Consider the following 461,373-nt stretch of genomic DNA (forward strand, 5'->3'; position numbering starts at 1 on the left):
GCCGGATCTGCCGCCTTTAGAGCCACTTGAACGTCAGGACGTAACCATGATCTCCCTAAGCCAGTTGCTGCTGTTTGCCGGTGCCTCTCTCCTGATGGCCCTGACGCCCGGCCCCAACATGCTCTACCTGCTGTCACGCTCCCTCTGTCAGGGGCGCGTGGCGGCCATCATGTCCTGGGGCGGCGTGGTGCTGGGATTTACCGTGCACATGCTGTGCGCCGCCATCGGCCTCACGGCGCTCTTCATGGCGATCCCCATGGGTTACGAGCTGCTCAAGGTGGCCGGTGCCCTCTATCTGCTCTGGATCGCCTGGCAGGGGATCAAGCCAGGCTCCCGCTCCCCGTTCGAACCGGCGCCGCTGGTGGCGCACTCCCCGGGGCGACTGTTTCTGATGGGGCTGCTGACCAGCGTGCTCAACCCCAAGGTCGCGATCTTCTATCTGTCGGTGTTGCCCCAGTTCATCTCGCCGGATGCGGGCACGGTACTGGGCCAGAGCCTGCAGCTCGGCACAGTGCAAATTCTTATCAGCGCGGCCGTCAACCTCTCGGTGGCCTTGTCCGCCGCCCGTCTTAGCGGCTGGTTTGCCCGCCATCGCCTCTGGCTGGCGGTGCAGCGCTATTTGATGGCCACAGTACTGGGGCTGCTGGCGGTTCGCCTGCTGGCTCAGGGGCGTAGCTAGGCTGACGGGCAGAAACAGCAAGGCTCCCCGCAGGGAGCCTTTTTTATCAGGTTGAGTAGCGCCGGGATCAGGCGTAGGCGATGGCGCCCTTGCCAACCCCTTCATAGGCGACAATCTTCACGAACTTGTCACCCACCGCTTTTTTCACTTCCCGGGCGATGTAGTGGGCCAGCAGCTCGACCGTGGTGTCGGTGTCGATCATCTCCACCTCGGCGGACGGGATGGCCAGTTGGAACAGCCCCTGCGGCGCCACATATTTGAAACCGGCGTGGTGATCCCCCAGCAACACGTTGGCGCGAGCGCTCAGGGTCAGCTCGGTGAGGGCGACCCTGTCCTCTTCGGTGCCCAGATAAATATCGGCCCAGCGCTCGGCCCAGTTCTGCTCGAGCTCTTCATCCCGCTCGCCATCCACGTGGATCTCGATGGGGGAGCGGTGGCCGTGGGCGATGCGCTGACAGTTACCGTCGTGTTTCTTCAGACCATGGCTGTAGTGGTAGAAGGCCCCCTCGATCTGCTCCTGGCGCAGGGTCAGGGAGAGATCCTTGATGTTGCCGGGCAGCCGCTTGGCCAGCACCGCCAGCAGGTAGCGGGTGACGGACTCCTTGTCCACCTGGGGCGCCGGGATGAAGGCAAAGCCCTGGGTAGGGCAGCGCAGGTGGATGGAGCGCCCCTGGCGCAGCAGGTCGACGGTGCTCTCGTCCCCCTCCAGATGTTCGACATGGATCAGGGCGCATTCGGTGGGCACCAGCAGCTTGTGATCCACCTCTTCGTCGATGATCGACTTGATGAGCTTTTTCACCCGGCCAAAGTCCAGCAGCATGCTCATTTCGTTGAGCTCGCCACTCATCTCGATATCCACCAGCCAGCTTTCCCCTACCATGCCGCGGCGTTCGCACAGGTAGCTGGAGTCGATCACGGTCAAATCTCTTACAAATAACTTCATCAGTCAGGCCTTGCTATAGCGAAAGGGCAGTTTGCGATATTATGACCCGCGATTATCGGCAAAGGAACTGGAACCCCCCATGAACAAACTGCTTATCAAGAATGCCACCCTGGTCAACGAAGGCCGCATCTATGCATCCGACGTGCTGATCGAGGGGGAAAGGATTGCCCGCATCGCCCCGCAGATCGAGGCTTCCGACGCGCTGGTCATCGATGCTGCGGGTCGTCACCTCATCCCGGGAATGATCGATGATCAGGTCCACTTCCGGGAGCCGGGGCTGACCCACAAGGGGACCATCGCCAGCGAATCCCGGGCCGCGGTTGCCGGCGGCACCACCAGTTTCATGGAAATGCCCAACGTCAATCCCCAGACCACCACCCTCGAAGCCCTCGAAGCCAAATACCAGATAGCCGCCAACGCCTCCGTGGCCAACTACAGCTTCTACCTCGGCGCCACCAACGACAACCTGAGCGAAATCAAGCGCCTCGATCCCAAGCAGTCCTGCGGGGTCAAGGTGTTTATGGGCTCCTCCACCGGCAACATGCTGGTGGACAATCAGGAGACCCTGGCGGCGATTTTCCGCGAGAGTCCGGTGATGATCGTCACCCACTGCGAAGACACCCCGACCATCGCCCAGGCCGAAGAGGCGGCGCGGGCCAAGTGGGGCGAGAACGTGCCAATGGGTGAGCATGGCCGCATTCGCAGCGACGAGGCGTGCTACAAGTCCTCCAGCATGGCGGTGGCGCTGGCGAAAAAATATGGCGCCAAGCTGCACGTGCTGCACCTCACCACCGCCAAGGAGCTGTCGCTCTTTACAGCCAGCCACGACCTGAGCGAGCTGAAAGACAAGAACATCACCGCCGAGGTGTGTGTTCACCACCTCTTCTTCAACGACGCCGATTACGAGACCCTGGGCAGCCAGATCAAGTGCAACCCGGCGGTGAAGAGCGCCGCGGATCAGCGAGCCCTGCTCGACGCGGTGCGCAACGACGTGCTGGACATCATCGCCACCGACCACGCGCCCCACACCTGGGAAGAGAAGCAGAACAGCTACTTCAAGGCGCCGTCCGGCATTCCCTTGGTACAGCACTCCCTGCTGGCGCTGCTGGAGCTCTACCACAACGGCGTCTTCACCCTGGAAACCATCGTCAAGAAGACTTCCCACGCAGTGGCCGAGCGCTTCCAGGTGCAGGATCGCGGCTATATCCGCGAGGGTTACTTCGCCGATCTGGTGCTGCTGGATCTGGGCAAGCCCTACGTGGTCAACGATGACAACATCCTCTACCACTGCGGCTGGTCGCCGTTCAACGGCTACCGCTTCCACAGCACGGTTGAGATGACCTTGGTGAACGGTCAAGTAGCCTGGCAAAACGGCCAGGTCAGCGATCAGGTGCTGGGCAAGCGGCTGACTTTCAACCGCTGAGCCGGTTGATGAGGGGACGCGAGCAGGGCAATGGTAGGAGCTATTGGCCTTTGAGTCCTGCAAGCGGGCAGATAATGGGCTAATGGCGGCACTTTGAGCGCAGATTGCTCGCAAAGCAGGCGAACGCATCGTTGTGGCGGTTTCTTTGTTGACAGGGGGGGAGCATCTCCATAAACTCAGCCCCCGTCAGCTCAGACTGACTTCGTCGGCGTGTAGCGCAGCCAGGTAGCGCACTGTCATGGGGTGTCAGGGGTCGGAGGTTCAAATCCTCTCACGCCGACCATCATTCCCCGAATAAAGGCCTTGTCTTGTGACAAGGCCTTTTTCTTTTTCCGGTATTCCCCTTGCTGGCCTCGCGCTCGGCGATTGTCTCGCTCGCCGGCCTGTGCTCTAGTAACGGCGTCTTTCCATCAGCCTTGTGCCGGAGGCCTCTCTTGTCTGCATCCATCCTCGCCCCTGTCCGGTGGCTGTTGCTGGCGACGCTGCTGCTCGGCGGCTGCGCCACCTCCTATCACAGTGAAAAATCCTTCTGGAACGGGCAAACCGGTTTCTCCCAGACCCGGCTTGGCCCCACCACCTGGCAGCTGGAATTTGTCGGCAACGATCTGGTGGACAGGGAGACGGCTCGCAAGTACGTGCTCAAGCGGGCAGGGGAGATGGCGCTGGCCGAAGGATATCGGCAGTTGCGGGTGGATGAGCTGACGATCAGCCGGGACGCCATCCGGGTGACCCCCTCGCGCCCCGTCTTCGATTTTGACGAGGATGAGCCGGATCCCTTTCTCGATGAGATGCATGTCCAGCACACCACCTCGGCCCTGCTGGTGTTTACCCTCGACAATGAGGCGACGGACAAAAACAGTCTCTCGGCTGAATATCTCGCAAACATAGAAATAAACAGCGATTAATATAATGGTTCGGCAAGGTGTAGATAATATACATCTGCCAGCAGCATAAAATTCCGGAGCCAGGCTCTGGATTTACCCCTCGCTTTTAGGCATGCTCCCAGCATACCGACTATCCGGAGTCAACGGGTCGGATCACAAAAACGGACTTTAGTGGCACCCACTGCCACTGATGAAGGCTTGTATCACTCTCTATCGAGAAACCCCCATGAAAATGAATAAGCTGACGGTCGCCATCCTCATTTCGATGATGTTTGGCATCCTCACCGGTCAGGGTTATCGTCTGTTTGCCGCCGACCAGGCGGTGGATTTCGCCAGCAACATCACGATTCTTACCGATATCTTCCTGCGACTGATCAAGATGATCATCGCCCCCCTGGTCTTCAGCACCCTGGTGGTCGGCATCGCCAAGATGGGCGATACCCGCACCGTGGGCCGCATCGGGGCCAAGACCCTGGGCTGGTTCATGCTGGCCTCCCTGATGTCCCTGAGCCTGGGGCTGGTGATGGTGACTCTGCTGCAACCGGGCGTCGGCCTCTCCCTCTCCCTGCCCGATGACACCGCCAGCTCCGGCATTGCGGTGGGCGCCATCACCCTGAAAGACTTTGTCACCCACGCCATTCCCAAGAGCGTGGTGGAGGCCATGGCCACCAACGAGATCCTGCAGATCGTGGTGTTCTCCCTCTTCTTCGGGCTGGCCGCTGCCGCCCTCGGGGATCTGGCTAAGCCGGTGGTCGTGCTGATGGCCAGCGCGGCGGAGATCATGCTGAAGGTCACCGGCTATGTGATGAACTTCGCGCCATTCGCGGTGTTTGGTGCCATCTCCGCCATGGTGGCCAAGGAGGGGCTCGGCATCCTGCTGACCTACGGCAGCTTCATGGCCCAGTTCTATCTTGCCCTGGGCTGTCTCTGGTTGCTGCTGGTCGCCATGGGCAGCCTGTTCCTGCGCGAGCGGGTGCTCAAGCTGCTGGCCATGATCCGCGAACCCATCCTGCTGGCATTTTCCACCGCGAGCTCCGAGGCGGCCTATCCCAAGACTCTGGATCGGCTGGAAAAATTCGGTTGTGACAAGCGCATCGCCAGCTTCGTGCTGCCCATGGGCTACTCCTTCAACCTGGATGGCTCCATGATGTACTGCACCTTCGCGGTGATGTTCATCGCCCAGGCCTATGGCATCGAGCTCTCCATGGCCCAGCAGATCACCATGCTGTTGCTGCTGATGGTCACCTCCAAGGGGATGGCCGGGGTGCCGCGCGCCTCCCTGGTGGTGATTGCCGCCACCCTGAACCAGTTCCATATTCCCGAAGCCGGCGTCTTGCTGCTGCTGGGGATCGACCACTTCCTCGACATGGGTCGCTCCGCCACCAACGTGCTGGGCAACGCCATCGCCGCGAGCGTGGTGGCCAAGACCGAGGACAGCCTGGGCGAGACAGTGGTGCAAGGGGAGAGTGAACCCGTCAAGGTGTGAGTCTGCTCCAGGCAGACCGCTGGTGTTGGCCCCTGACCTGAAAAAATCCCCGTCATGACGGGGATTATTTATTGGCGCCTGGCTGGCCGTCAGTCGCCGTTCTTGTTATTCCCGGGATTGGCGGGTTTGTTGAGCGGGGGGAGGAAGCGCAGGGGCGGCCGGGCGCGCTCCTCTTCCTCGGCTGCCTGGGTTTCGTCGAAACGCAGCTGGGCCGCCAGCAGGGTCTCGACGTGCTGCTGGGCCCACTGGGAGACCTGCTCTATGGTGTCGGCGTAAGAGCGACCGAGCTCGGTGAGGCGGTACTCGACTCGCACCGGCATCGAGGGGTAAACCTCCCGCGCTACCAGGCCGTCTCGCTCGAGCAGCTTGAGCTTTTGCGACAGCACCTTCTGGGAGATGCCATCTACCTCCCGCTTGATCTCGTTGAAGCGCAGGGTCGGTTGCTGGCGCAGCAGGCCGATGATGAGTAGTACCCAGCGCTCGGCCAGCCGGTCGAAGAAGAGGCGGGCAGGGCAGTGGCGGGAGTAGACGTTGTAATCGGACATGGTTTCCTCCGGGTAACCAGGGTACCTTGGCGCCACTCATTGGCGACCAGGTTTCTTAAAGATACCATCATCCCTCGATGACGGCTCCATCCCGGGGCCGCCTTTTTCTGCAGCATGCAGTTCGCACTCGCAAGGAGAGAGCAGATGGCCAAGACAGTCGTGGTCTATTTTTCCGGTTATGGGCACACCCGCCGTGTGGCCGAAGAGGTGGCGCAGGGCGCCGGCGCCGAGTCAGTCGTCATCGATGAGCAGGGGGAGATCTCTGCTGAAGCGTTCGCCGCGCTGGACGCTGCCGATGCCATCATCTTCGGCGCCCCAACCTACATGGGCGGCGTGCCCTGGCAGTTCAAGAAGTTCGCCGACGCCAGTTCCAAGGCCTGGTTTACCCGCGCCTGGCAGGACAAGGTATTTGGTGGCTTTACCGTGAGCGCCAGCCTCAACGGTGACAAGCAGGTGACTCTCATCTACCTGCAGACCCTGGCCTCCCAGCATGGTGGTATCTGGGTCAGCCTGGGGCAGTTGCCTTCCAACACCCAGGCGGCCACCCGGGCCGATCTCAACAGCCTGGGCGGTTCGGTGGGGTTGCTGGCCCAGGGCCCGTCGGACGCCGGAGCCGACGCTATACCGAGCGGGGATCTGGAGAGCGCCCGGCTCTACGGCGCCCGGGTGGCGTCGGTGGCGGCGCGCCTGCGCGGCTAGCGCATCGGAACATGACAACGCCAGGGGAGCCCCTGGCGTTTTTTATGGCGTGAGGGTTAGAAACCGGAACCGGGTTGTTGCAGGAAGGCGGCTTCGTCTTCGCTATCGGAGCGGCCCAGGATAGCATTGCGGTGAGGGAAGCGGCCGAAGCGTTCGATGATCAGCTGATGGCGGCGGGCAAAGTCGGCAAAGCCGGCGAAGGTGGTGAGGGCGGGCCCTGCCGCCTGCTCCGTTGCCAGGGCATCGAACAGTGCCACGCTGCGGGCCTGCAGCTCACGGGATTCCGCATGCTCGAGCGGCAGATAGAAAAAGACCCGGGCCAGCGGCGAGAGTGCCTGATCCGCCCCCTGTGCCAACCCCTGCAAACAGAGCTCGCGGGCCTTGGCATCCTGGGCGAAGGCAGCCGGAGTGCCGCGATGGATATTGCGCGGCAACTGGTCGAGCAGCAGGATCAGCGCCAGCCGCCCAGCGGGAACTTCGGCCCAGTCGCCGAGCCGGCCGTTGGCTGCGGCCTCAGCCAGTTCGCCGAAGCGGCTGGCCAGCATGCTATCCGTCGCCGTGTCTTTGCCCCACCAGAGCGGGGCTTGCCGTTTGGCCCGGGCCGCATCGTCGGCATCATCGCCAAACCAGAGATCGAGCAGGGGCTGCCAGGGTTGCATAAAGACTCCTTGTATCAGGGGGATAAGGCTCAAAAGGGGCGACGTGCTTGCTGCCGACGGCGTCGCTTATCGTTACACTGTGACATCTTTTGCCCGAAATGAGGAATTCCTGATGGCCGGAACCAGTTTGTTGGCCCTGCTCGATGATATTGCCAGCGTGCTCGATGATGTTGCCCTGATGACCAAGGTGGCAGCCAAGAAGACCGCCGGTGTGCTGGGGGATGATCTTGCCCTCAATGCCGAGCAGGTCTCCGGGGTGCGGGCCGAGCGGGAGCTGCCGGTGGTGTGGGCGGTAGCCAAGGGATCGCTTCGCAACAAGCTTATCCTGGTGCCTGCCGCCATCGCCATCAGTGCTCTGGTGCCCTGGCTTATCACCCCCTTGTTGATGTTGGGGGGGGCCTATCTCTGTTTCGAGGGGGCCGAGAAGCTGGTCCACAAGTTTCTGCCCCACGAAGAGACACACGCCACGCAGGACGAACCCATCCCCGATGATCTGGCCGCCTTCGAGCAGCAGAAGGTGAAGGGGGCCATTCGCACCGACTTTATTCTGTCGGCCGAGATCATCGTCATCGCCCTCGGCACCGTGCAGGGGGCGAGCCTGGCCCTGCAGCTCTCGGTAGTGGCGGGGATCGCCCTGTTGATGACGGTGGGGGTCTACGGCCTGGTGGGGCTTATCGTCAAGCTCGACGACATCGGCCTGCATCTGCTGCAAAAGCCCGATGGCGGTGCCCTGCGCCGTAGCGTGGGGCAGGGGCTGCTGGTGACGGCGCCCCGCCTGATGCACCTGCTGGCACTGGTCGGTACCATCGCCATGTTCATGGTGGGGGGCGGCATCCTGATGCACGGCCTGCCCTTTGCCCATCATCTGACCGAAGGCACGGCCGCGGCCGTTGCCACCCTGCCTGCCGTGGGCGCCGTGCTCTCTGCCCTGATCCCGACCCTGCTCAATGCCCTTGCCGGCGTGGTGGTGGGCCTGGTGCTGGTGGTGGTGATGACTCTGGTAGGCAAGCTCAAACCCGCCAAATAAGGGCGCTGTTGTTGCGCGTCACGTTTCACGGGCGGCCCCTGCGCCGCCCTCTTGTTTCGCGGGCATGGCCCGCCAGATTTTGATGGCATCTTCTTTATGCAGCAAACACCTTACCCCCAGCAGTGGGACAACCGACACATCTATCCCGCCCTCGACTGCCCCGAGCTTGAGGCGGACATGGCGCAGGCCCGCTCCAGCCTTGACCAGCTGACCACCTTTATCGGCACCCTGGAGCAGGTGAAAGGGCAGCCAGATGCCCTGCAGGATTTCTTGCGGGAGGTGCGCCTGCGCGCCCGGCGCATCCGCAATATCGGCTGGAACGTCGCCATTCTGGCGGCCTGCCGGGGCAGCCAGGATGCCCGGGATGTGCTCGCCAAGCAGCTGGCCTCCCGCGCCCGTGCCCTCAATGCCGATTTGTTCAAGACCCTGGCACCGGTGGAAGACCTGATGCTGGCGCTGCCGGAGGCGCAGTTTACCCGGCTGATGCAGGATCCCCTGCTCGGGGAGGAGGCGTACCGGCTGCGCCACGAGCGCCTTTTGCAGGATCAGCGCCTGCCGGTGGCGGCGGAGCAGCTGGTGATCGGCCTTGGCACCGACGGTCTGCACGCCTGGGGCAACCTCTACAACGATCTGGTGGGCAAGATCCGGCTGGTGATCGACGGCCGCGAGATGGGGCTGGCCGAGGCGAGCAACCTGCTCTCGAGCCCGCTGCGAGCCCTGCGCCGGGAGGCGTTCGATGCCATCAGCGCCGGCTGGGAAGGGGAGGAGGAGACGGTGGCCGCCATCCTCAACGCTCTTAATGGCTGGCGCCTGGAGCTCTCGCGCCAGCGCGGCAGGGAGCGCCGGCTTGATGCGCTCGATCTCTCCTGTCACCAGAGCCATATCGAGCGGGCCACCCTGGATACGCTGATGGCGCAGACCTATCTCGCCCGCGGGCTGGGGCAGCGGGCGCTGGGGCTGATGGCCCGTCGTCTTGGCATTGAGGATATGGGGGCCGAGGATCTGTTTGCCCCGCCGCCGGCCGCCAGCAGCCGCGAGATCCCGTTCGAGGAGGCGATCGCCATCATTGCCGAGGCGTTCGCCCGCTTCGACCCCGAGATGGGGGACTTTGCCCGCATGATGGCCGAGAAGGGGTGGATTGATGCCGCCCCCACTCCCAACCGGCGCACCGGAGCCTACTGCACCAAGTTTGCCGAGCCGGTGGAGCCGCGGGTTTTCGTCACCTACGCCGGCACCATGGACAACGTCATCACCCTCGCCCACGAGCTCGGCCACGCATGGCACAACTGGCTCATCCGCGATCTGCCCATGAGCCAGCGCGGCTATCCCATGACGCTGGCCGAAACTGCCTCCATCTTCGCCGAGACCCTGGTGCGCCGCGCCCTGCTTGAGCAGGCGCAGAGCCCGGAGGATCTGCTGGCCATCGCCTGGGCCGAGGCCGATGGTGCCGCCACCTTCCTGGTCAATATCCCAGCCCGCTTCGACTTCGAGCGCGCCCTGGTGGCCGCGCGCGAGCAGGGCTATGTGCCGGCCGGGCAGCTCAAGGCGATGACAGACGAGGCCTGGGGCCGCTGGTATGAGGGGAGCCTGTGCCGCTATCACCCCATGTTCTGGGCGGCCAAGGCGCACTTTTCCATCGCGGGCCTGGGCTTTTACAACTACCCCTATCTGTTTGGCTATCTGTTCAGCCTCGGGGTCTATCAGCAGCTGATGCATCGTCAGGCGGCAGGGGAGACGAATGTGGCGCAGGCCTATCGAGACCTGTTGCGCGATACCGGCCGCATGAGTGCCGAAGAGCTGGTGGCCAAGCACCTGGGGCAGGATATTCGCGAGCCCGCCTTCTGGCAGGGGAGCCTGGCCCTGGTGGCGGCGGCGGTGGATCGCTTCGAGCAGCTGGCGGTGTAACCGCCAGGCATAAGAGGTAAAGGGCCCCGGACAGTATGGCTGTCCGGGGCTTTTTTGTCAGGAGCGCTCCTGCCGGGGCTTGATGGGCCCCACCAGCAGGGGGCGGGTCTGGTGGCTGGTATCGGGCTGATAGCCGTTGAAGAAAAGGTTGAGCAGCACAGAGCTGATGGTGGCCAAGAGGATGCCGCTATGAAACAGCGGCTGCAGGGCGGCTGGGAAGTGCTGGAAGAAGTGGCCGGAGACGGTGGGGATCATGCCGACCCCCAAGCTGATGGCAACGATGTAGAGGTTGTGGCGGTTGCTGTTGTAGTCGGCCCGCGCCAGGATGCGGATGCCGGTGGCCAGCACCATGCCGAACATGACGATGCCGGCACCCCCCAGCACGAAGGGGGGAATGGAGGCGACCAGCACCGACATCTTGGGAATGAGGCCGAAGGCGAGCAGGATCCCCCCCGACATCACGCAGACCCAGCGGCTCGATACCCCGGTCACGCTCACCAGCCCGATGTTCTGGGAAAACGAGGTGTGGGGGAAGCTGTTGAAGATGCCGCCGATGATGGTGCCTATGCCATCTACCCTCAGCCCGCGCACTATGTCGCCGCGACTGGCCGGGTGACCGACGATGTCGCCGAGAGCCAGAAACATCCCCATCGACTCGATGAAGGTAATGAGCATGATCACCGTCAGGGTGGCGATGGAGATAGGGTCGAAGGTGGGCCAGCCGAAGGCGAACGGCACTATGGGGGCAAACCAGGCCGCGTCATTGAGGCCGTCCAGGCTTACCTCGCCCATGGCGATAGCCACCCCGAAGCCAAACAGGATGCCGAGCAGTACCGAGATGTTGCTGAAAAATCCCTTGGTGAAGCGGGTCACCAGCAGGATGAAGGCGAGCACCAGAAAGCTGGTGCCGATGTAGCGCAGGCTGCCGTACTCGGGATTGCCCTTGCCCCCGGCCATCCAGTCGATCCCCACCTGCATGATGCTGATCCCGATGGAGGTGATGACCACGCCGGTCACTACTGTGGGAAAGAGCGGCATCAGGCGGCCGATGAGGGGCACCAATAAGGTTGAAAGGATGCCCGCGGCTATGGTGGCCCCGAAGATGCCGGTCAGCCCCAGATCCGGGTTGGCGCCGATGGCCAGCATGGGCATCACGGCGGCAAAGGTGACCGACATGATGACCGGCAGGCGGATCCCGGCAAAACGCCCGATGCCGAGGCACTGGAGCAGGGTGACGATGCCGCAGCAGAAGAGATCCGAACTGATGAGATAGGAGATCTGCTCCTTGGGCAGCCCCAGACTACCACCGATGACCAGCGGCACTGCCACGGCGCCGGCATACATCACCAGCACGTGTTGCAGGCCCAGGGTGAAGAGCTGACCCGGCGGTAGCATGCGCTCTACCTCATCGACCGGGCGCTGACGTTGCCCCGCTTGGGGGGAGGGGGGATTGGTCTCGTTCATGAACACATCACTCCTTGCAACCCGGGCGACAGGCGCGGGCAAGATAGTGAAAGCCGAAGCTTCCGGTCATTGCGATCGTCTCTGGACAGGGCCCTTTTTCATCGACACAGGGGATGAGGGGGCCGCGCAGTCATGGCCAGAGGGAGTGCACAAAGCGTGCTTGCTTGGTTATCAAGAGGTGCAGGGCAGGGGGAAAGAGGGCCGTTTTGCGGAGCGGGTCACATCCTGGCGACCAGGATGTCGGGTTGGCGCTGTTTCCTGGTCGGACGGCGATCTCAGATTGGTAGCCGGGTTATCATTATTCGGCCGTGTCCTCTCAGTTTGATAGAGATTGTGTGCCAGCCGCGCCATCACTGGGGTCGTGGCCCCTGCCAGCGGGGGGCATCTGGCGTGATCCAAAGCAAGAAAGCAGGATGTTTTGGTGGCGCATGAGGCTAGCGCGGGGTAGTTTCGATAGAACTGACACAGATCTTGAGGTCTTATCCATGATCATCTATCTGCATGGCTTTGATGCCACCAGCCCCGGCAATCATGAGAAAGTGCTGCAGTTGCAGTTTATTGATGATGATGTGCGTTTCGTCCACTACAGCACGGTTCACCCCCGTCACGACATGAGCCATCTGCTCAAGGAAGTGAAGAAGCAGCTCGACATGAGCTCGGATCCCAAGCCCCTCATCTGCGGGGTAGGGCTCGGTGGCTACTGGAGCGAGCGTATCGGCTTTTTGTGCGGCATCCGCCAGGTGATCTTCAACCCCAATCTGCACCCGGAAGAGAACATGCAGGGCAAGATCGACCGGCCGGAGGAGTACGAGGACATAGGCACTAAATGTGTAACTGAATTTCGTAAGAAAAATTCAGGAAACTGCCTGTGCATCCTTTCCGTTGCGGATGAAGTGCGAGATAATCGGGACACTGAGCGTGAATTGAAGAACTATTACGACATCGTATGGGATGAGCGCGAGACCCATAAATTCAAGAACATCTCGCACCATCTGCAACGGATGAAGGCCTTCAAAGAAGCCTGATCCGGTACGTCGACCGATTTCGTTTTAGGGAGCCGAAGGCTCCCTTTCGTTTTGAGGAACCGAGGAAAACCATCATGATGAATATTGTCGTTGTAGGCGGCGGCGCTGGGGGCCTGGAGCTGGCCACCAGTCTGGGCCGCAAGCTGGGCAAGAAGAACAAGGCCAGGATCACCCTGGTGGATCGCAACCGTACCCACCTGTGGAAACCCCTGTTGCACGAAGTGGCCACCGGCTCCATGGACGCGGGCATCGACGCCCTGAGCTACCAGTCCCACGCCAAGAATCACGGTTTCGACTTCCAGCTCGGCACCCTGACCGATATCAAGCGTGAAGAAAAGCGCATCGTACTGGCGCCCATCCACGACGAAAATGGCGAAGTGGTAGTCCATGAGCGCGAGCTGCCCTACGACTACCTGGTGATGGCCATCGGCTCCGTCTCCAACGATTTCAATACCAAGGGCATCAAGGATCACTGCATCTTCTTGGACAGCCCCTCCCAGGCGCACCGTTTCCACAACAGCATGATGAACCGCTTCCTGCAATTCGCCACCGAATACCAGCCGGGCGACAAGGTGAAGATCGCCATCGTGGGTGGCGGCGCTACCGGTGTAGAGCTCTCTGCCGAGCTCTACAACGCGGTGGAGCAGCTCTACGCCTACGGTTTCAAGAACCTCACCACCGACAGCCTCAAGGTCACCCTGGTGGAAGCTGGCCCTCGTATCCTGCCGGCCCTGCCGGAGCGCATCAGCGGCGCCGCCCATCAGGAGCTGGTCAAGCTGGGCGTGGATGTGCGTACCGCCACCATGATCACCGAGGCGACCAGCGATGGTCTGCACACCAAAGATGGCGAGCTCATTGAAGCAGACCTCATGGTGTGGGCGGCTGGCATCAAGGCGCCGGATTTCATGAAGGATATCGCCGGCCTTGAAACCAACCGCATCAACCAGCTGGTGGTGAAAGAGACCCTGCAGACCACCCGTGACGAGAATATCTTTGTCATCGGTGACTGCGCCGCCTGTCCGCAGCCGGATGGCAAGTTCGTGCCGCCGCGCGCCCAGTCCGCCCACCAGATGGCGACCCAGGCGTTCAAGAACATCCTGGCCAAGATGAACGGCGGTGAGCTCAAGCCCTACCTCTACCACGACCACGGCTCCCTGGTGTCGCTGAGCCGCTTCTCCACCGTGGGCAGCCTGATGGGCAACCTGATGCGTGGCTCCATGATGGTGGAGGGTTACATCGCCCGTCTGGTTTACATCTCCCTCTACCGGATGCACCAGATCGCCCTGCACGGCTACATCAAAACCGGTCTCATCATGCTGGTGGGCCGCATCAACCGGGTACTGCGCCCGACTCTGAAGCTGCACTGACAGCGACCAGGACCCGGCGGCTGCCGGGTCCTACCCATCTTGTAACCATCGACGAGGCACGATCATGAATACGACCTCTTGCGAAAACATCCCTTTTCTCGGCCTGACCGGCCCCTTGAGCATCCTGCTGCGCGCCGCCTGCGACGTATTGTTTCTCCTGGTTCTGACCCTGATGCCGGCCGTGACGGTCGTGCTCGATCTGCACTGGTTGCACAACGGGGTGGGGGAAGACTCCATCACCGAGCTGCTGCAGGAGGGAGTGCTGCTCTCCATCGTCATCAGCCTGTACTGGAAAGGGCGGACCATACCGGCGGTACGCGCCTTTCTCTGGCTGCTCGCCGGTTTCTTTGGTTGCCTGCTGATCCGCGAACTTGACGTCTACTTCGACAGGGTGTGGCACGGCTTCTGGCTATATCCGGCCCTGCTGTTGGCCAGCCTGACCCTGGTACATACCTGGCGTCACGGGCGTGACACCCTGCTAAGCGGTGGTGTCCAGTTTGTCCGGCACAGAAGCGCGCTGTTCGCGCTCTTTGGCCTGCTGCTGGTCGCCGTCTTCAGCCGCGTGTTTGGCAGCGGCTCCCTCATCTGGAACGATCTGCTGGGCATGGACAGTGGCTTCGATTTCAAAACCGCGCTGCAGGAGGGGATCGAGCTGTTGGGGTATAACTATGTGGCCTACGGGATCCTCACCCAGGGTGGTTACATGCGCTGAGGCGCACTCCCTGCCAATCTGCGGTCAGCCTTCTCATCTGGTCGCATGTCTCTCTACTCCTTTCTTGACGCCCGGCTTTGTCGATAACGCCGGGCAATGCCTCTTCGGCCGCACCTCTCTGCCATCTTGTTCATGTTGATTGGAACGATGAGCCGGGCTTGTGGCGGGGCCAGCGAAAGAAGCCGGCCCCGGCGTACATGACGGGTGACAAGAGAAAGGGGCTTCTTGCCCCTCGATCATGCCTCTTGTCAGAACTGCTTGCTGTAGTTGACCGCGAAGAAATAGAAGCTGGGGTTGTCGTAGCTGCCTGATAGGTAGTCCGCCTGGACGCTGGCGCTCTCCTGATCGATGTACTCCATGGCGGCCCCTATGCTCTCCCTGGGATTGAGGGCATATCTGGCCCCGAACCCGACCCGGACGGCGGCGCCGCTCGGAATGGTCAGGGAGGTCTTGTCCTGATCCTTGTAAACGCTGCTGTCATAGGCCAGCCCGCCATTGAGCACCCACTGGGGTGTCAGGGTGTGCTGCAGCCCCACGGCCACGTGATAGGTATCCTGGAAGAGCCCCTTGTTCCCCTTGCTGACGCCGACGATGCTCACGTCGTTGCCGTTGTAGCGGCTCCAGTCCTGCCACCCCAGATTGCCCATCAGGGCCCAGTCGGGAGCGAGTTCGTGGTAGCCGCTCAGCATCAGCTGCTGCGGGCTGTTGACCATGCCGGAGATGGGCAGCTGAGCCGAGATCCCGGGCATGTTGGGCCTTTGCAGGGTGATCTGGGTCTGAACGTCAAAGTGATACTTGATTTCGCTGCTGTAGCCGAGGCCAAAGCGGGTCGCCGGGGTGAGCTCATAGAGCACGCCAACCTTGCCATTGATGGCCCAGTCGCTGTCGTCGAGCTTGCTCTCGCCGTGGTCTGTCTCGCGCTTGAGGGCGAACAGTCCGTAGTTGAGACCCACTGCCGCTCCGAGGGACCAGTGCTCGTCGATCCGGTAGGCGACGGAGGGTTGCATCGTCAGCGCCATCAGTGTGGCCTCCTTCACCAGCTGTTGCCCGGCCCAACCGCCAAAGTCGAGCCCCAGGCCGAAGTTACCGTAGGTGGCGAAGCCCAGGGTCCAGCGGTCGTCGATCTGCTGGCTGTAGTAGAGGGAGGCAGAGGGAAACCAGCCCACCACGGTATCGACATCTTGCTGGGAGGCGTCCGCCAGATCGTAGGGCACGTCCCCGTAAAGCGCCTGGCCACCCATGGTGAGATGGCGCCCCTGCAGGCGGCTGAGGCCAGCCGGATTCATGAACTGCACGGTGGCATCCTGTGCCCGCGCGGCCATGCCTGCCGAGGCAAGGCCAACATCATCCGTGCCCGTTTCATAGAGGTAGAGGCCGCCAGCCTGGCTGGTGGCGGTGAACAGCAGACACAGGGACCACAGCGAGTCGAGTCGTTTCATACAAGTTCCTTTTTCATGCAACGTTGAGCCGGGTAGCGAGCACGGGTGATCCGGACAGGCATCGATGGCGCTGTCTCCATTTATATAGGGTTCTGTTTGGGCTGGCGAGAGGAGACTCAGCGCCCCAGATAGGTGCGGTCGAAAAAGGTGTTGACCCAGTGGGGGCGATAGATGGCCAGCACTGTCATCGCCATGCCGTTGAGCAGGGCTTCCGGAAACAGCAGCAGAGGCCAGATCGAGAGGTAGTCGGCACTGATGGTATGCCAGGGATAGGTACCGCTCACTCTCATCAACAAAGCGCTGGCCACCACCTTGACCGAGATGGTGACGGCGCCGCCGAGAAAGGCCGCGACGAAGAGATAGACGAACAGATGGCGGGGCAGCCAGGCCCAGCTCGCCAGAAACAGCAGCCAGCTGGTGGCCACCGGCAAGCCGATGCCGATGAGGGCCTGCCAGCCAAAATCAGCCAGGTTGGTGACGCCGAAATAGCCGAGCACCAGCAGGGTCAGGCAAGGAGCGAGCAGGGCCAGTCGCCAGCCCAGCAGCAGGGTGAGGGTGGTGAGGCCGAGAAAGTGGACCTCCAGCCCTTCGTGCAGGCCGGCGCGCAAATACCAGAGCGGGATCAGGGCGATGGCGCTGCCCAGCAGCAGATGCTGGTAAAGGGGATTGTCATGGAGGGTTTGCCACAGAGGGCGGCGCAGGCTGAACACCAATAGCAACAGCCAGATCAGCAGGGCGGCGAGTTGTCCTTCACTCATGGGGGCGTCCATTGCCTGGAGAAGTTGCCGGGCAGCGCACTCCCTGCCGCCCGGGCCTGAAGCAGGCTGATGGTCCAGCCTGCCGTGGGCATCAATATTTCACGTTGGGGTGATACTTGCCGATGATGGCCTTGACCCTGTCCATGGTCTCCTTGCTGGGGGGCTTGATACCGCTCAGCTCGTAAGGATCCCCCAGCACGTCCCACTTGTGTTTGCCGAGTTCGTGATAGGGCAGCAGCTCCACCTTCTCGACGCTCTCGCCCAGCTCGGCGATGAACTTGCCCAGCTCGTCGGCGCTCTCGTCGTCGTCGCTCCAGGTGGGGACGACGACGTAGCGGATCCACATGGTCTTGCCCCTGGCGGCCAGGTGACGGGCGAATTCCAGGGTGTATTTGTTGCTGACGTGGGTCAGGGGTATGTGTTTCTCGTCATTGATCTGCTTGATATCGAGCAGCACCAGATCGGTCTGGTCGAGCAGGGCATCGACCTGGTCGTCGAGATGGCGGACGAAGCCGTTGGTGTCGAGGCAGGTGTGAATGCCCTTCTCCTTGCAGGCGGTGAAGAGCTCGGTGATGAAGGCCGGTTGCAGCATGGCCTCGCCGCCCGATGCGGTCACACCGCCGCCGGAGGCATTCATGAAGTGGCGGTAGCTGGTGATGTCCTGCATCAACTCCGGCACTGTCACTTCACGGCCACCCTGGGTATCCCAGGTGTCCCTGTTGTGGCAGTACTTGCAGCGCATCAGGCACCCTTGCATGAATACGATAAAGCGGATTCCCGGACCATCGACAGTGCCGCAGGTTTCAACGGAATGGATCCGGCCAATGACCCCCTGGGGCTTGGCTTGTTCGCTGATTTCGACGGCAGGGATCCGGTTAGTGACAGACATAGGCAACTCCAACGATTCGCGCAGGCCGTTATTTTATTACATAAATCCTTATTGTTCCTACACCTTTAGTCTGCCGGATGGCCGCCGAGCAGTTGTTCGAGTGCCCTGACGGGGAGCGGACGGCAGGTGAGGAAGCCCTGGTAGTGCTGGCAACCCAACTCCTTGAGGATGGCTAGCTGGGCCTCATCCTCGACCCCCTCCGCCGTCACGGTGAAATGGAACACCTGGGCCAGATCCAGGATCGCCTTGACGATGGCCTTGTCCTGCTCGCTGTGCACCAGGGTCTGGATGAAGCTTCTGTCGAGCTTCACCTCGTCGGCGGGCAGGTCGCGCAGATAGGCCAGCGACGAGTAGCCGGTGCCAAAGTCGTCGATGGAGAGCAGGATACCGAGCTCTTTCAACTGGTGCATCCGGGCAATGCTCTCGCGGCGGTTTTCCAGCACCACGGACTCGGTCACCTCCAGCAACAGGCGGGAGGGGGGGACGCCGGTATCGCGCAGTATGTACTCCACCTGCTGCACGAAGCCCTGGGTATGGAACTGGCGGGCGCTGACGTTGACCGAGAGGTGAGGGATCTGGAGCCCCTGGTTGAGCCAGAAGCTGTATTGGGCGCAGGCGGTTTTCATTACCCAGTAGCCGATCTCCAGGATGAGGCTGGTCTCCTCGGCGATGGGGATGAACTCCCCCGGCGGCACCATGGTGCCATCGCTGCGCTGCCAGCGCAGCAGGGCCTCGATGCCGGAGAGGCTGCCGTTGTCGACCCGGTACTGGGGCTGGTAGTGCAGCAGCAGCTCATGGTGGCGCAGGGCATCGCGCAGCTGGTTGGTCAGGGTCAGGCGGTTTTTCTCCTGCTGGGCCATCGCCTCGCTGAAGAAGACGTAGCTGCCCTGGCCGGTACGCTTGGCCATGTGGGTGGCGGTATCGGCTTGCTGCATCAGGGTCAGGTGATCCATGCCGTTGCTGGTAAAGAGGCTGATCCCCACAGAGGCGCTGCAGTGCAGCTTGTGATCGCCGATGTCGAACGGGGTACGAAACAGCCCCATCAACTCGCGGGCGAAGTGTTCCGCCAGGATCTTGGCGGTGACCTCTCCTTGCCCCAGCTGGGTGAACAGCAGGGCGAACTCGTCTCCCGAGATGCGGGCCTGGATCAGGTTGTCCTGAGGCAACTCCCGAAAACGGCGCACCACCGCCTGCAGCAGCTGATCGCCGCAGGCGTGGCCGAGGGAGTCGTTGATCGACTTGAAGTTATCGAGATCCACCAGCAAGAGGGCGCCCCACTGGCCGCTGGATTCACCCAGGGTGCGTTGCAGCGCATCGTTGAGACTGCGGCGATTGTAGAGACCACTCAGATCGTCGTAGTAGGCGAGCTGCTCGATATGTCTGGCAGCCTCCTTCTCCTGGGTGATGTCGTAGAAGCTGCAGATGAAGTGGCTGATCTCTCCCTGCCCATCCTTGACCCCGCTCACCATCAGGCGCACCGGAAAGAGGTGGCCATCCTTGTGCAGGCACTGCTCTTCGCCGAGCCAAAATTCCTGTTCGGTGACCGCACGTCGCACCACCTCCTTGAGATCGTCCCCATAGTAGGTGGGACGCAGCTGGCGAATGGAGTGACCAATCACCTCCACCTCGCTAAAGCCGGTGATCCGGCTGAAGGAGAGATTGACCTTGAGCACGATGCCATGGTGATCCATCACCACCAGGCCGTCATGGGTATTGAAGGCCACTTCGGCCAGGCGCAGCGCATCGTCGGCGGCGAGTCGGCGCAGCTCGATGGCGGCCCGCTCGTGCTGGCTGCTCAGCTGATCGAGCAGGGGCTCGGGATCGGCCAGCGGCGCATCGAGCAGCAGGGAGAGGTGACCCATGATGGTGCCGTCGGCCCCGTGCAGGGGGATGCCGACATAGGCGTTGGCATTGGTGGCCAGCAGCTTGGTGGCATTGGGATAGCGCAGGGGCAGATCTTCCACATAGAGGGCCTGCCCATGCTCAAAGAGCTCCCTGCCCGGCCCAGGATCCATCTGGATTGGCTTGAGGGTGGAGAAGGTCTGCTCATGAAAGACGCAGCGGGGGATGATCCAGAGCTCCTGGCCGCGGGGCTGGTACTCACCGATGAGGCCGATACGGGCCCCGCTGATGGTCATGGCCCACTGCACCAGGGTCTTGCAGTAGTCGATGCCGGTCAGCCGGTGCAGCTCGGCGGGCAGGGTAGGCTCGTCGTCATGGGATTCGTCTCCTGGCTGCCAGTGGCCAAGCAGCTGGGCGCTGTGGCGCACCAGTTGCAGCATCTCGTCGCTGATGGGGGTTGGTTCCAGGTATTCGAGACTGAGGACACCAAACAGCTTGTCCTGCTCAAGCAGGGCGCAATCGAGGCGTGAACGGACGCCGGCGCTGGTCAGATAGAGGTGCTGGCTCAGCATCGGCTGGTGGGCAGCCTCGGAAAAACTCAAGGATTTGCGGGTGCGCAGGGCGCGAATGTAGCGACTGTCACCCCGGATCGGATAGAGGCTCTCTACCCCCAGGGTAAACACCGGGCTGAGCTGTTCACCCCCCAGCTCGCCATTGGCCTGGTAGTGCCAGAGAATGAGTCGATCGGCCCCCAATGTCTCTTTCAGCGTCTCCAGCAGCGGCGCATACTGTTGCTGGCTTGCCATCTGGCTCAGCCGCGGCAGTTGCAGGGCAAGATCGGCCACCGGAAGCTGGCGCTGATGCTGCAGGCAGATCAGCCAGAAGTCATTTTGTTCATGGGCGATGGCGATGTGCCACTGCTGCTCGGCAAAGCGCAGGGAGATCTTGCCCCCCTGGCCATTGGCCAGCAGCTGTTCGATGGGGTGGCGCAGGGCGTCGGGAAGCTGGGCTGGCCAGGGGGCTCTGGGCTCATCGAGCCAATAGAGCGGTGTCTGCATCACGTCGGTCAGTGCGACCAGCCGTTGGCTGTGCCTATCCAGACGAAAAAAGAGCGGCGTCTGGCGGGGAGAAGAGATCTGACTGAGTGCGGTAGACGACATGAACAAACAACATCCTGTTAAGCAACCGTCGGGCTTGCAAGAATACTGCAAAATCGAGGGAAACAAAATTTCATTGAACTCTAAATTAGAAAAAGCTAATTTATTGGCCATTAACGTCCATGAGGAGTCATGCTGATGAAAAGGATCCTGATTATTGGTGGTGTAGCGGGGGGCGCATCGGCGGCCGCCAGGGCCCGTCGCCTGAGCGAGGATGCGGAGATCGTGATGTTCGAGCGGGGCGAATTCGTCAGCTTCGCCAACTGTGGTCTGCCCTATCACATCGGGGGGGATATCCCTCATCGGGATGCCCTGTTGCTGCAGACTCCCCAGAGTTTCAAGCGCCGTTTCAACGTCGATGTGCGGGTCTTCCACGACGTCATCGAGATAGACAAGGCCGGCAAGACCCTGCTGGTGCGCAATCTGCAAACCGGTGAAGAGCAGCGCGAACCCTATGACGTGCTGCTGCTAAGCCCGGGGGCGGCCCCCATTCGTCCGCCTTTCCCGGGTATCGACAGCCCCCACGTCCACACCCTGCGCAATATTCCGGACATGGATCGCATCCTGGCCGCCCTTGAGCACGATCTACCACGCCACGTCACCGTGGTGGGGGGCGGTTTCATCGGCCTGGAGATGATGGAAGCCCTGCATCAGCGCAAGCTGGAGGTCACCCTGCTGGAGCTCTCCGAGCAGGTGATGGCGCCGGTCGATAAAGAGATGGCCAACATGCTCCACGCTCGCATTCGCGAGGAGGGGATCGATCTGCGCCTGCGCACCGGCCTCTCTGCCATCGAGAGCCTGGATGTACTGGCGGAAAAAACCGCCGCCGTGGCCACCGAACAACGGGGTGGATTGCGTCTGACCCTGAGTGATGGCACCCATCTCGATACCGGTCTGCTGATCCTGGCCATCGGCGTCAAACCCGAGACCCTGCTCGCCGCCAAGGCCGGGCTGGAGCTGGGCCCGCGCGGCGGCATCAAGGTGGATGCCGGCATGCGCACCTCGGATCCCTTCATCTACGCGGTGGGGGATGCGGTGGAGGAGACCGACTTCGTGACCGGCGAGTCCGTGCTGATCCCGCTGGCAGGCCCTGCCAACCGTCAGGGCCGCATTGCCGCCGACAACATGCTGGGGCGCAGCGAGACCTACAAGAAGACCCAGGGGACCGCCATCTGCAAGCTGTTCGATCTGGCGGTGGCGAGCACAGGTCTCAACGAGAAGCGGCTGGTGCAGCTGGGTCTGCCGTTCGAGAAGGCCTATGTCCATCCGGGCAGTCACGCCGGCTACTACCCGGGAGCCCATCCGGTCAGCCTCAAGCTGCTGTTTGCCCCGGATGGCAAGATCTACGGCGCCCAGGCCATCGGCAAGGATGGCGTCGACAAACGAATCGATGTGCTGGCGGTCGCCCAGCGTGCCGGGCTCACCGTGTTCGACCTGCAGGATCTGGAGCTCACCTATGCGCCGCCGTTTGGCTCGGCCAAGGATGTGATCAACATGGCGGGGTTCGTGGCGAGCAACCATCTGAAAGGGGATACCACCCTCTGCCACGTGGCCGAAGTACAGGCCCATCAGCCGCACCAGATGGTGCTGGATGTGCGCAATACCCCCGAGCTCGACAAGCTGGGCCGCATCCCGGGGGCGATGCATATCCCCCTCGATGAGCTGCGCGGCCGCCTCGCGGAGCTGCCCAAGGACAAGGAACTGCTGATCAGTTGTCAGGTGGGGCTGCGCGGCCATGTGGCCTGTCGCCTGCTGAGCCAGCACGGCTTCAAGGTGAAGAACCTTTCCGGCGGCTTCAAGACCTGGCAGATGGCCACCGCCGACTGATTACTTTCTGTGCCTGTTTGCCCCTCTCCCTTGTGCGCGCAAGATGAGGGGCTTTTTATACCCGTCATTCAGTCCTCTCATCCGGCCTGCAACAGATAGACACACTTTTTTTGCTGACATTGTGAAAAATTAACGTGTTGTTCAGGGGCGTGCGGCTATAACGCGAGCCTTGTACACGAGAAACAGTGTGGTAGGGAGTGTGACATGCTGGATATGCTGATCGCCATTTGGCATCAGGACTTTGATGCACTGGTTCAGATGCAGGCCGTGCCTATGCTGATCGGCTGCCTGATGCTGGTGCTGCTGCTGGAATCCGCCTTCGTCTTTCTGCCCCTGCCGGGAGACAGCCTGGTGCTGCTGGCCGGTGGCCTGGTCGGGATGGGGGTCTTTGGCCCCGAAGTCACTCTCGGTTATCTGCCGCTGGCGGCGGGGATTGGCTCCGTGCTCGCCTATCTGCAAGGACGGGCGCTGCAGCGCACCCGTTTCATGGACCATATCGAACGAATGCTGCCCGCCGAGAGTCTGCCAAGGGCAACCAACCTGTTGAAACGATATGGTTTTCTGGCCATGTTCTCGTCCCGCTTCATCCCGTTCGTGCGGGTGCTGACCCCCATGCTGATGGGGATTGGCCGTCTGAGCGTGCTGCGCATGTGCATCGCCAGCTTCGCCAGTGCCTTCCTGTGGGCGCTTTGCCTGAGCCTGGTGGGTAAGCTGGCAATGAAAACCTCCTTCTTCGCCCATCACAGCGAGCTGCTGACCCGCCTGTTGCTGATCGCCTCCCTGGTGCTCTTCCTCGCCGCCGTCATGGCCATTCTCTTTCGCTGGTTCAAGGGGGGAGCGAAAAGGGAGACGACCCACGAGTAACGGATAATCTTGACTCCCGCTGGTGGAGTGCGGCGGTTGCCTGCCAAGGGATCGCCACGTCGGTAATGGGTTTTGTGTCGAGGGGGCGGGATGCCTTATCCTGTTCCCTGTCACGCTGCCATGGCAGCGCTTTACCCCGGGATGGATCCTATGCGCCTCTTTACCCTTCGCCCTGTTTTCCACCACGCCGTCCGTTCACCCTCTTCTCCCGTTTTGCGCCGCGCAGCGGCCCTGCTGTTGGCGGGGATCACCGGTCTGCTGCTGGCCGGCTGCGGTCCGGACAAGCCGGCCACTAAGGCAGAGGCTCCCGCAGCGCAGCAAGAGATCGGAGCCCCGGACGCCGTGGTGCAAGCCAATGCCCGTCAATATCGCGATGCGCCGGCGCTGGCGCTGGTCTTTTCCGGCCCCTTGGTGCCCAAGGCGAACTGGCAGAGCTGGCTTGCCGTGAGTGAGGGAGGCAAGCAGGTGCAGGGGGAGTGGATCCTGGCCGATGATGGCCGCACCCTCTACTTCCCAAACGTGCAGCCCGATAAAAGTTACGAGGTGAGCCTCAAGGCGGGGCTGGGCCCATCCCCTCAGCGCTGGACCCTCAAGACCCGGCCGCTGGAGGCGGGAGCCTCCTTTACCGCCAGCGGGATGGTATTGCCGCTGCGCGACGAGCTGCGCCTGCCCATCAGCGCGGTCAACGTGGACGAGGTTAATATCGACTTCTTCCGGGTCGATGCGGAATATCTGCCCCGTTTCCTGGCCGAGTATCGTCCCGGTGCCGGCATGGGCAACTGGGAGCTTGAACAGATCACCAAGCGGGCCAAGCGGGTGTTCAGCGGCCGCTATGCGCTGGAGCTCGATGCCAACCGGCGCGAGACCCGCCTTATCAATGTGAAGGAGCCGCAGCTGGCAGAGGCTGGCGTCTACTTTGCGGTGATGTCGCCCCTTGGCAACTACGACTGGCGCAAGGAGACCACCTATTTCGCGGTGAGCGACATGGGGCTCAGTGCCCGTCGCTATCGGGATCGACTGGAGGTGTTTGTCAGTTCGCTGGCAACCGCCGACCCACTCAAGGATGTGCAACTCTCTCTGCTCGACGAGAAGGGCAACCGGCTGCAGGTGCAAACCACCGATCCGCAGGGTCATCGACGCTTCGATCAGGTGCAGGGGGCGCGTCTGCTGCTGGCCGAGCAGGGCAAGCATCTGGCAGTGCTGCGCCTCGATGGGGCGGCGCTCGATCTTTCCACCTTCGATCTTGGAACCCAACCCTGGCAGGCCCAGCAGTTGTATCTCTTTAGCGGGCGCGATCTCTATCGCCCCGGCGAGCGACTCGACAGCGAGATCCTGCTAAAAGGGCAGGATGGCCAGCTGCTGCCGGGCATGGCGGTGGAGCTAGAGGTGAAACAGCCGGACGGCCAACTGCTCGAACAAAAGCGCCTGCTGCCGGACAATCTTGGCGCGGCCCACTACGGCCTGCGCCTGCCGGAGGATGCACCGCTCGGGCGCTGGACCATCAACCTCAAGACTGCCGCCGGCAGCCGCTTCGAGTGGCCTTTCCTGGTGGAGGAGTTTCTGCCGGAGCGGCTGAAACTGCAGCTTGGCAAGGGGCAGGATGGTGAAGTCATGGATCTGGACGCCGCCCTCACTCTGCCGCTGCAAGGGGACTATCTCTACGGTGCGCCAGCGAGCGCCACCAAGGCCAAGGCTGAGGTAAAAATCAGCCGCGCCATCATGCCCTTTACCCAATGGCAGGAGTTCACCCTGGGGGATGTGCTGCTCGCCGAGCAGGCCAGGGATCTCGAGCCGCTGAATCTCACCCTGGATGCGCAGGGGCAGGGGACTTTTTCGCTGGCTGATGAGCTCGACGGGGTGCGCGCCCTCGGGCCGCTGGAGGTGGCTTATCGGGTGTCGCTCTCCGAACCCGGTGGCCGCGCCGTCAATCGCAGCCGCACCCAGTATGGCTGGCCCGCGGGCAGCCAGTGGCCGGCGCTCAAGGCAGACTTCGTGGCGGATCGTGTAGAGGGGGGCAAGCCGCTCCCCTTCCAGATCCTCAACCTCGATGACAAGGGCCAGCCGGTGGTGGGGACTGTGAAGGTGCGCCTTATCAACGAGTACCGCGACTACTATTGGCACTACGCCGATGGGGAGGGGTGGAAGTACGAATTCAACAGCCAGCCCTATCTGGAGCAGGAGCATACTCTGCAACTGGATGGCAAGGGGCCGACGCCTCTCAGTCTGACGTTGGCGGCGGGCTGGTATCGCCTCGAGGTGGAAAACAGCCAGGGCCATCAATCCAGTCTGCGGCTGGAGATCGGCAGCTACGCCTGGGGCGGTGGTGGCGAGCAGGCACGGCCTGACAAGATCGCCATCACCCTCGACAAGCGCGCCTATCTGGCGGGTGACAAGGCCAAAGTGACGCTGGTGGCGCCGCGTCCCGGCAAGGGCTTGCTGCTGGTGGAAGATGGCGACGGCCTGCGCTGGTGGCAGCGCATCGAGCTCAAGGGGGAGGGTGGCGATGCCAAGGATGCCCGCGGCGAGTTCGAGATCCCGGTCAGCCCCGAGTGGCAGCGTCATGATTTGCATATCTCGGCCCAGATCGCCGCACCGGATAGCGCCTCCCAACCGGCCAGCAGCCAGCAAGGGCAGAGCCTGCGCTCGGTCGGGCTGGTGCCGCTGACCCTGGACAGGGAGTCCCGCCGCCTGCCGCTCACCCTGAGTGCGCCGGACAGGGCTGTACCGCTAACCCGACTGGAAGTGACCGCCACCTCCACCCCCAACAGTCAGGGCCGCGTGGTGCTGGCGGCGGTGGATCGGGGCGTGCTCAATATCAGCGATTATCAACCCCTCGACCCGTTCGAGATCTTCTTTGGCCGCAAGCGCTTCGCCCAAGATTTGTTCGACAACTACGGGCAAGTGATCCCGCCGCAGGATGGCAAGCTGGCCCGCCTCAACTATGGGGGCGACCGGGCGCCGCTGAAAAAGGGCGGCGCGCTGGAGAGCCGGGTCGAGATCGCCGCGCTCTGGAGCGGCGAGGTGAGTTTTGACGAGCAGGGCAAGGCGGTGATCCCGCTCGATCTGCCCAACTTCAACGGTGAGCTGGCGCTGATGGCGCTGGCCTGGAACGAACAACAAGTGGGCGAGGCCGAACGCGCCGTCAAGGTGGTGGCGCCCCTGGTAGCAGAGATCGGCTGGCCGCGCTTTGGCGCCAGAGGGGATGAGACCCGGGCGCTGGTGCAACTGCGCAACATGAGCGGCGAGGATCAGACCCTCTCCCTTGCCTGGACCCTCAATGGTGGGCTGAAAGCAAACGGCGAGCTGCCCCGCACCTTGGCCCTGAAAAATGGCGAAGAGCAGTGGCTGACCCTGCCGCTCACCGTGACCGGGGCAAGCGGCGTGGCAAGCCTGCAGTTGGCGGCCAGCGGCAAGGATTTTGCCATCAGTCGCGACTGGTCTCTGCCGCTGCGCTCCCCCTGGCCGGCCGAGACGCGCCAGCGCTACCAGATGCTGGCCCCCGGCCAGCAGATGAGCTTTGCACCAGCTGAGCTGGCCGGGCTGGATCGCGCCAACCTGCAGGGGTTGCTCAGCCTCTCCGGCACTCCCCCTTGGGATCCGGCAGCCCAGTGGCAGGCGCTGGCCGACTACCCCTACGCCTGTCTGGAGCAGACCTTGTCCCGTGCTTGGCCTTACTTGCTGACCACGGCGGATGAGCGCGCCGCCTGGAACAAACCGGCAGCGGGCAAGAAGGCGGCGAGCGAGGCGGATGTGCAACGCGCCTTGCTGCAACGGCTGCAGCGGTTGCAACTGCCAAGCGGCGGCTTTGGCCTCTGGGATGGTCGCTCCGACGAGGAGCAGTGGCTCACCGCCTATGCCGCCGATTACCTGCTGGCGCGCAAGGAGGCGGGCGACGCCGTGCCGGAGGCCATGCTCAATCAGGCGCTGAACCGACTGCAGAGCTATCTCACCGACAGCCAGTACGGCGAGCGCTGGAGCAGTGCCCCCGAGCACAGCCGTCTTGCCTATCAGGCTTACAGTGCCTATGTGCTGGCCCGGGTGGGCAAGGCGCCACTCGCTACCCTGCGCCTTATCTGGGAGCAGCAGGCCGATCACGCTCGCTCCGGCTTGCCGCTCTTGCACCTCTCGCTGGCCCTCTCGGCCATGGGGGATGAACAGAACGCCGCCAAGGCCCTCAGCCGGGCATTGGCGACCGAGCGCGGTGACGACTATCTCGGGGATTACGGCTCGCCGCTGCGCGATCAGGCCCTTGAGCTCTCCTTGCTGCGCCAGCACAAGCTGGCTGCGGATCGCTGGCCCGCTCTTAGTGCCAAGGTGGCCGATACCCTGGCCCATCGTCAGTGGCTCAGCACTCAGGAGCGGCTCGCCCTGTTGCGACTCGCCCGTTTCGATCCGGCCGTTGACTGGCAGGCCAGGGTAACTTCCTCTCTTGGCAGTGGATCCCTGAGCGGTTCGGCTCCGCAGCAGCAGGGTGCCCCCGAGGCACTGGCGGCGAACACCGTCACCAACGAGGGCAAGGGCTCCCTCTATGTGCAGCGTACCCTGATTGGCTACCCCGAACAGGCACCGGCACGGGTCAGCAAGGGGATGAGCGTGACCCGCAGCTGGTTCAACAGCGATGGTCAGCCGTTTGATCCCGCCAAGGTGAAGGTGGGTGATCTGGTGGTGGTGCGGCTCAACGTCAGCAGTGAATCGGCGGTGCCCGATGCCCTGCTGGTGGAGATGGTGCCCGCTGGCTTCGAGCTGGAGAACCCGGCCCTTGGCAACAGCATCAAGCTGGAAGAGCTCTCCATTGAGGGGAAACCTGCGTGGCAGATCGAATGGAACGACTATCTCAAGCATCAGGAGTTTCGCGATGACCGCTACACGGCAGCGCTGGATCTGAGCGAGGGGAGCAACCAGCAGCTGGTCTACCTGATGCGGGCGGTGACGCCGGGCCGCTATCAGGTGCCGCCGACCCAGGTGGAGGATATGTACCGGCCCGAGCTGCGGGCCGTGGGTGAGGATATCCATGAGGTAACTATCTCTGAGTAGCTGGCGCTTGATGAGTCGCAGACGCCCTCTGAGCAACGTTCCTTCCAGTGAGCGGGTTCGCCCGCTCACTTTCTGGCAGCGTGGCTGGCTGAGGCTAAGTCGCAGTGGCCGCGCTGGCGGGCGCAGGCTTGGCCGTCTACCACGCTGGCTGCGTTTTTCGGTGCTGGGAGTTGTAGCACTACTCCTGTCATTGCTGGCGCTGGATCGACTCTTCCCGCCGCCGCCACTCGACCCCGCCTACGCACGGGTGGTGCTCGACATGAAGGGGCGACCGCTGCGCGCCTTTGCCGATACCAGTGGTGTGTGGCGCTATCCCGTGACCCTGGAGCAGGTCTCTCCCCGCTATATCGAGGCGCTGCTGGGCTACGAGGATCGCCATTTCTGGCGCCATCCCGGAGTCAATCCGGTGGCCATGGTGCGCGGGGTCTGGCAGTGGCTGCGCTACGGGCGGGCCGTGTCGGGCGGCTCGACTCTCACCATGCAGGTGGCACGCCTCATCGAGCCCTACCACAGGAGCGTGCCCGGCAAGTTGCGCCAGATGGCTCGTGCGTTGCAACTGGAGTGGCACTATGACAAGCGCACCCTGCTCACCGTTTATCTGAACCGGGCGCCGTTTGGCGGCAATCTGGAGGGGGTGCAGGCGGCAAGTTTTGCCTATCTCGGCAAGAGCGCCGCCAAGCTGACTTATGCCGAGGCGGCGCTGTTGGCGGTGCTGCCGCAGGCTCCCAGCCGCAACCGGCCGGACCGGCATCCCGAGCGGGCTCGCGCCGCCCGCGACAAGGTGATGCAGCGGCTGGTGGCGCAGGGTGTCTGGCCCGAACAGGCGTGGCTGGAGGGGCGTATCGAGCCGGTGCTGGCCCGCGGTCACTTCACGCCGATGGAGGCGCCGCTGTTTGCTCGCCTCGCCGCCGACAATCAGGCCGGGGCGCTGGTGCACACCACCATAGACGGCGATCTGCAGCGCTGGCTGGAGGGGCGGGTGGCGAGCTATATCCGCCGTTTCCCCGAGCAGACCTCCGCCGCCCTGCTGCTGGTAGACAACAAAACCATGGCGGTGCGCGCCTATGTGGGCAGCGCCGAGTATGGCAATTTGCGCCGCCACGGTTATCTGGACATGGTGCAGGCGATCCGCTCTCCCGGCTCCACCCTCAAGCCCTTCATCTACGGTCTGGCCATGGACGAAGGATTGGTGCACTCGGCCTCCCTGCTCTCCGACGCGCCAAGGCTGGGATCTGACTATCGCCCCGCTAACTTTTCCGGTGCCTTTCAGGGGCCGGTGACCCTCGCCCAGGCGCTGCAGCAATCCCTCAACGTGCCGGCGGTGCAGGTGCTGGAGGCGCTGGGGGCCGATAAGCTGGTCAGCCGTCTCGACAATGCCGGGGTGAGGCTGGCCCTCTCCGACAAGCCCAATCCGGCCATTGCGCTCGGGGCGGCGGGCATTCGGCTAGAGCAGCTGGTGGCGCTCTACAGCTCGCTGACCCGGCAGGGGCAGGTGGCGATGCCGGTCTGGCTGGCGGGGCAGCGGGCGGTGTCGCGTCCCCTGCTGAGCCCGGGAGCGGCCTGGATCATCTGGCAGATATTGAGCGCCCAGGGGCGGGCTGATCAGCCCTTTGCCAGCGAGGCGACCGGCCGGGTCAATCGGCTGGCCTGGAAGACCGGTACCAGCTATGGCTATCGCGACAGCTGGGCGATGGGGGTCTCCGGTCGCTGGACCATCGGCGTCTGGCTGGGGCGCCCCGACGGCACCCCCATGCCCGGTTTTTACGGCCAGAGCGCGGCGGTGCCGCTGCTGCTCTCGGTCTACTCGCGGTTGGCTGACAGCAGCCCCCTGCCGGCACAACCCAACACGGTGAGCGAGGCCGAAGTTTGCTGGCCGCTGGGGCGCAAGGCGAGCGCGACCCTGCCTGAGGCCTGTCTGCAGCGCCAGAGCGCCTGGCTGCTGGAAGGGCGCGATCCCCCCACCTTGCCGGATCCCATGGATTGGCCTTCGCCGCTGCGCCAGGTTGCGTTGACCGTTCAGGGAAAACCCACTCTGAGCCGCTGCCACGATGCGGCACAATCCGGTTTTCGGGCGCTCTGGCCGCTGTCGCTGGAGCCGTGGCGCTCACCCGGCGAGCGGCGCCAGGCGCAGCTGGCCAGCGGCTGTGCAGGGGAAGGGCAGAGCACCGAGCTGCAGGCCCCCATCCGCATCCTGGCGCTGGGGGAGGGCAACCTTGTTCGCAGCCAGCGTTATCGGCTGCAGCCCAAGGTGCTGGGCGGCGTCGGCAAGCCGGCCTGGTTTCTCAACGGTCAGCGGCTGCGCTGGGACGGGGATCAGGTGCTGAGCGAGGCGGGTCGCTATCAGCTGGTGGTAGTAGACGAGGCGGGCAACAGCGATCGCATCGAATTTCGCCTGGAAAATCCCTCCTGATCGGGAGGGAGTACGCTCAGGATTTGACCTGCCCCAGGCGGGTGAAGAAGTGCTGGCTCTTGCGCTGGTGGAAGTGGCTCTTCTTGATGGAGTGAAACACCAGATTGCTGCCTGGGTGGCTCGCCTTGAGGCGGTGGATCATCGCCATGGCGGGTAGACTGGTGCTGATCATGGTGGTGAGGGGCAGGCTTCGGGTTTGTGGCCCCAGCAGTTGGTTGAGTGCCTGCTGGGCCTGCTCGAATCGCGTCAGTGCTGCGGGTTCCGGGTATCCGCTGCCGAGCATGGCGAGCAGGTCGTCGAGGGCCTGATGAAACTCGGCCAGCTGCTGGCGAAAACCGCTGCGCCCACGCAGGGCGATGAGCTCCGCAAACGGGATCTCGTTCAAGTGAGTGGGCACTTGCAACGGGATCTCCAGATGGAAGCAATCCTGGCCGCCCCGGTTGTGGTAGCGGGATTCGAGCAGGTGGAGCAGCCGGTCCAGATAGTCGTGATCGGTGATGAGGACCCCCTCATTGGCGAGTGCCCACTCACGGGCGAGCCGCATGGAGAGCAGGTTGGCAAAGCGTCGCGCCATCCTGATCCCTCCCTCGTCCCGGCTGGCAAAGCCTTTGTCGAGGCAAAAACCGTGCAAGCGCTCCAGGCCTGCCTGGGCCGGGCAGAAGCAGTCGTGATTGGCGCTTTGACGCCAGCGTGCGATGAGCTCCTTGTTGCCAAACACCTTGTGGCGGACAAAATCGGGGGTGATAAGGCCGCCGAGCTGACTCTCCAGCTGGGGGGTGATGGCGGCAAAGAAGGCGGGTTCCGGCCGCTCTGCCAGCAGATCCGTCTCTGTTTCGAGGGTCTCCAGCAGGGCGGTCAGGCCACTTTTCTCGCTGACGGTGAAGACGAAGGCGAGCCGCTCCAGATAGAGCAGGGCAAACTTGAGCCAGAGCTCGTCACGTACCTCCATGCCGGGGTAGTAGATATAGGTCTTCATCGGATCAATCTGTTGTCGGGATCTTGCCAGGGCGCAGGGTCGGGAATATACGCAAAATCGCCGCTGTGCGGCAAACATTGCGTGGTGGTCTGTGAGCAAACGCTCATCCAGTAGGCGCTGGACACAAAGTTCTGATATAATTCGCGCCCTTAAATCAAGGTCACCCGAGTCATTACCATGAAGTTCATTATCAAGCTGTTCCCGGAAATCACCATCAAGAGCAAGTCGGTTCGCCAGCGTTTCATCAAGATCCTGCAGGGCAACATCCGCAACGTCCTGCGACGCTTCGACGACGACGCCCGGGTGCGCATGGACTGGGACAAGCTGATCGTGAGCTCGCGCAATGACCAGTTCCGCGACCAGGCCATAGAGGCACTCGCCTGCATTCCCGGCATCCAGTCCTTCCTCGAGGTGCAGGCCAGCAAGTTCACCGATTTGCACGACATCTTCGAGCAGGTCAAGGCGGTATGGGGCGACCAGCTCAAGGGCAAGACCTTCTGCGTGCGTGCCAAGCGCCACGGCAAGCACGAGTTCTCCTCTCTTGAAATTGAACGCTATGTAGGTGGTGGCCTGAACCAGCACTGCGAGAGCAACGGCGTGCGCCTGAAGAACCCGGATGTGAAGATCAACCTCGAGATCGATGGTGAGGAGCTGTTCATCGTCAGCGCCATCCATCAGGGCTTGAGTGGCATGCCCATCGCCACCCAGGAGGACGTGTTGAGCCTCATCTCCGGCGGTTTTGACTCGGGCGTCGCCTCCTTCCAGTTCATCAAGCGCGGCTGCCGCGTGCACTACTGCTTCTTCAATCTGGGCGGCGCGGCCCACGAGATCGGTGTCAAGCAGGTGGCTTATCACTTGTGGAACCGCTTCGGCTCCTCCCACCGGGTGCGCTTCACCGCGGTGGACTTCGAGCCGGTGGTGGCCGAGATCCTCGAGAAGATCGACAACGGCCAGATGGGCGTAGTGCTTAAGCGGATGATGATGCGTGCCGCCGCCAAGGTGGCCGACGAGTTCCAGATCCCGGCGTTGGTGACCGGCGAGTGTGTGGGCCAGGTCTCCAGCCAGACCCTCACCAACCTGAACGTGATCGACCGGGTGACCGACAAGGTGATCCTGCGCCCGCTGATCACCTGGGACAAGCCGGACATCATCAGCGAAGCGCGCCGCATCGGTACCCTGGAGTTTGCCGAGACCATGCCCGAGTACTGCGGCGTCATCTCCAAGAAGCCGACCGTGAAGGCGGATCTTGCCCGCATCGAAGCGGAAGAGGCCAACTTCGACTTCGCCATCCTGGACAAGGTGGTAAGCGAGGCTCGCTACCTCGACATCCGTCGCATCGGTGAGGAGACCGCCGCCGAGGTGCAGGAAGTGGAGACCACCGCCTCGACCGGTGACAACGAGGTGATCCTAGATATCCGCTCCATGGATGAACACGAAGAGAAGCCGCTGCTGGTGGAAGGGCGCGAGGTGCAGCATATTCCCTTCTTCAAGCTGGCTACCGCCTTTGGCGACTTGCCGAAAGAGAAGACCTACCTGCTTTACTGCGATCGCGGCGTGATGAGCAAGCTGCAGGCGCTCTACCTGAAAGAGAAGGGCTTTGACAACGTCAAGGTGTACCGTCCGTAACGGTTAAGTGACTCTTAATAAAAAAATCCGGCCAATGAGCCGGATTTTTTTATTGCACATCGTGACGGCCGCCCTCAGGGACAGGGAACCGGGGTGAAGGTGGTTTGACCTTGACAGCGCCAGCCCATTTCGGCCTGACGCATCTGCCACAGGTTGTTGCTGCGATAGAGGGTCAGGATGTAGAGCATGTCGCTCTTTTGGCCATCGAGGGCGACCGAGAGCACCAGATCGTTGTCCAGTTGTCTGGCCTGGATACGACTGGGTATGTCATTGTGGCCGACGAAACGCAATGCCACTTCACGATAATCATTGACCCAGTTCTGGCGAGCGCTGCTAGCCTGGCGGATCTGCTGGTTGAACTGCTGTACCGGGGTTGACGCGAGACGGCCGAACAGCACCTGTGCCTCGGCTTGCGCCGTTGTCGCATAGATCAGTAACAGTGAAGTGATGAGTCCAAGTTTTTGCATGAGGGATTCCGGCTTACAACACTGGATCCTATGACAACAGAAAAGCCTGCTTGGTTCAACGAACAAGGCCGGGGGACAAGCCCCCGCACTTGTCATTGGCTGCGCTGCAACGAGAAGGTGGGCAGTGACAGGTGCCAGTAGATGGCGGCGACCCGTAAGCCAAAGACGGTTGTCATGCAGATGAGCATGGCCGTCACCCGATCCACGTTGGCCTCCAGCGCCAGAGTATAGAGAATGCCCCCCAAGATGCAGGCGGTGGCATAAATCTCCTTTTGCAGCACCATGGGGACTTCCCGGGCCAGCACGTCCCGGATCATGCCGCCAGCGACCCCCGTCATGGTACCCATGATCACCGCGATGAGCCCGGGGGTACCGAAGTTGAGGGCCTTCTGGGCGCCGATCACGGTAAACAGGGCAAGCCCGAAGGCATCGGCTACCGGCAATACGTACCAGGGCATGCGTCTGGGTAACTTGACCATCCACATGCCTACAAGTGCTGTGACGATCACCACCCAGATATAGAGGGGATCGCGTACCCAGAACACAGGGGTGGCCCCCAGGATCATGTCGCGGATGGTGCCACCGCCGATGGCGGTAACGGCGGCCAGCACCATGACGCCGAAGCCGTCCATCCTTAGCCTCCCTGCAACCAACACTCCCGAAAACGCGAATACCGCAGTACCAAACATGTCGCTGATATAAACAATCTGCTCAACCAGTGTCTGCATGGAGAACAACTTACGTCCAGTTATTGATGGGGTCGCGATTTTAGGGGGCGCGCCGCCTCTGACCAATGGGCGTCTGCAAGAAGTGGGAGCCAGACCAAGTTTTTGCTTGCGGCGACATGGATAGTGAAGTTTGTGCGGCGGGGGAGCTGGTGTGTAAAGGGATATGATGATGTCCGTGTGAAACCAGTCCTTCTTTGCTCCATGCCTTCGTTGAAGGATGGATGGTATTTTTTCCCTCAAGTTAAGAGAGAACATGCCGATAAATAGGGTAAGCGGCGCTAATGCGATGAAGCGTTAAAAAAACTGCTAAAGACATCGAAAAAGCAGCCGTTAAATAAGACGCATCAGGCAGGAAAAACAATAAAGCCTGAGTAAATAAAAGAGCAAATTTAATAGCTTAGGAGAATAGTCATGAGTATGTATGTAAATACCAACGTTTCGAGCATCAATGCTCAGCGTAACCTGCGTAATAGCAACATTAACCTGGATACCGCCTATCAGCGTCTGTCATCCGGCCTACGTATCAACAGCGCCAAGGACGATGCCGCCGGTCTGCAGATCTCCAACCGTCTGACCTCCCAGATCAACGGTCTGAATCAGGGTAACCGTAACGCGAATGACGGCATCTCCCTGGCGCAAACCGCAGAAGGGGCGATGGAAGAGATCACCGGCATGCTGCAGCGGATGCGCACCCTGTCTCAACAATCCGCCAACGGTTCCAACAACACCGATGACCGGATTGCCTTGCAGCAAGAGGTGAACCAGCTCTCTACCGAGATTGACCGTATCGCTGGCGATACCACCTTCGGTGGTACCAAGTTGCTCGACGGTTCATTCAACGGCACCTTCCAGGTGGGGGCAGATGCCAACCAGACTATCTCCTTCAGTCTGACCGGTTTTTCCTTCAGTATTGCCGGCCTGGCCGGAGCTAATGCGGCAAATACCACTGTATTCGTGGCAGGTGCTAACGGGATCAATATCCAGACCGCATCGGCATCACAGAAAGTACTTGCGGATGTGGACAAACTCATCAAGCAGGTCGATGCCAAGCGTGCCGAGTTGGGTGCGGTGCAAAACCGGATGGAATCGACCATTCGCAACCAGTCCAACATTGCGGAAAACGTCAGTGCGGCGCGAGCTCGGGTACGTGATGCAGACTTTGCGGTAGAAACTGCGAATCTGACGCAGTTCAACATCCTGCAACAAGCAGCATCAACCGTACTGGGTCAGGCTAACCAGCGACCCAATGGCGCACTGCAACTGCTGCGTGGTTAAGAATAAAAAATGAAAGGCGGTTGTTCAGGCCGCCTTTCCGGAGGACGCATCAGAGGGTGTTCGGGAAATCATGTCTCTGATAAGTCACAACACTGTAGTACACTACTAAGCTCAGCGGGCAGTTTATATTCAATAAACCTTCCCGCCCAATTCTCCTGAGCTAAAGCTCGTTGGCCGACCTTGATGTCGGCCTTTTTTATTTTCAACGTAACAAAGCATAACCCATGCCAGTTCTGAAATGCTTTCACCAGCGAGAAAAAGGAGTCGTACGCTTCTGCTTTATCGTGAACCGTCAAGGTTTTGAGGTGGTAGACAGATCCAGTCATCTTTTCAGGCTGTCAAATTGTTGGCTCAATGGGCGCTTGTTGCCATTGGCCGAGTCAAAACAATGACCCTATCTTGAGTCTTTGCTCCCTCTTTCTCTGATATACACCTGTGACAATTCAGTTACTTATCTGTTCTTAACCAAAAGTAGCCGATGTGTTTGAGCTGCTCTTTGGGGGTGGATTGATCTGAGGGGGGCAATCATTTGCCGCAGGCGGCAAAAAAAAGACTAAAGCTTCGTTCAGCGTGGCCGTTAACCAAGGTAAGCAAAAGATTGGGTGTTCGGGACTCCTGGATTTTGCGGTGTGGTGGGTGATTGTCCGTTCAAACAATCCCCACTGGTCGAGAGTAGACGGGCTCGTTCAACCCTCTACTCCCGGATTGCAACAAGGCTGATGTAAGCGAGGCCTGCAGTCTGTATCGATTGGGAGATTAAATCATGGCTATGTTTATTAACACCAACGTGTCCTCGCTGAACGCTCAGCGTAACTTGATGAATACCAACAAGACACTGGACACTTCATATCAACGTTTGTCGTCCGGTCTGCGTATCAACAGCGCCAAGGATGATGCCGCCGGTCTGCAAATTTCCAACCGTCTGACCTCCCAGGTCAATGGTCTGAACCAGGGTAACCGTAACGCAAACGACGGTATCTCCCTGGCGCAAACCGCAGAAGGTGCGATGGAAGAGATCACCGGCATGCTGCAGCGCATGCGGACTCTGGCACAACAGTCTGCGAACGGTTCCAACAACACCTCCGACCGTACCGCGCTCCAGCAAGAAGTCGACCAGCTCTCTACCGAGATCGACCGTATTGCCAGCGATACTACCTTCGGTGGTAAGAAGCTGCTGGATAGCTCCTTCAAGGGTGAATTCCAGGTGGGTGCCGATGCCAACCAGACCATCTCCTTCAGTCTGACCGGTTTCGCGTTCAACGTGGCGGGGATTGCCGGTAATGCTTCAGTGACAACCGCTTTTGCTGCCGGTGCGTCCGGGATCAACATCAGCGCTGCCTCCTCAGCGCAATCCGTGCTCGGTGCCGTCGACAAGATGATCAAGTCTGTTGACTCCAAGCGTGCAGAGCTCGGTGCGGTGCAAAACCGGATGGAATCGACCATTCGCAACCAGTCCAACATCGCCGAAAACCTCTCTGCTGCCCGTGCGCGTGTACGTGATGCGGACTTCGCGGTCGAAACTGCAAACCTGACTCAGTACAACATCCTGCAGCAAGCCGCGTCGACCGTGCTGGCGCAAGCCAACCAGCGTCCGAACGGTGCACTGTCGCTGCTGCGTTGATAAGCTGATGAACAGGTATGGAAAGTAGTTGGAGGACATCATGGCAAATGAAGTAAACCTTGGCTCGGCCTCCTCCTATGCTTTTCCAAAAACTGAAAGCAGTAGCCGTGAGGCTACTGCTTTTGTTTTGGCGCAGCAGAAAGAGGATGTGGCGAAGAAGCGTCAACAAGAGTTGGATGAAGCAGCAAAACAGGAAGCTGCCGCCAAAGAGGAAACAAAATCAGCATCTTTGGAAGAACAGGTACAAGAATTGCAGTCGATCGTATCGATCAAAGGATGGTATCTGAATATTTCCAAGGATAATGAGCTTGGCAAGACCATCGTCAAGCTGCTGGACAAGGATTCGGGAGAGGTGATCCGCCAGATCCCGAGCGAAGAGTTGCTGTCCATATCCAAGCGGTTTCGTGAACTTGAGCAGTCGGGGCTCGATGAGAGTCATCGCAAAGGGCTGCTGTTTGATAAATCTGTGTAGAGGGAGGTTTGTATGGGCTCGATAACATCTGCTGGCGTGGGATCCGGCTTGCCACTGGAAGATCTCATCAAAGCATCTTTAGATGCTAAGAAAGCCCAGTTTGAAAAACAGGTTGTGACCCGTGAGGCCAACCTGAAAACCTCGCTTTCTGGGGTCGGCAAGTTGAAATCGGCCATCGACACCTTCAACACCGCCCTTCAAAAGTTGGCAAAGCCGACCGATTTTGCTGGGCGGAAAGTTACCATAAGCCAGGATACAACCAATCCGGTGCTGAGCATGACGGCGACGGATACGGCCAGCCAGGGCAAGTATGATATCCAGGTAGATCAGCTGGCCAAGGGCACCAAGCTCACGTCTCAGGCAGGGACATTCAGCTCTCCCAAAGACGTGATTGCCACCGCAGATGGCAAGTTGACCTTTACCGATGGTGACAAGTCCTTCGAGGTTGATGTCAAGGCGGGGGATACCCTCGAACAGCTGCGCAAACGGATTAATGCCAAGAGTGACAGCAATTTTGGCGTATCGGCCAACATCATCACCAGCAATGGTCAGTCCCAGCTCGTGCTGGAATCGTCCGTCACCGGCAGTGGCGGTAATCTGCAGATCACAGCCAGTACGCCAGAGCTACAGAAGTTCGATACAAGCAGCCCTTCTTCATCCTTTGATCGGGAAAATGGCGTCGATGCCAAGGTGACCATCGACGGCGTGGAGGTGACCAACTCCTCCAATACCTTTGACAACGTTATCCAGGACTTGAAGTTCACTGTACTGCGAGTCAGTGACAAGGAGTCTGACGGGGTCACCTCCAAGAAAACCAAGGTCACTGTCGAAGACAACATCGATAAAGCCAAAGAAAACATCAATAATTTCGTCAAGGCTTACAATGATTTGCAAACAACCATGGATGACTTGGGCAAAAGGCCCGTGATCGTCGGTGGTAATCGAACTGGGGACCCGGGTGAACTCGCCGGTGATCCGACGCTGTTTGCAATCCGGAATACCCTCTTTAAAGAGCTGTCCAGTGAGACAGGCAGTGGGGCCATCAAGTCGCTGTTTGATATCGGTATCAAGATGGACAAGGATGGAAAACTCTCCGTTGACTCCACAAAACTCGATGACAAATTGAAGTCGGATTTTAATGGCGTATCTGCACTGTTTTCCGGCAGTGATGGTCTGGCCAAGCGCATTGACCCGCAGATGAAGGAATATACCAAGTCTGCCGGATTGCTGGCTCAGCGTCAGGACGGGATTAATACCCAATTAAAAGACATTGCGCAGAAACGAACCGACTTCAATGCCTATATGGTGACTTATGAAGAAGGCTTGCGCAAAAAATATGCTTCACTCGATGTGATGATCGCCAAGATGAACTCTTCTTCCAATGCCTTGGCTGGCATGTTGATGTAAATTTAATTGAGACGGTGTTATGTATCAGCGAAACATTAAAGCATATAAAGCTACGTCACTTGAGGCCGAATTGTCGGTGGCTGATCCCCATCGTGTCATTCAATTGCTCATGCAGGGTTTTCTGGAGCGTTTGGCCAAGGCCAAGGGAGCCATTGAGCGCAAGGATTACGAACAAAAATCGATGCTGATTTCGTCGGCTACCGCCATATTGAATGGCCTGCAAGACTCCCTTGATATGGAACTGGGTGGCATTACCAATGATCTCTATGGCTTGTATGCCTATATGAAGGATCGTTTGCTTGATGCATCCGTGAATATGGATATCGCTGCGATTGATGAGGTCATCGGGCTGATGCTTCCCATCAAGAGTGCCTGGGATCAGGTGCCGGAAGAGGAGAAGCAAAAAGCGTATGCGATGCGCCGTGAAAGGGGAGAGCTCTCCTGATGCCTGATCTTCGCAATGAAATCATCAGGCTGACGCAACGCATCATGGTATCGCTGGGTGGTGAGGATGAAAACCTCACCACCGCTCTGATAGACGAACGACGGGCGGTGATCGACAAGTTGATTGCCCATCGTGACCCTCAAGTCGACTATAGCGAATTTGTTAAGCAGGTGTCTGAACTGGATGCTCAGATTGTCGACACGCTTTCCCAACATAAAAATGAAGTGGCTGAATCAATTTCATTGCTCAGCAGAAGCAGCAAAGCATTGGCGTCATATAATAAAAACCGTGGAGAGTTCTAATGCCATCGTTAAATGATATCATTAATCGTTCGGAAGATGAGCTGCAACGTTTGACATTGCAACATCAGCAAGAAATTGCATTGGCACAACTAATTCCGGTTCGTTTTTCACAGAATATCGACGCCTTCCAGAAATATATTCCCTCGATAGCTGAGCAGTTTTCATCCTACAAGCCAAGCGCCGATTTTGAGATTTTTTGTATCGAGAATGGTATTGCCAATCTGCGTTGGCAGGAGAGCGGCCATATTTTATATGGCGAAGATCCATTCGATGAATGCCTGCAACAGATCGAAGCCGCATTGGCATCCGGTGGATTGATAAAATTTGGCATCGAGCGGCAATGGGATCCTTTCCAGCAGCAGCACTTTCTCTATACCAATGCATTGCAGAATGTGATTGCCGAGTTCAGCAAACAGAATACCGCCAACACTGAGACTCTTCCTCACGATATTCCACTGATGCTTATGTTTGGCCTGGGCCTTGGCTATCAGTTGGGATATCTCTACGAACGCAAGAACATCGCCAATCTGTTTGTTTTTGAACCGAACCTGGATCTTTTCTACGCATCCTTGTTCTGTTTTGATTGGGCGCCATTGCTGGATTACATCGCTGAAAACAAACTGGGTATTCACATCTTTCTGGGGCAGGATGAACATGTCATCATGCAGGACCTCAAGGATGCGGTGAATAAAAAAGGTGCATTTTTATCTTCCCAAGTGTTTGGCATGTCCCACTACCAATCAACAGTGCTCTCATCGCTACAAGCTCAAATTGCCAAAGAGTTCTATTCGCTGGCGATGGGATGGGGCTTTTTTGATGACAGCCTGTTTGGCCTCGCAAATGGCGTTGACAATATCCTTGCCGGCGCCCGTTTTCTGAGTCAGAAAAACAGACTGCCCACATCCCTCAAAAAAACGCCAGTCTTTGTCATCGCCAATGGCCCGTCGCTGGATGCGGATATCGAATTTATCAGAGCGCATCAGCATCAGGCCATATTGATTGCATGCGGTACGGCAATCTCCTCGCTCTATAGGGCGGGCATTACGCCAGACATATATATTGCAGTCGAGCGGGTCAACATGGTTGCGGCACATCTTGCCCAGATGAATGCCAGCGAATATTTGCAGGATATCCTGATGATTGCCCCGGATGTCATTCATGCCGATACCAAGCGTATGTTCAAACGATATGTACTTGGCATTAAGGCTGACGAGCCGCTTTACGTCTTGTTGTGCAATCATTTTGACTGGGCGGCAGAACTGCAGTGCTTGAGTTGCATCAATCCGCTGGTGGGCAACCTGGGGATCAGTTTGCCGCTGCACCTTGGTTTTGAACGCGTTTATCTATTCGGACTTGATAATGGATTCAAGTCTGCCGAGCACCATCACTCCCGTCTGAGCGGTTATTATGATGACAAGGGCAATCCTATCGCCGCTTATAAAGATATGGCGCTGGCGTTGGCTGACAATATCAGGCCTGCCAACTTTGGCGGTGAAGTGCAAACCAATCAGCTATTTTCTGCCTCTGTGATGATGGCTGAATTTCTGGTTCAGCATTGCCCGGATGCAAACATATACAACTGCTCCGATGGCGCTTTGATCAAGGGGTGTGAACCGCTGAAGAGCCGGGATATTGTGGATTTGCCACCCATGCTCGATAAGAAGGTGCTGGTTGATTATATCTACAACGACATGGCCATCTCGGTGGATACTTCCCGTGATGCGATCGAGCCGCTGCTTGACGTTGATCTGTTTGCACGGGTGATGGAGTTGATGAAACAGGATTGGGCTGCCGATTTTGCCTCACGAGCCATGCTGGTGGAGGCGATGCAACGCAGCATGGAATATATCAACGTGATCCGTGAAAGCAGGCAGTCTCATATCCACAACATACTGTTTGGCTCTCTCAACGGCATGTTTACCCTGTATCTGGCGATAGCCTATTTCAACGATGATGAAACCCTGTGCATGGCATGTGTCAATGAGCACAGGTATCTCTTTGTGGAATTTCTTGACCGTATGGGAATGATTTATCCCCATGCCCTCGATTATATCCAGGGAAGACACATCGCGGCTGTGCCAGGTTTGGCTTATCAGTTGTCATAATATTTTGACATCTTGAGCTGTCAGAACAATCAAAGCCCTCCCGTCAGAGACGATGGAGGGCTTTTTGTATGAGGTGTAGAACGTGAAGCCGGGGAGGGCGTCACCCCTTGTCGGTCATTTCGAAGAGGGCGACGAGTTCATATTCGAGTTCATCAGCCAGGGCCAGCCAATCCTCACGCTCTTGTTGCTCCAGTATGCGCTTGATGAGCATGGGCAGCGGTTGCTGCTGTTGTACCGGCCAGTTCAGGCTCTCGGATGCGGCTTGCTCCAGCAAGGCAGGAAGCGTCTGGATTGCCTCCAGAGACAAGCCAAGGCGAAAACGTTGCGCCAGTGCAGTGAGTTGGGCTGTCAGAGAGGCACTCATTGGGTTATCTCCGGGTGATAGTGGCAGCCCTGGATATGCGCACCATCCTTGCAGGTGTTCCAGAAACGAACCTCGGGGTGGCGATCTATGTAGCGCTCCAGCTCACACAGGTAGCCGGCGAAGTTCAGGGTCGTGGTCACCCGATTGCCATGGCCATCGTGCACCCAATGACGCGCTGTATGGGCACTCGGGCCAAGTGAACCATCTTGCCAACCGGTATGGGTTTGATTGCCCGGAAATGCGAAGTCGACGCCCATCAAAATGACATTGTTGGCCCCCATCTTGACGGCCAGATCCACGGCCGGGTGGATCACGCTACCACCGGAATGCAGCACGCCTCTGGGCAAGCTGGTGCGCAGGGCCTCATAGGTTTGGCTCATCGAGTAGGCGCCATAGCGCGGTCCCTGCCAGGCGGCCAGCGTCTCATGGGGCAGCATGGGGAAGTAGACCAGCTTGACCTCTTCGGAGCCGTGAGCTGGCAGCCTGTCCTGGCCTATCAGGTGATCGATCGTGACAACCAGATCCGGCTTGATGTGGTGCGCCAGCAGCGTCTTGTAGGCCGTATCGACGCAGATGAGCAGTGGCCGTGTGGGTAGTTTCGCAAGTCCGCCCAGATAGGGCAGGTGACGTGCCAGTGTCGGGCCGGTGGCGATGATCAGCGCCGTGCAGTCAGGCTGGGAGCCAAACAGCTTGGTCACGTCGGCATCGTGCGCCAGTAACTCGCGATTGCTTTCTAGTCGCGCCAGGCGTTCGGGGTCATCGGCTTTGAAGCGCCGATTGACGAATGGCAGGTTGATCTCGCTGATCAGGCGATCCCGGATGCGGACGGCAGCATCGTCGACCAGCAGCAGCTCGGCCGGCAGGGCGAAGAAGGGTAACCGGATCTCCTGGTCATCTCCCGCCATGGTGAGCACGACCCTGGGATCAGCAAGCCAGTCATCCTGCTCCAGCAGGCGCAGTACCAGCGCAAACAGGGCGCCATTCATGATCTTCACTTCCAGAAGGCGCAAGCTGCTGCGTTGCAACAGCACGCGGGGCAGATCGCCAAGCCCGGTGCCATAAATATGCAGTACGGGCTCTTCGGGCAGGCTGGTGGCCTGTAGCTCAGCTTCCTTTACCCTGTCGTGACGGCTGGTGAGCTGGATCCCATCGACGCTGAGAGTGGAACCCAGTCCCTCGGTCAGTTCAACCTGAAGATACGCCACATCTTGTACCAACAGGCGGGGCCAGAGGGTAGGCCAGCGCTTGCTGATAAGCTGGCCATGGCGAGCAAACAGTTCCTCATTCATCCTGTGCTATCCACTCCCAATCCAGCGGTTGGTTGGCGCTCATGTCCCGGGTAACCCGCTTGCCGAGGAGGCGATCGTAATCGGCCGGGGGCAGGCCAAGGGCGGGCCGAACCGACTTGATGTGGGCTTCGGTCAGGTGCTCTCCGGCTGCAATATTCTTGACCAGATAGAGGGAGCGGCGAAATGCGCGGTTACCCTGCTCGCTCGGGGTGAGCTGATAGTCGGCCACGCCGAGTGCTGCCTGGGCGGTATTGACCGAGGCAACCAGCTCGGCAAGCTCGGCGGGCTCCATGGAGAAGGCGCAATCCGGCCCGCCATCCGCCCGGGCCAGAGTGAAGTGCTTCTCGATGAGGGTGGCGCCGAGCGCGGTCGCCGCGATGGCGGTGGCGCTGCCCAGCGTATGATCAGAAAGCCCCACCTGGACGCCAAAGCGCTGGCGCAGCATGGGAATGGCCCGCAGGTTGTATTCGGCCGCAGGCGCCGGATAGCCACTGACGCAGTGCAGCAGCGCCAGCTGGCCGTTGCCGTGTTTGAGCGCCATTTCGACTGCGGCTGCGATCTCGGCCTCATTCGCCATGCCGGTGGACATGATGAGGGGCTTGCCAGTCTGGGCGGCGTAGCGAATGAGGGGCAGGTCCACCAGCTCGAAGGAGGCAATCTTGTAAGCCGGACAATCGAGGGATTCCAGCAGCTCGACTGCGCTGAAATCGAACGGGCTGCTAAATACCGTGAGCCCCAGCTCGCGCCCCTTGGCAAACAGTGCCTGATGCCACTCCCAGGGGGTATGGGCCCACTCGTAGAGGTCATACAGGCTGTGGCCATTCCACAGGCCGCCATGGATCTGGAATTCGGGTCGCTCGCTTTTGAGGGTGATGGTATCGGGGCGATAGGTTTGCAGTTTGACTGCACTGGCTCCCGCCTCCTTGGCGGCGGTCATGATGGCCAGGGCGCGCTCCAGGTTGCCGTTATGGTTGGCCGACAGTTCGGCGATCACATAGGGGGGCTGCGTCGGGCCGATGGATTGATGGGCAATCTGCATCTTTGTTCAGGTTCCTGTGCCAAGTTGCCAGCCTTGTGGCGCCAACTGCCAGGGGGCGGGGGGCGCATCTTGCGGCGGTTTGGCAAGATAAAGTGGGAATTGGGAAAAAATCTTTAGCAAGCGATATGCCAGCTCTTGCCAGTCTTGTGGTTTGAGTGGCTGGTGTGCCTGCCAGGCCAACTGCTGGCCGCTTAGGTCAAGGGTGAGCAGGCATGTCTCTTCCTGCCCGCCATCTTGTTGTAAAAATTGCCAGCGTTGGCCATCGGGCCGCAGCTGATAACCGGTTTGCGGCAGCAGCCAGGCGGTGAGGCGATCGAGCCCGAGGCCATCCACTTGCTGCTGACCGCGTTGGCGATACGCCTCAGCCTCTTGTTCCAGTGAGCGCAAGGCCTGCTCGAGCCGTGAGGGGTCAGCGAGCTCGCTTAGCGTCAGGCGCTCGGCCAACTGGAAGCGGGCGATCACCTCATCATTGAATTGCTGGTTGTCGACGATGGGCACCGCCAGGGTTGGCAGGCCGAGGCAGGCGCGCTCCCAGGTCATGCCGCCGGCGGCACCGATGGCAAAATCGTGGCGCGCCATCAACTGCGCCATCTGATCGCTCTGGCGCAACAAGTCGATGCCAAGCTCGGGCAACTGGGCAACCCTCTGCTGCAACTCGTCCCAGAAAGGGTTGGCGCCGCCCGCTACCAGAGTCCACTGGATGGTGCGGGCCCAGGGTAGACGAGCCAAGCTGTTGAGGGTGGTGAGACAAGCGCCGGCTGGATCGGCGCCGCCAAAGCAGATGAGTCCCCGTTGCCACAGGTTGATCTCTTGGCGTGCAAGCTGTCGGAATGCCGGGCGCAGCAGGGCGTAATCCGTTCCCAGCAGCAGGCGACAGTTGTCTGGTATCAGGGGCTGATAGTCGGCTGCGGTACGCAGAGGCCCTTGGTCCAGCAGTAGCTGACAGTGATGCGGTCGATCCGCCAGATCGTCGATCACCAGCAACTGACTACAGTGGCACGCCAGCAAGGCTTCAAGGGGCTGGTCGATGGCGTAGTGATCGACGATAAGCCATGCAGGCCGCAGTCGGGGCAGGGGCCCCGCATCATCCAGCGCAGCCAGAGGGTGGTAGTGGTGCAGCTTAAGCAGGGGCAGTAGGTGAGTCGGCAACCCATAACAGAGAAAGTGGCACTCGGCCCCCGCCACCAGCAACCGATCGGCGATGGCCAGGCAGCGCATCAGATGGCCCAGCCCTATCTCGGGGCCTGCGTCGAGTCGAAATGCGATATCAAACGTCATGCTGGTGTAATACCCGATAGAGCAGTTCGGCCAGGTGCCAATCTTCCGGCGTATCGATGTCGACCACCCTGTGCCTTGGCAATATGTGTCCTATTCCTTCTCCGCCCACCGGGTTGATGCCGCCCAACCAGGCGGCGCGGCTGCCCCAGTAGAATTGTCCCGCATCCTGATAGGCGGGTTCCAGATCCTGAGAGCGCTTGGTCATCTGCCCTGGCCAGAAGGGGGTGACGCGTCCCTGCTCATCCATGCGTACTGCCCGTTGAATGGGAAAGCCGAATTCCGCCACCGAATAGACGAATGGGGCCTGGCTTGCGAGCAAGCGCTGATGGGCTGCCTTCAGGTCATCGGCCTGGATGAGCGGCACGGTGGCGTAAATGCAGCAGTAGTGATCGCTGGTGACACCGAGCTCGTCGAGCCGCCGGATAGCATCGATCACCACCGGGGTGGTGCCGGTGTGGTCGTCGGCGAGGCTGGCGGCGCGCAAAAAGGGTACGTCGGCACCGAGCTGGCGTGCCACGCAGGCGACCTCCTCATCATCGGTAGAGACCACAATCTGGCTGAAACACCCTGCCGCTTTGGCGGCGTTGATGGCATAGGCGAGCATGGGCTGGCCGCAGAAGGGACGGATATTCTTGCGCGGGATGCGCTTGCTGCCGCCTCGGGCCGGGATGATGGCGATGGCCATGAAGTTTCTCCATGAAAAGCCGATATGACAGTAATAAACAGAATTGTAACCCTGAATCCGTGAATGATGACAGTTGGCATGACCCAGGATCTTCGATTGAACTCATTGATGGCAAAAGAGATAATTGAAAATCACCGTGAAATGGACAGTGATATGACAGGTTTGAAAGAGTTTGCCCGCTACGGGGTCAAGCTGGTGGCGCTGGCACAGGATGATATCGAGATGGTGCGCCAGTGGCGCAACGATCCCAAGATTGCCGACCTGATGCTGGACAAGACCCATATCACGAGGGAGATGCAGCAGCAGTGGTTTGTCAGGCTGCAGCACGCGCAGGATCAGTTTTATTATCTGGTCTGGTTTAAAGATCAGCCCATCGGGGTCGCTTCTCTTATCAAAGTCAATCGTGACGCCCGGCATTGTGAACCGGGCATGTATATCTATGTCGATGAGTATCGCAACAACATAGTGCCCTTCTGCGTTGCCTTCGCCCTCAATGATCTGGCTTTTGAAGGGCTGGGTCTGTCACAGCTGTTTGGCAAGATATTTGCCAGCAATCAGGCTTCTGCTCGCTTTCACGAGGCGTGTGGCTACCGTCTTTACGAGACGCGGGAGGATGGCCTCGGTTTGTATGTGCTCGAGCGGGAGGCTTATCTCGCCGCTCGCGCCAAGATCGCTCGTTTTATAAGGTATTAAGGTATTGATGATGCAACTAGAACAGATTTTTTCCGATGCACTGGGCATCGAGCTTGAACAGGTTTCCGATGCGCTCAGCTATCAGGGGATCCCCCAGTGGGATTCCGTCGCCCATATGGGCCTGATTGCCCAGCTGGAGGATCACTACGGTGTGCTGCTCGATACCGATGACATCATCGACATGAGCTCGGTCGCCAAGGCGCGGGAGATCCTGGCCAAATATGGCGTCGCCCTCTGATGACCGGCCTGTTGCAGGGTAAACGGGTACTGATCACCGGCGCAGGCCGCGGCATCGGTCTCGCCATCGCCCGGCAGTTTGCCGCCCAGGGCGCCGAGTTGTGGCTCAATGGTCGCGATGAGGAGGCCATCACCCGGATGGCGCAGGTGCTCGGCGCCGAGTTTGGCGTGCCCTGCCGGCCACTTTGTTTCGATGTGGCCGATCCGCAGGCGGTTAAGCAGGCCTTCCAGCAACTCTTTGGCCAGACCCGCCAGCTGGACGTGCTGGTCAACAATGCAGGGGTGCTGGACGATGCGTTGCTCGGCATGGTCCAGCAGCAGCAGATAGAGCGCACCTTCGCGACCAACAGTTACAGCACTCTCTATTGCAGCCAGTATGCGGCTCGCCTGATGCAACGCTCCGGTGGGGGCAGCATCATCAACATGGCGTCCATCATTGGCCGGGTAGGCAATGCCGGCCAAGCCGTCTATGCCGGCAGCAAGGCGGCGGTGATCGGGATTACCCAGTCACTGGCCAAAGAGCTGGCCGCGAGCCAGATCCGGGTCAATGCCATCGCCCCCGGCTTCATCGATACCGATATGGCGCGCTCTCTGCCGCCAGCCAAGTTTGACGAACGGGTAGCCAGCATCGCCATGGGGCGCATCGGCACGCCGGACGAGGTCGCCAGCGTGGCCCTGTTCCTGGCCTCGGATCTGTCCCGTTATGTCACCGGTCAGGTGATCGGGGTCGATGGAGGCATGCTGATTTGAGCGCGCCCGACTTGCTAACCCATCTGGTGGTGGGCAATAGCGCCCCTGCCTGGCGGGATCCCGATGAAGGCTGGCTCAGCTACGGCGAGCTGGCGCAGCGGGTAGCACGGCTCGCCAAGGCCTACCCGAGCGGGCGTCAGCTGATCTATCTGCCCTTTGTGACCTCAACTCGTCACCTGCTTCACTACCTGCTGGCCCTGCGTGATGGTCATGCAGTCATGCTGGCCGATCCGGCCCAGGACGAGGAGACGCGTCGTGCCCTGTGCGAACGGTTTGGCGCGAGCTTGGTTGTTACGTCGGAAGGCGGCCTTGTGCACCTTGGCGAGGCACCCGCTTTGCATCCAGAGCTTGCCTTGCTGCTGCCCACTTCAGGTAGCACGGGATCCAGCAAGTGGGTGCGGATCTCCCGGGCGAGCCTCAATGCCAACGCCGCCGCCATCGCCGAGTATCTGGCGCTGGACAAAGCTGAGCGGGCGATCACCAGCCTGCCGCTCTTCTACTCCTTTGGCATGTCGGTGCTCAACAGCCATCTGCTGGTGGGAGCCTCGCTGGTGCAGAGCGCGGCCAGCCCTCTCGAACGCCAGTTTTGGGAGGAGGTCAATGCCCATCGGGTCACCAGCGTGGCCGGGGTGCCTTTTACTTTCCAGATGCTGAGTCGTTTGCGTTTTGACTGGCGCCGTTACCCCAGTCTCATGACCCTGACCCAAGCCGGTGGACGCCTCGAACCGACTTTGGCGAGCCAGTTCGCCCATCAGGCTGCGTCACTGGGGCGTCGTTTTTTTGTCATGTATGGCCAGACCGAGGCGGCGCCGCGCATCGCCTGGTTGGGGCATGACGAAGTGCTGGTTGCCCCGGATGCCATCGGCCGCGCCGTACCGGGAGGGCATCTCTCCTTGCGCCCCGAGCCGGGACTGCCCGAAGGGGAGGGAGAGCTGGTCTATGAAGGCCCCAACGTCATGCTTGGCTATGCCGAAGGCAGGGCTGAGCTGGCGCGCGGGCGTGAAGTGGAGGCGCTCTTTACCGGCGATCTGGCCCGCTGCGACGAGGCCGGACGGTTCTACCTGACCGGGCGTCTTAATCGCTTCCTGAAGCTCTTTGGCAAACGGGTGAGTCTGGCCGAGGTGGAGAGCTGGTTGCAGGCTCGGGGCCACTCCTGCGCCGCGACCGGTCGCGACGATCGCCTGCTGGTAGCCATCGAAGGGGAAGAGGTTGCATGCGATGTGCTGCAGATCGAGGTTGCCCGCTGGTTGATGGTACCCCCCTCCTGCGTTCGCATTCGCATGCAGCCGCTGCCACGACGCAGCAATATGAAGATTGATTACCCGGCCCTGCTGACCCTGTTGGAGGCATCATGAACAGGTTGCTGGAGTCCCCCGTTTTCGACCTTGTCCAGCAGGAGAAGTCGGCTCTGTTGCTGGCGCGCCTCAACGAGCTGACTGCCCGGCATCAGCAAGCTTGTCCCCCTTACGCCAATATCTTGTCGGCCTTTGGCTGGGGGCAAGCTACGTCTTGCGCTGAGCTACCCTATCTCGCCGCGCGCCTGTTCAAACTGGCCAAATGGCAGAGCGTGCCAGAGGAGGAGGTGTTCAAGGTACTGACCTCATCGGGCACCACGGGGGCGCCGTCGCGGATAGTGCTGGATCGGGAGACCGCCGCCCTGCAGAGCAAGGTGCTGGTGAAGATCCTGCAGGAGTTTGTCGGCAAGCAGCGTCTGCCCATGTTGCTGGTGGAGCAACCCGCGCTTATTCAGAATCGCAGCGGTTTTTCGGCTCGCGGGGCGGGGGCCCTGGGGCTCTCCTTCCTCGGGCGTGATCATACCTATGCCCTTGATGAGCAGATGCGGCCCAACTGGCCGGTCATCGAGGCATTTTGTGACAAATACGCCGGTCAGCCCGTGTTACTGTTTGGCTTTACCTTCATGGTGTGGCAGTGCCTGCTGGAGCCGCTACGCGAGCGTGGTATACAGCTGCCCTTTGCCGAGGGCATCCTGTTTCACAGTGGGGGCTGGAAGAAATTGCAGCATCTGGCGGTGGACAATCCGGCCTTCAAGCTGCGCTGTCACGAGCAACTGGGTTTGCGTCGGGTGCACAATTTTTACGGCATGGTGGAGCAGGTGGGCTCGGTCTTCGTCGAGTGTGAACAGGGTCATCTCCATGCCCCCGTGTTTGCCGATCTGCTGGTGCGTGATCCGCTGACCCATCAACCGCTGGGGATGGGCCGGCTGGGCCTGTTGCAGGTGCTCTCGGCCATTCCCGGCAGTTATCCGGGTCACAGCCTGTTGACCGAAGATCTTGGCGTCTTGCTGGGAGAGGATGACTGCCCTTGTGGCCGCCGTGGCCGTTATTTTCATGTATCAGGGCGCCAGCCGGGCGCCGAGGTGAGAGGATGCAGCGACACCTTCCAGTAACCCCTTCGCAGGCTTCGCAGTGGCAGGGAGGTCCCAAGGTCAGTTTCGTGGCCCCTCTGACGGATTGGCATGGTTTTATTGCCCAACCCTTGCCTTGCTTTGCCCCCGTCATCTGCGATTTCGTGGCGGCGCTGTCGACCCGTTTGCAGCAGGAGGGGCGGCGTTATCCCGATCTGGCCGCGCTGGGTTTCTGGCTTCGCCCGAGGAATATTGATGAGCAGCGCAAGCGCATGGCGGGGCGCATGCCGCTTGGTATGGTTTTTCATCTGGTGCCCTCCAACGTCCCGACGGTGGCCTTCTACTCCTGGTTGATGGCGCTCTTGACGGGCAACAGCTCGGTGGTGCGTCTCTCATCACGGATTGATCCGATGCAGGAGGCCATGCTGGCCATCCTGAACGAGCTGTTTCAACAACCCGGGTGGCGCCCTGTTGCCGAGCGTACCCGCTTCGTGCGTTACGGTCATGACGAGGGGATCACCGCCTGGCTGTCGGATCGCTGTCGTCTGCGCATCATCTGGGGTGGCGATGAAACCATCCGCCGGGTGCGAGCCATTCCGCTCTCCCCGGATGCCCAGGAAGTGGTGTTTCCGGATCGCCGTTCCATGGCGGTGCTCGACAGTCGTTGGCTGGCAGGGCTGGCGCCAGAACGATTGCAGCAAGTGCTGTCGGCCTTGCAGCAGGACTGTACCCGCTTCAATCAGCAGGCGTGCGCTTCGCCGACAACCCTCTGCTGGCTGGAAGAGCCAGATAATGACCTGCGCCGGCATGTGCTGGAGGCGATGTTTGCTCCCTTCGCCCAGGATCCCGCGTTGGCCATGGAGCGCCTCATCAACAGTCAACAAAATGCCGCCATGGCGGGTGAGATGCAGTTGAGTACACTCCCGGGCGTCACCTTATTGACTCCTGCCACTTCGCTGCGGCTCCCTCATATCGGGGGAGGTACAGTTGCCGAATTTGTGGCCGATAACCTGATTGAGTTGCTGAAACAGCCTTGGGACATGCAAACCTGTGTCTGGGTGGGCGAACAAAAAGCGCAATGCGAAGCCGCATTGGTAGAAGCAACAGCCTGTCGCATCGACAGGGTCGTGGCACCAGGACAGGCACTGGCATTCGAATGGCACTGGGATGGACTCGATATGCTGCGAGTGTGCAGCCGTGGGCACACAAACGCGCAATAATGGTTGCGATCTCACAAAAAACCAGACATTTCAATGAATTAACTTTATTTGGCACAGGCTTTGCAGTAAAAGTTCCCATCAAGGGGGAGAAAGGTTGACACAGACCGTGCGGTAGCCTTGCCGATTTTCCCCCGTTCGCTTCTTTTCTACTCATTTTCCTGGATCTCGTCATGAAACTCAGCGTATTGGTGCCGGTCTACAACTTGGAGCGCTTTATCGAACCCTGCCTGCTCAGCCTGCTCGAGCAGACAACCAATTTCGATTTTGAAGTGATCGCCATCGATGACGGCTCGAGCGATGGTTCCTGGTCCATCATGCAGCGGCTGGCAGCCCGGTGGCCGCAGCTGCGGGCATTGCAGAATCCGCAGAATATGGGGCTGGCCAAGACCCAGAAACGCCTGCTTGCCGAGGCGAGAGGTGAATATATTGCCTACGTCGATGGTGATGATCTTGCTCTGCCTGGCAAGTTGCAGGTACTGGCCGACTATCTGGATGTCCATCCCGGCTGTGCGCTCTGTTATCACGAGGCAGAGGTATTTGACAGCGAAACAGAAGAGGTTACGGCCCATTACAGCCGCGATTATTACAATGCTGCTTATATTCCCCGCAAGGCCAGTGCAGAACACTTGATCCGCTATGGCTGTTTCCCCAATGCCAGTTCGATCGCCTTTCGGCGCCATCCTTACTTGCAGGAGGCGGTGGATGCCGATTGCAAGATCATCCTCGACCATCCGTGGCACATCCTCAACGCCTTGTATGGCAAGGGGAGCGTCGATGGCATTCCGGAGGTTTATGGACGTTACCGGATCCACACCCATAGCTTTGGGGGACAAACCAAGCGTTCGCCAGAGCGGCGGGAACAGGTACTGGCTGATCAACTCAAAGCCTGTGACAACGCTCGTCCATTCGGGATCGCCGATTCTGTTATCGCGGCAGGCAAGGCGCACTACCGTTTCGCGACGGCACTCTATTTTCTCAAGCAAGGCGATGTGGCGCGTTTCGAGCGCTTCATCAATGAATCCGTGGTGGATGACTGGTTCTTCGATGAGCGACATCAATTGGCCTGGGAGAATCGTGCTCAACCCACTATTGTGACGCAACAGCTTTTCGGGGCTTCTCAATGAGTTATCAGGCGATTGTCATCGGTGCCGGCCTATCCGGTGTCGTCATGGCTGAGCGAATGGCCAGCCAGCTCGGCTGGAAGGTGCTGGTGCTGGAACAGCGCGACCACATCGGAGGCAACTGCTTCGACGAGCATGACGAGCATGGGGTATTGATCCATCGCTATGGTCCGCACCTTTTCCATACTGACAACAAGGCGGTTTGGGATTACCTGTCACAGTTTACCGAGTGGCAGCCTTATGAGCATCGTGTGTTGTCACGCATCGATGGGCAATTGGTGCCGATCCCGTTCAACCTGAGCAGCATCGAACGCTGCTTCCCCGCCGACAAGGCTGGCGCCATGATTGAGGTACTGCGCACTCGGTTCGGGGACGGCGCCAGAGTGCCGATTCTCGAACTGCGCAAGGAACAGGATCCCCTGCTGGGTGAATTGGCGGATTTCATCTATCAGAAGGCTTTTGTCAACTACACCAGCAAACAGTGGGGGGTACCGCCCGAGCAGATCTCCCCCGAGGTGACGGCGCGGGTACCCGTGGTGGTGAGCCGGGACGATCGCTACTTCACCGACGCCTACCAGGCGGTACCGAAGGACGGCTATGCCGCCATGGTCAGCCGCATGTTGGTGCAACCTGGTATCGAGTTACAGCTTGGTGTTGCGATGGATGAGCGAGTGGTGCTGGATTGGGAGGAAAAGCGAATTCTGCTTGATGGTGAACCCTTCTCCGGCCCGCTGATCTACACCGGTATGCTTGATCAGCTCTGTCCTCAGGTTGGATCGTTGCCTTATCGTTCGCTGCGCTTTGAGCACCGTCATCTATTTCAGTTACAGTTTCAGCCAGCTACCACGGTCAACTACCCGAATGAAGAAGCCTTCACGCGGATCACCGAGTTCAAGCATTTCAGCGGGCAGGAGCATCCCGGTACCAGCATTGTTTACGAATATCCCTGTGACTATGAACCCATGCAGGGGCTGGAGCCTTATTACCCACTCTTTACGGACATGGCCAAACAGCATTATCAAATTTGTTGTGACGAGTTGGCTAAATTTCCACAGGTGATCGCCCTTGGGCGTCTTGCTGAATATCGCTATTTTGATATGGATGATGCGGTAGATAATGCACTGTTGTGTTTTGATAGATATCAGAACTTATGGGCACCATTAATATCAGTAGTTATGCCTGTTTATAATTGTGAGAGTTTTGTTGCAGAGGCAGTTAATAGTATTCTGTCACAAACGTTTAAAAATTTTGAATTCATCATCATAGATGATGGTTCAACAGACAACACACATCACATTCTACAAGTATTTTCGAGACAAGATCCGCGTATAAAGCTATATCGTCAGAGCAATGCGGGTTTGGTACATAGCCTGAATAAAGCGATAAAACTCGCACGAGGAAAATATATCGCGCGAATGGATGCTGACGATATCTCTGTTGCGAATAGACTTGAAAAGCAAATTGAATTTATGAACAATCATTCTGATGTGTATATATTAGGTGGGTGGGCCAAACTTTTTGGTGAGAAGAATGAAGTGTGGCATCATCGACAGGATGACAATTTCATAAAAAATCTGCTCATGTTCAGGACTTCGGGATTTCAACATTCTTCTGTTTTAATAAGAAAGAAAGTATTTGATAAATATAAGTATGACGCCCAGTGGCCTCATATCGAAGATGTCGCCCTGTGGTGCAAAATAGCAGCTAATGAGAAATGGAAATTTCATAACCTGAGATGCATACTTGTTTACTATAGAACACACCCCCAACAGGTAAGTGAAACATATCGAGAAATACAATCAGCAGGATTTGCCAAAGTTACTCAAATATATGCCGATCAGCTTGGTGGAAATATTAGCTCTCTTGTATTATGGCGCAAGATCATTGAGTTATCCGTTATGGAGGCATCCGAAGTACTCGCTGCTGGCTCGCTTTTGAGTGATATAAGGTTAAAGTTAAAGCAGCCAGATGAATTCTTCGTAATTGAAGAGCGATGGTTAAGAATTTGCTTGGTAAACAAGGTACCGCGCCACCTTTATAAAAATCATGGGCCATATCGGAATGATTTTGTATTTTTGGCTGAATCACAATTAGCTTGATGGGTATAATTATGAAGAAAGTGATTGCCTTCGGTGCTGGTGGCTTGTTTAGAGCATTCTCACCGTTTATAAAATCCAACTATCAACTAGTTGCTATTTCAGATAATGACATAAAACAACATGGTAAATTGAATGATGGGGTTAGGATTATATCTCCTTCGGATATTATTTATCTGAATTTCGAACTTATTATTATCACTAGTATGTATTTTGAGGAGATAAAGGAAAAACTAATTTCTCTTGGTATAGATGATAATGTTATTGTAAATGTGTATGATGATCTTTTGATTCGCGAGAGTGTGGCTCATTATTTAGTTGCGCATGACGAATTTATGCGAGCAACAAATAGGATATCATTATTATCATTAACAAAGAAAAAATTGATAGTAATGAACTCTTTAGGAAATGGTGGGGCTGAGAGAGCATTATTAAATTTATGCCGTAGGCTTGAAGATAAAGAAAAAGTATTTGTGATTGTCATTGAAGGAGGGGGGGAATACTTTAATGTTCTTAGTCATTTAGTTCCAGTAATAGAAATATTTTCATCTATCGAAAACAGGCTACTTTCTCGTTGCTTTTTTATGCATTTTCCCGTCAAGGAGATATGCTCCCGATTATTCGGTCGAAATAAATACGATGTTGCTATTGCATATATTGAAGGGCTTTCTACCTATCTTGTTTCAGGAATAAATAGCATCTATAAAGTCGCTTGCGTACATGCAAATCTACGCTCTCATCATGTCAGTGCTCCTTATTATGCATCATTGAAAGCAGAATATGATGCTTATACCAATATCGACCACATGATCTTTGTATCTGGTTCTGTCAAGCATGGCTTTAATGAGAGAATCGGATGGCAAGGTTGTGAGTCCAGCATCATAGGAAATATTTTTGATATTGAAACTATTACTCGCATGTCCAACATGGGGAATGATTCACAAATCTCATCTCCATATATCGTTGCAGTTGGGCGATTGGTTGCAGTCAAAGGGTTCGATAAGTTAATTTGTGCCTTTGCCAAGATTAAAAGAAATAGTCTGGAAGATATCAAGTTAGTTATTATCGGGGATGGCCCCATGAAATCAGCTTTGGGTGATTTGATATCTTCATTAGGAATGAAAGAACATATAATTTTATTGGGGAAGAAAGAAAATCCTTATCCATATATCAGGTCTGCTCAATGTTTAGTGTCGTCCTCAGTTAGTGAGGGACATCCACTTGCCATTGGCGAGGCCATAATCCTTGGCATACCGATTATTGCCACTGATTGTGAAGGCAACTCTGACATGGTGGCTCATGGCAGTTATGGTTATTTGTGTGATAATAGTGAAAGTGGATTGGTGAGTGCATTTACATATTTTCTTAATTCCCCAATGCATCAGGCTGTATTACAGTTTAAATCTGTTTGTGGGCAAATTTTTTTATCGGGTCAAAATGAAGTCGAAAAATGGAATGAGATTATAAATAAATCAGTATATTAGTTTGTATAGAGATTTATAATTTATCCACGAAATCAATGTTCTCGGTGAACGCATGAATATGGTAAATAAAAAAGATGTCCTTGTATTTGGTACAGGAAGTCTCTATGAGTTGAATAAGAAAGAACTGGTAGATAGATTTAATATCATATCCTTCATTGATAACAACGTGCATTGTGATTCAAATGAATTAGACGGTACTCTAATAAGAAGACCAGAAGAAATCATATATCTTAGTTATGATCTTATAATAATTGCTAGCTCCTTCGAGAATGAAATATATGAACAGTTGCTGAACTTGCATGTGCCAACTCACAAAATAGTTTTGCTCAGATCAATAGTTAAGATTAACCAATCGAAAATAATGTCACATTCAGATAGTAGTGGACTGTTCTATAGACCAACTGGTATCAATGGTGAAAATCTTGCCATTGTGATTCTATCCTACGGGCGAGTTGATATGACAGTTAGACTGTTGACGTCAATAAAAGATAGAATGCCAGACTTTTCTGGAGAAATAATTCTATTTGATAATGGCTCTAAACAAGATGAAATAATTAATTTGCAGAGCTACTTGGACGATTTCACCATAAACCACAAAATAATCTTAAACAATGAGAATTATGGTGTTGCAAAAGGTAGAAACTGCGCTCTGAAACATGTTACGAAAGAATGGGCTTTCTTCGTTGATAACGACATTTTCTTTATCGATAATCCGCTTTATTCTATTTGTCAGACTATTGTTGACTTTCAAACACCATATATAAATTTACCATTGTTAAATAGTGATGGAAATACAATATATTCATTTGGTGGAAATGTTGTCATTAATGGAGATGATGTCAGCGTTGCACCATTTACACCTGGAGGGTGTCATAGATTAATTGTGGAAAACACCATTAGTTCAAAGATCGTTTTTGGTTCATTCCTATTTGGTGGTTCTGCAATTTATCATGTTGACTCTTTTATTTCTCATGGGATGTTTGATGAAGATATGTTCATTGGGTTTGAAGATATAGTGTTTTCTATATCTCTCTTAAAAAGAGGTGTAAGGGTTGCAAATATATCTGATTTTTATATGATCCATGATCATGCTCGACCATCTGATAATGAATATAATAATGTAAGATACGATATTAAAACGATTAAGAATTCAGCAGATGCTGCATTCTCTAAATATGGTGTCAATATGTATTCTGACGATGTTGAAAAATGGCTGCAATCACGGACAAAAAAGGTTATTTGAGAAATGCTTAACATTAGCTTTGAAATACCTGATTTGGAACGGCTAGACATTGATGAATGGTGCATTATTGGAGAAGGAGAAGCGCAGAAAAAAATTTGCAGATTCATGAATGAAAAAGGTGTAGCTCCACCATCAATAATTTATAAAAACTCATCTGATTTTATCGCTGACGTTAAACATGATTTATATTATGGCCCTAGCATAGTTGTTATTGGCTCTACTATGCGATATGAAATAGCCAAAAGTATTTATGAAGATTGCCGCAGTATAAAAAATAGCAAGTTTGACATTTTTCTCCGTATGTAGGTATTGATAGGTATGGCAGTTATGAAGAGTGGAGTGCCTATTCATTAAAAAATCAGATACAATCCCTCAAGTTGTTATCATCGACTCATACTATAATGATCACTGTGCTTATTGGATGTCAACTTTAATATCTGAAATTAAGCGTCAAGGATTTTCAGTGGCAATTATTCATCCATGGCAAAAATATCAATTTTCTATCTTAATTCTATCTTAAAAAATGCGATATCAATCGTATTATAGAATATACTTGTACATCTTTGATGATGTGAAAAAGTTTATTCATAGTATAGGTAAGAAGTTTTTTATGCTGCGCTGCAGAGTGCGGTTTTTTTCTCAAAAAATATTTCTATCTTGATAGAATAGGAATAAATGCCAATCGGGAGTTGGCAACTGATGATTTGGGATGGATTTCTGACTCCGACTATCAAAAACTAACCGCTTTAAAGAAACAGTTTTTTGGGAATGTAAATCCATTTAAGATATTTGCAAATAAGCATTATAATAATATAAATATAAATATAAATATAAATATAAATATAAATATAAATATAAATATAAATATAAATTATAGTGTTCTTGAACTTGCTAATATATCTGATTTGAAGGAGGAATATTCTGCAATCATCTCGTTTGAGGCGTTTGAATATATTGACTCCACATCATTATTTTTACCTGATATTGTCAGGTTGCTAAAAAATGATAGGTATTTTATTGTCTCAACTACTAATCAAGAAAAACTACCTTTTAACATTGAACGTTTCCCCTATCATATAAAACACTATACTAATAATGAGTGACTGAGGCTCTCGAATCTGCAGGATTATCAGTTGAAGAGGTATGGTCACAGCATGATCCTATCATAGGGGATGTAGAGAATGACACCGAAGGGCTATTTCTGATTTATGTGGCAAAAAAACGATAGCTAGATTATATGTGACTGGTTCATCAAACACCGGTTTAAACCGGTGTTTTTATTTTATGTCCTCTTGTTACGAACGGATAGTTAGATTATAAAGTTTTTTGACCCATAATAACATGATGCTGAATATATATTACTCTGACTAATTCGTTATATTGTAGTACCTGAAGAAATATTAAAAATAAGCTTTAATATTCTTCAATAATATCGTAATTATTTTTGATTGCGCATCATATCGAATAATTGGATAAAGTGGCAAAGTAATTGCTCCAGTATAGAACCGATCGGCATTTGGCTGGCGCATCTGAATTAATTTTTGATACCACGGCTGTTTGTAAATCGGCATATAGTGCACGTTAGCACCGATGCCTTGGGCCCGCAGTTGCTCAAAGATACGGAGGCGCTGCTCGGGGGCTACGCGGTGTACATAAAGATGAAAGGCACTGCGCCTTTCTTCACTGAAATAGCGAGGGAGTAGCTCCGGCGCCAATGCTTCGAAGTAGCGGCGGGCCAGCTTGCCGCGCTTTTGAATCCAATTCTCCAGATTCTGCATCTGGCTTAACCCCAGTGCGGCCTGGATATCGGTCATGCGGTAGTTAAAGCCCAGCATCTGTTGCTCGTAGTACCAGGGGCCGTCCGGTTCGTTGATAAAGTCTTCCGCTTCGCGGGTGATGCCGTGGCTGCGCAGCAGGCGCATGGTCTTGGCCAGTGCGGGGTCATTGGTCATGGCCATGCCACCTTCCCCCGTGGTGATGATCTTCACCGGGTGAAAGCTAAAGACCGTGATGTCGCTGTAGCGACCGTTGCCGGTGGGCTCGTCGTGATAGCGGGCACCGAGGGCGTGGCAGGCATCTTCGATGATCCGAAAACCATACTCTTGCCCCAGCCGATGGATCTCTTTCATGTCGCAGGGCAGGCCCGCGAAGTGCACCGGGATCACCACCTTGGGTAGGCGTCCTTCGGCCTTGGCAGCCACCAGTTTTCGCTCCAGCTCCACGGCGCACATATTGCCGGTATCGGGTTCGATATCAACAAAATCGACTCGGGCGCCGCAATAGAGGGCACAGTTGGCGGAGGCCACGAAGCTGATGGGGGAGGTCCAGACCCAGTCACCTGGGCCCACTCCCAGCGCCAGGCAGGCTATGTGCAGGGCGGCGGTGCCGGAGTTGACGGCAACCCCGAAGCGGGCGCAGCAATAGTCGGCAACCGCTTGCTCGAAACGAGGCACTACTGGTCCCTGGGTCAGAAAGTCGGATCTCAGGACCTCCACCACGGCCTCGATGTCCGCTTCACTGATCGATTGTCTGCCGTACGGGATCATTCCATTACCACTTGCTGATTGATTTGCTTGAGCTCTTCTATGGTCAGAAAGGCCGGATTGTTGCGAGAGTTGTACTCAAATCCCGAATCGACCATCTTTCCCTTCTCGCCGGCGGCGGTCTTCGAGAAGTCGTTGTTGCGGTTGTTGAAGTTGATGGTCGGCCCGATGATGAAGAAGTCGTCGAACTCAAAGGTGTGATAGGAGTCGTCAGCCGGGCACATCACTTCGTGCATTTTTTCGCCAGGGCGGATGCCGACAATCTTGTGCGGCAGCTCGGGTGCCATGGAAAGGGCGAGATCCGTGATGCGAACGGAAGGGAGCTTGGGAACAAAAATTTCCCCCCCCTTCATCCGCTCGAAGTTGCGCAGCACAAAATCCACCCCCTGCTGCAAGGTGATCCAGAAGCGGGTCATCTCCTCATGGGTGATGGGCAGGGCGTCAGCCCCCTGATCAATCTGCTTTTGGAAAAAGGGGACGACTGAACCACGGGAGCCGACCACATTGCCGTAACGCACCACAGAGAAACGGGTCGGATCCTGGCCCGCGATATTGTTGGCAGCAACGAACAACTTGTCGGAGGCCAGCTTGGTGGCTCCGTAGAGGTTGATCGGGTTGGCGGCCTTGTCGGTGGAAAGCGCGATGACCTTCTTCACCTGATTGATCAAGGCGGCCTGGATGACGTTCTCGGCCCCGTGAATATTTGTCTTGATGCATTCCATGGGGTTGTATTCAGCGGCTGGAACCTGCTTGAGGGCGGCGGCATGGACTACGTAATCCACCCCGCGCATCGCCATGGTCAAGCGGTTGGCATCCCGCACATCGCCAATGAAATAACGCATGCAGGGAGCATCGAAGACCTGCTGCATCTCGAACTGTTTCAGCTCGTCACGGGAATAGATGATGAGGCGTTTGGGTTTGTAACGCTCCAGTACTGTCTTGACCAGTTTCTTGCCAAACGAGCCGGTGCCACCCGTGATGAGTAGCGTTTTATCATTGAACATTGCGGGCATCTCGTCAGAAAAACAGTAGATGAATCATATGCTAGCAAATAAAGTACCAGCTTTTTATGCAAAGAGTGTGATCCATTCGCAAAAACGCTTTTAACACGCGAACTTAGGTCATCACTCTCAAAGTTAATTGTAATGACGACTTAAGGCGACGTAACGGGCGTAGTCCGGTTCTGCCAGATGGTGGAGCAGATCTGCTCCACGGCATTGAGGGCTCGCGGGGTGAAGCGGTGCAGCTCATCCGAGTTGATGAGGGCCAATCGTCCCTGTTTGACCGCGTCTATCATGGTCCACTGTTGCCAGTGCGCCAGAGCGCCGGGATCGTCACTACCCGCCAGGATCAGCCCAGGGTTGGCCTTGATCACCTGCTCCTGGCTGACTTGGGGGTACGGGGTCTTGGCATGGGTCATCACATTGACGCCGCCACACAGCTCGATGGCTTGGGCGGGCCAGGCTCGGTCACTGGCACTGGTTAGCGGCGGGTACCAGAGCTGGTAGAACACCTTGACGCCGGTCGGCTGGCCGTAGCGCTGCCTGAGAGCCGCCAGCCTGGCCAGATAGCGATCGGCCGCCTCGTTGGCGCGTTGCTCAACCCCCAGCATCTTGCCAAGGGCCCGCATCTCGCCAGCCAGTGAATCAAAGTCGGTGGGCTCGGAGTAGAACACCTGAATGCCGAGCTTTTCCAGCGGTGCCAGCATGCGCGACTGGGCGGATCGCCAGGCGAGGATGAGATCCGGTTTCTGGGCCAGCAGCGCTTCCACATTGATGCTGCGGTAATTCGCCACCTTGGGCTTGTCTGTCACCTCGGGGGGATAGTCGGAGGCATCATCGACCGCCACCAGCTTGTCGCCGGCCCCTATCTCATAGAGAAGCTCGGTGAGGTGGGGGACCACGCTCACCACCCGCTCCGGGATCGCTGCCATCGCCATGAATGGCAAACCTGCCAGCAATCCCATCCATTTACCTGTGTGTCTAACCATGCCAGCGTTCCACCAGTGTCATCGCCAGGGCGACCAGCAGCCATCCCCAGCCTGTTCCTTGCAAGACATTGAGCACCCGCGTGGCCATGTCGGCGCCGGGATCCTGCCCGAGCCCCAGCACGGGCCAGCGTTGCAGGGTGCCCTGGTAGTAGCGTGGCCCCCCCAGCCGGGTCTGAAACTTGTCCGCCAGCAGTACCAGCAGGATGCCTATGGCAGGATAGGGCCAGAGCACACCGCTGCGTAGCAGCCAGCCCGCACGCTTGAGACGGGTCAGTAGCAGGGGCAAGCCAAGCAGCAGCACAGTCGGGGCATTGAGCGCCTGATAGAAGGCGCTCGCCGCGCGGCCAAAGTGGCTGAATGCGGGATCCTTCATGCTCCAGCTCAGGCTCATCAGCTGGGTCAGTCGCCAGAGCAGGGCCCCCTGTACGCCAGCCACCGCATAGCCCAGCAGGGGCCCGGCCCATTGTCCCACCAGGCGCAGGGCGCAGCTCTCGCTCACAGCCTTGGCAATCCCCATGACCGAGAGTTTACCTGTCTCCCGCTTGAGCCAGGGCACGGCCTGCAGTCGTGCCAGTGGCAGCGTCTCCTGGCAGGCAAGGGTGCGGGTGGCGCTCGCCAGCTCCCGCAGCGGACGGGATTCAATCATCAGCAGCAGAAACAGCAGATCGAACAGAGGTTCGCTCAGGGCCAGATTGCGCACCGACCAGAGGCCAGCTGCGCAGGGCAGCCAAACCACCAGCATCGCCAGCACGCCGGCTTGTAGCTGCTGCCTGGGCGAGCCGTCCGCCCTGTGTACCTTGTGGCCAAGGCGAGTGAGCAGCGGGGTGAGGGCCGAGAGCCGGATGTGGGCGGGGCGGGGAATGAGGGCCTCCAGCAAGGCGGCCCCCAACATGATGGCCGCCGTCGTGGAAAGCAGATCGGTGGCCATCGGTTCGAGCGATTCGATTGGGATCACAGCTTGCCGAGCATCTTGATGATCACTTCGGCCGAGTGCTTGCCAGCCACCTCGATAAAGGCGTCGAAGGATTCCACCTGCTCCTTGCCCGCGATGTCAGACATGGCGCGCACCACCAGATAGGGCACCTTGAACATGTGGCATACCTGGCCGATGGCAGCCCCTTCCATCTCGACCGCCAGCATTTGCGGGAAGTCGGCGCGTGCCTTGGCGATGGCCTGTGGCTTGCACATGAACTGATCACCGGTGCAGATGAGGCCAACCTTGGTCTGGTGCTTACCCTGCTCGGCGATGCACTCACGTGCCACCGTGATGAGCTTTTCGTCGCAGGGGAAGGCGGCGGGTTGCTGCGCCATCTGGCCCATCTCGTAGCCGAAAGCGGTCACGTCCACGTCATGGAAGCGCATTTCGCTGGCGATCACCACGTCACCGATATGCAGATCCTGGGCAAAACCGCCCGCGGAGCCGGTATTGATCACGCAATCGGGGGCAAATTTTTCCAGCAGCAGGCTGGTGGCCACGCTGGCGGCGACCTTGCCGATGCCGGAGCGGGTCAGGATCACCTCTTTGCCGGCCAGCATCCCCTGATAGAACTCGCAGCCACCCAGTTGCAGGGTGGTGGCGTTGCTCAGCTGGCTGCGCAGCAGGGCCACTTCTTGTTCCATGGCGCCGATAATACCTACTTTCATCACTGACCTCGTCTTGATAGCCGTCAGGCTGTATTTAAGTTGCTGTAGATCATAACAAAAGATGAAGACGGCGCCGAGCGCTGGAAGAGAAATGCCAGGGAGCAACCCAGGCGCCCCAACGTGAGGCGCCACAATTAAGGAGGGAAGGGATGGTGATCGTTTAACCGAGGGCGGTGTCCAGGGTCATCATCAGGGCAAAACCCGCCATCAGGCCGAGGGTGGCGTGGGTTTGATGGCCGTTGCGGTGAGTCTCGGGGATCACCTCATGGGAAACCACAAACAGCATGGCGCCGGCCGCCAGGCCCAGACCGATGGGATAGGCGATGGCCAGGCCACTGGAGAGCCCCACCCCGAGCAGGGCGCCGAGGGGTTCGAGCAGGCCGCTGCCGATGGCGACCAGCACGGCCAGTGGCGGGCGAAAACCGGCGGCGCACATGGCAAGCGCCACCGCCAACCCTTCCGGAATGTCCTGCAGGGCGATGGCGGTGGTGAGCGGCAATCCCACCGACATGTCCCCCTGGGAGAAGCTGACCCCGATGGCCATCCCCTCCGGCAGGTTGTGCAGGGCGATGGCAAAGACAAACAGCCAGACTCGGGAGCACTGCTCATGGCCCGGGCCGCAGGGGCCAGTCTTGTCGTGTTCGTGCGGGGTGAACTGATCCAATCCCAGCATCAGCAGCACCCCGAGGGTCATCCCCGCCACCACCACGGCGGCGGCAGCAAAGCCGTTGCCCGTGATGTCGCTGGCGGCATCGAGCCCCGGCAGCAGCAGGGAGAAAGCGCTGGCCGCCAGCATCATGCCGGCGGCAAAGCCGAGCATGGAATCCTCCACCCGCTGCGGCACGGCGCGCAGAAAGAGGGCGGGCAGGGCACCGAGGGCGGTGGCAGCAAAGCCGGCGGCCCCGCCGATGAGGCCATAACGCATGCCGCTGCTGATCTCCTCCGTCGCCAGCATGACGAGGCTCTGCAACAGCAACAACAATACGGCCGCCAGCGCGATGAAGAGACCGATGGCCGTTCGGGGGCGGGATTGCATCTGGGCACGCAGTTGTTGGGACCAGGAGGAAGCGGGCAGGGCTGACATATCGTCCATCGGGTTACCTTATGAGAAAGAGAGAAGGCTCATTACATCCCTGCGCCTACGCCTTGTCTACCCGAGTCAGGCGATTGTCCCCATAGCTAAATAGCATGCTGTTGGGCACTGGCATAGGGCATCCGCCTGAGGCCTTGGCGCTGGAGGAATTAACACCATTTAAATTTTTTTAATAAAAATGAAGGCATTGTCGCCTTGTGCTAGAGTGCGCGACTTTGCCAAATGCCCTCTTCCCGCGTTTTGTGCATCTCCCCGTCAGGATGGCCCGGGTATCAGCTCACAGGGATGTGATCGCCACACTCCACACCCAGTCAGCAGTCGAGGACCCACTGCCACCATGTTTTACAAGAATCTCTCCATCGGCAAGAAGATTGCCGTGGTCTTTGCGATCATCGCCGCCGTCAACGTGCTGTTCGGTCTGTTTCTCTCCAGCGAGCTGCGCAGCGTGCGTGATCGGGTGCTGAACTTTACCGACTCGACCCTGCCGAGCGTGCTGTCGGTGGAAAACCTGCTCTATGACGTCTCCTATGTGCGCCGGGCCCAGTTTGCCCTGCTGATGGTGGATGACAGTGCCGATCTGCAGGCCCGTCGTGGCCGGATCCAGAACAATATCCAGAAGGTAGAGACCAGCTTCCAGGCCTATGAGGCCACGGTCGGAGCGGCCCATGAGCGTCAGGTATTCAACCGGGCCAAGCAGCATTGGTTGAGCTATCGCCGCTCGGTGAGCGAGTTCGATCAGCTGCTGGCCACAGGCCAACACGCTGAGGCGCAGGCTCAACTGTTTGCTTCCAACGCGACTTTCGGCGCCCTGGAGCAGGCGGTCAACGAGCTGGTCGGGGTCAACCTCGACTTCGTCAAGGAGAACCGGGGCAGTCTGCTTGGCAGCGTCAGCATGCTCAACACCCTGGCCATGGTCAGCATCGGCAGCCTGTTGCTGTTCATGATGGCGATGACCTGGTTCCTGACCCGCCAGATCTGCCTGCCGCTGCAGGCCGTGGTGGCCCAGGCCAACGCCATTGCCAGCGGGGATCTGACTCACCGTCTGGATCGCCGTAACCTGGGGCGCGATGAACTGGGGGCGCTGGCCAATGCTTCCCTCAAGATGCAGGACAACCTGCGTGGCCTGATTGAAGAGGTGGTGGCCGCCGTGACCCAGTTGGGCACCGCCATCGAAGAGGTGAGCGCCGTCTCCGAGCAGTCGGCCAAGGGGATCCAGAGCCAGCAGCAGGAGATCTCCCTGGTGGCGACGGCCATGACCCAGATGAAGGCCACCGTCGCCGACGTGGCGGGCAACACCGAGATCGCCTCGGAATCCGCCAGCTCGGCCAATGCGCTGGCACGCAGCGGTAACCGGGAGGTACGTAACTCTCTGGTGGCGATCACCCAGGTAGCGGAAGAGATCGAGCAGGCCGGCGTGCTGGTAACCGAGCTGGAGCGCGAGTCCGCCCAGATCAATGTGGTAGTGGACGTGATCCGCGGCATTGCCGATCAGACCAACCTGCTGGCCCTCAACGCCGCCATCGAGGCCGCCCGTGCCGGTGAGCAGGGACGCGGTTTTGCGGTGGTTGCCGATGAGGTGCGTACTCTGGCGGGCCGTACCCAGGCCTCTACCGGCGAGATCGTGGCCATTATCGAGACCCTGCAGGCTCGTGCCAACAAGGCCAAAGAGGTGACCGGACTTAGCTGCGACATGATCCGCGAGTGCGTGACCCAGAGCGAACAGACAGGGGCAGGTATCCAGCAAATTGAGGAAGCCGTGGCCCAGATCGCCGACATGGCGATCCAGATCGCCAGCGCCTGTGGCGAGCAGGATGCGGTCTCCGACGAGCTGGGGCGCAACGTGGAGCGGATCAACGAATCGGCCAACGAGGTTGCCTTCGGCGCCGATCATACCGCGCGCGCCTGTCTGGAGCTGAGCCAGCTGGCTGCAGGGCTCAAGCAGACTATCGGACGCTTTCATCTTGCCTGATACCAAGATCAATTCAGGCGCGCGAAGAGGCGCCTGTCTTGCTGATATCAACCCGGCTTAGGCCGGGTTTTTTATTGCCAGCCAATCTCCATATCGAGGGGGGAGGTGGCAATCAGCGTCTGTGTGCGTCAGCGTGAAGGGAAGGGGAGAGTGGGTTAATGGTTATAGCGATAGATGGTTTGGTTGAGGGCTGGATTGCAATGAAACAGAGCCACGAACGCCTTGCAGGGGGAAACACGAGCGACACATAACCACGAGCGGCAGATAACAAAAAACCGGCTTGCGCCGGTTTTTTGTTGTGTCGAGTACGGGTTGGCTTATTTGGCCAGAGACTCCGGCAGCTCTTCACGGATCTTGCCGAGCATCTCTTTGAGCACGCGCGGGTTGGCAACGACTATGTTGCCGGAGGTTTCGTAGTTGTGACCACCCACGAAGTCGGTCACGATGGCGCCCGCTTCCTTGGCCAGCAGTTCGCCGGCGGCGGTATCCCAGGGTTTCAGGCCGATTTCCCAGAAACCGTCGACACGGCCGGCGGCCACGTAGGCCAGATCCAGGGCGGCGGAGCCGGAGCGGCGGATGTCGGCACACTCGATGAACATGCTCTGGAACATCTTCAGGTACGGCTCGATATGGTGCTTCTGCTTGAACGGGAAGCCGGTGGCTAGCACGGTACCAGCCAGTTCGCGGGCCTTGCCGACGCGGATGCGGTAGCCGTTCAGCTGGGCGCCGCTACCACGGGTAGCAGTGAACAGTTCGTCGCGGATCGGGTCGTAAATAACGGCTTGTTCGGTCTTGCCTTTCACGCGCAGGGCGATGGAAACGGCGAAGTGCGGAATGCCTTTGACAAGGTTGGTCGTGCCATCCAGTGGGTCAATGATCCATTGGTAATCCGGATTGGTACCGGCAGTCTCACCAGACTCTTCAGCTACGATGCTGTGCTCCGGGTAAGATTTTTTGATGGTATGAATGATGGCCGCTTCGGCTTCACGGTCAACGTTGGTCACGAAGTCATTGCTGCCTTTCTGGATAGCCTCAATGTTTTCGGGCTGGGAGAAGGCTTTTACTACAACTTGACCGGCGTTGCGCGCAGCGCGCACGGCGATATTCAGCATCGGATGCATAGGTTCACCACTGGATGTTAAAGAACGGGGATAAAAGGACGCGGTATGATACCAGTATTTCCACCGATGGCAACTGTTATCCCGATTCAGCCATTCGATTGCCACTGCCAGATATGACGGCTCCAATATAGGCCGGATCTGCGCTAGTCTTATGCCTGCAATCAACCCAGTTTGTCATGAGCATAGGGACATGAATCATGAACTTGTCAGTAGTCAGTCAGCACGTATCCGGCGCCAGTGAAGGTTTACTGGCCATTTTGCGTTCATCCAGAGAGTATGGCGATCACTTTGCCAACATCGGCGTCACGCCGCTTGCCGAGTGGCAGCCAGCCAAGGCGGAGGCGGCGATCCTGCTGATCGATGGCAATACCCCCTGGCAGGATGCCGGCTTTTTGGGCGGGGAAGATGACACCATAGGGTTGCCGGTGTTGCCGTTGCTGATCCGCAAGGGGGACAGGGAGCTGGCCATCTGCGGGCCGGATGTGCGCGACCCCCGCTTCTATTTTGTCTCCAACGGCATAGTGCTGGAGGAGTCGGATCTCGCCAATCCCGCCAGCAGCAGGGTGCTGCTGCGCAAGCTGGAATCCTACTTCCCGCTGCTCTCCCGCCTCATCATGCTGCGCCAGCGCAAGCCGGCCGCCACCCTCAACTGATCTCGTCATCATCGGCCGACAAACTGCGCACCCAGTGCCATCACTGGCACTGGGTGCGCCGTTTGTGTTACTAGAGAGTGGGTCAGGATCCCGCCGCCGGGGGAAATGAGTGCCCGGTGGCCCCATCTGCGTAACCAAGGAGTGACCATGATCGACTTTTATACTGCAGCGACCCCCAATGGCTTCAAGGTAGCGATAGCCCTCGAGGAGCTGGGGCTGCCTTATCGGGTGATCCCGCTCGACTTGTCGGCACTGGATCAGAAAAAGCCCGAGTTTCTGGCCATCAACCCCAACGGCCGCATTCCGGCCATCGTCGATCGGGACAACGATGACTTCGCCGTGTTCGAATCCGGCGCCATCCTCCTCTATCTGGCCGAGAAGGCGGGCAAGCTCTTGCCGCAGGATCCCAAGCGCCGCTCCCGGGCCATCCAGTGGCTGATGTTCCAGATGGGCGGGGTTGGCCCCATGATGGGGCAGGCCAACGTCTTCTACCGCTACTTCCCCGAGAAGATCCCGGCGGCCATCGAGCGTTACCAGAAGGAGGGGCGCCGCCTGTTCGAGGTGCTCGACAGCCATCTGGCCCACCACGAGTATCTGGCCGATGAGTACAGCATCGCCGACATTGCCACCTGGCCCTGGGTGCGGATCTACGACTGGAGCGGGATCTCCATCGAGGGGCTGCCCCATCTGCAGGCCTGGATGGCGCGCATGGAGTCCCGTCCTGCCTGCCAGAAGGGGATCACCATTCCGCCGCGCAAGGAGCAGCCAGAGGATCTGATCAAGCAGGCACAGCAGATGGTAACGCGTTGATTTTTAACTGCAGACGGGGCGGAATGCCCCGTAATATTAGAAAAACTAAGGCAAGCTGATTATAAAGATTCGTTCGTTTTTTGTGAGCTGAATCACTATCATGCCCCCATACCATCAAGCGTCCTGTGCGATGGTCGGGCGGGCTCCCCGCCTCCTGTTTCCAACACTGATTTGATTGACTCACTGTTTCTGTGAAGAGACTCCCCCGGGCCATTTCTGCGCCGGGGGGCGGCAGCTTTTTGACGATTTTTTTGGGACTGATATGGATCGGCACAGTTTTTATCCGTTGTTTTTCCTGACCATTCTGATGGTCGCTGTGGGCCAGATGACCCAGACCCTCTATGTCCCCTCCATTCCCATGATGGCGGGGGACTTTCAGGTGGCCTCCGGTCAGCTGCAGGCGGTGATGGCCTGTTACCTCATTCCCTATGGCCTCTCCCAGTTTGTCTATGGGCCGCTGTCGGATCGCATCGGTCGTCGCCCAGTGCTCATCATCGGCATGATGGTGTTTCTGTTGGGGACCCTGACTATCCAGCTGATCCCTCACTTCGCGGCCCTGCTGGTGGGCAGCTTCATCCAGGGGCTGGGAACCGGTGCGGGCGGCGCCATGAGCCGCACCGTGATGCGCGACCGTTATAGCGGCGCCGAGCTCAACCGCGCCAACAGCCTGGTGAGCATGGGGGTGATCTTCTCCCCGCTGCTGGCCCCCGTGCTGGGGGGCTGGTTGACCGAGCTGTTCAACTGGCGTGCCGGTTACTGGTTCCTGTTCGGCTTTGGCGCCGTGGCGACCCTGGCCATCATGGCCTGGTTTGGCGAGACCCTGCCGGTGAGCGCCCGCCAGCAACCGCTGCGGGTGGGAGCGGCCTATCGCCATGTGCTGGGCAACCCAAAGTTTCAGGGCAACCTACTCTGCCTGATGGCCACCTTCTCCGGTCTGGCGGTCTTTGAGGCGGCCGCCGGCGTGCTGCTCGGGGATGTGCTGAAATTGAGTGCCCGCACCGTGAGCGTGCTGTTTGTGTTGCCGCTGCCGGGTTATCTGTTCGGGGCCTGGCTCTCGGCCAAGCTGAGCTTTCGCCTGAGTCAGGGCAAGCTGATGCGTCTGGGCATCGCATTTTTGGCGCTCGGCTCGCTCATCATCCTGCTGCCGGGCCTGTTCGGGTTAGTGAGTGCTGCGTCACTGATCGGGGGGGCTGCCGTCTACTTTATCGGGAGCGGCATCCTCTACCCGACCGCCACCTCCTGCGCCATCGAGCCCTTCCCGGGCCAGGCGGGCACCGCGGGGGCCATCCTGGGCGGCATGCAAAACCTGGGGGCGGGTGTCGTCACCCTGCTGGCGGCCTGCTTCCCGATGACCGGCCAGGTGACCTTGGGGGCCATCATGACCCTGATGGTGCTGATCGTGGCGCTGAGCTTTGTCTGGCTGCGCCACCACGGCTCCCCCCACGAGCAGATGGCAATCTGACGCCATCGCGGCTGGCGCGTATCGAGCCAGTCCCTTGCCCAATAAAAAGAGGCCATGACCCGTCGGGGTCATGGCCTCTTTCGTTATGTGACGCGCATGCTTTTGGCCCGCGCGGGTAAATGCTCGCTTACCCCTGCGATGCCATGTCTGCCTGGGGGAGGGGGCGCTGCTCCAGCCGCTGCTCGCCCGGGCGGCAGATCAGTACCGAGCCTTGCTCAAACCAGTCCCCCAGCACGATGCGCCGGGCCGGCTGGCCGTCCAGGGTAAAGTCGTGGATGGCGGGTCTGTGGGTGTGGCCATGGATCATCATCCGGCAGTCGTGGCTGCGAAGCATGGCGTCCACCGCCGCGGGCGTCACGTCCATGATGCTCTGGCTCTTGTAGGCATTTTCCATCTGACTTTGGCCGCGCATCTTGCAGGCGATGGCCTGACGGCGGGGAAGCGGCAGGCGCAGAAAGAGCCAGCGCAGCCATTTGAGCTGTGTGATGCGGCGAAACTTCTGATACCCCTCATCCAGGGTGCAGAGCAGATCCCCGTGGCTCAGCACCACCCGCTCGCCATAGAGCTCGATGACGCAAGGATCCCCCAGCAATGTCATGCCGGCGCGCTTGGCATACTGCTGGCCCAGCAGAAAGTCGCGGTTGCCGTGAATAAAGTAGATAGGCACGTTTTGCTGGCTCAGGGCCAAAAACGCGCCGGCGATGGTCTGATGGAGCGGGTTGGGATCATCGTCGCCAATCCAGAATTCAAACAGATCCCCCAGTACATAGAGGGCATCGGCGCCGACGGCGTCGTGCTCGAGAAAGTGCACCAGCGCCGCCGTCATGTCGGGCCGCTGGGCGCACAGGTGAATGTCACTGATAAAGAGGGTGCTCATGGTGGCGTGTCGGTGCTCTGGGTCGGATCCGGGGAGGGGCAATGAACGGTTGTTTCGGAGTTGGCAAGGGGTGATGGCGGTGTCTGGACAACTGCAGGCCGGGCAGGATCAGACATCCGCTGCCACGTGAGTGTGGCAAGGTTGCGTCCCTCCAGGGTCAGCAGCGCCTCGTAAGGGTCGCCGGCCAGCCCCAGCAGGCGGCAGATAGCTGCCTCGCCTTTGAGGCCTTCTTCCAAGCGCAGACGCAGCACCGTCTGATAAAAATCATCCCCAAAGTGAGCCAGCAGGGCGGCCATCAGGGTGAGGTGGCGCCAGCCGTTGAGAGTTTCGACCGCAGCCGGCGTGACATAGAGCTCCACTGGCCAGGAGTGCCCGTCCGGGCCGGCAAAAAGTCGCTCGAGCAGCCAGACGCCTTCCCCCTTGTCGCTTGCCGTCCACCCCTGATCGCGCAGCTGAGCGGCAAGGTTAGCTGGCAGCGGATGCTGACAAAGGATATCGAGATCGCTGCCCGGCCGATCCAGCCCGATGGCGAGGGTACTGACCATGGCCACGTCGCTGCACAGCTCTTGCAAGCGCGCCCACAGGCCTGCAGTGAGCAGGGCATGGGCGGAGCGCTGGCGCGGGTTGCCGTGGGCCAGATAGTCGAGGCGTCGCCAGTTTGGGGCGGCAGATGGAAAAACTGCGGCCGGGGCCGCAGTTTTGTCAGAGCCTGGCCGGCAGAGATCACTCGGCAAGGGTCACCTTGGTGATCACCACGTCTTCAACCGGTACGTCCTGGTGGATGCGACCGTAGTTGCCGGTCTTGACGCCCTTGATCTTGTTGACCACGTCCATGCCCGCAGTCACTTCACCGAATACGCAGTAGCCGTAGCCCTGGGTGGTGGCGGATTTGAAGTCGAGGAAGTCGTTGTTGTTCACGTTGATGAAGAACTGGGCGCTGGCGGAGTGCGGCTCCATGGTGCGGGCCATGGCGATGGTGCCAATCTTGTTGGACAGGCCGTGGGCCGCTTCGTTCTTGATCGGAGCGCGGGTGTCTTTCTCTTCGAAGCCCGGGGCATAGCCGCCGCCCTGGATCATGAAGCCGTCGATCACGCGGTGGAAGATGGTGTTGTCATAGTGACCGTCACGGCAGTATTGCAGGAAGTTGGCCACGGTTTCCGGGGCTTTTTCAGCATTCAGGGTGAGGGTGATGTCGCCGTGATTGGTATGCAGAGTGACCATGAGTTGTCCCTTCGTTTTGTAGCGAGCCAGGCAGGCCCGCGGGTGTATGGCATAAAGTGGTGGCAATTCTAGCCCATCAGGGGCGGCGGGCATAGTGCATCTGGCGCCAAGACATAGATGGCAGGCGGGATCCGGCTCGTTTTCTCTGGTCGAACGGGGTATTATGACCAACCATTTTACACACAGGCAGTGGTTATAAGATGCTGAAGATATACAACACACTCACTCGTCAAAAAGAAGAATTCAAACCTATCCACCCGGGCAAGGTGGGCATGTATGTGTGTGGTGTCACCATCTACGATCACTGTCATATCGGCCACGGCCGCACCTTCGTCGCCTTCGACGTGGTGGCCCGTTACCTGCGCTACGCCGGTTACGATCTCACCTATGTGCGCAATATCACCGACGTGGATGACAAGATCATCAAACGCGCCGCCGAAACCCGCGTCACCTGTGACGAGCTGACCGAGCGCCTGATCGGCGACATGCACGCCGACTTCGATGCCCTCGGCATGGTGCGCCCGGATATCGAGCCGCGCGCCACCCAGCACATCGGTGAAATCATCGAACTGGTGCAATCCCTGCTGGACAAGGGCCACGCCTACGTGGCCGACAACGGCGATGTGATGTTCATCGTCGAGTCCTATGCCGACTACGGTCAGCTCTCCGGTCAGGATCTTGAGCAGCTGCAAGCCGGTGCCCGCGTCGATGTGGTGGATGCCAAGAGGAATCCCTTGGACTTCGTGCTGTGGAAGATGTCCAAGCCCGGCGAGCCGACCTGGGACAGCCCCTGGGGCCCGGGCCGTCCCGGCTGGCACATCGAGTGCTCCGCCATGAACTCCAAGCACCTTGGCAACCACTTCGACATCCATGGCGGTGGCTCCGATCTGCAGTTCCCCCACCACGAGAACGAGATCGCCCAGTCCTGCTGCGCCCACGGTGGCGGCTACGTCAACACCTGGATGCACAGCGGCATGGTGATGGTGGATAAAGAGAAGATGTCCAAGTCCCTTGGCAACTTCTTCACCATTCGTGATGTGTTGGCTCACTACGATCCGGAAACCGTCCGTTACTTCCTGATGTCCGGCCACTACCGCAGCCAGCTCAACTACTCGGAAGATAACCTAAAGCAAGCCCGCGCCGCGCTGGAGCGCATGTACACCGCCCTGCGTGACCTGCCAGAAGCCGCTGCTGCCGGTGGCGATGAACAGGTGGCCCGTTTTGTTGAAGCCATGGACGACGACTTCAACACCCCGGAAGCCTACTCCGCCCTGTTCGACCTGGTGCGTGAGATCAACCGCCAGAAAGCGGAAGACATCAATGTCGCCGCTGGCCTCGGTGCCCGTCTGCGGGAACTCGGCGCCGTGCTTGGTATCCTGCAGCAGGATCCGGACGCCTTCCTGAAAGGGGACGAAGCGGACGAAGAGGTCGCCGAGATTGAGCGTCTGATTGCCGAGCGCAATCAGGCCCGTGCCGACAAGAACTGGGCCGCGGCGGATGCCGCTAGAGCCCGTCTCACCGAGATGGGTATCGTGCTGGAAGACAGCGCCGGCAAGACCAGCTGGCGCCGTGCCTAAGGTCGGTTGTCCTGTTGCTGGCAACAGGTTGAGCCAATAAAAAAACCGCAGCCCTGGGGCTGCGGTTTTTGTTTGTGCCTCTTTCCTTTTAAGCCTCGGTGGCCTGCGCTCTGATCCCCTCTCCCCTTGTGGGAGAGGGCCAGGGTGAGGGGAGCTAATGTCATTCCCCGGCGGAATGGCATCCAACGCTTGGATGGCATGGCTTCATCATGCAGAACGCGAGGGCGCTGCCCTCGATGGGATTTCGCCCGCCCTTCGGGCTGGGGCGAGTGACTTTGGAAAGACCCAAAGTCACCAAAGGTCTTCTCCCAACTGGTTGAATGGTGTGCTGCACTGGGCATATTTCTGTACCGGTGCTTAATTTTTCACAGACCTGTTGAACTCGAGCTGCCGATTTGCTGAGGGAGACACTAACACCTTAGTGAATTATTGAAGTCGTTAACACGGTTTAAGCCCTCTACGGGTTTTTAGCAAATGAACGTCCTTTTTATTAGTCTTGTGATTTAGTCTACTTAGTATTTTTTGCTGTGTTTCTGGTGTCCAGAAAATTTTAAGTTTCTCTCTAGCTCTCGTAATTGCTGTATAAAAAATACTATGACTTATATCATCTTCATTAGCGTCAGTTATTACTATTTTCACCGAGTTATACTCAAGGCCTTGCGCCTTATGAATTGAGCTAGCGTAGGCTACCTGAAATGGAATAACAGTATTTAATGAGTCATCATCATCATCACTAACATTAGGGAAATCATAAACTGTGAATTGAATGGTTGACTCTCCAATCCATGTTAGTCCATCAATGTCAACATCAAACTCACTTAGTGGGCGGTCAAGTTTTACATCAAATCTAATCCAGCCAGGTTGCTGAACGATATCTACAATCCAACCTTTTAGATTATTATAAATGACGGGGCGAAAAAGTTCGGCATTTGAAAATAAAACAGGATCTCCGACTTTATAAGTTAACTCTCGCCAAGAAAAGCTTTCATTATTGTTTCTGCTTTGTAGGAAACGATTTATGTTATTGATTCCATACAGACCGTCATAATTCAAACACAATATAATTTCATCATCAGAGTGACTATCAAAAAGTGAATTATTTAACAGGGTTGAATATCCATTCTTAGCAATGCTCTCTGCAATATCATCTTCATTTTGTCTTACTTTTGTCCAAAATGCTAATAGCTCTTTGTTGTTAGTTCTGTAGGGAGTGGTTAATTCAAATACAGAGTTTTTATTTATGAAATGTCGTATTATTTCAAACCAATTGCCAAACTGGATAGATTCAATTTGGTAAATATCTCCTACCAATACTAGTAATTTAAATGAGGTTTTATCAAGAACAGTTAAAAGATCAGTATTGCTAACAGTGCTACATTCATCAATTATCAGTAAGTCATAACTTTTATTAATTTGGCTCTTAGATGCATGACTTCGAATTGTCCGAAACTCTGAATTTCTGGCCGCTATTTTCCTTTGAAGGTTGTCTATTGCTGGATTGGTATGTGCTAAGAATAATTTTTCTTTGTCGTTAAAATAACGAGCTATATGATCTAGCATCGTTGATTTACCTGTACCAGCTGCACCATAAATGAGAGCGATACGAGACTTTTCAAAAAGTCTTTGAAGAGCTTCTGATTTTATATGGTCATCTATCCTATATTGATTTTCGCTTAGCCACTGTTCTACAGACGCTGCATACCCTGAAATACCAGATGATGCTTTGCTTTGAAGCATCTCAATAATGGAAACAATCTCATTTTCATATTTACTTATGGATATATGCCCCCTGTCAATGAAAATCTTACGGCCTTGATGCTTATAGTAGAGCTTAGAGTTATATTGATTAATTAAATGTTGTACGTTACCAAATCCAGCTAGTTCACTTTCAGGTGTATATAATATTCCATTGACTTCGATGTTGTTTTTTACTTTTCTAGCTAATAGTTCATTTTGTCTACTCTCTGACTCAATACAGTCGAGAAGATCCCAATACCGTGGATTGTGTCCAGGTAAAGAAGTACAAAATGGCATGCTGTCAAAAGGAATACATCCAAACTTTATTTTGAGACCTGATAATGAACTGCATGTATCTCTTTGATATTGAGATTTTATAATCTGATTGTTCATATGGAGCATGAGGTAGCGGATTACATTATGTCCAGAATAGGAGTTTTTTATTATGTCTCGAGCTTTATCTAAGACATCAAAAATTTGTGTGTTAGAGCCACCTTGCGTAGATAATGTTCTTAATGTAATATACTTGTCATCGTTAAGGGTTACAACATCCAACAAACTTTCTGATCGTTCCGTTAAATACTTCATTAAAAATTTATATTCATCAGAACTTGTTCTAGTCTTTAATTTTACACTAAAAAGCTTGGCGAAATTATCAAGCTCACAAGGCCTAATAGATACTTCCCAGCTTCTTATAATTGTTATTGGCATATTATATCCAATAACCTCTATAAAGTCGTGTTGTAACTTTAGCATGGCCGCATGATCATTCGATATATCAATGTCGGTAAATGCAATAACTCTATCAAATTTGTTTGCTAGATTTGTTGCACGGAAAAATGTAACTTCATAAAAAACTCTACCATTACAGAAGAAAGGACACACTTTATGAATATAGTATCTTTCTGAATGAGCGTTGTTGTCTTTTCTTGATTTCCATTTATCTATCACTTCTACAATTTTTTGATGGTATTCAAATAGTGCAGGATCAATATCTATAGGGAATTTTTCTAAATTGCTTAATATTTTTAAATCAGTTTCTTTCTCAACCAAACTTCTTATCCTATGAAGATACTCATAATACTTTAGCATTAACCGCTCTGAGTTATCGCCATCTAATGTATAGTGAGAAGCACTCTTCTGGATCAGTTTGTGAAACTTCCCTATAAAATTTAATTTCCCGCTTGACTTTACATACTCAATGGATGGTCCGACACAGTCATAGTTGAAAGTACTTTCTGATGAACCACTCTGTAATCTTACTGCAACACCTTCAACTAAATTACGCAGTTGAGAAAGAATGTTTTGAGATAGAAGTCCTCTCTGTTTTGAGAGTAAGTCAATATTGTTGCATATAACATTGTCAGCACTGGTTATTTGATTTCGGACTGTCGTCATAATACTCCCCAAAGTGTGTACTGTTATTCATTGCTTTAGCTCATAAGTGCGATTAACGAAGCGCAATATGACGTTATAGAAATAAGGTTTTATTACGGTGAAATACGCACTTTCGGGTATCCAATATAAAGCTATTTTCCGATAGGGATATGTGCCGCTTGCCGTTGTACTCACCATGATTTTTCCACCTATGCAACCATGTCGATGACACCAGTTGTATCGGAGCGATAATCTGATCTCGCCACGGGGTGGGCGAGGGGTTGGTTCTGAGATAAAGGTTCCCCAATTGTTATCCCGATAACACGGGGGTGGGAGCAGTACACGAAGTACATTGTCCCGCTATTTCTAAGTACGGTTTTCAACTTTCCAATGGTCACCTTCACTAGATGGTTGTTTTTTTTCTCGCCATCCATACATCGAGTTATTTTATTTTTTCCTGTGTCCATTACGAGCGAAAACCAAATAAGCTGTGATTCTTGTTGACCTATAAAATAGACGGGGTCTTCAATGCTTACGTTTTGTGGCTCTTTTGGGCTGCAAAGTAAAAAGTGAGGTCTTACATTGAGCCATGTATTTTCATCGCCGAAAATAGCCTTGAATCGTTTGTTTTTACTGTTTAACTGAGCGTTGCTAAAATAGCTATCGCCTTTAGCTTCAATCATCACAATATGGGTTGTGTTTTCGTGATCAACAAAAGCAAGAATAAAGTCGACATCCTCTTGAGTGCCTGAGATTTGCAAGTCCACCTTTTTATTATTATCTATGAAGTTACGTGGAAATATATTTTTATCATGTTTTTGGGTGAGAAATAAGCTAGCATAGATCCAGTCAAGGTGATAATCCATCGCAGCAAAATATTCTCTGGGGATTGTTAAACCGATTAGCTTCGATATCTCATCAAGCTGTTTGTCATCCATGCGAAAATCTGGGTTTCCCAGCATTTGGCCAACCAGATAAAACCGCTCTTTACGGTTAAAAGACTTCAAGTTTTTAATTAATTCGTTGTTCATGTAAATCCCGAAAATGCTTATCGTCTGATAAGGAATTATTCTATAGAAAGCGGTGTGTATCGTAGAGTGTAATGAACGAAGTGAATTACACCTCTATTTCCAAGCTGAATCATATAGGGTGTAATTAGTTACTCGGCCTGCCCCTGTATTTTATATTTTCCTCGGATTGGGGAGCGGGTGTTGCCCAGACTGTTTGCCAAGGTGAGGAATATGAAATATTGCCTTGTGAAGGGGGAAGGTTAGTAATAAATTTCTTGTCCAATTTCTTTTATGTCCAGTTTGTTCGAGCCTGGATAGAACCCATCCATATCAATATGTTTAGTAACGGGGACGGAGATCTCTTTCTGTTCAGTTTTGAAATTTGATGCAACCTCTTCATCAATGCAACCATCTTGATATGTTTTATAAATAGCTTTTCCTGTCATTACATTGAAGTCGAAGTTAAAGAAACCTTCGCATGGTGCTCCATAATTTATTGTGGCACCAATTAGATACCATGCTTTATTATTAAAACGATATCTATGAGTGTAACTCCACTTATGACGGCTACCACCAAAATGATCAATGACGATAGCCCCTCGTTGTATATCAACGCTGATGAATGGATCCCCCATCATGCCACCATGAGCACTATCTAATATTGGCCCTTGCGAAGAGTGCCATAAGTCCCACTTATCTTGTTTCTTTTTATATATAAGCAGTGTTCTTTGTGTTCCTATTTCACCGTCCAACCCAGTATCCAGAACAATGAGTTTTTCATCGATACCATCTTTGTCCAAATCCCCCATAGCCTCGCCAATTACCTTTGAAGTGATATGCTCCTGACCCGGTTCCTCTGCAAGTGCTGTATTTACAGCCAATGCAAAAAACAATGTGGAAAAATATTTCATAAAAACCTCTGAGTGGTAGGTTCGATTAGCGAAGCATAATCTGACGTTCGAGAAATAAGATGATATAATGGCTAAACATTCTTTATCTGACTTTCAATATAAGCCATTCCCCAAATACACAGGGAGCCGTTAACTGGGCTACGGGCTGGGTGTTGCCCCCTGTTGTTCGCCGAGGTGAGCCCGTTTGTCCAGGCCGCGAGGCAGGACGCCGAGCGAGCGCCGTTGGGCCATGGATGGCTCATCGGCGCGTGCCGTGGGACAAACGGGTGAACCGAGGGAACCCGACGCAGGAGGGCGAACAAGTGGGGGTGGCCTTTCTTTTGGTGACTTTTCTTTGGCCACGCAAAGAAAAGTCACTCGCCAAGCCGCGCAGCGGCGGCGAAACCCCGTCGAGGACGGAGTCCTCGTGTCCTGCATGGCAAAGCCATGCCAACGCGGTTGGCGACCCCTCACCCTAACCCTCTCCCGCAAGGGGAGGGGGAACGGTTACCGCGGACGATTACGCTTCGCTAATCGACCCTACTGGTGAGGCCATGCCAATACCTTGTTGTGTAGGGCAAAGACGTTACCCGACCCCTCACCCTAGCCCTCTCCCGCAAGGGGAGAGGGGATGGAGCTCCGGGGCTGACGGGCATCTCCGTCGAGGGTGAAACCCTCGCACCCTGCCGCAGGGGCGGGAGACCGGCTGGTCTCCGCCAAAGACGCTGCCGCCCCTGACTGTCGCCGCCACCCTGCGCCTCTGACCATCCCTGCTAATACCTGGCGCCAATCAGGCACCCTGGCCCATATTACGGAGCCAGAACGGTCTTATCTATCGATTTGATGAGTTAACTATCAGAAAAGATTGGTTTTCTGCGCTGGCGCAAAGTTTGGGGCAGGGTGTTCCGCCATTTCGGCGGGCCGGTTGGCAGTCTGACGTTCTGATCAGGGAGTGGCGATGGCTGCAGGGCCGCGATAGAGAGAGGGTGAGAATTGAGGATAAAGGGACTGGTATAAGGATAAAGAGAAGGGCGGCACCCAAGCGGGTGCCACCTCTGTCAGGGGGCGGGGAAGTATTTGCCGTACAACTGCTGGAATTCGCTGCTGGCCAGCACCTGGGTCAGGCCGGTCTGGAATTCTTTGACGGATTCGTCGCTCACCGGATGGCTGAAGGCAAAGCAGAACTGCTCCGAGCTCAATACCCAGCGCACTTTGAAGCGGGCGGGATCGAGTTTTTGTTCCAGGATCAGCTGCTCCATGGTGGTCTTGTTGGTGGAGACCAGATCGACCCGTCCCGAGGTGAGCATCTTGAGGGCCTGGGGCAGCCGGTTGGCGACCATCAGCCTGCTCTCGTCAAAGCCGTTGTTGAGTAGCAGTTGCTCCCCCACATCGGCCCGCACCGCCCCGATATTGAAGACCCTGGCGTCCTCCAGCTTGTTGATGGCGATATTGCGGCTGGTTAGCCCCACCAGCACAATCTCGGCGTAGCCGATGGGGCAGGCCCACTTGAACAGGGGATCGCGAGCCTGGGTGCGGGCGGTGGAGAAGAGCACCGCATTGGGCTTTTGGGTCAGCAGGTAGTAACCCCGGGCCCAGGGCATGACGGTGATGGGCTGCGGTGTGGTGCCCGTCTTTTGCCACACCTGCTGCAGCAGCTCGACGGCAAAGCCGGCCGGCTTGCCCGCCTCGTCCGTGTAGTTATAGGGTTTGTACTCTTCGGTCATGTAGTGAAGCTTGGCCAGCTCCGGGCTGGCCTGGGTGAGGGTGGCAAACAGCAGCCCAATCAATCCAATCCATTGTTTCATCAGCGCCATCCTGCTTGAGGGAATCGTCGTTTCAGTGTGGGCAAGCGAGCCGATTTCGCCAAGGCCAAGTCAGATTTCCTGACAGCAAGAGAGAGCCTGGGCGCTGATGTCTGGCACCACAGGCCTCTTTTGGCTCATTGCTCTGGCGCTCGCGCTTCGGGCAATCACTACTCTGGCAAATAGCGGCGCCGCAGCGTTGGATAGGTCGGGCTGGCCAGCACCTGCTCAAGCCCCTGCTGGAATTCGGCAACCAGATGGTCGCTCACCGCGAGGCTGAAGGCGTAGCAGAAGGGGTCGGCGCTCAGTGTCCATTGCACCCTGAACTGGTCGGGAGCGAGCCCCAGCTCCCCGATACGCTGATAGAAGGTGTTCTTGTTGGTCGAGAGCAGATCGGCCCGCCCGGAGGTGAGCATCTTGATGGCATGGTTGAAACGGTTGGAGGTCATCATCCTGTCTGCCTGAAAGCCGTTGCGGATCAGCAACTGCTCCCCCACATCGGCCCGTCCGGCGGCGATGATGTAGTGCTTGGCATCTTCCAGCCTGTCGAGATTGATATGGCGATGAGTCAGGCCGATCAGCACTATGTTGGCATGGTCAATGGGGCAAGCCCATTTGAACAGGGGATCTCGCGCCCTGGTGCGCACGGCGGAGAAAAGCACCACATCGGATCTCTTGCTCAGCTGGGAGTAGCCCCTGGCCCAGGGCATCACATCGATGGGTTGTGGCGGGGTTGCGGTTTGTTGCCACACCCGTTGCAACAGCTCGACGGCAAAACCGGTGGCCATGCCAGATCCATCCCGGTAGTTGTAAGGGCTGTTCTCTTCGGTGATGTAGTGCAGTTTGCCAAGCTCGGGGCTGGCCTGTGCGAGGGTGGCAAGCAGCAGGCCTGCCAATCCGGTCCATTGTGTCATCTGCGCCGCCCTCTTGATGCGTCTTTTCCTCAAGTGTTGTCGGGGCGACGCATTTCGCCAGCCCCGGCAACTTCTGGTTGGCGCTGGGGAGGGCGTTGCTGTCAGGGCTCGGGCAGGTATTTGGCCTGCAGGGCCTGAAATTCCCGGGAGGCGAGGACGCGGGTCAGCGCTTGCTGGAACTGGGTGATATCGCTGTCGGGCACCTGGCGGCTGAAGGCGTAGCAGAGTTGCTCGGCACTGAGCAGCAACGCCACGTTGAAGTCATCCACCCGCATACCGAGTTCGCGGATAGCTTCATAGCCGGCCAGCTTGCTGGTGGCGAGCAGATCGGCGCGGCCGGAGACCAGCATCTTCACCGCCTGGCTCAAGCGGTTGGCCGGGATGATCTTGCTGTCATCCATGCCGTTGTTGAGCAGCAGCTGTTCGGCGGCATCGGAGCGCACGGCGCTGATCCTGTAGTCGCTTATCTCGGCAATCGAGCCCAGGGTGAGCGGGCGGGAACTGTGCCCGAGCAGGATGAACTCCGAGTAGCCGATGGGGCATACCCACTTGAACAGGGCTTCCCGCGCCTGGGTGCGGGCGGTGGAGAAGAGCACCACGTTGGGTTTTTGGGTCAGCAGGTAGTAGCCGCGGGCCCAGGGGATGATGCGAACGGGTTGTGGCTTGACCCCGCCCTGTTGCCACACCATTCGCAGCAGCTCGACGGCGAGTCCGGTGGGCTGCCCCTGTTCATCGTTGTAGTTGTAGGGAGGATACTCTTCGGTGAGGTATTCGAGTTTGCCGAGATCGGCCCGCACGCCACCGGCCCACAGGATCAGAAAAAGGTGACAGATCAGCCATATCCTCATGGTGCACATCCCTATGCGGCAATCATGATTCCAGTGTGGGCATGAACCGGGCAAAGTGCCATCGTCTTTCTCACCAGCGGCTGCGGCTTGCTCCCAGAGGGCGAAACGCCTCATCGCGCAGCCCCACCAGCAGGGTCTTGCCATCGGGTTGCAACCGGAACTCGCCGTAGCGGGCCTCCTCAAGGGCCTCTCCCGTGCCTTCCTCGAAGAAATAGGCATCCGGCCCAATCTGCCACTGGCCGGCGTGGCGACTCACCTGCAGCAATCGCTCGTTGGGTGCCAGGGCCTCCGGCTTGTCGCCGACTACCCAGCTTGCCACCTGGTGCTCGTCCAGGCGGATCACCAGGGTATCGCTCCCGCTGGCACTCGCGTTGCTCCTGTGGGTCGCAAGCTCGCGGGCTATCTCGTAATTCAGACGCATATAGTCCCCCTGCATCAGGGAGCGGGGATCGACCGGGGCTAGCCGCAGCAGCACCACCTCGCCGCTGGCCATGGCCTGTTCATAACGCCAGACGGTGAAGTTGATGCCCGCCAGGATGGCGAGGCCGACCAGCAGGATGGCAAGGGGTCTCATGACGGGCTCCTTGGGGTGAGGCGTTGCAACAAAAAACGTGTCCCCAGCAACAAAGCCCCCGAGCCCAGCAGCAGCCAGGACTTGGTCATCAGGGTGAGCCCGAGATCGTAGTAATAGAGGGCGCCGTAGCCTGTCAGCAGCAGGAGCGAGAGGGTCATCAGGCCAAGGCTGCCTGCGCAGAAACCGAGGATCAGCACCAGGGCGCCGGCACCCATACCGGGGATGAGAGCACTGAGCAGCACCAGCGGCAAGCCGTAGCGCAGCGGCAGGGCCAGCTTCACCATCACGGCCAGCAGCAGGGCGGCGCACAGCAGCGGATTGAGCCAGAGTGGCAGGCGCGAGAGGCCGAGCTCGTCGAGCAGACTGGCGCCCCCTTCCCAGAGTGGATGGTGCAGCCGACCCAGCACCAGCAGGGAGAGGGCGAGCCCCAGAGTCATGGCGTGATAGAGCGGGTGACGGGCCGGATCGGTTTCGGCCCGCAGCCAGCAGAAGGTGATGGCCGCCATCACCAGCGGCAGGGCTAGCAGTTGCAGGCCGAGGCTGGCGAGCCCCAGGGTGAGCAACAGGGCGGCGGCCACGCTGTGAAAGAGACGCACCAGCCAGTGATCGAACAGCACGGCTATCCCCAAAGAGAGCAGGCAGAGGCCGAACCAGAGCAGGGCCTGGTGGGGGTCTATCTGATCTATAAGGCCATAGAGCAGCCAGGCATCGGCCGCCAGCGCCAGGGCAAGCACAAATTGATCCCAGAGATCCCCGTGCTGACTGCGGTTGATGGCGTAGGCAGCGGCCAGTAGCAGGGTGCCCATCAGCAGGGCGTGCTCCGGCTCGCGAGTCAGTTGCTCGAAGGTCATGAACAGGAAAAACAGCAGGAAGAGGGCGGCAATCCAGCCCACCAGTCCGAGCAGAAAGCGGCTCGACCAGTGGGGGCTGGTGTCCCGGGGCATCTCCCCCTCGACCAGATTGGCCTGTTGCAGCCGTTGCCAGAGGGTCGGATCACTCATGATGCCTCCTTTGCTGTTGCAGCCAGCGGCTGGCCACGACCGAGAGACCGATGGCGATAAGGCAGAGCAGCAGGAAACCGTCCACATCGGGTTCCATCCACTTGCCAAGGGTGGCCAGGATGATGGCGATGAGGCTCAGACACCCCATGGCGAGGCCGGCGATGAATCTGTGGTGCCAGAGGGCATAGGCAGCGGCGAGCCAACCGAGCCAGAGCGGCCACACCCAGGGGGAGGCGGCATCAAACAGGGCCAGCAAGGCGAGCAGTGTGATCCCAAGGCCAGCGGCAAGCCCTGCCAGCCAGCTTGGCATCAGCCGCCAGCGGGCCGGTGTCAGTAACAGCAGGCCCCAGAGTGCGGCGTTGAGCAGGGTCAGGCTCCAGCCGAGCGCTTCCTCGTCAAAGGCAAAGAAGAGGTCGAACAGGCCGAGGCGCCAGTAGAGCACCAGGGCCAGCTGCGCCAGCAGCCAGCTCAGGGTCCACAGCAAGGGGCTTTGGCCCAGCGCCGCCAGCGGCAGCAGCATCAAAGTCCAGGTGGCAAACAGCTGCCAGGGATCGGCGCCGGTCTGGTAGGTTTGGCCCACCAGCGCCAGCAGGGCACCGATATTGAGCGCCAGGATCAGCAGCAGCGCCTGGCGCGCCGTGTCGCCGAGGGACGTGCGCCACAACACCAGCAAGGTGGCGAGCAGGGGCGCTTCCAGCAGGGCCAGACGTGACAGACGTCCCAGCTCATGCCAGTTGAAGGCGACGAAGAACACCAGTCCGGCGCCGAGGCAGAGGGCGCCGAGCCAGAGCAACAGACGATCGAACAACCACTGCCAGCGCGCGGGAGGAGGGGGCAATTCGGCCAGCGCCAGTGCCGCGTCGAGCCGCTCGGGGGCAAGCCTGCCTTGTCTAACCCATTCGAGCAGCGTCTCTCTTGATACCTTGTGCATGGGGGAACTCCACGGAATTTGCCCCATTATGGCATGAGGGGCGAGGAGGAGGGGAGCCCGTTGGCCCTTTGTCACCGGCGCCATACCGACACAAAAAAGAGCGCCCCGACCATGGGCGGGGCGCTCGAAGGAGTGGGCAGTCAGCTCGTCAGACGAAGATGAGGGTCGTGACCCCGAGCCCCACAAACAGCAGGGCGCAGGCGATGCGGATCCCCTTGAGCGGCAGCTTGTCGGCCCCCAGCTTGCCGATCAGCACCACGGGCACGTTGGCCAGCATCATGCCGAGGGTGGTGCCGGTGACCACCTGGAACAGGGAGTCATACTTGGCGGCCAGCAGCACGGTGGCGATCTGGGTCTTGTCGCCAATTTCGGCGATGAAGAAGAGCACGAAGGTGGCCATGAAGGGTCCGTACTTGTCCAGCGAGCTTTCCTCGTCATCCATCTTGTCCGGTACCAGGATCCAGATCGCCATGGCAACGAAGGCCGCGGCCACCAGATAGGTCATCACCTTGGGATCCAGCCAGCGGCTGATGAAGTCGCCAATCCAGGCGGCGCCCGCATGGTTGAGCAGGGTAGCCGCCAGCATGCCGGCGATGATGGGCCAGGGCTTGCGAAAACGACAGATGAGCAGCAACGCCAGCAGCTGGGTCTTGTCGCCGATTTCGGCGATGGCCACGCTGAGGGTTGAGGTTAACAAGGCTTCCATAAAAGTGAACCGGGGGACGGAATTGTTATAAACCAAAGACAAGCCTGCACCATCCGTCCCCGGTATTGGCACTGGCCCGTCAAAGGTCTTGTCAAATCCAGATGGTGATTGGATCACCCTGACCATGGTGAGTTGGCACCAAGTATGTTGATCAGGGTCGCAGGCCGGCGGGATCCGGCGTGCGAGACTACTCCCCCTCGATGGGAGCGGGCATTCTAGGGAAAAAGCCGAAGTGAAGCAAGGTGCGCCGCAGGCGGCTCAGCCCCCCACCAGCTTGACGCTGAAACCGGCTTTCTCCAGCTCGGCCTTGATAAGGTCCCGTTTGTCCCCCTGGATCTCGATCACGCCCTCTTTGATGCCCCCGCCCGTGCCGCACTTTTTCTTGAGCTGGGTAGCCAGCGCCTTTTGCTGTTCGGCCGGTACGCCGTGGATGGTGATGACCCCGGCGCCCTTGCGCCCCTTGGTCTCGCGGCGAATGCGCACTGTGCCATCGGTGGGGAAAGGGGAGGCGGATTGGGGGGCACTCTGCTCTTTGATCATGCCGCCATCCGTGCTGTAAACCAGGCGGCTGTTGTTGTCGTGACTCATGGTATTTCTTTATCGATTAGCGAAGCGGAGTTTGATTTTACTCAAATAAAAGTTGAAGACACAGCTTATAATGGCCTAGCTAAAAGAGAATTATTATTGTTTAACTTTCAGGAGTCAGTCATGGTACTCACGCAGTTGTCACCGGGACAGAGTGCTCGCATCAAGAACCTGGACCAGTTGACCCGTCCCCTGCGTCGCAAGCTGATGGTAATGGGATTGTTGCCTCAGACCGAAGTCATCTATCTGCGTTCTGCCCCCCTTGGGGACCCGCTCCAGATCCAGTGCCAGGGGATCTGTCTTTCCATGCAAAAAAGTCTGGCGCAGCAAATCGAGGTCGAACCGGTATGAAACACACCTCACAAAACAATCGTCATGGTCAAAGCACAATCGAGGGTGAACCGGTATGAATTATTCCCTGGTAACGGTTGGCAATCCCAATAGCGGCAAGACCTCCCTGTTCAATGCCCTGACCGGGGCCCGCCAACAGGTGGGCAACTGGAGCGGGGTCACCGTCGACAAGAAGATGGGCGAGTTTTCGGTCGATGGACACGATTACAAGCTGATGGACCTGCCCGGCATCTATAGCCTGGCCAATCAGGAGGGGAGCCTGGACGAGCAGATCGCCAGCCGCTTCGTCGAGGATCAGCAGCCTGATCTGCTGCTCAATGTCATCGATGCCGCCAATCTGGAGCGCTCCCTCTATCTGACGCTGCAACTGCGCGAGCTGGGGCTGCCCATGGTGGTGGTGCTCAACAAGATGGATATCCTGCAAAAGCGGCGAGTGACCATAGATGAAACCCTGCTTGCCAAGTCCCTCGGTTGCCCGGTGGTGGCGCTCTCCGCCCACAACGCCAGGCAGGTTGCCGCCTTCAAGGGCCAGATCCAGCAGTTTATCGGCAAGGCGCAACAGGCGCTGATGCTCGACTATGGCACCGAGCTTGAAAAAGATCTGGCGGAGCTTGAGAGCCTGCTTGCCCCCCATCATCTGACGACCCGTGGCCGCGCCCTGCGCCTGCTCGAAGAAGATGCTGTGATGCAGGAGACCTTGCTGCCTGGCCAGCATGAGGCGGCGGCCAACGTTGTGAGCCGTGCCCAGCAGGGGCAGGACATCGATCTGCAGCTGGCGGATATCCGTTATGGCCACATCCATCTGTGGGCCGCCGAGGCGTGCCAGCAGAAGGGCAAGCTCACCGTGGCCCAGAGCGAGAAGCTCGATCGGGTGCTGCTCAACCGCTGGTTCGGCATCCCCTTCTTCTTGCTGGTGATGTACCTGATGTTCATGTTTGCCATCAATGTGGGCAGCGCCTTCATCGACTTCTTCGACATCATGGGCGGCGCTCTGTTCGTTGATGGCGTGCATTACCTGCTGGGGCTGGTCAATGCCCCCGAGTGGCTCGGTGCCATCCTGGCAGACGGTTTTGGTGTGGGTCTGCAGACCGTCGCCACCTTTATCCCGGTGATCGGCTGTCTCTACCTGTTCCTGGCGGTGCTGGAGAGCTCCGGCTATCTGGCGCGGGCCGCCTTCGTAGTAGACGCCCTGATGCGCCGCCTCGGCCTGCCGGGCAAAGCATTTGTCCCCATGTTGATGGGCTTTGGCTGCACCGTGCCCTCGGTGATGGCGACCCGTACCCTCAACTCCGAGCGCGAGCGGTTGATGACCTCGGCCATGGCCCCCTTCATGTCGTGCGGTGCCCGTCTGCCGGTCTACGCCCTGTTTGCGGTGGCTTTCTTCCCGCACTCCGGTCAGAACCTGGTGTTTGGTCTCTATCTCATCGGCATCCTGGTGGCTGTGCTCACCGGCCTGTTGCTACGCAGCACCCTGCTGCCGGGCAAGAGCGACTCCATGTTGATGGAGATGCCGGACTACGAATGGCCGCGTCCGGTCAACGTGGGGATCAAGACCTGGCAGAAGCTTAAATCCTTCGTGTTCGGCGCCGGTAAAACCATAGTGCTGGTGGTCGCCGTGCTGAGCGTGCTCAACTCCCTGGGTACCGACGGCAGCTTCGGCCACCAGGAGCAGGAAGACTCTGTGCTGAGCAAGGTGAGCCAGGCAGTCACTCCGGTGCTGCACCCCATCGGTGTGCGCGATGACAACTGGCAGGCTACAGTCGGCATCGTCACCGGTATCTTCGCCAAGGAAGCGGTGGTCGGTACGCTCAACAGCCTCTACGCCGGCAGCGGGGAAGGAGATGAAGAGGCCGCCGAGTTCTCCCTCGTGGCCAGCTTCAAGGAGGCCATCAGCGCGGTGGCTGACAATCTCTCTTCCATCGACCCGACCGACCCCATGGGGATCTCGGTAGGGGATCTGGCGGATCAGCAGGCTGCAGCCGAAGAGCAGGAGGTCGACATCTCCACCTACGGCAACATGCAGACCCACTTCGACGGGGCGGCCGGTGCCTTTGCCTACCTGTTGTTCGTGCTGCTCTACATGCCCTGCGCCGCGGCCATGGGGGCTCTGGTGCGGGAAACCGGCCGCCAGTGGGCACTCTTTACCGCCGCCTGGTGCAACTACATGGCTTTCATGTGTGCAACCCTCTTCTATCAGGTGGCGACCTTCGCCGACCATCCCGAGCAGAGCCTGTTCTGGATTGCGAGCTACGGCCTCTCCCTGGTGCTGCTCTGGTGGCTGGGGCGCCGTCACGGTGACATCGTCGCCCGCAAGGTGGTGGTCCTGTGATCCTGCGCGAGCTGGGTGACTATCTCGCCGCACAGCAGAAGGTGAGCCGGCGGGATCTGGCTCGCCACTTCCACACCTCGGAAGATGCGGTGGAGGCTATGCTCGGTGTCTGGATGCGCAAGGGGCGAGTCATCAAGCGGGAGAACCGGCTCTGCGGCGGCAGCTGCTGCGGCAAGAGTGAAGAGGTGATCTTCGAGTGGTGCGCCCCGGGCCAGATTGGGCTCAAGGTGCGCTAGTCGCCTTTTGCCATCGCCTGGAAATGAAAACGGCAGACCTAGTGGTCTGCCGTTTTTTTATGGCGTGATGCAGCGCTTAAGCGGGCTGACGAGCCTCATCTGGCTGGCGTGTCTCGGCCAGCAGGGCCCGCGCCGGTTGCGCGTTGCCCGGCATCACCCGGTAGGCCTTGTGGTGCTTGACCAGGGAGCCCTTCTTGTTGCCCTGGCTCAGCAAGAGCGCGTGGGTAAAGGCGGCTTGGGCCAGCAGTTGCTCGTCGCCGCGCACATAGAGGGTGAGGGGGCGGGTCAGCTCGCCGTCCTCGATATGCTCGCCATATTCGCTGGCACTGATGATGAGGCTGGGCTGGCCGCTCGACTGCAACTTGAGCTTGGCGTTGATCTCACTATCCGTGATGACGAGCCAGCCAGCGGCGGCGAGCTCGGCCAGCAGTGCGTTGAGTCTGGTCCCGAGCTGGGTCGGGGCGGCCATGGCGCGCTCATACTGGCTGACGATGCGCTCGAGCAGCCCCTTGAGATCGGCGCCAGCCCCCAGGGTGCGGCCCAGCTGAACCCACTCTTTGAGATCCTCCATCACCAGCCGGGAGAAGCGCTTCTCCTTGAGAGATTCCGCCATCCAGGTGCACAGAAAATGGCTCTCCTGGGCGGGTGTGCGCTTGCCCGCCTTCTGGGCGGCAGTGCGCGCCAGTTCGGCCAGGCTCTGGCTGGCCATCTCGAGCAGGGCCAGGTTGTAGGTGGGAAGGGTCATCACGGTTCCTCACAAAGGGAGCCGGACTCACGGCCGGCTAATCAACAGCATAAAGGCGCCAGTGGCGCCTTTGGTATATGAGATGTTTGCCCCTCTCCTCTCACTGGAGAGGAAAAGGGTTGGTCCTTACTTCGGCTGGCGGGGCTTCTTGGCAGCCGCCAGACGCTTGAGGCGCTGGCCCTGCAGCTTGGCTTCGGCCATGGCCTGGGCGGCGGCGTTGTCTTCACGCTGCGGACGCTTGCCGAAACGGCGGCGCTCCTGCAACTGCTTGATCAGATCGTCGCGGCTGCTTACCTCGTAGCCCGGCACCATGATGCGGCGGATCTTCTGACCGATCACCGCCTCGATCTCCAGCAGGGTGCGCTCTTCCTCGCGGCTGACGAAGGAGATGGCCATGCCGCTCTTGCCGGCGCGGCCGGTGCGGCCGATGCGGTGTACATAGTCTTCGGCGAGGAACGGCAGATCATAGTTGACCACGTAGGCCAGATCCGGGATATCCAGCCCGCGCGCGGCCACTTCGGTGGCCACCAGCACCCGCAGCTTGCCCTCACTGAACTCGCGCAGGGCGCGGCGACGGCTGCCCTGAGCCTTGTCGCCGTGCACCACGGCGGACTTGATGCCATCGAGGTTCAGCTCTTCCACCAGCTCGTCGCAGCTCTCACGGGTGCTGGCGAACACCAGTACCTGTTGCCAGTTCTGCTTGCCGATGAGCTCGGAGAGCAGCTCGCGCTTGCGCTTCTGCTCCACCGGGTAGACGGTGTGGCTGACGGTGTCGGCAGTGGAGTTCTGCTTGTTGACGGCCACCACCTGTGGCTTGTCCAGCATCAGGTTGGCCAGCTTCTTCACCGCCTCGGAGAAGGTGGCGGAGAACAGCAGGTTCTGGCGGGTCTTGTTGACCGCTTGCAGGATCTTTTGCACATCGGCACTGAAGCCCATGTCGAGGATGCGATCCGCTTCGTCCAGCACCAGGGTCTCGACCCCGGAGAGGCTCAGGTTGCAGGCGGTGAGGTGTTCGAGCAGACGACCCGGGGTCGCCACGATAATGTGAGCGCCCGCTTTCAACCGCTTGGCCTGCACGTCCTGCTTGCCGCCACCAACGATGGTGAGGGTGGTGATCTCCAGATACTTGGCGAAGTCATTGATGTTGCTCGCCACCTGGGCTGCCAGCTCGCGGGTCGGGGTCAGGATCAGTACCCGGGCGTTGGAGGGCTGCACCGGCGCCGGATTGTCCACCAGACGCTGCAGGATGGGCAGTGCGAAGGCGGCGGTCTTGCCGGTGCCGGTCTGGGCGCTGGCCAGCAGGTCGCGGCCACGACGCACGGCCGGGATGGCCTGGCTCTGTACAGGGGTCATTTCCTGATAACCGCACTCTGAAATGGCGCGCAAAATCTCGGGGGCAAAATCGAACGATTCAAATCTCATAAGGGGTTCCTGTGTTCCAGCGGGACTATGGCTGGCCTGGTTGGCTCGGTATGAGCGAAAAGTCGGTTATGACCACCGACGGCTGTGTCTGACATCACGTCAGAGAGTGGCCGGAAAATGGCGGGCGCGAAGTGTATCAGATAGATGCTACAAATTCTGCCTCAAATAGTTTGAGTTTTTACGGGAAAGGGACCAATCAGGAGGGCTTATAAAAAGAGAGCCCCGCATCGGCGGGGCTCTGTATTGGCTGACGCAGGAGCTGCGATGGCGGATCAGACGGCCAGGTAGTCCATGATCCCTTCGGCGGCCTTGCGCCCTTCGTAGATGGCGGTCACCACCAGGTCGGAACCGCGCACCGCGTCGCCACCGGCGAACACCTTGGGGTTGCTGGTCTGGAAGGCATACTCGGCCTGCTCTGGCGCCTTGATGCGATCCCGGCTGTCGAGCTCGATGCCGTATTCCGCCATCCAGGGCTGGGGATTGGGTTGGAAGCCAAAGGCCATCACCACCACATCAGCAGGCAGCACCTGCTCGGAGCCTTCGATCACCACCGGATTGCGGCGACCATTGGCATCGGGGGCGCCAAGCTCGGTGCTCACCACCTTGATGCCGACGGTGCGGCCGTTGGCATCCAGTTCGACGCCGATAGGTTGGAGGTTGAACATAAACTCGGCCCCTTCCTCGCGGGCATTTTTCACCTCCCGCTTGGAGCCCGGCATGTTCTCTTCATCGCGACGGTAGGCGCAGATCACCTTGGCGGCCCCCTGGCGGATGGCGGTACGCACACAGTCCATCGCGGTATCGCCGCCGCCCAGCACCACCACCTGTTTGCCGGCAAAGTCGATGTAGTCGCTCTGCGCCTTCTCAAAGCCGAGCAAGCGGTTGGCGTTGGAGATGAGGTAGGGCAGGGCGTCGTAGACACCGGGCGCCTCCTCGTTGGCAAAGCCACCCTTCATGTACTTGTAGGTACCGACCCCGAGGAAGACCGCATCGAACTCACCGAGCAGGTCGGCGAAGGTGACGTCACGGCCCACCTCTGTCTCGAGGCGAAACTCCACCCCCATCCCCTGGAAGATCTCGCGACGGCGTTGCATCACCTCTTTTTCCAGCTTGAAGGAGGGGATGCCGAAGGTGAGCAGGCCGCCTATCTCCGGATACTTGTCAAACACCACAGGGGTGACACCACCCCGCGCCAGCACATCGGCGCAGGCGAGGCCGGCAGGGCCGGCACCGATGACGGCGACCCGCTTGCCAGTCTTGACCACGTTCGAGAGATCGGGCTTCCAGCCCATCTCGAACGCCTTGTCGGTGATGTATTTTTCGATGTTGCCGATGGTGACGGCGCCGAAGCGATCGTTGAGGGTGCAGGCACCCTCGCACAATCTGTCTTGCGGGCAGACCCGGCCGCACACCTCCGGCAGGCTGTTGGTCTGGTGAGAGAGCTCCACCGCCTCCAGGATGCGCCCCTCCTTGGCCAGTTTCAGCCAGTTGGGGATGTAGTTGTGCACCGGGCACTTCCACTCGCAATAGGGGTTGCCGCACTCGAGGCAGCGATCCGCCTGCATCTCGACCTGAGGCTTGTTGAAAGACTCGTAGATCTCCACGAACTGGATCTTGCGGATCTTGAGCGGCTTCTTCGGCGGGTCGACCCGCTGGACATCGATAAACTGAAATACGTTCTGGCTCATGGGGTTCCCTCCTTATTGCGCCTGGATTCTGAGTTCTGCACTGGAACGGCTGGTGTGACCCAACAAGGACTTGACGTCGCTGGACTTGGGTTTGATCAGCCTGAACTTGGGCACATAGGAGTCGAAGTTGGCCAGGATCTCCTCGGCACGGTGGCTGCCGGTTTCATTCAGGTGAGCGGTGATGATGCCGCGCAGGTGCTCTTGGTGGATGGGCAGATCCGCCACCTCCAGCAGCTCTACCAGCTCGGGGTTGGTGCGCTTGGCAAAGTTGCCGCACTCGTCGAGCACGTAGGCAAAACCGCCCGTCATGCCTGCCGCGAAGTTGACGCCGGTCTGGCCGAGCACGGTGACGATGCCGCCGGTCATATATTCACAACCGTTGTCGCCGATCCCCTCGACCACCGCCAGGGCCCCTGAGTTACGCACCGCGAAGCGCTCGCCAGCGGTGCCGGCAGCATAGAGTTTGCCGCCGGTGGCGCCGTAGAGGCAGGTGTTGCCGATGATGGCCGCCTCGTGGGACTTGAACGCCACGCCGACGTGAGGCTTGATCACCAGCTTGCCGCCGGTCATCCCCTTGCCCACGTAGTCGTTGGCATCCCCGGTGAGGATCATCTCAAGGCCCCCTGCGTTCCAGACGCCGAAGCTCTGGCCTGCGGTGCCGTTGAAGTGCACCCTGACCGGATCGGCCGCCATCCCCTGATTGCCGTGACGCTTGACGATCTCGCCTGACAGACGCGCACCCACCGAGCGGTCGGTGTTGCGGATGTCGTAGCGGAACTCGCCGCCGGATTTGGTCTCTACCGCACCCAGCAGATCGTCCACCATCTTGAGGTTGAGTGGCCCCTTGTCGAAGGTGGGGTTGTGCTGCTGGCTGAACAGGCTGGAGCCTGCCGGCGCCACCGGACGGGCCAGGATACCGGAGAGATCCAGCTTGGCCTGGCGGGCGGTGAGGCCGGGGAGGGCCTCCAGCAGATCGGTGCGGCCAATCAGATCGGTCAGCTGGGTGACACCCAGCTGGGCCATCAGCTCGCGGGTCTCCTCGGCGATGAACTTGAAGTAGTTCATCACCATCTCCGGCAGGCCGGTGAAGTGCTCGCGGCGCAGCTTCTCATCCTGGGTGGCGACGCCGGTGGCGCAGTTGTTGAGGTGACAGATCCGCAGGTATTTGCAGCCGAGCGCCACCATGGGGCCGGTACCGAAGCCAAAGCTCTCGGCGCCGAGGATGGCCGCCTTGATGATGTCGAGGCCCGTCTTGAGGCCGCCATCCACCTGGAGGCGCACCTTGTGACGCAATCCGTTGGCCACCAGCGCCTGCTGGGTTTCGGCCAGCCCCAGCTCCCAGGGGGAGCCGGCGTATTTCACCGAGGTGAGGGGGCTTGCGCCTGTGCCGCCGTCATAACCTGAGACCGTGATGAAGTCCGCATAGGCCTTGGCCACGCCGCAGGCGATGGTGCCGACGCCGGGCTCGGAGACCAGCTTGACCGACACCAGGCAGCTTGGGTTGATCTGCTTGATATCAAAGATGAGCTGGGCCAGATCCTCGATAGAGTAGATGTCGTGGTGCGGCGGTGGGGAGATGAGGGTCACGCCGGGCACGGAATAACGCAGCTGGGCGATCTGGGCCGTCACCTTGTCACCGGGCAGCTGGCCGCCCTCGCCGGGCTTGGCGCCCTGGGCGACTTTTATCTGCACCACGTCGGCGTTCATCAGGTAGTGGGGGGTCACGCCAAAGCGCCCCGAGGCCACCTGCTTGATGCGCGAGTTCTTCTCGGTGCCAAAGCGCTTGGGATCCTCGCCACCCTCGCCGGAGTTACTCTGGCCGCCAAGGCGGTTCATGGCGATGGCCAGCGCCTCGTGGGCCTCCGGCCCCAGGGCGCCGATGGACATGGCGGCAGAGTCGAAGCGAGGGAACAGCTTGGCAGCCGGCTCCACCTGCTCCAGCGCCACCGGATTGTCAACCTTCTTCAAGGTGAGCAAGTCGCGCAGGGTCGCGACTGGGCGCTCGTTCACCAGACGGGCGTACTCCTTGTAATCGGCGTAGTTGCCGGAGCGCACCGCCGTTTGCAGGGTCTGCACCACGTCCGGGTTGTAGGTATGGTACTCGCCGCCATGGACGAATTTCAAGAGGCCGCCGTGACCGAGCGGTTTGCGCGCCAGCCAGGCCTGACGGGCCAGCTTGAGCTGATCTTCCTGAATATCGGTAAAGTCGGCCCCCTGGATGCGGCTGGAGACGCCACGGAAGCAGGTATCCACCACGGATTTGGCCAGGCCCACCGCCTCGAACAGCTGGGAGCAGCGGTAGCTCGCCACCGTGCTGATCCCCATCTTGGACATCACCTTGTAGAGGCCCTTGTTGATGCCGTTGCGGTAGTTGAGCATGGCCTGGCGCAGAGGCATGGTGAGCACCCCTTCCTCGACCTGCTTGGCCAGGGTCTCGTAGGCCAGATAGGGGTAGATGGCGGTGGCGCCAAAGCCCAGCAGCACGGCGAAGTGGTGCGGGTCGCGCACGCTCGCGGTCTCCACCAGGATGTTGGCGTCGCAGCGCAGGTTGTTGTCGACCAGAGTGCGCTGCACCGCCCCCACCGCCATGGCGGCCGGGATAGGCAGGGTATCAACGCTGATGGCGCGATCAGAGAGCACCAGCAGCACTGTGCCCGCTTCGGCGGCGGCCTTGGCCTCTTCGCAGATGCGCAGGATGGCTGCCTCCAGCCCCTCTTCGGGCTTGAAGTTGAGGCTGATCACCTGATGGCGATAGTACTCCCCTTCCAGCGCCAACAGCTGGTGGAAGTCGGAGTAGAGCAGGATGGGTGACTGGAACAGCACCCGGTGGGCGTGGCCGAAGGTCTCGTTGAACACGTTCTGCTCGCGCCCGATACAGGTGGCCAGCGACATCACGTGGTTTTCCCGCAGCGGATCGATGGGCGGGTTGGTCACCTGGGCGAACATCTGGCGGAAGTAGTCGTAGAGGGTGCGCTGGGTGCCGGAGAGCACCGCCATGGGGGTATCGTCCCCCATGGAACCCACCGCTTCCTGGCCGTTCTCGCCGAGGACGCGAATGATCTGGTCGAGTTCCTCGAAGGAGTAACCGAACAGCTTTTGATAGGTCTTGAGCTGATCGTCGGAAAATTCGCGGCTGCCGGTCTGGCTGTCATCCATCTGTTCGAACGGCACCAGACGGCGGCAGTGTTTGTCCATCCACTGCTTGTAGGTGTGGCGGCTCTTGAGATCGTCGTCGATCTCGAAGCTGGTCCACACCTTGCCGTTGCTGGTGTCCACCACGAACAGCTCGCCCGGGCCGACGCGGCCCTTCTCCAGCACTTCGTCCGGGGTGTAGTCCCAGGTGCCCACTTCGGAGGCCAGGGTGATGAACTTGTCCTTGGTGATGACGTAGCGGGCCGGGCGCAGGCCGTTGCGGTCGAGCGCACAGGTGGCGTAGCGACCATCGGTCATGACGATGCCGGCGGGGCCATCCCAGGGCTCCATGTGCATGGAGTTGAAGTCGTAGAAGGCGCGCAGATCGTCATCCATGTTGGGGTGCTTTTGCCACGCAGGCGGGATCAGCAGGCGCATGGCCCGGAACAGATCCATGCCGCCGGCGAGGAAGAGATCCAGCATGTTGTCGAGACTGGAGGAGTCGGAGCCCGTGGTGTTGACGAAGGGGGCGGCCTCCTGCAGATCCGGAATGAGCGGGGTGGCGAACTTGTAGCTGCGCGCCTTGGCCCACTGACGGTTGCCAGCGATAGTGTTGATTTCGCCGTTGTGGGCGAGATAACGGAATGGCTGGGCCAGCGGCCAGCGCGGGCTGGTGTTGGTGGAGAAGCGCTGGTGGAAGACGCAGATGGCCGCCTGCATGCGGATGTCGGCGAGATCCAGATAGAAGCGCGGCAAGTCCACCGGCATGCACAGCCCTTTGTAGACGGTGACCAGGTTGGAGAGGCTGACCACGTAGAAGTAGTCGTCGTTGATGCGCTTTTCGATGCGGCGGCGCACGATATAGAGGCGGCGCTCAAGATCCTTGTCGACCCAGCCGGGCGGGGCGTTGACAAAGACCTGTTCAATACTGGGCAGGGAAGCCTTGGCGATGGTGCCGAGCACATTGGTATCGACGGGCACCTTGCGCCAGCCGACCAGGCTCAGGGTCTCTTTTTCCAGCTCTTCGTCGATGATATCGCGCGTCTGCTGGGCCAATACGGGGTCCGGGTTCAGAAACAGCATGCCGACCGCATAATTGCGGCCCAAGTGCCATCCCTTCTCTTCGGCGACAGCTCTAAAGAAGCTGTCCGGTTTTTGCAGCAACAGACCGCAGCCATCGCCGGTCTTACCGTCGGCTGATATGCCGCCGCGGTGCTGCATGCGAGCCAATGCTGACATCGCGAGACGGACAAGCTTGTGGCTGGCTTCACCTTCCATGTGGGCCAACAGGCCGAAGCCACAGTTATCCCTCTCCAGCTTTGGATCATATAGTGACATTGCATTTCTCCCTTGCTCGGCCTTGCATCGCACTGTCATAAACAGACTGCATAAATTGCGATTGGCTCTTGTGGTTCCGTCCGCCTGAGGTGGCGAATCTCCAAACTAATGGGATTTTTCGGCAAGGTCAATTGGACAACCGGGCTGTTTGCAATGTTACATATGCATAACAAAATATGGGTTTGCAGAGTGATATCGTGACTTTCTGTTGGTTTATTTTGTTATTTTTCGGTTTTGCAGATGGATAGTCCAGATTGTCAGGCTTTGATGGTGGACTCCCTCTGTGACGCAAGGTGTAGTAATTTTACCAATCTCGGGCCGGGAGAGGTGCAGACGATCACATTTCGCGCTCCTCTCCCTTGCATTTATGAACAATTGCTACTCTTAAAAATTTTTATTGTTCAACAATAGTTTATCGCTGGTTTTGTTGGCCGAATAAAAGTGTCACAGCAGGTCACAGAGGTTTCAAAAGCGTCGGTAAGCGGGTGGTTTCATATATTTATCCGACAAAGAGTGAATATTTATATGTTTTCTTGCTCTCGCCTTCCCTTGATCCAGCGCAGCGCCGGTTTTGCGCAAACTCGTACAATGGCGCTCCTTTAGCGGAGGAGCCATGCAGTTACACGAACTCGTCAATACATTCGGTCAGGATCTCAAACAGCGCCACGGCCAGAAGATCCACAAGCTCTCCATCCACGGTGCTTTTACCTGTCCCAACCGGGACGGCACTCTGGGGCGTGGCGGTTGCACATTTTGCAATGTCTCCTCGTTTGCCGACGAGTCGGCTCAGCAGCTCTCCGTCGTGCAGCAGCTGCTGGCCCGCCGGGATGAAGTGACCCGCGCCAAGCGCTATCTCGCTTATTTTCAGGCTTATACCAGCACCTACGCGGAGGTGGAGTACCTGCAGCGGATGTATGAAGAGGCCTTGTCGGTCAGCGACATGGTCGGATTATGCGTCGGTACCCGGCCCGACTGCGTGCCGGATGCAGTGCTGGATCTGCTGGCAGGCTATCAGGCCCGCGGTTACGAAGTCTGGTTGGAGCTGGGACTGCAGAGCGCCAACGACAAGACCTTGCAGCGCATCAATCGGGGGCACGGCTATGCTGCCTATGTCGATGCGGTTACACGGGCCCATCAGCGGGGGATCAAGGTGTGTACCCACCTTATCGTCGGCTTGCCCGGCGAGGTGCCGATGGACAGTCTGGATACCCTGCATCGCATCGTGGAGACGGGGGTGGAGGGGATCAAGCTGCATCCGCTCCACGTGGTGCAGGGCAGTATCCTTGGCAAGGCGTGGCAGGCAGGCAGGCTGGAGGTGCTGACTCTGGAGCAATATGTGGAGGCGGCGGTCGCCATGATCCAGCACACGCCCCCCGAGGTGGTTTATCACCGCATCTCGGCTTCGGCCCGCCGGCCGACCCTGCTGGCACCGGCCTGGTGCGAGAACCGCTGGACGGCCATGGCGGACATCGCCAAGGCATTGGAGAAGAGTGGCCCGCAAGGGCAGGCGCTGGGACGTCCCTTTACACTTTGCGTCCCATAATTGAGTTAGAAATTAATATTTTCTTAGTAAAACAGACGGTTATATAAAAAAGTTTGTATTTTTTAACTATAGTTTTGTCATCTTCAGGCTATTATAGTGATGCGCCGTGAGAACAAACGCTATCAAACAAGTCTGTTTTCATCCCGTCATGATGTGTAGCCAGTCATAGATATCCATCCCCTCTGTCTGCTGTGATGCACCATGAAGGGGGAGGGCTGAGCCGCACCTTTTTAGGAGTGCGGTCATCGGAGGAGGGCCATTGATGTCAGCCTTGGTCTGCTGAGCCGACATCCTGATGGTATCGTGGTGTTCTCTTTGAGTCGCTATGCCGGGGAATACGAACAGATGCGTTTCGTACCGACCTCATTTATGCCGTGACAGGATGCTATGCAAGCAGAAACTAGTCGTATCGATGAACTGTTGGAATGTCTGGTCTTTCTGACCCGCTTCTATGGTGTGCCCAATAGTCAGGATGCCCTGACAAACGGACTTCCACTGGTATCCGGTCGTCTGACCACCGCCCTGTTTAGCCGTGCGGCCGAACGGGGTGGCCTCTCTGCTCGCGAGGTCATCCAACCCCTCGAAGAGATCCCCCCCCTGCTGTTGCCCTGCGTGTTGCAGATGCAAAATGGCAGTGCCTGTATCTTGCTGGAGTGGAATGAAGACAGAAGTCAGGGGCGCGTCATCTTCCCGCAGGCAGGGGATGCGGCACAGTGGGTATCGACGCCCCAGCTGGGGGATGAATATCTTGGCCGCCTTTTCTATGTGAAAAAGCAGTTCAAGTTTGATGACCGCTCCCCCAAGGTGCTGGAAACCCGCAATGGGCACTGGTTCTGGAGTACCTTGTTCGAATCGCGCGGCATCTATCGCGATGTGCTGGTCGCTTCCATCCTCATTAACCTGTTTGCGGTGGCCAGTCCGCTGTTCACCATGAACGTCTATGACAAGATAGTGCCCAACCTGGCGTTTGATTCGCTCTGGGTGCTGGCTGTCGGGGCCATGGTGGTCTTTACCTTTGACTTTGTGATGCGCCAGCTGCGCAGCTACTTCATCGATATTGCGGGCAAAAAATCAGATGTGCTGCTGTCAGCAAAGATTTTCGCCAAGGTGATGGGGATGCGGATGGAGTCCCGCCCAGCCTCTACCGGGGCGTTTGCCAAACATCTGCAGGAGTTCGAGTCGGTGCGGGATTTCTTTACCTCCGCCACGGTGTCGACCCTTATCGATCTCCCCTTTGCGATATTCTTTCTCTTCATTATCTGGGTGTTTGCCGGCGTCATGGTGGTGGTCCCCATCGTCGCCATCCTGATCCTGATCGCATACAGCTTCTATATCCAGGGGCCCCTGAAGCAATCCATTGAAGAGGGATCGCGTCTCGCTTCCCAGAAAAACGCCAATCTGATCGAGAGCATCTCCGGGCTGGAAACCGTCAAGATCTTCGGCGCCGAGAGCATGTTCCAGCATCGTTGGGAGCAGGCAGTGTCCCACATCTCGACCTGGGGCGTGCAGACCCGGCGCATCACCAACGCCATGTCGTCCCTTGCCAGCTATATCCAGCAGATGGTGACCGTGGGGCTGGTGATCGTTGGCGTATATCAAATTTCCGAGGGGTTGGTCACCATGGGGGGCATGATCGCCGCCGTGATGCTCTCCAGTCGCGCCATCGCCCCCATGGTGCAGCTTTCCGTGCTCTCTACCCGCTATAACCAGGCAAAATCTGCGCTGGAGATACTCGAAAAGATCATGCAAACCCCCGGCGAGCAGGATGAGGGCAAACAGTATATTCACCATCCTGTCATCTCGGGGCGGATCGAGTTTGACAATGTTTCCTTCAAATATCCCGGAATGGAAACCAGTACCCTGCACAATATCAATTTGCGCATTCAGCCTGGTGAGAAGGTCGCCATTATCGGCCGGATCGGGGCAGGCAAGACCACGCTGGAGAAGCTGTTGATGGGGCTCTATCGACCCACTGATGGCTCTGTGCGTCTCGACGGATTCGAGCTGGATCAACTGCCTCCTTCGGTTATTCGCCGCAATATCGGTTGCGTGCCCCAGGACGTGGTTCTCTTTTTTGGCTCGGTACGGGACAACATCATGCTGGGCAACCCGCTGGTGGACGACGTGCGGGTATTGCGAGCCGCCAAGCGGGCAGGGGTGACCAACTTCACCAATCGGGATCCCAACGGGCTGGATCGCCAGATTGGGGAAGGGGGGCGCCAGTTGTCAGGGGGTCAGCGTCAGGCGATCTTGCTGGCTCGTGCGCTGCTCAATGATCCTCCCATTCTGGTGATGGATGAACCTACTTCCAACATGGACAACCAGTCCGAGATGCAGGTCAAACAGGAACTGGCCAGACTGGGGCCGGAAACGACTCTCATCCTGATCACCCACAAGACCTCCATGCTGGATGTGGCCAGTCGGGTGATTGTGATCGAACAGGGGCAGATTGTTGCCGATGGTCCCAAGGAGGTCATCTTGCAGCGGCTTAAAGAAGGCAAGGTCCGTGTGCAGGAGGTCTCCCATGGTTAAGGGATTGATGGACAGGGTGAAAGGCACCAGAAAATCCCCCTCTGGCGAGGTGTTGCCATCCCCCGAACACCTGGAGTTTGTTGACGACGGCGCTGCGGCGGTACTGCTGACAACCCCTACCCGGGCGAGGATCTTGCTGTGGTGTTGTTTCCTGTTCTTCATGAGCGCTATCGTCTGGGCGTCGTGGGCCGAACTGGATGAAGTGACGGTTGGGCAGGGCAAGGTCATCCCTTCCCGTCAATTGCAGGTGATTCAGAACCTGGAAGGGGGGATCGTCAAGGAGATCTTCGTCAAGGAAGGGGACATCGTTGAGAAGGGGCAGCCTCTGCTGCGTATCGACGACACCCGTTTTCGTTCCGATTTTCGGGAGCGGGAAAAAGAGCTGGTGACCCTGAAAGGGGATGTGGCGAGACTGCGTGCCGAGATGGCCAGCGTCGAGGTGAAAAACGATCCCGCACTGGGGTGGCGTGATCAGGTGACGGTGACAGAGGTGCCGATCCAGTTTCCCGAGGGTTATGAGAAGGTCTTCGTCGAATATGCGAACCGAGAGCGATCCGTGCAAAAGGCGCGTCTCAACAACCTGAAAAATCAGCTCTACATTCTTGGTCAACAAATCGAGCAGAAAGAGCAGGAGCTGATCGAGCTCAATGCCAAGATCCGCACCGTGAACCGTAGTGTGGATCTGGCCAGGCAGGAGCTGAACATCAGTCGCCCTCTGGCAAAAGAGGGGATAGTGCCGCAGGTGGAACTCATCAAATTGGAGCGGCAAGTGAATGATATGCAAGGGGAGCTGGAGAGTAACCGACTGCTGATCCCCAAGCTTAATTCGGTGCTGCGTGAGACCATTTTCAAACGCAATGATATCGCGCTCAAATTCAGGGCCGACTCGCAAACCGAGCTTAACGAGAAACAGGGCCAGTTGGGTCAGTTGTCAGAAGGGCAGGTCGGCCTGCGCGACAGGGTGGACAGAACCAGCGTGATTGCCCCTCTTAAAGGCACTATTAAAAAGCTCAAGATCAATACACTGGGTGGTGTGGTCCAGCCTGGGATGGATCTGATGGAAATCGTCCCCTTGGAAGATACCCTGCTGGTCGAGGCCAAGATTTCCCCGAAAGACATCGCATTTCTACGTCCGGGGCTGGATGCCGTGGTCAAGATCACCGCATATGATTTCACCATTTACGGGGGATTGCATGGTAAGGTTGAACAAATAAGTGCGGACTCAATCCAGGATGAGGAGGGGAATTCCTTCTATCTGGTTCGCGTGCGAACTGAAAAAAGTTACTTGGGCGATGAGCTAAACGCACTTCCCATCATCCCCGGTATGTTAGCCAGTGCGGATATCATTACTGGCAAGAAAAGTGTTCTAGACTATCTACTTAAGCCTATATTGCGGGCCAAACAGTCTGCACTTCGAGAACGATAAGCCAACAATCAGAAAACAAAACATGACTGGAGATAACATGAAAAAAACGATTGTTGCCATGCTGGTTAGTGGCGCCACTCTGCTGCCTGCGTTGGGACAAGCCCAAACGCTGGAGGAGTCGGTAGGACTGGCACTTTCCACTCACCCCAAGATTAAAGAAGCGTTTGATCTTTATCAGGCGCGTCTCTATCAACACGATGGTGCCAAGGGAGGCTATTATCCGACAATCGATTTGCGTGGTGGCGTAGGTTATGAAAAAACGGATAGCCCCTCGACTAGGCTCAATCCGAATAGCGATGACTCCATGACGCGTAAAGAAGCAGGGATCAGCTTGCGTCAGATGCTGTTTGACGGGTTCGATGTCAGCAACAACGTCTCCAGAACCGAGGCAGAAGCCAATGCCCAACGTCTGGCAATGATCTCCGAAGCCGAGAATACCGCCCTGCGGGTAGCCGAGGTATACCTCAACATGCTGCGCCAGCAGGAGATCCTGGAGCTCTCCAGACAAAACCTCGAGACTCATGAACAGATCCGCAGCGATATCCAGAAACGGACGGACTCGGGCTTGGGCTCAACCGCTGACCAGACCCAGATCGATGGCCGTGTTGCTCGTGCATACGCCAACCAGGCTGCTGCCGAGAACAACTACCGTGATGCGGAAAGTGAATTCATCCGCGTCGTCAACGAGGTACCAAAAGATTTGGTGCAGCCAGTGCCCAATGCCGAATTGCTGCCAGCCAGTCTGGACAATGCCCTCAAGGTAGCGACCGAAGTGCATCCAACCCTGCTCTCTTCCCTGCAGGATATCGAGGCGGCCAAATACCAGCATGAAGGTGCCAAATCCGGCTTCTATCCCAATGTTACCTTTGAGGTTGATCAAAACTGGAACGAAGACATCGATGGGGTGAAAGGTCGCAACGATGATCTTACTGCCATGGTTCGAATGCGTTACAACCTGTTCCGTGGCGGCTCTGATGTCGCTGAAAGCAATGCGACCTCGGCACTCTATTCCCAGGCGAAAGACATTCACCTGAATGCTTTTCGCCAGGTAGAAGAGGGCACCCGTTTGGCATGGAACGCCAAGGATTCATTGACCAAGCAGAAGACCTTTTTGAAAGAGCATGTGGACGCGAGCTACGACACTGTTCAGGCATACAAAAAGCAATTTGGTCTGGGTCAACGTACCTTGCTGGATGTGCTGAACACCGAGAATGAACTGTTTGAAGCTCGCCGCAGCTATATCACGGCAGAATATGATGCATTGCTGGCAGATTATCGCATCCTGAATGCGACTGGCAGCCTGCTTAATGCATTCAATTTCAAACAGCCGACTGAATGGCAAGCCAAGCAACAATAAGCTAGCGCTCTTTTCTCACCACAGAAAAATAGCGTCGGCGGGGTAGTTGTATTTATGCAGCTACCCTGCCCAAACTAAAACTGGCCGTGTTGTTCAGGAGTTCTCCACCCACGATGCAGCAGATGAACGATGAGACCTTCAGGTGTCTATCTGGCGATCACTCTGGAGCCCTGCCCCTTGTCTGCCGATATGTGAGTCGTGCTCTGCGCTATGTCTTGTGGCTATGGCTTCTTCCCATCTCCCTTCTTTTATCTGCCAGCCAACCGTTGAGCCAGGAAGACATCCAACTGGTCAAACGTGCTGAGCAAACCTATGGAGGACGGGCCGGGAAAAGGGTGACGACCTGGCGTACTCTGGTCGAGCAGAACCGCACTGCCGGCTTATCCGAGCGGCAGAAGCTGGAAAAGGTGAATCAGTTTTTTAACCAGATGCGTTTTATCGACGATAGCAAGTTGTGGCGCAAAAAGGATTACTGGGCAACACCACTGGAGTTTCTGGGGGCATCCGGAGGCGACTGCGAAGATTTCAGCATCGCAAAATATTCGACCTTGCTTGAATTGGGTATTCCAGATGAGAAAATGCGGATGGTATATGTCAAGGCTCTCGATTATAACCAGTTCCATATGGTCGTTGCTTATTATGAAACCCCTGCATCAGTACCGGTCATATTGGACAACCTGATTGGCTCCATTCGTCCGGCAACGCAACGACGGGATCTGGTCCCTATTTACAGTTTTAACGGTAGTCACTTGTGGTTGATGAAAGCGCGTGGCCAGGGTGAACTGGCCGGGCAATCATCTCGCTTGGGATTATGGAATGATCTACGCAATCGCATGACATCGGGGCGATTGGCTCGGCCTGTGATGAATTTGGATGACTAACCTATGACGCTCTATCGACAGTTATTGGCAACCATGCTGCTGCTGTTTGGATTGCTATTCGCGGCTACCTACTGGGTACAGTTCAATTCAACGCGTTCATATCTTGCACAGCAGCAGGAAACTACGGTGATCAACACCGCGACTTCATTGGGACTGGCATTGACACCTTATCTGGAAAACGGGGACAAGGTGGGGGCTGAGTCAGTGATCCGGGCCATTTTTGATGGTGGTTATTATCGCCAGGTTCGCCTGGATCTGCTTGCGTCCAAAGATGTGATTGAAGAGGAGAACACCAGCCGGATCCAGGGGGTTCCTGACTGGTTTATCGAATTGGGGCTGTTTCCGGAAGTATCCAATGAGTCAATTTTGACGTCTGGCTGGCTGCAACTGGGCAAACTCAAGGTGGTTGGCCATCCAGGACAGGCTTATCACGAGCTTTGGGTCGGGATGAGCGAGCTGGCGACCTGGTTTGTGGTTGGCTTCTTGATTACGACCATCCTGCTGATGCGAGCCCTCAATTTCCTGCTGAAGCCGCTTAAGCAGATTTGTGAGCAGGCGGTTGAAATTGAGCTGCACCATTTTGGTCATACCATCCCCGAGCCAAAAACCTATGAATTGAAACAGGTGGTGCAAGCGATCAATATTTTGTCCGGCAAGCTGGCTGTGCAATTTAAAGAGCAAGCCGATGAAGCTGAGAAATTGCGTGAGCGTGTCTATGTCGATGCCGTTTCGGGTCTGGGTAATCGGGCCTATTTTGTCGGGCAGGTAAACGCGTGGATTGCCGAAGCGGGGCAGGGCGGTGTGATGCTGGTTGCCGTCGACATACTTGAAGATATTTATCGGGAAGAGGGTTTTGCCGCCCGAGACAATATGGTCAAGTCGATTGCCCAAGTGCTGCAGGAGCAACTGCAAGGGTGGAGTGGGGCTGCAGTGGCCCGCATTTCTGCGACAGAATACGCCTTGCTTTGTCCAACCAACGATCTTGTTCAACTTAAAGAGCTGGCCCAGCTGATTAATACCCGTATTGCGGATCTGGTCGTCAATCCCATGGATGAAGGCAAGCCTCTTTCTGTGATTGGTATTGCTGGCCGGGATGGTAATGATGATCTCTCCGCCTTGCTGACCAAAGCTGATAATGCTTTGGGCAAGGCACGCAATGAGCGGCGCGGAGCAGTCGTGATGGAAGGAGGAAACAGTCAGGGCATGATGGGGCGCTTGGCATGGCGAGATCTGGTGCAAGATGCCATTGCCAATCACCTCTGGCGTTTCAAGGCACAACCCGCTTGTCGTTTTGATGATGGTGCTCGTCTGCATGCCGAGTTGTTTGCTTCCATTTCCCGCGATGGCAATGACTATTTCGCCGGACAGTTCATGCCGGCCATTGAACAGTTCCAGATGGGGAGTGAGTTTGACAAGGCCATTCTTGATGCCAGCACGGCATTGTTGCAGCGTGAGCCCGAGCTGACGTTGGCCATCAATATCACCGCAGGCGCTCTGTGTTCAGAGGTATTTTTAGGGTGGTTGCCTACCTTCCTGGCCAGCCATGATGATTTTCAGGAGCGTCTGCTATTTGAAATTCCGGAAGCTGCGATCGTGAAACACAAAGAACAAGTCACCGCTTTTGTGAATGTCTTGCGTGAACATGGCTTCGGGTGGGGAGTGGATCACTATGGTCGCCACTTCCAGTCTCTGGGCTATCTTGAAGAGCTGGCACCAGCTTATGTCAAGGTGGATCACGGTTATACCAGTCAAGTGATGGAGCCCGGGGCGGATACATCCTTCCTGGCGGCTGTATGCCGTGCCGCTCATAACGCCGGGGTGCTCACCATTGCGACCCGGGTCGAAGATCAGGAGCAGGTTGAGGTGTTGTCCCAATTGCATATCGATGGATATCAGGGATTCGTCCACCCAGCCTTTCCCTTGTCCTGAAAAATGACAAATGAGTCAATTGAAAGGCCCCATTGGGGCCTTTTTTATTGAAATGGATGAAGGAACAAGCCTGTTTATAGCAGCATTCGGAAGTCTGTGTCTCGTATGGGTATTGGTCAATCATTTGAAATATATAGAGAAAAATAATCCGTTCGATTTAATGCAATCGCCTTCAGTTTGACATGCTGTCCATATAAATTTTTGCAACGGTAAGGGTCACAGATAGCTTCTATGTTGTATGCATCAGGATCTGTCACCTTGGAGCAATGGATATGCGTACCCAAATCATCGACAAGACCGTTGTGGTCTCGGCCATTGAAGGCAAAGTGGAAATTGTATTGGCGGATGGCACTAGTCGGCCGCTACAAAAAGGTGAAATTCTGCAACCTGGGGCCAAGCTTAACATGGCTGACGACGCCAAATTGGTTTTGATGCCCTACGATGATACCCCCTCTCCTGCATCGCCTGATGCAACAGCTCCCGATGTTCCAGCATCAGGGCCGCAACAAACAGCTGAAGCTGGCACGGGATTACCTTCAGATATCGCGGCTTTGCAACAATCAATCTTGCAAGGGGTAGACCCGACGCAAAACTTTGAGGCGTCAGCTGCCGGTGGAGCACCTGCTGCGGGTGGTGGCGGGATCGGTGGTGTTGCGGGAACCAGTGGTAATGGTGGTTTTGTCACTATCGATCGGATTGGAGATGCCACGATTGCTGCAGCCGGCTTTGACACAACCTATCAGGCTGAACCCGTTGTCGACACCCAACAATTCGTAGAGCCATTGCTGGTTAATGAACTGGCTGACGAGGGTGAGCAACTGGTTGTGCCCGAAGATGGTGTATTGAATGGAAATTTACTGACCAATACTACAAATCCAGATGGTCCGAATGCAGCAACAGTGGTCAGCTTCAGCTGGGGGGACAATCTCAGTGTCACGGTAGGCACCAGCATCACGATTGATGGTATCGGCACCCTGGTGGTCAATGCGGACGGTAGTTTTACCTTCACCCCCGCGCCCAATTATGACGGTGCGGTTCCTCCAGTGATTTACAGCGTGACTGATGGTACAGATACGGTTCAGTCAACCCTCGTCATTTCAATTACACCTGTTGATGAACCCGTTGAACTGGGTGGTTTGGCGCTGGCAGGAGGAGAACTCACCCTTAATGAGGCAGCGTTGGCTGGCGGGAGTGCGCCTAATCCCTCAGTGCTGACACAAAGTAATGTCTTTACCTTCAATGCCCCAGACGGGGTGCAAAGCTTGACATTGGGTGGTGTCGCGCTGATTGCAAATGGACTGCCGGCCACAACCTTCCCTCTGACGATTGTTAGTCCGCTAGGCAATCAACTGGTCGTGACGGGAATTAATTTCAACTTGGTCACTGGGGCTGGTAGCGTGAGCTACAGCTACACCCTGCTCGACAATGAAAATCATGCCCAACCCACCAATGACGCTTCACTTGCAGAGAGCTTTAATGTCGTACTGATTGATACCGATGGTGATACCACCAATGGCTCCCTTGATGTCACGATCTTGGATGATGTTCCGAGTGCAGCAGTTGTTTCTGATTCTGATGGGTTAGGCGCTGTTTCAGTAGATGAAAGTCTGCCCGGCCTGGGTGGCGCCGGTAATGACGGGGTAGCCAGTGCCAGCTTGAGCGCGGCCGACGTGCAGGCCCAGTTCAACCCGGCCTTTGGTGCCGACGGGGCGGGCAGCATCGGCTACAGCCTGGCGCTGAGCGGCAGCAACGTGGCAAGCGGCCTCTATGCGGTAGATCCGCTGGCCGTCAACGGCCAGGGGGCGGCGATCCTGCTCAATCAGGTGGGCAACGTCATCACCGGCAGCGCCGGCGGGGTGGATTACTTCACCCTGACCATCAACCCGACCACCGGGGAAGTGACCCTGGCCCTGCTGGACAACGTCTGGCATGGCGACACCAGCAATGCAGATGACAGTGTGGCGCTGACGGTGGGGCAGAGCGTGCTGACCCTGGTGCAGACCGTGACCGACGCCGATGGCGACCGTGCCAGTGCGGCGGTGGATCTGGGTGCCAACAGCGTGTTCCGCTTCGAGGATGACGGCCCGAGCGTGACCATCAATGGGGTGGCGGACGGCAGTATCACCCTGACCACCCAGGATGCAGATACCATCGGGCCGAACACCGACACGGCCAGTGCCAGCTTTGCGGCGGCGTTCCTGGCAGCGGCGGTGCCGAACTATGGGGCGGACGGTCCGGGCACCACCACGGTGAGCGGCTACAGCCTGAGCGTGACCGACAGCAACAGCGGGCTGACCAGCAATGGGCTGGCCATCACCCTGACCAAGGTGGGCAACGACATCGTGGGCTCGACCGCGGACGGGGAGGTGTTCCGTATCAGCGTGGCGAGCGATGGCACGGTGACGCTGACGCAGTCGGCGGAGCTGGACCATCTGCCGGAGGACGTGGACAGCAGCAATGACAACAGCCTCATCAGCCTGGCCAGTGGCAAGGTATTGCTGAGTGCGACCGTGACGGTGGTGGATGGCGACAACGACACTGCGACCGGAACGGTGAGAGCGGACCTTGGCGGCAACATCAACTTTGAGGACGATGTGCCGAGCGTGACCATCAATGGGGTGGCGGACGGCAGTATCACCCTGACCACCCAGGATGCAGATACCATCGGGCCGAACACCGACACGGCCAGTGCCAGCTTTGCGGCGGCGTTCCTGGCAGCGGCGGTGCCGAACTATGGGGCGGACGGTCCGGGCACCACCACGGTGAGCGGCTACAGCCTGAGCGTGACCGACAGCAACAGCGGGCTGACCAGCAATGGGCTGGCCATCACCCTGACCAAGGTGGGCAACGACATCGTGGGCTCGACCGCGGACGGGGAGGTGTTCCGTATCAGCGTGGCGAGCGATGGCACGGTGACGCTGACGCAGTCGGCGGAGCTGGACCATCTGCCGGAGGACGTGGACAGCAGCAATGACAACAGCCTCATCAGCCTGGCCAGTGGCAAGGTATTGCTGAGTGCGACCGTGACGGTGGTGGATGGCGACAACGACACTGCGACCGGAACGGTGAGAGCGGACCTTGGCGGCAACATCAACTTTGAGGACGATGTGCCGAGCGTGACCATCAATGGGGTGGCGGACGGCAGTATCACCCTGACCACCCAGGATGCAGATACCATCGGGCCGAACACCGACACGGCCAGTGCCAGCTTTGCGGCGGCGTTCCTGGCAGCGGCGGTGCCGAACTATGGGGCGGACGGTCCGGGCACCACCACGGTGAGCGGCTACAGCCTGAGCGTGACCGACAGCAACAGCGGGCTGACCAGCAATGGGCTGGCCATCACCCTGACCAAGGTGGGCAACGACATCGTGGGCTCGACCGCGGACGGGGAGGTGTTCCGTATCAGCGTGGCGAGCGATGGCACGGTGACGCTGACGCAGTCGGCGGAGCTGGACCATCTGCCGGAGGACGTGGACAGCAGCAATGACAACAGCCTCATCAGCCTGGCCAGTGGCAAGGTATTGCTGAGTGCGACCGTGACGGTGGTGGATGGCGACAACGACACTGCGACCGGAACGGTGAGAGCGGACCTTGGCGGCAACATCAACTTTGAGGACGATGTGCCGAGCGTGACCATCAATGGGGTGGCGGACGGCAGTATCACCCTGACCACCCAGGATGCAGATACCATCGGGCCGAACACCGACACGGCCAGTGCCAGCTTTGCGGCGGCGTTCCTGGCAGCGGCGGTGCCGAACTATGGGGCGGACGGTCCGGGCACCACCACGGTGAGCGGCTACAGCCTGAGCGTGACCGACAGCAACAGCGGGCTGACCAGCAATGGGCTGGCCATCACCCTGACCAAGGTGGGCAACGACATCGTGGGCTCGACCGCGGACGGGGAGGTGTTCCGTATCAGCGTGGCGAGCGATGGCACGGTGACGCTGACGCAGTCGGCGGAGCTGGACCATCTGCCGGAGGACGTGGACAGCAGCAATGACAACAGCCTCATCAGCCTGGCCAGTGGCAAGGTATTGCTGAGTGCGACCGTGACGGTGGTGGATGGCGACAACGACACTGCGACCGGAACGGTGAGAGCGGACCTTGGCGGCAACATCAACTTTGAGGACGATGTGCCGAGCGTGACCATCAATGGGGTGGCGGACGGCAGTATCACCCTGACCACCCAGGATGCAGATACCATCGGGCCGAACACCGACACGGCCAGTGCCAGCTTTGCGGCGGCGTTCCTGGCAGCGGCGGTGCCGAACTATGGGGCGGACGGTCCGGGCACCACCACGGTGAGCGGCTACAGCCTGAGCGTGACCGACAGCAACAGCGGGCTGACCAGCAATGGGCTGGCCATCACCCTGACCAAGGTGGGCAACGACATCGTGGGCTCGACCGCGGACGGGGAGGTGTTCCGTATCAGCGTGGCGAGCGATGGCACGGTGACGCTGACGCAGTCGGCGGAGCTGGACCATCTGCCGGAGGACGTGGACAGCAGCAATGACAACAGCCTCATCAGCCTGGCCAGTGGCAAGGTATTGCTGAGTGCGACCGTGACGGTGGTGGATGGCGACAACGACACTGCGACCGGAACGGTGAGAGCGGACCTTGGCGGCAACATCAACTTTGAGGACGATGTGCCGAGCGTGACCATCAATGGGGTGGCGGACGGCAGTATCACCCTGACCACCCAGGATGCAGATACCATCGGGCCGAACACCGACACGGCCAGTGCCAGCTTTGCGGCGGCGTTCCTGGCAGCGGCGGTGCCGAACTATGGGGCGGACGGTCCGGGCACCACCACGGTGAGCGGCTACAGCCTGAGCGTGACCGACAGCAACAGCGGGCTGACCAGCAATGGGCTGGCCATCACCCTGACCAAGGTGGGCAACGACATCGTGGGCTCGACCGCGGACGGGGAGGTGTTCCGTATCAGCGTGGCGAGCGATGGCACGGTGACGCTGACGCAGTCGGCGGAGCTGGACCATCTGCCGGAGGACGTGGACAGCAGCAATGACAACAGCCTCATCAGCCTGGCCAGTGGCAAGGTATTGCTGAGTGCGACCGTGACGGTGGTGGATGGCGACAACGACACTGCGACCGGAACGGTGAGAGCGGACCTTGGCGGCAACATCAACTTTGAGGACGATGTGCCGAGCGTGACCATCAATGGGGTGGCGGACGGCAGTATCACCCTGACCACCCAGGATGCAGATACCATCGGGCCGAACACCGACACGGCCAGTGCCAGCTTTGCGGCGGCGTTCCTGGCAGCGGCGGTGCCGAACTATGGGGCGGACGGTCCGGGCACCACCACGGTGAGCGGCTACAGCCTGAGCGTGACCGACAGCAACAGCGGGCTGACCAGCAATGGGCTGGCCATCACCCTGACCAAGGTGGGCAACGACATCGTGGGCTCGACCGCGGACGGGGAGGTGTTCCGTATCAGCGTGGCGAGCGATGGCACGGTGACGCTGACGCAGTCGGCGGAGCTGGACCATCTGCCGGAGGACGTGGACAGCAGCAATGACAACAGCCTCATCAGCCTGGCCAGTGGCAAGGTATTGCTGAGTGCGACCGTGACGGTGGTGGATGGCGACAACGACACTGCGACCGGAACGGTGAGAGCGGACCTTGGCGGCAACATCAACTTTGAGGACGATGTGCCGACAGCCAAGGACAATAGCATCGTCATTACTGAGGCGGGCTTGCCGCCTTTCAACCTCGTCATGGTGATCGATACCTCGGGCAGCATGTTGTGGCAGATAGGTACGACGTCAAATGGCTCGCCAAACCGTCTGGAACTGGCCAAGGATGCCCTGAACCACATGATCGATTCGTATGTGGCGCTGGGGGTTCCATTGGTCATTACGGTCATTGATTTTGCCAGTGGTGCAGTCCTGATCCCGCAAACCAGTGATCCTGATGTGGCCAAGGCCAGCATTTCCGGTTTGCCGACGGATGGCGGTGGTACCAACTACAACGCCCCCCTGGTACTGGCGCAGAATCAACTGACAACGGATTTGGCAAACCCTGCCTTGGCCGGGTATGAAACCAAGGTCTATTTCCTGTCGGATGGTGCGCCCAATGAAGGCAATGTCCCCGCCGGCTGGACCAGCTTTGTGAACAACAACAACGTTGAAGTTTACGCCGTTGGTCTGAACGTGAGCGGCAATGCCTCGGCGATCGCCCAGCTGGGACTGGTGGAAGACAACGGAGATGCGGTGACGCTGGTCAACAATATCTATGACCTGGATGCCACTTTGCAGGCGACTGTGCCGCCTCCTGCCACTGGCAATGTGATCACGGATGTGGATGCGACTGCCGGCGTGGACAGTGCAGGCGCCGATGCCCCCGCAACCGTGTTCCAGGTCAGCTTCACCGTCAGCAATCCGGCTGCGTATGTGGGGGTTGCCGACAGCATCAATGGCAATGTCGTGACCTTCCTGGTGCAAGGAGGAACAACGGGTCCCATGACTACGCCTCTGGGTGGCCAGTTGGTGGTCAATGCCGACGGCTCCTACTCCTACACACCGCCCAATGATGTAGCAGTGGATACGTTGGAGACCTTTACCTACACCATAGTGGATGCAGATGGTGACACTTCCAGTGCCTTGCTGAAGATACTGGTGCTGGATACCACACCGATCACTGCCTCCGTATTCGAGGATGGCTTGCCCACCGGCCTGCCTGGCAACGACCCGTCTCTGACAACCGTGGGCGGCTCACTGGCCCATATGGTGATTGACAGCACCGGCGTCAGCTTCGGTGTTGGCAGCACAGCCGGCTTGCCGGCGTTGACCTCAGGCGGTGTGCCGATCACCTACAGCATCGTCCATGGTGTCGGGGTGGATACTCTGGTGGCCATGGCCGGCAGCAAACCGATCTTTACGCTGGCGGTGGAGGAGGATGGTGATTACACCTTCACCCTGCAGGGGCCGATAGATCATGCTCAGGCTGATGGCAATGATCTGGAACTGAAGGCGTTGAACCTCTCCAGTGCGATCACAGCCCATGAAGGACCGGACAATGTGACCCTGGTGCGGGATTTCATCGTTCAGGTAGAAGATGATGTGCCCCTTGTCATGACGCCCGCAATGGGAGTCATACTGAACCAGTCCGGGCTTACTGAGACCTTCCTGCTGGATGGCGATGGCTCTCTGTTGAACAACTACGGGGCTGATGGTGGTTCGATCCGCTTTGACAGCAGTCTGAATGGCAGCAGTGGCCTGACCTCGGGTGGCTTGCCCATCACCTACGCCTTGTCGTCGGATGGTATCACCCTGACTGCCACAACAGCGGCCGGCACTGTGTTCATTGCCACCCTGCAACCTGCATCCGGGACCTATCAGATCCAGATGATTGGCGAAGTGGACGGCGGGCAAACCACCATCGACTTCAACGGCGGGGGTTACGACTTCGTTGGCGGCAATGCGTCCTGGGCCGGTTTTAACACGCTAGCCAATGATGACAGCAAGGATCTGCTGCTGACGGCGATGACCAATGGTGTGGATGGCGGTACCGTCAACACCTCTGCCAACACGGGGGGGATCAGTAGCGGTTCATCCGTCGGGTCGGGTGAGGCGATGCGGATAGACTTTGTCATCGACCTGACCGGCAGCCCGGTCAGTGGTGGCTCCTACGGCGTCCTGGCGAACCAGACCCATGCCTTTGAGGCTCACTACGATGTAAATGGTGCCTCCGCCATGTTTACGGCGATCAATAGCAGCTCCAGTGTAAAACTGGTAGCCCGTCAGGATGTGGACAATGACAACGATATTGGCGATGGCAACAAGGAGTCGCTGACCGCCGTGGCGATCAGCTACAACGGTTCAACCAGGATTGTCAGTATCGGAGCCGGAATGTCTCAGGTTGTCTCGGTGGGAGGCCACAGCTTCACGGTCAACTTTACCGATGACGATCCGACCGCTGGCGTGGCTTATGTCGCGACAGTTGCCGGGGTGATCTCCAATACCAAACTGGCGGCGTATACCGCAGATGGTTACAACAGTCTGGAGTTCCACTATGCCGCAGGGAGCACCTTCAAGATTGGCGACTTCGGCTCCAGCGTGGCGACCCCGGGTATTCCGGTCAACTTGCAGTTGCCGGTCACACTGACGGACGGCGATGGCGATGCCGTTCACAGCAATATCGGTCTGAGCCTGCTGCCGGATGCCCCCTTTACCGTGGACTACGAAGACTCCGCCAGCGCGGTGAATGTGACCCTGACCAGTACGCAAGGGCACGCCATCGGGTCCGACTTTGGAGACAGCATCACGGGCAACAGCCTGGACAACATCCTGTCGGGTGGTGATGGTGATGATCTGCTGTACGGGATGGGAGGCAAAGACACTCTGGTTGGCGGGTCGGGCAATGATGTGCTGGATGGTGGCAGCGGCAACGATACCCTTTATGGGGAATCCGGCAATGACACCCTGATTGGCGGAATTGGCAACGACATATTGCAAGGAGGAGATGGCGACGATCTGTTGATCGGTGGTCTGGGCAGCGACACCATGACGGGGGGCGCTGGCAGCGATACCTTCAAGTGGATTGCTGGCGATGCGGATGGCAGTACCGACACCATTACCGACTTCACGCTGGGCAACCCGTCCAACGGGGGGGATGTGCTGGATCTGTCGGATCTGCTGGTTGGTGTCCCCTCGGGGTTCAACAACAATGATTTGGCCACGGTGCTCAACAACTATCTGCAGTTCGACACCACGACCAACAAGCTGACCATAGACACGAACGGATCGGCGAGTGGTGGCTCTCAATTGACTGTCCAGTTCCAGGGCAACCTGGATCTGGATCAAAACGGAGGGCTCACAACCAACCACGACATCATCAAGCAACTGCTGGATGACGGTAACCTCAAGGTTGATCCGTAGCCAGGAGTCGGGGCCAGGCCATGCTTGGCCCCTGTTTTTTATGACAGAGGATGGATAAGATAGCGGCGGTATAAAGGAGAGACACCATGCAGTCATTCAACTGGGTCGACATTGATGGCATCCGCTATAGCTGGGATGGACAGGGTCACATTACCTGTGCCGGCCAGTTTGGCTATCAAGCTTCGATCGCAGGTGATCGGCTGGATGCGGTGGAGATAGAGAATGATGCCGGTGATGTCGCAGGGACGCTTCATGTCGACTTTGCGGCAGCATCGATCAGCTATATCCCCGTCATGGATGCAGAAGCTTCCCATAACATGATTTTGGTTGGTCATGAGTTGGGTCAGCAGGAGTATCTATTGAATAGCTTTCATCCTGCATCCTTGCAGGAGTTGTTGGGGCCTTCTGAAACAATCGCTTGGACTGTAGTCGCAGATGACTTCAGTTCTCTCGGAACGGAATTACCTCCTCAAGGACATATCCTGTCGTGGGATTCATTCCATTTCGATGATGAGGTGTTGCTCGACAGTTCATTGCCGACGACAGCGCATGCAGAGATTCTTCCCGCTGCTGATGCGACAATCAGCATCAGTCTCGATTTGACCAATCAGGTACTGGATCAGATCCCGCCATTGCACGATATATAAATTCCCGTTTGCCAGGAGCATAATGACCTCAATTTTTCGATTGAGGTTTTTTATATGTGGCGTCCGCTTCTTACCCTTTCTGCGCTGGTTGTCAGTGTCCCCCTGTATGCTCTGGAAGTGCCTCAGGCACCCCATCTGGTGGTGAGTGGTTACGCCGAGCAGAAAGCGGAACCCGACATGCTGACCCTCAATGTGTCGGTCACCGCGTTGGAAAAACAGGGGTTCAAGGCCAAGCAACAGGTTGATACCAGAGTGGCTGCATTCTTTGGCCAGCTGGAAGGTCTGGGTATCAAGCGCAGTGATGTGGAGGCGGGAAATCTGGTCATCTCTCCCGAATATCAATATGGCGAGAACAAGAAGCCGACCTTGCTGGGGTATCGTGCCCAGCGTCAACTGGCGGTGAAGCTGTATCAACTCGACAAGCTGAGCCAGTTGATGGATACCGCACTCAAGGCAGGACTCGAGTCGGTGTCACATATCGAATATGGTCTGAAATCTCCGCAAACCATCAAGGAACAGGCGCGCCTTGCTGCGGTCGAGGATGCGAAAAGCAAGGCCGAATCTCTGGCCAAGGCATTTGGCATGAAGCTTGGCAAGGTATACAGCGCTGAATATCGAAATTCATCGCCAGTTCCCGTCTATAGCCGCAATCTCAAGGCGCTGGCCATGTCCGCCGCACCGGCCGCAGATATGGTGGAAAACAGCTATCAACAGCAGCAGATCACCATCACTGACAACATAGAAGCGGTTTTCCTCCTGGAATGATGGATAGCCAGTCTATTGCGTATTGATAATGCCAAAACCCGCTCTCGCAGCGGGTTTTTAATGTCCAGCGCAACATCAGAATGAAAAAAGCCGACTCGAGAGAGTCGGCTTTTGTTTACTTGAATGGCGTTCAGACTGTGACGGCGTCAGCCTTGGCTGCTTCTGGTGCCGGATTACGGATGAGGTAATCGAAGGCCCCGAGTGCGGCGGTTGCACCAGCACCCATGGAGATGATGATCTGCTTGAACGGCACAGTAGTGGCGTCCCCTGCGGCGTACACGCCGGGCAGGGAGGTGGCGCCCTTGGCATCGATCTCGATCTCGCCGAAGCGGGTCATCGCTACCTCGCTCCCCTTGAGGAACTCGGTATTGGGCACCAGGCCGATCTGGACGAAGATACCCGCGACAGCCAGATGCTTGATTTCCCCGGTGGTGCGATCTTCGTAATCCATGCCTGTCACCTTACTGCCATCACCGATCACTTCAGTGGTGCGGGCGCTCATGATGATGTCGATGTTGGCCATGGAGCGGGCCTTCTGCTGCAACACTTCGTCGGCGCGCAGGGTGTCGGCGAACTCCACCACGGTGACGTGCTCGACGATGCCGGCTAGGTCGATGGCCGCCTCGATGCCGGAGTTACCGCCACCGATCACCGCCACCCGCTTGCCCTTGAAGAAGGGGCCGTCACAGTGCGGGCAGTAGGCCACGCCCTTGGTGCGGTACTCGAGTTCGCCCGGCACGTTCAGGTCGCGCCAGCGGGCACCGGTTGCCAGGATCACGGAACGACTCTTCAGGGTTGCACCGGATGCAAGATCCACGTTGACATAGCCATCCTTGCTGATGGCGGCGGCGCGCTGCTCGGTGATCACTTCCACGCCGTACTGCTTGACGTGCTGCTCCAGGCTCGCGGCCAGCTTGGGGCCTTCGGTGTAGGGCACCGAGATAAAGTTCTCGATACCGACGGTGTCCATCACCTGACCACCAAAACGTTCGGCGACGATGGCGGTGCGGATCCCCTTACGGGCTGCATAGATGGCTGCCGCAGCGCCAGCCGGGCCACCACCCACCACCAGCACGTCGTAGGGATCTTTCTCATTCAGCTCAGCGGCTTTGCGTTCGGCGGCGCCGGTGTCGAGCTTGGCGACGATCTCTTCGAGCGAGATGCGACCCTGGCTGAACGGCTGGCCATTCAGGTAGACGTTCGGTACCGCCATGATCTGGCGCTCGTTGACCTCGTCCTGGAACAGGGCGCCGTCGATCATGGTGTGGGTGATCCCCGGGTTCAGGGTAGCCATCAGGTTCAGTGCCTGAACCACGTCCGGACAGTTGTGGCAGGAGAGGGAGATATAGGTCTCAAAGTGGAACTCACCCTTGAGGTTGCGGATCTGCTCCTGCACAGCTGCATCGGTCTTGGAGGGGTGACCGCCGCTTTGCAGCAGAGCCAGTACCAGAGAAGTAAATTCATGACCCATGGGAATGCCGGCAAAGTGAATGCGCGGAGTCTGGCCCTGGGTAGCCACACTCATGGAAGGTTTGCGAGCGGCAGTGCCAGAAGTCTGGGTAATCTTGGGTGACATCTCGCTGATCTCGGTGGCCAGTGCCAGCAGTTCTGCGGATTTGTCACTGTCATTGCCAGACACGCTGATCTCGATGGGATTGACGATGTACTGCAAGTAACCGTTGAGTTGTTGTTTGAGGTTGGTATCCAACATCTTCGAATTCCTTCTTGTGATTGCGGGTCGGCGGTATGCGTGGGCCATAAAGCAGACCGGCCCTGAATCGGGCCGGTCTTTGGAGTGGGGAGGCTTAGATTTTGCCTACCAGATCCAAGGACGGGGCCAGAGTGGCTTCGCCTTCTTTCCATTTGGCCGGGCAGACTTCACCCGGGTGAGCGGCAACGTACTGGGCAGCTTTGACTTTGCGCAGCAGCTCCAGCGCGTCACGGCCGATACCGCCGGCGTTGATTTCAACGATCTGGATGATGCCCTGCGGGTCGATAACGAAGGTGCCGCGGTCAGCCAGGCCAGCTTCTTCGATCATCACGCCGAAGTTGCGGGTGATGGTGCCGGTCGGGTCACCGATCATCGGGTACTGGATCTTCTGGATGGTGTCAGAAGTGTCGTGCCAGGCTTTGTGGGTGAAGTGGGTGTCGGTAGAGACGGAGTAGATCTCGACGCCCAGCTTCTGGAATTCGGCGTAGTTGTCAGCCAGGTCGCCCAGTTCGGTCGGGCAGACGAAGGTGAAATCAGCCGGGTAGAAGAAGACAACGGACCACTTGCCTTTCAGGTCAGCGTCAGACACCTGAACGAATTTGCCATTGTGGTAGGCGGTGGCATTGAACGGCTTGATTTCAGTGTTGATGTAGGTAGACATGTATTGGCTCCTTGGTGATGTACATATGCCTGTCTGGTGTTGATGAGTCGAGCCGGACAAGGCGTTTAACTTTCGATGGATTCATCTTAGGGCCTTTCCCTAATCGGTAAAAGTCGCAATTTTGAATCGCTTAAATCTAATAATTAGATACTACTTCTCTGCTGTACCTAACATGAACATGGCGACCTGGATCCGCTAACTCCTTGTCCGAATTCCATATCTGTGGTGTTGCTCCCCTTGTGCGAGGGGAAATGTGCGATCAAGCGAGGGGCCAGGAATAGAAACGTGGGGGAGTCAATGGCGGTAAGGCGAGAAGGGAACGTGTAGATAAAAAAATCCCGGCGCTATCGTGAGACAGGGCCGGGTCATCAAACAAGGAATGGCTATATAAACAAATGCTTTACAGCAAAGACTAACTACGGGGTGTGCAAACTTGCAGACAAATGAGAGGAAGAAGGTGGGTGCACAATCCCTCGTCTCCCCCTCGGCAATCATTGCATGGGGGAGATAATAGTGTGATGAAGATCACAAAGCAAGTTTTTGGTGTAAGTTTTCATTCAAAATGAAAGGCTTTCATTTTCATAGGCTGTTTTATCGCCTAAAAACGCTTTCGTTGTAATTTAATTACAAATTGATGGTCAAAAATCGGTAGGGGGATCCTGCTCCTCCATCAGCTCCAGCAGATTGATGGCCACGGCAATGAAGTCCGACTCGGTGACTATGCCTACCAGCTTGTGCCCTTTGAGTACCGGCAGGCAGCCATATTTGTGGCGCTGCAGATAGAGGGCCGCCTCCTTGATGCCGGCATGGGGATCCACGCTCGCCACCTGGCGGGTCATGATCTCGTCGAGCTGGACACTGTCGGTGAACTCCGCCTCCCGCTCCGGATTGATGAGCAGCAGCTTGGATTCGCGGGTGGCCAGGATATCGGAGAGGGTGACCAGGCCCAGCAGATGATGGTGGTCGTCAACGATGGGGATGTGGCGGATCCGCTCCTGCTGCATCAGGTCCATCGCCTGTTTGACGCTGTTCTCCGGACCCAGGGTGAAGGGCTGTTCTGTCATGATTTCGGCTAGGGTCATCATGGTGGGCCTCCTTATGTACCTGCTTTCACCCTAGCCCACCCCCATCGGGCAAGACATGATCAGGGTCAATACAGATCATTAAAGAATCATTAACTCATTGTCTGTCACAAAAATGGCCGCTATCCCTTGTCTCTCTTGGGTTTTTGGTCTTTTGGGTTGCCTTGCAAGAGGGGGATAACTAGACTAGCCGCCGATTCCCCCGAGGTGAAAGATGCAAGTATCCGATTTTCATTTTGATCTGCCAGACGAGCTGATTGCCCGCTACCCGATGGCAGAGCGTACCGCCAGCCGCCTGTTGCAGCTTGACGGTCAGACTGGTGCGCTGCGCCATGGTCAATTTGTCGATGTGCTGGACCAGCTCAACCCCGGTGATCTGCTGGTATTCAACAATACCCGCGTCATTCCGGCGCGCATGTTTGGTCAGAAGGCCAGCGGCGGCAAGCTGGAAGTACTGGTCGAACGCATTCTGGACGAGCACAGCGTACTGGCGCACGTCCGCTCTTCCAAGTCGCCCAAGCCCGGTACCCGTCTTATCCTGGATGGCGGCCCAGATGGTGAGAAGGTCGAGGCCGAGATGCGGGCCCGCCACGACGCCCTGTTCGAGATCCACTTCCTTGATGCGCGCCCAGTGCTGGAGATCCTGGAGGCCATCGGTCACATGCCGCTGCCACCTTATATAGATCGTCCCGATGAAGATGCTGACAAGGAGCGTTACCAGACCGTCTACAACGCCAAACCGGGCGCGGTGGCGGCCCCAACTGCCGGTCTGCACTTCGATGAGCCTCTGCTCGAGAAGATCCGCGCCAAGGGGGTGGAAACGGCTTTCGTCACCCTGCACGTAGGGGCGGGCACCTTCCAGCCGGTGCGGGTGGACAAGATTGAAGATCACCACATGCACTCCGAATATGCCGAGGTGCCGCAGGAGGTGGTGGATGCTATTGCGGCAACCCGAGCCCGTGGCGGTCGCGTCATTGCGGTGGGTACCACCTCGGTGCGTTCTCTGGAAAGTGCCGCCAAGGTGACCCTGGCCCAGGGCAAGCCGCTGGCGCCGTTTTTCAGCGACACCGACATCTTCATCTTCCCGGGTTACGAGTTCCAGGTGGTGGATGCCATGGTCACCAACTTCCATCTACCGGAGTCGACCCTGATCATGCTGGTTAGCGCCTTTGCCGGGTATGACAACGTGATGGCGGCCTATCAGGCAGCCGTGGCCGAGCAGTACCGTTTCTTCAGCTACGGGGACGCCATGTTCGTCACCCGTCGCCGGGCGCAGGCTTAAGCTTCGTCCTTCAGGCGCCGTTCACGAGTTTGATGTGATAATCGTGGGCGGCCCCAAAAATCGGGCCCATGAGGGCCTTCCACTGTCAGACTGTTTCTCTGACTGAAACCGAGGTAGCAATGAAATTTGAATTGAAAACCACTGACGGCCGCGCCCGTCGCGGTCAGCTGGTATTCGAACGCGGTACCGTACAGACTCCGGCCTTCATGCCGGTCGGTACCTATGGCACCGTCAAGGGGATGACCCCGGAAGAGGTAGCCGAGACCGGTGCCCAGATCCTGCTGGGCAATACTTTCCACCTCTGGCTGCGTCCGGGTCAGGAAGTGATGCGTGCCCACGGCGATCTGCACGATTTCATGAACTGGCAGGGACCGATCCTGACCGACTCCGGTGGTTTCCAGGTATTCAGCCTAGGGGATATTCGCAAGATCACCGAGGCAGGCGTGCATTTCCGTCACCCCATCAATGGCGAGAAGATCTTCCTCGACCCCGAGAAATCCATGGAGATCCAGTACGATCTGGGCTCCGACATCGTGATGATCTTCGACGAGTGCACCCCGTATCCGGCCACTTATGAAGAGGCGCGCAAGTCCATGGAGATGTCCCTGCGCTGGGCCAAACGCTCCCGTGACAAGTTCGATGCCCTCGGCAACAAAAACGCCCTGTTCGGCATCATCCAGGGTTCCGTCTACGAGCCGCTGCGGGATGTGTCGCTGGATGGCCTGCTGGAGATCGGCTTCGACGGTTATGCGGTCGGTGGTCTGGCAGTGGGTGAACCCAAAGAGGACATGCACCGCATCCTCGAGCACGTCTGCCCGAAAATTCCGGCCGACAAGCCGCGCTACCTGATGGGGGTGGGCAAGCCGGAAGATCTGGTGGAAGGAGTGCGCCGCGGTATCGATATGTTCGACTGCGTGATGCCGACCCGCAACGCCCGCAACGGCCATCTGTTCACTACGGACGGGGTGGTCAAGATCCGCAACGCCAAGCACCGTGACGACACCAGCACCCTGGATGCCGATTGCGATTGCTACACCTGCAAAAACTACAGCCGCAGCTATCTGCACCATCTGGACAAGTGCAACGAGATCCTCGGCGCCCGTCTGAATACCATCCATAACCTGCGTTATTACCAGCGTGTCATGCAGGGTTTGCGGGACGCGATCGAGCAGGGTAAATTAGACGACTTTGTAACAGAGTTTTACCGTCGGCAAGGGAAGCCTGTGCCTCCACTCGCTGAAAATGACGTGAAATAACAACAGCGTATCAGCTCGTTATCTTTGTGAATCTACATCAATAAGAGGTTGTTAAATGAGCATTATCTCCAAGGCATATGCAGAAGGCGCAGCTCCGGCAGCACAGGGTGGTGGCATGGAAATGATCATCATGCTGGCCGTATTTGGTCTCATCTTCTATTTCATGATTTACCGTCCCCAGGCCAAGCGCGCCAAGGATCATCGCAACCTGATGAGCTCTCTCTCCAAGGGTGATGAAGTGCTGACTTCCGGTGGCCTGGTTGGCAAGATTGCCAAAGTGGCAGCTGACAGCGATTACCTGGTGATCGCCCTGAACGACCAGACTCAAGTCACCATCAAGAAGGACTTCGTTTCTGCCGTTCTGCCCAAGGGCTCTATCCAGTCCCTTTAATCTCCCGAGGAGCACAGCGTGTTAAATCGCTATCCGCTGTGGAAATACCTGATGGTGATCGTGGTGATTGCCATCGGTTTTCTATATGCAGCCCCCAATCTTTACGGCGAAGACCCGGCCTTGCAGGTTTCTGCCAGCCGTGGTGCCGAAGTCAAGCTGGAAACTCTTGACCTGGTGAAAGAGACGCTCGAGGCGGCCAAGATCCCGGTCAAACATGCGGCGTTCGAGCACGGGCTGATCCTGGTACGTTTCAAGAACACCGAAGATCAGCTCAAGGCGCGCGATATCGTCGCCAACAAATTGGGCGACGACTTCATTACCGCGCTCAACCTGGCCCCTTCCACACCCGCCTGGCTCGAAGCTATCGGCGCGGCGCCACTGAAACTCGGTCTTGATCTGCGCGGTGGTGTGCACTTCCTGATGGAAGTGGACATGGCCGAGGCGCTGGCCAAGCAGCAAGAGCAGATGGTACAGGATTTTCGCACCGAACTGCGTACCCAGAAGATCCGCTACTCCGGCGTGCGCCGGGTCGGTGATCAGGTACAGGTGGTGTTCCGCGATGAAGCGGATCAGGAGCGTGCCGTTTCCCACCTGCGTCGCCAGAATCCTGATTTGACCTTCACCACACAGCAGAAAGGGGATGAGTACATCCTGCTGGCTGGCTTGAGTGAAGCCAAGATCAAGGAGGTGAAGAAGTACGCGCTTGAGCAGAACATCACCATCATCCGCAACCGGGTGAACGAGCTGGGTGTGGCCGAGCCGCTGGTACAACAACAGGGTGCCGAGCGTATCGTGGTGGAGCTGCCTGGTATCCAGGACACTGCCCGTGCCAAGGAGATCCTGGGGGCGACTGCGACCCTGGAATTCCACATGGTCGACGAGACAGCCGATATCCAGGCTGCCGCCGCCGGTCGTGTCCCGCCGAGCTCCAAGGTGTATACCGATCGCAATGGCCGCCCCGTGGTACTGCACAAGCGGGTCATCCTGACCGGCGATCACATCGTGGGTGCCCAGTCCGGTTTCGATGAGTACAGCCGTCCCCAGGTCAACATCAAGCTCGATGGCCAGGGTGGCAACAAGATGGCCAACTTTACCAAGGACAACGTGGGTAAAGGCATGGCGACCGTCTTCATCGAGTACAAGCCGGTGGGTCAGCCCGGTCCGGATGGCAAGCGCAAGTTCCGCAAGCAGGAGGAGGTGATCAACGTCGCCACCATCCAGTCGCGCCTTGGCAGCCAGTTCCGCATCACAGGGATCGACAACGCCAACGAAGCCCATAACCTGGCGCTGCTGTTGCGTGCCGGTGCCCTGATCGCACCTATCCAGATCGTCGAAGAGCGCACTATTGGTCCGAGCCTGGGTCAACAGAACATCGACAGCGGTATGGAAGCCATCGGCTGGGCCATGCTGGTGATCGTGCTGTTCATGGGGAGCTACTACCGTGCCTTCGGTTGGGTTGCCAACCTGGCGCTGTGCATGAACCTGGTGCTGATCGTCGGCATCATGTCGATGATCCCGGGGGCCACCATGACCCTGCCTGGTATCGCTGGTATCGTGTTGACGCTCGGTATGGCGGTGGATGCCAACGTGCTGATCTATGAACGTATCCGGGAAGAGCTGCGCAACGGGCGCGGGGTTCAACAGGCTATCCACCTGGGCTTTGATCGTGCTTTCTCGACCATCGCCGACTCCAACGTCACCTCGCTCATCACCTGTGTGATCCTGTTCGGTATCGGCACTGGCCCCATCAAGGGCTTTGCCCTGACGCTGGGCATCGGTCTGACTGCCTCCATGTTTACTGCCATCACGGTATCTCGCGCCATTATCAACCTGGCATGGGGTGGACGGCGTATCGACAAGCTGCCCATCTGAGGAAGAGACATGTTTCAGATCCTACATTTTGAAAAACCCATCCCCTTTATGCGTTTCGCCAAACCGGGTGTGGTGTTCTCTTCCCTGCTGATGGTGATCTCCCTGTTCTTCCTGTTTGATCGGGGCCTGAACTGGGGTCTGGACTTCACCGGTGGTACCACCATCGAGGTGGGGTTCCAGCAGTCGGTGAGCCTGGAGAAGATCCACGACGTCCTGGCCGAGCAGAAAATTGAAGGGGCAACCCTGCAACACTTCGGCTCCAGCCGTGATGTGCTGTTCCGCCTGACCCCGCAAGAGGGGGTCAAGGTCGAGCAACAGGGCAACGAGGTGCTGGCCGCCGCCAAGCTGATCGACAAGGATGCCGTGCTCAAGCGCGTCGAGTTTGTCGGTCCTTCGGTGGGTGACGAGCTGGCGACGGACGGTGCGCTGGCGATGCTGGCCTCCATCCTCTGTATCCTTGCCTATGTGGCGGTACGTTTCGAATGGCGTCTGGCCATGGGGGGCATTCTCTCCCTGGTGCATGATGTGGTGATCACCCTCGGCGTCTTTGCCTACTTCCAGTACGAGTTTGACCTGACCGTGCTGGCAGCCCTGATGACGCTCGTGGGTTACTCCCTGAACGATACCATCGTCGTGTTCGACCGCCTGCGGGAGAACTTTCGCAAGGTGCGCAAGGGGGATACCGAGTACATCCTGGATCTCTCCATGACCGAGACCCTGAGCCGTACCATCATCACCTCCGGCCTCACCTTCGTGGTGGTGCTGGCGCTGCTGCTCAAGGGCGGCGCGCTGATCCACGGTTTTGCCGTGGCCATGGTGATCGGTGTGGCCTTCGGTACCTACTCTTCCATCTATGTGGCGAGTGCGTTTGCCATGTTCCTCGGCGTCAAGCGCGAGCACATGCTGCCAACCCAGGTCGAGAAAGAGGGTGCGGATCAACAAGAGATCCTGCAGTAACCATGAAAAAGAGCGCCGCTGGCGCTCTTTTCTTTTGTCTGCCTGTCGTATGCTGACGCAGATGATTCAAGTCACAGGAGTTTGCCATGCAACACAATCCCCGTTTTCTGGCGCTGGTCGAAGGGATCCGCGCTCGGGTCGAGGAGACAGACGTTCACCAGATCCGGCGTTGGCAGGAGGAGGGACGTACCTTCATCCTGGTTGATGTGCGCGAGGAGAGCGAATGGGCCAACGGCCATTTGCCAGGGGCCGTCTATCTGGGGCGAGGGGTGATAGAGCGCGATATCGAGACTCGTTACCCGGATCCGGCGACCGAACTCTACCTCTATTGCGGGGGCGGATTTCGTTCGATCCTGGCGGCCGATAATTTGCGCCAGATGGGGTACAGTCGGGTTGTCAGTGTCGATGGCGGTTTTCGGAGATGGAAGGATGCCGGATACCCTGTCGAATCCTGATTTATTTGATGGAGAGGGGCTCAGCCACATGACAAAGTGGTTGTTGCCCTTTACCATATGCGAGGTCAAGAAGCGTCAGCGTCGGAGTGTTCATTGAACGTCAGGAAAGGGATTGGATGCCTCCTTGGTATCCTGTTGTTGCTTCCTATGTGGGGTTGCAGCAGTAGCAGTCAGATCAACACCCCGAAAGAGCCCAAGCCGCAGCCCGCGTCACTGGTTTTGGCGACCCCTCTGCAGGTCTCCTACCAGAGCGAGCTGGCACTGGCGCGCCTCGGGCAGATGCTGAGCGAAATGGAGCTTACCACGGAGCAGCGAGCAGAACTCTTCTATGAGCGTGCCGTCGTTTTCGATCGGGTGGGGCTGCGCTCCCTCGCGCGACTGGATTTCAACCGTGCCCTGCGGGAGAAACCGGATTTTGCCGAAGCCTACAACTTCATCGGTGTCTATCTGGTGCAGCAGCAGAACTATGACGAAGCCTACGAGGCATTTGATTCCGCCCTCGAACTGGCTCCCGATTATGATTATGCCTACCTCAACCGCGGCATCGCGCTCTATTACGGCAACCGCCCCGATCTCTCCGCCGCCGACATGAAGCGCTTCTATGAGGCGCAACCGGAAGATCCCTATCGGGTGATCTGGCTCTATCTGGCCGAGCAGAAGCTCGATCCCGCCGCCGCCATGAGCCGGATGCGCGAGCGCCTGAACAAATATGACGACGATGCCTGGAACTGGGATCTGGTTCGCCTCTATACCGGCGAGATCAATGCCAGCAAACTGATGGCCAACGTGGTCAAAGGGGTGAAGGACAATCGCGAACTCGCCGAGCGCCTGTGCGAGACTTACTTCTATCTGGGCAAATTAGAATTGGGCAAGGGCAATCGCAAGGAGGCCATCAGCTACTTCAAGCTGGCGCTCTCCAACAACGTCTATGACTTCATCGAACACCGCTACGCCCTGCTCGAGCTGGAGCTGATGGCGCGTAAACCCTTGCCGCCGGGAGCCCAGAGTGCTCGCAGCAAAAGCGATCAACCATCCTGATCTGGTGTCGTCAGCTGTAAAAAAGGCCTCGCAATGAGGCCTTTTTGTTGGGCGAGAGTCGGCGTTATTCCACCAGACTCATGCCGGGGATCTGGCGCCAGTACCCGTTGCAGTCACGGTCCTGCTGCAGGGGCAGGGGGGCCTCTCCCTGCTGATTGGCCTTGAAGCGGGCCAACATGTCCAGGGTATCCATGCCCTGGGGAGAGAGCCTGACCACATCCACCAGATCCGTCATGCTCGCCAGATCGTTGCCCAGGTTGTAGCAGTAGCCGGACTGGGTCTGGATCCCGTTGAGGTTGAACACCCGCTGCCCCTCGCGACTGTTGGCCAGACGACCGGTCGGGTAGTGAATGCAGGCCAGCTCGCAGTTGTCCTTGGGTTTGTCGAGGGAGCGGGCGGTGAAGCAGCGGGCCGAGTAGGCCAGTGGCATATGGCCGTAGGCAAACACCTCTACTTCAAACTGCTGGCGCATGGTGCCCAGATCCTGGTTGAGTTGCACCAGCCAGTCGCGCGACAGCTCCACCGGCATCACCCAGCGTTTCATCCCCTGTTTGAGCAGCATGTCGAGCACATCTGCGTTGTAGGCGTTGATGGCCGGACCGCACACAAACGGCAGGCCCGCCTCTCGGGCAAGCTGAACAGTACCGAGATCGTTGGCCTCGACCATCAGGCCACCATTGTCGACCAGCCGCTTGACCTCTTTGAGCTCGGAAGGGGCCGAAATGAGCGCCAGGGTAGAGAGCACCACCTGCTTGCCAGAATCAGCCACCTGATGGGCAAGCGCGATCCAGTCATCCACCTTGAGTTCGCGACGCTTGCTGCAGACGGTTTCTCCCAGATAGATGATATCGGCGTCGCTCCTGGCCGCAGCCTGATAAAAAGCTTCGGTGTCGGCCTTGGGCCAGTAAAAGAGCAGGGGCCCTAGAGAGAATTGCATTAGTTGAGCTCCTTGTTGCCGCAAGAGAAAAGCAGGAAAGAGAAGGACATAGGGGACTCCTTATTGCCACTGGCGGTGATAAGCACCGAGCGTGGTCTGGCTTCCCTCGGAGACGCGGGCGAGCTGGGTATCCCATTCGCTCTTGACCTGGTAGGCATCTGGATTGGCCTGGTAGGCATCAATGGCGGCGCGCCAGACCCGGGTCACCTGCTCTACATAGGCAGGGCTGCGCTGGCGTCCCTCAATCTTGACCGACTGGATCCCGGTCTTGAAGAGCTCGGGCAAGAGCCCCAGTGTGTTGAGGCTGGTCGGCTCCTCCAGGGCGTGGTAAGTCTGGCCGTCCACCTCGAAGCGCCCCTTGCACAGGGTCGGATAGCCGGCATTTTCACCCGGGCCGTAGCGGTCGATCAACACCTCGTTGAGGCGTGATTCGAGGCCGTTTGGTGTCTCTTCCCAACGCACAAACTTGGCCGGTGAGCAGGCGCCGACCGTGTTGGGACTCTCCCCCGTCATGTAGGAAGAGAGGTAGCAACGCCCTTCGGCCATGATGCAGAGACTGCCAAAGGCAAAGACTTCGAGACCGACGTCGGTCTCGCGGGCCAGTTGCTTGACTTGATGCATGGAGAGCACCCGGGGCAGAACGACCCGTTTGGCATTGAACTGTTGCTGATAGAAGCGGATGGCAGCGGCATTGGTGGCGCTGGCCTGTACCGAGACATGCAGTTCCATCTCCGGGTAGCGGCGGCTGGCATAATCAAGCACCGCCAGATCGGCGATGATCAGGGCATCGGCGCCAAGCGCCACGCCGCGATCCACCGCCTGCTTCCACCTGGCATCGGCCCCTGGGTGGGCGAAGGTATTGATGGCGATATGCAGTTTCCGACCATGCTGGTGCACATAATCAACCGCCTTCTCAAGTTTGCTGTCGGTGAAGTTCAGACCGGCAAAGTGGCGGGCATTGGTGTCGTCCTTGAAGCCGATATAAACGGCATCAGCTCCGTTATCTACGGCGGTTTTCAGTGCCGGCAAGCTGCCTGCCGGACAGAGTAATTCCATTAGTACGCTCCGAGGGTGCATATGAAGGGCAAATAGGCCCTGATTGTATTCATCGGCATGGCGCCGCTTTTTGACCTGAGGCAGTTTTCGGTGGCTTTACCCTTCTAGAGGTAACTCGGCAGAAGTTTGATTTCCCACAGGATCTGATGGGGAGGCATATGGTTGAATGCGCAAAAAAGGGAGTCCATCGTGTTTCAAAAATTGCATCTTGGTCTGGTAGAGCAGGCCCCCCGTTTCTTGCGTCATCCCCTCAAACTGGTGCCCTTCAATCTGCAAAAGCAGGTAATGGAAAGCCTGTTGGCACGGGTATTCAAGGAGGCCATTGAGGATGGCGACTTCGAATTTCTGGCTGGCAAGTGGCTTAAGGTGGAAGTATCCGATCTCGAGCTGTGCTGGTTCATCAGCGAGCAGAAGGGTCAACTGGTTGTGGCGCGCGACTGCGAAAAAGTGGATGTCTGCTTCAGCGGCACTACCAATGACCTCATCCTGATCGCCGGACGCAAGGAAGACCCGGATTCGCTCTTCTTTCAGCGTAAGCTGAAAATTGAAGGTGATACGGAATTGGGTCTGGAAGTGAAAAACCTGATGGATAGCCTGGATCTTGACGGTCTGCCGAGCCTGATGAAGTATCCTTTGATGGACTTGGCGACCTTTATCGAGCGTGCCCGCAACGGGTCAGTTCAGACTGCGATGCAGGCGACGCCGGGCGGGATCCCGTCTTAAGTGGGCTGTCGCCCCGCAGACGTGATGACGGTAGCGGTGCCGGGCCCAAAGACAACGGCATGCCCACAGACAGGGGAGTAATGCAAGCGGGGCAAAGGGGGCGGGTTGCTGCGATATCAGCAGCCCCAAGGCCAGCCAGATAAAGGGTTGTGCCTCGTAGAGCCACTCCGGTTGCAACCAGCGTTTGTCTGGAAAGATGATGAGATCGGTACGGCGATAGCTGGAGCGCATCATCCAAGTGATCGCCCCGACGATAAACAGCAGGCAACCTGCAAACCACAGCAGAGGCTGCTCGCTCAAGGTGATCATGGCAATGGCCATCAGCAAATAGAGGCTGGGCAGTCTCTCATAGATATACGGGGGAAGCATGGCTATGACACTCCTGCGCTGTTAATCGCTTATCCTTCAAGTTTAGTCATCTCTCACGTTTGCCTCATGCTGGTTTGTTATACAAACTGTCGCGTTAGTGCTGAAATGGCGTTCCTTTAACGGTGCCAAAATAGCGCTCTCTTATGTTATAATTGCGCGCCATTTTTCACCGAAGATTGACTGGGCATGTTGGATCAGATTCGTATTGTTTTGGTAAACACCTCTCATACCGGCAACATGGGCTCTGCGGCACGCGCCATGAAGACCATGGGTTTGACCCAGATGGTGCTGGTTGATCCGCAAGCCTTGCCGGATGGCAATGCCAATGCATTGGCGGCCGGTGCCAGCGATATACTCGCCAATGCCCGAGTCGTCTCTACCCTGGATGACGCCATCGCCGATTGTGGTCTGGTCATCGGTACCAGTGCCCGTTCTCGCACCCTGAGTTGGCCCATGCTGGATCCTCGCGAGGCGGGTGAAAAAACCGTGGCGGAAGGGGTTAGGCATCCGGTGGCGCTGGTATTTGGCCGTGAACGCACCGGCCTGACCAACGATGAGTTGCAAAAGTGTCACTACCATGTGGCGATCCCGGCCAACCCTGAGTACAGCTCCCTCAACCTGGCCATGGCGGTGCAGACTCTCTGCTATGAGGTGCGTATGCACTGGCTGCAGTCGCAGGAACAAGCCGCTGAAACTGGCGGTGTGCAAGATTACCCGAGTGCAGCCCAGCTCGAAGGTTTCTACCAGCATCTGGAGCAGACCCTGCTCAAGACCGGTTTTATCACCGAAGATCACCCGGGGCACGTGATGAGCAAGTTGCGTCGTCTCTTCAATCGGGCCCGACCGGAAGCGGTGGAACTCAATATCCTGCGGGGAATTTTGACCTCGGTTCAGAAATCGGGCGTCATCGATTAATCCTGACTAATTTACTCAACTATATACTTGACTGATTTGGTCGGGTATGTGACCATGTGCCCATTAATTGCTTCGCAAGACGGTAAGGCACATGAGACTGACTTCAAAAGGACGTTACGCTGTAACCGCCATGCTCGACGTGGCGCTGCATGCTGAGCAGGGGCCCGTTCCCCTTGCCGATATTTCCGAGCGCCAGGGCATCTCCTTGTCCTATCTCGAGCAACTGTTTGCCCGCCTGCGCAAGCATGGCCTGGTGAGCAGCGTGCGTGGCCCGGGTGGCGGTTATCGCCTCGGTCTGGCGCCAGACGAGATCTCGGTTGGCCAGGTGATCACCGCAGTTGACGAGTCGGTCGACGCGACCAAATGCCTGGGCAAGGGTGGCTGCCACGGTGGTACCCAGTGCCTGACTCACTCCCTGTGGCGGGACTTGAGCGAGCGGATCTCCAGTTTCCTTGGGGATATCACCCTGGCCGAACTGGTTTGCCAGGCCGATGTGCGCCGGATTGCCGGCAAGCAAGATGAACAGATGAAAACTGCGTTGTCCCTGGTTGAACGGGCGGAACGCGGCGATGTGAGCTTGAAAGTCCAACTATAAACGTGCTTTCCACAGCGGGGCGATGTATGACCCGAACTGTGACGGAGAAAAACATGAAATTGCCTATTTACCTTGATTATTCGGCAACCTGTCCGGTGGACCCGCGTGTCGCAGAAAAAATGATGCAGTGTCTGACCATGGATGGCCTGTTTGGCAATCCGGCTTCCCGTTCTCACCGCTTTGGCTGGCAGGCTGAAGAAGCGGTAGATCTGGCTCGTAATCAAGTGGCTGAGCTGATCGGTGCCGACCCACGCGAAATCGTCTTCACTTCCGGTGCGACCGAGTCTGACAACCTGGCCATCAAGGGCGTCGCTCACTTCTATGCCAGCAAGGGCAAGCACATCATCACCTCCAAGACCGAACACAAGGCTGTGCTGGACACCTGCCGCCAACTGGAGCGCGAAGGGTTCGAAGTGACCTACCTCGAGCCGATGCCGAACGGTCTGTTCACCCTCGAGATGATCGAAAATGCCATGCGCGACGACACCATTCTGGTCAGCATGATGCACGTGAATAACGAGATTGGTGTCATCCAGGACATCAAGGGACTGGGTGAGCTGTGCCGTTCACGCAAGATCCTGCTGCATGTAGATGCCGCCCAGAGCGTGGGCAAGGTCGAGATCGACGTCGAAGCGATGAAGATCGATCTGCTTTCTCTCTCCGCTCACAAGATCTATGGCCCGAAAGGGATCGGTGCTCTGTACGTGCGCCGCAAGCCGCGTGTGCGTATCGAAGCCCAGATGCACGGTGGTGGTCACGAGCGCGGCATGCGTTCCGGCACCCTGGCAACTCACCAGATCGTCGGCATGGGTGAAGCCTTCCGTATCGCCAAGGAAGAGATGGCCAGCGAAGGTCAGCGTGTGATGGCTCTGCGTCAGCGCCTGTGGGATGGCCTCAAGGACATCGAAGCCGTCTACCTGAATGGTGACCTCGAGCAGCGTGTTTCCGGCAACCTCAACGTCAGCTTTGCCTATGTGGAAGGGGAATCCCTCATCATGGCGCTGAAAGATCTGGCGGTCTCTTCCGGTTCTGCCTGTACTTCCGCCAGCCTGGAGCCCTCCTATGTGCTGCGTGCCCTGGGTCTGAACGACGAGCTGGCTCACAGCTCCATCCGCTTCAGCATCGGTCGCTTCACCACAGAAGAAGAGATCGACTACGCGGTCAAGCTTATTCGTGACTCCATCGGTCGCCTGCGCGAGATGTCTCCCCTATGGGAGATGTACAAGGACGGCGTCGATCTGAACACGGTCGAATGGGCTCATCACTGATCTCGATGATCGGTGAACAACAGAATTAGCAGGAGTGAGATATGGCTTACAGTGAAAAAGTAATCGACCACTACGAAAATCCCCGCAACGTAGGTGGCTTCGACAAGAACGATCCCAGTATCGCCACCGGCATGGTCGGTGCGCCGGCCTGTGGTGACGTGATGAAACTGCAGCTGAAGATCAGCGACGATGGCATCATCGAAGATGCCAAGTTCAAGACCTACGGTTGTGGCTCCGCCATCGCCTCCAGCTCCCTGGTGACCGAATGGGTCAAGGGCAAGACTCTGGACGAAGCGGCTGGCATCAAGAATACCGACATCGCGGAAGAGCTGGCCCTGCCGCCGGTGAAGATCCACTGCTCCATCCTGGCCGAGGACGCCATCAAGGCGGCCATCGCCGATTACAAGCAGAAGAAAGGTCTTTAAGCGCCGGAGAGCAGTATGGCTATTACCATGACAGATGCCGCAGCGGCACGGGTTTCTTCTTTCTTGGCAAACCGGGGCAAGGGCATTGGCCTGCGCCTCGGCGTCAAGACCACCGGCTGCTCCGGCCTTGCCTACGTGCTCGAGTTTGTCGATGAACTGGCTGATGAAGATCAGGTATTCGAGCAGCATGGCGTCAAGATTATTGTCGATGCCAAGAGCTTGATCCATCTGGATGGCACCGAGCTGGATTTCGTCAAGGAAGGCCTCAACGAAGGCTTCAAGTTCAACAACCCCAACGTCAAGGGCGAGTGCGGTTGTGGCGAAAGCTTCAGTGTTTAAGAGGTTTGCATGAACCATTTCGAGCTGTTTGGGCTGGTTGAAGGCTTTGAGCTCGATACCCGCCAGCTGGCAGACACCTATCGCCAGCTGCAAACCCAGTTTCACCCCGATCGTTTTGCCACTGCTCCCGAGCGGGAGCAGCTGGCTGCGGTGCAGCGTGCCGCCCAGATCAACGATGCCTTCACGACTCTCAAGGCGCCTCTGCGCCGTGCCGAATATCTGCTCTCCCTGCGTGGCACCGATATTCGCGGCGAACAGCAAACCCTGCAAGACACGGCCTTTCTGATGCAACAGCTGGAGTGGCGCGAGCGTCTGGCCGATCTGAAAGGCGAGGCCGACCCTGAGCGCGCCATCAAGGATTTTCGCCACGAGATCAGGCATGATCACCAGCTGCTGATGCAGCAGCTGACCCGCATGCTCGCCGATGGCGAGGATCTCGGGGCCGCAGATTGCGTTCGCAAACTCAAGTTTGTCGACAAGCTCCTTGAGGAGCTGGAACGATTCGAAGACTCGCTGCTCGAGTCTTGATCCCTTAACGCTGGAAGTTTGATTACCCATGGCATTACTGCAAATCGCCGAGCCCGGCCAGAGCGCCGTTCCTCATCAGCACAAGCGTGCCGTCGGCATTGACCTTGGTACCACCAACTCGCTGGTCGCCGCAGTGCGCAGCGGCCACGCCGATACCCTCAGTGACGAGCAAGGTCGCGATCTGCTCCCGTCCGTTGTGCACTATCAGGCCGACGGGATCCGGGTTGGTTTCGACGCCAAGCGCGAAGCGGCCCTCGATCCTCACAACACTATCGTCTCGGTCAAGCGGATGATGGGCAAGGCGCTGGCCGACATCGACACCCGCCAGCAGCTTTATGAATTTGTGGCTGCCGACAACGGCATGCCCCAGTTGCAGACCCGTCAGGGGTTGGTCAATCCGGTGCAGGTGTCGGCCGAGATCCTGAAAAAACTGGCCGAGCGCGGCGCCCAGACCCTGGGCGGCGATCTGGATGGGGTGGTGATCACAGTGCCGGCCTATTTCGACGATGCCCAGCGCCAGGGCACCAAGGACGCGGCCCGCCTGGCCGGTCTGCACGTGCTGCGCCTGCTTAACGAGCCGACTGCGGCGGCGATTGCTTACGGCCTCGACTCCGGTCAGGAAGGGGTGATCGCCGTGTACGATCTCGGGGGCGGTACCTTCGATATCTCCATCCTGCGCCTGCACCGCGGCGTGTTTGAAGTGATGGCCACCGGTGGTGACTCCGCCCTCGGCGGCGATGACTTCGACCACCTGCTGGCCGACTGGATCAAGGGGCAGGCCGGCTTGTCCGGCGAGCTGGATGCCCGTCTGCAGCGGGAACTGCTGGATGTGGCCGCCGCCGTCAAGCACGGTCTGACCGATGCCGCAGCGGTGTCTTGCACCTTTGCCGGCTGGCAGGGGGAGGTGACTCGCAGCCAGTTTGACGAGCTTATCACTCCGCTGGTCAAACGGACTTTGCTGGCCTGCCGCCGTGCGTTGCGCGATGCGGGGCTCGAGCAGGTGGAAGTGCTGGAGGTGGTGATGGTGGGTGGTTCCACCCGGGTTCCGCTGGTGCGCGAACTGGTGGGCGAGTTCTTCGAGCGCACCCCGCTGACCAACATCGATCCTGACAAGGTGGTGGCCATCGGTGCCGCCATCCAGGCCGATATCCTGGTGGGCAACAAGCCGGATGCCGAGATGCTGCTGCTGGACGTCATCCCGCTATCTCTCGGTCTTGAGACCATGGGCGGCCTTGCCGAGAAGGTGATCCCGCGCAATACCACCATTCCGGTGGCCCGCGCCCAGGAGTTCACCACCTTCAAGGATGGCCAGACCGCGATGGCAATTCACGTGGTGCAAGGGGAGCGCGAGCTGGTTGCCGATTGCCGCTCCCTGGCCCGCTTCACCCTGACCGGCATTCCGCCGATGGCGGCGGGGGCCGCCCACATTCGCGTCACCTTCCAGGTGGATGCGGACGGCCTGCTCTCGGTCAGCGCCATGGAGAAATCCTCCGGCGTGCAGGCCGAGATCCAGGTCAAGCCCTCCTACGGGCTGGCGGAAGAGGACATTCTCTCCATGCTGAGCGCCTCCATCGAGAACGCCCAGCAGGACATGGAAGCCCGCATGCTGGCCGAGCAGCAGGTTGAGGCAGATCGCGTGGTCGAGAGCCTCAATGCTGCCCTGGCTGCCGATGGTGAGGCGTTGCTGAACGCGGACGAGCGTGCCGATATCGACGGGGCCATTACCCATCTGCTGGCCATGCGCCAGTCGGGTACCACCAATCAAATCAAAGAGGCCATTGAGGCGGCAGACGCTGCCAGTGGCGAATTTGCAGCCCGCCGGATGGATGCCTCCATCCGCAAGGTGCTGACCGGACAAAACGTCAACAAGGTGTAATATGCCAAAACTGATCATTCTTCCTCACCCCGTGCTCTGTCCGGATGGCGCTGCCCTCGAGGGGCAAAGCGGCGAGACCATCCTGGACGTGGCGCTGCGCAACGGCATCGAGATCGAGCACGCCTGCGAGAAATCCTGTGCCTGCACCACTTGCCATTGCGTGGTGCGGGAAGGTTTTGACTCCCTCGAGCCGAGTGACGAGCTGGAAGACGACATGCTGGACAAGGCGTGGGGACTGGAGCCGGAATCCCGTCTCAGTTGTCAGGCCAAGCTGGCGGACGAGGATCTGGTGGTGGAGCTGCCCAAGTACACTCTGAACCTCGCCTCCGAGCGTCATTAATCGGACATGAGTGAATTGCACATGCAGCAACCTGTGGTGCATCAGTGATATGGTGAAGGCCGTGACCCGTGAGGGCACGGCCTTTTTTGTATTCGTGATTTCCCTTTGGCCATGACAAGCGCCAATAAACAGTGCCAGTGAAGAAGGAAGCAAGAAAAGATGGCTGACATGATGAAGGTAGGGTTGTCCACCCAGGCTGCGGCCGCTCACTGGGGCGAGGGTGCCCTGCTCAGTTTCAACGGTGACGGTGCGTTGATCCATCTCGATCCTGTGTGCCAGGAAAACGAGGTGCTGCGTGCCATTCAACGTGCCGCCCGTCGCCTTGAATCGGCCGGGATCAAGCGCATCACGCTGGCCGGCGGTGGCTGGGATCTGGAGCGTCGTTACGCGTTTGCCCAAGGTTTCTACGCCGCCAAGGGGGAGCGGGAGCTCGACTTTGGTGAGCAACCAGCAGAAGAAGCCCGCGAGCTGGAGGCCATGCAGAAGGCGACCCGCTGGGTGCGCGACGTCACCAATGGCTGCCCGGAGGAGATCTATCCCATGAGCCTGGCGGAGTCGGCGCTGCTGCTCATTCGCGGCCTGGCGGGAGACAAGGTAACCGCGCGTCTCACCGCTGGCGAGGCATTGAAAGAGTCGGGCCATATCGGGATCTGGTCGGTGGGCCGTGGCAGCGAGCGGGAACCCGTGCTGCTCGAGCTCGACTATAACCCGACCGGCCATGACGATGCCCCTGTGGCGGCGGCCTTGGTGGGCAAGGGGATCACCTTTGACTCCGGCGGCTACTCCATGAAGTCCTCCGACAACATGCTGCCGATGAAATCCGACATGGGGGGCGCCGCCATGGTCACAGGGGCGCTGGCACTGGCCATCAGCCGCGGCCTTAACCAGCGAGTCAAACTCATCCTCTGCTGCGCCGAGAACCTGGTTTCCGGCCACGCCTTCAAGCTCGGCGACATCCTCACTTATCGCAACGGTGTCTCGGTCGAGATCCAGAACACAGATGCGGAAGGCCGCCTGGTGCTGGCCGACGGGCTGCTGGTCGCCAGCGAGAGCGGCGCCGCTCACATTCTTGATGCCGCGACCCTGACCGGCGCCGCCAAGATGGCGCTGGGCCGTGATTACAACGCCGTGTTTGCCCTAGACGAGGCTGAGCAGCTGCGTGCGCTGGCCGCCGCCAAAGCTGAAAACGAGAAGGCGTGGCCGTTGCCGCTGGAGTCCTGGCATGCAGGCCAGCTCACCTCGGCGTTTGCCGATCTGGGCAATGTTGCCTCGGCGGAAGGAACGGCCGGCGCCACCACGGCGGCGGCGTTTTTGTCGCGTTTCGTGCGTGACGAAGGCAAGGGCTGGGTGCACCTTGATCTGGCCGCCTCCTATCAAAAAGCGGGCAACGATCTCTGGGCAACCGGTGCCAAGGGGCATGGTCTGCGCACCATCGCCCGCTGGTTGCAGGAGGTGAGTGTATGAACGTCTGGTTATGCCGTGACTTTGCCCCGGCCGAATGGGGGGAGGGGGCACTGCTCTCCCACCGTGCCGATGGCATGGTGATCCACCTGGTGAGCACAAGCCCCCTGCTCGATATCCAGCAGGCGGCTCGCCGCCTCTGCCAGCAGGGGATCCAGAAAGTGACCCTGGCTGGCCACTGGGAGCGTGAACAGCAGTGGGCCTTTGCCCAGGGCTTGCAGACCCCCAAGGCCGAGGTGCAACTGCAGTGGGCCATGTCGTCGGAAGAGGACAGGGAGGAACTGGAGGCGCGCTGGCTGTGTGGTCGCTGGGTGCGCGAGATGACCAATGCTACCCCCGAGCAGCTGGGGCCACTGGAACTGGCTGTGGAGGCTGCAGCCTTCATCACCGAGCTGGCGCCGGACAAGGTGAGCCACCGGATCCTCAAGGGGGCCGCCTTGCAGCAGGCGGACTGGGTCGGCCTTTATCAGGTGGGTCGTGGCAGCGAGCGCGAACCCGTGTTGCTCGAACTCGACTTCAACCCGAGTCGGGATCCTAAGGCACCGGTGGCGGCGGCCCTGGTGGGCAAGGGGATCACCTTCGACTCTGGCGGCTACTCCATGAAGAGCTCCGAGGGGATGCTCACCATGAAGTGTGACATGGGCGGGGCGGCCATCGTCACCGGTGCCCTGGCGCTGGCCATGCTACGCGGGCTCAACAAGCGGGTGAAGCTCATCCTCTGCTGCGCCGAAAACCTGGTGTCGGGTCATTCCTACAAGCTGGGGGATATCCTCACCTACAAAAACGGTACCACGGTGGAAATCGTCAACACCGATGCCGAAGGGCGGCTGGTGCTGGCCGACGGTCTGCAGCTCGCGAGCGAGTCCGGTGCCCCGCTCATCATCGATGCGGCCACCCTGACCGGCGCCGCCGTGATGGCGCTGGGTGGGCGTTACAACGCCCTGTTTGGTCTGGACAAGCCGCTGGTGAACCGGGCCATGGCCTATGCAGAGGCAGAGCAGGAGCCGGCCTGGCCGCTGCCGCTCGAGCCCTGGCATCGCCAGCAGTGTCCGTCTCATTACGCCGATACGGCCAACAGTCGTCCGGTCAAGGGGGGCGGGCCGGGTGGCGCCTCCAACGCGGCGGGTTTCCTCTCCCGCTTCGTGGCCAACGAGGGGACTGGCTGGCTTCATATCGATCTGGCAGCCTGCTTCAGCGACAACGGCGACGCCCTCTGGGCGCCGGGGGCCAATACTCTGGGGATGCGCACCATAGCGCACACCTTGCTGGCAGAGGCTGGCTAAATGAAAAGGGCGCCTTGGGCGCCCTTTTTCATGGTGCTGGAATAATGAGCAAAAGATGGCTTTTTAAGCGCTTCATAGGATTATCGTGCACAAGCGCACATATTTTCTGGCCTGGCTCGGCCAATATGGCCCTGATGTTGACTGCAAGAACGGTATTTTTAATAAAAAGTTGCCAGACTGTGTGTTTTTTGGGTTTTTGTTTACGTATAATCGCCAGCGAACATGGATTCTAACAATAAACCTCTGTAGTTAAGGAAAGATCTCAATGGCCATCGAACGTACTTTCTCTATCGTCAAGCCGGATGCTGTCAGCAAGAACTTGATCGGTGCCATCTACAACCGCTTCGAGAGCGCAGGCCTGAAAGTTGTTGCCGCCAAGATGCTGCACATGAGCAGCGAACAGGCCGCCGGTTTTTATGCCGAGCACCAGGGCAAGCCCTTCTATGACGGCCTGGTCAGCTTCATGACCTCGGGTCCTGTCATGGTGCAGGTGCTGGAAGGCGAAGATGCCATCCGCCGTCACCGTGAAATCATGGGCGCGACCAACCCAAAAGAGGCCTTGGCCGGTACCCTGCGTGCCTGCTATGCCGAAAGCATCGATCGCAACGCCGTTCACGGCTCCGATGCCCCGGCCTCTGCCGCCCGTGAAATTGCCTACTTCTTCTCCGATGACGAGATCTGCCCGCGTGGCTGATAAGGTCCGGGTGATATAACAAAGGGAGCCTCGGCTCCCTTTGTTGTTTTCGCCCCCGGCGCAATATCCCTCTATTCTCCAGGTAGAAAGCCAGACCCATAATTTGTACAATGCCGCCCCCTGACATCGTCAGCCAATAATTGATGAAGTGTTTGAACCGAGGCCATTGATGAGCGAAACAAAAATCAACCTGCTGGATCTTGATCGGGATGCCATGCGCGCCTTTTTCGTCGAACTGGGCGAGAAGCCATTCCGGGCAGATCAGGTCATGAAGTGGATCTATCACTTTGGTTGTGATGATTTCGATCAGATGACCAACGTCAACAAGGTGCTCAAGGAGCGCCTCAAAGCCATCGCCGAGATCAAGGCCCCCGAGATCAGCCGTGAGCAACGCTCCTCTGACGGCACCATCAAGTGGGCGCTGCAGGTAGGGGATCAGGAAGTGGAGACCGTCTACATTCCCGAAGACGATCGCGCCACCCTGTGCGTCTCCTCCCAGGTAGGTTGTGCGCTGGAATGCAAGTTCTGCTCCACCGCCCAGCAGGGCTTCAACCGCAACCTGAAAGTCTCCGAGATCATCGGCCAGGTGTGGCGTGCCGCCCGGGTTGTCGGTGGCAAACGCCCCATCACCAATGTGGTAATGATGGGGATGGGCGAGCCGCTGCTGAACCTGGCCAACGTGGTGCCCGCCATGCGTCTGATGATGGACGACTACGGCTTTGGCATCTCCAAGCGCCGGGTGACCATCTCCACTTCCGGGGTGGTGCCGGCGCTGGACATGCTGGGTGATCAGATCGACGTGGCCCTGGCCATCTCCCTGCATGCGCCCAATGACAAGCTGCGTTCCGAGATCATGCCGATCAACGACAAGTACAACATCGAAGACTTCCTCGCCGGGGTGCGCCGTTATCTGGCCAAGTCCAATGCCAACGGCGGTCGGGTGACCGTGGAGTATGTGCTGCTCGATCATATCAATGACGACATGCAGCACGCCCACGAGCTGGCCAAGGTGCTGAAAGACACCCCGAGCAAGATCAACCTGATCCCGTTCAATCCCTTCCCGGGCAACCCTTACGGTAAGCCGAGCAACAGTCGTATCGATCGCTTCTCCAAGGTGCTGATGGAGTACGGTTTTACCGTGATCGTCCGCAAGACCCGGGGTGATGACATCGATGCCGCCTGCGGTCAGCTGGTGGGGGATGTGATCGACCGCACCAAGCGCACCATCAAAAATCGGATGCAACAGGATGGGATTTCCGTCAAAATGGTTTAATTGCTAAGCCATTGTATAGACAGGGAATGGATACACGTACATTGATCGTAGTGGCAGCGCTCTGCGCGCTGCCAGGCTGTGTGACCGAGACCACTTACGCTGGCCAGAATTCGACCCAGCGTGAAGTGGGCCCCGACCTCAAGGCGGCAGCCCAGACTCGCCTGGATTTGGGTATTCAATATCTGCGGCAAGGCAATGCCGAGCAGGCCAAGTTCAACCTTGACCGCGCCCTCCAGTACGACCCCTCCAATCCCCAGGTTCAGATCGGCTTTGCCTACTTCTACCAGAAGGTAGGGGATTTCAAGGCGGCTGAAACCAGTTACAAGAATGCCCTGGCCATGGATCCGTCCAATGCTGACGCAATGAACAACTATGGCGCCTTCCTGTGCAACCGGGGGCGCTATGATGAGGCGGACAAGGCGTTCAACCAGGCGGTCACCCAGCCCGGGTACGTGAAAATAGCCGATACGTACGAGAATGCGGCGCTTTGTGCCCTGCAAAATCGCAGAAATGATAAAGCCGGCGAGTACTATCGTCTGGCCTTGGGGTATAATCCCCGCGATCCAAGGTTATTGCTGGACTTGGCCGAACTTTCCATGAAAGATGGCAAGCTACCTGACGTGCAGTCCTACCTCGCCCGTTTTGCCGATGTGTCGGACGAAAACGAAGCGAGTCTCTGGTTGAGATTGCGGCTGGCGCAGGCCATGGACAAACCGGCATTACTTCACCAATTCGGGACTGAGCTGGTAAGGCAATATCCCACTTCGCAACAAGCCAAGCGTTACTTAGCCAATGACTACTGAACAGCAACACGATTTCCAAGACGATTCCCAGGCAGTGGGCCCAGGCCAGCTGCTGCGCAACGCCCGTGAACAGCTCGGATGGACACGAGAGCAGGTTGCGTCCCGCATTCATCTTCGTCTGACCCTGATTGCCGCCATTGAATCGGATACTTACGACAAGCACACGTCCCATACCTTTATCCGTGGCTATCTGCGTACCTATGCCAAGCTGGTCGGGATCCCCGAAGAGACCATATTGGCCGCTTACGACAAGCTGGGTCTGACGCCTCCCGACAACATCGACATGCAGAGCTTCTCCCGCCGTTCCCGCCAGCAAGCCAACGACAGTCGGCTCAAGGTGGTGACCTGGCTGGTGATCCTGGTGCTGATCGGCCTCTCCGTCGCCTGGTGGTGGCAGAGCACGGCCCGTCGCTCCGCAGGTGACGAAGCCCTCGCAGCCACCGAGATGAGCGCCTCAACCTCCGTTGTAGCCACAGAGACTGTGCCGGGAGCCGAGAGCCTGGCGCCGGTGACCGATGCAACTGAGCCTGTCATCGACGCTGCAGCGCCCGCTGCCGTCTCCGATGCGACTGGCACCCTGGCGCCGGAGGCGGCGGTCCTGCCTGAGGAAAATCCCAGCGCCGCCGTCAGCACCCAGGCTGAGAGCAGCACATCTGATGTGGCCGCGACCGACGAGAGTGCTGCGAGCGAGCCGGCCAGCACGCCCCAGCTCAAGATGAGTTTTACCGCCGATTGCTGGCTGGATGTCAAGGATGCCAATGGCAAGACCCTGTATAGTGGTCTGAAGAAGGCAAACGACGAACTGGTGCTGGAAGGCGCCGAGCCGCTGAAATTGATCGTTGGCGCGCCCATGGCCGTCAAGCTCGAATACAAGGGCCAGTCGTTTGATATGAGTCGTTACAACAACGGCCGTACTGCCCGCTTCTCACTGCCGCAGGAGTAATCTCTCAGTCATGTCCGCTCACGAATCTCCCATTATTCGTCGTCAATCCCGGCAGATCATGGTTGGCAATGTACCGGTTGGGGGCGATGCCCCCATCACGGTGCAGACCATGACCAACACCAAGACCACGGACGTGGCCGCCACCGTCGAGCAGATCCAGCGGATCGAACGGGTCGGTGCCGATATCGTCCGGGTCTCCGTGCCTACCATGGAGGCGGCGGAAGCCTTCAAACTCATCAAGCAGCAGACCCGCATTCCCATCGTCGCCGATATCCACTTCGACTACCGCATCGCCCTGAAAGTGGCCGAGTACGGTGCCGACTGCCTGCGCATCAACCCGGGCAACATCGGCAATGAGCAGCGGGTGCGTGCCGTGGTCGACTGCGCCCGCGACCTCAACATCCCGATCCGCATCGGGGTCAATGGCGGGTCGCTGGAGAAGGATATCCAGGAGAAGTACGGCGAACCGACCCCGGAGGCGCTGGTGGAATCCGCCATGCGTCACGTGGATTATCTGACCCGTCTCGACTTCCAGAACTTCAAGGTGAGCGTCAAGGCCTCCGATGTGTTCCTCGCGGTTGGCGCCTATCGTCTGCTGGCCAAGCAGATCGAGCAGCCGCTGCACCTTGGCATCACTGAGGCGGGCGGTTTCCGTGCCGGTGCGGTCAAATCCGCCATCGGCCTTGGCATGCTGCTGAGCGAGGGCATTGGCGATACCCTGCGCATCTCCTTGGCCGCCGATCCGGTGGAAGAGATAAAGGTGGGCTTCGATATCCTGAAATCCCTGCGTATCCGCTCCCGTGGCATCAACTTTATCGCCTGTCCCTCCTGCTCCCGTCAGGAGTTCGACGTCATCGGCACGGTCAACGAACTCGAGCAGCGTCTCGAGGACATCATCACTCCGATGGATGTCTCCATCATCGGCTGCGTGGTGAATGGTCCGGGGGAGGCGCTGGTTTCCGATCTGGGGCTGGCCGGGGCGGCCAACAAGAGCGCCTTCTACGAGGGGGGCCAACGGGTCGATCGGCTCGATAACAAGGATCTGATCCCGACCCTGGAGCGTCGCATTCGCGCCCGGGCGGCCATGCTGGATCCCGCCAACCAGATCCTGCTGGACAAGGATTGAGCGACACGGGGCCACATTCGGTGGCCCCGTGTCCAGGTGACTGATTTTACATCCCGCATCCGGATTCCCTGATTTTACCTCGGGGGTGAAAATCCCTATAATGCGGCCAAATTTTACCTCTTTTTCTCGAGTATCAACGTGGCAAAACAGATCCAAGCTATTCGCGGTATGAATGATTGCCTGCCGGAGCAGAGCCCGGTATGGCAGAAAGTTGAACAGATCCTGCGCCAGGTCGTTGCCAGTTATGGTTACAGCGAAGTGCGCATGCCCATCGTCGAGCAGACGCATTTGTTCAAGCGCGCCATCGGTGAAGTGACCGACGTGGTCGAAAAAGAGATGTACACCTTTGAAGATCGCAACGGCGACAGCTTGAGCCTGCGTCCGGAAGGGACCGCCAGCTGTGTGCGCGCCGGTATCGAACACGGCCTGCTCTACAACCAGGAACGCCGGATGTGGTACATGGGCCCCATGTTCCGCCACGAGCGTCCCCAGAAGGGCCGTTACCGCCAGTTCCACCAGTTTGGTGTCGAGCTGTTTGGCATCAACGGGCCGGACATCGATGCCGAGCTCATCATGCTGACTCACCGCCTGTGGCGTCTGTTCGGCATCAGCGAACATGTCACCCTGCAGCTCAATACCCTGGGCCAGAGCAGCGAGCGTGCGGCTTACCGTGATGCCCTGGTGGCCTACCTGGAGCAGTACAAGGATCAGCTGGACGAAGACAGCCAGCGTCGCATGTACAGCAACCCGCTGCGGGTGCTCGACTCCAAGGATGAAAAAGTCCAGGCCATCCTGGTCAATGCCCCGCGTCTGTTCGACCACCTGGGCGAAGAGAGCCTGGCTCACTTCGAGGGGCTCAAGCGCCTGCTCGAGTCTGCCGGTATCCAGTATGAAGTGAACGAGCGCCTGGTGCGTGGTCTCGATTACTACAACCTCACCGTATTCGAGTGGGTGACCAACAGTCTGGGTGCCCAGGGCACCGTCTGTGCCGGTGGCCGTTACGACGGTCTGGTAGAGCAGCTGGGTGGCCAGCCGACCCCGGCCGTGGGTTTCGCCATGGGCATGGAGCGTCTGGTGCTGATGCTGGAAACCCTCGAGCTCAACGCCGATATCCGCCCGGCGGTGGATGTCTACCTCTGCATGGTGGGCGAGGGGACCGAGCAGGCTGGTTTCCAGCTGGCCGAGCGTCTGCGCGATGCGCTGCCGGATCTTCGCCTGATGAGCCACTGCGGTGGTGGAAACTTCAAGAAACAACTCAAGCGTGCCGACAAGAGCGGCGCGGCGATCGCCCTGATCCTCGGTGAGACCGAGGTGCAAAACGGGGAGATCACCATCAAATATCTGCGTGGTCAGGCCGAGCAACAGACCGTCACGGTCGATGCCGCCATTGCCCTGCTGGCAGCCAAAGGAGAGTAAGCTGTGGAAGTCTATACCACCGAAGAACAACAGGTTGAAGTTATCAAGGAGTGGTGGAAAGAGAACGGAACCTCGGTGATCGCCGGGACCGTGATCGGTCTGGTTGGTCTGTTCGGCTGGCGCTATTACAACCAGCATCAGCAGGAGACCATGGAGGCCGCTTCCAGCTCTTACAACCAGGTGCTGGAGCAGCTGGCCAAGGGCGAAGCCGCCGACCTGGAGCAGGCGCAGCAGTTCGTCACCGCCAACAAGGGCGATGCCTACGGCGATATGGCTGCACTGCAACTGGCCTCAGCCGCTGTGAAGGCGGGCAAGCTGGACCTGGCTGCCGAGCAGCTTGCGCTGGTGGCCTCCTCCGGTGACGAGAGCATTCGTCCGTTTGCTTCCCTGCGTCTGGCCCGGGTGCTGAACGGTCAGGGCAAGGCCGACGAGGCGCTGGCCCAGCTTGGCAAGATCAACAACGACGCCTTCAAGGCCCAGGTGGCGGAAGTGCGCGGCGATATCCTGCTGGGGCAGGGCAAGCTGGAAGAGGCGCGGGATGCCTATCAGGCGGCGGCGGATGCCGGCGGCCTGCAGGGCAGCCAGGAACTCAAATTGAAGATGGACGATCTGGCCTTGCCGGCCACGACCACAGGTGAGGCAGCGGATGCGTAATCTATTCAAGATGATGGCGTTGGGGGCGGCAGTCTCCTTCGCTCTGCAGGGGTGTTCCCTGTTCAGTTCGGAAGAGGATCTCACCCCGATGGCGCCCCTGCCGCAGGTGACCTCTTCCTTCACGGCGGATACCGTCTGGTCCTCCACCGTGGGTGACGGGATCGGCAACTTCTACTCCCAACTCAAGCCGGTGGTGGAAGAGGATCGCATCTATGCCGCCGCCCGTGACGGTGACGTCACCGCCTTCGACCGCGCCAGTGGCAAGGAGCTGTGGAGCGTCGATCTGGCTGATCTGCCGATCAATGCCGACAAGCGCAGCGCTCGTCTCTCCGGCGGTCTGGTTGCCCGTTACGGCAAACTGTTCCTCGGCTCCGAAAACGGGGTGGTCTACGCCCTGAACGAGGAGAACGGCGAGGTGCTGTGGCAGACCTCGGTGCCCGGTGAAGTGGTGGCAAGCCCGGCGGTGGAAGATGGCCGTGTGGTGGTGCTGACCACCTCCGGTCGCCTGGTGGCGCTGGATACTGATGAAGGCAAGCTGCAGTGGTCGCTCTCCGAAGAGCAGCCGCCGCTGACCCTGCGCAGCACCGGCGCTCCCATCATCACCAACGGCGCCGTCATTTACGGTCGTGCCGATGGCAAGGTGGGCATTGCGCTGCTGAGCAACGGCCAGCCTGTGCGCCAGTCCAAGGTTGCCGACCCGCGCGGCGCCACCGAGCTGGATCGCATGGTGGACGTGGACGCCAGCCCGCTCATCGCCGGTGACGAGCTTTATGCCATCGCCTACAACGGCCAGCTGATGGCCCGCAAGCTGATGAGCGGCGACGAGGTGTGGAAGCGCAAGTATTCCGGCTACCGCGATCTGGCGCTGACCGGCAATGCCATCGTGCTGACCGACAGCCGCAGCCATCTGTTTGCCATCGACCGTCGCAATGGTCTGGAGCTGTGGTCCAATACCCAGCTGGAGAATCGTACCGTTACCGCACCTGTCATCCTGGGTGACTATGTGGTGGTGGGTGATGTGGAAGGATACCTGTACTGGCTGGATCGTACCGACGGTACCATCCAGGCGATGCAGCAGCTCGACAGCAGTGGTCTCTACTCCGCCCCCCTGGTGGATGGTGACACCCTGTATGTGCAGAGCCGTGACGGCAAGTTGTACGCCATCAAGCGTCCCTGATCGTCCGAAAATATGAATATCCGGCTCCTGGTCTTCGGACCCGGAGCCTTTGTCGTCTTGAGAATGAGGCTTTTATGACTCCTGTAGTAGCCCTGGTGGGCCGCCCCAACGTGGGGAAATCCACCCTGTTTAACCGCTTGACCCGTACTCGGGATGCCCTGGTTGCCGACTTCCCCGGTCTGACTCGGGACCGCAAATACGGTCAGGCGAAGTTGGGCGAGCTGGAATTTATCGTGGTCGATACCGGCGGTATCGATGGCACCGAAGAGGGCATCGAGCTGAAGATGGCCGAGCAGTCCCTGCTGGCCATCGATGAAGCGGACGTGGTGCTGTTCATGGTGGATGCCCGCGCCGGTCTGACCGCCGCGGATCAGGCCATTGCCGAGCACCTGCGCAAGTCCCACAAGAAAGTGTTTCTGGTGGCCAACAAGACCGACGGCATCGACGGTGATTCCGCGGTGTCCGAGTTCTACGGTCTGGCCCTGGGCGAGGTGTACCAGATGGCGGCGGCCCACGGCCGTGGTGTATTGAGCCTGCTGGAGCTGGCTCTGGCGCCCCACCTGGAGGAGCTGGTCGGTGCGGTAACCGGGGAAGAAGCGCAGGATGAAGAAGAGGAGGACTTCGACGAAGAAGCCCTGCTGCGCATGGTGGCTGCCGGTGATCTGGATACCAAGGAAGACACCAAGGAGACCCCGTTTGCCGACCTGCCCATCAAGTTTGCCATCGTCGGTCGCCCCAACGTCGGCAAGTCGACCCTGACCAACCGCATGCTGGGTGAAGATCGGGTCATCGTCTATGACATGCCGGGCACCACCCGCGACTCTGTCTACATCCCGATGGAGCGCGACGAGCAGAAGTACGTCATCATCGACACCGCCGGTGTGCGTCGTCGCGGCAAGGTGCACGAGACGGTGGAGAAGTTCTCCGTCATCAAGACCCTCAAGGCCATTGAAGATGCCAACGTCTGCCTGCTGGTGATCGACGCCCAGGAGACCATCACCGATCAGGACTTGAGCATCCTCGGCTTCGTGCTCAACACCGGCCGATCCGTGGTACTGGTGGTGAACAAGTGGGACGGTCTGGATCAGAAGGTGAAAGAGGACGTCAAGAATGAGCTTGATCGTCGTCTGGGCTTCATCGACTTCGCCCGCGTTCACTTCATCTCAGCCCTGCACGGCAGCGGTGTCGGCCACCTGTTCGAATCCATTCAGGAGGCGTACCAGTCGGCGACCCGCCGTACCAGTACCGCCATGCTGACCCGCATCATGCAGATGGCTCAGGAAGATCACCAGCCGCCCATGGTGAACGGTCGCCGGGTCAAGCTGAAGTACGCCCACGCCGGTGGTTACAACCCGCCGCGCATCGTGATCCACGGCAACCAGCTCAACGACTTGCCGGATTCGTACAAGCGCTACCTCATCAACTACTTCCGCAAGTCCCTCAAGATCATGGGCACCCCGATCCGGGTCGAGTTCCAGGAATCGGTCAACCCGTTCGAGGGCAAGAAGAATACCCTGACCCTGAGTCAGGAGCGTCAGCGCAAACGCCTGCTGAAGATGAAGAAGAAATAAGCCCTGGCGGCTGCCCTCACCGGCAGCCGCTTTGTTATGCTCTCCCGGATCCGCAAGGGAAGGGGAACCAGCCATGGGCCACCCCATGGCTGGTTCACTTTACGAGGAGTCGAAAATGGAAGCCCCGCTTTGTCCATCCTGCCAGGCCGAACTGGATACCCGCAGCAAGGAGCAGATCTGCGGCCAGTGTCAGGCCAACGTGCGCATCATGGCGCTATGCCCCACCTGCCAGCAGGAGCTGGAGCGGCTGAAGGCGTGCGGCGCGGTGGATTACTTCTGCAACCACTGCAACAATCTGGTCTCAAAACGCTCGGTGAAGTTCCAGGCGACCCTGTTGCCATGATGGTTGGTCAGCAAAAGAAGCGATAAAAAAACCCGGCAAATGCCGGGTTTATGCTGTGTGCTCAGCGATGAGCAGGGTAAATGAGCGGTTTCTGCGCCATATCTTGCGCTTCATGTCATTAAGCTTGAGTTTGCGTCTGGGGCTCCAGCTGCTCTTTGCTTTTCTGACCAGACTGATTTTTCTACGTTTTTGCATCTTGGTCTCCTCCCAATTGGGTGGCCATCCCGGCCTTGGGTCATTGGCGGAGCCCATCGGAAATTGCTGTTAGTGCATATCTCAACGCTATGAAAAACAATGCGATTTCAGATAGGCTCCGATGTGATCAGATGGTAGCAGAGAAATTTGGCCGAAAACAGCGGGATCAGCAGGTTAACTCTGGGTGATCCGGCTCACTACCTCGGCGATGATGGTCGGCCGCTCTACCGGTTCTGACGGACTGTCGTCATCCCGATCGAGACTTTCCCGCTGCTGATCCTTCTGCTGTTCGTTGTCGAGCCATAGAAGGCTCTGGTAATACTGGCGCACGTTGTTGACGTAGTTACGCGCCTCGCCGCCACGGGCATAGCCATAGCGCACCTTGCGATGCCAGCGCGCCTGCTGCAGCAGCGGCAACACCTCTTTCACGTCGCCCCAGGCATCCGGGTTCTTGCCGAGTTCCTTGGTCAGGCGACGGGCATCCATCATGTGGCCGTAGCCGATGTTGTAGGCAGTGAGGGCAAACCACACCTTCTCATCCTCGGGCACAGAGTCGGGCACCTTCTCCATCATGTGCTGCAGATAGAGGGCGCCCCCCTTGATGCTCTCCTCCGGATGGGTCCGGTCGTTGACCCCCATCGCCTTGGCGGTGGGTTCGGTCAGCATCATCATGCCGCGCACCCCGGTATAGGAGCGGGCCTGGGGATCCCAGTGGGATTCCTGGTAGCTGATGGCCGCCAGCAGACGCCAGTCGATGTTCTTGGCATAGGCCTGGAACAGAGGCTGGTATTTCGGCAACAGGCTCTTGGCGCGCTTCAGGAAGGTGCGGGTATCGACGAAGTCGAAGTTCTGCACGTGGCCGAAGTACTTCTCGTCCAGCTTGGCGATGGCGCCATCCATGAAACGCTGGCCGAAGAAGTCGATGACGCTGGCATAGAGGCTGTCATCGGGCAGCTTGGTCATGGCCCAGGCCACGGTCTGCTGTTGGGCCAGGGTCAGGCCATCGGTGAGTTCGGGGTAGTAGCGCTGGGTGCGAGCCAGCACGGTATCCTGCACTATCGTGTAGTCGATCTCTTCTTTTACGACCTGTTTGAGCAGATCTTCCACGTCGGCATCGGTGCGGGTGCTCCAGTTGAGGTTGGGATAGTCCTTGCTGAGCTCTTTGAGCAAATCTTCGCCGCTGGAGCCTGCGGCCACCACCAGCTTGCCCTTGATGTCGTTCAGGGAAGCAGGCTTGGGCTTGCCGTTGCGATAAACCAGCTTGGGGGAGACCTGATAAAAGCCGGGGCCAAAGCGCAGCAGTGCGCGCCGCTCCGGGGTGACCATGATGGCGGCGGCGGCGAGATCCAGCTTGTCTTTTTGCAGCAGGGCTACCAGCTCGTCGGCGGTGTTGACCGGCACTATGGTGAGCTTGACCCCCAGCCAGTCGGCATAGTTTTTGGCCAGTTCGTAATCGAAGCCCTGGGCGATATCGTCCCGTTGGTAATAGGAGGTGGGGCCGTAGAGGGTGCCAACTCGGATCTCGCCCCGTTGGCGGATCTGCTCCAGCTGGCTGGAGGGGGTATAGAAGTCACAGCCACCCAGGGCCAGCGTCAACATCAACCCGATAAACAGTCGAAAAATGCAGCGCAAGTAGGTGAGTACCTTTGTTGAAAAAATCGGCATTTGTCAAAAAAGAGGCACCTTTATACCAGAGAGTGTGCGTCGAGTCACACTGCATCAAATTAGAAAAACGTTTGTCCGCTGTGAGCCAGATCCCTATAATACGCGCGTCTCAATTCCCCCCCACTTTAAAACTTGGTGAGAAAGGTCATATGGATATCTTGCGTGGTGCCCCTGCACTGTCTGAGTTTCGAGTCCAAAAACTGCTGCAACGCTTCGCGCAGATAGCGGCAGAGAGTGAACCGGAGAGAGGAGTAGAGATAGAAGGGATCTATGCCGAATATGTGCACTTTGCCGAGCTGACCAGCCCGCTGTCGCCCCCCGAGCGAGCGACCTTGGGCCAGCTGCTGCGCTACGGCCCTACCATCCCCGAACACACCCCCAGCGGTCAGCTGTTTCTCGTTACCCCCCGCCCCGGCACTATCTCCCCCTGGTCTTCCAAAGCAACCGACATCGCCCACAACTGCGGCCTGACCCAGGTCAAGCGGCTCGAGCGCGGCATCGCCTATTACGTGCAGGCCAAGGGTGAACTGAGCGCCGCCCAGCGAGCCGAGGTGGCGGCCGTGCTGCACGATCGCATGATGGAAGTGGTGTTTGGCGAGATGGAGCAGGCAGCTGCCCTGTTTGCCCATCACGAGCCGCGCCCCTTCACCCAGGTGGACGTGCTGGCCGGTGGCCGCGCCGCCCTGGTGGAGGCCAACGTGGCCCTGGGTCTGGCGTTGGCCGATGACGAAATCGACTATCTGGTGGAGAACTTCACCAGGCTTGGCCGCAACCCCAACGACATCGAGCTCTACATGTTTGCCCAGGCAAACTCGGAGCACTGCCGCCACAAGATCTTCAACGCCGACTGGACCATAGACGGTGAGCAGCAGTCCAAGTCGCTGTTCAAGATGATCAAGAACACCTTCGAGCAGACGCCGGATCATGTCCTGTCTGCTTATAAAGACAACGCCGCCGTGATGGAAGGGAGCCAGGCCGGCCGCTTCTTCCCAAGCCCGGCCAACGGTGAGTACCAGTACCACCAGGAGCAGGTCGACATCCTGATGAAGGTGGAGACCCACAACCACCCGACCGCCATCTCTCCGTTCCCGGGAGCTGCCACCGGTTCTGGCGGCGAAATTCGCGACGAGGGTGCCACCGGGCGCGGCGCCAAGCCCAAGGCGGGTCTGGTGGGCTTCTCCGTCTCCAACCTGCGTATCCCCGGCTTCGAGCAGCCCTGGGAGCAGGACTTCGGCAAACCGAGCCGCATCGTCAGCGCCTTTGACATCATGCAGGAAGGGCCGCTTGGCGGGGCGGCGTTTAACAACGAGTTCGGCCGTCCGGCCATTCTCGGTTACTTCCGTACCTTCGAAGAGGAGGTGCCGAGCCACAACGGCGTCGAGGTGCGTGGCTACCACAAGCCCATCATGCTGGCGGGCGGCATCGGCAACATCCGTACCGAGCACGTCCAGAAAGGGGAGATCCCGGTGGGCGCGGCCCTCATCGTGCTGGGGGGACCGGCCATGAACATCGGTCTGGGCGGCGGCGCGGCATCCTCCATGGCCTCCGGTCAGTCCGCCGAGGATCTCGACTTTGCCTCGGTGCAGCGTGACAACCCGGAGATGGAGCGCCGCTGCCAGGAGGTGATCGATCGCTGCTGGCAACTGGGGGACGACAACCCCATCGTCTTTATTCACGACGTGGGCGCCGGCGGCCTCTCCAACGCCATGCCGGAGCTGGTGAGCGACGGCGATCGCGGGGGCCGTTTCGATTTGCGTGCCATCCCGAATGACGAGCCGGGCATGAGCCCGCTGGAGATCTGGTGCAACGAATCCCAGGAGCGTTACGTACTGGCCGTCGCCCAGGACAAGCTGCCGCTGTTCAAGGCGCTGTGCGAGCGCGAGCGTGCACCCTATGCCGTCATCGGTACCGCCACCGAAGAGAAGCATCTCACTCTCTCTGATGATCACTTTGACAACCACCCCATCGATCTGCCGCTGGACGTGCTGCTGGGCAAGACCCCCAAGATGCACCGTGAGGTAGAGAGCCTGCCGGCGCAGGGCAAACCACTGCAACTGGATGGCATCACTCTGAGCGAGGCCGCCGAACGGGTATTGCGTCTGCCCACCGTGGCGGAAAAATCCTTCCTCATCACCATCGGCGATCGCACCGTGACCGGTCTGGTCAACCGCGACCAGATGGTCGGTCCCTGGCAGATCCCGGTGGCCGATTGCGCCGTCACCGCCGCTACCTACGACAGCTATCACGGCGAAGCCATGTCCATGGGCGAGCGCACCCCGGTGGCGCTGCTGTCTCATGCGGCTTCTGCCCGTATGGCGGTGGCCGAGGCGCTCACTAACCTGGCGCCGGCCCACATCGGATCGCTGAAGCGGGTCAAGCTCTCCGCCAACTGGATGGCCGCTGCCGGTCACCCGGGGGAAGATGCCGGTCTCTACGAGGCGGTCAAGGCGGTGGGCGAGGAGCTCTGCCCGGCCCTTGGTATCACCATTCCGGTGGGCAAGGACTCCATGTCCATGAAGACCCGCTGGCAGCAGGATGGCAAGGAGCAAAGCGTCACCTCGCCGCTCTCCCTGCTCATCTCGGCCTTTGCCCGGGTCGAGGACGTGCGCAACACAGTCACCCCGCAACTGCGCAGCGATCTTGGTGAGACCGACCTTATCCTGATCGACCTTGGCAACGGCAAGCAGCGCCTCGGCGCCTCCGCCCTGGCCCAGGTCTATCGCCAGCTGGGTGACAAGGCGCCGGATCTGGACAACCCGGTTCAGCTCAAGGGCTTCTTCAACGCCATCCAGGCGCTGGTGGCCGATCGCAAGCTGATCGCCTACCACGACCGCTCCGATGGCGGCCTGTTCGTCACTCTGGTGGAGATGGCCTTCGCCGGTCACTGCGGCCTCGACCTGCAACTGGATCGCGTCGGCGGCGACCTGCTGCCGGCCCTGTTCAACGAGGAGCTGGGGGCCGTCATCCAGGTGCGCCGTGAAGACAAGGAAGCGGTGATGACGCTCTTGGCCGGCCACGGTCTGGCCGCCTGCTCCCATGTGCTCGGCACGGTGCGTGAGGGAGACCTCATCACCCTGCAACGGGCCGGTGAAGAGGTTTATCGCGCCAGCCGCACTGCCCTTCGCACCATCTGGGGCGAGACCAGCTGGCAGATGCAGCGCCTGCGCGATAACCCCGAGTGCGCGGATCAGGAGCACGCCGCCCGTCAGGACGCCACCGATCCGGGCATGCAGGCCAGGCTGACCTACAACCCAGCCGAAGATGTGGCGGCGCCCTATATCGCCAAGGGAGCATCTCCCCGTCTGGCGGTGCTGCGCGAGCAGGGGGTCAACTCCCACGTGGAGATGGCGGCGGCGTTTGACCGCGCCGGCTTCACCGCCGTCGACGTGCATATGAGCGATATCCTCTCCGGTCGTATCAAGTTGGAGCAGTTCCAGACCCTGGTGGCCTGTGGGGGCTTCTCCTACGGCGACGTGCTGGGGGCGGGCGAGGGCTGGGCCAAGTCCATCTTGTTCAACGATGGCGCCCGCGAGCAGTTCCAGCGCTTCTTCGAGCGCGGCGATACTCTGTCGCTCGGTGTGTGCAACGGCTGTCAGATGATGTCCAACCTGCGCGAGCTGATCCCGGGCGCCGATCTCTGGCCGCGCTTCGTGCGCAACTGCTCCGAGCGTTTCGAGGCCCGCTTTAGCCTGGTGGAAGTGCAGGACTCCCCGTCCGCCTTCTTCGCCGGCATGGCGGGTTCCATGATGCCGATCGCCGTCTCCCACGGGGAAGGGCGAGTGGAGGTGCGCGATGCCGCCCACCTGGCGGCGCTGCAAGCCAGCGGTCTGGTGGGGCTGCGTTTTGTGGATAACCGTGGTCAGGTGACCGAGCAGTACCCGGCCAACCCGAACGGCTCGCCGGACGGCATCACCGCCGTGACCACCACGGATGGTCGCGCCACCATCATGATGCCGCACCCGGAGCGGGTGTTCCGCACCGTGGCCAACTCCTGGCACCCGGACAACTGGGGAGAGGATGGCGCCTGGATGCGGATGTTCCGCAATGCCCGGGTTCGTCTGGGTTAATCTCTACACAACCCATCCAAAAGGCCGCTCAATGAGCGGCCTTTTTTTATCCTGTTGGGTGAGCCTGCTGTAAGGCTGGTAGTGCGGGATTGAGAGTGCCTTGTTGGCAACGGATTTACCCTGTGGTTGTTGCCGCTCTGGCAATGGCAAGAAAGGGAATAAGGAGAAGGGGTGCTTGTGACCTCAACGAGCGAGCGACATGAGAAACAAGAGAAGAGGAATATAAAGAGATGCGGGGGGCCAGCTTGTCTGTTCCCCTGACATGAGGCAAAGCCTGAGTGTGCGAGCACTCTTCCATTAGTAGTCGGCGGCAGGCAGTAAAAAGGCGACCCTAGGTCGCCTTTTGCAGCTCTTTATCCAGCCGGATATCTCGCGCTTAGAGCACCATGGCGGCAATCCAGCCGAAGATGATGAGCGGGATATTGTAGTGGATAAAGGTGGGCACCACGCTGTCCCAGATATGGTCGTGCTGGCCATCGGCATTGAGGCCCGAGGTCGGGCCCAGGGTGGAGTCCGAGGCGGGGGAGCCAGCGTCTCCCAGTGCGCCGGCAGTCCCGACCAGGGCGATGATCGCCATGGGGGAGAAGCCCAGCTGCAGGCAGAGGGGCACATAAATGGTGGCGATAATGGGCACGGTGGAGAAGGAGGATCCGATCCCCATGGTGATAAGCAGACCCACCAGCAGCATCAGGAAGGCGGCAATCCCTTTGTGCTGGCCAATGCTGGAGGCAACGACCTGCACCAGGCTTTCGACCCCGTGGGTGGCCTTCATCACGGCGGCAAAACCGGCGGCGGAGATCATGATGAAGCCAATCAGCGACATCATGCGCACCCCCTGGGTGAAGGCATCCTGGCTCTCACGGAATTTGATGACGCCACCACAGGTGAAGATGACGAAACCGGCCAGGGCACCCAGGACGATGCTGTTGGTCATCAGCTGCAGGCCGAGGGCCACGGCGATGGCAAGCAAGGCAACCCAGATGTGGGTGAGGTTGAGCTCGACGGCTTCCGGCTCGGCATCCAGGATCTTGGCCAGATCATACTGACGGGGCTTGCGGTAGCTGATAAAGACGGCCACCAGCAGACCCAGCACCATGCCGCCGACCGGGATGGCCATGGCCATCGGGATCTGGCTGGTGGTGATGGCGACGCCGTTGTCGATCAGGTTCTTGGCCAGAATGTTGTTCAGGAAGATGCCGCCAAAGCCGACCGGCAACAGCATATAGGTCGCGGTCAGGCCGAAGGTGATGACGCAAGCTACCTGGCGACGGTCGATCCGCATCTGTGCCATCACGTGCAACAGGGGCGGGATCAGGATCGGAATAAAGGCGATATGAACCGGGATCAGGTTCTGGGAAGAGATGGCGACGGCCAGGATGGAGCAAAGCAGCAGAGCCTTGACCCAGAGGATACGGGAGCTGCTGGCATCCTTGCCCAGTTGGCTGATCACCTTGCGGGCCAGCAGGTCGGTGATCCCGGAGCGGGAGATGGCGACGGCGAAGGCGCCCAGCATGGCGTAGGAGAGGGCGATTTCGGCACCGCCACCCAGGCCACCGCTGAAGGTGCTGAGGGTGTCGGTCAGCGAGAGCCCGCCGACCAGGCCGCCGGCGATGGCGCCCAGAGCGAGGGAGACCACCACATTGATCCGCAGCAGGCTGAGCACCAGCATCAGCCCCACTGCGACAACAACAGGATTCATTTGATTTCCTTATAGTTTGTGATTGCTGTCTGTCATATGAAAGAGAGCTAGTTTGCGAAAAATGTGACAAATGTCGAGAAAAAAATCAGGAGAGAGGGCCATCCGGTAGCGACATCTGGCACAAAGTTGATCCTGTACGGGATTTATCTCCGCGGTTCATCTCTATGCTGGTCAGAATGGGGCCAGGAAGAGGTTCCGGCCTCATGGCCAAAAAGCAAAAAGGCTGCCCATGGCAGCCTTTGGTTTATGCCTCCTGCGCATCGTCGTTGGCAGGGGCATCGGTGGTCTCTTCGTCCACCAGGGCGGGAGGCCAGCCCCCCATGCTCTTCCAGCGGTTGACGATATGGCAGAACAGATCCGTGGTGCGCTCCGTGTCATAGAGGGCGGAGTGGGCCTCTTTGTTGTCAAACGGGATGCGGGCCGCCTGACACGCCTTGGCCAGCACCGTCTGACCGAGGGCCAGCCCGGACAGGGCGGCGGTATCGAAGGTGGCAAACGGGTGGAACGGATTGCGCTTGAGCCCGGCCCGCTCGGCGGCGGCCATGACGAAGCCATGATCGAAGGTGGCGTTGTGGGCCACTATGATGGCGCGGCCGCAATCTTGCTCCTTCATCCCCTTGCGAATGCCCTTGAAGATCTCGGTCAGCGCCTCTTTCTCTGAGACGGCCCCGCGCAGCGGGTTGTAGGGGTCGATGCCGGTGAACTCCAGCGCGGCCTTCTCCAGATTGGCCCCTTCGAACGGCTCGACATGAAAGTGGAAGATTTGGTCGGGCACGAGCCAGCCCTGCTCATCCATTTTCAGGGTATAGGCGGCGATTTCGAGCAGGGCATCGGTTTTGGCATTGAAACCTGCGGTCTCAACATCGATGACGACGGGGTAAAAACCACGAAAACGGCCCTTGAGGGTATGAACTGCGTCGGTCATGGGATCTCGGTCGGCTTAAAACAGGGCGGCATTATGGCAAAAAAGCCGGTGCTTGTCCCCCCGTCTGGCCAAGGGGGCGACCTAGTAGCGGCGCAGCCACCAGCGCGCCGCAATGAGGGCGGTGAAGGCGCCAAGCAGGGCGCTGGCCAGCACGTCAATGGGCCAGTGCATGCCGAGCAGCATCCGAGACAGACCAATTCCCAGTGCCCACAGGGGGAGCAGCCAGACTCCCCCGGAGGCACGGGCCAGCCAGATCAGGCCGAAAAACTGCGCCAGCGCGATGGCGGCGATGCTGTGGCCGGAGGGGAAGGCGTAGTTCACCTCCGCCTGCCAGTGATGACTCAGCCAGTCGGGCAGGGCCAGCAACTGGCTGGCGGCATGGACCTGTTCGCTGCGCAGCTCGGTGGCACTGGCGTAGAAGGTCTTGATCGCCGGGATGAGGGATTGGCTCTCGAGCCAGAGCAGATAGGGCCTGGGCTCCTCGGTCAGGTGCTTGATGAGGCTCTTGAGGAGCCAGTCACAGGCCAGCAGGGCAAACAGGGCGCCGGCGAGGGCCACAAAGGCGGCGTGATCCAGCTTGAGCTTGTGGCGGGTCAGCAGCAGCAAGATCACCGTCGTTACAGCGATACCGGGGAGATCGACCGTGCGGGTAAGGGCGTAGAGCCACCATAGCCCGTCCCCATGCAGCAGCGCGGGGACAAAAGGTTGCCAGGGCAGGCAGGCGAGCAGCAGCAGGGGGAGGATCAGCAGGGCGCTGAAACCGGCTACCTGACGGCGAGTGAGAGCGGTGGCGTGAAGCTGTGGCGACATAAAGAAAAGAGACGAGGGCGATGGCAAAAGAGGGTCATTGTGCCAGCGGGCAACCTGGAGGGCAAAGTCTGCCGCCTCCTTGTTACCTCTGCTTACACAATCGGCCACATAGCACCCTCCATCTGGTTGTTGTGTGTACCGCAGCGCTGAAATCGGGACGTGCTGGCACTGTTATTGCGTAACGGGCTGAAATACTGATGGGCTTTGGGCTAGAATGGCGCGCGCTGGCGGTATTGACCAAAGAGAGCCCGATGAAAATAGTCGTTGATGAGAATATGCCCCACGCCGTGGAGCTGTTTGCCGAATTCGGTGAGGTCGTCCCCCTGCCAGGGCGGCAGATGCAGGCGCAGGATCTGCAGGATGCCGACGTCCTCCTGGTGCGCTCCGTCACCCGGGTCGATGCTACCCTGCTGACGAATTGTCCCAAATTGCGCTTCGTCGGTACCGCCACCATAGGGACGGATCATGTGGACAAGGCGCTCCTGGCGAGTCGCCACATCCCCTTTTTCAGTGCCCCCGGCTGCAACAAGTATTCGGTCGGTGACTATGTGCTGAGTGCCTTGCTGGTGCTGGCCGAGCGCTACGAGCTGGTGCTCGCCAACCTGACCCTGGCGGTGATCGGTGCCGGCAACACGGGTGAGTGCGTGGCCGGCAAGGCCGAGGCGCTCGGCATGAAGGTGCTGCGCTGTGATCCGCCCAAGGCCCGCAGTGGCGCGGCGGGGGAGTATGTAGATTACCAGAGCGCCCTTGGCGCCGATATCATCAGCTTCCACGTGCCCATCACCCGCGAGGGGCCGGATGCCACCTTCCATCTGCTGGGGGCGCAGGAGATTGCCAGGCGGCCCGCCGGCCAGATCCTTATCAACGCCTCCCGCGGCGAGGTGTGGGACAACCGGGCGCTGCTTGCCCGCCAACAGGGGCCTGAACCACTGCGGCTGGTAATGGATGTGTGGGAAGGGGAGCCCGAGCCGTTGCAGGCGCTGGTGCCTCATACCGAGATCGCCACGCCCCATATTGCGGGCTATAGCCTGGAGGGCAAGGCCCGTGGCACCTGGATGCTCTATGAGGCGCTCTGCCGCCAGCTGGGGCGCGAGCCGCGCCAGGATCTGCGCCGCCTCCTGCCGCCGCCCGATGTGCGGCTGGTCGAGCCGGGCCGGGCGCCGGATCAGGCGTTGATCAAGCAGCTGGTGCACCTTATTTATGACGTGCGCCGCGATGATGCCCGTTTTCGCAACCGGCTGGGGCAGCCCGGCAGTTTCGATGCCCAGCGCAAGCACTACCCGGAGCGCCGTGAACTATCCTCCCTGCAGATCGGGGGGGAGCATGCCAGCGCGGCGTTGGGGGCCTTGGGATTCGATATCTCCCGGCCCTGATCGGGTGGCCCAAAGCGGCCATTCGCGCGTGATTGCCAAGTTATTACCGAACCGGTGCCGAGTTCCTTGCACCGGTTCGGACGTTTCAGGCAGACATCAGTCTGCCGACCATGGCGCCTGTCGGCGCCATCGCACCTTTCTAGAGGAGAACAGAATGAGCCAGCAGTTTAACGTAGCGGTATTGGGCGCAAGCGGCGCCGTGGGTCAGGCGATGATCGAGATCCTGGAGGAGCGCGAGTTCCCGGTGGCGACCCTCTATCCGCTGGCCTCCAGCCGCAGCGCCGGGGAAACCGTGCGCTTTGATGGCAAGAACCTCGAGATCCAGGATGTCGAGGAGTTTGACTGGAGCCAGGTGCAGATCGCCCTTTTCTCCGCCGGTGCCGAGGCATCCGCCAAGTGGGCGCCGGTTGCCGCCGAGCACGGCTGCATCGTCATCGACAATACCTCCTGCTTCCGTTACGACGAAGATATTCCGCTGGTGATCCCGGAAGTGAACCCGGACGCCCTGGCGGATTTTCGCAACCGCAACATCATCGCCAACCCGAACTGCTCCACCATCCAGATGCTGGTGGCGCTCAAGCCCCTGCACGACGAGGTGGGCATCGCCCGCATCAACGTGGCGACCTACCAGTCCGTCTCCGGTTCCGGCAAGGAGGGGGTGAGCGAGCTGGCCGGCCAGACCGCGCAGCTGCTCAACGGCCGTCCGGTGGAACCGAGCCTCTATCCGCAGCAGATCGCCTTCAACCTCATTCCGCAGATCGACAGCTTCACCGACAATGGCTACACCCGTGAAGAGATGAAGATGGTATGGGAGACCCAGAAGATCCTGGGGGATGCCAGCATCGCCGTGAACCCTACCTGCGTGCGGGTGCCGGTGTTCTACGGCCATGCCGAGGCGGTCCACGTCGAGCTGCACCAGCCGCTGGATGCCGAGCAGGTCAAGGATCTGCTGCGCCATGCTCCCGGCGTGACCCTGTTTGACGAGGAAGAGGATTATCCGACCCCGGTGCGCGACGCAACCGGCAAGGATGAGGTGCTGGTGGGCCGGATCCGCCAGGATATTTCTCACCCTTGTGGTGTAAATATGTGGATCGTGGCCGATAACGTTCGTAAGGGCGCCGCCACCAACAGCGTACAGATTGCCGAATTGCTGGTGCGCGACTATCTGTAAGGGCTGAAGGCAGTATGGGGACGCGGCATGGAGCGCCGCGTACCTGGGCACCCGATACCGGCGCTGGTGCACCTGATCCGGGTGTGACCGGGGCCGCACTACGTTGCATCCAGATTCTGTTGTGATATCAACTGATTAAGTTTTTTCCTACACTCAGGAACAAGTTGGGTGCTAAATGTGTCGGACTGCTGGCTTGCGATGCAAGCCTGATTTATATTGAACCGATTGTTTTGGGGTAACTATCCAGATTTTTCAATGTGATAGGGCCGTCATACGAAGGAACGAATATGGGACATTCCCGCATAACGTTGGCAACGCTACTCGCACTGGGCCTGCTGGGCCCGGCCCAGGCCGAAGATCCTGCGCGCGCGCCTTTTTTTGTCGAGCTGAAAGGCCCTGATCAGCCTGAAGCGCCTGCCGTCAATACCCAGCAGCAGGCCGAGCCGGCAGCAAGACCCGTGGCACAACCGGTGCGTGCCACCGCCCAGCCCGTGGTTCGTCAGGTCGCCACCGCCAATGCGGGCAGCTATGGCCCGATCCGTCCGACCGATACCCTCTGGAGCCTGGCGAACAAGTACCGCCCCTCCAGCCGGGTCAGCGTCTACCAGACCATGGTTGCCATCTACGAGAAAAACCCTCGCAGCTTCGCCGATGGCAACATCAACCATATCCTGGTGGGGTCCCGCATCTTGCTGCCCACTACGGCAGAAGCGAGTGTCATCACGGATGCCGAGGCCCGCGCCAAGTTCCGCAGTGACAACGCCAGCTGGAAGGGGCTGAGCCCCAAATATCTGGCTGACAAGCAGGCTCATACCGCCAAGCCCGTGGTGGCCAAGGCGGCCCCTGCCAAGCCTGAGCCGGTCAAACCCGAATCCGTGAAAGCGCCTGTGGCTCCCGCTCCGGTCGTCAAGCCGGCGCCCATTCCTGCACCTGTCGTCGAACCCAAGGCACAACCGCAGGAAGTGGCCAAGGTAAGCGAACCCGCCCCGAAAGAGGCGGTGGCCCCGGCCCCGAGTGCGGCAGCCGAAACGGCACCGACCCCGTTGCCGTCCGATCTCGACAAGCCGGTGGGCCAACCGGCGACCGAGATGGCGCTGGCGCTGGAAGATGCCAATGCCCAGCTCGGCCAGATGACCGAGATGAACCACAGGCTCAAGCTGCGTCTGCAATCCTTGACCGAGGAGGTGGAAACCCTCAAGGCCCAGTTGCAGGATCAGACCGCACTGCAAAAAGAGATTGCCGAACTCAAGGCCAAACCGGTACCGCCGGTGGCGGCCGAACCAGAACCCAAGCAGAACTGGCTGATGGACTTGCTCTCTTCGCCGCTCAACCTGGCCATGATCATCCTGCTGCCGGTCTTGCTGGTATTGGCGATGGTGACCCTGTGGTTGCGTGCTCGTGCCCGCCGCGAGCTGGAAGAGCAGGAGAAGAGCCTCTCCGAATCCACCGCCATGATGATGGATCAGGATCGCAACGAGTTTGACGACCTGCTCAGCGTCGATGTGACCGACAACGAACCGGTGCGCCCAGTGGTGCCGGATCTCAACACCCCGGACGGCTTTGCACCGGACGAGCCGGAAAAAGCGGATGTGGATCTGGTGTTCAGCGATGAGGGCGAGATGGAGCTGCAAGGCTTCGAGCCTGAGCGGATGCCGGCCCAGAGTGCGAGCCGCGATCCGGATCTGGTGCCCGACCTCGATCTGGAGCATGACGAACCGGTGGCGCTGGACAGTGAACCCGCCATGGATCTGGCCGGTGAGTTCAATCCCAAGCCGGATGCCGCCGACGAGATCATGAGCGAAGAGGAGCTGCAAGCGGCCCTGTTTGCCGAGCTGGATGCCGATCTTGCCGCAGATATCGAACCCGAACTGAACCAGCACGCCACCGATAAAGAGGCGGATGATGAGCTGGCAAGCTTCGATCTCAGCGATTTCGAGAGTGCCTTCGACGCTCCCGCCGATGAGGTGAAGAGTGAAGAGGCGAAGGGTGATGAGGCGATCGAACTGAGCGCCGACAGCAGTGCCGACGAGATGCTGGCCGAGCTTGGTCTGGAGCCTACCGGTGCCCAGGATGCCAAACCGGATCTGGAGTGGGATCCCAACGAACTGGCACTGGCCGATTTCGAAGATGCATTCACCGAGGTGGAGTCTCATCCGAGCGATGTGCAGCCGCGCGAGCAGGCCGAGGAGAACGGCTACGTCGAGATTGACAAGCTGCTGGCCGAAGCCGATGCCGGTGTGCCCGAGCAGGAGCCTTACCAGAACTTCTCCCTGGACGTGGGGCTGGACGGTTTCCCCGAAGTGTTGCCGGAGTCCACCGGGTTTGACGTGGACGCCGACGATGGCGGCGTGGGGGCCAAGCTGGATCTGGCCCGCGCCTACCTCGAGATCGACGACAAGGATAGCGCCCGCGAGCTGCTGCAAGAGGCGGTGGAGCAGGGAAGCGATCACCAGCGCGCCGAAGCCGAGAAGCTGCTCAAGCGCCTTGGCTAGACCAGCGCCTGCAAGACAATGACGACAGGGGCAGCCGGCAGGCTGCCCCTTTTCTTTCGGCTTTTTGGGATTTTTGAGACGAGGCGCGTATAATCCGCCAGTTTTCTTTCACCGTCCTTTTACAACAAGACAAGTTTATCCATGCGAATTGCCCTAGGTATTGAATATGACGGCAGCCGGTATTTTGGCTGGCAGCGTCAGCGCGAAGTGATCAGCGTGCAGGAAGAGCTGGAAAAAGCCCTCAGCCGCATCGCCAATCATCCGGTCTCTATCCAGTGTGCGGGCCGAACCGATGCCGGTGTCCATGCTACCGGTCAGGTGATCCACTTCGATACCCACGCGATCCGCAGCGAGTCCGCCTGGACCCTGGGGCTCAACTCCAACCTGCCGCCGGATATCGCCGTGCGCTGGGTCAAGGAGGTGGACGAGGAGTTCCACGCCCGCTTCAGCGCCACCGCCCGCCGCTACCGTTATGTCATCTACAACCACAACTATCGCCCGGCGATCCTCGGTAGCGGCGTCAGCCACTACCACGAGACCATTGATGCCGAGCTGATGCACCAGGCCGGCCAGTATCTGCTTGGTGAGCAGGATTTCAGCTCGTTTCGGGCCATCGGTTGTCAGTCCAAGACCCCGTGGCGCAATGTGACCCACCTGTGCGTCAGCCGTCAGGGGCCCTATGTGGTGCTCGATATCCGCGCCAACGCCTTCTTGCACCACATGGTGCGCAACATCACAGGTTCACTGCTGCTGGTGGGGCAGGGGCTCAAACCTGTGGAGTGGATCGCCGAGGTATTGGCGGCCAAAGATCGCAACCTGGCCGGGCCGACCGCCAAGGCCGGTGGCCTCTATCTGGTGGACGTGGATTACCCGGCAGAGCTTGCCCTGCCGCGGGTGCCGCTCGGTCCGCTGTGGCTGCCGGACTCGGCACCGGGTACGACCAGTTTTTAGTAACTGCGCCCGAAAAATTGTGGTTTAATGACCCGTCATTTGTTGCCATCGAGCTATTAAGTCATTGAACAACCAAGGCTCGATGCGTGTTGTCAGGCACAAAAGCATTAAGGAATTCCATGAGCTGGCTTGAGAAGATTCTTCCCAAGAGCAAGATCACTGCCCCTCGTCGTCACAACATTCCGGAAGGGGTGTGGACCAAGTGCAGTGCTTGTGAACAGGTGCTCTACCGGGCAGAACTGGAGCGCAACCTCGAAGTGTGCCCCAAGTGTGATCATCATATGCGCATCAGCGCCCGTGCCCGTCTCGAGAGCTTCCTCGACGAGCAGGATCGGACCGAAGTCGGTGCCGAGCTGGAGCCCCATGACGTACTGAAATTCAAGGATTCCAAGCGCTACAAGGATCGTTTGTCTGCCGCTCAGAAAGAGACGGGAGAGAAAGATGCGCTGGTGGTAATGAAAGGGACCCTCAAAGGAGTGCCGGTCGTTGCCTGTTCATTCGAATTCTCCTTCATCGGCGGCTCCATGTCCTCCGTGGTCGGTGCCCGTTTCGTGCGCGCCGTCGAGGAGTGCCTGAAGGATGGTCGCGGCCTGGTCTGCTTCTCCGCCTCCGGCGGTGCCCGCATGCAGGAGGCTCTGTTCTCCCTGATGCAGATGGCCAAGACCAGCGCGGCGCTGGATCGCCTCTCCAAGGCGGGCCTGCCCTATATCTCGGTATTGACCGACCCCACCATGGGTGGCGTTTCCGCCAGTCTCGCCATGCTGGGTGACGTCAACGTGGGCGAACCCAAGGCGTTGATCGGCTTTGCCGGTCCGCGAGTCATCGAGCAGACAGTGCGCGAGAAATTGCCGGAAGGCTTCCAGCGCTCCGAGTTCCTGCTGGAGAAGGGCGCTATCGATCTCATCATCGACCGTCGCGAGATGCGCAATCGTCTGGCCAGCCTGCTTGCCAAACTGATGAATACGCACGTCATCGAAGAGTAAAGATGAGCTCAAACATGCAACAATCCCAAAGCCGGTCGCTGGTCGACTGGCTTTCTTATTTGGAGCAGATCCACCCGGTCAATATCGACATGGGGCTGGATCGGGTCGGTCTCATCGCCCGTCGTATGGGGCTCACCGAGCTGCCGTTCAAGGTGATCACGGTGGCGGGCACCAACGGCAAGGGCTCCAGCTGCGCCATGGCGGCCAGCATCCTGATGGCGGCGGGCTATAAGGTCGGCGTCTACTCCTCCCCTCATCTGTTGCGTTTCACCGAGCGGGTGCGGATCAACGGCGAAGAGCTGGCCGATAGCGATCACTGCGCCGCGTTTGCCGAGGTGGAAGCGGCCCGTGGCGAGACGGCTCTCACCTTCTTCGAGTTTGCCACCCTGGCTGGGCTCTGGCTGTTTCGCCGCGCTGCGCCGGACGTACTGCTGCTGGAAGTGGGGCTGGGCGGCCGGCTCGATGCCACCAATGTGGTGGAATCCGATGTGGCCCTGATCACCTCCATTGCGCTCGATCACTGCGACTGGCTGGGGGATACCCGGGAGGCGGTGGCGGTGGAGAAGGCAGGGGTGTATCGCGCCGGCAAACCCGCCATCAGCGGTGAGCCCAACCCGCCAGCCACCATTGCCAGCGAAGCCCTGCGCATCGGCGCCAATTTGCGTCAGGTCGGCATCGACTTTCGTGGTGATGAGCACGACAGCGGTTGGGATTATCACGGTTTCAACCACTGGTGCGATCTGCCCAAACCGGCCCTGCCGCTGATGAACGCGGTGACTGTGCTGGCCGCGCTGGAACCCCTTGGGTTACCGCTGCCGGAGTCTGCCATCCGCGAAGGGTTGGCGAATGCCCGCCTGGCTGGGCGGATGCAACAGCTGCAAACTGCGCCGCTGGTCATCGTCGATGTGGCCCACAATCCCCATTCGGCGGCCTATCTGGCCAGCCAGCTGCGCCAGATCCCATGCAAAGGCGTGCGCCGGGCCGTGGTCGGCATGCTCAAAGACAAGGACATGGCGGGATCGCTCGCCGAACTCGATGGCCTTATTGACGAGTGGCATCTGGCCAGTCTCACCGGGCCGCGGGCGGCCAGTGCCACCCAGCTGCGCGATGCGCTGGGGGAGGATAGGGGCCCGGTACAGACTCATGATGCCGTGGTTGACGCCTATCGGGCTGCCCTGGCTGCATCGAGTCCGGATGATATGGTCATTGTGTTTGGTTCGTTTTACACTGTCGCCGACATTTTGGCGCAGGTCCCCCGCTAGGGCAGCCTCCTGCCCCCGCTTGCGGGGGCCTGCCGCGTATCGAGTTAAGTAAAGCTAGGAGTCAACTTGGCCTCGAAGTTTCAAAACCGTCTGGTGGGTACCGTCATCCTGGTGGCCCTGGTCGTCATTTTCCTGCCGGATCTGCTGGATGGGCAGAAGCTGGCGCAAAAGGAGGAGGCATTCGCCAAGATCCCGCTGCGCCCGGAACTGGAGCCCGCTCGTCCCGAGCTGCAGGTTTCTGCGGCCAGCACCCTGCCTGCCGAGCATCAGGCCAGCCAGCAGCAGGCCTCGGCGGCCCAGCAGTGGCAGGTGGAGGAGATCGCCGATCCCATGACCCTGGCCAATCAGGGGCAGGGCAGCGCCGCTCAGCCGACCACACCTGCGCCGCAAGTCGAGCAACCCAAGCCCCAGCTCAAGCCCGAAGTGGTCGCCAAGAAACCGGTCGAGCCCCCCAAGCCGGTGGTCAAGCCCGAGCCTGCCAAACCGGCCGAAGTGGTCAAGACGCCGCCCAAGCCACAGGCTGGCCAGATCAAATCCCTCGACGATTTGATCGAGAGCAAGATGAACACGCCGACCCGGCCAGCCCCCGCGCCGGCACAGGGCAGCTGGATCCTCCAGCTCGGGGCTTTCAAGAATGTCGACAGCGTCAATGCGCTGGTGAGCAAGTTGCGAGCGGCGGGCTACTCGGCCCATACCTCGCCGCGCACGCCGGTGCAGGGCCAGCTCAACCGGGTCTTTATCGGTCCGGATGTCTCCAAGGCCAAGCTGCAGGGGATGCAGGGACGGATCGCCCAGATGACGGGCCTCAGTGGCTCGGTCGTTTCCTACAATCCGTAACGCCGGCCAATGACAAACACACCGCGCCCCGTGCGCGGTGTGTTTTTATCCGCCAGTGTGCGGCTGGCGTGCGGGTTGGGATTTGCGGCCACTTGGGGTAGGCTGGCTCCTCCGTTACCTGCAGGAGTACAAGATGATCCTCTCCACCACCCCCACCCTGGAAGGCAAGAGCATACGTGAATACCGCGGCATCGTGGTTGGCGAAGCCATTCTCGGGGCCAACGTGTTCAAGGATCTGTTCGCCGGGATCCGCGACATCATCGGCGGCCGCTCCGGTGCCTATGAAAAGGAGCTGGCCCGGGCCCGGGAGATCGCCTTCGATGAGCTCAAGGAGCGCGCTGCGGCGCTCGGCGCCAACGCCGTGGTCGGGATCGACATCGACTACGAAGTGGTGGGCCAGAGTGGCAGCATGCTGATGGTCAGCATCAGCGGTACCGCCGTGGTGGTGTAAGCCAGTGATGCTCCAGTCAATGCCGGAGCAATAGATCGCCGTTTTATGAAAGAGGCCGCAACTGCGGCCTCTTGTGTATTCAGCTGAAGGAGACTCAGGGCAAGGCGTCTGGCCGGAAGCTGGCACGGATCTGGGGCACCAGGGGGGAGACCTCGAACCCCTTCTCTTCTCCCAGTACCGGGTGGAGCAGGGGCCGGTCGGCGATGGGGGTTGTATCCCCTGCCAGCAGCTGGCGGGTGGCCTGGCCCATCTGGTAGAGCTGGCGCACCGGGGCGAACTGCTGGGCCAGCGACAGGGGGTCGTCGGCCCGGGCAAAGGCCATCATAGGGATCTGGTAGCTGGCATCGCGTGGTGGCTTGTCGCCGTGAATGCCCTTGCCCGCCGACATCAGGAAGGGCTGGTGATCGCCAAAGGCCACCACCAGGTAGCGCTTGCCCGATTGATCCAGCGTTTTGATCAACCGCTCCAGGGATGCCATGGCATCCACCACCCCGGTGTAGTAGGTGTTGAGCAGCTGTTTGTCCGACTCGCTCTGGGCCGGGCAGGCACCATTGAGTTCCTGTCCCTGATAGCGGGGGCCATCAAAGGGGCCGTGCCCCTGCATGGTGACCGCATAGGCAAACAGGGGCTGGCTGCCTTGTTCGCTGCGTTTGAGCAGATGGTCGATCAGCGCATCATCCGAGATATAGAGCCCCTTGTGCTCCAGGGTGGTGAAGCGGGTATCGAACCAGCGCTCTTCGTAGCCAAGGGCCGGAATGGCCTTGGCGCGGCCCCAGAACTTCTCCACATAGGGGTGGGCGAACAGGGTCTTGTAGCCGCTTTGCCTGGCGCTTTGGGCCAGCCCGGGCACCTGCTCCGAGAGGTAGTAGTAGGGCACCACCCCCTGTTTGAGCAGGCCCACCGGCAGCCCGGTATTCATCTCGAACTCCGCCAGCACCGTCATGCCACCGGTGGTGGGGGAGTGGATGGTCTTGTGCCACTGCTGCACGCTGGCGGGCAGGCTCAAGGTGGGGGCCGGGGCGCAGATCCGCCCCTGCCAGTCGAGCATCAGTGATTCATATTGCAGCACGATCACCAGATCCCAGCGCGGCGCGATGCCCCGGGGAGGATGGCTCAATTGCGGCGTCAGCTCGTTGATCTGCAGCGGATAGCGGAACACGCTGCCGCTTTGCAGCATCTCGTCCACCAAGTTGAACAGATAGAGGCCGGGGCCGGAGCGGATGATGTCCCTGTGATAGTTGACCGCCCTGTCCACGTAGCGAATGTTGGCCCCCAGCAGCTTGTTGCCGGTCTGGGTGGCAAACACGCACAGGGCAAAAAACGCGGCGGTGGCGGCGGCGGTACGCAGCACCCAGCGCGACAGGGCGAAGCGCCAGCACAGAAACAGCGCCAGCAAAGTGGCCAATATCGGCAGCACCGGGTGCTGATCGAGCAGGATCCGCACCAAGGCCAGCAGGTTGCCAAGGTCATCACCGCCAAGGGGTACCCCATAGATGGCAATCTTTATGAAGTTGGCCAAGAGGCCGATGCCGGAGAGGGCGGTGAAGACCAGCCCCATATAGAGGTTGAACCCCGCCAGGGCGCACAGGCCCCAACCCAGCACCATGCTGGCCCAGGCCAGATAGTAGTGTTCCGGCCGAAAACCGGACCAGAGCAGAAATTCCCCCAGCTTGAACACCACGAAGCCGTGCAGCAGCACGAAGGTGAGGTTGCCGAGCAGCAGGCTGCCGAGCACTCGCCAGCGCATGTTGCGCCTGAGTCTGGGCATCAGTACCCTGAGCACGACGGCGCTTAAGGCCAGCACCAGCACCAGGCTGGTGAACAGATAGGTGAGATTGAATCCCCGTTCCGGCAGGGTTTGCAGGATCTGGCTGAACTCGGCGCTCTCGGGGCGGTCTGCCAGCAACAGGCCGATGCGCAGCTGATAGCGGCTGGCGAGGGCATCGTCCGGTGCCCGCAAGGTACTGTTGAGATCCAGGGTACAGCGGGCCTGCCGGCAACGCTGACGCTTGTCGACCCGCTGGCTCAGTTGGTCGATCCGCTCCCCCTTGTCATTGAGTAGCTCGACGCGCACCCTGTCCTCGGGTTGCAGCGGTTTGAGCAGTTGCCACTGACTGCGCACCACCAGATAGAGGCCACGGCTGTCGCTCTTGTAGAGCAGCGAGTGGCGGGTGAGGGTGGCTAGCGGCTGATCGGCAGGCCCAAGCACCAGCGGTTGGCCACGGCCGAGCCAGCTGCCCGGATTGATGAGGGGCAACACCAGGGTAAACAGCAGCAGTGCGCACAGCAGGGCGAGCAACAGGGTGGGCAGACTCAGGATGCGGCCCGTCGGGCGACCTGAGGAGGAGACGTTCATATGAGCTCGTCCTTTGAGCAAGTGAGAGAGAAAGCGTGTATCCGCATACTGTTTGACCCGATGGTGCTGACCTTGTTCCTGCTTGTCAATTTAATGACGGCTTGATGAATATTGGGTGACGATACATCCCTGCAAATTGTGATCCTGATCGAGAGGCTGCACGGATTCTGTGATGAAAGCGTCATCATGATGTTTTGCCGCTGGTTTGGGGAGAGTGGGCTGTTTAGTCTCTCAATAGAGCTGAGAGGTACATATATGAATCCTAAAGTGATGGCGCGTCAGGCCAGATTGCTGCGCATGCTGGAGAGCAAGGAGGAGGTGCGGATTGGGCGCGAGCGCGATTGTCCGCTGCCCGTGGGGCAACTGGTCAATCTCAAGGAGACGCATCCCGCCGTGCTCAAGGTCTATCGCCATGGCCTGACGGCCGAGGTGTTCCACCTCAAGGTCGATGGCCATCACTGGTGCCTGAAGCGGCGCCGCCAGGATTCACTGGTCGCCAATCTCGATGGCAAGACCGCCTTTCTGACCGAGCTGGAGCGCCGCCGGGAAATAGAAGCGCTGCGCGAGCTCCATCCCACCATTCTCTCCCACGTGGTCTGCACCAGCTATGGCTCGGCCCGGGCCGGCGTCTTGGTCTCTCCCTGGCTGCGTGGCGTGCCGGTGCATAGCCTCAATGAGCGCAATCTGGCCCAGATGCTGGAAGTGGAGGGGGAGCTGGCCCGCTGGGGCTGGTTTGACTGGGATCCGAGCCCCGGCAACCTGCTCGATGACGGCGAGCAGATCAGCGTCTTCGATTTTGGCTACATGTGGACCTTCGATCCCCGCTTTGAATACAACTCCAACGGGCTGGTTGACCCCCAGTTTCATGTGCCGGAACGGCTGGAGACCCGCACCCTCTCCGGGCTCTGGCTCGATGAGCCCGATCCCTTGCCGCAGTTTCGCTACTGGCGCGAGCTCTGCCTTGCCTGGGTGAAGCAGGAGATCCTCCATCTCGGTCGCCAGGGGGCGAGCGCCCCCGTGCTGGCGCGGCTGCATGCACTGCAGGGGGAGTGGAGCGCGGCGCTGGCCAGTGACGAGGCGCTTGCCGCCAACTGGTGGCGCGACATGTATCGCAGCCACAAGCTCGATGTAGCGGACGATCTGAGCGGCCAGAGCTGCGGCCCGCTCACCCTGCGCCGCCTCGACTGGCTGGAGCAGGCGATCACCGATCACTATCCCCTGCTGGTGGATAACCTGCCTGGGCAGGAGGAGGGCACCAGCCAGGATGACATGCTGGCGCGCTTGCAGCGACAGCGCCGCGAGGCCATGGCCTGCCAGCTGCCGGTGGCGACGCCGGCCTGAAACAGGGTCAACCGTGAAGGCAAAAAAAGAGGGCACCCCGGGGTGCCCTCTGCTATGGAAGCTGCTTAATCCAGCAGCTCCTGATGGAGGCAGTTGACTATGTTGCCGGCGTCCGACTCCTGTACCAGGAAGCAGAGGTTGTGGGCGCTGGCGCCGTAACAGATCATCCGGATGTTGTGATCCCGCAGGGTCGAGAAGACCTGGCTGCCAACCCCGTTCACCTCGCTCATGCGGTTGCCGATGAGGGCCACCAGCGCAAGCCCCGTCTCCACTTCCACCTTGCACAGCTGCCCCAGCTCCGCCAGCACCTTGTCACTCAAGACCGGCTCGCCGTTGCTCTGGCTGCCGGTGTGATCCAGGGTGAGCGACACGCTCACCTCCGAGGTGGTGATGAGATCCACCGAGATGCGGTGGCGGGCCAGGATGCCGAACACCTCGGCCAGAAAGCCATAGGCGTGGAACATGTTGAGGCTGTGCAGGGTCACCAGCACCTGGTTGCGGCGCAGGGCCACGGCGCGAAACAGCGGGCTCGAATCCGTGCTGGAGCGGATCCAGGTACCTCCCGCCGCCGGATCCTTGCTGGAGCCGACAAACACCGGAATGTTCTGGCGCACCGCAGGTTGCAGGGTCGCCGGATGCAGCACCTTGGCACCGAAGGTGGCCATCTCGGCCGCCTCGACGAAGCTGATCTCCGGGATGGGACGGGCACGGGTGACGAGGCGCGGATCCGTGGTGTAGATGCCGGGCACGTCGGTCCAGATCTCTATGCTGCCAGCGTCCAGCGCCTCGGCGAGCAGGGCTGCGCTGTAATCGGAGCCGCCGCGACCCAGGGTGGTGGTGCGGCCGTCGCCATCGGCGCCGATGAAGCCCTGGGTGATGATGAGGGTGTCCCCGAGCATGGGGGCCAGGGCTTGCTGGCATAGGGTGCGGGTGGCAGCGATATCCACGGTGGCCTTGCCAAAGCGACTGTCGGTGCGCATCAGCTGGCGCACATCCTGCCAGTGGGCCTTGACGCCACGCTGGTGCAACAGCTCGGTAAAGAGGCGGGTGGAGATGAGCTCACCACAGGCGATGAGGCGATCGGCCAGCTCGGCGTCGGTCTGCTGGCTGGCCTGGCGCGCCATGGTGCGGATCTCGCCAAGCTGGGCCCGGATGAACTCGCTCACGTCGTCCGGATGGCCCAGCTCGGCCAAAATGGCGTGCTGGATCTCCGCCAGCTTGCCCAGTTGCGTCTCCTGGCCCGCCTCATCCAGCTCGCCCTGTGCCAGCGCTACCAAGAGATTGGTGACGCCGGCGCTGGCGCTCAGCACTACCACCCGGGTGGCGGGGTTGGCCAGCACGATATCGGCGCAGTTGTTCATGGCCGCGGCGTTGGCGACACTGGTTCCGCCAAACTTGGCGACATTGATCGGGCTCATTGCGTACTCCTGTCTTAATATAAAAATCCGGTTCCATCGGGCAAAAAGAGAGGAGGAGGCTGAAAATGGCAGGAATGATCGAAGCTATCCCGGCCAGAAGCACTCCATCCGCAGAGCCCATCCCGTACCCGCCCTGTGAGAGCGCGGTGGGGGATGACCACTACCGATGACAACCCGGGGGATTCAGCCCCCGCAGCCGACAGCGAGGCGTCCAGTTACCTCGTCCATCTCGGCGCTGCTCCCCCTGACCCAAGTTCACCGGACTCTGGCGTCCTCCCTTGGGCTGCCTGGGCAGCGCTCCTCTTCTGGCTCCACCGTGGCGGTGGAGTACAATTAGAAATAACCTGCGTTGGATTACACTGTCAATCGAGTTTGTGAAAAAGTTCAAATTAGTCTTCAACCAAACGCAGAATCAACAAGTTACGCAATGCTTTTTGACAAAACCTTGGAGCGGCGCTGCCAGTTGTAGAGGCGCTGGCGCGCCACCGGCAGCTCTTCCACCTCCAGCGGCTCGAAACCCCGTTCCCGGAACCAGTGGATGGAGCGGGTGGTGAGCACGAACAGGCTGCGGATCCCGAGCCGCTTGGCCCGCTCGGCCACCTTGGCCACCAGCTGATCCCCGCGATTGGAGTTGCGGTAGTCGGGGTGGATGGCGACGCAGGCCATCTCGGCCATCGCTTCCTCGTGGAAGCAGTAGAGGGCGGCGCAGCCGATGATGAGACCATCGCGATCTATGATGGTGAACTTGTCGATCTCCATCTCCAGCTGCTCACGGGAGCGGCGTACCAGGATCCCTTCCTCCTCCAGCGGGCGGATGAGGTCGAGAATGCCGCCGATATCCTCTATGGTGGCGGCGCGGGCCTGTTCGGCGCTTTCGCGCACTATCTGAGTACCGAGACCGTCGCGGCTGAACAGCTCCTGCAACATGGCGCCGTCCTCCTTGTAGCTCACCAGGTGGGAGCGGGGTACGCCGCCACGGCAGGAGGCAATCGCCGCGCGCAGATAACGGGCGGTGCCGGACATCTCGGCCCCCGCCTGTTCCAGCTCCACCAATAGCTCTTCGGCCTGCTCGGGGAAGAGCTCCGAGATGGCCTCGCCGTGGCGGTCCATCACCCCTTGGGTGCTGCTAAAACAGATGAGCTTGTCCGCTTTCAAATCAACCGCCACCCGGCGCGCCACCTCTTCAGAGCTGAGGTTAAAGCTCTCGCCGGTGACCGAGCAGCCGATGGGGGAGATAAGCACCAGGCTTTTCTGATCCAGCTGGCGGGAGATCCCCTCCACGTCGATGCGGCGTACCCGGCCGCTGTGGCAAAAATCGATGCCGTCATCCACCCCGAGCGGCTGGGCGGTGACGAAGTTGCCGCTCACCACGCTGATGCGGGCCCCCTGCATGGGGGTATTGGCCAGCCCCATGGAGAGCTGGGCCGTGATGTCGTATTGCAGGCCGCCGCACACCTGTTTGATGAGGGCGAAGCTCTCGTCATCGGTGACCCGGGTGCGCTTGTGATACTGGGCGTCGATGCCGGCGCGGGCCAGTGCCTCGTCATTTTGCGGACGTGAACCGAACACCAGCACCAGGCGTATGCCTAAGGTCTGCAGCAGGGCGATATCGCTGACGATATTGGCAAAGTTGGGGTGGGCGATGGCCTCGCCCCCGATCATCAAGACAAAGGTGGCACCCCGATGCACGTTGACGTAGGGGGTGGATTGCCGGAAAGCATTGACCAGACTGGGTTCGCGTTCACGCACTTGAGGGATCTTCCATAAAAAAACAGCGATTCGCTCAATATATGAAAATAAATTCACAAATCAAGACTAAATATTGATTTGTGGGATTTCTGGTCCCACCGTTGTTTCCCTTGTTCAGCTGCCTTGGCGGCTGGTGTAGAGGAGGGGAGTGAGCCATCACTGGATTATGCAGGGGAGCTCTGGTTGATCCGGGGCGATAAACTGTTATCTTCGATATTCCTTTTCGTCAGCTGTGCGATGACACAGGGTTTTATACAAGGACAGGGTTCATGGAACAGATTATTTCGCCGGCAGATGCGCTGCCGGGCCGCCGCGAGGCGATGGTGATTGGCCAGCAACACGCGGTGAACGGTCACCCGACTCAGGGCCCCTGGCCTCAAGGGATGGAGATCGCCTGGTTTGGCATGGGGTGCTTCTGGGGTGTCGAGCGTCTGTTCTGGCAGCAGCCGGGAGTCTATTCCACCGCCGCCGGCTATCAGGGCGGGTTGACCCCCAATCCCACCTATAAAGAGGTGTGCAGCGGCCTGACCGGCCACGCCGAAACGGTGCAGGTGGTGTTTGATCCCAAGGTGATTAGCTACGGCGACCTGCTCAAGCTCTTTTGGGAGCAGCATGACCCGGCCCAGGGGATGCGCCAGGGTGGCGATATCGGTACCCAGTACCGGTCGGTCATCTTCCATGCCGACGAGAGCCAGCAGGCCATCGCCCAGCAGAGCCTGGCCGCGTTCCAGCAGGCCATGGTGGCCAGCGGCGACAGTCGCGCCATTACCACCCGTATCCTGCCCTATGCTCCCTTCTATTACGCCGAGGATTATCACCAGCAGTACCTGGAGAAGAATCCGGATGGCTATTGTGGACTGGGGGGAATTGGGGTTTGCCTGCCGCCGTCGCTCAATCGTTGAGGCAAGCGGTAGCTGGTTTTTAAAAAAAGTAAAAATATAAGATCAAAGTCTGGAACTTACTGCGACGACCGCTGACTAACTGATTAGCGTCCAGGGATCGGATGCAAAGTCCAGACACATTTCATGCCTTGAGAACCACTCGATAAGTGAACGGTCGGGTGGGTTGAAAATGATAGCAAGCAGGGCTGCCTGACAAGGCGGCCCTTTTCATTTTCTGGCGAAGAAGAGTGGAACAGGCGCGGATCAGGCGATCGCGCTGTCAAACAGGTTCTTGATGAGATCGATGAACTCTTCGAGGAAGGCTTGCTGTTCCGGGGTCGGGGCGCGCAGCCAGACGGCCGAGAGGACCTCTTCCAGATCCGCCACCACGGCATCCGCTTCCTGCATGATGACGAAACGCACCTTGGGGTCGAGCTCGGGATGCTGCTCGCAGATGGCCATCAGGTTGCTGGCTACACGGCCGCTGACCAGATCCTCGATGGTCTCGCCCCCCTCACTCTGTTGTTGGGCCTCGAACAGTCCCAAACGCTCTACCAGATACTCGATCAGCGAGATATAGCCATCACTTTCTACCACCATGGGTGCAGCCTCAATACAGTAACAATACGAAAATCAGGCGTATTTTAGTGGCTTGACCTAGCTTGGCAAGCGGCAGAACAGGCGATATCGGGTAAAACTGACCCCGCCACGCTCCACACACTCCATCCCGGTCAGGGTAAAACCATGTCGTAAAAATAGCCCATAACTGAAGGCGCTGGCTTCGGTGGTCACCGCTTTGAGCCCGAGCAGAGGGGCGTTTGCCAACGCCGTGGTCAGCAGCAGGTTGCCAAGTCCCTGGTGCTGATGCTCGGCGCTCACATAAAGAAGGCTCAGCTGTCCGTCCTGGCTCAAGGTGACGAAACCCAGGGGCGTGTCACCCCAGCAGGCGACCCAACCATGGTGCTCGCGAAGCTGATTGGCAAAGCCGGGATGATGGGCACCCAAAGCCCACTGCTCCACCTGCTCCGGGCTGTAGTGCTCGGGGCCTGTGCGGCGCACCGTCTGTTCGAACAGGGTGATGAGGGCGGGGATATGCTGCTCGCCCAGCGGGACGATATGAAGTTGCGACGTCATGACTTGGCCTGAGGAGCCTGCGGGCGTTTTGCCTTGGGCAAGCCGGCGACGACCCTTTCATAGGAGTGGTGCACCCAGCCCTGCCAGAGATCCTCGGCCAGGGTGTCGCTCAGGGTGACCGTGTTCCAGTGTTGTTTGTTCATGTGCCAACCCGGTTTGACCTCGGGGTGGAGTTCTCGCAGCAGCAGAGCCAGCTCGGGCTCGCACTTGAGGTTGATGGTGAGGGGCTCTGCCTGCCAGTCCACCAGCGCAAACATCTTGCCGGCGATGCGGTAGACCAGGATCTCCGGACCAAAGGGCGTGTCTTCGGTGGCGCCCGGCAGGGTGAGCAGAAACTGGCGCAAGTGAGTCAGGTCCATGGTGGGTTCTCGCGTAAGGGGTGATCCTGGTCATGGTTTGCGCATATCTATCAGGGGCTTGCTTCTGGTACTATGCGCGCTGCCGAGTATACCCCCCATCACAGAAGGAGCCCATTGGATGTTGTACCACAAGACCTTCGAGCTGGGTCCCGAACGGGATTGGGTGGTGTTCGTGCACGGGGCGGGCGGCAGCTCTTCCATCTGGTTCAGACAGCTGCGCGCCTATCGCGAGCATTTCAACGTGCTGCTGCTGGATCTGCGCGGCCACGGCCAGTCCCACAAGCTGCAGCAGGTGATCCAGGGCCACTACAGCTTTCGCGCCGTGACCGAGGACATAGTTCGTCTGCTCGATCATCTGAATATCCGCCGTGCCCACTTCGTCGGCATCTCCCTTGGCACCATCCTTATTCGCCATCTGGCGGAGCTTTGCCCCGAGCGGGTCAAGAGCATGGTGCTGGGGGGCGCCATCCTGCGCCTCGACATCCGCTCCCGGGTGCTGGTGCAGCTGGGTCGCCTCGGCCAGCACATTCTGCCCTACATGTGGCTCTACCGATTGTTCGCCTTCATCATCATGCCGCGCCAGCATCATCAGGAGTCGCGCAATCTCTTCGTGCGCGAGGCGCGCAAGCTCTGCCAGAAAGAGTTCAAGCGCTGGTTTCGCCTCGCCACCGAGGTTAATCCCCTGATGCGCTATTTCCGCGAGCGCGCCCTGCCTATTCCCACCCTCTATGTGATGGGGGAGGAGGATCACATGTTCCTGGCGCCGGTGCGCGAACAGGTGGCCCGCGATGCCAGCGCCTCCCTGATGGTGATCGAGCAGTGCGGTCACGTCTGCAACGTGGAGCAGCCCGAGCAGTTCAACCGCACCACCCTGGCCTTTCTCACCGCCCAGCGCCCCTGAATCGGGTGCCTTGCGGTTGCCGGCCGCTGTGGTACTCCGCTACTACCCGGCGCCCCGTGCGCTTCGCTACCCTGTGGCTCCCATTGATAAGGAGCCAACATGACCAAACTCATCCACACCATGATCCGGGTTCGCGATCTGGATGCCTCCACCCGTTTCTACCGCGATGCCCTCGAGCTGGAGGTGCGGGATCACTTCCCCTTCGATGGCTTCTCTCTCACCTATCTTGCCAATGCAAAGAGCGGCTTCGAGCTCGAACTCACCCACAATCACGGGCAGGCCGAGCCCTACAGCCACGGCAGCGGCTATGGCCATCTGGCGGTGACGGTGGAAGATATAGAGGAGACCCATCAACGCCTGACGGCGCTTGGTCTTGCCCCTGCACCGGTCAAGGCAATGGAGCATGAGGGCAACCTGCTGGCCCGGTTCTTCTTCGTGACCGACCCTGACGGCTACAAGATTGAATTTATCGAGCGCGGCGGGCGCTTCGCCTGACGCTGAACTGGCAGGATGTATTTGGCGGCCAGAGGGAGATCCTTCGGCCGTTTTTTCAGGCGGCGTCCCGAGCGGTTGCGGGGTTGGATTCGAGATAGATGAGGCAGGAGCAGCGCAGCAGGGAGGCAAAGTTGCCCATCTCCATGCCGTTGCCCTGCGCCTCCTGATAGAGCTTGGAGAGAAACTGCCCCATGGAGCGCCCCTGGGCGTGGCAGAGCTGCTCGAGAATATCCCAGAACTTGTTTTCCAGCCGGATGCTGGTGCTATGGCCGCAGATCCGCACAGAACGGGTGGTGCTGGTGTAGTTGTAGGGATCCTGGCCGGAGAAAACGGTGCACATGGGGCGCCTCCTGGGTAAACGGGGAGGCCATGGTAAGCAAGGCCTCCCGTCAGGTCAAAGTCCGCCAACCCGTTCGCTCACACGAAGTAGTGGGCAATGTCGAGGTAACGCTGGCGGATATGCTCGATGAGCAACCTTATCTTGCGCGGTGGCTGGCGGGTGAAGGGGTAGACGGCGTAGATCCCGAGTTTCTTGCCCACCCGATCCGGAAACAAGTCCACCAGATCCCCGTTCATCAGATCGTGATAGACCAGGCAGCGCGGCACATAGACGATGCCGCGTCCCCCCAGCGCCGCCTTGCGCAAAGCGCTGGCGTTGTCGGTGGAGAAGTTCCCCGACACCGACAACAGATAGTCCCCCTGTTCCCCCTTGAAGGCCCACTCCGATGCCCCCGTGCTCTGGTAGGCGTAGCGCAGGCAGTTGTGGGTGAGCAAGTCTGACGGCTCGCGCGGCGCCCCGAAGCGGCGCACATAGGCGGGGGCGGCGCAGATCACCCACTGGGAGTCGAGGATGTGGCGGGCAATCAGGCTCGAGTCATCCAGATAGCCGGTGCGAATGACCAGGTCGAACCCCTCTTCCACCAGATTGACGAAGCGGTTGTCCAGCGACATCTCCACCGTGAGCCCTGGGTGTTGCTGGCAAAAATCGGCCACGGCGTTGGCGAGCAAGAGCTCCCCGGAGATGGTGGGCACCGACATCCGTACATGACCGCTCACCTTTTCACCAAAACCCGCCACTGCGTCGAAGGCGTCCAGTGCGGCGGCCTTCACATTTTTGGCACCCTGATAGAGCTCCTTGCCCGCCTCGCTCAAGGTCAGCCGGCGCGTGGTGCGATAGAGCAGCTGCACCCCGAGCTCTTCCTCCAGGCGCCCGATCCGCTTGCTAACCACTGAATTTGTCAGGGAATTTTGCTCGGCCACCTTGCTGAAGGAGCCGGCCTCCACCACCTGGGCGAAGAGAATGAGGTCGTCGGTACTGGCCATATTTGTCGATTTTAGGAATGAATGTTGTTCATTATTTCCATATATCGCGAAAAAGGAACAGGGTAAGGTCACGTTCGCTTAACAAAACAACAACAAGGTGCGCCCGTCGCACGACCTCTGGACAAGGATGCAATGATGACAGACACCCTGTTGGCCCTGGTGGCCTTCTCGCCGATCGTGGTGGCCGCCGTGCTGCTGGTCGGCCTCAACTGGCCCGCCAAGCGCGCCATGCCCATCGCCTTTCTCCTGACCGTATTCATCGCCCTCTGGGGCTGGCAGATGAGCCCGACACGGGTGCTCGCCTCCAGCCTGCAGGGGCTCATCATCACGGTGACCGTGCTCTGGATAGTGTTCGGCGCCATCCTGATGCTCAACACTCTCAAACACACCGGCGCCATCAGCGCCATTCGCGGCGGCTTTACCAACATCTCGCCGGATCGGCGCATCCAGGCCATCATCATCGCCTGGTGCTTCGGCGCCTTTATCGAGGGGGCCTCGGGCTTTGGCACCCCGGCCGCCATCGCCGCCCCCCTGCTGGTGGCCATCGGCTTTCCGGCGCTCGCCGCCGTGCTGCTTGGCATGATGATCCAGTCCACCCCGGTCTCGTTCGGTGCGGTGGGTACCCCCATCCTGGTGGGGATCAACAAGGGGCTGGATAACCAGGCCATCGGCCACACCCTGAGCGCCGGTGGCAGCAGCTGGGACATCTACCTGCAGCAGGTGACCACCAACGTGGCCCTCATTCACGCCACCGTCGGCACCCTGATGCCGGTGCTGATGGTGATGATGCTGACCCGCTTCTTCGGCCGCAATCGCAGCTGGACCGAGGGGCTCTCCATCCTGCCGTTCGCGATTTTCGCGGGGCTCGCCTTCACTGTGCCTTATGCCCTGACCGGCATGCTGCTCGGCCCCGAGTTCCCGTCCCTCATCGGCGGTCTGGTGGGGCTGGCCCTGGTGGTGACGGCGGCGCGCCGCGGCTTCCTGGTGCCCAAGAGCTCCTGGGATTTCGCCCCCGAGAACGAGTGGCCCGCCGAGTGGCTGGGTTCCCTCAAGCTTGATCTCAAAGAGGCCGCCGGCCGCCCCATGTCCCTGTTGCTGGCCTGGCTCCCCTATGTGGCGCTGGCGCTCCTGCTGGTGGCGAGCCGGGTGAGCCCGGAGTTCAAGGCAAGCCTGTTGTCGGTGAGCCTCGCCTTCACAGACCTCCTGGGGGAGAAGGGGGTCAGTGCCTCCATTGAGCCGCTCTACCTGCCGGGGGGCCTGCTGGTGCTCTGCGCCCTGCTCGCCACCCTCATTCAGGCCCGCGCCCTGGCGCCCCTCGGCCGCGCCGTGAGCGAGTCGAGCCGCACCCTGATCGGCGCCGGCTTCGTGCTCATCTTCACCGTGCCCATGGTGCGCATTTTCATCAACTCCGGCGTCAACGGGGCGGATCTCGCCAGCATGCCGGTGACCACGGCGAACTTTGCCGCAGGGCTCGTCGGGGAGTTCTTCCCGGCCCTGAGCGCCACCATAGGCGCGCTCGGGGCCTTTATCGCCGGCTCCAACACGGTGTCGAACATGATGTTCAGCCAGTTCCAGTTCGAAGTGGCCCAGACCCTCGGCGTCTCCACCGCCGCCATGCTGGCGCTGCAGGCCGTTGGCGCGGCGGCTGGCAACATGATTGCCATTCACAACGTGGTGGCGGCCTCGGCCACCGTGGGGCTCTTGGGCCGCGAGGGAGCGACGCTGCGCAAGACGGCGCTGCCGACCCTCTACTACCTGCTGGCCACCGGCCTTATCGGGTTGGCGCTCATGTACAGCTTCCACGTCTCGGACGCACTGCTGCAGTTGAAGTAAAGGAGAGCAAGTGATGAAGGTAATGCGGGTCTATCCGGCCAAGCCGGCCGATGTCTATCTCTACGCCACCTGCCTGGTGGATCTGTTCGACCCGGTGGCGGGGCTCGATGCCATCGCCCTGATCGAGCGGGAGGGGATAAGGGTGCACTTTGTCGAGAAGCAGACCTGCTGCGGCCAGCCGGCCTACACCTCGGGTCACGAGGAGGAGGCGCGCAAGGTGGCGCAAAGCCAGATGGTGCTCTTCCCCGAGCCCTGGCCCGTGGTGGTGCTGTCGGGCTCCTGCGGCGGCATGATGCACCATCACTACCGCCGCCTCTTCCCGGAGAGCCCCGAGGTGGCAGCGTTTTGCGAGCGGGTGTTCGAGCTCACCGAGTTTCTGGCCCGGGTCTGCCGGGTGCGCTGGCGCGCCGTGGGGGAGGCGAGCATAGTGATGCACACCTCCTGCTCGGCCCGGCGCGAGATGCAGGTGCACACCACGGCCCTCAGTCTGCTGGGGCAGCTCGATGGCGTTACGTTGCACGAGCAGGCCTACGAGAGCGAGTGCTGCGGCTTTGGCGGCACCTTCTCGGTGCGCCATCCCCACATCAGCCAGGCCATGGTCGAAGACAAGACCCGCCACCTGCTGGCCACCGGCGCCGACACCCTGGTGAGCGCCGACTGGGGGTGCCTGCTCAACATCAAGGGATCCCTGGCCTATCAGGGCAAGACGCTCCCTGCCACCCATCTGGCCAGCTTCCTGCTCGCCCATAGCGAGCCGGTGGCTCAGGGCTTACAAGCGCAAAAACAGGGGGCCCATCATGAGTGATCACGCCAAGTATTCACCGCGCCGCTTCCATCCCCAGGCCGAGGCGGCCCTGGCCGACCCCGTGCTGCGCCAGAACTTTCGCGGCGCCATGGATTACCTGCGCGGCAAGCGCCGCGACGCCTTCGCCGACCCGCAGGAAGAAGCTGCAGTGCGCGATGCGGCCGAACAAATTCGCCAGCGCTGCCTCTCGCGCCTGCCGGAACTGCTGGAGCAACTCGAAGCCAACTGCGAGCGCAACGGCATCCGGGTGCACTGGGCCCAGACGCCGGACGAGGCCAACGCCATCATCCTTCGCATCGCCCAGCAGCACGGGGTGAGCTCCATCGTCAAGGGCAAGTCCATGGTGAGCGAGGAGGTGGGTTTCAACCACGAGATGGCGCGCCACGGCATCCGTTGCCTTGAGAGCGACATGGGGGAGTTTATCGTCCAGCTCGACGGCGATACCCCGTCCCACATCATCATGCCCGCCATCCACAAGAACAAGCAGGAGGTGAGCGACACCTTCGCAAGCAATCTGGAAGGCTTTACCCCCACCACCGACGTGGACGAACTGATCCAGACCGGACGGCGGGCCCTGCGCGAAGAGTTTCGCCGCGCCGGCATGGGGCTCTCCGGCGTCAACTTCGCGGTGGCGGAGACCGGCAGCCTCTGTCTGGTCGAGAACGAGGGCAACGGGCGCATGTGTACCACTGTGCCGAAAGTGCACGTGGCCATCACCGGCATCGAGAAGGTGGTGGAGTTCCTCTCCGACGTGCCGCCGCTTTACAGCGCCCTGACCCGCTCGGCTACCGGCCAGGCCATCACCACCTACTTCAACGTCATCAGCGGCCCGCGCCGGGCAGGGGAGCTGGATGGCCCAGACGAGGTGCACCTGGTGCTGCTCGACAACGGCCGCAGCCAGGCCTATCGGGACGAGGAGCTGCGCAAGACATTGCAGTGCATCCGTTGCGGCGCCTGCATGAACCACTGTCCGGTCTACACCCGCATCGGCGGCCACGCCTACGGCACCATCTACCCGGGTCCCATCGGCAAGATCATCTCCCCCCATCTGCTGGGGCTGGAAAGCACCCAGGATCTGGTGACCGCATCGAGCCTGTGCGGCGCCTGTGGCGAGGTGTGCCCGGTGCGCATCCCCATTCCCGACATGCTGCAGCGCCTGCGCCGGGAGGCCAAGCACGACGCTATGCCTGGCCACGAGCCGCTGGCGGGGCAGGGGGCGGCCAAAAGCCGGCTCGAAACCCTTGCCATGCAGGGCTTTGCCTTCGCCGCCACCCACCCGCGCCTCTATCACGCCGCAACCGGTGTGGCCGGTCGTCTGCGTGGGCTGATGCCTAAACACCTTGGCCCCTGGACCCAGTGCCGCGAGGCCCCCAAACCCGCCCCCCAGAGCCTGCACGCCCTGCTGCGCCAGAAGAAGAAGGAGTCCTGAGATGTCGAGCAAAGAGGCTATCTTGAACCGCCTGCGCGGCGCCGCCACCCCCATTGCCCACGCCCCCCATGGCTGGCAGCCTTGGCGCGGGGCCGATGACGGCGCGCGGCGCGAGCGCTTTCTTGGCATGATCACCGCCAGCCACGCCGAGATCCTCACCGTCAAGGAGGCGACCCTTGCCCGGGAGCTGGCCGCCTGGCTGGATGGGGAAGCAATAACGCATCTGGCCTGTGGCCAGGGCGGCCGCTGGCAGGCCGACGTCGCGGCCGCCTGCGCCGGGCGCTCTGTGTTGACCCCGGCGGGGCAGTTTGCCGGCTGGAAAGACGAGTTGTTCGATGCCTGTCAGGCGGGCATCACCCACTGCGCGGGCGCCATCGCCGATACCGGGACGCTTGTGTTGCTGCCGGATGGCGGCGAGCCGCGCACACTCTCGCTGGTGCCCCCCTGTCATATCGCGCTGCTGGCGGCCTCCACCATCGCCGACAACCTGGCGGGGCTGGTGGAGGCCGGGCGCTGGCAGCAGGCCATGCCCACCAATTTGCTGCTGGTCTCCGGCCCCTCCAAGACCGCCGACATCCAGCAGACCCTGGCCTACGGCGCCCACGGCCCGAGCCGCCTCTTGGTAGTGCTGGTGGAGGATTGCTGATGCTTTGGAACCAGTTTGATGCCGCCGTGCTTTCGCGTATCCCGCCGGAGCGGCTGGTGAGCGACCCGGATTTGCGATTGGCCCACGGCACGGACGCCAGCTTCTACCGCCTGGTGCCCGAGCGCATCGTGCGCCTCGACTCCCTCGATGAGGTGCGCTTCGTGCTGGCGGTGTGCCGCGAATTGCACCTGCCGTGCACCTTTCGCGCTGCCGGCACCAGCCTCTCGGGTCAGGCCTTGAGTGATTCGGTGCTCATTACCCTGACCGACAGCTGGCGCGGCCACCGCATTCTGGACCAGGGTGCGCGCATCGCCCTGCAACCCGGGGTGATCGGCGCCGATGCCAACCGCTATCTGGCGCCTCTGGGGCGCAAGATTGGGCCGGATCCCGCTTCCATCAACGCCTGCAAGCTGGGTGGCATCGCCGCCAACAACGCGAGCGGCATGTGCTGCGGCACCGCCCACAACAGCTATCACACCCTGCACGCCATGACCCTGCTGCTGGCCGATGGCACCGTGCTGGAGAGCAGCGATCCCCACAGCCGCGCCGCCTTCGCGACCAGGCGCCCGGAGCTGCTCACGGGGCTTGCCGCCCTGCGTGCCGAGGTGCTGGCGAATACTGAACTTGCCGCGAAAATTCGCCACAAGTACCGGCTCAAGAACACCACCGGCTACGCCATCAATGCCCTGCTCGATCATGAGGACCCCGTCGATATCCTCACCCACCTGATGATCGGCTCGGAGGGGACCCTCGGCTTTATCGCCGAGGTGGTGCTCGACACCGTGCCCGAATACCCCCACAAGGCCTCGGCCCTGCTGGTGTTTCGGGACGCCGAGCAGGCCTGTCTGGCCACCTCGCGCCTGAAAAGTGCCCCGGTGGCGGCGGTGGAGCTGATGGATGGGCGATCCCTTCGCTCGGTGGCGGGCAAGCCCGGCCTGCCGGACTTTATCAAGACGCTGGACCTGGCTGCCTGCGCCCTGCTTGTCGAGGTGCATGGGGAGTCGAAGGAAGAGCTGGTGGATCGCTGCGAGCAGGTGATGGCCATGGCGGCCGAGTTCGCTCAGGTCGCTTCTGTGCCTTTTACTACCGACAGCGCCGGGCTCTGGGCCATTCGCAAGGGGCTCTTCCCGGCGGTGGGGGCGGTGCGCACCACCGGCACCACCGTCATCATCGAGGATGTCGCCTTTCCCATCGAACGTCTGGCCGAAGGGGTGGCAGGGCTGCAAGCCCTGTTCGATCGCTTTGAATACGGTGAAGCCATCATCTTCGGCCACGCGCTGGAGGGGAACCTGCACTTCGTCTTTACCCAGGGGTTCGACGATCCGGCCCAGGTGGCCCGCTACGGTGCCTTTATGGATGCGGTGGCCGAGCTCGTCGCCGTGCGCTTTGGCGGGTCCCTCAAGGCCGAGCACGGCACCGGCCGCAACATGGCACCCTATGTGGAGCTGGAATGGGGGCCGGAGGGGATGGCACTGATGCGTCGCATCAAGGCGCTGCTGGACCCGGATGGCCTGCTCAATCCCGGTGTCATCATCAACGACGACCCCAACGCCCACCTGGCCCACCTCAAGCCCATGCCGGCGAGCGATGCCATCGTGGATCCTTGTATCGAGTGCGGCTTTTGCGAGGCGGTCTGCCCCTCGCGTACCCTGTCGCTCTCGCCACGCCAGCGCATCGTGCTCTATCGCGAACTGGCCCGCCGTGCCCGCACCGATGAGCCCTCCCGCGAGCTGGCCCGGCTGTTTGACTATCAGGGGATTGAGACCTGCGCGGCGACCGGGCTGTGCGCCGATCGCTGCCCGGTCGGCATCAACACTGGCAGCCTGATCAAGAAGTTGCGCCACGAAAAGTACCAGCGCTTCGTGCCCATCGCCCGCTGGAGCGCCGATCACTTCGCCGGCGTTACCCGTACGGCCCGCAGTGCGCTGGGTCTCAAAGGGATTGCCGGCAAGCTATTGGGAGACAAGGCGCTGGCAGGCTTGGTGGGGGGCGTGCGCAAGCTCAGCGGCCAGCGCACGCCCGCCTGGCTGCCGACCCTGCCGGGGCCGAGCCGCTATCGGTGGCCGCAAGGGGAGGGGAGCCATGGCGGATCCAGCGAGGACATTGGAGGGGATCGCACCGTGGTCTATCTGCCTTCTTGCGCCAGCCGGGTATTCGGCCAGCAGGAGGATGCTCCGTCACTGCCACAGGTGGTGCAATCCCTGCTCGAGAAGGCGGGTTGCCGGGTCATAGTGCCGGCGAGAGTTGAGGGGCTCTGCTGCGGCATGCCCTATGACAGCAAGGGGATGAGTGAGGTAGCGGAAGCCAAGCGTACTGATCTGGTCGAGGCCCTGTGGCAGGCAAGCGAGCTGGGGCGCTGGCCCGTGTTGCTTGACACCAGCCCCTGCGTGCAGCGACTGCTGTCGGGGGCGCTCGGCAAGGGCCTGCGGGTGTTCGAGCCCTCCGCCTTTGTGCTGGAACACCTGCTGCCCCACCTTGAGCTGACCCCCATCGATGAGACGGTCATGCTCCATATCACCTGCAGCAGCCGGCGCATGGGGCTCGGCGATAAGATGCTGGCGCTGGCCCGCGCCTGCGCCCGCGAGGTGATCGTGCCTGAGCATATCCAGTGCTGCGGCTTTGCCGGCGACAAGGGGCTGATGACCCCGGAGCTCAACGCCGCCGCCCTTGCCAGCCTGCCCGCCCAGGTGCCCAGGGATTGCCGTCAGGGATTCAGCAATAGCCGCACCTGTGAAATGGGGCTCAGCCAGCACGCTGGCATTCCCTATCACAGCATCCTCTATCTGGTGGATCAGGCGGCGAAATAAATAACCCCCCCGGCAGAATTAATTCTGCCGGGGGGGTTATTTTAAGACTGAATCAATTGTACAAGACAGCCTGATTTTTGAATGGGTGTTGCACTTCAATGCAGAATCCACCAGAACTAAGAGCCTGCTCTATCTTTTGCTCTGGCAATGTAGTTCATGCCTGTTAGTTCTGATTTCAAAAACTCATCATCTAATAGTTGCAAAAAATAAGAGCAGCGCTGTATGCTATTCAAGTCAAACTGATTTCCATCCTCTGTTAGCTTGAGCTTATTTTCATAGAAAGATTTACTCATGGCGAATGAGATAATTTCTTCATTAGATAGTTCTTGCTCTATAACGGCTGAATTTTTGAAAACCTTGACAAATTTTCTGGCGAAGTTAGTCTCACTTTTTAGCCGTTTATTAAACTTTTCTAGATTGTCGACAAGACCACGTGATTCAATACTTGAGCAGTATTGCTCTGCCTTGGCATGTATTATCTTGTCAAACCCTAACTCTTTCTCAAATGCTTTAATGTTGTTTATTAGGTAGCTTTGTCCAATTTTAGCAAAGATAAAGTTGTGGTTTAGTCTCAAAACATCATCTGTCATTTTTACAACTCGGGTCTTATGAGTGGTAAAGAAAACACCTTTCCCCGAAGTCCATAGAGCTGTTCTATGTATGTACTGATAAAATGAGATTACCTTTCCATCATTTCCTTTAAGTCTTATGACGACAGCTTTAATACTTGACAGACCTTTACTTTTAACTTGGTATTTGCCAATAATTTTATTGGCTTGCATGTTGTTAACTTTGTCTAAATACTTAAACTCATGTATTTGTTCATCAAAATCAAAATAATAGAGTGCGTTCTTTCGATCATCTGCATTAGATAAATTTGGAATTGAAAATCTCTCGTTATCAGTGAATCTGTTTTTCAGGTCACTGACAAAGCCAACCATAAACTCATCCAAGCCATCACTTTCAATATCAGAGTCATACAGTTCATTATTATCATCATCAATAAAGAAGACTTTAATTCCTGTACATGTATCCAGGATGCTCTTCATGTCACTTTTAATGTCATCTCTAGTCATTATTTATTTTCCTAGCAAAGCAAACATCTTCTGAGATAAATTTATAGGCAATGTTTTGCCCTTTTTTTAAGTCATGTTTTGTTATTACGATTACGGAGTGGTAATGGCTGACATGATCTGCCAAAGTGGCTCTATATAGCTTGTATCCATAAATAGATAGTGTTGGGTTCGTATAGTATTTATCGGTTCTAACAAAAATGATACCGATCACAATTAATAAGAATAAATAGGCAAGCAACTTAAATGGGGAGTCAAAATTGAGTCCTGCAAACGGAACAATATATGTGGCTAAAAAGCTTAAATGCTCATAATTTTCACTTTTGCAATCAATGACCAACAAGCTATCACTAGCACTACCATTAAGTTCAAAATCAAATTCACGCCTTACAAATTCACAATATATAATGAAGAAAAGCATCAATATAGGAAGCCAATTAGACAAGGTATAATATATAACAATGTTATATTTTAGTTCGCTATCTGAAGATGGAGGTTCTATATTAATGGATAAAAAAATCACCATGACAAATAAAAACATAAGAGAAAGAATGTAAAGTTTTATTTTCTCCTTAGTATTCATATCCAGCCTCTAACTTATTCCTTAACATTATGTCGCTATTTTTAATAATAAATTTGCCATCAAATTGGAGCGCTACCGCACGGGGTTTTCAGCTCCCAGAGTGCTGCTATTAACTGGATTGCAGAGGGGTAAACCATAGTCGCTCCTTGGCTGCCTTTGGGGGCTGTAAGGGTCGGATGAGTAGGGTATCAAACGATGACTAATATAAGTGAGAAAAAGTTAGTTAAAGCTTGGATTTTGAATGATTTTTTGACAGGGATCAGACTCAGACAACAGGGTAGGGGGTGATGCGGGGGGAAATTGAGTGATAAATCGACAAGGCAGCTATGGCCAACTGCTGGAAGATAGTTAACCAAGGTTATGCTTTGCTGACCCAGTCGGGCGCAGGTTTTCGGCAAAGTCGTCAGCTCAGTAGCCGGTCATCTCCAGATAGCCGACACCGCTGGCATCCCCCGAGACGGATACCGCCCCCTCCCAGTAGTCAAAGCGTCCCGTCATGGCCTGATTGGGCTGGCGGGCTCGGATGGTGAGCTTCATATCGTCGGCTTCCAGCTGCCACTCGACGGGGTAAGGTTGCCCCTTGGGGCCGCGCCAGATCTTGCCGGGGGTGAGGCGGATACTGTCTGGGGCGAGAACCCGGCTGCTGCCGTCCCGCTCAATCAGGATGCCGTAGCGGTTTTCTGGCTTGTTTTCGGAATTGGCGCGTCCTGCCTTGGTGCGCAGGCGAAACAGCATCAGCTCGCGGCCATCGTCAAATTGCAGCGAAAACCAGTCCCAGCCAGATTGCCACTCGGCCAATACCGAGCTGCTCCACTCGTGATCAAACCAGCCCTGGCCGGTGACGTTGCGGGCCTCCCCATCCAGGGTCAAAGTGCCGCTTATGGTCAGGCGCGGGTAGGAGTAGTAGAAGGAGGCGTTGCCCGGGCTCTTCTCGCTGTAACCCTGTTGGCCCTGCAGCACCGCCGGCTTGGCGGCGCGTACCTGCAAATCAAGATCCCCCGCCTTGCTCTGCACCTTGAGGATGGCGGGAAAAAGCGCCTCTCCTTGAGAGGCCAGCACCCACTCTTTGAGCCAATATTCGCCGCCGCTGGCACCGGCCAGCCCAGGCCCCTGGCGGCTGGTGCGCTCGTCTTGCTGGTGGCTGCCTTTGCTCAAGTCCGTGATGGCGAACTGGGCCAGCCAGAGCTGGGGAATAAGCCAGGGGTTGTCAGATTTGATCTCCTGCTCGATACCTTGGCGAAACAGGGTCCACTGCATGCCGTAGTCGCGCCCCTGCTCGTCTTTCAGGTTGCCAGTGAGATACCACCACTCGGAGCGGTAGTCGGGATGGGCGCTGTGATCGGCGGGCAAGCGGATGGGCTGGCCCGGCAGGGCCTTTTTAAAGTGATCGCTGCCGCCGCCGAGGATGGTGCCCAGATCGCTGGCACCGATCCCGGCGCCATACAGGATGCAGATCAGCGCCAGCCACCAGATGTTGAATGTTTTCATACCACTCTCCTTGCGGCGTACCAGGAGGCGAGCGCGCCGCATACGGGGGCGAGCAAGAGCGCCGTGACGGCGTGCAGGGGGGCGGCCTCGAAGGCCAGACGCCAGCCGAAGGCGCGGGGGTTGACCACCTCAATCAGTACCCAGGCGAGGCCATAGCCCACCGGCAGGGCCAACAGCGCCGTGAGCAGTCCCAGACCCGCCCCTTGCCACACCAGCAGCCGGCGGCAGTGGCGGGGGCCTACGCCTAAGCTCTGCAGGGTCTGCAACTCGCTGCGTCGGGCCAGCCCCAGCACCATAAAGGCCGAGCCGATGCCGACAAAGGCGATCCCCAGGATCAGCAATTTCAATAGCTCGGTCACCACGAAGGTCTGGTCGAACACCTTGAGGGCCGCGGCGTGAATGGCAGGGGCGGGCAACAGGTTCACCCCCTCGCCAAACTGCGCCCGCAGGCGGTCGGCGAGGAGCTCCGGTTGGTTGCTAAAGAGGGCGAGGGATTGCACGGCACCGCCCTCGAAGGCATGCAGTATCTGCCCCTTGTCGCTGCCGTAATCCTGATAGATGCCGGTGACGGTAAGCCGCCTTGGCCCCTGCTCGCCCGTCACCTCGAGGCGTTGGCCCACTTTGACCCCGAGGCGCACCGTCAGCGGTTCGCTCGCCAGCACCTCGTCGGGGGTGGCGGGCCAGCGTCCGGCCAGCAGCGGGTAGGCGGCTTTAAGCTCGGGGATAAAGTCCATCTGCGCCCACTCGATGGGCTGCCCCTGCCAGCGGGCCGGGTGTACCGAGCGGCGCGAGGCGGCGCGTACGTCCGGCGCTGCGAGGATGGTGTTGAGGGTCTGCTCGCTCAGGGCGCCCTTGCTGCCGGCCACCCCCTTGGGGGCGGTGACGTAGAGATCGGCGGCCAGGCGCTGGCCGAGCCAGATCTCCACGCTCGAGCGAAAGCTCGACACCATGACCCCGATGCCGATGGCCGCTGCGATGGCCAGTTGCAGCGCCATCACAGCGATGGCGGTGCGATCCAGGTGATAGAGGGTTTCGGCCACCCCGAGCCGGGCGCTGAGGGGGCCGCGCTCGCGTCGGCGCAGCCGGCCCAGCACGGCGCGCAGCACATCGGGCAGGGCGAGCGCCATGGCCAGCAGCCAACCCCCGGCGATAAAGAGGGCGCCGGTGAGGCCGGTTTCTGGCCGCCACAGACAAAGTGCACACAGCAGCAAGATGGCGATGGCGAGCCCCCGACGTTGCCAGGGATGAGCCGGCGGGCGGCTGTTGCCTTCTCGCAGCTCAAGGGGGGATTGGCGCAGCGGTTGCCACCAGCCGGGCAGGTTGGCGGCGAGCGTCCCAGCCAAGCCAATCACCAGCGCCTTGCCAAGGCTCGCGGGGGAGAGGCGCAGCAGATCGATGGGGTTGGGGCCATAGAGATCGGCTAGCGCCTGGGTGAGCTGCCCCATCAGGGCGAGGGCCAAGAGGCTTCCCAGCAGCAGCCCGAGCAGGGTGCCGAGGGTGGCGAGGATCAAGAGCTCCAGGATGAGCCAGCCAAGCAGCCGGCGCGGCGGCATCCCGAGGATGATGAGCTGGGCGAGCTGGGGGCGGCGCACGCTCTGCACGAAGCGCTGGGCGTTGAATACCAGAAAGAGCCCCACCGCCATGGCGAGCAAGGAAAGGGCCGTGAGGTTGAGGGCCAGCGCATCGCCGAGCTGGCTGGCATCGAGGGCCGGGCTGATGGGCTCAAGCCAGAGCGGCTGATGGGGGGCATAGGCTTGCAGGGCTCTTTGCAAGGTATTGGCCTCGCCCTCGCTCAACTTGAAGACGATGCGATCGAGCCGACCCGCCTTGCCCAGCAGCGGCTGGGCGAGACCGATGTCGGTCACCAGCAGCCTCTCCATGGGCACGGCGCCGGGCTCGAAGGTGCCGGCCAGGGTGAGCGTCAGCGGGCGGGGCGGCGCCCCTTCAGCACCCCCCAGCACGAAGCGCCGGCTCTGGCCCGGTTGCCAGCCAAGGCGCCTGGCCTCGGGGGCGGCCAGCCAGACGCTGTCGGTGCGGGTGAGGGAGAAGGTGGGTTCCTTGTCCGGTGCGGCGCCAAACAGCCGGCGCAAGGGGCCGGGGTTGAAGAGATCCATCCCCAGCAGTTGGAAGCTGCGCCCCTGCTCATCCTTGAGCCAGGCGTGCAGCTCTGGCATGGCGTCAAGGTCGGGCTGGCTTCGCACCAGCTTGACGTAAAGCTGCTCATCCAGCCCGCCGTCCGGCGCCAGCCGGTAGTTCGCTTCCCCCGCCAGCTGGCTGCGGGCGGCGACGAAGTTGGTGCGGGCGCTGTGGTTAAGAAGCTCGATGGCCACCACCAGGGAGACCCCCAACACCAGCCCGGTCAGGCTCATCAACAGCAGCCAGGGGTGAGTGCGATAGAGGCGCAGCAGCGCCTTTAGCGGCAGCATGGCAAGTCCTCGCCTCACGGGGCGGACGTCACCAATGGGACGGTTGTCACCCATGGGGAGTTCCGGTGCTGGGTGCTCGCTTTAGCTCGACCAGCTGGCCCCCTTCGAGGCGCAGCACCCTGTCTGCCAGGGCGCCATAGGCGGGGTTGTGACTCACCAGCAAGAGGCCTGCGCCGGTATCGCGCACCGCCGCCATCATCAGGGCCATCACCTGCTCGGCATTGTGTTCATCGAGGCTGCCGGTGGGCTCGTCGGCGAGCAGCCACCGGGGCTTGTGAATGAGGGCGCGGGCCAGGGCGACTCGCTGGCGCTGGCCGCCGGAAAGCTGCTCCGGCCAGGCATGGCGCTTGTGGACGAGATCGAGCTGTGCCAGCAGGGTGTCTATCTCGCGCTGATCGTGCGGGAGCTGGTTGATGGCGAGCGGCAGGCAGAGGTTCTCCTCCACCGTCAGGGTCGGCAGCAGGTTGAAATCCTGATAGACGATGCCGAAATGGCGGCCGCGCAATCGGGCCCGCTCGTCCGGCGGCTGGGTGTCAAGACGGATCTCTCCCAGCCAGATCTCCCCCTCATCGGGGGGCAGCAGGCCGGCGATGAGGCTCAGCAGGGTCGATTTGCCGCAGCCGCTTTGCCCCAGCAGCAGGGTGATCTCGCCGGGGGGGAGGGCAAGATCCAGGCGCTGGAACAGCGGCAGCCGTTCGCTGCCGTTATCGAAGCTCTTGCAGAGGTTGCGCAGGGTCAGCATGGGATAACCGGTTGATGGTCAATGGCTTTCAGTATGCCCGCTACTATGCCAGTTAGTGATCACGGCTGCAAAAGCGAAGCGGATCCTGGCTGGATCCTGCTCGCAAGAGGTGGTTAGAATAGAGGCTTCCATGGGTCACAGGATGCGCAAGGATGTTACACAAGCAAGTCAGTTTTATCGTCGACAGCAAGGGCAACAAGCAGGCTGCCGTGGTCCCCATCGATATCTACAACGAGCTGATGACCCTGCAAAAGGCGCTCTCCGACAACAAGCCGGGGGAGCGCGAGCTCTACCACTTCAACGGCAAGGGGGCCGAAGCCCACGGTTATCCGGTGGGCAAGCGGCAGAATCCCGGCTTCATGGTGCTGGCGGGCTCCACCGCCAACGGCGAGGATGCGGCCTCCCTGCGCGAGGCGGTGATCGAGCTGCGCCAGGAGCTGCTTGGCAAGGGGATCCTCTCTCCCCGCAGTGAAGGGGGCTTCGTGTTTGTGGCCGATCAGCTGTTCAACAGCCCGAGCCTGGCCGCCAGCCTGGTGGCGGGCAACAACCGCAGCGGCCTCGATGCCTGGCAGAACAGTGCCGGTTACACCCTCAAGCAGTCGGGGTTTGGCAAGAAATAACGGTGAGTTCTCGTTGCCGACCAATTGATAATTGATTGACCTGGATGAAATTATTTTTTCATCCAGGTGCTAGCATGAAAGCCAGACGGTTCCCAAAGGAAGAGGCTCCATGTCTACGTTATCCCGCTTTGTCCCTCTGTTTTTGTTCTGTGTGTTTCCCGCCGAGGCCAGCAGTGGTCCCATTCCAATGACCTTCTCCACGGTCGGCCTGTTTTGTGTCGCCCTGTTCACCCTGGCCTATGCCCTGGTGATGGCAGAGGAGTATCTGCAACTGCGCAAGTCCAAACCCGTGCTGGTGGCTGCCGGGGTGATCTGGATCCTGATCGGCATCGTCTATGCCCAGGGGGGCATGAGTTCGGCTGCGGAGCAGGCATTTCGCCACAACCTGCTCGAATACGCCGAGCTGATGCTGTTCCTGCTGGTGGCGATGACTTACATCAATGCCATGGAGGACAGGATGCTGTTCGATGCGCTGCGGGCCTGGCTCATTCGCTCCGGCTTTCAGTTGCGCACCCTGTTCTGGCTGACCGGCGTGCTGGCGTTTTTCATCTCGCCGGTGGCGGACAACCTCACCACGGCGCTTTTGATGTGCGCCGTGGTGCTGAAGGTGGCCAACGGCGATCGGCGTTTCGTCAACCTCGCCTGCATCAATATCGTGGTGGCGGCCAACGCCGGCGGCGCCTTCAGTCCCTTTGGCGACATCACCACCCTGATGGTGTGGCAGGCGGGCAAGGTCAATTTCGGCCAGTTCTTCGCGCTCTTTATCCCCTCTGTGCTCAACTTTCTGGTGCCGGCCCTGCTGATGAGCTTCATGGTGCCCAAGCATGCCCCCAAGGCGGTCAACGAGGTGGTGGATCTCAAACGCGGGGCCTTTGGCATAGTCGCGCTCTTTATCCTGACCATACTGACGGCGGTCGCCTGCCATAACTTCCTTCATCTTCCCCCTGTGCTCGGCATGATGATGGGGCTCGGCTATCTGCAGTTTTTCGGTTTCTACCTGCGCAAGACCCTGCCCACATCACTTGCCCGCAAGCGCGCCATCTACGAGCGCAACGGCGATCAGGCACGTCTCAGACAACTTGGTTCAGTAGTGCCCTTTGATGTGTTCAACAAGGTGGCGAAGGCGGAGTGGGATACCCTGCTGTTCTTCTACGGGGTGGTGATGTGCGTCGGCGGGCTGGGCTTTATGGGTTATCTGGAGCTGGTCTCCGCCTGGCTCTATGAAGGGGGCAATGCCACCCAGGCCAACATCGCCATCGGCCTGCTCTCCGCCATTGTCGACAACATCCCGGTGATGTTTGCGGTGCTCTCGATGAACCCGGACATGGCGCTCGGTCAGTGGCTGCTGGTAACCTTGACGGCCGGGGTGGGGGGCAGTCTGCTCTCCATCGGGTCGGCGGCCGGGGTGGCGCTGATGGGGCAGGCCCACGGCATGTATACCTTCTTTGGCCACCTCAAGTGGCTGCCCGCTATCTTGCTTGGCTATCTGGTGAGCATAGGGGCGCATCTGTGGCTCAATAGCGCCCAGTTCTGAAGGCGATAACTCTCCAGGGAAGGAAAAATGGGACAACTGTTCGAGGCGCTCTCGCCGCAACATGTGGCCTTTATCGAGGCACAGAAGATCTACTTCGTCGCCACGGCGGCGGATCAGGGGACGGTCAACCTCTCCCCCAAGGGGGGCGATTCGTTGAGGGTCATCGATGCTCATACCCTGGCCTGGCTCAATCTGACCGGCAGCGGCAACGAGTCGGCGGCCCATGTGCTGCACAATCCGCGCATGACAATGATGTTCTGCGCCTTCGAGGGGGCGCCGCTGATCCTGCGGGCCTACGGTCAGGCGCGGGTACTGCACCGTGGCGACACGGGGTGGGAGGCCGCGCTGGCGCGTTTTCCCGCAAGTATCGCGGCCCGCCAGATCTTCTTGCTGGACATCGAGCGGGTGCAGGCCTCCTGCGGTATGTCGGTGCCTCTGTATGAGTACCAGGGGGACAGGGCGGATCTTGCCAACTGGTCCGAGCGTCAGGGCAGGGAAGGGATCGAGGCCTACTGGCGCAAGAAGAATCAGCTGAGCCTGGATGGCCTGGAGAGCGAGATCCTGGCTCGCAGCGGGCTGGAGGCCACACCTTGGAGAAGGCGCGACGGTGAAAGAGGGAACTATGCCCCGTGATACACAAAGCCCTGCTGATACAAGCAGGGCTTTTTCATATGTCTCATGCGTGATGGCGACAAAAGCGTCAGGAGGCGCTGCGCTTGCCTGCCAGCAACCAGTAGCTCAGGGCCGATCCCGCCCCGCAGCTGGCGATGGCGATAGCCATGGGCAGCGGTGATGCTGGCGGGTTGAGGTTCACCAGTATGCCCACCAGGGCGCCGATGCCAAAACGCAGGGTGCCTGCCAGCGCCGAGGCGGTGCCTGCAGATTGCGGGAAGTGGCCCATCAGGCCGGTCATGGCGTTGGCCCCCACCAGGCTGATGTGGCCGACAAAGAGCACCACAGGAATAACGATGCCCCACAGACCCCCGGTCTGGCTCCAGGCGTTGTAGATGAGCAGGACCCCGGCGCAGGGCAGCACCAGCAGGCCGTATTGCAGCATCCGCTCGGCGCCCACTCCCTTCACCAGCCGACTGTTGACGAAGGTGACCACCATCATCAGCAGGATGTTGAGGCCAAACAGCCAGCCGTAGTGCTCGGTCGGCACCTTGAAATACTCGATATAGACGTAAGGGGAGCCGCTTAAGAAGGCGAACATGCCGGAGCTCGAGAGCGCCCCGCACAGCACATAGCCCATGGCGCCGCGATGGGTGAGCACCCCCCAGTAGTTGCGCAGCACCTGGCCTATCTTCAGGGGCTGCTTGTGCTCGGGCTTGAGGGTCTCCTGAATTTTCCACTGCATCACCACGCAGATAAGCAGGCTGATGACCACCAGCAGCCAGAAGATCACCCGCCAGTCGCTATGGGCGCTGATATAGCCGCCCACCACGGGGGCCACCAGAGGAGCGAGCGTCATCACCAGGATGACGAAGGACATGGCGCGGGAAAACGCATCCTTCTCGAAAAGATCCCGCAGCAGAGCGTTGACCACCACCGAGCCCGCCGCGCCGCCGGCGGCCTGCAGCATCCGCCAAGCCAGCAGCTCCGGCAGCGAATCCGCCATGGCGCAGCCCACCGAGGCGATGGCGAACATCATCAATCCCGCCAGGATCACCGGTTTGCGGCCAAAACTGTCGGCGAGCGGCCCGTAGAAGAGCTGGCCGATGGCAAAGCCGCCGAGAAAGGCGCTGATGGTGAGCTGGGCCCCGTCGATGCTGGTGGCCAGATCCCGGGCGATGGCCGGAATGGCGGGCAGGTACATGTCCACCGCGAGCGGCGTCAGGCCCGCCAGGGCACCGAGCAGGATAAAGAGAAAACGGGGAGAGAGGGCGGCGGCTTGGGGAGCTGGGGCGTGGGGCATAGGGTGTCCGGTTGTCGACCTTGGTTGCGAATAAGAGGAAATATCGAGTCTATCAGCTTTAACCACGCCGGGCATGGCGTTCCTGCGCCGGCGTGCCCGGCTCCCCGTCGTGGTGGCGGGCCGTGTCGGGCGATTGGTAACGGGTCTTGATGAAGGTGCCCGCCAAGGCCAGCCACCAGGCAAGCCAGGTCACCAGCGACAGGCCATAGCCGAGGCGCTCAGGCCAGCGGGCACTCAGGGTCACGGTGAGCCGGTAGTCGCCGGCGGGCACCTGAACCTGCAGCAGTCCGTTCTGGGTACTGCTGACGGGCAACTCGGTGCCATCATCGCGCCAGGCCTGCCAGCCCGGATAGTAATACTGGTGCATCACCAGAGTGGCCGGGGTCTTGGCGTTCACGGTCAGCACAATGTTGCGGGGACGCCAGCTCTGGATCTGCCACTGGATGCCCGACCTCTGTGTGGTGATCTCGGGCTGGAACTCATCCTTCCAGGCCAGCAGGGTGGGCGAGAAGTCGCCGCGGGGCACCTGCCTTGGCCGGTATTCCCGGGCGCTGCGCTTGCTGTCAAAGAGTGTATCGATCGTTGCCTTGTCAGGGCTCTGGGTGAGGGGGGATTCACGCACATAGAGCGCCTGCGAGGCCATGATAAGGACGAGCAGCCCCCACCAGAGCCACTGCCATAACCGATGGACGGGAGGCGCCAGGGCCACCACGGCCACGGTGGCGATGACCAGGATCAGGTTGAAGCGCCAGGGAAATTGCACCAGTTGCAGCGGCGTGAGGAGCTGCCAGAGCGGCTCGCTCACGGAGAGGGTCATGAGAAAACAGAGGGTACCGATCACCCCCCAGCGCCGCAATTCGGGATGATGGGGCTCGCGGGTGGCGGCCCAGGCCACCAGCATCAGGGCGAGGGTCAGTATGGTCAGCCAGGTGAGGTGACCGCGAAAACGCCAGTCATCCAGGCTCTGGGGCAGGCGATCGAGAAAATTGCGCTGGAATTCGAAGATGCCGGTGCGCATCTGCTCCATGGAGATCCCCCCCTGATCCAGCAGGGCGGGCAACAGCAGCAGACTCGCCATGGCCAGCCCCCATCCCTGTGCCAGCAGGGTGGGCCAGATGGCGTCGCTTGTCTGGTTGCGCCAGGCCAGCAGCAGGCTGCGTACTGTCAGCAATGCCAGGATGAGCAGCAGGCTCGGCAGGTTGGAGAGGGCCAGCATGGCCACGGCAAACGCGAGCAGGAGCAGGCCGAAGGGGGCCTGTTTGCTGAGCCTGTCCTGCCCCAGCAGCGCCAGTGGTGCCCAGACGAAGGCCCAGCTTTCTGCCAGGGCGAAGCGGGCATAGATGTCGATAGCCAGATGATAGGGGAGCGCCATATAGAGCAGGCTGGCCCCCAGGGCCCGGCGGGGAGAGGCGAAGGTACGCAGCCACAGATAGGCAAACAGACCCGAGAGCCAGAGCGCCAGACTGCTGCTCCAGAGCAGGGGCGTCATGGCCTCGTGAGCGAGGGGCGTGGGGCCGGCGAAGAGGGCGTTGACATAGTAGGGGAGCGGTGGGTAGAAGAAAAAAACCGGGCTGCCGAAGGAGCCATTCATGGCCATCAGCCAGCGGGGATAGAGTTCCCCCTGCCACAGTTGCACCGCAAAAAAGTGGCTGGAGAGCAGATGGTGAAAAAGATCATGCCCCTGACTGCCGCCGCGCAGCCAGAAGGGCAACAACATAATCGCTGTGGCTATCAGCAATACCAGAGGAATGCTGTAGCGCGTCCGCAATCCAACCATGTCGGGACTCGCTGGTTATGGCCGCAAGGAGAGTCTGGTCGAATTGCCAGCTCCCTCTGCGTCCTGATCCTGCCGTCAGGGCCCAGCATCCGCTTGCCTGTCGGGAATGGCAAGCCAGAGGCCGGGCTCGGCGCGAAAGCGCGGAGCAAACCACCACTGCCGGTAGGGCGCGGGCAGGCTGCTCGCGTCGATAGGGCGCCGACTGAGACGACAGGCGCCCTGCGTCAGGACCAGACGCGCATCCCCCCCATACCAGCCATCGGTGATCGGAAGCCGCGTGGTCTCGCGCAGCAGCTTGACGCCCCATTGGGTGACCAGCGCAGAACAGCGCTGCTCTGCCAGGGTGGCCGCCTTAACCATGGCAGGTGGCCGGGGTGAAGTGAGGGTGGAACCAAGCAGCAGGAGCGCCGCCAGCACGGCGAGCGTCTCCCCCCGGTGCGGCAGCCTGCCTGCCAGCAGCACCAGACCGAGCAGGGTAAGCGGCGCCAGATGACGGGGATTGTCCGGGTTCTGGCCAAACAGGGTCCAGAGCAGCAGGGCAAGCCAGTAGAGGGACCAGGTCGGGGAGAGGGCGGCAGCGTGGCCCTTGCATCGTTGCCACAGCGGCTGCACCAGCAGTCCCCCGACAGCCAGGGGCCAGAGCAGGGTGAGCTGCTCGTTGAAGGTATTCGCCCAGCTCAGCAGCCGATCGCCGTGGGCCGCCGCCGTGTTGCCCCATAGGGTAAAGTGACCGTCGGTAAAGCGCCGCCCCTCGCTGAAATAGGCCCAGCCATCGGCCTGCCAGACAAACAGCAGGCAGGCTAGCCCCACCAGAACAATCGGGAGCAGAAAGTTAAGCCGCTGACTTTTTTGCGCCATCCCCAGCCAAAGGGGCAGCAGGGCCAGCACGAAGTAGGAGGGACGCAGCGCCAGCATCAGGCCCAGCAGCAGACCGGCCAGCGCGATTTTGCGCTGTTGCAAGGCCAGGAGCGCGCCCAGCCAGGCGGCGAGTGCAGGCCCGTCCGAGAGGCCGGAGAGGGCGAGCGTCGGGGTGAGCGGCAGGGCCAGCACCAGCAGCCAGACGGGCACCAGGAGGCTTGGACGCTGCCACAGTCTGACTGCAAGCAAGGCTGCGAGCGGCGCCAGCAGGCCGGTGCCCAGCAGGCTGGCATACTGCACCGCGGCGGCGGGACTATCCACCACCAGATTGACAAGGCGGGCCAGCCAGATAAAGGCGGGATAACCCGGAAAGTGGGGGGCGAACTCCAGCACACTAAAGCGCGTCACTCCGTGGGCAAAGTTCAGGGCATCGTCGGAATCGAGCGCCACCGGGAAAGCCAGCAGCCAGCCAAGCCAGGCCAACTGCAGCAGGATCAGCAGGTAGGGTCGATTAGCAAAGCGTAATCGGCCGTGGTGACTCCTCCCTTCTCCCACAAGAGAAGAAGGGGGCAAACCGGCGTTCGGGTGCATCTATCGGCAGGCCGTGCGTAGGGTGGGTAGCGCGCAGCGAAACCCACCGTTTGTCACAGCGAGATGGAGCAATGATTGGCTGGAGGTCATCAGAGCGGCGCCAGCACGGCCATCAGCGCTTTTTCCGCCTCGGCAAAGGCAGCGGCATCGGCGGGCTTGGCGCCCACCCCGAACACTCCAGGGTTGCCGATGGCGTCGAGCACCTTGGCCAGTGCCTGATCCGCGGCCTGGCGATCCCCTTCACTCAGGGAAGGGAGGATCACATCCAGAAAGCGCTTGCTCTTGACCACCAGCACCTTGGCGGTCTGGTAGTCACCAAGGTTTTGCTTTGCTCCATCGAGGCGGCGCTCGATCTCCGCCTTGTAGGCGCGATTGAGCAGGGCGGCGGTGGCGGCGGCATCCTTGCTCTTGATGGCAGCGGCCAGCGGCACCTGCAGCTCGACCTTGTGGTGCTGCTCCAGATAGCCGAGCTCATCGGCGAGCCCCTTGAGGGTCTCGCTGGCATCCTGGCCTTCACTGGCAGCGGTCAGCAGCTGCTCGCGGGCGTCGATCAGCGGCTCCTTGCCGGCCGCTGCATAGGAGTAAGCCTGAGCCTGTCCCATGCCAGTCAACACTGGGCCTGCCAGCAGGGCAAGGGCAATAAAACCGTGGCGTAGGGTCATCCTGTTCTCCTTGGTTTGCTTATAGCGTGGACGTTACGCAACGCTCTGGGTCTCGATCACGGTATTTTCGTTGCGATGATTGAAGGCGGTGCGGCGTCTGTCCGCCTTGTCAAATAGCTGCAATTGTCATCACGCCACGCTCTGGGTCTCGATCACGGTATTTTCGTTGCGATGATTGAAGATGGCGTGACGTCTGTCCACCCCGTCGATGACCATGTCGGCGGCCATCAGCCCCATCTCCATGGCGGTGTCGGTGAAGATGTAGCGGAATGTCCCCTGACGGCCGGTCATGATGAGGTTACTGATCGACATCAACGCCTTGATGGCGGCGTTGCGCCGGGCCTGATAGCCCAGATCCATCAAGGGATAGGCGTACTCGCTGCGGGCCTCGAAGGTTTCATCGCCAAGCTTCTGGGTATCGACGCCGAGGCTGGCGAGATCAGCGGTGACCCGACCGCGCAAGTCGGCCAGCGGTGCCTGCCAGGTGGTATCTCCCGGATTGCAGGGGATCTCCAGCATCACGGAAGTCTGGCCCTGGGGGGCCATAAAGGGGCTGCGCCGGCGCGGCTCTTGCAAACGGGTGGCCAGGATATGGGGATCGGAGAGGTACTGCCAGGTGTTGTCCGACAGGTTCTCCTGTTTGAGCGGCATATTGACGAAGCGCAGCGACCGGTATTGGAGATCGCACGGCAAGCCCAGATGCTGGCAGGTCAGCGGCAGCGGCAGGGTGGAGATCACCTGATCGAAGTGCTCGCTCTGATCGATCCCATCCTGCTGCCAGTGCACCCGATCGATCCGGCCATCGATCTCCTCGAGGCGAGTGATGGTGGCGCCGGTCTTGAGCGCCACCCCTTCTGCCACCAGTCGCTCGCCCAGGGTGGTGAAGATCTGGCCGAAGCCGTACTTGGGGTAACGGTACTTGCGGGCGTAAGTGCGCACAGAAATGCTGCCGTTACGCCTTGGCAGCAGGCGGCGCGCCACGTCTTTAAGGTCGATGAGGCTGATGCGCTGGCCGGCCCAGTCGGCAGAAAGCTGGTCCGGGTTGATGCCCCACAGCTTGGCGGTGTAGCCCTCGAAAAACTGGCGATAGAGGGTGCGGCCAAAATGGCTCTGGATCCACTCGGCAAAGCTGGCTTTCGCGAAATCCTCGGGCTTTTTGGCAAAGGGCAACAGCAGCAGATCCTTCACCGCGCCGGCCATCAGGGACAGCGGCGCCGTCTTGAGGAGGTTGGGCAGGTTCAGAGGGTAGTCATAGGTGCGCCCGCCAAAGCGGATCACACTCTTGCGCATCGCGTGAAGCAGATCGTCCCCCATTAGCTCGTCGATAAAGGCGAGCAGCTCGGGGTTCTTGGTGATGAAGCGGTGGCCGCCGTAGTCGAAGCGATATTCGCCATCGCGCCCCTTGAAAGTCTGGGTGGCGCACATGCCACCCACCATGCTCTCCTGCTCGAACAGGGTGACCGCAAAACCGGCCTGGCAGAGGCGCCAGGCGGCCATCAGACCGGCAGGGCCGGCGCCCAGCACTGCAATGTTGTTCTTGTTGTTGTCGCTCATGACGGTGTTCCAAAACGGCTGGCAAAAGAGAAAAGGGACGGATGAACAAGCGGCTCACCCCGGTGAGCCGCCTTGCCATGTCGGGCCCTCAGCATATCAGGGCTTGGCGCCGGATCCCGCTGGCTGTGGCTGGGGGCGGTAGCTGCGTTGCCAGAGAGTAACGAAGACCACCAGATAAGCGACCCAGGTTAGCAGTTGCAGGCCGGCCGGCGAGGCATTGTAGCCAAACAGGGCGCGCAGGAAGGTGCCGAAGATCCCCTGATCGTCGAGAATGTGGCTGATGTTGAACACCGGCTCGGTCCAGAGGGTAATGACCCCCGCCGCCTGTAGCATGTTGACGGCAGAGGAGAGCAATCCGGCGGCGATGATGATGATAAGCAGACCGGTCCAGCGAAAGAAGGGGGCCAAGGCCACCTTGCGGGTGGAGCGCAGCAGCCCCCACACCAGCGCCACCGATACCAGCAGGCCTGCCAGCGCGCCGACAAGGCCGGATTGCAGATCGACTCCCTGACCCGAGTAGAGCAGGGCGGAGAAGAAGAGCACGGTTTCAAACCCTTCACGCATCACGGCGAGGAAGGCGAGCAGGGCCAGGCCAAACAGGTTGCCACTATCGAGCGCCGCGTCGATGCGCGCCGTCATGGCCCCCACCTGGGACTTGGCCTGCTTTTGCATCCAGATGGCCATGTAGCTCAGCACCAGGGTGGCAAAAATCAGGATCCCCGCCATCAAGAGGTGGTTGTAGCGCTCGCTCTCGAACTGGCTCACCACCACCTGGAACAGAAAGGCCACTACCAGCGAGGTGACGAGCCCAAGCCCGACCCCCAGATAGATGAACTTGTTGTAGCGGCTCGCCCCCAGCTTGGCGAGGTAGGAGAGGCAGATGCCCACCAGCAGAAAGGCTTCCAGCCCCTCGCGCAGGGTAATGAGAAAACTTGCAAACATCAGGTTTGAGGCTCCGTAGCGGGTGTGACGGGGAGAGGCTGCAAGGTGAGTTGCAACCGGTTGAGCATTACTATGGGTGGCTCCGGCAAGCTCGGCTCGGCGGCGCGCACCGCATCACTGACCCACTTGGGGTAGGTGCGGAAATTGAGTCTGATATCGGCCTTGAAGGGGGCTTTGGCATCTGCCGGCAGTGGCCAGGCTTCATCGAGCCAGCCATCGGCCGGGATGCGGGTGTCTTCGAGCAGCTTGGCGTAGCGCCAGAACTTGAGCCCCACCGGCTTGCCCTCGGCATCGCCAAATACTTTTCTGAATAGCCGCGCATCGTCGGGCACGGCGCCATCCACCGGCTGGCCACTTTGCAGCACCACGCGGCCGCTGGCGTCGGTGACGGTCAGTTCCAGCCAGAGCTCGCGAAAATCAGCCACGCCGGTGGGCAGGGCATGGCCCGCACCGGTATTGGCGACCCGTACCACCAGTTGGCGGCAATCGGCCACCTGTTCGATACGGGCAGAGAGGGTGGCGCTGGAGCGCAAAAGCGCCAGGCTCTCCTGCTCGAGTGCGGGATTGCGCAGCCCCACCAGCTGGTGCTGGGCACCGGTGAAGTTGTGGCGATAGAGGCGTTCTTTCAGAGTGCCGTTTTCGGTGGACTGGCCGGCCACCGGCGCGCCGCCGTTGCCGGGCTCCGGGTTCATATGGCAGTCGATGCAGGTGCGCCGTTTGGCGGGATCCTCTGCTTTGGCGAAGCTGGAGTTCTGCCACTCGTCCCAAGTGTTGACGATGTTGGCGCCGGTGCCCGGGGCGAACTCGTTATGGCAGGATTTGCACAGGGCCGCGTCTTGGTAGAAATCCTTCTGGTAGGAGGCCTTATGGGCTGCCGGGCGGGCATTGATCTGCCGCTCAGCCAGCCAGTGCTGGAGGCTGCCGCCCGGGGCATCCTCGAACACATAGCTCTCGCGGTCTTTCAAATTCACGGTGAAGGCGCTGTTGCCGCCGGCGTCTTCTACCTTGGTGATGCGATGGCAGAGTACGCAGCCGGTGCCTTCTTCCACCACTGGCTCGCCTTTCTGGTGGGCGGCAATCAGCGAGGCGCCCCCCTGCTCGAACATATTCGAACCCTTGGGCAGTTCCGTCTGGCCAGTCAGCACCTGCTGGGGCATGTGGCAGCCCTGGCACCACTGGCCGAAGGCTTCGCCCTCTGTTTCGCGCGCCAGCGCCTGTACCACCTTGTAGTAGGGGTGGGAGTTGCCCATCAGTCGGTGATTGCTCTCGCTCCAATCCTTGAACGCCTGTTGGTGGCAGTTCTGGCAGGAGGCGGAGTTGAGCCACTCTTTCGGGTGAGTGGTCGGCGCCTTGGCGGGATCCGTGCGTGGGGCATCGAGTCGCAGCCAGTTGGCGAGATAGGGGAGGTTGCCATCGGCGGTGACGAAGGCGTGCAGATCCTCCATCATCGCCTTTACCTCGGGTTGGGGTTTGGCGGGATCGACTGTCTCGGCCCCATCGCGGGTGTCATGGCCCATGCCCCCCTGGGTCTGCTGGGTCATGCGCAGGTATTCGCCGATAAAATCCCCCGCCACCATGTTGGCGAGGTTGGCGTGGCCGTTGATGGCGTTGTCGCGGCTTTTCTGGCGATGGGCCGCCATCAGATAGCGGTTGGTGAAGTTGAACCCGTCCAGATGGCAGGAGTTGCAGCTCATCCAGTTGTCCCCCGCCATGGGGAAGCGGCTATTGGCCGCGGTGTTGCCGAGATTGAACAGCCGCTCGCCGCGCTTGAGGGGCTCGGTGCGGGGATCGGATTCCACCAGTTTGGCGAAGTGGGGCACATCGACGGTGACCCGGGCGAAGGGGCTGCTGTCACCGGTATTGAGGCGTGTGAGATCCTGCCCCATGGCGTTGTGCACCAGGATGTGGTCACCGTCGATCAAAAGATCGCGCGGATTCTGGCCCGGCAGGTGGCGCAGCAGCTGGGTTGCCTTGGCGCCGCCCTGAAACTTCTTGCGGCGGTGGCGGTTGCTGTTGGACTTGCCGCTGCGCGAGAGGTCGAACACCAGCAGATCTTCGGAGCCCGCCAGGGTCAGGTAGACCCGCTTGCCGTCGGCGGCGAAGCGCGCCGCGAAGGGGTTGGAGACGATTTGGCTGCGGTTGCCGACATTGGGCAAGTTGATCTGCAAGAAGAGCTGTTTGCGCTCATCGACCCTTTCTTTCTCTTCTTCAAGGTCAATGATGGAGACCGCCGGGAAAACGGTGCTCTGAAACTGGAAGGGGTGATCGAAGCTCCACAGCACGTGGGGCAGCCAGGCTTCGCTGCCATCGGGGGAGAGGGTGATGCCATCCAGCAGGCGCGGCAAGCCCTGCGAGTCGCTTGGGGTGGCGCTCTGGGTCTCGGCCAGGGTGATCAGGCGCGGCTTGGGCAGGGTGGCCCCCGTGATCCCGCTCCCCAGCTTGGCGAGATCATAGATGGCGAGCTGGCCGGTCATGGCATGGGTGAGCAGCAGGCGATCATCGTCGGTCAGGGCAAGTCCGCGCGGCGTCTCTGCAGTGGCCATATCCAGCTGCAGCTTGCCATCCGTGTCATAGGCCTGCAGGCGGCCCGCCTCGAACAGGGTGACCCAGAACCAGCGGCGTTTGGGATCGTAGATGACGCCGTAGGGTCTATGGCCGGTGGTGATCGCCTTCTCGAGGTTGAGATCCTCGTCCAGGAGCAGCAGGCGATCGCCGCTGTAGTCGGTCACCAGCAGATTGCCGCCCTCTGCACGGGCCAGCTGGCGCAGATCGCCGCCAAAGCGGGCCTCCTTGAGACGCTTGCCAGTGTCTCGCTCCAGCAGAGTGACCGAGCCTGCGCCCTGGTTGGCTACCAGCAGGTGAGGAGTTTTCCCCTCGTCATAGGCAATCATGGCCGCCCCCATCTCCTGGGCCGAGGCGTTCCCCGGCAACAGTATGGTGGCGAGCAGGGCCGAAAAGAGCGAAGAGAGAAGCAACTTCAACATGGGATCAGGAACGCCATCTGAGAATGGTCCAGCGCCAGGCGTGGCGCAGCACCAGGGGAGTCAACGCGAGCGCGCTCAGCCAGTGGGCCCAGCTGGCGAGGTTGCCAGTGGTATCGCCCGGGGTGCCGTGCAATACCAGCAGCAGCCCGCTGGCCAGACACACCAGCAGTAAGCCCTCGATGATGCGCCCTGTGGTGCGCAAGAAGGGCTTGCGGCTTCTCTTCAGCAAGCTGCGATGGGAGAGCCAGAAAGCCCCGAACAGCAACGGAAACAGGGTCAAGGAGAGCACCACATGGAGAAACAGGTTCCAGCGTGCCAGCGACCAGAGCGGGGTCAGCGGTTCCCACAGCAGCAGGCCTGAGAAGAACATCAGGTAGAGGGTGCCCTCGGCGGCCTGATGGTGATAGGCCAGCCATTGCCAGAAGGGGCGCGCTGAGAGGGAAAGGCTTGTCATGAATGCTCCGGCACCGGGCGGTCGGTTTGGGTGAAGCAGTCTATAACGCAGAAAAGGTAATGAAAAGAGTTATCAATTCCATTGATGATGAATAAAGGCTGAATGATGTGTAGAACGGAAAAAGGATGAACGACAGATGTTGGGGATATCAACAAGTGCTGAGCTGAGGCTGTCAGGCACTTATCCGGCGGTGAGGGAGGGATGATTCGCCACTGCGTGGCTCACCCCTTCGGAGCGGCTTGCGGCCGTTCATCGCAGTTCTGCTCGAACCCGGCGAGAGTTCTCACTCTCTCTTTCGGAGGTAAGGGGGAGATACGAAAAAGGGCCCCCCGTAGGTGGACCTTTTCAAATTTGGCACTGGGTCGGGATTGACTCACGCCATCCCTGGCGCACGCCCTCTGGCCATCCAAGGCGGGCTATCCTGCCCGCCTGTCGAACAGAGGTCGAACCAAGCCGCCCATCATCGGATAAAGCAAAAGGCCCCGTCTTGCGATGGGGCCTTTTGCTTTATTTGGCGGTGAGGGAGGGATTCGAACCCTCGATACGTTGCCGTATACACACTTTCCAGGCGTGCTCCTTCAGCCACTCGGACACCTCACCAAATTTTGGTCTGTTGTTTAACGTGTTCAGCCAACACTGTGCTCGTCGCGCCGTTGCGCTGGAACGGGGCGTAATGTAGGGGAAAGGGCTGCCTCGGTCAACCACTTTTCCCCTTATTTTTCATAATCTTTATCGAATGCCTAACCCTTGAGCAGAATGCCGTTTTTTTACACCAGCTCAGGGCTTGTCCAGGATGATCAGGCTGTCAGGCAGCTCGTTCTGATCCCGGGTGGCGGGGAAGGCATCGCTCAGGATGGCGCTGGTGCGCTCGATGCACTCCAGAAAGCCCTGCTCGATCTCCTTGTTGCGCACCCGTGTTACGAAGTCATCGATGATCTCCTGCCACTGGGCGTTGTCGATGTGCTGGGCGATGCCGTCATCCACCAGGATCTCCACGTAGTGTTCGGCGGCCGAGACGAAGATCAGCACGCCAAGCCGGTCGCGGGTGCGATGCAGCCCCTGTTCGACAAACTGCAGTCGCGCCATCAGGGCGGCCCGGTGCAGGCGTACCCGCTTGGGGATCAGCCGCATCTTGATGGGGGTCCAGTGAAACAGGAGGCTCAGCAGCAGCCAGACCGACCACTGTACCAGCAGGATCTCGTACCAGCCGAGCCAGAAGCCGAGCTGGAACACCAGCAGCGGGGTGAGCATGGCCAGCAGGGCCGCCCAGAGGGTGGGAATATAGCGATATCCATCGCTGGCCGGGGCCAGCACGGTCACCAGTTCGGCGTCCGTGTCCTGCTCTGCCTGTCTGACCCTGGCCTGAAGCGTGTGATAAAACTGTTTGGAAATCATCTTGTCGTCTCTTAATCCCTGTTACCAACCACCGGAGGCACCACCGCCACCAAAACTGCCACCGCCACCGCTGAAGCCACCGCCTCCTCCGCTAAAGCCTCCACCGGAGCGACCGCCAAAGGAGCCGGCCCCCAGTCCCCCGGCCAGGTAGGCCGAGCGGCGACGGCGGCCCGAGCCACCTCCGCCGCCACCTCCGCGCAGGTTATGGATCACGATCATCGCAATCACCATCAGAATGAACAGCCCGGGCCCCTTGCCGCTATCTTGCTGTTGGGTCTCTGTTGGCTGATAGTCACCGGCCAGCGCCAGCATGATGCCCTGACTGCCCGCCATAATGCCGGCCACCATGTCGCCCCGCTTGAAGGCGGGCAGGATCCGGGTCTGGATGATGTTGGCGGCGATGGCATCGGGCAGGGCCCCTTCCAGGCCGTAACCCACTTCGATCCGCACCTTGCGCTCATCCTGGGCGATCAGCAGCAGGACTCCGTTGTCTTTTCCTTTCTGGCCGATGCCCCAGTGACGTCCCAGCTGGTAGCCGTACTCCTCGATAGTTTCTCCCTGCAAACTGTCGATGGAAACCACCACCAGCTGTACGCCGCTGCGTTTTTCAAACGCGGCCAGCTGCTGGGTCAGCTGGTGGGCCTGCTTGCGGGACATCAGGCTCGCCTCGTCCACCACCCGCCCGCTCAGGGGCGGAAAGTCGGGAGCCGCCTGCAGCGCTGTGGTCCAGAGCAGCAGGCAGGGCAGCAGGATGCGCAGCATCATGGTCATTGGAAGCTCACCTTGGGTGCCTCATCGGCACCTGGCTTGGCGCTGAAGCTGGGTTTGGCTGCCAGATCCGAGTAGAGCAGCTTGTGCCAGATCACCCCGGGGAAGGTGCGGATCTCGGTGTTGAACTGGCGTACCGCCTCTATGTAGTCGCGGCGGGCCACCGAGATGCGGTTTTCGGTGCCTTCCAGTTGGGCCTGCAGGGTGAGGAACTGCTGATCCGCCTTGAGATCAGGATAACGCTCGACCACCACCATCAGGCGGGAGAGGGCGCTGGAGAGCTGGTTTTGTGCCGCCTCGAACTCCTTGAGCTGGGCCGGATCGCTCACCTGCAGGCTGCCAACCCGGGCACGGGCGTCGGTGACCGCCTTGAGGGTCTCCTGCTCATGGGTGGCATACCCCTTGACGGTGGCCACCAGGTTGGGGACCAGATCGGCGCGGCGCTGGTACTGGTTCTCCACCTGTCCCCAGCTCGCCTTGACCTGCTCATCCAGAGTCGGAATGGTATTCATGCCGCAACCGGTCAGACCCAGCAGCAGGGTCAGGGTCAGCAGGGATCGGGTGGCCCTGCGCCAGAGAGATAGGTTCATCTTGTTGTTCTCCATTGAAATGGCTGGCAAATATCGGTTCACCATAACAGCTTGGGGTCGGCGGCGACAATCCGCGACGACAGGCTGGGGTGACTATCCGCGACTGCAGCGGGCGGGCAAGACCGGCATCTTGTTGATGCCGGATACCCTGGGCAGTTGTGGCTTGTCCTTGAGCCAGGAGGCGAGCTCCTCCCCGCAGCCATTGCCTGGTGGAATAGGGGGCTGGGGCTGGCAATCCGGACTGGCGGCGGGGCAGCGCAGGCGCACATGGAAGTGGCTGAAATGGCCCACCCAGGGGCGCAGCTTGGCCACCCAGGGCTCGTGACCCGCCTGCTGGCAGACGGCTGACTTGATCACCGGGTTGACGAAGATGCGTGCCACCTCGGGTTTGCTGGCAGCCAGGCGCAGCAGGGTGAGCTGCTGCGGGCCAAAGCGACCTGGCAGCATCTTGTAGCTGGGTTCGTCGATGAGCGCCCACTCCTTGGGGGCATCCTGCTCCCACTTGCTGATGGGGCGGTTGGCCATGCGAAACCAGATATCGGCATCGAGGCCGGTCTGGTGGCTGCGATGGCCTGAGGTAAAGGGGCCGCCGTGGGCCATCGCCAGATCGGCGATATAGAGATCCGGCAGGCCGGCCATGCGGCTCTGGTTGGCCAGCGTCTGCAGGTAATGAATAAGGTCGGGGTGGCCGTAGTAGCGCAGCCGCTTGGTACGGATCACCTGATAACCAGGCCCCTCCAGTGGCAGGGCCATGCCGTTTTTCAGGCAGCCGGCGGCATAACCGCCGATTGCCTCGGCGTGCAGGGCGGTAGCCAGTAACAGGGACGTCAGCATCTGTGTGCTCCTTGTCTTGTTTCGAGTCGGCTGAGGAGTGCGAACAGACTCAAACATATCAATAAATAGGCCGCTGCTACCAGCAGCCAGATCTCGTAAACCAGTCCGCTCGAGTTGGCCATCTCGGTGCCGACAAAGGTGAGCTCCTGCACCGAGATGAGGGAGACGATGGCGGTATCCTTCACCAGGGCGATGAGCTGGCCGGTGAGGGGCGGCAGCATCAGCAGCAGAGCCTGGGGCAGGATCACCTGGCGTAGCCGCACCCAGGGGGAGAGACCAAGGCTCTGCGCCGCCTCCCATTGCCCCGCTGGCACGGCAGCGAGGCCGGCCCGTACTATCTCGGCGACGAAGGCGGCGCTGATCATCCCGACGCACAGGGTGCCGGAGATGAGGTTCTCCCAGCGTGCCGGCGGGCCGAACAGCGCCTCCTGCCAGGGCGGGATGGCCGCGCTGCCGAGCCAGCGTGAGAGGCCGCTTGCCGGCAATAGCTGGTTGGCGATGAAAAAGTAGAAGATGAAGATAAACACCAGCGGCGGCAGGTTGCGGACAAGCTGGACAAACAGGGTGGCCGGCAGCACCAGCCAGGGGCGGCGGCTGAAGGTGGCAAGGCCGAGAGCAGTGCCGAGCAGCAGCGCCAGCAGCATGCCAAACAGGGCGATGCGCAAGGTGGTGAGCAGGCCGCTGAAAAAATAGGGTAGCTCACCGTGCGGGCCGCGAGTGAACAGCAGCTCGAAGGCCTGATGCCAGTGCCACTGATAGGATACCCCGATATGGACGCGGCTGGCGAGCCAGGCCGCCGTCAGCAGCAGGAGCACGACAATCGCTCTATCCAGCCAGCCGACGTGGCGAATGGCCCCTCTTATCTTCGTCAGCATCAGGGGTTGGCGACCTGCGCTTCCCATGCCAGCGACTTGAACCAGTAGTCATGACGCGCTTTGAGCCAGCCATCGGCCTGGCGGGCGTCGATCCACTCGTTGAACTGCTCGGCCAGGGCCCCGTCCTCCTTGCGCAAGGCAAAGCCTTCGTTCCCCTGCGCCAGCGGGGTGGCGAAGGGCATGAAGAGGGCATCGGGGTGGCGCAGTGCCTCCTGCTCCGGTTTGGGGGAGGAGGAGAGGGCGCCGTGGGCGCGGCCGTTCAGCACCTCCTGAAACACCTGGGACTCGTCATCGAACTGGCGCAGGGTCGCCTTGGGAAAGTTGACCTTGGCCACCTGTACTGGCGAGGCGCCACGGCGCACCGCCAGGATCACCCCGCGCTGGTTGAAGTCGGCCAGGGTTTTCTTCTCGCTTGCCATGGATGTTGAGGCGGCCAGCTGAACGCCGGAGTGGGAGTAAGGGTGGGTGAAGCGCACGCTCTTCTCCCGCTCGGGGGTGATGGTGAGGCCGCCGATGATGACGTCATATTTTTTTGCCAGCAGGGAGGGGATGATGCCATCCCAGGCGGTGGGGACGAACTCCACCTGCCAGCCGTGGTCGGTGGCGAGGCGACGGGCCACGTCAATCTCGAAACCGATCAGGGCTCCCTGTTTGTCCCGCATCGCCCAGGGGGCGAAGGTGGACATGCCGACCCTCAGGGTGCCGCTTTGCTCGATCTGGGCCTGGGTGGCGGAGGGCTGGGTGTCGGCCAGGGCGGGGGCAAACAGAGTGGTGGTCAGCAGCAGGGCTGCGCCCGACAGGGCGGTTTTGATGAATGATGTCATGGTTAACGTCCTTGTTGGTCCGGAGCAAGATGACGGGCCAGGGCCCGCGAACAGGCTGACAGGGTCAGCGTCAACAGCAAGTAGAGGGCGGCCACGGTAAACCACACCTCGAAGGTGAGAAAGGTGTCGGCTACCAGGGTGCGCCCCTCGTTGGTGAGATCGAAGATGGCGATGACGCTCACCAGGGCCGAGTGCTTGATGAGCGACACCAGCTCGTTGGTCAGCGGCGGCAATATGATGGTCATGAGCTGTGGCAGGATCACCTTGCGCAGGGTCACGGCTCTGGGCAGGCCGAGGGCGTGCGCGGCCTCCCACTGCCCCCTGGGTATGGCCAGCACACCTGCTCGCAACACCTCGGCGGTAAAGGCGCCCTGATAGAGGGAGAGGCTCAGCACGGCGCAGGCCAGCGGCGCCAGCCCCAGCATGGGGCCCAGCAGGAAGTAGAGAATATAGAGTTGCACCAATTGCGGCGTGGTGCGCACCAGCGCGAGATAGGCGAGGGCGAGCCAGGGGCCCAGGCGCGAGGGGAGCAGGCGCAGGCTCGCCACGCAGAGACCGACGACCAGGGTACCCACCAGGCTGAGCAGGGCTACTTGCAGGGTGACCAGCAGCCCACTTAGCAGCGGGCCGGCATAAAATTCTCCCTCATCCCACTCCCCGAGAAATGGCAACACCCGCGGCCATTGCCACTCATAGCCCATCTGGCGGGCACCGCTGTAGAGGGTCCAGCCAAGCAGCAGGAGCAGGGCCAGGGTGCCGAGCAGCCAGCCGAGCGGGGAGAGGCGGCGCGCGCTAGCCATGGTAGCTGAGCACCTGTTCGAGAAAGGCCCGGGTGCGCGGGTGGGAGGGGGCGCCAAAGAGCTGCGCCGGCGGGGCGGATTCGATGATCCGACCCTCGTCCATGAAGAGCACCCGATCCGCTACCTGACGGGCAAAGCCCATCTCGTGGGTGACGCAAACCAACGTCATCCCCTCGTCCGCCAGCTCGCGGATCACATCCAGTACCTCGCGGATCATCTCGGGGTCGAGGGCCGAAGTGGGTTCGTCAAACAGCATCAGCTCGGGCTGCATGCAGAGGGAACGGGCAATGGCTACCCTCTGCTGCTGGCCGCCCGAGAGCTGGTGGGGATACTTGTCAGCCTGGGCCTGGATGCGCACCCGCTCCAGCAGCGTCAGGGCCCGCGCCTTGGCCTCGGCCGGGCGCAGCCCCAGGGTGTGCACCGGCGCCACCATCAGGTTTTCCAGTACCGTCATGTGGGGAAAGAGGTTGAACTGCTGGAACACCATGCCGACCCGTCCTTGCAGCCGGCGCAGATAGGCGGGGGTAACGGGCTCGCCAAACAGGAACAGCTGGCCGCCGTCGATCCCCTCCAGGCCGTTGATGGTGCGGATCAGGGTGGATTTTCCAGAGCCAGACGGGCCGCAGATCACCCACTTCTCACCCCGCTCTATGGTGAGATCGATCTGGTGGAGAGCCTGAAAATCGCCATAGCGTTTGTTGACGCCACAAAAACGGACGCAAGGGAGCGTGCTGGTCAATGAATCGGTTCCATTGAGAGTCGTTGATGCCATGGTATTGATTTTGTGGGGACATGACAAAGAAAACCCCCTTGTCAGCACCCTGATGGCTGTTCACAATGGCGCCATTTTTCGATGGCAGGAGTCTCTCATGCGTATTACATCCTTGCTGGCCTCGCCGGGGCTACACCTCTTGATGCCGCCGGTGGTCCGTTATCGCCTCGTTATCCTGTTGCTGTGGCTGGTGAGCTGGGGCGTGGTGGCAGCCTCTGTGTGGTATGGCCGGCAGGCCATGGCCCTGATCCACTGGGTGGGACTGATCTTTGGCGGCATCACGGGACTCATGGTGTCGCTGCCCCGCAGTTGGCAGCCCTGGCGCATGGCGGAACTGGGCTGGGACGACGCTCATCTCTATCTGCTCAACGGCCCGAAGGACAAGGCGCTGGCACTGCCTCGCGATCGGCTGGTGGCCTTCGAGCGGGAGCGGCGGGTCGGCCATGATGGCCAGTGGCTCGACTTCAGCTTGGATCTGCAGTTGAGCGAGCAGGAGCTGGCAGAGGCCATGGCGCTGCTGGATCTCGGGCAGGAGTCGCTCCATCTGGTGAGCCCAGGTGTCTACCGTTTCGGGTTCAAACGCGCATGGCACGGCCGGCGCGCCCTGGCCCGACAACTGGCGACGCTGCAGCCGGGCTGAATCGACTATTTTCTCGACAATCCCGGACAAAGCTCGGATACTGCCAGTGACTCGAATTGATCTTGTCTGCATGTTCGCCCAAGAGATCAATCACTTGGGCCACTGTGCGGGGAAGGCCATGGCATGAAGCCCTGGCAGGTCCGGCATAGGGGTTGTGCCCTTACCGTTATGCCGGGAATTGCATAGAGAAGGCACCTTGAATCGAGAGTGGATGGCATGAAGATTTACGTAGGTAATCTGTCGTACCGGATGACGGCCGACGAACTGAAGACCCTGTTCAGCCAGTTTGGGCAGGTCGACAAGGTTGATATCATCATCGACCGCGATACCGGCCAGTCAAAGGGGTTTGGCTTTATTGAAATGCCGGTCAACGGAGAGGCCGAGAAGGCCATCGCCGACCTGCACGGCACTGAAGTCGCTGGCCGTACCATCACAGTCAACCAGGCCAAGCCGAAGACAGATGCCCCCCGTCGGCCGCAGCAACGCCATCGCTAAGGTGTTTCAATAACGCAAAACGGCATGGGATCTCCCATGCCGTTTTTGTTTCTGCATTTGTTGGTGTCGGTCTGCCCACTCAGGGCACGTCGTAGCCCAGCGCCGCCTTGCGAATGCGGAACCACTGCTGGCGGTTGAGGGTGATGGACTCCGAGGCCACGGCGGCGGCAATCCGCTCCCGCTTGCCGGAGCCGATCAACGGCAACGGCTGGCTTGGCAGCATCATCACCCAGGCGTAGACCACCTGCTCGATGGTCTGTGCGCCCACCTCCTGGCGGATCTGCTCGAGCTCGCCCCGCAGACCCTCGCAGGCCGGATCGCTGAACAGTCGGCCGCCACCGAGGCAGGACCAGGCCATCGGCTTGATCCCGAGCTGCTGGCACTGATCCAGAGAGCCATCCAGCGTTCCCTCCTGATGGAGCGGCGAGATCTCCAGCTGGTTGGTGACCAGCGGGAAGGGCAGACGGGATTGCAGCAGCTCGAACTGGCGGGCGGTGAAGTTGGAGACCCCAGCATGCTTGATCTTGCCCGCCTGCTTGAGGGTGATAAAGGCATCCGCCACTTCGTCTGCGTTCATCAGGGGATCAGGGCGGTGGATCAGCAGCAGATCCAGATGGTCGGTGCCGAGCTTTTGCAGCGAGGCCTCGGCGCTGGCGATGATGTGCCCCTTGCCGGTGTTGTAATGATTGAGAGCGTGCTCAGGGTTGGCAGTGAGGGCGATGCCGCACTTGCTGACGATTTCCATCCGATCGCGCAAGGAAGGCTCAAGGCGCAGGGCCTCGCCGAAGGCCGCCTCGCACTGGTAGCCGCCGTAGATGTCGGCGTGGTCGATGGTGCTCACCCCCAGATCCAGATGGTATTTCATCAGATCGAGCAGGGCGGTGGGGGAGAGCTGCCACTCCATCAGGCGCCAGTAACCCATGATGAGGTGTGAGAAAGTGGGGCCTTGCGGATGCAGGGCAACGCGGGATACAGACATGCATGACTCCTTGGCAAAACAGGAAGTAAAAAAGGGGCTGCCGGCATCTTGGCCTGATGAGAGGGACAAAGCAATAATGGCGCCAGGCATGATTCGAACTTTGGTTCTGACAGGGGGATAGCTCAGGTGGAAGGGTTTGCCGAACGGCTGCAGAGTCTGATTGGGGAGATGAGCGTGAGCGCCTTTGCCCGCAAGGTGGGGTTGAGCGAGGCGCTGATCCGCAAATACCTGAAAGGGGCCGAGCCCGGGCTGGCGCGGGCCAACCAGATAGCGATGGGGGCCAACTGTTCGCTGGAGTGGCTGGCCACCGGGTGCGGCTACCTCTACCGTCAGGCGGAGGTGGTGGACAGGGAAGCCTTGGGGGCGGCGCTGCTGCTGCTCAAGGAGCAGCGCAGCGGGCTGACTTTGCCCGACGAGGAGGCGCTGGTGACCCTGCTCGCCTACTACCAGTTTTTACGTACCCATAAAAAGGCGGACGGTTATCTCGATCTGGCGCTGGCGCGGGAGTTTGGCCGCCATCTGGGGGAGGCCTGACGGCGCGCGTATTACCATTTAGTCGGGTCACCACGGTCTGATTATTCTGATACGCTCTAAGCAAGTGAACGGTCCAGGGAACGGGCAATGAGTTACTTGATCCTCGGGAGTGGTGCGCTGGGCTCTGCGCTGGCAAGAGAGCTGATGAACAGGGGGGAATCCTTTTTGCTGGCGGGTCGCAGCTGCCCGGCCGGGATCGACCCCGGGGCCTGCTTCCCCATGCTGGAGGTGGACGAGCTTTCGTTCAACGCCCTCTTTACCCTCTACGACACCGAGCCGCTCCCCCGGGTGGTCATCAACACCATTGGCCTGTTGCATGGTCTCGATTTCATGCCGGAGCAGCGGGTGGAGCAGGTTCATCCCAAATGGCTGTGTGACAGCCTGCTGGCCAATGCTTGGCCGACTCTGGCCTTGGCGGCCCATTTCAGCCGTATCATGAACCCGCAACATCCATTGTGGCTCTGCGCCATCTCCGATATCGCAGGTTCCATCGGTGCCAACGAACAGGGGGAGCGCTATAGCTACCGGATGAGCAAGGCGGCCCTCGACATGGGGGTGAAGAACCTGGCACTGGAGTGGGCAAGACGCTTCCCGCAGGCCGGGGTGATCGCCGTGGCCCCCGGCCTGATGGACTCCCCGATGAACAACCCCTTCCTGGACGAGCTGCCAGACACATCGCTGCAAGCCCCTGCCGAGGTGGCGGGCAAGTTGCTGGATCTTATCGATAAACTTGCGTTGAGCCAGTCCGGCCAGCTGATCGATCTCGATGGACAGCCGCTACCCTGGTAGCGGTGCGGCAGACCTCCATGCGCTTCACAATATGATCATGTCCCCCTTGCCAAGGAGGGGTGGCATGGCTACCGTCATCCCTCTGCCTAGGAGGGATCTCATGCGCTATATCGATTTACGAAGTGATACGGTTACCCAGCCCACCGACGCCATGCGCCAGGTCATGCTTCATGCCGACGTTGGCGATGATGTCTATGGTGAGGATCCGAGCGTCAATGCACTGGAGGCCTATGGTGCCCGTTTGCTGGGCAAGCAGGCGGCGCTGTTTGTGCCCTCCGGCACCATGTCCAACCTGCTGGCGGTGATGAGCCACTGCCAGCGCGGCGAAGGGGCCATTTTGGGGAGCGCAGCCCACATCTATCGTTACGAGGCTCAGGGGAGCGCCGTGCTGGGGTCGGTCGCGTTGCAACCTCTGCCTATGCAGCCGGATGGTACCCTGGCGCTGGCGGATATCGAGGGGGCGCTGGCACCCGACGATGCCCATTTTGTCCAGACCCGGCTCATCTGTCTCGAAAATACCCACAATGGCAAGGTCTTGCCGCTTTCCTATTTGCAGCAGATGGGCGCCTTTGTCGCCGAGCGGGGATTGAAGCTCCATCTGGACGGAGCCCGCCTGTTCAATGCCGCCATCGCCAGCGAGACCCAGGTCGACACGCTGGCCGCGCCGTTTGACAGCATTTCGATCTGCCTCTCCAAGGGGCTGGGGGCGCCGGTGGGCTCCTTGCTGGTCGGAGAGCAGGCGTTTATCGCCCGCGCCAGACGGCTGCGCAAGATGCTGGGGGGCGGCATGCGCCAGGCCGGGATCCTGGCTCAGGCCGGGCTGTTCGCCCTGGAGCAGCATGTGCACCGGCTGGCTGATGATCACCGCCGTGCCCGTCGTCTGGCCGAAGGGCTGGCCGCCTTGCCCGGTATCGAGCTGGATCTTGCCCAGGTGCAGAGCAACATGGTGTTCCTGCGCCTCAAAAACGGGGAGTCTCAGGCGCTCCTTGCCTTTATGAAGGAGCGTGGGATCCTCTTCTCCGGCTACGGTGAGCTGCGGTTGGTGACCCATCTGCAGATCAATGATGACGATATCGAAGAGGTGATCGACGCCTTTACCGAATATCTGGGGGCGTGAAAAGCATGGATAAACAATCAGGGCGCCGCGGCGCCCTGATTGTTTTGTATGTCGATTGAGGTGGCATCAGCCCTGGCGCTGCCCTGTCATCAGCATGGCTTCGTCGGTGGCGTCGTAGATCATCACGGCGATATGGGTCACCTGGCCGCCAAAATCCGCCAGCGGCACCAGGGTCAGGTTCTGGAACATATGGGGGGCCGAGCCCGTGATGGGGCGGTAGTTGGAGAAGCGCAGCAGATAGGGCTTCTGCTCCCAGGTGCTGAAGGCCCGGTTGTTGAGCTTGAACACCATGTTGGCCTTGCGCTCGAACCAGGCTCTGTCCACATCGGGGAAGAGGTCGAACAACACGCCATCGCGCACCTCACCCGCCAACCGGCCGCTGTGGCTCTCCATGAAGCCGTTCCACACCTGTACCTTGTACTCCTTGTCGAGCACTACCAGGCCGACGTCCAGGTTCTGGACTATGTTCATCAGCCAATGAAATTCACGGATCTCCATAGTCACTCCTAGAGCATGTGCATGATTTTGTTGTTCATGGTGGCGATGGAATCTTCGGTAAACAGCAGCAGCAGATCACACTGCACCGCGTAGTCCTGGATCCGGTAGTTGATCTCGATGGCCAGGGTTCGGCGCCAGCGGCTCTTGTTGGTGTTGATGAGCTCGTTGATGGGCCTGTGTTGGCCGAGTACCACGGGGTGGCCCTGGCTGAAGGGGGTATCGAGCTGGCTGGCGTAACCGCGCAAAAAGGCGCCGATCAGCACGTTGGCGGTATCCATCAGCAGCTCCAGCTCGGCGGTGCGATCCAGCACCCCCTGGTGATTCATCAGGCGCGCCAGATCCTTGAAGCTGGAGTCGTGGAACAGGAGCAGGGCTTCACCTGCGATCCCGGCCCCGATAAAGCCCTGGCAGACGGCGGAGAGAGTATCCGAATCGGCTGCGGCCGAGAGGGCCATGTGCAGCTCGGAGACCTCCAGCACGTTGACGTTGGGAATGGGGAGCACCACGAAGGCGTTGAGCAGCCGGGCCAGCAGATCGGCGGCCTGGCCCATGGATACGTTGGCGAGCTCCTGATAGACGTCGCGGATCTCCGGGGTGATCTTGACGCCGGCATCGGCCAGCTCGCTCTCGGGCTGTGTTGCTGCGACGGGCTGACCGCTGGGGGCGCTATGCCAGAAGCCATGTTGCTTGAGCAGGGCGCACAGGGTTTCCGGCGATGCGGGCTTTTTGATGAAATCGAGGGCATCCAGACCCATGACCTTCTGGTAGGCTTCGGGCTGGATATCGCCGGAGACCACGATCACCTTGCTGCGAAGCCCCTCCCGTTGAAGGGTCTCCAGCACGCCATAGCCATCCATCTCCGGCATGGTGAGATCGAGGAAGATGAGATCTCCATGTCCCATCAATACCTGCTCTATCCCTTCAAGACCGTTGGCGGCGTAGTGCAGGTTGACGTTCCAGTCGGCGGGGAGTGCCCGCGCCAGCTGTTTGCGGGCAAACCCCGAGTCATCACATATCAATACATTCATGGTGCGTGGCAGGCTCTGTTGGCAAGTATTGCTATTAGTGTTGCCCGCTAACGCTCAGATGCAATGGGGGAGGGCATTTGCCTGTGAAAATTGATTGTCCCACTGCCGGTTGCGATAGCGTGCCGAGTATTTTTCAACAAATTCTGCAAACATGTTAACACGCAGCGGGGCGAACTGATGTTGGCAGTGCAGCATGTAGAGGGGCCGGTTGCCGGTTTGCCAGTCGGGCAGTACCGGCACCAGCTGCTCATCGTGGAGAAAACTGGCCACGTAGTGCAGCGGGGCATTGACGATCCCAAGATGCCGTCTGGCCGCCCTGACGGCTGCCTGGGTCTGGTTGACCGTCAACCTGGCCGGACGCTTGATGCAAACGTGCTGGCCATCCTTGTCGGTCAGCTGCCAATGCTGATGGGGCCAGCAGTAGATGAGATCGTGCTCTTCCAGCTGGTTGGGATGGGCGGGGGTGCCCTTCTTGGCCAGATAGAGGGGGGAGGCAAACAGGCCGTACTCGATATGACCAAGGCAGAGGGCGTTGGGCAAGGATTGGGGCAGTTCGCCGTTGAAGAACACCAGATCCCGATCGTTGTCGAACAGGTGCTGGTGATCATTGGTCTGGGTGATCTCGAACTGCACCTCGGGGTAACGCAGCCCGAATTCGGCCAGCATGTCGACCAGTATGGTATTGGAGATGGCCACGGGGGCCGCCACCCGGATCTGGCCGGTGATCTCTTCCTCCTTGCCCTGGATCTCGCTGGTGGCCTGCTCGATCTGGGCGAGGGGAGTGCACAGGCGCTCATAGTACCTGAGCCCTTCGTCAGTGAGCCGAAGCTTGCGGGTAGAGCGATGGAGCAGGGGGTAACCAAGGTGCTCTTCCAGTTGGGAGATGCGTCGACTGATGGTGCCTGTTGGCATGTCCAGTGCGGCTGCCGCGTGGGAGAATCCCCCTTCTTGCACCACCTTGACGAACAGGTAGAACTCTTCGATGTGTTTCATAAACGCTGTTCTGGGTGTAACAAGGGGGTCACCATAGAAAGAGCCTTTGCCCTTGGCAAGCGCAATTCAGCGTTTAATTGATCTGGGTTCTATTTCTGCTGAAACCTCTTTTATAACTGTGCTGCACCCGCGCGCAGACTTGTTCGAGACACTTTTTGCCACTTGTTTAACCGGAACAGCGAGGAGGTGTCTGGTTTCAACGTCGCTGGTATTCGCACCTGCACGGGATCTTGATGGCACTCAACACCGTGAGCATTTGTTCTAAGGTGATGGATTTATGAACGCCCTATATGTGATGGTGATCATATATTTCAAGTTTGGCTGGTAACTGGTCGCAAAGTAGCAGAGTGGTATATCAGAAACTGCTTAAGGAACGGATATTAACCGTATTGCCGTTTTTTTTGCCACTTTGTCCAGCCAATTGGTTAATTAATGGAAAGTTGGCGGCATAAATTGACAGGAAATTTTTGAATTCAACAGTTTGTCAATTGAAAATATCTTTAAAAAAGTACCAAATTGTTTCAAACAGTGTCAGCTGGCTCACTCTTAGTGGTTGTTTTTGCTGATAAAAAAAGATAAAAATCGATATTGCAATTAACCTGTAATAACCAGGTTCTTGGCTGAGTCCTATTGTCGTTTCAGCATATCGCCATCCGTTGCCGATATCTGAAATGGTATTTTCTGCTCGAGGCCATCTTGATCAAATGTGGGCACAAATTATGTGCACCCGGCATTCGACAGATGGCAGTGTGCGTTGTCTGTTGTTCGGTTAACCAGTGATCATCCAGTATGAATGACCTTGACCAGATGAATACCCTTGACGAACGGTTACTGAAAACGATGGATGTTCTGCATACCCCCATCTGGGTCTATGACATCGAGCATCACCATATTTTCTGGGCCAACAACGCCGCGCTGCCGGTCTGGGAAGCAACTTCCCTGGATGAGCTTCGCGCTCGCGATTTTTCTGCCGACATGGCTACCGCCATCGATCTCCTGTTGCAGCGCTACCTGGGGGATTTCAAGCAGGGGCGCAGCTACAACGAGTGGTGGACCCTCTCTCCCAAGGGGGTCAAAAAGCAGATCTATCTGCGTCTTTCCGGTATCCGGCTGGCGGGTCGTCTGATGATGATGACCGAGGCGGTACTGGACTCCGATTCCCTCTATCAGGAGTCTTCCCTCGCGACCGGGGATACGCTGGCCTGCCTGTTTGACAGCCAGGGCAGCTTCGAGAGCGGCAACTATCACTTCGAGATGTGCTTTGGCCGCAGCATCGAACAGCTTGCCCAGATCTTTCCCGGCAACGATGACAGCTTTTACCAGAAGCTCTCCCGCCTTGATGAAGTGGTCACGGAAGGGGAGTGCCGCACCCTCAAGGGGATGCGCTGGTTCCAGTTTCAATTCCGCTATATCCAGCAGGGGGCGCGGATCCTGCTCACCATGCGGGATATTACCGACCGCAAGCTTGAGGAGCTGGAACATCGCCACCTGGCCTGGCATGACTCCCTGACCGGCCTGCTCAATCGCTATGGTCTGATGAAGTCCCTGGAGGCCTACTGCGGGCTGGGGGAGCGTTTCGCGCTGGTGTTCATGGATCTGGACAACTTCAAGCTGGTCAACGACAACTATGGCCACAAGGCCGGCGATCGCCTGCTGGAACGGGTGGCGGGCAGGCTCAGGCAGATCTGCCCGCGGGATGTGGAGCTGGCCCGTCTCGGCGGGGACGAGTTTACCGCGCTGGTGCCTCTGGGCGGTCAGGCCGATCGGGCCCAGGAGGTAGCCGATCTGATGCTCTCCCAGATGACAAGGCCCCTGCAGCTCAACGGTTTGCCCGAGGTGACCATAGGGGGGAGCATCGGCATCGCCATCTATCCGGATGATGCCGACGATGGCGACAATCTCATCACCCGGGCCGATATGGCCATGTATCAGGCCAAGCAGATGGGGCGGCTGCGCTGGCAGCGCTTTACTCCCAGCATGCAGCAGACCCTTGCAACGCAAGCTCAATCTCAAGCAGTTTCTGGCCAAGGCCATCGGCCGCCAGGAGCTGAGCCTCAGTTACCAGCCCCAGGTTGATGTGGCGAAAGGTCGTCTGACCGGTTATGAGGCGCTGCTGCGCTGGCACAGCCCGGTACTGGGCCATGTCTCTCCTATTGAGTTCATCCCCCTGGCCGAGGAGATGGGGCTGATCCGCGAGATTGGCAGCTGGGTGCTCACCACGGCGCTGGCCCAGATGGCATCTTGGCAACGACAGTTCCACAAGCGGGTGCCTGTCTCGGTCAATCTTTCGGGTTTCCAGCTCTCTGCCGCCTTGCCGGAACAGGTGGCCCAGCAGCTCGCACTGCACGGGGTCGAGCCTTCGCTATTGACGCTGGAGCTGACGGAGACGGTACTGATGCTCGACATGAAAGGATGCCTCGACATCCTGGATGCCTTGAGCGAGCAGGGGATCAAGATCGCCATCGATGACTTTGGCACAGGCTACTCGTCCCTTGCCTACCTGAACCGGCTTCCCATCGACACCATCAAGCTGGATCGCTCCTTTGTGGTGGGTCTCAATTTGCCGGTGATCCGGGCCACCACCGCCATGGCCACCAGCCTGGGACTGGGGATCATGGCCGAAGGGGTGGAAGAGCCGCACGAACTGGCAGCCTTGAAGGCACAGGGGTGTCATGCCTTCCAGGGCTATCTGTTCAGCAAGCCCCAGACAGTGGCCGAAGTGGAAGCGAGCGACTTCACGGTTGAGTGTCAAATGGGGAGCTACCCATTGGTGGGAATTGCTTCGCTGATTAATTAATGCGCTGTGAATCGTGTTTTCGCAGTTTATAATGTTAGTTTTTTCGCAATTTAGTGCACTTTTTTGCTGTGCGTCATAGGACTTTTTAGCAGAGATTGCTAGCATGCGGCCTCATTTCATGGGAAAGGAGTACCGCAATAATGAGTCAAGCCGAAGTCCATGCCAGCCCGGGTAATCAATCCAACGGCTGGTTGAACCGCTTCCTGAATGGTGTCGAGAAAGCCGGGAACAAATTACCCGACCCCGCCATGCTGTTTCTGTATGCCCTGCTGATCGTCTGGGTCGGATCCTGGGTGTTGTCGCAATTCCAGTTTGATTTGGTCAATCCCCGCACCGGCGAAGCCGTGGTCGTCAACAACCTGCTGACCGGAGCCGGCCTTGCCGAGTTCCTCTCCAGCATGGTCACTACCTTCACCGGCTTTGCCCCCCTTGGCATCGTGCTGGTCGCCATGCTGGGGGTCGGGGTGGCCGAACAGTCCGGCTTCATCAACACCGGGCTCAAGAAGCTGCTCAAGGTCACGCCGGCGCGCTTCCTGACCCCCATGCTGATCCTGGTGGCCATCGTCAGCCATACCGCTGCTGATGCGGGTTATGTGCTGGTGATCCCCATCGGCGGCATCATTTTCCACGCTGCCGGTCGTCATCCGCTGGCGGGGATTGCGGCGGCGTTTGCCGGCGTGTCCGGTGGTTTTGCCGCCAACTTCCTGCCCTCCGGTGGCGACGCCCTGCTGCAGGGTTTCACCCAGTCTGCCGCCCAGCTGCTTGACCCCGAATACATGGTCAACACCCTGTGCAACATCATCTTCACCGGGGCCTCCTCCCTGCTGATCATCTGTGTCGGCTGGTTTGTCACCGAGAAGATCGTTGAGCCGCGCCTCAAGCACGTTCCCCTCAACGACGATCTGGAGAGTGCCGACGAGATGGGACGCTACAGTGCGCAAGAGAGCCGCGCTTTCAACTGGGCCGGATTTGCCATGCTGGCGGCCATCGCGCTGCTGGCCCTGGCGCTCTCGCCGGCGGATTCCCCCCTGCGTGCCGCAGACGGCTCGCTGACCACCTTCGCCGCCCCCGTGATGAAGTCCATCGTGCCGCTCATCTTCCTGTTGTTCATCCTGCCCGGTATCGTCTACGGCTTCGTGGCCGGTACCTTCAAGAGCGGCAAGGACGTGATCGATGCCATGTCGGCCACCATGAATAAGATGGGCTCCTACATGGTGATGGCCTTCTTCTGTGCGCTCTTCATCAAGGCGTTTGGTGATTCCAACCTGGGCACCCTGCTGGCCCTCTCCGGTGCCGAAGTGCTGCACGCTCTGGCGCTGCCGGGTGAAGTGACCATCGTCGGGATGATCCTGCTTACTGCCACCGTCAACCTGGTGGTGGGCTCGGCTTCCGCCAAATGGGCGCTGATCAGCCCGATCCTGGTGCCCATGCTGATGGCTGTCGGGATCTCCCCCGAGCTGACTCAGGCGGCGTACCGGGTAGGGGATTCAGCCTCCAACATCATCACACCCCTGATGGTCTTCTTCCCGCTGGTGGTGGTCTATTGCCAGCGCTATGTGAAGAGCACAGGTATCGGGACCCTGGTCTCCATGATGCTGCCATACTCCCTGGCCTTCCTGGTGAGCTGGACCATCTTCCTGCTGGTCTACTGGGCGCTGGGCTTCCCTCTCGGGTTGCAGGCCCCCTATGTCTATCCGGCCCCTTGATGGGGTGAGTGCGAGGGAGCCTTGGGCTCCCTCGTTTTTTTGGTTATGGTGTTACCTCATTTTGGAGGTGCCATGAATCCGACCATCGATCTCATCCTGTCCCATCGTTCCATTCGCCAGTTCAGCGCCGAGCCGATAGCGCCCGAGCAGCTGGATGCCATCCTCGCCGCCGCGCAATCAGCCGCCAGCTCGAGTTTTCTGCAGGTGACCAGCATTATCAGGGTGACAGAGCCGCAGGCGCGCACCCGGTTGGTTGAGCTTGCCGGCAACCAGCCTTATGTGGCCCAAGCCGCCGAGTTTCTGGTGTTCTGCGCCGACTACTATCGCCATACCCAGATCGTGCCCGATGCCAGAACCGGCTACGCGGAGCAGTTGCTTATCGGTGCCATCGATGGCGCCCTGATGGCGCAAAATGCCCTGCTGGCTGCCCAGTCCCTGGGCTTGGGCGGTGTCTATATCGGCGGTATTCGCAACCATCCGGTCGAGGTGAGCGAACTCCTGGGGTTGCCTCATCAGGTGATCCCGTTGTTTGGTCTCTGTTTGGGCCATCCTGCCCAGCAGCCGGAGCAGAAGCCCCGTTTGCCAAAGGCGCTGGTGGTGCATCAGGATCGCTACCAACAGACGCTGGATCGCGATTTGCTGGCACAATACGACGAGCAGATCCTGGCCTACTACCAGGCGCGCAGCAGCAATAACAAGCAGCAGACCTGGAGCAGCCAGATCCGCGCCATTCTGGGCAAGGAGTCCCGCCCCTTCATGCTGGGGTTCCTGCAATCCCGGGGCTTTAATCTCAAGTAATCATCGCGCTGGGCGATACTAAGGGGGTGGCCATTTCGGCCAGCCCCCAGATCCTGCCCTGAGACCGGGGACACAGCTTGATGACAAATCGTGGACACGGGGGCTCTGCAGGCTACCTTAAGTAGGTAAGCTGTTGTAGGATCACGCAATTGGATTGGGACAGGGGTTTGGACATCCTATGATTATCACTTTGGTATTGCTGTCTATTGGCGCGCTCCTGTTTTTGGTCATCGCCTATAACGTGGTGCAGCAATATAAGCAGAAGGCAGAAGCGGACAAGCGCAATGCCGTTGCCAGACACAAGACGGTGGCCGACGAGACCGAAGAGGTCCTGCTCAACGTCAATCTGGTGCCTTTCTCCAAAAACATGGTGCTGCTGCTGCAACACCGCATTCTCGACGCCTACCGCGCCATTGCCCTGTTGATGCCCAATACCCAGGTCAAGCAGCGGATTGCCGATGTGCAGACCCAGATCAAGAACGTGCAGGAGAATTACAGCAGTCAGGATGAAGGGCACTTCAAGACACCGGAGTCGGATCGCCAGGCGATCCAGATGCTGCAACTGGTCAAGAAGATGCGCGCCCTGCTGCGGGTCGAACACAACAAGGGCAAGATAGATCCGCAAGGATTTGCCCAGGAAGATCGCCGCCTTGAGCTGATGCAGCTCAAGATCAATATCTCCAACCTGGTCAAGCGGGCGATGGATGCCCAGATCCAGGGCCAGTACGGTACCTGTCGCCAGCTCTATACCAAGGGACTGTCCGTGATGGCGGGGGTGAGCGACAAGGATCCTTATCTGCTGGCGCGGGAAGAGGATATGCGTCAGGGGCTCATGGCTCTGGATGAGTTGCAGCAGCAAAACAGCGCCCAGGATCTGCAAAACATCAAGGACAGGGAGACCGACGAGCTCGATGTCCTGTTCCAGCCCAAGAAGAAATGGTAACCATGTCTCACCCACTCGATTCCACACTGGGGCCAATGGCCCCATTTGTTTCTCAGCTGTTGACCGAACTGGCCGCCCTTGGCGTCAACATGACAGCTCCCCATATCGATCACCTCTGCTACCGTGCCGCCAATTTGTCCGAATACCAGTCTCTGTGCGAGGTACTGGCAGGAGCGGGGGAGCTGCTGGTGGAGGGGATGATTGGTGGGCGCCCCATCGCGACCTATCGCTTGAATCAGCCTGTCAGGGTAGGGGATGTCGAAGTGCCCTGCATCGAGCTGGCAGCCCCCAAACCGGGGCGCAGCCACCAGGCGGGGCTTGAACATATCGAGCTGGTGGTGCCTTCGCTGGCCGCCTTGGTGGAGCTGTACCCGACGTTGCCGTTCAAGACCGGCAATATGATGGATGAGCGCAACCCGGACATAGGCCTGATGCTGCCGTCGGGGCAGATCAAATTCCACCTGCGCTCCTTGGCCGAAGTGATCGCCGAAGAGGTGGCCACCGGCGCCGTGGTGCTCGTTCCCGCCGATTATTTCTCCCGGGCGTAATTAGCCTTACCCCGTGGAATCGTGAGCAAGATTGCCAGCCAGGCAGAGCGCTGCACTTTATTACGGCTGGCAAGCGAATACCATCTATCCCGATGGGGTGGGTGCCTTGTGGCATACCTTGTGCCACACTGGCGCCCTGCCGGGAGTCTCCCACCGCAAATGACCCTCATGCTGCCATCACGGAGTGAGTTTCCAGCATCATGTCCTCGCCACACCCCGTCCCGTACCACTTCACCCGAATTGAACGGGTGCTCGACTACATCCACTCCCATCTGGATGAATCCTTGTCGCTGGAACAGCTGGCGGAACAGAGCTGCTGGTCGCGCTGGCAACTGCAGCGGATGTTTTTGCACGAAACCGGGCTGACGGTGGCCAGCTATGTGCGCGAGCTAAAGTTGAGCCTGGCGGCGGAGGCGCTGTTGTCGGGACGGCAACGAGTGCTGGATCTGGCGCTTTGCTACGGTTTTGGCTCCGAGGTGAGTTTTAGCCGCGCCTTCAAGCAGCAGTTTGGCTGCTCACCGCTGGCCTATCGCAAGCGGGGACTGAGACTGGGGCTGCGTACCCCGCTGGTGAGGGCAGCGATGGCGGTTGCAAGTCCCCCCAAGCTGGTGCAGTTGCGAATAGAGAGCAGGCCTGGTTTCACCCTGCATGGGATCAGGGGGCAGATCAGCGGTCTGTTTGCCGAGGCGCCCGATTTTCAGCAGACGGTGCCCGCCATCTGGCGGGCCTTGCGAGATACCGGTGCGCTGGAGAGGGCAAGGGAGCTGATCGGTGTCGTGGATGTCTCGGCGGCGGGCGTCATTTTGCCCTACTGGGCTTGTGTGGCAGAGGAGGAGGGGAGTGAATCTGCGCCGGGACTCACAGATCTGGCGATCCCGCCCCAGACCTATGCGGTACTCACCCACGTGGGCCCTATCAGCCAGTTAGGGCAGAGCCTCAACTGGTTCATTCTGCACTGGCTGCCATCTTCCAGTTATCGCGGGTTGGACGGGTTCGAGCTGGAGCGCTATGGCGTCGGGTTCGACGGCCAGCAGCCGGATGCCAGCATGGAGTACTGGTTGCCCATCTCACCGCGCTGATCACAAAGTGCTCGAGGGGGCTGTCTGGGAGCGAGCCGCCGTCCTGGTGGGCACTGATCATCTACCCATTGCCTCTTACCTGATTAGATATTCATTTGAATTCAAAGCCATTTTCACTCGACACGAAGGGTTTTCGGTTGAGGCTTTTTTGTCTGTTTTTCACCGCCTTGCCTGCCAACATGCCCCAAATTGTTAATTTCGGGACCAATTAGCGCAATAAAATGCAAATGAGATTTGTTACTATTAACGCGCATTAGGCAGTCGAGGATCAGATGCAATTTGTTCGCCCTACATTGACCGTGGTCGCCGCGACCATTTCCACCCTGTTGACCGGTTCCGTGCTGGCCGCCCCTGCCCAGCGTTCGCAGGAGGCGCAGGCCGATGAGACCCTGACCGTGCTCGGTCAGACTTATCGCAACACAGCGACCAAGACCCGGCTCGACCCTATCGAGACACCCCAGGCCATCTCGGTGGTGGACGGCGAGACGCTGGAACAGCGGGGAGCCAGTTCGGTGAGCGAGGCGCTGCGCTATGTGCCCGGCGTCAACACCGAGCTGCGCGGTGGCGCCGTCAACCGGCTGGATCTGTTCAACATCCGCGGCTTTGACAACTACCAGAATTTCTACGATGGCCTGCTACTGCAGTACAACGAGTGGAACCTGCAACCCCAGATAGATCCGGTGGCCATCGAGCAGCTGGAGGTGTTCAAGGGGCCAACCTCGGTGCTTTATGGCAGTATGCCCCCCGGCGGCATGGTCAACCTTATCGCCAAGCGCCCCCAGCGCGAGGCAAGCCACAGTGTGAACGTCGCCACAGGCACGGGCAATCTCAAGGAGATGAGCCTCGACAGCACGGGGGCCATCAGCGAGACCCTCGCCTACCGTATGGTAGGGCTGGCCCGCCAGAAAGAGGGGCAGGCGGTGACCTCACAGGAGGAGCGCTACGTCTTTGCGCCATCGCTGGACTGGCAGCTGGGCGAGCGCACCCTGCTCAACCTGAATCTCTACTACCAGCGGGACCCGGCGGCGGGCATCTACACGACGGTACCGGCCAGCGGCTCGGTGGAGGCCAATCCCATGGGCCAGCTTGGCAGTGACACCTTCCTGGGGGACGAGCAGTGGAACCACTACAGTCGGGAGGTGACACTGCTGGGCTACAAGCTGAGCCACGACTTCAACGACCGCTGGCAGCTGCTGCAAAATGCCCGCTATATGGATGCCTCGGCCGATCAGCGCAACACCTACAACGGGGCGCTGGAGACGGATCACCGCACCCTGACCCGCAACGCCTATCTGACGGATGAAGACTCCCGCGGCTTTGTCATCGACAACCAGCTGGCGGGCAGGGTACAAACCGGCGCCGCCCAGCACAACCTGCTGCTCGGGGTCGACTACCAGTATCTGGATGCCCACGTGCTTTACCGGGATACCCTGGACTATTCGGCGCCCGCCATCGACATCTTCGCCCCGAACCACAACCGGCTGGCCTCGGTGCAGCCAACGTTCAACTATCAGGACAAGAAGGTGATCCGCCAGCACCAGAGCGGTCTCTATCTGCAGGATCAGCTGCGCCTCGAGCGACTGGTGGTGATTGGTGGTGCGCGCTACGACAGCTACCGGATGGACACTGATAGCCACTCCCTCTATCAGGGGGCGGCGAGCCATACCCTGGCCACCGTGGATCAGAACAATCTCTCTTTCCGTCTAGGCGCCCTCTACGAGCTGGACGGCGGTTTCTCCCCCTATGCGAGCTATGCCGAGAGTTTCGAGCCGGTATCGGGGGCGGACAAGCATGGCAAGGCGTTTGAGCCGGCCACCGGCCAGCAGTGGGAGGGGGGCGTCAAGTACCTCTCCGATGACATGAGCAAGACGGCGACCGTCTCGGTGTTCCACATCACCAAGCAGCACGCGCTGGTGACGGATCCGGACAACCTCTACGGCCCCATGCTGCAGACCGGGGAGATGGTCTCCCGCGGCGTCGAGCTGGAGGGGAGGGTCGATCTCACCAGCCAGCTTGATCTGGCGCTCAATTACACTCGCCTCGATATGGAGATCACCCGCGATACCACGAGCCTGCAGGGCAAAACGCCGGTCTGGGTGCCCGAGCAGACCGCCTCCTTGTGGAGCAACTATCGCTTCGAGCGGGGTCTGTGGCTGGGGGCCGGCTTGCGTTATGTGGGCAAGGCCCAGCTCGATGCCGACAACAGCGGCACAGTGCCTGATTACCTGCTGATGGACATGAGTGCTTCTTATGATCTGGCGCACCTCAGCCAGCGTTTCAAGGGGGTGGAAGCCTCCCTCGTCGCCAGCAATCTGTTCGACAAGACATACTACTCCTGCTACGACCGGAACAACTGCTGGTTCGGGGCCGAGCGCAACCTGGAGGCTCGACTCAAATACGCATTCTGACCCTGCGCCCCGGAGATCGTCCGGGGCTTGCCAGCGCACCCTCTTATGCTCCATCAGCCCCGCGTTATCCGACCGGGGCTGATGGGGGGCGCACTGTGCTCGCCATGCCTACTCTGGAAGCACTGCGGGGAGCGCCTCGGGATGAGATAGCGGCGGAGCATCGGGCCCTGTTTGCGGCCGCCGCCAAGCTTATCCCGTCGCTGACGGGACGCATTCGGGAGGCGGAGGGGAGCGCTCTGCTGACGTCATCCTCGCCGATGGCGCCTGCCCGGGTGGCGGCCGAGCTTCACGCCTACTGGCAACAGGTACATCCGGAGGCGGGGCCAGCTTACTGGCTGACCCGCAGCTGGAGCATGCTCAGCTGGCAGTCCATCTATCTGGCCATGGTGGCCGTCTATCGCCAGGGGGCCGTGCCTGCGCTGGATAAGCTGGAACTGGACTATCGGGAGGGACTGGTCAGTGGCATGACCCTGCCGGTGGCGCCCATGATCAAGGGGGAGACAGAGACCCTGATCGAGGCTGCGGGCACACGGTTGCAGGTGCACTGGCAGGCACTGCTTGCGCTGCTTGGCGGGGTACAACGGTTGCGGCCCGGTTTCGTGCGCCCGCTCCTGGCCGATGATCTGCTGGCGGCACTGGTGCGGGTGCCCGCGTTCTTTGACGAGGTAAGCCCCGCCGAGGTGGCGACCCATGCGCCGCACTGGCTTGCCGCCTGCGGCCTGCCGGCAGAGCATCTAACGGGCTGGCAGCCGGCGCCCTGGCCGCCAGAGGCCGGCTTTGTCGGTTATGTGCGCCAGCGCTGCTGCCTGCACTACAAGCGCCGCGATGGCGCGCTCTGCGGCAACTGCCCGCGGCGCCAGCATGACAAGAGTGTCTGTGCACATGCAGAGGTGCAGGCTGAGCCATAGTCATAGCCGCTTGGCTCGCCTTGCCTCTGGCAAACACCTGTTTCCGATATAGGCCGCCATTATGGCGGCCTTGTTATGTCTATTTCTGATCGCCCATCTTGCTGCGAATGCGGGCAAACAGGCTCTGCAGACAGGCCTGATCCCGATCGGCGGCGCGCACCGCGCCATACATATGGCGGCGTACGCCATCCCCGAGTGGCCGTGTTTCGAGCAGCCCCTGGCGGACAAACTCCTCGCTGGCCCAGCGCGGCAGGGCGGCGACACCCAGCCCGGCGGCAGCCATCTGCAACATGACCGAGGTGTTGTCCACCGGCTTGCAGCGGGCGGGCTCCACCCCGGCCGGTTGCAGGAAGCGGCTGAACACATCCATCCGGGTGCGCTCCACCGGGTAGACCAGCAACACCTCCTGGCGAAGATCCTCTGGCGCGATGCACGCTTGCCGACAGAGCGGGTGATCCGGTGCCATCACCAGGGTGAGATCGAAGGCGAACAGCGGTTCGAAATGAAGATCGCCGCGGGCCTGCACGTCCGAGGTGAGCAGCAGATCGAGTTGGCCGCCGAGCAGGGCGGCCAGGGCATCGAAGCCCGGCACCGACTCCACCTCCAGATCCACCCCTGGCCACTGGCGGCGAAAGTCCGGCAAGAGCGGCAGCAGCCACTGGATGCAGCTGTGGCAATCGAGCGCCAGGTGCAGGCGACCGGCATCACCGCTGTGCAGGGCCTGTAGCTGCTTCTCGGTCTGGGCCAGGGCGGGCAGCACCTGACGGGCCAGGGTCAGCAGCTGGTTGCCCGCCGCCGTCAACACCAGGGGTCGGCTCTTTCGCAAAAACAGCTCCAGATTGAGACGGGTTTCCAGCTCCTTCAACTGGTGGGAGAGGGCCGACTGGGTGAGGTTGAGGGTGAGCGCCGCCCCGGCCAGCGACCCTTGCTCGGCCAGTGCCGTCACCGTCTTCAAGTGTTTGATCTCGATGCTTGAATTGCTTGGCAGCGCCATGACATGGCTCCTTGTGGCATCGACTGAGGATGCGCTTGCGTGTCAGTTGAGGATTTCTTGAGAAGCAGTTGAAAAGGATTCAATAGCCAACGCCACCTTATCTTGTCATTTTGGATGTGTAAACATCTGGATGGCCAAATCATCCAGTTTCCCATCAGATGAACGAGCATAAGGAATTGGATTTATGACCCGAGCACACACCCTGGGTTTCCCCCGCATCGGCGCCAAGCGCGAGCTGAAATTTGCCCTCGAATCCTACTGGCGTGGCGAAACCAGCCAGAGCGATCTCATCGCCGTGGGCAAGAGCCTGCGTGAGCGTCACTGGCAGGCCCAACGCAGCGCCGGGGTCAACCTGCTGCCGGTGGGCGATTTCGCCTGGTACGACCAGGTGCTCGGCACCAGCCTGCTGGTGGATGCGGTACCGGCCCGTCACCGTCACGGCGACACCGATCTCGATACCCTGTTCCGGGTCGCCCGTGGCCGTGCGCCGACCGGTCCCGCTGCCGCTGCCGCCGAGATGACCAAGTGGTTCAACACCAACTACCACTATCTGGTGCCCGAGTTCAGCCGCGACCAGCGCTTCAAGCTGGGCTGGAGCCAGCTGTTTGACGAGGTGGAGGAGGCCAAAGCCCTGGGGCTGCCGGTCAAGGCGGTGCTGCTGGGCCCCGTCTCCTACCTCTGGCTTGGCAAGGAGAAGGAGAGCGGTTTCTCCCGCCTCGAGCTGCTGGATCGCCTGCTCATCGTCTACCAGGAAATTCTGGCCAAGCTGGCGTCCCAGGGCGTGGAGTGGGTACAAATAGACGAACCGGCGCTGGCGCTGGATCTGCCGGACGAGTGGCGACTGGCCTATCTCAAGGCGTATGAGCGCCTCGCCGGCCCCTGCAAGCTGTTGCTCACCACCTACTTCGGGTCTGTGGCCCATCAGCGCGACATCATCACTAGCCTGAAAGTAGACGGCCTGCACCTGGATCTGGTGGCGGCCCCCGAGCAACTGCAGACTCTGCTGCCCTATCTGCCGGCCCAGTGGGTCATTTCGGCTGGCGTCATCAATGGCCGCAACGTCTGGCGTGCCAACTTGCTCAAGCTGGCCCCGACCCTCAAGGCCCTCAAGGAGAAATATGGCGAGCAGCTCTGGGTGGCATCATCCTGCTCCCTGTTGCACAGCCCGGTGGATCTCACCCTGGAGCAGGAGCTGGACCCCCAGACCCGCAGCTGGTTCGCCTTCGCCCTGCAGAAGTGCTACGAGCTGGGGTTGCTCTCTGCTTATTTGGATAACAAAGAGCCGGATGGCGGGGATCTGGACAAGATCACGGCCTACAGCCAGCCCATCATCGCTCGGGAGTCCGACAGCCGGGTGCACAAGAAGGCGGTGCAGTCGCGTCTGGCAAGCCTCACCAACAGCGATTTTGATCGCCACAACCCCTATCCGGTGCGGACAGAGGTTCAGCGCGCAGAGCTCAAGCTGCCACTGTTGCCCACCACCACCATCGGCTCCTTCCCGCAGACCCCGGAGATCCGCGTGCTGCGCCAGGATTGGCGGGCCGGTCGCATCGACGATGGCGCCTACGAGGCGGGCATTCAGGCCCAGATCAAGGATGCCATCGAGCGCCAGGAGGCCATCGGGCTGGACGTGCTGGTGCACGGCGAGGCCGAGCGCAACGACATGGTGGAGTACTTCGGTGAGCTGCTGGACGGCTTTGCCATCACCCGCTTCGGCTGGGTACAGAGCTATGGCTCCCGCTGCGTCAAGCCGCCGGTGATCACCCGTGACATCGACCGTCCGACCCCCATGACGCTCGAATGGACCAAGTTTGCCCAGAGCCTGACCGACAAGCCGGTGAAGGGGATGCTGACCGGTCCCGTGACCATCCTCTGCTGGTCCTTCCCGCGGGAAGACGTGAGCCGCGAGCAGTCCGCCCTGCAGATCGGTCTGGCCATTCGTGACGAGGTGGCGGATCTGGAAGCCGCCGGCATCAAGATCATCCAGATCGATGAGCCGGCGATCCGTGAAGGCTTGCCCCTGCGCAAGCAGGATCACCAGGCCTACCTCGACTGGGCGGTGCGTGCCTTCCGCCTGAGCGCGAGCCCTGTGGTGGACAGCACCCAGATCCACACCCACATGTGTTACAGCGACTTCAACCTCATCATAGAGGCGGTGGCCGCGCTGGACGCAGACGTCATCACCATCGAGACCAGCCGCAGCCAGATGCAGCTTTTGGGAGCGTTCGAGCGCTTCAACTACCCCAACGAGATTGGCCCGGGGGTCTATGATATCCACTCGCCCAACGTGCCGAGCCAGGGTTGGATTGAGGATCTGATCCGCAAGGCCGCCAAGCAGATCCCGGCCGAGCGGCTCTGGGTCAACCCGGACTGCGGCCTCAAGACCCGCGGTTGGGAAGAGACCACCGCCGCCCTCAGCGTGATGGTGGAGGCGACCCGGGCGCTGCGCGCCGAGCTGGCCTGAGCTACAGGACTTTTCCGGCCAAACAACACACGCAGGCCATCGGTCTGAACCGACAGCCCTGATAGCGACGCAAGAGAGAGGGAAGGCCACGGCCTTCCCTCTGTTTTGGTTGTTGTGGGCAGTCAGGATTCTGACAAGCCCTGATCTGACCCCGGCAACGCTGACTGTGCGGCGCCGATTCCTGTGGTGAGGGTGCTGACCGTCTGCCAGAAGGCGTCGATCAGCGGCCCCTTGCTGTGGGGTGGGCGGATAAGGCCAATGGTCCAGCAGGCTTCCCCCTCGGTCAGCGGCAGGGTCAGCACATCCGGGTGCTCTATGGTGGTGGAGGAGGGGACCAGGGTCCAGGCGATGTCGGCAGCGGCGGTGGCGACGCCGGCGGCAAAGTCGTTGACGTACTGGATATCGCGAAAACGCAGCCCGCTCTGGGCCAGATAGTGCATCAGGTGATCGTAAAACGAGGGGGCCTTGTCCCGGCGCAGAATGGCCAGCGGTTTGTCCACCAGATCAGCCAGCTTGCTCACGCCGGCGTAGTTCGCGGGCAGCACGGCGACAAAGTGGGCCTGCACCACCGGCAGGCACGGCCACCCCTTGGGGGCGGGCAGGCGGCAAAAGCCGAGATCCAGCTTGCCCTCGCTCAGGGCCAGCAACTGATGGTGGGTAGAGAGATCGTTGAGCTCTATGGTCACCTGGGGGCGTTCGGCCCGAAATTGCGCGATGGCGGCGGGCACCAGCAGCTTGGTGGCGACCCCGAAGCCGATGCGCAGGGTGCCGCTGTTGCCGGCCAGCACGTCGCGGGCGTTGCGTGCTAGCTGCTCGCTGGCCGCCACCAGGGCGCGGGCATCCTCATAGAGGGCGCGCCCCAGCACGGTGAGACGGGTGCTGCTTGCATTGCGCTCGAACAGCTCGCCGCCCAGCTCCTCTTCCAGCCGGCGGATCTGCTTGCTCAGCGCCGACTGGGTGACGTGCTGGCGCACCGCCGCCTGACCGAAGTGCAGTACCTCCCCCAGGGTGACGAAGGCCTTCAGATCCCGCAGCTCCATGTCGGCTCCTGTGATTCCTGTTTGGAATGTTGAATGGTTAAATTTGTCATTGGACGGAATTTTAGAACTGTTCGATGCTAATGCCAATTCCATTGGGCACCGCCAGTCGGTGCGATCAAGGTGGCCAGCGCCACCGCCGCAGAAGGAGCAACCCCAGATGCATCACCACAAGTTCAACGACTTCCCGAAAGATTTTCTGTGGGGCGCCGCCTCCGCCGCCTATCAGGTGGAAGGGGGCTGGGACGCCGATGGCAAGGGGCCCTCGGTGTGGGATCTGTTCACCAAGCTGCCGGGCAAGACCTTTGAGGGCAGCAACGGCGACGTGGCGGTGGATCACTACCACCGCATGGAGGAGGACGTGGCGCTGATGGCCGAGATGGGGCTCAAGGCCTATCGCTTCTCGGTGAGCTGGCCGCGCATCTACCCGACCGGCCGCGGCGAGGTGAACGAGGCGGGGCTCGCCTTCTATGAAAAACTCATCGATACCTTACTGGCCCACCAGATTGAACCGGTGCTCACCCTCTATCACTGGGACCTGCCCCAGGCGCTGCAGGACGAATACGGCGGCTGGGAAGACAGGCGGATCATCGCCGATTTCGAGCGCTACTGCGTGACCCTCTATCAGCGCTTTGCCGGCAAGGTGAAGTACTGGGTGTCGCTCAACGAACAGAACTACAACCTGACCAACGCCTATCAGCTCGGCACCCATCCGCCTGCAGTGCAGGATCGCAAGCGCTTCTTTGCCGCCAACCACATCGCGTTTCTGGCCAACGCCCGAGTCATCAAGGCATTTCGCCAGCACGTGCCGGGGGGGCTGATCGGCCCAAGCTTTGCCTATTCTCCCGCCTATCCGGCCTCGTGCGACCCCAAAGACATGCTGGCTTACGAGAATGCCGAGGAGTTCACCAACCTCTGGTGGCTGGATGCCTACTGCTTCGGCCGCTACCCCCAGGCGGCGCTCGCCTACCTGCGGGAAACCGGCGAAGCGCCGGAGATCCTGCCGGGCGATCTCGAGCTGTTGCGGGAAGGAACCCCCGACTACATAGGCGTCAACTACTACTACACCCTGACCTATACCGACAACCCCCTCGGCGGCCAGACGATGCAGCGCATCAACACCACGGGCAAGAAGGGCACTACGCCGCCAAGCGGCATTCCCGGCCTCTACAAGACGGCCCCCAACCCGCACCTGGAGACCAGCAACTGGGACTGGGCCATCGACCCGACCGGGATGCGCATCGCCCTGCGCCGGCTCTCCTCCCGCTACGGTCTGCCGCTGATGATCACCGAGAACGGCCTCGGCGAGTTCGACAAGCTGGCGGCAGGGGACAGGGTGCACGACGACTACCGCATCGACTATCTGCGCAGCCACGTCAAGGCGTGCCAGGAGGCGCTGCAGGACGGGGTCGAGCTGCTGGGCTATTGCGCCTGGTCGTTCACCGACATCCTGAGCTGGCTCAACGGTTACCAGAAGCGCTACGGCTTCGTTTATGTGGAGCGGGACGAGCAGGGGGGCTCCCTGCGCCGCCTCAAGAAGGACAGCTTCTTCTGGTATCAGTCGGTCATCGCGAGCCAGGGCAAGCAGCTCTAACTCACCATCGCGGTGATCCCTCTTGCGCGGGATCGGGCGGCAGCCCGGTCCCGTTTACTGATCAATGTGGCGCCCTCATCGCCTCTCTCCTCTTTCTCCCTTCTGTTTGCGTCCGGCGCTGATTTTTGTCCTGCCAAAGCCGTTGACCCCTGCTATTATCTGCGGCCAAACATGAGCCAATAAAATCAGGACATTGTGATGACCGACCACACTTTTATTCCCGGTAAGGACGCGGCGCTGGAAGACTCCATCGAACGCTTCCAGACCAAGCTGCAAGCCCTGGGGTTTGATATCGAAGAGGCCTCCTGGCTCAACCCCGTGCCCAACGTCTGGTCCGTGCACATCCGTGACAAGGAGTGCTCCCTCTGCTTTACCAACGGCAAGGGCGCCAGCAAAAAGGCCGCACTGGCCTCGGCCCTCGGCGAGTACTTCGAGCGTCTCTCCACCAACTACTTCTTCGCCGACTTTTATCTGGGCGAGCAGGTAGCGAACGGTGATTTCGTCCACTACCCGAATGAGAAGTGGTTCCCCATCGAGGGGGATCAGCTGCCTGCCGGTCTGCTCGACTCTTTCACCCGCAAGTTCTACAACCCGGATGGGGAAGTGACCGCCGACATGCTGGTGGATCTGCAGTCTGGCAACGAGGAGCGCGGTATCGTCGCCCTGCCGTTCGAGCGCCAGTCCGACCATCAGACCGTCTACATCCCGATGAACATCATCGGCAACCTCTATGTCTCCAACGGCATGAGTGCCGGCAACACCAAGACCGAGGCCCGCACCCAGGCGCTCTCCGAGGTGTTCGAGCGTCACGTGAAGAACAAGATCATCGCCGAGGCCATCAGTCTGCCGGAGATCCCTGCTGAGGTGATCGCCCGTTATCCGGGGATCCAGGCCTCCATCGCCGCCCTTGAGGCCGAAGGCTTCCCCATCTACAGCTTCGATGCCTCCCTGGGTGGCCGTTATCCGGTCATCTGCGTGGTGCTGCTCAACCCCAGCAATGGTACCTGCTTTGCCTCCTTCGGTGCCCACCCGCGCTTTGAAGTGGCGTTTGAGCGTACCGTCACCGAGCTGCTGCAGGGGCGTGGCCTCAAGGATCTGGACGTGTTCGTACCGCCCTCGTTTGACAACGAACAGGTAGCGGATCACCACAACCTGGAGACCCACTTCATCGACTCCTCCGGTCTCATCAGCTGGGATCTGTTCAAGCAGGATGCGGACTTCGAGTTTGCCGACTGGGATTTTCGCGGCACTTCGCAAGAAGAGTTCGATCACCTGATCGGCATCTTCCACGAGCTGGAGCAGCCGGTCTACGTCGCCGACTACGAGCACCTGGGCGTCTATGCCTGCCGCATCCTGGTGCCCGGCATGTCCGACATCTATCCGGCCGAGGATCTGTTGCTGGCCAACAACACCATGGGTGCTCACCTGCGGGAAACTATCCTTGCGTTGCCGGCGCTGGAATGGGACGCAGAGCAATACATGGCGCTGTTTGACCAGCTGGATGAAGAGGGGCACGACGAACGCACCCGGGTGCGCGAGCTGCTCGGCATCGCCGCCGCCAAGGGCACCGCTCTGCATACCCTGAGGGTTGGTGAGCTCAAGGCCATGCTGGCGCTGGCCGCAGGCGAGCTGGAGACGGCGCTCGATCTCATCGACTGGACCATGGAATTCAACCAATCGGTGTTCCCGGCCGAGCGGGCCAACTACTACCGCGCTCTGCGCGCCTGTGTCGAGCTCTTCCTCGACGAGGATCGCGATCCCGAGCAGTACCGCACCGTGTTTGCCCGCATGTTCGGCGAAGATACCTTGGCTGAAGCCTGGGCCCATGCCAGTGGTGAGGCGCACTTCCACGGGCTGGTGGCGGCCGATCTGTCGCTCGAGCAGTTCCCGCTGCACCAGAAACTGCTGGCGGCTTACGAAAAGTTGCAGAAAGCCAAACGCACCCACCAGTGGGCGTAAGGCTATAACGTGTTATAAAGGGGCCGTTCGGCCCCTTTTTTATGCAAAAGACAGAGTGTGATGCGTTATTCAAGGATGAAATAAAAAACAAAAAATACCCCTAAGGGGGTTGACGAAGGGGAGGGGAGAACAGGGTCGTCCCGCAAAGATATCTTGCCGATAATACTTTGAGATGGATATCAATAAATTCTTTTAAATCATTGCATTAAAAAAAAATCGTTTCTGTTTCAGCTGAAACCTGGTGTAAACTTATGGCTCCGCAGCCTTAAAATCTTTGTAGTAAAATTACATTCGCACGCTGATAAATTTGATCAATGTCAATTTTGGCCATTTGCCCCTTTGTTATGATTTCGGCAGGCAAAACGTTCAGGTACAAAATAATTGAAAACTGAATCTCCATTCGATTGTCTCAAACCCGAAGCCATCGCAGCACTGGCTGAAGACATCACTTATGCCAAGGCCACCAAGCCGGCATACAAGGTCATTCCACTGGCCATTACCGCAGGCGCTTTCATCGCCATCGCGTTTATCTTCTATATTACGGTGACTACAGGCTCCTCTTCCATGTCATGGGGCATGGCGAAGCTGGTCGGCGGTCTCTGCTTCTCCCTTGGTCTTATTCTTTGTGTGCTGCTCGGTGCCGAGCTGTTTACCTCCACCACCCTGACCCTGGTGGCCAAGGCAGCCAACCGCATCAGCTGGGCACAGCTGTTCAAAAACTGGGGCCTGGTCTACTTTGGCAACCTGATTGGTGGCCTGCTCATGGTGGGGCTTATCATCATGTCGGCGGAATACACTGCGGCAGATGGCCAGTGGGGCCTCAACGCCCTGAAAGTGGCCCAGCACAAGATCCACCATACTTTCTTTGAAGCCGTTGCCCTTGGCATCCTGTGCAACCTGATGGTCTGCCTTGCCGCCTGGATGGCATTTGGTGCCCGCAGTGCCACTGACAAGGTCGTGGTGATGTTGCTGCCGGTTGCCATGTTCGTTGCCTCCGGCTTCGAGCACAGCATCGCAAACATGTTTATGATTCCGGTTGGTATCGCGATTCACAGCGTGGCCAGCCCGGAATTCTGGCAGGCTATCGGACAGGATCCGGCAAGCTTCGCCGATCTGACCGTATCCAACTTTGTCCTACACAACCTCATCCCTGTCACCATTGGCAATATCATCGGTGGTGGCGTCATGGTTGGTTTGACTTACTGGTTTATCTTCCGTCGTCATCATTAAGGATGATTGCGGGATACTACATCAATACCGTGTGAGGTAATGAAAAATGGCAGAACTTAACGAACAGTTCCAAAAAGCATGGGAAGGCTTCGCGGCCGGTGAATGGCAGACTTCTGTCAACACCCGTGACTTCATCCAGAAGAACTACACCCCGTATGAAGGTGACGAGTCCTTCCTGGCTGGCGCGACCGAAGCGACCACCAAGCTGTGGGACAAGGTCATGGAAGGCATCAAGATCGAGAACCGCACTCACGCGCCGGTTGATTTTGATACCGACCTGCCCTCCACCATTACCGCACACGATGCAGGTTACATCGATCAGAGCCTGGAGCAGATCGTTGGCCTGCAGACTGACAAGCCGCTGAAGCGCGCCATCATCGCCAACGGCGGTATCAAGATGGTCAAGACTTCTTGCGAAGTGTACGGTCGTCAGCTGGACCCGATGGTCGAGAAGATCTTCACCGAGTACCGCAAGACTCATAACCAGGGCGTGTTTGACGTTTACACCAAAGACATCCTGAACTGCCGCAAGTCCGGCGTCATCACCGGTCTGCCGGATGCCTACGGTCGTGGTCGTATCATCGGTGACTACCGTCGTGTTGCCCTGTACGGTATCGACTTCCTGATGGCCGACAAACTGGCCCAGTTCAAGTCCCTGCAGGAAGATCTGGAAAACGGCGTCAACCTGGAAGCCACCATCCGTCTGCGCGAAGAGATCTCCGAGCAGCACCGTGCTCTGGCCCAGATGAAAGTCATGGCTGCCAAGTATGGTTGCGACATCTCCGTACCGGCCAAGAACGCCAAAGAAGCCGTACAGTGGACCTACTTCGCCTACCTGGCGGCAGTCAAGTCCCAGAACGGTGCAGCCATGTCCTTCGGTCGTACCTCCAGCTTCCTGGACATCTATATCGAACGTGACCTGCAGAAGGGTCTGATCACCGAACAGGAAGCCCAGGAGCTGATGGACCACATGGTCATGAAGCTGCGCATGGTTCGCTTCCTGCGTACTCCGGAATACGATTCACTGTTCTCCGGCGACCCGATGTGGGCCACCGAGACTCTGGCCGGTATGGGCGTTGATGGCCGTACCCTGGTCACCAAGAACAGCTTCCGTATGCTGAACACCCTGTACACCATGGGCCCGTCCCCTGAGCCGAACCTGACCATCCTGTGGTCCGAGAAGCTGCCGGTCGGTTTCAAGAAGTACTGTGCCAAGGTATCCATCGAGACCTCTTCCGTTCAGTACGAGAACGACGATCTGATGCGTCCGGACTTCAACAACGATGACTACGCCATCGCTTGCTGTGTGTCCCCGATGATCGTAGGCAAGCAAATGCAGTTCTTCGGTGCTCGTGCCAACCTGGCCAAGACCATGCTGTACGCCATCAACGGCGGTATGGACGAGAAGATGAAGCTGCAGGTCGGTCCGAAGACCGAGATGATCACCTCCGAGTACCTCGACTACGACGAAGTGATGGATCGTCTGGATCACTTCATGGACTGGCTGGCCAAGCAGTATGTAGCGGCCCTGAACATCATCCACTACATGCACGACAAGTACAGCTACGAAGCCTCTCTGATGGCGCTGCACGATCGTGACGTGTATCGCACCATGGCTTGCGGTATCGCCGGTCTGTCCGTTGCTGCCGACTCCCTGTCTGCCATCAAGTACGCCAAGGTCAAGCCGGTACGTGATGAAGACGGCGTGGCCATCGACTTCGAAATCGAAGGCGAATACCCGCAGTTCGGTAACAACGACGCTCGCGTCGACGACATCGCCTGTGACCTGGTCGAGCGCTTCATGAAGAAAATTCAGAAGCTGAACACCTACCGTGGCGCCGTGGCTACCCAGTCCGTGCTGACCATCACCTCCAACGTGGTGTACGGCAAGAAAACCGGTAACACCCCGGATGGTCGTCGCGCCGGTGCGCCGTTCGGCCCGGGTGCCAACCCGATGCATGGTCGTGACCAGAAGGGTGCGGTTGCCTCTCTGACTTCCGTTGCCAAGCTGCCGTTTGCTTACGCCAAAGATGGTATCTCCTATACCTTCTCCATCGTACCGAACGCACTGGGTAAAGACATGGAAGCCCAGAAAGCCAACCTGGCTGGTCTGATGGACGGTTATTTCCACCACGAAGCCAACGTAGAGGGTGGTCAGCACCTGAACGTGAACGTGATGAACCGTGAAATGCTGCTGGACGCCATGGAAAACCCGGAGAAATATCCGCAGTTGACCATCCGCGTATCCGGTTATGCCGTTCGCTTCAACTCTTTGACCAAAGAGCAACAGCAAGACGTCATCACCCGTACCTTCACCGCTTCTCTGTAATCGAGAACACGTGATTAAAAACCGGCGCCCAGGTGCCGGTTTTTTTATGCTTGCCATTCAGGGGCAGAGGCAGAGGCAGAGGCAGAGGCAGAAAATCCTCCCGCCCCCTGCCTCTGCCTCTTACCGTTACCGCTATCTCAGGCGCTGACAAAGGGATGGGTGAGAGTGGCAGGAAAGAAGGGGCGATTCAGAGGGTATGGTTGACGAAACACGGGAGAGATCAAAAAGGGCTGCGTGGGCAGCCCTTGGTCTAGCTTGATGTATGGCGCTATGCCTTGGGCTCAGCTTGCCCAGGTGATGATATGGTCGGCCCACTCGCCGGCATCGACCTCATGGATGACTTTGCCCCGTACCGATTGTCCGGCCTGGTGCATGGCAGAGCGGTTGCCGGTGATAAGGGGATGCCAGGCCGGCAGGGGATTGCCTTCTGCCAGTAGACGATAGGCGCAGGTCGATGGCAGCCAGTCATACTCGGCGATTTTGTCATGAGTGATCTGCAGGCAGTCAGGCTCTTTTTTGAAGCGATTCAGGTAGTCAGAACACTGGCAGGTCTTGGTGTTGAGCAGGTTGCAAGCGACATTGGTGAATACCAGCTCTTCGGTGTCTTCATCGATAAGCTTGTTGAGGCAGCACTTGCCACAGCCGTCACAGAGGGATTCCCATTCTGACTCGGTCATCTGTTGCAGACTCTTGGTCTGCCAAAAAGGGGCTTGCATCATACTGCTCACTTAATACACCTGATAAAACGCGTGGTTATACCTCTTGTTACCTCACATTTCAAGGATGACGGCCCATTGCCAGTGGCATGTGTTTTCCAAGGGCAATGGCTGGCTCAAAATAACCTTGCTCTGATCCGCAAGTTGTTATCATCGGGCCCCATCTCCATCCTTACTGCTTCCATCATTTATGGCGATGACCTATCTCTTTGGCCGAGTCTCGCCATAGTCGGTTTTTGTCAGTGATTGAGGTAGATATCCTGTTCTGCATAGGCGACCTGTGGCTTGGCTGCTCTTGGCGTCACGTCGCCCAAATAACGGATGAATACGCCAGATTGCTGTTCCAGCCGTTGCAATTTGGCGTGATCCAGTTCGATCGTTTCGGGTAACCAGGTGAACACGGCAGCACAATGGCCAGAACCGAGGCTGCGCTCCAGCGTCTGCTGCCAGTTCTTGATCTTGGTGCTGTGCACAATCAAGACCCTGGCTGGATCAAGTCCCTGTTCCTGCAGATGGAGAGAAGCAGGGCGGCCTGGCGGGGCGATCAGCAGGATCCATCCCTTGGTAGGAATTGACTGCGTACCCAGTTCTTTGTGCAGCGGTTCATCAGACAAGAAAGACGCGCGAGCGTGAGTCGGTCCCGCTTTGCAAGCCGTTCTGGTTGGCCAGGGATTGCTCATGGTACGGGTCATTCCATAGAGAGGTGAGTGCTGGGGCTGGTTCATCTACGCATCCTGTATAAAAACTCAAGCTGTATGTGCATACAGTAGTTCTGTCCTGTGACTCTGACAAGGCATTTTTGCCAAAAAATGTGATGCCCTTGGCAGGATGGGAGAAAAAGATACTGATTTATCAGGAAAATTTTTTTAAAAGCAGTGGTCGTTTTTTATTCGATGGACAAATGGAATGGAACCGCCCATGGTTATACAGGGTTAATGCAGGGGAGGTGACGTCATGGATATCAGTACTTTGCAGCGTCTGGATGCCAACATCTTGTTGGGCATCATCAACGAAAAGCTGAGACTGGAGTGTGACGGGCTGGAAGAGTTGCTGGCTTATTACGACATGAGTGAGGAGCAACTGGCGAACAGGTTGGGCCAGATTGGGTATCACTATGATCCCTTGACCAACCAGTTCAAGGCTCATCCCTGAACAATGGGGGATATCGTGTTGGCTTCATATTACATTTTGGCGCATTGAAATCGCTTTCAATGCGCCATTTCATGGCTTATTTTCAAGGATTTTCAAGACTTGGCAACCTCTGAAAACCTATTCATATTTCATTATTTTTACGATTGCATTAACTTATTGATTTTTATGGTTTTGATTGATTTTTAAAAGAATTTTAAGGAAAGGGTTTTCATACTTTTATTGCGTTTCCCGTGGGGTAAAGTGTGACTTGCGTTAACTTTTAATTCAGCTGCTTTCGTTAGTATTCTCACGCCGGTAAATATTTGAGATAACAACAGCGCCGGACCCGTTAACCGGGATAACAATTTTATTTGTAACGAAGGAATATGGTTTATGGCTACCAAGAAGAAGACAGACCAGGATCTCCAACTGGATAAAGATCAGCTCAAGGCGAGTATCGTGCGTCACCTGCGTTCTACCTTGGGTACAAGCGAACAGAAAGCCTCTCCCGAAGCGTGGTGGAAAGCCACCGCTGCGGCCGTCAACGAACAGGTGTACGAGCGCCTGACCCGCACTCAGCAGACTCACTTCAAGAAAGACACTCGTGCGATTCACTATCTCTCTGCTGAATTCCTGATGGGGCGTTTGACCTCCAACAACCTGCATAACCTCTCCCTGTACAAGATCTGCGAAGAAGCGCTTGGCGAGCTGGGTCTGGAACTGACCGATCTCTGCGAGCAAGAGCCGGATATGGCCCTTGGCAATGGCGGCCTGGGTCGACTGGCTGCCTGCTTCATCGATTCGCTGGCGACCCTCAACTATCCGGCCGTTGGTTACGGCATTCACTATGAACACGGCCTGTTTCGGCAGGAGATCCAGGATGGTCGCCAGATTGAGCGTCCGGACTCCTGGCGCGAATATGGCAACCCTTGGGAGATCTGCCGCCCGGAATCGGTGCAGGAGATCCCGCTCTACGGCTACGTGGAAACCGTGTTTGGTGACAAGGGCGGCCTGAAGAAGGTGTGGCACGCCGGTCGCAAGATCAAAGGGGTGCCCTGGGATATTCCGGTGGTTGGCTTCGGCGGCCACACCGTCAACATCCTGCGTTTGTGGGAGTCCCGTGCTTCCGAGTTCTTCGACTGGGACGTGTTCAACGCCGGTGGTTACATCGACTCCCAGGCTGAGAAAGCCCAGGCTGAGACCATCTCCAAGGTGCTCTATCCAAACGATGATACGGATGCAGGCAAGGAGCTGCGTCTGATCCAGCAGTACTTCTTCTGCGCCTGTTCCATCAAGGACATCATGCGCCGCTACAAGCGGGTGCACGGCAGCGACTTTGACAACTTTGCCACCCAGATTGCCATTCAGCTCAACGATACCCACCCCACCGTGGCGATCCCCGAGCTGATGCGGGTGCTGGTGGATGAAGAGGGGATGGACTGGAATGCGGCCTGGGATATCAGTTATCAGGTCTTCTCCTACACCAACCACACTTTGCTGCCGGAGGCGCTGGAGAAGTGGTCTGTCAGCCTGTTCGAGAAGGTGCTGCCGCGCCATCTGGAGATCATCTATGAAATCAACGCCCGCTTCCTGAATGATCTGGTCGAGCCCAAGTGGCCGGGCAACGATGCCATCAAGGCCAAACTATCCATCATTGAAGAGGGGACTGTGCGCAAGGTGCGGATGGGCAACCTGTGCGTGATTGGCTCTTCCAAGGTCAATGGCGTGGCCGAGATCCACTCCAAACTGGTGAAGGAAGATCTCTTCCCCGAGTATGCCGAGTTGTGGCCCGAGAAGATGTGCAACGTCACCAACGGTGTGACCCCGCGCCGCTGGTTGCTGGCCTGCAACCCGGAACTGGCCGAACTCTACAACGAGGTGGTTGGCAAAGAGTGGCCGCTGCAGCTCGACAAACTGCGCAGCGTGGTGAAGTTTGCTGACGACAAGGCCTTCCAGAAGCAGTTCATGACCATCAAGCGTCACAACAAGGAGAAGCTGGTCAAGGTTATCAAGGCGGAAACCGGCATCGACGTCAGTGCCGAGGCGATCTTCGACGTCCAGATCAAGCGTCTGCATGAATACAAGCGCCAGCAGCTGAACCTTATCCACATCATGGCGCTCTACCGTCGTCTGCTGGCGAACCCGGACTACGACATGCACCCGCGGGTATTCATCTTTGGCTCCAAGGCGGCACCTGGCTACAAGTTGGCCAAAGACATCATCTATGCCATCAACAAGTTGGCGGAGCGGGTTAACAACGATGTGCGCATTCAGGGCAAGCTTAAGGTGGTGTTCATGCCGAACTACCGCGTGAGCCTGGCCGAGAAGCTGATCCCGGCGGCGGATGTCTCCGAGCAGATCTCCACCGCAGGTTACGAGGCATCCGGTACCGGCAACATGAAGATGGCATTGAATGGCGCCATCACCATCGGCACCCTGGATGGGGCCAACATCGAGATCGCCGAAGAGGCCGGTGCCGAAAACTGCGCCATCTTCGGTTTGAACGTGGACGAGGTGAAGTCACTGAAGGGGCGCGGTTACAACCCCTATGACTTCTACTATGCCAACTCCGAGCTCAAAGCCGTGCTTGACTGGTTCGATACCGACTACTTCACGCCGGGTCGCCCGGGGGAACTCTCCTCCATCAAGCGTTCCCTGCTGGAAGGGGGCGATCCCTACCTGACCCTGGCAGATTTTGCCTCCTATTCGGAAGCGCACAAGCTCATCGATACCTGGTATCGGGATCCGGCGCTGTGGGCGAAGAAGGCGATCATCAACTCGGCTACCATGGGCAAGTTCAACTCCGATCGCTCCATCCAGGACTATGTGGATCGGATCTGGAACCTGAAGCCCTGCAACATCGGCTGACAAGAAAGCAAACCCAAACCCCCGCCATGCGGGGGTTTTTTATTGGGCGTGGGCGACTTTGGTTGGTGCGAACACGGGAGAAAGGCCAACTGCTCAACTGTCACCTCCAGCGTGCGGTTCTGGTATTTGAGTGCGAGTGACGTCCGATGACGGGGCTGAGAACGGGAGAAAAAGGTGCGCACTCCAGGAGCGTCGGCAGGCAAGAGAGGCAATAAAAAAGGCCCCGTCAGGGGCCTTGGCATACATGGGTTAACTCAATGGAGTATGTCGCCCATGAAGTAGGCAAGCATGGTCAGGATGACAGTGAAGACCAGGTTCAGCACCAGGCCTGCTCGCATCATTTCACGCTGCTGGATGTGGCCGCTGGCAAAGACGATGGCGTTGGGCGGCGTGGCGACAGGCAGCATGAAGGCACAAGAGGCACCGACGGCGATCAGCACGGAGACGACGATGGGCGACACCCCCAATGCTTCCGCAACGCCGGCAAACAGGGGCACCAGCAGGGCGGCGGTGGCAGTGTTGGACACCAGCTCGGTCAGGAACACCACGAAGGCGGTCAGGCACAGCAGGATGACGAAGATCGGCATGGCGGCGAGACCGTTGGAGAGGTGCTCCGCCAGGAAGGCGTTGGCGCCGGTCTGCTTCAGGATGGCGCTTAAGGTCAGGCCACCACCAAACAGCATCAGCACACCCCAGTCGGTGTTCTGGTTGATGTCATCCCAGCTGGCCACCCGGCTGATGGCAATAGCCAGGATGGCGCCCATGGCGATCAGGGTGTCGAACTGGGGAATGCCTCCCAACGCCTTGGCGATGGGTTGTGAGCCAATCCACAGCAGGACTGTAGTCAGGAAGATGCACAGGGTCACCTTGCGCTGTCCGGTCCACTTGATGGTCACCTGTTCGGTGCTGACCTGATGGGAGAGATTGGGGCGCGTCACCAGATAGAGCAGGCCGATGCCCACCGGCATGAAGATGATGACCACCGGGATGCCGAATCTCATCCAGTCAGTAAAGCCAAGACCCATCTGGGCTGCAGCGATGGCATTAGGGGGGCTGCCGACCAGGGTGCCGATCCCGCCGATGCTGGCGCTGTAGGCGACGCCCAGCAGGACGAAGACCAGGGTGCGGCGATCCTTGTGAATGTCGAGGCCTTTTAGCATACCGAGGGCCAGCGGCATCATCATGGCGGCGGTGGCTGTGTTGCTGATCCACATGGAGAGGGCCGCCGTGATGGTGAAGAGTACCATGGAGGCCCAGCCCAGATGTCCCTTGGCGAGCTGCATCACCTTGGCGGCGATCTGGGTGTCCAGCCCCTGTTTGGAGAGGGCTGCTGCCAGGGCAAAGCCCCCGAAGAAGAGGAACAGGACGGGGTTGGCGAAGTCCGTCAGGGACTTGCTCATGTCAAACACCCCGAGCAGGGTGGCGAGTACAGGAATGGACAAGGCCGTGATGGTGATATTCACCGCTTCGGTCAGCCAGAGGATGGCGATGAAGATCAGGATGGCGAGGCCCTTGTTGACCATGGGGTCAAACGGGAGCCAGGCCAGCATGGCACAAAGCAGCAGGACATCCAGGATCACGATCCCTGATTTGATGTCCAGCCAGCGTGATGGCACTGAGGGTACAGCAGATGTGTGCATAGCATTCTCTCGGTTAATTTATGGTTGTTGTTGTGTTGCCGAGATTACATTCATTCACCTGTTTGAAACAGTGGGGTGTGCTGGAAATCTGCCTCTATTCACAAATTACGGACATGAAAACAAAGCTTAAAACAAATAAAAAACCATGGCGCAACATTAATTAAACATCTTGAAACTGTTCCAGCCACTGTTTGAACATGCTTTTTGGCAATGAGCCATTGATCTGGGCCAGGACCTTTCCTTGCCTGAATACCATCAGGGTGGGAATGCTGCGAATGGCGTAGCGTGCGGCCAGGGTAGCCTGTTGTTCGGTATCCACCTTGACGAACCGCAAACCCGGTTCAAATTCGTGCGCCACATCGTGGAAGACGGGGGCAAATTGTTGGCAGGGGCCGCACCAGCTGGCCCAAAAATCGACAACCACCGGGATATCGGACTGGATCAGGGTATCAAACTGCGCCTCTTGTCCGATGCAGGGGGTCTGGCTGAACAGGGGAGACTTGCAGTGACCACAGTTGGCAGACAGGCTGAGCCGGTCTTGAGGCAGGCGGTTTCGTTTAAAGCAGTGACTACAATAAGTAGTGATAAATGACATAATAAGCTCCGGTGTGCTCGATGCTGCGCGAAATATTGTCACCAGTTCAGGGACATATAACGGTAACATGGTGACTGGCCGGTGTGGATCATTCACTTCGGGATAAAAGTGACAACGGCCGTATCTGCGACCTTGAAATGAGAGACGGGATGAATAAAGGATCACGGAAGAACCGTGTTGTGCTGGGGCTGATTGTTGCCTTGTTGCTCGCCTTTTCCGGCTACTGCTGGCAGTTGCTCAGCTGGCAGCAGCAGGCTCAGGAGCTGAATACGGCGGCCGAGGTGGTACTCAACCGCATCAATTCGGATACCGTTTATCTGCTGGGGCGGGAAAAGGCCAACGATGAAAGTGTCCAACAGCGGCTTGGCCAGCTCTCTTTCACCCTCGATGGGTTCGCGCGCAAGGTGCGCAGCGATCCGGACAAGACCCACGCCCACCTCGCCAAGGCGCTGTTGCAGGATATGGACTCCTATCTGATGCAACTGGCCCGATTGCATGCCATGGAGATGTCCATCAGGTACATGGCGCAGCCGTTTGAACGCCAGTTGCAAAAAGTGCGTGAGCTCGGTGCGACCGACAGCCTATTGCAGCGGGATGTGCATGAGCTTGCGCAATTGAACGGTTATCTGCAACACAGCTGGGATCAGAACGAGCAGCAACAATTGCTCGCTTTGCAGCAGCAGCTCGCCTCCCGCTATCACAACCGCCCCGAGGTCATGAATCTGCTCGAACTCAGTGAAGAGATGGCCCGTCAGGTGGTGGGCTATCACTCGCTGCGTTACCAGTTGATCGACATGCATGTGAGCGACAGCCTGGTGCGCTGGAAACAGGGCAAGCTGGAGCGGGCCTCTGCGCTGATGAGCCACTTTTATTTGATGGTGCTGTTGGGGGCGCTCATCTGCTTTGGACTGGTGGCTGCAACCTTGTGGCGCCGCAACCAGAAGCTGAGCGAGCTATCACGCCAGACCGGGTTGCTGGCACAGGCCAAGAGCGATTTTCTGGCCAACATGAGCCATGAGATCCGCACCCCCATGAACGCCATCATCGGCTTCAGTTCATTGGCATTGCAGACCGAGCTGGATCAGCAGCAGCGGGATTACCTCGGCAAGATAAAATCCTCCTCCGATACCCTGTTGCTCCTTATCAACGACATCCTCGATCTGACCAAGGTGGAGTCCGGCAAGCTGACGCTGGAGGAGATCGATTTCGACCTGAGCGAGCAGCTCGACTCGCTGGCGGGCATGTTTGCCGATCTGGCCGAACGCAAGCATATCGAGGTGATCATTCGCAAATCCCCCGAGGTACCGCTCTTCTTGCGTGGCGATCCCCTGCGTCTGGGCCAGGTGCTGGTCAATCTGGTCAACAACGCCATCAAGTTTACCGAGCGTGGCGAAGTCGAAGTCTCCATCGAACTGGCCAACTTGCATCCGATGCGGATCCGTTTCAGTGTGCGGGATACCGGGATTGGTATCGCCGAAGAGAAACAGGGCCAGTTGTTCCAGGCCTTTACCCAGCTGGAGGCGGGCAATACCCGCAAATATGGTGGCTCGGGACTGGGTCTGAATATCTCCCAGCGCCTGGTCGAGCTGATGGGGGGGCGGATCACGGTGCAGAGCAAACCGGGCGTGGGTTCCCTGTTCCAGTTCGAGATCCCCATGGCCCAGGCCATGTACGGCGTTGCCGGCCACAGAGTCTTCTTCGAGAACCAGCCGCTGGTGATGGTGATGGATGACAACGAGCTGGTGCTGGAGCTGGCCAGGGATATTCTGAGCCGCGCCGGCATGCGTGTGCTGGCGGTCAACACCCTTTCCCGTGCCCGCCAGGTGCTACGCGAAGAGGGGCCGAGTCTGCGACTCGCCATCCTCGACTGGCGCATGGGGCAGGAGGATGGTCTGGATCTGGCGCTTGAGATGTCCCAGCATCCCCAGTGGCGTCAGATTCCCATCCTGATGATCAGTGCCTGGGCCAGGGAGGGACTGCATGCCCGAATGGAGGGACTGGGGCTGACCCACTTCCTGGCCAAGCCGATGACCGAAAATGCCTTGCTGGCCAAGGTGGATGAGCTGCTCAACGGCAGTGCCTACGATCACCATATCCGTCAGGCCGAGGCGCAGGGGGAACAGCAGTACTTCAAATCCCTGCTGCAGGGGATCCGTGTCTTGCTGGCCGAGGACAACAGGGTCAACCAGCAACTCATCATCGAATATCTGCGCCGGGTCGAGGCCGTGGTGACCGTGGTCAACAATGGTCGGGAAGCGGTGGAACGGGTCTCCGAGCAACCCTTTGACGTCATCCTGATGGATTTGCAGATGCCGGTGCTCGACGGACTGGATGCGACCCGCCAGATCCGCAAGATGGTCGACAAGCATGACGTTCCCATCATAGCCCTGACCGCCAGTGCCATGCCCGGTGACAAGGAGCGTTGTCTCGGGGTCGGGATGAATGGTTATGTGACCAAGCCGGTGAGCAAGCTGGATCTTTACAACAACCTGCTGCAATGGGTGAAACGCCAGGGGAGCGAGCAGAGTGGCCTGCTCGAGGTCAAACCGCCGGACATGATGGGGATCCTCGATCTGCAGGACGCGCTCAAGCGACTGGATCAGGACAAGGAGGCGTTGCAGATCCTGTTCAAGCTGTTCATGTCGGAACACAAGGACGACCTGTGGGAGATCCGCTCTGCCCTGCGTCGGCAGCAGCCCGAGATCGCCAGCAAGTTGCTGCACACACTCAAGGGAGTCTCTGCCAATATTTCGGCATCTCGCTTGCAGATGGTGGCAGGAGAGCTGGAGTGGCGGCTGCGGCAAAACGAAGTGCTGGAGGATGTGGATCTGGAGCAGTTGCAGGCTGTCTTCAGCCAGACGCGGGAAGAGGTATCCCACTTTCTGCTCACGGGCGAACAGCATGAAAATTCGTATGGTGCCTATACCCTGGCAGATGATCGCATGTCTCAGGGGATCAAATAGTAATTATTCTCAACCCTCCCGGTTCGGGATATGATTAGCCTTCATTCGAGTCGCCTCCAGCCGGAGGCGGCTGTTTCCTTTCTTCCTATTTCGAGGCATCCCCATCGCTGCCCAGACGGGCGGGCTGGTGGACGCCAAAGGTCGGTGGTGTGAGCGTATTTCTACGATTGGGCTGGTTTTTCAAGGAGCAGTGGCGGCGGTATCTGATCGCCATCATCCTGTTGATGATGGTCGCCATACTGACGGTGATCCCCCCCAAGGTGGTTGGTTGGGTCGTGGATGGTATCGCCAAGGGGGGCCTGGATAATGATACCCTGTTGCGTTACCTGGCCGGACTGTTTGGTCTTGGGCTGCTTATCTATCTGCTTCGTTACGTGTGGCGGGTGATGTTGTTTGGTGCCTCCTACCGGCTGGCCTATGTGCTGCGCAATCGCCTGTTTGGCCACTTCACCCGCATGAGCCCCGATTTTTACCAGCGTCACCGTATCGGTGATCTGATGGCTCATGCTACCAACGACATCCAGGCGGTGGAGATGACCGCCGGAGAGGGGGTGCTGACCCTGGTGGACTCCATGATCGTCGGCATCCTGGTGCTCTCCATCATGTGCAGCCAGTACTCCTGGCAGTTGACCCTGCTCTCCTTGTTGCCGCTGCCTGTGATGGCGTTTTTCATGAACCGTTTTGGCAAGCAGATCTACAAGGAGTTCAAGGCGGCGCAGGGGGCCTTCTCCCGACTCAACAACAAGACCCAGGAGGCCCTCTCGGGTGTCCGGGTGCTCAAATCCTATGCGGTGGAATCCCTGGAGGATCAGGGGTTTGCCGAGCTGACCCGTCAGGCGGGGGAGCGCAACATGGCGGTGGCACGCATCGATGCCAAATTCGATCCCGTCATCTATCTGTGTATCGGCTGCTCCTACTTCCTCGCGGTGGCGGGGGGCAGCGCCCTGGTGCTTCGCGATGAACTGACCCTGGGGGAGCTCACCAGCTTCACCATGTATCTTGGCCAGCTGATCTGGCCCATGTTTGCCATCGCCTGGCTGTTCAACATCATAGAGCGGGGCAGCGCCGCCTATTCGCGTATCGAGAGTCTGCTTGCCGAGCGCAGCGACATCGAGGACCCAGCGCAGCCACAGGCGCTAACCAGTGCGTTTCCGCTCAGTGCATGCGGGGTGGGCTACCGGCTGGAGCAGCGCGACCTGTTGCAGGATATCGATTTTACCTTGCAGCGGGGCGGCATGCTTGGCGTGGTGGGGCGCACCGGCGCGGGCAAGAGCTCGCTGCTCAAGCTCTTGATGCGCCTGGCCAACCCCAGTGCGGGGGAACTTACCATGGGGGGCGTACCCGTCGAGCGGCTGGCGCTTGGCGAGCTGCGCCGCCAGTTTGCCTATGTGCCGCAGGAGCCATTCCTGTTTTCCACCACCATCGCCGCCAACATTGCCCTCGGCAGGCCCGATGCCAGCCAGGAGGAGATAGAGCGGGTGGCCTGTATCGCCTGCGTTCACGATGATATCGTCCGCTTCCCCAAGGGATACGAAACCGAGGTGGGGGAGAAGGGGGTGACCCTCTCCGGCGGTCAGAAGCAGCGGCTCGCCATTGCCCGGGCCCTGCTGCTGGAGGCGCCCATTCTGGTGCTGGATGATGCCTTGTCTGCGGTGGATGCCCATACCGAACAGCAGATCCTGCACGCCCTCAAGGCTCATCGCCGCACCCTGATCCTGGTCAGCCACCGGATGACGGCGGTGGAGCAGGCCGACGAGGTCCTGGTGCTGGATCAGGGCCATGTCAGCGAGCGGGGCCGCCACGGTACCCTGATGGCCCACAATGGCTGGTATGCGGATATGGTCCGTTACCAGCGCCTCGAACAAGACGTGGAGGAGAGCCTGTGAACCCGGCTATTGAACGGCTAATGAATGACTTGTTGCGCCCGTCTTGCGCCCCTGAAACACGCAGTGGGGAGTGTTTGTGAATCCAACGATTAAACGCCTGCTGGCTTATTGCGCCCGTTATCCAGCCTGGCTGACCCAGGCGGGCATCTGCCTGCTGCTGGCCACCGGTGCCGAGGTGGCTGGCCCTCTGCTTATCAAGCTCTTTATCGACGACTATCTGGCGCCGCGCCGGCTGGAGTGGGGCATGATCGCCGCCATTGCGGCGGGCTACCTCGGCCTGCAGGTGGTGTCGGCTGCTGGTTTCTATCTGCAATCCCTGCGCTTCAACCGCATCGCCCAGGCGGTGGTACAGACTCTTCGTGAGCAGGTATTCGCCACCGCCATCCGTCTGCCTGCCAGCTACTTTGACAAGCATCGCTCCGGCTCGCTTATCTCCCGCATCACCAACGACACCGAGGCGATCATGAACCTCTATGTACAGGTGATTGGTCTCTTGGTGCAGAAGGTGGTGCTCCTGTGCGGCATCCTCATCTCGATGGCGCTGCTGGATCTGCGCCTGATGCTGGTGTGCGCCATGTTGCTGCCGGCGGTGGCCGGGGTGATGTGGCTTTATCAACGCTTGAGCGTGCCCGTGGTGCGGGCTACTCGCAGCCTGCTCTCCGATATCAACAGCCGCCTCAACGAATCCTTGCAGGGGATGCCGGTCATTCAGGCCATGGTGCAGGAGCGCCACTTCGCCAATGTCTTTGCCGGGGTCAACCAGGAGCACTGGGCCGCCAGGCTCAAGAGCCTCAAGATCAACGGCATCCTGTTGCGCCCGCTCATCGATCTCTTCTACATGATGGTGCTGATCGGCCTGCTGGCGCTGTTTGCTCATGAAGGGTTGAGCGCGGGGGGCGCCATCCAGGTGGGGGTGCTCTACGCCTTTATCAGCTATCTGGGGCGGATGATCGAGCCCCTCATCGAGATGACCAACCAGCTCAACCAATTGCAACAGGCTATGGTGGCCGGGGAGCGGGTTTTTGCCCTGCTCGATGAAGAGCGCGAGAGCACGGCTGGTGATCCTGTGGCCTTGCAGGGACGGGGCAGTTTCGAACGAGTGAGCTTCTCCTACGACGGTGAGCAGCAGGTGCTGCATGAGGTGAGCTTTGCCGCTCGTCCCGGCCAGATGCTGGCGCTGGTGGGTCACACCGGCAGCGGCAAGTCCACCATCATCAGCCTGCTGATGGGCTTCTATCCGCTGGATCAGGGCACCATTCGCTTCGATGATCACCCCATGGAGAGCCTGTCACTCTCGGCGGTGCGTCGCAGCATAGGGCTGGTGCAGCAGGATCCCTTTATCTTCGTTGGGACTCTGGCAGAAAACCTGCGCCTCGGGCGCGACGGCATTGATGATGAGCGGCTCTGGCAGGCGCTGCGCGACGTGCAGCTCGCTGATTTTGTCAAGCGTCTGCCTGCGGGGCTCGAGACCCTGATGGAGGAGGGGGGCAAGAACCTCTCCGCCGGTCAGCGCCAGTTGCTTTCGTTTGCCCGTGCTCTGGTGGGGGATCCGCGCATCCTCATCCTGGACGAGGCGACCGCCAGCGTGGACTCCCAGACCGAGCTGGCGCTTTCCCAGGCGCTCTCGGCGGCGCGCCGTGGCCGCACCACCATCGCCATCGCCCACCGCCTCTCCACCGTCGTCGATGCGGACGAGATCCTGCTGCTCTCTCGCGGTCAGGTGAGCGAACGGGGCACCCATGGCGAGTTGATGGCGCTTGGGGGGCACTATGCCCAGCTGTTCGAGATGCAGAGCCAGGGGGCCTGGCTCGAGGAGAAGCGGGCCTGAGGCCTATTGCAAGCAGTGAAAACGACATCACCGGCCCTGGGCCGGTGATGTCGTTTTTGTGAGGTGCTTTTATCCCTGACTCGGTGCTGGTTGGGGAACTTCCCAGTCACCTCCCAGGGCCTTGTGCAGCAGGACAACATTGGTGGCGCTGTTAAGCCGTGCCACGATTTCGGCATCCTGCACGCTGTTTTGCTGGCGCTCGGCGTCCAGCACCGAAAGGTGGTTGACCAGACCAGCCCGGTAGAGGGCCTTGGCCTTGGTGAGGGCGGTTTGCGCCTGTTGGTTCGCTTCGCCAAGATGCTTGCTGTATTGCAGGCTGTTGCCGTAGGCGACCAGGGTGGTTTCCACCTCGTTGAAGGCGCTGTTGACCTGGTTCTGATAAGCCAGCGCCGCCTCTTTCAGCCCCGCCTCCTGGATCTTGACCATGGCCTCGCCGCGGCCGCCGTCGAACAGGTTCCACGACACACCGGCGCCAAGGGCCCAGGTGGTCGAGCCCGATTCGAACAGAGAGCTTGTCTCGCCGGAGACCAGACCGGGGGCTCCAGTCAGGAACACCTTGGGATAGCGGTCGGCGATGGCCGCGCCCACTTCCTGATTCTTGGCGGCGATGGCCCGCTCGGCGAGGGCGATGTCGGGTCGACGAGTCAAGAGCGACGCGGGCAGACCGGTTGGCACCAGCGCCTTCATGCTCGGCAGGGGGGCGGGCGAGAAGCGGGCCTGGGTCTGGCTGACGGGTTCCCCCAGCAGCACGGCAAGCCGGCTCAGGTGGACGCTCCTGGCCGTCTCCAGCATGGGGATGCTGGCCCTGGCGGCGGCAAGGCCGGCGCGGGCATTGGCCACATCGAGTTCCGAGCCGTAACCGGTGCGCTGCAATGACTCGACCATGGTCAGCGTCTCCTCTTGTTCGCGCAGGTTCTTGGTGGCGATGGCGATGCGCTCCTCGGCGCCGCGATATTGCAGGTAGTTGCTGATCACATCGGCCGTCATGGCGGTGTTGAGCCCTTGGCGCATGATCTCGGCCTGCTCGGCGCGAATGGCGGCGGCCTGGCTCAGGCTGTCGATGCGACCGAACAGGTCCAGCTCCCAAGCAGCATTGATCCCGACAAAGGTCTCGGTGGGATCGCGGTCGACCAGCTTGGCCGTGCCTCCCCCGAGCGCCGGAGGCAGGGCGATGCCACTCACCGCCTGTCCCATCAGCGCTTCGTTTTCGCTCAGGCGGATGTCGGCATAGCCGACTCCCAGGGTCAGGGTTGGTACCTTGAACGACGCCACGGTGCGCTGGTAGGCCTGGGCCGCCTGAATGCGCTGGCTTGCGATCTTCAATGTGATGTTCTGGCGCTGCGCCCTCGCCACCAGACTGTTGAGCTGGGGGTCGTGGAACTGGGCCCACCAGGTGTGGCCGGGTTCACCCTCGGTTGTGGTGCCCTGGGCTCCCTGATTGAGATAGACGCTGTTGAGGCGGCTCTCGGGGGGCTGGTAATCGGGGGCCATGGCGCAGCCCCCCAGCATGATCAGGGTCGCAATCGCGCCCATGCTGCGCTTATTCATGGCGGTTTTCCTCTTCGGTAATCTGTTTATGGGCTGTGGCTTCAGCTTGTTGCTCCGCCCGGAAGAAGAGCATGTAGAGCGCAGGCATGATGAACAGCGAGAGCGCGGAGGCCGCGACCAGACCGCCGATGATGGTGGCCGCCATCTGATCGAACAGGCTGTCGGTCAGCAGCGGCACCATGCCGAGCACCGTGGTCAGTGCCGCCATGGAGATCGCCATGGTGCGGTTGAGGGTTGCCTCTTTGACCGCCTCGGCGATGGTGCGGCCACTGCGCCGTTCCAGCTCAATCTGATCGAGCAGCACTATGCCGTTTTTGATGATCATGCCCGAGAGGCAGATCATGCCGACGATGGCCATGAAGCCGAATGGCTTGTCAGTGAGCAACAAGGCCCAGATGATGCCAATCGATGCCAGCGGCAGCGTGGTAAAGATGATGATGGGCTGACGATAGGCGTTGAACAGGGCCACCAGTATGATGAGCATCATCACCGCCGCCTTGGGGTTCTGCTCCATCAGATCGTCGATGGAGCGCTTTTCGTCGTAGTACTCGCCGCCCCAGTGCATCTCATAACCGGCGGGCAGTTTGATGGCCTCCAGCTGGGGAGCCAGCTCCTTGCGCACCTCGGAGGCGGTAGTTCCCCCCTTCACGTCGGCCTGCACCGTGATGGCCGGGAGCCGGTTGCGGCGCCAGATCATGCTCTCTTCCCCGGTGATCTCGATGCCGTCGATGACCTGTCCAAGCGGCACGCTGTGCTGGCCGAGGACCGATCGCACCGGCAGGCTCTCCAGGTTTTCCAGGGAACCGTTGGCGCTTCGCAGCTTGATGGGGATCATGTCGTCCTGATGGCGCAGGGTGCCTATCTGTACTCCTTCGGTGGCGCGGCTGATGGCCAGGGCGATGTCGGTTCGGGTGACACCCGCCTGGCGAGCGGCTGCCTGGTTGATGATGGGGGTCATCACCTTGCTCTCCTGACGCCAGTCATCACGGATGTATTTGGTGTCGGGATGGGCCTGCAGGATGGCTTGCGCCTGTGCCGAGAGTTGCTTGAGCACCTTGGGATCCGGCCCTTCAAAGCGGGTCTCGATGCTGAACTTGTCCTTGGTGGCCAGCTTGAGCGGGCGGAATCTGGGTTCGGCATAGGGGAAGCGGCTTGCGAGCCAGGCATCGCCCCGGGCGACCAGCGGTGCTATGTCGTCAAACTGTTTGGTGTTGATCAGGATCTGGCCGTAGCTCTGATCTAGCGGCTCCGGCTCTATGGTCACCGAGAAACGGGGGGCGCTCTCGCCCATGTAGCTGGAGATGCTTGCCACCTCGGGTTGCTGCAACAGCCACTCCTCGATCACCTTCATGTCCTGGGAGACGTTGTCGATGCGACCGCCGCTCGGCAGCCAGTAGTCGAGGAAGACGATGCTGCGATCCGAGCTCGGCATGAAGTTGACCTTGAGCAGGGGCGCGCTCAGCACGGTGAGCAGCAGCAGGGGCAACACCAGGGCAAGGGCGCTCTTGGGGTTCTCCACCGTCCAGTTGACAGCCTGGTGATACAGGCGGGCCGCCTTGCTCTTGGGCGCGCTGCTCTCATCTTGGTCAGATGCCTTGATGAAGGCCCAGCACATCAACGGGGTGACTACCATGGCGACTACCCAGGAGAGCAGCAGGGAGCTGCACAACACCTGGACGATGGAGAGAGAGAACTCCGCCGAGTCAGTCTGGGAGAGCAGCACGGGGGCGGTACCGAGGGAGGCGATCACGGTCGCCCCCAGGAGCGGCAACGCCATCTCCTGTACCGACTCCTTGACGGCGGTGGTGCGTTCTATCCCTTTGCGCAGCTTGGCGGCAAACAGATCCACGATGACGATGGCATTGTCGACCAGCATGCCGAGGGCCAGGATGAAGGAGCCGAGAGAGACGCGCTGCAGATCGACCCCGGTGAGGTTCATGTAGACCAGGGTGAACAGGATGGTCAGCAGCAGGCTGGCCCCGACTATGGTGGCGCTGCGCCAGCCCATGAAGACCAGCAGCACCACCACCACGATGACGATGCTCTCGATCAGGTTGAGCACGAAGTTGTTGATGGACTTCATCACCTCGGTGGGTTGGTAGGCGATGACGCCAACCCCGGTGCCAAGGGGCTGCTCGGCCTCGAATTGCTGCAATACCCGGGTCAGTTCGTCGCCGATGCTGACCACATTGATCCCGTCCTGGGGGCTGACGGCGAGGGTGATGGCCTGCTGGCCGTTGTAGCGACTCTCGGTCAGGGCCGGGCTCTGGTAGGAGAGGTAGACATCGGCCACGTCCCCCAGACGCAAGGTGCCTGTGCCGGCTCCGGGCTGCCCCGTGGTGAGCATCAGGTTGCGGATATCCTCCACGTTACGGTACTGGCCGCTCTGGGCGACGCGCAGGTTCTCGATGCCGAGGTGATAGTCGCCGGTCTGCACCGGGACGTTCTGGCTGTTGAGCTGGGTGACAAGCTCCGCGAGGGAGATGTGGCTCTCGGCCAGGCGCTCATCGGAGACATCGATGTTGACCACCTGCTCGTTGACCCCGTGCAGTTGCACCTTCTTGACCCCGGGCACTGCCTTGATCCTGCGCTGCAGTTCACGGGCCTGATCTTTCAGCTGATGCATGGGAATGTCATCGCCATAGACGGCGAACAGCATGCCATACACCTCGGAGAACTCGTCCTGCACAATGCTGACCTGGGCCTGGACGGGCAGCTCCAGCTTGACGTCCTGGATCTTGCGGCGCAGCAAGTCCCACTGCTGGGGCAGCTCGTCGGTGCCGTATTTCTCCTGCAGATCGACGAAGATCATCGAACTGCCGGGACGGGAGAGGGATCTGAGTTTCCACAGCGACCCCATCTCCTGGATCTTGGTCTCTATCTTGTCGGTGACCAGCTGTTCGACCTCCTGGGCGGTGGCGCCCGGATAGAGGGTGACGACGACGGCGCTCTTTACCGTGAAGGAGGGGTCTTCCAGCTTGCCCAGATCGAAATAGGAGTAGACCCCCGCGATGGCGCAGAGGGTGGCAAAGAAGATGACGAAGGTCTTTTGCCGGATGGCGAACAATGAGAGATTCATGACTGCCCATCCACCTGGTTGATGACGGCGATGGCCTGACCCTCTTTGAGCAGGGCGCTGCCGGCGGTGACGATCTGATTGCCTGCTTTGAGTTCACCCTCCACACAAAGGGTGTCGTGGCGCTGGCTGACGATAGTGACGGGCACGTGGCTCGCCGCCGAGGCCTTGATGGCCACCACCTGGGGTTGCCCACCGAGGCTCTTGATAGCCGTGGCGGGCAGGCAATAGATACGTTCGCTGGCGGGCAGGGCCAGCTCGACGTTGATGGATTTGCCGGGCACCAGCTCGGGCGAGTTATCCAGCAGTTTGAAAGTCACCTTGTAGGTGCGCTTGAGGGGATCCGGCAGGCTGGCGATTTCGGTGCTGACGGCCTTGACGCTGGCCTCCTGGCGATACCAGGTTACATTGGCCTGCATCCCGCTTCTCATCTGGCCAATCTGCTGTTCCGGCACGTCGACCACGGCATCGAGCGCGGTCGGCTGGTGCAGGGAGAAGACAGGCTGGCCCGGCGAGGTCTGCTCGTGCTCCTCGATAAAACGCTGGCCTATGATCCCGTCAAACGGCGCCTTCAACTCGCTGTAGGCGAGAGCGTCTTCGGCTTGCTTGAGGGATTGCTGCAGCATCTGGACCCGGGCATTGGCCTGGTTCTGGGCGCTGGTGGCGCGCTCCAGGTTGATGCTGGCCATGGCCTTGTCCTGCACGGCCTGGCGGGTGCGGCTCAGTTCGACGATTGCCAGCTTGTAGGCGGCTTTCGCCTCGCCAAGCTGGGCTTTAATGGCATCTCGCTGAACCCGGAAATCATGGGGGTCGAGGCGTGCGATCACCTGTCCCTCGCTCACCCTGTCCCCCTCCTTGACCAGGATCTGCTCCAGGGTGCCCGGCACACGAAACGCGAGGCTGGCACTCTGGTGCGACTTGATCTCGCCGCTGAACTTCAGGCTGTAGAGGCTCTTGCTGTCGGAGAGCTGCATGGCATTCACCGGCCGCGGCGGCTTGACCACTTCGGTGGCCGTGTCGGTGCCGCAGCCGGCGAGCAGGCCTCCCAGTATGAGTACCGAGAGGCAAGAAGGGGAAAACAGGGGGTATTGCATGGGGAAAATCCAGTTATTCAGGTGTGATGGATATATGTTATCGAATCCAATTGGTGAGATAATTAGGGTGAAGTTGTCATCACTGTCTCAATTTTCGTGACAATGATGAGATGAAGGACGCAGCCGACATGTTGCGGAGTGGGATGAAGAGGCGGGAGCCGAGATGAAGATCGATGATCTCAAACTGTTTTTGTCAGTGGTGGAGCTGGGGGGCTTTACCAGTGCCGCCGATGCGCTGAATATTCCGCGCTCCAACGTGAGCCGGCGGATAAAGGATCTCGAGGACGAGCTGAATGTGAAGCTGCTGACCCGAACAACCCGCCGGCTGACCATGACCTCGGTGGGGCTGGAGTATTACAACAGTCTGCAAAACATCATTCCCATGCTGGATCACACTCATGAGCAGATCCGGACCCAGAGTCACGAGCCCACCGGCAACATCAAGATTGGCCTGCTCAATGAATCCGACATCTTCATCCACGATCTGCTCAAGCGCTTTTTGGAGAAATACCCCAAGATCAACATAGAGCTGCACCTGAGCAGTGTCGGCTACCGGGATATCTTCAATTACGGCCTGGATGCCAGCATTCATATCGGTGTGGTGAACGATGGCAGCTTCGTCGCCAGGCCCATCATGCCCTTCACCCGCAAGCTCTATGCAACCCCCCACTATATAGAGCGGCACGGCAGGCCCGAGTCCCTCGAGGATCTGCACCAGCACAATGTGCTGACCCTGCGTCTGCCGGATGGCCAGCTGGACAACCGGCTGATCTTCAATCGGGGCGAGGTGGTGATCCACAGCAGGGTGATCTCGAACAGCTCCTATTACATCCGTCATGCGGTCTTTCAGGGGGATGGTATCGGCATCTTGCCGGAGATCATCGTCAAGTCGTTCGTCGAGAGCGGCGAGCTTATCGATCTGCTGCCGGAATATGAAACCACCCTCGACAACATCTGGCTGGTCTATCCCGGCAAGAAGGGGCTCTCCTACGCGGCGCGCCTCTTCATCGACTACATCCTGGCGGAGATGGCGAGCCTGCTGCCCGAGCAGAAGCCGCGGCAGGTGGCGGTGAGAGCGCCCCGCGAATAGCAGGTGGTCGCAGTTGCCTTGAATCCGGCGAGCCATGCTGGCAACATGTTGTTTACATCAACTCATCGGATCAGTTTGCATATGGACTTGCAACGTTTGAAAGCCAACCTGTCGCTGCGGCTGTTTGCCTGGCGCTATATTCCCGTCATCGGATTTTGTGCCCCCGTCATCGAACAGATAGACGCGCGGGCGCTGCGCATTCGTATCCCGCTGGGCTGGCGTACCCGCAATCACCTCGGCAGCATGTATTTCGGGGCGCTCGCGACCGGCGCCGATCTGGTGGGTGGTCTGCTGGTGATGGAGAAGGGGCGGCAGCGGCGCAAGAAGGTGCACTTCGCCTTCAAGGATGTACAGGGGGAGTTTTTGAAGCGCCCGGAAGGGGACGTACAATTTGACTGCGCCGCGGGGGAGGAGATCGATGCCATGATTGACGAGTCGCTGGCGAGTGGTCAGCGCATCAACCGCCCCATCCGGGTGGTGGCCACCTGCCCGTCGCTAAACGGGGATGAGGCGATGGCGCGCTTCGTGCTGACCCTGTCGATCAAGGCCAGCTAAGTTCAAGGAAGAGGGCGCGCCTCTTCCATCAAAGGCGGGGATCAGCCGATTTGCGGGCTCATTCCCTCTTTGACCACCACCTTCATGCCGTTGAAGTTGACCACCTGCTCGGCCACTATCTTGCAGCGCTTGCGGGTTTCAACCTGACCGTCCACTTCCACCAGACCGTCGGCGATCAGCGCCTTGGCGGCGCCGCCGCAATCGGCCCAGCCCTGATGCTTGATCAGATCACACAAGGCAACGAAGGGGTGACCTTCGAGCAGAAACGTTTCCATGGGAAATCCTCTAGATGGATGAATGCCGAAACAGCAGGGCGGCCATTTTAGGCAGTTCAGGCAGGCAAGGAAAGGGAAGGGCGGCCTCACGATGGAAAAAGTGGCCTCAAATATGTGGTCCTGCTCATGGAAGCGCGCCTGATCGGACGCAAGGTGACGCAACCCGTCAGACCCGGTATGCGCTGATTTGTGCTTGTTGTTAGGATCCTCACACTATTCAAATGACTCAAGGAACGTCCCATGACTTTCTCTTCCCGCGTGTTGCTCGCCTGTGGTGCACTGACCCTGTGTGGCGTGGCCCAGGCCAGTACGCCGGTGCAATTTTCCCTGCCCGGCGTCAATCTGCCTGCGTCCCATCAGGTGGAAGGGGGGAGAGCCTCTTTTCTCTATGGCCGAACCGGGCAGGTGAAGGGGATCGACCTGCCGATCTTCGCCCTCTCCGACGTGGATCAGTTTACCGGTTTGCAGCTCGGGGTCTTTCTCGGGGCCGGGCGGGTACGCCACCAGTTTGGCGGGGTGGCCATCAACGCGGTCAACTGGCATGACGGGCAGGATACCGGCGTCAACCTGGGGTTCGTCAACCTGACCAACAATGTGAAGGGGCTCAACTGGGGGGGAGTCAACATAGCCCGGGGCAATGCGCTGGCCAACGTCGGCTTCATCAACTATGCCGAACGTACTACCTTCCAGATTGGCTTTGTCAATGCGACCAAGCATCTGGATGGGTTGCAGATTGGGCTGGCCAACTATGCCGAGAACGGCGTATTCCCCATTCTGCCGCTGGTGAATTTCCGGAAATCCTTCTGACGGCACAATCCGTTTTGCGTTAAGGGCCTGCGCTGATTACCCTGTGCCCCTTGAACCCGCGACAGGTGAAGAGGTAACAGATGACGGCAGGGCAGATGAACGCAATCGGAATTGGCTGGGATGTGCGCGGTTGGCAGGGCAGTGCCCAGGCGGTCGCCGTGGTGGGATGGCAGTCGCAAAGCGACACCCTGCACTGGCTGGGGGTTTCGCCGCTGTTTCGTTTGAGCTCGCGGGTGGCGCCGGATCTTGCTTCCTTGCTGCGTCCGGCCCTGCAAAACGAGCTGACCCTGATGCAGGTGGAGGCCTGTTCGCACCTAGCCCTTGGCATCGATGCGCCGCTCGCCTTCCCGCGTGCGCTGGGAGATCTGCTTGCCGGCAAGGCGCTCTCCTGCGCCGTGCCGGAGCGGGAAATAGACAACCCCTACGCCTATCGCGACTGCGAGCGCTGGCTGCACCAGCTGTATGGCAAGAAGCCCCTCTCGGCCACCTTCGACCGCCTGGGCAACAACGCGACCCTGGCCCTCTCCATGCTTCCCCACCTCGCGGATCTGCAACTGGTTCCCAAGGTGCAGGAGCGGGCCGAGCGCGCCGTGCTGGAAGTCTATCCGGCTCTGGCCAAACAGGGAGGAAAGGCCTCGGCAGCGCGCCCCGAACTGGCCGCCTTGCTGCCAGAGGGGGTGGTAGCAGGCACAGATCGTTACGACGCCGCCCTGTGCGCCCTGATGGCGCTGCAATATGCCGCCGCTGGCAGGGTGAGCCAATTGCCACCTCTGGTGATGCCACCCGCCGGGATGGCCCGCGACGAAGGCTGGGTCTATCACTTCAACACATCCTGCGCCTCATAGCGGGCAGGCTCTGATCCGCCCCGTTTTGGTGGGGAGGGCAAGTGCGCACCAGCTGGCATCATGCTGGCAGACAACGTTGACCGGACCGTTGAAATTCAGTGGCGATATTTTGCTCGTATATGCCATCAAACAAGAGATGACATTCCCCATATCAATGCCTGTTAACACGAGGCAGCGTTACAGAATGTCGCTTAGCAAGTGCTAAATTGGTCAATTCGTCTGCAGTTGACGATTTTTCTTGTTGTTCGTGCCAGAGAGTGGTGGTGCGTCACTCTCTTCATCCGATATATTGCTTTTTCTCCTGACTCTTCTGTGTGGTGGTGTCGATGAAACGCATTCTCTCAATCCAGTCCCATGTGGTGTTTGGCTGTGCCGGCAACAGCGCCGCCGTGTTTCCCATGCGTCGTCTTGGCATGGAGGTGTGGCCCATCAACACGGTGCAATTTTCCAACCACACCCAATATGCCCAGGGGTGGCAGGGGATGGCGATGCCTGCCGGCCATATCAGCGCCCTGATCGAGGGGCTTGGCAATATCGAGGTGCTAAGCCACTGCGACGCCGTGCTGAGCGGCTATCTGGGATCGGCCGAGCAGGGGGATGAGATCCTGACAGTGGTTCGGGCCGTCAAAGCCGCCAATCCAAATGCCATCTATTTCTGCGATCCAGTGATGGGCCATCCGGAGAAGGGATGTATTGTTGCCCCCGGTGTTACCCGTTTTCTCACCGAACAGGCATTGCCGGTCGCCGACATCATGGCCCCCAATCTGCTGGAGCTGGAGACCCTGTGCGACACCCATCTGACGGATCTGGCCCAGACCCGTGCCGCCGCCCATCGGTTGCTGGCCCGGGGCGTGAACATGGTGCTGGTCAAGCATCTGGGACGGGCAGCCCAAGACCCCGGCCGCTTCGAGATGCTGCTGGCCACTCCCGAGGGGGATTACCTCATCGCCCGTCCGCTCTATGAGTTTGCCCGCCAGCCGGTCGGCGTCGGCGATCTTATCAGTGCCCTGATGCTGGCCAATCTGCAGGCAGGGTTTGATGCGGTGAGTGCCTTTGAACGTACCAATGCGGCGGTGGATCGGGTGCTGCAGGATACCTGGCGGGCCGATGCCTATGAGCTGCAACTCATTGCGGCGCAAGGCGCCTTTGCCGATCCGGTTATCCAGGCCCGTGCCGAACGACTGGCGTAAAGAAGAGTGTTGGGATGGCGGTGAGGCCTGTGTGAGCGCAGTGACCTGGGCTCGGATAATCAAGTCACTTAACTGGACAGGCATGCCGCCTTCTCAAGACAGTGCATCCCCCTGATGGGGCAAGCAGCTTTTTGGCGCGTAGTGGGTAGCGATACTCATCAGGCGAGAAGCTGGGGAAACTCGTCATTTGGATCAATCAGTCAATTTGTGCGGCTGCCAGCTTGAATTTAGAAGTTGTAATTGACACCCATGATCAACAACGGGATATAACCACCGAAACGCCGGTTGTCACCATAATTATCAAAAGAGATATTCTTGTAGCTAAATTCACCAAATAAGCTCCAATTTCTATTTAACTTTAGATTGGTTGATAAACCATACTTGGCATATTTTTCACGCCATATTTTATTACCGTTTGTATTATTGTCCTTTTTAAATTCACCAAACTCTCCCCATAATGAAGCGCTCAATTCCCCCCAGTTATAAAATACACCTGGTTTAATAAACCACTCTGTTTCATTTTCCTGTTCCTGGTCACCAGCCTTTGGTGACCATAATCCCTCTTGATAGCGAAAATTAAGCCATATGCCACTGCGCTCTGATAGTTTATAGGCAAGGCCTGGTTCAATTTCCCAGTAAGAAAAGTCACCGGTATTTCGCTTATACTGAATTTGATAAAGCCCATAACCATTAAAAGTAATATTATCACTAATGTTATAACCACCGAAAATTTTAACCTCTGGCATTGTTCGTTTGTCCAGACTCTCTTGTGCTAATTTCACTCCCCAGCCATAATAGCCATCATCTGTGTTATAAGCACGATTGGCGTAAATTTCATTAATAGAATTAACACCACGGTTATAATCTGCATGCGTTAGGGGACCACTATATAGCTCTTCTCGGCCAGAATAAAATCCTACATCCCAACCAGGCAGATCATCATGACGGAAATTACCTTGGGCTAACGTTATTTTGACTTTTCCTTCGGTAACGCCATCCTCTCGCTCTATATGTTCCACCTCAACGTTGGAGCCAAGCGAACCGTGGAAGCTGGAATCGGATTCTGGTTTTTCTCCCAAGGCAGACATTAACTCGGCAATGGAGTATTCACGTTTGAGCGCTTCTATTTGAGCTTTTAATTTGTTATCTCGTATAGTTTTATCAGTACCCGCTATCGCTTGGTTATAAAATAGTAAGACAGTAATGCCAAAAATAGCATAAGCGAAATAATTCATCGATTTGCTCCTGAGTATCAAACTAGCCTGAACGACGTTTTTTAAGTATTAATTTCATTCGTGTGTCAATATGCAAGTTGTGGTAAAAACAACGTGGCCTGTAATAATAGGTTATGCCAGATTATTTAATCTGGAGGATAACTGAATAACCAAGAATCAACTCATACTCGCCCCCGGCGTGATCGGCTGTGTCATGCTCAGGCATCTTTTAAATGCGATACCTTTATTATTGAATAAATGACATTTTGCTGCAGAGATTTGAACTTTCAGGTTCTGATTGACTGAATGTTGAACGGTACCAGGCACACGGATCAGCAGTTTATGATCACTCCTTTCCAAGCGGGTATAAATCAGTGACTCTGTTCCCAGTCGCTCTATACCTTCAATCATGGTAGTCACCCCGTGATCATCAATATGAACATCCTCCGGGCGAATTCCCAATGTCATCATGGCCCCTGTAGTAGCAGTGGATAATCCAAGGTCTACATCAACGTCGAATGAATGATTACCTACCACAACGCTAGTTTTACCGGGTCGGGTCGCTTTGAGAGTTGCTGGCAATAAATTCATTTTTGGTGAGCCAATAAACCCAGCCACAAATAATGTCTGTGGGAAATAGTAAATATCCAATGGTGAGCCGACTTGCTCAATCACTCCTTCATTCAGTACCACTATTCTATCTGCCAGTGTCATCGCCTCGACTTGGTCGTGGGTAACATAAATAATGGTTGAATTGAGTTTTTTATGATATTCGGACAACTGTCGCCGCATCCGTACTCGCAGTGATGCATCAAGATTGGACAAAGGCTCATCTAATAAAAAGAGTCTGGGGTCCCGGGCAATTGCCCGACCAATGGCAACTCGTTGACGTTGTCCACCCGATAATTGGCTGGGCCGCTGTTTGAGCAAACTGCTGAGCTCCAGCATATCGGCAACACGCTTGACTCGGGTTTGAATCTGCTCACGGCTGCTCTTTGCCATTCTTAGACCAAAGGCAATATTTTCATAAACTGTCATATGAGGGTAGAGCGCATAGGATTGGAAAACCATGCCAATGCCACGAGCAGTGGGTGACAGATCATTGATTGTTGCTCCATCAAGGCTCATATGTCCGGAACTTATCTCATCCAGCCCGGCAATCATGCGTAGCATGGTTGATTTGCCACAGCCAGAAGGACCAACAAATACAGTGAATTGACCCTCTTCGATAGTCAGATTTGCATCCTTGATGACATGGGTGCCGTCAGGATAAATCTTATTGATATTGCTTAGTTCCAGCTTGGCCATATCTTTATCCTTATGGTTATCGACTGCATGAACGGTTGAATTATCCCGGCATCATATTTGGCTCCGCGTTTTCGAGCACAGTGGTAAGGTCAAATGTTGCTGTGTCATTAAAATGCCAGTCGGCTTGGCCAACTCGCGCACTCGGACCTATCCCCACAACCTGCATACCGGCAGCTCTGGCTGCATGAATACCAGCCTCGGCATCTTCCATAACAATGCAATCACAGGTATTGACTCTCAATTGTCCAGCCGCATAAATAAAAATGTCTGGCTCTGGTTTGCTGCGAACTACAGACCAACCGTCACAAATAGCATCGAATAGCGGAATGAGGCCCAACTGATATAGAACGTAGCGCGCATTCTTGCTCGCGGAAGCCACTGCGACTTTAATTCCTCGTGCGTTTAGTTCCAGCAATAACGAACGAATACCTGGTAAAATGTCTTTTTCAGAAAGACTTTCCAACTGCTCCAGGTAATATTTATTCTTGCGAGCCATCAAAACGGTTGTCTGTATTTCAGAGAGTTTGGTACCAGCCAGAATAATGGATAGCGATGTTCGGCGAGAAACGCCCCGCAGTTGCTCATTGATCTTGCGATCGAAGTAATAACCCTCTTCATTTGCCATACGCAACCAAGCTTGAAAGTGCAATTCAGCCGTATCGGTGATGACGCCATCCAGATCAAAAATAAATGCCTTACACATGGAATATTACCTCAGTGCTGTCAATAGTGCGGTCTTGACCGGCTATTTCAATGGAGAGGGACTTGCCGGGTTGGCGGTGAATAGAGACAGTTTCATGATCCACGCTTATTTCCAAACGTTGACCTTTATAAAACAGCGGGAAGTTAATTTGTTGCCACTCTCTGGGTAAATTTGGTTTGATGCACAACTTGTCATCCAGCAAACGGACTCCGCCAAAACCGAGTACTACGCATTGCCAGGTTCCCCCCATGGAAGCAGCATGAATACCGTGATCGGAACTTTTCATGTTTTGGCCAAGATCAATGGTAGCCGCCTGGCGAAACAGTTGGTAGGCGTATTCTGTGTGACCCATGTCGGCAGCCAGTACGCAATGGGTTGAGAGGCTCAGGGAAGAGTCATGCAGGGTCTTTGGTTCATAATAATTCCAGTTGGCCAATTTGGTTTCCAGGTCAAACATGGATCCCTGCAGGAAAAACAGCATCATGATGTCGGCCTGCTTGGAAACTTGGATCTGGTTCACTTGATCCAGGTTATAGTCCTGAAAAAGGCCTCCGACAAATGGCTGTTGCTTGTATTTGGTCAGATCGATGATCGCTTTTTGCAGGTAGGTATCATCTTGCGCAATGACCTTGTCTTCCATTCGTGGTTGGGGAAGATAGATATTATCGACTCGTTTTCGCCAAAGAGTAGGGTCGAGAGTCAGATTGGCATTGAGCTTGGCCAGCAGCACTGGGTTATCCATTGACAGTGTATCGTAGCAGCGGATTGCCAATCGGATATTCTCTGCCGCCATATAATTGGTAAATGCATTATTATCAACATGCTCTTTGTACTCATCCGGCCCGATGACGTTACAGATGCCCCACATATTGCGATCTTCTAGCCAGTCGAGGCGGCTGCACCAGAAAGTAGCTGTATCGAATATAATTTCATAACCCATCTCATCCATGAATAGCTGATCGCCGGAGAGCTGGTAATATTGCCATACGGCATTGGCGATATCACAGGTGATATGTTGTTCAATAAATCCAGACCATATTTTGGTGGATTGACCCGTTATTATGTCTACCGCCCCCCATATAGGAGTGACCTCCTCACCCGTCAGGGCTGATTCCCACGGGAACTGCACGCCCAGATAGCCATTGGCGCGGGCTTTTTTACGCCCCTCAGGCAGTGTTCGGTAGCGATACGTCAGTAGACCACGGGCAACGTCGGGCATGGTGTAGGTGAAAAATGGCAGCATAAACACTTCTGTATCCCAGAAAGTGTGCCCCTTGTACCCCTCACCAGAGAGCCCCTTGGCCCCTATGCTGAAACGGGTGTCATGCATCGGGCAGAAGATGTTTAGCTGATACAGGGCAAAGCGTATCGACAGTTGGTCAACATCAGGTCCGATAATGGTGATATCCATGTTGTTCCAGCGTTTTGCCCATTCGTTCGCACTGGCCGCGAGCAGGACATCGAAGCGCTGTTTCGCGCACGTTTTGAGGTGGGCCAAGGTGTGATCGCGCAGGGCTTGCAGCTTATAACCTGGCGTATCGAACTCCTTGTCACGGGAGGTGTGCACAACCCCCAGCTTGTCGAGGCCAAAGGTGTCACCCGCCTTTAACTCGCATCTGATGCCGGTCCACACCTTGCGGCGTGCCATGACGAGTGTTGGAGTCAGCTCAACCTCATGACCGTTGAGTTCATAGCGATGAGTAGTGACAAACACAAAGTCGATGCCGCTTTCGGTGGTGCGTTGCAGCAGTTCGACATAGCGTTTGTCATGGAAGCGCTTTTCGCCTTCATGGAAGTGTTGTGCCCCCGAGTTGGTGAGCTGGGCATCAATCCCTGAATGGATTTCCACCTCGGCGTCGCTATCGATGGCCTCAATGTGTACGGAGAATGCCATCAGATGCAGATCCGCCATGGAGATAAAGCGACGAAAACACAGGTGAAAGCGCTTTTTGCCCGGGCTGGTCCAGGTAAAGTCACGAATGAGTTCACCATTTTTCATATTGAGGCGTCGGGAGTAATTAGCAACCTTGCCTTGTTCAAGATGAAATCGCTCACCATCGATAAATATTTCGATGGCACTCATATCGGCGGCATTTGGCAGTTCGGTAACTTCTGCTTGGTCAAATTTGTTGAAGGTGCCTGCAACAAAGAAATTGCGCGTCTGGCCGACATACTTTTCTTCTGTGGCACTGCGTGCGCTCATATAGCCATTACCCTGGCTCATGACCACTTCGCATTTCCCCTGATAAGCGGGCTTGAACTGTGTCTCTTCAATAACCCAATTTTTCAGTTCTGCTTGCCCGGCATCGTAGCGCATGAACATGATGGAGAACCCTCATCCTAACCTTTTACTGCGGAAGACATTGCGTTGCCGACGAAGTGACGCTGAAAAATGATAAACACGACCAATATGGGAATAGTTGAGAGAAATGCTCCCGCAAGAATGGATTCCCAATCACCCACTGCACCATAGGAGTTGCGCAGGCTGAGCAAACCAACGGGAAGGGTAAAGGCTTCTGGCGGACTGTTAATCACGACCAGGGGCCAGAAAAAATCATTCCATGCCCCTTGGAATCCTAAAATGGTGACGGCCAATATGGCTGGTTTTGCGAGCGGGATAAAAATTTTCCACAAGATAATAAAGGGACTCGCACCATCAATAATTGCGGCCTCTTCAAGCTCTTTTGGAATACTTTCAAAAAACTGTTTCATTATCAGCACCTGCACAGATGCCACCACTGCCGTGATGACAGCCCATGGGGTGTTGAGCAAGCCTATATTGTTGTAAATCAAGTAGTTGGAAATGAAGGTAACCTGCCCAGGGAGCATGGTGCTTAATAACATGAAGGCGAATATGGCGCGCGCCCCGGTGAATTTGAGACGTGCCAGGGCATAACCCGCAGTGCAGGCAAAAAACAGGGTCAACAGCACTTTCCCGAACGCAATCAGGAATGAGTTGAGGGTCCAGCTCATAAACAGACTCTTGCCGGTGTCAAGGCTCACAGATTCAGTGATGACCCGCACATAAGAGCGAAATACATAGCCAATCACGCCGGGAGCCACATTATCCCAGACCGCGATCCGCCCGCGACGTTCCATGCGGCTCGGAGCCAGGGTGCTGTCGATCAACACCTGAGAAACTGGGGCTCTGATATTCAGGGGGAGGGTAGCTATCTCGGGACCATGACCCCGATATTTGATAGTGAACGCCCAAGTCTTGCTATTGCCCTCTGTACTGGTCTCTATTTGGCCGCGGCGCTGGATAAATTTGACTCGGCGTTGGGTGTCTATCAGTTGTGGCGAACTGACGATGGCATAGTCGGCGGCAAAATCTTTGGCTGTCACGGCAGCCATGCCGGCGCCAGGGCGGCGGCGTGGTACTTCGATTTGAGGTTCCGTTAACGGTGTCCCGATTTTGGCGGCATAGGTCACGGTGAACTTGATGTCGGCGCCAGGAGCAAAGCCACCAAAGAAGGGTGCCTGGGCCCCATCTCTTCCCAATTGATAAGCGGCCACCCAGTTAGCGGGCTGGACTTGGGCAAAGTTGAAGTGAAATGGCTGCTCCAGCGAATCATCTTTGAGGCTGGCGAGGAAGGCCACCACGAAGGTTCCCAACATCAAGGTCGCGACCATCAACAGGATCCCATAGACCCAAGCGACCTTGGCCCAACGACGTCGGGCATGAAATTGGGCAATCTGCGCCCTGTTGGCGGCATCGATTCTGTCGTTGTTTTGTGCCATATCCCAATCAGGCATTTACCTTCTCCTTTACACCGAAGGTCTTTTGCAAATAGACCACGACCAGTGTCAGCAGCGCCAATACCGTGGCGGCAGCGCTGGCCATGCCGATTTGCGGTGTCTCCCCCGGCGGGAAGGTATTGTGATAGACGTAATAGGCCATGGTGATCCGCGATTCGAGGGGGGCAATGGGGGCAGAGGTACCCATCAGTGCTACTTGATCAAACATCTGCAAGGTACCGATGATACTGAAGGTGATGACCACGAAAGTCACAGGTGCTATTTGTGGAATCGTGATGTACCAATGCTGTTGAAATTTATTGGCACCATCGATATAGGCTGCTTCATATAATTCGTCAGGAATGCCTTGCAGCCCGGCAAGAAATAGCAACATGAAAGTGGGGATAGTCGTGTAGATATTTTGGATGACAATCGCCCACAAGGTCAGCGGCATTGGTCCGATTTTTTCATGAGTGTTCAGCCAGTTTATTTCAATAATCTGTTTTGTTTCACTAATGAGGCCAAAGCCAGCGAGGGTTAATGTAACCATAGCCGCAATGAGGCAGGCTAAAAAAGCCCACGCAGGTTCACATATACCGGCGGGTAAGCCACGTCTGCGATCACGCATTACCAGCATCAACTGAATAATGAACGCACAGAGGAGGAAGGTCACTATGTATGGGGCATAGCTGAAGATGTCACTGATAAGTCCGTTGAGAAAACCTTTCTTTTGATATATCCAGATGAAAATAATAGTGACAGCCGCGCTTGATAATACGCAGGGTAAATAGAAGGCGACCTTGAAAAAGCTTTGTCCATGAACCTTGTTGTTCACCAAAATGGCAAGAGACAATGCAAGCACTGTTTGTACAACAGTAACAAATAATGAAAACCAGATTGTATTTGATAGCGCGGTTAAAAATAGATTATCACTCAATAGATTTTTGAAGTTGGCAAGTCCAACCAAGACTGCTTCATTGAACAAGTCATATTCGGTGAAGCTGAAATAGAGGGTGCGAATGAGCGCGTATAAAAAGAAAATGACCAGTGTCAGCAAGAAAGGCCCTATCAGAAGCCATCCATAGATCTGTTGATTCCGTTTGAGCGAATTCACTTCATGCTCCTTTTTTCAGCCATCGCATCGTATTTTTGTTGGGCGATTTTAATCGCCTGCGCTGGCTCCATCGGACCTAACAGCACGGCCGTCAGCGCTTCATTGATGGGTGTTGACCACGCCAAACCATACTCATCGAAGGCGTAAGGCTCTATATGACCGCGACTGGCACCATCAAAGATTTTTTTGGCGAGTTGATTGGATGGGTCGGTTTTGGAGAAATAAGGCGAGTTGGCCAGACCTTGACGGCTTGGTAGGGCCAGACCTGAATCCAGGACCCACTCCTGGGCCTTTTTACTGGTCAGGATTTGCACCGCTTTTTCAGTTGCCGCCATGTTTTTGCTGTTGGCATTGAGCCCCCAGGCGACGCTAAAGAGCAGATTGCCGCGCTGACCTGAGACCGGGTCTTTTGGCATCAGGGTGGTGCCATAGAGGAGGTTGTTCGCATTGTCACGGAGATAACCACTGATCCAGTTGCCTTCAAAGGTAATGGCCGTTTTTTCAGTAGCGAAACAGCCACCGCTCCAGATTTGCCCCAGGTCGGTTGATAAAATACCAACCTTATCTTTGGTTACCAAACCAGTATAAAACGTAAAGGCCCGTTCGAAATTGGCATCCAGAATGGTTTTGCCTTTTTCATTGAAAGGTTTCCAACCTGTTGCCAAGGCAAAAGGGGCGAAGCGGTTGTAATCAGGAATAATACAGATGCCTGATACTTCTGTTCCTAGTGCTGCCTGGACGGCAAGTAATTTTTCACGTAACTGATCCCAATTATCGTCATCCGTGGGATAGGCTACTTTGGCATCATCAAAGACATCTTTGTTGTATAGCAAGGCAAGGGTGTTGAAGTCTTTGGCGATACCGTACAGTTTCCCTGCGCTGAAGGCCTGGTTCAAGTTTGGAATAATAGACTCGGACAGTATTTTTAGTGAGGGGCCGATTGCAGCGACCTTGCCAGAATTGATCAGTGGCGTGGCAAATACCGTATCAATATAAAATGCATCCGGTGCTGTATTGGCCGATAGTGAGTTGATAATATACTGGGAGAAGTCGCCTTCAATAGGCAGATATTTGACCGTGATACCTGCGCGTTTGAGTTCATCGACCATGACTTCACTGACTAATTTGTTGACAACCACGACATCGTTACCACCCCATCCGGCAATGGTCACCTCAGTGGTATTTGCCGATATTGGCAAGGCGGTCCAGCATGATAGTAACAGCAACCCCAACGTTGACTTGTTCATTCTCATCGCCTCCCCGAGTTGAAAAATTGAGAAACATAGTCGAGAAACAGGTCATGACGTAAAAATCTCCTTTTATTACGTCAACGATGCCAGCAGGGAGATGGTTTTTACCTTGTCAGGATCCCATAAAATTTATTTTCGTTTTTTTACGCAAAAATATGCGACGCCAATCACTCTAAAATGCGATTCATGCCGTTTTCGTCCCTGCCGATGAGGTTATGCATGGCAGTCTTGCTGGTGAGTGAGAGTTCACTCGGCCATCCAGAGAAATATGGCGGCAAGCCGGTAACAAGTCGGTAGGAAGAGGACGGGATTGCTCCAGTGATCCGTATCTGCAACGGAGTGGATGAGCAAGGTGAATGGCGTGAAGCCAGCTTGCTTCAGATGCAGCAGAGATCAGAGCCGGGGGACGCGCTGGGCTCAGCCTAGTGACTAGCTGGTTTGTCCCTGTTTGAAGGTGACGGATACCAGGGCGCCAACCGGCGGTTCCCCTGCAATGGCCAAATCGATGAGTGCCGCCGTCCGCTCAGCCAGTTTGGTCATATCCTGCTCAATGGTCGTCAGTTCGTCAGCCAGTCCAGGTAAACCATCATAACCAACCACGGCAAACTGCTTTGGCACCTCATACCCGCGATCTTGCAAGGCGGTGATCACGCCGATCGCAGTCTCATCGCAGGCACAGACAAACCCCTGATATGCTTCCAATTGTGTGGTTGGCAGTTGCATGAAGTGGCGATAGGCCGCGATGTCCACGACAGGGAGTGCGCCAGTACACAACTCGCGGATCGGCAATTCATGGCCAGCCATCACGGAGAGGTAGCCCTGATATCGGAGTTGATAGCCGCCACCACAGGTTGTCGGTGTGACAAAGCCAATGTGCGTAAGACCTTTGCCTATGAGGTGCGAAGTGGCGGCGCGACTGCCATGAAAGTCATCGGGGGCCACCCAAAATGAGCCTTCTGACATGCCGATGCAGACATAGGGCTGGTGATGTCGGCGGCAAGCCGAGATGCGAGGGTCACAAGGGGTGATACCGAGCAAGACCACCACATCCACTTCGGGAAGGTTTTCCCCCTCAAAGTTGATTGGTACCAGACGGTATTTGAGGTGATCGATGGCAGTGGCAAGTGCCGGCCAGAGCATTCCCAGATAGCGAGAGGACTTGGCCTCATGGGGACCAAGCGAGAGTGCAATGCTCATCAAGGGGATATTGGTTGGCGCCTTTTTGCTCGGCGGGTGCAATCCCAGCTCCCGGCATACCGCCAGTACCTTCTGGCGGTTTTCTGCGCTGATCCCGGGTTTGTTGTTCAGTGCCCGACTGATGGTTGCGATCGATACGCCAGCCACCTTGGCCACATCATGCAATGTGGTTTTTTTCGGCTTCACGTCATCGCTATGTTTGGCCAACGCTCCCCCCTCATCAGAAAGGTTTACTTAAGCGCCATTTAAAGCGAAAAATTTTCAATGGTAAACAACGACAGACGGGCAAATTGCGGAGCGGCGATCTGCACATCCCCATGCTTTTCTGAATATTTGCAGGGAGAGCCATCTTTTTGCTCCTTATTGAGATACAGCGCCATTGGCGCCATCAGGCTGATAAAGTGGGGGATACCCAATGGCAAATGCCCTTCACCGGCAAGGGCATTTGCCATATCGGCAGGGAAGATCAGAGTGACTTGTAGAAAAAGAGGGTAGCCGCCAGGCTGCCGTCGGCACTGAGGGCAAAGTCCGGGATCTGGCCCGCCTCCTGGTAGCCCAGCTGGCGATAGAGGCGGGATGCCACATCCCCGACCCGGGTATCGAGCACCAGCAGACTGCGCTTGGCCTCGCGAGCGCCTTGTTCCATGGTGTGCATCAGGGCGCGGCCGATGCCCTTGCCACGGGCATGGGTGTGCACCATCAGCTTTTCCACCTCGGCCCTGTGCCGGCCGTTCGCCTTGCCGCAAAGCGCCAGCTGGATGGCGCCGACCGGCTGGCCTTCCTCGAGGGCAACCCACAACTTGCGCTTGCCTGCCGCCAGCTCCTCCTCAACCCCTTGCCAATAGGCGTGTCCCTGTGCCTCGCTCAGGGGAGGCAGGAATCCCACCGAGGCGCCGCTGGCCACGCAATCTTGCAGCAAAGTGATGAGGGCTGGGGCAGATCCTGTCGTGCTGTCCAGTTCAACGATATTCATGTCACGTCCTTGTCAAAAGGGACAAGCCTGCAGGCTCGCGTCGGGTCATATCCATAACAGGCGCCGTTTGGCATCAGTCATCGGCGCCATGCCTTGGTGCTATTTTCCGGGTCTGTGTCGCGTCGCCCATTCTCGGGCGTTGGCGCGCGGCAAAACGCTGTCAGCGGATCAAATGTTGCTCGGCCAGCCAGGCAAACAGCAGGCGGGAGACGGGGGAGACCTCATCGAGGTGGCGGCTGTCGAGCCAGCGCAGCTCGGCGATTTCGGCCGACGCTGTGGGGGTGCCCCTGGCCTCGCCCGTGTAGCAGCGTAGCCTGACTTCGACCCCGGCCGGCTTGCCGTCGGCCTGGGCACTGAACTCGCAGGCAAAGCGCAATGTGTCCGGCTGCAGGGTGACGGCCAGCTCCTCTTCAATTTCGCGAACAAGCGCCGCTTCATCGCTCTCTCCCGGTTCGCGCTTGCCGCCCGGGATGTAGTAGATGGATTTGCCGTGGGAGCGGGCGCAAAGCAGCTGACCCTCCTTGAAGGTCAACCAGGCGAGTTTGTCGATCATGGCAATGTGTTCTCCGGTTGAGTGGTGACTTGCTCGCACAATGTGCGATAGGAGCTGTGCTCCAGCTGGGCAGGGGAGAGGCCGAGTTGTGTCGCCAGCGCCTGCAGCTGCTGGCGATATTCGGGCAGTGCGGTCTCGTCATTGGTCATGATGGCCAGCTCGGCGAAGTCGCCGAGCCTTTCCAGATGATCCAGGGTGACGTGGAAGGGGCCGACAAAATAGATGCTGCGCCGTTTTTCAATGTTCAACACCTGCCGGTAGCCCAGGGTATGCAACATGCTGACGGCCTTGTCGGTGTCGGTGATGTTGACTGCCTCGCAGCGATCCGGCTCGGGCCCTTTCACTATCCAGAGGCGAATGCCGGAGGGCTGCATGGTGCGGATCACCAGGCTCTTGCCCTGTGCGGCCAGGGTGCGCTCCGGCGTATCGAAATAGCTGTCCCGCTCCCGGTTATCTTCCACCATCACCTGCGGGGTGAGGGCCGCCAGCGCCGCGCGAAAGGCGTCGCTGTCTGCCAGTCGGTATTTGAACTCGACTTCAAAGCGGCCCTGAAAATGTGCCTGTGACATCAAGGGGGTCCTGCCGATTTGAACATGAATGACAGGCAGCCTAGCAAAGTTGGCCGACCGGCCCAAGGGGTTGGCGAATGGAATGCAGAAACACGCTGTTTCCGGTGACGGAGCCTGTTTCGATGAGAGTATCCGGAGTTTTGTCAATGAAAGGGGATGGCGCGCTGGAGAGCCACTGCAGGCGCATCTCTTGGCAAAGGAGTGGATGCGGGCGTAAAAAGTCGCGCTGGCGCACAGGATGGGGCCTGCGGGCTGGGCGCAGGCGGAGCCCTGTGGTTTAATCCCTGCCACTTTGGCGGTAGCCGACCCGAGTGTGACGGCGACGCTGCGTTGACATATGCAGGTGAAAGAATGCAGATAACAGCACAGAACAACTTTATCGGATTGGGGGTGGCGGGCAACTTCGCCGGTCACCTGGAGCAGGCTGGTGAGGCCTCGGATTTCGTGGCCGTGGTAGTGCGCGACACCAGCGCGCCCAAGGCGCTGTTCCCCTTTTATGTGCCGGGCCATCCGGGTCAGCTGGGGGTCTTCCCCTTGAGCGGCGATGCCATCTTCCTGCCACAGGCGGCGATCACCGGTGACGAGAAGGTGCAGATCGAGCCCGAAGTGGCGCTCTGGTGCGAGCTGGAGTACGCCGGAGATCAGGTGGTAGCGATCCATCCCCGTGCCTTTGGGGCCTACAACGACTGCTCCATTCGTCGCCCCAACGCCAAAAAGATCAGCGAGAAGAAGAACTGGGGAGCAGAAAGCAAAGGGCTGGCGGCCAGGCTGCTGCCCCTTTCCGGTTTTGCGGCCGGCTGCGAGCTCGATGACTACCGCATCGCCTGCTATCTGGAGCGGGACGGCGAGCTGCACGCTTATGGCGTCGACAGCGCGGCGGTGGATTACAGCTATTTCCACGGCCAGTTGCTGGAGTGGGCCATCGACAAGTTCAATCATCAGCAGGATGAGGGGCCGGCCGAGCATATCCAGGGGTTGCTGGCCCAGGCGGGCCGCCCGTCCCATGCGCTCATCAGCATAGGGGCCACCCGCTATACGCCGTTTGGCGAGACCCACTTCCTTCAGCCCGGCGACACCGCCTGCGTACTGGTCTATCCGGGCAGCCGTTACGGTGAGGCCGATATTCGTGACGCGATCCGCTCCCGCCAGTTTGCCCCCGACATGTCGGTATTGCTGCAGGCAGTCAGGAGCCGCTGATCCGGGCGCGCCTTGTAGGCGATCTCCCCTGTTACGCTTGCGCGGGCATGACGGGCGCTCTCTGACATGGCCTGTCGCTTACCGGAAAGGAGCTGGAGCATGGTGAACATCAGAGGCTGTACCACGGACGATCTGGCAGGCTTGCTGGATCTCTATCGGGAGCTGCGTCCCCACGATCCTCCCCTGAGTGGCGAAGGGGCGCGCACGGCCCTGGAGGCGCAATTGGCAGAGCCCCGGGTGCGGCTTATCGTGGCCGAGGTGGACGGGGAGCTGGCAGCCACTTGCCAGCTGGGGATGGTTCCGACGCTGACCAATGGGGCCAGGCCGTTTGGCATCATAGAGCATGTGATCACGGCGGCCCGCTTTCGCCGCCGTGGCCTGAGCCAGAGGGTACTGGAACAGGCCACGGCCATCGCCTGGGAGCAGGATTGCTACAAGGTGATGCTGCTGTCGGGGGAGGGGCGCGAAGGCGCTCACCGGCTCTATGAGAAGCTCGGCTTCAAGGCCGGGATCGAGCGGGGATTTGTCATCAAACAGGCGGATGTGGAGAAACAAGGCGTATCGGCCGGATGAGGCTTGCTGACAGGTTTTTGGAGACAAAAACGGGGAGGGTAGCGATATCCTCCCCGTTTTTTTTACACGGATGGTCGCCAGCGTGGCCGGCAATCCTTATTTGCTGGCTACCTTGCTGACCACCTCGATCAGCTGATAGCGCAGGGATGGGGCATCGGCCGGCACATTGGTGAGCCGCTCCTTGCTGACGGTGAGCTGGTAGCGATAGCCCGGCTCGAACTGGAAGCCTTCAATTTGCTGATAGAAGAGGGTCCAGGGTTGTTGCTCGTCGCTGCGCACCTGCATGCACTTCATCGGGCCGACCCCGACACAGTGCACCAGCTGGCTGTTGACGTAGAGTGTCTCGCCCTGAGAGGGAGCTGGGGCGCTCTGGCAGGCAGAGAGCAACAGGGCGGCAGTGGCACCGAGGAACAGGGGTTTCATGACGGACTCCTTCAAATCGAAAGGGGCATTAGAACGGCAAACAAAAAGGCGGTCAATGACCGCCTTTGTAACAAGCCGTGTCGACGGGCGCCTTAACGCTGGTCGATGGGGACGAATTCCCGCTGCGGATGACCGGTATAGAGCTGACGCGGGCGACCGATCTTCTGATCATCATCCGAGTGCATCTCGTTCCAGTGGGCAATCCAGCCGATGGTACGGGAGATGGCGAAAATCACGGTGAACATGCTCATCGGGATGCCGATCGCCTTCATGATGATGCCGGAGTAGAAGTCCACGTTCGGGTAGAGCTTCTTCTCGATGAAGTAGGGGTCGGACAGCGCGATGCGTTCCAGCTCCATGGCCACGTCCAGCAGCGGATCCTTGATCTGCAGCTCGGTCAGTACTTCGTGGCAGGTCTCGCGCATCACGGTGGCACGGGGGTCGTGGTTCTTGTAGACCCGGTGACCGAAGCCCATCAGACGGAACGGATCGTTCTTGTCTTTGGCCTTGGCAATGAACTCGGGGATGCGATCCACGGAGCCGATCTCTTCGAGCATCTTGAGACAGGCCTCGTTGGCGCCACCGTGGGCCGGACCCCACAGGGAGGCGATACCGGCCGCGATACAGGCAAACGGGTTGGCACCGGAGGAACCAGCCAGACGAACGGTAGAGGTAGAGGCGTTCTGCTCGTGATCAGCGTGCAGGGTGAAGATGCGATCCATGGCGCGCTCGACCACGGGGTTGACCTTGTACTCCTCGGTCGGCACACCAAACATCATGTGCAGGAAGTTGCCGGCGTAGGAGAGGGCATTGCGCGGCTGCATGAACGGCTGGCCAATGGAGTACTTGTAGCACATGGCGGCCAGGGTCGGCATCTTGGAGAGCAGACGGAAGGCACAGATCTCGCGGTGCTGCTCGTTGTTGATGTCGAGAGCATCGTGATAGAAGGAGGACAGGGCGCCGACCACACCGCACATGATGGCCATGGGGTGGGAGTCACGACGGAAGCCGCGGAAGAAGAAGGCGATCTGCTCGTGCACCATGGTATGGCGGGTCACGGTACGCTGGAAGTCGGCGAACTGGGCCTTGGTGGGCGCTTCGCCGTACAGCAGGATGTAGCAGACTTCGAGGTAGTTGGACTCTTTGGCCAACTGGGCAATGGGGAAACCACGGTGCAGCAAGACACCCTGATCCCCGTCAATGTAGGTAATGGCAGATTTGCAAGAACCGGTAGCCATAAAGCCGGGGTCAAAGGTGAAATACCCTTGAGCACCCAATTTTCTGACATCAATCACATCCGGACCGACTGTGCCGGAGAGGATCGGCAATTCGACCGGATCTTTTCCGGGCAGGTGTAGGGTGGCTATCTTATCAGCCATAGCACGTCTCCTTTGCTCTTTATAATTTGGTTCCAGTCCTACTCTATTACGACTTTCATGACGCTGGCAAAGGTTGTCACCCGTACCAAGGCCGGCTGGAGCGCCTTATTTGAAACAGAGTTCCCTATCAATGTCAATTTAGCTGAATGGCCATTACGGAATTGTTAAATTAAATATGCGATCCGGTTTGCGCTTTTGGTTTTCTTTGTAGCTATTTGATTGTCTTCGGTTAAGCCCATCGATATACTGCGCCACGTGGGTCATGGCTGCTGGTGTTTGAAACGCTTTGGCAAAGCCTGATGTGAAACCGAAAACACGATTTTTGGCTTTTTCAGAGTGTTTTGGTAACAAATAACCAACAATCACCATCCCGTGCCCTCAGGAGTGAGTTAAAACAATAACTAACGTGCTCAATGGAGCTGAGTGGGCAAGCGTGAAAAATAAACAGAGACCGGTCAACCTCGACCTACAGACGATCAGCTTTCCTGTCACTGCCATTGCATCCATCCTGCACCGTGTATCAGGGGTTATCACCTTTGTTGCACTGGGCATCTTGCTGTGGATGCTTGGTACTTCACTCGCCTCTCCCGAAGGGTTTGAAACAGTGGTTGCCATCACGGACAACTTCCTGGTCAAGCTCGTGCTGTGGGGGATCCTGACTGCGCTGGCATACCACATAGTGGGCGGCCTGCGTCACCTGGTCATGGATATGGGCTATTGGGAAGAGCTGGAATCCGGTAATCAGAGCGCCCGTGTGGCCTTCGTGATCACCGCGGTTTTGGCAGTATTGGCGGGAGTACTGGTATGGTAACCAATTCTGCAACCTTCGGGCGCAGCGGCGTTCACGATTACATCCTGATCCGCGCCACCGCCCTCATCATGACCTGTTATGTCCTCTACCTGGTGGGCTTTGTCGCCTTCAATGACATTACCTACGAGGTGTGGACCGGCTTTTTCGCCAACACCTTCACCAAGGTTTTCACCCTGTTGACCCTGCTGTGTGTGCTGATCCATGCCTGGATCGGTCTGTGGCAGGTGCTGACTGACTATATCAAGCCAGTGGGGCTGCGCGGTGCGCTGCAATTCGTGCTGGTGGTGGTGCTGTTTGTCTATCTGATGACGGGTTTCGTCGTGCTGTGGGGTGTGTAAGGTGACTATTCCAACTCGTGAATTTGATGCGGTCGTGATTGGTGCCGGTGGTGCCGGCATGCGCGCCGCGCTGCAGATTGCCCAATCCGGCAAGAGCTGCGCTCTGTTATCCAAGGTTTTTCCAACCCGTTCCCACACCGTTTCCGCCCAGGGCGGGATCACGGTCGCCCTGGGCAATGCCCATGACGACAACTGGCAGTGGCACATGTATGACACCGTCAAGGGTTCCGACTATATCGGTGACCAGGAAGCGATCGAATACATGTGCAAAACCGGCCCGGAAGCCATCTATGAGCTGGAGAACATGGGTCTGCCCTTCTCCCGCTTCGACAACGGTCGCGTCTACCAGCGTCCGTTTGGTGGTCAGTCCAAGAACTTCGGTGGCGAGCAGGCCGCCCGTACCGCGGCGGCTGCCGACCGTACCGGCCACGCCCTGTTGCACACCCTGTACCAGCAAAACGTCAAGAACAAGACCACCGTCTTCTCCGAGTGGTATGCGCTGGATCTGGTGAAGAACCAGGACGGCCACGTGGTGGGTTGTACCGCCATCGACATGGAGAGCGGCGAGGTCGTCTACTTCAAGGCCAAGGCCACCGTGCTGGCCACCGGCGGCGCTGGTCGCATCTACCAGTCCACCACCAACGCCCACATCAATACCGGTGACGGCGTCGGCATGGCCCTGCGTGCCGGCGTCGGCGTGCAGGACATGGAGATGTGGCAGTTCCACCCCACCGGCATCGCCGGGGCAGGGGTACTGGTGACCGAAGGGTGCCGTGGTGAAGGCGGCTATCTGCTGAACAAGGACGGCGAGCGCTTCATGGAGCGTTATGCACCGAACGCCAAGGATCTGGCCGGTCGCGACGTGGTTGCCCGTTCCATCATGATCGAGATCCGCGAAGGCCGTGGCTGTGACGGTCCCTGGGGCCCGCACATCAAGCTCAAGCTGGATCACCTGGGCAAGGACGTACTCGAATCCCGTCTGCCGGGCATCTGCGAACTCTCCCGCACCTTCGCCCACGTGGATCCGGTCAAGGAGCCGATCCCCATCATCCCGACCTGCCACTATATGATGGGCGGCGTGCCGACCAACGTGAATGGCCAGTGCCTGACCCAGGACAAGAACGGCAACGACGTGCCGGTAGTCGGTCTGTTTGCGGTGGGCGAAATTGCCTGCGTCTCCGTGCACGGCGCCAACCGTCTGGGTGGCAACTCCCTGCTGGATCTGGTGGTGTTCGGTCGTGCCGCCGGCATGCACCTGGTCAACACCCTGGGCGAGATGGAGCACGGTCGCGAGGCGTCCGAGTCTGACCTTGACGCCGCCCTGGCCCGCTTCAACCGCTGGGAAAATACCCGCAGCGGCGAAGATCCGGTGCAGATCCGCAAAGACCTGCAGCGCTGCATGCAGAACAACTTCTCCGTGTTCCGCGAAGGGGAGGCGATGGCCGAAGGCCTTGCCGAGCTCAAGGTCATCCGCGAGCGCCTCAAGTCAGCCCGTCTGGACGACACCTCCAGGGAGTTCAACACCCAGCGCATCGAGTGCCTGGAGCTGGACAACCTGATGGAGACGGCGTTTGCCACCGCGGTGGCGGCCAACTTCCGTACCGAGAGCCGTGGCGCCCACTGCCGCTTCGACTTCCCGGATCGCGACGATGAGAACTGGCTGTGCCACAGCCTCTATCATCCGGACACCGAGTCCATGACCCGTCGCGCTGTCAACATGTCTCCGAAAACCCGTGAGGCATTCCCACCCAAGGTGCGGACTTACTGATTGCGGAGCCAAACAAGATGAACGTCACTTTCTCTGTCTACAGATACAATCCGGATGTTGATAACGTCCCCCATATGAAGGAATATCGTCTTGATATTCCTGAAGGTTCCGACATGATGGTGCTTGATGCACTGATCCAGCTCAAGGAGCTGGATCCCACGCTCGCCTTCCGCCGCTCCTGCCGCGAAGGGGTCTGTGGATCCGATGGCATCAACATGAATGGCAAGAACGGTCTTGCCTGCATCACCCCGCTCTCCGATCTGCTGAAGAAGGGCAATACGGTGGTCATCCGCCCCTTGCCCGGCCTGCCGGTGATCCGTGATCTGGTGATCGACATGACCCAGTTCTACACCCAGTGGGAGAAGGTCAAACCCTTCCTCATCAACGATGACAAGTTGCCGCCCGTGCGTGAGCACCTGCAATCCCCCGAAGAGCGCGCCAAGCTGGACGGCCTGTACGAGTGCATACTCTGTGCCTGCTGCTCCACCTCTTGCCCCTCCTTCTGGTGGAACCCCGACAAGTTCATCGGTCCGGCCGGGTTGCTTGCAGCCTACCGCTGGCTGGCAGACAGCCGCGACACCGCGACCACCGAGCGACTGGGTAATCTGGACGACGCCTTCAGCGTGTTCCGCTGCCACGGCATCATGAACTGCGTGAACGTCTGTCCCAAAGGCTTGAATCCGACCAAGGCCATCGGTCAGATCAAGTCGATGTTGCTCAATCGGGCTGTTTAGTATCCGGGCCAGCCAAGCACTGGCCCGACTTCTGGATAGCCATCCTGACCGTGTAAGGGATGGCTATTTAAACCCTACAAGCTGCTGCGCAGTAACAAGAAGTACAAGGGATAGAAATGCATAACGGCGTGATGAAGGCCTGGTTGGAGTCATCTCACCTGGCTGGTGCGAATGCAAGCTATATTGAGGATTTGTACGAATCCTTCCTGGAAAACCCCGAATCCGTATCCGATGAGTGGCGCAGCCTGTTCCAGGACCTGCCGCAAGTCAATGGCCATGCGGTTGAACAACCCCACTCCCAGGTCCGCGATTATTTCCGTCGTCTGGCCAAGGACGCTTCCCGTTTCAGTGCCCCCGTCTCCGATCCCCAGGTGGATGCGAAGCAGGTGCGGGTGCTGCAACTGATCAACGCCTTCCGTTTCCGCGGTCACCAGAACGCCAACCTCGACCCCCTGGGTCTGTGGCAGCGCGAGCCCGTTGCCGAACTGGATCCGGCCTTCCACAACCTGCAGGGCGCAGACATGGAGGCCACCTTCAACGTGGGCTCCTACGCCATCGGTCCCGAGACCATGGTGCTCTCCGATCTCTACGCCTCGCTGAAGAAGACCTACTGCGGCTCCATCGGTGCCGACTACATGCACCTCACCTCGACTGAAGAGAAACGCTGGCTGCAACAGCGTCTCGAATCCATCGAAGGGACGGGGAGCTACACCCTCGAAGAGAAGACCCGCTTCCTCGAGAGCCTGACCGCCGCCGAAGGGCTGGAAAAATACCTGGGGGCCAAGTTCCCCGGTGCCAAGCGTTTCTCCCTAGAGGGGGGCGATGCCATGGTGCCCATGCTCAAAGAATTGATCCGCCGCGCCGGTGAGCAGGGCTGCAAAGAGGCCGTCATCGGCATGGCCCACCGTGGTCGCCTGAACGTACTCATCAACGTGCTGGGCAAACGTGCCCAGGAGCTGTTCGACGAGTTTGCCGGCAAGCACGGTGAATCCTGGGGCACGGGCGATGTGAAGTACCACATGGGCTTCTCGTCCGACTTCGCCACTCCGGGTGGTAACGTCCACCTGGCGCTTGCCTTCAACCCGTCTCACCTCGAGATCGTCAACCCCGTGGTCATCGGCTCCGTGCGTGCTCGTATGGATCGCCGTGGTGACAAGGATGGCTCGACCGTGCTGCCCATCACCATCCACGGTGACTCCGCCATGGCCGGTCAGGGCGTAGTGGCCGAGACTTTCAACATGTCCCAGACCCGTGCCTATGGCGTGGGCGGGACAGTGCGCATCGTCATCAACAACCAGGTAGGCTTCACCACCTCCTATCACCGCGACCTGCGCTCCACCGAATATTGCACCGACATCGCCAAGGCCGTTCAGGCACCCGTACTGCACGTCAACGGGGACGATCCGGAAGCCGTGGTGCTGGTGACCCAGATTGCCCTGGATTATCGCAACACCTTCAAGCGTGACGTGGTGATCGAGCTGGTCTGCTACCGTCGTCACGGCCACAACGAGGCCGACGAGCCGAGCGCGACCCAGCCCTTGATGTACCAGAAGATCAAGCAGCACCCTACCCCGCGCAAGATCTACGCCGATCAGCTGGTGGCGGAAGGGAGCATCACCCAGGAGCTGGCTACCACCCTGGTCAACGACTACCGCGACACCCTGGATCGGGGCGAGCGGGTGAGCAAGGAGTGGCGCCCGATGGAGCTGCACTCCGTCGACTGGACGCCCTACCTCGGTCACGACTGGAATATGCCCTATGACAGTACAGTGCCGATGGATCACTTGAAGGCCCTGGGCGAGCGAGTGAGCCAGTATCCGGCCACCCACGTGCTGCAGCGCCAGGTCGAGAAGATCTACGAAGACCGCCGCCTGATGGCCGCCGGCGAGAAGCTGCTTGACTGGGGCTTTGCCGAGACCCTGGCCTACGCCACCCTGGTGGACAAGGGCTCCCGCATCCGCTTCACCGGTGAAGACTCCGGTCGTGGCACCTTCTTCCACCGTCACGCCGTGCTGCACAACCAGACCGATGCCAGCACCTATACCCCGCTGTGCAATCTGCACGACGAGCAGGGGCCGTTCGAGATTTACGACTCCGTACTGACCGAAAACGCGGTACTGGCCTTTGAATATGGCTACGCCAGCGCCGAGCCGGCTGGTCTCACCATCTGGGAAGCCCAGTTCGGCGACTTCGCCAACTGTGCCCAGGTCGTGGTCGACCAGTTCCTCTCCTCCGGTGAGCAGAAGTGGGGGCGGATGTGCGGTCTGACCATGCTGCTGCCCCACGGTTACGAGGGCCAGGGCCCGGAGCACTCCTCCGCCCGTCTCGAGCGCTATCTGCAGATGTGTGCCCAGCACAACATGCAGGTGTGCGTGCCGTCTACCCCGGCGCAGGTATTCCATATGCTGCGCCGTCAGGTGGTGCGCCCGATGCGCCGTCCGCTCATCGTGATGACGCCCAAATCCCTGCTGCGCCACCCGCTGGCGGTGAGCAAGCTCGAAGAGCTGGCCGAAGGCACCTTCCAGAACGCCATCGGCGAGATCGATGCGCTGGATCCGAAAGGGGTCAAGCGCGTGGTGTTCTGCTCCGGCAAGGTTTACTACGACCTGCTCGATGCCCGTCGCAAGGCGGAGCAGCAGGACGTGGCCCTGGTGCGCATTGAGCAGCTCTACCCCTTCCCGGAAGAGGAAGTGCGCGCCATCCTGGCCGACTACAGCCATGTCACCGATTTTGTCTGGTGTCAGGAAGAGCCGCAGAACCAGGGCGCCTGGTACTGCACCCGTCATCACTACGACAGCGTGCTGCCAAGCCATGCCCGTCTGCGTTATGCCGGTCGTCCGGCCTCGGCCTCACCCGCCGTCGGTTACATGTCCGTCCACGCCAAGCAGCAGAAAGCCTTGGTGGAAGATGCCCTTACCCTGTAATAAGCCTCTGGCATAGAAGTAAAAAGGAACTGATTAGATGACTATCGAGATCAAGGTACCGGACCTGCCGGAATCAGTGGCAGATGCCACCATCGCCACCTGGCACAAGAAGCCCGGTGATCTGGTTGCCCGTGATGAAGTGCTGGTTGACATCGAAACCGACAAGGTGGTGCTGGAAGTGCCGGCACCGCAAGCCGGTGTGCTGGGGGATATTCTGGAAGCGGAAGGGGCAACCGTACTCTCCCGCCAGCTGATCGCCATGCTCAAGCCGGCTCCCGTGGCCGGTGAAGAGACTGCCGAGAAGCCGGTGGAAGTAGTGGCCGATGACGCTGCTGATGGCCTGAGCCCCTCCGTGCGCCGCCTGATCGGCGAGCACGACATCGATGTCGCCAAGCTGTCCGGCACCGGTAAGGGTGGTCGTATCACCAAGGAAGACGTGGAAGCCTACATCAAGGGGCTGAGCAAGGCGGCTGCCGCTGCCCCGGTTGCCGCTGCGGCGCCGGCTGCACCTGTGGCGACCCTGGCCGGTCGCAGCGAGAAGCGCGTGCCCATGACCCGTCTGCGCAAGCGCATCGCCGAGCGTCTGCTGGAGGCCAAGAACACCACCGCCATGCTGACTACCTTCAACGAGATCAACATGGCGCCCATCATGAAGCTGCGCAAGCAGTACGGTGAGATCTTCGAGAAGAAGCACGGCATCAAGCTCGGCTTCATGTCCTTCTACGTCAAGGCGGTAGTAGAGTCCCTCAAGCGTTATCCGGAAGTGAACGCCGGGCTGGATGGTGACGACATCGTCTACCACAACTACTTCGATGTGAGCATCGCCGTCTCCACCCCCCGTGGTCTGGTGACCCCAGTGCTGCGCGACTGCGACAGCATGAGCCTGGCCGACATCGAGAAGGCCATCAAGGATCTGGCCGGCAAGGGCCGCGACGGCAAACTGACCGTGGATGAGCTGACTGGCGGCAACTTCACCATCACCAACGGTGGTGTGTTTGGCTCCCTGATGTCCACCCCGATCATCAACCCGCCCCAGAGCGCCATTCTGGGCATGCACAAGATCCAGGATCGCCCCATGGCCGTCGACGGCAAGGTCGAGATCCTGCCGATGATGTACCTGGCGCTCTCCTACGATCACCGTCTCATCGACGGCCGCGAGTCAGTCGGCTTCCTGGTCTCCGTCAAGGAGCTGCTGGAAGATCCGACCCGTCTGCTGCTGGACGTCTGAGTCAACCCGAGCGTAAGAAAGATAACAAGGGGCCCTTGAGGCCCCCCATACGGGGATTGAGAAACCTCTGCCCCGGACGGAAATACCTACAACACGGATAGAGCATCTATGAATCTGCATGAATATCAGGCAAAACAGCTGTTTGCCGAGTATGGCCTGCCGGTCTCCGAAGGTTATGCCTGTGCTACCCCGCAGGAAGCGGCCGAAGCGGCCGACAAGATTGGCGGCAACACCTGGGTCGTCAAGTGCCAGGTCCACGCCGGTGGTCGCGGCAAGGCGGGCGGCGTCAAGCTCGCCAAGAGCAAGGACGAGATCCGTGCCTTCGCCCAGCAGTGGCTTGGCAAGAACCTGGTGACCTACCAGACCGACGCCAACGGCCAGCCGGTCACCAAGATCCTGGTGGAGTCCTGCACCGACATCGCCAAGGAGCTGTATCTCGGCGCTGTGGTCGATCGTGGCAGCCGCCGCGTGGTCTTCATGGCCTCTACCGAAGGTGGCGTGGAGATTGAAAAAGTCGCCCACGAAACCCCGGAACTCATTCACAAGGCCACCCTGGATCCCCTGGTGGGCCCGCAGCCCTACCAGGCTCGCGAGCTGGCCTTCAAACTGGGTCTGGTCGGCGATCAGATCAAGCAGTTCACCAAGATCTTCATGGGCCTGGGCCAGATGTTCCTGGATTGCGACTTCGCATTGCTGGAAATCAACCCCCTGGTCATCACCGACAAGGGCAACCTGCATTGCCTGGACGGCAAGATCAACATCGACGCCAACGCCCTCTATCGCCAGCCCAAGCTGCGCGAGATGCACGATCCGTCTCAGGATGACCCCCGCGAAGCGCATGCCGCCCAGTGGGAGCTGAACTATGTGGCCCTCGATGGCAACATCGGCTGCATGGTCAATGGCGCGGGTCTGGCCATGGGCACCATGGACATCGTCAACCTGCACGGCGGCTCTCCCGCCAACTTCCTGGACGTGGGCGGTGGCGCCACCAAGGAGCGCGTGACCGAAGCGTTCAAGATCATCCTCTCCGACAGCAACGTCAAAGCCGTACTGGTCAACATCTTCGGCGGCATCGTGCGCTGTGACATGATCGCCGAAGGCATCATCGGCGCCGTGAAGGAAGTGGGGGTCAAGGTTCCCGTGGTAGTGCGCCTGGAGGGTAACAACGCCGAGCTGGGTGGTATCAAGCTGGCCGAGAGCGGCCTCAACATCATTGCGGCCAAGAGTCTGACCGATGCCGCGCAGCAAGTCGTCAAAGCAGCGGAGGCCAACTGATGAGCGTTCTGATCAACAAAGATACCAAGGTGATCTGCCAGGGCTTTACCGGCGGTCAGGGTACCTTCCACTCCGAACAGGCCATCGCTTACGGTACCCAGATGGTTGGCGGCGTCTCCCCGGGCAAGGGTGGCACCACCCACCTGGGCCTGCCGGTGTTCAACACCGTTCGTGATGCCGTGGAAGCCACCGGCGCCACCGCTTCCGTCATCTATGTGCCGGCTCCGTTCTGCAAGGACGCCATCCTGGAAGCCATCGACGCCGGCATCAAGCTGATCGTCACCATCACCGAAGGCATCCCGACCTTGGATATGCTGGACGTGAAAGTGAAGCTGCAGGAAACCGGCGTACGCATGATCGGCCCCAACTGCCCCGGCGTCATCACCCCGGGCGAGTGCAAGATCGGTATCATGCCTGGCCACATCCACAAGCCGGGCAAGGTGGGCATCGTTTCCCGCTCCGGCACCCTGACCTACGAAGCGGTCAAGCAGACTACGGACGAGGGCTTCGGCCAGTCCACCTGCGTCGGTATCGGTGGCGACCCCATCCCGGGTTCCAACTTCATCGACATCCTGGAGATGTTCCAGAACGATCCGCAGACCGAAGCCATCGTGATGATCGGCGAGATCGGCGGCAACGCCGAGGAAGACGCGGCCGCCTATATCAAGGCCCACGTCACCAAGCCGGTGGTCTCCTATATCGCGGGTGTCACCGCGCCTCCCGGCAAGCGCATGGGCCACGCCGGCGCCATCATCTCGGGTGGCAAGGGCACCGCCGCCGAGAAGTTTGCCGCCCTGGAAGATGCCGGTGTCAAAACCGTGCGCTCCCTTGCCGATATCGGCAAGGCACTGCGTGAAGTAACCGGCTGGTAATTGTTCCTAGCCTGTTATCTCTAATAAAAATGCCGCCTTAGGGCGGCTTTTTTATTATGGCAAAGTAAAAGGGATTCTATATACAACTAGACCTTGTGAAATCCCCAACGTAGGATATGGTAAATTCAGTGTGATAGTTTTTTATTTTTTAGTGAGCCGTAGTTATTTATGATTAAATTATTTGACACAAATCAAAGCAAAACTGTACTTGCTAAGTTCAGACAAAGGATTGACAGTTTGGTTCCTTCAAATGATTTCGATAAACAACGGAATAGTCTGATTCGTTTAGTAATAAATGCTATGGACAAAAATCCTAATGAATGGAACATGTTCTGCCAAATAAATATAAAGTGGATAGGCGATCAATTCATTAGTCGATTGGCAGATGAAGATGAGCTAACCAAAGAGAACTTGGATGATATTTGTTCAATGTGTTTTCGGTTTCTTTTTGAATTATATCTCTCAACTAAAAATGACTTGGCTTTTGATTTCGAAAGAGCCAGAAGATTTATTTTTAATAATGTGGAGTTGTTTGAAAGCTCTGCGCGAGAACAAATTGAGTTCGCAATTCGTGATATACCTATAAGTATTTTTAAGGCGGTAGCAAACAGTGATGAAATTGAAACACTTAAAAATTTTGATGCTGTCACGGTGAAGGCTAAGCAACTTAGAGTTGAATGGGATAATGATTTAAGTGAAAGAGAGAGTCGAGTCAAAGCAATAGAAGAGTCCCTCTCTAAATACGAAAATGCGTTTAATTTCGTTGGTTTATATCAAGGCTTTGATGACTTATCAAAAGAAAAGATACGTGAGCGCGATGGGATCTTGTTTTGGCTTAAACTGTTATCATTAATTATAGTTTTACCGATAGCGGCTGAGCTCATATTTATTTATGTCAATATTGATAACTTATCTGTCATCAGAGATGGCCTATTGGTATCCATTTTTCCAACAGTATCTTTAGTTGCAATATCTATATATTATTTTAGGGTTCTTCTTTTTAATTATAAATCAGTTAAGTCACAGTTATTGCAGATCGACCTTAGAAAGACATTGTGTCGATTCATACAAAGCTATTCTGGTTATGCTAGCGAGATAAAAAGCAAAGATGCTGATGTTCTGGAACGATTTGAGAGAGTTATATTCTCTGGGATAGTAACGGAAGATGGTAATTTACCATCTACATTTGATGGAATCGAGCAAATAAGTAAGTTCATTAATTCTGTCAAGGTATAGTTTACACATTTTTGGATATGTTGTTTAAATTGTGCAATGTATCTAGGAGATAAAAATGCCTGTCGACAAGAACAACCTTAGAAATGTTGTTTTGAACAGTCATTATATTCCAGCTGTTCAGTCTATTGAGAAATATGGAAGATATTGGTTCTCTGAAACTCGACCAGCAGCATATATGTTGTCAAGTATTTTAGAAAATGCTGGAATGAATGTTATTTTACTTAATTATCCGCCTCGTTGGGAGTTTGTAATATGTGTTGTTGGGAATCATAATCGAGATTTACTTTTAGAAATAGCAGACCAGCGGCATGAATTGATCGAACAAGGAATAGATGTGGCTGATCTGCCAGTCTAAAGCATTCTTCATCCAAATTCGAACCAAGTTGATTCGAATAGCGAGGCTTGTAGGTTCGATTAGCGGAACGTAATCGGACGGTCGAGGTGAGTGATATCACCTCGGTCGATCGTCAGTTTGCCCCTTGCTTTACGCTGATGGTCTTGAGGTTCTCACGTTTGGGTCTGATCAGCTGGTAGATCCCGCCAGCCAGGGGCAGGATAAAAAGCAGGGAATAGGGGGAGAGGCTGCGCCCGGTGACCACCGCCTCCATCTCGTATGTTGGGCTAAAAATGGTAGGTTGGTGCTGAACGAAGTGAAGCCCAACGTTTACCGTGAAATATACCTGTAAATCTGTTTTACGGCTTAGCCACATCCTTGTTTATCCCGCTCTGATTGGCGCAATAATGCTCGTCTGTTGGGCTTCGCGACGCTCTGCGCCAACCTACAAGTTACGCTATCGCCCTGAGTGACAACTCGTGGGTCGAATAGGCGCGTCGGTTCGAATAGCGAAGCGTATTCGGACGTTCGAGGTGAGTAATATCATGCTCCGCCTGATAGTCAGTTTGCTCCTTGCTTTACGCTAATGGTCTTGGGGCTTTCACGGCTGGGTTTGATCAACTGGTAGATGCCGCCAGCCAGCGGCAGGATAAAAAGCAGGGAATAGGGGGAGAGGCTGCGCCCGGTGACCACCGCCTCCATCTCGTATGTTGGGCTAAAAATGGTAGGTTGGTGCTGAACGAAGTGAAGCCCAACGTTTACCGTGAAATATACCTGTCAATCTGTTTTACAGTTTAGCCACATCCTTGTTTATCCCGCTCTGGTTGGCGCAATAATGCTCGTCTGTTGGGCTTCGCGACGCTCTGCGCCAACCTACAAGTTACGCTATCGCCCTGAGTGACAACGCGTGGGGTCGAATAGGGCCATAGGGTTCGAATAGCGGAGCGCATTCGGACGTTCGAGGTGAGTAATATCATGCTCCGTCTGATAGTCAGTTTGCCCCTTGCTTTACGCTGATGGTCTTGGGAGCTTCGCGTTTGGGTTTGATCAACTGGTAGATACCGCCAGCCAACGGCAGGATAAAAAGCAGGGAATAGGGGGAGAGGCTGCGTCCGGTGACCACTGCCTCCAGCGCCACGGCAATCACCGGAAAAATCAGAAAGCAGAGCGAGGCCTTGAAAGGGGAGACCAGGGCATTGAGCCTGAAATACGCGACTATCCCCCCGACCCCAGCGATGCTGCCAAGATAAAGGACGGCGAGCAGGGAGGAGAGCTGCATATCGGCGAATACCAAGGGTTCTGTCACCAAACCGGCCATCAGCAACAAGAGGGAGGCAATTCCGCTGGGGATGGCGCTAAAGGTGAGCACATGAATATGGCCAAGTCGGTGTTGCTTCAATATATAGATGATTGCATGCAGCAGCACGGCGCTTGTGAGCAGCACAATGCCAATGAGATAGTTGCTACCCGAGATATCCGACTCTATCGAGATAATACTGACGAGGCTCAACAAGGTTACCAGCAGGGCCTGGATCTGGCGCAGGCTGAAATGCTGCTTTGTGATGAAGTACGAGAGCAGCATGATGGCGATCGGCATATAGCTGAAAATAATGGCAGCAAGACCCGATGAAATATATTTTTCTCCCTCCAGCATAAACCAGAACGGAATGGCAAAATAGAAGAGGGCAACGATCGGCATATAATGCCGCTTCCCCCTAGGAAACAGCAGTGGCACATTATCCTTGCACGCGATAAGTATCAACAAGGGAGACATCACCATAAAACGCAGTGCGGTAGCCGTTAACGAGGGGATAGATTGTCCCGCAATGGCCATCGCAAGCCAGGTGGTGCCCCAGATCAAACAGACAGAAATAAATAACCTTTTCTTCATATAATGCCTGCCCTCTATAGGAATTTTTAAAATGCAGAGAGAAGGCTAAACCTTTGGCTATACTCCAAGGTCAATCTCAATATTGTGACAAGTTGTGATAGTCTGTGGTTAGCTGTGACAATGATCGGAAACCGGCATCGCTATTTTCCGGGCACGAAGAGATGGCAGATAATTAAATAGTCGATGGCGACCAATAGTGACGTGATGCGAAACGAGTTCATTGACTTATTATTATCCCTGATAATGAGACCAGAGCGACAAATGCCGACCATCAGGTCGGCACGCTTTATGGTTGTGATAAACGCCTGTCTATCGGCATAGCGGGGCAGGGGTTCTTGGATCAGCCTGTATCGTCAGCATGCATCGAAAACCGTGAGGTTCTCACTTTTTGACGGTGAATGACCTGCGGCACCTGGCTTGAGGTTGCATTGTGTCCGCAAGTCACTCTCAAGGTGTGATAACCAAATCACTCCCCAAACAGCGCAATCTCTTTTTTGCCATCGTTGCCAATCGCACCACGATACATGCCGACCGTATTAAAGAGCATGGTGTAGTTGCCTTTGGCATCCAGCACAATGACTCCGCCACTGCCATCAATGGCTTTCACTTCATTGAGCGCATTGGCTGCCGCTGTTGCCAGAGGGGCTTTGTTGTATTTCACCTGTGAGGCGATATTGTACGCCGTTGCGGTGCGGATAAACTTCTCGCCACTCCCTGTGGCTGATACGGCCACCGTATTGTTGTCCGCGTAGGTGCCTGCCCCAATCAGCGGAGAATCGCCAACCCGGCCATAACGCTTGTTGGTCATGCCGCCGGTCGATGTACCCGCCGCCAGATTGCCCTCTTTATCCAGAGCGACGGCCCCCACGGTTCCAAATTTGTAGTCATACATCAGCGGATCGTAGGTGTAAGCCGATTTGCCATCGTGATCCAGCACCACCTGCTCTTTTTTAATGGCCTCTTGCAATTGCTGCCAGCGATAGTCAGTGCGGAAATAGGCGGGTTCAACCGTCTCCAACCCTTCTTGCTTCAGGAATACCTCTGCGCCTTTGGACACCATCAACACATGGGGGCTGCGCGTCATGACGGTATAAGCGGCATTGATCGGATTTTTAATGGTGGTCACGCCAGCCACCGCGCCTGCCGCCAAGGTTTTACCATCCATGATGGATGCATCCAGCTCGTTGCGACCATCATGGGTAAAGACAGCGCCTTTACCGGCATTAAACAGCGGAGAGTCTTCCATCACGTTGATGGCCCGCTGCACCGCCTCCAGACTGGCGCCGCCGCTTTCCAGCACTTTGTAACCAGCCTGCAATGCTTCATCCAATTTGGCTTTGTATTCGGCCTCCTGTTGCGGGGTAATGGTTGCTTTGGCAATCGTGCCGGCGCCGCCGTGGATCACCAGGCGAATGGGTGGCTCGGAAGCCAGTGTTGCTGCAGAAAATAAGGAGGTTGCCAGCAAGGCAGACGTGAGTAACGAAAGTTTCATTGCGCATCCTTGTATGTTTTATTGGTTGGAAAGAAAACATGGAATTAAAGCAGTGCACTAGAGATATATGATGTAACTCGTATGCCTTATTTCCCCATAGATGTGGCTCGTATACTTCTATTCACCCATAAAAACTAAAAACGGCCACTCTGGCCAGCCACTATCGATATACAACGACCAAGATAATGATCAGGCAGTCTCATATTTTTGAGGGGCCACCACCCCTTATGAACCCATATCCTGATTTAATCAACCATGTCTCCAATCCATCCTGCATCGCCCCTTTAGATCGCTAAGAGAAAGAATATGACCCTGTATGGCTGGGAGGCCGAAATAACAGCAAACAGGCGGGCAAAATACGGCACTGAATGAATGGGGCCCGCCCGGAAATTGACGACGGTCATGCAACGCTCTGTGCGACAATTTCTGGAAGTTCTGATCGTGTGCAACACATACCACCCAGTCTGTCATGCCCAAAACAAGATCGATGATGGATGACAGCAACATTGACTGCGCAACCAATAGGGGAGTGGCAGCAGGGTAGGCAGCGGGACGCCAGCCCTTGTGACAAGTGGATACCGATTGCTTTTTTACCTTGTATGTGATAGCGACATCTTTGGAGAGAGGTGGTTGCGATTGAATTGACGGGGGCGCGTTGTCAGCCTCTTGGCAAGGCGCAGGACGATATTTTGGGGGAGAGGGAAGAATGAAAAAAATGACATTCATTAGTATTTTTATATTTTCCAGCTTTGTTTTTTCGCAAGAACCATATTTAAGCAAAAGCAATCCAAGAACTTACACGGTAACAGTGAGTGTAAATACAAAAAACAATGGTCTTGCCTTATCGGATTTAATAGTCAATATACCGCTACCACTGCAAAATAGAGTTCAGGATGTCAAGTATATCCAAACAAACAATGGGGTAGTAATTAATGATGGCGAGTTGCGTTACGCATCCTTTGTCTATGATGAAAAAAGCTCGCCGAAAAACGGAGAGAATATATTGTCTGCGGTATCTTATCAGGTGACAACCTATGATCAATTTTATGATCTACTAAAGATAAAAAAGATAGAACCATACAATAAAAAGGGGGCTGATTTTATTAATTACACAAGGGATAATTTACCATATATCAATCTGTCAAATAAGAAACTGCAAGCCATATCAAATAAACTATGGGAAAAGAGTCAGGCAGATATCTTGACTTATGCTCGAATGGCGTACGAGTATGTTCCGCTTAACTTTAGCTATATAAATGCTAATACGGGATTACATCCCTTAAATGAAGTTATGGATTCTGGTGGTGGTGATTGTGGAAACTTGTCGAGTATATATATTACGTTACTCAGGATAAAGCAAATTCCCGCCAGACATGTTGTGGCTATTCGGGCTGACAATACATTCCATGCGTGGTCTGAATTTTATCTTGAGAATATTGGCTGGATACCTGTAGATGTCACATTCAAACAGATATACCCTAACAAGGATTATTTTGGCAAAATGGATAAAGAATCAAACGGAATAGCTTTAAATAAAGATGTCAATTTTTCTTTGGTAGTTGGGGATAAAGGGCGGTTTAATATGGGTTTATTCCAACGATATGGCTATTGGTACTGGTCATCCGGGTTGGGCTCTCTTGACAGTAAATTCAAGATCACTGAAACTGAGTAGGGGGAAAGCTCATCTAGCGCCGCATATATTTTTCGTAGTCTCAGTACTTGTTGCATAGAATAATTGACTCGTTCAAGCGTGAAGATATGACAGGTGAATGATGAATCCCCCATGGCTTAGCGAGGTATTATATTCAATTTGTTCGAGAGATTTTCAGACACTGAATTTATGAAATACGGAAAAATTCCACCTTTGGCCTTGACCACATCGAAGCTGAGATAGCGTCTGACAATCAAGCATCAGTGCGGATATTAGTCAGGCTTGGCCTCTATCGGGAGGGACGTGGCATATTGGCAGCCGCAACCCTTTATGTCGCAGGTTGGACTTGATGCCGATGTTGCCACGGTCGCCAACTGGCATAAGCAACCTGAGCCGTTCGCAGCGGCAGAGCCGGAATCAAGTCCAAGGTGTGATTGCAAGCCGGCTATTTCCCTTCAGGGGAGCCGAAGCTGCATTGATAGACCCAGGCTGGCGGCATATTGAGCCAGACACGGCGGCGTTGCCAGTCAAAGTGATGGGACAGTTCGCGCTCTATCTGCGAGGTGTACTGGAACTGGATAAAGTACCCCCCAGGATGCAGGGATGCCTTGACCCGGGCCAGCACAGCCTGCCGCTGGGCGGGCGTAAATGCCAGCAGGGGCAAGCCGGAGAAGATCACCTCATAGGATTTGTTCAGTTGTTGGGCGGGTTGCATGCAGACCTCCAGCCTGGGATCCGGGATGGTTTCCAGCACAGAGATAAAGCCTGGGTGGATCTCGTAGGCATCGAGCCTGGCATTGTCAGGCAGTGCCTGTAACAGCGTACGGGTGAGCACCCCGGTTCCCGCACCCAGCTCCGCCACATACCTGGCCCGCTGCAGATCAATGCCTGCCATCATGCCGTCGCAGAGCCACTGGGAGGAGGGCCAGACAGCCCCTACGTCCCGGGGTGAGCGAACGAACTGCTTCATAAAGGACAGCGATGAGCGCGCGTGCCTCACGTATTTCTTCATGGATCTCATGGCCCCTTCCTCCAGGATACGAGGCGTGGCAACACTCCCCACAAGCACAACACGCCTATCCCCCAAATCACCCACAACAGGGCAGAAGCAAATGGCAGCAGCATCGGGTAAATCTCCATCGCCCAGCTGACCCACTGAGTTGGGATAGGTAACCCTCCCTCGGGCCAAAACGTCGCCGTAGTACTCGCCAGCTCCCCTGACTCGAGACTTGCCACCTTGTCCAGCGCGGCAGACACCCATTGAGGCAGAATTTGTAGCAGCCAGTAAATCCCCCAAATGAGCCCACTCCATAGCGTGACCAAGGTTACTTTCCACACATTCTTCATTGCTCCTCCAGATCTCGAATAGGGTGGGATATGGCCCTGTATGGCTTAGGGCGCGTGAGAGAAGCTAAACGTTGGAGCTATATCCAATGTCAAGGAAGGGTTGTCAGGGGCGAGGAGAGATGGCGGTCATCTAGTGCTGGCTACGACAGTTTCAGGAGGCGTTGGTGGTGGGCTCGCATTGCCAGCCTGTTGGCCTCAACGCAATATGCCGACCCTGGGGCCGGCATGGTGGGTGGCTGACAATGCTTCTGACCGGGGCGCATTCGAACGGGCTTTGCCATTTGCACTTGGGGCCGTATTGGCTGCGTGACAAATGGGCCAATGGAGCAATGGAAATGGAGGGGCCTATTTATCCGCCTTGCCTGCCGCATCCGCCAGGCTGGCAAGCCGCTTGTCATACCAAGGCACAAGGCGGTTTTCATCCTCCGCCCGCTCTTTGCGCCGAATGGCATTGCGCACCGCCATGGCCCCCAGCCAGCGCAAGGGCTCGGGTGGAAAATAGCCGCGCGGGCCGCTCACCAGGGCGCATTCGCGCCACGGCTTGTCCTCTTCTCGCATCTTGTCTCTCACCAAAGCCGCCAGTACTTGACCGCCCATCCAGCTCTGCGCCACCCCGTTGCCGGAATAGCCGAGGCCATAGACGATATTGGGCTGCGCTCGCCAGTGGCCAAAGAAGGGGAGGCCGTCCACCGAGCGGTCGGAGGCGCCGCACCAGCTGGCGGCGATGGGCACCTCTTCAAGGGCCGGAAAGAAGCGACGCAGGGTGCGGGTGAGGGGAGCAAGATAGCGGCTCGGTTCGTCGAACTCGGCCAGATGGCGGTTGGCAAAGGCGAAGGTGTTGCCCCCCTTGCCTAGCATCAGCCGCCCTTGCGGAGTGGAGCGGTAGTAGTGGACAAAAGTGCGGCCATCCACCACGGAGCGGCCGTGATTGAGCTGCTGGTCGGCCAGGGCATCCGGCGCGGGGTCGGTTATCACCATATCGGAGGAGACCAGCACGATAGTGCGGCGAAACTCGCGAAAGTGCTGCACCATGGCGCTGTTGAGGGCCAGCACTACCTTGCGGGCGTGGACGATGGCCTGTGGCGTTTGCACCCGCGCCGGTTGGCCTGCATCGAGGCGCTGCATGGGGGTCCCTTCATAGACCTCGACCCCCAGTTCTCGCGCTGCCCGCAGCAGGCCACGCACCAGCAGGGCCGGTTGCACCGAGCCCGCGTGGGGGCTGTAAAACCCCTCCAGATGCACATGGGAGCCGCTCTGGCTGGCCAGTTCACTCTCTTCAATAGCCTGCCACTGGTTAAGGCCTGCTCGCGTGAGCGCCTGCAATACCGGCTCCATCAGGCCGCGCTGGGCCGCGCTGGTGGCGGTGTAGCAGGTGCCCTCGACACGAAGGTCGGCCTCTATGTTGTGCTGTTCACAGAAACGGGCGATCTCGTGCACTGCCTGCTCCGATTTTTGCACCAGCCAGGCGGCCTGCGCTTCGCCAAACAGGCGCTTTAACGTCAGATATTTGGCCGACCAGGTGAGCAGACAGCCGCCGTTGCGCCCGGAGGCGCCGCTGCCGCAGCGATCTTTCTCCAGCACCAGGATGCGCAAATGTGGCTCTGCCTGTTTAAGGGCGATGGCGCTCCACAGCCCGGTAAAGCCGCCGCCGACGAGGCAGACATCGACCTCGTGGTGGCCTTGAAGAGGTGTGGGGGGCGCGGGCTGTTCGGCGGCGAGCGCCTCGGCCAGCCAGAAGGGGAGAGTGGACATCATGACTCCTCGATAAGGTTATGACTGGCGCCAGCGCTGGGTGCGGGCCAGCAGGGTGCGGCTTAACAAGAGCTGGAGCAGCTTGACGGTAGCGGCGGCCAGCAGGATCAGGGTGGCCATGGCGGCGGCCGCGGCGGTATCACCGGAGTCCTCCATATTGAGCACGGCGATGGAGGCAAGCACGCTGTCGCTCGAATAGAGGAAGATCACCGCCGAAGTGGTAGTCATGGCGTTGACGAACAGATAGATAAAGATCTCCAAGAGCGCCGGCAGGGAGGTGGGCAGGGTGACCCGCCAGAACGCCTTCCAGAGCGGAATACGCAATGAGATGGCCACCAGCTCCAGCTCTTTGGGCAATTGCTTGAGGCTGGTCAGGGCCGTCATATGACCCACGGTGTAGTAGTGGATGACGCAGGAGAGCACCAGCAATGGCAGGGTACCGTAGAGGCCGCCAAACAGTGGGTTGCCGTTGAAAAAGAATATGTAACCCAGCCCCAGCACCATGCCGGGTACGGCCAGCGACAGCATGGCAAGCAGGTGCAGCAGCTGGCGAAGCCATGCAAAGTGGCGCCCCTTCTCCTGCGCCCAGGCCAGCACCATCACCAGTAGGGTGCCGATGAGTGCGGTAAACAGACCCAGCTGCAAGGTGTTGGTCATGGGCTGCCAGCCATAGACGCTGTTGCTGTCAAAGGCGTAGTGATCCAGCGTCAGCTCAAGGTTGTAGGGCCAAAACTGCACCAGGGAGCCGTAAACCGCCATGCCCACCAGTGCCAGAAACAGCAGGGCCCAGAGCGTGCACCAGCCAAGCGCCAGCAGATCCCGCAGCCGATGGGGTTTGGGCTGATAGGGCACCGCCTTGGTGCTGCTCTGCTCTTGCATCTTGCTGCGCACTCGGTGCTCCAAAGCAAAGCTCAACAGTGCCGGCAGCAGCAGGGTGACGCTCGCCACTGCCCCGAGGGAGAAGTTTTGCATCCCGATCACCTGCCGGTAGATATCGGTGGCCAGCACGTTGTATTGGCCGCCAATCACCTTGGCTACCCCGAAGTCGCAGATGGTGAGGGTAAACACTGCGATGGCGGCGCTGAGCAGGCCATAGCGAGCGGTGGGCAGGGTGACGGTGACAAAGGTGCGCCAGCCGCTGCTGCCGAGCACCCGAGAGGCTTCATAGAGGCGGGCATCGCTCTGACCGAGCGCCGTGATAAGGATCATCAAGGCGTGGGGAAAGCACCAGAAGCCCAGACCCATGACGATACCGATGGGGCCGTAGATACTCTCGCCGCCGAGCAGCCCCTTGGCGATCCCCTGATTGCCAAACCAGTAGACCAGGCTGATGGCGGGCAGCAGGGAGGGCATCAACAGCGGAATAAGGCCGATGAGGCGAAACAGGGGTTTGCCTGGCATGCAGGTGCGGGTGAGGGCATAAGCGTAACCAAAGGCGATGGTCACCACCAGCGTGGTGATCAGCACCCCGAGCCAGAGGGTGTTGCCGAGGGTGCGTCCCAGATGAGGGGAGTCGAAATAGGTGCTGAAGTTGGCAAGGCCCACCCAAAGGCCGTTCTCATCCTGCAGGCTCTTTTGCAACATGGTGAGCAGGGGCAGCAACAGGCCGCCGGTGAGCAGAGCGATGCCGAGTACCAGCAGGATCAGTTGCAGTCGCTGATCCCAGCTCCAACTGCCGCCAAGGCGTTGCCATCTTGCATCACGGGGCTGTGCGGGGGGCGGGCTGGCCTCTTGTGGCACGATCACGGAGTGGTTCATGGGCGGGCCTCTCCAAATAACTGCATCGCCTCGGCGGGCCACTGCAGCGAGCAGCACATACCACTGCGCCAGCCCCCCTGTTCGTGATCAGGCTGTTCATGGGTGGGGCGCTCCACCAGCAATTGTTGCGGGCCCAGGTAGGTGTCGGCGGTGCAGATGAGGCGCTGGGCGGCACCGAGAAACTCCACCTGTTCGATGTGTGCCTGGATGCCATGTTCACCGGGCGCCCCCAGCTTGATCGCCTCAGGGCGGATCGCCAGCTGCAGTTTACTGCCAGGAGCCGCGCGATTGGCCAGGCGCAGGGGATGATCGTTGAGGCGGACCTGGGTCGGGCCAAGCACCAGGGCATCGAGAAAGTTCATGGTGCCGACAAAGCTGGCCACGAAGCGGCTGGCAGGCTGGTGATAGATCTCTTGCGGGGTGCCTACTTGCACGATGCGACCGCTCTCCATCACCACGATGCGATCGGCCATGGTCAGGGCCTCCTCCTGATCGTGGGTCACCATGATGGTGGTAATGCCAAGGCGCTGTTGCAGGGCGCGGATCTCGCTGCGAAGGTGGCTGCGCACCAGCGCATCCAGGGCACTAAGGGGTTCGTCCAGCAGCAACAAGCCGGGGGAGAGGGCCAGCGCCCGCGCCAGTGCCACCCGCTGTTGCTGGCCGCCGGAGATCTGACTGGGGTATTTGTGGGATTGGGCGGTCAGTCCCACCAGTTCCAGCCAATGATCGACGCGTGCCTTGATTGCATCGCGCGCCAGCCCCTGATTCTCAAGGCCGAAGGCGATATTTTGGGCCACCGTCAGATTAGGGAAGAGGGCGTAGGACTGAAATACGATGCCAAAATCGCGCTGTTGGGGCGGTAACCGCGAGACGTCACGCCCCCCTTGCCAGATCTTGCCGCTGTCGGGCAGATCGAGGCCGGCGATGGCTCGCAGCAAGGTGGTTTTACCGCAGCCGGAGGGGCCAAGAAAGCAGATAAACTCTCCCGGCGCAATGGTCAGGGAGATCCCCTTGAGTGCCCGAAAGGCGCCGAACTGCTTATTAAGGTGTTGAATATCCAGATAGGGCTGGGTCATGGTGCGACTCGCTACTGATTTGGTATATACCAGTTTGTCTGACAAGTGTGACCATTCGGTGATCCCCTGATGACAGTAAGATGACAGTGAGGGGGGGCTGGGGCGTGTCAAAGGGGAAGGCGTTGGGGATCTCTGGTAACGAAAAGGCCAACTCGCGTTGGCCTGTCGATGGCACTTGCAATCTTTGCGAACCCCTTATGGTTTGGCTTCCGACTTGCCGTCGAAGCTGGCATTCCATTGTGCCAGGATGGTGTTACGCTCACGGGCAGCCCAGCCAAAATCGTTATCGATCATCTGCTCCTTGATATCGCTGGGGTAACCGGCCCTGGGTTTGGCCACCTCCGGGATGGCAACCACGGCAAAGGATTTGTTGTAAAGGGCATTGGCCTGCTCGGTAGCGGCAAAGTCGAGCAGCTGCTGGGCGGCATCCCGCTTGGGGGTGCTCTTGATGATGGCGGCAGCTTCCATATCCCAGCCAGATCCTTCACTGGGGAATACCACCTCGATCGGGGCTCCCTTGGCCTTGAGGCTGGTCGCTGGGAAGTCAAAGGAGATGCCGATCACCGTTTCGCCACTGGCGGCCAGCTTGCAAGGGGCGGAACCTGAGTGAGTGTAGCGGTCGATGTTCTGGTGCAGGCCGTTCATAAATTGCCAGCCTTGCGCTTCTCCCATGGTTTGCAGCCAGCCTGCGACACTCAAGTAGCCGGTGCCGGAGGAGCTGGGATTGGGCATGATCACCTTGCCCTTGTAGATGGGCTTGGTGAGATCGGCCCAGCTGGTGGGCGCGGGGATCCCCTGTTTCTCGGCCTCTACCTTGTTAAAACAGATGGCGCTGAAGAAGGCGTCCAGCCCTATCCAGTGGGGCTCGGCCTTGCTGTCGCGAAAGCGGCTGTCGAGCTTATCCAGCCCCTTGGGGGCGTAAGCGGCTAGCAGCTGCTGCTGATCGAGCTGCATCAGGCTGGTGGCCGCCAGTCCCCACACCACATCGGCCTTGGGTTGGGCTTGTTCAGCCAGCAACCGGGCGGTGATGACGCCGGTAGAGTCGCGCACCCACTTGATGTTGATATCCGGATGCTGGCGCTCAAAAGCACGCTTGAGTTCAGTCAGTTGCTCTGCTTCAAACGCGGTGTAGACAGTCAGATCGGTTGCTGCCAGTGCCGGGGCTGTCGTGGCGGCCAGCATGGCGGCAGCCAGCCAAGGGGTTCCCTGTTTCATCCTCACTCTCCATCAAAATTGGTATAAACCAGATTGGTCGAGAGAGAGGCTAGGGGATCATTATGACGTTTCGGTGACGGCCCTGTGACGTTTTACCGTTCCTGATGTAGCCGTGACTAATCCTGGGTATCTACCTCGATCTCCAGGCTATCGTGGCGCCAGTATTCCAGATCAAAATCGAGTACCCGGCCATGTTGATCGAAATTAAGCCGCTCCAGACGCAAGGCGGGCAGACCCGCGGTGGCCCCCAGTGCCTTGGCCGCTTCGTCCGGCAGGGCGGTGGGGAAGAAGCGCACCTGCATGCGGGCGTAGTGCAGATCGTAATGGGCCTGATAGATCTCGGTGAGGCTGCCATTGAGATCCAGCGCCAGCAGGCCTGGCACTCGTTCTGGCAGGCAGTAATTTTCGCAATAACAGATAGCGCGCCCGTTGGCATAGCGCAGCCGCTTGAGCAAAAACAGGCTATCAAACGGTTTGAGTTGCAGTCGCGCCATCAGCGCTGGCGGTACCGCCTGGCGGCTTTTCTCCAAAAGTTCAGTGCGCGGCTCGCCCCCTTGCTCGCGCACAACTTGGTGAAAGTTGGAGGTGCGTCTGGGGTTGAGGCTAAAACGCGGCGGGGTAACGAACCAGCCGCGGCGATCTGCCCGATAGATAAGGCCGCTCGCCTCCAGCTGCACCAAGGCCTCGCGGATGGTCACCCGGGTGGTACCGTAAAGCTCCCCCAGCAGCCGCTCGGAGGGGAGCTTGTCATTGGGGGTCAGGCCCCCCGCCAGGATCTGGTTGGCGAGGGCATCCTTGATCTGCAGGTATTGGGGTTTGCTCATGACATTCCTTGGCGGCTTACTGGTTGCCTTGGTAAAGACCAGAATCGCCCTTTGGGCTAAGTGTGCCTAGATTATCGTGATTATGGCGCTGAAAATGAATTTTTTGTTGCACATAGCCCCACCCCTTTGACCTAGGCAGGGGAGTTACCCACAATACGCTCCATCTGGTCTATACCAAAAGGAGCGCTATCATGACTTACCTGCCTGCGGCCCCCGCCGCCGTCGATTACCTGCTACTGACCCCGGGCCCCCTCTCAACCACCGCCACGGTACGTGCCGCCATGCTGCAAGACAGCTGCACCTGGGATGCGGACTACAACCAGGGGGTGGTGGAGCCCATCCGCCGCGAACTGGTGCGCCTGGCCACCGGTCCGGAATATGAACGCGACTACAGCGCCGTGCTGCTGCAGGGCAGCGGCAGCTACGTGGTGGAGAGCGTGCTGGGTTCGGCGATAGGCGTCGATGAGTGTCTGCTGATCATCAACAACGGCGCCTATGGGGCCCGCATGGGGGAGATGGCTCGCTGTCTTGGCTTGCGTCACCATGAGCTCGACTGCGGCGAGACCACCCGCCCCGAGCCTGCTGCCATTGAGGCCATGCTGGCGCGCCACCCCGAGATCACCCATCTGGCGATGGTGCACTGCGAGACCACCACCGGCATGCTCAACCCCCTTGAGGAGGTGGCAGCGCTCTGCCAGCGCCGAGGCATTCGCCTGATCGTCGATGCCATGAGCAGTTTTGGCGGTATCCCCATCGACATGGGCCCCCTTGGCATCGAATTTCTCATCAGCTCCGCCAACAAGTGCATCCAGGGGGTGCCGGGTTTTGGCTTTGTCATCGCCCGCCGCGCGGCACTGATGGCCTGCGCCGGTCGCGCCCGCTCGGTCTCCCTCGATCTGCACGCCCAGTGGCAGACCATGGAGCAGCAGGGGGGCAAGTGGCGCTTTACCTCACCTACCCATACCGTGCTCGCCTTTGCTCAGGCGCTGCGTGAACTGAATGAGGAGGGGGGCATCGCCGCCCGTTATCAGCGCTACCGCGAGAACCAGCAAACCCTGGTGGCGGGCATGGCCGCCCTTGGTTTTGCGCCGCTACTACCGACTGAATGGCAATCTCCCATCATCACCGCCTTCTACTCGCCAGCGCATCCGGATTACCGTTTTGCCGATTTCTACCAGCGCCTCAAGGCGCAGGGCTTTGTCATCTATCCGGGCAAGGTGTCGCAAGCCGATTGTTTTCGCATTGGCAATATCGGCGATGTGACCCCAGCACAAGTGCGCGCCTTGCTCGCGGCCATGGCCGATGCCTGCTACTGGCAAGGCGCGGCATGATGGCTGTCCGCCGTGGGGATGCCCCTCTGCATGGCAGCGGCCGAGCCGACAGCGAAGGGGATATCAACCTTGGCGAGGGTCGGGCGCGCTGGTGGGCAGGTCAGAGCGAAGATGTACAGGCCGGATTGGCGGAAGATAGCCGCTACTTTCTCCATCAGGCGCTCTCCACCCCCTGTCTCGATCTGCTTGAGCGCGCGCAGGGGAGCTGGCTGACCAGCGTATCGGGCAAACGCTATCTCGATTTTCACGGCAACAGCGTTCATCAGCTGGGCCACGGTCACCCCAAGGTGGTGGCCGCGGTGCAGCAGCAACTCGCCGATCTGCCGTTTGCGCCGCGCCGCTACACCCATCGGGTTGCCATCGACTGCGCCCGCACTCTGGCCGAACTGGCTCCCAGCGATCTCAACCGGGTGCTGTTTGCGCCCGGTGGCAGCGAGGTGGTGGGGATTGCCCTGAAGCTCGCCCGCTTTATCAGCGGCAATAGCAAGGTGGTGTCCCTGTGGGACGCCTTTCACGGTGCCTCCCTCGATGCCATCTCGGTCGGCGGCGAGGCCTGTTTTCGTGCCGGCATGGGCCCCTTGATGGCTGGCGTGGAGCGTATCCCGCCCCCCACCTGCTATCGCGGCGTTTGGTATCGCGGGGAGGGGAATGACCTGCACTATGCCGATTATCTGGAGTACGTCATCCAGAAGGAGGGGGGCATTGGCGCCTTTATCGCCGAGCCCATTCGCAACACCGACGTACAGGTGCCCTCGAAGGCCTACTGGCAGCGGGTGCGGGAGATCTGCGATCGCCACAAGGTGTTGCTGATCGTCGACGAGATCCCCAATGCCTTGGGCCGCACTGGCCACTGGTTCAGCTTTGAAGAGTTCGGCATCGAGCCCGACATCATCTGCCTGGGCAAGGGGTTGGGGGGCGGGGTAGTGCCGTTTGCCGCGCTCATCACCCGTGATCGCTTCAATCAGGCCGCAGCGATTTCGCTCGGCCACTACACCCACGAGAAGAGCCCCATTGGCTGCGCGGCAGCCCTCGCCACGATAGAGACAATCCGCGAGGTGGGGTTGCTTGCAAAAGTGCGGGAGGATGGCCGCTTTATGGCGCGCGAGCTCGGCAAGTTGGCCGAGCGTCACCCGCTGATCGGCCAGGTGCGCGGTATTGGTTTGCTCTGGGCGCTCGATCTGGTGGTCGATCACCAAAGTCGCACCCGCAATAGCCAGGCCGCCGAGCGGCTGCTCTATCGCTGTCTGGCGCTCGGGCTCAGCTTCAAGGTTTCTCAGGGCAATGTCATCCAGCTCTCGCCGCCGCTCAATATCGCTCGCGCCGATCTGGTGCGTGCCATCACCATTCTCGATCGCGCCTTGAGCGAGATCGCACTTTCACCGAAACAGGAACATCACCATGACTGACTTGCAGCTCGCTGTAGACCCGACCACCGACGTAGCGGCCCTGATCCTCGATTGGGCCGGTACCGTCGTCGATTTTGGCTCGTTCGCCCCCACCTCCATCTTCGTCGAGGCCTTCGCCCGCGCCTATGATTTCCCCGTGACCCTGGATGAGGCGCGCCAGCCCATGGGCCTTGGTAAGTGGGATCATATCGCGGCGCTGGGCCGGCTGCCCTCGGTGGCTGCGCGCTGGCAGGCCCGCTTTGGTCACCCCATGAGCCACGCCGAGGTGGACCACCTCTATCACACCTTTATGCCGCTGCAGATTGCCGCCGTGACCCGCTTTGCCGCCCCGATCCCCGGCGTGTTGCCGGTGCTGGAGGCTCTGCGAGCACAAGGGCTGAAAATCGGCTCCTGCTCCGGTTATCCCCGTCCGGTGATGGCGGCGCTGGTACCGGCTGCGGCCGATCACGGCTACCGCCCGGATCACTGGGTCGCCACCGATGACCTCAAGGCCGGTGGTCGCCCCGGCCCCTGGATGGCGCTGGCCAACGTAATTGAGCTCGGAGTGAGTGCGGTGCATCGCTGCATCAAGGTGGATGACGCCGTGCCGGGTATCAGCGAAGGGCTTAACGCGGGCATGTGGACGGTGGGATTGTCGGTTTCCGGCAACGAATTTGGTGCCACCTGGGACGAGTTTGCCGCCATGAGCGAGGCGGAGATCGCCGCCCGGCGTGCACCGGCCGAGGCCAAACTGCGGGCGGCGGGGGCGCACTACGTGATTGATACCCTGGCCGACATCGCCCCGGTCATCGCCGATATCAACCGCCGTCTGGCGGCCGGCGAGCGGCCATAAGCGGGCCTTGGCAAAAAACTTGGCATTGAAAAGCAACACGCCCCCGTATGGGGGCGTGTGTGTATCCAGCGTAAAGGGGAGGGGACGATAGGTGGCTGCAGAGGATGGCGGTTTATCTCCTGTCGCTCCCCCAACCTGGCAGCTATCCCCCCATCATCCTCGCGGTCTGGATCGCCTGAATAAGGGCGGCGCGGTTGATGCGGGGGCGCTCCTCATCCAGCAGTTGTTGCCACAGGGCGATGGCTTCACGGTAGCGGGCGTGCAGGAAGTGATCGGAGGCGAGCAGCATCAGGGCACTCACTTCCCCCTTGTCGAGCTTAAGCGCAGCATCGAGCAGGCGACGGGCCTCGGGCGTGAGCTGCTGGCCCGCCTGGTAGTAGCGCACAGTCGCCTGGGCGGCCAGGGTGGCGGCGCTGGCCCCCCCTTCGAGCAGTGCCAAACGCTGGTAGGCAAGCCAGGCATTGTCGTATTCATCCCGATAGAGATAGAGCTGGCCGAGCGCCGCCCAGCTGTCGAGATCGGCGGGATTGGTCTGCAGCTTCTGATGCAGGGCCCCCAGCTCCTTGTCCTGCAGATCCCGGGGGCTCAGGCCCGCCAGGGGATCGGGGCGTGACTGATGCGCCTGCCACGCCTGATAGCGGCCTGTGCTGGCGTAAAAGCTCGCGATCCCTGCCAGCAGCAGAGCGCCAAGCAGCCAGACGTAGCGGGCATGGTGGGCTCTGGGGGCCAGGGCCAGCCGGGCCCTGAGCGCCTGCTCGGGGACCGGGGTGGCATTGGCCAGATTGGCTGCGGTCAGTTCCCGATAGAGGGGAAGGTCGGGGGAGAGCCCGGCTTGCTGCTCGGCCATGATCCGGCGGTTCAGCGCGCTGCGATGATCGACACCGGCGCGGCCTGTGTCGCCCTCAATGGCAATGGCTTGAGCCCCCTTGATCCTCAGGCGGCGGCCGAGGGTCAGCAGCGCCAGCCCCAGCAGCAGGGCAGGACCGCCCCACAGCAGCAGGGTGCTGGCCTTGAAGGGGGGATCGTAGCGCACGAAGTCGCCAAATCGACTGGTCATGCGGGCGATCACTTCTTCATCGCTCTGCCCCTCGTCGACCCAGCGGTAGACCTCGAGGCGCAGATCCCGCGCGATGGGGGAGTTGGACTCCACCAGGTTCTGGTTTTGGCACTGGGGGCAGCGCAGGGCGCGGGCGAGTTCCTGGGCGCGGGCTTGCAGTTCGGGGTGGCGAAACTCATAGGTATCGACTCCGCTGGCAAACGAGCTCGCACTCAGGCACATGCCGAGGAGCAGCAGGGCAGCGGCAAGAGGACGGCACGTCATGATTGTGTCTCCCAAGTCGATGGCACTGTAGTGGCAGCCTTTATTTGCGCGTTGGCGCGGGCCTTGTCGAGCAGGGGCACAAACTGGCGCTGCCAGATCTCCAGGGTAAGCAGACCCGTGTGGCGGGTGAGCAGGGTGCCGTCGGCGTCAAAAAGATAGGTCTCCGGCGTGCCATAGACGCCGAGCTCCAGGGCAAGTTTGCCGTCCGGGTCGGCCAGCACGGCGCGATAGGGGTCGCCCGCCTCCATCAGCCAGGCGCGGGCCGCGTCCCCCTTGTCCCGATAGTTGAGGCCATAGAGGGGCACCACGCGTGCCAGCTCACCCAGCAACGGATGCTCGGCGCGGCAGTTGGGGCACCAGCTGGCCCAGACATTGAGCACAAAGGGCTCCCCTTTCAGGCTGGCGGTCTGGATCGGGCTCCCATCCAGCAGATTGTCGCTTTGCCACGCAGGCAGAGTACGCCCTAGCGTCGCCTCATCCTGGCTGTAGGGGTTGTTGCCAAGACCGAGCAGGAGCAGGGCGCCGAGGCCCAGAGTCAGGATCAGGGGCAGAAAGAGGCGCAGGCGGGATCTCATAGGGACTCCTGTTCGAGGCGGGGGTGAGGCGAGGTGGCCGCAGCCGGGTGGGAGGCCAGCAGGGGACGGCGAGCGAGCAGGCGCAGGGCGCCACCCGCCATCATCATAATGCCCCCCAGCCAGATCCAGCGTACCAGCGGCTTGTAGTGCAGGCGCATGGCGTAGGCGTGTGGCCCCATCTTCTCGCCAAGCACCACATAGAGATCGCCAAACAGCCCCCACGCGATGCCGGGCTCGTTCATGTTCATGGTGCGCACGCTGTAGTGGCGCCGCTCCGGCATCAGGCGGGCCACCTCCTGGCCCCCCTTGTGCACGCTCAGGGTGATGCGCTCGGCGGTGTAGTTGGGGCCGAGCAGCGGCTCGCTCCCCTCATAGCGAAACTCATAGGCACCGAGCCGGTAGGGCTTGCCTACTTCAAGCACAGTGCCACCCTCCTGGCTGTAGTGGCTCACCTGAGCGATGCCGAGGGCGCACACCGCCACCCCGAGGTGGGCGAGCAGGCTACCCAGCCGACTGGCCCTTCCATGTCCTTGTCTGAACGAGAAGTGCATCAGCAGGCTGGCCATCAGCCAGAGGCTCAGCACGTTGGCGACCAGTCCCATCCAGCTCAAGGGGCCGAACTCCCGATAGGCGAGGGTCAAGAGCCCCCCGCCCAGCAGGCCGAAGAGCGGCGGCAGCCAGCGGGTAAGGCGAGTATCGGTACTCAAGCCTTGCCAGCGCAGGCGCGGCAGCTGGGTCATCAAGGCCATCAGCAGCAGGGCCAGCGGCACGAAGATGGTGTTGAAGTAGGGGGCGCCCACCGAGAGGGAGCCCAGATGTAGGGACTTGAACACCATGGGGTAGAAGGTGCCGAGCAGTACGCTGGCACAGGCCACGCAGAGCAGCAGGATGGCGGCGCCGAGTAGCCCCTCTTTGGACAGTAAGCCGAAGCGGGCGTAGGGGGCGCGGGTGTCGGCCCGCAGGGCAAACAGGGTCAACGCTGTGGTGAGCAGCAGGCCGAGCAGCAGCAAAAGGGTGAGGCCGCGATCCGGATCCACCGCAAAGGCGTGCACCGAGGTGAGCACGCCGGAGCGCACCACGAAGGTGCCGAGCAGACTCAGGGAGAAGGTGAAAATGGAGAGCAGCAGCACGGCGTGGCCGTAGGCGCCGCGCTTCTCGCACACTACAAGAGCGTGCAGCAGGGCGGTGCCGAGCAGCCAGGGGAGCAGGGAGGCGTTTTCCACCGGATCCCAGAACCACCAGCCGCCCCAGCCAAGCTCGTAGTAGGCCCACCAGGAGCCGAGCACGATACCGGCGGTGAGAAACACCCAGGAGCCGAGCGCCCAGGGGCGGCTCCAGTGGGCCACGGCGCCATCGAGCCTGCCCGAGTGCAGCGCCGCCATGGCAAAAGCGAAATTGACCGCAAAACCGACGTAACCCAGATAGAGCAGGGGCGGGTGCAGGATCAGGCCGATATCCTGCAGCATGGGGTTGAGGTCGCGCCCCTCCTGCGGTCCCGGGAAAATCCGATCGAAGGGGCTGGAGAAAACCAGGGTGTAGAAGGCAAAGCCTCCCACAATCAGTCCCATAATGGCCAGTACCCGCACCAGGATCAGCGGGTCGACCCGCCTGGAGCACAGCGCTACCAGCGCCCCCCACAGGGCCAGCGCGAAGACGAAGAAGAGCATGGAGCCCTCGTGGCCGCCCCATACCGCCGCTATCTTGTAGCCCAGGGGCAGGGCGCTGTTGGCGTGCTGGGCCACATAGGTCAGGGTGAAATCATTCTGGGCAAAGCAGATCCCGAGCAGCACCAGGGAAGCGCCAAGCAGGGCGGCATTGAGCAGTGCCAATGGTCTGGCACAGTCGAGCAAGGGGGGGGAGGCGAGCCGTAAGCCCAGCCAGGGCAGTAACCCCTGCATCAGGGAGAGCAGGGTTGCCAGCAACAGTGAGAGATAGCCGAACTCCGCCAGCACACAACCTCCAGGTTCACTCTTCGATGTCATTCATGTCATGGCACACACGCCGCGTCGTCTCCCGTTTGGCGGGGGGCTCGGCAGGCAGCGGGTGTGGCATCACCAGAAATCCATTGGGCCAACAACAAACCAGCGCCAGTCGCCCGAGGGCGGCTGGCGCTGGTGATCATACCTTTAAACAACTGTCATCTGGCCGGCATAAAGCACGAAGTAGCGCAGCAGCAGGATCCCCACCAGAGTCAGGCTGCACACCAGCACCAGATGGCCGCTCTTCTCTCGCAGGGGAGCCGGGGTCAGGAAGGCGATCAGCTGGGGCAACACCATGCCGATACCCACCACCCCCACCCAGAACACCTGGGCCCAGAAACCGCTGCCGATGGCGGCCCACATGGCCACCTCTTTTTGGCCGCCACCGAAGTAGAGGCCGGTAAAGAAGCAGACCAGCAGCAGGATCTCTACCGCCAGCATGGGACGCTCGAAGCGGTGCACGAAGCTGACCCCCTGGCTGTGGTGGTTTTCCTTGAACAGGGTCACCGCCAGCAAGATGGTAGAGGCGATGCCCGAGCTGATGCCCGAGACCAGAAACAGCACCGGCAATACCGGGTTGTTCAGCAGCGGATAGGTCTTGAGCGCCGAGAGCAGGAAGCCGGTATAGGCCCCGAGCAGCACCGCCAGCAGCAGCAGGACGGGGGCCAGCAGCCGCTCGATGCGGGCGAGCCAGGCGATGAGATTATCCACAAAGGCGAACTTATCCTGAAACCACCGGACGCGCAGCCCCTCGATCTCGCTTCTGAACACCACCGCCAGCCAGGCGAACAGCACTGCCATATAGAGCTGGAACAGCATGACCCCCATCGACATCACTGAGTCGAACTGGTAGTGGAACATCAGCTTCCAGAAGGTCCAGGGACGGGCCAGGTGGAAGATGAGGATCAACAAGCCCAGGATCACGCTCGCGGGTGCCAGGATGGCGGTCGCCTTGATGATGCCGCTCTCGCTGCCAGCCCCCTTGCGGCGCAGCAGCACCGCCAGGGTGGCGGCCCCGGCGGAGATGCCGAGCAGGAACAGGTAGATGGCGATCGGCCAGTTCCAAACGAGAGAAGGGAAGTGAAATGCCTCTTGCATCGTCATGATTTTATCTCCCCTTTGGGCACGCGGTACATCTTGGGCGAGGTGCCGAGCGCCTGCTTGTAGCGATAGGTGGTCTCCTTCACCAGCCGTTGGGAGAGCGGACTGTCGGGATCATCCAGGTTGCCAAACACCAGCGCCTTGGTGGGGCAGGATTCCACGCAGGCCGGCTCCTTGCCCCGGGCCAGGTTGGTCTTGCGGCAAAAGTCGCACTTGTCGGCGACCCGGGTGACCGGGTTGATGAAGCGCACCTGATAGGGGCAGGCGGCCAGGCAATACATGCAGCCGACGCACAGATCCGGGTTCACATCGACGATGCCATCTTCCATACGGATATGGGAGGCGCCAGTCGGGCAGACGTGGACGCAAGGAGCGTTGTCGCAGTGCTGGCAGGACTTGCGAAAGAAGTGGTACTCGGCGTCGGGATACTCTCCAACGGGGCCGGAGCGGATGATCTCGAGGCGCGAGACCCCCTCCGGCACCTGGTTCACTTCCCGGCAGGCGTCCATGCAGGCGGTGCAGCCGATGCAGGCCTGCTCGTCATGCAGCATGCCGTAGCGCACCCCGTCGATGGTCTGGGTGTGGGCGAGGGAGCTGGCGAGCGAGCGGGTCGGCCCCGTCATCATGATGAGGGCCCCGGCGCTCATCCCCGCCATGAATTGACGGCGAGAGCAGCTCATGATGCCTCCTTGCCCGGGGCCACTTTGACCTGGTTTGCCTCGACCTTGGCCTTGGCCGCCTCATGCTGTTTGCTGTGGCAGTCGACGCAGAGCTTGATGCGGGATTTTTCCGGGATCCCCACCATGGGCTCCTTGGCCGGGTGCAGGGCGTGGCAGCTGGTGCAGGTGAGCTTGGTGGCGTGCACGTCGTGGGCCCAGAGCGCCTCGCGCAGGGGCTTGGGTTCGTGGCAGCTCATGCAGACGCTGTTCTGCTCCACGATGGGATACGCCTCGGTGCTCTTCTTGTCGCTAAAGCTGTTGCTAAAGCGCATCACATCCTTGACCCCTTCCCTGTGTTTGGGCGAGGGCTGGCCGTGACAGTTGGTGCAGGTCACCGGTTTGAGGTTGTTGGGATTGGTCGCCTTGCCATGCTTGCCGTGCATGACGTCGTCCTGATCCTTGTGGCAGTCGGTACAGGCCTTGTCGGCGCTGCGCAAGAATTCCACCTCGTGGGTGGGGGGCACGGCGGCGGGAGCGGTTGTCTGCTCGGCGGCCTGGCCCTGTACGCTGGTCAGCAGCATGGCCGCCATCAGCATCAGTCGTAAGAAATCCATCGTCAAATCACCCATATGAAGCCTCCATCCTGCTGCGGGCCCGACCGGCGGGCCCGCAGGCATCGGTTACTGTGCCAGCCGGCCGGCCGCTTTGGCCTCGGCATCCCAGGCGGGAACAGTGGTCTTGAGGAACTGGGCCTTGTCGCTGTTGAACTGCTTCATGTCCATGCCAAGGGCGGCCTGGGCCTTCTCCTTGGTGGAGATGTCAGGAATGGCGATCTCCTGGCTGATCCCCTTGGCGGCCAGCAGGCGTGCCAGCTTGGTGCGGGCGTCGGCGGCCTTGTCGAGGGCACTGCCCAGGACCTTGAGGGCCACTTCCGGGGCATGCATCTGTACCCCGTGGGAGGCGATGGCATAGTCCCAGCGCCACTGGGCGTGACGGATGTCTTGCAGGATATCTTTCATCTCGGCGTCGGTCGCGCCGGCATCCCAGGCGGCCTTGGCTTCAAAATGGGCGCGCACCAGCTGCTTTTCGACTTTCAGCTTGGTCTCGACAACGGCGTCTTTGCGCTGCTTGACGATGCCTTGCAGCATCTCCTTGCTCTGGGTGTGGCAGTTGCGGCAGGTCTGCTCGAAGCGATCAAACGGGTTGCCAATCTTGTGATCCGTGTAGACCTTGCCCTGCTCGTTCTGCACCTTGGGCATGTGGCAGTCGACGCAGGCCACATTGTTCTGGCCGTGAATGCCGGCGCGCCAGGTTTCGTACTCGGGGTGCTGGGCTTTGAGCATGGGGGTCTTGGAGACGGCGTGGGTCCAGTCGGAGAAGCCCAGTTCATCGTAGTAGGCCTCCATCTGCTCGACCGAGGTACCATCATCCCAGGGGAATTTCACCGCCTTGGTGGGGCCGGTGAAGTAGTACTCCACGTGGCACTGACCGCACACCTGGGATTGCTGATCGAAGCGACCCTGCTCCTTGAACGGCTTGCCGATGGCGGTCATGGCCCTATCAGCATAGGGGCGGGAGAGGTGCAGGGCAGGCTTGCCCTCCTTGAACTCTTTCGAGGCGGTGTCATGGCAGTCGGCGCAGCCGATGGTGTTGACGATCTCCGGGCCGCCCTTGGCCCACATCCCCTTGAAGTAACCATCCTCGCCTTGCTCGTCGATCACCCGGGCCACGTCCGGGCTCTTGCAGCTCCAGCAAGCCATGGGCAGGGGGCCATCCTCGGCGGTTTTCGGGGCGCCGGTGCGCAGGGTCTCGCGCACGTCGGTCAGGGCATAGAAGTGACCGCGGGGCTTGTTGTAATCCTTGGCAAAGGCGTAGCCGGCCCAGAGCACCACCATGTTGGGATCCTCGGCCAGGGCGTCGCTGCGCTCCTTGCTGTCGCTGGTGGCTTTCCAGCTGCTGAACTGATCGGCGTGATCCTTGGCAAACAGTTCGTTGCGTGCCTCTATCTTGCCCTTGGTGCTCTCTTCGGCCTGAGCCCAGCTGCTGCCAAGCAGACCGGTCAGTAGCAGGGCGGCGAGCCCCAGCCTGGTTTGTTTGTTATGTGAACCCACGATCATCACTCCCAGATAAATGTCTTGGTGCGGTCTGACCCGTTCCATCTTGTTGCGTGGACATCAACACCCGCAGGGCGCGGGAGTGGGCAGACCAATCTCTTGTTGACGGTGAATAAACCGATTTTTTATGCGATTGCTCGCCGAATACATTACCAAATAGGTATAGGCAATGATGATTTATCGGGAGTGGGTTTGCGCTAGATCAATCGTCGCGGGAGGCAATCGGTCGAAATGAGATCTCGGTTAAATTTTTGCTGGAAACTCCATGGCATGTCAGGCGTTTACCAGCGCTGGTGGTGAAGGCCCAGGGGCCGATCAGGGGCACTCGTTTTCTGAGTCACACGACTCTAATGTGGCTTTGACACTCTTGCCAGGCTGGATTGCCAATCTCCGCTTGTGGTTTATTTATTCATTTTTAGGTGGATGAGACCCAAATTGGCCATGGTGGAGACGGGTTGAAACAGCACTATCTTCAAGCATTGGACGCCTGGAATCTGGCCTCTCTGACGACAAATATGATCGCATGGCAATGAATAGTTCAGTCAGTAATGGCACGCTAAATGTGCCATTTGAGGCTTGTGTGGTAGTTCAAGGTCCCTCATATGCACAACATAGTAAGTAACGGCCATTTTTTAGGGGTTTATGTCGAAAATAGTGAAAAGAAGCGTGATGGCGATTGCTTTATGATCGCTCACCAGATGAGCACCCTGTTAACACCCGTGTGCTTGATTCCATTCTTGCCGGAGGTGGTATGGCAGAGTTGCAAATTGAAAAATCCACGGTGATCGCTCGAGTCGAGGGCCCCGCGTTTGTCATCAGTGCAGATGGTTCTGTCACACCAGCCAAGGCCGGGATGGCGCTGGTTCCCGGTGATCGCCTGCAAACGGCGCAAGGGGCGCAGGTCGAGATGGCCGACCCCGAAGTGCCACAGGCCAGTGCCGACGCCGCCGCAGTCAACGGCAACGAGCAGCCGCTGGATCCGGATCTCGCCTCGTTGCAAGAGGCCATTCGTCAGGGGATAGACCCGACGCAACAGTTTCAGGAGACGGCTGCGGGCAATGCCGCCGCAGGGGCTGGCAATGCCGGCGGGGTTGCTGGCTCCAGCCAGGGTGGCTTCGTGATCGTCGATCGCACCAATGATGCCACCCTGGCCGAGGCCGGATTCGATACGGGTCATGGGGCCCGTATTGCGACCGATGAGCTGCTTTTTTCCGAGGCGCGCGATTTCTTCGCGGCCATCACCATCACAGAACCCCAGACCGACGACAACATCATCAACGGCGCCGAAGCGACCGGGGTCATTATCCGCGGTACGGTGGACGACGTAGAGGTTGGCCAGCCGGTGACCGTGACCCTGACTGATCAGGCGGGTAACTCGCTGACGGTGACCACGGTTGTACTGCCCGGGTTGGTTTGGGAGGCCAACTTTGGCGATCTGACCGGCAAGTTGGTGGATGGCCCGCTCACCATACAGGCGGACACCCAGGATGTATCGGGCAACCGTGCCAGCGATCTCGGCCAGACTCTGCTCGATACCATCACCACCATTACCCTGGATCTGGCGGACGAGAGTGACACGGGCGCCAGCCAGACCGACGATCTGACTCGCGACAATACGCCACTGTTGCAAGGCAAGGGGGAGCCCGGCGCTACCGTGACTCTCTCTCTTGGCGGCAATGTACTCACCGTGCTGACAGTAGATGCGGCGGGCAACTGGCAGTACCAGATCCCCAATACTCTGGCCGATGGCGAGCATGCCTTTGAGGTCAATGCGGTGGACATCGCCGGCAACCGGGCCAGCGATACCCTGACCGTGACCGTCGACACCCGGGCCGGCATCGATATCGACGATCTCGACACGGGGCTTATTCTGGGTCAGGGCGGTGTCACCCTGAGCGGAACCACCACGGAAGTGGAAGCCGGTCAAAGCGTCACCATCACCCTCATCGGCCAGAGTGGCGAGACGCTTTTGAGCGGCAGCGCCCTGGTGGACAGTGACGGGCGCTGGCAACTCGCGGGCCTGGATCTCTCCGGCATTACCGGATCCTATGAGGTGCGCGCCGAGGTGACCGATCTGGCGGGAAACCGGGTGATAGATGGTGCTCCCCTTATCGGGCAGAGCGATACCCTGACTCTTTCCGAGGCGGAACTGGCCAAAGGGCCCGTCAGCGCCACCGGCTCCCTGCATACCGGCGCCGGCCTGGATGGCAACCTGCAGGTCGGGTTTGCCGTCGATCAGAGCGCCCTTGATGGACTGGGCCTCAGCAGCCATGGCTCACCCCTGAGCTATCAGACCAGCGGCCAGACCCTCACGGCCAGTGCCGCCGGGGTCACCGTCTTTACCCTGACGTTGGCCAATGACGGCAGCTATCGCATCGTCTGGAACCAGAGCCTGGATCACGGCCAGGACAACCTGAGCCTGCCTTTCAACCTCGAGTATCGCGACAGCGACGGGGATCTGGTTCGCGCCACCCTTAATGTCAATCTGGTGGACAGCACGCCCCCCGATTTTACCCTGCCATCCATCACCCTGACCGAGGATGCCTTTACCGACGCCGGGGCCGTGGTGGGGCAGAGCCACTTTGTGGTTGGCCACCAGGCCGACCCCCTGCTGGCGGACTCCGTCATCTTCGCCAATCAGGGCGATACCCTGACGCGCCTCAACGGCAGCGGCATGAGCAGCGACGGCCATGCTCTCACCTTTGAATTTTCCGGGGATCGCCTGCTGACCGGCTACTACCTGGATGGCAATGGCAAGCGGGTCGAGGTGCTCAAGGCCGAGCTGAGCGCCAGTCAGTCCGGCAGCGATGTCGATGGCACTGTGACCGTCTCCCTGACCGGCCCGCTGGATCATCAGGGGAGCGATGCGATCTCATTGGGGTTCACCGTGTCGGCCAAAGAGATAGATGGGGACGAGACCCGCGCCGATCTGGTAGTGACCGTCAACGATGGTGTCGACCCGAGTCTTGGCATCGACAGTGGTGTGACGCTGCAAGAGGGGTCGGCAGGTCAGACTCTGGATGGTCAGCTGCCGGTTAATGTGGGCAGCGATCGCCTGGTCTCCCTCAACTTCGAGGCAAGCCAACCCGGGCTCGACGGCCTCACCAGCGGCGGCAAGCCGACCAGTTACCAGGTGAGCGACAGCGTTATTACCCTGCTGGATGCGGGGGGCAAGACCATATTGACCGTTACCCTGGATCTCGATGGCAAGTACCATCTCCGGCTCGATGGTGTGCTGGATCAGCCGGTGGGTACCAACAGCGTCAACCTGGGGTTGCAGGTGCAGGGCTGTGACTTTGACGGGGACAAGAGCAACCTCGGCACCCTCAATATCCATATTACGGATGGCGCCTTGCCCCAGGTCGATCCGGTCTCCCTGACTTTGACGGAAGACAGCGACTGGAGCGCGACCCAAACCCTTTCGGGGGATCTCAATATCACTGCGGGCAGCGATCCGCTCAGCAGCATCACCTTCGATGCCAGCCAGCCCGGGCTGCAGGGGTTGACCTCCGGCAAGCAGAGCGTCGCCGTTACGGTGGCAGACCACCTGATCGAAGGGCGCACGCCAGATGGCCAGCTGGTGTTCACACTCACCCTCGGCAACGACGGCAAATATAACTTCACCCTCCATCAGCCACTCGATCAGGGCAGTGCAGACAGCCTGCTTAAAGCCGCGTTTACCCTGCTCGACAGCGACGGTGATACCGTCTCCTCCAGCTTGAGCGTCGCCATCGGCGATGGGGCCAATCCGGTGATCAGCGCCGTGACCGGCACCGCCATCACAGAGATGGCGCAAGGGGAGGCCGCCGCCGTCAGCACCATGAGCTTTACCGTGAGCCACGGTTCTGATGCCTTGGCGCGCGATAGTCTCAAGTTCGATATCGCGGCCATTCAAAGCAGCCTGGATAGCAAGTACAGCAGCCACGGCAGTCCAGTCACCTTCACCCTGGATGCCAACGGCGATCTGGTGGGCACCAGTGCGGACGGTCGCGAGGTATTGCGGGCCGAGCTCGATCTGGTGGAGAGCAATGGCAACTGGAGCGTCACCAGTAAAGTCACCCTGAGCGGCGAGCTGGATCATCAGGGGAGCGAGTCTCTTGACTTGCCGCTGGCGGTGACGCTCACGGATAAAGATGGCGACAGGGTCTCTACCCAGTTGCCACTGGTCATCAAGGATGGTGGTGCCCCCGCCTTTGTCGCGGGTCCAGGCGTGAGTCTGGATGAGGGCAACCTCGATGGTCACAATCCTCTCACCGGCACGGGCCAGTTCCAGATCAGCGCCGGTTCGGATCGAGTGAGCGAGGTGTCGTTTGCCGATCCTTCCGAACAACCGGCGTTGACCGCCCTGGGTCAACCGGTGAAATACGAACTGGTGGATGGGGATCCTGCCATCCCGGGCAGCCAGCTCCTCAAGGGTTATGTGGAGGTGGCTGGTCAGCGAATCGAGGTGCTGCAGGTGGAACTTGCCGGCAAGCTCGACAACGCCGCCAGCAACGGTTTTGACTACAAGGTGACCCTGTTCGAAGGGGTACATCAGAGCGCTGGCAATGCCACCGAGCTGCCGTTCAAGGTCAACGTCGTCGACAGCGACAAGGGATCTGGCAACAACGACAGCACCACGGGCACCCTCAATGTCAGCATTTCGGAAGGGGACAAGCCGACCTTGACCCTTACCGGCGTGACTCTGGAAGAAGGACGCTTTGATGGCGTCAACTCGAGCGCGGATGATCAGCAGGATACTGGCAAGATCACCATCAAGGCGGATTCCGATCCGGTGACGGATGTGCGCCTGACTCTCTCCGGCCAGGTGCTGGATGCCGATGGCAATCCCGTCACCCACAACGGGGAGACCCTCACCTGGCAGGAAGTGCCGGGCAGCAACGGCCACGCCTTCCAGGCGGTCACATCAGACGGCACCCTGGTGCTGAGCGTGACCCTGCCGAGCGTGCCGGGGCGCATCGAAGCCCATACCGAGGCTACCCTGGCTTATCAGGTGACGGTCCATACCAACCTGGATCACAAGGCGAGCGACACTCTCAATCTGACCCTGCCGGTACAGGTCACCGACAGCGATGGCTCGGTGATCACCGGCAGCACCACCGCCGTGATCACCGATGCCGCTGATCCCGTCATTAGCGCCATTGAGGGGGTGACCGTCAAGGAGTCGGATCTCAACGGAGGGAGTGGCCAGCATGGGGGTACCAGCCCGTCAGGCACGGGAGAGGTTGCCATCGGCCAGGTGACGATCGCCGTCGGGAGTGACAGAGTGGCCTCCCTGCAACTGGATGTGGCCCGCTTCAACGCCCTCAATACCCTCACGTCGGGAGGCAAGGCGGTCACCCTGGGCGCAGACAGCCAGCCGGGTGTCTACCTTGGCAAGGACAGCGCAGGCAAGCTCATCTTCAAGCTGACCCTGGATGTGTCCGGCCGCTACACCTTCGAGCTCACCGGCAATCTGGATCACAGTGTCCAGGGCAAGGATCTGCTGGATATCCAGCTGCCATTGCAGGCGCGGGACAGTGACGGGGACCTCAGTGCCGAAGTGATTGGCCATGTGAGCGTGCAGGACGATGTGCCCGTGGCCGTGGATGCGAGCAAGACCCTGTATGAAGGTGCGAAAGTGACCGGCGATCTTCTGGCCCCCGCCAGTGAGGGGGCGGACGATGCGGTGGTGAGATCGGTGACCATCAATGGCACCGAACACCCCATCGCCGCCAGCGGTAACACCACCATTGCGGTTACCGACAGTACAGGGCAAATCATCGGTACCCTGGTGATCAAGGCTGAGGGTAACTACAGCTTCACTGCGAAATCCGGCATCGATCACAGCAACAGTACCCTGGTGCAGCAGATAGCGTTCCATCTGGTGGATGGGGATGGGGACACCGATGATGGGGTATTGACCCTGACCATCAAGGACGAGGCGGGCAAGCTCACCGTGAGCGCGGTCACCGGCCAGGAGGATGCTGGGGCGAGCGATCCGGGACAGGGTATCCCCATCACCATGAATCTGGATGTGGGGGATTTCGATCGGGGTGAGCATGTGGAGCAGTTGCTTATCCAGGCGCCAGCCAATGCCCAGGGCACCTTCTATTTCAACGGCGTCGCACTGACCACCATCACCCAGGGTGGCAAGACCTGGTATCAGGTGCCGCCCGCGGCCATGGTGGCGGTGGCCAACACCGATGACAAGTTCCAGCTCACCGGTGTCACCTTCGTGCCAAACCACGACTACTCGAGCTACAACAACGGAGGCAGTCCGTTGAGTTTCCCGGTCAAGTTGCAGGTAGGTGTCACCGAGGGGAGCAAGCCTCCGGTGCTAAACGGCAATCTGGACATCACGGTACAGGGCATTGCCGACAAGCCGGTATGGGATGGCAGTAGCGACAAGCACTACAGCATCAATGAGGATGGCAGTGGCGTTGCCCTCAACGTGCATGCCAACCTCACCGACATCGATGGCTCCGAGACCCTGAGCTACCAGATCGAGTGGGCCTCCGGCCAGGGCACCCTGACCCTGAATGGCAAGGTGCTCCAGCCGGGCAGCAACGGCCTCTATACGGTGGCCGGTGGCGACATCAACAAGGTGACCGTGGTGCCCGGCAAGGACTACAGCGGTGACATCAAGCTGGTGGTGACCCCGGTGAGCACGGAGAAGACCCCGGTGGTGACCGGCAAGGAGACGGCCCTCGGCGATCCGCTGGAGGTGGTGATCAACGTCAATCCGCTGGCCGATGACGCCAAGCTGACGGTGCGCGAGATCCAGGGCAAGGAAGACACCCAGCTCAACCTTGGCAGCAAGATAGTGCTCGGCCATCTGGGAGACACCACAGATGGCTCCGAGCAGCTGTTCGTGCGCATCAGCGGCCTGCCCGCCGGTGCCACCCTGCTGCTCGGCGGGGTGGCGGTCACCCTGGATGCCAACGGCTATTACGAGGTGCCCTATGACCGCATCAATGACCTCAAGCTGCAGCCGCCCAAAAACAGCAACGTCGATTTCGATCTCACCATCAAGGGGGTGGTGAAGGACACCGCCATCCTGACCGACGCCAACGGCCAGATTCATACTGTGGTCAACGAGAAGGAGACCGGCAGCCAGAGCCTGCACGTGGATCTGGTCGGGGTCGTGGATAAACCGCATTTTGACCTCAATACCACGGACTGGACCCAGGAGGGCGACGGTTACACCATCACCATCAAGGAAGATGGCCAGGCGCCGCTCGACTTTCGGCTGGAGTCAGGGGAGAAGGTTGACACGCCGCTGGACACCTCGGAGACCCTCAATCTGGTGCTGGAAGGCTTGCCGGCCGGGGCCAAGGTATTTGACGGCAGCGGCAAGGAGCTGACCCTGACTTTCGCCGGGCTTGATGGCCAGGGTAATCCCCTCTATCAGGTGAATGTGTCATCCCTTGGCAATCTGCAGATCCAGCCGCCCGCCAACAGCACCGCCGATATTCACCTTATCGGCCACGTGGTAGTGACCGAAAACGACGGGGATCACAAGCGCTTCGATGTGCCGCTCACCATCAAGGTGGAGCCCGAGATCGATGCCGGCGACTATGCCAAGACCAGCCATGGCCTGGAAGATGAATTTGTGGTGCTGAACTGGCATCCCGACCTGAGCGACAGCGCCGAGCATGTCACTCGACTCAGCCTTTCCGGCATCGAACCCGGTTATGAAATCTGGATCCGGGTGGGCGGGGTCGAGACCCAGTTGACCGTGAACGGTGGCGCCGTGGACTTGAGCGACGCCGAGCTGCAAAACCTGCTCAATGGCGGCCAGCTGTTGGTCAAAGCCCCCGAAGACAGCGACAGGGACACCCGCATCCAGAGCCATGTCACCATCACCCAGCATGATGTGGACTCCAGTGCCACGGTTCAGAAGGTGATCGATGGCACCCTGCACGTGGATATTCGGGCTGTGGTGGAGCCCGATGGCCAGCTGGTGCAAACCGGCCAGCTGGATAGCCAGGACGGGCATGATATCCCGCTCAAGGACGTGTTCACCTTCGAGGATCTCGATCCCGGCAGCAGTGAGGTCATCGACTATCTGGTCATCAGCGACTTGCCGCCGGGCTTTGTGGTGGTGGGGGGCATCAGCGATGGCAAGGGCAACTGGACAGTGCCGAACAGCGCTCTTGGCAGCTATGCGCTGCACGCGCCGGACGGTTTTACCGGTACCGTCACCTTCAAGGTCAGCGCCAGGGTGCTCGATCTTGGCGACAACGGCGAGGGGGATATCAGTGTGCCTGTGTACCGGGAGCTCAACAGCAGCGCCGAGTTCCATGTCGCGAGCAACGGCAGTCAGGTGGCCGCGACTATCGATTTTGACAACACCAAACCCATCACGGGTGTCGAAGACCACAGCGTCGATTTTGGCGCCCAGCTGAGGCAACTGGTGACCCTGGGCGACACGGACAACGGCGATGACGAGCTCAGCATCGTCATCACCGGTTTGCCAGCCGGCGTCAATGTGCAGGGGCTCACCTTTGACTTTGTCAACGGCGAGTATCTGATCAAATTACCTAATGGCCTGAGCGATCTCGACAGCCTGACCATGACCCTGCCAGAGGACTACGCCGGTGATGGCCTGCATTTCAATGTGCGGCTGGTCAACACGGATACGGTGAGTGGCGACACCAAGGTGGTGGAGAAGGACGTGTCGCTCTCCATCACCCCCGAGGTGGACGTCAACGGTGGTCGTGATGGCATGCCGAGCCTGCAGCTGGATGTGAACGGCGGCGGCCAGCCGGACAATCTGGAAGACACCGAGATCCACCTCGATCTTTCGGTGAAACTCGCCGATATCAGCCCTTCGGTGACCGATGGAGGTCTCGAGACGGTGGAGCGGGTGACGGTGACCGTCGATGCCAGGTACGGCCACTTCCTCGATGGTAACGGCAATTCCGTCCAGTCGCTGGTGGTGGATGCCAACGGCCTCAAGGATCTGGTGTTTGTACCCAAAGAGCACTTCAGCGGTCAGGTGCCGCTCGCGGTGACGGTGGATATTCTCGACACCGCCACCACGGGCACGGATCGCGGCAGTTGGAGTGGCCAGGTGAACTTCGAGGTCAAGCCGGTCAATGATCCGGCGGCGCTCACCGTGCACGACGTGACAGGTGATGAGGATGGCAGCGTCAGCCTCGCAGGTTTCGATGCCGCCCTGGTGGACAACGATGGCTCCGAGCAGATAGTGGCGCTGCAGATCAAGGGGGTACCCGATGGCTTTACCCTCTCGGCCCCCGCGGTCAACAATGGCGGCGGCGTCTGGCAGGTGCCGGTAGGCACGGATTTCGCCAAACTGACCCTGATCCCGCCGGCGGATTTCAGCGGCAGCGTGGATCTCACCCTGAGCGCCTTTACCCTGGATCAGGGGCTCACTCTGCCCCTTGAAACCAGCGGTAGCTTCACCGTCACCGTCAACCCGGTGGGGGATCCCATCGTCGCCGATATTCAGGACAAGGCGAGCGGCACGGAAGGGGACGTGATCACCCTGAACCTGGGGCTGGAGACCCGGGATACCCAGGCCACCGGTGGCAGTGCCGGCAATGTGCACGAAAACGGGTCGGAGCAGGTACGCGTGACCCTCGAAGGGGTGCCGGGCGGTGCAGAGGTGCGTCTGCCAAACGGGGTTGCCGGCACTGTGGTGGATCTCGGGGGCGGCGTCTGGCAGATCACCACGGATGGCGGCAAGCTCGATGCGGTGGAGCTGGTGACCAACGACGCCAACGGCGCTGTGGATCTTAAGGTGACGGCCCAGAGTCTGGACAACGGCGCCCTCGGCCCCGAGGTGGGCGGCAACATCCATCTGGATATCAGTCCGGTCAACGATGCGCCGGTCAATGTGCTGCCGACGGATCCCCAGGTAGCGCAGGAGGATACCCCCTTTGTCATCCGGGGGCTGCAGGTTAAGGATGTGGATGCGGGTAACAGCCCTATCGAGGTGCGCCTCTCGGTCGAACACGGCACCCTCAACCTGCCGGCAGGCAGCGGGGTGACCGTGGTCGGCAATGGCACCGGCTCTTTGGTGCTGACCGGCACCCTGGCCGATCTTAACGCCTTGCTCAGTGGTGGTGTGACCTATCAAGGCATCCAAGACTTCAATGGCCAGGATCGGCTTACCATGGTCACCGATGATCTTGGCAACACCGGCAGTGGCGGGCCCTTGAGCGATACCGATGTCTTGCCCATCGAGGTGCAGGCGGTCAACGATGCCCCGGTCAACCAGGTGCCGGCCAGTCTGTCGGTCAAAGAGGATGGCGCTCTCTCCCTCTCCGGCATCAGCGTGAAGGATGTGGATGCGGGCAGCGCCCCCATCTCCATGACGCTGCGGGTCGAGCATGGCATCCTGACCCTGCTGGGAGCGGCTGGCGCCGTCTCGGTGCAGGGGGCGGGGAGCAACGAAATCCTCCTGGTGGGGTCCTTGAGCGACATCAACCAGCTACTCGACAGCCAGCTGCACTATGAGCCGGCGGCGGATTTCTGGGGCCAGGACAACCTCACCATCACCACCTCGGATCAGGGCAACACCGGGCTTGGCGGTGCCATGAGCGACACGGATCAGGTCCCCATCACGGTGACGGCCGAGCCGGATATGCCGACCCTGACCGTGGGAGCCCACGAGATCATCGCCCTGCAGGGGGCGGTGATCCCCCTTGGCCTCAACGCCAGCGTGGTAAACCCGGTGGACGGCGAGCTCGCCATTCGCATCAGCGGCCTGGGCAGCGCCCAGGTACAGGACGAACAGGGCCAGACGGTCGGTCAGGCCGACGGTCAGGGGGATTGGCTGATCCCCGGGGATCACTCGGTGCCGCTCTACCTGAGCGGCCTGACGGCGGGGGATCAGGTGCTGGGAGTCAGCGCCGAGTCCACTGCGGGTGGCACCACCCTTGGCACCCAGCTCGACACCATCACCATCCATACCCAGAGTGGCCATGAGCTGCTGGGCTCGGCTCAGGGGGACTGGTTGTTCGGTGCCTCCGGCGATGATCGCCTGCTGGGTGGACAGGGCAATGATATCCTCACCGGGGGGGCTGGCAGTGATCTCTTCGTCTGGCAGAAGGGGGATGAGGGGAGCGCCAGCCTGCCCGCCATCGACACCATCACCGACTTCCATCCGGAGGAGGGGGACAGGATCGATCTGGCGGACATGCTGAGCGGAGTCAGCAGCAACAGTGTCGATGGCCTGCTTGGCCACCTCTCGGCCTCGGTGACGGCTGGCAGCAATGGCCTCAGCGATGTGAATCTCTCGGTCTCGCCGGCCGGGGATGGCCAGGTAACCCAGCAGATCACCTTGAAGGATGTGGATCTCGGTAACTGGGGTCTGACGGGGACAACGTCCCACGACATCCTGCAGAACATGCTGGATAACCATAGCCTGATCACCCAGCACCCCTGAGCGAGGGTGCGGCCATAAAAAGAGCCGGCAAGTGCCGGCTCTTTTTTTATCTTTTTGATCTTCTTGGTTTTCTCTTTGTCTGACTTATTGAGTATCTTATCGTCCGTCAGGCCAGCGCCTGAGCCAGCAGATGGATGGGATGCTCGCAGCGAAACGCCGTGCTCATCTCGATCTGCCACTTGCAGGTTTCGCAGTCGGTGATGACCAGATCCGGTCTCAGGCGGTTTATCTGATCAAACAGCCCCTCGCCGATGGTCTGGCTGGTTTCGTAGTTCTCCGACTTGAAGCCGTAGGTGCCGGCGATGCCGCAGCACTGGGACTCCAGCACGGTCACCTTGACCCCCGGGATGGCACGCAGCAATTCGAGTGTGTAGATGACGCCCCCCATTTTCTCCATGTGGCAGGGGGTGTGGTAGGCGATGTGCAGCCCGAGCGGCTTCATGGCCGGCTTGTTGCCCTTGTAGAACTCGTTCCACAGGAAGCGGGTCACCAGGGAGATGCGATCGCGTACCTTGTGGTTGTCCTGCTCCAGCAGGTGGGGGTATTCATCCCGCAGGGTGAAGCCGCAGGTGGAGGAGGTGGTGAGCAGCGGCATCTCGTTGCCAAGCAGGCTGTTTTCCAGCTGCTTGATGTTGAAGGCCGCCTGCTGTTTGGCCTTGTCCATGAAGCCGTTGGCAATCAGCGGCACGCCGCAGCACTTCTCTCGCTCGAGCAGTTGCACGCCGATATTCATGGCGTTGAGCACCTGCACCAGCTCCTTGCCGAGCTGAGGGTGGTTGTAGTTCACGTAGCAGCCGTGGAAGTAGGCGACCTGGCGCGCAAAGCTGGCCTGGGTCTCCTTCTGCTTCTTGTACCAGCCGCGGAAGGTACCCTGGGAGTATTTGGGCAAGGAACGGTGGGAGGAGACCCCGAGCGCTTTGTCCAGCACCAGCTTCATCGGCTTGAGGCCGGTGGTGAAGTTGACGACTGGGGCCATCAGGGTGGACATGCTGCCCATCAGATCGGTGTGGGAGAGCACGAACTCGCGGATCCCGGGTTTGAAGCCGCTGTATTGATGCTTGGCCTTGGCGATGATGTCGCCGATGCGCACGCCGCTCGGGCAGGCCACCTCGCAGCGTTTGCAGTTGGTGCAGTACTTGAGGGCGCTGTCAAAGAGCTCGGGGCTCTTGATCCGCAGCCGCTCCCCATCCGGCCCCGCCTGCTTGGGGCCCGGGTAGGCAGGGTTGGCCTTGGCCACCGGACAGTAGGCGGTACAGACGGTGCATTTGATGCACTGATCGAAAGTTTGGTTGGCGTGATCCAGTAGCATGTCAGTTCTCCTCCCGTCGAGTTTGAAGGCACGGGATATGGGGCGAAATCATCATTGGGCTGAACTCAAAATGTGGCCGGCGGCTTGCCAGCCGGTGGCAACCGCGACACCTGAACCTGACCCCTCCTTGATGGGGTCATAGTGCGCCAGTACGCTGCCCGCCCCATAGAGGTTGGCGAGCGGCTTGCCGCCGCGCAGTACCCGCAACATTTCGTCGGTCTTGACCCCGAAGCCCATGAAGGGATGGTGGTCAAACAGTCGGCGACCGGCCCAGGTGTCGCGCTCTTCGAGGCTCAATACGTCGGCATCAAAGATGGGCTCGCGAATGCCGCGCAGGCGCGACTCCAGCCCGCGGCTGAAGAAGCTGCCGGAGGCGAGCACGAAGTTGTCCGCCTCGAACAGCTGATCATCGCCGTTCTGGGTGTGCACGCCGACGACACGGTTGCCCTCGTAGCGGGCGCCCAGCACCCGCTCGCTGGTAAGGAAGGTGCCACCAAGGGCGATGAAGCGGCGTTTGAGGGCCTCTTGCATCCGCATGCCGATGAGTGATGGCGGCATGGTGGCAACCTCCCGGATGGTGCAGCCGGTGCGCTTTTCCAGATCGCTCAGGCGCGGGCCGACCAGCCCCAGCGACAGACAGGCGGGCAGTACGATATGGCGGCAGCCGGGTTCGCCGCACTCCATCACCATGCGGCTGATCTCGCGGGCCAGATCCGCCAGCAGATGGTGCTTGTCGCACAGGCGGGCGATGTCGGCGGAGCGAAACTCGTGGGGATTGCGGCTGAACTCGGCCAGCTGGGGAATGCGAATTTCACCGGTCAGGATGCGGCAGTGAGCGAAGCGGGGGTGGGTCGCGAGATTTGCCGCCGCCAGCGCCGGGTGAAAGTCGCGAAAACCCTCCAGGGTGGCCAGCAGCAGGGTATCCGGCACGGGGGCATCGGTGACGCAGGCGCAGGTCTCGGGGGAGAGCCAGGTGGATTTCAGGGTGCCGATGGGGGTCAGGCGCTGGTGGTTCTGCTCCTGGCGAAACAGCGACAACCCCTCTTCTGCGCAGTGGCGCTGCAGATCGGCGAGGCTCGCCTCGATATGGGTCATCCCCACCTTGCCATAGGGGTGATGAGGGTTGGCAGCCATGAAGGCGGGCAGGGCGGCGCGGGGATCCCCCTCGCTCTCCAGCAGATCCACCGAGCCGGAGGAAAAATGCAGGGCACTCTGGCCGGAAGCCATCAGCAGCGCCTTCTGGCCAGCCTCGGCCAGACGCAGGGCCGCCGAGAGGCCCGCCATGCCGCCGCCAATCACTATGGTGTCAAATTTCATGGGGCGTCTCCTCGATTGTCTCTGTGGCATGGCTCTGGGGGGCGGCGTCGCTCACCAGACGGGGCGTCGTCCATTCACTCAGGCCAAACAAGCCTTCATAGATCCAGTAGGTAAATTCCGCTTCGCGCAGGGCATCTCCCCACAGCACGGGACGGGTACCCTTGTAGCGCTCCTCCAGGAACTGGCGCAGCATGACGCAGGCCTGGCGGCCATCGGCCTTGCCGTACTCCTGCATCAGGCCGGCGGCGCGATAGGCGCACAGCTCACCCTGGCAGGGACCCATGCCCAGACGGGTGCGACGGCGCAGATCCACCAGATTGTCCACGTCGAGCTCGCGCAGGGCGTACTCGATTTCGCCGGCGGTCACCATCTCGCATTCGCAGATAAGGGCGTTGGCCTTGGGATTGTCACGGAAGAAGGCGATGACCCGCTCGCCATGGCGATACTGGGCAGATCCTTCGGCCGGTGCCGAGAGGCCGGGGGCGGAGACCTTCTCCGGATCCCGCGAGCCGGGCAAGTTGAGCTCGGCGGTGCGGCACGGTTTGCTGTTGCCCAGTTTTTTCGCCAGCAGATCGGTGGCCCACTCCGCCATCAAGCGATAGGTCATCAGCTTGCCGCCGGTGATGGTGTTGAAGCCCTGCAGACCATCGCGCTCGGCGTGATCGAGCAGCACGATACCGCGGCTGATGTTGCGGCCCGACTCGTCACCATCCACTGCCACCAGGGGGCGCACCCCGGCGTAGGCACGCAGCAAGCGGGTGCGCGCCATGATGGGGGCAAGTTTTATCCCCTCGCGCAGCAGCACTTCCACCTCTTCGGGCTCCACGGTGAGCTGATCAATCTTGTTGTAATCGATGCGGCTTGAGGTGGTGCCGATGAGAGAGATGGTATCGCCCGGCACCAGGATGTCGGCGTCCGCCGGCTTGCGGCAGCGGTTGAGCACCAGCTGGTTGATGCGGTAATCCATGATGAGCAGGGAGCCCTTGGCCGGGAACATGCGGATGCCGAGATCGGCGTATTCGCAGATCTGCTGGCCCCAGATGCCGGCGGCGTTGATCACTTCCTGACACTCCACCTCGAATGCCTCGCCGGTGCGGGTGTTGATGGCCTTGACCCCGTGCACTCTGTCTTGGGTACGCAGCAGCCCCAGCACCTTGCTGTGGGTGAAGATGCGGGCGCCGTGCTCCTTGGCGTCGAGCACGTTGGCGGCGGCGAGGCGGAAGGGGTCGACCGTGCCGTCCGGCACCTGAACTGCCCCTATCATGGCCGGGTTGGCATTGGGTTCGAGCTGCAGCGCCTCGCGGGGATCGAGCTGACGGGTCTCGATGCCGGCCAGGGAGCAGGCGTCCATGAAGGTCTTTTGAAAGCCGATGTCATCTTCCGGCAGGGTCAGGAACAGGCCGCCGGTGTCTTCCACGCAGTGGCTGGCGATCCGCTTGAGGATGCGGTTCTCCTGAATGCACTCGCGGGCGGACTCCTGATCGGTCACCGCGTAGCGGGCACCGGAGTGGAGCAGACCGTGGTTGCGGCCGGTGGTGCCGGCGGCGATATCGTCCCGCTCAAGCAGGATGCAATCGATGCCGCGCAGCGCACAATCGCGCATGATGCCGGCGCCGGTGGCGCCGCCGCCTATGATGACGACTTGTGTGGTTATTCTTTTCATTGTGCCCGTCTCATCTCTTCCAGATGAGGCCAGTGTGGCGCACTTTTGAGTGAAAATGTTTGATGTTGGCCAAGTTAATGTTCGCAAACGCTCATGTTGATGGCCATTTATGAGCATTATGTGACAATGGTCACGCTGCAAATGTATCCCGTGTGGTGATCCCATCCGGCCAGCCAGATATGAAAAAGGGGCCTTGTTGCCCCTTGTTCTGCTTGCTCATGCTGTTTGCGTTGTCAGCCGCAGCACTTCTTGAATTTCTTGCCGCTGCCACAGGGGCAAGGATCGTTGCGCCCGACCCTTGGTTGCGCCGGATCCTGCTCGCCATCGGTATAGACCCAGCGCTCCTGGTAGCGCACGAAGCGGGATCGCTCGTGCAGGCAGTGGCGCTCATCTCCTTCCAGGAACCAGGCCTTGAACTCCACCATCCCGGTTTCATCATCCGGGCCGCCCTGGCTTGCGAGGATCTCGAGGCCATCCCAGCGGGTGTCGGTTTGGGAGAGCTCGGTCGCGGTCAGTCCATTCAGATAATCAGGGTGCCAGCTATGGACCAGATATTCCCCCAGACCCAGCACAAAGGCGCTGTAGCGCGAGCGCATCAGCTGCTCCGGGGTGTCGGCGGGGGCGCCATGGTGGAGCACACCGCAGCAGGCATCGAGAGAGAGGGTTGAACCGCAAGGACAATTGTTCATGAAAAAGGGGCTCCGGGGCCGGTAACACATCAATGGGGGCATTTTGCCAAAACCGGCGCCCGCCAACCACTTCCAATGGGGCCTGTCTACACTCTCAAGGTGGGAACACATCACTACAACAATATGTCGCAAGGATGATAAAGATGACGCTGAAACAGAAAATACTGCTGTTAGGGGCCGTGCCCGTTCTGTTGATGGCCCTGGTGGTCAACCTGAGCAATTACCTGCTGTCAAAAAGCGATCTGGAGAGCAGCCTGGTGGTTGCCAGAGAACGGGCGATGAATGAGCGCAAGGCCCTGCTCGACAGCTACATCATGCTGGCAAAAACCGCCATCGCCGATGTCTATGCCCAGCCCGATACCCCGGAGAATCGCGAGAAGGTAAAGTCCATACTGCGCCCGCTGCGCTATAACAGCGACGGCTACTTCTTCGTCTACGACTTTCAGGGCTCGGTGATACTCTTGCCCCCCCGTCCCGAGATGGAGGGCAAGAATCGCTGGCAGGACAAGGATGCCAAGGGCAAGCTGCTGATCCAGGAGATCGTCAAGGCGGCCCGTGAGGGAGATGGCTTCTCAGAATACTGGACCGCCAAGCCCTCCATCGGACGGGATGCGCCCAAGCTCTCCTACAATGTGGTGCTCGACAAATACCAGTGGATCATCGGTACCGGTTTTTATATCGACGACATCGACACCGAGCTGGCGGCGCTGCGCACCCAGCGCGAAGAGAGCATGCACGAGTCGGTGCGAAACAGCGTCTTGCTGATCCTGCTGGTGCTGGGGGTGACCCTGGCGGTGACCGTGGTGATCGGCAACCGGGTCTCCCGGCCGCTGGTGGATGCGGTCTCGGCCCTCAACGACATCGCCGACGGGGAGGGGGATCTGACCCAGCGCCTCAAGGTGCAGAGTCAGGATGAAATCGGCCAGCTGGCCACCGCCTTCAACCGCTTCGTGACCAGGATCCAGTCGGTGGTGAGCCAGGTCGGGGAGACCAGCAACCATCTCTTCGTCGCCGTCGACAAGCTGCACCATCTGAGCGAGCAGGTGGATCACCAGATGCAGGGCCACAGCCGGGAGACGGATCAGGTAGTCACCGCCGTGACCGAGATGAGCTCGACCGCCCAGGAGGTGGCGTCCAGTGCTTCCAATGCCGCCAATGCCACCAGCGATGCGGCGCGTGAATCCGATGCTGCCCGTGGTGTGGTGGGGGGGGCCATCAACAGCATCAACCGGCTGGTCGACGAGGTGCACACCGCCTCTGATGTCATCGAACAGCTGGCTCAGGAGACCGCCAAGATTGGCACTGTGGTGGAAGTGATCCGCGGCATTGCCGAGCAGACCAACTTGCTGGCCCTCAACGCGGCCATTGAGGCGGCCCGGGCGGGAGAGCAGGGGCGCGGCTTTGCGGTGGTGGCGGACGAGGTGCGCTCGCTTGCTGGCCGCACCCAGCAGAGCACCAAGGAGATCAACGAGATGTTGCAGCGGCTGCAAAGCGGCGTCAAACAGGCGGTGGAGGTGATGCAGGCGAGCGAGGACCGCAGCCAGGAGACAGTGCAGGAGGCGAGCCATATCGCGAGTTCTCTGGACAGCATGGTGTCGGCGGTCAGCACCATCAACGACATGAATATCCAGATTGCCGCGGCGGCCGAGGAGCAGCATGCGGTTTCCGAGGAGATCAACAAGAACCTGGTGGCCATCCAGCACATCGTCGGTGAGCTGGCCAACGGGGCGGAGGAGTCGAACAACACGACTCGCGAGCTGGCCGATACCGGGGACAAATTGCGCAAACTGGTCTCCCAGTTCCGTTACTGACTCTCTCTGGCCCCAAACCGGCGCCAGTTCAGGGCGGCCTGCTCCCGTGCAGGCCGCAGTTTATTTGGGAATTGGCCAATAATGTGTGAAAATCAGGGCCTTTGTTTCCGTGCTTGACCCATATCCTATGAATGAGATCGTGAAAGGCAGTATCGACTTGATCCGGCAGCTCAACTACGGCCTGGTGTATGCCAGTCTGGAAGAGCACAAGGAGCTGTCGCGCACCGATCTCTCCCGCCTGACCGGTCTCTCTCCTGCCAGCATCACCAAGATCACCCGCGAGCTGCTCGACGGCGGTCTGGTGGTACCCTGTGGCGAGAGCTCGGTGGGGCGGGGTCGACGCCAGACCCTGCTGCGCATCAACGAGCGCCGCTTCCAGTTTCTCTCCATGCGTCTCGGGCGTGGCTACGTGGACATGGCGTTGTTCGACTTCACCGGCCGCTCCCTGGCCCGCCAGCGCCATCTCTTCAGCGAGGAGGAGCGCGGCGATCTGCTGGGCAGTCTGGTGCATGCCATCAAGGCGTTTCTGCCCAAAAAGGCCCTGAGCCTGGCCTGCATTGCGCTTTGTCTGCCGGGGCAGGTGGAACGCCACTCCGGCATGGTCAAGCACTTCCCTTACTACGATCTGCACCACTGGCCGCTGGGGCCCACCCTGCAGGCGGCGTTCGGAGTGACCGTGCTGGTCAGCGGCGACGTGCGCACCTGGATCCAGGCCGAGCGGGAGTGGGGGGCGGCCAAGAACTGCTCCGATGCGGTGCTGGTGTTCGTCCACAACGACATCGGTGTCGGCATGGTGGTCAACGGCCAGCTTATCGAGAGCGAGAATGCGCTGCTCGGGGATCTCAGCCACCTGCAGCTCGAACCCTATGGCCAGCGCTGCTACTGCGGCGGCTTTGGCTGTGCCTGCACCCTGGTGACCAACCAGGCGCTGGAGGCGCAGTACCGGGACCTGCGCGAGCGGATGCAGGAGTACGATCTGCCCGAGAGCGTCAACATTCGCGAGCTGTGCGAGCTGGCGCTGGCGGGTAACAGCCTCTGCCAGGACATACTGCACAAGGCGGCGGGCCGCCTCTCCCGGGTGCTCTCCAACCTCATCTGCCTGCTCAATCCGGGCAAGCTGCTGCTGGGCGGGGAGATCACCCGCGCCGATCGGCTGCTGTTCCCCATGCTGCACCAGTCACTGGCCAGCCAGCTCCCCACCGACTATCTGGTGCGCCTGCAGATCGAATCCACCCACTTCTACGAAGATCCCACCAAGCCCACTTCGGTGCAGGTGCACAAGGCGCTGCGCGACGGCAGCCTCTTGCTGGAGCTGTTGCGCGGCTGAAAAGCAGACAGAACGGCAGGGAGTGCTGTTCTGAGACCGCACAACTGGGTACAATCCTGCGCTTTTCGGGGGGCCTGCGCGGCCCTCTGTATGTGACTCCATTCAGTGAAGCAAGATGACCCCTGTTCCCGATCATGCCGTCAATCGCCTGCGGGCCTGGCGCAAGAGTATCTCTACCCGACCGTTTCTCGCCCGTGGCGGCACCTTGCCCCGCTGTCCTGCCTGCCAGCTGCGTCATGACTGGTGTGCCTGCGCCTGGCGCCCCGAGTTCAAAGCCGAGGCCGGCTTCTGCCTGCTGATGTACGACAGCGAGCCGATGAAGCCCTCCAACACGGGGCGTCTTATTGCCGATGTGCTGCCGGACTCCACCTGGGCCTTTCTCTGGTCCCGCACCCAGCCTCATCCCGAGCTGCTGGCCCTGCTGGCGGATCCCGCCTGGCAGCCCTATGTGGTGTTCCCCGATTGCGAGAAAGATCCGGCGCGGGTGACCGGAGAGGTGGTTTTGGCTCCTGGCAAGAAGCCGCTCTTCATCCTGCTCGACGGCACCTGGCCCGAGGCGCGCAAGATGTTCAACAAGAGCCCCTATCTGGACGGCTTCCCCGTGCTTGCCATCAGGCCGGATGCGCTCTCCACCTATGGTATGCGGGTGGCCAACTGCGACGAACACCTCTGCACCGCCGAGGTGGCGGCCTGCGTGCTGGAGGTGGCGGGCCAGCCCGCGGTGGGTCAGGCGCTGCAGCTCTGGTTCAATCTGTTCAGCAGCCGCTACATGGCGGGGCGGGTGAGCCGCGCTCCCGGCGAGGATGAAGCCCCCCTGCTGCAGGCCCTGTCGGCCATAAGGGAGAGGATGCAGGAGCCATAAGGCCACCGCAGCCAGCCATGGGGCAGGGAATATATTGATGAAAATCAGGAATGAGTTGTCTGACACTGTTTCGTTAGATTCATGGACTCACCCTCGCTAGGATAGCGTCCTGTACCCAGTATCTGGCGGGTCGCCACGCCAAACACCCTTTGTCCGGCGCCGTGGCGCTCACTCATCATCTCACGAGGTCTAAGGATGGAATTGGAACTGTTAACCCTGGTCGCCCTGTTTGGCGTGGCCCTTGTCGCCGGCTTTATCGATGCCATCGCCGGAGGCGGCGGACTGCTGACGGTGCCCGCCCTGCTGGCCACCGGCATGCCGCCGGCCCTGGTGCTTGGCACCAACAAGCTGCAGAGCAGTTTCGGTTCCTTCTCCGCCACCTGGTTTTACGCCCGTCGGGGGCTGCTGGAGTGGTCCATGATCTGGCCTGCGGTGATCTGCACCTTCATCGGGGCGGCGGTGGGCACGTTGGCGGTGCAGACCATAGATGCCGCTGTGTTGGAGCGGCTGCTGCCCTTCCTGCTGATGGCATTTGCCTGCTACTTCCTCTTCTCTCCCAGGGTGAGCGATGCGGAGAGTACCCGCAGGCTCACTCCCATGGTGTTTGCCCTGCTGGTGGGGGGCGGGGTCGGTTTTTATGACGGCTTCTTCGGGCCCGGCACCGGGTCATTCTTTGCCATCGGCTTCGTGGCGCTGGCCGGTTTTGGCATGGCGCGGGCCACGGCGCACACCAAGCTGCTCAACTTCACCTCCAACATCGCCTCTCTGCTGTTCTTTGCCCTGGGGGGCAAGGTGGTGTGGAGCGTCGGCTTTACCATGGCCCTTGGTCAGTTCATCGGCGCCCGTTTCGGCTCCAAGATGGTGCTGCAAAAAGGGGTGAAGCTGATCAAGCCCCTGCTGGTCACCGTCTCTCTGCTGATGTCTGTCAAACTGGTCTGGAGCCAGTATCCCGAGCTGTTCGCCTGGGTCTATTGAATCACCCCTGACATGGGTTGAAAGTGGGCGCGAAGCGCGCTCACCAGCTGGGCGATCCGTGCCCGCTTCAGGCTGTTTGGCCGGTAGATAAGGTGCAGGGGGCGTCCCAGCCCCGGCAGGGGACGTGCCTGGTGACCCTGCTCGCCCACCAGGGTCAGCAGGCCCGCCGGCAGCAGCACCGGGCCTATGCCCGCCTTGGCCAGTTCGATCAGCGCCAGATAGGAGTCGAGCTCCATGACAGGTTCCAGCCCGAGTTCAGCCAGCGGTTCGCGCAGGTAGCTGTTGGAGGGATTCTCCAGATCCATGGTCAGGATCTTGCGCATGGCTCCCGCTTCCCCATTCCCCTGATCCGGCGTTGACGCAGCTTGCTGATCGTCACCCACCAGATAGAAGGGCTCCTCCAGCAGCAGCTCGGCCCCCAGCCCGTGGCCGGGAGGCAGTCGGCCGGCGCAGATGCCAAGCAGGGCGTCGCCGCTGCGCACCCGCGCCAGGATCACCGGGGTGTGGTGGGTGGAGAGGGCGAGATGGGGATCGCGGCGCAGGTAGTCGTGCATGAAGCGGGTCAGGTAGCCCGCCAGCAGGGTCTCGGAGCAGGCGATGGGCAGCGGGGTCTGATCCGTCAGGGGCTGGTTGTCCGCCAGCACCCCCTTGATCTCCGCCAGACTCGGCGCCACCCTGGCGAGCAGTTCCAGCGCCTGCGGGGTGAGGCGAGTCTGGCGCCCGTCCGGCTCGATGAGCTTCTTGCCAAGGCGTTGCTCGAGCTGGGCGATCCGCTTGCTCACCGCCGACTGGCTGATATAGAGGCGGCTGGCCGCCTTGGCCATGGTGCCCTCGCTCGCCAGCAGACAGAGCGTCTCCAGCCCTTCCAGTAACATATCGCCTCCCGTCATCTCCGTTGGAAGGCGTTACCTTAGGGGCTGGCGGGGTCGGGATCAAGCATCCTTCACCGCCCTGGCCGGGCGCAGGCGCCACTCCCGCAGGGGCGGGGCGAAGATCACCAGGTTGCCTAGCAGGCTGATCACTACGCCCACCACAGAGATCGTCTGCCAGACGAAGCCCTCGTAGAAGGTTGAGAGGGTGAGGGCCACCAGAGGAAACAGCACGGTGGCGTAGGCCGCCTTGCTGGCGCCAATTCTGCCCACCAGGGTGAGATAAGCAGTGAAGGCGATGACTGAGCCAAACAGGGCGAGATAGACCATGGCGGCCAGATAGTGGCCATCGGTCGGGATCACCAGCGACTGGCCGAGCAGGGTGACCCAGCCCAGCAGCAGTACCACCCCGTACACCATGCCCCAGGGCACCAGCTGCAGCACGTGATAGCCCTGGCGCTGGCCTCGGGCCGACACCAGGTTGCCCAGCGAGAAGCAGAGGGTACCGCCGCAGGCCAGCAGCAATCCCTTCCAACCGTTTGCACCCAGTTGCGCATCCGCCAGCACGGGCCAGAACAGCAGCAAGGTGCCAAGCAGACCCAGCAGCGACCCCTGCAGCCAGCGCAGGCCCGGCCGCTTGCCCTCGAACAGCCAGAGATTGATCCCGTTGAAGATGCTGGCGCTGGCGAAGATCACCGCCGACAGGCCGCTCGGGATGTAGAGAGTAGCGTGGTAGAAGCAGAGAAAGTTGGTGGAGAACAGCAGAGCGCCGAGCAGGGCGGCGTAACGCTGGCCGTGCCAGGGCAGGCGCGGAAAACGGCCGCTGGCGGTGAGCAGGGCAAACAGGGCCAGCGCCGCCAGCATGAAGCGATAGAGCACCGACACCTCGATGGGGATGGGGCCGAGCTGCCAGGCGATGGCAATCCAGGTGCTGCCCCAGATAAGGACGGTGGCAAGGTAGAGCATCAGATTCATGGGGGATCCCGCTGTCAGAAGAAGTGAAGATCAGCATGACGGCCGCTCGAGGGGGCTGGCTTGCATCATCTTGCGGTTTTTCATTGCCCCTGGCTGTCATCCCGGGGCGCTGTCGGTAAGATGGGTGGCATGCGCATCGGCGCTGTGGGCTAACGAGGATAACGGGAAGAGATGAAGAGGGCTGGGGTATTCGATGCATTGGTGAGCACTGGCGCCCGGCTGGAGGATGCCTGCTGGCTGGAACCCGGCCTTGGCGTCGCCAGCTGGCGCAACTGCTACGATCAGACCCGCTACCACAAACCGGGGCACCACACGGTGAGCGTCTATCTGCAGGGGGGCGAGCAGACCGAGCGGCTCGACGGGCCTGGCGGCCACGGTGGCACCGGCAAGGTGTGCATCATGCCGGATCACCACAGATCCGAGTGGCTGGTGCGCGAGGAGTTTCGCTTCTTCCACCTCTACTTCACCCCGGCCCACCTCACCCGCATTGCCGAAGAGGTGTGTGACAAGGAGGGCCGCCATCTGCAGCTGGTGGACAAGACCTTCATCGACGATCCCCTGGCGGCGGCCCTGGTCCAGACCCAGCTGATGAAGCTGGAGTGGCAGCATGGCATCGACAAGATGGCCCTTTCCCACGGTGCCTGGATGCTGATGCTGCACGCCTACCGTCACCACACCCTGGAGGCGCCGGGCCTGCCGCCCCTGCGTGGGGGGTTGGCGCCGGCGGTGATCCGGCGGGTGCAGGAGTATCTGCTGGCTCATCTGGCCGAGCCGGTGACCCTGGCTGAGCTGGCGCAAGAGGCGGGGCTCAGCGAATACCACTTTGCCCGCATGTTTGCCCAGAGCCTGGGTTGTCCTCCCCATCGCTATCTGCTGGAGCTTAGGCTCAAGCGGGCCAAGCAGCTGCTGGCAGGGAACGAGCCCCTGGCCAGCATTGCCATCCAGTGCGGTTTCTCCTCCCAGGGTCACTTTGGCAACCGCTTTCGGGAGGCCTTTGGCCTCTCCCCCGGTCAGTGGCGGGCCCAGTTGTCATCTCCCTGTCACAGACATGCGTGAGACTCGGGGTCAGGAGAGGGGCGTTCCCTCTTCATGTTGACAGGAGTCGCCATGAATCATCGCAAACGCCAGATCCGTACCCGTCATCTGTGGTTCAATCACTGGAATGCCCCAGAGGGGCGTGTTGCCGCGCCCACCCCGCCCGAACCTGCAGTGCCTCACAGTTCCCGTTGAAAATCCCGACTCGCCGATAGGTTTTTTGCGGCAACTTTGCCACTATTGCCCCATCAGGATGAAGTGGACATGGCTGCATGTTTCTGGAACGTATTGAAGTCAAAGGATTTCGTGGCATAAATCGGCTCTCGCTCGGGCTGGATCACACCACGGTACTGATCGGCGAAAACACCTGGGGCAAATCGAGCCTGCTGCGGGCACTCTGGTGCCTGCTGGGGCAGGATGCTGAGCCCTACCAATTCACCGCCGAGGATTTTCACCAGCCGGAAGACCCCGAGCTCGAACCGGCCCGTCATTTGCAACTGGTGCTCACCTTCAGTGAGCACAGACCCCAGATGTGTCTGCATTCGCGCCGCCTGGCACGGTTGTGCCCCGCCTGGGTGCTGCACAAGGACAAGTTCAACCGCATCCACTATCGTGCCAGCGCCGAGCTGCTGGATGACGGCGCCGTGGTGACCACCCACGATTTTCTCGATGGCATCGGCAAGAGCCTGTCCATCGACAATAGCCGGGAGCTTATTTGCCTGCTCATCACCATGAACCCGGTATTTCGTCTGCGGGATGCCCGCAGCGCCCGCCACGGGGTGGAGACGCTGCAGTGGGGGGATCTGTCGGAGAACCGCCTGAGTCATCTGGCCGACAAGCTGATCGACGAGCCCCAGCGTATTGGCGAGCCCGAGCTCAAAGAGGCGCTGCAGGCGGTGCGCCAGCTGATGGATCACTACTTCAACGCCCTGGCCCCCATCAAGAAGAACAAGCCGCGCAGTCAGCGGGACATCATCAATCGCCCCATGACCTTGCGCAACCCGGGCAATTTGCACACCCTGCTGCGCCACGCCGACAACCGGGCGCTGCAACTGGCCATGGCGGGCATGGCGGCCACCCTGCTGCAGGCGCGTGGCAACCGCGAGCTGGAGGAGGGCGCGCGCCCCATCATGATCCTGGAAGATCCCGAGAGTCGCCTGCACCCCACCATGCTGGCGCTGGCCTGGGGCCTGCTGGAACAGCTGCCGGGCCAGAAACTGCTCACCACCAACTCGGGGGATCTGCTCTCCTCTCTGCCGCTCAACCAGGTGCGGCGACTGGTGCGCCGGCAGCAGGACATCGTCTGCCACCAGATTGGCGGCGAGCGCTACAGTAGCGATGATCTGCGCAAGATTGCCTTCCACGTGCGGATCAACCGCCCCATGTCGCTGTTTGCCCGCTGCTGGCTGCTGGTGGAGGGGGAGACCGAGATCTGGCTGCTCTCGGAGCTGGCCCAGATCTGTGGCTACAGCCTGCGGGCGGAAGGAGTGCGGATCATCGAGTTTGCCCAGTGCGGCCAGTCACCGCTTATCAAGGTGGCCCGCGACTTTGGCATTGAGTGGCATCTGCTCACCGACGGCGACGAGGCGGGGGTCAAGTATGCCACCTCGGCCCGCTCGCTGCTCAAGGGGGAGCGGGAGCGGGATCGCCTGACCCAGCTGCCGGCGGCGGATATAGAGCACTACCTCTATCACAACGGCTTTGAGGGGGTGTTTCGTCGCGAAGCGGGGGTGGGCGGGCGTACCATGCTGAGTGCCAGCCACATCATCAGCAAGGCGATCCACAAGCGCAGCAAGCCGGGTATGGCGCTGGCGGTGGTGGAGGAGGCAGAGCGGCTCGGTGCCGATCACATACCGCCAGTGCTGCGCCAGATGTTTTCCCGGGTGGTGGCGCTGGCTCGCGGCCAGGGCTAAGGCCGTACACCTCCCAAGTCGGTTGCCGCAGATCCGGAACATGCACAGAGATTGGGGATAGGGGCGGGTTTGGGTATACTCGCCCCCTCTCTGGCGCCGTGAGGGCGCCCGTTGCAACTCTCTGCTGGAGGCGTCATGTTCGTCCAACTCCCTTTTTGGCTCTTTCCCCTGACCGGCCTGATGGCGCTGGGGGCGCTGATCGCCCTCGGCATCGTGCTGTGGCGCGGTGATATCTGTCCGGGCCAGCGCTCCAGGATCAGCCAGCAACTCTTCTCCATCTGGGTGATCACCGGCCTCTCCCTGATGCTGGCCGTCGAGGCCAAGGCGGCCAGCTGGCTCATCTGGTGTGGCGGCGCGAGCCTGGTGCTGGGGATCTGCCTGTCGCTGGCCCAGTCACGGCTGGAGGGCAAGCGCTCCGTGCCGTCCACCCTGCTCTGGCTGCCGGCGCTGCCGCTGGCCCTCTATGGCGTGGGGCTGCTGCAGATCCAGGGCTGGATCAGCGGCCTGATGCAGATGTGCATGCTGGGGGCGGCCTTTGCCCACCTGATGCTGCTGCGGGCCCGCCATCGTCTGCAGGCGTTCAACACCCTGCTGCCGCTGGCGGGGCTGGCGGGAGCCCTCATCAGCCTGATCTGGCTGGCGGTGCTGGTGGGCTGGCAGGGCAGTGCCGCCAACCTGGATGATCTCATCCCGGCTGTGGTGACCCAGGCGGTGTTGCTGGTGGCCTCCCTGCTGCTCTGGTTCAGCCCTATCTACCAGCGCAAGGAGACGGCTCCCGTCGTCGTGTCGACCTCACTGTGCGGGCTTATCATCGCCCAGATCGCCGCCACCAGCGTGCTGCATCAACTGGTCTGACGCGACCGCTGATCTGGCGTGACAAGGACCAAAAAAGCCCCCCGAGCCTGGCTCGGGGGGCTTTTTCGTTGCTGGCCGTCCTCATCAATCAATAGAAGTCATCGGCCCCGCAGATAAAGAGGCAACTGCTGCGGGGCTGGGCCAGATATTCCCTGGTCAGTCCCTGCAGCGGCATGCCGAAGGTGCAGATGTCCTGGGGCGAGGGCAGGGCGGTATCCAGGATCCGGCGCCAGTAGCCACCGACCCCCTTGGGGGGGCTTGGCAGGTTGAAGGTGAGCGGCTCCCAGTAGGCGTTGAACAGCACATAGAGGGCCAGCCGGGTTTCGCTTGAGAGGGCCGACATGGCGATGGCGTGGGAGTGGGAGCCGAAATCCGGCTGCATGGCGTTGACCCCGTGCCAGCAGATCTCGCTGTGGCGCAGGATCTCGGTGAGCGAGAGCGGCATGCTCTCCTGCTCCGGGCGCTGGAACAGGTGCTTGCGATACTGGATCAACTCCTTCATGAAGCGGAACATCTCCTGACCGCTGGTGGTGGGTTGCCAGGGCATCCAGCAGGTGTCGTTGTCCTGGCAGTAGCCGTTGTTGTTGCCTTGCTGGCTACGCAGCACCTCGTCCCCCATCAGGATCATGGGGGAGCCGACCGAGAGCAGGGTCGCCACCATCATGTTCTTGGCCTGGCGCACGCGCAGGGTATTTATCTGGGGATCGTCCGTGGCCCCTTCGTGGCCGTGGTTCCAGCTGAAGTTATGGTCACAACCGTCGCGGTTCTGCTCGCCATTGGCCTCGTTGTGCTTGCCGTTGTAGCAGGTCCAGTCCCACAGGGTGAAGCCGTCGTGGCAGGTGACGAAGTTGATGCTCTTCTCGGGATCCGCATGGTGGTAGTGGTAGATGTCCGGGCTGCCGCACAGCCGCTCGACAAAGGCGGTGACGCTGTTCTCGTCACCGCGCAGAAAGCTGCGTACATCGTCCCTAAACTGGCCGTTCCACTCACGCCAGCGGGCGCCTGCCAGAGAGCCTACCTGATAGAGGCCCCCCGCATCCCAGGCCTCGGCGATGAGTTTGATGTCGGCGATGTTGGGATCCGTGTCGATGGTGCGCAGGGTGGGGGCGTTGGCCTGGGGCTGGCCAGACTCGTCCCGGGACAAAATGGCCGCCAGATCGAAGCGAAAGCCGTCGACGTGCATCTCCTGGCGCCAGAAGTGGAGGCTGTCCATGATCATCCGGAGCACCACCGGGTGGGCGCCATTGAAGGTGTTGCCGCAGCCGGAGTAGTTGGTGTCCCTGTGCTGGTTGTCGAGGATGTAGTAGACCTCGTTGTCGATGCCGCGAAACGAGAAGGTCGGGCCATCCTCACCCCCCTCGGCGGTGTGGTTGTAGACCACATCCAGGATCACCTCGATATTGGCCCTGTGCAGCGCCTTGACCATGTCGCGAAACTCGGTGAGGGGATCATCGCCGCAGGCGTACTGGGCGTGGGGGGCAAAAAACGACATGGGACTGTAGCCCCAGTAATTGGAGAGTCCCTCGGGGGCATCCTGGGGATCGAACTGGAACACCGGCAGCAGCTCGACGGCTGTGACGCCGAGAGATTGCAGATAGGGGATCTTCTCAATCAAGCCCAGATAGGTGCCGCGCAGGGCAGGATCGACACCGGAGTGCGGCGATCTGGTGAATCCTCCCAGGTGCAACTCGTAGATGACCGAACGGGAGAGAGAGTGGGCCGGCAGCTTGTCATCTTCCCAGTCGTAGTCGCGGGTATCCACCACCCGGTTCTTGGCGCAGCAGGCCAGATTGCTGCCGGGGCGGGCGGCGGCCCGGCGATCATAATGGGGGCCCAGCTCTATGCTGCGGCCGTAAGGGTCCAGCAACACTTTTTCGCTGTCAAAGCGGGTGCCGCAATAGGGACGCCAGGGCCCCTGGATGCGGTAGGCGTAACGCTGGCCGATCGCAATGCCCTCTATATGGATGTGCCAGTAGTAGGCGGTGCGGTTGAGTCGGGGTGAGAGGGGGATCACCTCCGGGGTGCTGTCTTCGGGGCTGGCAAAGAGCAGCAGTTCAACCCGGCTGGCCAGTCGGGCCCAGATGGCGAAATTGACGCCGTGCTGGTCGGGGGTGGCCCCCAACTGACGGCAATGGCCGGCGGAAATACGCATAAGATACCTACCCAAGGTGGCAAAACCGATCCCTGCTTAGTGTAGTGCCTGCCCCTGGTTTGGACTCGTTTGCCTGAAAAAACAGCAAGATGCCGTGAAAGCCCCCACCTTTTGTCCAATTAATCCCCTAATAAACTTTTTTTGATAGATTTACTTGCAATCTGTGCGTTGGCGCATATTATTGGCCACCTCGGACGCGGGGTGGAGCAGCTCGGTAGCTCGTCGGGCTCATAACCCGAAGGTCGTCGGTTCAAATCCGGCCCCCGCAACCAACTTTTTCGTCGGTGTGTCGCCTGTTTAGGCAGAGATGCAGACAAAACGCCACAGACATCTGCTCGGTCTGCTGGTGACAATTCGGACGCGGGGTGGAGCAGCTCGGTAGCTCGTCGGGCTCATAACCCGAAGGTCGTCGGTTCAAATCCGGCCCCCGCAACCAACTTTTTCGTCGGTGTGTCGCCTGTTTAGGCAGAGATGCAGACAAAACGCCACAGACATCTGCTCGGTCTGCTGGTGACAATTCGGACGCGGGGTGGAGCAGCTCGGTAGCTCGTCGGGCTCATAACCCGAAGGTCGTCGGTTCAAATCCGGCCCCCGCAACCAACTTTTCGTCGGTATGTCAGCCTGTTTAGGCTGAGATGCAGACAAAACGCCACAGACATCTGCTCGGTCTGCTGGTGACAATTCGGACGCGGGGTGGAGCAGCTCGGTAGCTCGTCGGGCTCATAACCCGAAGGTCGTCGGTTCAAATCCGGCCCCCGCAACCAACTTTTCGTCGGTGTGTCGCCTGTTCAGGCTGAGATGCAGACAAACGCCACAGACAGCTGCTCGGTCTGCAGGTGACAATTCGGACGCGGGGTGGAGCAGCTCGGTAGCTCGTCGGGCTCATAACCCGAAGGTCGTCGGTTCAAATCCGGCCCCCGCAACCAACCTTTTCGTCGGTATGTCGCCTGTTTTAGGCAGAGATGCAGACAAAACGCCACAGACAACTGCTCGGTCTGCTGGTGACAATTCGGACGCGGGGTGGAGCAGCTCGGTAGCTCGTCGGGCTCATAACCCGAAGGTCGTCGGTTCAAATCCGGCCCCCGCAACCAACTTTTTCGTCGGTATGTCGCCTGTTTAGGCTGAGATGCAGACAAAACGCCACAGACATCTGCTCGGTCTGCTGGTGACAATTCGGACGCGGGGTGGAGCAGCTCGGTAGCTCGTCGGGCTCATAACCCGAAGGTCGTCGGTTCAAATCCGGCCCCCGCAACCAACTTTTTCGTCGGTGTGTCGCCTGTTCAGGCAGAGATGCAGACAAAACGCCACAGACAACTGCTCGGTCTGCAGGTGACAATTCGGACGCGGGGTGGAGCAGCTCGGTAGCTCGTCGGGCTCATAACCCGAAGGTCGTCGGTTCAAATCCGGCCCCCGCAACCAACTCCTTCTTTATTTTCTTTTATCAATTCCCTCTGATGACGCAACGCCCACGATCTCGCTGTCGTGCAGGCGAATATTGTCGTTTTCGGCCGATGGTCAGGACAAAACTGGCCGCAGCCGCCCTTTGTTCGGTATCATCAGGCATCTCTTATGGATGAGGCGCCTTCCCGTGATCACTCCCTTTACCTATCTTCCTCCCGCTATCGATACCCTGGATGCCAGCCTGAGCGAAGTGCTGGCACAGCCCCGGCCGCTGCAGCTGCTGCTTCTCGCCGAGGAGCACAAGGAGTCGCTGCTGGCTTGCCCCGAACTGGCCAGCCTCGCCACCCAGCTTGCCCTTGGCAAGAAGGCCCCTTTTACCCTGATGCAGGGTGGCAGCCTGCTGCAGATCTGCTTCGTGGCCAGCAATGTGGCGCGGGATCATCGCCTGTACAAGCAGATCCGGGAGTGGATGAGCCCCTTGTCCGGACTGAAAGTCGAGCGGGTCGGTCTGCATCTGGAGGGGTTTGCCCCCGCAGAGCGCACCATGCTGGCCGAGCTGATGCTCTCGGCCCTGCTGGCCGCCAATGTCCCGCTGCCCACCAGCAAGAGCCGCAGCGAGGGGGGCTGGGCCTATCAGCAGATCCGGGTATCCCCAGCGGTGGTGCTCGATCTGGCCCGTCTTTACAGCGAGGCAGGAGGCAACGGGCTGGCGCGCCATCTGGCGGTGCTGCCGGCCTCCGAGCTGACCGCCGCCAGTTATCGTGAATTCGTCAGCCAGCTGGCCCAGGAGGAGGGGTGGCAGTGCCATCACTATGATCAGGCCCAGCTGGCCGAGCTGGGGGCGGGGGCATTTCTGGCCGTGACCCGCGGCTCGGAAGACAACCAGGGGGCCCTGGTCAAACTCAGCTATTGCCCGCCCCAACCGGTGCGGCGCCTGGCTCTGGTGGGCAAGGGAATTTGCCACGACTCCGGCGGCTACAACCTCAAGGTCTCTGGCAGCATGTATGGCATGCATCTGGACATGGGGGGCAGCGCGGTGGCGCTGGGAGCGCTCTACGCCATCAGCCGGGCCCGCCTGCCCTACGAGGTGCACTGCTGGCTGGCCATCGCCGAGAACCACATCGGCCCTCATGCCTATCGGCCGGGAGAAGTGGTGACGGCCAGCAACGGCATCACCATCGAGGTGGTGGATACCGATGCCGAGGGGCGCATGGTGCTGGCGGATGCCCTGGCCATGGCGGTGCAGGATACTCCGGATCTGCTTATTGACTACGCCACCCTGACCGGCGCCTGCAAGCGGGCACTCGGCAGCCGTTACAGCGGCGTTTTCACCAACCGCAGCGAATGGCTGACGCCGCTGATCGGCCTAGGGCAGCACAGTGGCGAGCGGGTCTGGCCCTTCCCGCTGGATGAGGACTATGACGACAACATAGAGAGCGAGTGGGCTGATCTGCTGCAGTGTGCCCCCGGCAGCTCGCCGGATCACATCGATGCGGCCCGTTTCCTCGCCCATTTCGTGCCCGAGCAGACTCCCTGGGTGCACCTGGATCTGAGCGGTTTTCGCAGCAAGGGGGGCAATGGCGTGGTCGCCAGCGAAGTGACCGGGTTTGGCGTGCGCCTGACCCTGGATCTGCTGGCAAGCCCCCTCGGCAGGGCACAGGCCCGCGCCGCCACACAACCTGAATGATGACAAGGATCCCCGTGAAACAACCAAGTTATGACTGGGTGCTGTTCGATCTGGATGAAACCCTGCTCGATTTCCCGGTGGCCAAGGCGCTGGAGCAGACTCTCCAGCACTATGGCGTTACCCCCGATGCGGCCGATATGGCCCGCTATCACGAACTGAACCATGCCCTATGGCAGCAGTACAACAGCGGCGAGATTGATGCGGCGACCCTGCAGCAAACCCGTTTTTCCCTGTTCGCCGGGCTGGTGGCGGTTGACCCCATGGCAATGAACAACACCTTCCTGACCCGGATCATCGCCCTGAGCAACCCCCTGGACGGGGTGGTCGAGACCTTGTTGCAACTCAAGGAGCGGGTCCGGATGGGGATCATCACCAATGGCTTCAGCGTGCCCCAGCGCGGTCGCCTGGACAAGCTGGGATGGGATCGGTGGTTCGAGCCGCTGGTGATCTCGGATGAAATTCAGGTGACCAAGCCGGCTCCCGCCATCTTCCAGCACACCCTGTCCCTGATGGGGCAGCCGGATCCGGCGCGGGTCTTGATGGTGGGCGACAATCCCAAGACGGATATTGCAGGAGCGGCGGCGCAGGGGCTGGCGACCTGCTGGTACAACCCGGCCAAAGCGTCGCATCCGTGCGAGGCAACCCACGAAATTCACCATTTCTCCCATCTCTCCCGCATCGTGCTGGGGTAACCCGGGCGGACAACCAGCAAGCGGGGAGGCCAGAGGGTCTCCCCGTTTTTTTTCGGGTGTCAGCGAGCCCGGCCAGCCATGCGAGATGGCAGCAGGAGTGTTCCTACGCAGGACGAGGCGAGCGGAATGGATTGGGGATGAGATCGCGATGGCGGTCGTGAAGGTGCACCCTGGGTGCATCCCTCACAGTTCGTGGGCGTGGAATCCCTTGCGATAACGGGCTTCACAGCGGGGACAGCGTTGCAGGGTTGGATCCTGCTCCAGCTGTTCGATGGCCAGAGGTTCTTCGCAGTCAGAGCAGAGGCCATAGAGGCCGAGATCCATCTGGCAAAGCGCCGCATCGATCCGCTTGAGGCGCAGTACGCTCTGTTCCACCTTGGGCAGATCCAGCCGGCTGGTGAGTTCGACCAGCTGATCCTGTTCGCAGTGATCGACCCGTTCTGCCCAGTCGTCACGGCGCGAGGCTTTGAGCTGAGCGATCAGCGTTTCACGTTCTTGAGCCCAGTCGGACAGCAGGCGATTACGCCAGACAGCCAACTGTGCTTGCGTCATTTCACACACATTATCCCCCACAGGACATACCACAGATGCGAGGCAGTATAGGGAACGGATAAAGCTATCAAGATGACATGCGTCAAGTTAAACGTGGTTAGCCGTGGGTTTTGGCCGCTTGCAGCAAGGCATCGCGAATGGGAGCGGTCTCTTTCAGCACCCGGATATCACGAAACAGCAGATCGGCCTGCGGGTATTCTCGCTTGAGGTAGCTGAACCACTGCTTGATGCGGCTGGGATAGTAGTCGGCCTTGTCGCTGGCCAGATCCTGCTCGGTGTAGCTCACCATCAGCTGCAACACTTCGCCCCAGCTCATGTGGGCGCATCCCGTCTTCATCACGTTGGCGAGGTTGGGCAATGAGATGGCGCCGCGGCCCACCATGAGGGCATCACAGCCGGAGACCCGGGCGCAGGTCAGGGCATCATCATGGTTCCAAATCTCGCCGTTGGCAGTGACGGGGATGGGCAGGGCGCGGCGAATGTCGTCCACATATTCCCAGTGGGCGGGGGCCTTGTAACCTTCGCGCTTGGTGCGGGCGTGGACCGCGAGCTCGTCGGCGCCAGCCTGATAAACTGCCCGGGCATTGTCCAGATAGAGTTCCTTGTCATCGTAACCGAGGCGGATCTTGGCGCTGACCGGCAGATGAGCGGGCACCGCCTCTCGCACCGCCTTGACGATGCGATAGATGGTCTCGGGTTCTTTCAACAGCACGGCGCCCCCCTTGCTCTTGTTGACCGTGGGGGCGGGGCAGCCGAAGTTGAGATCTACCCCGGGGGAACCGAGCTCGATGGCGCGCAGCGCATTTTCGGCCAGCCATTCGGGGTGCTGTCCCAGCAACTGCACCCGCACCGGGGTGCCGGCGCGAGTCTTGCCATCCTGCAACAGCTCCGGACAGAGGCGGTAGAACACCTTGGCAGGCAGCAGCTGATCCACGACCCGGATAAATTCACTGACACACAGGTCGTAATCATTGACGGAGGTGAGCACCTCCCGCATCAGGTGATCCAGCACCCCCTGCATGGGGGCCAAAATAACGCGCATAACCGGTTCCGAAGGCAAGAATAAAAAAGAGCGCAGATTGTAGTGGGAATGGGGGGCGCTGTCAGCCGTTGGCCGGCGAGAAAACCCGCACCTGCATCGCGAGGCGCAGGCAATTGTGCCAGCCGTGAGTCAAACTCTGTTAGGCTTGCACCAGGCAATAGATATGAGGGGTTTGCATGAAACGTTGGTGTCTGATGGTATTGGGCTGGCTGGCATTTGTGACCGGTATCGTCGGCATCGTCTTGCCGTTGCTGCCGACCACCCCCTTCATGTTGCTGGCGGCGGCCCTGTTTGCCCGCTCATCGCCGCGCTTTCATCACTGGTTGCTGACCCACCCCTGGTTCGGCCCGCCTATCGTCGACTGGCAGCAGTATCGCGCCATTCGCCGGCACGCCCGGCGGCGGGCCGTGCTGTTCATCCTGCTCACCTTTTCGGTCTCCCTCGCCGTGGTGCCTCTGCTGTGGGTCAAGGGGCTCCTGCTGGTCATCATGGCTGTCCTGCTTGCCTGGTTAATGCGCCTGCCGGTGCTGGAGTCAGTTGCAATGGCGAAGTTAAGTCCCTAAGCTATTGCGGCAATAATGCTTGGAGTCGGCCCGTCATTTTTGCATGACGGGCCTTTTTATTTTCCCGCAGACGGGAATTGAGAAACGGCCACTCCTGGGTCAAAAAATAAGCGGTTAACAAATGAATCCGGAAACTCTGAAATTTATCGAAGCGAGCATCAAGACCATCCCCGACTATCCGAAGCCGGGCATCATGTTTCGCGACATCACCAGCCTGGTAGAGAACGCCGAGGCGTTCAAGGCCACCATCGATCTGCTGGTCGAGCACTACCGTGATCAAGGTTTCACCAAGGTTGTCGGTACCGAAGCGCGCGGTTTCATCTTCGGCGCGCCGGTTGCCTGTGCGCTGGGCGTCGGTTTCGTGCCGGTCCGCAAGCCGGGCAAGCTGCCTCGCGAGGTGATGGAAGAGTCCTACGAGCTCGAATACGGCACCGATACCCTGCAGATGCACACCGATGCCATCGTGGCCGGTGACAAAGTGCTGGTGGTGGACGATCTGCTGGCCACCGGCGGTACCGTCGATGCGGCCGTCAAGCTGATCCGCCGCGCTGGCGGTGAAGTGACCGATGCGGCCTTCGTTATCTCCCTGCCTGCGCTGGGTGGCGATGCTCGCCTGACCGCCGCCGGCGTCAAGGTGCTCTCTCTGGTCGAATTCGACGGCGAGTAACCCCTCTTCGGGCCCAACCTGCCGGTTCGGGCCCGGTTGCAAACCGGTGCCTTGGTGGTGTCGGTTTGAAAATCAAGCGATCCCTCCCGCCTCGGTCGATAGCCGATACAGCAGGCCCCGCATTTGTGTTAGCATCCGGCCTCAATGCCCTGTCTTCCCAGCATGATGGATTTATGAGCTATCAGGTTCTGGCGCGTAAATGGCGCCCCCATACGTTTGAACAAGTGGTAGGCCAGCAACATGTGCTGACCGCCTTGACCAACGCCCTGGATCAGGGACGACTGCATCACGCCTATCTGCTGAGCGGTACCCGCGGGGTCGGCAAGACTACCATCGCCCGCATCCTGGCCAAGAGCCTCAACTGCGAGCAGGGGATCAGCAGCCACCCGTGCGGCGTGTGCGACACCTGCCGCGAGATCGATCAGGGCAACTTCGTCGACCTGCTGGAGATCGACGCGGCGTCGCGCACCAAGGTGGAAGATACCCGCGAGCTGCTTGATAACGTGCAGTACCGTCCGGCCCGTGGCCGCTTCAAGGTTTACCTCATCGACGAAGTGCACATGTTGTCGCGCCACAGCTTCAACGCCCTGCTGAAAACCCTGGAAGAGCCGCCCCCCTATGTGAAGTTTCTGCTGGCGACCACGGATCCCCAGAAACTGCCCATCACCATTCTCTCGCGCTGCCTGCAGTTTCATCTCAAGAGTCTGGATCAGACCCAGATTGCCAAGCAGCTCGAATGGGTGCTGGATCAGGAGGGACAACCCTTCGAGCCGCGCGCCCTGTTGGCCCTGGCCAAGGCGGCCGACGGCAGCATGCGCGATGCCCTGAGCCTGACCGATCAGGCGCTGGCCCACGGCAACGGCAGCGTGCGTCTGGATAGCGTACTGGCCATGCTGGGAACCCTGGATCACCGTCATCTGCACCAGCTGCTGGAGGCGATCCTGCGCCAGGATGCGCCGGCCACCATGGCCAAGATCACCGAAATCGCCACCCTGGGCCCCGATTTTGATCAGCTCCACGCCGAGCTGGAAGGGCTGCTGCACCGCATCGCCATGGCCCAGCTGCTGCCTGCCAGCGTGCAGGAGCAGGGAGCGGATGCCGATGCCCTGCTGCAACTGGCCAAGGCCATGAGCCCGGAAGAGGTACAGCTCTGCTACCAGATCGTGCTGGGGGGGCGCAAGGACTTGCCCTGGGCCCCCGATGGCCGCACCGCGCTGGAGATGACCTGCCTGCGGATGCTCGCCTTCTCGCCCCGGCGCGAGGTGCTGCATCCTGCCAGCCTGAGCGCCTTGCCGCCCTCCATGGCGCCCGCGCCAGTGGCTGAGATGGGAACCCTGCCGGGAAAGCTTCCGGCCGCTGAGCATGCGGCGCTGCCAGCCGCCAGCGAAGCGGCGAGCGTTGCTGCACCCAACCCGCAGGCTGCGGCACCGGTTGTCGAGCCTGCTGAGGTCGCGAGCCCCGAGGAAGAGGCGCAGGCCGCCGAGCTCTTCAGCCAGCAGGATGAGTTGATGCGCGAAGCGGCCGGAATGGGGTATCAGCCTGATGTTACGCTGTCGGATGACGCCGTTTCTTCGGGCGAACTTCAGATATCGACTCACGGGGATAACTCGGGGCAGGGGACGGATCCTTTGGCAAGCGACCCTGCCGGACAGACGCCAGCCATGGTTGTACCTGTGGCCTCGACGGCTCCTCAGGTTGAGGCCGAACCGACCCCCGTGTCGATGGTTTCGAGCATGCAGAGCCTGCTTGGCAAGCGCAACATGCTGCGCAGTCGCCAGCGGGGTCAGGATCCGGTCGCGACGACGCCCGCGCCACGAGCGGTGCCCGTGGCTCCGGCTCGCTCCGCCGCCGCGATGCCTGCCGCGCCCGCCATCCCGCCGTCGCAGCCTGCGCCTCAGCCCTCACCCCAACCCCAAAGCCGCCAGTCGGCCGCTCAGGGGGCGCCCGCCATGGGTCAGTATGGGGAACTGCCGCCGGTGGATCTCTATGCCGATGGCTATGACGAGGGGGGCGATAACGGGGACTATGAAGAGTATCTGAGCCAGAGCTTTATGGCCTCGCCCATGCCGGCGCCTTCCGCGGCTCCTGTCGGTGGAAACGCTGCCGCCCAGGTCAGTCAGTCGGCCCAGGCGAGCGATCTGCCCCCCTGGGATCTGGAGGGGCAGCCAAGCTATCAGCCGGGTGTGCAGGCCGCACCTGCCGCCGCCGAGGTGCCGCCGCCTGCGACAGCCACGCCGGCACCGGTGGCCGACAGCGAAGCGGCCCAGCCAGTGATGGAGACCATCGACTGGGATGAGCTCGAGAGCGACGATATTCCGCAAGAGGGGGAGGCGAGCCGCCTTATCCCTTCCTCCCTGCTGAGCAATTGCGGCGACCCCTGGGCCGAGCTGATTGCCCACACGCAAGTGGGTGGACGGCTACGCCAGCTTGCCATCAACTCGGTGATGACCCGGGAGGGGGACAGGGTGCTACTGACCCTGAAGCCCGAGCAGCGCCACCTGGTCAGCGACAAGGCGCGCGCCGATCTGGCCGAGATCATCGGCCCCGCCCTCGGCCAGCCCGTGCAGGTGGAGGTGACCCTGGGCGTGGTGCCTGAGCAGGAGACGCCCCTCGAGATCGAGCATCGCCTCTATCTGGGGGTACGCGAACAGGTGACCCGGGATCTCGAGCAGGATCCCAATATCCAGTTTCTGATCCAGCGGTTTGGTGCCGAGCTTCACAGAGAGAGCATCGAGCCCCTCAACCGCTAACTTCCATGGCCGGGAGCCTGCTCCCGGTTGAAAAGCCGCTTGGCTGTCCCCATCTAGGACAGACAAGCCCACAGCCCGGCGCTGGATGCCGGATTTCAAGACGAGAGACGACATATGTTTGGTAAAGGTGGAATGGGGAACCTGATGAAACAGGCCCAGCAGATGCAAGAGCGCATGCAGAAGATGCAGGAGCAGCTCGCCCAGATGGAAGTGACCGGCGAAGCCGGCGCAGGCATGGTCAAGGTCACCATGACCGGCAGCCACAGCGTGCGTCGCATCGAGATCGATCCCTCCCTGATGGAAGATGACAAGGAGCTGCTGGAAGATCTGGTCGCCGCTGCCTGCAACGATGCCGTGCGTCGTGTAGAAGAGCAGAACAAGACCAAGATGGGAGAACTGACCGGTGGCATGCAATTGCCGCCAGGCTTCAAGATGCCGTTCTAAGGCGCTTCTCGCCACGCATTCCCGCTCCCCGTCGTGACAAGCCGAGGTTTGACTGCCTGGCTTGACAGCATAGGGGGAGATGGCCGAGAAGAAAGGAACGCAGCCGCCGCGCAAGCGACAAGGCTGCGTTTTTTTATGCCCGCTCACCGTATCTGGCCGTTGCTACCGCCGTCCAACCTGCATTGCCGATGCCGGCTATCGGATATCCCGGTTTGGCGAGGGCGGACGGGATCGGCATAATGGCGCCTTATCAGAAAGGCTCCATCCTCCGCATACCCGTTTGCAGGCGCAAGAGAGGATGGACTGCCACCCCAGAGGAGATCCCATGAAATATATCGGAGCCCATGTCAGCGCCAGCGGCGGGGTGGAGAACACCATCGCCCGCGCCCAGGCCATCGGCGCCAACGCCTTCGCCCTGTTTACCAAGAACCAGCGCCAATGGCAGGCTGCCCCCCTGTCCGAGGCGAGCATTCGTGCCTTCAAGGCGGCGTGCGAGAAGGGCGGTTTTCTCCCCGAGCAGATCCTGCCCCACGACAGCTACCTCATCAATCTGGGTCACCCCGACCCCGACGCGCTGGCCAAGTCCCGCGATGCGTTTCTCGACGAGATGAAGCGTTGCGAGCAGCTGGGCCTTTGCTACCTCAACTTTCATCCCGGCAGCCACCTCAAGCAGATCCCCGAGGCCGTGAGTCTGCGGCTCGTGAGCGAATCCATCAACTGGGCGCTGGAGCGCAGCCAGGGGGTGACGGCGGTGATCGAGAACACCGCGGGGCAGGGTACCAACCTCGGCTGGTCGTTCGAGCACCTCGCCACCATCATCGAGGGGGTGGAGGACAAGAGCCGGGTCGGGGTCTGTTTCGATACCTGTCACGCCTTCGCCGCCGGTTACGATCTGCGCACGCCAGAATCTTGTGCCGAAGTCTTTGCCGAGTTTGAGCGGACGGTTGGCTTTCGGTATCTGAAGGGGATGCATATCAACGGCGCCAAGTGCACCTTTGGCAGCCGGGTCGATCGTCACCACAGCCTGCGGGAGGGTAATCTCGGCGAGGCGGTGTTCCATCACATCATGAATGACGATCGTTTCGATCGCATTCCACTGATCCTCGAGACCATAGACGAGTCCATCTGGGGTGAGGAGATCAGCTGGCTGCGCAGTCTGGCGAAGTGATAGTCAGCGAGAGCTAATCAAAGAGAGGGAGCCGCGGCTCCCTCTCTGCTTTTTGCGTTTTCGCCATTAGCGTGTTGGTTTGCCACCGGAGCTCTGGTCGAGCGTTACTCCGCGCGGATTACCTCGGCATCGTTCACCTGCGCCCGACAGAAGTGGATAAAGTGGCGCAGGGAGGCGGAATGGTATTTCTGCTTGTGCCAGATGAGGGAGAGCTGGCGCGGGAAGCGCTGCTCGAGGGGCAGCACCACCAGACGCCCCGCCTGCAACCGGTCCGAGACCGCGAGGCGGGAGATGAAAGAGATCCCGAGCCCTTTTTCCACCGCCAGCATCACGGCCTCCAGGGTGTTGAGTTCGAGCCCGGCCTGCCAGCGGGGCAGGGCAGGCTGGATCTGCTGGATAAACTGTTCGCGGCTGCCCGATTGCAGCTCCCGCAGCACCCAGGTTTCGTCAGCCAGCCGGGGCAGGGTGAGGGTACCCTGGTTGGCGAGGGGGTGATCCGGATGGGCCACCACCAGCATCTCGTCCTGCAGCCAGGGTTCGGCGATGAGATCCGGGTGATGGTTCTCCCCCTCGATCAGCGCCAGATCCAGCTCGAAGTTGGCCAGCGCATGGCAGAGTTTGTGGGTATTGGTGATGGTCACCTTGGGGGGCAGTCCCAGCTCCTGCTTGCGGCTCGCCAGCAGGGTAGGCAGCAGGTAGTTGCCAATGGTCTGGCTGGCACCGAGGCGCAACTGGCCGCTCGGCTCGGCATCCGGGCTGAACAGGTTTTCGATATCCTGCATCCGGGTCAGCAGCTCTTCGGCGGCGGGTTGCAGCAGACGTCCCTCGTTGTTGAGCTGCAATCCGGGGTGGATGCGATCAAAGAGCGGGGTTCCCAGCTGGCGTTCCAGCTCCTGCAATGACTGGGAGACGGCACCCTTGCTCAGGCAGAGCTCGTTGGCGGCCAGCCCCAGGTTGCCGTAACGGGCGATGGTGGCGAAGACCTTGAGTTGTTGCAGGGTCAGCTTCATGGTGTTTGATCTTCCTGAACATATGATTCAATTCATTTGGATATCCTAAACGACATACGGCCATTATCCTATCGCCATCGTCTGATAGAGAAAGGTGTCGTCATGATCGCAAGAACCCGTAAATCCTTAGGCAAAGCTCCGACCCCCATGGCGGGTCTGGCGCTTGGCATCGCCAGTCTCGGTTGGTGTTGGGAAAATGCCGGTCAGTTCGATGGGCGTATGCAACTGCTGGGCGCCGCTGTGGCCGCCGTGCTGCTGCTGATCCTGACCTTCAAGTTTTTGCTTCATCCCCGTCTCTTGTGGCAAGACCTGGCTCACCCCGTGGTGGGTAGCGTGGTGCCTACCTACGCCATGGGGACCATGGTGGTGTCAAAAGCGCTGGGGATGATGGCGCCGCAGGCGGGTGAGACACTCTGGCTGTTTGCCGTGGCCATTCACCTGATCTTCCTGGCCACCTTTATCTGGCACCGTGCCAAAGAGTTCGAAATTCACCACATGGTGCCGAGCTGGTTCGTGCCGCCGGTGGGCATTATCGTGGCTGACGTCGCCTTTCCGGGCGGCCAGTTTGCCGCACTGGCCAACGCTCTGCTCTGGTTTGGCATCATCTGCTACGGCCTGATGCTGCCGCTGATGCTCTATCGCCTCATCTTCAGTCATGAAGTACCGGATGCGGCCAAGCCGACCATCGCCATTCTGGCGGCCCCTGCCAGCCTCTCCCTGGCCGGTTACCTGACCGTCAGCCAGGATCCCTCCCTGCTGCTGGTGGCCGTGTTGCTGGGGATCGCCATCCTGATGACCGGCATTATCTATCTGGCCTTCATCAAGTTGCTGCGCCTGCCGTTTTCCCCCGGCTATGCGGCCTTCACCTTCCCGATGGTGATCGGCGCCACCGCCTTGTTCAAGGTGGCCAACCTGGTCAGTGGCTGGCCGCAGGCGGCACACTATGTGGAGCAGATCAGATTGCTTGCCCACGTCGAGCTGGGAATTGCGACCGTGATCGTCGGTTATGTGGCTCTGCGTTATCTGATGTTCTTCCTGCCGCAGCGGGAGCCAGCAGTCGAGGGAGACATGGCGCATCGCTAACCCCGTTTGATGCTCTGCCGCCCATGATGAAACAATCGTCAAGATGCCCCGCCAAGCGGGGCATTTTTCATTATTTTGTCGCAGATTAATGAATTCACGGCACTTTTATTCGTTTGTCTGAGAATTCACTGGTATTACCTGTCAGGCCAACTACAATGCCTCACCACTTTTCGCTTGACTCCAATCGATGACCGTCCAAGAAGACCCCGTATTTCACGCCTCTTTCAAACCCCGTTTGTTGCATCCCCGTTACTGGTTGAGCTGGCTGGCGCTGGCGATCTTGATGGTGCTGGCCTTTGTGCCGGTTCGTCTGCGGGATCGCCTGGCCGAAGCTTTGACGCCCCTGGTGTTCCGTTTTTCCAAAAAACAGATCTATATCGCCAGAACCAACCTGGCTATCTGTTTTCCCGAGAAGAGTGCGGCCGAGCGGGATGCCATTGCGATGACCTCCATCCGGGTCGGCCTCAAGAGTCTGCTGGGATTTGGCGAGTTCACCGTGCGCAGCCCCCGGTACCTGATGAAGCGGATCCAGGTCAGCGGCTGGGAACATATCGAGGCCGAGCGTCAGGCCGGTCGTCCGGTGATCCTGGTGGTGCCCCATACCTGGCCGGTGGATGCGGCCGGTTACTGCTTCACCCAGCGTGGCGTGCCCATGTGCACCATGATGAAGCGTGCCCGCAATCCGGTGTTTGACTGGCACCTCAACCGGGCCAGGGCCAAGAATGGCTGCCGGGTCTACGAGCGCAGCGCCGGGATCAAGGCGGTGATCAGAACCATCAAGGGGGGGCACAGCTTCTTCTACCTGCCGGATCAGGATCACGGACGCGAGAAGAGCATCTTCGTTCCTTTCTTCAACTATCCCAAGGCGACCCTGCCCGCCCTGCCACGACTGGTGCAGGTGAGTGGTGCCAAGGCCGTGCCGCTGCTGGCGGGCTACGATGAAGCTGCTCACTGTTACCGCTTGGAGATAGAAGCACCGTTTGACAACTATCCCACCGAGGATGTGATAGCGGATACCCGGCGGATGAACGACATGGTGCAACAGCAGCTCACTCGCCACCCCGGTCAGTACATGTGGTTTCTCAAGATCTTCGATACCCGCGAACACCAGGAGGGGCCGGACGGCCTCTATGAGGCGGGGATCCAGCGGATCCGCAAGGGGTTGTCCCCCCAACCCTGATTTACTTCGTTGCAAAAATGGCCCCATGTGGGCCATTTTTAATTATTACTAGTCCGATCAGTGCCTTGCCATCGGCGATGGGGTGCCCCCGGAGTAGAAAAAAATGTCAGGATAACTACAATAACCGTTTGTTTTTATGAACCGAGGGCAGGTATGTCCGCATCCGATCCGGTATTTGATACCTCATTCCAAACCCGCCTGCTGCACCCCAAATGGTGGGGCAGCTGGTGTGCCCTGGGACTGCTCTCCCTGCTGGCCTTCATCCCTGCCAGATGGCGGGATCGCTTCGCCGATCTGGTCGCACCGACCCTGCTGCGGGTCTCGAAAAAACAGGCCTACATCGCCGATACCAACCTCAAGATCTGCTTTCCCGAGCTGGATGTGGCCGGGCGCCAGGCGCTGCTGCTCAAGTCTATTCGGGTCGGTCTCAAGACCTTCATGGGCTTTGGCGAGCTGACCTGGCGCAGCCGTGCCAGGTTGACCCGCCGCATCAAGGTGAGCGGCTGGGAACATGTCGCAGCCGAGCAGGCGGCAGGCCGGCCAATGATCCTGGTAGTGCCCCATACCTGGGCGGTGGACATGATTGGCCGCTACTTTTCCCTGATGGGGATAGAGATGTGCACCATGATGAAGAGCCCCAAGGATGCGATATTTGACTGGTACATCAACCGCGAGCGGACCAAGGGGGGCAAGGTGTACGAGCGTAGCGTCGGCATCAAGCCCGCCATCAAGGCGATCCGCAGCGGGGCCAGCTTCTTCTACCTGCCGGATCAGGATCATGGCCGCGAGGCGAGCGTGTTCGTTCCGTTCTTTGGTCACCCCAAGGCGACCCTGCCGGCCCTGCCCAAGCTGGTGAAACTGGCCGGTGCCAAGGCCGTGCCCATCTTTGCCAGCTATGACGAGGATGCCGGTTGCTACCTGCTCGAAATTGAGCCGCCGTTCGACCCTTATCCCGGCGACGATCTGCTGGCTGACGTCAACACCATGAACCGGATGGTAGAGCAACAGGTGGCGCGCCATCCCGAGCAGTACATGTGGTTTCTCAAGATCTTCGAAACCCTGGAACACCAGGAGGGGCCCGATGGCCTCTATGAGGCGGGGATCCGGCGCATTCGTGAAGGCTTGCCGCCCGACCCTTGATCCCATGGCCCGCTTGCGGGCCATTTTTGTGGCCAAAGGTGTGCGCTGCAGTGGACAGCAAAGGGTCAAACAGGGGATAACTGTGGCCCACGAACAAACAAGGAGCGGGGAAAGAGGCGAGATGCTCTCTTTCGGCGCGCAAATAGGGTGAAAGGGCGGTCATGAAAATTCCGAATCGAATCCAGCCCCTGGTGGATGATGGCCTGGTGGACGAGGTCGTCAGCCGGCTGATGAGCGGCAAAGAGGCCGATGTTTATGTGGTGCGTTGCGGCGACGAGATCCGCTGCGCCAAAGTCTATAAAGAGGCGTCCAAGCGCAGCTTCAAGCAGGCTGTGGTCTATCAGGAGGGGCGCCGGGTGCGCAACAGCCGCAATGCCCGGGCCATGGAGAAGGGCTCAAAATACGGTCGCAAACAGCACGAGGAGGTGTGGCAGAACACCGAGGTGGACGCCCTGTTCAAGTTGGCGGCCGCGGGTGTGCGGGTACCCAGACCTTATGTCTGTCTCGATGGCGTCTTGCTGATGGAGCTGGTGACCGACGCCGACGGCAATGTCGCCCCCCGCCTCAACGATGTGGCCCTCTCCCGCGAGCAGGCACTCATCGATCACGGCAAGGTGATCCGCTACGTGGTGCGCATGCTCTGCGCCGGCCTCATTCACGGGGACCTCTCCGAATTCAACGTACTGGTGGACGAGCAGGGCCCCGTCATCATCGATCTGCCCCAGGTGGTGGATGCTGCCGCCAACAACCAGGCCAGGGCCATGCTGGAGCGGGACGTCAACAACATGCGCAACTACTACGGCATGTATGCCCCCGAGCTTCTCAAGACCCGGTACGCCGCTGAGATGTGGGCACTGTTTGAAGAGGGAAAATTGACTCCGGATAGCGAGCTGACCGGCCTGTTTGAGGAGAGCACGGCCGCGGTCGATCTCGATGCCGTGCTGCACGAAATCGAGAGCGCCGAAGAGGAGGCGCTGGCGCGCCAGGCGCGGATGCGAGCCGAGCAGGAGGGGAGTTACTGACCCCTGCCTTGTCACCTAAAAGAGCGCCATCAGGCGCTCTTTTTGTCGGGCGTGTCATGGGCAATAGACGTCTAGACAAGATCACATTGCGAAGTGTGTCAGTCAGCCCGCTCGGGCAGTGCCATGACATTCGCCTGACGCCCCAGGTGAGCCAGCAGGCGGCGCACATCGTCGAGCTTGAGGATCAGGGTAGCGGTGTTGACCAGCGGATGGCACTGCACCTGCTCGGCCTGCCAGATGGTCTCGTCCACCACCAGCTCCACCGCTTGCGCCGTGTCGCGCACCACGGCCAGCAGGGTCACCGAGCCCGGGGTGAGGCCGAGGGCGGCTTCCAGTCGCTCGGGGGAGCCAAAACTCAGGCGCTTGACCCCGAGGCGAGCGGCCAGCGCCTTCAGATCGACCCGGATCGCCTCCGGGGCCACCACCAGAAACAGCCGCTCGCTTTTCGGATCGCGCAGGAAGAGATTCTTGGTCTTGGCGGCGGGCAGGTCGGGCAGCAGGTCGCTCGCTTCCTCGCAGGTGAAGACGGGAGCATGGTCGAAACGCTGGTAGGGGATGGCCAGCCGATCCAGCAGGGCATAGAGGGCCACAATGATCTCCTTGTGTGTGAGGGTACCGATAGCTGAGTACCAAAGCCGGGCAGGGGGACGCAGGCAACCGTGTCGGCGTCGTAGGCGAAAGACCAGCTTACCAGCTCGCCCCTTCGCGTGCAGCCGCTCTGGCGATTGCGGGCCGGTACTGTATGAACGTACAATACTCCCATCCCAGGACAGACCCCGTTAGCTTGTATGACCGAGTTCCAGCCCACGCCTCCGGCGATGCCCCCCCAGGAAGGTTTTATCCTGACCCGTCATGGGCGGGATGTGCGTGGGCGCGGCGCGCAAGGGGAGCGCACCGAAATCGTGATGTGGCTCTGGAGCGAGCAGGGGCCGGTGCGGCTGGTGGTGCCGGGGCAGGAGCCGGTCTTCTTTCTGCCGCAAAGCCATATGGCGGAGGCCGCCGAGCTCTTCAAGGGGGCCGGAGTGAGCGGGCGGTTTCGCCGCCTGCCGATGCACACCTTCGATGGTCGCGCCGTGGTGGGCTGCTACTTTGCCACCCTGAGCGCCTTCCACCGTGCCATCGAGTTGCTGCTTATTCGCGGGCTGGAGCACTTCGAAGCGGATATCCGCTTGCCTGAGCGTTTTCTCATGGAGCGCTTTATCACCGCCGGGGTGCGCTTTGGCGGCAAGGCGGTGAGAAAGGGGGGTAAACAGGGTTACTGGGAGGTGCAGGAGGCGCGCTGCGCCCCTCAAGCAGTGACGCCCGCCCTCTCCTGGGTGTCTCTGGATGTGGAGTGCGCCATGGACGGGGCGCTCTTCTCGGTGGGGCTTTACAGCCCCGAGGATGCGCGGGTCATCATGATAGGGGCCCCCGAGGCCGGTGCCGAGGAGTGGGAGACCTGTATCGAATGGGTGGCGGATGAGGATGCTTTGCTCAGCGCCCTGGAGGGGTGGTTTAGCCGCCACGATCCGGATCTGGTGATCGGCTGGAACGTGGTCAACTTCGATTTTCGCCTGCTGCTGCGCCGGGCCGAGCTCAACAAACGGCGGCTGAGGCTTGGGCGCGGGCGGGAGCTCTGCTTCTGGCGCTCCTCCCGAAGCGATCCCCAGGCTGGCAACGTCATCATCCCGGGGCGCATGGTGCTGGATGGCATCGATACCCTGAAAAGCGCCACCTGGCAGTTTGCCAGCTACAGCTTGGATGCGGTGGCGAGTGAACTGCTCGGGCGCGGCAAGGATATCGAGGATGTAGCCAACCGTGGGGAAAAGATCACCAAGCTGTTTCACTCCGACAAGGAGGCGCTCGCCCGCTACAACCTGGAAGATTGCAAGCTGGTGTGGGAGATCTTCGACTACTGCCACCTCATCCCCTTTGCCATCGAGCGTGCCTCCCTCACCGGCCTCGAGCTGGACCGGGTCGGAGGCTCGGTGGCGGCGTTTACCAATCTGTACCTGCCGCGACTGCATCGCGGCGGCTACGTGGCCCCCAATCTGCCCGCCGACGGTGGGCTCGCGAGCCCTGGCGGCTATGTCATGGACTCTAAACCGGGCCTCTATCGCCACGTGCTGGTGCTCGATTTCAAGAGCCTCTATCCCAGCATCATCCGCACCTTCTGCATCGATCCCATGGGGCTGATGGAGGGGCTGCAACACCCCGACCACGCCATTCCGGGTTTTCGCGGCGCCCTGTTTTCCCGCGAGCGGCACTTCCTGCCGGATCTTATCGCCACCCTGTGGGCGGCGCGGGATCGGGCCAAGGCGGCCAGCAACAAGGCGCTTTCCCAGGCCATCAAGATCATCATGAACTCCTTCTACGGGGTACTGGGCTCGGGGGGCTGTCGCTTCTACGATCCGCGCCTTGCCTCTTCAATCACCTTGCGCGGTCACAGCATCATGCAGCAGACCCGGGAGTGGATAGAGGGGCAGGGGTTCGAGGTGATCTATGGCGACACCGACTCCACCTTCGTCCATCTGGGGCGCGAGACCAGCGCCGAGCAGGCGGACGAGATCGGCCGACAGCTTGCCCGGATGATCAACGACAACTGGACTGCGCTGATCAAGCGGGAGTTCGATTTGCCGAGCTATCTGGAGATCCAGTACGAGACCCACTATCGCCGCTTCCTAATGCCCACCATTCGCGGGCTGGAGAAGGGGAGCAAGAAGCGTTATGCGGGTTTGGTGGCAGGGCATCACGCTGGCGAAGAGGAGCAGCTGGTGTTCAAGGGGCTCGAATCGGTGCGCACCGACTGGACGGCGCTCGCCAAGCAGTTCCAGACCCGCCTCTATGAGATGGTGTTTCACGATGAGGATCCCGGCTGCTATGTGCGCACCATGGTGGACGAGACCCGGGCTGGCCGGCACGACGATCTGCTGGTCTATCGCAAGCGACTGCGGCAAAAACTCGAGGAGTACCAGAAAAACGTGCCACCTCATGTGCGGGCGGCGCGCCTTGCTGATGAAGAAAACCTGCGCCGCGGTCTGCCCCTGCGCTACCAACACAGGGGAACCATCGCCTACCTGATGACCCTCAACGGCCCCGAGCCGCTCGAATACCGACGCAGCGCCATCGACTACGAGCACTACATCGACAAGCAGCTCAGGCCCATTGCCGACGCCATCCTGCCCTTTATCGGCGAGTCGTTCGAGCGGATCTGCGGCCAGCAGCTGGACCTTTTCTAAGGGGCATTTGCCCCTTTCTCTACCAGGCTCTTTACTTTCCAAAAATACTGTATAAAAATACAGTTAATCATCATGGAGAAGTATCCTATGCGTCTGGAAATCATCATCGACAAGAAACATCAGATCCCGACCTCCACCATGGAAGCGCTGCGCCAGGAGCTGCTCAAGCAGCTGGGGGAGAAGTTCCCGGATCTGCATGTACGGGTTGCCCCGGGCAGCACCATGTCCCTGACCGTCAGCCGCGCCAGCAAGGAAGAGAAAGAGCTGGCCGAAGCCATGGTGCAGGAGGTGTGGGAGAACGCCGACAGTTGGATGCCGGAGGAGAGCCTCGCCTCCTGAGCGGGCAAACGGCCTGGCTGATGCAGGGGCTGCATGGAGCTGAGATCAAAGCGTAAACAGAGGAAAGCACAACGAACGGAGACGCCTGCGGGGCGGTTGGTGTTGTCATACGGGTTTCTCGCACCCGAGGGCGCCCCTGAGACGACATCCCTGAAACAAAATAACGCAGCCCAGCCATGGGCTGCGTTATTGTTTTGAGCGGATGGGGCAGGGACACGGGTTGATGGTGACTCAGAGTCCGGCCCAGCTTTTCAGGCTCTGCTGCTGTACCCGGCGGTTGGCCTCGCTTATCTCCCCCTGGGCGCGCAGCGCTTTGATGGCCACGGGCAGGGCGGCTCTGACTTCCTCGCGGTTCATTCCCGCCTTGAGCGCCGGGTGGTAGGCGAGCTTGAGCAGCACATAGTCAAGGCCGGTCAGGAAGCTGTCGACACTGTGGTCGTTGAAGATGGAGGGAAACACCTTGTCGGAGTCGTTGGGCAGCCCCATCACCTGGGTGAACTCCTCCACCACGCAATCGAGAAAGCGCCCCTTGGCCCGGCTGTAGTCTACCGGAATGATGATGGTGGCACGGCTGATCTCGTGCTGCTTGTTGGTGGCGAAGTTGGCCAGGCAGAGCCCCTCCTTGAGGGCCATGTTGACAGACGGATCTCCCCCCATGGTGCGGTTTGCCCAGTTCCTCATCCGCTGGTAATCGGTCATGATCAGGGTCAGGTTGGGCTTGTCGCTGACCAGAGTGATGGGGTGGCCCGTGATGCGGGCCAGATGGGCGGCTTGCACCCTGACCACCTCGGCCTGCAGCGGCTTGTCTCCCGACTCGTTGACAAGCTTGAGGCGCACCGGTTGTTGCCAGCGGGCGAAGCGGGTCTGTTTTGCCTCGCCATACTCCCGCTCCATGGCGATGGTCATGAAGCTCTCGATAAGGTAGCTATCGCTTTGCCAGCGCTCGGCGGCGCTCACGTGGGGCCAAGGCAAGGAAAGCAGCAAGGCAGGCAGCAGGGCGAACCTGCGCCACCCTCCGTGGGGAAGGGTCATCACTCGTTTTACAATGCACATCAATGCCATGATCTCCCCCAGCCCTCTGCCTGGCCGATCAGCGCCCGGCCCGCTCCAGATCCCGCCAGGTGAGCCAGAGCCTCAAATCAAACTCCAGTTGATGATAGTCCGGCTCCATGTGCTGGCAGAGCTGGTAGAAGCCCTTGTTGTGATCCTTCTCTTTGAGATGAGCCAGCTCGTGCACCACTATCATCTTCAGGAAGGCGGGGTGCGCCTCCTTGAACAGGGCGGCGATGCGGATCTCGTTTTTGGCCTTGAGCTTGCTGCCCTGCACCCGGCTGACATAGGTGTGCAGGCCGAGGGCATCCTTGATGACGTTGATCTTGCCATCGAACACCACCTTGGCCAGCGGCGCCGAGCTCTTGAGGTAGCGATTTTTCAGATCCATGGTGTAGGCCAGCAGCGCCTTGTCGCTTTGGACCTGATGACTGTCCGGATAGCGCTTGGCCAACATTTCCCCGAGTTTGCCCGCCGCGATCAGCTGCTGCACCTGGGCCTTGAGAGGCTCGGGATAGCCCCCCAGATAGGTCAGTTCCACCATGTGTGTCACCCGTTACATCCAAAAAGAGCGCCATTGTAGTCATCGCGAGCCGGCTTGCCTACCGCCGGCAGGCCGCAAAACGCAATGAAAAGGGCGGCCATCATAGCCGCCCTGGTTGTATCTGAGAGCCGTCAGCGTCTGCGATAGAGCCCCGGATCCACCTCTTCATACCGGCTTGTCAGGTACTGGTAGAAGGCGAGGTGGGAGGGGGAGGTGGGCTTTTTCAGCTCCTCGCTCACCCGTTCCGGCTTGGCGATGATGAACTTGGGTTGCTGGCGCTGGATATCGGCCAGCACCCGCTCGCGCACGTCATAGGGTGGGTTGACGTTGGCGAAGAAGAGGTAGGCGGACGCCGGCTGGCGATCGGTCCAGAGATAATATTGCGGCTGGATGCCGTCGACCCAGATCTTGTCGCTCGGGGTTGTTTCGGCTTTGATCCGATCGACCCGCACCTGAGCCGGTGGATTGAAGGGGCGCCCCTTTTGGGTGCCTTCCCAGGCGTTGTTGATCATCAGCATCAACATGGCCAGGGTGGCAAGCCAGGGGGTGGTGCTGCGCACATCCCAGGCACGCCACAGGGGCACCAGGATCAGCACAGGCAGCGCCCACAGCAAGCTGTTACCGAGCACTTCGTTTACCCGCTCGAGGGACCACTCCTTGGTGCTCCAGCCATAGCCGAGCTGCTGGGCCAGCAGCCAGCTGGCGGTGAGCACTACTAGCGAGATGCACAGCAGTCCCATGGCATCTGCTTGCTGTTCGCTGCGATCCAGCAGCACCGCCAGCGGCAGCAGACCCAGCTGCAGGTAGAGCACATCGTAGTGATCGAACACGTGGCCGGAGACCGAGTTGGCGATCAGGGTGAACAGCACGCCGAACAGGGTGACCAGCAGCACGGGGAGGTACCACTCCTGGCGGCGGCCCAGCATCAGCAGGATGAAGGGGGGCAGCAACATGATGAGGCCGGTGCGAAACAGCCCGACGGCCCCGACGGCGGGGGAGACGCCGTTGCCGTAGCTCCCCTCGAAGAAGATATCGAAGGCGTAGTATTTGAATGCAGCCAGCAGATCGTGCTGCTGGAAGTAGGCGTAGAGCGGGCCGCCGATGAGCGCCAGCCCCAGCAGGCTGGAGAGCAGCAGCAAGAGGGCGTCACGCCACTTCTCGTGCAGGCACCAGTGGCAGAACAGCACCAGATACCAGCCACCCCAGAAGGCGCCATTGTTGGTGCGCATCCAGGCGACGATGGCGAAGGTCAGCGCCGCCACCAGGGCAGGCCACCACTCGAAGCGCTTGTCCAGCAACAGGGTGATGAAGGCCCACTGGGCGATGAGGGCCAGATGAAAGGTCCAGTCCTCGGTCATGTTGCCGTAGTAGTAACGGGTGCCGTAAAGCGCCAACACCGCCAGCATGGCGCCGAGGCGAGCCCGAAACGACAACCCCAGCTGGGCAAAGGCCTGCCAGCTTGCCAAGAGTCCCAGCCAGCAGAGCACCCACTCCAGCGCCCAGATCCCGACGAAGCCGCCGAGGCGATAGCCCAGCGCATCGAGGGCGAAGATCATCGGCCCCTTGATGTCGATCATGTCCCGGTAGAGCACGCCCCCCTCGCTCCACATCTTGCCCATGACCGCAAACAGCGAGGCGTCAAATCCTGGCGCCATGGCGTAAAACAGGGGGTTGCGCAAACTGAAGAGCAGCGCCAGCAGGGCGGTCATGAGCACCACGACGGGTTTGACGCCCGGGTTGACGCGAGGGGGAGTGAAACAAATGGAGTGAGTCATGAAGTCGCCTGCTCCTGCAGCTGGTCTTGAAAGCGGGCCTATCTTGCCGAGGCCGCGAGTCCGATGCAATGGGGCAGGCCCGTGCAGGGCAAATATTCTCGTAAATGGCCTGATCCAAAGGCGGATCAGGCCATGACTCCCCAGTTGTCAGGGTGTAGCTGTATGGTATTCGACCAGCGGTGGCTGGATGGCAAGGGTCGACAGGTGACGGGCCCAGCGGATGAAGGCGTCCGCCAGTGTGATGCCCAGCTCCTGATTGTGCTGGGTCAGGGTTCGGGCCAGCGCCGTGTAGCCCTCCTTGCCGGAGGCGGTATAGGCGCTCGATACTCCGCGATAGACCTCATCGGCCTCGACTGGCAGCCAGTTGCCGGGGGAATGCTCCCACTCCAGCCGGGTGATGCGCGCCCCCTTGGGCCGCTCGGCCCGGTAACAGAAGCGCACCCCGGCAGTGTAGGGGAAGCTGCCGCTGCCATTGCCGGTCACACCGTTGTTGGTGGCGTTGTCAATCGCCCCCTCCAGTGCCTCCGCCAGCTCGTGACCATGGACCCGATAGAGGGTGAGGGGGATGGCGAAGGGGAGCAGACGCCCGGCGATATCGGCCTCGCTAAGGGGGCCCTGCTCCAGCGAGCAGCGCACGCCCCCTGCATTGTGCAGGGCAAAATCCACCTGACCGACCTGCTCGCGCGCCGCTGTCAACATGGCCCGGGCGACCAGTGGCGCCACCTGGCTGCCGTTTGGCAGCAGGGCATCCGGCAGGCGCTGATGCAGCAAAGGCGTGTCGAGGTGGGTGACGATGCGTTGGGTCATGGTCTCGATCTCCGGCCGGTAGCGTCTGGCCAGGTGTTGCTCTACCCTGGCATCCGGCTCGCAAAAGACCAGCCCGGCGGGGACGTCACCCGCAAACGGCCAGGGCTGCCAGGGCAGCCACTCCAGTTGCCCCCGGCTTTGCACCACGCGGCCCGCCTTGTCGAAGGCCAGCTCGCACACCCCGAGACAGAGGGCACTGTGCCCCGCATGCAGGATGGCGACCCCGTTTTGCATTAGGGGATATTCCCCTTCGCTTGGCAGTCCCAGCGGCGCCAGATCCCCCAGCAGGCTGTGGGTGTGGCCGCCGATGATGAGGCTGAGCTCGGGGAAGCGTTCGGCCAGCAGCTTGTCCTGCTCCAGCCCGAGGTGGCTCAGTAGCACGATATGGTGGATCCCCTCTTCCTTTATCTCGCGCAGCACCCGGGTGAGGGTGTTGGCCACGGCATGGAAGCGGGTGTGGGGATCCGGGTTGGCGATGGCAGCCATCTGGGGCAGGGTGATGCCGAGCAGGGCAAACGGCACGCCGCCCAGTTCACGGCGATGCCAGGGTTGGTGCGCATCATAAAGGTGGGGCAGATCCCAGAGCCCGAGGGGCGTGTCGTCGGGCTCCTGGCTGTTGTCCAGGTTGGCAGCCAGCACAGGGAAATCGAGCTGGCGCAAAAACTCCACCAGGGGACCATTGCCCAGATCGAACTCGTGGTTGCCGATCACCATGGCATCGGGTTGCAACATGGCGAGCAGGTCGGCGTTGGCGCGACCTTTGAAGCGGTTGAAATAGAGTGAGCCCTGAAAGGTATCGCCACCATGCAAGAAGAGGCTGGCCTGGCCTTGGCTGGCGGCCTTGGCACGCAGTTGGGTGAGCCGGGTCAGGATCCGTGCATAACCGCCGCACTGGGTGCGCCACTGGGGGTGACCGACGGGAGAGAAGCTGATCGGTGCGCCGTCGAAATGGGAGTGGCAATCACTGAAGTGGGCAAGTTGAACCGTAATACTCATCTCGGTCCTCCTTAGGGAAAGAGGCACCGAGTCTACTGCAACAGGGGGGCAAGATACCAGCCCGGCAGGCGCCGGGCTGGTGGGGGATCAGGCGGGGACCATGATCTGGGTGGCGAGGATCACCACCAGCAGGCCGACGGCGACCGGCATGCTGGTGCGTTTGACCACCTCGAACGGGGAGAGCTTGCCCATCCCCGCACAGGCGACCACCACGCCGGAGACCGGCGAGATGGTGCGGCCCAGGTTGGATGCCTGCAGCATGGGGATCACCAGATACGCCGGGTTGATGCCCAGGCTGCTGGCCAGATTGGGAATAAGCTCCACGAAGGCGTAGAAGGGGGCATTGCCCGAACCGGTGGTGAAGGCCGCCAGGGTGGTGATCACCACCAGGGAGAGCATCATGATCAGGCCGCCCGAGCCCAGATCCTGGGCATGGGTCAGCAGGGTGTCGATGAAGCCGATGGTCATCAGGCCCTGGGCAAAGACGCCGGCACCCACCAGCAGCATGACCACGCCGGCGAAGGCATCCGCCATGTTGCGCCAGCACACCTGCAGACCGTCCAGCAGCTCCTTGCCATTGCGCACGCGGATCAGCTCCAGCAGGCTGGCCAGCACCATGCACATGACGATGATGGTGACGATATCCAGCTGCGGTCCCCATTTGCCGTCAAACACCAGCACCCCGATGATGGGAGTGAAGGGGAGGATGGCGTAGAAGGCGGGAGCCGAGGTGATCAAATCACCCGGTGCCACAGGTTCGTTGTGTTCGCCGGATTTCTGATCGAGGTAGCGCTGCCAGAAGAAGTGGGTCACCGCCATGCAGGCGATGGCCACCAGCGAGATGGGCAGGGTCAGCTTGAAGGCAAAGTCCAACAGCGGCATGTTGGCGGCCTGGGCCGCCATTACCACGTCACCGGAGGTGGGGGCCAGAATGATGGCGGCCGGGGAGGCGCAGACGGCCGCCGCGGCGCCACGGGAGATCCCCATATTGACCATCAGCGGGAACAGGGTCGCCATCAGTAATACCCCGAGACCGGTGGCCGAGCTGACCGCCAGAGACATGGCGCAGGCGACCAGATAGGCGGCGACCAGCAGGATGTAGGGAGACTTGATGAAACCGAGGGGTTTGCTGGCCAGCTTGACCAGTATGGTGTTGGCGCCAATGTGGCTCATGTAGCCGGCAAAACCGCACAGCACCATGATCAGCATCCCCAGTCCACCCCCACGGTCATTGAGCAGGAAACGGACATATTCGAAGATGTCGGTTGCCAGGTAGCCGGTGCTGGCGACCTTGCTTGGCAGGACGGGTTTGCCCATCAGGGCGGTGACCAGCAGCAATAGCAGGCCACCGCTGAGCAGCACGCCGGTGGCGGAGTATCCCTTGAAGATGGCACGGCCCACCACCAGGGTGACCAGGGTGCCGATAACGAGTTCCAGCATATATAGCCTTATTGGGTAGGTGAAAGTGGCATAAGTCTATTCCTATGGGGGTAATCCCGCGACAACAAGCCGGTAGTAGTTTGCTCCACATCAACATTTCCCAGTGGAAACAGCATTTTAAAAGGATAAAAGCACTTTACCTGGTGGTTATGACTGCCTAATCTGACTCTCATTGTGTGGTTTTTAGGGTTTATGTATTTTGAAGTTGCAATTTTTCAGAATTAAACTCTGTTTAATTTGTGCTTGCTTGATGTTTATGCCAAATCGAGTGCTGGCAATGAACAACGACGGCTTTCACCAGACGGGTCCTTGTCAGGCGATCGCCATGCGACACCTGACGGCAGCCCGCGCCTACGGTGTGCTGATGGTCGCCGTGGGAGAGGGTCCCCGTTTCGCTGCCCTGATCACCGGCATGACGAGTGATGATTGTCTTTCCCGGCAGGCCATGCGAGTGGATGGGGTGGTGCTGTTGACCATCCCCCAATTTTATCCCCGGCGAGGTAAGCTTGGACTTTGCGAGTTGTGGTTAAGAGATCGGGCAGATCGCCGCTTTTTTGCCAACCGCATTGAAAATGATCATTTCATTCAGATAGATGGTCATGACATCAATGTGAAAAATTATCACCTTAGCTGGCGCAGAATAGCCGGATCCAGGCGATAAAATTGTCAATTTCACCCTTGGCGCCCAGGTGACTCACGGAACCTGTGAGCGGGCTCAGATTTCTGAACAATCATGGTATTGCGCAGCATCCTGGTCGCACATAGGCTATAGCGTTATCTATGTGGCACCCGTTTCGGCGCGGTTGCTGTTTCGCCCGTGCAATCAAGGAAGGTAGTCTGGCATGGTCAGCAAGTTTCATAACATGGTGGTAGGGATCGGGTTGTTGTTGCTGCCGCTGGCGAGCCAGGCGCAAACAGTCAGGCCGCAGGTGGTGCCCGAATCCCGCATCAATGTGCGCTTTTATGACGTCAATGCAACCAGCCCGGACCAACTGGCCAGCGCTATCGTTCAGAGTGCCCCCAGGGTGAATGGCAAGGTGGTACTTGGTAAGGCAAGTTATCAGGTGGATTGGCAGCTCGAGACGGAGCAGCTGCCGGGGCGCTGCCAGCTTACCCAGGTCACTGTCCTGACCCAGGCGACCGTGCTGTTGCCCCGCTGGAGCCAGAGCCGCAATAGCACGGGATCTGCCCGCGACGACTGGGCCAGGGTACTCTCCAGCATGTTCGAGTATGAGTCCCGCTTCAAGGAGATGGTGCAGCGGGGTAGCAGCCTGGTGGGCGGTGCCATCGCGGCCCTGCCGAGCCACGGCGATTGTCAGGCCCTACGCTATGCCGCCTGGGCGGCGGGCAGCAAGGAGATGGAGAAGATCCGGGAGCGCATCGATGCGTTTCAGGAACAGACCGGTTATGGCGAGCGTTTTGGCGTGCGCTGGCCCAATTAATGGATTGATACCGACGACAACGAGGCCGCCCATTGGGCGGCCTCGTTGTTTATGGCTGGCAGTGCGGGATTCAGGCCAGCGACTTGCCCTTGAGCAGCTTGCGCACCCAGTAACGGGCCGGGTGGAGCGCCTCCAGCAGATCGGCTGCCAGGGGGAGGGGATCGCCGCAGATCTCGCTGGCCAGCAACTCGCCGCATAGCGGTGCCGAGCACAGGCCCCGGGAGCCGAGGGCGCCCAGTACATAGAGACCCGGGTAAAGTGGCAGCGGCGAGGCATCTTGTCGATCCCCATGCAGCCCGGCGTAGTGATCCGCCAGCCCCTGCAATCTGGCCACGGGGCCGACCACGGGCAGGTGATCCCGGCTGGCGCAGCGTACCCCGACTCGCGCCTCGTTACCGCTTACGTCCACCTCATCGGGCCAGGGCTGGTCAGGCAAGCAAGCTTGCAATCTGGTTCGGTTCTGGGCCTGCTCATCGGCGCGAAATTCGAGGCTGGTCTGGTTGCGACCATAGCTGGCCCCGATACAGTGATGCGCGTTGTGGGCCGGTGTGAGATAGCCGTCGTAGCAGAGCACGGTCTTGAGCTGACCGAGTGCTGGGCTGGTCGGAATATGGCTTACCTGACCGCGCACCGGATAGAGCGGCAGTTCGGCAAAGGGGAGCAGGGCGGGCAACTGGTGGCCGGCGGCCACCACCAGATTGGGGGCCTGCCAGTGGCGACCGTCATGGCTCATCACTCGCCAGCCATCGCTTTGCTCGCCGATGCTGACCACCCGGGCGCCGTATTCCACTTGCAGCAGACCGCTTGCCTGGGCTTCCTCGATGGCGGCACGAGTGAGATCGGCCGGGCAGAGCCAGCCTCCCAGCGGATAGTTGACCCCGGCATGGCCCGAGGGCAAACCGCAAGCCGCTTCGCTTTCTGTTGCAGATAATGGGTGCATCAGCTCGGGCGGGAAGGGGCCCTGGCTCATCTTGGCCAGCTTGGCGGCGGATTTGTCGTCATAACCGAGCTGGGTCACGCCGCACAGATCAAAGGCGATGGGGTGACGTTCGGCCAGGGCCAGCAGCCGGTTTCTGGCATGGCCAAAGGCGAGCGAATAGAAGCGCGACAACGCGTCGTGCTCGCCGTTAAGGAGCGGATACAAGGCCCCTTGCCGGTTGCCGGAGGCGCCGCAGGCCGGCTCGCCATCTTCGCACAGGATCGTCACCTTGCGGCCCCGCTCCACCAGGGAGAGCGCCGTCATGGCCGAGGCGATGCCGCCGCCTATCATCAGCACGTCCCCCTCCCGCCCGGCCGGGCGGGCATACCAGGGAGCTATGGTCTGCTGTGGCTGCTTGTCTATCCGCTCGCCGGCCAGCATTTCCCGCTTGCTGCCGTGCCCCTTCACCTTCTTCATGGCAAAGCCGGCGGCGATGAGTCCCCGGCGCACGAAACCGGCGCAGGTAAAGGTCGAGAGGGTGGCGCTGGGGCGGGCGAGACGGGCGAGGCCGTCGAACAGATCCTGAGTCCACATTTCCGGGTTTTTGGCCGGCGAGAAGCCATCGAGATACCAGGCATCCACCAGTCCGTCGGCCTGATGGGGCACCTGCGGCAACATGTCCTTGATATCGCCGAACCAGAGATCGAGGCGGATGCGTCCGCTGGCAAAGTGCAGGCGGTGGCAGCCGGATACCGGCAGGGGCCACTGTTTGACGAGATCCTGGCTGAAGTGTGCCAGCTCGGGCCAGGCGTCCAGCGCCTTGCGCAGATCGTCCCGGGTCAGGGGGTATTTTTCGAAACTGATGAAGTGAAGACGCAGGGCGTTACCGGATTGGGATGTCTGTTCCAGGAAGGCTTTCATTGTCGCCAGAAAGTTAAGACCTGTACCGAAACCTGTTTCACCGATCACGAAAGTGTCACCATCATGGTGCGAAAATCGCGCTGGCAGCTGATTTTGCTGCAAAAAGACGTAGCGGGTTTCACTTAGACCGTTATCATTGGAAAAGTACACATCCCCGAAGTCACTGGAGACTGGAGTACCCGCCTCGTTCCAGTCCAATCGGGCATGATGTAAGGATGTTTGACTCACGTTTTCCTCGGCTCGCGTCACAAAATCGCGGGCATTCTACGTGAAAGCAGACCAGTTTGGCAGCCGAAAGCGGGTAGACTTGGCGCCAGTTTTTCCAGACGAGATGAATTAATGAGAAGAGCAGTGATCACCGGTATCGGCGTCATCTCCAGTATCGGCAACAACAAGGAAGAAGTGCTGGCCTCCCTGAAAGCAGGCAAATCCGGCATCACCTATTCCGAGCAGTTCGAGCAACACAACCTGCGTAGCCGTGTCTGGGGTAACATCAAACTCGATCCGTCTGAACTGATCGACCGTAAAGTCATGCGTTTCATGGGTGACGCTGCGGCCTACGCCTATCTCTCCATGCAGCAGGCCATCGCAGATGCCGGCCTGCCGGAAGATCAGGTCTCCAACGAGCGCACCGGCATCGTGACCGGCTCCGGCGGCGCCTCCGGCAAGAACACCTCCGAGTCTTGCGATATCGCCCGTGAGAAAGGGGTCAAGCGCGTGGGTCCCTACATGGTGCCGCGCACCATGTCCTCCACCACCTCCGCTTGCCTGGCTACGCCGTTCAAGATCAAGGGTGTCAACTACACCATCAGCTCCGCCTGCGCGACCTCTGCCCACTGCATCGGCCACGCTCTGGAACTGATCCAGCTCGGCAAACAGGACATCGTCTTCGCCGGTGGCGGCGAGGAGCTGGACTGGTCCTCCACCATCCAGTTTGACGCCATGGGCGCGCTGTCTACCAAATACAACGACTCTCCGGAAAAAGCGTCCCGTACCTATGATGCGGATCGCGACGGTTTCGTCATCTCCGGTGGTGGTGGCATCCTGGTGGTCGAGGAGCTGGAACACGCCCTGGCCCGTGGTGCCCACATCTATGCCGAGATCACCGGTTACGGTGCGACCTCCGATGGTTACGACATGGTGGCCCCGAGCGGCGAAGGCGCCGTGCGTTGCATGAAGATGGCAATGCAGAGTGTCGGCAAGGTGGACTACATCAACACCCACGGTACCTCTACCCCGGTCGGTGACACCAAGGAGCTGGAAGCCATCCAGACCCTGTTTGGCAGCAACGCGCCCAAGCTCTCCGCCACCAAGGCGATGACCGGCCATGCGCTGGGCGCCGCCGGTGTGCACGAGGCCGTCTACTCCCTGCTGATGCTGCAACATGGCTTTATCGCCCCCAGCATCAACATCGAGAACCTGGACGAGAAGGCCGAAGGGCTGCCCATCGTGCGCGAGTACGAAGAGGCTGACCTCGACACCGTTATGTCCAACAGCTTCGGCTTTGGCGGTACCAACGCCTCCCTGGTGTTCAGCAAGTTCAAAGCCTGATCATCCGGTTGATATAAAAAAAAGCGCCTCAGGGCGCTTTTTTTGTGGCTGCGATTTGTTTGGCTGTTGCAGAGCAAGCAGAGCAAGCAGAGCAAGCAGAGCAAGCAGAGCAAGCAGAGCAAGCAGAGCAAGCAGAGCAAGCAGAGCAAGCAGAGCAAGCAGAGTTTGTCATATGCCGGGGAGGGGTATACGGTGAGTGGTCTTGCTCAGGGCGGCATCACCCCAGTGTAGGGGGGACGATAACAAGAAGGGGAGCCACTGGCTCCCCTTCTTACGCTAATTGGTTGCAATGACAAGATAAGGGCGGCTAGAACCAGAAGCCGATGATAAAGGAGCCCGCTAGGGTCAACATCACGTTGGCCACTGCATAGGTGCCGGCGTAGCCGAGCGCCGGAATGGAGCTGTTGGCCGCTTCGTTGACCACATCCATGGCCGGAGCGCAAGTACGGGCCCCCGTGATGGCGCCGAGCAGCAGCGCCGGGTTCATCTTCAGCACCCAGACCCCGAACAGATAGCCCACCAGCACCGGCAGGGTAGTCACCAGCATGCCGGACAAGAGCACCACGCCACCGACTTCGCTTAGGTGGTCCAGAATGCCACCACCGGCCTTGAGACCCGTGCTCACCATAAAGACGGCGAGGCCGAGATCCTTGGCCAGACGCAGGGCGCCCGGCGGCACATAGCCGACCGTGGGGTGGTTGGCCCGCAGATACCCCATCAGGATCCCGGCCAGCAGCAGGCCGACGGCGTTGCCGAGGCCAAACTCGATCTGGCCGAATACCAGGGAGACGGAGCCAATCAGCAGCCCCAGCACGAAGAAGGTGGTAAAGGCCACCAGATCCGTGGTCTGACTGTGGATGCTGATAAAGCCGATCTTGTTAGCCAGGAGCTTGACCCGCTGCTTCTCGCCGCTGATCTGCAGCACGTCGCCTTTTTGCAGCATGATGTTGCGATCGAACGGCATCTCGATCTGGGAGCGCACCACCCGGTTGAGGAAGCAGCCCTTCTCGGTGAGATTCAGCTCCACCAGATGGCGACCCACCACGGCGTCGTTCTTCACCACTATCTCTTCAGTGACGATTTGGAGATCAAGCAGGTTGCGGTCAAACACCTCCTTGCCGTTGCGATAGTTGACGTCGAGCTTCTCGTGGCTCTCCGGGTAGCCCACCAGGGCGATCTCGTCCCCTTCCTGGATGACGGCGTCACCGTCGGGACTGGCCAGAATGCCGTTGCGGCGGATCCGCTCCACATAGCAACCGGTATGGGGATAGATGCCGGTTTCCCGCAGGGTGCGACCGCCGATCCAGGCGGCCAGCTCTGGGCCGACCCGATAGGCGCGGATGATGGGCAGATAGGTCTTGCGATTGTCGCTGTCTGAGAGGCCCCGTTCACGGGCAATCTTCTGCGCCTCGGTATTGAGATCGAGTCGCGCCAGCGAGGGGAGATAGCGCACCACCAGCATCAGGCCCACCAGCCCCACCAGATAGGTCAGGGCGTAACCGATGCCCATGTTGTCGAGCACCGACTGCATGTCGGTCTGGTGAGGGAGGTTGAGCAGGCCGCTGCGCAGGGCATCCTGGGCACCGACCAGCGCCGGGGTTGAGGTGAGCGAGCCCGCCAGGATGCCGGCAGCCATGCCTGGCCCCAGATTGAAGAATTTGGCCAGCCCCACGGTCAGCAGCAGGGCGCTCAGCAAGATCACCAGGGTCAGGGTGATGTAGTGGATGCCGTCGCGCAGGAAGACGCTGAAGAAGTGGGGTCCGGCCTCGATACCCACACAGAAGATGAACAGCATGAAGCCGACGTTTTCGGTGGAGGTGGAGAACTGGAAGCCCATCTGGCCAAACAGCAGGGCGGTGAAGAGCACCCCAATGGTGTTGCCAATCTGGAAGTTGCCGAGGCGCACCTTGCCCAGCAGCAGGCCGAAGGCCAGCACCACGAACAGGAGCAGGGAGTCGCTTTGATGTAGCAGTGTCACGAAATCTATGGTCATGCCCGGAAAAACCGAGGAAAAAAGTGGGGCGGACATTGTGCCGGATCTGTCACCAATAAAGAAGCGCAAGGAACCGATTAATCAACAGTTACGAGGGGCTGTGACGGCTTGCCAGAGAGGGATCGGGAGCGTATCGGTGCAAAGGTGGCGATTTTTGCTGTTCAGGCCCGTGTCAATGAGTGAAAAATGCTGACGCAAGGGGGAGCTGGACAGTGAGGAGGATAACTTTAGATTCTGCTGTTGGCCCGCTTTGGAAGGAGCGGTTTCAGCAGATTCAACCGGTAGCGAAACAGGGTGATATGGGAAGCAAACGACCATCATGTTGGCTGCTCGCCCAGCACTGCTGGGGTAGACAAAAGATATCTGCAAAAAGGAACAAAAGTGTCGTTTGGGCAGGGGGGAGGGGGGCATGTACAAAACAGCATAAAATCAGGTTGCCCCTCGGAGCATGGCCCGAAAAGCCGTGATAACGGGTGAACCCGCATCGGGACAGGGTTTGCTGCAGTTACCCACAGAATCTGTGGATAACCCTGTTTATGAATCCTGTTCATCGGCCCGAAAGCCGCGCCAATACTGGGCTGCAAGGGCTGTACAAAAAATACCGCATGAAAAATGTTTACATTAAAATCAAATACTTAGATGCAACAGAAGAAAACTCTGAAGAGCCGTGCGCGGTGAAAAAAGGGATCGTCAGCAGCAAGAAGGATCTTGTGCATTAAAATTGGCAGAAGAGAGCACTAAAGTGGATAACTTGCACCGAGATGGTGAGGAATTGGCTCCCCCGACTGGACTCGAACCAGTGACATACGGATTAACAGTCCGCCGTTCTACCGACTGAACTACGGGGGAACATCAGGCAAGGAGGAGCATCATACAGAAGGTGTCTTCACCGGTCAAGCCACCGACGGCATCATGGTGCGGGTGTACCGGTGCGGATCACTCGGTTACACTGCTCTCTTGCTGTTTCGTGTCGGGAGTCTCCATGAGCAAGTTGTTCAAATTAGCCAGCCAGTTTCAACCCGCCGGGGATCAACCCAAGGCCATTGCCCAGTTGCTCGACGGTATCGAGTCCGGCCTTGCCCATCAGACCTTGCTCGGGGTGACCGGTTCGGGCAAGACCTTCACCATGGCCAATGTCATCGCGACTCTCAACCGCCCGACCATGATCCTGGCTCCCAACAAGACTCTGGCGGCCCAGCTCTACGGCGAGATGAAGGAGTTCTTCCCCGACAATGCGGTGGAGTATTTCGTCTCCTACTACGACTACTACCAGCCCGAGGCCTATGTGCCGACCACCGACACCTTCATCGAGAAGGATGCCTCCATCAATGATCACATCGAGCAGATGCGGCTGTCGGCCACCAAGGCCCTGCTGGAGCGGCGTGACGTGGTGATTGTCGCCTCGGTGTCTGCCATCTATGGTCTGGGAGATCCTCAGGCCTACCTCAGCATGATGCTGCACCTCAAAGTGGGAGATGTGATCAACCAGCGGGACATCCTGCGCCGTCTTGCCGAGCTGCAATACACCCGTAACGACATGGCCTTCCAGCGCGGCACCTTCCGGGTGCGGGGGGAGGTGATCGACATTTATCCCGCCGAATCGGACAAGCTGGCCCTGCGAGTGGAACTGTTTGACGAGGAGGTGGAGCGCCTCTCCCTGTTCGACCCGCTGACCGGCGCCATCGAGCAGACGGTAGTGCGCTACACCATCTACCCCAAGACCCACTACGCCACTCCGCGCGAAACCATCCTCGGTGCCATTGAACATATCAAGGAGGAGCTTAAAAGCCGTCGTGAGCAGCTGTTGTCGCTCAACAAGCTGGTGGAGGAGCAACGGATCAGCCAGCGCACCCAGTTCGACATGGAGATGATGCAGGAGCTGGGCTACTGCTCCGGCATCGAGAACTACAGCCGCTACCTCTCCGGTCGTGCGCCGGGGGAGCCACCGCCCACCCTGTTTGACTACCTGCCGGGGGATGGTCTGCTCATCATCGACGAATCCCACGTCACGGTGCCGCAGATCGGCGCCATGTTCAAAGGGGACAGATCCCGTAAGGAGACCCTGGTGGAGTACGGTTTCCGGCTCCCTTCCGCGCTCGACAACCGCCCCCTCAAGTTCGATGAATTCGAGGCGCTGATGCCGCAGACGGTGTTTGTCTCGGCAACCCCCGGTCCCTATGAGCTGGAGAAATCCGGCGGTGATGTAGTGCAGCAGGTGGTGCGTCCTACCGGTCTGCTCGATCCCGAAGTGGAAGTACGCCCGGTGACCACCCAGGTGGACGACCTGCTCTCCGAGATCCGCCAGCGGGTAGCGGTGGAGGAGCGGGTGCTGGTGACGACGCTCACCAAACGGATGGCCGAAGATCTGACCGAATATCTGGCGGAGCACGGCGTCAAGGTACGTTACCTGCACTCGGACATCGACACCGTGGAGCGGGTGGAGATCATTCGCGATCTGCGCCTGGGTACCTTTGATGTGCTGGTGGGGATCAACCTGCTGCGCGAAGGCCTCGACATGCCGGAGGTGTCCCTGGTGGCCATCCTGGACGCGGACAAGGAGGGTTTCCTGCGCTCCACTCGCTCCCTGATCCAGACCATAGGGCGTGCGGCCCGCAACCTCCACGGTAAGGTCATTCTCTACGGGGATACCATCACCAACTCCATGAAGGTGGCCATCGAAGAGACCGAGCGGCGCCGCGCCCTGCAGCACGCCTACAACCTCGAGCACGGCATCACCCCCAAGGGGCTCAACAAGGCCATCGGCGATGTGATGGACATGGGAGGCAGCCGCAGCGCTGGCAAGGGCGGCAAGGGAAGTCGCAAGGCGGCCGAACCGCAAGGGGAGTACCATGCCCGCTCCGCCAGCGAGATCGCCAAGGAGATCAAGCGGATGGAAGAGCAGATGTTCCAGCATGCCCGGGATCTGGAGTTCGAACAGGCGGCGGCACTGCGGGATCAGATCCAGCAACTGCGCGGCGAGTTGATAGAATCATGAGTACCCGACACTGGCTCATCTGGCGGCGCGTGCGCCGCCTCTACCTCGGTTTTCGCCACCCGGCCACCCCCTGGTGGGCCAGGGGGCTGGTGATCCTCATCCTGCTCTATGGCTTGAGTCCGGTGGATCTGGTGCCGGATCTGGTACCGCTGATTGGCTGGCTCGACGATGCGACCCTGCTGCTGCTCCTGTTGTGGGGCTGGGAACGCTGCTTGCCGGCCTCGGTACGTGATGGTCTGGAGGAGGGCTCCTGAGGGGCTTGTAACCCGCATCAACGCGGCTTGGGAGCCGAAAACGGTTTTGTCTGGCTTTTTTGCGGAAGGGAAATAATGAGACCTGTCTCGTGATTGTGACCCTGCATGGGTTGGCGTAGACTCCACGCCGTTCACTTCACGAGTATCAAAAAATGGATCTGATCCTGTTTGCTATCGACTTTATCCTGCACGTCGACGTTCATCTGAAAGAGCTGTTTGAAAACTATGGCATCTGGGTATATGCCATCCTGTTCCTGATCATCTTCTGCGAGACCGGACTGGTAGTGACGCCGTTTCTGCCCGGCGATTCCCTGCTGTTTGCCGCTGGCGCCCTCACCGTCGACAGCGTGCTGGATGTGCATACCCTGGCCGGTGTGCTGACTCTCGCCGCCGTGCTCGGCAATGTGGTCAACTACACCATTGGTCACTTCTTCGGCGAGCAGCTGTTTCGCAAGCCGGATTCGAAAATCTTCAGGCGGGACTATCTGGAGAAGACCCGGGGCTTCTATGCCAAACATGGCGGCAAGACCATTATCATCACCCGTTTCCTGCCGATTGTGCGCACCTTTGCCCCCTTCGTGGCAGGCATGGGGGCCATGACTTATCCACGCTTCCTGGCATTCAATCTGGTGGGCGGACTGCTGTGGGTGTTGTCGTTTGTCTATGCGGGCCACCTCTTTGGCAACCTGCCGCTGGTGCGTCACAACTTTACCCTGCTGATTTTTGGCATCATAGGCATCTCCCTGTTGCCCATGGTGGTCGGGGTTATCCGCGCGAAAATGAGTCCGGTGCAGGTGAGCTGAGTCGCCTCATCATAGTGCCTGGGCCAGCAAGTACCACAGAAATAGGGGAGCCATAAAGGCTCCCCTATTTCTGTGGTACTTGCTCTGGCGCGCAGGCCGGATGCCTCAACTACAGCAGCGACCCTTCACCAGATTGCCGATGGCCACTACGGTAAACACCAGCAGGTAGGCGGCGAAGATGGCCACCAGCCACTGGGGCATGGAGAAGCTCAAGAACTGCCAGGTGATCTCGCCGCAATCCCCATCCGGGAAGAAGAGCCAGGGGATCCATTGATCGAGCGGCGCCCAGCTCGGGAAGTCGGCATAAGGGCTGCAGACGTTGAACGGGGAGGGGTTGACCTGATAGTCGACATGTTGCAGCGCCAGCTGGAGACCGCGAAAGGCGCTGTAACCCCATAGCAGCATGGCGCTCCAGCGCAGGTACCACTTCTCGGGGGCAATCATGCCGAGCAGGCCGGCGCAAAGGACACCCAGTGTCGCAAGCCGTTCGTAGACACACATCACGCAGGGATGCAGTCCAAGTATGTGCTGGAAGAAAAGCGCACACAGTTCGAGGAACAGGGCGGAGGCCGCCAGCAGTCCCCAGGCCAGGCGGTTGCTGGCCAAGCGGCGGAGAAACGCGATCATCTCATTGATCTCACAGAAGAAACAGTGGCTGAATTAGAGCAGAGCAGGGGACAAAAGAAAAGGGCCCTGGCGGGCCCTTGTCATTGGAGTACGACAGGATCAGTGTAGCGCCGGGGCGACTACGGCAGCCCCCTGCGGAACAATCAGCCAGCCCTGCTGGTAAAACCACTCGGTCAGGGGCGTCAACACGGTTTCCACTGCGGCGAAACCGACCAGACCCAGCACCAGGGTGTAGGGCAATGCCATCCACACCATGCGGCCATAGGAGAGGCGAAGCAGGGGTGCCAGCGCCGAAGTCAGCATGAACAGGAAAGCAGCCTGACCGTTCGGGGTGGCCACAGATGGCAGGTTGGTGCCCGTGTTGATGGCCACCGCCAGCAGATCGAACTGTTCGCGGCTGATGGCTCCATTGAGCAGGGCCGTTTTCACTTCGTTGATGTAGACGGTGCCGACGAAGACGTTGTCACTGACCATGGAGAGCAGGCCGTTGGCCATATAGAAGAGCGCCAGCTGGTGATCCGGATCTGCCGAGAGCACCCACTGGATCACCGGCTTGAACAGCTCCTGATCGATGATCACGGCCACTATGCTGAAGAAGACGGCGAGCAGGGCGGTGAAGGGGAGCGCCTCTTCAAACGCCTTGCCGAGGGCATGCTCTTCGGTGATGCCGGTCAGGGAAGTGGCCAGCACGATGACGGTGAGACCGATAAGGCCCACGGCCGCCAGGTGGAGCGCCAGACCGACGATCAGCCAGACAGCGATCACCGTCTGGGCGATGAGCTTGGCTCTGTCCTGTTGGCTGCGTTTTGCCTCTTCATAACGGTTGTACTCCTCCATGATCTTGCGCACGTTGACGGGCAGGCGGGTGCCGTAGCCAAACAGGCGGAAGTGCTCGACCAGCACGCAGGTGAGCAGACCACAGATGAAGACCGGCAGCGAGACCGGCGCCATACGGATGGCAAATTCGCCGAAGTGCCAGCCGGCCTGCTCGCCGATGATGAGGTTCTGCGGCTCACCCACCAGGGTGCAGACGCCCCCCAGTGCCGTACCGACGGCGGCATGCATCATCAGGCTGCGCAGGAAGGCGCGAAAATCGTCGAGATCCTGGCGGTTGAGTTCAGCCACTTCCTGATCATCGGTATGGTCGTGGTGATGACCAAACTCCTTGCCGGAGGAGACCTTGTGGTAGATGGCGTAGAAACCGGTGGCCACGCTGATCACCACGGCAATGACCGTCAGGGCGTCGAGGAAAGCGGAGAGGAAGGCAGATACCAGGCAGAAGGAGAGGGAGAGCAGTATCTTGGAGCGCACTCCGATCAGCAGCTTGGTAAACACGTAGAGCAGCAACTGTTTCATGAAGTAGATGCCCGCTACCATGAATACCAGCAGCAGCAGTACCTCTATGTTGGCGACCAGCTCATGCTTGACCTGGTCGGCTGATGTCATGCCGATCAGCACGGCCTCGATGGCCAGCAGACCGCCCGGTTGCAGGGGATAACACTTGAGGGCCATGGCCAGGGTGAAGATGAACTCGACAACCAGCAACCAGCCTGCCATGAAGGGGTCGAAATGGAAGGCGATGGGGTTGATGATCAGAAACAGCAGGATGGCTTGTTTATACCACTGTGGCGCATTGCCCAAGAAGTTCTTGGCAAATGCCTGCCCTAGGCTTATTGGCATGATGATGGGTCTCAGGGTTGTTGTTAGGATCTGCGTCTATGCAGTCAAGGGTACTTGACCTGTACGTCCGGATGTTGGCCCGTATCTATATAATTACACGTGATTTTAATCAAAAAGCGGAACGATTATATACAAAGGTTGGGCCAAGATCTTGGAAGTGATGGTTTTATCACCACATAACCAGCGCTGACTGGCACCGCTATCGATTTTTAACACAAATTAATAACATTTTCTTTGCCATATGTGAGCAGAGGACTGACCTTCTGCTTGCCAGCCTTCCTTGCTTTGATATGATTCGTGGGCCTTTTTACGTATTACAACAGAGTCATTTCATGGTCATAAAAGCGCAGAGCCCTGCAGGGTTTGCCGAGGAATACATCATCGAGTCCATCTGGAACAATCGCTTTCCTCCCGGATCCATTCTGCCTGCAGAGCGTGAATTGTCCGAGCTGATCGGGGTGACACGCACAACCCTGCGGGAAGTGTTGCAGCGTCTGGCCCGTGACGGCTGGTTGACCATACAGCATGGCAAACCGACCAAGGTAAACAACTTCTGGGAAACCTCCGGTCTCAATATTCTGGAGACCCTGGCCCGTCTGGATCAGGACAAGGTGCCGGATCTGGTCGCCCAGTTGCTGTCGGCACGCACCAACATCTGCACCATCTTCATTCGTGGTGCCATCCGTAACAACCCGGAGCAAGCCGCCGAGATCCTGCGCGGCGCCGCCGAAGTGGAGAACACGGCCGAGGCCTATGCCGAGTTCGACTATCGTCTCCATCACCAGCTGTCGTTTGCCTCCGGCAATCCCATCTATGCCCTGATCCTCAACGGATTCAAGGGGCTGTACAGCCGGGTAGGGCGTTACTACTTCTCCGACAAGCAGGCGCGCGAAACTGCGGACACCTATTACAAGACCTTGTTGAACCTGGCCGAGACCCACGATCACGAAGCAGTCTTCATGACGGTGCGCCAGTATGGCATCGAATCCGGCAAGCTCTGGACGCGCCTGCGTCAGGACATGCCGATCGACCTGTGTGACAACTGAGTCACTTCGTCATCCTCTCAAGAACGCGCCTTTGGCGCGTTTTTTTATGCCCGTTTCCGGTTTCCGTCTTCTTGTCAGGGTTGTCAATGGCAACTAATCCCTTGAGTTGAAAGGAAATACACCATAAAAATTGATCTGGCGCAAATATACCCCGCATTTATTACTTTGGTGGCATAGGACTCAGCAACGGGTTAGGGTCAAATAGACTTATCAAGAGCGGAGATACTATCCGCCGAAAAAGGAACACGCATTTCACAGGACGAAAGGACCACATTATGAGTCTGCTTGAACACACTATCTGGACCGTATTGGGATATGGGGTCATGCCCTTTATCTTCCTGAGTGGGTTTGTAGCCGTGGCAGTCACCTGCTGTGTGCTGCTCAACGCCTTCGGGGTCGAGTCCGCCGAGAAGTGAGTCGCTTCTGCAATGCCGCCAAATGCCAGTCTTCGGACTGGCATTTGTTTTTTCAGCTTCTTTCGAAGCCAGTGTGGCCAAATCTTTGATTTCTGTGGTCGAACCCTGTCGCCAATTTGATTACACTGGCGCCCGTATCTCCATTCACGTGTCTCTTACCCAGGTTTTCAAGGTTTTTTATGGCTCTCAAGGCAACCGTATTCAAGGCCCAGATCAGCTTGTCTGACATGGATCGCAATCTGTATCAGGACTTCTCCCTCACCCTGGCGCGCCACCCTTCCGAAACGGACGAGCGGATGATGATCCGGCTGGCGGCGTTTGCCTGGCATGCCGCAGAGCGACTGGAATTTACCAAGGGGCTGAGCGCCGACGATGAACCCGAACTCTGGGAAAAGAACTACTCGGACGAGATTGAGCTCTGGATTGAACTGGGACAGCCCGACGAGAAGCGCCTCAAGAAGGCCTGCAACCGGTCGCGCCAGGTCGTGCTCTATCTCTACGGCGGGCGTGGCACCAGCGTCTGGTGGAAGCAAAACCAGGGCAAGCTGAGCCTGCATGACAACCTGAGCATCATCGAACTTGCGGAGAGCCAGACCCTGGCGCTCACTGCCATGGTGGAGCGTACCATGCAGCTCACCTGTACCATCTCCGACGGCCAGCTCTGGATCAGCAATGGTGCCCTGGAAGTGACCCTGGATCCGCTGCTGCTGATGGGCAAGCCGGCCCGCGAACTGTAACGGAATCCGCCCGTGTTCAGCGCCCTGCTCAATATCGTCATTCCCGTGTTCGGTGTGATCGGGCTCGGCGCCCTCTATGGCAGGCTGCGACCGGGCGGGGCGCTTGGCTATGTCAACCTGGCCAACATAGAGTTGTTTACTCCGGCGCTGGTCTTCTCGGCACTGGTCAAGTACCCGCTGGCGCTGGGGGACAATTTGCCGCTGATTGGGGCTGGGGCCCTGGTGATCCTGCTGCCCGGGCTGTTGCTCGCTCTACTCAGGCTCGACGGCGTCGAGCGGGCGGCCCTCATTTTGCCCGCCATGTTTCGCAACACCGGGAATTTGGGTATCCCCCTGATGGTGCTGGCCTTTGGCGAACAGCAGTTGGGGGCCATCGTCATCCTCTTTGTGCTCTCCAACCTGCTTCACTTCTCGGTCGGCATGTTTATCCTGTCGGCCAATACCTCCCGCTGGCTCTGGCTGCGCAGCCCCGTGCTCTGGGCGGCCCTGGCTGGCTTGCTGGTGGCCAACCTGCAGATCCCGCTGCCTGAATATCTGGTGACGACGGTGTCGATGCTCGGCCAGATCTCGGTGCCGCTGATGTTGTTTGCCCTCGGGATCCGCCTGATGGAGGGGGAGCTGGGTCACCTGGGGCTGGCCCTGCGCTGCAACCTGCTCTATCTGCTGGCCGGTGGCCTGTCGCTCTTGCTCGCCATCTGGCTGTTGCCCCTCAAAGCTGAATGGATCCCGCTGCTGATGCTGTCGGTCTCCCTGCCTCCAGCGGTGCTTAATTACATGCTGTGCGAGCAGTACCGCTGCCAGCCGGAGAAAGTGGCCAGTATCGTGCTGGGGGGCAATCTGCTCTCCTTGCTGGTGATCCCGCTCTCGGTCTGGCTGGCGCTGCACTTGCCGTCATAAGCAGAATACAATTCTGATAATTCACCATTTTGTCGATTTTATGGCTGTTTTTTAGGCGCAAGTTCGGCCCCTCCATTTTACTTTTCGTGATCCCCTCCCAAGTTGTGTCCGTTGAAATCCCTTAGTATCTGGCCAGCATGACTCCCTTTAGGGGGAGATAATTAAAAAAGGGAGCAATGGATGCGCGTCGTGAATACCCCCTGTCTGCTGATGCAGATCCAGCCAACCATCTTGCGCTTTGCCAAGATGCTGGCCAGCGTGCTGCAACTGGAAGTCGAGATTGTCGACGACAATCTGGTACGGGTGGCCGGAACCGGCCCCTATGGCAAATTCTTCGGTCGCCAGCTGGAGGGCGACTCCAGGCTGCTGCGCTACGTGATTGAGAACCAGCGGGAAAAGATCGTCACCCATACCAGTGACGACCCCGTGTGTGATGGCTGCAGTTGCAAGGAGAGTTGCCGGGAGCGGGCTTTCCTCGGCATCCCCATCATGGTGGAGGAGCGCTGCATCGGGGTGATAAGCCTGGTGGCCTTCAATCCCGAACAGCAGGAGCGACTCAGCAACAATCTGCAGGATGTGTGCGACTACGTGCGCCACATCTCCGCCATCTTCGTGGCCAAGCTGTTCGACTCCCATGGCCTGTCGGACGGGGTCAATAAGGTGTTTCTCGATCTGATGGCCAACATGGATCAAGGCTGCCTGCTGCTCGATGACAAGAGTCAGGTGCGCTATGCCAACGAGGTGGCGCTCAAGCAGCTTGGCTGCAAGCAGGAACAGTTGCTGGGGCGCGAGCTCGGCATCCGGCCGCTCACCTTCGCCCAGCACGGGCGAAACGGCCATCTGCAGCACATTATCACCCTGGAGGATCGCCAGGAGCTGATCATCGGTCAGTTGCACCATGTGCAGGGACAGCAGCTGTTCCTGATGGCGTTTCATCAGTCCCACTCCGGCCAGGTACGGGAGCCGGATGCCGATCACTGCATCGAGCAGCTGATCGGCGAGAGCAAGCCGATGCGCACCCTCAAGCGGCTGCTGCACCGGATCGCCCAGAGTCCCTCCAGTGTGTTGATCTGCGGGGAAAGCGGGACCGGCAAGGAGGTGGTGGCGCGTGCCGTGCATCGGCTCAGCCCACGCAATGGCAAGCCCTTTATCGCCATCAACTGTGCCGCCATCCCCGAACAGCTGCTGGAAAGTGAATTGTTTGGCTATGTGAAGGGGTCCTTTACCGGTGCCGCCAGCGGGGGCAAGCAGGGGCTGATCCAGGCCGCACATCAGGGCACCCTGTTTCTCGACGAGATAGGGGACATGCCCCTCACCATGCAGGCCAAGTTGCTGCGGGTGCTGGAGCTGCGGGAGGTGACCCCCATCGGGGCCAGTCGCCCGGTGCCGGTGGATATCCGCATCATCGCCGCCACTCACCAGCATCTCGATCAATACATCGCCGAAGGCAAATTTCGCGAGGATCTCTACTACCGGATCAACGTGATCCCGCTCAATCTGCCGCCACTGCGGGAGCGGGAAGGAGATGTAGAGCTGCTGACCCACTATTTCCTCAACCTGCACACCAGCCGGATAGGTATCGTCTACCCGGGGCTGACCCCCGAGGTGATGGCCCTGCTCAAGGGCTATCGCTGGCCGGGCAACGTGCGTGAATTGAGCAACCTGATGGAGTATCTGGTCAACGTCACCCAGCCGGGGGAGGTGATCGATGCTACCCTGTTGCCCCCCAACATCATCCGTAACCAGCTGGGGTCGCTCCCGGCCGAAGAGGGGCATATCTCCGTCACCGTGGTGAGCCCGTCGTCCGCCAGTCTGCTGATGTCGGCGAGCGTGGATGCGGCATCAGTGGCTGCCCCGCAGCCTGCGGAGAATGGCCTTGAGAACATGGAGAAGCAGATGATCGAGGAGACCCTGCTGCGTCTTGGCAACAAGAAGCTGGCCGCCCAGGCCTTGGGGATAGGGATTGCCACCCTGTATCGCAAGATAAAGAAGTACGAGATCACCGTGCAGGCCTGATGGTCAGGCACGGTGCAACGGGCCCGCGTCATGATATGGATGGCGCGGGCTTTTTCTTGGGTACACGAATGACGCAATGGAAGGGCAGGGAATGCAAAAAGCCCGCTCGATGAGCGGGCTTTTCAGAAAATGGTGCGTCCTAGTGGATTCGAACCACCGACCCCCACCATGTCAAGGTGGTGCTCTAACCAGCTGAGCTAAGGACGCAGAGTGCGCAAGGCGACTTTTTTGCAGGAGAGTGGTGGGTTTAATTGGATTCGAACCAACGACCCCTACCATGTCAAGGTAGTGCTCTAACCAACTGAGCTATAAACCCACATCTGAGTCTGCAAACCTCTCAAACTGTTATGGTGCGTCCTAGTGGATTCGAACCACCGACCCCCACCATGTCAAGGTGATGCTCTAACCAGCTGAGCTAAGGACGCATAACAGTGTTTCATGATGGTGCGTCCTAGTGGATTCGAACCACCGACCCCCACCATGTCAAGGTGGTGCTCTAACCAGCTGAGCTAAGGACGCATCATGAAAAGTGGTGGGTTTAATTGGATTCGAACCAACGACCCCTACCATGTCAAGGTAGTGCTCTAACCAACTGAGCTATAAACCCACTTTGCGAACCGGGTCAGGAACCCGTTTCACCACGCCAGCACTGCTGGCGTGGTCGGCATACTACCCATGCCCCCCAAGGCTGTCAACAGGCCGCACTCACAAAGGAGACTGTTTGCCCAGTTCTTGCGCAGCCTGTTGATTTTGCAGGCGAGTTTCGCCTTATCCTCCCTTATTGCGCTCGGGACAGGCTGGTGCAGGCCTCCGGGGTGGCAAAGCGCCCGTAGATGTAACGCAGCCTTGTTCCCAGCATCAGGGCTGCGCTGGTGAGGCCGACAATAAAGCCAATCCAGAAACCCTGCGGCCCCATCTTGGGCACTACCCAGTCAGTCAGCCCCAGGATCATGCCGGTGGGCAGCCCAAGTCCCCAGTAGGCGACGATGGTGACGTAGAAGATGGCCTTGGTGTCCTTGTAACCGCGCAGCGCGGCGGCGGCCACTACCTGCACCGAATCGGAGACCTGATAGATGGCAGCGAAGAACAGCAGGGTGGCCGCCAGGGTGATCACCTGCAGATCCTCGGTGTAGATGCCGGCAATGGGTTCGCGCAGCAGCACAGTGAGGGCGGCGGTGGCGGCGGCAACGCTCATGCCCAGCAGCAGACCGGTGCGGGCGGCGACCCGGGCGTGTTCCGGCAGGCCTTCTCCTATGCTGTGACCGACCCGGATGGTGACACCCACGCCAATCGACAACGGCAGCATGAAGACCAGGCTGGAGAAATTCAGGGCGATCTGGTGACTTGCCACTATCTCGGCCCCGAAGGGTGCCAGCATCAGGGCCACCACGGTGAACAGGGTCACTTCGCAGAAGATGGCCATGGCGATGGGGAACCCGAGCCGGAACAGGCGCCAGATCCGGCTGCCATTGGGGGCGCACAACTGGGAGAAGAGGCGGATTTCGGCGAAGTGACGGGAGAGCTTCACATAGAGGATCATCGCCAGCAGCATGGCCCACAGCACGATGGCGGTGGCGACGCCGCAGCCGACCCCGCCGAGGGCCGGCATGCCCAGATGGCCGTAAATGAAGACGTAGTTGGCGGGAATATTGACTGCCAGCCCGACGAAGCCGATCACCATGGTCGGCATGGTGTGGGAGAGCCCCTCGCTGAAGTTGCGCAGCACCTGGAACATCACGAAGGCGGGCAGACCCCAGAGGATGGCGTGCAGGTAACCTGTGGTCTTGGCCGCCATCACGGGATCCACGTCCATGAACTGCAGCGCCAGCGGGCTGAAGTAGAGTGCCACCATGGCGACGGGGGTCACTATCAGGGCCAGCCAGAAGCCTTGATGCACCGCCGGGCGCACCTCGTCCCGTTTGCGGGCCCCGTTGAGCTGGGAGACGATGGGGGTGAGCGCCATGATGATCCCCTGTACCAGCAGGATGATCGGCAGCCAGAAGCTGGAGGCAACCGAGACGGCCGCGAGATCCACGGCGCTGACCTGTCCCGCCATGACGGTATCGACAAAGTTCATGGCGATCTGGGCCACCTGGGCGACCAGAATGGGGCTGGCTAGACGAACGAGTTGCTTCGCCTCGGACCAATAACGTTGCACTGACACCTCCGGGTGGATCAGAAATAAAAGGGAAAGAACGGGTATCGGAAAGGGCCCCTGCATACCTGGACGCGGCATGCAGAGGGAAAGAGGGTCATTCTAGCCTGAAATCGGGCGTCGGAGAAACGTTTGGCGCTCCGGCTTGACGGGCAGATCAGGCGTCTTCGTGATCGCTGATCAACAGGTTGGCGGCGGCGTAGGCAGCTTGCTCGCGCAGCTCGGCGGGCACCCGCTCATCGGAGGCGACGGCGTCGAGGGCCCGGATGGCGGCGGCGATGGCCTTGGGCACATAACCCTGTTCGCCGGAACCTATCTGGTTGTAGGCGATGCGGATAGCCTCACAGCATTGATATACCTGCATAAATTTTCCTTGTTGAGCCTAGGATGAATGGTCGCCACTATAGCGAGCCCGGGCCGCCTTGTCAGCCGGTGCGCTTGTCTGGCGACCAGCACGAGGTTACCCTGCCATTTTTGTTGTAGCAGGAGACGAGACATGTTCACCGGCATAGTGCAGGGGACCGCCGAACTGGTGGCCATCGACGCCCAGTCCAACTTTCGCACCCATGTGATCCGCATGCCGGACCCGGCCTGGGGGGAAGGGCTGGCGCTGGGGGCATCCGTGGCCCACAACGGTTGCTGCCTCACCGTGACCCGGGTGGAGGGGGAACTGGTCAGCTTCGATCTGATGCAGGAGACCCTGCGCCTGACCAACCTTGGCGCCTTGCAGGTAGGGGACAAGGTCAACGTGGAGCGGGCTGCCCGCTTCGGCGACGAGATCGGCGGTCACGCCATGTCCGGTCACATCATGGGCATGGCGGAGGTCACCTCGGTGATCGACACCCCCAACAACCGCCAGGTGTGGTATCGCCTTGATCCCGCGCTCATGAAATACGTGTTGACCAAGGGCTATATCGGCATCGACGGCATCAGCCTGACCGTGGGCGAGGTGAGGGGCAACGAGTTCTGTGTGCACCTCATCCCCGAGACCCTGGCTCGCACCAACCTCGGCTGGGTCAAGGCGGGTTGGCGCACCAATATCGAGATCGATCCCCAGACCCAGGCCATCGTCGATACGGTGGAGCGGGTGCTGGCGGCCCGCGAAGGCCAGTGAAGAGCGTGTTGCCACTGCAATGAAGAAGGGCCTGCATGATGCAGGCCCTTCTTGTTGGTATTCATTTCTGACAAATCTTGGCGGACAGGGCCTGCGCTGCGCCGTCGGTTGATACAACGGCAGCATCCTTGACGTCACAGCCAATCAGAACAGCTGTTCGTCGTCGGCATCCACAAACAGTTGCAGGCAGTTGCGCGCCTCATCCCGGTGCAGCCGCAGATGGATGGGGTTGCAGCAGGCCATGCAATCTTCATAGAACTCCTGATCCCCCTGGCTGGCATCCAGCTCGACCCGGGTGTGATGACCACAGTGGGGGCAGACGATGCGCTTGCTGGTGTACTCGATCATGATGACCTCCTCGGGCCCGTGGGCCGCCTCTTCTTGAGTTGATTTTAGCCCTCCGGAAAGGCGTTGACCGCGAGCAAGCGCACGTTTATGGCAGGGATCAAACACAAGTGAGGGGTCTGCTCAGCAGAGGCGAAAGAGAGGGGAAGTCAGGTCAGTTAAGGCCCCTTCTTTGGAAGCGAAGGGGCGGGAAAAAGCGCTTGCGAGCGTATGCCACTTAATTGGCCAGCGCCCCTTTGTGACTTATTTGACCCAGCGGGCCAGCATGTCGGCATCCAGCTCGGTGAGAGAGCACAACTGATGGTCGGCGATGGCCAGACGCGGATCGCCCACTAAAGCCGGATCCGGCACGATCAGCGCCTTCATGGAGGCCGCCTTGGCCGCCAGCAGACCGGTGAAGCTGTCTTCGATGGCGAGACAGTGCACCGGCTCCACTCCCAGTTTCTCGGCGGCGTGGATATAGACATCCGGGTGCGGCTTGCCAAAACGCTCCACCTCGGCGGAGTGAACCGCCAGGAAGTGATCGCGGATACCGAGCTTGCCGAGCACCGCCTCCACCATGGCAAAGGGCGAGGAGGTGGCAAGACCCACTTTAAGTCCTTGCGCCTCGATAAGATCGAGCGCTGCCAGCACGCCGGCCTTGGCCTGGCCTTCGCTCAGGATCAGGGCGTTGACCCTGTCCAGGATGCGCTGCACCACCTCTTCCTGGCTGGGGCCGCTCCAGGGGCGCAGCCGATACCAGTGGGCTACCAGCTGATCGATGCGCACGCCTATGGTCGATTCGCAATCCTCGACCGAGTGGGGATGGCCCAGCTCGGAGAAGACGGCCATCTGGGCCCGTTGCCAAAAGGGTTCCGAGTCGATCAGAACACCATCCATATCGAAGATCACGGCAGCTAACATCTTGTACTCCAGACAAAGGTTAAGGGGGGGATTATAAGGCGGACTCGCAAATGAAAAAGGGGCATCGTCATGCCCCTTGCGCTGGATCATGCTGGCAAACGTTTGATTTCGTGTGCCAAAAAAGTGGGCTTAGAACAGCACCTTGACCCCGGCCGCGACCGCTTTGGCTTTTTCTACCGCCTCGCTGCACTGTTTGGCACGCGCCAGTGCCACCCCGAGACGGCGGCGACCGGCGATCTCCGGTTTGCCGAAGAGGCGCAGCTGGGCACCCGGCACCATAGCCAGCGCCTCGCCAATCCCCTGATAACGGATATTCTGGCTGTGGCCTTCGCGCAGCACCACAGCGGAGGCGCTCGGTCCGTACTGGGTGATGGTACCGATGGGCAGTCCCAGGATGGCGCGCACGTGCAGGGCGAACTCGGAGAGATCCTGGGAGATCAGGGTCACCATGCCGGTGTCGTGGGGGCGGGGGGAGACTTCGCTGAACCACACCTCGTCGCCCCTGATGAAGAGCTCGACCCCGAACAGGCCATAACCGCCGAGGGCCTCGACCACCTTGGCCGCTACCTCTTTGGATCTGGCCAGCGCCAGTTCGCTCATCTGCTGGGGCTGCCAGGATTCACGGTAGTCGCCATCCTCCTGACGGTGGCCGATGGGATCGCAGAAGTGAATACCGTCCACGGCGCGTACTGTGAGCAGGGTGATCTCGTACTCAAAGGGCACGAAACCTTCGACGATCACCTTGCCTCGCCCGGCGCGGCCCCCCTCCTGGGCATAGGTCCAGCTCTCCTCCAGCCTGGCGAGATCGCGCAGCACGCTCTGGCCCTTGCCAGACGAGCTCATCACGGGCTTGACTACGCAGGGCAGACCGATGGCGTGTACGGCGGCGTCAAACTCTTCCCGGCTCTGGGCAAAACGGTAGGGGGAGGTGGGCAGACCCAACTCTTCGGCGGCGAGCCGGCGGATCCCCTCCCGGTTCATGGTGAGCTGGGTGGCGCGGGCATTCGGTACCACCTTGACCCCTTCCTGCTCCAGCAAAGCCAGGGTATCGGTGGCGATGGCCTCGATCTCGGGGATGATGAGGTCGGGTTTTACCTCGGCGACCAGGTCGCGCAGGGCGGCGCCATCCAGCATGTCCAGCACGCGGGCATGGTGGGCTACCTGCATGGCGGGGGCATTGGCATAACGGTCGGCGGCGATCACTTCGATCCCGAACCGCTGCAACTCGATGGCGACTTCCTTGCCCAGTTCGCCGGAGCCCAGCAGCAGGGCACGGGTGGCGCCAGGGCGGGTTGCGGTTCCAAACATACGATTTCTCCTGATGTCGATGGTCACATTGTTGCGGTCACTATTGGCGGCCAATAGCGGACAAAAAAAGAGGCACGCATGGCGTACCTCAGGAAACGGATTTGCTGGCGCGCTGCTCCAGATGAGTCAGCAGCGTCACGGCGCCAATGATGATGGCGGCGCCGAGCCACAGTCGGCCCGGAGGGGCCCAGCCAAATACCAGCCAGCCTGCCAGCACGTTCATGGGCAGCTTGGCAAAGTCGAAGGGCTGCACGAAGGAGGCCTCCGCCACGCTGTAGGCGCGGGCGATGGACATCTGGGCCAGCGCCGACAGCACTCCGGCCAGGGCGACCAGTTGCCATTGATCGGCCGTGGGCCATTGCCATTCCGGCAGAGCCAGCATGGCATTGAAGGGGGTGCTGAAGATAAGCAGGTAGACCACTATGGTGTGGGACGACTCGCTCGCCGCCTGATAGCGCACCAGCAGGGAGTAACCGGCCCAGAACAGGGCGGCGGCCACCGGCAGCAGGGAGGCCCAGCTGAAATCGTCGGTCCAGGGGGCCAGGATCACCATGGCCCCGGCAAACCCCGCCAGGGTCGCCAGAATGCGGGCCCGGCTCACCTGCTCCTTGAGCAGCAGGGCCGACCCCAGGGTGGCAAACAGGGGAGAGGTCATCAGCAGCGCTATGCCCTGCCAGATGGGGACGGGCACGGCCAGCGCCCACAACCAGAACTGGATGCCGATCACCGCCAGGGCGACACGCAACAGGTGCAGCCGGAACTGGTTGGTCATCAGGGACTGGCGCAAGCCGTGGCGAACCAGCCAGGGCAGCAGGCAGATCAGGGCGATCAGATACTGGTGAAAGGCGACCTGGGTGGAGGCAAGGCCGAGTTTGAAGCTGACATACTGGCTCAGGCTGTTGACGGCGGCGAAACAGAGGCCAGCCACCATCATCCAGACTGCACCGGCAATGGGAGAGTGCCGTGAGGGTGCCATGGGATCCGGGTCACTGAAAAAAGTGCGGCGGATCATAACGGCAATCGTTTGTTATGCCAAGGCGTGCGGCCCGGGAAGTGCGCTCTTTGGCGAGGAAGTGGGCCAATATCAAAAATTTTGAACAAGTTGAGCATCTATTTTCGCTATCTGTATAGAAGCCCAATGTTTAGAGTGACCTCCATCGACAGCCACACTGTTCAACTGACAAGCAAACGGAGCGTCATCATGGCCAACATCCTCGTACTCAAATCCAGCATCCTGGGTCAATACTCCCAATCCAACGCCCTGATCGACGGCTTCCTGGCCGAGCATCAGGATGATACCGTCACAGTGCGTGATCTGGCGGCCCTGAACCTGCCGGTGCTGGATGGCGAGCTGGCCTCCGGCCTGCGTGGTGGCGAGAACCTGAACGAGCGCCAACTGGCTGTGCTGGCCCAGTCCGACGAGCTGATCGCCGAATTGAAAGCAAGCGATCTGGTGGTAATTGCCGCCCCCATGTACAACTTCAACATCCCGACCCAGCTGAAGAACTGGATTGACCTGGTGGCTCGTGCCGGTGTGACCTTCCGCTACACCGAGACCGGTCCGGTCGGCCTGGTGGAGAACACCCGGGCCCTGGTGATCAGCCCTCGTGGCGGCATGCACGTCGGCAGCGCCACCGATCTGGTGACCCCCTACATGCGCACCGTGCTGGGTTTCATCGGCATCAAGGAGGTGGACTTCATCTACGCCGAGGGGATGGGGATGGGGCCGGAAGCCCAGAGCAAGGGGATGGAAGCGGCCAAGGCGCAGCTGGAGAGCCTCGCCGTCTAAGCCGACCTGCCCGTCGCGATTTTCGGATAATGACAAACGCAGCCATCTGGCTGCGTTTGTTTTTTAAAGGAGGCGGGTGACACAAGGGTTGGGAGAGAAGAAAAGCCCTTTAACGCCATAGGCAAGAGAGTCGGGCCGTCAATCCATGATAAAGCGGCGACAGCCGCGGATCAGCACCAGGAATACGGCCACCAGCAGGGCGCAGAGCAGGGTGGTGAGCCACTGTTCACCATCTTGCGGCAAGTAGGGAATAAACAGGCTGATCATCAACAAGGCGGCGAGGCTGATCAGCAGGTTCTGTCGGGTCATCATCTTGGGTCATCCTTGGTTTGCTTGCCTGAAACGAATCTAATGCCCTCTTGTGACAGCCTGATGTATCCATCCATCAAACCGTCGGGGCTTCCCTCTGTTGGGGCTCCTCCGACCATATCAGGTTTTGGCCATGGAACCAGCGCCGCGGCCGGCTCTGTGATCCTGATCCCTATCTGAATTGCTTCTGATCAGGCTGGTAGTGGAAATCGCCGCTGGCGAGCCTGGCCTCGAGGGCCGCTTTATCGAGATCCTGCGCCTTGCAGAGATCATCCAGATCGTCATAGCGATCGCGCAGCTGCATATTGATCAGGCTCAGCAGCATGTTGACGTCCATGGTGGCGAATTTTTTCAAATCCATGGTTATTGCTCCTTGTCCAGGGATTGTAGCTGCTCGATGGCGGCACTGACGGTGTGCAGATGCTGGCGGATCGCTTCGCGAGATTCGCTGGGCAGGTAATCGGTCAGGGTGTGCTGCCAGCTTCCCGCCTCGCTCTTGAGCTGCTGGAAGAGGGAGAGGCCCGCATTGGTGAGGGAGACCAGGCTGATGCGTTTGTCCTGCTCGCTGCTCTCGGTAAAGATGATCCCCTTCTCGGCCAGACGGCGGATCTCGCGAGAGATGCGCACCTTGTCCATGCCACTCGCCTCTACCAGCTCTTTCTGGCTGATGGGGTAGTGGGGGCCGAGCACCATCATCAGGCGCCACTGGGGCACGGTCAGTTGATAGCGCTGTTCGTAAAACTGCTCGAAGGTATCCCGTAGCATCTCGGCGGCGTGAACCAACTGATAGGGCGGGTAGTGGGCGAGTAAAGCGATGATTTTTGACATATTACACCCTGCTGTGACAGCTGCATCTGGTGCAGTTTCTTTTGATACTTTGACAATGATGATACGAGACTAACGCAGATTTGTCTGACCCGGCAGCGATGAAATGTGCGGTGGCGCACGACATCCTGCGAAAGCCGGGTCAGTCAGGCGGGTTTTTAATCCGGGTTTGTTCAGCCTTTGCGCAACCAGAGCAGGGCCTGGTGCTTGAGCCAGGCATCGCGGCTATAGAGGGCGTAGAGCGCCGCTTCGTCACGGCTGCCCGCCTGCCAGCTGCCGGGCTCCTGCTTTGGCAGCTTGCGCTGACCGAGCAGGCAGGCCGGGATGTGCGGGTTGGCATTGATGGCCGCCAGCAAATGCTCCCTGGCCGCCTCGGCGCCTTTTGTGGCAAACACCATCAGCGCCTTGTTGTAGAGCAGCCAGCTGGAGGCTTCGTCAAAGCGTACCAGCAATCCGGCCAGCGCCTGCCAGTCCCCTTGCCGGGCATAGAGGGTGGAGAGGTGATAGCGACAACCCGGCTCGTCGGCCTGGCAGAGGGTGAGCAGATCCAGGTATTCAGCCCTGGCCTCAGCCAACTGGCTCAACTGCAGCAGGCAGTCGGCGCGGCCGGCTCTGGCCGCCAGCAGCGGTCTGGCTTCGTGGGAACTCCAGCCATGGCCGGCGATCTGTTGCCAGAAGGCATCGTCAAACAACGGGCTGGCATCGGCGATGATCTTGTCGAACCAGCCCAGACGCACCTTGTGATCCCGGCTGGCATCGGCCAGGGCGAACCACTTTTGCCACTGCTCGGCCTGCTCGCTGTCCAGTGCCACCTCGGCGCTGGGGGCAGCCTGGTATTGATCCAGATTGAGCAACTGGTTGAGGGCGGTCTTCATGTGCTGGCGCTGGCGTTTGCAGAATTCGGCAAACGGCAGATCGCTGGCGGCAGCGCTATAGAGCATCTGCGCCATGGGCTTGTCACGAAACAGACAGAGCTCGGCCGCGAGGCTGAATCTGTGCTGGGTGGTGAGATCGTTCAAATCCTTTGGCTTGGGCCAGGTGGCAAACCCCTGACTAAACCCGTAGCACCATTGCCCGAGGGGATGCTGTTTGTCGAATACCTGCTCGGGATCGTCACTGGGCAGGCGACACTGGCTGGGCAGGGCCAGTTGCTCTTCATCGGCCAGGCTCTCCAGCTCCGCGATCAGATGGTGCAGCGCTTCGGCGCTCTTCTCATCCAGCTCGGCATCCTGCTCCAGCAAACCGGCCAGCGGCTGCTGCCAGTCGGGCTGCTCCGGCCCCACCAGGCGGGCGCACAAAAAGCCGTGCAGGGCAGGGTAGGTCATGTCCTGCGAGCTGTGTTGCTGGATCCATTGATTAAGATGGCGGGTACGAGTGGATGGGTTCATCGACGACTCCTCTGGATTTGAACAGCCGCGAAGTCTACCTAAATGTGGGGTTATTTGCAGTAAAAGCCCGCCTGCATGGCGATTTTATCGCCTGTCTGGAGGCGAAATGCACCAAAGACGAGGCCTTGCGTTGCGATGGGGACTAGGCCGGATCGCCGGTTTTGGGGTAACATGCGCGGCCATCAGGGCCCTGATCCAGCTGGCCCATCCGGTAAAGAAAAAGAGAGCACCATGATACAGATTGGCAAGATGAACACCCTCAACGTCGTTGAACTCGAAGACCGTGGCGCCTGGCTCGCGGCCGGGGAGTACGGTGAACTGCTGCTGCCCAAGCGCCAGCTGCCGGAAGGGGTCAAAGAGGGGGACGATGTGCAGGTCTTCCTCTATCTGGATGCTGACTGCGAGCCGGTGATCACCACTGACAAGCCGTTTGCCATGGTGGACGAATTTGCCGGCCTCAAAGTGGTCAACGCCAACAAGATCGGCGCCTTCCTCGACTGGGGCATGAAAAAGGATTTGTTCGTGCCAAGCCGCGAGCAGAACAAGCCGATGCAGGTGGGGCATACTTATCTGGTGCGCCTGATGCTCGATCACGAAGGGCGCATGGTGGGCACCAGCCGCCTGGAGCGTTTCCTCAGCACCGCCAAACCGCCCTTCAAGGCGGGTGACGAGGTGACCGCCCTGCCAGGTGAACACTCTCCCTTGGGCATCAAGGTGATCGTCAACGGCCAGTATCCGGGCATGCTGTTTCGCAACGAGATCTTCGGCCGGGTGATGACGGGGCGTCCCCAGACTGCCTGGGTCAAGCAGGTGCGCGAGGATGGCAAGCTGGATCTGACTCTGCAAAAGCCGGGGATGGCCAAGGTGGATGACGCCGGCGAACGCATCCTGGCGCGAATGAAAAAGCAGGGCGGCAGCCTGGCGGTGGGCGACAAGAGCGAGCCCGAGCTCATCTACAAGCTGTTTGCCATGAGCAAGGGCACCTTCAAGAAGGCCATCGGCGGCCTCTACAAGCAGGGCAAGATCGTCATCGAAGACAACTGCATCACCCTGACTGACGCTGCCCAGGACGGGGAGCAGGAGTAAGTGCCGAGCCCCTGCATCGGTACGTGCCGGGCGAAAGATGGCCTCTGTCTCGGCTGTGGTCGCACCCTCTCCGAGATAGGTCACTGGTCGGCGATGGAGAGCGAGGCCCAGCTGGCGGTGATGGCCGAGCTGGATGGCTCGAAAAGCACCCATCTCTGCCCGGGCTGCGGAGAGCCGGCCTACTGCGCTGTTTCCGCTGGCGCCACCATAGATGAGTGTTGGTGCAGCCAGCTGCCGGCCCTGCCCATGAGCGAGGCCGGCGCCTGCTGGTGTCGCCGCTGTCTGGCCAAGGCCATCGCGGCCCAACCCTGAATGTGAGGGTTGACAGTAAAAACGAGAAAGGCGCCGAGGGCGCCTTTTTTATGCCTGTTGCTGGCGATGCCAGCGTATATGAACTTCATTTTCCTGCATCAGCCGGGGCAACAGGAAGGTGGCGAAGATCACCTCGAATTCATCCTGATGATCCAGCAAGCCGACCCACACCTCTACCCAGCGTTCCATGTCGACCGGTTCGCCCAATTCTGTGGACCAGTCTGCATTAGGCAGCGTCGCCTCGACGGCGCCACGCTTTTCAAACTCCAGGGTGATATCGACAATTTGCTCAGGGGCCAGCATGTCTGCAGCCTGTTCGAGAAACTGATCATAGGCCCATTCGACCAGCTGATCCGGGGTACGCTGTTCCATGAAATCACTCCAGATTCGTCGGGGTTCGCTACTGTAGCAAGGATTGGCACCGGCGGCCAGACCAGTGCGCCGGCAGACGGGCGGGTCTGTCCAATTGGCCCCGGTAAGGGTATGGTTAACACGCAGCCATGCAGGGGAGTCAGAGGATGAAACCGCGAGGACGACGACGGCAGATCAAGCGACGGCGGGAGACCTGGTGGTGGCACTATCTGCCGCTTCACCGCGAGACGGTGGGTGGTCATCTCGGTCCCCCGGCGCCTCCCGACGCCGGTTAATCATCAATCGGCCTGCTGGACCCGGGTCAGGGTGAGCTGGCCGAGCTGACTCATCTGGCGGCGGATCCAGGCCGAGCGCTGCTGCACATAGGGTGAAGGGGGATTGACCTTGTAGCGCCAGGGGTTGGGCAGCGCCGCCGCCAGCAGGGAGGCCTCATAGCGAGTCAGCCTTGCAGCCGGTTTGCCGAAGTAGTGTCTGGCCGCCGCTTCGGCGCCATAGATCCCCGGTCCGAACTCCACAATATTGAGATAGACCTCGAGGATGCGGGACTTGTCCCAGCCCAGCTCCATCAACAGGGTAAACCAGGCCTCCAATCCCTTGCGCAGGAAGCTGCGATCGCTCCACATGAAGAGATTCTTGGCCGTCTGCTGGCTCAGGGTGCTGGCACCGCGCACCCGGCTGCTCTGCTGATTGTGCTTGAGGGCGGAGCTGATGGCATCGAGATCGAAACCGTGGTGCTCGGCAAAATGCTGATCCTCGGCGGCGATCACCGCCAGCTGCAACTCGCGGGAGATCTGCCCAAGCGGCACCCAGTCATGTTTGACCTCAGCCACCTTGGCTGGGGGAAACAGCGCACGCTCAATGCGCCAGCTCCACATGGGCGGATCGATAAAACGCAGCAGCGCCACCGAGCCGACCGACAACAGCAGGGCGGCCAGCAGCAGCTTGCCCACCCACTTCAGCAGGCGTTGCACCAGTGTCGGCCGCACGGGATCAGGCTCTGGTTCCCAGTCGTAGTGATCCGGATCATCGGGATCCGGAATTATTGGGGGAGCCATTCGATGTGGCAGAACTTCTCGTCGACACGGCGGGAGAGCAGCATACGGGCGAACAGGTGTTCGTACTCTTCTTGCTCGTTGCCAAGGCCGACCCAGATCTCGGCATAGTCGGCATCGCTTACCTCAAATCCCACGTCCGCTTCCCAGTCGTCGGCCGGATCGGTTTCCGCCAGCAGGCCCCGGTTGTTGAACTCCTGGTTGAAGAGGGTGATCTCCTGCTCCGGCAGGTTGTCGGACGCCAGCTCCATGAAGAGTTCGAGGGCGGTGTCGAGCAGTTCCTCGACGCTGTGCATTTCGGCATTCAAAGACATAAACGATCGATTCCAGAAAAGGGGGACAAGTGACCGGACGGGGCAAACCCGATGGTCGCGGCTATTCTAGCGATCGTGCGAGCGGTTGGCGAGACGGGGCGGGTCATGAGGGGGTATTTGTGATGATAAAAGACCGGATCCCGCCAAGGATCCGGTCTTTATTGGGGAAAAAGGTCACGCATAGGGCGTCAGCTCATCCCTTCTTGTCATCGGCGAAGGTGATGTTGAGCTCGAGGACCGACAGCTCATCACTCTTCTGATCCAGCTGGACGGTGATCTTGTCCGGATCGATGTTGACGTATTTACGGATCACATCGAGGATATCCTGCTTGAGCTGGGGCAGGTAATCCGGCCCCCCTCTGGATGAACGCTCGTGTGCAACGATGATCTGCAACCGCTCTTTGGCCAGTTGTGCGGTGTTCTGTTTCTTGTTGGAACGAAAATAATCCAATAATGACATGCTTAACTCCCGAACAGTCGGCTAAAGAAGCCCTTCTTCTCTGCTTCCAAAAAACGAAATTCCTTGGTGTCGCCCAGCAGGCGAGACACCGCATCTTCATAGGCCTGACCGGCATCGGACTCTTTGTCCAGAATCACCGGTTCGCCGGAGTTGGAGGCACGCAGCACCGCCTGGGACTCCGGGATCACCCCGAGCAGGGGGATGGCCAGGATCTCCTGCACATCCTGCACGCTCAGCATGTCGCCACGGTTGACGCGGGTCGGGCAGTAGCGGGTCAGCAGCAGGTGCTCCTTGATGGGGTCTTCTCCGCGCTCGGCACGGCGGGACTTGGAGGCCAGGATGCCGAGGATCCGGTCCGAGTCACGCACGGAGGAGACTTCCGGGTTGGTGGTAACGATGGCCTCGTCGGCAAAGTAGAGGGCCATCAGGGCGCCCGCTTCGATCCCGGCAGGGGAGTCGCAGACGATGTAGTCGAACTTCATCTCGGCCAGCTGATCCAGGATCTTCTCGACCCCTTCACGGGTCAGTGCGTCCTTGTCCCGGGTCTGGGAGGCGGGCAGGATGAACAGGTTCTCGCAACGCTTGTCTTTGATGAGGGCCTGGTTGAGGTTGGCCTCGCCATTGATGACGTTGACGAAGTCATACACCACGCGGCGCTCGCAGCCCATGATGAGATCCAGGTTTCTCAGACCGATGTCAAAATCGATGACCACTGTCTTGTGACCACGCTGGGCTAAACCTGTGCTCAGGGCCGCACTGGTTGTGGTCTTGCCAACGCCACCTTTACCCGATGTAACGACAATAATTCGCGCCATTCTCGCTTCCTTGTAACTCTATTTGATACGGTCTATTCGGAGTTGTTCATTGTCCAGCCGGATATGTACCGCTTGCTGGATCAGGCCTGCCGGCAGGGCATCGCTCAACTGGAAAGTACCCGCGATGGAGAGCAGCTCGGCCTGCAATTGCTGACAATAGATCCGGGCCCGGGTGTTGCCACGGGCGCCGGCAATGGCCCTGCCACGCAGGGTGCCATAAATATGAATGCTGTCATCGGCGAGCACTTCGGCCCCCGGACTGACTGAGCCCAGCACCACCAGGGAGGTGCCTGCGGCATAAATCTGCTGACCGGAGCGCACCGGCCCCACGTGTACCCTGGTCGGGATCAGGGGGGCTGGCTCGGGTTCGGGGGCCGCCACGGGGGCGACCGGCTCGGGGGCCGGTTCACTCTTGCGGCTCTTGCCGGAGGCCATCACCGCCAGCCCTGCGGCCTTGGCCGCCGTCTTCATCTCTTCATTGCGCGCCCCGGTCACGCCCACCAGCACGAACTCCTCGGATTCCACCAACTCCTTGAGCTGCTCAAAATCCGGGATATGTTCCAGCCGGGAGACATTGATCACCAGGGGAGCACAGTTAAAAAAGTAGGGGGCCTGGGCCACCTTTTCGGCCAACAACTGACGGATCCGCTCTGGCTCGCCATCGCTGATATGCAACACAGAAATAGTGAAGGTGGACCCTTTCAATTCGTTATCGCGCTCAACCATGAATCTTCCCCGAGGCAGAGATGCTAATCCGTTATTGTTATTCAATTCCTGATGTTATAGTTTGCCCCCATCAGAGGCAATAAACTCGTCGGATTATATCAATTTCCATGTTGTGTGCAGTCTATAAAAGTCGCAAAAAAGCCGAGACCTATCTTTTTGTTGAAAGAAGAGAGGATTTTTCCCGCGTACCCGAGGCGCTGATGACCACCTTCGGCCGTCCCGAGCTGGTGCTGATGACCAAGCTGGACCCCGCCAAGCCTCTGGGGCTGGCCAATGTCAGCAAGGTGATGGCGGCGCTGACGACCCAGGGCTTCTATCTGCAGGTGCCACCTCCTCCGGAAAATTTGCTGGAACAGCACAAGGCGCAGCTGAAAAAGTCTGGTTAAATATCCAGTACCCAATCGCCGAGAATGGATGGCGAACCGGCTATTTGTATTTTTAGCGCCCCATTTCGGGGCGCGTCATCTCATGGCAAGGATGCAGATAATTCCGGCAATAATAGGTACGCCGAATTAATCAGTGCGTTGAAATATTGCCCAATACATCCAAATTAAAAGTCAATCCGGCCCGGACACAATATCATCAACTTTTGCGACCGCTCACAAAATAGCGTGAGTGGCCACCTCTGATACTTATTTCAGCGCGGGCTTTTTGCCCCTTGTCCATATTTGCAACTCCCTGTTGTGGTTGCACTTCTCCTGCCTGGACGAGTGCTCTCGTACGCAGACCCGCGCAGGCAATGAGACGGCCTGCCTCATGCCGTGATACTGCGGGTGGCTGGTGAGGGCCGATAACGGGCGTCCGGAGCTGTGCCAGGAGAAAAGGAAGGGCGGTGTGAAAGAGAGTATTAAAGCGAGTCTAAAAAAAGGTTAGCTGCACGAGCATAGCGGTACTGGCCGGCGCTATTGGCTTGCGTGATCCAAAAAGCTTGGCGCTGGCGTGGCGAAAAACGGCAATAAAAAAGGCGGGATAACCCGCCTTTTTTATATTCTGGACTGCTTATTCGCAAGCAACCTGCATCACCTTGATGGCCAGGCCACCGCGAGAGGTTTCGCGGTACTTGGAGTCCATGTCCTTGCCGGTGATGTACATGGTCTCGATGACCTTGTCCAGGGAGACGCGCGGTTTGGAGGTGCGGCGCAGGGCCATGCGGGAGGCGTTGACCGACTTCATGGCGGCGATGGCGTTGCGCTCGATGCAGGGTACCTGCACCTGGCCGGCCACCGGGTCACAAGTCAGACCCAGATTGTGTTCCATGGCGATCTCGGCCGCTTCACACACGTGCTCCGGGCTACCACCCATCAGCTCGGTCAGACCGGCTGCGGCCATGGAGCAGGAGACGCCCACTTCACCCTGGCAACCCACTTCGGCGCCGGAGATGGAGGCGTTCATCTTGTACAGGATGCCGACGGCACCGGCTGCCAGGAAGAAGCGGGTGTAGTCGTCGCGGCCAACCGGCTGGATGAACTTGTCGTAATAGGCCAGCACGGCGGGGATGATGCCGGCGGCGCCGTTGGTCGGTGCAGTCACCACACGACCACCGGCCGCGTTCTCTTCGCTCACCGCCAGGGCAAACATGTTGACCCAGTCGACGATACCCATGGGATCGTTGGAGAGGTTCTCGTTGGTGCTCAGCTGACGGAACAGGGGAGCGGCACGACGGGGCACGCGCAGCGGACCGGAGAGCACGCCCTCGGTGCGGCAGCCGCGATCGATGGCTTCACGCATGGTGTTCCAGATCTTGCCGAACTTCTTGTAGATCTCTTCCGGGGTGTTGAAGCACTTCTCGTTCTCCATCATCAGGGAGGAGATGGAGAGACCGGTCTGGCTGCAGTGGGCAACCAGTTCGGCGGCACTCTTGAACGGGTAACGCACGGCCATGTCGCCGCTGTCGGCCTTGCCGAAGTTCTCCTCGTCGACGATAAAGCCGCCGCCGATGGAGTAATAAGTCTTGCTGTAGATGACGTCGTCTTCGATGAAGGCGGTCAGCTTCATGCCGTTTTCGTGCAGGGGCAGGGCTTCATCGTGGAACACCATGGCATCGCGCGGGAAGCTGACGGTGTGGCAGTGCAGACCGATGGGCAGACGCTCGGTCTGCTCGACACGGGAGATGAACTCGGGGATAGCGTCGATATCAACGTTCTCCGGCAGGTTGCCGGCCAGACCCATGATGATGGCAGTGTCGGTGTGGTGGCCCTTGCCGGTCCAGGAGAGAGAGCCGTAGACGTCGACCTTGATCCGGGTGATATCGCGGATCTTGCCGCCTGCGCGAAGCTCGTCAACAAACTGTTTGGCAGCCTTCATCGGGCCAACAGTGTGGGAAGAGGAGGGGCCTACACCGATTTTGAAGATATCAAAAACGCTGATCATGTCACTATTACCTCAGGGTAGAAGGGGGCGGCATGCCCACTCACTTGAATTGGGGAGATCCATGGTGCGCACAGATTGCGCGGGTCATTGAACCAGATAACCGCAGTGTAACGGTTCAAAGCCTAAAAAAAGTTGAAATAGATCTATTTTTGTTGAATCTGAGGCGCGAGTATAAAATTTATTTTGGTACTTATCCATTTTGTTAAGCCGATAAGCAAAAAAATACCCGGCCAGGCCGGGTAGTTGAGGGCTGAATGAAGCTCGCATCGCTTATTAACATTCTGTAATGTTAACAGCCAGGCCACCACGGGCCGTCTCCTTGTACTTGGTCTTCATGTCGTTGCCGGTTTCCCACATGGTCTTGATCACCTTGTCCAGCGACACCTTGTGCTCACCGGTACCGCGCAGTGCCAGGCGCGCCGCGTTGATCGCCTTGACCGCCCCCATGGCGTTGCGCTCGATGCAGGGGACCTGTACCAGCCCGCCGATGGGATCGCAGGTGAGCCCTAAATTGTGCTCCATGCCGATCTCGGCGGCGTTTTCCACCATGGCGGGGCTGCCACCGAGCAGTTCGGTGAGGGCACCGGCGGCCATGGAGCAGGCGACCCCCACTTCCCCCTGACAGCCCACTTCGGCCCCCGACAGCGACGCGTTCTTCTTATAAAGGATGCCGATGGCGGCGGCGGTGAGGAAGTAGCGCACCAGGATCTCGTCATCCACCTTGTGCACGAAGCGATCATAGTAGTGCAGCACTGCCGGGATGATGCCGGCGGCGCCGTTGGTGGGGGCGGTGACGACCCGGCCGCCCGCCGCGTTCTCTTCATTGACGGCGAGGGCAAACAGGTCCACCCACTCCATCACCATCAGGGGATCCTTGTTGAAGTTGGTCTCGCAGCTGAGCTGGCGAAACAGTCCGGGGGCGCGGCGACGCACCTTGAGTCCGCCCGGCAGCACCCCCTCGCTCTTGCAACCCCGCTCGATGCAGCTTTGCATGGTGTGCCAGATCTTGCGAAGTCCTGCCTTTATCTGTTCGTCGCTGCGAAAGACCCGCTCATTGGCGAGCAGCAGGCCCGAGATGGAGAGGCCGCTCTCCTGGCAGTGGGCGAGCAGTTGGGCTCCGCTGTCAAAGGGATAGGGGATGGGGTGCTCGGCATCGAGACGGGCCGCGTCCTCCTTGGCGGTGGCGAACTGGCTCTCCTCTATGATGAAGCCGCCCCCGACCGAGTAGTAGGTCTGGCTCGACACCATGGCATCGTCGGCGGCAAAGGCGCGCAGGGTCATGCCATTGGTGTGGGCTGGCAGGGTGGTACGCCGGTTGAAGATGATGGCGCCGCTGCGGGGGAAGCGGCTCGGTTGCTCGCCTGCCAGCAGCAGGGTTTGTTCTTGGTCGACCCGGGCTAGCATGGCCGGGATTGCGTCGATGTCGACGGATTCGGGTTCGAATCCCGCGAGTCCCAGAATGATCGCCTTGCCGGTGCCGTGCCCCTTGCCGGTCTGGCCCAAAGAGCCGTAGCACTCCACCTCGACCCGGGTGATGTGGGGTAAATGGCCCTGCAGCTTGAGTTGTTGAACGAAGGCATAGGCTGCACGCATGGGGCCCACCGTGTGGGAAGAGGAGGGGCCGATACCTATGGAAAAAAGATCAAACACGCTGATCATGACATCACTCCGGTGATGGTTTATGTCTGTTTATTCTAGGATTTTTCCCATGGATGAAAAGCGGTGATCTGCTGCGCTGTGACCTGGACAGTGATATGGGAGCCGGTAGGCAAGCCGGGTTGAAGGGGAAACCCCCTTCAACCGGCAGGATCAGGAGAGAAACTCGCAGAGGTAGGCGGTGGGGGTGGCCACTTGCAGCTTGAAGGAGGAGTGGCCCGCGACCACGAAAGAGTGGCCCTGGCTGTAGGTGTGCCACTCCTCTTCACCGGCCAGTTGAATGGTCAGGGCGCCCTTGATCACAGTCATGCGCTCGGGGGCGGCAGTGTTGAACAGGTAATCACCCACGTTCATGACGCCAACAGTGGATTTCTCGTCATTTTGCTCAAAACCGATGGATTTTACATTTCCGTCGAAATATTCGTTAACTTTCAGCATCTTTACATCCTTGTTTATTCGTTGACAGGGTCAAACTAGCACACTCTTTCGCCCGTTGTCATGGCAAGATGCGGGAAAAACCGACAAGACCGTATTGAATCTTTACTTTTTAGCAAAATTATTAATAGCTTCGGTTAACGATTTGCTGATTTAAAACAGCAATTAAATATGAGATAAAGCGCCCAAACAGGGGAATGAGCAGATGCTCATTCCCCTGTTTGGTTAATTGCACTGGGAAAAGTGTGAATTTTGCTACATAAAGGAACAGATTGTGTTAACTAAAGGACTCATTAGAAATATCGGCTTCCAGGTGATGGTTGCCATGGTACTGGGTGTGCTGGCCGGGGTGTTCATGGGTGAACAGGCGGCCATCTTCGCTCCGCTCGGTAGCCTCTTCATCCAGCTGATCAAGATGCTGGTGATCCCCCTGGTGGCGGTGGCCATTCTCTCCGGTGCCGCCAACCTGGGGACCAGCCCGGCGGCCGGCAAAATAGGTGCCGCCACCCTGGGCTTCTTCCTGCTGACTTCTGCTCTGGCCGTCTCCTTGGCGCTGGTGATGGGACAACTCTTCAAGCCCGGCATCGGTGTCGACTTCGGTGCCATGTCCACCCTGTTCAGTGGTGACTACTCCGACAAGGGCGCACTGCCCGATGCGGTGGCCACCGTGCTCGGGATGATCCCGACCAACGTGTTCCAGTCTTTGAACGAGGCCAACATTCTGCAGATCCTGGTGTTCTGCATGTTCCTCGGCATCGCGCTGGCCAAGCAGCCCCGTGAACGGGCCAAGCCGCTGGTCGATGGCCTCAACACCCTGGTGGATGCTTTCGTCTGGATGATCAACAAGGTGATGCTGATTGCTCCCCTGGGGGTCTTCGGCCTGATGGCCGATGCCATCGGTACCTATGGTTTCGATGTGCTGACCCTGGTGCTCAAGCTGTTCCTGGTCTATGTCGGCGCTATCCTGATCTTCGGTTTCGTGGTCTACCCGCTGCTGGTAGCGATCTTCTCCAACACCCCGGTGATGAAGTATCTCTCCGCCATGAAGAAGCCGCAGATCGTGGCCTTCTCCACCGCCTCTTCCATGGCGACCCTGCCGGTCAACATGGAAACCTGCGAGCGGGAGTTGAAGGTGAGCAACGCCACTGCCTCGTTCGTGCTGCCGCTGGGTGCCACCATCAATATGAGCGGTAACGCCATCTATTACGGTCTGGTCGCCATCTTCTTCGCCCAGATCTACAACATCGATCTGAGCGCCGGTGCCTGGGCTGCCATCATTGTGACCTCCACCCTGGGGGCCATTGGTCAGGCCGGCGTGCCGGGCCCGAGCTTCCTGGTGGTGGCCGTGCTGCTGGCGGCCGGCATTCCCATCGAAGGCTTGCCGCTGCTGTTTGCCCTGGATCGCCTGTTCGACATGATCCGTACCGCTCTCAATATCACGGGTGATGCGGCCTGTGCAGTCATCGTCGACCGCTTCAGCCCGGAATATGACCCGCAGCGCTGGAACAAGGCGTAACGGCGCCATCTGCCAGCCTGATTGCATAGCTTGAAAGACAAAGCCCCCACCTTGCGGTGGGGGCTTTTTTGATCCCAGCTGGCAGGCAAAAGTTCATTCAGACGAGGTGAGCGAGCTCGGTCAGGCCAGGGGAGGGAAATTCAGATTGGGGGGGCAGGCCGCGGGGGGATGGCAGCGCTCATGGTTATTCAGGATTGAAGATGACGTGAGTAAATAACGGGCAGCAAAAAGGGGAGTCATGCTCCCCCGGATATGATTGGACACTTCGTCCTGCTGTCCTGTCACCCTGGCGGTGAAAAAAACGACGCCAAGATGATGAAATCATATTTAAGTGGCTTGTGATGGCATCAAGGCTGAAAAATGCCTGTTAGTGGCGATTTATCAGGCTTGGCTGACACAAGCGGTCCGGATTGATGTCTCCCTATCCGGCTCAGAACTGTGACAGTGAGGGCAGAGAGACAGCAACCAGGGTGAAAAAGACGGTGAATACCGCAGTCACAACAAATTCTTTCATTTTTTTCTCCCCAAGTCGTTGATTGATGATGTCAAGATACCATACGCCAGCCTTAAAACAAGGGTTAAATTTGAGAAAATGATGTCTTTTGTCGTCTGTGACGATGAAGGCTGTATTTTTACAATATGGAGCTCGTTTAATGGGCATGGTGATAGTTGGGGAACACTTGACTTATTTGATGATATTTAATTCTTTTAAATTCATGAAGTTACGTGTTCATTTATCCTTCTTTTTTGTGGGTTTTATATGATTCCTATTCGTTAAATGGCACTTATCTGACTGAAAAGGAGTGCTTTTGGTTGACTAAAAGTGCGTATGAACTGGATTTGACAGGGTGTGACATGGATATCTCATCCACTGGATATCACCGAGCGTCATTTCACGGTCAGGCCTTGTCATATCAGGCTTCTATTCGCAGTGAACTGCATCCGAATTTGCAGAAAAGGGCCCGTTTTCAGGTGCGTTGACCGCATAACAGAGGCTGCGGAGGTGTATGTGTGCATTTTATCGCCACCAATATAGTGGCGCGACCGGTTAGCCTGTCTAGTGTGTCAGGGCAAGTCGCTGGTAGTGACGAATTGGCACGGGAGGCCAGGCTCGAATGCGCTTGCCTTACATTACTCGGCTTGAGGTCGGTATAAGCAAGGTGGGCGTCTTGGCTGTCGTGCACAGCGGTACGCAAGAGAGCAGGGGGAGACAAGGCTGGTCGATGGCGACCGCGTTTTTGTTGAGTCACGAATGTTGAGCCGCGAGCCTGACAGGTACAAGCGCCTGGCGCTTTGCGTTTCTCCTGAGCAGAGGCAGGCACAAGCTGTTCTGGATAAGAGCTCTGGCGCAATGGGGTTGGCCATCAGGACGAAATAAAAAAACCCTCCGGGTGGAGGGTTTTCATCAGACTGGCCTGTTTGGGCTGATATGCCTTAGAACAGGGTGGTGGAGAGGTTGTAGAGCTCCTGATCGAAGGGGCGCTTCATGTTCTCGATACAGTCGATGATGTCGTGGTGAACCAGTTCGTTGCGCTGGATACCGACGCAGCGGCCACCGTGGCCGGCCAGCAGCTGTTCGACGGCATAGGCGCCCATACGGCTGGACATGATGCGGTCACGGGCCGTCGGGGCACCGCCACGCTGGATGTGGCCCAAAATGGTGGCGCGGGTTTCGCGGCCGGTCATGGCTTCGATATCCTTGGCCAGTGCATTCACGTCGGTAACGTGTTCACAGATGGTGATGATGGCGTGCTTCTTGCCTTTGACTTCACCTTCCTTGATCTGTTGCAGCAGCTTCTCTTTGTCGAAGGCCACTTCCGGCACGATCACGTATTCGGCACCACCGGCAACGGCGGCAGACATGGCCAGATCGCCACAGTGGCGGCCCATGATCTCGACCACGGAGATGCGGTGGTGGGAGCTGCAGGTGTCGCGCAGACGGTCGATGGCGTCTACGACCACGTTCAGGGCAGTATCAAAACCGATGGTGAAATCGGTGCCGGCGATATCGTTGTCGATGGTGCCCGGCAGGCCGATGCAGGGGAAACCCTCTTCGGTCAGCTTCTTGGCACCCATGTAGGAGCCGTCACCGCCTATCACCACCAGAGCGTCGATGCCGTGCTTTTTCAGGTTCTCGATCGCTTCGGCGCGAACGGCCGGATCTTTGAAGGCGGGGAAACGGGCAGAACCCAGGAAAGTACCACCACGGTTCACCACGTCGGAGACGCTGTGGCGCTCCAGCTTGACGATGCGATCCTGGTGCAGACCGAGATAGCCATCATAGATGCCGTACACTTCCAGGCCATGATGCAGGCCGGCGCGCACCACGGCGCGGATGGCTGCGTTCATACCCGGCGCGTCGCCACCACTGGTCAGAACACCAATACGTTTGATTTGTTTGGTCATGAGTGCCTCTGGATCTGAGTTGTCAAATACGAATGTTTGGAAATAGACAAGCCATTTTTACTATATCGGCTTTCGTATGGGATGCGGGGGCCACCATAGGAAAAGCGATACGCAGGAGGGGGCAAGCGCCCCCTCCATGGCAGCCGATTACTTGGCCGCGCCAGCGATGATCTGGGAGAAGTCGTCCACTTTCAGGGACGCGCCACCCACCAGGCCACCGTCGATGTCCGGCTGACCGAACAGGTCGGCCGCGGTTGCGCCAGTCACGGAACCACCGTACAGGATCTGTACCTTGGCAGCCACGTCCGCGTCAAAACCGGCCAGGTACTGACGGATGTGGGCATGCACGGCCTGGGCGATTTCCGGGGTGGCAGTCTTGCCGGTGCCGATGGCCCATACCGGCTCGTAAGCGATGACGGCGTTGGCGAAGGAGGCGATACCGCAGCGGTCGATAACGGCCTTCAGCTGGGTCTCAACCACCTGGTTGGTGGTGCCGGCCTCGAACTGGGCCAGGGTCTCACCGATGCACAGAACCGGTACCAGACCGCCTTTCTGGATGGCTTCGTACTTGGCAGCAACCACGTCGTCGGTCTCTGCGTGCAGGGTGCGACGCTCGCTGTGGCCGACCAGGGAGTAGGTGCAACCGAAGGCTTTGAGCATGGAGGGGGCGTTTTCGCCGGTGAAGGCACCAGACTCGTGCACGTCAGCGTTCTGGGCACCGTAGGCAATCTTGGTGCCGGCAGTCAGCTGTTCAACCATACCCAAAAAGATAACAGGGGGGCAGACGGCGACTTGAACAGAAGGATGAGCGGCAGCCGCCGGGGTCAGTCCTTTGATCAGTGCTTCTACGGAAGCCTTGGTGCCGTTCAGTTTCCAGTTACCCATTACCAGGTGCTGTCTCATCTTCTATATCTCCTAGGCATTTGATTGCGCGACATTATATGAATTGAACCGAGCCCAAGATAGCTGACCCGGCGGCAAATGACGTAATTTTTTTTCGCTTTCCTGATCCAAATCAGGAATGAAACGCTTGATCGCTCATTCGTTAACCTGCCCCCGCAAGCGTGCCCACCATACCCCAATCCATTCGTGAATGGCAGCCTCGGAATACATCAGGTAACGCCCCTTGGGCAGATAACTATAGAGAGGCTGGGGCTCCTGGCTCTGCTTGGCGGTGTAATCGGTGGGGGCCGGCACGGCATTGAGTCCCTGTCCCCGATAGAGGGCCATGGCGCGGGGAAGATGGGTGGCTGAACTCACCAGTGCGACCCGTTTTCCCTTGAGATGGCGGCTGATACTGACTGCTTCATCATGAGTGTCTTTGTTGTTTTCAAACAACGTGATCCGTGTACGCGGTATGCCGAGGCTCTGTGCCATGCGGGCATTGACCTCGGCGTTCGACAGGGGATCCCCCGACACGTAACCGGAGAAGATAAGCTCGGCATCGGGATAGGCCTGGGCCAGGCGCACCCCTTCCAGAGTGCGGGCCAGGGCAATGTTGTTCTGCCAGGAACGCTCGGGCACCGCCGGATCGCTGACATGGCCGTTGCCCAGTACCACGATGGCCTGGATATCCGGATGCTGGCTCACCTCGAAGGGAGGGAAGGTCTGCTCCAGTGGGCGGGCCAGCTCATAGCTTATCGGGCGCGTGCCCATCAGGGCGACGATGAGCAGGGAGAGGGTTGCCAGCAGCTTGCCGGTTTTCTGAAAGCGTGTGAACCAGAGCAGCAGCAGGGCCAGCAGCAACAAGGAGAGAGAAAAGGGGAGCGGCATCAGCAGCTGGCCAAGCCACTTCTTGATGGCAAAAAAGTTGAGCGCAAACACGGCACTATCGTCCTTGAGTTTTCAGCAAATTCGGGATGTGACAGAATACCTTCCTTTTTTTGTATGGCCAGAGTTGAGTTTCTCTTGAAGCAAGATCAGAGTTTTGACGGTCGCGCCGACAAGTTCGCCCGCAATATTTATGACTCCACCAAGGGGCGCATTCGTACCACCATCGTCTGGAGCGACATCGAGGCCTGCCTGGCCCGCCTTGGCAACCGGCCCCTGCGCATCCTGGATGCGGGGGGGGGATTTGGCTACTTTGCCCAGAAGCTGGCGGCCATGGGCCATCAGGTGGAATTGTGCGATCTCTCCGCCGAAATGCTGGCACTGGCCCGGACCCAGATCGCCGAGAAGGGGCTGGAAGACAATATTCGTCTCATTCATTGCCCCATTCAGGATCTGAAGCAACATGTGACCGGTACCTTTGATCTGGTACTCTGCCACGCCGTGCTGGAGTGGCTTGCCGAGCCACGCCAGACCCTGTTAGGTCTGTTTCCTTTCGTCAATGCCGGGGGCATACTGTCGCTGCTTTTTTACAACCGCCATGGTCTCCTGTTCCAGAGCCTGGTGGTGGGCAACTTTGACTATGTGCGCCTGGGTTTGCGCAAGAAGCGCCAGACTGCCCTGACCCCCACCAATCCCCAGCTGCCGGAGCAGGTCTATGACTGGATAGGGCGGGGGGGCTTGCGGATCATCGGCAAGACCGGGGTGCGGGTCATTCACGACTACATGCGCCACAAGCAGGATCAGGTGGAAAAATTCGACGATCTGCTGGCCATGGAGCAGCAATATTGCCGCCAGGAACCGTTCGTCGCCCTGGGGCGCTATATCCACGTGATGGCGCAAAAGCCCGCCAGCTGATAGACGCTCCTGTTTTTATCAGTGGGGATGCTGCCAAAGGCAGCTGCAAACGGGTTGCCGCTTGCATTTGATAGCACGACGAGATGGCCGGATTGTTCTGATAAGGCCATCCAATGGATAACAACGAGATGGCCGGATTGTTCTGATAAGGCCATCCAATGGATAACAACGAGATGACAACGTCATGATGAGTACATCCCGTACCCTGCCCGAGCGTTCTTTGCCGGAGATAGTAGGGTGGGTCAGGCAGGAGGGGTTGGCGCTAAACCTGCCCACCGACCGGCTGGCCTTTCTGATTGCAATCAAGACCCTGTCCGAAGATGAGTCGGATCTGTCGGAGGCGGCGTTGCACGACGCCTTTGGCTACGTCAGCAGTGCTTTTGGCCAGATGGACGAGACCCTCACCGGCCGCGCCAACAACGCCATCAACGATCTCATTCGCCAGCAGTTGCTGTCGCGCTTCAACACCGACATGGTGGCGGGAGAGAGCCTCTACCGCCTGTCGCGCCTTGGCATGAGCATCGTCGATTTCTTCCTGGATCAGCGCCAGGTCGACTCCATCAAGCTCTCCATTTTGCTCGAGCACCTGGCGGCCGAGCTCGATACCGCCCGCAAGGCCGCGCTCGAGACCAACACCCGCGAGCAGTGGGATGCGGAGGTGCTGCCGCGCCTCACCTTTTCCCTGGAAGAGACCCTGGGGCGCATCGATCTGACCCAGCGCGCCATGGATGAGCAGCAGAATCAGGTCAAAAACGAGATCGCGGCCCTGCTGACCCAGAACTGGGTCGATGCCATTCATAGTTGCGAGAAGCTGCTGCACGAGACCGGCCAGACCCTGCGCGAGTTGCAGGATACCTTGGACGCCGCCGGCCACCGCCTGCAGGCGGGGCTGCTCAACATTCAGGAAGCCGCGCAGGGGCGCGAGGATCTGTTCCACGTCGAGGAGCTGACGCACGCTCTGCAGGGGCGTCTTGACGTCATCACCAGCTGGGGCCAGCAGTGTATCGAGCTGTGGGCCCGCTATGACAGACACGTCCATAAGTTCATTCGCAACGCCATCGACATGGACAAGAACCGCGCCTTCAGCCAGCGGCTGCGCGAGTCCATCCGCAATTTCGATCAGCACAACTGGCAGCTGCGGGTAGCCGAAGAGCCCCGTCTGCTGGAGCTGCGCGACGAGACCATCGCCATCCACGACGAGGAGGTGACCGGCGAGGTGCCCCTCGAGATGGAGTACATGGAGATGGTGGACATCAACCAGGAGCTGGCCGAGCGTATCGAGCGCTACCTGGCCCGCTATCCCGAGCAGGGTCAGCAGCTGGATCTCGCCGACGTGCTGCGGGAATACCTGCTGGACTACCCGGCCCACGCCCACTTCGACGTGGCGCGTCTTCTGATTGACCAGGCCGTGCGCCTGGGCCATGCCAGCGGCGAGCGCGAACTGCATCGCCAACCTGCATGGAAACCCATTAACCAAGCTGGATCCAAGGTTCAGGCCTATGTCATTGATCAATACTGAGTTTCCCTTGCCGCTGCGGCTCGCAGAGGCCATTGCCAACCCCTTGTTTCCGCGCATCGATACCGCCTTGCGCTCCGGTCGTCACATCAGTGCCGACGAGTTCGAACAGCACTCGGCACTGGTGGAGTATCACCAGGAGCTGGAGATCTTCTACGGCCGCTATCAGGTCGAACTCATCAAGGCGCCGGAAGGCTTTTTCTACCTGCGCCCGCGCCCCAGTGCCGACATCGGCACCACAGTGCTCTCCGAGCTCGATATGCTGGTGGGCAAGGTACTCTGCTACCTCTACCTGAGCCCGGATCGGCTCGCCTCGGAAGGGGTGTTCGCCATGGGCGAGCTGCAGGAGGAGGTGTTGAGCCTGGCCGACGAGAAGCAGCTGCTGCGGATGGTCAACAGCCGCTCCGGTGGCACCGATCTCGACAAGAAGAAACTGCTGGAGAAGATCCGTACCTCCATGCGCCGCCTGCGCCGCCTTGGCATGATCACTGCCCTTGGCAACGGGGATAAATTCCGGGTCAACGAATCGGTGTTCCGCTTCGCCGCCGATGTGCGCTCCGATGAGGATCCCCGCGCGGTGCAGCTGCGGATGATCCAGGAAGGGGAGGCCATCTTCCACGACGACGAAATGCCGAGCAGCGACTCGCTGTTTGACGATATCGAGGCGGACCTCGATGAAGAACAACTGGATCTGGAGGTATAAAAGGTGCGAGGCAAGTTCAAATCCCTGACCATGGTCAACTGGAACGGCTTCTTCGCCCGGACCTTCGATCTCGACCAGCTGGTCACTACCCTCTCCGGCGGCAACGGCGCGGGCAAGTCCACCACCATGGCGGCCTTTATCGCAGCCCTCATTCCCGATCAGTCTCTGCTCCATTTTCGCAACACCACGGAGGCGGGCTCATCCAGCGCCTCCCGTGACAAGGGGCTCTACGGCAAGCTGCAGCGCGGCCACTGCTATTCGCTGCTGGAGGTGATGAACAGTCGCGAGCAGCGGATCTGGGTCGGCGTGCACCTGGAGCAGGTGGCCAACCGTGACAACAAGGTCAATATCACCCCGTTTGCGCTGGTGGATGTGCCGGACAATCTGGCGCCCACCGATCTGCTGCTGGAGAAACTCGAGGACGGCAAGGGCCGGGTACGTGCCTTCGCCGATCTGAAAGGGGCGGCGGCGGAGCTTGGCGCCATCAAGGTCGCCAAGTTCAATACGGTGACCGACTATCACAACTTCATGTTCGAGTTCGGCATCACGCCGAAGAAGTTGCGTGATCAGAAGGATCGCGGCAAGTTCTATCGCCTGATCGAAGCCTCTCTCTACGGTGGTATTTCGTCTTCTATCAGCCGGTCGCTCCGCGAATACCTGCTGCCGGAAAACTCCGGCGTACGCAAGGCGTTCCAGGACATGGAGGCGGCCATCTACGAGAACCGCCGCACCCTTGAGGCTATTAAAGAGACTCAGGGTCAGCGGGATCTGTTCAAGAACCTGATCACCGAGACCACTCACTATGTGGCGGCGGATTATGTGCGCAATGCCGCCGAGAAGAGCCGCCTCTCTGATCTGGCCCTCAAGGCCCGGGCCGAGCTTGCGGGCAAACGCCGCCTGCTGGCCGAGGAGAAGCAGCGCGCCATCTATCTGGCCGACGAGGTGGAGCAGCTCACCAACCGCGAGAAGCTCTTGACCGACGAGCTGGAGTCCGCCGCCGAGCACCTGGCCAAGGTGCTGGCCGCCGTGGCACTGCAAAAGAAGATCGAGATGTATCGCGCCGATCTGGCGGATCTCTCTGACAAACTCGAACAGCAACAAGCGGTGGTGGAGGAGATCCACAGCCAGTTGCTGGAGGTGGAAGAGCGCAAGGAGCTGGCCCAGGCAGAGGTAGACAGCCTCAAGACCCAGCTGGCCGACTACCAGCAGGCGCTCGATATCCAGCAGACTCGCGCCATCCAGTACCGTCAGGCGGTGCAGGCCCTTGAAAATGCCCGCGAGCAGTGCGAGCTGCCGGGGCTGACCGCCGAACAGGCGAGCGACACCCTGCACCAGTTCCGCGCCGCCGAGCAGAGCCTCACCAGCCAGGTGCTGGGGGCCGAGCAGCAGCTGGCGCTGGCCAAGGCGGCGGTGGCCGAGCACGAAGCGGCGCTGGCGCTGCTTTTGAACATTGCCCCCGAGACTGCGCGCGAGGCAGCCTGGCCCACCGCTCAGGGGCTGCTCAAGCGCCACATCGAAGACAAGGCCCGCATCGCCCAGGGGCAGGGGCTGCGCGCCGCGCTGGCCCGCCTCGAGAAAGAGAGCGAGAGCCAGCAGGCGCTGCTGCGCTTGCGTGACGAGCTGCAGCAGGCTTCTGGCCAGCTGATCGCGAGCCAGGACGAGCTGGAAATCTTCCTCGAAGCCCAGCGTACCCGTCAGGAGGAGCTGGCCGAGCAACAGGCCGAGGTGAATCAGCGCCGCGCCAGCCTCGAGCATCAGGGCGCCCAGCTCGGCCGCGACATCAGCGAGCTCACCAAGCTGGCCCCGCGCTGGCTGAAATCCTTTGAAAAGCTCGAGCAACTGCGCGAGCAGAGTGGGCTGCCGCTCGCCACCGCCGAGGCGCTTTCGGCCGGCATGCAGAGCGTGCTCGACAAGGAGCGGGAGTTCGAGCAGGAGAGCAACCGCATCGCGGCGCAGAAACAGGCGCTGGAGCTGCAGATCCGCAACCTGCAGCTGGGGGCCGGTGAGGCGGATCCCCGTCTTGCCCGCATCGCCGAGCAGGTGGGGGGCGTGCTGCTCTCCGACGTCTATGACGACATCTCCATCGACGATGCCCCTTACTACTCCGCCCTCTACGGCCCGGCTCGCAGCGCCCTGGTGGTGCTCGACCTGGAAGGCGCCATCGAGCGGCTGAAAAAGCTGGAAGATTGCCCGGAGGATATCTACCTCATTCAGGGCAACCCAGACTCCTTTGACGAGGATCTGGTGGAAGCTGACGAGCTGGGAGACGCCGTGCTGGTGCGCACCAGCAAGCGTCAGGTGCGCTTCTCCCGCTACCCCGAGCTGCCGCTCTTTGGCCGCGCCGCCCGGGAAAAACGCATTGAGCAGCTCGACCTTGAGCGCGAAGAGCTGATCGAGGGCTACGCCAAGGCCGCCTTCGAGCAGCAGAAGTACCACCGCCTCTACGGCCATTTTCGTGACTTTATCGGCCAGCATCTGGATATCGCCTTCCGCCCCGACCCGGAAGCCGAAGTGCAGGCCAAACAGGCCGAACTGCGCACGCTGCAAGAAGCCATCGGCGAGTGCAACAAGCAGCTGGCCGAGGCCAAAGCGGCAGCCGCCCAGCTGACCCGCCATATCCAGCTGGTGCAGGGGATGTTGCCCTTTGCCCACCTGTTTGCCGAGACAGATCTGGCAGCCCGTCTCGAAGCCGCGCAGGCCGATGTGGAGGCCCTTAAAACAGCCGAAGCCTTTATCGCCAAACACGGCAAGTCGCTGGAAAAACTGGAAACCATGGTGCAGGTGCTGCGCCAGGATCCGCAGGATCTCTCTGCCCTACAGGCGGCGTTTGACGAAGCCAACGAATTGCTGGCCGAGCAGAAGCGCCGTTGCTACGCCCTCGATCAGTTGGTGGCTCGCCTGCCGCACTTTGCCTATCAGGACGCGCAAGATCTGCTGGGCAAGGCGTCTGAAATGAGCGAGCGACTCAAAGAGAAGCTCAAGGCGGCCGAGCTGGCGGCCCGCACCGCCGGTGAGCAGCACAAGCAGATTGCCCAGCGTCACACCGAGGCGCTGCAGCTGCGCACCGCCCTCAACTCCAGCGTCGAGGCCAAGCGCCAGACCCTGACCGAGTTCGAGCAGGAGCTGGCGGCCATGGGGCTGACCCTCTCTGACGACATGGAAGAGAAGGCGCGTGCCCACAAGAAAGAGATTGAAGAGCTGCTTATCCGCACCCGCTCCCGTCGCACCAGCGCCGAGGCCCAGTTGCAGGTAACCAAGCGCGAGATCGAATCCCTTGGCGGCCGTCTCAAGCTCGAAGGCAAGGATTACTACAGCGCCCGTAAATCCCTGGTGGGTCACAAGGCGAGCTGGTCGCGGGTGGTGCGGCTGGCGCGGGAGACCGACGTCGAGAAGCGCCTCAACAAGCGCGAGCTGGCGTACCTTGACAGCGACGAGCTGCGCTCCATGTCGGACAAGGCCCTCGGCGCCCTGCGGGTGGCGGTGGCTCACGACGAGGCCCTGCGTGATGCGCTGCGTCTGTCGGAAGGCAACCGCAGCACCGAGCAGAAGGTCGCCTTCTACGTGCAGGTCTACCGTTACCTCAAAGATCGCATCCGCAACGACATCATCCGCTCCGATGATCCGGTGGAGGCGATCGAGGAGATGGAGATCGAGCTGGCCCGTCTTGCCGACGAGCTCAAGCAGCGGGAAACCCATCTGTCGCTCTCCTCCCACGAGGTGGCGGCCAAGATCACCAACATCATCCGCCGCGAGCAGAACCGCATCCGGGTGCTCAACCAGGGCCTGCAGAACATCGCCTTCGGTCTGGTGCGCGGGGTGCGCCTCAACGTCAATATCCGCGAGGCACACACCCGTTTGCTGACGGCGCTGGCCGATCAGACCGCCATGCATAACGACTTGTTCGCCGACAAGGAGCTCAGCTTCTCCGAGGCGATGGCCAAGCTGTTCCAGCGCCTCAACCCGCAAATTGAGCAGGGGGATCGCAGCTATCAGGTGATGGGCGACGTGCTGCTCGACTATCGCAACTACCTGGAGCTGGAGATCGAGGTGCAGCGAGGTGCCGATGGCTGGCTGCGGGCCGAGAGCGGCGCGCTCTCCACCGGCGAGGCGATCGGTACCGGTCAGGCCATCCTGCTGATGGTGCTGATCAGCTGGGAGGAGGAGTCCCGCCGTCTGCGCGGCAAGGACATCGCCCCCTGCCGCCTGTTGTTCCTCGACGAAGCGGCGCGGCTTGATGGCAAATCCATCGCCACCCTGTTCGAGCTGTGCGAGCGGCAGGATATGCAGCTGCTTATCGCGGCGCCGGAGAACATCAGTCCCGAGAAGGGCACCACCTACAAGCTCATCCGCAAGGTGCAAGGCAAGCACGAACACGTGCATGTGGTGGGGCTGCGTGGCTTCGGCTTCGCCGACGACAAGCTTATCGCCTGACAATGCCTGACAAAGGTTGACGGGTGAATAAACAAAACGGGAGGCTTGGCCTCCCGTTTTCTATGGAAAATATGCGAAAGTGGGCGACTCGTGCGCGAAAGCCGCATTTTGGCAACGAAGCGCCAGCCTGCGGGTCGGGTGGCGCCATCAATATCGGGGAGACAGGATGAAGAGGGGAGTGCAAAAAGGGCTGCTGTTATCACTCAGTCTGCTGCTGGCAGCCTGTAGCAGCCAGCCTGATGCCGGTCGTGGCGGCGACTGGCAAGGTTATACCGAGACGGGGCTCGCCTCCTACTACGCCGACCGCTACCACAACAAGCGCACTGCCAGTGGCGAGCGCTATCAAACCAATCTCAACACCGCCGCCCATATGACGCTGCCTTTTGGTTCCATGGTGCGGGTCACCAATCTCGCCAACGGCAGGAGCGTGGTGGTCAAGGTCAATGACAGAGGCGCCTTTAAGCGCGGGCGAATCATCGATCTCTCCCGAGCCGCGTTCAGCGCCATCGGCAATACACGCGCTGGCCTTATCAAGGTAAAGATCGAGGTGATGTAGCGAGTGGCGTGAGCCCAAAATGGTTCCGCTCCCTGCCTTTGACCAACCTGCTCATTTTTCTGTGGAGTTTACTGGCGCCGGTTATGTCAGTTTCGATGGCTCTCGGGTATCGTCCTGATGGACTCGTTCTCTGACTGATAAAGAGGACGGAGTATCCGATACCTATTTTTTGATGTTTCTGGGATGGAGCAGAGTTGATGGAAATTATCAGGGCCGGCATGGATGATCTGGATATCATCAGCCCCTTATTTAACGCATACCGGATCTTTTACGGCCAACAAGAGGATATGACCCTGGCTCGTCATTTTCTGGCTGAACGCCTTTCACAACAGGAGTCCGTGATCTTTTTTGCCAGAGATAAGCAGGGTGCCTGCATCGGTTTTACCCAGCTCTACCCCTCATTTTCATCGGTCGCCGCCAAACGGATATGGATTCTGAACGACCTGTATGTCGCGGCGCAGGCCAGGCGCTTGGGAGTTGCCAAAAAATTGATGGATACGGCAAAGGAGTTTGCCATGGCGACAAACGCCAGGGGGTTGGCCCTGGAAACCGCGAGAGACAATACGATCGCGCAAAGATTGTATGAGTCCCTGGGGTATAGGAAGGAAGATGGGTATCACTATTTCCTGGCGCTCGATAAATAGCCGTTCGCAGGCGTGTAAAACCAAATACGGGGCAGTCTTTCCTCAAGGTGAATGGGGAGGAAAACAGAGCAGGGGATCAGAGATGAGGCGATGGCCGGGGATATCAATTCACCAGCGGCCCTTATCGCTATGATTGTGACGTGACCGTGATAGGAGAGCCTGATAGCTCGCTCGGGATGCTGGTGGTCTATAAAGACGACGTCGAGATAGTGCGCCAGCCGATGTTAAAGAGCGAATAGCCATCTCAATGCCACGACGGCGTTTCTCGCCATATCCCTGAAGCGGCCAACAGGCCGCTTTTCTATTTCCGTGGTTTGCGTGCGAGTGTGCTCGACAAGTTGTTTGATATGACCCACATGCCCGTCAGCCCTGTGGCACCCTGACTCCTTTATCGAGATAGAGACTGCTGTAGTGGGCGCGGTGGGTGATAAACATGATCTGATGGCGGCTGCCGTCGGAGAGAATGATAAAGTCCCCGGCGAGAGCGGGGCTTTGCAGGCTGATCTCTTGCTCCGGGGCGGTCAGGCGATCGGCTTCATCCTTGAAGGTGAGGGTGTAAGAGTACATATGGCGCTCCACAACAGGCTCATATCAAACACATCATCAAGGCTAGTTCGTGATAACGCCGTGCGCGGCGCCCGTTCGGCGCTCTTGCCCTTTATTTATGGGCAACCCGCGGCGGCTGGTGTTATTTGAGGATATGCGGCAATAAAAAACCGCCAGCTGGCGGTTTTTCTTATCGCGTAGCCCTTACTTCAGAGCCTTCTTCAGCTTCTTGATCTTGCTCTCGTGCTTGGCAATCTTGTCGAGGCGGGCGGCGATCTTCTTCTTGATCTCTTTCTTGCTGACTTTGGCCATCGGTGGCGCTCCTTTGCTGTGATGACACCTCGGTGTCGTGGTGGATCTTTCCCTGAGATTGGCCAGAGTGCCACAAGCGGGTTGCCCGGGCCACCCATAGCCGTTTCTTTTTGTTGAAAAAATAGTCTATTTCGCAGCTGTGGGGGATTGGGTCAGGGATGTTGACTGCCGCGTACCTGTGCTTTTTCCGGTTGTCAGGGGGCGTTACGGCAGTGACCAGTTCAGGACATCGAAGGAACAGGTCTACCACTGCGAGGCAAGTCACGGTAACGGCCTGGAAAATCACATCTACTTCTTCATATGAAGCTGATGTGAGGGGGCTGCACCATGTCGTTATTTGCGGAAAAGCGTATACAAGGTCTCTGTGCCAGGTTGCTCGATAGTCATAACGAGAAGGGATGTTCATTTGATAGCAAGCATGGTCGTGAACTGCTGATCCGACTGCAGGCGGTTGACGGGATCAGGCCGGTTGGACGCAGTGCCCGTCATGTGTTGACAGAGGCAGGACGTGATTATCTCGTTAGACAACTGGCCCTGGTGGTCTCTGTGGCATCTGATAAACGTGAGCATTTGCAGACCCTTGGAGTGACACTGCCTTCGTATCTTAATCAGGCCAGTTTCCATGCCCTTTGGCATGGCGATAGCAAATATCCCCGCAGTGATAACTCGGCCAGCCAACTGCCCATCAACATGGTACTGACACAGGATGAGGTACTCCGTCTGCGTACGTTGGACCCGATAGTCTTTGTTGATCACATTGGCCTGCGCCACGACATGACAGAATCCATGAGGCTATTGGGTGAGCTGGCCTTACCTGAGCGAGCGCTGGCAACCCTGACTGCCGTTGATTGGCTGGGGACGCAAGTTATCACGGTGGAGAACAAGGGGGCTTTTGTCGATTACCCGTTACAAAGGGGTCAACTGTTGTTGTTTGCGCCGGGCCGTAATACGAGTCTGGCCAAACGGTGTATCCCTTTATTACCTGACTCTGTTCAGTGGGCTCACTTTGGCGATCTGGATCAGCGTGGCGTTGATATTGCCGTGGAGTTGGCCCGAGATCTCAATCGCCCGGTAATGCTTTGGTTGCCCTGTCAGTTAACACTTTTCCTGCAACATTACGCTCGTCCGGTATGTGGTCTGTTAACCGGGGATGACAAGGTTCCCTGGCGTTCGTCGGATTTCGCCGTGGCTGCGAGCGAAGCGGACAAGGTTGGCACAGGTTGGTTAAACGAGTTGCGGCAACAAGATAAGTGGTTGGAGCAAGAGGTATTGATCGTAGCGTCACACTGGCGAGCCTGGCTCCTTGTGAGAGGGGAGTGATGAGGCTCGTATTCTCATAATGATAATGGCAGCCCCGCCCATATCATTTATGTTCCACATCGCGGGGCCCTGATGATAATTCCTGGCTGGCAGGAGGCGTTTTTATCAATCTTGATTCATGCACTATTCACGGCAAATGACAGAAGCCGCTGACGTGATTGGATAACTCTCTGAAATAATCGTTATTTTTGTGCCGTTCATCACATACTTTTTCCTTTTCTTATTATTCCCCCGCCTTTTTTTAATCTGGCACGCTTATTGATTATCTCTTGTCGACGCTAACCGATGAGCTCACCCACAACCGTGACGCTGGTGACATCGTGAGTGAAAGGGGAGCTATCCATATATCATCCAATGATTGGGGCGAACGATGAAAGCAGTTAACGATTTAATCAAAGAGATAAAGGCACTCAACTCCAACCTGCACGAAAAAGATTTTCTGCTGACCTGGGAGCAAACCCCGCAGGAATTGGAATTGGTATTGAAACTGGCCGAATCCCTCAAGACCCTGCGCGCCGAAAATATTTCCACCAAGCTGTTTAACAGCGGGCTCGGTATCTCGGTTTTCCGCGATAACTCCACCCGGACCCGCTTCTCTTACGCGTCCGCCCTTAATCTCCTTGGCCTGGCCCAGCAGGATCTGGATGAGGGCAAGTCCCAGATAGCTCACGGTGAGACGGTGCGCGAGACCGCCAACATGATCTCGTTTTGCGCCGACGCCATCGGCATTCGCGACGACATGTATCTCGGGGCCGGCAACGCCTATATGCGCGAAGTGGGGGCGGCGCTCGACGAAGGGTTCGAGAAGGGGGTGCTGCCCCAGCGTCCGGCCCTGGTCAACCTGCAGTGCGACATTGATCACCCGACCCAGTCCATGGCTGATCTCGCCTGGTTGCAGGAGCATTTCGGCAGCCTGGAAAACCTCAAGGGCAAGAAGATTGCCATGACCTGGGCCTACTCCCCGAGCTACGGCAAACCGCTCTCGGTGCCGCAAGGCATCATCGGGCTGATGACCCGTTTTGGCATGGACGTGACCCTGGCCCATCCCGAGGGGTATGACCTGATCCCGGATGTGATCGAGGTGGCCAAAGAGAACGCCAAGGCCTCCGGCGGCAGCTTCCGTCAGGTCACTTCCATGGAAGAGGCGTTCAAGGATGCGGACATCGTCTATCCGAAGTCCTGGGCGCCCTACCAGGTGATGGAACAGCGCACCGAGTTGCTGCGGGCCAATGACCACGCCGGCCTCAAAGAGCTCGAGAAACATTGCCTCGCGCAAAACGCCAAGCACAAGGATTGGCACTGCACCGAAGAGATGATGAAGCTCACCAAGGGGGGCGAGGCGCTTTATATGCACTGCCTGCCGGCGGATATTTCCGGCGTCTCCTGCAAGGAGGGTGAGGTGACCGAAGGGGTATTCGAGAAATATCGTATCGCCACTTATAAAGAGGCGAGCTGGAAGCCCTATATCATCGCCGCCATGATCATGGCCCGCAAATTCTCGGCGCCTGCCGAAACCCTGGAAAATCTTATCAAGGAAGCGCAAAAGCGCGTCAAATAATGGCAAGTCGGGCAGGGGGGTTATTTCACCCTGCCCACTGCAACAGAGCATTTATTATCGCGAGTCTTCTCCCCGGATAGCCCCTTGAATAAGGTCTCTCCGGCGAGATGGCTCTTGGTGAAGTGACTCTTCGTGAGGTCACTCTTTGTGAGGTCACTATGTCCCAATTTTCTCTGAAGATGGATATTGCGGATAACCGCTTTTTTACCGGAGAAACATCCCCGTTATTTTCCCGTGTCGAAGCACAAAAGGCCCGTGCATTTCATAAAAAACTGGCCGGATATGAACCGACACCGCTCTGTGATTTGAAAGCACTGGCGGATTATGTCGGGGTGAAAAATATATTGGTCAAGGACGAATCCAAACGCTTTGGTCTCAACGCCTTCAAGATGCTGGGGGGCGTCTATGCCATTGCCAACCTGCTCTGTGAAAAATACGGGGTGGCCATCGAGGATTTCACCTTCGATCTCATCAAGCGCACCATCAAGGAGCCGATGACCTTCGCTACCACCACGGATGGCAACCACGGCCGTGGCGTCGCCTGGGCCGCCAAACAGGTGGGCCAGCATGCGGTGGTCTATATGCCCAAGGGCTCGGCCCAGGAGCGGGTGGATCACATCCTGAACCTCGGCGCCGAGTGCATCGTCACCGATATGAACTATGACGATACCGTGCGCCTCACCATGAAGCTGGCCGAAGAGCGCGGCTGGCACATAGTGCAGGACACCGCCTGGGAGGGGTACACCAGGATCCCGACCTGGATCATGCAGGGTTACTCCACCCTGGCCGATGAAGCGGTCGAGCAGATGCAGGCCATGGGCATCCAGCAGCCCACCCATGTACTGCTGCAGGCCGGGGTCGGGGCCCTGGCGGGCGGCGTGCTCGGCTATCTGGTGGACTGTTTCGGGGCAAGAAACCTGCACAGCATAGTGGTTGAGCCGGATCAGGCCGACTGCCTCTACCGCTCCGGCGTGGCCGGCGAGATGGTCAACGTGGGGGGCGACATGCGCACCATCATGGCCGGGCTTGCCTGCGGTGAACCCAATCCCCTCGGCTGGCCGCTGCTCAAGCACTGCACCACCCAGTTTGTCTCCTGTCACGACAAGGTGTCGGCGCTCGGCATGCGGGTGCTCGGCAATCCCCTTGGCGACGATCCCCGCATCATCTCGGGCGAATCCGGCTCGGTCGGCACCGGGTTGCTGGCGGCGGTGCGCCACCACCCGCAGCGGGATGCCCTGATGGCGCGGCTGGGGCTCAATCAAGATTCAGTGGTGCTGCTGATCAACACCGAAGGGGATACCGACGTGGCCCACTACCGGGAGGTGGTGTGGGAAGGCAAGCACCCCGCCTGCGAGTAACCCCGGCTGCGAGCCACTTCCTGCAAGAGCAGAGACACGAATTGAAGCATTGATCGCGCCCTGTTAACGGGGCGCGGTGAAGGGTCAGGGCGGGGCTGGCAAACAGGCCAAACCTCGCACATCAGGTTGTTATGGAGGATCACAATGAGCAAGCAAATTCCGTTTGAAATGGTGTTGGAGAAGGCCTACCAGTACAAGGTCGAGATGAGCCAGTTCCTGCGCGACATGATCGCCATCCCCAGTGAAAGCTGCGACGAGAAGAAGGTGGTGCTGCGCATCAAGCAGGAGATGGAGAAGGTCGGCTTCGACAAGGTCGAGATTGACCCCATGGGCAACGTGCTGGGTTATATCGGCCATGGCCCGCATCTGATTGCCATGGATGCCCACATCGACACCGTGGGGGTTGGCAACATGGCCAACTGGACCTTCGACCCCTATGAGGGGATGGAAGATCACGAGATCATCGGCGGGCGCGGCGCCTCGGATCAGGAAGGGGGCATGGCCTCCATGGTCTACGCCGGCAAGATCATCAAGGATCTGGGGCTGGAAGATGAGTACACCTTGCTGGTGACCGGTACCGTACAGGAAGAGGACTGCGATGGCCTCTGCTGGCAGTACATCATAGAGCAGAGCAAGATCCGCCCCGAATTCGTGGTCAGTACCGAACCGACCGACTGCAACATCTATCGCGGCCAGCGCGGGCGCATGGAGATCCGCGTCGAGGTGCAGGGGGTAAGCTGCCACGGCTCGGCGCCCGAGCGCGGCGACAACGCCATCTTCAAGATGGGCCCCATCCTTGGCGAGTTGCAGGAGCTCAGTCACAACCTCGGCCATGACGACTTCCTCGGCAAGGGCACTCTGACCGTCTCCGAGATTTTCTTCACCTCCCCGAGCCGCTGCGCGGTGGCGGACAGCTGCGCCGTCTCCATCGACCGCCGCCTCACCTGGGGCGAGACCTGGCAGGGGGCGCTTGACGAGATCCGTGCATTGCCGGCCGTCAAAGCCGCCGGTGCCGAAGTCTCCATGTACCAGTACGACCGTCCGGCCTATACGGGTCTGGTCTATCCCACCGAGTGTTACTTCCCGACCTGGAAGGTGGAAGAGGATCACATCACGGTCAAGACCCTCTCCAAGGCCTACCGCGAGCTGTTCCGCAAGGAGCCGGTGGTCGACAAATGGACCTTCTCGACCAACGGGGTCTCCATCATGGGTCGTCACGGCATTCCGGTCATCGGCTTTGGCCCGGGCAAGGAGCCGGAGGCCCACGCCCCGAACGAGAAGACCTGGAAGGAGCATCTGGTCAAGTGCGCCGCCATGTATGCGGTGATCCCCATGCTCTATCTGGCGGAGCTGGACAAGTAAGCAAGGGGCAGGGATGTCGGCATCCCTGCTACCAACGATATGCCCCGCCCAGGCGGGGCTTGGTGCGTGAAGGGCAACAGGAGTTGAGGGGGAGCGGATGAAACGGCTCATCAAGAACGGCATCCTGGTGGATGCGCAGGGGGAATATCGCCAGGATCTGCTGATCGATAACGGGGTGATCCGGGCCCGCGCCGCCCATATACAGCCCGATGACGAGACCGAGGTGATCGAGGCCGACGGCTGCTACGTGATGCCGGGGGGGATTGACGTCCACACCCACTTCAACATCGATGTGGGCATGGTTCGCAGCTGCGACGACTTCTTCAGCGGTACCCGTGCCGCCGCCTGTGGTGGCACCACCACCATCATCGATCACATGGGATTTGGCCCGGCGGGGTGCAACCTGCATCACCAGCTGGCTCGCTATCACGATTATGCCGCCGATCAGGCGGTGATCGATTACGGTTTTCACGGCGTCATTCAGCATGTGGATGACGACATTCTCCACGAGATGGCCGCCATGGTGCAGGAGGAGGGGATCAGCAGCTTCAAGCTCTATCTCACCTACCGTTACAAGCTGGGAGACAGCGACGTGCTGCGCGCCCTGGCCCGCCTCAAGGAAGTGGGGGCGCTCGCCACCGTGCACCCCGAGAACGATGCCGCCATCGCGGCACGCCGCGAGGCTCTTTTGACCGCCGGTCACCACGAGCCCTGGTATCACCCCCAGAGCCGGCCGCTTGCCTGCGAGGCGGAGGCCATCAGCCGGATGATCAATCTGGCGGCGCTGGCGGGCAATGCGCCCCTTTATATCGTTCACCTCTCCAATGGCCTGGGGCTGGAGTACCTCAAGCTGGCGCGCCGTCAGGGCCAGCCGGTCTGGGTGGAGACCTGCCCGCAATATCTGCTGCTGGATGAATCCTGCTACCACCTGGAGAACGGAGTCGACTACCTGCTAAGCCCGCCGCTGCGTGGGCGTTGCGAGCAGGACAAGCTGTGGGTTGGGTTGGCGGCCGGCGATATCGATACGGTGGCCACCGATCACTGCAACTTCTCCCACGCCCAGCGCATGACCCTCTCGGGGGGCGATTTCAGCCGTTGCCCCAATGGCTTACCCGGAGCCGAGAACCGCATGCTGCTGCTGTTTGCCCACGGGGTGCTCGGCGGGCGCATCACGCCGTCCCGCTTCGTGGCCTTAACCAGCGCCAACCCGGCGCGCCTGTTTGGCCTCTGGCCACGCAAGGGCAACCTGCAACCGGGGGCCGATGCCGATCTGGTGGTGATGGATCCCCGCGGTGAAACCCTGATTTCCCATCAACAGCTGCACGACAACGGCGACTACAGCCCCTACGAGGGGATGCGCTGCCAGGGGCGGATCAGGCTGACCCTGAGCCGCGGCGAGATGGTCGCTCGCGATGGCGAGTTTCTGGGGCGGCGCGGCTATGGCCGTTTTCTGGCCCGCGCCCCCTTTGCCCCCGAGCTCAATCCGCTCCTGTATCCGGCGCCGCACTAGCATTTTGAGAACACCGCCTAGGGGCGCCTGCCCGTGGGGCGAGAGCCCCGCATGTTGGCAGAACAGTTTTTTCATAAAGAGATAGATGAACACAAAGGGAGCCGACCGCGCGCCGGCTTCTCCCATCACTGGAGAGCACAAGATGAAACAGCGAATCGTACTGGCCCTTGGCGGCAACGCGCTGGGCAACAACCTGCCTGAGCAGATGCAGGCGGTGCAGGGCACGGCGCGGACCATCGCCGACCTGATTGCGAAGGGGCATGAAGTAGTGGTGACCCACGGCAACGGCCCGCAAGTCGGGATGATCCAGCAGGCGTTCGAGGTGGCGGCCCGCCACGACGAAAAGGCGCCCCATCTGCCCATGTCGGTCTGCGTGGCCCTGAGTCAGGGTTATATCGGTTATGACCTGCAAAACGCCCTGCGCGAGGCGCTGCTCGAGCGCGGTATCCATAAGCCGGTTGCCACCCTGGTGACACAAGTTGAGGTGGATAAAAACGATCCCGCCTTCCTCGACCCGAGCAAACCCATCGGCGGCTTTTTCAGCAAGGAGGAGGCCGAGGCGCTGATGGCCAGGGGCGAACGTCTTAAAGAGGATGCCGGTCGCGGCTATCGCCGGGTAGTGGCGTCCCCCAAACCCGTCGACATCATCGAGAAGGAGACGGTCTCGGCCATGCTGGCGGCGGGGCAGGTGGTGATCACGGTCGGTGGCGGCGGCATCCCTGTGCTGCGCGAGGGGAACCACCTGCGCGGCGCCAGCGCGGTGATCGACAAGGATTGGGCCAGTGCCAGGCTAGCGGAGCTGATTGATGCTGACATGCTGATCATCCTCACCGCGGTGGAAAAAGTCGCCATCAACTTCGGCAAGCCCGACGTGCAGTGGCTCGACACCCTGAGCGTGGCGGATGCCCGGGGCTTTATCGAGCAGGGGCAGTTTGCCAAGGGTTCCATGCTGCCCAAGGTGGAGGCGGCGCTTTCGTTTGCGAGCTCCATGCCGGGGCGCAAATCTCTCATCACTCTGCTGGAGAAGGCGGCCGAGGGGATCGCCGGCAAGACCGGCACCCTGATAAGTCAGTAGGCTCGATCTTGTCAGCACAAACAGGGGGCCATCGGCCCCCTTTCTGTTGGCTGGCGCAAGGGATTGGCAGACGGGAAAAATAAGTCGGCAAGTTGTGATCCGCGATGGGCAGGGTGACAGGAGCGGCGTAAGATGGCTCCCCAAAAAGCGGGCTGATTGGCGATAGAAGAGGCAACAAGGCAAGTAATGAGTAGCAAGATCAACATGGCGGCGCTGGGGGGATTGGTTCTGCTCACCGCCATCTGGAGTTACAGCTGGATCGTGATGAAGCAGGTGATGCTCTACGCGGGGGCCTTCGAGTTCACCGCCCTGCGCTGCCTGTGCGGCTCTTTGGTGTTGCTGCTGGTGCAATGCCTGCGTGGCCGCAAATACCTTAAACCCACTCCGTTTCGCTACACCCTGGCCATCGGGTTGTTCCAGACCTGCGGCATGGTGGGGCTGGCCCAGTGGGCCCTGATCAGCGGCGGGGCGGGCAAGGTGGCGATCCTGAGCTACACCATGCCGTTCTGGGTGGTGATCTTCGCGGCGCTCTTTTTGGGTGAGCGGATGCGCCGACTCCACTACGTGGCGGTCGGGGTGGCCGCCTGCGGCTTGCTGCTGGTGATCGAGCCCTGGCAGCTGCACCTCGACTCCATGAAGAGCGCGTTGCTCGGGATCGCTTCCGGCATCTGCTGGGGGATCAGCGCCATCATCGCCAAGCGGATGTATGCCCGTCATCCCACAGTGGATCTCATGTCCCTCACCACCTGGCAGATGATCTACGCCACTCTGGTGATGGCGCTGGTGGCGGCACTGATGCCGGAACGCCCCATCGACTGGCAGCCCTATGTGTTTGGCGCGCTCGCCTACAGCGCCATTTTCGCCACGGCGCTGGCCTGGAGCCTCTGGCTGTTTGTGCTGAAAAAACTGCCGGCGGGGATTGCCGGGCTCAGCACTCTGGCGGTGCCGGTGAGCGGCGTGCTGCTCTCCTGGTGGCTGCTCGGGGAAAACCCGGGGCCGGTGGAGGGGAGCGGCATCGCCCTTATCGTACTGGCGCTTGTCGTCATCAGCCGCAAGGGCAAACGCTCCGTGGTGTCGGTGGCGGGGGAGACCCGGGTCAAGCAGGGTTGAGTCGCGCTGGTTCTCAAACGTGGATGCTGGCAGTAGAGACAAATCGTATTTGTAGTGAACTCGTCTGGTTGTAAACCAATAGTCAGATGGTATTAAATCCAAGCAATGATAATTGGTCATTGCCTTCGGTTCAGGGAGACAAGGATGTCAGTAAAAAATGGAACGGTTGACAAGTGTCGTATCTATTATCAGGATGTTTATGTTGGAGCACTTGCAAAAGGAAATACACCTGCAACGGCGTTGGATGAATGTTTTCATCATTTCCTCGACCAACGGCCAGTATCTGCTAGTGGTGAAGTCAGGGCACAGGGTATAGCAGCTGCAACATTTTGGGGTGAAACAGACGTAGTCACGCATGCTTCCTTATCTGCTCTGGTGCTAAGCCGGGTTTTGTATTTTGATGATGGTTTGTCCATCAACCAGGCTAATGTATTTGCAGAGACTATTCCTGACGTTTTTCGACAAGCCATTCGATATGCCAAAGTTTTTACAAAACCACATTCTCAGTTATGGATTAGCTTGCAGGAAAATCAACATGACAAGGAGTGGAAAATATTTTTTGCTGTTTGTTATAGATTGATGGAACAATTGGGGCCTTATCAAAAAACAATCAATGAAATGGAGAGGCAGCTTGCACAACTTTCTATTATAGAATTTTTATCCTATCTCAGCGTTTCTGCCTATCATGAATTGGCGGAAGGGGATGCTAGGAACGATAGATTATGGAATGCCTATCAGAGAGTTATTTCCAACAAGCTTAGTAAATGTAACGGAGGGGACTTCAATCTTGATGAGGCTCGCCTTGGTGCATCATTGAAACGTCATCTTTCTCCCATGTTGTTTCTCTCTTCAGCTCCTGTAACTGAGTGCCTGCAAAATATGACGGCGATACGCAGCCTCCTCTCGGCTATGCAGGAGCTGATTGATTACGAAGCATCGATAGATTGGTTTTGTTTTGATCATGAATGTCGATATCAGTTTAAGCCAGATCAGCCAGTCATTTATCATGAGAGCGATGCTCATACGCTTTCGTGGTATCATACTGATCAGAAGCAGACTGCACTATGGATCTATTGGCTTAATCGGGGGGTTGATGCGTTCATCCATTCAGGTAAAGCTGGCACCATAATTGGTCGACCTGAGAACCATGAGATGAATCAATTCGCCTATATCAAGGCTCTAGGGCATGAGTTGCGGTTACGCGAGGTATATGGATTAACGCAAACCGTTCAATCATCCAATGGTGTTCGGGCAGACCTTTTTCGCCTTCTGCTTGCCAGTGAACTTACAACGGCATTTTTCCAACGAGAGTATATTGACGAGTTTCAGAAAATATATAGCCAGTGTGGCACAGTGATAGGAGCGTTGGGGCGACTGGCATTCAATGGAATATTATCAGGGCAGAATCGTTTCCCCATGACTTGGTCTGAAGAAAAAACTAAAATAGAGTCAATTATTGGTTGGACGGTATCAGAACAGCTACCCACCGGAAGTCATGAGGTCGCCAAGGCGATTTTGGATTTTTGGACAAACGATTTGAGTAAATTGGCAGAAAATATAAAGCAACAACGGCATCTCCCTGTTCCAAGGTTATATGAACTACCATATTACAAAATTGGACGATATCGTTTCCAGTTTCCATGGGTGGTTGGACAGCAAAACAATTTAACTGCCACAGTCAACAATTTGAGGCGAATTGGCGCTCGGCGGTTAGGGCAAAATGATGAAACCAAGCGTGTAGAAATAGAACTGGCCAATCAATTGCGCCAACGAAATTTCAATGTGGTTAGTGGATTTCAACCTGCGCGCACCGTATTGGAAGATCCTGGCGAGATCGATATCGTTTGTCACCGAGATGGGGTTTTATTGTTGCTTGAGGTCAAGTCTGGTTATATTCGTTCAACCAGACATGAAATTTGGCTGCACAGAACCAATACGCTTAGGAAGGCGGCTTGCCAATTGAGGCGAAAAAAAACGGCATTATATGAGGCCTTGCAAACTGACACTGCCTTATGCAATCAATTGGGTATTGCATGTACAACCGACTTGTCCTTCCATTGCTGGATTGTAGATACCTCTATCGAGTTTGATCAACAAATTGTGGATGGCTTCCTAGTTGCGTCTTTGGAGTCGTTAGTCGTGACGCTACGTGATGAGGCGCATCTTTTATTTCCTTTGGATGAAAGAAATGACTATTCCATGTCATCACTTTTTCCAGGTGGGTTTACTGCGCGAGAATGGGTTCAATGTGTGGAGAATGGTTCTGTATGGAAAAATATTGGTAAGCTGGATCAGCTTCAAATATAAAGAGGGCCCGCCATTATGGCGGGCCCTGTTGTCTTTGTGTCTGCTTATCTGCGCTGGGCCAGGTGCATCATGGCTTCCAGCACGGCGCCGCCGATCGCGCGGGCCTTGTCCGACACCGTAGTGGCATCGGCCCGCTCACCTCTGGGGTCGATATCCCCGATCTTGAAGCCTACCGGTACCTCGATGCCGTCACTCAGCAGCCCCCGCACCATGCCTGACAGCGGCGCGATAATGGGAGCGTCCCCCACGTGGGCGATCACGTCCCCCTCCTGCACCAGATCGCCGAGTTTGATCAGGCTCTTCATCACTCCGGGGGCGGGGGCACGCACCACCCGGCGGGCTGAGTGCCCCTCGATGACCCCGGGAATGCCGGTATTGGGCTGGGCGGGGCCCTGATAGATGACCCGGCCCAGATGGTGGCCGCGGTTGGTCTCGATCACCGCATCGCAGTCGCGTCCCGCCTCAAAGCCCGGGCCGAGGGCCACCGTGATGGGGGCCATCTCCCTGTGGGTGCCAAGATTCTGCTTGGCGAGGATGGCATCCACCAGGTAGCGGGGCTTGAGATCGCGCAGGGTGGCGCCCTCGGGGTCCACCAGCAGGGGGATGATCCCCTGCTCCAGCAGCGCAAAGGCCTGCTCGACACTCTCGGCCCGCTTGGCGCGCACTCCCTCGACGCAGGTCTCGCCGTCAAACATCGCCTGAGCGAAGGCGACGGTACGGCGGATCACCGTGGGCTTGTCGAGATCCAGCATCACCACCTTGAAGCCCGCATTGTGCAGGCGTAGCGCCACCCCGGTGGCGATATCGCCCGAGCCGCGCATCACCACCAGCCGATCCTGTTTGAGGCGCACATCGTCCTGCATCAGGCCGCCCGCCTTGCCGTTTTTCACCTGCAACAGTTCGGCGAGGATGCTGATGGCGATCTCCTCCGGGGTCTCGGCCCCTATGTTGTAGCCGATGGGGGCGTGCAACTGCTGCAACTGCTCCTGACTCACCCCTTGCTGGCGCAGGGCTTGAGTGAAGGTTTGCACCTTGCGCTTGCTGGCGAGCAGCCCCAGGTAGGCGAGGGGACGGGTGATGAGCCGATCCAGCGCCTCCTTGTCCTGATGGTTGGTGGCGATGATGACGAAGTTGGCGGGCTCGATGGCCAGCGCCTCGATGACGGCGCTGATGGTGTCGGCCTGCTGAAGATGAGTGCCTGCGGGGAAGAGTTCGGGATTGAGGCTCCCTTCAAAACAGTCGCCGACATGGATATCAAAGCCAAGCGGGGCCGCCGCGTGAGCGAGCGCCCGATTGACATGACCGGCGCCGATGAGCACCAGCCGGGGACGCAGGCCGTAGACATCGATATAGACCGACATGGCGCCGCCGCAATCCGAGCCCACCGCATGTTCGCCGTTGCGGGCCATCCGGCCGTGGAAGATGCGCGGCTTGCGCTCGGCAATGGCGGCGATCGCCTCCTCGATCACCCGTCGCTCTATCATGCCACCCCCTATGGTGCCGTGGATCCGGCCATCTCCCTCGATCAGCATCTGGGCCTGATGGCGCGGGGTGGAGCCGCGGCTCTCGATGATCCTGGCCATGGCGAACGGGGTGTTGGCTTGTTCCAGCCGGGCGGCGTGTGCAAACAGATTCATAAGGTACCTCTTGTTATCCTTAACCAGACCGGGACCTGGTGGCTAAACCGGCTCTCCGGGTATGAGCGCGATGGCGTGGCGGATGGCTTGCGGTTCGCGCACCGCCCCCTGCCAGATGGCGTGAAGTTCGGGATGACGGGCCAGCAGGTTTATCAATGGCGGCTGCCATGACGCCTCATTTTGATAATCACCGTTGATAAACCAGATCCGTCGCGCCCTTGCAGGGGTGCCCTTGAACACCCCGTCGGGGTGGGAGAGCAGCCTATCGAACAGCGGCCAGTTCAGCGGTTCACCTGGCGCAATCCCGCATAAAGCCTGAAGCTCGGCCCAGCGGTGGATCTGCGCCGGGTCGGCCTTTGCCCCTACCATGGCGCCGCCCACCAGGGCTATCACCCAATCACTGCTTCCTGGAATGCAAGGTTCGTGCAAAGCCGGCACTTTCAATAACTTGTGATGGGCGCCGTCCGCCTCGACCAGGATGATGTCGAAGCGCTGCTGCCCCTTGATGAGATCCAACTGCTGGGGCGTGGGACCCGCTACCTTGCCGCTGGCCTGCTCGATATGGCTGAACAGGGCGACCAGGGCCGGGCCATCGGGCAGTTGCTGGCAACGGGTCAGCTGGCGGACCGGATCTGCTTCGATGATCAATTCCCGATAGTGGGACGGGGAGGGCAGAAACATCCGGGTGGTGGTGGTGATCAGCACCTTCTTGCCCTGTTGATGGAAATAGTCGGCCAGCCAGAACAGGGTGCTGGTTTTACCGCCGGCCCCGCACAGACTAATTAATGTGGTATGGCTATCACTATTTTTTATGAGCTGGCCTAATAATGAGGAAATATCCGGAAAGGGGATCGATACAGGAGCAGGTAATGACATGGTGATGTCCGAATTAAATAAAGAAGGATGCGAGAAACAGTCTGCCAATCGAAAAGAATCGTGCGACTGCGTAATGACGGCGGCGGGATTGTCCTCCCGAATGGGTAGCTGGAAAATGATGCTACCTTACGGTTCGGGGACAATACTTGATGCAAGTCTCAAAAATGCCCTGGCTTGTTGTGAGCGGGTCATTCTGGTGGTGGGATATCGCGGCGACGAGCTGGTGGCCCGTTATGGCGGGCGGCGCGATATTCAGATCGTGAATAATCCCGACTATGAACAGGGGCTGGGCAGTTCCATCCGCTGCGCCCTGGCAGCGAGTGAGGCGGACTACCTCTTTATCAGCCACGGGGATCTCCCCTGCATTCCTCCTTCCGTGTTCCAGACGCTCTGGCAGGCGCGGGGAGAATATGCACTTTTTCCGACCTGGCAGGGGGAGGCGGGTCACCCGGTATTGTTGCCAAAATCCCTTGCCAGGGCGCTGGCGGCGGCTCCGGCGCAAGGTTCGGTGCGGCGCTGGCTGCAGCAGCACCCTCACCGTCTGGTGCCGGTCGACAGCCCCGCCATCCTGTTTGATGTGGATACGCCGGACCGTTATCAGGCTCTGCTGGCGCAGGCGCCGACAGCAGGTGCTGAGATGCCCGCATCCACTCTTAAGCAAGCCTGCCTGACAAAGTAGCCGCAGCTCATCTCTTGCTTTTCCTTTATTCCGGCAGCATCCGTGCATCTATATATGGCGGCCGACAGGGGCGCCATTATCGTGATAAAGGCGATAATTTTGGCCGTATCAAAGTGATATGGACACCTGCCTGATTTGATAGCCATCATTTTTTATCACGGTATGCCTGAATATATTTTCGGGTGAGTGATAACCACTCTCATTTAATATGGCGGGTCAATTGCCTGTCATTTTCATTAATTGGAGCTGCCTCACGCTTTTATCGCAAAAAAATCATTTGCAGCCGCGCTGGCCTGATAGTTGCTCCTCTCATTTACAAGGGGCGATCCCGCAGGAAAACCCCAGTTATTCACCATGTAAATGAGCAGAGCCGCTGCAAGGAGATCATCATGGGCGATATTATGCGACCCGTTCCCTTCAAGAACCTTCTGACCCGAATTTTTGCGGAATATAAAGAGAGCCAGTCCATCTTCGGCATTCCCGCCGCGCAATTCTATCGCAAGCAGGACGAGCGCAAGATCAAGGTATTCGGTGAAACCTGCGAGACCCCCATCGGCCCGGCGGCCGGCCCCCACACCCAGCTGGCCCAGAATATCGTCACCTCCTGGCTGACCGGCGGGCGCTTTATCGAGCTCAAGACGGTGCAGATCCTGGACCGTCTCGAACTGGCAAAGCCCTGCATCGATGCCGAGGACGAGTGCTTCAACACCGAGTGGTCTACCGAGTTCACCCTGACCAAGGCATTTGACGAGTACCTGAAGGCCTGGTTCGCCCTCTATCTGCTGGAGGAGATCTTCGATCCGCGCCTCGACGGGGAAGCCAAGTCCTTTATCTTCAACATGAGCGTGGGCTACAACCTTGATGGCATCAAACAGCCCCCCATGCAGCAGTTTATCCACGGCCTGATGGATGCAAGCCAACGCCCGGCATTTGCCGAGTATCAGCAGCAACTGCGCGAGTTCGTGGCCGACGAACAGTTTATCGCCGCGCTGGGGCTGGAGGCGCGCCGGGAGCGCCTGCAACAGCTGGCGGACTGCATTCCGGCCACCCTGGTCCACGGGGTGACCCTCTCCACCATGCACGGCTGCCCGCCTAACGAGATCGAGGCTATCTGCCGCTACATGCTGGAAGAGAAGGGGCTCAACACCTTCGTCAAACTCAACCCGACCCTGCTGGGCTACCCGCGGGTGCGCGAGATCCTCGATGGCTGCGGCTTTGATTACATTGGTCTGAGTGAAGAGTCGTTTGATCACGATCTCAAGCTGGATCAGGCCAAGGGGATGCTGACCCGTCTGATGGCGCTGGGGGCCGAGAAGGGGCTCACCTTCGGGGTCAAGCTGACCAACACGCTCGGGACCATCAACCGCAAGGGGGCGCTGCCCGGCGATGAGATGTACATGTCCGGCCGCGCGCTGTTCCCGCTCTCCATCAATGTGGCCGCCGTATTGTCGCGCGCCTTCGATGGCAAGTTGCCCATCTCCTACTCGGGCGGTGCCAGCAAGTTCAATATCTGCGAGATCTTCGAAACCGGCATCCGCCCCATCACCATGGCCACCGATCTGCTCAAACCGGGTGGCTACCTGCGCCAGCTGGAGTGTCTCAAAGAGATAGATGCATCCGACAGCTGGGCCATGACCCGGGTGGATGTCGCCAAGCTGGAGGCCTTGGCCGCCAAGGCCCTCACCATGGATTACACCCAGAAGGAGTGGAAGTCCGAGGATCGCATCGAGGTGGGTGGCGGCCTTCCTCTGACCGACTGCTACGTGGCGCCCTGCGTCACCGCATGCGCCGTGCATCAGGATATCCCCGAGTACATTCGCCTGTTGGGCGAGGGGGAGTATGTGGCGGCCCTCGAGCTGATTTACCAGCGCAACGCCCTGCCGGCCATTACCGGCCATATCTGCGATCACCAGTGCCAGTACAACTGCACCCGTCTGGATTACGACAGCCCCCTCAATATCCGCGAGCTGAAAAAAGTGGCCCTCGAGCGTGGCTGGGAAGGGTACAAGGCGCGCTGGCACAAGCCGGCCGGTAGCGGTGACAAGCACCCGGTCGCGGTGATTGGCGCAGGCCCGGCGGGTCTGTCCGCCGGTTACTTCCTGGCCCGGGCCGGTCATCCGGTCACCATCTTCGAGCGCGAGGCCGACGCCGGCGGCGTAGTCAAACACATCATCCCCGAGTTCCGCATTCCGGCCGAACTTATCCAGCACGACATCGACTTTGTCGCCGCCCACGGGGTCAAGTTCGAGTTTGGTTGCGACCCGGCGCTCACCGTCGACAAGCTGCAGGAGCAGGGCTTTACCTATGTCTTCGTCGGGATCGGGGCCGACAAGAACGGCGGCATGCGTCTGGAAGGGGATCACGAGCGCATCTACAAATCCTTCCACTTCCTGCGCAGTTTCAATCAGGGCAAGCCGCTGCCGCTCGGCCGCCATGTGGCGGTGATCGGTGCTGGCAACACCGCCATGGATTGCGCCCGCGCCGCCCTCAAGGTGCCGGGAGTGAGCGATGTGACCGTTATCTACCGCCGCAGCGAAAAAGAGATGCCCGCCTATCGCGAGGAGTATCTGGAAGCGGTGGAGGATGGGGTGCGTTTTTGCTTCCTCACCAATCCGGAGCGCTTTGATAAAGATGGCAAGCTTACCGTGCGAATGATGTCCCTCGGGGAGCCTGACGAGCAGGGGCGCCGTCGCCCCGTGCCCACCGAACAGGCCGAGGTGATGCAGATGGATGCGCTGATCACTGCCATCGGCGAGCAGCCCGATTGCGAGGTGTTGCAGCGCATGGGCATTCCCCTTGGCAGCGATGGCTGGCCCGAGGTGGATGCCCGGAGTGGCGAGACCCGCCGTCGCAACGTCTTCCTCATCGGTGACGTGCAAAGCGGCCCCTCTTCCATCGTGGCTGCCATCGGTGGTGCCCGCCGCGCCGCGGATCTGGTATTGGCCCGCGAGCACATTGCTGGCAAGCCGTGCGATGTGACCAGCCAGCCGTCTGACAAGGAGGAGATCTACCGCCGCAAGGGCAATATCGCCGTCACCCTGGTGGACAAGGGCGAGCGGGATGCCTTCGTGGCCCAGGAGGCGCACCGTTGCCTCGAGTGCAACTACCTGTGCAGCAAGTGCGTGGATGTCTGCCCCAACCGGGCCAACGTCGCCATCGCGGTGCCAGGCTTCAAGGACCAGTTCCAGACCTTGCACCTGGATGCTTACTGCAACGAGTGCGGCAACTGTGCCCAGTTCTGCCCCTGGCAGGGCAAGCCCTATCAGGACAAGGTCACCATCTTCAGCCTGCCCGAGGACTTCGACAACAGCCGCAACCCCGGTTTCTATCTGGCCGAAGGCCATGACGGAGGCGGTGAGCTGCGGGTGCGCCAGGGCGGCGAGACCTATCGCCTGACCATAGACGCCCAAAGCCGGATCCAGGATGTGCCCGAGGCTCTCGGTGACATGTGCCGCATCATCAGCCATGTCCATGCCCATCACCACTACCTGCTGGGGGCCGTCGCGGCCTGAGCGAATAACGAATAAGCGAAGGAGCAAACCATGTTTATTCTGAAAAACGTCACCGCCGTCCAGCTGGAGCCGACCCGGGTGCTGGAGGGGGTGGATATCGCCATCGAAGGTTCCCTTATCAAGGCGGTGGGGCCCAATCTGCGGGCCCTCTACCCGGAGGCCAACTACCGGGAGATGGGGGGCAAGCTGGTGATGCCGGGCATTGTCTGTGCCCACAACCACTTCTACTCCGGCCTGTCGCGGGGGATCATGGCCAACATCGCCCCCTGCCCGGACTTTATCTCCACCCTGAAAAACCTCTGGTGGCGGCTCGATCGTGCGCTCGATGAGGAGTCCCTCTATTACAGCGGTCTCATCTGCTCGCTCGAGGCGATCAAGAGCGGCTGCAGCGCGGTGATAGACCACCACGCTTCGCCCCATTTCGTCAAGGGCTCCCTCAATGTGCTGCGCAGAGGGTTCATGGAGGCGGGGCTGCGCGGTATGACCTGCTTCGAGACCACGGATCGCAACGGGGGGCTGGCCGAACTGCAGGCCGGGGTGGAGGAGAACATCCAGTTCGCGCAAGCCATCGATGCCGCCAAGGCCAAGGGGGACGAACCCTATCTGGTGGAGGCGCACATCGGCGCTCACGCCCCCTTCACGGTACCGGACGAGGGGCTGGCCATGCTGCGCGAAGCGCTGCAAGTCACCGGCCGTGGTCTGCATATCCATGTGGCGGAAGACCGCTACGACCTGGCCCATGGCCACCATCGTTATGGCAATGAGCCCATCGCCCGGCTGGACGCGTTTGATCTTGTCGACAGCAAGTCGCTGATTGCCCACGGCATCTACTTAAGCCCGGCTGACATCGAGCTGCTCAACAGCCGCGATGCCTTCCTGGTGCACAACGCCCGCTCCAACATGAACAACCACGTGGGCTACAACATGCACCTGCCACAGTTTCGCAACCTGGCCCTCGGCACCGACGGCATCGGTGCCGACATGTTCGAAGAGCTCAAATTTGCCTACTTCAAGCACAGGGATGCGGGCGGGGCGCTGTGGCCAGACAGCTTTGCCCGGTTCCTGTGGAACGGCAACACCCTGCTCGAGCGCAACTTCGGCGCCAAGTTTGGCCGACTGGAGGCGGGTTACAAGGCCGACCTCACCATCTGCGACTACGCCGCACCGACTCCGCTGGCGCCGCGCAACCTCGGCGGCCATCTTGCTTTTGGCATGGGTTCATCCTCGGTCAACAGCGTGATGGTGGAGGGGTGCATGGTTTATCAGGATCGCGAGTTCGCCTTTGACGTCGAGCCCATTTATCAGCAGGCCAGCAAGGTGGCAAGCCGCCTGTGGCAACGGATGGACGCGCTGGCCTAGGGCGGCCGTTTGCAGATTTGCACCGGATTGCCCGCCCTGTGGAACGTCCCGGTGGCGGGCAGCAAGAGTAAGGACGACACATGATTGAACAATTCTTCCGACCCGAGCAACTGGGTCAGGCGTTGGCCCTCAAGGCCCAGTTTGGCAACGACGCCGTCTACATGGGGGGCGGCAGCAAGCTCAACGCCGCCCCGACCCGCACCGACAAGAAGGTCGCCATCTCCCTGGAGCGGCTCGGCCTTGGCCAGATTGAGCAGCAGCACGGCCAGCTCCACATCGGCGCCAGCGTCACCCTGCAAGCCCTCAAAGATGATCCCCGCACCTCGGCCGCGTTGGGCGAGGCGCTGGGGTTTGTCTACTCCCGCCATCTGCGTAACCAGGCCACGGTCGGCGGCGAGCTTGCCTGCCAGCTGCAGGACTCCCCCCTGCTGCCAGTGCTGCTGGTGCTCGAAGCCGTGGTGGTGCTGGAAAACAACCAGCTGCAGCCCATCGACGCCTATCTGGCGGGCCAGCGCAAGGAGCTGGTGTTGGGGGTGGTGCTGCCGGAACCCGACCTGCGCTGTGCGACCCGTCGCATCAGTCGCAACGCCGATGGCCTGGCCGTGATGACGGCGGCGGTGGCCCTCGATGCCCTTGGCGAGATGCGGGTCGCCCTGGCCGGCGTGATGCCGCAGCCCATGCGGTTGCGTGATGTGGAGCGGCGCGATCTGCACGATGCGGCGCTGGAGGCGGCGGTGAGCGAACTGGTCACTCCGCGCGCGGATCTCGGCGGCAGCGTGGCCTACAAGCGCTATATCAGCGGTGTGGTGGTGGCGGATCTGCTGGTGGAGTGCCAGCAGCAGGAGGGTCAGGCATGATGGAACTTAACTTCACCCTGAACGGTGCCCTGCGCACCGTCATTTGCCCCGCCGGCGAGAATGCCCAGCGGGTGCTGTTCAACCAGTGCCGGATGCATTCGGTGCGCAACAGTGACGACGGCTTCGGCTTTGCCGGCTCCGACGCCATTCTCTTCAATGGCAAGGTGGTCAACGCCTCCCTGCTGATCGCCGCGCAACTGGAGGGGGCCGAGGTGCGCACCGCCGAGTCGCTTGGCAGCTGGAACCAACTCAGCCTGGTGCAGCAGGCCATGGTGGACGTAGGGGTCGTGCAGTCCGGTTACAACGATCCGGCCGCCTCCCTGATCGTGACGGACCTGCTTGATCGCCACCCGAACCCCACCCGTGATCAAATCGACGATGCACTCTCGGGCCTGTTCCACCGTGACGGCGGCTACCAGCAGTTCTACCAGGCCATCGAGCTCGCCTGCTCGCGGATGAAGGATCCGGATTACCTGTGCCAGATCGCCCCCGAGTTTCGGGGCGACTTGCGCCACATCGGCAAGAGCTGCCCGAAGGTGGACGCCGCCAAGATGGTGCAGGCCAAGCCCTGCTACGTGGAGGATCGGGTCACCGAGGATGCGCTGGTCATCAAGATGCTGCGAAGCCCCCATCCCCATGCCCTTATCACCCGGCTTGACGTGAGCCGCGCCGAAGCCCTGCCCGGGGTGGTGCACGTCATCACCTACCGCAATTGCCCGGATGTCTACTACACCCCGGGTGGCCAGAGCGCCCCCGAGCCGTCACCGCTCGATCGCCGCATGTTTGGTCGCAAGCTGCGCCACGTGGGGGATAGGGTGGCCGCCGTGGTGGCCGAGAGCGAGGCCATTGCTCTGGCGGCCCTCAAACTCATTGAGGTCGAGTATCAGGTGCTGCCGGCGGTGATGAACATCGATGAGGCGATGGCTCCCAATGCGCCGTTGGTGCACGACGAGCCCATCGTCTACATGGCCGGCGCCCCGGCGGATCTGGAGGCCCAAAACGCCAACGCCGTCTATCGCGATGACGAGCACATGATCATCAATTTCCCCATCGGGGCTCGCCCCCACGAGAACCTGGCCGCCAGCGTCCATGGCCAGATTGGCGATGTGGCCAAGGGCTTTGCCGAAGCGGATGTGGTGCTGGAGCGCACCTACGAATCCACCCAAGCCCAGCAGTGCCCGACTGAGCCGCACATCTGCTTTACCTATATGGATGGGGAGCGCCTCATCATTCACGCCTCCACCCAGGTGCCCTGGCACGTGCGTCGTCAGGTGGCGCGCATCGTCGGCATGAAGCAGCACCAGGTGCACGTCATCAAGGAGCGGGTAGGGGGCGGCTTTGGCTCCAAGCAGGACATCCTGCTGGAGGAGGTGTGTGCCTGGGCCACGAAAGTGACTGGCCGTCCGGTCACCTTCCGTTACACCCGTGAAGAGGAGTTCATCAGCAACACCTCCCGCCACGTGGCCAAGGTGACGGTGAAGATAGGGGCCAAGAAGGATGGCACCCTCACCGCCATCGACATGGATTTTCGCGCCAACACCGGCCCTTACGGCAACCACTCATTGACGGTGCCAAGCAACGGCCCGGCGCTCTCCCTGCCGCTCTATCCGTGCGATAACGTGCGTTTCACCGTCAACACCTACTACAGCAACATCTGCCCGACCGGGGCCTATCAGGGTTACGGCGCGCCCAAGGGCAACTTCGCCCTGACCATGGCCATCGCCGAGCTGGCGGAGCAACTGGGCATTGATCAGCTCGAGATGGTGGAGCACAACCGGGTGCACGAAGGGGACATCCTCAAGGTGCTGGGGGCCATCGGCGAGGGCAAGATGCCCACCTCGGTGCCCCACGCCGCCAGCTGCGCCCTCGAGCCCATCCTGAAACAGGGGCGCGAGCTCATCGCCTGGGACAGCCCCAAACCCGCGGACGGGGATTGGCGCATCGGCCGTGGCGTCGCCATCATCATGCAAAAATCGGGGATCCCGGACATCGATCAGGCCAACTGCATGGTCAAGCTGGAGTCTGACGGTACCTTTATCGTCCACTCCGGTGGCGCCGATATCGGCACCGGCCTCGATACCGTGGTGGCCAAGCTGACCGCCGAGGTGCTCGGTTGCCCGCTCGGCGATGTGCATGTGATTTCCGGCGACACCGACCACGCCCTGTTCGACAAGGGGGCCTATGCCTCTTCGGGCACCTGCTTCTCCGGCAACGCGGCCAAGAAGGCGGCCGAGAACCTCAAGGAGAAGATCCTGTTCCACGGCGCCGCCATGCTGGGCGAACCGGTGACGGATGTCGAGCTGGTCTACCCCGGGGTGGTGCGCGGCAAGCTGGGAGAAGTCTCCCTTGGCCAGATCGCCCACAAGGCGGAGACCGGCACCGGCTTTGGCATCCTGGTGGGCACCGCCAGCTACATCACCTCGGAGCTGGCCTTCCCTTACGGGGCCAACTTTGCCGAGGTGGCGGTCAACGTGCGCACCGGCGAGATCCGCCTCGACAAGTTCTACGCCCTGCTCGACTGCGGCACCCCCATCAACCCCGAGCTGGCCCTCGGCCAGATCTACGGCGCCACCATGCGGGCCATCGGCCACTCCTTGACCGAGGAGATCTGCTACGACGGCAAGGGGATCCCGCTCACCCGGGATCTCAAGAGCTATGGCGCGCCCAAGATTGGCGACATCCCGCGCGACTTCAGGGCCTTCCTGGTACCGAGTGACGACAAGGTCGGCCCCTATGGTGCCAAGTCCATCTCGGAGATCGGGGTCAACGGCGCCGCGCCCGCCATCGCCACCGCCATTCACGACGCCTGCGGGATCTGGCTGCGCAAATGGCACTTCACGCCGGAGCAGATCCTGCGTGAGCTCGGCAAGCTGGAGCAACAAACGGTGGCATGACAACAGCCAAGGTGAGGGGCGGGCGCAGGCTCGCCCCGACACCTGACAGCGGAATGAGTACTCCGCCCATATTCTGTGTGATGGGACAATCAAGATGTCTAAAACAACACGCAAGCACTCGGATCTGATCTACGAGCTGGAAGACCAGCCCCCCTTTTCGCAAACCCTGATGGGCGCAGTGACCCATCTGCTGGCCATTTTTGTGCCCATGGTGACCCCGGCTCTCATCGTCGGCGGGGCCCTCGGCCTCTCCACCGAGACCACCGCCTATCTGGTCTCCATGGCGATGATCGCCTCCGGCATCGGCACCTGGTTGCAGGTGAACCGCTACGGCCCCATCGGCTCGGGCCTGCTCTCCATCCAGTCGGTCAACTTCTCCTTCGTTACCGTGATGATTGCGCTGGGCAGCGCCATGAAAAAAGATGGCCTGCACGAGGAGCTGATCGTCTCGACCCTGCTCGGGGTCTCCTTTGTCGGCGCCTTCCTGGTGATGGGCTCCTCCTTCGTACTGCCTTACCTCAAACGGGTGATCACCCCGACCGTGAGCGGGGTGGTGGTGCTGATGATTGGCCTTAGCCTCATCAAAGTGGGGATCATCGACTTTGGCGGCGGCTTCTCCGCCATGAGCAGCGGTACCTTCGGCAAGTACGAAAATATCGGCCTGGGGCTGCTGGTGCTCTGCGTCATCGTCGCCTTCAACTGCAGCAAGAGCCCGCTGCTTCGCATGAGCGGTATCGCCATCGGCCTGCTGGTGGGCTATGTGGTGGCCCTGATGCTCGGCATGGTGGATTTCTCCCCGTTAAATGATCTGCCCCTGGTCACCATTCCGGTGCCGTTCAAATACGGCTTTACCTTCGATGCCCACGCCTTCCTCTTGGCGGGCACCATTTATCTGTTGAGCGTGCTGGAGGCGGTGGGGGACATTACCGCCACCGCCATGGTCTCGCGCCAGGAGATCCGCGGCCCCGAGTTTCAAAAACGGCTCTCCGGCGGCGTGCTGGCGGACGGCCTGGTGTCGGTGATTGCCTCGGCCCTCGGCTCCCTGCCGCTCACCACCTTTGCCCAGAACAACGGCGTCATCCAGATGACCGGGGTGGCCTCGCGCCACGTGGGCAAGTTTATCGCCGTCATCCTGGTGCTGCTGGGACTCTTCCCCGTGGTGGGGCGCTTCTTCACCACCATACCGTCCCCGGTGATGGGGGGCGCCATGACCATCATGTTCTCCATGATCGCCATCGCCGGTGGCCGCATCATCATCAGCCACGGCTTCGATCGCCGCGAGACCCTGATCGTCGCCACCTCGCTGGGGCTGGGGCTCGGCGTCTCCTACGACCCTAACGTCTTCAAGGTGTTGCCCGCCGGCATCTACATGCTGGTGGAGAACCCCATCTGCGCCGGCGGCATCACCGCCATCATCCTGAATCTGGTGCTGCCCCCGAGCCGCAAGCGCAAGGTGCTCAAGGGCGCCGAGGGGGTGGAAGTGATCCAACTCAGCGACAAGCCGGACAGCGCCTTTCAGACCGCCCCCGCCAGCCGCGAAGCAGTACCCCGGGTAGAGGAAGCAGGGGGGAGTGAACCCGGGATAGAGCGGGTCTGAATCTCATTACAGAACGATAAAAACAGGGACAAGGTTATGAACTACGACAACTCAGTCAAAGCCATCCGTGGCAGCTTTTTTGACATCACCCGGGTGGTGGATCACCCCGAGGAGATAGAGGCTCACGCCCGCCTCGTCGAGGATGGGCTCCTGATCATCCGCAACGGCTGCATCGACTGGTTCGGTCAGTGGGAGGAGGGCAAGGGGCGAATCCCGACCGAGGTGCGGGTGCGTGATTATCGCGGCAAGCTCATCGTGCCGGGCTTTGTCGACACCCACATTCATTACCCCCAGAGCGAGATGGTGGGGGCCTATGGCGAGCAGCTGCTGGAGTGGCTCAACCAGCACACCTTCCCGGCCGAGCGGCGCTACAACGATCGCGAGTATGCCCGCGAGATGTCCACCTTCTTTATCAAGCAGCTGCTGCGAAACGGCACCACCACGGCGTTGGTGTTCGGCACCGTTCACCCCGAGTCGGTGGATGCCCTGTTCGAGGCGGCCAGTCGCATCAATATGCGGATGATCGCGGGCAAGGTGATGATGGATCGCAACGCCCCCGACTACTTGCTCGATACTGCCGAGAGCAGCTATCTGCAGAGCAAGGCGCTCATCGAGCGCTGGCATGGCAATGGTCGCCTGCTTTATGCCATCACACCGCGATTTGCCCCCACCTCGACACCCGAGCAACTGGCGATGGCAAAACGGTTGCGCGAGGAGTACCCCACCACCTATCTGCACACCCATCTGTGCGAAAACAAGGAGGAGATCGCCTGGGTGAAATCCCTCTTTCCCGAGCATCAGGGCTACCTCGACGTCTATCACCAGCACGGTCTCACCGGCCACAACTGCGTGTTTGCCCACTGCATCCACCTGGAAGAGCAGGAGTGGGACTGCCTCAAGGAGACCGACTCCACCATCGCGTTTTGTCCCACTTCGAACCTGTATCTCGGTAGCGGCCTCTTCAAGCTGCACAAGGCGTGGCACAAGCAGGTGAAGGTGGGGATAGGCACCGACATCGGCGCCGGCACCACCTTCAACATGCTGCAGACGCTGAACGAGGCCTACAAGGTGATGCAACTGCAAAGCGAGCGGCTCTCGGCCTATCAGGCCTTCTATCTGGCCACCCTGGGGGGCGCCCATTCACTGGGGCTGGACGAGAAGATAGGCAGCTTTGCCACGGGCAAGGAGGCGGATTTCGTGGTGCTCGACCCGGTCGCCACTCCGCTGCAGCAGCTGCGTTACGACAACTCCACCACCCTGCGGGACAAGCTCTTTGTGCTGTTGACCCTGGGGGATGACAGGTCCATCTACCGCACCTATGTGGATGGCCAGCTGGTGCACGAGCGAGGGTAGGGAAGGCAACGGGGCGGCGTGAAGTTGCCCCAGAGAACACGAAGGCTGGCGAACCCGCAAGGAGCGCCAGCATCGCAAACACCGGGGCCAGACCCCGGGACACAAGGGGAAATGGCCCGGTTTTGTTGACCAGCGAGGCAAACGTTTGAATCTGCCTGTTATCTGGTCTTGGCGCTGCGACAGGCCCGCAGGAGAGACCCGCAGTGAGTACCGCCATTTCGTCACGACACGCATGTCGTTACGACACATTCAGGTGTTTTCGAAAGGAGTTGGGTATGACCCAGGCAAACAGCAGGATACGCAGTGTGCAAGAGCAGGCCGGGCAGGACGTTGGCGAGGCCGGATCAGAACAAACACCCATGGGGGCGCTCGATCGCTTCTTCATGATCAGCGAGCGGGGCAGCAACGTGCGCCAGGAGGTGTTGGCCGGGCTCACCACCTTCCTCGCCATGGTCTATTCGGTGATCGTGGTGCCCAGCATGCTCGGCAAGGCGGGCTTTCCCCCCGGCGCCGTCTTTGTGGCCACCTGTCTGGTGGCGGGCTTTGGTTCGCTGCTGATGGGGCTTTGGGCCAAGTTGCCCATGGCCATCGGCTGCGCCATCTCGCTCACCGCCTTTACCGCCTTCAGTCTGGTGCTGGGGCAGCAGATCTCCATCCCGGTGGCGCTCGGCGCGGTCTTTTTGATGGGGGTACTGTTTACCGCCATCTCGGTGACCGGAGTGCGCAGCTGGATTCTGGATAACCTGCCGATGGGGATCGCCCACGGCACCGGCATCGGTATCGGCCTCTTCCTCTTGCTGATTGCCGCCAACGGGGTGGGGCTGGTCATCAAGAACCCGCTGGAAGGCTTGCCGGTGGCGCTCGGGGCCTTTACCTCCATGCCGGTCATCATGTCTCTCATCGGCCTTGCGGTGATCTTCGGCCTTGAAAAACTGCGGGTGCCGGGCGGGATCCTCTTGGTCATCATCGCCATCTCCATCTTCGGTCTCATCTTCGATCCGGCGGTGACCTATCAGGGGCTGTTCGCCATGCCGAGCCTGGCGGATGCGCAGGGCAACTCCCTTATCTTCAGCCTCGATATCATGGGGGCCCTCTCGCCCCTGGTGCTGCCAAGCGTGCTGGCGCTGGTGATGACGGCGGTGTTCGACGCCACCGGCACCATACGGGCGGTGGCGGGCCAGGCCAATCTGCTGGACAAGGATGGCCACATCATCAACAGCGGCAAGGCGCTCAGTGCCGACTCGGTCAGCAGCATCTTCTCCGGCCTGGTGGGGGCGGCGCCGGCCGCCGTCTATATCGAGTCGGCGGCGGGCACGGCAGCGGGCGGCAAGACGGGGCTCACCGCCACCGTAGTGGGGTGTCTCTTCCTGCTGATGCTGTTCCTCTCGCCGCTCTCCTATCTGGTACCGGCCTATGCCACCGCGCCGGCCCTGATGTACGTGGGGCTCCTGATGCTGAGCAATGTCACCAAGCTTGATTTCAGTGACTCCGTCGGGGCCATGTCCGGTCTGGTGTGCGCCGTCTTCATCGTGCTCACCTGCAATATCGTCACCGGTATCATGCTGGGCTTCAGCGCCCTGGTGATCGGGCGCGTCTGCTCCAACGAGTGGCGCAAGCTCAACCCGGGGACCGTCATCATCGCCCTGGCCCTGGTGATTTTCTACGCTGGGGGGTGGGCCATCTAGGATGCCTACCCGTTTCGGGGCCGCCGTCAGGCGGCCCCGTTTTTTTGTGGGGAAAGGGGAATGTTTGGCAACAGTGGTTGGCTTCTCTTGCCGGTGTGGCAAGAGAGCGGGGCGCCTCTTTTTGTTATGTGAAAAGAGAGTCAGAGCCCCTTTGGCAGGAAAGATCTGGCCGCTACCATTTTGATAAAGCCGGATACCAGATTGATACGCCCGCTCTTTCTGCTCCCCTTGTTTGCCACCATGTTTGCCTGCCAATAACCGCGTCGGGGGCGAGAAATTCAGGCAGATGGGATCCCCTTCACACTTCTTGCCATCCTCCCGCTCCCATGGGGAAACGGGCGCATATCTTGCTGTTTTTCATCTGGTTCTGGAATTTTCCCATCTGAAAAAGGACTGGATCATGTCCATAGGATTACCCCTCAAGCGGGTGGATGCCGAGGCCAAGGTGACCGGCAGCGCCCGCTATACCGATGACAACATCATGCTCGGCATGCGCCACGCCAAGTACGTGCGAAGCAACATCGCCCACGGCAGGGTGCTCGCCATCGACGCCTCCGAGGCGCTGGCCCTGCACGGGGTCGAAGCCGTGTTTACCCATGAGGATGTGCCCACCACCTGCTATCGCACCGCCGGCCACGCCTGGTCCCTCGATGAGGCCAAGCGGGATGTCAAAGACAGGCGTCTGCTCACCGACCATGTGCGCCACTTCGGCGACGGGGTCGCCATCGTGGTAGCCCGCGATCCCCTGGTTGTCGAGAAGGCCGCCGCCCTGATCAAGGTGAGCTACGAGCCGCTGCCGGTGATGACGGATGCGGCCAGTGCCCTGGCTGACGATGCTCACCCCATCCACCCCGGCGGCAACCTGCTGCGGCAAAGCCAAATTCGGGCAGGGGAGCCGGAGCAGGCCATCGCTGCGGCAGATGTTCAGTTCAAAGGCCACTATCAGACCCCCGTGGTGCAGCACTGCCATCTGGAGACGGTCACCTGCTACGCCTACATGGATCAGCCGGATCATATCGTGGTGGTTTCCAGCACCCAGATCCCCCAGATAGTGCGCAGCCGGGTGGCCAAGTCCCTCGGCCTGCCCTGGTCGAGCGTGCGGGTGATCAAGCCCTACATGGGGGGCGG

General features: G+C 59.5%; 379 protein-coding genes, 16 tRNA genes, 1 other RNA gene, 2 pseudogenes and 1 riboswitch (1 of these 399 cut by a window edge). Of the genes and pseudogenes, 219 read left to right on the top strand and 179 right to left on the bottom strand.

The genetic code is table 11. From position 1 onward, the window contains the following. Positions 1–46 precede the first annotated feature (46 nt). Entirely contained in the window at positions 47–679 is a 633-nt protein-coding gene (locus LA321_RS13825) for a LysE family translocator (protein WP_042025496.1), read from the top strand. A gap of 67 nt (positions 680–746) precedes the next feature. Here LA321_RS13825 and LA321_RS13830 read toward each other — a convergent pair whose 3' ends face one another. Next, complete coding sequence (locus LA321_RS13830; RefSeq protein ID WP_042025497.1) at positions 747–1,622, bottom strand: 6-carboxytetrahydropterin synthase; 876 nt, start codon at positions 1,620–1,622, stop codon at positions 747–749. Between the two features lie 79 nt (positions 1,623–1,701). Here LA321_RS13830 and LA321_RS13835 point away from each other — a divergent pair, with 79 nt between their 5' ends. The 4 genes from LA321_RS13835 to LA321_RS13850 all read left to right on the top strand — a co-directional run bounded on the left by LA321_RS13835 (position 1,702) and on the right by LA321_RS13850 (position 5,415). Further along, positions 1,702–3,045, top strand: coding sequence for a dihydroorotase (locus LA321_RS13835; RefSeq protein WP_042071915.1), 1,344 nt, complete (start codon positions 1,702–1,704; stop codon positions 3,043–3,045). Between the two features lie 206 nt (positions 3,046–3,251). After that, a tRNA-Pro gene (locus LA321_RS13840) sits at positions 3,252–3,328 on the top strand. A 151-nt stretch (positions 3,329–3,479) separates the two neighbouring features. Next, positions 3,480–3,950: a CC0125/CC1285 family lipoprotein gene (locus LA321_RS13845; RefSeq protein WP_042071913.1), complete on the top strand. Its 471-nt coding sequence runs from the start codon at positions 3,480–3,482 to the stop codon at positions 3,948–3,950. 205 nt (positions 3,951–4,155) lie between these two features. Beyond that, positions 4,156–5,415, top strand: a complete 1,260-nt coding sequence (locus LA321_RS13850) for a dicarboxylate/amino acid:cation symporter (protein WP_026458311.1) — start codon at positions 4,156–4,158, stop codon at positions 5,413–5,415. 89 nt (positions 5,416–5,504) lie between these two features. Here LA321_RS13850 and LA321_RS13855 read toward each other — a convergent pair whose 3' ends face one another. Next, positions 5,505–5,960 carry a winged helix-turn-helix transcriptional regulator gene (locus tag LA321_RS13855; protein ID WP_082043419.1) on the bottom strand — a complete coding sequence of 152 codons (456 nt, stop codon included), beginning with the start codon at positions 5,958–5,960 and terminating at the stop codon, positions 5,505–5,507. A gap of 144 nt (positions 5,961–6,104) precedes the next feature. Between LA321_RS13855 and LA321_RS13860 the strand changes: the two genes are divergently transcribed. Beyond that, complete coding sequence (locus tag LA321_RS13860; protein WP_042071910.1) at positions 6,105–6,659, top strand: flavodoxin family protein; 555 nt, start codon at positions 6,105–6,107, stop codon at positions 6,657–6,659. A gap of 56 nt (positions 6,660–6,715) precedes the next feature. Here the strand turns inward: LA321_RS13860 and LA321_RS13865 are convergent, their stop codons facing one another. Beyond that, positions 6,716–7,318 (bottom strand): DUF924 family protein, encoded by a 603-nt coding sequence (locus LA321_RS13865; RefSeq protein ID WP_042071907.1) that lies wholly within the window; start codon positions 7,316–7,318, stop codon positions 6,716–6,718. A 112-nt stretch (positions 7,319–7,430) separates the two neighbouring features. Between LA321_RS13865 and LA321_RS13870 the strand changes: the two genes are divergently transcribed. Together LA321_RS13870 and LA321_RS13875 are read left to right on the top strand one after the other, a co-directional pair. Beyond that, positions 7,431–8,345, top strand: coding sequence for a DUF808 domain-containing protein (locus LA321_RS13870; RefSeq protein WP_042071905.1), 915 nt, complete (start codon positions 7,431–7,433; stop codon positions 8,343–8,345). Between the two features lie 96 nt (positions 8,346–8,441). Then, positions 8,442–10,250 (top strand): M3 family oligoendopeptidase, encoded by a 1,809-nt coding sequence (locus LA321_RS13875; RefSeq protein WP_042071901.1) that lies wholly within the window; start codon positions 8,442–8,444, stop codon positions 10,248–10,250. 57 nt (positions 10,251–10,307) lie between these two features. Here LA321_RS13875 and LA321_RS13880 read toward each other — a convergent pair whose 3' ends face one another. Next, positions 10,308–11,714 (bottom strand): nucleobase:cation symporter-2 family protein, encoded by a 1,407-nt coding sequence (locus LA321_RS13880; protein ID WP_042071899.1) that lies wholly within the window; start codon positions 11,712–11,714, stop codon positions 10,308–10,310. A gap of 485 nt (positions 11,715–12,199) precedes the next feature. Here LA321_RS13880 and ycfP point away from each other — a divergent pair, with 485 nt between their 5' ends. The 3 genes from ycfP to LA321_RS13895 all read left to right on the top strand — a co-directional run bounded on the left by ycfP (position 12,200) and on the right by LA321_RS13895 (position 14,818). Then, positions 12,200–12,739 (top strand): alpha/beta hydrolase YcfP, encoded by a 540-nt coding sequence (ycfP, locus tag LA321_RS13885; protein WP_026457291.1) that lies wholly within the window; start codon positions 12,200–12,202, stop codon positions 12,737–12,739. 74 nt (positions 12,740–12,813) lie between these two features. Further along, the gene (locus LA321_RS13890; protein WP_042025506.1) at positions 12,814–14,106 is read left to right on the top strand and encodes an NAD(P)/FAD-dependent oxidoreductase; all 1,293 of its coding nucleotides are present in this window, start codon (positions 12,814–12,816) and stop codon (positions 14,104–14,106) included. Between the two features lie 64 nt (positions 14,107–14,170). Next, positions 14,171–14,818, top strand: coding sequence for a hypothetical protein (locus tag LA321_RS13895; RefSeq protein WP_052445736.1), 648 nt, complete (start codon positions 14,171–14,173; stop codon positions 14,816–14,818). A 248-nt stretch (positions 14,819–15,066) separates the two neighbouring features. Here LA321_RS13895 and LA321_RS13900 read toward each other — a convergent pair whose 3' ends face one another. The 4 genes from LA321_RS13900 to LA321_RS13915 form a co-directional block, all read right to left on the bottom strand. Next, a complete protein-coding gene (locus tag LA321_RS13900; RefSeq protein WP_042071898.1) occupies positions 15,067–16,257 on the bottom strand; it encodes an OmpP1/FadL family transporter in 1,191 nt (396 codons plus the stop codon). A 116-nt stretch (positions 16,258–16,373) separates the two neighbouring features. Further along, complete coding sequence (locus tag LA321_RS13905) at positions 16,374–17,015, bottom strand: energy-coupling factor ABC transporter permease (RefSeq protein ID WP_042072388.1); 642 nt, start codon at positions 17,013–17,015, stop codon at positions 16,374–16,376. A 91-nt stretch (positions 17,016–17,106) separates the two neighbouring features. Continuing rightward, the gene (pflA, locus tag LA321_RS13910; protein ID WP_026458147.1) at positions 17,107–17,904 is read right to left on the bottom strand and encodes a pyruvate formate lyase 1-activating protein; all 798 of its coding nucleotides are present in this window, start codon (positions 17,902–17,904) and stop codon (positions 17,107–17,109) included. Positions 17,905–17,969: 65 nt separating this feature from the next. Further along, entirely contained in the window at positions 17,970–20,906 is a 2,937-nt protein-coding gene (locus LA321_RS13915) for a sensor domain-containing phosphodiesterase (protein ID WP_042071894.1), read from the bottom strand. A 135-nt stretch (positions 20,907–21,041) separates the two neighbouring features. On the opposite strand from LA321_RS13915, the gene LA321_RS13920 reads away from it, so the two are divergent. From LA321_RS13920 to pbpC, 4 genes are all read left to right on the top strand, one after another. Then, positions 21,042–22,730 carry an FAD-dependent oxidoreductase gene (locus LA321_RS13920; RefSeq protein WP_042072386.1) on the top strand — a complete coding sequence of 563 codons (1,689 nt, stop codon included), beginning with the start codon at positions 21,042–21,044 and terminating at the stop codon, positions 22,728–22,730. A gap of 204 nt (positions 22,731–22,934) precedes the next feature. After that, positions 22,935–23,594 (top strand): DedA family protein, encoded by a 660-nt coding sequence (locus tag LA321_RS13925; RefSeq protein ID WP_026458498.1) that lies wholly within the window; start codon positions 22,935–22,937, stop codon positions 23,592–23,594. Between the two features lie 150 nt (positions 23,595–23,744). Continuing rightward, the gene (locus LA321_RS13930) at positions 23,745–28,628 is read left to right on the top strand and encodes an alpha-2-macroglobulin family protein (protein WP_042071891.1); all 4,884 of its coding nucleotides are present in this window, start codon (positions 23,745–23,747) and stop codon (positions 28,626–28,628) included. 10 nt (positions 28,629–28,638) lie between these two features. Beyond that, positions 28,639–31,038: a penicillin-binding protein 1C gene (gene pbpC, locus LA321_RS13935; protein ID WP_042071889.1), complete on the top strand. Its 2,400-nt coding sequence runs from the start codon at positions 28,639–28,641 to the stop codon at positions 31,036–31,038. Between the two features lie 16 nt (positions 31,039–31,054). On the opposite strand, the gene LA321_RS13940 is transcribed toward pbpC, so the two are convergent. Next, on the bottom strand, positions 31,055–32,014 hold the full coding sequence (locus LA321_RS13940) for a hypothetical protein (RefSeq protein WP_042071887.1): 960 nt from the start codon (positions 32,012–32,014) through the stop codon (positions 31,055–31,057). A gap of 177 nt (positions 32,015–32,191) precedes the next feature. Between LA321_RS13940 and thiI the strand changes: the two genes are divergently transcribed. Then, positions 32,192–33,640 carry a tRNA uracil 4-sulfurtransferase ThiI gene (gene thiI, locus LA321_RS13945; protein ID WP_042025513.1) on the top strand — a complete coding sequence of 483 codons (1,449 nt, stop codon included), beginning with the start codon at positions 32,192–32,194 and terminating at the stop codon, positions 33,638–33,640. Positions 33,641–33,714: 74 nt separating this feature from the next. On the opposite strand, the gene LA321_RS13950 is transcribed toward thiI, so the two are convergent. Further along, positions 33,715–34,107 (bottom strand): hypothetical protein, encoded by a 393-nt coding sequence (locus LA321_RS13950; RefSeq protein ID WP_042071885.1) that lies wholly within the window; start codon positions 34,105–34,107, stop codon positions 33,715–33,717. Positions 34,108–34,199: 92 nt separating this feature from the next. After that, a complete protein-coding gene (locus LA321_RS13955) occupies positions 34,200–34,835 on the bottom strand; it encodes a trimeric intracellular cation channel family protein (protein ID WP_026458511.1) in 636 nt (211 codons plus the stop codon). Between the two features lie 411 nt (positions 34,836–35,246). Between LA321_RS13955 and LA321_RS13960 the strand changes: the two genes are divergently transcribed. The 7 genes from LA321_RS13960 (at position 35,247) to LA321_RS13990 (ending at position 42,462) form a co-directional block, all read left to right on the top strand. Then, positions 35,247–36,110 carry a flagellin N-terminal helical domain-containing protein gene (locus LA321_RS13960; protein WP_042071882.1) on the top strand — a complete coding sequence of 288 codons (864 nt, stop codon included), beginning with the start codon at positions 35,247–35,249 and terminating at the stop codon, positions 36,108–36,110. 763 nt (positions 36,111–36,873) lie between these two features. Then, entirely contained in the window at positions 36,874–37,731 is an 858-nt protein-coding gene (locus LA321_RS13965; protein ID WP_042071879.1) for a flagellin N-terminal helical domain-containing protein, read from the top strand. A gap of 40 nt (positions 37,732–37,771) precedes the next feature. Then, entirely contained in the window at positions 37,772–38,203 is a 432-nt protein-coding gene (locus LA321_RS13970) for a flagellar protein FlaG (protein WP_124238375.1), read from the top strand. A 12-nt stretch (positions 38,204–38,215) separates the two neighbouring features. Beyond that, a complete protein-coding gene (fliD, locus tag LA321_RS13975; RefSeq protein ID WP_042071876.1) occupies positions 38,216–39,610 on the top strand; it encodes a flagellar filament capping protein FliD in 1,395 nt (464 codons plus the stop codon). 19 nt (positions 39,611–39,629) lie between these two features. Then, positions 39,630–40,055: a flagellar export chaperone FliS gene (gene fliS / locus LA321_RS13980; protein ID WP_042025520.1), complete on the top strand. Its 426-nt coding sequence runs from the start codon at positions 39,630–39,632 to the stop codon at positions 40,053–40,055. Then, positions 40,055–40,357 (top strand): hypothetical protein, encoded by a 303-nt coding sequence (locus tag LA321_RS13985; RefSeq protein ID WP_042025521.1) that lies wholly within the window; start codon positions 40,055–40,057, stop codon positions 40,355–40,357. Before fliS ends, LA321_RS13985 begins: the two co-directional genes overlap by 1 nt. Further along, the gene (locus LA321_RS13990) at positions 40,357–42,462 is read left to right on the top strand and encodes a motility associated factor glycosyltransferase family protein (protein WP_042071874.1); all 2,106 of its coding nucleotides are present in this window, start codon (positions 40,357–40,359) and stop codon (positions 42,460–42,462) included. Before LA321_RS13985 ends, LA321_RS13990 begins: the two co-directional genes overlap by 1 nt. Before the next feature lie 100 nt (positions 42,463–42,562). Here LA321_RS13990 and LA321_RS13995 read toward each other — a convergent pair whose 3' ends face one another. From LA321_RS13995 to pseF, 5 genes are read right to left on the bottom strand one after another with little or no spacing between them, the layout of a single operon-like run. After that, positions 42,563–42,826 carry a hypothetical protein gene (locus LA321_RS13995; protein ID WP_042071872.1) on the bottom strand — a complete coding sequence of 88 codons (264 nt, stop codon included), beginning with the start codon at positions 42,824–42,826 and terminating at the stop codon, positions 42,563–42,565. After that, positions 42,823–44,115: a motility associated factor glycosyltransferase family protein gene (locus tag LA321_RS14000; RefSeq protein WP_042071869.1), complete on the bottom strand. Its 1,293-nt coding sequence runs from the start codon at positions 44,113–44,115 to the stop codon at positions 42,823–42,825. The genes LA321_RS13995 and LA321_RS14000 overlap by 4 nt, the downstream gene beginning before the upstream one ends. Next, a complete protein-coding gene (gene pseI / locus LA321_RS14005) occupies positions 44,108–45,154 on the bottom strand; it encodes a pseudaminic acid synthase (RefSeq protein ID WP_042071866.1) in 1,047 nt (348 codons plus the stop codon). Before pseI ends, LA321_RS14000 begins: the two co-directional genes overlap by 8 nt. A gap of 6 nt (positions 45,155–45,160) precedes the next feature. Further along, on the bottom strand, positions 45,161–46,432 hold the full coding sequence (pseG, locus tag LA321_RS14010; RefSeq protein WP_042071864.1) for a UDP-2,4-diacetamido-2,4,6-trideoxy-beta-L-altropyranose hydrolase: 1,272 nt from the start codon (positions 46,430–46,432) through the stop codon (positions 45,161–45,163). Beyond that, positions 46,422–47,117, bottom strand: a complete 696-nt coding sequence (gene pseF, locus LA321_RS14015) for a pseudaminic acid cytidylyltransferase (protein ID WP_042025527.1) — start codon at positions 47,115–47,117, stop codon at positions 46,422–46,424. The genes pseG and pseF overlap by 11 nt, the downstream gene beginning before the upstream one ends. A 153-nt stretch (positions 47,118–47,270) precedes the next feature. Between pseF and LA321_RS14020 the strand changes: the two genes are divergently transcribed. From LA321_RS14020 to LA321_RS14075, 13 genes and pseudogenes are all read left to right on the top strand, one after another. Next, complete coding sequence (locus tag LA321_RS14020; RefSeq protein WP_042071863.1) at positions 47,271–47,810, top strand: GNAT family N-acetyltransferase; 540 nt, start codon at positions 47,271–47,273, stop codon at positions 47,808–47,810. Between the two features lie 4 nt (positions 47,811–47,814). Further along, positions 47,815–48,048 (top strand): acyl carrier protein, encoded by a 234-nt coding sequence (locus LA321_RS14025; protein ID WP_103261815.1) that lies wholly within the window; start codon positions 47,815–47,817, stop codon positions 48,046–48,048. Beyond that, entirely contained in the window at positions 48,048–48,797 is a 750-nt protein-coding gene (locus LA321_RS14030; protein WP_042071861.1) for an SDR family oxidoreductase, read from the top strand. Before LA321_RS14025 ends, LA321_RS14030 begins: the two co-directional genes overlap by 1 nt. After that, positions 48,794–50,152, top strand: coding sequence for an AMP-binding protein (locus LA321_RS14035; RefSeq protein ID WP_082043417.1), 1,359 nt, complete (start codon positions 48,794–48,796; stop codon positions 50,150–50,152). The genes LA321_RS14030 and LA321_RS14035 overlap by 4 nt, the downstream gene beginning before the upstream one ends. Next, positions 50,149–51,204: a LuxE/PaaK family acyltransferase gene (locus LA321_RS14040; RefSeq protein ID WP_042025531.1), complete on the top strand. Its 1,056-nt coding sequence runs from the start codon at positions 50,149–50,151 to the stop codon at positions 51,202–51,204. The genes LA321_RS14035 and LA321_RS14040 overlap by 4 nt, the downstream gene beginning before the upstream one ends. Further along, positions 51,183–52,382 carry an acyl-CoA reductase gene (locus tag LA321_RS14045; RefSeq protein WP_042071858.1) on the top strand — a complete coding sequence of 400 codons (1,200 nt, stop codon included), beginning with the start codon at positions 51,183–51,185 and terminating at the stop codon, positions 52,380–52,382. Before LA321_RS14040 ends, LA321_RS14045 begins: the two co-directional genes overlap by 22 nt. A 170-nt stretch (positions 52,383–52,552) precedes the next feature. Further along, positions 52,553–53,506, top strand: coding sequence for a glycosyltransferase family 2 protein (locus LA321_RS14050; RefSeq protein ID WP_042071857.1), 954 nt, complete (start codon positions 52,553–52,555; stop codon positions 53,504–53,506). After that, positions 53,503–54,645, top strand: a pseudogene (gene glf / locus LA321_RS20270) (UDP-galactopyranose mutase); the annotation flags it as partial. The gene LA321_RS14050 and the pseudogene glf, both read left to right, overlap by 4 nt. A gap of 33 nt (positions 54,646–54,678) precedes the next feature. Then, positions 54,679–55,602 carry a glycosyltransferase family 2 protein gene (locus LA321_RS20275; RefSeq protein WP_324606635.1) on the top strand — a complete coding sequence of 308 codons (924 nt, stop codon included), beginning with the start codon at positions 54,679–54,681 and terminating at the stop codon, positions 55,600–55,602. 11 nt (positions 55,603–55,613) lie between these two features. Next, positions 55,614–57,083: a glycosyltransferase gene (locus LA321_RS14060; protein ID WP_167335330.1), complete on the top strand. Its 1,470-nt coding sequence runs from the start codon at positions 55,614–55,616 to the stop codon at positions 57,081–57,083. 52 nt (positions 57,084–57,135) lie between these two features. Continuing rightward, positions 57,136–58,326: a glycosyltransferase family 2 protein gene (locus tag LA321_RS14065; protein WP_082043414.1), complete on the top strand. Its 1,191-nt coding sequence runs from the start codon at positions 57,136–57,138 to the stop codon at positions 58,324–58,326. A 3-nt stretch (positions 58,327–58,329) separates the two neighbouring features. Continuing rightward, positions 58,330–58,632 carry a hypothetical protein gene (locus tag LA321_RS14070; protein ID WP_156141079.1) on the top strand — a complete coding sequence of 101 codons (303 nt, stop codon included), beginning with the start codon at positions 58,330–58,332 and terminating at the stop codon, positions 58,630–58,632. Positions 58,633–59,015: 383 nt separating this feature from the next. Continuing rightward, a complete protein-coding gene (locus LA321_RS14075; RefSeq protein WP_224212213.1) occupies positions 59,016–59,429 on the top strand; it encodes a class I SAM-dependent methyltransferase in 414 nt (137 codons plus the stop codon). Positions 59,430–59,726: 297 nt separating this feature from the next. Here LA321_RS14075 and pseC read toward each other — a convergent pair whose 3' ends face one another. The 6 genes from pseC to LA321_RS14105 all read right to left on the bottom strand — a co-directional run bounded on the left by pseC (position 59,727) and on the right by LA321_RS14105 (position 65,596). Further along, entirely contained in the window at positions 59,727–60,872 is a 1,146-nt protein-coding gene (gene pseC, locus LA321_RS14080) for a UDP-4-amino-4,6-dideoxy-N-acetyl-beta-L-altrosamine transaminase (RefSeq protein ID WP_042071823.1), read from the bottom strand. Continuing rightward, positions 60,869–61,873 carry a UDP-N-acetylglucosamine 4,6-dehydratase (inverting) gene (gene pseB, locus LA321_RS14085; protein WP_042071821.1) on the bottom strand — a complete coding sequence of 335 codons (1,005 nt, stop codon included), beginning with the start codon at positions 61,871–61,873 and terminating at the stop codon, positions 60,869–60,871. The genes pseC and pseB overlap by 4 nt, the downstream gene beginning before the upstream one ends. A gap of 149 nt (positions 61,874–62,022) precedes the next feature. Continuing rightward, positions 62,023–62,859, bottom strand: coding sequence for a cobalamin-binding protein (locus tag LA321_RS14090; protein WP_042071819.1), 837 nt, complete (start codon positions 62,857–62,859; stop codon positions 62,023–62,025). Beyond that, positions 62,852–63,814: a cobalamin biosynthesis protein CobD/CbiB gene (locus tag LA321_RS14095; protein WP_042071817.1), complete on the bottom strand. Its 963-nt coding sequence runs from the start codon at positions 63,812–63,814 to the stop codon at positions 62,852–62,854. Before LA321_RS14095 ends, LA321_RS14090 begins: the two co-directional genes overlap by 8 nt. Further along, on the bottom strand, positions 63,811–64,503 hold the full coding sequence (gene mtnN / locus LA321_RS14100; RefSeq protein WP_042028825.1) for a 5'-methylthioadenosine/S-adenosylhomocysteine nucleosidase: 693 nt from the start codon (positions 64,501–64,503) through the stop codon (positions 63,811–63,813). The genes LA321_RS14095 and mtnN overlap by 4 nt, the downstream gene beginning before the upstream one ends. Positions 64,504–64,663: 160 nt before the next feature. After that, positions 64,664–65,596, bottom strand: coding sequence for a ZIP family metal transporter (locus LA321_RS14105; RefSeq protein WP_042028824.1), 933 nt, complete (start codon positions 65,594–65,596; stop codon positions 64,664–64,666). Positions 65,597–65,933: 337 nt separating this feature from the next. On the opposite strand from LA321_RS14105, the gene LA321_RS14110 reads away from it, so the two are divergent. After that, entirely contained in the window at positions 65,934–67,565 is a 1,632-nt protein-coding gene (locus LA321_RS14110) for a methyl-accepting chemotaxis protein (RefSeq protein WP_042071813.1), read from the top strand. Between the two features lie 317 nt (positions 67,566–67,882). Here the strand turns inward: LA321_RS14110 and suhB are convergent, their stop codons facing one another. Continuing rightward, the gene (gene suhB / locus LA321_RS14115) at positions 67,883–68,686 is read right to left on the bottom strand and encodes an inositol-1-monophosphatase (RefSeq protein WP_026458137.1); all 804 of its coding nucleotides are present in this window, start codon (positions 68,684–68,686) and stop codon (positions 67,883–67,885) included. A gap of 197 nt (positions 68,687–68,883) precedes the next feature. Here suhB and LA321_RS14120 point away from each other — a divergent pair, with 197 nt between their 5' ends. From LA321_RS14120 to emrD, 3 genes are all read left to right on the top strand, one after another. After that, positions 68,884–69,339: a hypothetical protein gene (locus tag LA321_RS14120; RefSeq protein WP_042071811.1), complete on the top strand. Its 456-nt coding sequence runs from the start codon at positions 68,884–68,886 to the stop codon at positions 69,337–69,339. Positions 69,340–69,486: 147 nt separating this feature from the next. Beyond that, positions 69,487–70,149, top strand: a complete 663-nt coding sequence (locus LA321_RS14125; RefSeq protein WP_026458135.1) for a glutathione S-transferase family protein — start codon at positions 69,487–69,489, stop codon at positions 70,147–70,149. A gap of 262 nt (positions 70,150–70,411) precedes the next feature. Further along, on the top strand, positions 70,412–71,611 hold the full coding sequence (gene emrD / locus LA321_RS14130; protein WP_042071809.1) for a multidrug efflux MFS transporter EmrD: 1,200 nt from the start codon (positions 70,412–70,414) through the stop codon (positions 71,609–71,611). Positions 71,612–71,738: 127 nt separating this feature from the next. Here emrD and LA321_RS14135 read toward each other — a convergent pair whose 3' ends face one another. From LA321_RS14135 to LA321_RS14145, 3 genes are read right to left on the bottom strand one after another with little or no spacing between them, the layout of a single operon-like run. Beyond that, entirely contained in the window at positions 71,739–72,488 is a 750-nt protein-coding gene (locus LA321_RS14135; protein WP_042071807.1) for a UDP-2,3-diacylglucosamine diphosphatase, read from the bottom strand. Further along, complete coding sequence (locus LA321_RS14140) at positions 72,485–73,222, bottom strand: DUF4269 domain-containing protein (RefSeq protein ID WP_082043412.1); 738 nt, start codon at positions 73,220–73,222, stop codon at positions 72,485–72,487. The genes LA321_RS14135 and LA321_RS14140 overlap by 4 nt, the downstream gene beginning before the upstream one ends. Further along, complete coding sequence (locus tag LA321_RS14145; RefSeq protein ID WP_042071804.1) at positions 73,212–73,709, bottom strand: peptidylprolyl isomerase; 498 nt, start codon at positions 73,707–73,709, stop codon at positions 73,212–73,214. Before LA321_RS14145 ends, LA321_RS14140 begins: the two co-directional genes overlap by 11 nt. 200 nt (positions 73,710–73,909) lie before the next feature. On the opposite strand from LA321_RS14145, the gene cysS reads away from it, so the two are divergent. Next, positions 73,910–75,286, top strand: a complete 1,377-nt coding sequence (gene cysS, locus LA321_RS14150) for a cysteine--tRNA ligase (protein ID WP_042071802.1) — start codon at positions 73,910–73,912, stop codon at positions 75,284–75,286. 438 nt (positions 75,287–75,724) lie between these two features. Here cysS and LA321_RS14155 read toward each other — a convergent pair whose 3' ends face one another. From LA321_RS14155 to LA321_RS14205, 11 genes are all read right to left on the bottom strand, one after another. Next, a complete protein-coding gene (locus LA321_RS14155) occupies positions 75,725–78,421 on the bottom strand; it encodes an ATP-dependent DNA helicase (protein WP_082043411.1) in 2,697 nt (898 codons plus the stop codon). 188 nt (positions 78,422–78,609) lie between these two features. Then, complete coding sequence (locus tag LA321_RS14160; RefSeq protein ID WP_224212214.1) at positions 78,610–79,431, bottom strand: hypothetical protein; 822 nt, start codon at positions 79,429–79,431, stop codon at positions 78,610–78,612. Positions 79,432–79,670: 239 nt separating this feature from the next. Then, positions 79,671–80,321, bottom strand: coding sequence for a hypothetical protein (locus tag LA321_RS14165; protein WP_042071800.1), 651 nt, complete (start codon positions 80,319–80,321; stop codon positions 79,671–79,673). A 1,037-nt stretch (positions 80,322–81,358) separates the two neighbouring features. Further along, complete coding sequence (locus LA321_RS14170) at positions 81,359–82,105, bottom strand: substrate-binding periplasmic protein (RefSeq protein WP_042071798.1); 747 nt, start codon at positions 82,103–82,105, stop codon at positions 81,359–81,361. Positions 82,106–82,272: 167 nt separating this feature from the next. Beyond that, entirely contained in the window at positions 82,273–83,016 is a 744-nt protein-coding gene (locus LA321_RS14175) for a substrate-binding periplasmic protein (RefSeq protein WP_042071797.1), read from the bottom strand. 101 nt (positions 83,017–83,117) lie between these two features. Further along, positions 83,118–83,864: a substrate-binding periplasmic protein gene (locus LA321_RS14180; protein WP_042071793.1), complete on the bottom strand. Its 747-nt coding sequence runs from the start codon at positions 83,862–83,864 to the stop codon at positions 83,118–83,120. A gap of 70 nt (positions 83,865–83,934) precedes the next feature. Beyond that, on the bottom strand, positions 83,935–84,438 hold the full coding sequence (locus LA321_RS14185) for a GDYXXLXY domain-containing protein (RefSeq protein ID WP_042028804.1): 504 nt from the start codon (positions 84,436–84,438) through the stop codon (positions 83,935–83,937). After that, a complete protein-coding gene (locus tag LA321_RS14190; protein WP_042071791.1) occupies positions 84,435–85,439 on the bottom strand; it encodes a DUF4401 domain-containing protein in 1,005 nt (334 codons plus the stop codon). The genes LA321_RS14185 and LA321_RS14190 overlap by 4 nt, the downstream gene beginning before the upstream one ends. Beyond that, complete coding sequence (locus LA321_RS14195; RefSeq protein ID WP_042071789.1) at positions 85,432–86,370, bottom strand: DUF2157 domain-containing protein; 939 nt, start codon at positions 86,368–86,370, stop codon at positions 85,432–85,434. The genes LA321_RS14190 and LA321_RS14195 overlap by 8 nt, the downstream gene beginning before the upstream one ends. Positions 86,371–86,518: 148 nt before the next feature. Next, the gene (locus tag LA321_RS14200) at positions 86,519–87,076 is read right to left on the bottom strand and encodes a TMEM165/GDT1 family protein (RefSeq protein WP_042028801.1); all 558 of its coding nucleotides are present in this window, start codon (positions 87,074–87,076) and stop codon (positions 86,519–86,521) included. Positions 87,077–87,334: 258 nt separating this feature from the next. Next, positions 87,335–87,664, bottom strand: a complete 330-nt coding sequence (locus tag LA321_RS14205; protein ID WP_026458433.1) for a translation initiation factor — start codon at positions 87,662–87,664, stop codon at positions 87,335–87,337. Positions 87,665–87,784: 120 nt separating this feature from the next. On the opposite strand from LA321_RS14205, the gene LA321_RS14210 reads away from it, so the two are divergent. Genes LA321_RS14210 through LA321_RS14220 form a run of 3 tightly spaced genes read left to right on the top strand, consistent with a single transcriptional unit; the run spans position 87,785 to position 90,577 of the window. Continuing rightward, a complete protein-coding gene (locus LA321_RS14210) occupies positions 87,785–88,012 on the top strand; it encodes a FeoA family protein (RefSeq protein WP_026458432.1) in 228 nt (75 codons plus the stop codon). Between the two features lie 55 nt (positions 88,013–88,067). Next, positions 88,068–90,341, top strand: coding sequence for a Fe(2+) transporter permease subunit FeoB (gene feoB, locus LA321_RS14215; RefSeq protein ID WP_042028799.1), 2,274 nt, complete (start codon positions 88,068–88,070; stop codon positions 90,339–90,341). Next, entirely contained in the window at positions 90,338–90,577 is a 240-nt protein-coding gene (locus LA321_RS14220; protein WP_026458231.1) for a FeoC-like transcriptional regulator, read from the top strand. The genes feoB and LA321_RS14220 overlap by 4 nt, the downstream gene beginning before the upstream one ends. A 76-nt stretch (positions 90,578–90,653) precedes the next feature. Here the strand turns inward: LA321_RS14220 and LA321_RS14225 are convergent, their stop codons facing one another. From LA321_RS14225 to gltB, 4 genes are all read right to left on the bottom strand, one after another. Continuing rightward, the gene (locus LA321_RS14225) at positions 90,654–91,322 is read right to left on the bottom strand and encodes a DUF2913 family protein (protein ID WP_042071787.1); all 669 of its coding nucleotides are present in this window, start codon (positions 91,320–91,322) and stop codon (positions 90,654–90,656) included. A gap of 126 nt (positions 91,323–91,448) precedes the next feature. Beyond that, complete coding sequence (locus LA321_RS14230; RefSeq protein WP_042071784.1) at positions 91,449–92,744, bottom strand: DEAD/DEAH box helicase; 1,296 nt, start codon at positions 92,742–92,744, stop codon at positions 91,449–91,451. A gap of 272 nt (positions 92,745–93,016) precedes the next feature. After that, complete coding sequence (locus tag LA321_RS14235) at positions 93,017–94,432, bottom strand: FAD-dependent oxidoreductase (RefSeq protein WP_042071783.1); 1,416 nt, start codon at positions 94,430–94,432, stop codon at positions 93,017–93,019. 12 nt (positions 94,433–94,444) lie between these two features. Then, positions 94,445–98,902, bottom strand: a complete 4,458-nt coding sequence (gene gltB, locus LA321_RS14240) for a glutamate synthase large subunit (protein ID WP_042071782.1) — start codon at positions 98,900–98,902, stop codon at positions 94,445–94,447. 613 nt (positions 98,903–99,515) lie between these two features. Between gltB and LA321_RS14245 the strand changes: the two genes are divergently transcribed. The 9 genes from LA321_RS14245 (at position 99,516) to LA321_RS14295 (ending at position 118,882) form a co-directional block, all read left to right on the top strand. Beyond that, a complete protein-coding gene (locus LA321_RS14245) occupies positions 99,516–100,445 on the top strand; it encodes a TIGR01212 family radical SAM protein (protein ID WP_042071781.1) in 930 nt (309 codons plus the stop codon). A 387-nt stretch (positions 100,446–100,832) separates the two neighbouring features. After that, positions 100,833–102,977, top strand: coding sequence for a type I secretion system permease/ATPase (locus LA321_RS14250; protein WP_042071779.1), 2,145 nt, complete (start codon positions 100,833–100,835; stop codon positions 102,975–102,977). Next, positions 102,970–104,403 (top strand): HlyD family type I secretion periplasmic adaptor subunit, encoded by a 1,434-nt coding sequence (locus tag LA321_RS14255; RefSeq protein ID WP_197064494.1) that lies wholly within the window; start codon positions 102,970–102,972, stop codon positions 104,401–104,403. The genes LA321_RS14250 and LA321_RS14255 overlap by 8 nt, the downstream gene beginning before the upstream one ends. A gap of 37 nt (positions 104,404–104,440) precedes the next feature. Continuing rightward, positions 104,441–105,760 (top strand): TolC family outer membrane protein, encoded by a 1,320-nt coding sequence (locus tag LA321_RS14260; RefSeq protein WP_042071778.1) that lies wholly within the window; start codon positions 104,441–104,443, stop codon positions 105,758–105,760. A 122-nt stretch (positions 105,761–105,882) separates the two neighbouring features. Continuing rightward, positions 105,883–106,641, top strand: a complete 759-nt coding sequence (locus LA321_RS14265; protein WP_082043413.1) for a transglutaminase-like cysteine peptidase — start codon at positions 105,883–105,885, stop codon at positions 106,639–106,641. Positions 106,642–106,644: 3 nt separating this feature from the next. Beyond that, complete coding sequence (locus LA321_RS14270; protein WP_042071776.1) at positions 106,645–108,570, top strand: EAL domain-containing protein; 1,926 nt, start codon at positions 106,645–106,647, stop codon at positions 108,568–108,570. Between the two features lie 272 nt (positions 108,571–108,842). Beyond that, positions 108,843–117,470 (top strand): retention module-containing protein, encoded by an 8,628-nt coding sequence (locus tag LA321_RS14285; RefSeq protein ID WP_407929432.1) that lies wholly within the window; start codon positions 108,843–108,845, stop codon positions 117,468–117,470. Between the two features lie 86 nt (positions 117,471–117,556). Then, a complete protein-coding gene (locus LA321_RS14290; protein WP_042071770.1) occupies positions 117,557–118,117 on the top strand; it encodes a hypothetical protein in 561 nt (186 codons plus the stop codon). A gap of 54 nt (positions 118,118–118,171) precedes the next feature. Next, entirely contained in the window at positions 118,172–118,882 is a 711-nt protein-coding gene (locus tag LA321_RS14295; RefSeq protein WP_042071768.1) for an SIMPL domain-containing protein, read from the top strand. A 130-nt stretch (positions 118,883–119,012) separates the two neighbouring features. Here LA321_RS14295 and ahpF read toward each other — a convergent pair whose 3' ends face one another. From ahpF to LA321_RS14310, 3 genes are all read right to left on the bottom strand, one after another. Beyond that, positions 119,013–120,593, bottom strand: coding sequence for an alkyl hydroperoxide reductase subunit F (gene ahpF / locus LA321_RS14300; RefSeq protein ID WP_042071767.1), 1,581 nt, complete (start codon positions 120,591–120,593; stop codon positions 119,013–119,015). Positions 120,594–120,687: 94 nt separating this feature from the next. Then, a complete protein-coding gene (gene ahpC / locus LA321_RS14305) occupies positions 120,688–121,254 on the bottom strand; it encodes an alkyl hydroperoxide reductase subunit C (RefSeq protein WP_026456610.1) in 567 nt (188 codons plus the stop codon). A gap of 638 nt (positions 121,255–121,892) precedes the next feature. Then, positions 121,893–122,339 carry a CBS domain-containing protein gene (locus LA321_RS14310; protein WP_042071764.1) on the bottom strand — a complete coding sequence of 149 codons (447 nt, stop codon included), beginning with the start codon at positions 122,337–122,339 and terminating at the stop codon, positions 121,893–121,895. A gap of 211 nt (positions 122,340–122,550) precedes the next feature. Between LA321_RS14310 and queA the strand changes: the two genes are divergently transcribed. The 7 genes from queA to nlpI all read left to right on the top strand — a co-directional run bounded on the left by queA (position 122,551) and on the right by nlpI (position 129,587). Next, positions 122,551–123,618, top strand: coding sequence for a tRNA preQ1(34) S-adenosylmethionine ribosyltransferase-isomerase QueA (gene queA, locus LA321_RS14315; protein ID WP_042024954.1), 1,068 nt, complete (start codon positions 122,551–122,553; stop codon positions 123,616–123,618). Between the two features lie 119 nt (positions 123,619–123,737). Then, on the top strand, positions 123,738–124,874 hold the full coding sequence (gene tgt / locus LA321_RS14320; protein WP_026456613.1) for a tRNA guanosine(34) transglycosylase Tgt: 1,137 nt from the start codon (positions 123,738–123,740) through the stop codon (positions 124,872–124,874). Between the two features lie 55 nt (positions 124,875–124,929). Then, positions 124,930–125,265 carry a preprotein translocase subunit YajC gene (gene yajC / locus LA321_RS14325; RefSeq protein WP_026456614.1) on the top strand — a complete coding sequence of 112 codons (336 nt, stop codon included), beginning with the start codon at positions 124,930–124,932 and terminating at the stop codon, positions 125,263–125,265. 18 nt (positions 125,266–125,283) lie between these two features. After that, the gene (gene secD, locus LA321_RS14330; protein WP_042071762.1) at positions 125,284–127,137 is read left to right on the top strand and encodes a protein translocase subunit SecD; all 1,854 of its coding nucleotides are present in this window, start codon (positions 125,284–125,286) and stop codon (positions 127,135–127,137) included. Between the two features lie 9 nt (positions 127,138–127,146). Beyond that, positions 127,147–128,094 carry a protein translocase subunit SecF gene (secF, locus tag LA321_RS14335; RefSeq protein WP_042071760.1) on the top strand — a complete coding sequence of 316 codons (948 nt, stop codon included), beginning with the start codon at positions 127,147–127,149 and terminating at the stop codon, positions 128,092–128,094. An 86-nt stretch (positions 128,095–128,180) separates the two neighbouring features. Then, positions 128,181–128,549: a rhodanese-like domain-containing protein gene (locus LA321_RS14340; protein ID WP_042071758.1), complete on the top strand. Its 369-nt coding sequence runs from the start codon at positions 128,181–128,183 to the stop codon at positions 128,547–128,549. 93 nt (positions 128,550–128,642) lie between these two features. Then, entirely contained in the window at positions 128,643–129,587 is a 945-nt protein-coding gene (gene nlpI, locus LA321_RS14345) for a lipoprotein NlpI (protein WP_324606633.1), read from the top strand. A 64-nt stretch (positions 129,588–129,651) separates the two neighbouring features. Here the strand turns inward: nlpI and LA321_RS14350 are convergent, their stop codons facing one another. Together LA321_RS14350 and ubiU are read right to left on the bottom strand one after the other, a co-directional pair. Beyond that, positions 129,652–130,524: a U32 family peptidase gene (locus LA321_RS14350; RefSeq protein WP_042071756.1), complete on the bottom strand. Its 873-nt coding sequence runs from the start codon at positions 130,522–130,524 to the stop codon at positions 129,652–129,654. Between the two features lie 60 nt (positions 130,525–130,584). Then, positions 130,585–131,580 carry a ubiquinone anaerobic biosynthesis protein UbiU gene (gene ubiU / locus LA321_RS14355; protein ID WP_042071754.1) on the bottom strand — a complete coding sequence of 332 codons (996 nt, stop codon included), beginning with the start codon at positions 131,578–131,580 and terminating at the stop codon, positions 130,585–130,587. A gap of 189 nt (positions 131,581–131,769) precedes the next feature. Between ubiU and ubiT the strand changes: the two genes are divergently transcribed. After that, a complete protein-coding gene (gene ubiT / locus LA321_RS14360) occupies positions 131,770–132,303 on the top strand; it encodes a ubiquinone anaerobic biosynthesis accessory factor UbiT (RefSeq protein WP_042025951.1) in 534 nt (177 codons plus the stop codon). Here ubiT and LA321_RS14365 read toward each other — a convergent pair. Then, positions 132,256–132,672, bottom strand: coding sequence for a hypothetical protein (locus tag LA321_RS14365; protein WP_042071752.1), 417 nt, complete (start codon positions 132,670–132,672; stop codon positions 132,256–132,258). The genes ubiT and LA321_RS14365 overlap by 48 nt on opposite strands. Positions 132,673–132,858: 186 nt before the next feature. Here LA321_RS14365 and trmJ point away from each other — a divergent pair, with 186 nt between their 5' ends. The 20 genes from trmJ (at position 132,859) to LA321_RS14465 (ending at position 151,702) form a co-directional block, all read left to right on the top strand. Continuing rightward, positions 132,859–133,587 (top strand): tRNA (cytosine(32)/uridine(32)-2'-O)-methyltransferase TrmJ, encoded by a 729-nt coding sequence (trmJ, locus tag LA321_RS14370; RefSeq protein ID WP_042071749.1) that lies wholly within the window; start codon positions 132,859–132,861, stop codon positions 133,585–133,587. Positions 133,588–133,678: 91 nt separating this feature from the next. Further along, entirely contained in the window at positions 133,679–134,182 is a 504-nt protein-coding gene (gene iscR, locus LA321_RS14375; RefSeq protein ID WP_026457689.1) for a Fe-S cluster assembly transcriptional regulator IscR, read from the top strand. 53 nt (positions 134,183–134,235) lie between these two features. Further along, positions 134,236–135,450 carry an IscS subfamily cysteine desulfurase gene (locus tag LA321_RS14380; RefSeq protein WP_042025954.1) on the top strand — a complete coding sequence of 405 codons (1,215 nt, stop codon included), beginning with the start codon at positions 134,236–134,238 and terminating at the stop codon, positions 135,448–135,450. A gap of 41 nt (positions 135,451–135,491) precedes the next feature. After that, positions 135,492–135,875, top strand: a complete 384-nt coding sequence (gene iscU, locus LA321_RS14385) for a Fe-S cluster assembly scaffold IscU (protein ID WP_005299770.1) — start codon at positions 135,492–135,494, stop codon at positions 135,873–135,875. Positions 135,876–135,890: 15 nt separating this feature from the next. Beyond that, positions 135,891–136,214: an iron-sulfur cluster assembly protein IscA gene (gene iscA / locus LA321_RS14390; protein WP_026457929.1), complete on the top strand. Its 324-nt coding sequence runs from the start codon at positions 135,891–135,893 to the stop codon at positions 136,212–136,214. Between the two features lie 9 nt (positions 136,215–136,223). Next, entirely contained in the window at positions 136,224–136,742 is a 519-nt protein-coding gene (gene hscB / locus LA321_RS14395; protein WP_042071746.1) for a co-chaperone HscB, read from the top strand. A 28-nt stretch (positions 136,743–136,770) separates the two neighbouring features. Continuing rightward, the gene (gene hscA, locus LA321_RS14400; protein ID WP_042071744.1) at positions 136,771–138,618 is read left to right on the top strand and encodes a Fe-S protein assembly chaperone HscA; all 1,848 of its coding nucleotides are present in this window, start codon (positions 136,771–136,773) and stop codon (positions 138,616–138,618) included. Position 138,619: 1 nt separating this feature from the next. Next, a complete protein-coding gene (fdx, locus tag LA321_RS14405; protein ID WP_005333808.1) occupies positions 138,620–138,958 on the top strand; it encodes an ISC system 2Fe-2S type ferredoxin in 339 nt (112 codons plus the stop codon). 159 nt (positions 138,959–139,117) lie between these two features. Beyond that, positions 139,118–140,422 (top strand): aminopeptidase PepB, encoded by a 1,305-nt coding sequence (pepB, locus tag LA321_RS14410; RefSeq protein WP_042071742.1) that lies wholly within the window; start codon positions 139,118–139,120, stop codon positions 140,420–140,422. After that, complete coding sequence (gene pepB, locus LA321_RS14415) at positions 140,419–141,702, top strand: aminopeptidase PepB (protein ID WP_042071739.1); 1,284 nt, start codon at positions 140,419–140,421, stop codon at positions 141,700–141,702. Before pepB (LA321_RS14410) ends, pepB (LA321_RS14415) begins: the two co-directional genes overlap by 4 nt. 265 nt (positions 141,703–141,967) lie before the next feature. Further along, positions 141,968–142,396, top strand: coding sequence for a nucleoside-diphosphate kinase (ndk, locus tag LA321_RS14420; protein WP_026457648.1), 429 nt, complete (start codon positions 141,968–141,970; stop codon positions 142,394–142,396). Positions 142,397–142,565: 169 nt separating this feature from the next. Further along, the gene (locus LA321_RS14425) at positions 142,566–143,669 is read left to right on the top strand and encodes a bifunctional tRNA (adenosine(37)-C2)-methyltransferase TrmG/ribosomal RNA large subunit methyltransferase RlmN (RefSeq protein ID WP_042025961.1); all 1,104 of its coding nucleotides are present in this window, start codon (positions 142,566–142,568) and stop codon (positions 143,667–143,669) included. Between the two features lie 11 nt (positions 143,670–143,680). Beyond that, positions 143,681–144,472 carry a PilW family type IVa pilus biogenesis/stability lipoprotein TapF gene (tapF, locus tag LA321_RS14430; RefSeq protein ID WP_156130408.1) on the top strand — a complete coding sequence of 264 codons (792 nt, stop codon included), beginning with the start codon at positions 143,681–143,683 and terminating at the stop codon, positions 144,470–144,472. Then, a complete protein-coding gene (gene rodZ / locus LA321_RS14435; protein ID WP_042071736.1) occupies positions 144,462–145,415 on the top strand; it encodes a cytoskeleton protein RodZ in 954 nt (317 codons plus the stop codon). The genes tapF and rodZ overlap by 11 nt, the downstream gene beginning before the upstream one ends. A 10-nt stretch (positions 145,416–145,425) precedes the next feature. Continuing rightward, positions 145,426–146,541, top strand: a complete 1,116-nt coding sequence (ispG, locus tag LA321_RS14440; RefSeq protein WP_042025965.1) for a flavodoxin-dependent (E)-4-hydroxy-3-methylbut-2-enyl-diphosphate synthase — start codon at positions 145,426–145,428, stop codon at positions 146,539–146,541. Positions 146,542–146,679: 138 nt separating this feature from the next. Continuing rightward, positions 146,680–147,957 carry a histidine--tRNA ligase gene (hisS, locus tag LA321_RS14445; protein ID WP_042071734.1) on the top strand — a complete coding sequence of 426 codons (1,278 nt, stop codon included), beginning with the start codon at positions 146,680–146,682 and terminating at the stop codon, positions 147,955–147,957. A gap of 3 nt (positions 147,958–147,960) precedes the next feature. Further along, a complete protein-coding gene (locus LA321_RS14450) occupies positions 147,961–148,611 on the top strand; it encodes a YfgM family protein (RefSeq protein ID WP_026456142.1) in 651 nt (216 codons plus the stop codon). Further along, positions 148,604–149,788: an outer membrane protein assembly factor BamB gene (gene bamB, locus LA321_RS14455; RefSeq protein ID WP_042071731.1), complete on the top strand. Its 1,185-nt coding sequence runs from the start codon at positions 148,604–148,606 to the stop codon at positions 149,786–149,788. The genes LA321_RS14450 and bamB overlap by 8 nt, the downstream gene beginning before the upstream one ends. A gap of 74 nt (positions 149,789–149,862) precedes the next feature. Beyond that, positions 149,863–151,359 carry a ribosome biogenesis GTPase Der gene (gene der, locus LA321_RS14460; protein WP_042071729.1) on the top strand — a complete coding sequence of 499 codons (1,497 nt, stop codon included), beginning with the start codon at positions 149,863–149,865 and terminating at the stop codon, positions 151,357–151,359. Between the two features lie 115 nt (positions 151,360–151,474). After that, positions 151,475–151,702 carry a zinc ribbon domain-containing protein gene (locus LA321_RS14465; protein ID WP_042071726.1) on the top strand — a complete coding sequence of 76 codons (228 nt, stop codon included), beginning with the start codon at positions 151,475–151,477 and terminating at the stop codon, positions 151,700–151,702. A 48-nt stretch (positions 151,703–151,750) separates the two neighbouring features. Here LA321_RS14465 and LA321_RS14470 read toward each other — a convergent pair whose 3' ends face one another. Next, complete coding sequence (locus tag LA321_RS14470; RefSeq protein WP_167335329.1) at positions 151,751–151,897, bottom strand: hypothetical protein; 147 nt, start codon at positions 151,895–151,897, stop codon at positions 151,751–151,753. Between the two features lie 174 nt (positions 151,898–152,071). After that, positions 152,072–153,562: a membrane-bound lytic murein transglycosylase MltF gene (gene mltF, locus LA321_RS14475; RefSeq protein WP_026456140.1), complete on the bottom strand. Its 1,491-nt coding sequence runs from the start codon at positions 153,560–153,562 to the stop codon at positions 152,072–152,074. A 149-nt stretch (positions 153,563–153,711) separates the two neighbouring features. Here mltF and purL point away from each other — a divergent pair, with 149 nt between their 5' ends. Beyond that, the gene (gene purL / locus LA321_RS14480; protein WP_042071723.1) at positions 153,712–157,629 is read left to right on the top strand and encodes a phosphoribosylformylglycinamidine synthase; all 3,918 of its coding nucleotides are present in this window, start codon (positions 153,712–153,714) and stop codon (positions 157,627–157,629) included. Positions 157,630–158,005: 376 nt separating this feature from the next. Here the strand turns inward: purL and LA321_RS14485 are convergent, their stop codons facing one another. From LA321_RS14485 to LA321_RS14495, 3 genes are all read right to left on the bottom strand, one after another. After that, positions 158,006–159,328, bottom strand: coding sequence for a Na+/H+ antiporter family protein (locus tag LA321_RS14485; RefSeq protein WP_042025976.1), 1,323 nt, complete (start codon positions 159,326–159,328; stop codon positions 158,006–158,008). Between the two features lie 244 nt (positions 159,329–159,572). After that, entirely contained in the window at positions 159,573–160,253 is a 681-nt protein-coding gene (gene rnt, locus LA321_RS14490; RefSeq protein WP_042071721.1) for a ribonuclease T, read from the bottom strand. An 81-nt stretch (positions 160,254–160,334) separates the two neighbouring features. Beyond that, positions 160,335–161,063 carry a phosphatase PAP2 family protein gene (locus tag LA321_RS14495; RefSeq protein ID WP_042071719.1) on the bottom strand — a complete coding sequence of 243 codons (729 nt, stop codon included), beginning with the start codon at positions 161,061–161,063 and terminating at the stop codon, positions 160,335–160,337. Positions 161,064–161,314: 251 nt separating this feature from the next. On the opposite strand from LA321_RS14495, the gene LA321_RS14500 reads away from it, so the two are divergent. From LA321_RS14500 to LA321_RS14535, 8 genes are all read left to right on the top strand, one after another. Beyond that, complete coding sequence (locus LA321_RS14500) at positions 161,315–162,436, top strand: 4-phosphoerythronate dehydrogenase (RefSeq protein WP_042071714.1); 1,122 nt, start codon at positions 161,315–161,317, stop codon at positions 162,434–162,436. A 154-nt stretch (positions 162,437–162,590) separates the two neighbouring features. Then, positions 162,591–163,607, top strand: a complete 1,017-nt coding sequence (locus LA321_RS14505) for an aspartate-semialdehyde dehydrogenase (RefSeq protein ID WP_026458493.1) — start codon at positions 162,591–162,593, stop codon at positions 163,605–163,607. A gap of 287 nt (positions 163,608–163,894) precedes the next feature. Then, the gene (locus tag LA321_RS14510; RefSeq protein ID WP_042071712.1) at positions 163,895–166,099 is read left to right on the top strand and encodes a FimV/HubP family polar landmark protein; all 2,205 of its coding nucleotides are present in this window, start codon (positions 163,895–163,897) and stop codon (positions 166,097–166,099) included. A 141-nt stretch (positions 166,100–166,240) separates the two neighbouring features. Further along, a complete protein-coding gene (gene truA / locus LA321_RS14515; RefSeq protein ID WP_042025983.1) occupies positions 166,241–167,050 on the top strand; it encodes a tRNA pseudouridine(38-40) synthase TruA in 810 nt (269 codons plus the stop codon). 119 nt (positions 167,051–167,169) lie between these two features. After that, on the top strand, positions 167,170–168,033 hold the full coding sequence (gene accD / locus LA321_RS14520) for an acetyl-CoA carboxylase, carboxyltransferase subunit beta (RefSeq protein WP_026458562.1): 864 nt from the start codon (positions 167,170–167,172) through the stop codon (positions 168,031–168,033). Positions 168,034–168,035: 2 nt separating this feature from the next. Then, positions 168,036–169,295: a bifunctional tetrahydrofolate synthase/dihydrofolate synthase gene (gene folC / locus LA321_RS14525; protein WP_042071710.1), complete on the top strand. Its 1,260-nt coding sequence runs from the start codon at positions 168,036–168,038 to the stop codon at positions 169,293–169,295. A gap of 66 nt (positions 169,296–169,361) precedes the next feature. Next, positions 169,362–170,132, top strand: coding sequence for a cell division protein DedD (gene dedD, locus LA321_RS14530; RefSeq protein ID WP_042071708.1), 771 nt, complete (start codon positions 169,362–169,364; stop codon positions 170,130–170,132). Between the two features lie 133 nt (positions 170,133–170,265). Continuing rightward, positions 170,266–170,583, top strand: a complete 318-nt coding sequence (locus tag LA321_RS14535) for a heavy metal-binding domain-containing protein (RefSeq protein ID WP_042025987.1) — start codon at positions 170,266–170,268, stop codon at positions 170,581–170,583. A 94-nt stretch (positions 170,584–170,677) separates the two neighbouring features. Here the strand turns inward: LA321_RS14535 and LA321_RS14540 are convergent, their stop codons facing one another. Then, entirely contained in the window at positions 170,678–172,939 is a 2,262-nt protein-coding gene (locus LA321_RS14540) for an LTA synthase family protein (protein ID WP_042071706.1), read from the bottom strand. Positions 172,940–173,194: 255 nt separating this feature from the next. Between LA321_RS14540 and LA321_RS14545 the strand changes: the two genes are divergently transcribed. Then, positions 173,195–174,280 carry a protein kinase family protein gene (locus LA321_RS14545; protein ID WP_042071704.1) on the top strand — a complete coding sequence of 362 codons (1,086 nt, stop codon included), beginning with the start codon at positions 173,195–173,197 and terminating at the stop codon, positions 174,278–174,280. 65 nt (positions 174,281–174,345) lie between these two features. Here LA321_RS14545 and lysC read toward each other — a convergent pair whose 3' ends face one another. Then, complete coding sequence (gene lysC, locus LA321_RS14550; protein WP_042071701.1) at positions 174,346–175,698, bottom strand: lysine-sensitive aspartokinase 3; 1,353 nt, start codon at positions 175,696–175,698, stop codon at positions 174,346–174,348. Positions 175,699–175,787: 89 nt separating this feature from the next. Next, a riboswitch (Lysine riboswitch) is annotated at positions 175,788–176,011 on the bottom strand. A 107-nt stretch (positions 176,012–176,118) separates the two neighbouring features. Beyond that, entirely contained in the window at positions 176,119–177,447 is a 1,329-nt protein-coding gene (argA, locus tag LA321_RS14555; protein WP_042071699.1) for an amino-acid N-acetyltransferase, read from the bottom strand. 269 nt (positions 177,448–177,716) lie between these two features. On the opposite strand from argA, the gene msrA reads away from it, so the two are divergent. Then, positions 177,717–178,349 (top strand): peptide-methionine (S)-S-oxide reductase MsrA, encoded by a 633-nt coding sequence (msrA, locus tag LA321_RS14560; RefSeq protein WP_042071696.1) that lies wholly within the window; start codon positions 177,717–177,719, stop codon positions 178,347–178,349. A 243-nt stretch (positions 178,350–178,592) separates the two neighbouring features. Here msrA and LA321_RS14565 read toward each other — a convergent pair whose 3' ends face one another. The 3 genes from LA321_RS14565 to LA321_RS14575 are packed head-to-tail and all read right to left on the bottom strand — an operon-like array spanning position 178,593 to position 179,821. Next, positions 178,593–178,928 (bottom strand): DUF3802 family protein, encoded by a 336-nt coding sequence (locus LA321_RS14565; protein WP_042071694.1) that lies wholly within the window; start codon positions 178,926–178,928, stop codon positions 178,593–178,595. A 57-nt stretch (positions 178,929–178,985) separates the two neighbouring features. Continuing rightward, the gene (locus LA321_RS14570) at positions 178,986–179,462 is read right to left on the bottom strand and encodes a GNAT family N-acetyltransferase (protein ID WP_042071692.1); all 477 of its coding nucleotides are present in this window, start codon (positions 179,460–179,462) and stop codon (positions 178,986–178,988) included. Beyond that, positions 179,459–179,821, bottom strand: coding sequence for an MmcQ/YjbR family DNA-binding protein (locus LA321_RS14575; protein WP_042025997.1), 363 nt, complete (start codon positions 179,819–179,821; stop codon positions 179,459–179,461). Before LA321_RS14575 ends, LA321_RS14570 begins: the two co-directional genes overlap by 4 nt. Before the next feature lie 118 nt (positions 179,822–179,939). Between LA321_RS14575 and LA321_RS14580 the strand changes: the two genes are divergently transcribed. Next, on the top strand, positions 179,940–180,722 hold the full coding sequence (locus LA321_RS14580) for an alpha/beta fold hydrolase (RefSeq protein WP_026456517.1): 783 nt from the start codon (positions 179,940–179,942) through the stop codon (positions 180,720–180,722). Between the two features lie 99 nt (positions 180,723–180,821). Next, complete coding sequence (locus LA321_RS14585) at positions 180,822–181,217, top strand: glyoxalase superfamily protein (RefSeq protein ID WP_042071690.1); 396 nt, start codon at positions 180,822–180,824, stop codon at positions 181,215–181,217. Positions 181,218–181,272: 55 nt separating this feature from the next. Here the strand turns inward: LA321_RS14585 and LA321_RS14590 are convergent, their stop codons facing one another. After that, a complete protein-coding gene (locus LA321_RS14590; RefSeq protein ID WP_042071687.1) occupies positions 181,273–181,557 on the bottom strand; it encodes a ribbon-helix-helix domain-containing protein in 285 nt (94 codons plus the stop codon). Positions 181,558–181,634: 77 nt separating this feature from the next. Next, the gene (locus LA321_RS14595) at positions 181,635–182,612 is read right to left on the bottom strand and encodes a LysR family transcriptional regulator (RefSeq protein ID WP_156141057.1); all 978 of its coding nucleotides are present in this window, start codon (positions 182,610–182,612) and stop codon (positions 181,635–181,637) included. A gap of 63 nt (positions 182,613–182,675) precedes the next feature. Here LA321_RS14595 and LA321_RS14600 point away from each other — a divergent pair, with 63 nt between their 5' ends. From LA321_RS14600 to LA321_RS14620, 5 genes are read left to right on the top strand one after another with little or no spacing between them, the layout of a single operon-like run. Continuing rightward, entirely contained in the window at positions 182,676–184,373 is a 1,698-nt protein-coding gene (locus LA321_RS14600) for an L-lactate permease (RefSeq protein ID WP_042071682.1), read from the top strand. A 13-nt stretch (positions 184,374–184,386) separates the two neighbouring features. Further along, complete coding sequence (locus LA321_RS14605) at positions 184,387–185,178, top strand: (Fe-S)-binding protein (RefSeq protein WP_156141071.1); 792 nt, start codon at positions 184,387–184,389, stop codon at positions 185,176–185,178. Further along, positions 185,171–186,607: a LutB/LldF family L-lactate oxidation iron-sulfur protein gene (locus LA321_RS14610; RefSeq protein WP_042071680.1), complete on the top strand. Its 1,437-nt coding sequence runs from the start codon at positions 185,171–185,173 to the stop codon at positions 186,605–186,607. Before LA321_RS14605 ends, LA321_RS14610 begins: the two co-directional genes overlap by 8 nt. Position 186,608: 1 nt before the next feature. Continuing rightward, the gene (locus tag LA321_RS14615) at positions 186,609–187,253 is read left to right on the top strand and encodes a LutC/YkgG family protein (RefSeq protein ID WP_042071678.1); all 645 of its coding nucleotides are present in this window, start codon (positions 186,609–186,611) and stop codon (positions 187,251–187,253) included. Beyond that, a complete protein-coding gene (locus tag LA321_RS14620; protein WP_042071675.1) occupies positions 187,253–190,060 on the top strand; it encodes an FAD-binding and (Fe-S)-binding domain-containing protein in 2,808 nt (935 codons plus the stop codon). Before LA321_RS14615 ends, LA321_RS14620 begins: the two co-directional genes overlap by 1 nt. 116 nt (positions 190,061–190,176) lie before the next feature. On the opposite strand, the gene kwaB is transcribed toward LA321_RS14620, so the two are convergent. From kwaB to LA321_RS14645, 5 genes are all read right to left on the bottom strand, one after another. Further along, positions 190,177–191,136: an anti-phage protein KwaB gene (gene kwaB, locus LA321_RS14625; RefSeq protein ID WP_042071672.1), complete on the bottom strand. Its 960-nt coding sequence runs from the start codon at positions 191,134–191,136 to the stop codon at positions 190,177–190,179. After that, entirely contained in the window at positions 191,129–191,716 is a 588-nt protein-coding gene (gene kwaA, locus LA321_RS14630) for an anti-phage protein KwaA (RefSeq protein WP_042071670.1), read from the bottom strand. Before kwaA ends, kwaB begins: the two co-directional genes overlap by 8 nt. Before the next feature lie 408 nt (positions 191,717–192,124). Further along, entirely contained in the window at positions 192,125–193,204 is a 1,080-nt protein-coding gene (locus LA321_RS14635) for a lipocalin-like domain-containing protein (protein ID WP_042071668.1), read from the bottom strand. After that, complete coding sequence (locus tag LA321_RS14640; protein WP_042071665.1) at positions 193,201–195,630, bottom strand: ABC transporter permease; 2,430 nt, start codon at positions 195,628–195,630, stop codon at positions 193,201–193,203. Before LA321_RS14640 ends, LA321_RS14635 begins: the two co-directional genes overlap by 4 nt. A 46-nt stretch (positions 195,631–195,676) precedes the next feature. After that, positions 195,677–196,372: an ABC transporter ATP-binding protein gene (locus tag LA321_RS14645; protein WP_042071663.1), complete on the bottom strand. Its 696-nt coding sequence runs from the start codon at positions 196,370–196,372 to the stop codon at positions 195,677–195,679. Between the two features lie 152 nt (positions 196,373–196,524). Between LA321_RS14645 and LA321_RS14650 the strand changes: the two genes are divergently transcribed. From LA321_RS14650 to LA321_RS14660, 3 genes are all read left to right on the top strand, one after another. Further along, positions 196,525–196,992 (top strand): DUF4357 domain-containing protein, encoded by a 468-nt coding sequence (locus LA321_RS14650; protein WP_026457061.1) that lies wholly within the window; start codon positions 196,525–196,527, stop codon positions 196,990–196,992. A gap of 109 nt (positions 196,993–197,101) precedes the next feature. Then, the gene (gene nhaD / locus LA321_RS14655; protein WP_026457062.1) at positions 197,102–198,526 is read left to right on the top strand and encodes a sodium:proton antiporter NhaD; all 1,425 of its coding nucleotides are present in this window, start codon (positions 197,102–197,104) and stop codon (positions 198,524–198,526) included. A gap of 27 nt (positions 198,527–198,553) precedes the next feature. After that, positions 198,554–199,159, top strand: coding sequence for a pyridoxamine 5'-phosphate oxidase family protein (locus tag LA321_RS14660; protein WP_042071660.1), 606 nt, complete (start codon positions 198,554–198,556; stop codon positions 199,157–199,159). Between the two features lie 67 nt (positions 199,160–199,226). Here LA321_RS14660 and LA321_RS14665 read toward each other — a convergent pair whose 3' ends face one another. The 18 genes from LA321_RS14665 to LA321_RS14750 form a co-directional block, all read right to left on the bottom strand. Continuing rightward, the gene (locus LA321_RS14665; protein WP_042071659.1) at positions 199,227–200,441 is read right to left on the bottom strand and encodes a Bcr/CflA family multidrug efflux MFS transporter; all 1,215 of its coding nucleotides are present in this window, start codon (positions 200,439–200,441) and stop codon (positions 199,227–199,229) included. A gap of 58 nt (positions 200,442–200,499) precedes the next feature. Beyond that, the gene (locus LA321_RS14670; RefSeq protein ID WP_042071656.1) at positions 200,500–202,218 is read right to left on the bottom strand and encodes a 6-pyruvoyl-tetrahydropterin synthase-related protein; all 1,719 of its coding nucleotides are present in this window, start codon (positions 202,216–202,218) and stop codon (positions 200,500–200,502) included. A 75-nt stretch (positions 202,219–202,293) separates the two neighbouring features. Continuing rightward, positions 202,294–203,577: a hypothetical protein gene (locus LA321_RS14675; RefSeq protein WP_042071829.1), complete on the bottom strand. Its 1,284-nt coding sequence runs from the start codon at positions 203,575–203,577 to the stop codon at positions 202,294–202,296. A gap of 179 nt (positions 203,578–203,756) precedes the next feature. After that, positions 203,757–204,329, bottom strand: a complete 573-nt coding sequence (locus LA321_RS14680) for a hypothetical protein (RefSeq protein ID WP_042071653.1) — start codon at positions 204,327–204,329, stop codon at positions 203,757–203,759. A 129-nt stretch (positions 204,330–204,458) separates the two neighbouring features. After that, positions 204,459–205,883, bottom strand: a complete 1,425-nt coding sequence (locus LA321_RS14685) for an FAD-dependent oxidoreductase (protein WP_042071651.1) — start codon at positions 205,881–205,883, stop codon at positions 204,459–204,461. A gap of 96 nt (positions 205,884–205,979) precedes the next feature. Next, positions 205,980–206,825 carry an FTR1 family iron permease gene (locus tag LA321_RS14690; protein WP_042071647.1) on the bottom strand — a complete coding sequence of 282 codons (846 nt, stop codon included), beginning with the start codon at positions 206,823–206,825 and terminating at the stop codon, positions 205,980–205,982. After that, a complete protein-coding gene (locus LA321_RS14695; RefSeq protein WP_042071644.1) occupies positions 206,825–209,809 on the bottom strand; it encodes a YncE family protein in 2,985 nt (994 codons plus the stop codon). The genes LA321_RS14690 and LA321_RS14695 overlap by 1 nt, the downstream gene beginning before the upstream one ends. A 4-nt stretch (positions 209,810–209,813) precedes the next feature. Then, positions 209,814–210,263, bottom strand: coding sequence for a hypothetical protein (locus LA321_RS14700; RefSeq protein ID WP_026457379.1), 450 nt, complete (start codon positions 210,261–210,263; stop codon positions 209,814–209,816). A gap of 185 nt (positions 210,264–210,448) precedes the next feature. Further along, a non-coding RNA gene (locus LA321_RS14705) (RtT sRNA) lies at positions 210,449–210,570 on the bottom strand. A 205-nt stretch (positions 210,571–210,775) separates the two neighbouring features. Further along, positions 210,776–210,863, bottom strand: a tRNA-Ser gene (locus LA321_RS14710). A 177-nt stretch (positions 210,864–211,040) separates the two neighbouring features. Continuing rightward, positions 211,041–211,658, bottom strand: a complete 618-nt coding sequence (locus LA321_RS14715; protein ID WP_042071642.1) for a TPM domain-containing protein — start codon at positions 211,656–211,658, stop codon at positions 211,041–211,043. Between the two features lie 21 nt (positions 211,659–211,679). Then, positions 211,680–212,429: a TPM domain-containing protein gene (locus tag LA321_RS14720; RefSeq protein ID WP_042071639.1), complete on the bottom strand. Its 750-nt coding sequence runs from the start codon at positions 212,427–212,429 to the stop codon at positions 211,680–211,682. Then, positions 212,426–213,031: a LemA family protein gene (locus LA321_RS14725; protein ID WP_042071637.1), complete on the bottom strand. Its 606-nt coding sequence runs from the start codon at positions 213,029–213,031 to the stop codon at positions 212,426–212,428. The genes LA321_RS14720 and LA321_RS14725 overlap by 4 nt, the downstream gene beginning before the upstream one ends. A gap of 78 nt (positions 213,032–213,109) precedes the next feature. After that, positions 213,110–213,850, bottom strand: a complete 741-nt coding sequence (mepA, locus tag LA321_RS14730; protein ID WP_042071635.1) for a penicillin-insensitive murein endopeptidase — start codon at positions 213,848–213,850, stop codon at positions 213,110–213,112. Beyond that, positions 213,844–214,752: an amino acid ABC transporter permease gene (locus tag LA321_RS14735; RefSeq protein WP_052445734.1), complete on the bottom strand. Its 909-nt coding sequence runs from the start codon at positions 214,750–214,752 to the stop codon at positions 213,844–213,846. The genes mepA and LA321_RS14735 overlap by 7 nt, the downstream gene beginning before the upstream one ends. After that, positions 214,725–215,549, bottom strand: a complete 825-nt coding sequence (locus LA321_RS14740; protein WP_042071631.1) for a transporter substrate-binding domain-containing protein — start codon at positions 215,547–215,549, stop codon at positions 214,725–214,727. The genes LA321_RS14735 and LA321_RS14740 overlap by 28 nt, the downstream gene beginning before the upstream one ends. A gap of 2 nt (positions 215,550–215,551) precedes the next feature. Next, complete coding sequence (locus LA321_RS14745; protein ID WP_042071628.1) at positions 215,552–216,349, bottom strand: amino acid ABC transporter permease; 798 nt, start codon at positions 216,347–216,349, stop codon at positions 215,552–215,554. Then, complete coding sequence (locus LA321_RS14750; protein ID WP_042071626.1) at positions 216,342–217,121, bottom strand: amino acid ABC transporter ATP-binding protein; 780 nt, start codon at positions 217,119–217,121, stop codon at positions 216,342–216,344. Before LA321_RS14750 ends, LA321_RS14745 begins: the two co-directional genes overlap by 8 nt. 97 nt (positions 217,122–217,218) lie before the next feature. On the opposite strand from LA321_RS14750, the gene LA321_RS14755 reads away from it, so the two are divergent. Both LA321_RS14755 and LA321_RS14760 read left to right on the top strand, forming a co-directional pair. Then, positions 217,219–217,761 carry a hypothetical protein gene (locus LA321_RS14755; RefSeq protein WP_042071625.1) on the top strand — a complete coding sequence of 181 codons (543 nt, stop codon included), beginning with the start codon at positions 217,219–217,221 and terminating at the stop codon, positions 217,759–217,761. Positions 217,762–217,977: 216 nt separating this feature from the next. Continuing rightward, positions 217,978–218,256 carry an RNA recognition motif domain-containing protein gene (locus LA321_RS14760; RefSeq protein WP_026456734.1) on the top strand — a complete coding sequence of 93 codons (279 nt, stop codon included), beginning with the start codon at positions 217,978–217,980 and terminating at the stop codon, positions 218,254–218,256. Between the two features lie 79 nt (positions 218,257–218,335). Here LA321_RS14760 and LA321_RS14765 read toward each other — a convergent pair whose 3' ends face one another. Continuing rightward, positions 218,336–219,235 (bottom strand): aldo/keto reductase, encoded by a 900-nt coding sequence (locus tag LA321_RS14765; RefSeq protein ID WP_042071623.1) that lies wholly within the window; start codon positions 219,233–219,235, stop codon positions 218,336–218,338. A gap of 126 nt (positions 219,236–219,361) precedes the next feature. Here LA321_RS14765 and LA321_RS14770 point away from each other — a divergent pair, with 126 nt between their 5' ends. The 3 genes from LA321_RS14770 to ltaE all read left to right on the top strand — a co-directional run bounded on the left by LA321_RS14770 (position 219,362) and on the right by ltaE (position 221,675). Next, positions 219,362–219,769 carry a helix-turn-helix domain-containing protein gene (locus tag LA321_RS14770; RefSeq protein ID WP_042071621.1) on the top strand — a complete coding sequence of 136 codons (408 nt, stop codon included), beginning with the start codon at positions 219,362–219,364 and terminating at the stop codon, positions 219,767–219,769. Positions 219,770–219,856: 87 nt separating this feature from the next. Then, on the top strand, positions 219,857–220,558 hold the full coding sequence (locus LA321_RS14775) for an SDR family oxidoreductase (RefSeq protein ID WP_042071618.1): 702 nt from the start codon (positions 219,857–219,859) through the stop codon (positions 220,556–220,558). Positions 220,559–220,658: 100 nt separating this feature from the next. Then, on the top strand, positions 220,659–221,675 hold the full coding sequence (gene ltaE / locus LA321_RS14780) for a low-specificity L-threonine aldolase (RefSeq protein ID WP_042071615.1): 1,017 nt from the start codon (positions 220,659–220,661) through the stop codon (positions 221,673–221,675). 66 nt (positions 221,676–221,741) lie between these two features. Here the strand turns inward: ltaE and LA321_RS14785 are convergent, their stop codons facing one another. Genes LA321_RS14785 through LA321_RS14795 form a run of 3 tightly spaced genes read right to left on the bottom strand, consistent with a single transcriptional unit; the run spans position 221,742 to position 224,194 of the window. Continuing rightward, the gene (locus tag LA321_RS14785; protein WP_042071613.1) at positions 221,742–222,173 is read right to left on the bottom strand and encodes a PAS domain-containing protein; all 432 of its coding nucleotides are present in this window, start codon (positions 222,171–222,173) and stop codon (positions 221,742–221,744) included. Between the two features lie 8 nt (positions 222,174–222,181). Then, positions 222,182–223,201 carry a response regulator gene (locus LA321_RS14790; RefSeq protein WP_042071611.1) on the bottom strand — a complete coding sequence of 340 codons (1,020 nt, stop codon included), beginning with the start codon at positions 223,199–223,201 and terminating at the stop codon, positions 222,182–222,184. Positions 223,202–223,255: 54 nt separating this feature from the next. After that, positions 223,256–224,194, bottom strand: coding sequence for a LysR family transcriptional regulator (locus LA321_RS14795; RefSeq protein ID WP_042028948.1), 939 nt, complete (start codon positions 224,192–224,194; stop codon positions 223,256–223,258). Positions 224,195–225,034: 840 nt separating this feature from the next. Here LA321_RS14795 and LA321_RS14800 point away from each other — a divergent pair. The 8 genes and pseudogenes from LA321_RS14800 (at position 225,035) to LA321_RS14835 (ending at position 235,381) form a co-directional block, all read left to right on the top strand. Further along, positions 225,035–226,991: pseudogene (locus LA321_RS14800) on the top strand (putative bifunctional diguanylate cyclase/phosphodiesterase). 140 nt (positions 226,992–227,131) lie between these two features. Further along, a complete protein-coding gene (locus tag LA321_RS14805) occupies positions 227,132–228,697 on the top strand; it encodes an AbgT family transporter (protein WP_026457802.1) in 1,566 nt (521 codons plus the stop codon). A gap of 72 nt (positions 228,698–228,769) precedes the next feature. After that, a complete protein-coding gene (gene nfsA, locus LA321_RS14810; protein WP_042071608.1) occupies positions 228,770–229,495 on the top strand; it encodes an oxygen-insensitive NADPH nitroreductase in 726 nt (241 codons plus the stop codon). A gap of 178 nt (positions 229,496–229,673) precedes the next feature. Then, positions 229,674–230,438, top strand: coding sequence for a hypothetical protein (locus tag LA321_RS14815; RefSeq protein WP_042071606.1), 765 nt, complete (start codon positions 229,674–229,676; stop codon positions 230,436–230,438). Then, positions 230,432–230,986 carry a VOC family protein gene (locus LA321_RS14820; RefSeq protein ID WP_042071604.1) on the top strand — a complete coding sequence of 185 codons (555 nt, stop codon included), beginning with the start codon at positions 230,432–230,434 and terminating at the stop codon, positions 230,984–230,986. Before LA321_RS14815 ends, LA321_RS14820 begins: the two co-directional genes overlap by 7 nt. A 200-nt stretch (positions 230,987–231,186) precedes the next feature. Next, a complete protein-coding gene (locus LA321_RS14825; RefSeq protein ID WP_042071601.1) occupies positions 231,187–232,065 on the top strand; it encodes an AraC family transcriptional regulator in 879 nt (292 codons plus the stop codon). A gap of 272 nt (positions 232,066–232,337) precedes the next feature. Further along, positions 232,338–234,473 (top strand): TonB-dependent siderophore receptor, encoded by a 2,136-nt coding sequence (locus LA321_RS14830; protein ID WP_042071599.1) that lies wholly within the window; start codon positions 232,338–232,340, stop codon positions 234,471–234,473. Between the two features lie 104 nt (positions 234,474–234,577). Beyond that, entirely contained in the window at positions 234,578–235,381 is an 804-nt protein-coding gene (locus tag LA321_RS14835; RefSeq protein ID WP_042071597.1) for a siderophore ferric iron reductase, read from the top strand. A 79-nt stretch (positions 235,382–235,460) separates the two neighbouring features. Here LA321_RS14835 and LA321_RS14840 read toward each other — a convergent pair whose 3' ends face one another. Continuing rightward, positions 235,461–236,375, bottom strand: coding sequence for a LysR substrate-binding domain-containing protein (locus LA321_RS14840; protein WP_026458462.1), 915 nt, complete (start codon positions 236,373–236,375; stop codon positions 235,461–235,463). A 184-nt stretch (positions 236,376–236,559) separates the two neighbouring features. Between LA321_RS14840 and metE the strand changes: the two genes are divergently transcribed. Then, positions 236,560–238,839 (top strand): 5-methyltetrahydropteroyltriglutamate--homocysteine S-methyltransferase, encoded by a 2,280-nt coding sequence (gene metE, locus LA321_RS14845; protein ID WP_042071595.1) that lies wholly within the window; start codon positions 236,560–236,562, stop codon positions 238,837–238,839. A 122-nt stretch (positions 238,840–238,961) separates the two neighbouring features. Here metE and LA321_RS14850 read toward each other — a convergent pair whose 3' ends face one another. Further along, positions 238,962–239,879, bottom strand: coding sequence for a LysR family transcriptional regulator (locus tag LA321_RS14850; protein WP_042071592.1), 918 nt, complete (start codon positions 239,877–239,879; stop codon positions 238,962–238,964). A 157-nt stretch (positions 239,880–240,036) separates the two neighbouring features. Here LA321_RS14850 and LA321_RS14855 point away from each other — a divergent pair, with 157 nt between their 5' ends. The 4 genes from LA321_RS14855 to pflB all read left to right on the top strand — a co-directional run bounded on the left by LA321_RS14855 (position 240,037) and on the right by pflB (position 246,988). Beyond that, on the top strand, positions 240,037–241,470 hold the full coding sequence (locus tag LA321_RS14855; RefSeq protein WP_042071591.1) for a glycoside hydrolase family 1 protein: 1,434 nt from the start codon (positions 240,037–240,039) through the stop codon (positions 241,468–241,470). 198 nt (positions 241,471–241,668) lie between these two features. Next, positions 241,669–243,429, top strand: a complete 1,761-nt coding sequence (gene ycaO / locus LA321_RS14860) for a 30S ribosomal protein S12 methylthiotransferase accessory factor YcaO (protein ID WP_026456123.1) — start codon at positions 241,669–241,671, stop codon at positions 243,427–243,429. Positions 243,430–243,810: 381 nt separating this feature from the next. Continuing rightward, on the top strand, positions 243,811–244,659 hold the full coding sequence (focA, locus tag LA321_RS14865; RefSeq protein WP_042028928.1) for a formate transporter FocA: 849 nt from the start codon (positions 243,811–243,813) through the stop codon (positions 244,657–244,659). A gap of 46 nt (positions 244,660–244,705) precedes the next feature. After that, a complete protein-coding gene (gene pflB / locus LA321_RS14870; protein WP_026456125.1) occupies positions 244,706–246,988 on the top strand; it encodes a formate C-acetyltransferase in 2,283 nt (760 codons plus the stop codon). A gap of 281 nt (positions 246,989–247,269) precedes the next feature. Here pflB and LA321_RS14875 read toward each other — a convergent pair whose 3' ends face one another. Both LA321_RS14875 and LA321_RS14880 read right to left on the bottom strand, forming a co-directional pair. Continuing rightward, positions 247,270–247,704, bottom strand: a complete 435-nt coding sequence (locus LA321_RS14875) for a YcgN family cysteine cluster protein (RefSeq protein WP_026456126.1) — start codon at positions 247,702–247,704, stop codon at positions 247,270–247,272. Positions 247,705–247,943: 239 nt separating this feature from the next. Next, positions 247,944–248,429, bottom strand: a complete 486-nt coding sequence (locus LA321_RS14880; protein WP_026456127.1) for a cell division inhibitor — start codon at positions 248,427–248,429, stop codon at positions 247,944–247,946. Between the two features lie 229 nt (positions 248,430–248,658). Between LA321_RS14880 and LA321_RS14885 the strand changes: the two genes are divergently transcribed. Further along, positions 248,659–248,856, top strand: a complete 198-nt coding sequence (locus LA321_RS14885) for a DUF4250 domain-containing protein (protein ID WP_026456128.1) — start codon at positions 248,659–248,661, stop codon at positions 248,854–248,856. A 372-nt stretch (positions 248,857–249,228) separates the two neighbouring features. Beyond that, the gene (locus tag LA321_RS14890) at positions 249,229–251,703 is read left to right on the top strand and encodes a glycogen/starch/alpha-glucan phosphorylase (RefSeq protein WP_042071586.1); all 2,475 of its coding nucleotides are present in this window, start codon (positions 249,229–249,231) and stop codon (positions 251,701–251,703) included. Between the two features lie 254 nt (positions 251,704–251,957). On the opposite strand, the gene LA321_RS14895 is transcribed toward LA321_RS14890, so the two are convergent. Both LA321_RS14895 and trxC read right to left on the bottom strand, forming a co-directional pair. After that, complete coding sequence (locus tag LA321_RS14895; RefSeq protein ID WP_042071584.1) at positions 251,958–253,343, bottom strand: SLC13 family permease; 1,386 nt, start codon at positions 253,341–253,343, stop codon at positions 251,958–251,960. Positions 253,344–253,503: 160 nt separating this feature from the next. After that, the gene (gene trxC / locus LA321_RS14900) at positions 253,504–253,938 is read right to left on the bottom strand and encodes a thioredoxin TrxC (protein ID WP_026456130.1); all 435 of its coding nucleotides are present in this window, start codon (positions 253,936–253,938) and stop codon (positions 253,504–253,506) included. A gap of 149 nt (positions 253,939–254,087) precedes the next feature. Between trxC and LA321_RS14905 the strand changes: the two genes are divergently transcribed. From LA321_RS14905 to LA321_RS14915, 3 genes are all read left to right on the top strand, one after another. Continuing rightward, the gene (locus LA321_RS14905; RefSeq protein ID WP_042071581.1) at positions 254,088–256,901 is read left to right on the top strand and encodes a hybrid sensor histidine kinase/response regulator; all 2,814 of its coding nucleotides are present in this window, start codon (positions 254,088–254,090) and stop codon (positions 256,899–256,901) included. Positions 256,902–257,050: 149 nt separating this feature from the next. After that, on the top strand, positions 257,051–258,787 hold the full coding sequence (locus tag LA321_RS14910; protein ID WP_042071579.1) for an ABC transporter transmembrane domain-containing protein: 1,737 nt from the start codon (positions 257,051–257,053) through the stop codon (positions 258,785–258,787). Between the two features lie 76 nt (positions 258,788–258,863). Then, complete coding sequence (locus LA321_RS14915; protein WP_042071576.1) at positions 258,864–260,615, top strand: ABC transporter transmembrane domain-containing protein; 1,752 nt, start codon at positions 258,864–258,866, stop codon at positions 260,613–260,615. A gap of 69 nt (positions 260,616–260,684) precedes the next feature. Here LA321_RS14915 and LA321_RS14920 read toward each other — a convergent pair whose 3' ends face one another. From LA321_RS14920 to LA321_RS14930, 3 genes are read right to left on the bottom strand one after another with little or no spacing between them, the layout of a single operon-like run. Beyond that, entirely contained in the window at positions 260,685–262,163 is a 1,479-nt protein-coding gene (locus tag LA321_RS14920; RefSeq protein ID WP_042071574.1) for an efflux transporter outer membrane subunit, read from the bottom strand. Continuing rightward, complete coding sequence (locus LA321_RS14925; RefSeq protein ID WP_042071571.1) at positions 262,156–265,242, bottom strand: efflux RND transporter permease subunit; 3,087 nt, start codon at positions 265,240–265,242, stop codon at positions 262,156–262,158. Before LA321_RS14925 ends, LA321_RS14920 begins: the two co-directional genes overlap by 8 nt. Then, positions 265,239–266,333 carry an efflux RND transporter periplasmic adaptor subunit gene (locus LA321_RS14930; RefSeq protein WP_052445733.1) on the bottom strand — a complete coding sequence of 365 codons (1,095 nt, stop codon included), beginning with the start codon at positions 266,331–266,333 and terminating at the stop codon, positions 265,239–265,241. Before LA321_RS14930 ends, LA321_RS14925 begins: the two co-directional genes overlap by 4 nt. Before the next feature lie 163 nt (positions 266,334–266,496). On the opposite strand from LA321_RS14930, the gene LA321_RS14935 reads away from it, so the two are divergent. Together LA321_RS14935 and LA321_RS14940 are read left to right on the top strand one after the other, a co-directional pair. After that, positions 266,497–267,423, top strand: coding sequence for a LysR family transcriptional regulator (locus LA321_RS14935; RefSeq protein ID WP_042071567.1), 927 nt, complete (start codon positions 266,497–266,499; stop codon positions 267,421–267,423). Between the two features lie 81 nt (positions 267,424–267,504). Next, a complete protein-coding gene (locus LA321_RS14940; protein ID WP_042071565.1) occupies positions 267,505–267,978 on the top strand; it encodes a DUF4442 domain-containing protein in 474 nt (157 codons plus the stop codon). 41 nt (positions 267,979–268,019) lie between these two features. Here the strand turns inward: LA321_RS14940 and ybcJ are convergent, their stop codons facing one another. Next, entirely contained in the window at positions 268,020–268,253 is a 234-nt protein-coding gene (gene ybcJ, locus LA321_RS14945; protein WP_042071562.1) for a ribosome-associated protein YbcJ, read from the bottom strand. Positions 268,254–268,493: 240 nt separating this feature from the next. Between ybcJ and LA321_RS14950 the strand changes: the two genes are divergently transcribed. The 3 genes from LA321_RS14950 to pdxY all read left to right on the top strand — a co-directional run bounded on the left by LA321_RS14950 (position 268,494) and on the right by pdxY (position 271,095). Continuing rightward, positions 268,494–269,060 (top strand): VC2662 family protein, encoded by a 567-nt coding sequence (locus tag LA321_RS14950; protein ID WP_042071558.1) that lies wholly within the window; start codon positions 268,494–268,496, stop codon positions 269,058–269,060. 80 nt (positions 269,061–269,140) lie between these two features. After that, positions 269,141–269,905, top strand: a complete 765-nt coding sequence (locus tag LA321_RS14955) for a DUF429 domain-containing protein (protein WP_042071556.1) — start codon at positions 269,141–269,143, stop codon at positions 269,903–269,905. Between the two features lie 326 nt (positions 269,906–270,231). Continuing rightward, the gene (gene pdxY / locus LA321_RS14960; protein WP_042071554.1) at positions 270,232–271,095 is read left to right on the top strand and encodes a pyridoxal kinase PdxY; all 864 of its coding nucleotides are present in this window, start codon (positions 270,232–270,234) and stop codon (positions 271,093–271,095) included. Positions 271,096–271,322: 227 nt separating this feature from the next. Here the strand turns inward: pdxY and LA321_RS14965 are convergent, their stop codons facing one another. The 12 genes from LA321_RS14965 to cyaB form a co-directional block, all read right to left on the bottom strand. After that, entirely contained in the window at positions 271,323–272,330 is a 1,008-nt protein-coding gene (locus tag LA321_RS14965) for an OmpG porin family protein (protein WP_042071551.1), read from the bottom strand. Between the two features lie 156 nt (positions 272,331–272,486). Further along, on the bottom strand, positions 272,487–273,617 hold the full coding sequence (locus tag LA321_RS14970; protein WP_042071549.1) for an ABC transporter ATP-binding protein: 1,131 nt from the start codon (positions 273,615–273,617) through the stop codon (positions 272,487–272,489). A 40-nt stretch (positions 273,618–273,657) separates the two neighbouring features. Beyond that, on the bottom strand, positions 273,658–274,320 hold the full coding sequence (gene pgmB, locus LA321_RS14975) for a beta-phosphoglucomutase (RefSeq protein WP_042071547.1): 663 nt from the start codon (positions 274,318–274,320) through the stop codon (positions 273,658–273,660). After that, positions 274,313–276,643: a glycoside hydrolase family 65 protein gene (locus LA321_RS14980; protein WP_042071545.1), complete on the bottom strand. Its 2,331-nt coding sequence runs from the start codon at positions 276,641–276,643 to the stop codon at positions 274,313–274,315. The genes pgmB and LA321_RS14980 overlap by 8 nt, the downstream gene beginning before the upstream one ends. A gap of 17 nt (positions 276,644–276,660) precedes the next feature. After that, a complete protein-coding gene (locus tag LA321_RS14985; protein WP_042071544.1) occupies positions 276,661–278,076 on the bottom strand; it encodes a carbohydrate ABC transporter permease in 1,416 nt (471 codons plus the stop codon). Continuing rightward, positions 278,069–279,172 carry a carbohydrate ABC transporter permease gene (locus tag LA321_RS14990; RefSeq protein ID WP_026457641.1) on the bottom strand — a complete coding sequence of 368 codons (1,104 nt, stop codon included), beginning with the start codon at positions 279,170–279,172 and terminating at the stop codon, positions 278,069–278,071. The genes LA321_RS14985 and LA321_RS14990 overlap by 8 nt, the downstream gene beginning before the upstream one ends. Beyond that, positions 279,169–280,419 carry an extracellular solute-binding protein gene (locus tag LA321_RS14995; protein WP_042071542.1) on the bottom strand — a complete coding sequence of 417 codons (1,251 nt, stop codon included), beginning with the start codon at positions 280,417–280,419 and terminating at the stop codon, positions 279,169–279,171. The genes LA321_RS14990 and LA321_RS14995 overlap by 4 nt, the downstream gene beginning before the upstream one ends. A 432-nt stretch (positions 280,420–280,851) precedes the next feature. Beyond that, positions 280,852–281,826, bottom strand: a complete 975-nt coding sequence (locus LA321_RS15000; protein WP_026458561.1) for a LacI family DNA-binding transcriptional regulator — start codon at positions 281,824–281,826, stop codon at positions 280,852–280,854. Positions 281,827–281,864: 38 nt separating this feature from the next. Further along, positions 281,865–282,071, bottom strand: coding sequence for a hypothetical protein (locus LA321_RS15005; protein WP_156141047.1), 207 nt, complete (start codon positions 282,069–282,071; stop codon positions 281,865–281,867). 14 nt (positions 282,072–282,085) lie between these two features. Next, on the bottom strand, positions 282,086–282,592 hold the full coding sequence (locus LA321_RS15010; RefSeq protein ID WP_042071539.1) for a GNAT family N-acetyltransferase: 507 nt from the start codon (positions 282,590–282,592) through the stop codon (positions 282,086–282,088). Between the two features lie 160 nt (positions 282,593–282,752). Then, the gene (locus tag LA321_RS15015; RefSeq protein WP_042071537.1) at positions 282,753–283,145 is read right to left on the bottom strand and encodes an NUDIX hydrolase; all 393 of its coding nucleotides are present in this window, start codon (positions 283,143–283,145) and stop codon (positions 282,753–282,755) included. Continuing rightward, positions 283,142–283,714: a class IV adenylate cyclase gene (cyaB, locus tag LA321_RS15020; protein WP_042071535.1), complete on the bottom strand. Its 573-nt coding sequence runs from the start codon at positions 283,712–283,714 to the stop codon at positions 283,142–283,144. Before cyaB ends, LA321_RS15015 begins: the two co-directional genes overlap by 4 nt. A 351-nt stretch (positions 283,715–284,065) precedes the next feature. On the opposite strand from cyaB, the gene LA321_RS15025 reads away from it, so the two are divergent. After that, on the top strand, positions 284,066–284,911 hold the full coding sequence (locus tag LA321_RS15025) for a DUF5718 family protein (protein WP_042071532.1): 846 nt from the start codon (positions 284,066–284,068) through the stop codon (positions 284,909–284,911). 99 nt (positions 284,912–285,010) lie between these two features. Further along, entirely contained in the window at positions 285,011–285,484 is a 474-nt protein-coding gene (locus tag LA321_RS15030) for a GNAT family N-acetyltransferase (protein ID WP_042071529.1), read from the top strand. A 96-nt stretch (positions 285,485–285,580) separates the two neighbouring features. On the opposite strand, the gene LA321_RS15035 is transcribed toward LA321_RS15030, so the two are convergent. The 3 genes from LA321_RS15035 to LA321_RS15045 all read right to left on the bottom strand — a co-directional run bounded on the left by LA321_RS15035 (position 285,581) and on the right by LA321_RS15045 (position 287,655). Then, the gene (locus LA321_RS15035) at positions 285,581–285,907 is read right to left on the bottom strand and encodes a DUF4377 domain-containing protein (protein WP_042028897.1); all 327 of its coding nucleotides are present in this window, start codon (positions 285,905–285,907) and stop codon (positions 285,581–285,583) included. Between the two features lie 92 nt (positions 285,908–285,999). After that, positions 286,000–287,286 (bottom strand): citrate synthase, encoded by a 1,287-nt coding sequence (locus tag LA321_RS15040; protein WP_042028895.1) that lies wholly within the window; start codon positions 287,284–287,286, stop codon positions 286,000–286,002. A 153-nt stretch (positions 287,287–287,439) separates the two neighbouring features. Beyond that, entirely contained in the window at positions 287,440–287,655 is a 216-nt protein-coding gene (locus LA321_RS15045) for a hypothetical protein (RefSeq protein ID WP_124240398.1), read from the bottom strand. Between the two features lie 64 nt (positions 287,656–287,719). Here LA321_RS15045 and sdhC point away from each other — a divergent pair, with 64 nt between their 5' ends. The 10 genes from sdhC to LA321_RS15095 all read left to right on the top strand — a co-directional run bounded on the left by sdhC (position 287,720) and on the right by LA321_RS15095 (position 298,827). Further along, complete coding sequence (gene sdhC, locus LA321_RS15050; protein WP_026456528.1) at positions 287,720–288,097, top strand: succinate dehydrogenase cytochrome b556 subunit; 378 nt, start codon at positions 287,720–287,722, stop codon at positions 288,095–288,097. Beyond that, positions 288,091–288,435 carry a succinate dehydrogenase, hydrophobic membrane anchor protein gene (gene sdhD, locus LA321_RS15055; RefSeq protein WP_026456529.1) on the top strand — a complete coding sequence of 115 codons (345 nt, stop codon included), beginning with the start codon at positions 288,091–288,093 and terminating at the stop codon, positions 288,433–288,435. Before sdhC ends, sdhD begins: the two co-directional genes overlap by 7 nt. 1 nt (position 288,436) lies before the next feature. Then, positions 288,437–290,203 carry a succinate dehydrogenase flavoprotein subunit gene (gene sdhA / locus LA321_RS15060; protein WP_026456530.1) on the top strand — a complete coding sequence of 589 codons (1,767 nt, stop codon included), beginning with the start codon at positions 288,437–288,439 and terminating at the stop codon, positions 290,201–290,203. Between the two features lie 17 nt (positions 290,204–290,220). Then, a complete protein-coding gene (locus tag LA321_RS15065; RefSeq protein ID WP_026456531.1) occupies positions 290,221–290,937 on the top strand; it encodes a succinate dehydrogenase iron-sulfur subunit in 717 nt (238 codons plus the stop codon). A gap of 116 nt (positions 290,938–291,053) precedes the next feature. Next, positions 291,054–293,861, top strand: a complete 2,808-nt coding sequence (gene sucA, locus LA321_RS15070) for a 2-oxoglutarate dehydrogenase E1 component (protein WP_042028891.1) — start codon at positions 291,054–291,056, stop codon at positions 293,859–293,861. Between the two features lie 37 nt (positions 293,862–293,898). After that, positions 293,899–295,089: a 2-oxoglutarate dehydrogenase complex dihydrolipoyllysine-residue succinyltransferase gene (odhB, locus tag LA321_RS15075; protein WP_042071525.1), complete on the top strand. Its 1,191-nt coding sequence runs from the start codon at positions 293,899–293,901 to the stop codon at positions 295,087–295,089. 108 nt (positions 295,090–295,197) lie between these two features. Next, complete coding sequence (gene sucC, locus LA321_RS15080) at positions 295,198–296,364, top strand: ADP-forming succinate--CoA ligase subunit beta (protein ID WP_042071523.1); 1,167 nt, start codon at positions 295,198–295,200, stop codon at positions 296,362–296,364. Further along, complete coding sequence (gene sucD, locus LA321_RS15085) at positions 296,364–297,236, top strand: succinate--CoA ligase subunit alpha (protein ID WP_042028888.1); 873 nt, start codon at positions 296,364–296,366, stop codon at positions 297,234–297,236. The genes sucC and sucD overlap by 1 nt, the downstream gene beginning before the upstream one ends. A gap of 168 nt (positions 297,237–297,404) precedes the next feature. Beyond that, positions 297,405–298,472 (top strand): hypothetical protein, encoded by a 1,068-nt coding sequence (locus tag LA321_RS15090; RefSeq protein ID WP_042071521.1) that lies wholly within the window; start codon positions 297,405–297,407, stop codon positions 298,470–298,472. A 55-nt stretch (positions 298,473–298,527) separates the two neighbouring features. Next, a complete protein-coding gene (locus LA321_RS15095) occupies positions 298,528–298,827 on the top strand; it encodes a hypothetical protein (protein ID WP_156141045.1) in 300 nt (99 codons plus the stop codon). Between the two features lie 112 nt (positions 298,828–298,939). Here LA321_RS15095 and LA321_RS15100 read toward each other — a convergent pair whose 3' ends face one another. From LA321_RS15100 to LA321_RS15110, 3 genes are all read right to left on the bottom strand, one after another. Beyond that, entirely contained in the window at positions 298,940–299,182 is a 243-nt protein-coding gene (locus LA321_RS15100; protein ID WP_224212215.1) for a hypothetical protein, read from the bottom strand. Between the two features lie 615 nt (positions 299,183–299,797). Beyond that, positions 299,798–300,697, bottom strand: a complete 900-nt coding sequence (locus LA321_RS15105; protein WP_082043410.1) for a DMT family transporter — start codon at positions 300,695–300,697, stop codon at positions 299,798–299,800. Between the two features lie 466 nt (positions 300,698–301,163). Then, positions 301,164–302,189, bottom strand: a complete 1,026-nt coding sequence (locus LA321_RS15110) for an isoaspartyl peptidase/L-asparaginase family protein (RefSeq protein ID WP_042071518.1) — start codon at positions 302,187–302,189, stop codon at positions 301,164–301,166. 706 nt (positions 302,190–302,895) lie between these two features. On the opposite strand from LA321_RS15110, the gene LA321_RS15115 reads away from it, so the two are divergent. Beyond that, a complete protein-coding gene (locus LA321_RS15115) occupies positions 302,896–303,861 on the top strand; it encodes a transglutaminase-like domain-containing protein (protein ID WP_082043409.1) in 966 nt (321 codons plus the stop codon). 424 nt (positions 303,862–304,285) lie between these two features. Here the strand turns inward: LA321_RS15115 and LA321_RS15120 are convergent, their stop codons facing one another. The 6 genes from LA321_RS15120 to phnR form a co-directional block, all read right to left on the bottom strand. Then, positions 304,286–304,810, bottom strand: coding sequence for a class I SAM-dependent methyltransferase (locus LA321_RS15120; protein ID WP_167335327.1), 525 nt, complete (start codon positions 304,808–304,810; stop codon positions 304,286–304,288). A 722-nt stretch (positions 304,811–305,532) separates the two neighbouring features. Then, positions 305,533–306,939: an FAD-dependent oxidoreductase gene (locus tag LA321_RS15125; protein ID WP_042071510.1), complete on the bottom strand. Its 1,407-nt coding sequence runs from the start codon at positions 306,937–306,939 to the stop codon at positions 305,533–305,535. A gap of 18 nt (positions 306,940–306,957) precedes the next feature. Continuing rightward, positions 306,958–308,697 carry a putative 2-aminoethylphosphonate ABC transporter permease subunit gene (locus tag LA321_RS15130; RefSeq protein WP_042071508.1) on the bottom strand — a complete coding sequence of 580 codons (1,740 nt, stop codon included), beginning with the start codon at positions 308,695–308,697 and terminating at the stop codon, positions 306,958–306,960. Next, complete coding sequence (locus LA321_RS15135; RefSeq protein ID WP_042071505.1) at positions 308,694–309,773, bottom strand: putative 2-aminoethylphosphonate ABC transporter ATP-binding protein; 1,080 nt, start codon at positions 309,771–309,773, stop codon at positions 308,694–308,696. The genes LA321_RS15130 and LA321_RS15135 overlap by 4 nt, the downstream gene beginning before the upstream one ends. 195 nt (positions 309,774–309,968) lie before the next feature. Continuing rightward, entirely contained in the window at positions 309,969–310,988 is a 1,020-nt protein-coding gene (locus tag LA321_RS15140) for a putative 2-aminoethylphosphonate ABC transporter substrate-binding protein (protein WP_042071504.1), read from the bottom strand. Positions 310,989–311,104: 116 nt separating this feature from the next. Next, the gene (gene phnR, locus LA321_RS15145) at positions 311,105–311,812 is read right to left on the bottom strand and encodes a phosphonate utilization transcriptional regulator PhnR (protein WP_042071502.1); all 708 of its coding nucleotides are present in this window, start codon (positions 311,810–311,812) and stop codon (positions 311,105–311,107) included. Positions 311,813–312,003: 191 nt separating this feature from the next. On the opposite strand from phnR, the gene phnW reads away from it, so the two are divergent. From phnW to phnX, 3 genes are read left to right on the top strand one after another with little or no spacing between them, the layout of a single operon-like run. After that, positions 312,004–313,143: a 2-aminoethylphosphonate--pyruvate transaminase gene (phnW, locus tag LA321_RS15150; RefSeq protein WP_042071499.1), complete on the top strand. Its 1,140-nt coding sequence runs from the start codon at positions 312,004–312,006 to the stop codon at positions 313,141–313,143. Further along, the gene (locus LA321_RS15155) at positions 313,140–314,549 is read left to right on the top strand and encodes an aspartate aminotransferase family protein (RefSeq protein ID WP_082043408.1); all 1,410 of its coding nucleotides are present in this window, start codon (positions 313,140–313,142) and stop codon (positions 314,547–314,549) included. Before phnW ends, LA321_RS15155 begins: the two co-directional genes overlap by 4 nt. Next, entirely contained in the window at positions 314,542–315,381 is an 840-nt protein-coding gene (phnX, locus tag LA321_RS15160; protein WP_042071495.1) for a phosphonoacetaldehyde hydrolase, read from the top strand. The genes LA321_RS15155 and phnX overlap by 8 nt, the downstream gene beginning before the upstream one ends. 142 nt (positions 315,382–315,523) lie before the next feature. Here the strand turns inward: phnX and nrfF are convergent, their stop codons facing one another. The 7 genes from nrfF to nrfA form a co-directional block, all read right to left on the bottom strand. Then, the gene (gene nrfF, locus LA321_RS15165) at positions 315,524–316,702 is read right to left on the bottom strand and encodes a heme lyase NrfEFG subunit NrfF (protein ID WP_042071493.1); all 1,179 of its coding nucleotides are present in this window, start codon (positions 316,700–316,702) and stop codon (positions 315,524–315,526) included. Next, positions 316,699–317,277: a DsbE family thiol:disulfide interchange protein gene (locus LA321_RS15170; protein WP_042071491.1), complete on the bottom strand. Its 579-nt coding sequence runs from the start codon at positions 317,275–317,277 to the stop codon at positions 316,699–316,701. The genes nrfF and LA321_RS15170 overlap by 4 nt, the downstream gene beginning before the upstream one ends. Further along, a complete protein-coding gene (nrfE, locus tag LA321_RS15175; protein WP_042071488.1) occupies positions 317,274–319,229 on the bottom strand; it encodes a heme lyase NrfEFG subunit NrfE in 1,956 nt (651 codons plus the stop codon). Before nrfE ends, LA321_RS15170 begins: the two co-directional genes overlap by 4 nt. Before the next feature lie 174 nt (positions 319,230–319,403). Beyond that, positions 319,404–320,360 (bottom strand): cytochrome c nitrite reductase subunit NrfD, encoded by a 957-nt coding sequence (gene nrfD / locus LA321_RS15180; protein ID WP_026456712.1) that lies wholly within the window; start codon positions 320,358–320,360, stop codon positions 319,404–319,406. Beyond that, positions 320,357–321,037 carry a cytochrome c nitrite reductase Fe-S protein gene (gene nrfC / locus LA321_RS15185; RefSeq protein ID WP_042071485.1) on the bottom strand — a complete coding sequence of 227 codons (681 nt, stop codon included), beginning with the start codon at positions 321,035–321,037 and terminating at the stop codon, positions 320,357–320,359. Before nrfC ends, nrfD begins: the two co-directional genes overlap by 4 nt. After that, on the bottom strand, positions 321,034–321,645 hold the full coding sequence (gene nrfB / locus LA321_RS15190; RefSeq protein WP_042071483.1) for a cytochrome c nitrite reductase pentaheme subunit: 612 nt from the start codon (positions 321,643–321,645) through the stop codon (positions 321,034–321,036). Before nrfB ends, nrfC begins: the two co-directional genes overlap by 4 nt. A 51-nt stretch (positions 321,646–321,696) precedes the next feature. Further along, entirely contained in the window at positions 321,697–323,133 is a 1,437-nt protein-coding gene (gene nrfA / locus LA321_RS15195) for an ammonia-forming nitrite reductase cytochrome c552 subunit (RefSeq protein WP_042028959.1), read from the bottom strand. Between the two features lie 748 nt (positions 323,134–323,881). Between nrfA and LA321_RS15200 the strand changes: the two genes are divergently transcribed. After that, positions 323,882–334,528: a retention module-containing protein gene (locus tag LA321_RS15200; RefSeq protein ID WP_042071481.1), complete on the top strand. Its 10,647-nt coding sequence runs from the start codon at positions 323,882–323,884 to the stop codon at positions 334,526–334,528. A gap of 106 nt (positions 334,529–334,634) precedes the next feature. Here the strand turns inward: LA321_RS15200 and glpC are convergent, their stop codons facing one another. The 4 genes from glpC to LA321_RS15220 form a co-directional block, all read right to left on the bottom strand. Then, positions 334,635–335,837, bottom strand: a complete 1,203-nt coding sequence (gene glpC, locus LA321_RS15205) for an anaerobic glycerol-3-phosphate dehydrogenase subunit GlpC (protein WP_042071479.1) — start codon at positions 335,835–335,837, stop codon at positions 334,635–334,637. Positions 335,838–335,888: 51 nt separating this feature from the next. Next, positions 335,889–337,154 (bottom strand): glycerol-3-phosphate dehydrogenase subunit GlpB, encoded by a 1,266-nt coding sequence (gene glpB / locus LA321_RS15210; protein ID WP_026457404.1) that lies wholly within the window; start codon positions 337,152–337,154, stop codon positions 335,889–335,891. Further along, a complete protein-coding gene (gene glpA, locus LA321_RS15215) occupies positions 337,144–338,817 on the bottom strand; it encodes an anaerobic glycerol-3-phosphate dehydrogenase subunit A (protein WP_042071477.1) in 1,674 nt (557 codons plus the stop codon). Before glpA ends, glpB begins: the two co-directional genes overlap by 11 nt. A gap of 233 nt (positions 338,818–339,050) precedes the next feature. Further along, positions 339,051–339,506: a YchJ family protein gene (locus LA321_RS15220; protein ID WP_082043407.1), complete on the bottom strand. Its 456-nt coding sequence runs from the start codon at positions 339,504–339,506 to the stop codon at positions 339,051–339,053. A gap of 143 nt (positions 339,507–339,649) precedes the next feature. Between LA321_RS15220 and LA321_RS15225 the strand changes: the two genes are divergently transcribed. The 4 genes from LA321_RS15225 (at position 339,650) to LA321_RS15240 (ending at position 344,481) form a co-directional block, all read left to right on the top strand. Next, the gene (locus LA321_RS15225) at positions 339,650–341,317 is read left to right on the top strand and encodes a methyl-accepting chemotaxis protein (protein WP_042028852.1); all 1,668 of its coding nucleotides are present in this window, start codon (positions 339,650–339,652) and stop codon (positions 341,315–341,317) included. 127 nt (positions 341,318–341,444) lie between these two features. After that, positions 341,445–342,644, top strand: a complete 1,200-nt coding sequence (locus LA321_RS15230; protein ID WP_042071475.1) for an ROK family transcriptional regulator — start codon at positions 341,445–341,447, stop codon at positions 342,642–342,644. A 115-nt stretch (positions 342,645–342,759) separates the two neighbouring features. After that, complete coding sequence (locus LA321_RS15235; RefSeq protein WP_042071473.1) at positions 342,760–343,506, top strand: tRNA-uridine aminocarboxypropyltransferase; 747 nt, start codon at positions 342,760–342,762, stop codon at positions 343,504–343,506. A gap of 195 nt (positions 343,507–343,701) precedes the next feature. After that, complete coding sequence (locus tag LA321_RS15240; protein ID WP_042071471.1) at positions 343,702–344,481, top strand: TSUP family transporter; 780 nt, start codon at positions 343,702–343,704, stop codon at positions 344,479–344,481. On the opposite strand, the gene LA321_RS15245 is transcribed toward LA321_RS15240, so the two are convergent. Together LA321_RS15245 and LA321_RS15250 are read right to left on the bottom strand one after the other, a co-directional pair. Next, positions 344,475–345,356 (bottom strand): LysR family transcriptional regulator, encoded by an 882-nt coding sequence (locus LA321_RS15245; RefSeq protein ID WP_042071468.1) that lies wholly within the window; start codon positions 345,354–345,356, stop codon positions 344,475–344,477. The two genes, LA321_RS15240 and LA321_RS15245, sit on opposite strands and share 7 nt — an antisense overlap. 57 nt (positions 345,357–345,413) lie before the next feature. After that, positions 345,414–346,325, bottom strand: coding sequence for a DMT family transporter (locus LA321_RS15250; protein WP_042071466.1), 912 nt, complete (start codon positions 346,323–346,325; stop codon positions 345,414–345,416). Between the two features lie 171 nt (positions 346,326–346,496). Here LA321_RS15250 and LA321_RS15255 point away from each other — a divergent pair, with 171 nt between their 5' ends. The 4 genes from LA321_RS15255 (at position 346,497) to LA321_RS15265 (ending at position 350,128) form a co-directional block, all read left to right on the top strand. Further along, positions 346,497–347,381, top strand: coding sequence for a helix-turn-helix domain-containing protein (locus tag LA321_RS15255; RefSeq protein WP_026457359.1), 885 nt, complete (start codon positions 346,497–346,499; stop codon positions 347,379–347,381). Positions 347,382–347,432: 51 nt separating this feature from the next. Next, the gene (locus LA321_RS20230) at positions 347,433–347,555 is read left to right on the top strand and encodes a hypothetical protein (protein ID WP_267884098.1); all 123 of its coding nucleotides are present in this window, start codon (positions 347,433–347,435) and stop codon (positions 347,553–347,555) included. Positions 347,556–347,632: 77 nt separating this feature from the next. Beyond that, positions 347,633–349,273: an ATP-dependent endonuclease gene (locus LA321_RS15260; RefSeq protein WP_042071463.1), complete on the top strand. Its 1,641-nt coding sequence runs from the start codon at positions 347,633–347,635 to the stop codon at positions 349,271–349,273. A 135-nt stretch (positions 349,274–349,408) separates the two neighbouring features. After that, positions 349,409–350,128, top strand: coding sequence for a hypothetical protein (locus tag LA321_RS15265; RefSeq protein ID WP_026458204.1), 720 nt, complete (start codon positions 349,409–349,411; stop codon positions 350,126–350,128). An 88-nt stretch (positions 350,129–350,216) separates the two neighbouring features. Here LA321_RS15265 and glgX read toward each other — a convergent pair whose 3' ends face one another. Then, a complete protein-coding gene (gene glgX / locus LA321_RS15270) occupies positions 350,217–352,280 on the bottom strand; it encodes a glycogen debranching protein GlgX (protein ID WP_042071461.1) in 2,064 nt (687 codons plus the stop codon). 195 nt (positions 352,281–352,475) lie between these two features. On the opposite strand from glgX, the gene LA321_RS15275 reads away from it, so the two are divergent. The 10 genes from LA321_RS15275 (at position 352,476) to yjjG (ending at position 356,060) form a co-directional block, all read left to right on the top strand. Beyond that, positions 352,476–352,552: transfer RNA gene (locus LA321_RS15275), tRNA-Met, on the top strand. Positions 352,553–352,639: 87 nt separating this feature from the next. Further along, positions 352,640–352,716 (top strand) — tRNA-Met (locus LA321_RS15280). A gap of 87 nt (positions 352,717–352,803) precedes the next feature. Next, positions 352,804–352,880 (top strand) — tRNA-Met (locus LA321_RS15285). A gap of 87 nt (positions 352,881–352,967) precedes the next feature. After that, positions 352,968–353,044 (top strand) — tRNA-Met (locus tag LA321_RS15290). A gap of 85 nt (positions 353,045–353,129) precedes the next feature. After that, positions 353,130–353,206 (top strand) — tRNA-Met (locus LA321_RS15295). Between the two features lie 88 nt (positions 353,207–353,294). Then, positions 353,295–353,371: transfer RNA gene (locus tag LA321_RS15300), tRNA-Met, on the top strand. 87 nt (positions 353,372–353,458) lie between these two features. Continuing rightward, positions 353,459–353,535: transfer RNA gene (locus tag LA321_RS15305), tRNA-Met, on the top strand. Positions 353,536–353,622: 87 nt separating this feature from the next. Continuing rightward, positions 353,623–353,699: transfer RNA gene (locus tag LA321_RS15310), tRNA-Met, on the top strand. Positions 353,700–353,868: 169 nt separating this feature from the next. Continuing rightward, the gene (locus tag LA321_RS15315; RefSeq protein WP_042069195.1) at positions 353,869–355,368 is read left to right on the top strand and encodes a M17 family metallopeptidase; all 1,500 of its coding nucleotides are present in this window, start codon (positions 353,869–353,871) and stop codon (positions 355,366–355,368) included. Between the two features lie 14 nt (positions 355,369–355,382). After that, positions 355,383–356,060 carry a pyrimidine 5'-nucleotidase gene (gene yjjG, locus LA321_RS15320; RefSeq protein WP_042069196.1) on the top strand — a complete coding sequence of 226 codons (678 nt, stop codon included), beginning with the start codon at positions 355,383–355,385 and terminating at the stop codon, positions 356,058–356,060. A gap of 183 nt (positions 356,061–356,243) precedes the next feature. Here the strand turns inward: yjjG and LA321_RS15325 are convergent, their stop codons facing one another. Continuing rightward, complete coding sequence (locus tag LA321_RS15325) at positions 356,244–356,612, bottom strand: TraR/DksA family transcriptional regulator (RefSeq protein ID WP_026457127.1); 369 nt, start codon at positions 356,610–356,612, stop codon at positions 356,244–356,246. Between the two features lie 97 nt (positions 356,613–356,709). Then, entirely contained in the window at positions 356,710–357,654 is a 945-nt protein-coding gene (gene dusC / locus LA321_RS15330) for a tRNA dihydrouridine(16) synthase DusC (RefSeq protein WP_042069198.1), read from the bottom strand. A gap of 176 nt (positions 357,655–357,830) precedes the next feature. Between dusC and LA321_RS15335 the strand changes: the two genes are divergently transcribed. The 5 genes from LA321_RS15335 (at position 357,831) to nfo (ending at position 363,246) form a co-directional block, all read left to right on the top strand. Further along, positions 357,831–358,217, top strand: coding sequence for a YbaN family protein (locus LA321_RS15335; protein ID WP_042069200.1), 387 nt, complete (start codon positions 357,831–357,833; stop codon positions 358,215–358,217). Positions 358,218–358,338: 121 nt separating this feature from the next. Next, positions 358,339–358,884 (top strand): adenine phosphoribosyltransferase, encoded by a 546-nt coding sequence (gene apt, locus LA321_RS15340; RefSeq protein WP_042027371.1) that lies wholly within the window; start codon positions 358,339–358,341, stop codon positions 358,882–358,884. A gap of 173 nt (positions 358,885–359,057) precedes the next feature. Next, positions 359,058–361,634 (top strand): DNA polymerase III subunit gamma/tau, encoded by a 2,577-nt coding sequence (gene dnaX, locus LA321_RS15345; RefSeq protein WP_042069202.1) that lies wholly within the window; start codon positions 359,058–359,060, stop codon positions 361,632–361,634. A gap of 114 nt (positions 361,635–361,748) precedes the next feature. After that, the gene (locus tag LA321_RS15350) at positions 361,749–362,078 is read left to right on the top strand and encodes a YbaB/EbfC family nucleoid-associated protein (RefSeq protein WP_041210739.1); all 330 of its coding nucleotides are present in this window, start codon (positions 361,749–361,751) and stop codon (positions 362,076–362,078) included. Between the two features lie 325 nt (positions 362,079–362,403). Then, positions 362,404–363,246: a deoxyribonuclease IV gene (nfo, locus tag LA321_RS15355; protein WP_042069203.1), complete on the top strand. Its 843-nt coding sequence runs from the start codon at positions 362,404–362,406 to the stop codon at positions 363,244–363,246. Between the two features lie 104 nt (positions 363,247–363,350). On the opposite strand, the gene LA321_RS15360 is transcribed toward nfo, so the two are convergent. Beyond that, on the bottom strand, positions 363,351–364,256 hold the full coding sequence (locus LA321_RS15360) for a LysR substrate-binding domain-containing protein (protein WP_042069204.1): 906 nt from the start codon (positions 364,254–364,256) through the stop codon (positions 363,351–363,353). Positions 364,257–364,358: 102 nt separating this feature from the next. On the opposite strand from LA321_RS15360, the gene LA321_RS15365 reads away from it, so the two are divergent. The 4 genes from LA321_RS15365 (at position 364,359) to LA321_RS15380 (ending at position 368,681) form a co-directional block, all read left to right on the top strand. After that, complete coding sequence (locus LA321_RS15365) at positions 364,359–365,339, top strand: TDT family transporter (RefSeq protein ID WP_042069205.1); 981 nt, start codon at positions 364,359–364,361, stop codon at positions 365,337–365,339. A 187-nt stretch (positions 365,340–365,526) separates the two neighbouring features. After that, complete coding sequence (gene lpxM, locus LA321_RS15370; RefSeq protein ID WP_042027363.1) at positions 365,527–366,519, top strand: lauroyl-Kdo(2)-lipid IV(A) myristoyltransferase; 993 nt, start codon at positions 365,527–365,529, stop codon at positions 366,517–366,519. Between the two features lie 153 nt (positions 366,520–366,672). Next, on the top strand, positions 366,673–367,659 hold the full coding sequence (locus LA321_RS15375) for an LpxL/LpxP family acyltransferase (protein WP_042069207.1): 987 nt from the start codon (positions 366,673–366,675) through the stop codon (positions 367,657–367,659). 161 nt (positions 367,660–367,820) lie between these two features. Then, positions 367,821–368,681: a PA4780 family RIO1-like protein kinase gene (locus LA321_RS15380; RefSeq protein WP_042069208.1), complete on the top strand. Its 861-nt coding sequence runs from the start codon at positions 367,821–367,823 to the stop codon at positions 368,679–368,681. 98 nt (positions 368,682–368,779) lie between these two features. Here LA321_RS15380 and LA321_RS15385 read toward each other — a convergent pair whose 3' ends face one another. Next, entirely contained in the window at positions 368,780–369,271 is a 492-nt protein-coding gene (locus LA321_RS15385; protein ID WP_042069209.1) for a prolyl-tRNA synthetase associated domain-containing protein, read from the bottom strand. A gap of 198 nt (positions 369,272–369,469) precedes the next feature. On the opposite strand from LA321_RS15385, the gene LA321_RS15390 reads away from it, so the two are divergent. Both LA321_RS15390 and LA321_RS15395 read left to right on the top strand, forming a co-directional pair. Further along, a complete protein-coding gene (locus tag LA321_RS15390; RefSeq protein WP_042069210.1) occupies positions 369,470–371,899 on the top strand; it encodes a DNA polymerase II in 2,430 nt (809 codons plus the stop codon). A gap of 87 nt (positions 371,900–371,986) precedes the next feature. Further along, positions 371,987–372,238, top strand: coding sequence for a DinI family protein (locus LA321_RS15395; RefSeq protein ID WP_026456204.1), 252 nt, complete (start codon positions 371,987–371,989; stop codon positions 372,236–372,238). Positions 372,239–372,469: 231 nt separating this feature from the next. On the opposite strand, the gene LA321_RS15400 is transcribed toward LA321_RS15395, so the two are convergent. The 5 genes from LA321_RS15400 to dcuC all read right to left on the bottom strand — a co-directional run bounded on the left by LA321_RS15400 (position 372,470) and on the right by dcuC (position 378,850). Beyond that, positions 372,470–373,270 (bottom strand): DUF2927 domain-containing protein, encoded by an 801-nt coding sequence (locus LA321_RS15400; protein ID WP_224212216.1) that lies wholly within the window; start codon positions 373,268–373,270, stop codon positions 372,470–372,472. A gap of 58 nt (positions 373,271–373,328) precedes the next feature. Beyond that, on the bottom strand, positions 373,329–373,832 hold the full coding sequence (locus tag LA321_RS15405) for a M48 family metallopeptidase (protein ID WP_042069213.1): 504 nt from the start codon (positions 373,830–373,832) through the stop codon (positions 373,329–373,331). Between the two features lie 131 nt (positions 373,833–373,963). Beyond that, a complete protein-coding gene (locus LA321_RS15410) occupies positions 373,964–375,607 on the bottom strand; it encodes a hypothetical protein (protein WP_042069214.1) in 1,644 nt (547 codons plus the stop codon). Positions 375,608–375,754: 147 nt separating this feature from the next. After that, positions 375,755–377,410, bottom strand: coding sequence for a bifunctional metallophosphatase/5'-nucleotidase (locus tag LA321_RS15415; protein ID WP_042069217.1), 1,656 nt, complete (start codon positions 377,408–377,410; stop codon positions 375,755–375,757). A gap of 87 nt (positions 377,411–377,497) precedes the next feature. Then, positions 377,498–378,850: an anaerobic C4-dicarboxylate transporter DcuC gene (gene dcuC, locus LA321_RS15420; protein ID WP_026456207.1), complete on the bottom strand. Its 1,353-nt coding sequence runs from the start codon at positions 378,848–378,850 to the stop codon at positions 377,498–377,500. A 199-nt stretch (positions 378,851–379,049) separates the two neighbouring features. On the opposite strand from dcuC, the gene LA321_RS15425 reads away from it, so the two are divergent. Both LA321_RS15425 and LA321_RS15430 read left to right on the top strand, forming a co-directional pair. Next, on the top strand, positions 379,050–379,511 hold the full coding sequence (locus LA321_RS15425) for a hypothetical protein (protein ID WP_224212217.1): 462 nt from the start codon (positions 379,050–379,052) through the stop codon (positions 379,509–379,511). Positions 379,512–379,692: 181 nt separating this feature from the next. Beyond that, positions 379,693–380,292 (top strand): DUF922 domain-containing protein, encoded by a 600-nt coding sequence (locus LA321_RS15430; RefSeq protein WP_026456209.1) that lies wholly within the window; start codon positions 379,693–379,695, stop codon positions 380,290–380,292. Positions 380,293–380,362: 70 nt separating this feature from the next. Here the strand turns inward: LA321_RS15430 and mnmC are convergent, their stop codons facing one another. Continuing rightward, positions 380,363–382,381 carry a bifunctional tRNA (5-methylaminomethyl-2-thiouridine)(34)-methyltransferase MnmD/FAD-dependent 5-carboxymethylaminomethyl-2-thiouridine(34) oxidoreductase MnmC gene (gene mnmC, locus LA321_RS15435; RefSeq protein WP_201939769.1) on the bottom strand — a complete coding sequence of 673 codons (2,019 nt, stop codon included), beginning with the start codon at positions 382,379–382,381 and terminating at the stop codon, positions 380,363–380,365. A 90-nt stretch (positions 382,382–382,471) separates the two neighbouring features. Between mnmC and fabB the strand changes: the two genes are divergently transcribed. After that, entirely contained in the window at positions 382,472–383,683 is a 1,212-nt protein-coding gene (gene fabB / locus LA321_RS15440) for a beta-ketoacyl-ACP synthase I (protein WP_026457872.1), read from the top strand. A 42-nt stretch (positions 383,684–383,725) separates the two neighbouring features. Next, entirely contained in the window at positions 383,726–383,914 is a 189-nt protein-coding gene (locus tag LA321_RS15445; protein WP_042069220.1) for a hypothetical protein, read from the top strand. 76 nt (positions 383,915–383,990) lie between these two features. On the opposite strand, the gene LA321_RS15450 is transcribed toward LA321_RS15445, so the two are convergent. Next, positions 383,991–385,676, bottom strand: coding sequence for an aspartate:alanine antiporter (locus LA321_RS15450; RefSeq protein WP_042026458.1), 1,686 nt, complete (start codon positions 385,674–385,676; stop codon positions 383,991–383,993). 536 nt (positions 385,677–386,212) lie between these two features. Between LA321_RS15450 and LA321_RS15455 the strand changes: the two genes are divergently transcribed. Further along, complete coding sequence (locus LA321_RS15455; protein ID WP_156140831.1) at positions 386,213–386,395, top strand: hypothetical protein; 183 nt, start codon at positions 386,213–386,215, stop codon at positions 386,393–386,395. Between the two features lie 54 nt (positions 386,396–386,449). Here the strand turns inward: LA321_RS15455 and LA321_RS15460 are convergent. Then, positions 386,450–386,525 (bottom strand) — tRNA-Asn (locus LA321_RS15460). A gap of 133 nt (positions 386,526–386,658) precedes the next feature. Here LA321_RS15460 and uvrB point away from each other — a divergent pair. From uvrB to LA321_RS15475, 3 genes are all read left to right on the top strand, one after another. Then, entirely contained in the window at positions 386,659–388,671 is a 2,013-nt protein-coding gene (uvrB, locus tag LA321_RS15465; protein ID WP_042069222.1) for an excinuclease ABC subunit UvrB, read from the top strand. Then, complete coding sequence (locus LA321_RS15470) at positions 388,668–388,925, top strand: YkvA family protein (protein WP_042069223.1); 258 nt, start codon at positions 388,668–388,670, stop codon at positions 388,923–388,925. Before uvrB ends, LA321_RS15470 begins: the two co-directional genes overlap by 4 nt. A 152-nt stretch (positions 388,926–389,077) precedes the next feature. Further along, positions 389,078–389,728: a DedA family protein gene (locus LA321_RS15475; protein ID WP_042069224.1), complete on the top strand. Its 651-nt coding sequence runs from the start codon at positions 389,078–389,080 to the stop codon at positions 389,726–389,728. A gap of 105 nt (positions 389,729–389,833) precedes the next feature. Here the strand turns inward: LA321_RS15475 and dsbB are convergent, their stop codons facing one another. Continuing rightward, positions 389,834–390,355, bottom strand: coding sequence for a disulfide bond formation protein DsbB (gene dsbB / locus LA321_RS15480; protein WP_042026041.1), 522 nt, complete (start codon positions 390,353–390,355; stop codon positions 389,834–389,836). Positions 390,356–390,454: 99 nt separating this feature from the next. After that, positions 390,455–392,035, bottom strand: coding sequence for a sodium/proton antiporter NhaB (gene nhaB / locus LA321_RS15485; RefSeq protein ID WP_042069226.1), 1,581 nt, complete (start codon positions 392,033–392,035; stop codon positions 390,455–390,457). Between the two features lie 332 nt (positions 392,036–392,367). On the opposite strand from nhaB, the gene fadR reads away from it, so the two are divergent. The 5 genes from fadR to LA321_RS15510 all read left to right on the top strand — a co-directional run bounded on the left by fadR (position 392,368) and on the right by LA321_RS15510 (position 397,147). Continuing rightward, a complete protein-coding gene (gene fadR, locus LA321_RS15490) occupies positions 392,368–393,081 on the top strand; it encodes a fatty acid metabolism transcriptional regulator FadR (protein WP_042026044.1) in 714 nt (237 codons plus the stop codon). 275 nt (positions 393,082–393,356) lie between these two features. Continuing rightward, positions 393,357–393,497 (top strand): TIGR02808 family protein, encoded by a 141-nt coding sequence (locus LA321_RS15495; protein ID WP_082037484.1) that lies wholly within the window; start codon positions 393,357–393,359, stop codon positions 393,495–393,497. Positions 393,498–393,676: 179 nt separating this feature from the next. Next, a complete protein-coding gene (locus LA321_RS15500) occupies positions 393,677–394,234 on the top strand; it encodes a YaeQ family protein (RefSeq protein ID WP_042026046.1) in 558 nt (185 codons plus the stop codon). A gap of 12 nt (positions 394,235–394,246) precedes the next feature. After that, a complete protein-coding gene (locus tag LA321_RS15505; protein ID WP_042069227.1) occupies positions 394,247–395,131 on the top strand; it encodes an AEC family transporter in 885 nt (294 codons plus the stop codon). A 180-nt stretch (positions 395,132–395,311) separates the two neighbouring features. Next, a complete protein-coding gene (locus LA321_RS15510; protein WP_042069228.1) occupies positions 395,312–397,147 on the top strand; it encodes a sigma 54-interacting transcriptional regulator in 1,836 nt (611 codons plus the stop codon). Positions 397,148–397,277: 130 nt separating this feature from the next. Here the strand turns inward: LA321_RS15510 and LA321_RS15515 are convergent. The 7 genes from LA321_RS15515 to LA321_RS15545 all read right to left on the bottom strand — a co-directional run bounded on the left by LA321_RS15515 (position 397,278) and on the right by LA321_RS15545 (position 399,666). Then, positions 397,278–397,354 (bottom strand) — tRNA-Val (locus tag LA321_RS15515). Between the two features lie 32 nt (positions 397,355–397,386). Continuing rightward, positions 397,387–397,463 (bottom strand) — tRNA-Val (locus LA321_RS15520). A gap of 32 nt (positions 397,464–397,495) precedes the next feature. Beyond that, positions 397,496–397,572: transfer RNA gene (locus LA321_RS15525), tRNA-Val, on the bottom strand. Positions 397,573–397,589: 17 nt separating this feature from the next. Continuing rightward, positions 397,590–397,666, bottom strand: a tRNA-Val gene (locus LA321_RS15530). Between the two features lie 11 nt (positions 397,667–397,677). Then, a tRNA-Val gene (locus LA321_RS15535) sits at positions 397,678–397,754 on the bottom strand. A 171-nt stretch (positions 397,755–397,925) separates the two neighbouring features. Further along, entirely contained in the window at positions 397,926–399,305 is a 1,380-nt protein-coding gene (locus tag LA321_RS15540; RefSeq protein ID WP_042069229.1) for an MATE family efflux transporter, read from the bottom strand. A 154-nt stretch (positions 399,306–399,459) separates the two neighbouring features. Next, positions 399,460–399,666, bottom strand: a complete 207-nt coding sequence (locus tag LA321_RS15545; RefSeq protein ID WP_026457486.1) for a YaeP family protein — start codon at positions 399,664–399,666, stop codon at positions 399,460–399,462. Between the two features lie 132 nt (positions 399,667–399,798). Between LA321_RS15545 and LA321_RS15550 the strand changes: the two genes are divergently transcribed. Continuing rightward, positions 399,799–400,416, top strand: a complete 618-nt coding sequence (locus LA321_RS15550; RefSeq protein ID WP_042069231.1) for a riboflavin synthase — start codon at positions 399,799–399,801, stop codon at positions 400,414–400,416. A 144-nt stretch (positions 400,417–400,560) separates the two neighbouring features. Here LA321_RS15550 and LA321_RS15555 read toward each other — a convergent pair whose 3' ends face one another. The 4 genes from LA321_RS15555 to LA321_RS15570 form a co-directional block, all read right to left on the bottom strand. Then, a complete protein-coding gene (locus tag LA321_RS15555; protein ID WP_026457488.1) occupies positions 400,561–400,764 on the bottom strand; it encodes a CPXCG motif-containing cysteine-rich protein in 204 nt (67 codons plus the stop codon). 240 nt (positions 400,765–401,004) lie between these two features. Beyond that, on the bottom strand, positions 401,005–401,664 hold the full coding sequence (gene hxpB, locus LA321_RS15560; RefSeq protein ID WP_042069232.1) for a hexitol phosphatase HxpB: 660 nt from the start codon (positions 401,662–401,664) through the stop codon (positions 401,005–401,007). 129 nt (positions 401,665–401,793) lie between these two features. Further along, the gene (gene purT / locus LA321_RS15565; protein ID WP_042069233.1) at positions 401,794–402,972 is read right to left on the bottom strand and encodes a formate-dependent phosphoribosylglycinamide formyltransferase; all 1,179 of its coding nucleotides are present in this window, start codon (positions 402,970–402,972) and stop codon (positions 401,794–401,796) included. Between the two features lie 88 nt (positions 402,973–403,060). Further along, the gene (locus LA321_RS15570) at positions 403,061–403,948 is read right to left on the bottom strand and encodes a DMT family transporter (protein ID WP_042070002.1); all 888 of its coding nucleotides are present in this window, start codon (positions 403,946–403,948) and stop codon (positions 403,061–403,063) included. Positions 403,949–404,173: 225 nt separating this feature from the next. Here LA321_RS15570 and LA321_RS15575 point away from each other — a divergent pair, with 225 nt between their 5' ends. Beyond that, complete coding sequence (locus LA321_RS15575) at positions 404,174–404,761, top strand: FMN-dependent NADH-azoreductase (protein ID WP_042069234.1); 588 nt, start codon at positions 404,174–404,176, stop codon at positions 404,759–404,761. A 138-nt stretch (positions 404,762–404,899) separates the two neighbouring features. Here the strand turns inward: LA321_RS15575 and LA321_RS15580 are convergent, their stop codons facing one another. The 4 genes from LA321_RS15580 to LA321_RS15595 form a co-directional block, all read right to left on the bottom strand. Next, positions 404,900–405,073 (bottom strand): hypothetical protein, encoded by a 174-nt coding sequence (locus tag LA321_RS15580; protein ID WP_167335313.1) that lies wholly within the window; start codon positions 405,071–405,073, stop codon positions 404,900–404,902. Between the two features lie 169 nt (positions 405,074–405,242). After that, entirely contained in the window at positions 405,243–405,431 is a 189-nt protein-coding gene (locus LA321_RS15585; RefSeq protein ID WP_026458375.1) for a DUF4250 domain-containing protein, read from the bottom strand. A 2-nt stretch (positions 405,432–405,433) separates the two neighbouring features. Continuing rightward, on the bottom strand, positions 405,434–405,898 hold the full coding sequence (locus LA321_RS15590) for a MarR family winged helix-turn-helix transcriptional regulator (protein WP_026458376.1): 465 nt from the start codon (positions 405,896–405,898) through the stop codon (positions 405,434–405,436). A gap of 170 nt (positions 405,899–406,068) precedes the next feature. Then, positions 406,069–407,283 (bottom strand): UPF0149 family protein, encoded by a 1,215-nt coding sequence (locus tag LA321_RS15595; RefSeq protein WP_042069236.1) that lies wholly within the window; start codon positions 407,281–407,283, stop codon positions 406,069–406,071. Between the two features lie 231 nt (positions 407,284–407,514). Between LA321_RS15595 and LA321_RS15600 the strand changes: the two genes are divergently transcribed. Both LA321_RS15600 and LA321_RS15605 read left to right on the top strand, forming a co-directional pair. Next, the gene (locus LA321_RS15600; protein ID WP_042069238.1) at positions 407,515–408,369 is read left to right on the top strand and encodes a CvfB family protein; all 855 of its coding nucleotides are present in this window, start codon (positions 407,515–407,517) and stop codon (positions 408,367–408,369) included. Beyond that, on the top strand, positions 408,370–408,681 hold the full coding sequence (locus LA321_RS15605; protein ID WP_042069241.1) for a DUF1289 domain-containing protein: 312 nt from the start codon (positions 408,370–408,372) through the stop codon (positions 408,679–408,681). A 48-nt stretch (positions 408,682–408,729) separates the two neighbouring features. On the opposite strand, the gene LA321_RS15610 is transcribed toward LA321_RS15605, so the two are convergent. Then, on the bottom strand, positions 408,730–409,053 hold the full coding sequence (locus LA321_RS15610; RefSeq protein ID WP_026457797.1) for an HI1450 family dsDNA-mimic protein: 324 nt from the start codon (positions 409,051–409,053) through the stop codon (positions 408,730–408,732). Between the two features lie 146 nt (positions 409,054–409,199). Between LA321_RS15610 and LA321_RS20235 the strand changes: the two genes are divergently transcribed. Next, a complete protein-coding gene (locus LA321_RS20235) occupies positions 409,200–409,328 on the top strand; it encodes a hypothetical protein (RefSeq protein ID WP_267884078.1) in 129 nt (42 codons plus the stop codon). A gap of 3 nt (positions 409,329–409,331) precedes the next feature. Here LA321_RS20235 and mtgA read toward each other — a convergent pair whose 3' ends face one another. The 5 genes from mtgA to minC form a co-directional block, all read right to left on the bottom strand. After that, positions 409,332–410,108, bottom strand: a complete 777-nt coding sequence (mtgA, locus tag LA321_RS15615; protein ID WP_042069242.1) for a monofunctional biosynthetic peptidoglycan transglycosylase — start codon at positions 410,106–410,108, stop codon at positions 409,332–409,334. Beyond that, the gene (locus LA321_RS15620; protein ID WP_042026064.1) at positions 410,093–410,419 is read right to left on the bottom strand and encodes an HI1450 family dsDNA-mimic protein; all 327 of its coding nucleotides are present in this window, start codon (positions 410,417–410,419) and stop codon (positions 410,093–410,095) included. The genes mtgA and LA321_RS15620 overlap by 16 nt, the downstream gene beginning before the upstream one ends. A 193-nt stretch (positions 410,420–410,612) precedes the next feature. Next, a complete protein-coding gene (minE, locus tag LA321_RS15625; protein WP_042012553.1) occupies positions 410,613–410,879 on the bottom strand; it encodes a cell division topological specificity factor MinE in 267 nt (88 codons plus the stop codon). A gap of 2 nt (positions 410,880–410,881) precedes the next feature. Further along, complete coding sequence (minD, locus tag LA321_RS15630; RefSeq protein WP_042026066.1) at positions 410,882–411,694, bottom strand: septum site-determining protein MinD; 813 nt, start codon at positions 411,692–411,694, stop codon at positions 410,882–410,884. An 18-nt stretch (positions 411,695–411,712) separates the two neighbouring features. After that, complete coding sequence (gene minC / locus LA321_RS15635) at positions 411,713–412,420, bottom strand: septum site-determining protein MinC (protein ID WP_042069244.1); 708 nt, start codon at positions 412,418–412,420, stop codon at positions 411,713–411,715. Positions 412,421–412,527: 107 nt separating this feature from the next. Between minC and LA321_RS15640 the strand changes: the two genes are divergently transcribed. Further along, a complete protein-coding gene (locus tag LA321_RS15640; protein ID WP_042026070.1) occupies positions 412,528–412,806 on the top strand; it encodes a YcgL domain-containing protein in 279 nt (92 codons plus the stop codon). Between the two features lie 613 nt (positions 412,807–413,419). On the opposite strand, the gene LA321_RS15645 is transcribed toward LA321_RS15640, so the two are convergent. From LA321_RS15645 to ppnP, 3 genes are all read right to left on the bottom strand, one after another. Next, entirely contained in the window at positions 413,420–414,790 is a 1,371-nt protein-coding gene (locus LA321_RS15645; RefSeq protein ID WP_042026072.1) for an L-serine ammonia-lyase, read from the bottom strand. 273 nt (positions 414,791–415,063) lie between these two features. Then, positions 415,064–416,449, bottom strand: coding sequence for an L-serine ammonia-lyase (locus tag LA321_RS15650; RefSeq protein ID WP_042026074.1), 1,386 nt, complete (start codon positions 416,447–416,449; stop codon positions 415,064–415,066). Positions 416,450–416,599: 150 nt separating this feature from the next. Further along, positions 416,600–416,884 carry a pyrimidine/purine nucleoside phosphorylase gene (ppnP, locus tag LA321_RS15655; RefSeq protein WP_042026075.1) on the bottom strand — a complete coding sequence of 95 codons (285 nt, stop codon included), beginning with the start codon at positions 416,882–416,884 and terminating at the stop codon, positions 416,600–416,602. 271 nt (positions 416,885–417,155) lie between these two features. On the opposite strand from ppnP, the gene LA321_RS15660 reads away from it, so the two are divergent. Then, on the top strand, positions 417,156–418,397 hold the full coding sequence (locus LA321_RS15660) for a dicarboxylate/amino acid:cation symporter (protein WP_042026077.1): 1,242 nt from the start codon (positions 417,156–417,158) through the stop codon (positions 418,395–418,397). 1,434 nt (positions 418,398–419,831) lie between these two features. Here the strand turns inward: LA321_RS15660 and pfkA are convergent. From pfkA to elyC, 3 genes are all read right to left on the bottom strand, one after another. Beyond that, positions 419,832–420,803, bottom strand: coding sequence for a 6-phosphofructokinase (gene pfkA, locus LA321_RS15665; RefSeq protein ID WP_026457843.1), 972 nt, complete (start codon positions 420,801–420,803; stop codon positions 419,832–419,834). Positions 420,804–420,950: 147 nt separating this feature from the next. Next, on the bottom strand, positions 420,951–421,706 hold the full coding sequence (gene tpiA / locus LA321_RS15670) for a triose-phosphate isomerase (protein WP_026457842.1): 756 nt from the start codon (positions 421,704–421,706) through the stop codon (positions 420,951–420,953). A 135-nt stretch (positions 421,707–421,841) separates the two neighbouring features. After that, entirely contained in the window at positions 421,842–422,627 is a 786-nt protein-coding gene (elyC, locus tag LA321_RS15675; protein ID WP_082043333.1) for an envelope biogenesis factor ElyC, read from the bottom strand. Between the two features lie 84 nt (positions 422,628–422,711). On the opposite strand from elyC, the gene cmoM reads away from it, so the two are divergent. The 6 genes from cmoM to LA321_RS15705 all read left to right on the top strand — a co-directional run bounded on the left by cmoM (position 422,712) and on the right by LA321_RS15705 (position 431,338). Next, positions 422,712–423,488 carry a tRNA uridine 5-oxyacetic acid(34) methyltransferase CmoM gene (gene cmoM, locus LA321_RS15680; RefSeq protein WP_042069245.1) on the top strand — a complete coding sequence of 259 codons (777 nt, stop codon included), beginning with the start codon at positions 422,712–422,714 and terminating at the stop codon, positions 423,486–423,488. A gap of 184 nt (positions 423,489–423,672) precedes the next feature. Next, positions 423,673–425,007, top strand: coding sequence for a chromosome partition protein MukF (gene mukF / locus LA321_RS15685; RefSeq protein WP_042069246.1), 1,335 nt, complete (start codon positions 423,673–423,675; stop codon positions 425,005–425,007). Continuing rightward, the gene (gene mukE / locus LA321_RS15690; RefSeq protein ID WP_026457138.1) at positions 424,988–425,707 is read left to right on the top strand and encodes a chromosome partition protein MukE; all 720 of its coding nucleotides are present in this window, start codon (positions 424,988–424,990) and stop codon (positions 425,705–425,707) included. Before mukF ends, mukE begins: the two co-directional genes overlap by 20 nt. Before the next feature lie 3 nt (positions 425,708–425,710). Beyond that, the gene (gene mukB / locus LA321_RS15695) at positions 425,711–430,138 is read left to right on the top strand and encodes a chromosome partition protein MukB (RefSeq protein ID WP_042069248.1); all 4,428 of its coding nucleotides are present in this window, start codon (positions 425,711–425,713) and stop codon (positions 430,136–430,138) included. A gap of 166 nt (positions 430,139–430,304) precedes the next feature. Continuing rightward, complete coding sequence (locus tag LA321_RS15700) at positions 430,305–430,694, top strand: septal ring lytic transglycosylase RlpA family protein (RefSeq protein ID WP_042069249.1); 390 nt, start codon at positions 430,305–430,307, stop codon at positions 430,692–430,694. A 197-nt stretch (positions 430,695–430,891) separates the two neighbouring features. Further along, positions 430,892–431,338 (top strand): GNAT family N-acetyltransferase, encoded by a 447-nt coding sequence (locus LA321_RS15705; protein WP_042069251.1) that lies wholly within the window; start codon positions 430,892–430,894, stop codon positions 431,336–431,338. 363 nt (positions 431,339–431,701) lie between these two features. Here the strand turns inward: LA321_RS15705 and LA321_RS15710 are convergent, their stop codons facing one another. Then, on the bottom strand, positions 431,702–431,905 hold the full coding sequence (locus LA321_RS15710) for a hypothetical protein (RefSeq protein WP_026457241.1): 204 nt from the start codon (positions 431,903–431,905) through the stop codon (positions 431,702–431,704). Positions 431,906–432,523: 618 nt separating this feature from the next. Here LA321_RS15710 and LA321_RS15715 point away from each other — a divergent pair. From LA321_RS15715 to LA321_RS15750, 8 genes are all read left to right on the top strand, one after another. Next, complete coding sequence (locus tag LA321_RS15715; protein ID WP_042069253.1) at positions 432,524–433,516, top strand: Wadjet anti-phage system protein JetD domain-containing protein; 993 nt, start codon at positions 432,524–432,526, stop codon at positions 433,514–433,516. A 370-nt stretch (positions 433,517–433,886) separates the two neighbouring features. Then, positions 433,887–435,074, top strand: coding sequence for a knotted carbamoyltransferase YgeW (ygeW, locus tag LA321_RS15720; RefSeq protein WP_042069255.1), 1,188 nt, complete (start codon positions 433,887–433,889; stop codon positions 435,072–435,074). A 158-nt stretch (positions 435,075–435,232) separates the two neighbouring features. Next, entirely contained in the window at positions 435,233–436,432 is a 1,200-nt protein-coding gene (gene dpaL, locus LA321_RS15725) for a diaminopropionate ammonia-lyase (RefSeq protein ID WP_042069256.1), read from the top strand. A 144-nt stretch (positions 436,433–436,576) separates the two neighbouring features. Continuing rightward, positions 436,577–437,794, top strand: a complete 1,218-nt coding sequence (locus LA321_RS15730; RefSeq protein ID WP_042069257.1) for a YgeY family selenium metabolism-linked hydrolase — start codon at positions 436,577–436,579, stop codon at positions 437,792–437,794. A 97-nt stretch (positions 437,795–437,891) separates the two neighbouring features. After that, complete coding sequence (gene hydA / locus LA321_RS15735) at positions 437,892–439,304, top strand: dihydropyrimidinase (protein ID WP_042069259.1); 1,413 nt, start codon at positions 437,892–437,894, stop codon at positions 439,302–439,304. Between the two features lie 142 nt (positions 439,305–439,446). Then, positions 439,447–440,379: a carbamate kinase gene (arcC, locus tag LA321_RS15740; protein WP_042026097.1), complete on the top strand. Its 933-nt coding sequence runs from the start codon at positions 439,447–439,449 to the stop codon at positions 440,377–440,379. Positions 440,380–440,565: 186 nt separating this feature from the next. Further along, a complete protein-coding gene (locus LA321_RS15745; RefSeq protein ID WP_042069261.1) occupies positions 440,566–441,489 on the top strand; it encodes a DMT family transporter in 924 nt (307 codons plus the stop codon). A gap of 144 nt (positions 441,490–441,633) precedes the next feature. Beyond that, positions 441,634–443,796: a hypothetical protein gene (locus LA321_RS15750; RefSeq protein WP_042069262.1), complete on the top strand. Its 2,163-nt coding sequence runs from the start codon at positions 441,634–441,636 to the stop codon at positions 443,794–443,796. Between the two features lie 44 nt (positions 443,797–443,840). Here LA321_RS15750 and yqeB read toward each other — a convergent pair whose 3' ends face one another. Both yqeB and yqeC read right to left on the bottom strand, forming a co-directional pair. Further along, positions 443,841–445,433 (bottom strand): selenium-dependent molybdenum cofactor biosynthesis protein YqeB, encoded by a 1,593-nt coding sequence (gene yqeB / locus LA321_RS15755; protein ID WP_042069264.1) that lies wholly within the window; start codon positions 445,431–445,433, stop codon positions 443,841–443,843. 42 nt (positions 445,434–445,475) lie between these two features. Next, positions 445,476–446,309: a selenium cofactor biosynthesis protein YqeC gene (gene yqeC, locus LA321_RS15760; RefSeq protein WP_042069266.1), complete on the bottom strand. Its 834-nt coding sequence runs from the start codon at positions 446,307–446,309 to the stop codon at positions 445,476–445,478. A gap of 73 nt (positions 446,310–446,382) precedes the next feature. Between yqeC and mocA the strand changes: the two genes are divergently transcribed. The 9 genes from mocA to xdhA all read left to right on the top strand — a co-directional run. Beyond that, a complete protein-coding gene (gene mocA, locus LA321_RS15765) occupies positions 446,383–446,988 on the top strand; it encodes a molybdenum cofactor cytidylyltransferase (RefSeq protein ID WP_224212275.1) in 606 nt (201 codons plus the stop codon). A 389-nt stretch (positions 446,989–447,377) separates the two neighbouring features. Beyond that, positions 447,378–450,500 (top strand): putative selenate reductase subunit YgfK, encoded by a 3,123-nt coding sequence (gene ygfK, locus LA321_RS15770; RefSeq protein WP_042069267.1) that lies wholly within the window; start codon positions 447,378–447,380, stop codon positions 450,498–450,500. Positions 450,501–450,530: 30 nt separating this feature from the next. Then, on the top strand, positions 450,531–451,859 hold the full coding sequence (ssnA, locus tag LA321_RS15775; protein ID WP_042069269.1) for a putative aminohydrolase SsnA: 1,329 nt from the start codon (positions 450,531–450,533) through the stop codon (positions 451,857–451,859). 80 nt (positions 451,860–451,939) lie between these two features. Next, positions 451,940–452,716 (top strand): molybdopterin-dependent oxidoreductase FAD-binding subunit, encoded by a 777-nt coding sequence (gene ygfM, locus LA321_RS15780; protein ID WP_042069270.1) that lies wholly within the window; start codon positions 451,940–451,942, stop codon positions 452,714–452,716. Further along, complete coding sequence (locus LA321_RS15785) at positions 452,713–455,610, top strand: molybdopterin-dependent oxidoreductase Mo/Fe-S-binding subunit (protein ID WP_209418270.1); 2,898 nt, start codon at positions 452,713–452,715, stop codon at positions 455,608–455,610. Before ygfM ends, LA321_RS15785 begins: the two co-directional genes overlap by 4 nt. Before the next feature lie 94 nt (positions 455,611–455,704). Further along, complete coding sequence (locus tag LA321_RS15790) at positions 455,705–457,207, top strand: nucleobase:cation symporter-2 family protein (protein ID WP_042069271.1); 1,503 nt, start codon at positions 455,705–455,707, stop codon at positions 457,205–457,207. A gap of 36 nt (positions 457,208–457,243) precedes the next feature. Next, entirely contained in the window at positions 457,244–458,560 is a 1,317-nt protein-coding gene (guaD, locus tag LA321_RS15795) for a guanine deaminase (RefSeq protein ID WP_042069273.1), read from the top strand. 359 nt (positions 458,561–458,919) lie between these two features. Continuing rightward, positions 458,920–460,245 carry an NCS2 family permease gene (locus tag LA321_RS15800; protein WP_042026467.1) on the top strand — a complete coding sequence of 442 codons (1,326 nt, stop codon included), beginning with the start codon at positions 458,920–458,922 and terminating at the stop codon, positions 460,243–460,245. A gap of 400 nt (positions 460,246–460,645) precedes the next feature. Further along, positions 460,646–461,373, top strand: the 5' end (the start) of a protein-coding gene (xdhA, locus tag LA321_RS15805) for a xanthine dehydrogenase molybdenum-binding subunit XdhA (RefSeq protein WP_042069275.1). It continues 1,591 nt past the right edge of the window; 728 of the gene's 2,319 nt are visible here — the first part of the coding sequence; its start codon is at positions 460,646–460,648; its stop codon lies off the right edge, out of view.

This window comes from Aeromonas enteropelogenes (assembly GCF_020097295.1).
GTDB classification, from domain to species: domain Bacteria; phylum Pseudomonadota; class Gammaproteobacteria; order Enterobacterales; family Aeromonadaceae; genus Aeromonas; species Aeromonas enteropelogenes.

What these genes read in the sequence shown, in the direction of transcription:
- nrfB (WP_042071483.1), bottom strand. Translation starts at nt 321,645, where the DNA reads ATGGGTGATTTGACGATGGATTTCTTACGACTGATGCTGATGGCGGCC.
- purL (WP_042071723.1), top strand. Translation starts at nt 153,712, where the DNA reads ATGGATATCTTGCGTGGTGCCCCTGCACTGTCTGAGTTTCGAGTCCAA.
- LA321_RS14030 (WP_042071861.1), top strand. Translation starts at nt 48,048, where the DNA reads ATGACCGGCCTGTTGCAGGGTAAACGGGTACTGATCACCGGCGCAGGC.
- LA321_RS15360 (WP_042069204.1), bottom strand. Translation starts at nt 364,256, where the DNA reads ATGAAGCTGACCCTGCAACAACTCAAGGTCTTCGCCACCATCGCCCGT.
- LA321_RS14210 (WP_026458432.1), top strand. Translation starts at nt 87,785, where the DNA reads ATGGTACTCACGCAGTTGTCACCGGGACAGAGTGCTCGCATCAAGAAC.
- LA321_RS15245 (WP_042071468.1), bottom strand. Translation starts at nt 345,356, where the DNA reads ATGTTACTGGAAGGGCTGGAGACGCTCTGTCTGCTGGCGAGCGAGGGC.
- LA321_RS15555 (WP_026457488.1), bottom strand. Translation starts at nt 400,764, where the DNA reads ATGATCGAGTACACCAGCAAGCGCATCGTCTGCCCCCACTGTGGTCAT.
- dnaX (WP_042069202.1), top strand. Translation starts at nt 359,058, where the DNA reads ATGAGCTATCAGGTTCTGGCGCGTAAATGGCGCCCCCATACGTTTGAA.
- LA321_RS14935 (WP_042071567.1), top strand. Translation starts at nt 266,497, where the DNA reads ATGAAGATCGATGATCTCAAACTGTTTTTGTCAGTGGTGGAGCTGGGG.
- LA321_RS14235 (WP_042071783.1), bottom strand. Translation starts at nt 94,432, where the DNA reads ATGAGCCAGAACGTATTTCAGTTTATCGATGTCCAGCGGGTCGACCCG.
- LA321_RS15585 (WP_026458375.1), bottom strand. Translation starts at nt 405,431, where the DNA reads ATGGATTTGAAAAAATTCGCCACCATGGACGTCAACATGCTGCTGAGC.
- phnW (WP_042071499.1), top strand. Translation starts at nt 312,004, where the DNA reads ATGACTTACCTGCCTGCGGCCCCCGCCGCCGTCGATTACCTGCTACTG.
- LA321_RS15580 (WP_167335313.1), bottom strand. Translation starts at nt 405,073, where the DNA reads ATGATGACCCGACAGAACCTGCTGATCAGCCTCGCCGCCTTGTTGATG.
- LA321_RS15570 (WP_042070002.1), bottom strand. Translation starts at nt 403,948, where the DNA reads ATGGCACCCTCACGGCACTCTCCCATTGCCGGTGCAGTCTGGATGATG.
- ndk (WP_026457648.1), top strand. Translation starts at nt 141,968, where the DNA reads ATGGCCATCGAACGTACTTTCTCTATCGTCAAGCCGGATGCTGTCAGC.
- trmJ (WP_042071749.1), top strand. Translation starts at nt 132,859, where the DNA reads ATGTTGGATCAGATTCGTATTGTTTTGGTAAACACCTCTCATACCGGC.
- LA321_RS14895 (WP_042071584.1), bottom strand. Translation starts at nt 253,343, where the DNA reads ATGCACACATCTGCTGTACCCTCAGTGCCATCACGCTGGCTGGACATC.
- LA321_RS14290 (WP_042071770.1), top strand. Translation starts at nt 117,557, where the DNA reads ATGCAGTCATTCAACTGGGTCGACATTGATGGCATCCGCTATAGCTGG.
- cyaB (WP_042071535.1), bottom strand. Translation starts at nt 283,714, where the DNA reads ATGTCACAGGCACATTTTCAGGGCCGCTTTGAAGTCGAGTTCAAATAC.
- LA321_RS15475 (WP_042069224.1), top strand. Translation starts at nt 389,078, where the DNA reads ATGGATCTGATCCTGTTTGCTATCGACTTTATCCTGCACGTCGACGTT.
- nfsA (WP_042071608.1), top strand. Translation starts at nt 228,770, where the DNA reads ATGAATCCGACCATCGATCTCATCCTGTCCCATCGTTCCATTCGCCAG.
- LA321_RS15575 (WP_042069234.1), top strand. Translation starts at nt 404,174, where the DNA reads ATGGCCAACATCCTCGTACTCAAATCCAGCATCCTGGGTCAATACTCC.
- LA321_RS14750 (WP_042071626.1), bottom strand. Translation starts at nt 217,121, where the DNA reads ATGGCATCAACGACTCTCAATGGAACCGATTCATTGACCAGCACGCTC.
- LA321_RS15450 (WP_042026458.1), bottom strand. Translation starts at nt 385,676, where the DNA reads ATGACCATAGATTTCGTGACACTGCTACATCAAAGCGACTCCCTGCTC.
- LA321_RS14470 (WP_167335329.1), bottom strand. Translation starts at nt 151,897, where the DNA reads ATGCAAAAACGTAGAAAAATCAGTCTGGTCAGAAAAGCAAAGAGCAGC.
- LA321_RS14760 (WP_026456734.1), top strand. Translation starts at nt 217,978, where the DNA reads ATGAAGATTTACGTAGGTAATCTGTCGTACCGGATGACGGCCGACGAA.
- mocA (WP_224212275.1), top strand. Translation starts at nt 446,383, where the DNA reads ATGACGGCGGCGGGATTGTCCTCCCGAATGGGTAGCTGGAAAATGATG.
- LA321_RS15250 (WP_042071466.1), bottom strand. Translation starts at nt 346,325, where the DNA reads ATGAATCTGATGCTCTACCTTGCCACCGTCCTTATCTGGGGCAGCACC.
- mtnN (WP_042028825.1), bottom strand. Translation starts at nt 64,503, where the DNA reads ATGAAAGTAGGTATTATCGGCGCCATGGAACAAGAAGTGGCCCTGCTG.
- LA321_RS14265 (WP_082043413.1), top strand. Translation starts at nt 105,883, where the DNA reads ATGAACGATGAGACCTTCAGGTGTCTATCTGGCGATCACTCTGGAGCC.
- LA321_RS15785 (WP_209418270.1), top strand. Translation starts at nt 452,713, where the DNA reads ATGATGGAACTTAACTTCACCCTGAACGGTGCCCTGCGCACCGTCATT.
- LA321_RS14495 (WP_042071719.1), bottom strand. Translation starts at nt 161,063, where the DNA reads ATGTCGCCACAGCTTCACGCCACCGCTCTCACTCGCCGTCAGGTAGCC.
- purT (WP_042069233.1), bottom strand. Translation starts at nt 402,972, where the DNA reads ATGTTTGGAACCGCAACCCGCCCTGGCGCCACCCGTGCCCTGCTGCTG.
- lysC (WP_042071701.1), bottom strand. Translation starts at nt 175,698, where the DNA reads ATGAGCCCGATCAATGTCGCCAAGTTTGGCGGAACCAGTGTCGCCAAC.
- LA321_RS13860 (WP_042071910.1), top strand. Translation starts at nt 6,105, where the DNA reads ATGGCCAAGACAGTCGTGGTCTATTTTTCCGGTTATGGGCACACCCGC.
- LA321_RS14195 (WP_042071789.1), bottom strand. Translation starts at nt 86,370, where the DNA reads ATGCACAAGGTATCAAGAGAGACGCTGCTCGAATGGGTTAGACAAGGC.
- LA321_RS15375 (WP_042069207.1), top strand. Translation starts at nt 366,673, where the DNA reads ATGTCCGCATCCGATCCGGTATTTGATACCTCATTCCAAACCCGCCTG.
- yajC (WP_026456614.1), top strand. Translation starts at nt 124,930, where the DNA reads ATGAGCATTATCTCCAAGGCATATGCAGAAGGCGCAGCTCCGGCAGCA.
- LA321_RS15415 (WP_042069217.1), bottom strand. Translation starts at nt 377,410, where the DNA reads ATGAGTATTACGGTTCAACTTGCCCACTTCAGTGATTGCCACTCCCAT.
- LA321_RS14505 (WP_026458493.1), top strand. Translation starts at nt 162,591, where the DNA reads ATGAGCCAGCAGTTTAACGTAGCGGTATTGGGCGCAAGCGGCGCCGTG.
- LA321_RS14880 (WP_026456127.1), bottom strand. Translation starts at nt 248,429, where the DNA reads ATGAACCAGCCCCAGCACTCACCTCTCTATGGAATGACCCGTACCATG.
- LA321_RS15390 (WP_042069210.1), top strand. Translation starts at nt 369,470, where the DNA reads ATGACCGAGTTCCAGCCCACGCCTCCGGCGATGCCCCCCCAGGAAGGT.
- LA321_RS15170 (WP_042071491.1), bottom strand. Translation starts at nt 317,277, where the DNA reads ATGAGATCCCGCCTGCGCCTCTTTCTGCCCCTGATCCTGACTCTGGGC.
- LA321_RS14835 (WP_042071597.1), top strand. Translation starts at nt 234,578, where the DNA reads ATGCCTACTCTGGAAGCACTGCGGGGAGCGCCTCGGGATGAGATAGCG.
- ahpC (WP_026456610.1), bottom strand. Translation starts at nt 121,254, where the DNA reads ATGTCTACCTACATCAACACTGAAATCAAGCCGTTCAATGCCACCGCC.
- LA321_RS14970 (WP_042071549.1), bottom strand. Translation starts at nt 273,617, where the DNA reads ATGGCCAAGCTGGAACTAAGCAATATCAATAAGATTTATCCTGACGGC.
- yqeC (WP_042069266.1), bottom strand. Translation starts at nt 446,309, where the DNA reads ATGTCATTACCTGCTCCTGTATCGATCCCCTTTCCGGATATTTCCTCA.
- LA321_RS15335 (WP_042069200.1), top strand. Translation starts at nt 357,831, where the DNA reads ATGAAACGTTGGTGTCTGATGGTATTGGGCTGGCTGGCATTTGTGACC.
- LA321_RS20230 (WP_267884098.1), top strand. Translation starts at nt 347,433, where the DNA reads ATGAATCATCGCAAACGCCAGATCCGTACCCGTCATCTGTGGTTCAAT.
- ybcJ (WP_042071562.1), bottom strand. Translation starts at nt 268,253, where the DNA reads ATGGAAACGTTTCTGCTCGAAGGTCACCCCTTCGTTGCCTTGTGTGAT.
- LA321_RS14690 (WP_042071647.1), bottom strand. Translation starts at nt 206,825, where the DNA reads ATGTTTGCAAGTTTTCTCATTACCCTGCGCGAGGGGCTGGAAGCCTTT.
- LA321_RS13915 (WP_042071894.1), bottom strand. Translation starts at nt 20,906, where the DNA reads ATGTCGTCTACCGCACTCAGTCAGATCTCTTCTCCCCGCCAGACGCCG.
- glpA (WP_042071477.1), bottom strand. Translation starts at nt 338,817, where the DNA reads ATGAAAAGAATAACCACACAAGTCGTCATCATAGGCGGCGGCGCCACC.
- LA321_RS14180 (WP_042071793.1), bottom strand. Translation starts at nt 83,864, where the DNA reads ATGAGGATATGGCTGATCTGTCACCTTTTTCTGATCCTGTGGGCCGGT.
- LA321_RS15790 (WP_042069271.1), top strand. Translation starts at nt 455,705, where the DNA reads ATGTCTAAAACAACACGCAAGCACTCGGATCTGATCTACGAGCTGGAA.
- LA321_RS15500 (WP_042026046.1), top strand. Translation starts at nt 393,677, where the DNA reads ATGGCTCTCAAGGCAACCGTATTCAAGGCCCAGATCAGCTTGTCTGAC.
- mepA (WP_042071635.1), bottom strand. Translation starts at nt 213,850, where the DNA reads ATGCTGACGTCCCTGTTACTGGCTACCGCCCTGCACGCCGAGGCAATC.
- apt (WP_042027371.1), top strand. Translation starts at nt 358,339, where the DNA reads ATGAATCCGGAAACTCTGAAATTTATCGAAGCGAGCATCAAGACCATC.
- LA321_RS14965 (WP_042071551.1), bottom strand. Translation starts at nt 272,330, where the DNA reads ATGAATTATTTCGCTTATGCTATTTTTGGCATTACTGTCTTACTATTT.
- LA321_RS15035 (WP_042028897.1), bottom strand. Translation starts at nt 285,907, where the DNA reads ATGAAACCCCTGTTCCTCGGTGCCACTGCCGCCCTGTTGCTCTCTGCC.
- uvrB (WP_042069222.1), top strand. Translation starts at nt 386,659, where the DNA reads ATGAGCAAGTTGTTCAAATTAGCCAGCCAGTTTCAACCCGCCGGGGAT.
- LA321_RS13995 (WP_042071872.1), bottom strand. Translation starts at nt 42,826, where the DNA reads ATGAGTGCCTCTCTGACAGCCCAACTCACTGCACTGGCGCAACGTTTT.
- LA321_RS14135 (WP_042071807.1), bottom strand. Translation starts at nt 72,488, where the DNA reads ATGAGCACCCTCTTTATCAGTGACATTCACCTGTGCGCCCAGCGGCCC.
- LA321_RS14185 (WP_042028804.1), bottom strand. Translation starts at nt 84,438, where the DNA reads ATGAGACCCCTTGCCATCCTGCTGGTCGGCCTCGCCATCCTGGCGGGC.
- pbpC (WP_042071889.1), top strand. Translation starts at nt 28,639, where the DNA reads ATGAGTCGCAGACGCCCTCTGAGCAACGTTCCTTCCAGTGAGCGGGTT.
- LA321_RS15590 (WP_026458376.1), bottom strand. Translation starts at nt 405,898, where the DNA reads ATGTCAAAAATCATCGCTTTACTCGCCCACTACCCGCCCTATCAGTTG.
- pseG (WP_042071864.1), bottom strand. Translation starts at nt 46,432, where the DNA reads ATGACGTTTGATATCGCATTTCGACTCGACGCAGGCCCCGAGATAGGG.
- LA321_RS14715 (WP_042071642.1), bottom strand. Translation starts at nt 211,658, where the DNA reads ATGATTTCCAAACAGTTTTATCACACGCTTCAGGCCAGGGTCAGACAG.
- LA321_RS15595 (WP_042069236.1), bottom strand. Translation starts at nt 407,283, where the DNA reads ATGAACCCATCCACTCGTACCCGCCATCTTAATCAATGGATCCAGCAA.
- nrfA (WP_042028959.1), bottom strand. Translation starts at nt 323,133, where the DNA reads ATGATCGTGGGTTCACATAACAAACAAACCAGGCTGGGGCTCGCCGCC.
- LA321_RS15260 (WP_042071463.1), top strand. Translation starts at nt 347,633, where the DNA reads ATGTTTCTGGAACGTATTGAAGTCAAAGGATTTCGTGGCATAAATCGG.
- LA321_RS14695 (WP_042071644.1), bottom strand. Translation starts at nt 209,809, where the DNA reads ATGTTGAAGTTGCTTCTCTCTTCGCTCTTTTCGGCCCTGCTCGCCACC.
- LA321_RS14590 (WP_042071687.1), bottom strand. Translation starts at nt 181,557, where the DNA reads ATGTGCACCGTTTTCTCCGGCCAGGATCCCTACAACTACACCAGCACC.
- LA321_RS14125 (WP_026458135.1), top strand. Translation starts at nt 69,487, where the DNA reads ATGATCGACTTTTATACTGCAGCGACCCCCAATGGCTTCAAGGTAGCG.
- LA321_RS14165 (WP_042071800.1), bottom strand. Translation starts at nt 80,321, where the DNA reads ATGAAATATTTTTCCACATTGTTTTTTGCATTGGCTGTAAATACAGCA.
- LA321_RS14540 (WP_042071706.1), bottom strand. Translation starts at nt 172,939, where the DNA reads ATGAACGTCTCCTCCTCAGGTCGCCCGACGGGCCGCATCCTGAGTCTG.
- LA321_RS15510 (WP_042069228.1), top strand. Translation starts at nt 395,312, where the DNA reads ATGCGCGTCGTGAATACCCCCTGTCTGCTGATGCAGATCCAGCCAACC.
- LA321_RS14250 (WP_042071779.1), top strand. Translation starts at nt 100,833, where the DNA reads ATGCAAGCAGAAACTAGTCGTATCGATGAACTGTTGGAATGTCTGGTC.
- LA321_RS14160 (WP_224212214.1), bottom strand. Translation starts at nt 79,431, where the DNA reads ATGAACAACGAATTAATTAAAAACTTGAAGTCTTTTAACCGTAAAGAG.
- LA321_RS15350 (WP_041210739.1), top strand. Translation starts at nt 361,749, where the DNA reads ATGTTTGGTAAAGGTGGAATGGGGAACCTGATGAAACAGGCCCAGCAG.
- LA321_RS14855 (WP_042071591.1), top strand. Translation starts at nt 240,037, where the DNA reads ATGCATCACCACAAGTTCAACGACTTCCCGAAAGATTTTCTGTGGGGC.
- nrfD (WP_026456712.1), bottom strand. Translation starts at nt 320,360, where the DNA reads ATGACGATGCAAGAGGCATTTCACTTCCCTTCTCTCGTTTGGAACTGG.
- LA321_RS14980 (WP_042071545.1), bottom strand. Translation starts at nt 276,643, where the DNA reads ATGTTCATGCGCTACGATGCCGGGCAAGCAGAACTGAAAAATTGGGTT.
- LA321_RS14110 (WP_042071813.1), top strand. Translation starts at nt 65,934, where the DNA reads ATGTTTTACAAGAATCTCTCCATCGGCAAGAAGATTGCCGTGGTCTTT.
- LA321_RS14255 (WP_197064494.1), top strand. Translation starts at nt 102,970, where the DNA reads ATGGTTAAGGGATTGATGGACAGGGTGAAAGGCACCAGAAAATCCCCC.
- LA321_RS15255 (WP_026457359.1), top strand. Translation starts at nt 346,497, where the DNA reads ATGAAGAGGGCTGGGGTATTCGATGCATTGGTGAGCACTGGCGCCCGG.
- pgmB (WP_042071547.1), bottom strand. Translation starts at nt 274,320, where the DNA reads ATGTGTAAGGCATTTATTTTTGATCTGGATGGCGTCATCACCGATACG.
- LA321_RS15065 (WP_026456531.1), top strand. Translation starts at nt 290,221, where the DNA reads ATGAACGTCACTTTCTCTGTCTACAGATACAATCCGGATGTTGATAAC.
- feoB (WP_042028799.1), top strand. Translation starts at nt 88,068, where the DNA reads ATGAATTATTCCCTGGTAACGGTTGGCAATCCCAATAGCGGCAAGACC.
- LA321_RS13895 (WP_052445736.1), top strand. Translation starts at nt 14,171, where the DNA reads ATGAATACGACCTCTTGCGAAAACATCCCTTTTCTCGGCCTGACCGGC.
- ppnP (WP_042026075.1), bottom strand. Translation starts at nt 416,884, where the DNA reads ATGCTGAAAGTTAACGAATATTTCGACGGAAATGTAAAATCCATCGGT.
- glpB (WP_026457404.1), bottom strand. Translation starts at nt 337,154, where the DNA reads ATGAAATTTGACACCATAGTGATTGGCGGCGGCATGGCGGGCCTCTCG.
- LA321_RS15455 (WP_156140831.1), top strand. Translation starts at nt 386,213, where the DNA reads ATGAATCCTGTTCATCGGCCCGAAAGCCGCGCCAATACTGGGCTGCAA.
- LA321_RS15410 (WP_042069214.1), bottom strand. Translation starts at nt 375,607, where the DNA reads ATGACTCACTCCATTTGTTTCACTCCCCCTCGCGTCAACCCGGGCGTC.
- LA321_RS14020 (WP_042071863.1), top strand. Translation starts at nt 47,271, where the DNA reads ATGACAGGTTTGAAAGAGTTTGCCCGCTACGGGGTCAAGCTGGTGGCG.
- LA321_RS15365 (WP_042069205.1), top strand. Translation starts at nt 364,359, where the DNA reads ATGATCGCAAGAACCCGTAAATCCTTAGGCAAAGCTCCGACCCCCATG.
- LA321_RS15600 (WP_042069238.1), top strand. Translation starts at nt 407,515, where the DNA reads ATGATACAGATTGGCAAGATGAACACCCTCAACGTCGTTGAACTCGAA.
- trxC (WP_026456130.1), bottom strand. Translation starts at nt 253,938, where the DNA reads ATGTCATTTATCACTACTTATTGTAGTCACTGCTTTAAACGAAACCGC.
- LA321_RS14700 (WP_026457379.1), bottom strand. Translation starts at nt 210,263, where the DNA reads ATGACAAGCCTTTCCCTCTCAGCGCGCCCCTTCTGGCAATGGCTGGCC.
- LA321_RS15645 (WP_042026072.1), bottom strand. Translation starts at nt 414,790, where the DNA reads ATGATCAGCGTTTTTGATATCTTCAAAATCGGTGTAGGCCCCTCCTCT.
- LA321_RS14875 (WP_026456126.1), bottom strand. Translation starts at nt 247,704, where the DNA reads ATGCAAGCCCCTTTTTGGCAGACCAAGAGTCTGCAACAGATGACCGAG.
- LA321_RS14145 (WP_042071804.1), bottom strand. Translation starts at nt 73,709, where the DNA reads ATGGTCACTCTGCATACCAATCACGGCGACATCACCCTCACCCTGAAT.
- LA321_RS14785 (WP_042071613.1), bottom strand. Translation starts at nt 222,173, where the DNA reads ATGGAGATCCGTGAATTTCATTGGCTGATGAACATAGTCCAGAACCTG.
- LA321_RS14200 (WP_042028801.1), bottom strand. Translation starts at nt 87,076, where the DNA reads ATGGAAGCCTTGTTAACCTCAACCCTCAGCGTGGCCATCGCCGAAATC.
- fliS (WP_042025520.1), top strand. Translation starts at nt 39,630, where the DNA reads ATGTATCAGCGAAACATTAAAGCATATAAAGCTACGTCACTTGAGGCC.
- LA321_RS14570 (WP_042071692.1), bottom strand. Translation starts at nt 179,462, where the DNA reads ATGACGTCGCAACTTCATATCGTCCCGCTGGGCGAGCAGCATATCCCC.
- pdxY (WP_042071554.1), top strand. Translation starts at nt 270,232, where the DNA reads ATGAAACGCATTCTCTCAATCCAGTCCCATGTGGTGTTTGGCTGTGCC.
- LA321_RS14740 (WP_042071631.1), bottom strand. Translation starts at nt 215,549, where the DNA reads ATGACATCATTCATCAAAACCGCCCTGTCGGGCGCAGCCCTGCTGCTG.
- LA321_RS14600 (WP_042071682.1), top strand. Translation starts at nt 182,676, where the DNA reads ATGACAGACACCCTGTTGGCCCTGGTGGCCTTCTCGCCGATCGTGGTG.
- fadR (WP_042026044.1), top strand. Translation starts at nt 392,368, where the DNA reads ATGGTCATAAAAGCGCAGAGCCCTGCAGGGTTTGCCGAGGAATACATC.
- sucA (WP_042028891.1), top strand. Translation starts at nt 291,054, where the DNA reads ATGCATAACGGCGTGATGAAGGCCTGGTTGGAGTCATCTCACCTGGCT.
- LA321_RS15430 (WP_026456209.1), top strand. Translation starts at nt 379,693, where the DNA reads ATGGTCAGCAAGTTTCATAACATGGTGGTAGGGATCGGGTTGTTGTTG.
- truA (WP_042025983.1), top strand. Translation starts at nt 166,241, where the DNA reads ATGCGAATTGCCCTAGGTATTGAATATGACGGCAGCCGGTATTTTGGC.
- LA321_RS14995 (WP_042071542.1), bottom strand. Translation starts at nt 280,419, where the DNA reads ATGAACAAGTCAACGTTGGGGTTGCTGTTACTATCATGCTGGACCGCC.
- LA321_RS15550 (WP_042069231.1), top strand. Translation starts at nt 399,799, where the DNA reads ATGTTCACCGGCATAGTGCAGGGGACCGCCGAACTGGTGGCCATCGAC.
- LA321_RS14745 (WP_042071628.1), bottom strand. Translation starts at nt 216,349, where the DNA reads ATGGCTAGCGCGCGCCGCCTCTCCCCGCTCGGCTGGCTGCTCGGCACC.
- suhB (WP_026458137.1), bottom strand. Translation starts at nt 68,686, where the DNA reads ATGCATCCGATGCTGAATATCGCCGTGCGCGCTGCGCGCAACGCCGGT.
- ycaO (WP_026456123.1), top strand. Translation starts at nt 241,669, where the DNA reads ATGACCGACCACACTTTTATTCCCGGTAAGGACGCGGCGCTGGAAGAC.
- minD (WP_042026066.1), bottom strand. Translation starts at nt 411,694, where the DNA reads ATGGCGCGAATTATTGTCGTTACATCGGGTAAAGGTGGCGTTGGCAAG.
- LA321_RS13870 (WP_042071905.1), top strand. Translation starts at nt 7,431, where the DNA reads ATGGCCGGAACCAGTTTGTTGGCCCTGCTCGATGATATTGCCAGCGTG.
- msrA (WP_042071696.1), top strand. Translation starts at nt 177,717, where the DNA reads ATGGAACAGATTATTTCGCCGGCAGATGCGCTGCCGGGCCGCCGCGAG.
- LA321_RS14425 (WP_042025961.1), top strand. Translation starts at nt 142,566, where the DNA reads ATGAGCGAAACAAAAATCAACCTGCTGGATCTTGATCGGGATGCCATG.
- LA321_RS14585 (WP_042071690.1), top strand. Translation starts at nt 180,822, where the DNA reads ATGACCAAACTCATCCACACCATGATCCGGGTTCGCGATCTGGATGCC.
- glgX (WP_042071461.1), bottom strand. Translation starts at nt 352,280, where the DNA reads ATGCGTATTTCCGCCGGCCATTGCCGTCAGTTGGGGGCCACCCCCGAC.
- LA321_RS15545 (WP_026457486.1), bottom strand. Translation starts at nt 399,666, where the DNA reads ATGCAGGTATATCAATGCTGTGAGGCTATCCGCATCGCCTACAACCAG.
- minC (WP_042069244.1), bottom strand. Translation starts at nt 412,420, where the DNA reads ATGGTTGAGCGCGATAACGAATTGAAAGGGTCCACCTTCACTATTTCT.
- LA321_RS13960 (WP_042071882.1), top strand. Translation starts at nt 35,247, where the DNA reads ATGAGTATGTATGTAAATACCAACGTTTCGAGCATCAATGCTCAGCGT.
- gltB (WP_042071782.1), bottom strand. Translation starts at nt 98,902, where the DNA reads ATGTCACTATATGATCCAAAGCTGGAGAGGGATAACTGTGGCTTCGGC.
- LA321_RS14000 (WP_042071869.1), bottom strand. Translation starts at nt 44,115, where the DNA reads ATGAATGAGGAACTGTTTGCTCGCCATGGCCAGCTTATCAGCAAGCGC.
- ssnA (WP_042069269.1), top strand. Translation starts at nt 450,531, where the DNA reads ATGTTTATTCTGAAAAACGTCACCGCCGTCCAGCTGGAGCCGACCCGG.
- iscA (WP_026457929.1), top strand. Translation starts at nt 135,891, where the DNA reads ATGGCTATTACCATGACAGATGCCGCAGCGGCACGGGTTTCTTCTTTC.
- ygfK (WP_042069267.1), top strand. Translation starts at nt 447,378, where the DNA reads ATGGGCGATATTATGCGACCCGTTCCCTTCAAGAACCTTCTGACCCGA.
- dsbB (WP_042026041.1), bottom strand. Translation starts at nt 390,355, where the DNA reads ATGATCGCGTTTCTCCGCCGCTTGGCCAGCAACCGCCTGGCCTGGGGA.
- LA321_RS15010 (WP_042071539.1), bottom strand. Translation starts at nt 282,592, where the DNA reads ATGAATATCGTTGAACTGGACAGCACGACAGGATCTGCCCCAGCCCTC.
- LA321_RS14685 (WP_042071651.1), bottom strand. Translation starts at nt 205,883, where the DNA reads ATGAGCGACAACAACAAGAACAACATTGCAGTGCTGGGCGCCGGCCCT.
- LA321_RS14890 (WP_042071586.1), top strand. Translation starts at nt 249,229, where the DNA reads ATGGCTACCAAGAAGAAGACAGACCAGGATCTCCAACTGGATAAAGAT.
- LA321_RS13850 (WP_026458311.1), top strand. Translation starts at nt 4,156, where the DNA reads ATGAAAATGAATAAGCTGACGGTCGCCATCCTCATTTCGATGATGTTT.
- LA321_RS13865 (WP_042071907.1), bottom strand. Translation starts at nt 7,318, where the DNA reads ATGCAACCCTGGCAGCCCCTGCTCGATCTCTGGTTTGGCGATGATGCC.
- LA321_RS15095 (WP_156141045.1), top strand. Translation starts at nt 298,528, where the DNA reads ATGCCTGTCGACAAGAACAACCTTAGAAATGTTGTTTTGAACAGTCAT.
- hscB (WP_042071746.1), top strand. Translation starts at nt 136,224, where the DNA reads ATGAACCATTTCGAGCTGTTTGGGCTGGTTGAAGGCTTTGAGCTCGAT.
- LA321_RS14040 (WP_042025531.1), top strand. Translation starts at nt 50,149, where the DNA reads ATGAACAGGTTGCTGGAGTCCCCCGTTTTCGACCTTGTCCAGCAGGAG.
- ygfM (WP_042069270.1), top strand. Translation starts at nt 451,940, where the DNA reads ATGATTGAACAATTCTTCCGACCCGAGCAACTGGGTCAGGCGTTGGCC.
- LA321_RS13965 (WP_042071879.1), top strand. Translation starts at nt 36,874, where the DNA reads ATGGCTATGTTTATTAACACCAACGTGTCCTCGCTGAACGCTCAGCGT.
- LA321_RS15015 (WP_042071537.1), bottom strand. Translation starts at nt 283,145, where the DNA reads ATGATCGACAAACTCGCCTGGTTGACCTTCAAGGAGGGTCAGCTGCTT.
- LA321_RS15005 (WP_156141047.1), bottom strand. Translation starts at nt 282,071, where the DNA reads ATGGCAAATGCCCTTGCCGGTGAAGGGCATTTGCCATTGGGTATCCCC.
- LA321_RS15045 (WP_124240398.1), bottom strand. Translation starts at nt 287,655, where the DNA reads ATGGTGATTGTTGGTTATTTGTTACCAAAACACTCTGAAAAAGCCAAA.
- hscA (WP_042071744.1), top strand. Translation starts at nt 136,771, where the DNA reads ATGGCATTACTGCAAATCGCCGAGCCCGGCCAGAGCGCCGTTCCTCAT.
- LA321_RS15240 (WP_042071471.1), top strand. Translation starts at nt 343,702, where the DNA reads ATGGAATTGGAACTGTTAACCCTGGTCGCCCTGTTTGGCGTGGCCCTT.
- LA321_RS15610 (WP_026457797.1), bottom strand. Translation starts at nt 409,053, where the DNA reads ATGGAACAGCGTACCCCGGATCAGCTGGTCGAATGGGCCTATGATCAG.
- LA321_RS14510 (WP_042071712.1), top strand. Translation starts at nt 163,895, where the DNA reads ATGGGACATTCCCGCATAACGTTGGCAACGCTACTCGCACTGGGCCTG.
- LA321_RS15640 (WP_042026070.1), top strand. Translation starts at nt 412,528, where the DNA reads ATGTTGTGTGCAGTCTATAAAAGTCGCAAAAAAGCCGAGACCTATCTT.
- LA321_RS14575 (WP_042025997.1), bottom strand. Translation starts at nt 179,821, where the DNA reads ATGGACCTGACTCACTTGCGCCAGTTTCTGCTCACCCTGCCGGGCGCC.
- pseI (WP_042071866.1), bottom strand. Translation starts at nt 45,154, where the DNA reads ATGCAGATTGCCCATCAATCCATCGGCCCGACGCAGCCCCCCTATGTG.
- phnX (WP_042071495.1), top strand. Translation starts at nt 314,542, where the DNA reads ATGACTGACTTGCAGCTCGCTGTAGACCCGACCACCGACGTAGCGGCC.
- LA321_RS14725 (WP_042071637.1), bottom strand. Translation starts at nt 213,031, where the DNA reads ATGGAGAACAACAAGATGAACCTATCTCTCTGGCGCAGGGCCACCCGA.
- mltF (WP_026456140.1), bottom strand. Translation starts at nt 153,562, where the DNA reads ATGCCGATTTTTTCAACAAAGGTACTCACCTACTTGCGCTGCATTTTT.
- LA321_RS15105 (WP_082043410.1), bottom strand. Translation starts at nt 300,697, where the DNA reads ATGAAGAAAAGGTTATTTATTTCTGTCTGTTTGATCTGGGGCACCACC.
- LA321_RS15140 (WP_042071504.1), bottom strand. Translation starts at nt 310,988, where the DNA reads ATGAAACAGGGAACCCCTTGGCTGGCTGCCGCCATGCTGGCCGCCACG.
- LA321_RS13835 (WP_042071915.1), top strand. Translation starts at nt 1,702, where the DNA reads ATGAACAAACTGCTTATCAAGAATGCCACCCTGGTCAACGAAGGCCGC.
- fliD (WP_042071876.1), top strand. Translation starts at nt 38,216, where the DNA reads ATGGGCTCGATAACATCTGCTGGCGTGGGATCCGGCTTGCCACTGGAA.
- LA321_RS14635 (WP_042071668.1), bottom strand. Translation starts at nt 193,204, where the DNA reads ATGAAAACATTCAACATCTGGTGGCTGGCGCTGATCTGCATCCTGTAT.
- kwaB (WP_042071672.1), bottom strand. Translation starts at nt 191,136, where the DNA reads ATGACTAGAGATGACATTAAAAGTGACATGAAGAGCATCCTGGATACA.
- LA321_RS14850 (WP_042071592.1), bottom strand. Translation starts at nt 239,879, where the DNA reads ATGGAGCTGCGGGATCTGAAGGCCTTCGTCACCCTGGGGGAGGTACTG.
- LA321_RS14380 (WP_042025954.1), top strand. Translation starts at nt 134,236, where the DNA reads ATGAAATTGCCTATTTACCTTGATTATTCGGCAACCTGTCCGGTGGAC.
- pepB (WP_042071742.1), top strand. Translation starts at nt 139,118, where the DNA reads ATGGCTGACATGATGAAGGTAGGGTTGTCCACCCAGGCTGCGGCCGCT.
- LA321_RS15400 (WP_224212216.1), bottom strand. Translation starts at nt 373,270, where the DNA reads ATGACCCTTCCCCACGGAGGGTGGCGCAGGTTCGCCCTGCTGCCTGCC.
- LA321_RS15800 (WP_042026467.1), top strand. Translation starts at nt 458,920, where the DNA reads ATGGGGGCGCTCGATCGCTTCTTCATGATCAGCGAGCGGGGCAGCAAC.
- dpaL (WP_042069256.1), top strand. Translation starts at nt 435,233, where the DNA reads ATGTCCCAATTTTCTCTGAAGATGGATATTGCGGATAACCGCTTTTTT.
- LA321_RS15090 (WP_042071521.1), top strand. Translation starts at nt 297,405, where the DNA reads ATGATTAAATTATTTGACACAAATCAAAGCAAAACTGTACTTGCTAAG.
- LA321_RS14940 (WP_042071565.1), top strand. Translation starts at nt 267,505, where the DNA reads ATGGACTTGCAACGTTTGAAAGCCAACCTGTCGCTGCGGCTGTTTGCC.
- LA321_RS14105 (WP_042028824.1), bottom strand. Translation starts at nt 65,596, where the DNA reads ATGGACGATATGTCAGCCCTGCCCGCTTCCTCCTGGTCCCAACAACTG.
- metE (WP_042071595.1), top strand. Translation starts at nt 236,560, where the DNA reads ATGACCCGAGCACACACCCTGGGTTTCCCCCGCATCGGCGCCAAGCGC.
- phnR (WP_042071502.1), bottom strand. Translation starts at nt 311,812, where the DNA reads ATGAGCAAACCCCAATACCTGCAGATCAAGGATGCCCTCGCCAACCAG.
- pflA (WP_026458147.1), bottom strand. Translation starts at nt 17,904, where the DNA reads ATGTCTGTCACTAACCGGATCCCTGCCGTCGAAATCAGCGAACAAGCC.
- LA321_RS15225 (WP_042028852.1), top strand. Translation starts at nt 339,650, where the DNA reads ATGACGCTGAAACAGAAAATACTGCTGTTAGGGGCCGTGCCCGTTCTG.
- LA321_RS14230 (WP_042071784.1), bottom strand. Translation starts at nt 92,744, where the DNA reads ATGAGATTTGAATCGTTCGATTTTGCCCCCGAGATTTTGCGCGCCATT.
- LA321_RS14920 (WP_042071574.1), bottom strand. Translation starts at nt 262,163, where the DNA reads ATGAATAAGCGCAGCATGGGCGCGATTGCGACCCTGATCATGCTGGGG.
- odhB (WP_042071525.1), top strand. Translation starts at nt 293,899, where the DNA reads ATGACTATCGAGATCAAGGTACCGGACCTGCCGGAATCAGTGGCAGAT.
- LA321_RS15470 (WP_042069223.1), top strand. Translation starts at nt 388,668, where the DNA reads ATGAGTACCCGACACTGGCTCATCTGGCGGCGCGTGCGCCGCCTCTAC.
- dcuC (WP_026456207.1), bottom strand. Translation starts at nt 378,850, where the DNA reads ATGCTGGAACTCGTTATCGGCACCCTGGTCACCCTGGTGGTGGGCCGT.
- LA321_RS14535 (WP_042025987.1), top strand. Translation starts at nt 170,266, where the DNA reads ATGATCCTCTCCACCACCCCCACCCTGGAAGGCAAGAGCATACGTGAA.
- nfo (WP_042069203.1), top strand. Translation starts at nt 362,404, where the DNA reads ATGAAATATATCGGAGCCCATGTCAGCGCCAGCGGCGGGGTGGAGAAC.
- pepB (WP_042071739.1), top strand. Translation starts at nt 140,419, where the DNA reads ATGAACGTCTGGTTATGCCGTGACTTTGCCCCGGCCGAATGGGGGGAG.
- LA321_RS14755 (WP_042071625.1), top strand. Translation starts at nt 217,219, where the DNA reads ATGCGTATTACATCCTTGCTGGCCTCGCCGGGGCTACACCTCTTGATG.
- LA321_RS14815 (WP_042071606.1), top strand. Translation starts at nt 229,674, where the DNA reads ATGATTATCACTTTGGTATTGCTGTCTATTGGCGCGCTCCTGTTTTTG.
- LA321_RS14645 (WP_042071663.1), bottom strand. Translation starts at nt 196,372, where the DNA reads ATGCTGACCCTGCGCAACCTCTGCAAGAGCTTCGATAACGGCAGCGAA.
- LA321_RS15235 (WP_042071473.1), top strand. Translation starts at nt 342,760, where the DNA reads ATGACCCCTGTTCCCGATCATGCCGTCAATCGCCTGCGGGCCTGGCGC.
- pseC (WP_042071823.1), bottom strand. Translation starts at nt 60,872, where the DNA reads ATGATCCCGTACGGCAGACAATCGATCAGTGAAGCGGACATCGAGGCC.
- LA321_RS14775 (WP_042071618.1), top strand. Translation starts at nt 219,857, where the DNA reads ATGAGTTACTTGATCCTCGGGAGTGGTGCGCTGGGCTCTGCGCTGGCA.
- LA321_RS14610 (WP_042071680.1), top strand. Translation starts at nt 185,171, where the DNA reads ATGAGTGATCACGCCAAGTATTCACCGCGCCGCTTCCATCCCCAGGCC.
- LA321_RS14955 (WP_042071556.1), top strand. Translation starts at nt 269,141, where the DNA reads ATGACGGCAGGGCAGATGAACGCAATCGGAATTGGCTGGGATGTGCGC.
- LA321_RS14190 (WP_042071791.1), bottom strand. Translation starts at nt 85,439, where the DNA reads ATGAGTGATCCGACCCTCTGGCAACGGCTGCAACAGGCCAATCTGGTC.
- LA321_RS13950 (WP_042071885.1), bottom strand. Translation starts at nt 34,107, where the DNA reads ATGCAAAAACTTGGACTCATCACTTCACTGTTACTGATCTATGCGACA.
- nhaD (WP_026457062.1), top strand. Translation starts at nt 197,102, where the DNA reads ATGTCTACGTTATCCCGCTTTGTCCCTCTGTTTTTGTTCTGTGTGTTT.
- LA321_RS14350 (WP_042071756.1), bottom strand. Translation starts at nt 130,524, where the DNA reads ATGCAATTCTCTCTAGGGCCCCTGCTCTTTTACTGGCCCAAGGCCGAC.
- pflB (WP_026456125.1), top strand. Translation starts at nt 244,706, where the DNA reads ATGGCAGAACTTAACGAACAGTTCCAAAAAGCATGGGAAGGCTTCGCG.
- nrfF (WP_042071493.1), bottom strand. Translation starts at nt 316,702, where the DNA reads ATGACGTGCCGTCCTCTTGCCGCTGCCCTGCTGCTCCTCGGCATGTGC.
- queA (WP_042024954.1), top strand. Translation starts at nt 122,551, where the DNA reads ATGCAAGTATCCGATTTTCATTTTGATCTGCCAGACGAGCTGATTGCC.
- LA321_RS14905 (WP_042071581.1), top strand. Translation starts at nt 254,088, where the DNA reads ATGAATAAAGGATCACGGAAGAACCGTGTTGTGCTGGGGCTGATTGTT.
- bamB (WP_042071731.1), top strand. Translation starts at nt 148,604, where the DNA reads ATGCGTAATCTATTCAAGATGATGGCGTTGGGGGCGGCAGTCTCCTTC.
- LA321_RS14340 (WP_042071758.1), top strand. Translation starts at nt 128,181, where the DNA reads ATGCAACACAATCCCCGTTTTCTGGCGCTGGTCGAAGGGATCCGCGCT.
- LA321_RS15230 (WP_042071475.1), top strand. Translation starts at nt 341,445, where the DNA reads ATGAATGAGATCGTGAAAGGCAGTATCGACTTGATCCGGCAGCTCAAC.
- sdhD (WP_026456529.1), top strand. Translation starts at nt 288,091, where the DNA reads ATGGTAACCAATTCTGCAACCTTCGGGCGCAGCGGCGTTCACGATTAC.
- LA321_RS14720 (WP_042071639.1), bottom strand. Translation starts at nt 212,429, where the DNA reads ATGACCATGATGCTGCGCATCCTGCTGCCCTGCCTGCTGCTCTGGACC.
- LA321_RS15650 (WP_042026074.1), bottom strand. Translation starts at nt 416,449, where the DNA reads ATGATCAGCGTGTTTGATCTTTTTTCCATAGGTATCGGCCCCTCCTCT.
- sucD (WP_042028888.1), top strand. Translation starts at nt 296,364, where the DNA reads ATGAGCGTTCTGATCAACAAAGATACCAAGGTGATCTGCCAGGGCTTT.
- LA321_RS15155 (WP_082043408.1), top strand. Translation starts at nt 313,140, where the DNA reads ATGATGGCTGTCCGCCGTGGGGATGCCCCTCTGCATGGCAGCGGCCGA.
- nrfC (WP_042071485.1), bottom strand. Translation starts at nt 321,037, where the DNA reads ATGAGCTGCTCTCGCCGTCAATTCATGGCGGGGATGAGCGCCGGGGCC.
- LA321_RS14670 (WP_042071656.1), bottom strand. Translation starts at nt 202,218, where the DNA reads ATGGTTGGATTGCGGACGCGCTACAGCATTCCTCTGGTATTGCTGATA.
- LA321_RS14735 (WP_052445734.1), bottom strand. Translation starts at nt 214,752, where the DNA reads ATGGGAAGCGCAGGTCGCCAACCCCTGATGCTGACGAAGATAAGAGGG.
- dusC (WP_042069198.1), bottom strand. Translation starts at nt 357,654, where the DNA reads ATGCGCGTTATTTTGGCCCCCATGCAGGGGGTGCTGGATCACCTGATG.
- guaD (WP_042069273.1), top strand. Translation starts at nt 457,244, where the DNA reads ATGAACTACGACAACTCAGTCAAAGCCATCCGTGGCAGCTTTTTTGAC.
- ygeW (WP_042069255.1), top strand. Translation starts at nt 433,887, where the DNA reads ATGAAAGCAGTTAACGATTTAATCAAAGAGATAAAGGCACTCAACTCC.
- LA321_RS14840 (WP_026458462.1), bottom strand. Translation starts at nt 236,375, where the DNA reads ATGGCGCTGCCAAGCAATTCAAGCATCGAGATCAAACACTTGAAGACG.
- LA321_RS14805 (WP_026457802.1), top strand. Translation starts at nt 227,132, where the DNA reads ATGAGTCAAGCCGAAGTCCATGCCAGCCCGGGTAATCAATCCAACGGC.
- pseF (WP_042025527.1), bottom strand. Translation starts at nt 47,117, where the DNA reads ATGGCCATCGCCATCATCCCGGCCCGAGGCGGCAGCAAGCGCATCCCG.
- rodZ (WP_042071736.1), top strand. Translation starts at nt 144,462, where the DNA reads ATGACTACTGAACAGCAACACGATTTCCAAGACGATTCCCAGGCAGTG.
- LA321_RS13900 (WP_042071898.1), bottom strand. Translation starts at nt 16,257, where the DNA reads ATGAAACGACTCGACTCGCTGTGGTCCCTGTGTCTGCTGTTCACCGCC.
- LA321_RS15495 (WP_082037484.1), top strand. Translation starts at nt 393,357, where the DNA reads ATGAGTCTGCTTGAACACACTATCTGGACCGTATTGGGATATGGGGTC.
- LA321_RS14830 (WP_042071599.1), top strand. Translation starts at nt 232,338, where the DNA reads ATGCAATTTGTTCGCCCTACATTGACCGTGGTCGCCGCGACCATTTCC.
- LA321_RS14580 (WP_026456517.1), top strand. Translation starts at nt 179,940, where the DNA reads ATGTTGTACCACAAGACCTTCGAGCTGGGTCCCGAACGGGATTGGGTG.
- LA321_RS14665 (WP_042071659.1), bottom strand. Translation starts at nt 200,441, where the DNA reads ATGCCCCACGCCCCAGCTCCCCAAGCCGCCGCCCTCTCTCCCCGTTTT.
- LA321_RS15405 (WP_042069213.1), bottom strand. Translation starts at nt 373,832, where the DNA reads ATGGTGGAACTGACCTATCTGGGGGGCTATCCCGAGCCTCTCAAGGCC.
- tpiA (WP_026457842.1), bottom strand. Translation starts at nt 421,706, where the DNA reads ATGAGACAGCACCTGGTAATGGGTAACTGGAAACTGAACGGCACCAAG.
- LA321_RS14650 (WP_026457061.1), top strand. Translation starts at nt 196,525, where the DNA reads ATGTTACACAAGCAAGTCAGTTTTATCGTCGACAGCAAGGGCAACAAG.
- LA321_RS13970 (WP_124238375.1), top strand. Translation starts at nt 37,772, where the DNA reads ATGGCAAATGAAGTAAACCTTGGCTCGGCCTCCTCCTATGCTTTTCCA.
- ltaE (WP_042071615.1), top strand. Translation starts at nt 220,659, where the DNA reads ATGCGCTATATCGATTTACGAAGTGATACGGTTACCCAGCCCACCGAC.
- glpC (WP_042071479.1), bottom strand. Translation starts at nt 335,837, where the DNA reads ATGCTACTGGATCACGCCAACCAAACTTTCGATCAGTGCATCAAATGC.
- lpxM (WP_042027363.1), top strand. Translation starts at nt 365,527, where the DNA reads ATGACCGTCCAAGAAGACCCCGTATTTCACGCCTCTTTCAAACCCCGT.
- LA321_RS14225 (WP_042071787.1), bottom strand. Translation starts at nt 91,322, where the DNA reads ATGACCCTTCCCACCTACAACCTGGCCCTGCTCGAGATGGCCAGCCAG.
- LA321_RS13930 (WP_042071891.1), top strand. Translation starts at nt 23,745, where the DNA reads ATGCGCCTCTTTACCCTTCGCCCTGTTTTCCACCACGCCGTCCGTTCA.
- LA321_RS14170 (WP_042071798.1), bottom strand. Translation starts at nt 82,105, where the DNA reads ATGAAACAATGGATTGGATTGATTGGGCTGCTGTTTGCCACCCTCACC.
- LA321_RS14365 (WP_042071752.1), bottom strand. Translation starts at nt 132,672, where the DNA reads ATGCTTCCCCCGTATATCTATGAGAGACTGCCCAGCCTCTATTTGCTG.
- LA321_RS15380 (WP_042069208.1), top strand. Translation starts at nt 367,821, where the DNA reads ATGAAAATTCCGAATCGAATCCAGCCCCTGGTGGATGATGGCCTGGTG.
- LA321_RS14545 (WP_042071704.1), top strand. Translation starts at nt 173,195, where the DNA reads ATGAATCCTAAAGTGATGGCGCGTCAGGCCAGATTGCTGCGCATGCTG.
- der (WP_042071729.1), top strand. Translation starts at nt 149,863, where the DNA reads ATGACTCCTGTAGTAGCCCTGGTGGGCCGCCCCAACGTGGGGAAATCC.
- pseB (WP_042071821.1), bottom strand. Translation starts at nt 61,873, where the DNA reads ATGTTCAATGATAAAACGCTACTCATCACGGGTGGCACCGGCTCGTTT.
- LA321_RS14120 (WP_042071811.1), top strand. Translation starts at nt 68,884, where the DNA reads ATGAACTTGTCAGTAGTCAGTCAGCACGTATCCGGCGCCAGTGAAGGT.
- iscR (WP_026457689.1), top strand. Translation starts at nt 133,679, where the DNA reads ATGAGACTGACTTCAAAAGGACGTTACGCTGTAACCGCCATGCTCGAC.
- LA321_RS13880 (WP_042071899.1), bottom strand. Translation starts at nt 11,714, where the DNA reads ATGAACGAGACCAATCCCCCCTCCCCCCAAGCGGGGCAACGTCAGCGC.
- kwaA (WP_042071670.1), bottom strand. Translation starts at nt 191,716, where the DNA reads ATGAATACTAAGGAGAAAATAAAACTTTACATTCTTTCTCTTATGTTT.
- LA321_RS14270 (WP_042071776.1), top strand. Translation starts at nt 106,645, where the DNA reads ATGACGCTCTATCGACAGTTATTGGCAACCATGCTGCTGCTGTTTGGA.
- LA321_RS13985 (WP_042025521.1), top strand. Translation starts at nt 40,055, where the DNA reads ATGCCTGATCTTCGCAATGAAATCATCAGGCTGACGCAACGCATCATG.
- LA321_RS15700 (WP_042069249.1), top strand. Translation starts at nt 430,305, where the DNA reads ATGAAGAGGGGAGTGCAAAAAGGGCTGCTGTTATCACTCAGTCTGCTG.
- LA321_RS20275 (WP_324606635.1), top strand. Translation starts at nt 54,679, where the DNA reads ATGCCTGTTTATAATTGTGAGAGTTTTGTTGCAGAGGCAGTTAATAGT.
- iscU (WP_005299770.1), top strand. Translation starts at nt 135,492, where the DNA reads ATGGCTTACAGTGAAAAAGTAATCGACCACTACGAAAATCCCCGCAAC.
- folC (WP_042071710.1), top strand. Translation starts at nt 168,036, where the DNA reads ATGAGCTCAAACATGCAACAATCCCAAAGCCGGTCGCTGGTCGACTGG.
- emrD (WP_042071809.1), top strand. Translation starts at nt 70,412, where the DNA reads ATGGATCGGCACAGTTTTTATCCGTTGTTTTTCCTGACCATTCTGATG.
- LA321_RS14260 (WP_042071778.1), top strand. Translation starts at nt 104,441, where the DNA reads ATGAAAAAAACGATTGTTGCCATGCTGGTTAGTGGCGCCACTCTGCTG.
- LA321_RS15730 (WP_042069257.1), top strand. Translation starts at nt 436,577, where the DNA reads ATGAGCAAGCAAATTCCGTTTGAAATGGTGTTGGAGAAGGCCTACCAG.
- LA321_RS14765 (WP_042071623.1), bottom strand. Translation starts at nt 219,235, where the DNA reads ATGTCTGTATCCCGCGTTGCCCTGCATCCGCAAGGCCCCACTTTCTCA.
- LA321_RS14205 (WP_026458433.1), bottom strand. Translation starts at nt 87,664, where the DNA reads ATGAGTCACGACAACAACAGCCGCCTGGTTTACAGCACGGATGGCGGC.
- tgt (WP_026456613.1), top strand. Translation starts at nt 123,738, where the DNA reads ATGAAATTTGAATTGAAAACCACTGACGGCCGCGCCCGTCGCGGTCAG.
- LA321_RS13925 (WP_026458498.1), top strand. Translation starts at nt 22,935, where the DNA reads ATGCTGGATATGCTGATCGCCATTTGGCATCAGGACTTTGATGCACTG.
- LA321_RS15030 (WP_042071529.1), top strand. Translation starts at nt 285,011, where the DNA reads ATGGTGAACATCAGAGGCTGTACCACGGACGATCTGGCAGGCTTGCTG.
- LA321_RS15710 (WP_026457241.1), bottom strand. Translation starts at nt 431,905, where the DNA reads ATGTACTCTTACACCCTCACCTTCAAGGATGAAGCCGATCGCCTGACC.
- LA321_RS15040 (WP_042028895.1), bottom strand. Translation starts at nt 287,286, where the DNA reads ATGGCTGATAAGATAGCCACCCTACACCTGCCCGGAAAAGATCCGGTC.
- LA321_RS14985 (WP_042071544.1), bottom strand. Translation starts at nt 278,076, where the DNA reads ATGCCTGATTGGGATATGGCACAAAACAACGACAGAATCGATGCCGCC.
- mtgA (WP_042069242.1), bottom strand. Translation starts at nt 410,108, where the DNA reads ATGGCTCCCCCAATAATTCCGGATCCCGATGATCCGGATCACTACGAC.
- LA321_RS14620 (WP_042071675.1), top strand. Translation starts at nt 187,253, where the DNA reads ATGCTTTGGAACCAGTTTGATGCCGCCGTGCTTTCGCGTATCCCGCCG.
- LA321_RS14825 (WP_042071601.1), top strand. Translation starts at nt 231,187, where the DNA reads ATGTCCTCGCCACACCCCGTCCCGTACCACTTCACCCGAATTGAACGG.
- LA321_RS20235 (WP_267884078.1), top strand. Translation starts at nt 409,200, where the DNA reads ATGAAACCGCGAGGACGACGACGGCAGATCAAGCGACGGCGGGAGACC.
- LA321_RS14485 (WP_042025976.1), bottom strand. Translation starts at nt 159,328, where the DNA reads ATGAATCCTGTTGTTGTCGCAGTGGGGCTGATGCTGGTGCTCAGCCTG.
- LA321_RS15325 (WP_026457127.1), bottom strand. Translation starts at nt 356,612, where the DNA reads ATGACGCAAGCACAGTTGGCTGTCTGGCGTAATCGCCTGCTGTCCGAC.
- LA321_RS15115 (WP_082043409.1), top strand. Translation starts at nt 302,896, where the DNA reads ATGAAAAAAATGACATTCATTAGTATTTTTATATTTTCCAGCTTTGTT.
- LA321_RS15120 (WP_167335327.1), bottom strand. Translation starts at nt 304,810, where the DNA reads ATGAAGCAGTTCGTTCGCTCACCCCGGGACGTAGGGGCTGTCTGGCCC.
- minE (WP_042012553.1), bottom strand. Translation starts at nt 410,879, where the DNA reads ATGTCATTATTGGATTATTTTCGTTCCAACAAGAAACAGAACACCGCA.
- cysS (WP_042071802.1), top strand. Translation starts at nt 73,910, where the DNA reads ATGCTGAAGATATACAACACACTCACTCGTCAAAAAGAAGAATTCAAA.
- LA321_RS13875 (WP_042071901.1), top strand. Translation starts at nt 8,442, where the DNA reads ATGCAGCAAACACCTTACCCCCAGCAGTGGGACAACCGACACATCTAT.
- LA321_RS13825 (WP_042025496.1), top strand. Translation starts at nt 47, where the DNA reads ATGATCTCCCTAAGCCAGTTGCTGCTGTTTGCCGGTGCCTCTCTCCTG.
- LA321_RS14795 (WP_042028948.1), bottom strand. Translation starts at nt 224,194, where the DNA reads ATGAAACACATCGAAGAGTTCTACCTGTTCGTCAAGGTGGTGCAAGAA.
- LA321_RS14680 (WP_042071653.1), bottom strand. Translation starts at nt 204,329, where the DNA reads ATGACCCTACGCCACGGTTTTATTGCCCTTGCCCTGCTGGCAGGCCCA.
- thiI (WP_042025513.1), top strand. Translation starts at nt 32,192, where the DNA reads ATGAAGTTCATTATCAAGCTGTTCCCGGAAATCACCATCAAGAGCAAG.
- LA321_RS15620 (WP_042026064.1), bottom strand. Translation starts at nt 410,419, where the DNA reads ATGTCTTTGAATGCCGAAATGCACAGCGTCGAGGAACTGCTCGACACC.
- LA321_RS13955 (WP_026458511.1), bottom strand. Translation starts at nt 34,835, where the DNA reads ATGCAGACACTGGTTGAGCAGATTGTTTATATCAGCGACATGTTTGGT.
- accD (WP_026458562.1), top strand. Translation starts at nt 167,170, where the DNA reads ATGAGCTGGCTTGAGAAGATTCTTCCCAAGAGCAAGATCACTGCCCCT.
- secF (WP_042071760.1), top strand. Translation starts at nt 127,147, where the DNA reads ATGTTTCAGATCCTACATTTTGAAAAACCCATCCCCTTTATGCGTTTC.
- LA321_RS14465 (WP_042071726.1), top strand. Translation starts at nt 151,475, where the DNA reads ATGGAAGCCCCGCTTTGTCCATCCTGCCAGGCCGAACTGGATACCCGC.
- nhaB (WP_042069226.1), bottom strand. Translation starts at nt 392,035, where the DNA reads ATGCCAATAAGCCTAGGGCAGGCATTTGCCAAGAACTTCTTGGGCAAT.
- LA321_RS14930 (WP_052445733.1), bottom strand. Translation starts at nt 266,333, where the DNA reads ATGCAATACCCCCTGTTTTCCCCTTCTTGCCTCTCGGTACTCATACTG.
- LA321_RS14295 (WP_042071768.1), top strand. Translation starts at nt 118,172, where the DNA reads ATGTGGCGTCCGCTTCTTACCCTTTCTGCGCTGGTTGTCAGTGTCCCC.
- LA321_RS13990 (WP_042071874.1), top strand. Translation starts at nt 40,357, where the DNA reads ATGCCATCGTTAAATGATATCATTAATCGTTCGGAAGATGAGCTGCAA.
- LA321_RS15745 (WP_042069261.1), top strand. Translation starts at nt 440,566, where the DNA reads ATGAGTAGCAAGATCAACATGGCGGCGCTGGGGGGATTGGTTCTGCTC.
- LA321_RS14605 (WP_156141071.1), top strand. Translation starts at nt 184,387, where the DNA reads ATGAAGGTAATGCGGGTCTATCCGGCCAAGCCGGCCGATGTCTATCTC.
- LA321_RS14285 (WP_407929432.1), top strand. Translation starts at nt 108,843, where the DNA reads ATGCGTACCCAAATCATCGACAAGACCGTTGTGGTCTCGGCCATTGAA.
- rnt (WP_042071721.1), bottom strand. Translation starts at nt 160,253, where the DNA reads ATGACCGACGCAGTTCATACCCTCAAGGGCCGTTTTCGTGGTTTTTAC.
- mukF (WP_042069246.1), top strand. Translation starts at nt 423,673, where the DNA reads ATGATGAGTACATCCCGTACCCTGCCCGAGCGTTCTTTGCCGGAGATA.
- sucC (WP_042071523.1), top strand. Translation starts at nt 295,198, where the DNA reads ATGAATCTGCATGAATATCAGGCAAAACAGCTGTTTGCCGAGTATGGC.
- LA321_RS14045 (WP_042071858.1), top strand. Translation starts at nt 51,183, where the DNA reads ATGCAGCGACACCTTCCAGTAACCCCTTCGCAGGCTTCGCAGTGGCAG.
- LA321_RS14310 (WP_042071764.1), bottom strand. Translation starts at nt 122,339, where the DNA reads ATGATGACCCTAGCCGAAATCATGACAGAACAGCCCTTCACCCTGGGT.
- LA321_RS15750 (WP_042069262.1), top strand. Translation starts at nt 441,634, where the DNA reads ATGTCAGTAAAAAATGGAACGGTTGACAAGTGTCGTATCTATTATCAG.
- LA321_RS14065 (WP_082043414.1), top strand. Translation starts at nt 57,136, where the DNA reads ATGAATATGGTAAATAAAAAAGATGTCCTTGTATTTGGTACAGGAAGT.
- pfkA (WP_026457843.1), bottom strand. Translation starts at nt 420,803, where the DNA reads ATGACCAAACAAATCAAACGTATTGGTGTTCTGACCAGTGGTGGCGAC.
- LA321_RS15025 (WP_042071532.1), top strand. Translation starts at nt 284,066, where the DNA reads ATGCAGATAACAGCACAGAACAACTTTATCGGATTGGGGGTGGCGGGC.
- fdx (WP_005333808.1), top strand. Translation starts at nt 138,620, where the DNA reads ATGCCAAAACTGATCATTCTTCCTCACCCCGTGCTCTGTCCGGATGGC.
- LA321_RS14565 (WP_042071694.1), bottom strand. Translation starts at nt 178,928, where the DNA reads ATGGTGGTAGAAAGTGATGGCTATATCTCGCTGATCGAGTATCTGGTA.
- LA321_RS15200 (WP_042071481.1), top strand. Translation starts at nt 323,882, where the DNA reads ATGGCAGAGTTGCAAATTGAAAAATCCACGGTGATCGCTCGAGTCGAG.
- LA321_RS14885 (WP_026456128.1), top strand. Translation starts at nt 248,659, where the DNA reads ATGGATATCAGTACTTTGCAGCGTCTGGATGCCAACATCTTGTTGGGC.
- ycfP (WP_026457291.1), top strand. Translation starts at nt 12,200, where the DNA reads ATGATCATCTATCTGCATGGCTTTGATGCCACCAGCCCCGGCAATCAT.
- LA321_RS14070 (WP_156141079.1), top strand. Translation starts at nt 58,330, where the DNA reads ATGCTTAACATTAGCTTTGAAATACCTGATTTGGAACGGCTAGACATT.
- LA321_RS14820 (WP_042071604.1), top strand. Translation starts at nt 230,432, where the DNA reads ATGGTAACCATGTCTCACCCACTCGATTCCACACTGGGGCCAATGGCC.
- LA321_RS13830 (WP_042025497.1), bottom strand. Translation starts at nt 1,622, where the DNA reads ATGAAGTTATTTGTAAGAGATTTGACCGTGATCGACTCCAGCTACCTG.
- ubiU (WP_042071754.1), bottom strand. Translation starts at nt 131,580, where the DNA reads ATGGAATTACTCTGTCCGGCAGGCAGCTTGCCGGCACTGAAAACCGCC.
- LA321_RS15130 (WP_042071508.1), bottom strand. Translation starts at nt 308,697, where the DNA reads ATGAACCACTCCGTGATCGTGCCACAAGAGGCCAGCCCGCCCCCCGCA.
- LA321_RS15265 (WP_026458204.1), top strand. Translation starts at nt 349,409, where the DNA reads ATGTTCGTCCAACTCCCTTTTTGGCTCTTTCCCCTGACCGGCCTGATG.
- LA321_RS14925 (WP_042071571.1), bottom strand. Translation starts at nt 265,242, where the DNA reads ATGAATCTCTCATTGTTCGCCATCCGGCAAAAGACCTTCGTCATCTTC.
- LA321_RS13920 (WP_042072386.1), top strand. Translation starts at nt 21,042, where the DNA reads ATGAAAAGGATCCTGATTATTGGTGGTGTAGCGGGGGGCGCATCGGCG.
- ahpF (WP_042071767.1), bottom strand. Translation starts at nt 120,593, where the DNA reads ATGTTGGATACCAACCTCAAACAACAACTCAACGGTTACTTGCAGTAC.
- LA321_RS14790 (WP_042071611.1), bottom strand. Translation starts at nt 223,201, where the DNA reads ATGAATGTATTGATATGTGATGACTCGGGGTTTGCCCGCAAACAGCTG.
- LA321_RS14500 (WP_042071714.1), top strand. Translation starts at nt 161,315, where the DNA reads ATGAAAATAGTCGTTGATGAGAATATGCCCCACGCCGTGGAGCTGTTT.
- LA321_RS13940 (WP_042071887.1), bottom strand. Translation starts at nt 32,014, where the DNA reads ATGAAGACCTATATCTACTACCCCGGCATGGAGGTACGTGACGAGCTC.
- LA321_RS13905 (WP_042072388.1), bottom strand. Translation starts at nt 17,015, where the DNA reads ATGAGTGAAGGACAACTCGCCGCCCTGCTGATCTGGCTGTTGCTATTG.
- hxpB (WP_042069232.1), bottom strand. Translation starts at nt 401,664, where the DNA reads ATGTTAGCTGCCGTGATCTTCGATATGGATGGTGTTCTGATCGACTCG.
- LA321_RS14615 (WP_042071678.1), top strand. Translation starts at nt 186,609, where the DNA reads ATGTCGAGCAAAGAGGCTATCTTGAACCGCCTGCGCGGCGCCGCCACC.
- LA321_RS14640 (WP_042071665.1), bottom strand. Translation starts at nt 195,630, where the DNA reads ATGCTGCCGCTAAAGGCGCTGCTGCGCCTCTATCGCACTCACCCCTGG.
- LA321_RS15100 (WP_224212215.1), bottom strand. Translation starts at nt 299,182, where the DNA reads ATGTGGCTAAGCCGTAAAACAGATTTACAGGTATATTTCACGGTAAAC.
- yqeB (WP_042069264.1), bottom strand. Translation starts at nt 445,433, where the DNA reads ATGAATCTGTTTGCACACGCCGCCCGGCTGGAACAAGCCAACACCCCG.
- LA321_RS14660 (WP_042071660.1), top strand. Translation starts at nt 198,554, where the DNA reads ATGGGACAACTGTTCGAGGCGCTCTCGCCGCAACATGTGGCCTTTATC.
- LA321_RS15125 (WP_042071510.1), bottom strand. Translation starts at nt 306,939, where the DNA reads ATGTCCACTCTCCCCTTCTGGCTGGCCGAGGCGCTCGCCGCCGAACAG.
- hydA (WP_042069259.1), top strand. Translation starts at nt 437,892, where the DNA reads ATGAAACGGCTCATCAAGAACGGCATCCTGGTGGATGCGCAGGGGGAA.
- LA321_RS15395 (WP_026456204.1), top strand. Translation starts at nt 371,987, where the DNA reads ATGCGTCTGGAAATCATCATCGACAAGAAACATCAGATCCCGACCTCC.
- fabB (WP_026457872.1), top strand. Translation starts at nt 382,472, where the DNA reads ATGAGAAGAGCAGTGATCACCGGTATCGGCGTCATCTCCAGTATCGGC.
- LA321_RS15715 (WP_042069253.1), top strand. Translation starts at nt 432,524, where the DNA reads ATGTCGTTATTTGCGGAAAAGCGTATACAAGGTCTCTGTGCCAGGTTG.
- LA321_RS13855 (WP_082043419.1), bottom strand. Translation starts at nt 5,960, where the DNA reads ATGTCCGATTACAACGTCTACTCCCGCCACTGCCCTGCCCGCCTCTTC.
- mukE (WP_026457138.1), top strand. Translation starts at nt 424,988, where the DNA reads ATGTCATTGATCAATACTGAGTTTCCCTTGCCGCTGCGGCTCGCAGAG.
- LA321_RS14050 (WP_042071857.1), top strand. Translation starts at nt 52,553, where the DNA reads ATGAAACTCAGCGTATTGGTGCCGGTCTACAACTTGGAGCGCTTTATC.
- LA321_RS13890 (WP_042025506.1), top strand. Translation starts at nt 12,814, where the DNA reads ATGATGAATATTGTCGTTGTAGGCGGCGGCGCTGGGGGCCTGGAGCTG.
- LA321_RS14155 (WP_082043411.1), bottom strand. Translation starts at nt 78,421, where the DNA reads ATGACGACAGTCCGAAATCAAATAACCAGTGCTGACAATGTTATATGC.
- LA321_RS15110 (WP_042071518.1), bottom strand. Translation starts at nt 302,189, where the DNA reads ATGAAACTTTCGTTACTCACGTCTGCCTTGCTGGCAACCTCCTTATTT.
- LA321_RS14245 (WP_042071781.1), top strand. Translation starts at nt 99,516, where the DNA reads ATGCAGTTACACGAACTCGTCAATACATTCGGTCAGGATCTCAAACAG.
- ispG (WP_042025965.1), top strand. Translation starts at nt 145,426, where the DNA reads ATGTCCGCTCACGAATCTCCCATTATTCGTCGTCAATCCCGGCAGATC.
- LA321_RS15220 (WP_082043407.1), bottom strand. Translation starts at nt 339,506, where the DNA reads ATGAACAATTGTCCTTGCGGTTCAACCCTCTCTCTCGATGCCTGCTGC.
- LA321_RS15135 (WP_042071505.1), bottom strand. Translation starts at nt 309,773, where the DNA reads ATGACCCAGCCCTATCTGGATATTCAACACCTTAATAAGCAGTTCGGC.
- LA321_RS14950 (WP_042071558.1), top strand. Translation starts at nt 268,494, where the DNA reads ATGACTTTCTCTTCCCGCGTGTTGCTCGCCTGTGGTGCACTGACCCTG.
- LA321_RS14175 (WP_042071797.1), bottom strand. Translation starts at nt 83,016, where the DNA reads ATGACACAATGGACCGGATTGGCAGGCCTGCTGCTTGCCACCCTCGCA.
- LA321_RS15705 (WP_042069251.1), top strand. Translation starts at nt 430,892, where the DNA reads ATGGAAATTATCAGGGCCGGCATGGATGATCTGGATATCATCAGCCCC.
- LA321_RS14090 (WP_042071819.1), bottom strand. Translation starts at nt 62,859, where the DNA reads ATGGTTAGACACACAGGTAAATGGATGGGATTGCTGGCAGGTTTGCCA.
- arcC (WP_042026097.1), top strand. Translation starts at nt 439,447, where the DNA reads ATGAAACAGCGAATCGTACTGGCCCTTGGCGGCAACGCGCTGGGCAAC.
- LA321_RS14060 (WP_167335330.1), top strand. Translation starts at nt 55,614, where the DNA reads ATGAAGAAAGTGATTGCCTTCGGTGCTGGTGGCTTGTTTAGAGCATTC.